This window comes from Sphingobacterium chuzhouense, from assembly GCF_014692525.1.
GTDB classification, from domain to species: Bacteria; Bacteroidota; Bacteroidia; order Sphingobacteriales; family Sphingobacteriaceae; genus Sphingobacterium; species Sphingobacterium chuzhouense.
This window is the reverse complement of sequence record NZ_JACNYL010000004.1, coordinates 1-344,204: the sequence shown is the minus strand read 5'-3', so window position 1 is coordinate 344,204 and position 344,204 is coordinate 1. Positions and strand designations below refer to the sequence as shown.

304 protein-coding genes, 3 tRNA genes and 3 rRNA genes are annotated in these 344,204 nt (G+C 41.0%); 83 read left to right on the top strand and 227 right to left on the bottom strand.

What is annotated here, in order from left to right; translation table 11 throughout:
* From H8B21_RS17755 to H8B21_RS17745, 3 genes are all read right to left on the bottom strand, one after another.
* Positions 1 to 75 (bottom strand): 16S ribosomal RNA (locus tag H8B21_RS17755); the annotation flags it as partial.
* A 507-nt stretch (positions 76 to 582) separates the two neighbouring features.
* Complete coding sequence (locus tag H8B21_RS17750) at positions 583 to 999, bottom strand: energy transducer TonB (RefSeq protein ID WP_190315188.1); 417 nt, start codon at positions 997 to 999, stop codon at positions 583 to 585.
* A 42-nt stretch (positions 1,000 to 1,041) separates the two neighbouring features.
* Positions 1,042 to 2,025, bottom strand: a complete 984-nt coding sequence (locus tag H8B21_RS17745) for a hypothetical protein (RefSeq protein WP_190315187.1) — start codon at positions 2,023 to 2,025, stop codon at positions 1,042 to 1,044.
* A 193-nt stretch (positions 2,026 to 2,218) separates the two neighbouring features.
* On the opposite strand from H8B21_RS17745, the gene dctA reads away from it, so the two are divergent.
* Positions 2,219 to 3,478 (top strand): C4-dicarboxylate transporter DctA, encoded by a 1,260-nt coding sequence (gene dctA / locus H8B21_RS17740; RefSeq protein WP_190315186.1) that lies wholly within the window; start codon positions 2,219 to 2,221, stop codon positions 3,476 to 3,478.
* Between the two features lie 4 nt (positions 3,479 to 3,482).
* On the opposite strand, the gene H8B21_RS17735 is transcribed toward dctA, so the two are convergent.
* Together H8B21_RS17735 and H8B21_RS17730 are read right to left on the bottom strand one after the other, a co-directional pair.
* On the bottom strand, positions 3,483 to 5,600 hold the full coding sequence (locus H8B21_RS17735) for a type IA DNA topoisomerase (RefSeq protein WP_190315185.1): 2,118 nt from the start codon (positions 5,598 to 5,600) through the stop codon (positions 3,483 to 3,485).
* A gap of 18 nt (positions 5,601 to 5,618) precedes the next feature.
* Positions 5,619 to 6,965 (bottom strand): deoxyguanosinetriphosphate triphosphohydrolase, encoded by a 1,347-nt coding sequence (locus H8B21_RS17730; protein WP_190315184.1) that lies wholly within the window; start codon positions 6,963 to 6,965, stop codon positions 5,619 to 5,621.
* Positions 6,966 to 7,079: 114 nt separating this feature from the next.
* Between H8B21_RS17730 and H8B21_RS17725 the strand changes: the two genes are divergently transcribed.
* A complete protein-coding gene (locus H8B21_RS17725) occupies positions 7,080 to 8,147 on the top strand; it encodes an aldose epimerase family protein (RefSeq protein WP_190315183.1) in 1,068 nt (355 codons plus the stop codon).
* Positions 8,148 to 8,160: 13 nt separating this feature from the next.
* Here the strand turns inward: H8B21_RS17725 and argH are convergent, their stop codons facing one another.
* Entirely contained in the window at positions 8,161 to 9,492 is a 1,332-nt protein-coding gene (gene argH / locus H8B21_RS17720; protein WP_190315182.1) for an argininosuccinate lyase, read from the bottom strand.
* 626 nt (positions 9,493 to 10,118) lie between these two features.
* On the opposite strand from argH, the gene rbfA reads away from it, so the two are divergent.
* From rbfA to H8B21_RS17680, 8 genes are all read left to right on the top strand, one after another.
* Positions 10,119 to 10,490 (top strand): 30S ribosome-binding factor RbfA, encoded by a 372-nt coding sequence (rbfA, locus tag H8B21_RS17715; protein WP_190315181.1) that lies wholly within the window; start codon positions 10,119 to 10,121, stop codon positions 10,488 to 10,490.
* 24 nt (positions 10,491 to 10,514) lie between these two features.
* Complete coding sequence (gene aat, locus H8B21_RS17710) at positions 10,515 to 11,174, top strand: leucyl/phenylalanyl-tRNA--protein transferase (RefSeq protein WP_190315180.1); 660 nt, start codon at positions 10,515 to 10,517, stop codon at positions 11,172 to 11,174.
* A 35-nt stretch (positions 11,175 to 11,209) separates the two neighbouring features.
* The gene (locus H8B21_RS17705) at positions 11,210 to 11,860 is read left to right on the top strand and encodes a hypothetical protein (RefSeq protein ID WP_190315179.1); all 651 of its coding nucleotides are present in this window, start codon (positions 11,210 to 11,212) and stop codon (positions 11,858 to 11,860) included.
* Positions 11,861 to 12,108: 248 nt separating this feature from the next.
* A complete protein-coding gene (gene hemA, locus H8B21_RS17700; RefSeq protein ID WP_190315178.1) occupies positions 12,109 to 13,350 on the top strand; it encodes a glutamyl-tRNA reductase in 1,242 nt (413 codons plus the stop codon).
* A 110-nt stretch (positions 13,351 to 13,460) separates the two neighbouring features.
* Positions 13,461 to 15,053 (top strand): hydroxymethylbilane synthase, encoded by a 1,593-nt coding sequence (gene hemC / locus H8B21_RS17695; RefSeq protein ID WP_190315177.1) that lies wholly within the window; start codon positions 13,461 to 13,463, stop codon positions 15,051 to 15,053.
* Between the two features lie 50 nt (positions 15,054 to 15,103).
* Entirely contained in the window at positions 15,104 to 16,078 is a 975-nt protein-coding gene (gene hemB, locus H8B21_RS17690; protein ID WP_190315176.1) for a porphobilinogen synthase, read from the top strand.
* Between the two features lie 185 nt (positions 16,079 to 16,263).
* Complete coding sequence (gene hemL, locus H8B21_RS17685; protein ID WP_190315175.1) at positions 16,264 to 17,574, top strand: glutamate-1-semialdehyde 2,1-aminomutase; 1,311 nt, start codon at positions 16,264 to 16,266, stop codon at positions 17,572 to 17,574.
* A 70-nt stretch (positions 17,575 to 17,644) separates the two neighbouring features.
* The gene (locus tag H8B21_RS17680) at positions 17,645 to 18,463 is read left to right on the top strand and encodes a hypothetical protein (RefSeq protein WP_190315174.1); all 819 of its coding nucleotides are present in this window, start codon (positions 17,645 to 17,647) and stop codon (positions 18,461 to 18,463) included.
* A 31-nt stretch (positions 18,464 to 18,494) separates the two neighbouring features.
* Here the strand turns inward: H8B21_RS17680 and H8B21_RS17675 are convergent, their stop codons facing one another.
* From H8B21_RS17675 to H8B21_RS17620, 12 genes are all read right to left on the bottom strand, one after another.
* Positions 18,495 to 20,177, bottom strand: coding sequence for a sodium:solute symporter family protein (locus H8B21_RS17675; protein ID WP_190315173.1), 1,683 nt, complete (start codon positions 20,175 to 20,177; stop codon positions 18,495 to 18,497).
* 7 nt (positions 20,178 to 20,184) lie between these two features.
* Positions 20,185 to 22,602 carry an FAD-dependent oxidoreductase gene (locus H8B21_RS17670; RefSeq protein ID WP_190315172.1) on the bottom strand — a complete coding sequence of 806 codons (2,418 nt, stop codon included), beginning with the start codon at positions 22,600 to 22,602 and terminating at the stop codon, positions 20,185 to 20,187.
* A gap of 37 nt (positions 22,603 to 22,639) precedes the next feature.
* Positions 22,640 to 23,857 (bottom strand): endonuclease/exonuclease/phosphatase family protein, encoded by a 1,218-nt coding sequence (locus H8B21_RS17665; protein ID WP_190315171.1) that lies wholly within the window; start codon positions 23,855 to 23,857, stop codon positions 22,640 to 22,642.
* A gap of 33 nt (positions 23,858 to 23,890) precedes the next feature.
* Positions 23,891 to 24,838, bottom strand: a complete 948-nt coding sequence (locus H8B21_RS17660) for a glycerophosphodiester phosphodiesterase family protein (RefSeq protein ID WP_223815117.1) — start codon at positions 24,836 to 24,838, stop codon at positions 23,891 to 23,893.
* A 4-nt stretch (positions 24,839 to 24,842) separates the two neighbouring features.
* The gene (locus H8B21_RS17655) at positions 24,843 to 28,013 is read right to left on the bottom strand and encodes a glycosyl hydrolase (RefSeq protein WP_190315170.1); all 3,171 of its coding nucleotides are present in this window, start codon (positions 28,011 to 28,013) and stop codon (positions 24,843 to 24,845) included.
* On the bottom strand, positions 28,000 to 29,907 hold the full coding sequence (locus H8B21_RS17650) for an FAD-dependent oxidoreductase (protein ID WP_190315169.1): 1,908 nt from the start codon (positions 29,905 to 29,907) through the stop codon (positions 28,000 to 28,002). The genes H8B21_RS17655 and H8B21_RS17650 overlap by 14 nt, the downstream gene beginning before the upstream one ends.
* Positions 29,894 to 30,697 (bottom strand): hypothetical protein, encoded by an 804-nt coding sequence (locus H8B21_RS17645; protein WP_190315168.1) that lies wholly within the window; start codon positions 30,695 to 30,697, stop codon positions 29,894 to 29,896. Before H8B21_RS17645 ends, H8B21_RS17650 begins: the two co-directional genes overlap by 14 nt.
* Positions 30,698 to 30,842: 145 nt before the next feature.
* Complete coding sequence (locus tag H8B21_RS17640) at positions 30,843 to 33,500, bottom strand: glycerophosphoryl diester phosphodiesterase (RefSeq protein ID WP_190315167.1); 2,658 nt, start codon at positions 33,498 to 33,500, stop codon at positions 30,843 to 30,845.
* Between the two features lie 12 nt (positions 33,501 to 33,512).
* A complete protein-coding gene (locus tag H8B21_RS17635; RefSeq protein WP_190315166.1) occupies positions 33,513 to 34,640 on the bottom strand; it encodes a fibrobacter succinogenes major paralogous domain-containing protein in 1,128 nt (375 codons plus the stop codon).
* Between the two features lie 21 nt (positions 34,641 to 34,661).
* Positions 34,662 to 35,876, bottom strand: a complete 1,215-nt coding sequence (locus H8B21_RS17630) for an endonuclease/exonuclease/phosphatase family protein (protein ID WP_190315165.1) — start codon at positions 35,874 to 35,876, stop codon at positions 34,662 to 34,664.
* A gap of 19 nt (positions 35,877 to 35,895) precedes the next feature.
* Complete coding sequence (locus H8B21_RS17625) at positions 35,896 to 37,578, bottom strand: RagB/SusD family nutrient uptake outer membrane protein (protein WP_190315164.1); 1,683 nt, start codon at positions 37,576 to 37,578, stop codon at positions 35,896 to 35,898.
* A 25-nt stretch (positions 37,579 to 37,603) separates the two neighbouring features.
* Positions 37,604 to 40,597: a SusC/RagA family TonB-linked outer membrane protein gene (locus H8B21_RS17620; RefSeq protein WP_190315163.1), complete on the bottom strand. Its 2,994-nt coding sequence runs from the start codon at positions 40,595 to 40,597 to the stop codon at positions 37,604 to 37,606.
* Positions 40,598 to 41,778: 1,181 nt separating this feature from the next.
* Here H8B21_RS17620 and H8B21_RS17615 point away from each other — a divergent pair.
* The gene (locus H8B21_RS17615; protein ID WP_190315162.1) at positions 41,779 to 42,798 is read left to right on the top strand and encodes a GntR family transcriptional regulator; all 1,020 of its coding nucleotides are present in this window, start codon (positions 41,779 to 41,781) and stop codon (positions 42,796 to 42,798) included.
* A gap of 3 nt (positions 42,799 to 42,801) precedes the next feature.
* On the opposite strand, the gene argC is transcribed toward H8B21_RS17615, so the two are convergent.
* The 3 genes from argC to H8B21_RS17600 all read right to left on the bottom strand — a co-directional run bounded on the left by argC (position 42,802) and on the right by H8B21_RS17600 (position 45,788).
* A complete protein-coding gene (gene argC, locus H8B21_RS17610; protein WP_190315161.1) occupies positions 42,802 to 43,815 on the bottom strand; it encodes an N-acetyl-gamma-glutamyl-phosphate reductase in 1,014 nt (337 codons plus the stop codon).
* Positions 43,812 to 45,005 (bottom strand): argininosuccinate synthase, encoded by a 1,194-nt coding sequence (gene argG / locus H8B21_RS17605; protein ID WP_190315160.1) that lies wholly within the window; start codon positions 45,003 to 45,005, stop codon positions 43,812 to 43,814. The genes argC and argG overlap by 4 nt, the downstream gene beginning before the upstream one ends.
* 66 nt (positions 45,006 to 45,071) lie before the next feature.
* Complete coding sequence (locus H8B21_RS17600; protein WP_190315159.1) at positions 45,072 to 45,788, bottom strand: GNAT family N-acetyltransferase; 717 nt, start codon at positions 45,786 to 45,788, stop codon at positions 45,072 to 45,074.
* A 472-nt stretch (positions 45,789 to 46,260) separates the two neighbouring features.
* On the opposite strand from H8B21_RS17600, the gene H8B21_RS17595 reads away from it, so the two are divergent.
* On the top strand, positions 46,261 to 46,494 hold the full coding sequence (locus H8B21_RS17595; RefSeq protein WP_190315158.1) for a hypothetical protein: 234 nt from the start codon (positions 46,261 to 46,263) through the stop codon (positions 46,492 to 46,494).
* Here the strand turns inward: H8B21_RS17595 and H8B21_RS17590 are convergent.
* Positions 46,484 to 48,634, bottom strand: coding sequence for a S9 family peptidase (locus H8B21_RS17590; protein ID WP_190315157.1), 2,151 nt, complete (start codon positions 48,632 to 48,634; stop codon positions 46,484 to 46,486). The two genes, H8B21_RS17595 and H8B21_RS17590, sit on opposite strands and share 11 nt — an antisense overlap.
* 113 nt (positions 48,635 to 48,747) lie before the next feature.
* On the opposite strand from H8B21_RS17590, the gene H8B21_RS17585 reads away from it, so the two are divergent.
* From H8B21_RS17585 to recA, 4 genes are all read left to right on the top strand, one after another.
* Positions 48,748 to 50,373, top strand: a complete 1,626-nt coding sequence (locus H8B21_RS17585; RefSeq protein ID WP_190315156.1) for a S8 family peptidase — start codon at positions 48,748 to 48,750, stop codon at positions 50,371 to 50,373.
* Positions 50,374 to 50,444: 71 nt separating this feature from the next.
* The gene (locus H8B21_RS17580) at positions 50,445 to 50,633 is read left to right on the top strand and encodes a hypothetical protein (RefSeq protein ID WP_190315155.1); all 189 of its coding nucleotides are present in this window, start codon (positions 50,445 to 50,447) and stop codon (positions 50,631 to 50,633) included.
* Between the two features lie 98 nt (positions 50,634 to 50,731).
* Positions 50,732 to 51,397 carry an endonuclease III gene (gene nth, locus H8B21_RS17575; protein WP_190315154.1) on the top strand — a complete coding sequence of 222 codons (666 nt, stop codon included), beginning with the start codon at positions 50,732 to 50,734 and terminating at the stop codon, positions 51,395 to 51,397.
* Positions 51,398 to 51,470: 73 nt separating this feature from the next.
* The gene (recA, locus tag H8B21_RS17570) at positions 51,471 to 52,496 is read left to right on the top strand and encodes a recombinase RecA (RefSeq protein WP_190315153.1); all 1,026 of its coding nucleotides are present in this window, start codon (positions 51,471 to 51,473) and stop codon (positions 52,494 to 52,496) included.
* A 45-nt stretch (positions 52,497 to 52,541) separates the two neighbouring features.
* Here the strand turns inward: recA and H8B21_RS17565 are convergent, their stop codons facing one another.
* The 4 genes from H8B21_RS17565 to H8B21_RS17550 form a co-directional block, all read right to left on the bottom strand.
* Complete coding sequence (locus H8B21_RS17565) at positions 52,542 to 53,150, bottom strand: superoxide dismutase (protein ID WP_223815116.1); 609 nt, start codon at positions 53,148 to 53,150, stop codon at positions 52,542 to 52,544.
* A 97-nt stretch (positions 53,151 to 53,247) separates the two neighbouring features.
* A complete protein-coding gene (locus tag H8B21_RS17560; protein ID WP_190315152.1) occupies positions 53,248 to 53,718 on the bottom strand; it encodes a nucleoside deaminase in 471 nt (156 codons plus the stop codon).
* Between the two features lie 10 nt (positions 53,719 to 53,728).
* Positions 53,729 to 54,067, bottom strand: a complete 339-nt coding sequence (locus H8B21_RS17555; RefSeq protein ID WP_190315151.1) for a tRNA-binding protein — start codon at positions 54,065 to 54,067, stop codon at positions 53,729 to 53,731.
* Positions 54,068 to 54,069: 2 nt separating this feature from the next.
* Positions 54,070 to 54,285: a hypothetical protein gene (locus H8B21_RS17550; RefSeq protein ID WP_190315150.1), complete on the bottom strand. Its 216-nt coding sequence runs from the start codon at positions 54,283 to 54,285 to the stop codon at positions 54,070 to 54,072.
* Positions 54,286 to 54,349: 64 nt separating this feature from the next.
* Between H8B21_RS17550 and H8B21_RS17545 the strand changes: the two genes are divergently transcribed.
* The 5 genes from H8B21_RS17545 to H8B21_RS17525 all read left to right on the top strand — a co-directional run bounded on the left by H8B21_RS17545 (position 54,350) and on the right by H8B21_RS17525 (position 62,504).
* Positions 54,350 to 54,928 (top strand): outer membrane beta-barrel protein, encoded by a 579-nt coding sequence (locus H8B21_RS17545; protein ID WP_190315149.1) that lies wholly within the window; start codon positions 54,350 to 54,352, stop codon positions 54,926 to 54,928.
* Between the two features lie 179 nt (positions 54,929 to 55,107).
* Positions 55,108 to 55,881 carry a succinate dehydrogenase cytochrome b subunit gene (locus H8B21_RS17540; protein WP_190315148.1) on the top strand — a complete coding sequence of 258 codons (774 nt, stop codon included), beginning with the start codon at positions 55,108 to 55,110 and terminating at the stop codon, positions 55,879 to 55,881.
* Positions 55,882 to 55,927: 46 nt separating this feature from the next.
* Positions 55,928 to 57,862: a fumarate reductase/succinate dehydrogenase flavoprotein subunit gene (locus H8B21_RS17535; RefSeq protein ID WP_190315147.1), complete on the top strand. Its 1,935-nt coding sequence runs from the start codon at positions 55,928 to 55,930 to the stop codon at positions 57,860 to 57,862.
* A gap of 15 nt (positions 57,863 to 57,877) precedes the next feature.
* Complete coding sequence (locus H8B21_RS17530) at positions 57,878 to 58,657, top strand: succinate dehydrogenase/fumarate reductase iron-sulfur subunit (protein WP_190315146.1); 780 nt, start codon at positions 57,878 to 57,880, stop codon at positions 58,655 to 58,657.
* 145 nt (positions 58,658 to 58,802) lie between these two features.
* Entirely contained in the window at positions 58,803 to 62,504 is a 3,702-nt protein-coding gene (locus H8B21_RS17525; RefSeq protein ID WP_190315145.1) for an ATP-binding protein, read from the top strand.
* A 33-nt stretch (positions 62,505 to 62,537) separates the two neighbouring features.
* On the opposite strand, the gene H8B21_RS17520 is transcribed toward H8B21_RS17525, so the two are convergent.
* The 3 genes from H8B21_RS17520 to H8B21_RS17510 all read right to left on the bottom strand — a co-directional run bounded on the left by H8B21_RS17520 (position 62,538) and on the right by H8B21_RS17510 (position 65,374).
* Entirely contained in the window at positions 62,538 to 63,491 is a 954-nt protein-coding gene (locus H8B21_RS17520; RefSeq protein WP_223815115.1) for a hypothetical protein, read from the bottom strand.
* Positions 63,492 to 63,590: 99 nt separating this feature from the next.
* Entirely contained in the window at positions 63,591 to 64,742 is a 1,152-nt protein-coding gene (gene gmd / locus H8B21_RS17515; RefSeq protein WP_190315144.1) for a GDP-mannose 4,6-dehydratase, read from the bottom strand.
* A 77-nt stretch (positions 64,743 to 64,819) separates the two neighbouring features.
* Positions 64,820 to 65,374, bottom strand: a complete 555-nt coding sequence (locus tag H8B21_RS17510) for a hypothetical protein (protein ID WP_190315143.1) — start codon at positions 65,372 to 65,374, stop codon at positions 64,820 to 64,822.
* 522 nt (positions 65,375 to 65,896) lie between these two features.
* Here H8B21_RS17510 and H8B21_RS17505 point away from each other — a divergent pair.
* On the top strand, positions 65,897 to 66,811 hold the full coding sequence (locus H8B21_RS17505) for a lysylphosphatidylglycerol synthase transmembrane domain-containing protein (protein WP_190315142.1): 915 nt from the start codon (positions 65,897 to 65,899) through the stop codon (positions 66,809 to 66,811).
* 5 nt (positions 66,812 to 66,816) lie between these two features.
* Complete coding sequence (locus H8B21_RS17500; RefSeq protein WP_190315141.1) at positions 66,817 to 67,527, top strand: SDR family NAD(P)-dependent oxidoreductase; 711 nt, start codon at positions 66,817 to 66,819, stop codon at positions 67,525 to 67,527.
* On the opposite strand, the gene H8B21_RS17495 is transcribed toward H8B21_RS17500, so the two are convergent.
* The 3 genes from H8B21_RS17495 to H8B21_RS17485 all read right to left on the bottom strand — a co-directional run bounded on the left by H8B21_RS17495 (position 67,528) and on the right by H8B21_RS17485 (position 69,770).
* Positions 67,528 to 68,880, bottom strand: coding sequence for an alpha/beta hydrolase family protein (locus H8B21_RS17495; RefSeq protein ID WP_190315140.1), 1,353 nt, complete (start codon positions 68,878 to 68,880; stop codon positions 67,528 to 67,530).
* Positions 68,881 to 69,022: 142 nt separating this feature from the next.
* Positions 69,023 to 69,508: a hypothetical protein gene (locus H8B21_RS17490; protein WP_190315139.1), complete on the bottom strand. Its 486-nt coding sequence runs from the start codon at positions 69,506 to 69,508 to the stop codon at positions 69,023 to 69,025.
* On the bottom strand, positions 69,498 to 69,770 hold the full coding sequence (locus tag H8B21_RS17485; RefSeq protein WP_223815122.1) for a DUF2089 family protein: 273 nt from the start codon (positions 69,768 to 69,770) through the stop codon (positions 69,498 to 69,500). Before H8B21_RS17485 ends, H8B21_RS17490 begins: the two co-directional genes overlap by 11 nt.
* Before the next feature lie 211 nt (positions 69,771 to 69,981).
* On the opposite strand from H8B21_RS17485, the gene H8B21_RS17480 reads away from it, so the two are divergent.
* Entirely contained in the window at positions 69,982 to 70,719 is a 738-nt protein-coding gene (locus tag H8B21_RS17480; protein WP_190315137.1) for a lysophospholipid acyltransferase family protein, read from the top strand.
* A gap of 5 nt (positions 70,720 to 70,724) precedes the next feature.
* Here H8B21_RS17480 and H8B21_RS17475 read toward each other — a convergent pair whose 3' ends face one another.
* Positions 70,725 to 71,864 carry a glycosyltransferase family 2 protein gene (locus H8B21_RS17475; RefSeq protein WP_380907555.1) on the bottom strand — a complete coding sequence of 380 codons (1,140 nt, stop codon included), beginning with the start codon at positions 71,862 to 71,864 and terminating at the stop codon, positions 70,725 to 70,727.
* Positions 71,842 to 72,816, bottom strand: coding sequence for a lysylphosphatidylglycerol synthase domain-containing protein (locus tag H8B21_RS17470; RefSeq protein ID WP_190315136.1), 975 nt, complete (start codon positions 72,814 to 72,816; stop codon positions 71,842 to 71,844). Before H8B21_RS17470 ends, H8B21_RS17475 begins: the two co-directional genes overlap by 23 nt.
* A 180-nt stretch (positions 72,817 to 72,996) precedes the next feature.
* Between H8B21_RS17470 and ruvC the strand changes: the two genes are divergently transcribed.
* The gene (gene ruvC / locus H8B21_RS17465) at positions 72,997 to 73,560 is read left to right on the top strand and encodes a crossover junction endodeoxyribonuclease RuvC (RefSeq protein WP_190315135.1); all 564 of its coding nucleotides are present in this window, start codon (positions 72,997 to 72,999) and stop codon (positions 73,558 to 73,560) included.
* Between the two features lies 1 nt (position 73,561).
* Here the strand turns inward: ruvC and H8B21_RS17460 are convergent, their stop codons facing one another.
* Positions 73,562 to 74,605 (bottom strand): hypothetical protein, encoded by a 1,044-nt coding sequence (locus tag H8B21_RS17460; RefSeq protein ID WP_190315134.1) that lies wholly within the window; start codon positions 74,603 to 74,605, stop codon positions 73,562 to 73,564.
* Between the two features lie 430 nt (positions 74,606 to 75,035).
* Here H8B21_RS17460 and H8B21_RS17455 point away from each other — a divergent pair, with 430 nt between their 5' ends.
* A complete protein-coding gene (locus tag H8B21_RS17455; RefSeq protein WP_190315133.1) occupies positions 75,036 to 75,506 on the top strand; it encodes an Lrp/AsnC ligand binding domain-containing protein in 471 nt (156 codons plus the stop codon).
* 42 nt (positions 75,507 to 75,548) lie between these two features.
* Here H8B21_RS17455 and H8B21_RS17450 read toward each other — a convergent pair whose 3' ends face one another.
* The 42 genes from H8B21_RS17450 to H8B21_RS17245 form a co-directional block, all read right to left on the bottom strand.
* The gene (locus H8B21_RS17450; RefSeq protein WP_190315132.1) at positions 75,549 to 76,616 is read right to left on the bottom strand and encodes a M20 family metallo-hydrolase; all 1,068 of its coding nucleotides are present in this window, start codon (positions 76,614 to 76,616) and stop codon (positions 75,549 to 75,551) included.
* Positions 76,609 to 77,409: a pyrroline-5-carboxylate reductase gene (gene proC, locus H8B21_RS17445; RefSeq protein ID WP_190315131.1), complete on the bottom strand. Its 801-nt coding sequence runs from the start codon at positions 77,407 to 77,409 to the stop codon at positions 76,609 to 76,611. Before proC ends, H8B21_RS17450 begins: the two co-directional genes overlap by 8 nt.
* Before the next feature lie 8 nt (positions 77,410 to 77,417).
* Positions 77,418 to 78,212: an acetylglutamate kinase gene (argB, locus tag H8B21_RS17440; RefSeq protein WP_190315130.1), complete on the bottom strand. Its 795-nt coding sequence runs from the start codon at positions 78,210 to 78,212 to the stop codon at positions 77,418 to 77,420.
* A gap of 17 nt (positions 78,213 to 78,229) precedes the next feature.
* A complete protein-coding gene (locus tag H8B21_RS17435; RefSeq protein ID WP_190315129.1) occupies positions 78,230 to 79,195 on the bottom strand; it encodes a Rossmann-fold NAD(P)-binding domain-containing protein in 966 nt (321 codons plus the stop codon).
* A gap of 82 nt (positions 79,196 to 79,277) precedes the next feature.
* Complete coding sequence (locus tag H8B21_RS17430) at positions 79,278 to 80,414, bottom strand: aspartate aminotransferase family protein (protein ID WP_190315128.1); 1,137 nt, start codon at positions 80,412 to 80,414, stop codon at positions 79,278 to 79,280.
* Between the two features lie 135 nt (positions 80,415 to 80,549).
* Positions 80,550 to 81,152 carry a 50S ribosomal protein L17 gene (gene rplQ, locus H8B21_RS17425; protein ID WP_190315127.1) on the bottom strand — a complete coding sequence of 201 codons (603 nt, stop codon included), beginning with the start codon at positions 81,150 to 81,152 and terminating at the stop codon, positions 80,550 to 80,552.
* 76 nt (positions 81,153 to 81,228) lie between these two features.
* Positions 81,229 to 82,221, bottom strand: a complete 993-nt coding sequence (locus tag H8B21_RS17420; protein ID WP_105717630.1) for a DNA-directed RNA polymerase subunit alpha — start codon at positions 82,219 to 82,221, stop codon at positions 81,229 to 81,231.
* An 89-nt stretch (positions 82,222 to 82,310) separates the two neighbouring features.
* Positions 82,311 to 82,919 (bottom strand): 30S ribosomal protein S4, encoded by a 609-nt coding sequence (gene rpsD, locus H8B21_RS17415; RefSeq protein WP_130143059.1) that lies wholly within the window; start codon positions 82,917 to 82,919, stop codon positions 82,311 to 82,313.
* Between the two features lie 68 nt (positions 82,920 to 82,987).
* Positions 82,988 to 83,377, bottom strand: a complete 390-nt coding sequence (rpsK, locus tag H8B21_RS17410) for a 30S ribosomal protein S11 (protein WP_093364145.1) — start codon at positions 83,375 to 83,377, stop codon at positions 82,988 to 82,990.
* A 10-nt stretch (positions 83,378 to 83,387) separates the two neighbouring features.
* Positions 83,388 to 83,765, bottom strand: coding sequence for a 30S ribosomal protein S13 (gene rpsM, locus H8B21_RS17405; RefSeq protein WP_165295066.1), 378 nt, complete (start codon positions 83,763 to 83,765; stop codon positions 83,388 to 83,390).
* 29 nt (positions 83,766 to 83,794) lie between these two features.
* Positions 83,795 to 83,911 (bottom strand): type B 50S ribosomal protein L36, encoded by a 117-nt coding sequence (gene ykgO, locus H8B21_RS17400; protein ID WP_130143056.1) that lies wholly within the window; start codon positions 83,909 to 83,911, stop codon positions 83,795 to 83,797.
* 47 nt (positions 83,912 to 83,958) lie between these two features.
* The gene (infA, locus tag H8B21_RS17395; RefSeq protein WP_021071231.1) at positions 83,959 to 84,177 is read right to left on the bottom strand and encodes a translation initiation factor IF-1; all 219 of its coding nucleotides are present in this window, start codon (positions 84,175 to 84,177) and stop codon (positions 83,959 to 83,961) included.
* Positions 84,178 to 84,253: 76 nt separating this feature from the next.
* Positions 84,254 to 85,036 carry a type I methionyl aminopeptidase gene (gene map / locus H8B21_RS17390; RefSeq protein WP_190315126.1) on the bottom strand — a complete coding sequence of 261 codons (783 nt, stop codon included), beginning with the start codon at positions 85,034 to 85,036 and terminating at the stop codon, positions 84,254 to 84,256.
* A 7-nt stretch (positions 85,037 to 85,043) separates the two neighbouring features.
* A complete protein-coding gene (secY, locus tag H8B21_RS17385; RefSeq protein WP_190315125.1) occupies positions 85,044 to 86,387 on the bottom strand; it encodes a preprotein translocase subunit SecY in 1,344 nt (447 codons plus the stop codon).
* 6 nt (positions 86,388 to 86,393) lie between these two features.
* A complete protein-coding gene (rplO, locus tag H8B21_RS17380) occupies positions 86,394 to 86,840 on the bottom strand; it encodes a 50S ribosomal protein L15 (protein ID WP_190315124.1) in 447 nt (148 codons plus the stop codon).
* Positions 86,841 to 86,956: 116 nt separating this feature from the next.
* Positions 86,957 to 87,136, bottom strand: coding sequence for a 50S ribosomal protein L30 (rpmD, locus tag H8B21_RS17375; protein ID WP_190315123.1), 180 nt, complete (start codon positions 87,134 to 87,136; stop codon positions 86,957 to 86,959).
* Between the two features lie 5 nt (positions 87,137 to 87,141).
* The gene (gene rpsE, locus H8B21_RS17370) at positions 87,142 to 87,660 is read right to left on the bottom strand and encodes a 30S ribosomal protein S5 (protein ID WP_190315122.1); all 519 of its coding nucleotides are present in this window, start codon (positions 87,658 to 87,660) and stop codon (positions 87,142 to 87,144) included.
* A gap of 11 nt (positions 87,661 to 87,671) precedes the next feature.
* A complete protein-coding gene (gene rplR, locus H8B21_RS17365; RefSeq protein ID WP_190315121.1) occupies positions 87,672 to 88,025 on the bottom strand; it encodes a 50S ribosomal protein L18 in 354 nt (117 codons plus the stop codon).
* 5 nt (positions 88,026 to 88,030) lie between these two features.
* A complete protein-coding gene (rplF, locus tag H8B21_RS17360) occupies positions 88,031 to 88,585 on the bottom strand; it encodes a 50S ribosomal protein L6 (protein ID WP_190315120.1) in 555 nt (184 codons plus the stop codon).
* A gap of 23 nt (positions 88,586 to 88,608) precedes the next feature.
* Positions 88,609 to 89,007, bottom strand: coding sequence for a 30S ribosomal protein S8 (gene rpsH, locus H8B21_RS17355; protein WP_190315119.1), 399 nt, complete (start codon positions 89,005 to 89,007; stop codon positions 88,609 to 88,611).
* Between the two features lie 145 nt (positions 89,008 to 89,152).
* Positions 89,153 to 89,422 carry a 30S ribosomal protein S14 gene (gene rpsN / locus H8B21_RS17350; protein WP_105717618.1) on the bottom strand — a complete coding sequence of 90 codons (270 nt, stop codon included), beginning with the start codon at positions 89,420 to 89,422 and terminating at the stop codon, positions 89,153 to 89,155.
* Positions 89,415 to 89,984 (bottom strand): 50S ribosomal protein L5, encoded by a 570-nt coding sequence (gene rplE / locus H8B21_RS17345; protein WP_190315118.1) that lies wholly within the window; start codon positions 89,982 to 89,984, stop codon positions 89,415 to 89,417. Before rplE ends, rpsN begins: the two co-directional genes overlap by 8 nt.
* Positions 89,984 to 90,328, bottom strand: a complete 345-nt coding sequence (rplX, locus tag H8B21_RS17340) for a 50S ribosomal protein L24 (protein ID WP_223815114.1) — start codon at positions 90,326 to 90,328, stop codon at positions 89,984 to 89,986. The genes rplE and rplX overlap by 1 nt, the downstream gene beginning before the upstream one ends.
* 2 nt (positions 90,329 to 90,330) lie before the next feature.
* The gene (rplN, locus tag H8B21_RS17335; RefSeq protein ID WP_130143044.1) at positions 90,331 to 90,699 is read right to left on the bottom strand and encodes a 50S ribosomal protein L14; all 369 of its coding nucleotides are present in this window, start codon (positions 90,697 to 90,699) and stop codon (positions 90,331 to 90,333) included.
* Positions 90,699 to 90,953: a 30S ribosomal protein S17 gene (gene rpsQ, locus H8B21_RS17330; RefSeq protein WP_099370336.1), complete on the bottom strand. Its 255-nt coding sequence runs from the start codon at positions 90,951 to 90,953 to the stop codon at positions 90,699 to 90,701. The genes rplN and rpsQ overlap by 1 nt, the downstream gene beginning before the upstream one ends.
* A 15-nt stretch (positions 90,954 to 90,968) precedes the next feature.
* Positions 90,969 to 91,187 (bottom strand): 50S ribosomal protein L29, encoded by a 219-nt coding sequence (gene rpmC / locus H8B21_RS17325; protein ID WP_190315117.1) that lies wholly within the window; start codon positions 91,185 to 91,187, stop codon positions 90,969 to 90,971.
* A 92-nt stretch (positions 91,188 to 91,279) separates the two neighbouring features.
* Positions 91,280 to 91,702 carry a 50S ribosomal protein L16 gene (rplP, locus tag H8B21_RS17320; RefSeq protein ID WP_093364169.1) on the bottom strand — a complete coding sequence of 141 codons (423 nt, stop codon included), beginning with the start codon at positions 91,700 to 91,702 and terminating at the stop codon, positions 91,280 to 91,282.
* A gap of 57 nt (positions 91,703 to 91,759) precedes the next feature.
* On the bottom strand, positions 91,760 to 92,554 hold the full coding sequence (gene rpsC, locus H8B21_RS17315; protein WP_190315116.1) for a 30S ribosomal protein S3: 795 nt from the start codon (positions 92,552 to 92,554) through the stop codon (positions 91,760 to 91,762).
* Between the two features lie 12 nt (positions 92,555 to 92,566).
* Positions 92,567 to 92,998 carry a 50S ribosomal protein L22 gene (gene rplV / locus H8B21_RS17310; RefSeq protein ID WP_206367345.1) on the bottom strand — a complete coding sequence of 144 codons (432 nt, stop codon included), beginning with the start codon at positions 92,996 to 92,998 and terminating at the stop codon, positions 92,567 to 92,569.
* Between the two features lie 7 nt (positions 92,999 to 93,005).
* Positions 93,006 to 93,272: a 30S ribosomal protein S19 gene (gene rpsS / locus H8B21_RS17305; protein ID WP_037498931.1), complete on the bottom strand. Its 267-nt coding sequence runs from the start codon at positions 93,270 to 93,272 to the stop codon at positions 93,006 to 93,008.
* Positions 93,272 to 94,099 (bottom strand): 50S ribosomal protein L2, encoded by an 828-nt coding sequence (gene rplB, locus H8B21_RS17300; protein WP_165295080.1) that lies wholly within the window; start codon positions 94,097 to 94,099, stop codon positions 93,272 to 93,274. Before rplB ends, rpsS begins: the two co-directional genes overlap by 1 nt.
* A 6-nt stretch (positions 94,100 to 94,105) precedes the next feature.
* On the bottom strand, positions 94,106 to 94,396 hold the full coding sequence (gene rplW / locus H8B21_RS17295) for a 50S ribosomal protein L23 (protein WP_130143038.1): 291 nt from the start codon (positions 94,394 to 94,396) through the stop codon (positions 94,106 to 94,108).
* A 1-nt stretch (position 94,397) separates the two neighbouring features.
* On the bottom strand, positions 94,398 to 95,027 hold the full coding sequence (gene rplD / locus H8B21_RS17290) for a 50S ribosomal protein L4 (RefSeq protein ID WP_165295081.1): 630 nt from the start codon (positions 95,025 to 95,027) through the stop codon (positions 94,398 to 94,400).
* Between the two features lie 7 nt (positions 95,028 to 95,034).
* On the bottom strand, positions 95,035 to 95,652 hold the full coding sequence (gene rplC, locus H8B21_RS17285; protein ID WP_190315115.1) for a 50S ribosomal protein L3: 618 nt from the start codon (positions 95,650 to 95,652) through the stop codon (positions 95,035 to 95,037).
* A 254-nt stretch (positions 95,653 to 95,906) separates the two neighbouring features.
* A complete protein-coding gene (locus tag H8B21_RS17280; protein WP_190315114.1) occupies positions 95,907 to 96,266 on the bottom strand; it encodes a CoA-binding protein in 360 nt (119 codons plus the stop codon).
* A gap of 14 nt (positions 96,267 to 96,280) precedes the next feature.
* Entirely contained in the window at positions 96,281 to 97,471 is a 1,191-nt protein-coding gene (locus tag H8B21_RS17275) for a serine hydrolase domain-containing protein (RefSeq protein WP_394366358.1), read from the bottom strand.
* Positions 97,472 to 97,642: 171 nt separating this feature from the next.
* Entirely contained in the window at positions 97,643 to 99,322 is a 1,680-nt protein-coding gene (locus tag H8B21_RS17270) for a 2-oxo acid dehydrogenase subunit E2 (RefSeq protein WP_190315112.1), read from the bottom strand.
* A gap of 44 nt (positions 99,323 to 99,366) precedes the next feature.
* Complete coding sequence (pdhA, locus tag H8B21_RS17265; RefSeq protein WP_190315111.1) at positions 99,367 to 100,362, bottom strand: pyruvate dehydrogenase (acetyl-transferring) E1 component subunit alpha; 996 nt, start codon at positions 100,360 to 100,362, stop codon at positions 99,367 to 99,369.
* A 72-nt stretch (positions 100,363 to 100,434) separates the two neighbouring features.
* Positions 100,435 to 101,832, bottom strand: coding sequence for a histidine--tRNA ligase (gene hisS, locus H8B21_RS17260; RefSeq protein ID WP_190315110.1), 1,398 nt, complete (start codon positions 101,830 to 101,832; stop codon positions 100,435 to 100,437).
* 63 nt (positions 101,833 to 101,895) lie between these two features.
* Positions 101,896 to 102,636 carry a ribonuclease III gene (gene rnc / locus H8B21_RS17255; protein ID WP_190315109.1) on the bottom strand — a complete coding sequence of 247 codons (741 nt, stop codon included), beginning with the start codon at positions 102,634 to 102,636 and terminating at the stop codon, positions 101,896 to 101,898.
* A gap of 97 nt (positions 102,637 to 102,733) precedes the next feature.
* Entirely contained in the window at positions 102,734 to 103,987 is a 1,254-nt protein-coding gene (gene fabF, locus H8B21_RS17250) for a beta-ketoacyl-ACP synthase II (protein WP_190315108.1), read from the bottom strand.
* A gap of 22 nt (positions 103,988 to 104,009) precedes the next feature.
* Positions 104,010 to 104,249 (bottom strand): acyl carrier protein, encoded by a 240-nt coding sequence (locus tag H8B21_RS17245; protein WP_105717695.1) that lies wholly within the window; start codon positions 104,247 to 104,249, stop codon positions 104,010 to 104,012.
* Positions 104,250 to 104,509: 260 nt separating this feature from the next.
* On the opposite strand from H8B21_RS17245, the gene H8B21_RS17240 reads away from it, so the two are divergent.
* The 4 genes from H8B21_RS17240 to H8B21_RS17225 all read left to right on the top strand — a co-directional run bounded on the left by H8B21_RS17240 (position 104,510) and on the right by H8B21_RS17225 (position 110,277).
* Positions 104,510 to 105,016: an IPExxxVDY family protein gene (locus H8B21_RS17240; protein WP_317170410.1), complete on the top strand. Its 507-nt coding sequence runs from the start codon at positions 104,510 to 104,512 to the stop codon at positions 105,014 to 105,016.
* A 128-nt stretch (positions 105,017 to 105,144) separates the two neighbouring features.
* Complete coding sequence (gene pyk, locus H8B21_RS17235; protein ID WP_190315107.1) at positions 105,145 to 106,575, top strand: pyruvate kinase; 1,431 nt, start codon at positions 105,145 to 105,147, stop codon at positions 106,573 to 106,575.
* 159 nt (positions 106,576 to 106,734) lie between these two features.
* Positions 106,735 to 109,410, top strand: coding sequence for an outer membrane beta-barrel protein (locus tag H8B21_RS17230; RefSeq protein WP_190315106.1), 2,676 nt, complete (start codon positions 106,735 to 106,737; stop codon positions 109,408 to 109,410).
* A 3-nt stretch (positions 109,411 to 109,413) separates the two neighbouring features.
* The gene (locus H8B21_RS17225; RefSeq protein WP_190315105.1) at positions 109,414 to 110,277 is read left to right on the top strand and encodes a GLPGLI family protein; all 864 of its coding nucleotides are present in this window, start codon (positions 109,414 to 109,416) and stop codon (positions 110,275 to 110,277) included.
* A gap of 6 nt (positions 110,278 to 110,283) precedes the next feature.
* Here H8B21_RS17225 and H8B21_RS17220 read toward each other — a convergent pair whose 3' ends face one another.
* Both H8B21_RS17220 and H8B21_RS17215 read right to left on the bottom strand, forming a co-directional pair.
* On the bottom strand, positions 110,284 to 110,640 hold the full coding sequence (locus H8B21_RS17220) for an MmcQ/YjbR family DNA-binding protein (RefSeq protein WP_190315104.1): 357 nt from the start codon (positions 110,638 to 110,640) through the stop codon (positions 110,284 to 110,286).
* A gap of 81 nt (positions 110,641 to 110,721) precedes the next feature.
* Positions 110,722 to 111,273 carry a thioredoxin family protein gene (locus H8B21_RS17215; protein WP_190315103.1) on the bottom strand — a complete coding sequence of 184 codons (552 nt, stop codon included), beginning with the start codon at positions 111,271 to 111,273 and terminating at the stop codon, positions 110,722 to 110,724.
* Positions 111,274 to 111,532: 259 nt separating this feature from the next.
* Between H8B21_RS17215 and dnaK the strand changes: the two genes are divergently transcribed.
* Positions 111,533 to 113,446, top strand: coding sequence for a molecular chaperone DnaK (gene dnaK, locus H8B21_RS17210; protein ID WP_190315102.1), 1,914 nt, complete (start codon positions 111,533 to 111,535; stop codon positions 113,444 to 113,446).
* Between the two features lie 71 nt (positions 113,447 to 113,517).
* Here dnaK and H8B21_RS17205 read toward each other — a convergent pair whose 3' ends face one another.
* The 3 genes from H8B21_RS17205 to H8B21_RS17195 form a co-directional block, all read right to left on the bottom strand.
* Complete coding sequence (locus H8B21_RS17205; protein WP_190315101.1) at positions 113,518 to 114,222, bottom strand: TIGR02117 family protein; 705 nt, start codon at positions 114,220 to 114,222, stop codon at positions 113,518 to 113,520.
* A gap of 56 nt (positions 114,223 to 114,278) precedes the next feature.
* Positions 114,279 to 115,193 carry a sugar phosphate nucleotidyltransferase gene (locus H8B21_RS17200; RefSeq protein ID WP_190315100.1) on the bottom strand — a complete coding sequence of 305 codons (915 nt, stop codon included), beginning with the start codon at positions 115,191 to 115,193 and terminating at the stop codon, positions 114,279 to 114,281.
* Between the two features lie 64 nt (positions 115,194 to 115,257).
* Entirely contained in the window at positions 115,258 to 116,811 is a 1,554-nt protein-coding gene (locus tag H8B21_RS17195; protein WP_190315099.1) for a helicase HerA-like domain-containing protein, read from the bottom strand.
* Positions 116,812 to 116,982: 171 nt separating this feature from the next.
* On the opposite strand from H8B21_RS17195, the gene H8B21_RS17190 reads away from it, so the two are divergent.
* The 4 genes from H8B21_RS17190 (at position 116,983) to H8B21_RS17175 (ending at position 121,205) form a co-directional block, all read left to right on the top strand.
* Positions 116,983 to 117,321 (top strand): hypothetical protein, encoded by a 339-nt coding sequence (locus tag H8B21_RS17190; RefSeq protein ID WP_317170409.1) that lies wholly within the window; start codon positions 116,983 to 116,985, stop codon positions 117,319 to 117,321.
* A gap of 188 nt (positions 117,322 to 117,509) precedes the next feature.
* Entirely contained in the window at positions 117,510 to 119,090 is a 1,581-nt protein-coding gene (locus tag H8B21_RS17185; protein ID WP_190315098.1) for a SulP family inorganic anion transporter, read from the top strand.
* 134 nt (positions 119,091 to 119,224) lie between these two features.
* Positions 119,225 to 119,872 carry a carbonic anhydrase gene (locus tag H8B21_RS17180; RefSeq protein ID WP_190315097.1) on the top strand — a complete coding sequence of 216 codons (648 nt, stop codon included), beginning with the start codon at positions 119,225 to 119,227 and terminating at the stop codon, positions 119,870 to 119,872.
* A gap of 142 nt (positions 119,873 to 120,014) precedes the next feature.
* Positions 120,015 to 121,205 carry a C1 family peptidase gene (locus tag H8B21_RS17175; RefSeq protein ID WP_190315096.1) on the top strand — a complete coding sequence of 397 codons (1,191 nt, stop codon included), beginning with the start codon at positions 120,015 to 120,017 and terminating at the stop codon, positions 121,203 to 121,205.
* Between the two features lie 37 nt (positions 121,206 to 121,242).
* Here H8B21_RS17175 and H8B21_RS17170 read toward each other — a convergent pair whose 3' ends face one another.
* Positions 121,243 to 123,390, bottom strand: a complete 2,148-nt coding sequence (locus H8B21_RS17170; RefSeq protein ID WP_190315095.1) for a prolyl oligopeptidase family serine peptidase — start codon at positions 123,388 to 123,390, stop codon at positions 121,243 to 121,245.
* A gap of 54 nt (positions 123,391 to 123,444) precedes the next feature.
* Here H8B21_RS17170 and H8B21_RS17165 point away from each other — a divergent pair, with 54 nt between their 5' ends.
* Together H8B21_RS17165 and H8B21_RS17160 are read left to right on the top strand one after the other, a co-directional pair.
* The gene (locus tag H8B21_RS17165) at positions 123,445 to 124,188 is read left to right on the top strand and encodes a UDP-2,3-diacylglucosamine diphosphatase (RefSeq protein WP_190315094.1); all 744 of its coding nucleotides are present in this window, start codon (positions 123,445 to 123,447) and stop codon (positions 124,186 to 124,188) included.
* Positions 124,146 to 124,736 carry a Crp/Fnr family transcriptional regulator gene (locus H8B21_RS17160; RefSeq protein WP_190315093.1) on the top strand — a complete coding sequence of 197 codons (591 nt, stop codon included), beginning with the start codon at positions 124,146 to 124,148 and terminating at the stop codon, positions 124,734 to 124,736. Before H8B21_RS17165 ends, H8B21_RS17160 begins: the two co-directional genes overlap by 43 nt.
* A 61-nt stretch (positions 124,737 to 124,797) precedes the next feature.
* Here the strand turns inward: H8B21_RS17160 and H8B21_RS17155 are convergent.
* From H8B21_RS17155 to H8B21_RS17130, 6 genes are all read right to left on the bottom strand, one after another.
* Positions 124,798 to 124,871 (bottom strand) — tRNA-Asp (locus H8B21_RS17155).
* Positions 124,872 to 124,934: 63 nt separating this feature from the next.
* Positions 124,935 to 125,008, bottom strand: a tRNA-Asp gene (locus H8B21_RS17150).
* A 73-nt stretch (positions 125,009 to 125,081) separates the two neighbouring features.
* Entirely contained in the window at positions 125,082 to 126,155 is a 1,074-nt protein-coding gene (gene prfA / locus H8B21_RS17145) for a peptide chain release factor 1 (RefSeq protein WP_190315092.1), read from the bottom strand.
* A 74-nt stretch (positions 126,156 to 126,229) separates the two neighbouring features.
* Positions 126,230 to 126,559 carry a DMT family transporter gene (locus tag H8B21_RS17140; protein WP_190315091.1) on the bottom strand — a complete coding sequence of 110 codons (330 nt, stop codon included), beginning with the start codon at positions 126,557 to 126,559 and terminating at the stop codon, positions 126,230 to 126,232.
* 84 nt (positions 126,560 to 126,643) lie between these two features.
* Positions 126,644 to 128,041 (bottom strand): Gfo/Idh/MocA family oxidoreductase, encoded by a 1,398-nt coding sequence (locus tag H8B21_RS17135; RefSeq protein ID WP_190315090.1) that lies wholly within the window; start codon positions 128,039 to 128,041, stop codon positions 126,644 to 126,646.
* A 173-nt stretch (positions 128,042 to 128,214) separates the two neighbouring features.
* On the bottom strand, positions 128,215 to 129,039 hold the full coding sequence (locus tag H8B21_RS17130; protein ID WP_190315089.1) for a glycogen/starch synthase: 825 nt from the start codon (positions 129,037 to 129,039) through the stop codon (positions 128,215 to 128,217).
* Between the two features lie 145 nt (positions 129,040 to 129,184).
* On the opposite strand from H8B21_RS17130, the gene panC reads away from it, so the two are divergent.
* The 5 genes from panC (at position 129,185) to H8B21_RS17105 (ending at position 133,756) form a co-directional block, all read left to right on the top strand.
* Positions 129,185 to 130,030, top strand: coding sequence for a pantoate--beta-alanine ligase (gene panC / locus H8B21_RS17125; protein WP_190315088.1), 846 nt, complete (start codon positions 129,185 to 129,187; stop codon positions 130,028 to 130,030).
* Positions 130,031 to 130,083: 53 nt separating this feature from the next.
* Complete coding sequence (panD, locus tag H8B21_RS17120) at positions 130,084 to 130,434, top strand: aspartate 1-decarboxylase (protein ID WP_165295119.1); 351 nt, start codon at positions 130,084 to 130,086, stop codon at positions 130,432 to 130,434.
* Positions 130,435 to 130,479: 45 nt separating this feature from the next.
* The gene (locus H8B21_RS20680) at positions 130,480 to 130,851 is read left to right on the top strand and encodes a hypothetical protein (RefSeq protein WP_223815113.1); all 372 of its coding nucleotides are present in this window, start codon (positions 130,480 to 130,482) and stop codon (positions 130,849 to 130,851) included.
* A gap of 155 nt (positions 130,852 to 131,006) precedes the next feature.
* Positions 131,007 to 133,244 (top strand): TonB-dependent receptor, encoded by a 2,238-nt coding sequence (locus H8B21_RS20775; protein ID WP_190315087.1) that lies wholly within the window; start codon positions 131,007 to 131,009, stop codon positions 133,242 to 133,244.
* A 2-nt stretch (positions 133,245 to 133,246) separates the two neighbouring features.
* Positions 133,247 to 133,756, top strand: coding sequence for a thioredoxin family protein (locus tag H8B21_RS17105; RefSeq protein ID WP_190315086.1), 510 nt, complete (start codon positions 133,247 to 133,249; stop codon positions 133,754 to 133,756).
* A gap of 40 nt (positions 133,757 to 133,796) precedes the next feature.
* On the opposite strand, the gene H8B21_RS17100 is transcribed toward H8B21_RS17105, so the two are convergent.
* The 10 genes from H8B21_RS17100 to H8B21_RS17055 form a co-directional block, all read right to left on the bottom strand.
* Positions 133,797 to 134,606, bottom strand: a complete 810-nt coding sequence (locus tag H8B21_RS17100; protein WP_190315085.1) for an endonuclease/exonuclease/phosphatase family protein — start codon at positions 134,604 to 134,606, stop codon at positions 133,797 to 133,799.
* 93 nt (positions 134,607 to 134,699) lie between these two features.
* On the bottom strand, positions 134,700 to 136,892 hold the full coding sequence (locus tag H8B21_RS17095; RefSeq protein ID WP_190315084.1) for a DUF5689 domain-containing protein: 2,193 nt from the start codon (positions 136,890 to 136,892) through the stop codon (positions 134,700 to 134,702).
* A 9-nt stretch (positions 136,893 to 136,901) separates the two neighbouring features.
* On the bottom strand, positions 136,902 to 139,295 hold the full coding sequence (locus tag H8B21_RS17090; RefSeq protein ID WP_190315083.1) for a BACON domain-containing protein: 2,394 nt from the start codon (positions 139,293 to 139,295) through the stop codon (positions 136,902 to 136,904).
* A gap of 23 nt (positions 139,296 to 139,318) precedes the next feature.
* On the bottom strand, positions 139,319 to 140,218 hold the full coding sequence (locus H8B21_RS17085; RefSeq protein WP_190315082.1) for an endonuclease/exonuclease/phosphatase family protein: 900 nt from the start codon (positions 140,216 to 140,218) through the stop codon (positions 139,319 to 139,321).
* 22 nt (positions 140,219 to 140,240) lie between these two features.
* On the bottom strand, positions 140,241 to 141,719 hold the full coding sequence (locus H8B21_RS17080) for a RagB/SusD family nutrient uptake outer membrane protein (protein ID WP_190315081.1): 1,479 nt from the start codon (positions 141,717 to 141,719) through the stop codon (positions 140,241 to 140,243).
* Positions 141,720 to 141,753: 34 nt separating this feature from the next.
* On the bottom strand, positions 141,754 to 145,107 hold the full coding sequence (locus tag H8B21_RS17075; protein WP_190315080.1) for a SusC/RagA family TonB-linked outer membrane protein: 3,354 nt from the start codon (positions 145,105 to 145,107) through the stop codon (positions 141,754 to 141,756).
* A 191-nt stretch (positions 145,108 to 145,298) separates the two neighbouring features.
* The gene (locus H8B21_RS17070; protein ID WP_190315079.1) at positions 145,299 to 146,504 is read right to left on the bottom strand and encodes a FecR family protein; all 1,206 of its coding nucleotides are present in this window, start codon (positions 146,502 to 146,504) and stop codon (positions 145,299 to 145,301) included.
* Positions 146,505 to 146,581: 77 nt separating this feature from the next.
* Complete coding sequence (locus tag H8B21_RS17065) at positions 146,582 to 147,154, bottom strand: RNA polymerase sigma factor (RefSeq protein WP_190315078.1); 573 nt, start codon at positions 147,152 to 147,154, stop codon at positions 146,582 to 146,584.
* 122 nt (positions 147,155 to 147,276) lie between these two features.
* A complete protein-coding gene (locus H8B21_RS17060) occupies positions 147,277 to 148,299 on the bottom strand; it encodes a hypothetical protein (RefSeq protein ID WP_190315077.1) in 1,023 nt (340 codons plus the stop codon).
* Between the two features lie 261 nt (positions 148,300 to 148,560).
* Positions 148,561 to 148,989, bottom strand: a complete 429-nt coding sequence (locus H8B21_RS17055; protein WP_190315076.1) for a CBS domain-containing protein — start codon at positions 148,987 to 148,989, stop codon at positions 148,561 to 148,563.
* Between the two features lie 285 nt (positions 148,990 to 149,274).
* Between H8B21_RS17055 and H8B21_RS17050 the strand changes: the two genes are divergently transcribed.
* From H8B21_RS17050 to H8B21_RS17035, 4 genes are all read left to right on the top strand, one after another.
* Complete coding sequence (locus tag H8B21_RS17050) at positions 149,275 to 149,961, top strand: FKBP-type peptidyl-prolyl cis-trans isomerase (RefSeq protein WP_190315075.1); 687 nt, start codon at positions 149,275 to 149,277, stop codon at positions 149,959 to 149,961.
* A gap of 88 nt (positions 149,962 to 150,049) precedes the next feature.
* Positions 150,050 to 150,715, top strand: coding sequence for an FKBP-type peptidyl-prolyl cis-trans isomerase (locus H8B21_RS17045; RefSeq protein ID WP_190315074.1), 666 nt, complete (start codon positions 150,050 to 150,052; stop codon positions 150,713 to 150,715).
* Between the two features lie 91 nt (positions 150,716 to 150,806).
* On the top strand, positions 150,807 to 152,432 hold the full coding sequence (locus H8B21_RS17040) for an NAD+ synthase (RefSeq protein ID WP_190315073.1): 1,626 nt from the start codon (positions 150,807 to 150,809) through the stop codon (positions 152,430 to 152,432).
* Positions 152,433 to 152,476: 44 nt separating this feature from the next.
* On the top strand, positions 152,477 to 153,040 hold the full coding sequence (locus H8B21_RS17035) for a DUF4136 domain-containing protein (protein WP_190315072.1): 564 nt from the start codon (positions 152,477 to 152,479) through the stop codon (positions 153,038 to 153,040).
* 35 nt (positions 153,041 to 153,075) lie between these two features.
* Here the strand turns inward: H8B21_RS17035 and H8B21_RS17030 are convergent, their stop codons facing one another.
* From H8B21_RS17030 to H8B21_RS17000, 7 genes are all read right to left on the bottom strand, one after another.
* Positions 153,076 to 155,484, bottom strand: a complete 2,409-nt coding sequence (locus H8B21_RS17030; protein WP_223815112.1) for a glycosyl hydrolase 115 family protein — start codon at positions 155,482 to 155,484, stop codon at positions 153,076 to 153,078.
* A gap of 53 nt (positions 155,485 to 155,537) precedes the next feature.
* Positions 155,538 to 157,127, bottom strand: coding sequence for a glycoside hydrolase family 43 protein (locus H8B21_RS17025; RefSeq protein ID WP_190315071.1), 1,590 nt, complete (start codon positions 157,125 to 157,127; stop codon positions 155,538 to 155,540).
* A gap of 17 nt (positions 157,128 to 157,144) precedes the next feature.
* Positions 157,145 to 158,530 (bottom strand): glycoside hydrolase family 28 protein, encoded by a 1,386-nt coding sequence (locus tag H8B21_RS17020; protein ID WP_223815111.1) that lies wholly within the window; start codon positions 158,528 to 158,530, stop codon positions 157,145 to 157,147.
* Positions 158,531 to 158,567: 37 nt separating this feature from the next.
* On the bottom strand, positions 158,568 to 159,977 hold the full coding sequence (locus tag H8B21_RS17015; protein WP_190315070.1) for a family 43 glycosylhydrolase: 1,410 nt from the start codon (positions 159,975 to 159,977) through the stop codon (positions 158,568 to 158,570).
* Positions 159,978 to 160,073: 96 nt separating this feature from the next.
* Positions 160,074 to 161,777, bottom strand: a complete 1,704-nt coding sequence (locus tag H8B21_RS17010; RefSeq protein ID WP_190315068.1) for a RagB/SusD family nutrient uptake outer membrane protein — start codon at positions 161,775 to 161,777, stop codon at positions 160,074 to 160,076.
* A gap of 17 nt (positions 161,778 to 161,794) precedes the next feature.
* Positions 161,795 to 165,010: a TonB-dependent receptor gene (locus tag H8B21_RS17005; protein ID WP_223815110.1), complete on the bottom strand. Its 3,216-nt coding sequence runs from the start codon at positions 165,008 to 165,010 to the stop codon at positions 161,795 to 161,797.
* A gap of 197 nt (positions 165,011 to 165,207) precedes the next feature.
* Complete coding sequence (locus H8B21_RS17000; protein ID WP_190315065.1) at positions 165,208 to 166,353, bottom strand: FecR family protein; 1,146 nt, start codon at positions 166,351 to 166,353, stop codon at positions 165,208 to 165,210.
* Between the two features lie 198 nt (positions 166,354 to 166,551).
* Here H8B21_RS17000 and H8B21_RS16995 point away from each other — a divergent pair, with 198 nt between their 5' ends.
* Positions 166,552 to 167,151, top strand: coding sequence for an RNA polymerase sigma-70 factor (locus tag H8B21_RS16995; protein WP_190315063.1), 600 nt, complete (start codon positions 166,552 to 166,554; stop codon positions 167,149 to 167,151).
* A 103-nt stretch (positions 167,152 to 167,254) separates the two neighbouring features.
* Here H8B21_RS16995 and H8B21_RS16990 read toward each other — a convergent pair whose 3' ends face one another.
* The 5 genes from H8B21_RS16990 to H8B21_RS16970 all read right to left on the bottom strand — a co-directional run bounded on the left by H8B21_RS16990 (position 167,255) and on the right by H8B21_RS16970 (position 174,144).
* Positions 167,255 to 168,403, bottom strand: coding sequence for an aldose epimerase family protein (locus H8B21_RS16990; RefSeq protein ID WP_190315061.1), 1,149 nt, complete (start codon positions 168,401 to 168,403; stop codon positions 167,255 to 167,257).
* Between the two features lie 37 nt (positions 168,404 to 168,440).
* The gene (locus tag H8B21_RS16985) at positions 168,441 to 170,141 is read right to left on the bottom strand and encodes a sodium:solute symporter family transporter (RefSeq protein ID WP_190315059.1); all 1,701 of its coding nucleotides are present in this window, start codon (positions 170,139 to 170,141) and stop codon (positions 168,441 to 168,443) included.
* 69 nt (positions 170,142 to 170,210) lie between these two features.
* Positions 170,211 to 171,713, bottom strand: a complete 1,503-nt coding sequence (araA, locus tag H8B21_RS16980) for an L-arabinose isomerase (protein WP_190315057.1) — start codon at positions 171,711 to 171,713, stop codon at positions 170,211 to 170,213.
* 31 nt (positions 171,714 to 171,744) lie between these two features.
* On the bottom strand, positions 171,745 to 172,440 hold the full coding sequence (locus H8B21_RS16975; protein WP_190315055.1) for an L-ribulose-5-phosphate 4-epimerase: 696 nt from the start codon (positions 172,438 to 172,440) through the stop codon (positions 171,745 to 171,747).
* Between the two features lie 33 nt (positions 172,441 to 172,473).
* Positions 172,474 to 174,144, bottom strand: a complete 1,671-nt coding sequence (locus H8B21_RS16970) for a ribulokinase (protein ID WP_190315054.1) — start codon at positions 174,142 to 174,144, stop codon at positions 172,474 to 172,476.
* A 234-nt stretch (positions 174,145 to 174,378) separates the two neighbouring features.
* Between H8B21_RS16970 and H8B21_RS16965 the strand changes: the two genes are divergently transcribed.
* Entirely contained in the window at positions 174,379 to 175,077 is a 699-nt protein-coding gene (locus tag H8B21_RS16965; RefSeq protein WP_190315053.1) for an NUDIX hydrolase, read from the top strand.
* A gap of 15 nt (positions 175,078 to 175,092) precedes the next feature.
* Here the strand turns inward: H8B21_RS16965 and H8B21_RS16960 are convergent, their stop codons facing one another.
* The 5 genes from H8B21_RS16960 to H8B21_RS16940 all read right to left on the bottom strand — a co-directional run bounded on the left by H8B21_RS16960 (position 175,093) and on the right by H8B21_RS16940 (position 183,398).
* Entirely contained in the window at positions 175,093 to 176,124 is a 1,032-nt protein-coding gene (locus tag H8B21_RS16960) for a GntR family transcriptional regulator (protein WP_190315051.1), read from the bottom strand.
* Between the two features lie 430 nt (positions 176,125 to 176,554).
* The gene (locus H8B21_RS16955) at positions 176,555 to 176,938 is read right to left on the bottom strand and encodes an HU family DNA-binding protein (RefSeq protein ID WP_190315049.1); all 384 of its coding nucleotides are present in this window, start codon (positions 176,936 to 176,938) and stop codon (positions 176,555 to 176,557) included.
* 584 nt (positions 176,939 to 177,522) lie between these two features.
* Complete coding sequence (locus tag H8B21_RS16950) at positions 177,523 to 178,398, bottom strand: hypothetical protein (protein ID WP_190315048.1); 876 nt, start codon at positions 178,396 to 178,398, stop codon at positions 177,523 to 177,525.
* Between the two features lie 477 nt (positions 178,399 to 178,875).
* A complete protein-coding gene (locus H8B21_RS16945; RefSeq protein ID WP_190315046.1) occupies positions 178,876 to 180,294 on the bottom strand; it encodes a RagB/SusD family nutrient uptake outer membrane protein in 1,419 nt (472 codons plus the stop codon).
* 11 nt (positions 180,295 to 180,305) lie between these two features.
* The gene (locus tag H8B21_RS16940; protein ID WP_190315045.1) at positions 180,306 to 183,398 is read right to left on the bottom strand and encodes a SusC/RagA family TonB-linked outer membrane protein; all 3,093 of its coding nucleotides are present in this window, start codon (positions 183,396 to 183,398) and stop codon (positions 180,306 to 180,308) included.
* 614 nt (positions 183,399 to 184,012) lie between these two features.
* Here H8B21_RS16940 and trmD point away from each other — a divergent pair.
* From trmD to trpC, 4 genes are all read left to right on the top strand, one after another.
* The gene (gene trmD / locus H8B21_RS16935) at positions 184,013 to 184,690 is read left to right on the top strand and encodes a tRNA (guanosine(37)-N1)-methyltransferase TrmD (protein WP_190315043.1); all 678 of its coding nucleotides are present in this window, start codon (positions 184,013 to 184,015) and stop codon (positions 184,688 to 184,690) included.
* A 263-nt stretch (positions 184,691 to 184,953) separates the two neighbouring features.
* The gene (locus H8B21_RS16930; RefSeq protein ID WP_190315042.1) at positions 184,954 to 186,357 is read left to right on the top strand and encodes an anthranilate synthase component I family protein; all 1,404 of its coding nucleotides are present in this window, start codon (positions 184,954 to 184,956) and stop codon (positions 186,355 to 186,357) included.
* 6 nt (positions 186,358 to 186,363) lie between these two features.
* Complete coding sequence (locus H8B21_RS16925) at positions 186,364 to 186,936, top strand: anthranilate synthase component II (RefSeq protein WP_190315040.1); 573 nt, start codon at positions 186,364 to 186,366, stop codon at positions 186,934 to 186,936.
* A 19-nt stretch (positions 186,937 to 186,955) separates the two neighbouring features.
* Positions 186,956 to 187,741 (top strand): indole-3-glycerol phosphate synthase TrpC, encoded by a 786-nt coding sequence (gene trpC / locus H8B21_RS16920; protein WP_190315038.1) that lies wholly within the window; start codon positions 186,956 to 186,958, stop codon positions 187,739 to 187,741.
* A 15-nt stretch (positions 187,742 to 187,756) separates the two neighbouring features.
* Here the strand turns inward: trpC and H8B21_RS16915 are convergent, their stop codons facing one another.
* From H8B21_RS16915 to H8B21_RS16905, 3 genes are all read right to left on the bottom strand, one after another.
* A complete protein-coding gene (locus tag H8B21_RS16915; protein WP_190315036.1) occupies positions 187,757 to 188,629 on the bottom strand; it encodes a cupin-like domain-containing protein in 873 nt (290 codons plus the stop codon).
* A 197-nt stretch (positions 188,630 to 188,826) separates the two neighbouring features.
* Positions 188,827 to 189,594 carry a uroporphyrinogen-III synthase gene (locus H8B21_RS16910; RefSeq protein ID WP_190315035.1) on the bottom strand — a complete coding sequence of 256 codons (768 nt, stop codon included), beginning with the start codon at positions 189,592 to 189,594 and terminating at the stop codon, positions 188,827 to 188,829.
* A gap of 10 nt (positions 189,595 to 189,604) precedes the next feature.
* Positions 189,605 to 190,534, bottom strand: coding sequence for a DUF4271 domain-containing protein (locus H8B21_RS16905; RefSeq protein WP_190315033.1), 930 nt, complete (start codon positions 190,532 to 190,534; stop codon positions 189,605 to 189,607).
* A 65-nt stretch (positions 190,535 to 190,599) separates the two neighbouring features.
* Between H8B21_RS16905 and H8B21_RS16900 the strand changes: the two genes are divergently transcribed.
* Both H8B21_RS16900 and dusB read left to right on the top strand, forming a co-directional pair.
* The gene (locus H8B21_RS16900) at positions 190,600 to 191,169 is read left to right on the top strand and encodes a DNA-3-methyladenine glycosylase I (protein ID WP_190315031.1); all 570 of its coding nucleotides are present in this window, start codon (positions 190,600 to 190,602) and stop codon (positions 191,167 to 191,169) included.
* A gap of 399 nt (positions 191,170 to 191,568) precedes the next feature.
* Positions 191,569 to 192,585 (top strand): tRNA dihydrouridine synthase DusB, encoded by a 1,017-nt coding sequence (gene dusB / locus H8B21_RS16895; protein WP_190315029.1) that lies wholly within the window; start codon positions 191,569 to 191,571, stop codon positions 192,583 to 192,585.
* On the opposite strand, the gene H8B21_RS16890 is transcribed toward dusB, so the two are convergent.
* From H8B21_RS16890 to H8B21_RS16875, 4 genes are read right to left on the bottom strand one after another with little or no spacing between them, the layout of a single operon-like run.
* A complete protein-coding gene (locus H8B21_RS16890; protein ID WP_190315028.1) occupies positions 192,545 to 193,084 on the bottom strand; it encodes a hypothetical protein in 540 nt (179 codons plus the stop codon). The genes dusB and H8B21_RS16890 overlap by 41 nt on opposite strands.
* A 59-nt stretch (positions 193,085 to 193,143) precedes the next feature.
* Positions 193,144 to 194,661, bottom strand: a complete 1,518-nt coding sequence (locus H8B21_RS16885; RefSeq protein ID WP_317170407.1) for an MATE family efflux transporter — start codon at positions 194,659 to 194,661, stop codon at positions 193,144 to 193,146.
* Positions 194,662 to 194,666: 5 nt separating this feature from the next.
* Positions 194,667 to 194,945 carry an acylphosphatase gene (locus tag H8B21_RS16880; protein ID WP_190315026.1) on the bottom strand — a complete coding sequence of 93 codons (279 nt, stop codon included), beginning with the start codon at positions 194,943 to 194,945 and terminating at the stop codon, positions 194,667 to 194,669.
* 37 nt (positions 194,946 to 194,982) lie between these two features.
* Positions 194,983 to 196,152, bottom strand: coding sequence for an amidohydrolase family protein (locus tag H8B21_RS16875; protein WP_190315025.1), 1,170 nt, complete (start codon positions 196,150 to 196,152; stop codon positions 194,983 to 194,985).
* A 271-nt stretch (positions 196,153 to 196,423) separates the two neighbouring features.
* Here H8B21_RS16875 and H8B21_RS16870 point away from each other — a divergent pair, with 271 nt between their 5' ends.
* From H8B21_RS16870 to H8B21_RS16860, 3 genes are read left to right on the top strand one after another with little or no spacing between them, the layout of a single operon-like run.
* Positions 196,424 to 198,589 carry a TonB-dependent receptor gene (locus H8B21_RS16870; protein WP_190315023.1) on the top strand — a complete coding sequence of 722 codons (2,166 nt, stop codon included), beginning with the start codon at positions 196,424 to 196,426 and terminating at the stop codon, positions 198,587 to 198,589.
* 54 nt (positions 198,590 to 198,643) lie between these two features.
* Positions 198,644 to 199,090 (top strand): D-aminoacyl-tRNA deacylase, encoded by a 447-nt coding sequence (gene dtd, locus H8B21_RS16865; protein ID WP_190315022.1) that lies wholly within the window; start codon positions 198,644 to 198,646, stop codon positions 199,088 to 199,090.
* 52 nt (positions 199,091 to 199,142) lie between these two features.
* Positions 199,143 to 199,469: a nucleotide pyrophosphohydrolase gene (locus H8B21_RS16860; protein ID WP_190315020.1), complete on the top strand. Its 327-nt coding sequence runs from the start codon at positions 199,143 to 199,145 to the stop codon at positions 199,467 to 199,469.
* Here H8B21_RS16860 and H8B21_RS16855 read toward each other — a convergent pair.
* Positions 199,461 to 200,228, bottom strand: a complete 768-nt coding sequence (locus H8B21_RS16855) for an endonuclease/exonuclease/phosphatase family protein (RefSeq protein ID WP_190315018.1) — start codon at positions 200,226 to 200,228, stop codon at positions 199,461 to 199,463. The genes H8B21_RS16860 and H8B21_RS16855 overlap by 9 nt on opposite strands.
* Before the next feature lie 67 nt (positions 200,229 to 200,295).
* On the opposite strand from H8B21_RS16855, the gene ggt reads away from it, so the two are divergent.
* Complete coding sequence (gene ggt / locus H8B21_RS16850; RefSeq protein WP_190315017.1) at positions 200,296 to 201,993, top strand: gamma-glutamyltransferase; 1,698 nt, start codon at positions 200,296 to 200,298, stop codon at positions 201,991 to 201,993.
* A 10-nt stretch (positions 201,994 to 202,003) separates the two neighbouring features.
* Here ggt and rmuC read toward each other — a convergent pair whose 3' ends face one another.
* Entirely contained in the window at positions 202,004 to 203,320 is a 1,317-nt protein-coding gene (gene rmuC / locus H8B21_RS16845) for a DNA recombination protein RmuC (RefSeq protein ID WP_190315016.1), read from the bottom strand.
* Between the two features lie 11 nt (positions 203,321 to 203,331).
* On the bottom strand, positions 203,332 to 204,519 hold the full coding sequence (locus tag H8B21_RS16840) for a formimidoylglutamase (RefSeq protein WP_190315014.1): 1,188 nt from the start codon (positions 204,517 to 204,519) through the stop codon (positions 203,332 to 203,334).
* A gap of 151 nt (positions 204,520 to 204,670) precedes the next feature.
* Between H8B21_RS16840 and H8B21_RS16835 the strand changes: the two genes are divergently transcribed.
* Positions 204,671 to 205,645 (top strand): SDR family NAD(P)-dependent oxidoreductase, encoded by a 975-nt coding sequence (locus tag H8B21_RS16835; RefSeq protein ID WP_190315013.1) that lies wholly within the window; start codon positions 204,671 to 204,673, stop codon positions 205,643 to 205,645.
* Entirely contained in the window at positions 205,642 to 206,937 is a 1,296-nt protein-coding gene (locus H8B21_RS16830) for an HAD-IB family phosphatase (RefSeq protein ID WP_190315011.1), read from the top strand. Before H8B21_RS16835 ends, H8B21_RS16830 begins: the two co-directional genes overlap by 4 nt.
* On the opposite strand, the gene H8B21_RS16825 is transcribed toward H8B21_RS16830, so the two are convergent.
* From H8B21_RS16825 to H8B21_RS16795, 7 genes are all read right to left on the bottom strand, one after another.
* A complete protein-coding gene (locus H8B21_RS16825) occupies positions 206,918 to 207,490 on the bottom strand; it encodes a 5-formyltetrahydrofolate cyclo-ligase (protein WP_190315009.1) in 573 nt (190 codons plus the stop codon). The genes H8B21_RS16830 and H8B21_RS16825 overlap by 20 nt on opposite strands.
* Before the next feature lie 73 nt (positions 207,491 to 207,563).
* Positions 207,564 to 208,124, bottom strand: coding sequence for an elongation factor P (gene efp / locus H8B21_RS16820; RefSeq protein ID WP_148920148.1), 561 nt, complete (start codon positions 208,122 to 208,124; stop codon positions 207,564 to 207,566).
* A 48-nt stretch (positions 208,125 to 208,172) separates the two neighbouring features.
* Positions 208,173 to 208,817, bottom strand: coding sequence for an ABC transporter ATP-binding protein (locus H8B21_RS16815; RefSeq protein ID WP_190315008.1), 645 nt, complete (start codon positions 208,815 to 208,817; stop codon positions 208,173 to 208,175).
* Positions 208,818 to 208,828: 11 nt separating this feature from the next.
* On the bottom strand, positions 208,829 to 209,626 hold the full coding sequence (lpxA, locus tag H8B21_RS16810) for an acyl-ACP--UDP-N-acetylglucosamine O-acyltransferase (RefSeq protein ID WP_190315007.1): 798 nt from the start codon (positions 209,624 to 209,626) through the stop codon (positions 208,829 to 208,831).
* A 1-nt stretch (position 209,627) separates the two neighbouring features.
* A complete protein-coding gene (locus H8B21_RS16805; RefSeq protein WP_190315006.1) occupies positions 209,628 to 211,025 on the bottom strand; it encodes a bifunctional UDP-3-O-[3-hydroxymyristoyl] N-acetylglucosamine deacetylase/3-hydroxyacyl-ACP dehydratase in 1,398 nt (465 codons plus the stop codon).
* A gap of 23 nt (positions 211,026 to 211,048) precedes the next feature.
* Complete coding sequence (gene lpxD / locus H8B21_RS16800; protein WP_190315005.1) at positions 211,049 to 212,092, bottom strand: UDP-3-O-(3-hydroxymyristoyl)glucosamine N-acyltransferase; 1,044 nt, start codon at positions 212,090 to 212,092, stop codon at positions 211,049 to 211,051.
* A gap of 34 nt (positions 212,093 to 212,126) precedes the next feature.
* Positions 212,127 to 213,380, bottom strand: a complete 1,254-nt coding sequence (locus tag H8B21_RS16795; RefSeq protein WP_190315004.1) for an HD domain-containing protein — start codon at positions 213,378 to 213,380, stop codon at positions 212,127 to 212,129.
* 149 nt (positions 213,381 to 213,529) lie between these two features.
* On the opposite strand from H8B21_RS16795, the gene porX reads away from it, so the two are divergent.
* The 6 genes from porX (at position 213,530) to H8B21_RS16765 (ending at position 218,744) form a co-directional block, all read left to right on the top strand.
* On the top strand, positions 213,530 to 215,083 hold the full coding sequence (porX, locus tag H8B21_RS16790) for a T9SS response regulator signal transducer PorX (RefSeq protein ID WP_190315195.1): 1,554 nt from the start codon (positions 213,530 to 213,532) through the stop codon (positions 215,081 to 215,083).
* 18 nt (positions 215,084 to 215,101) lie between these two features.
* Positions 215,102 to 215,512, top strand: coding sequence for a tRNA (adenosine(37)-N6)-threonylcarbamoyltransferase complex ATPase subunit type 1 TsaE (gene tsaE / locus H8B21_RS16785; protein ID WP_190315003.1), 411 nt, complete (start codon positions 215,102 to 215,104; stop codon positions 215,510 to 215,512).
* 74 nt (positions 215,513 to 215,586) lie between these two features.
* Positions 215,587 to 216,123, top strand: coding sequence for an RNA polymerase sigma factor (locus H8B21_RS16780; RefSeq protein WP_190315002.1), 537 nt, complete (start codon positions 215,587 to 215,589; stop codon positions 216,121 to 216,123).
* Positions 216,120 to 216,869: a hypothetical protein gene (locus tag H8B21_RS16775; protein WP_190315001.1), complete on the top strand. Its 750-nt coding sequence runs from the start codon at positions 216,120 to 216,122 to the stop codon at positions 216,867 to 216,869. The genes H8B21_RS16780 and H8B21_RS16775 overlap by 4 nt, the downstream gene beginning before the upstream one ends.
* A gap of 6 nt (positions 216,870 to 216,875) precedes the next feature.
* Positions 216,876 to 217,664 carry an outer membrane beta-barrel protein gene (locus H8B21_RS16770; protein ID WP_190315000.1) on the top strand — a complete coding sequence of 263 codons (789 nt, stop codon included), beginning with the start codon at positions 216,876 to 216,878 and terminating at the stop codon, positions 217,662 to 217,664.
* A 33-nt stretch (positions 217,665 to 217,697) separates the two neighbouring features.
* Complete coding sequence (locus tag H8B21_RS16765; protein WP_190314999.1) at positions 217,698 to 218,744, top strand: ABC transporter ATP-binding protein; 1,047 nt, start codon at positions 217,698 to 217,700, stop codon at positions 218,742 to 218,744.
* Positions 218,745 to 218,789: 45 nt separating this feature from the next.
* Here the strand turns inward: H8B21_RS16765 and H8B21_RS16760 are convergent, their stop codons facing one another.
* Both H8B21_RS16760 and H8B21_RS16755 read right to left on the bottom strand, forming a co-directional pair.
* Positions 218,790 to 219,632: an alpha/beta hydrolase gene (locus H8B21_RS16760; protein WP_190314997.1), complete on the bottom strand. Its 843-nt coding sequence runs from the start codon at positions 219,630 to 219,632 to the stop codon at positions 218,790 to 218,792.
* Between the two features lie 4 nt (positions 219,633 to 219,636).
* The gene (locus H8B21_RS16755) at positions 219,637 to 220,848 is read right to left on the bottom strand and encodes an alanine dehydrogenase (RefSeq protein WP_190314995.1); all 1,212 of its coding nucleotides are present in this window, start codon (positions 220,846 to 220,848) and stop codon (positions 219,637 to 219,639) included.
* 119 nt (positions 220,849 to 220,967) lie between these two features.
* Between H8B21_RS16755 and H8B21_RS16750 the strand changes: the two genes are divergently transcribed.
* The 5 genes from H8B21_RS16750 to H8B21_RS16730 all read left to right on the top strand — a co-directional run bounded on the left by H8B21_RS16750 (position 220,968) and on the right by H8B21_RS16730 (position 225,263).
* Positions 220,968 to 222,893, top strand: a complete 1,926-nt coding sequence (locus H8B21_RS16750) for a polysaccharide biosynthesis protein (RefSeq protein WP_190314994.1) — start codon at positions 220,968 to 220,970, stop codon at positions 222,891 to 222,893.
* A 158-nt stretch (positions 222,894 to 223,051) separates the two neighbouring features.
* On the top strand, positions 223,052 to 223,723 hold the full coding sequence (locus H8B21_RS16745; protein WP_190314992.1) for a tetratricopeptide repeat protein: 672 nt from the start codon (positions 223,052 to 223,054) through the stop codon (positions 223,721 to 223,723).
* Between the two features lie 70 nt (positions 223,724 to 223,793).
* Positions 223,794 to 224,282: a 6,7-dimethyl-8-ribityllumazine synthase gene (ribH, locus tag H8B21_RS16740; RefSeq protein WP_190314990.1), complete on the top strand. Its 489-nt coding sequence runs from the start codon at positions 223,794 to 223,796 to the stop codon at positions 224,280 to 224,282.
* Between the two features lie 35 nt (positions 224,283 to 224,317).
* On the top strand, positions 224,318 to 225,043 hold the full coding sequence (locus H8B21_RS16735; RefSeq protein ID WP_190314989.1) for a hypothetical protein: 726 nt from the start codon (positions 224,318 to 224,320) through the stop codon (positions 225,041 to 225,043).
* Positions 225,044 to 225,191: 148 nt separating this feature from the next.
* A tRNA-Glu gene (locus tag H8B21_RS16730) sits at positions 225,192 to 225,263 on the top strand.
* A gap of 577 nt (positions 225,264 to 225,840) precedes the next feature.
* Here H8B21_RS16730 and H8B21_RS16725 read toward each other — a convergent pair.
* The 4 genes from H8B21_RS16725 to H8B21_RS16710 form a co-directional block, all read right to left on the bottom strand.
* Entirely contained in the window at positions 225,841 to 226,377 is a 537-nt protein-coding gene (locus H8B21_RS16725; protein WP_190314987.1) for a hypothetical protein, read from the bottom strand.
* Between the two features lie 117 nt (positions 226,378 to 226,494).
* Positions 226,495 to 226,881 (bottom strand): hypothetical protein, encoded by a 387-nt coding sequence (locus H8B21_RS16720; RefSeq protein WP_190314985.1) that lies wholly within the window; start codon positions 226,879 to 226,881, stop codon positions 226,495 to 226,497.
* A 397-nt stretch (positions 226,882 to 227,278) separates the two neighbouring features.
* The gene (locus tag H8B21_RS16715; RefSeq protein WP_190314983.1) at positions 227,279 to 227,713 is read right to left on the bottom strand and encodes a hypothetical protein; all 435 of its coding nucleotides are present in this window, start codon (positions 227,711 to 227,713) and stop codon (positions 227,279 to 227,281) included.
* A gap of 84 nt (positions 227,714 to 227,797) precedes the next feature.
* Positions 227,798 to 228,226, bottom strand: coding sequence for a DUF3592 domain-containing protein (locus H8B21_RS16710; RefSeq protein ID WP_190314982.1), 429 nt, complete (start codon positions 228,224 to 228,226; stop codon positions 227,798 to 227,800).
* 1,123 nt (positions 228,227 to 229,349) lie between these two features.
* Between H8B21_RS16710 and H8B21_RS16705 the strand changes: the two genes are divergently transcribed.
* On the top strand, positions 229,350 to 229,691 hold the full coding sequence (locus H8B21_RS16705; RefSeq protein ID WP_190314981.1) for a four-helix bundle copper-binding protein: 342 nt from the start codon (positions 229,350 to 229,352) through the stop codon (positions 229,689 to 229,691).
* A 240-nt stretch (positions 229,692 to 229,931) separates the two neighbouring features.
* On the opposite strand, the gene H8B21_RS16700 is transcribed toward H8B21_RS16705, so the two are convergent.
* From H8B21_RS16700 to putP, 3 genes are all read right to left on the bottom strand, one after another.
* A complete protein-coding gene (locus H8B21_RS16700; RefSeq protein WP_190314979.1) occupies positions 229,932 to 230,609 on the bottom strand; it encodes a potassium channel family protein in 678 nt (225 codons plus the stop codon).
* A gap of 8 nt (positions 230,610 to 230,617) precedes the next feature.
* Positions 230,618 to 231,997, bottom strand: coding sequence for a TrkH family potassium uptake protein (locus tag H8B21_RS16695; RefSeq protein ID WP_317170412.1), 1,380 nt, complete (start codon positions 231,995 to 231,997; stop codon positions 230,618 to 230,620).
* 100 nt (positions 231,998 to 232,097) lie between these two features.
* Positions 232,098 to 233,606: a sodium/proline symporter PutP gene (putP, locus tag H8B21_RS16690; protein WP_223815107.1), complete on the bottom strand. Its 1,509-nt coding sequence runs from the start codon at positions 233,604 to 233,606 to the stop codon at positions 232,098 to 232,100.
* Positions 233,607 to 233,874: 268 nt separating this feature from the next.
* Between putP and H8B21_RS16685 the strand changes: the two genes are divergently transcribed.
* Both H8B21_RS16685 and H8B21_RS16680 read left to right on the top strand, forming a co-directional pair.
* Positions 233,875 to 235,308, top strand: coding sequence for an alanine/glycine:cation symporter family protein (locus tag H8B21_RS16685; RefSeq protein WP_190314977.1), 1,434 nt, complete (start codon positions 233,875 to 233,877; stop codon positions 235,306 to 235,308).
* Between the two features lie 131 nt (positions 235,309 to 235,439).
* The gene (locus tag H8B21_RS16680) at positions 235,440 to 236,285 is read left to right on the top strand and encodes a universal stress protein (protein WP_190314975.1); all 846 of its coding nucleotides are present in this window, start codon (positions 235,440 to 235,442) and stop codon (positions 236,283 to 236,285) included.
* Between the two features lie 31 nt (positions 236,286 to 236,316).
* On the opposite strand, the gene H8B21_RS16675 is transcribed toward H8B21_RS16680, so the two are convergent.
* Positions 236,317 to 237,591: a dicarboxylate/amino acid:cation symporter gene (locus tag H8B21_RS16675; RefSeq protein WP_190314974.1), complete on the bottom strand. Its 1,275-nt coding sequence runs from the start codon at positions 237,589 to 237,591 to the stop codon at positions 236,317 to 236,319.
* A 1-nt stretch (position 237,592) separates the two neighbouring features.
* Positions 237,593 to 238,771, bottom strand: coding sequence for a Na+/H+ antiporter NhaA (nhaA, locus tag H8B21_RS16670; RefSeq protein ID WP_190314972.1), 1,179 nt, complete (start codon positions 238,769 to 238,771; stop codon positions 237,593 to 237,595).
* Between the two features lie 197 nt (positions 238,772 to 238,968).
* Between nhaA and H8B21_RS16665 the strand changes: the two genes are divergently transcribed.
* Entirely contained in the window at positions 238,969 to 239,130 is a 162-nt protein-coding gene (locus H8B21_RS16665) for a hypothetical protein (RefSeq protein WP_190314970.1), read from the top strand.
* 220 nt (positions 239,131 to 239,350) lie between these two features.
* Here H8B21_RS16665 and H8B21_RS16660 read toward each other — a convergent pair whose 3' ends face one another.
* From H8B21_RS16660 to H8B21_RS16650, 3 genes are all read right to left on the bottom strand, one after another.
* On the bottom strand, positions 239,351 to 239,680 hold the full coding sequence (locus H8B21_RS16660) for a hypothetical protein (RefSeq protein WP_449618950.1): 330 nt from the start codon (positions 239,678 to 239,680) through the stop codon (positions 239,351 to 239,353).
* Between the two features lie 109 nt (positions 239,681 to 239,789).
* Positions 239,790 to 240,137, bottom strand: a complete 348-nt coding sequence (locus H8B21_RS16655; RefSeq protein ID WP_190314968.1) for a sensor histidine kinase — start codon at positions 240,135 to 240,137, stop codon at positions 239,790 to 239,792.
* Positions 240,103 to 241,317, bottom strand: coding sequence for a tetratricopeptide repeat protein (locus tag H8B21_RS16650; protein WP_190314966.1), 1,215 nt, complete (start codon positions 241,315 to 241,317; stop codon positions 240,103 to 240,105). Before H8B21_RS16650 ends, H8B21_RS16655 begins: the two co-directional genes overlap by 35 nt.
* 717 nt (positions 241,318 to 242,034) lie before the next feature.
* Between H8B21_RS16650 and H8B21_RS16645 the strand changes: the two genes are divergently transcribed.
* Positions 242,035 to 242,196, top strand: coding sequence for a hypothetical protein (locus tag H8B21_RS16645; protein WP_190314964.1), 162 nt, complete (start codon positions 242,035 to 242,037; stop codon positions 242,194 to 242,196).
* Between the two features lie 173 nt (positions 242,197 to 242,369).
* Here H8B21_RS16645 and H8B21_RS16640 read toward each other — a convergent pair whose 3' ends face one another.
* From H8B21_RS16640 to H8B21_RS16580, 13 genes are all read right to left on the bottom strand, one after another.
* The gene (locus H8B21_RS16640; protein WP_223815106.1) at positions 242,370 to 243,248 is read right to left on the bottom strand and encodes a carbohydrate kinase family protein; all 879 of its coding nucleotides are present in this window, start codon (positions 243,246 to 243,248) and stop codon (positions 242,370 to 242,372) included.
* A gap of 65 nt (positions 243,249 to 243,313) precedes the next feature.
* Complete coding sequence (locus tag H8B21_RS16635) at positions 243,314 to 244,660, bottom strand: FAD-dependent oxidoreductase (RefSeq protein WP_190314960.1); 1,347 nt, start codon at positions 244,658 to 244,660, stop codon at positions 243,314 to 243,316.
* 76 nt (positions 244,661 to 244,736) lie between these two features.
* Positions 244,737 to 245,072 (bottom strand): DUF6385 domain-containing protein, encoded by a 336-nt coding sequence (locus H8B21_RS16630; RefSeq protein ID WP_223815105.1) that lies wholly within the window; start codon positions 245,070 to 245,072, stop codon positions 244,737 to 244,739.
* 25 nt (positions 245,073 to 245,097) lie between these two features.
* Positions 245,098 to 246,036 (bottom strand): DUF6772 family protein, encoded by a 939-nt coding sequence (locus H8B21_RS16625; protein WP_190314958.1) that lies wholly within the window; start codon positions 246,034 to 246,036, stop codon positions 245,098 to 245,100.
* Entirely contained in the window at positions 246,029 to 247,768 is a 1,740-nt protein-coding gene (locus H8B21_RS16620) for a sodium:solute symporter family transporter (RefSeq protein ID WP_190314956.1), read from the bottom strand. Before H8B21_RS16620 ends, H8B21_RS16625 begins: the two co-directional genes overlap by 8 nt.
* A 2-nt stretch (positions 247,769 to 247,770) precedes the next feature.
* On the bottom strand, positions 247,771 to 248,670 hold the full coding sequence (locus tag H8B21_RS16615) for a glycerophosphodiester phosphodiesterase family protein (protein ID WP_190314955.1): 900 nt from the start codon (positions 248,668 to 248,670) through the stop codon (positions 247,771 to 247,773).
* 87 nt (positions 248,671 to 248,757) lie between these two features.
* On the bottom strand, positions 248,758 to 250,050 hold the full coding sequence (locus H8B21_RS16610; RefSeq protein ID WP_190314954.1) for a ComEC/Rec2 family competence protein: 1,293 nt from the start codon (positions 250,048 to 250,050) through the stop codon (positions 248,758 to 248,760).
* Positions 250,051 to 250,080: 30 nt separating this feature from the next.
* A complete protein-coding gene (locus H8B21_RS16605) occupies positions 250,081 to 251,766 on the bottom strand; it encodes a RagB/SusD family nutrient uptake outer membrane protein (protein WP_190314952.1) in 1,686 nt (561 codons plus the stop codon).
* A 29-nt stretch (positions 251,767 to 251,795) separates the two neighbouring features.
* A complete protein-coding gene (locus H8B21_RS16600) occupies positions 251,796 to 254,876 on the bottom strand; it encodes a SusC/RagA family TonB-linked outer membrane protein (RefSeq protein ID WP_190314950.1) in 3,081 nt (1,026 codons plus the stop codon).
* Positions 254,877 to 254,891: 15 nt separating this feature from the next.
* Complete coding sequence (locus H8B21_RS16595) at positions 254,892 to 255,851, bottom strand: fibronectin type III domain-containing protein (protein ID WP_190314948.1); 960 nt, start codon at positions 255,849 to 255,851, stop codon at positions 254,892 to 254,894.
* 56 nt (positions 255,852 to 255,907) lie between these two features.
* Positions 255,908 to 257,350 (bottom strand): amidohydrolase, encoded by a 1,443-nt coding sequence (locus H8B21_RS16590; RefSeq protein WP_190314946.1) that lies wholly within the window; start codon positions 257,348 to 257,350, stop codon positions 255,908 to 255,910.
* 11 nt (positions 257,351 to 257,361) lie between these two features.
* Complete coding sequence (locus tag H8B21_RS16585) at positions 257,362 to 258,843, bottom strand: mannitol dehydrogenase family protein (protein WP_190314944.1); 1,482 nt, start codon at positions 258,841 to 258,843, stop codon at positions 257,362 to 257,364.
* Between the two features lie 4 nt (positions 258,844 to 258,847).
* Entirely contained in the window at positions 258,848 to 259,867 is a 1,020-nt protein-coding gene (locus H8B21_RS16580) for a LacI family DNA-binding transcriptional regulator (protein WP_190314942.1), read from the bottom strand.
* Between the two features lie 246 nt (positions 259,868 to 260,113).
* Here H8B21_RS16580 and H8B21_RS16575 point away from each other — a divergent pair, with 246 nt between their 5' ends.
* A complete protein-coding gene (locus H8B21_RS16575; RefSeq protein WP_190314940.1) occupies positions 260,114 to 260,839 on the top strand; it encodes an IclR family transcriptional regulator in 726 nt (241 codons plus the stop codon).
* Here H8B21_RS16575 and H8B21_RS16570 read toward each other — a convergent pair.
* The 4 genes from H8B21_RS16570 to H8B21_RS16555 all read right to left on the bottom strand — a co-directional run bounded on the left by H8B21_RS16570 (position 260,836) and on the right by H8B21_RS16555 (position 263,367).
* On the bottom strand, positions 260,836 to 262,110 hold the full coding sequence (locus tag H8B21_RS16570; protein ID WP_190314938.1) for a dicarboxylate/amino acid:cation symporter: 1,275 nt from the start codon (positions 262,108 to 262,110) through the stop codon (positions 260,836 to 260,838). The genes H8B21_RS16575 and H8B21_RS16570 overlap by 4 nt on opposite strands.
* Before the next feature lie 128 nt (positions 262,111 to 262,238).
* Positions 262,239 to 262,478, bottom strand: a complete 240-nt coding sequence (locus H8B21_RS16565; protein WP_190314937.1) for a hypothetical protein — start codon at positions 262,476 to 262,478, stop codon at positions 262,239 to 262,241.
* A gap of 18 nt (positions 262,479 to 262,496) precedes the next feature.
* Complete coding sequence (locus H8B21_RS16560) at positions 262,497 to 263,054, bottom strand: DUF4142 domain-containing protein (RefSeq protein WP_190314935.1); 558 nt, start codon at positions 263,052 to 263,054, stop codon at positions 262,497 to 262,499.
* A 70-nt stretch (positions 263,055 to 263,124) separates the two neighbouring features.
* Entirely contained in the window at positions 263,125 to 263,367 is a 243-nt protein-coding gene (locus tag H8B21_RS16555; protein WP_190314933.1) for a hypothetical protein, read from the bottom strand.
* A gap of 306 nt (positions 263,368 to 263,673) precedes the next feature.
* Between H8B21_RS16555 and H8B21_RS16550 the strand changes: the two genes are divergently transcribed.
* Together H8B21_RS16550 and H8B21_RS16545 are read left to right on the top strand one after the other, a co-directional pair.
* Positions 263,674 to 264,513: a universal stress protein gene (locus H8B21_RS16550; protein WP_190314931.1), complete on the top strand. Its 840-nt coding sequence runs from the start codon at positions 263,674 to 263,676 to the stop codon at positions 264,511 to 264,513.
* A gap of 205 nt (positions 264,514 to 264,718) precedes the next feature.
* A complete protein-coding gene (locus tag H8B21_RS16545) occupies positions 264,719 to 265,117 on the top strand; it encodes a hypothetical protein (protein ID WP_190314930.1) in 399 nt (132 codons plus the stop codon).
* A 34-nt stretch (positions 265,118 to 265,151) separates the two neighbouring features.
* On the opposite strand, the gene H8B21_RS16540 is transcribed toward H8B21_RS16545, so the two are convergent.
* The 24 genes from H8B21_RS16540 to mutY form a co-directional block, all read right to left on the bottom strand.
* Positions 265,152 to 267,380 carry a mechanosensitive ion channel family protein gene (locus H8B21_RS16540; protein ID WP_190314927.1) on the bottom strand — a complete coding sequence of 743 codons (2,229 nt, stop codon included), beginning with the start codon at positions 267,378 to 267,380 and terminating at the stop codon, positions 265,152 to 265,154.
* Positions 267,381 to 267,403: 23 nt separating this feature from the next.
* Positions 267,404 to 267,772, bottom strand: coding sequence for a response regulator (locus H8B21_RS16535; RefSeq protein ID WP_190314925.1), 369 nt, complete (start codon positions 267,770 to 267,772; stop codon positions 267,404 to 267,406).
* Between the two features lie 13 nt (positions 267,773 to 267,785).
* Positions 267,786 to 268,367 carry a chemotaxis protein CheB gene (locus tag H8B21_RS16530; protein ID WP_223815104.1) on the bottom strand — a complete coding sequence of 194 codons (582 nt, stop codon included), beginning with the start codon at positions 268,365 to 268,367 and terminating at the stop codon, positions 267,786 to 267,788.
* A gap of 5 nt (positions 268,368 to 268,372) precedes the next feature.
* On the bottom strand, positions 268,373 to 269,197 hold the full coding sequence (locus tag H8B21_RS16525) for a CheR family methyltransferase (protein ID WP_190314923.1): 825 nt from the start codon (positions 269,195 to 269,197) through the stop codon (positions 268,373 to 268,375).
* Positions 269,198 to 269,575 carry a response regulator gene (locus H8B21_RS16520; protein WP_223815103.1) on the bottom strand — a complete coding sequence of 126 codons (378 nt, stop codon included), beginning with the start codon at positions 269,573 to 269,575 and terminating at the stop codon, positions 269,198 to 269,200.
* Between the two features lie 14 nt (positions 269,576 to 269,589).
* Entirely contained in the window at positions 269,590 to 273,186 is a 3,597-nt protein-coding gene (locus tag H8B21_RS16515; protein ID WP_190314921.1) for a response regulator, read from the bottom strand.
* 6 nt (positions 273,187 to 273,192) lie between these two features.
* Positions 273,193 to 274,662, bottom strand: a complete 1,470-nt coding sequence (locus H8B21_RS16510) for a hybrid sensor histidine kinase/response regulator (protein WP_190314919.1) — start codon at positions 274,660 to 274,662, stop codon at positions 273,193 to 273,195.
* Positions 274,663 to 274,734: 72 nt separating this feature from the next.
* The gene (locus H8B21_RS16505; RefSeq protein ID WP_190314918.1) at positions 274,735 to 275,124 is read right to left on the bottom strand and encodes a DUF2752 domain-containing protein; all 390 of its coding nucleotides are present in this window, start codon (positions 275,122 to 275,124) and stop codon (positions 274,735 to 274,737) included.
* Position 275,125: 1 nt separating this feature from the next.
* Positions 275,126 to 275,638: a CD225/dispanin family protein gene (locus H8B21_RS16500; RefSeq protein WP_190314916.1), complete on the bottom strand. Its 513-nt coding sequence runs from the start codon at positions 275,636 to 275,638 to the stop codon at positions 275,126 to 275,128.
* Between the two features lie 135 nt (positions 275,639 to 275,773).
* On the bottom strand, positions 275,774 to 277,414 hold the full coding sequence (groL, locus tag H8B21_RS16495) for a chaperonin GroEL (RefSeq protein ID WP_190314914.1): 1,641 nt from the start codon (positions 277,412 to 277,414) through the stop codon (positions 275,774 to 275,776).
* Between the two features lie 80 nt (positions 277,415 to 277,494).
* Complete coding sequence (locus tag H8B21_RS16490; RefSeq protein ID WP_093364408.1) at positions 277,495 to 277,770, bottom strand: co-chaperone GroES; 276 nt, start codon at positions 277,768 to 277,770, stop codon at positions 277,495 to 277,497.
* Between the two features lie 206 nt (positions 277,771 to 277,976).
* Positions 277,977 to 278,348, bottom strand: coding sequence for a preprotein translocase subunit SecG (secG, locus tag H8B21_RS16485; RefSeq protein WP_190314912.1), 372 nt, complete (start codon positions 278,346 to 278,348; stop codon positions 277,977 to 277,979).
* Positions 278,349 to 278,360: 12 nt separating this feature from the next.
* Entirely contained in the window at positions 278,361 to 279,398 is a 1,038-nt protein-coding gene (locus H8B21_RS16480) for a hypothetical protein (RefSeq protein ID WP_190314910.1), read from the bottom strand.
* 6 nt (positions 279,399 to 279,404) lie between these two features.
* Positions 279,405 to 279,926, bottom strand: coding sequence for an LptE family protein (locus tag H8B21_RS16475; protein ID WP_190314908.1), 522 nt, complete (start codon positions 279,924 to 279,926; stop codon positions 279,405 to 279,407).
* Between the two features lie 8 nt (positions 279,927 to 279,934).
* Complete coding sequence (locus tag H8B21_RS16470; RefSeq protein ID WP_190314907.1) at positions 279,935 to 281,194, bottom strand: sigma-54 interaction domain-containing protein; 1,260 nt, start codon at positions 281,192 to 281,194, stop codon at positions 279,935 to 279,937.
* An 80-nt stretch (positions 281,195 to 281,274) separates the two neighbouring features.
* Positions 281,275 to 282,708 carry a tRNA (N6-isopentenyl adenosine(37)-C2)-methylthiotransferase MiaB gene (gene miaB / locus H8B21_RS16465; protein WP_190314906.1) on the bottom strand — a complete coding sequence of 478 codons (1,434 nt, stop codon included), beginning with the start codon at positions 282,706 to 282,708 and terminating at the stop codon, positions 281,275 to 281,277.
* Between the two features lie 125 nt (positions 282,709 to 282,833).
* Complete coding sequence (locus H8B21_RS16460; RefSeq protein ID WP_223815102.1) at positions 282,834 to 283,529, bottom strand: OmpA family protein; 696 nt, start codon at positions 283,527 to 283,529, stop codon at positions 282,834 to 282,836.
* A 93-nt stretch (positions 283,530 to 283,622) separates the two neighbouring features.
* Complete coding sequence (locus H8B21_RS16455) at positions 283,623 to 284,345, bottom strand: hypothetical protein (RefSeq protein ID WP_190314902.1); 723 nt, start codon at positions 284,343 to 284,345, stop codon at positions 283,623 to 283,625.
* 135 nt (positions 284,346 to 284,480) lie between these two features.
* Complete coding sequence (locus tag H8B21_RS16450) at positions 284,481 to 284,873, bottom strand: hypothetical protein (RefSeq protein WP_190314900.1); 393 nt, start codon at positions 284,871 to 284,873, stop codon at positions 284,481 to 284,483.
* A gap of 78 nt (positions 284,874 to 284,951) precedes the next feature.
* Positions 284,952 to 286,370: a 23S rRNA (uracil(1939)-C(5))-methyltransferase RlmD gene (rlmD, locus tag H8B21_RS16445; RefSeq protein WP_190314899.1), complete on the bottom strand. Its 1,419-nt coding sequence runs from the start codon at positions 286,368 to 286,370 to the stop codon at positions 284,952 to 284,954.
* Positions 286,371 to 286,428: 58 nt separating this feature from the next.
* Positions 286,429 to 287,010, bottom strand: coding sequence for a TetR/AcrR family transcriptional regulator (locus H8B21_RS16440; RefSeq protein ID WP_165295253.1), 582 nt, complete (start codon positions 287,008 to 287,010; stop codon positions 286,429 to 286,431).
* Positions 287,011 to 287,026: 16 nt separating this feature from the next.
* Positions 287,027 to 288,064 carry a phenylalanine--tRNA ligase subunit alpha gene (gene pheS / locus H8B21_RS16435; RefSeq protein ID WP_190314896.1) on the bottom strand — a complete coding sequence of 346 codons (1,038 nt, stop codon included), beginning with the start codon at positions 288,062 to 288,064 and terminating at the stop codon, positions 287,027 to 287,029.
* A gap of 44 nt (positions 288,065 to 288,108) precedes the next feature.
* A complete protein-coding gene (locus tag H8B21_RS16430) occupies positions 288,109 to 288,555 on the bottom strand; it encodes a single-stranded DNA-binding protein (RefSeq protein WP_190314894.1) in 447 nt (148 codons plus the stop codon).
* Between the two features lie 74 nt (positions 288,556 to 288,629).
* The gene (gene mutY / locus H8B21_RS16425) at positions 288,630 to 289,700 is read right to left on the bottom strand and encodes an A/G-specific adenine glycosylase (protein ID WP_190314892.1); all 1,071 of its coding nucleotides are present in this window, start codon (positions 289,698 to 289,700) and stop codon (positions 288,630 to 288,632) included.
* A gap of 133 nt (positions 289,701 to 289,833) precedes the next feature.
* Here mutY and H8B21_RS16420 point away from each other — a divergent pair, with 133 nt between their 5' ends.
* Positions 289,834 to 290,691 carry a M23 family metallopeptidase gene (locus H8B21_RS16420; protein WP_190314891.1) on the top strand — a complete coding sequence of 286 codons (858 nt, stop codon included), beginning with the start codon at positions 289,834 to 289,836 and terminating at the stop codon, positions 290,689 to 290,691.
* A gap of 78 nt (positions 290,692 to 290,769) precedes the next feature.
* Here H8B21_RS16420 and H8B21_RS16415 read toward each other — a convergent pair whose 3' ends face one another.
* The 5 genes from H8B21_RS16415 to H8B21_RS16395 form a co-directional block, all read right to left on the bottom strand.
* Positions 290,770 to 291,555, bottom strand: coding sequence for an endonuclease/exonuclease/phosphatase family protein (locus H8B21_RS16415; RefSeq protein WP_223815101.1), 786 nt, complete (start codon positions 291,553 to 291,555; stop codon positions 290,770 to 290,772).
* Between the two features lie 66 nt (positions 291,556 to 291,621).
* Positions 291,622 to 292,461: a phosphodiester glycosidase family protein gene (locus tag H8B21_RS16410; protein WP_190314887.1), complete on the bottom strand. Its 840-nt coding sequence runs from the start codon at positions 292,459 to 292,461 to the stop codon at positions 291,622 to 291,624.
* Positions 292,462 to 292,467: 6 nt separating this feature from the next.
* Positions 292,468 to 293,229 carry a glycerophosphodiester phosphodiesterase family protein gene (locus H8B21_RS16405; RefSeq protein ID WP_190314885.1) on the bottom strand — a complete coding sequence of 254 codons (762 nt, stop codon included), beginning with the start codon at positions 293,227 to 293,229 and terminating at the stop codon, positions 292,468 to 292,470.
* An 85-nt stretch (positions 293,230 to 293,314) separates the two neighbouring features.
* A complete protein-coding gene (locus H8B21_RS16400; protein WP_190314883.1) occupies positions 293,315 to 293,971 on the bottom strand; it encodes an HD domain-containing protein in 657 nt (218 codons plus the stop codon).
* Positions 293,968 to 295,215 (bottom strand): THUMP domain-containing class I SAM-dependent RNA methyltransferase, encoded by a 1,248-nt coding sequence (locus tag H8B21_RS16395; protein WP_190315190.1) that lies wholly within the window; start codon positions 295,213 to 295,215, stop codon positions 293,968 to 293,970. The genes H8B21_RS16400 and H8B21_RS16395 overlap by 4 nt, the downstream gene beginning before the upstream one ends.
* Positions 295,216 to 295,286: 71 nt before the next feature.
* On the opposite strand from H8B21_RS16395, the gene H8B21_RS16390 reads away from it, so the two are divergent.
* Positions 295,287 to 295,661: a DUF3127 domain-containing protein gene (locus tag H8B21_RS16390; RefSeq protein WP_190314881.1), complete on the top strand. Its 375-nt coding sequence runs from the start codon at positions 295,287 to 295,289 to the stop codon at positions 295,659 to 295,661.
* A gap of 65 nt (positions 295,662 to 295,726) precedes the next feature.
* Here the strand turns inward: H8B21_RS16390 and H8B21_RS16385 are convergent, their stop codons facing one another.
* The 4 genes from H8B21_RS16385 to H8B21_RS16370 form a co-directional block, all read right to left on the bottom strand.
* Positions 295,727 to 296,152, bottom strand: a complete 426-nt coding sequence (locus H8B21_RS16385; protein ID WP_190314879.1) for a hypothetical protein — start codon at positions 296,150 to 296,152, stop codon at positions 295,727 to 295,729.
* 115 nt (positions 296,153 to 296,267) lie between these two features.
* Complete coding sequence (locus H8B21_RS16380; RefSeq protein WP_190314877.1) at positions 296,268 to 296,909, bottom strand: hypothetical protein; 642 nt, start codon at positions 296,907 to 296,909, stop codon at positions 296,268 to 296,270.
* On the bottom strand, positions 296,899 to 297,447 hold the full coding sequence (locus H8B21_RS16375) for an RNA polymerase sigma factor (protein ID WP_190314875.1): 549 nt from the start codon (positions 297,445 to 297,447) through the stop codon (positions 296,899 to 296,901). Before H8B21_RS16375 ends, H8B21_RS16380 begins: the two co-directional genes overlap by 11 nt.
* Positions 297,416 to 297,805: a hypothetical protein gene (locus H8B21_RS16370; RefSeq protein WP_190314874.1), complete on the bottom strand. Its 390-nt coding sequence runs from the start codon at positions 297,803 to 297,805 to the stop codon at positions 297,416 to 297,418. Before H8B21_RS16370 ends, H8B21_RS16375 begins: the two co-directional genes overlap by 32 nt.
* Positions 297,806 to 297,878: 73 nt before the next feature.
* Between H8B21_RS16370 and H8B21_RS16365 the strand changes: the two genes are divergently transcribed.
* Positions 297,879 to 298,616: a hypothetical protein gene (locus tag H8B21_RS16365; protein WP_190314872.1), complete on the top strand. Its 738-nt coding sequence runs from the start codon at positions 297,879 to 297,881 to the stop codon at positions 298,614 to 298,616.
* A gap of 82 nt (positions 298,617 to 298,698) precedes the next feature.
* Here H8B21_RS16365 and H8B21_RS16360 read toward each other — a convergent pair whose 3' ends face one another.
* From H8B21_RS16360 to H8B21_RS16265, 20 genes are all read right to left on the bottom strand, one after another.
* Positions 298,699 to 299,955, bottom strand: a complete 1,257-nt coding sequence (locus H8B21_RS16360) for a YeiH family protein (protein ID WP_190314870.1) — start codon at positions 299,953 to 299,955, stop codon at positions 298,699 to 298,701.
* 50 nt (positions 299,956 to 300,005) lie between these two features.
* Positions 300,006 to 300,911, bottom strand: coding sequence for an epimerase (locus H8B21_RS16355; protein ID WP_190314868.1), 906 nt, complete (start codon positions 300,909 to 300,911; stop codon positions 300,006 to 300,008).
* Positions 300,908 to 302,341 carry a phytoene desaturase family protein gene (locus H8B21_RS16350; RefSeq protein WP_190314866.1) on the bottom strand — a complete coding sequence of 478 codons (1,434 nt, stop codon included), beginning with the start codon at positions 302,339 to 302,341 and terminating at the stop codon, positions 300,908 to 300,910. Before H8B21_RS16350 ends, H8B21_RS16355 begins: the two co-directional genes overlap by 4 nt.
* 32 nt (positions 302,342 to 302,373) lie before the next feature.
* Positions 302,374 to 304,446, bottom strand: a complete 2,073-nt coding sequence (locus H8B21_RS16345; protein WP_190314864.1) for a TonB-dependent receptor plug domain-containing protein — start codon at positions 304,444 to 304,446, stop codon at positions 302,374 to 302,376.
* 17 nt (positions 304,447 to 304,463) lie between these two features.
* The gene (gene soxC / locus H8B21_RS16340) at positions 304,464 to 305,720 is read right to left on the bottom strand and encodes a sulfite dehydrogenase (protein WP_190314862.1); all 1,257 of its coding nucleotides are present in this window, start codon (positions 305,718 to 305,720) and stop codon (positions 304,464 to 304,466) included.
* Between the two features lie 6 nt (positions 305,721 to 305,726).
* Positions 305,727 to 306,338 (bottom strand): c-type cytochrome, encoded by a 612-nt coding sequence (locus tag H8B21_RS16335; protein ID WP_223815100.1) that lies wholly within the window; start codon positions 306,336 to 306,338, stop codon positions 305,727 to 305,729.
* On the bottom strand, positions 306,331 to 307,938 hold the full coding sequence (locus H8B21_RS16330) for a hypothetical protein (protein WP_190314860.1): 1,608 nt from the start codon (positions 307,936 to 307,938) through the stop codon (positions 306,331 to 306,333). The genes H8B21_RS16335 and H8B21_RS16330 overlap by 8 nt, the downstream gene beginning before the upstream one ends.
* A 20-nt stretch (positions 307,939 to 307,958) precedes the next feature.
* On the bottom strand, positions 307,959 to 309,296 hold the full coding sequence (locus tag H8B21_RS16325) for a DoxX family protein (RefSeq protein ID WP_190314858.1): 1,338 nt from the start codon (positions 309,294 to 309,296) through the stop codon (positions 307,959 to 307,961).
* Positions 309,297 to 309,310: 14 nt separating this feature from the next.
* Complete coding sequence (locus tag H8B21_RS16320) at positions 309,311 to 310,648, bottom strand: RagB/SusD family nutrient uptake outer membrane protein (protein ID WP_190314856.1); 1,338 nt, start codon at positions 310,646 to 310,648, stop codon at positions 309,311 to 309,313.
* 7 nt (positions 310,649 to 310,655) lie between these two features.
* On the bottom strand, positions 310,656 to 313,685 hold the full coding sequence (locus tag H8B21_RS16315) for a SusC/RagA family TonB-linked outer membrane protein (protein WP_190314855.1): 3,030 nt from the start codon (positions 313,683 to 313,685) through the stop codon (positions 310,656 to 310,658).
* A gap of 370 nt (positions 313,686 to 314,055) precedes the next feature.
* Entirely contained in the window at positions 314,056 to 315,813 is a 1,758-nt protein-coding gene (locus tag H8B21_RS16310) for a hypothetical protein (RefSeq protein WP_190314854.1), read from the bottom strand.
* A gap of 24 nt (positions 315,814 to 315,837) precedes the next feature.
* Complete coding sequence (locus H8B21_RS16305) at positions 315,838 to 317,220, bottom strand: DoxX family protein (protein ID WP_190314853.1); 1,383 nt, start codon at positions 317,218 to 317,220, stop codon at positions 315,838 to 315,840.
* A 23-nt stretch (positions 317,221 to 317,243) separates the two neighbouring features.
* A complete protein-coding gene (locus tag H8B21_RS16300; protein WP_190314852.1) occupies positions 317,244 to 318,143 on the bottom strand; it encodes a cyanophycinase in 900 nt (299 codons plus the stop codon).
* A 27-nt stretch (positions 318,144 to 318,170) separates the two neighbouring features.
* Entirely contained in the window at positions 318,171 to 319,520 is a 1,350-nt protein-coding gene (locus H8B21_RS16295; protein WP_190314851.1) for a RagB/SusD family nutrient uptake outer membrane protein, read from the bottom strand.
* A gap of 16 nt (positions 319,521 to 319,536) precedes the next feature.
* Complete coding sequence (locus tag H8B21_RS16290) at positions 319,537 to 322,617, bottom strand: SusC/RagA family TonB-linked outer membrane protein (protein ID WP_190314850.1); 3,081 nt, start codon at positions 322,615 to 322,617, stop codon at positions 319,537 to 319,539.
* A 462-nt stretch (positions 322,618 to 323,079) separates the two neighbouring features.
* Positions 323,080 to 325,671: a TonB-dependent receptor gene (locus H8B21_RS16285; protein WP_190314849.1), complete on the bottom strand. Its 2,592-nt coding sequence runs from the start codon at positions 325,669 to 325,671 to the stop codon at positions 323,080 to 323,082.
* A 392-nt stretch (positions 325,672 to 326,063) separates the two neighbouring features.
* Positions 326,064 to 327,845, bottom strand: a complete 1,782-nt coding sequence (locus H8B21_RS16280) for an acyl-CoA dehydrogenase family protein (protein ID WP_190314848.1) — start codon at positions 327,843 to 327,845, stop codon at positions 326,064 to 326,066.
* 14 nt (positions 327,846 to 327,859) lie between these two features.
* Positions 327,860 to 329,035: an acetyl-CoA C-acyltransferase gene (locus H8B21_RS16275; RefSeq protein ID WP_190314847.1), complete on the bottom strand. Its 1,176-nt coding sequence runs from the start codon at positions 329,033 to 329,035 to the stop codon at positions 327,860 to 327,862.
* 6 nt (positions 329,036 to 329,041) lie between these two features.
* Positions 329,042 to 331,468, bottom strand: coding sequence for a 3-hydroxyacyl-CoA dehydrogenase/enoyl-CoA hydratase family protein (locus H8B21_RS16270; RefSeq protein ID WP_190314846.1), 2,427 nt, complete (start codon positions 331,466 to 331,468; stop codon positions 329,042 to 329,044).
* A gap of 33 nt (positions 331,469 to 331,501) precedes the next feature.
* Positions 331,502 to 331,990, bottom strand: coding sequence for a MarR family winged helix-turn-helix transcriptional regulator (locus H8B21_RS16265; RefSeq protein WP_190314845.1), 489 nt, complete (start codon positions 331,988 to 331,990; stop codon positions 331,502 to 331,504).
* Between the two features lie 230 nt (positions 331,991 to 332,220).
* Between H8B21_RS16265 and H8B21_RS16260 the strand changes: the two genes are divergently transcribed.
* Entirely contained in the window at positions 332,221 to 332,640 is a 420-nt protein-coding gene (locus H8B21_RS16260) for a nucleoside-diphosphate kinase (protein WP_190314844.1), read from the top strand.
* 64 nt (positions 332,641 to 332,704) lie between these two features.
* On the opposite strand, the gene ybeY is transcribed toward H8B21_RS16260, so the two are convergent.
* From ybeY to H8B21_RS16210, 10 genes are all read right to left on the bottom strand, one after another.
* Positions 332,705 to 333,139, bottom strand: a complete 435-nt coding sequence (gene ybeY, locus H8B21_RS16255; RefSeq protein WP_190314843.1) for an rRNA maturation RNase YbeY — start codon at positions 333,137 to 333,139, stop codon at positions 332,705 to 332,707.
* 4 nt (positions 333,140 to 333,143) lie between these two features.
* Positions 333,144 to 333,557 carry a Holliday junction resolvase RuvX gene (gene ruvX, locus H8B21_RS16250; protein WP_190314842.1) on the bottom strand — a complete coding sequence of 138 codons (414 nt, stop codon included), beginning with the start codon at positions 333,555 to 333,557 and terminating at the stop codon, positions 333,144 to 333,146.
* A 42-nt stretch (positions 333,558 to 333,599) separates the two neighbouring features.
* Positions 333,600 to 335,210 (bottom strand): SusD/RagB family nutrient-binding outer membrane lipoprotein, encoded by a 1,611-nt coding sequence (locus H8B21_RS16245; protein WP_190314841.1) that lies wholly within the window; start codon positions 335,208 to 335,210, stop codon positions 333,600 to 333,602.
* 24 nt (positions 335,211 to 335,234) lie between these two features.
* Positions 335,235 to 338,639 carry a SusC/RagA family TonB-linked outer membrane protein gene (locus H8B21_RS16240; protein ID WP_190314840.1) on the bottom strand — a complete coding sequence of 1,135 codons (3,405 nt, stop codon included), beginning with the start codon at positions 338,637 to 338,639 and terminating at the stop codon, positions 335,235 to 335,237.
* Positions 338,640 to 338,831: 192 nt separating this feature from the next.
* A complete protein-coding gene (locus H8B21_RS16235) occupies positions 338,832 to 339,977 on the bottom strand; it encodes a FecR family protein (RefSeq protein WP_190314839.1) in 1,146 nt (381 codons plus the stop codon).
* A gap of 74 nt (positions 339,978 to 340,051) precedes the next feature.
* Positions 340,052 to 340,636: an RNA polymerase sigma-70 factor gene (locus tag H8B21_RS16230; protein WP_190314838.1), complete on the bottom strand. Its 585-nt coding sequence runs from the start codon at positions 340,634 to 340,636 to the stop codon at positions 340,052 to 340,054.
* 65 nt (positions 340,637 to 340,701) lie between these two features.
* Positions 340,702 to 341,763, bottom strand: coding sequence for a glutaminyl-peptide cyclotransferase (locus H8B21_RS16225; protein WP_190314837.1), 1,062 nt, complete (start codon positions 341,761 to 341,763; stop codon positions 340,702 to 340,704).
* Between the two features lie 60 nt (positions 341,764 to 341,823).
* Positions 341,824 to 343,809, bottom strand: coding sequence for a DNA primase (dnaG, locus tag H8B21_RS16220; protein ID WP_190314836.1), 1,986 nt, complete (start codon positions 343,807 to 343,809; stop codon positions 341,824 to 341,826).
* A 116-nt stretch (positions 343,810 to 343,925) separates the two neighbouring features.
* A 5S ribosomal RNA gene (gene rrf, locus H8B21_RS16215) occupies positions 343,926 to 344,037 on the bottom strand.
* A 63-nt stretch (positions 344,038 to 344,100) separates the two neighbouring features.
* Positions 344,101 to 344,204, bottom strand: a 23S ribosomal RNA gene (locus H8B21_RS16210); the annotation flags it as partial.

Genomic DNA, 344,204 nt, shown 5'->3' with positions numbered 1-344,204 from the left:
GGAATCCCGTCCGACTTGCATGTATTAGGCCTGCCGCTAGCGTTCATCCTGAGCCAGGATCAAACTCTCCATTGTAAAAATGAAAAATGACCCCGGTCATCTTCTTCTGTGACCGGATCGTCAGTATGATTGTACTGTACGGCCCGGACCGGAAAAATTGTAATTCTTTACAGCTTCCCCCCTAAGGGGTACCGCTGCGCTACATGATCATCTCTTTAAAGAACTTCTCTCGCCCCCGCTTCGCGCTTCGGCCCTATCATCTTGCCACCGAAGTGGCCGGACTGTACTTCTTTTGTTTCGCCCCCGTTTCCGAAGGGACTGCAAAGGTAGGAAAGTTTTTCTAAAAAACAAAAAAAAATTATTTTTTTTTCTCCCCCTTTTGCCCCCGGCCGGCAGATCCCTGCCCGCCGTATGGCGCAACCTCCCTCGCGGAGTGGTGCAAAGGTAGAAACTTTATCCGTACGCTCCAAGACCCGCAACACTTTTGCCAAAAAAAAACCGCAAGACGCTGGAAACGTGATCGATATTTTTTCTCTAAAGAAGCGGAGCGGAGTAGTGTGAAGCCCAAAAGGAGATTAAAGTTTATAGAATAGCAACGATGGATTGTTTAAATCGCGTACGAACAGGCTTTCCATTTTTGAGTGCAGGCATCCATTTTGGTGATTTTTTCATCACACGTAAAGCTTCTTCGACAAACTCTGGACTTATTTTATTTCTATTTACAATTTCAATATCACAAACAATTCCATCCTCACATACGGTAAATTCCATTATAGCTGTTTGTTTAAGACCGTAGTCCACATATGTTGTACTGTCTATCGAACTTACAATATCACGAATATCAAGGTTCTCCCGCACAAAACGATTCCAGCCCGTGACCCCTCCATTAAATTGCGCATACCTATCCACATCATAGACAATAAGAGAATCTTTGGGCGCTTGCGCAGACAATGTTCCAAATACACCGCTTAACAGGAAAGCAAACAACCAATACCTCATAACTCCTCCTTCTTTCTTTGTTTACTTAAAATTACATAAAATTTATGCCTTCGCCAAATCTACAATTTTTGGAAGATTTCCCTCATTATCAAAGAGAAATGACATAGGTTTCTCCGGATTCTTGATAATTTCAAAAAGCGTATAACCCCATGGTTTCCAAAAATTTTCTAGCACTTGCCCGTATGTTTTGACCTGCCAATTATCAAAAATTGGCTTCAATGTCCAATCATTTAATGGCATGGGCTCTATATAGACCTTTTCAGGGGTCTCCATATAGGTATATTCCGGAAGACGATTAAACAAATAAGCGGAATAAAAATACCGAGCACAAATTTCTTCGAATTGTATAGGATGTAAAATATGCTCTTTTACATGGTTCAAAATGTCTTCGTGATAAATAGCATTCGTGCCGTTATCCTGTAAAGTGGCGATAACAGCAAAATCCTTCATACGTAAAGAAAAAATCAACGTATTGATTTCATCGCGGTATAAAAAGGTCTCCGGTGCGCTATCAACAGGGAACACCTGTATATTAAATGGATTAACGTGTTCGAATTCCATAGGCACAACAAGCGATTGCAACATAAAGTGTAGATTCCGGAATTTATGCACCAACGCTTGAGAAAAATTCATCTCTTCTCCACTAAGTACCGCTTGTCGAATTCCCGCCTGTATCTCGTTGAAAACAACGCCATACAAAATTTTTCCAATCCACTGAAACAATACACGTTCATTGAGCCCCTTCACTTCGTCATAACCTACTTTCATGGCTTTTTCCACTTCGTCTTCTACCTGTTCAAAAGATTGAGCAACCTGTATAGAACAAGGTAGTTTTAGCGACTTATAGGTCACGATATTTTCATCCAACATTTTGAACGGTTTTTCTTCCAGGTCAAACGCTCGCATCATCCAAACAGGAAATACCTGAACTTGCTCCTCCGGTGACCGAAGCATTTCTCCCGTCAAAAAACATGTTTGATTATCGAATTTGAATGAAATGAATGGATTATAAAGTCTTGATGCCATAACGAAAACAAAGGTAGGGTTTTGAAGTTTGTTTTTTGTCTTTTTTATATATATTTCCTCTATAAAATAGCCCTTGATGGCAGAGGAGAGCGAAACAAATCCATTCTATATTATGCGCAATTAAATTGCATATTATAATGAATTTATTTAGGTTTGCGCCGAATGCTAATCAAATGCACAAATTAAACTCTGCATGAAAAAACTTTTCAGCCTGCTTTATTTCCAAGTAATTATAGCTATTCTTATCGGTGTGGCGTTAGGCCATTTTTACCCTGGACTGGGCATTGCATTAAAACCATTTGGTGATGGGTTTCTCAAGTTAATCAAGATGATCATCGCGCCACTGATTTTCTGTAGCATTGTGCTGGGTATTGCCGGCATGGAGGATATCAAAAAAGTAGGGAAATTGGGTGTCAAATCTATGGTTTATTTCCAACTGACAACCTTTGGCGCAATGTTTATTGCGATGGCGGTTGTAAACCTTGCCAATCCAGGAGGGGGTATGAACATAGACGTAGCCAAATTGGACACCTCTGAAGTCAGTACCTATATCGAGGAAGGCGAAAAACAGAAAGGCGTCGTACAATTTCTACTCGATATCATCCCCAACAACGTCATTGGCTCTCTTTCTGAAGGGAATATATTACAAGTCCTTTTCTTTGCCATCTTGTTAGGCTTCGCTTTCGCCAAAATGGGAGAACGTGCCGAGCCCGTTAAGCGCGTAATGCAATCTTTTCTTGACGGAATTTTCCTCGTGATTAAAATGATTATGAAAGTGGCACCAATAGGTGCAATGGGCGCTATCGGATTTACCGTGGGGCAATACGGTGTAGGCATTCTAAAATCGTTAGGTTTAATGATGTTATGGTTTTATGTAGCTTGCCTAATTTACATCTTTATTTTTTTAGGTATTTTATTGTGGCGTTATAAAATTAGTATATGGCGTGTATTAGTATATATTAAAGAAGAGCTGTTGATTGTACTAGGTACATCGTCATCGGAATCTGTTCTGCCTGCCATCATGGAAAAACTAGAGCGAGCTGGTTGTAGCAAACCACTCGTACGACTTGTCATTCCCACTGGCTATTCTTTCAACTTAGATGGAACTGCTATTTATCTAACGATGGCAGCGATTTTTTTATCTCAAGCCATTGGTCAACCCATGAGCTGGAATGAACAATTATTTCTTCTTTTTATACTGACCTTCACCTCTAATGGGGCAGCCGGTGTCACAGGGAGCGGTTTTGTTATCTTAGCCGCCACCTTACCTATCGTGGGACATATCCCTGTAGAATCCATTGCCATCGTATTCGGAATAGATCGTTTTATGAGCGAAGCTCGTGCGCTGACCAACATCATCGGAAATACTTCTGCTGCATTTATTATGGCCAAATGGGAAAAAGAAATCGATACAGATATGTTGAATGAAGCACTAGGGAAACGTAAATTGTGATTCATCACGCATCGTCTAGACTGACTTTAAAATCTTTAAAAACGAGTGCCGCATCAATAGATTGACCATCTTTGTTTTTCACCCCTTTCAATATAGAGGTCTTCCCCTTTTCCAGTAGACTTTTCATTTCTCTTTCCTCTAGAAACACCCCATTTAATGTACGCCAAATCTTAAAATCACAACCTCTGGCGTAATGGTCACATTGTGCTACCTTATCAAACAAAAGCATATTCCCTGAGACGCATTTCGGGCACTTTATTTTTCCCTTTTGCTGCGGCTTTATTTCCTCCTGTTGTATAGCCACGCGCAATTGAAGCAGCTCTTTCGTGATTTTCACGGTATAATCCTTGATATGCTTCATAAAAACAGCATAAGACACTTTATTGGCACGCATTTCTTCGAGTTTCTGCTCCCACTTTCCAGTCAATGTAACTTTCGCTATCGAACGATCTTTGATTAGCTGATAAACTGCAATTCCTTTTTCTGTAGGTATGAGTTTCTTTTTCTCACGCTTGATATACTCCCGTTGAAAAAGTGTTTCTATAGTTGCTGCCCGGGTAGCCGGTGTACCGAGACCGCAATCCTTCATAGCCTGCCGCATTTCGTCATCCTCTATTTCTTTACCAGAAGTTTCCATCGCTTTCAAGAGTGATGCTTCTGTATGTATAGGTTTTGCTTTGGTAAAACGCTCCGCTAATTCCAACGACAAAATCTCAAGCGATTCTTCCGCTGCTAACTTCGGCAACTGCGCATTTTCATTATCTTGATCATCTATATTCTTGTCATCATCGGGTAAATCAACCTGCTCAGCAGATAGACGCCAGCCATATTGTTTAATAACCGTTCCTTTCGCTATCAACTCTATCCCTTTCGCGTCGATCGTGACGGTTGTAATATCTTTCAAGCACACATCCGAGAAACTCTCTACCATACGCTTTGCAATCATATTATAAATATGCTGTTGTTCTTTGCGCAATGGCCCGGGTTTTTCCTCCGTCACCAACAAAGCGTGGTGGTCTGTCACTTTCTTATCATCAACCGATCTTTTATTTAATTTCGCGCCGATTAGGTTACGGCTTATCGCTGCAATTTCTTCGTCCGCGGTATGGGCAAGATGCTGAAAAAGTTCCGCTATATTTTCAAAAACATCTTCCCCGATATAACGAGATCCTGTACGCGGATATGTAATCACTTTATTCTCATACAACGTCTGCGCAATACTCAATGTCTGATCAGCCGAATATCCATATTTTTTATTGGCATCCTGCTGCAGCGATGTCAAATCAAATAGCAAAGGCGGCTGTTCTTTCGTTTCCTTAGCCTCTACTTTAATTACTTTAGCCTCCGTTCCCACAGCGAGGTTTCCTATAGCCGTTTCTGCCTCCTCCTTTTTATCTATTTTAGTAGAGGTTGCCTTAAACCTGATATTATCTTTTTCGAAACCTGCCTGTATTTTGTAGAAAGCTTGCGGCTTAAAATTCTTGTTCTCCATATATCGGGAACAAATCATCGCTAAAGTGGGTGTTTGTACCCGCCCTAAAGATAAGAGCCCCCTGTTTCCCGCTGCCAATGTCAATGCTTGTGTGGCGTTTATCCCAATCAACCAATCCGATTCCGCGCGTGATTTAGCAGACATATAAAGACTATCGTATTCCGTTCCGTCTTTCAGATTAGCAAACCCTTCTTTTATGGCCCTATCTGTCTGGGAAGAAATCCAAAGTCTTTTAAATGGTACTTCTGCTTGGAGATAATAGTATATATTCCGAAAAATCAACTCTCCCTCACGCCCGGCGTCCGTTGCCACGATAATCTCCTCCGCCTGCGCAATTAATTCCTTAATCGTATTCAATTGCTTACTCGCCCCAGCATCATCTATCTGCTTCCCATCCCTTTTTATTTTCTTTACTTCCAAACGAAATTCAGATGGTATAATCGGCAGATTAGACACTGTCCATGTAGGGTAACCGTACGCCTGTGGTGTACACAATTGTATCAGATGGCCAAAAGCATATGTAAAAGCATAACCATTACCTGTAATGTATCCATCTTTCACTTCCTTTGCCCCCATCACACGAGCCAAATCCCTAGCTACAGATGGTTTTTCCGCTATAACAACTTTCATCAAACTATACCGTTAAATTTATTTCAACGAGGGGATCGATATACCTTTTATTTTCCGATATAAGTCCACCGCATAAATATCTGTCATTCCTGATACGTAGTCCAGTACCGTTCGAATCTTGGCATATGTATCAGTTTGCGCAGTATGAAACTGCTCGGGGATCATCGCGACGATCTTTTTATCAAAGTGACCTTGATCTTCTTTTAAATAGGCAGGAATAAATTCTTCCAATAACGCATTCATTACCTTAAAACCTGCTATTTCAATCTGTACTACGGTGGGCGCATTGTAAATGCGAGCGACAGATATTTCCGATATCTTCTTCATTTGCATCACGATGCTATCATCCAATGCATCCATCAGTGGCTTCTCAAATGTACCGGCCAAAAATTTACCTTGATTCTTCGCAAATACCGTCGCACAGCCATGAATTAAAGTATTAATTGCTTTAGCACGTAAGAGTTCTACACGACTGCCTGTATCCGCTAGCCCATCGAGCCGGTTTCGCAAATCTTCTCCTCCGCAAAGGGGCAATAACAGCTCTTCTACTTCCGCATAAGAAAGTATTTTTAGATGATGGGCATCTTCCAAGTCTATAATATTATAGCATATATCATCAGCAGCTTCTACCAAGTATACCAATGGATGGCGTAGATAACCATCTGGGTTTGTTGGATCTGCTTTCAATCCCAACTCTCCAGCAATTTTTCTAAATGCGCCTGTTTCCGTATCAAAATAACCATATTTTTTACGATGATGGTTATTTTTCTTATGCCCGTCAATGGCAGAGCAAGGGTATTTGACGATAGACGCCAACGTTGCATAAGTCAAAGCAAATCCTTTCTCGTCTTTCCCGTTGAAAGCATGTGTTAGTATGCGCAACGCATTGGCATTACCTTCAAAGTGTGTTAAGTCAGCCCATTCTTCAGCACTGACAAGCTGTTTATATTCTTGTCCTTTACCCTCCGTAAAATAGGACGAAATGGCCGCCTCACCCGAGTGTCCAAAGGCAGGATTACCCAAATCGTGTGATAAACAAGCCGCAGAAACGATGTTGCCAACCTCTTGCAGAAACGGATATTCTTGATCGATATTTGGGTTTTCCTTTTTCATAATATTATAAAAAAGACGTCCCAACGATCGTCCCACGCTTGCTACCTCCAAACTATGAGTTAGTCTATTGTGTACAAAAACTGCTCCTGGCAAAGGGAAAACCTGTGTTTTATTTTGCAATCTTCTAAAAGGTGAAGAAAATATCAATCTATCATAATCCCGTTGAAATTCCGAACGCGCATCGATTTGGTCACTCACTTCGCGGTACTCATACCCCCAACGTTTCGCAGATAATAACTGTTTCCAATTCATGTAAAGTATACGTTTACGTTTGGTAACAAAGATAAGGTTTATTGAGTATATAGTTACTTTGTTTGAGCTTATCAAGCTTATTCCGTATATTTATGGCGTAAACCCTTATATATCATGATTATCTACTCACTGCCGGACTATCAAGATTTTGAATACAAAATTGACGGTAAAAAAACACATTTGTTCATCCTAAGAAATCGCATGGGGATGCAGGTAGCCTTTACAGATTATGGCGCACGCATTGTCAGTGTTTTAGTTCCAGATAAGACCGGAGATCTTCGGGACGTCGTATTGGGATTCAATTCGATCCATGAATATCTACAGGCTGACGAACAATATCATGGTGCAACCGTAGGGCGTTTTGCAAATCGCATTGCCAATGGATGCTTTCATTTAGACGGCAAAAAATATACATTACAGCAAAATAATGGCAGCAACTGCTTACACGGCGGACCTACAGGCCTCCATTCCAAAGTATGGGACCGACGCATATCCTTCAAAAAGAAAATAGACTTTTGCTATGTCTCACCAGATGGCGAAGAAGGGTTTCCTGGAAATTTAAAAGTCACCGTCTCTTATGAATTGACAGAAGACAATGAAATTGTTATAAAATACAAAGCGGAGACAGATAAAAAAACAGTCATCAATCTAACTAATCACGCCTATTTCAATTTAGATGGTGAAGGGCAAGGCGATGTGCTCAGCCACATCTTACATCTTCCCTCCGACCATTTTCTGCCGATTGATGAAAATCAGATACCATTGGATAGCGAAGTATCGGTAGATGGAACCGCATTTGATTTTCGCTCGCCAAAGAAAATATCACAAGATATCGATAAAGACGACGTGCAATTAAAACGCGGCAATGGCTATGACCATACATTCGTAAATCAAAAACCGATTTCAGAAGCAGCCGCATCTGCCTATTCGCCGAATTCAGGGATTCGCCTGGAAGTGTTCACCACGGAACCGGGAGTACATCTCTATACCGGTAATTTCCTATCGGAAGATATCGGCAAATCGGATCGTAAATATTCGTCGAGATCAGCGTTCTGCTTCGAAACACAGCATTACCCAGATAGCCCAAACCATCCCCAGTTTCCATCTGTCATATTGGAACCCGGACAAGTATTCGAATCGGAAACGATATATAAATTTTCCGTAAAAAAGCAGATAGTTTAATAATGGTGTTAGCTTACTTTACAAGTGAGTCTAAAGCTTTCTCCACTTTCTGAAAGCCGAACTCAGCTTTCACTTCATTAAACATCCGTGAAATTTCATCGTTGCAAAGGTTACCTATACTCCCCTCGTGGGTATGGTGTACTTCTTTTGAGGGCTGAAATGTTCCGTTATCAATATCTGATCCTATCTGGCGATAAGCCTCTCGAAATGGCACCCCCTGCAACACCGCATTGTTTACTACTTCTACACTAAACAAGTAATCATATTTAGGATCATCCAAAATATGCTCTTTTACCGAAATATGATCCAACATAAAAGCCGTAATTTCCAAACAGTCACTCAAGGATTGGAAGGCAGGGAAAAGATTTTCTTTCAATAATTGTAAATCCCGATGATAGCCCGACGGCAGGTTTGTCGTCATTAACGCGATTTCGTTTGGTAGCGCCTGAATCTTGTTACAGCGCGACCGTATCAATTCAAACACATCCGGATTTTTCTTATGTGGCATAATACTAGATCCCGTGGTCAAATGAGCTGGGAAAGATATAAAGCCAAAATTTTGATTGATGAACAGACATACGTCCATCGCAAACTTGGCTAACGTAGCCGCTATAGCACTCATTCCCTGCGCTAAAATACGTTCTGTTTTTCCTCGCCCCATTTGCGCATAGACTACATTATAGTTCAAATCATCGAAACCTAATAATTCAGTCGTCAATTTGCGGTTAAGCGGGAATGAAGAACCATATCCGGCAGCAGAACCCAATGGATTTTTATTACACACCTTCCATGCCGCTTTTAACACTTCCAAGTCATCCACCAGACTTTCAGCGTATGCTCCAAACCATAGGCCGAAAGATGAGGGCATCGCAATCTGTAAATGTGTATAACCAGGAATCAATACCTGTCTATATTGTTCACTCAATTGGATAAGTTTATGAAAGAGTATATCCGTTTGTTGTACCAAGTGTTGTATCTCAGAACGAAAATATAATTTGAGATCGACCAGAACCTGGTCATTGCGAGACCTTCCCGAGTGGATTTTCTTTCCAGCTTCTCCTACTCGTTGTGTGAGCAACATCTCTATTTGGGAATGTACATCTTCCACCGAATCCTCGATCACAAAATTTCCGGCTAAGATATCACGATAGATTTGCTTCAATTCTTTTTGAACGACATCCAGATCCTCATCACTCATCAAGTTTATACTATTTAACATTTGGGTGTGTGCCAACGATCCTAACACGTCCGCTGCCGCTAAATGTAAGTCCATTTCCCTGTCATTGCCTACGGTAAACGCTTCTACAAATGAATCCACATCAATATTCTTCTGCCAAATCTTCATTTAGTTTTTGTTTTTAATCAGAGCAACAACGGTATTTTTATTCTGTACAATAATCCCTTTTCTATTGAAGCCCCTTGTGGTTTTATTTACTAGTTTCTGTCACAAATTTATCGAATCTTCCCCAATAAACACAAGGACTATTTAGTACTTCCTAAAACAATAACTGTAGCAATTAAAAAGTGATCACTTACTTTTTTTTAAAAAATATCTTTGTGTGAATAATTTATATCCCTATGTTTGTAGGCGTAAAGGGGAAATGGAATAACAAAAATAAAGACAAGTGAGTTAATACTTACACTTTATTTTACCAAAGCTAACAAACTAAAATGTGATAGACGAAGGTCTTAAAGCTTGAAAAGAAATCCGGCTGACCACTTATAAACTAATTTTGTTCTGAAGCGTATCACGGAGAGGGTGATACGCTTTTTTTATAATATATTGGTATCTTTGTCATAGACACGTAGCTGTCTAAAGCTTATTGATTGTTTTTCTTCTTTCATCCTGAACATATTGAAGGATCTAAAACCATGTTTAAAGATGGTTATTCATTGTATCCGCAAGCTCAGTATAACAGAAAGAGTAAGCGTTAATTTTTTTTAGACAGTCTTATAAAAATTGAAGTAGATATGGGAACAGAGAGCAAAAGACAACAACGATTCGCCGGGGTCATTCAAGAAGATCTTGCGGCACTATTCCAACGAGATGGCAATTCTTGGGCGCCCGGAGCTTTTATAACAGTAACGAAAGTAAGGGTTACGCCGGATTTGGCGATTGCTCGTATATACTTAAGTTTCTTAAATACGAAAACAGCAAAGGAAGATTTGAAACAAATCCAAAGCAGAACAAGTGAGATACGTTATAAGTTGGGCATAAAAATCAAAAATCAAGCTCGAATCGTCCCGGAATTAGAATTTTTTCTGGACGACACGAATGAATACGTCGAACACATGGACAAATTATTTGAAAAAATAAGTAAAGAACCGAGACAACCGGATTAATGTACTGTTCATTTCACGTTCTTTATGCCCTATTCTTTAGATGGTCGTCTTATATTTCCTCATCCTTCTCTGGCGGATGATGATGGTTTGCTCGCCATTGGGGGAGATTTGAGTTCCGAACGATTATTATTGGCTTACCAGCATGGAATCTTCCCATGGTTTTCTGATGAAACACCTATCTTGTGGTATGCACCGCACGAACGCTTTGTACTCGATCCGAAGGAACTTAAGATAACAAGGAGTATGCAGCAGTTTATACGAAATTCACTTTTTCGGACTGCACATAACACTGCTTTTATGGAAGTCATTGACCGATGTGCCACCACGAAACGAAAAGATCAGCAAGGAACATGGATTACCGCGGACATGCAAGAAGCCTATATTCGTTTACATGAATTGGGCTACGCACATAGTGTAGAGACATACAACGAAAATGGGGTACTTGTGGGTGGGCTTTACGGCATACAGATTGGTGCGGTATTTTGTGGCGAGAGTATGTTTTCACACGCATCAAACGCATCTAAACTTGCCTTAATTAATCTCTGTCAAACATTTAATTTCGAACTAATTGATTGTCAAATATACAGTGAACACTTAGCTTCTTTGGGCGCAAAGTTTATTTCCGGCACGGCTTACTATCAACTGCTACAAAAACAAATAATTGAACCGTTTGCTATCCAATAATATATTTGGACAGCAAACCATAACGAAAAAATTAAATGAAATTTAAAATTGGAGATTTTGTTCGTTTTGTAGACGAACCAATCGAAGGACACATTACTTCCTTTCAGAACGACGATATTATAGGTGTAACGGATGATTCCGGTTTTGAGATCCCTGTACCCGCCAATAAAATTACATTGGTGCACGGCAATATGCACCGCGCTGACGATCTTGATACAGGAACAAAAGTAGTAGTTGCCAATACTCCTTTTATAGAACGCGGAATCTATATAGGTATTGCAGGAGAAGAAAAAGATGGTCTTGCCAAATTTTACTTTATTAACCATACTTCCTATGATATCTTGGTGGTCGCCAACGAAATTAACGGTACTAAACGCACAGGAGTATTTGCAGAGAAGATATTGGCTAGAGATTTCATCCAGTTTTATTCTGCAAATTTTTCGAACGCTGGCAAGTGGCCGAACTTCGAAATACAAATTCTCAGGTACAGTATGTTGCCACATAATGCAACATCCGCTCTGCGTAAGGAGTTTCGTGTAAAACCACTTGATCTCATCCGCTCTAAAGAAAACGATGATCTTTTAGAGACAAAAGTTTGGCGTTATGAATTGGACAAACCTGAAGAAAACATTGGGCTAGACAAATTAAAAGATCATTTTATTTCCCACCGCCCAAATCGGCGCTAAACAGACAAAAGGATTATCATTGGTCAGGAAAAACTTGTGACTTGCGTCACTTATCCCTGTCCAAATTTATGATTCTAATCACATCAATAAAACGAAAAATACACAAAACATTATATTTCAACCGTTTAACAAAAAATTAACGCTATTTAAAACCATTCTAAATTCACTGTATTGACAGATTTTTGACAGAAAACAATGGCTTTTACTCTACATTTGCAGGGATAAAATTATTGAGCAAGATCTAGGCCTTGAAGAATTTAAAAGTAATAGCATTTACCCACAAGCATGTCGAATTAAAAGACTTGGGGAATTTGGTCATCTGCAACGAAGAGTTAGAAGATCGCTTAGTGAACCTGAAAACCACGTTGGATATTCCTGAGATTTTCTATATCGCAACTTGTAACCGCGTGGAATTTGTGTTTTGTGGCGGACATGAGTTGAGCGATGAGTTTGTTGCTGATTTTATGCATCAAATGAATTTCTGCGTTCCTGCAGAACGTTTGCAATGCTATTTAGGGCAGGTTACACGCTATTCTGGCATGGATGCACTGAACCATCTTTTTCGTATGTCTTGCTCACTTGAAAGTTTGGTTGTTGGCGAAAAGGAAATCCTGGCACAAGTACGTCGTGCATACGAAAGATGCCGTACAGCCGGTTTCACAGGCGATTATTTACGTTTGGTTATGGATCGTTTGGTTAAAACGGCTAAAGAAGTATATACTTATACGAATATTTCCCGCAATCCAATCTCCGTTGTTTCATTAGCTTATCGCAAGCTTAAAGAGACCAAATTGCCGGCTAATCCCCGGATTTTAGTTATCGGTTCAGGAGAAACCAATCAAAACTTAGCTAAATATCTAAAAAAACATCAACACTCGAATTTTGTCATTTTCAATCGTACATTGAAAAATGCACAGAAATTAGCTCGGGAATTAAATGCGGAAGCCTATTCATTATCCGAATTGTCTCATTATAAAAAAGGATTTGATGTGATGATTGTATGCACAGGCTCGCCTGAGGCAATCATTGATATAAACCTTTATAATTCGCTCCTGAACGGAGAAACAGACAAAAAAGTGGTCGTTGATTTAGCCATTCCTAATGATATCGATGCTGAAGTAGTGGCACAGTTTCCTATACATTACATCGAAGTCAGTAGCTTACAGGCGATTGCAGAAAAAAACAAACAAGATCGTTATGCAGAGTTGGAAAATGCCGATGCTATCATCCAACAAAATATACAAGAGTTTTTACCAATCGTTAAGCAACGTCGTGTCGAAGTGGCTATGCGCGAAGTACCTGAAAAAATCAAAGAAATTCGATCCTTTGCCTTGAACGAAGTTTTTGCACAGGACCTTCAAAACCTCGATCCTCAAGCGCGTGAGGTATTAGAAAAAGTTATCAGCTACATGGAAAAAAAGTACATCAAAGTACCTATGGTGATGGCTAAAGAGATCTTGGTTAAAAATTCCCAAACAGAAATCAACTAATCGTCTTCCGTACAGAAAATATACCATAATTCTGACAAAGAGAGTCGGGATTGTATAGCTATTTGGTTATTTTTGTACGCATTAGCACACCATTTAAGCAGCAGTAGACAGTGAATAGAAAACTTATTATCGGAACCAGGGGTAGTCAACTGGCATTATGGCAGGCCGAGTTTATCAAAGCAAGGTTGGCTGAGATTGGCATAGAATCCGAATTGAAAATTATCAAAACCCAAGGAGATATCGTTCAACATTTACGGTTGGATAAACTCGAGGGAAAAGGATTTTTCACTAAAGAGCTAGAAGAAGAGTTATTTATGGGGCAAATAGATTTGGCTGTTCACTCTCATAAAGACCTACCGACCGTCAATCCTCCTGGTCTAATCATCGCGGCAGTATCTGAGCGGGAAGATCCATCGGAACTGATTATTGTCCACAAGGACTGTGTTGATATTAAAAAAAGGCTGTCTTTAAAACATAATGCATCTGTCGGCACCTCGTCCAATCGGCGTAAGGCTCAATTATTATCTTTACGTCCGGATCTAGAGTTTATCGATCTCCGAGGTAATCTGCAAACACGTATTCAGAAACTGCGTGATGAAAAATATGACGCTATCGTATTGGCAAAAGCCGGCATTGCCCGCATTGAAATGGATTTAACAGACTTCCATATTGAAGAAATACCGCCCATCGAGGTTATCCCTGCTCCTGCTCAAGGTGTGTTAGCCGTGCAGATTCGTGAAGTCGACAAAGAGCTGTTTGATCTTCTTCAGAAAATACATGATAAAAAAGTTGCGAACGTTATTGGAGTAGAACGAAAAGTACTGAATTTGTTCGACGCGGGCTGTCACGCTCCTTTAGGCTGTTTTTGTCGAGAAACCGAAGATGGTCAGTACGAAGCCTGGACCTCCATTGCCGAAGACAATGAAGATTTTCCAAATCGCTTATATACACGTGCTGAAAATACAGACGATATGCCTGATCGAATTTTCGCCAAATTCCAAAAAGAAAGAAAGCTGCCTAGCAGCGTTTTCATTACACGTGACTTAGACGAAAACTCCTACTTAGGTCGCTATTTGGCAAAGCACAACATTCAGGTTGATGCACGTTCTCTCATTAGAATATATCCAACTATCAATAAACTGGATTCTTTTATTTTAAAACGTGCGGATTGGATTTTCTTTAATAGCAAAAATGCTATTGAGCATTTCTTCAAATTAGACCCCTGGATTTTAAAAAAGACAAAACTCGCCGTACTCGGTAGAGGTTCTGAAGATGCATTACGCAAATATGGCCGCGTAGCCGACTTTTCGGGAGATAACTTAGGTATCAAGACGGAAGACATTGCGAAAGAATTTGCTAAACTTGTCGATGGCCAAACAGTCTTCATTCCTAGAGCAAAAGATTCTTTAATGTCTATCCAAAACGCGCTTACGTCAAATACGAAAGTTATTGATATGCCTTTCTATGAAACGGTGATACAAGAGCATGTGGATAAAACCAATGCCGAAGTGCTAATTTTCACAAGTCCCAGTAATGTAGAGGCGTATTTTCAAGAAAATCTAATCGACCCTGGTCAAAAAATTATTTGTATCGGGCATTCTACTGCGAAAGCGATAGACGCTATGGGGCTAAACTACACGCTTCCGTTCACACCCGATGAAATAGGACTGTCAGAAGCAATCTTTGGCCTGGACTATGAGTAGTAAATGACTGATGGTTAATAAAGATAATATTAAATACTAAATAACAAAGAATGTTGCATCGTCCAAGAAGAAATAGAAAATCTGCCGTTATCCGGGATATGATCCAAGAGCATCATCTAACACCCGCCAACCTTATTTTTCCACTGTTCGTTATAGAGGGGCAAAATCAGAAAACCGAGGTTTCTTCCATGCCCGGAATCTATCGGCATTCTATTGACAATCTGTTGCGCGAGGTAGAAAGCTGTATGAAGCTTGGGTTATATGCATTCGACCTTTTCCCCAATATTGAAGACTCATTTAAAGATAAATATGCTACTGTAAGCTATAAAAAAGACAATCTCTATTTGAGAGCTATCGAAGAAGTTAAGAAAAACTTTCCTGAAGCCTGTGTAGTAACGGATGTAGCCATGGATCCTTACAGCTCGGACGGACACGATGGAATTGTGGAAAATGGTATTATCCTAAACGATGAAACCTTAGATATATTAGGGAAGATGGCGCTTGCACATGCAGAAGCAGGTGCCGACATCATTGCTCCTTCGGATATGATGGACGGGCGCATTGGCTATATCCGCCGGGTGCTTGATGAAAGTGGATTTTCACATGTTTCACTGATGTCGTATACTGCAAAATATGCTTCGGCTTTTTATGGCCCTTTTCGGGATGCCCTTAATTCGGCACCAAAGGCAGGGGACAAAAAGACTTATCAAATGAATCCTGCAAATTCACGGGAAGCTCTTATTGAGGCGCAATTAGACGCAGAAGAAGGTGCGGACTTCCTGATGGTTAAACCCGGGCTTCCTTATTTGGATATCATCAAATTATTACACGATAATTTTGACTTACCTATCGCGGCCTACAATGTTTCGGGTGAGTATGCCATGCTGAAAGCCGCTACTCGCAATGGATGGTTGGACGAAGAGCGTGCTATCATGGAAACATTGATGAGTTTCCGTCGCGCTGGCGCAACTTCAATACTGACTTATCACGCAAAAGAGGTACTAGAAAAGAAATGGTTAGTTTAGTGTGTTCTTTTTCCCGTAAAAAGAACCAAAACCTCGTCGCTTCGGACATTTGAGAAGAATGTACCGTGCTAAGAATGGATTTCTACAAACCTCAAATCTCCGGATGCGACATTAAAATTTAAGGAGGGGATAGTACAAACCTTAAAACTTACAAAGTATACTATTCACAAATTAAGAATCACGAAATGACAAAACAACAAGATATTTCACGAAAAAAATCTGCGGAGCTTTTTGAGAAGGCAAAAAATTATTTCCCAGGAGGTGTAAACTCTCCGGTTCGGGCGTTTAAATCAGTATATGGTACTCCTCTCTTTATTGAACGAGGGGATAAGGCCCGGATATGGGATGCGGACGGCAACGAATTTATTGATTACTGTTGCTCATGGGGGCCTCTGATATTGGGGCACAACGATGATAAAGTACGAGAAGCCGTAGCACAGCAGTTAGACAAGGGACTAAGTTTTGGTGCACCTACCCGATTGGAAAACGAGCTAGCTGAATTGATTTTAACGAATAACCGTTATATTGAAAAAATTCGCTTTGTCAGTTCGGGAACAGAAGCAGTTATGTCCGCTATCCGTTTGGCTAGGGGAGCTACTAAAAGAGATAAGATTGTAAAATTCGAGGGCTGTTATCATGGTCACTCCGATTCGCTGTTGGTCAAAGCCGGCTCGGGATTAGTTACCTTTGGCGAAACATCATCTGCCGGTGTACCTAAAGCATTTGCCGATGAAACTATCGTCATCGCATTAAATGACAAACAAGCTTTGGAAGAGGTTTTCTCTTCATTTTCCAATCAGATCGCCGCTGTTATTATAGAAGGTATCCCCGCGAATAACGGACTATTGATCCAGGATAAGGATTATATCCATTTCTTGCGCCAAATTACACAGGAACATGGTACTTTACTCATTTTTGATGAAGTGATTACCGGATTTCGATTAGGATTTGAAGGAGCTGCACGTTACTATAATATACAACCCGATATTATTACATATGGAAAAATCATTGGTGGAGGTATGCCCGTAGGTGCGTATGGTGCCTCCAAGGAGCTCATGGCGCATATTTCGCCTGACGGAGGCGTGTACCAAGCGGGCACATTATCTGGGAATCCGGTGGCTATGTCCGCAGGAATTGCGGCCCTTCGAGTATTGGCAGAACCAGATTTTTACACCAGACAGGAACAGAAAACGCAGGGGTTTGTAGATGCAATACGCGCTTATATAGAGCGTAAAAACTATGCGGTTCAGATTTTCACGGTTGGCTCCATCTTTTGGTTTGCTTTTACAAACCAAAAAAGTATCAAACGAGCGGACGAAATTGATCCGCTTTCTATGGAAAAATATAAAGTCATGCACCGTTCACTGCTTAATCAAGGTATATACTTTGGCCCTTCCGGATACGAAGTTGGTTTTATTTCCAGCGCACATACACAGGATGATCTTGAACAAACTATAGAAGCCATTAAGATAGCGTTGGACACGACTTTTGAATGAAAAACTTTTTTACTTTATATTTGTTAGATAACAGAAGTAGTAAATCATAAAAATAATTAAATAAAAAGGTATGAAAATGACCAATTTGAAAACTGCCCTAGCATTTGTTGCTGCATCAGCGACACTTGTGGCATGTAACCCAACTACAAAGAATACAGATGGCGAACTTCGGGATACAACAGCTTTGGCTGACTCCGTTGGCGGCATTGGCGTAAATCCTTTAGCACACTCTAAAGAATTTCCGGGAGCGACTTTAGAAATCGCATCGATTACCGCTGAAAAAGTGGGTACAGATTCCGCAAAAGTCACTGTTAAATATAATGTCAGCAATTTTGAACTGACCGCACAAACGGAACATGACCACCACATGGCAAACTCACATGATGGACAGCATATTCATTTTATTTTGGACAATGCACCGTACGAAGCTTTATATAAGCCAGAATATAGCGTAACTGTGCCGCTTAACTCAGAGCACTATTTGATGTCTTTCCTATCTCGCTCCTATCATGAGGCAATCAAAACAAAAGATGCTTCTAAGTTAGTGAAGTTTAAAGTCACGGCAGATGCTAAAATTGAAGAGTTGCCTGATCCAGGACAAATGGCATTATTCTATAGCCGTCCAAAAGGTGAATATAAAGGAGAAGATACAAAGACACTATTGTTAGATTTCTTTGTTGTCAACGGTTCGTTAAGTGCTAACGGGAATAAAGTTAAAGCAGACATCAATGGACAGGAGTTTTTGCTAGATCAATGGGTTCCTTACGAGATATTAAATCTGCCAATGGGCGAAAATACGGTTAAGCTGACGCTTGTTGACAAAGATGGAAACGCTGTAACTGGTGATAATGTTTCCGTAGAAAGAAAAATTACACTTTCTGCGGAATAAGAATTAAAATCAATAAAAAAGTAAAGGCAGACTACACATCTGCCTTTACTTTTTTATTTGTATACCGAAAAATCGACAGCGCTCCGAGGCCGACGATAATACCAATTGATAAGGTAATCCACAATGCCTTATGATCTGCAATAAGCGCCAACACAATAAAGATTAATGATGTAATAGCCATTGTACGCGCTAAGACTTTTAATCCGTAACGGTTTTGTTCTTCACTACTCTGTTCCTCTTCCTCCTCTTCCTCCAGTTGGCTTGCGATACGTTGTTGTTGCTTATAATGTATGTAATCACGAGCAATTTCCTTCCGGCTCCTTGCCCATAACTCATATCCGGCCAACAATGCAAAAGGAATTATAGCACCGGCTAACATCTCTTCTGCCCTACTTAATGAAATGCCGGTCAACAGCGGATGTAAAAATTTAAAGTATACATTGATTGCCAATCCTAAAATAGTACACCAAAGAATAGAACGCCCCGTATGGTACTTGGAGAATAATGCCCATATCGGTGGACCATACAGCGAACAGCCCGTTACTGCGCCTACACTCAATACAATCTCTACGATACCGCCTGCTGATGGAACCATTAGAGCTACCAAAATTGTTATAATGCCAAATACGATAACGGCGGTCTTCGCAACAAACATCAACTGTTTCGGTTTGGTCTGCGGACGGACAGATTTGTACAAATCGTTCGTAAATACCGCAGCCGCAAGGTTTAGCGTCGTGTTCACCGAACTTGCCGTAGCGAATACCATACCACCCAACATGAGTCCGATAAGCCCCTTCGGGAGCACTTCCTTACACATCATTAAGTATGCCCCTTCATTCTCTAATCCAGATAACTCGGGATTGACAATTCTGTAAATCATCGGAGGCAACATCCAGATAAAGGGGCTAATAAGATAAAGACCGGCAAATAAGTATCCCACTTTACTGACCGATTTCGGGCTATCCACCGTTGTATAACGTTGTACGTAAGCCCAGTTTCCGCCGATGAATATCCCATTATAAATAGCAAATGCTAATAGGAAAAGCCAAGAATATTCCTCGTTCACGATGTGGAAAAAGTCCGGAGGTGCATTTGTAAACAATTCTCCCACACCACCTATGCGGTCAAAGGCCAATGGAACAACAATAATAACCGCAGCCGTCAGTACAATAAATTGAACAACATCCGTTATCATGACGCCCCAAAGTCCGCCCACAACAGTATACAAGATGATAAGAATCCCCAGTACCAGAATACAAGCCTCAATCGAGAAACCAGTGGAAACATTGATGATTTTTGCTACTGGATAAAGGAAAGCACCCGTATACATCAAAGAAATGAGCAAGATCAAGTAGCTGTAGAATTTCTGCACACTAATGCCCAGCCGGCGGGATACAAACTCCGCCGCTGTCAGCGCACGGGATTTCTGCCAGGCAGGTGCAATAAACATACCGACCGCGAGACCTCCCAGACACATAGTCATTTGAATAGCAATCGCTACAAAACCATGTTGATAAGCAATGGATCCCCACACAACGAATGTACCGGCCGAGAAAAAGCTCATAAACAGGGACAAGCCACTGATTCGCCAAGGAACTGCTCCACCCGCCGCAAAATACGACTTCATGGAACTACCCGTTTTTCCGAAAGACAGACCTGCTGCTATGACAACGCCTGTAAACAGCAGCATAATAATATAATCTAAAATATCCATCTTTCTCTTAACTATAACAACGAACAGAAAATAAGGAAGCCGGGACATTGTCCGAAGGACGCTCCAGCACGATGGTCAATGCGCTTGCTATAATAGGCTGATCTAATACAATTCGATTCATACTTTGATAATTACCCTCTTTTTCAAAAACAATATGTCCTTTGTCATCCACTATTTTATAATTCCGTACACAGAATGGCATCACATCTTCGGGATGCCCCATCAGCACACTTTCCATAGGATGGTCGTAATCCGTGTCGAAAAATAAGTCTATATAACGGATTTTCTGTGGTGCTTCCCAGTTTATTTTTAATTGAGGTGTTGTATCTTCCAGCGAAGCCACCCATGCGTTAGGTGCAGTTGTCGGGCGATATACACCCGTCTTGATCTGCTCGACCCCAAATGGCCGTAAGGCCGGTTCTACCAGTAATGCCAAGTTGTGCCCATCCGGTCTACGTTGTGGACACCAGAACTCAAACGCTTCCATACCGATATCTTCCGGCGGCGTTTGTTTTCCAAAATTGGATACCGCTTTATTGATGAGGTTGAACGCCGTAAGTACGCCGGTAATGCGCGTATTTGTACGATACAATGATACCGCAGCATTTTCAAGAAAAGTCACAAATGCATAAGCGCGCTCCGGCATCGCAGCCGAAAAAGATAGCTTGACTGTTCTTCGACCTTTCTCCAGTGGAATAGATTTCGTTTCCAATGTCACATCCGGTGTATAATTTCCTGTTCGGCTGCTTACCCGCAGCTCCACCTGCAATTCCGTGTCCTCGCTTGCATCAACCTCTACTGTAATATCCGGCACTTTCCCTGCTTCCAACGGCAGCATCTGTGCCACTGCCGTCTCTATCGGCAGGGCAAAGTCTGCGGTCAATTTCCCCAGTTCAAAACTGCTCGAAGCACTAAGCTTCGCCTGTTGTATAAGGTCTTCTTCATCTTGTAATGAAAATTTGGGAATATGTTGCCCGGCTTTAAGCAGTTCGTGTTGCAGGTCGGGTAAAAAGCCTTCTGTCAAAATATCGCGAGGATTGAGGTACTGTTGCTCGTGACTCGTAACTCGTAACTCGTGATTATCTTCGATGAGCCCTTCGGGGTTCGTGTTTCGTGATTCGTAATTCGTAATCCGTGACTCATGATGTTCAACTTCCGCCAATTCCCCTACTTCCACTCCTTTTTCTTTAGCGATATAGGCCGCCATACCGATCACCTGCCCGATGTGTGCCGCCGTAGCCATGACACGTGTAGATGCAAAAGCAACGTGCGTGGCACTGATAAGCCGACCTCCCAAGAATAGATTGTTAATGTTCTTACTGTAAAGGCAACGGTAAGGAATCTGGTAAACACCTTTGGCGTGCCATTGATTACAGCCCGGTTTCTCGCTGAAAACACCGTCGGCAGGATGCAGGTCGATCGACCATCCGCCGTAAGCCACCGCATCGTCATGCTCACGCTGCTCGACAATGTCCTGCTGACGCAGCATATAATCCCCCTCAAAACGGCGGCTCTCACGCTTGCCCGGGATCGTACCGACCCATTCCAACGTCATCGTCTCCGCTTCCGGAAAATTGCCCGAGTTCTTGACATAGTCCCACGCTCCATAGATCACTTTCCAAAGGTCCCATTTGATATTCTCCGTATCGTGGACAGTGTCCATCCGCCCTCCATGCTCCAGCCACCACAGCTGGCACCCGTGCTCCTTCGCATTGAACTTCCGAAATTTCGGAATCTCCCTGGCAACATCCAGGGCAAATCCGGGTGCTTTATATTTCACCGGACGTCCGGTATCTTTTGTATAGAAATACATGCTATGTCCCAGCAGTTCCCCGTATTCCTCGGTCGGTGCAAATTTCTCCCCGAATTCCTCTTTCCTCTCCGCACCCATCCGGAAGGCTGCCCCCGAAAGAAAGCCCACGATACCATCGCCGGAGGCATCACAGAACAACGGGGCATGGATAACATATTCCGTCGAGTTCTGGCTGCAGAACCCTGTTACCGAACCGATGGTATTGTCATCCGTCTTGTGAACTTCATACACCGCTGTATTTAACAGCAGCGTAATGTTCGGTTCAGCCTTTACCTTATCCAACAGGATAGCGTCGAATATCAAGGGGTTCCCCTCTTTGTTGATATAGGTGTTCTCCACCAATATTTCATCTATTACACCACCTTCACGGCTCCATCGGTTGTTGTTACCGAGATGGGAAGTCGCCCCTAATATCCATAAACGCACCTCACTGGAAGAGTTCCCTCCCAAAACCGGCCTATCCTGCACCAAGGTTACCTTGACGCCCTTACGTGCGGCTGTGATCGCCGTACATACACCGGAGAGTCCACCGCCAACGATGGCAAGTTCCGTGCGGTGTGTTTCTGTCTTTGGTAATCTCCCTGCTGCTACAAATCCTTCTTGTATCTTCATTTATCTGAATTATAATATGGTGATATAACTGTATGAACTAATAATATAAGTGAATTTTTGATGTTACCGGACGATGGTCGGAGGGTATCGGCCTTTTTAGCAAGGTATGCGAGCCATCTTCAAAGTCAATAATAATCCGGTAATCTGAGACGGTCATTCGATTCTTTGGATATCCGAAAATGTAATCAATACGTTTACTACAATTTGTATCATTTCTTCCAGAAGTCGCTTTACCCGTTGTAATCCGGTCATGTGTCCCGTAATAGGCATTCGTCTTTTGAGAACTCACATCATACGTATCAACAAAACCATTTTTTACCATGATCATAGGAGCTGTTTCGTTCTTACTGTCTGAAGTATGCGCCAACGCATTAAAATCTCCCAATATAAATACGGGTGCGCTATTCGCTTTCTTTGAAAGTTCTTTTGCTTTTTCTGCAATATTCAATGCTAACTTATTTCGTATCATTTCTTTATTTCCACTATAACTCGATGGTGCATGTAAGTTGATAACCAATAACTCCTTTTTAGTTGTTTTTTCTTTCAACCGTACATACGTCACATATCGGGTTGTGGAATATCCTTTGATGTCTTTGTCTAGTACTTCTATGTCGTCATTAAATTCTAACAAATCGTATTTTGTTGGTTTCCAAAATATAGCTCTAGGTGAAATATCTCTATGTGAGATATGACCCGTATAATGATTTTCCAACAATTCCGTTAGTGCCAACACTTGATCTTTCACCATTCCTTCCTGAATCCCCAAGATATCTGGAAAATTATTATCTTGTAAAATAGTAGCCTTCATCGATTCCTTTCGCTCTTCCCATGGATTGTTAGGGAATACATGATCATATTGCGCGCTTAAAATATTATAGGTACCAACAGTTGTCGTGAAAAGCGCTGTTTGACAGTGCGCTATACCAGACCACGCTGACCATTCTCCTTTTAATTGTACCCGTGCCTGCACATAATAGCGTGTATTGGCTTTCAGATCCGTAATCTCTATTTCGGTTGTGACTACCTTTTGATGAACCGCATTTTGCATCAGACTATCCGCACTATATCGAATTTCATATTTATTGGCATACCGCACATTTTCCAACTCTATATGCATCGCATGGGTATAGCCTATTAGGGAGATCTTGATGGGGTCTATTTTATTTGCTATAGCATCAGGGATATATATTAAATTCAGTCCTATCCATAACAGCAATAACAGTTTACTCCTATTTTTTTTCTTTATCCAACACATAATAAATCAATTTTTCATATATGTATCCGACGATTAATCCAACAGCAACTCTGGATAATCGGTTATGATGCCGTCTACCCCCATAGCTTTCAATTCTTCAATCTCTTTTTTCGTATTGGGCGTCCAGACAACAACTTTCATTCCCATCTTTTGACATTTTTCTACATCTTCCCGTGTTATATATTTGAAATTAGGGCTATATATATCGGGCTGGAAACCAAGCACGTCCAAATCTTCTTCCACTGTAAAGTCTTTTCTCCTTGCACCTACCAAATAGGAAGTTCTAATGTTTGGATATTTTTCTCTTAGGACGCGTAGCGTACGTACATCCGCCGACTGCACTATCACGTAGGGCGTAATATCTTTTTTTTCAACAACTTCCATCAGTAACTTCACAAATTCTTCGGGAATAGGATTATATCGATGATCACCCTCCTCAGAAGATTTAGTTTCTATATTATAAAAAACTTGCTTCCTGCCTTCTTTCTTAATAAAATGTTGTACAGAATCAATAACATCTTCCAATAGTGGAATAGAGACTTCTATTTTACGCTGCTCTGGAAAAAGATGATGGGCTTTTGATCCCACATCAAATTTTTTTATCTCCTCATAATTCATCTGCATAAAAACATATTCTTTCTTTTCTTCTTCTGTGAGTACCTCTCCAGTTGGTTTAGTTGTAATCCATGGATTTAGGTAGTCGTCATGGCTTAAGATCAATTTTCTATCAGCAGTTACTTTCACATCCATCTCGAGTGTTGTTATTTCGTCCAGAGATAAGCTATAAAGCATTGAAGGAATAGTATTTTCCGGCATCACTCCCCTGCCTCCGCGATGGCTCTCTGCATCAAAGGCTGGAAATTCTGCAGGTTCCATTGACTTTTGATTATTCAGTATGGAACAAGACATCAAAAGTCCGTCTATTGAAAGGACCAGAAAAAACGCCAATATCAATCTCTTGTTATTTTTTATTTTATTCATGTTTTTAGTTGTTATAAATAAAAAGGTCAAAATCTTCCATTAAACCATAATCAAGTGTAGCATATCCTTCTCCTGAAGGGTAATAACCATTCGTCTTTCTGAATAACGCAGGAGCTGCGTACCCCGATGGGGGATTGTTGTGATGCGGCCCCAATAGATTTCTTAAACTGCCGATAACTTTAACAGCAATCCTATTTTCACCATTGCGGAGGAAAGGGGAAATATCTAACATATATGGAGGATATCCAATGGTTCCGATCTCTTTGCCATTGATTATCACAATAGCTATTGTCCCCTTCCATTCATATAATTTAAGTAGGTATTTTTTATCTGATGAAATCTTATATTTTTTTGTATATGTTACACCTTCTGCATACATGGGCATTCCTTGTGATTTCCAGCTTCCCAGATCAAGGGGAGTGGCTGAAGATAGTATCCATCCTTTTTCAGCAGGTAATACATTAAAATCTCCAAGAATATAAATAGGTTGTATCTCAGCAAGTACTTTCATCGGATTAGCTATGATTTTTAGGCTATTTATTCCTTCCTTTATATGTTGGCCGATATCGATAACAGCAAAATTCTTATCTAGCCACCATTTTCCAGGTTCTGGTTTTAATGCGATCCCATTCACCAAGATGTTTTCATATAAGTGCGCCTGTTCTACTACCGCCTTTAGGTTTTCCAAATCAGTGCCTAGAGCTATGTTGAAATTATATACGGCTTCAAATCCCGATCCCCTTTCGAATGTATCACGGTCTAACGTCTTTCGCTTGAATTGAACAGTATGATCCCAAGGATTACCTTTCTTAAATCCATGAAACTTATATACGCTGTCTGCTGCATTAAAAAAGAATTGATCTTTTAGTATTTCATCGCCTATATATAAGTCACAAAAATCAATAGGAAGGACATTCCTCATTGTTCTTTGTATATTTAATGCAGTTTCACTTTTCAGTTTTTGCTCTAGGCGGGGTTCATTCCATTGTAAATATTCACTCCTCTTTTTATCGGAAATAAACAATAGAAGACTACCCGCAGGCGGTATATCAAAATTAATATACTTACCATCTTCGTCACGATATTCCGGGTAATCCCAAACTTTACCGGTAAACGGATCGAGCAACAGTACATCTTGATTTTGTAGTTTAATTTTCCCATTAGCCGAATCTTGCATATCCGCATTAGTCAAGAAAATCAATTGTCCACTATTTAATATCCTCCGATGGTGATATAGATTTCCGTTTGCTGTATCAGACTGTAATGAAATAGCCGGATAAGGTCCTAAGAAATGTTTATGAATTACATCTTTCCCATATGATGACAATCTCTTCGTTCCCTTTGCCAAATTGAAATGCTTGAGTTCATCATCCTTCTCGCCATCAACGTATTTCAGGTCATCGAATTGTAATAGCTTACCATTGTTTGAAATGTATTTTTCTAGCAGTTTAAGCGTAGCATAATCTATGTTTTCCATGCCTGGAGGAATTACGACAGTAGTATAAGTCCTTTGACCAACGATAAATTTATTATCCGTTACCGAACCGTGATCTTTAATTATATTTTCCGATCCAATATCATATTCTGCCTGATTTTTTTCCAATGTCTTCACGAACGATACGAATTTCTCTCCTATTTTCATCATTTCATCATTAGGTTCGCTAAAAGCAGTCGGAGGAGGTACTGCATACATCCAAGCGGAAGTTGTAGGTTGTAAAACAAGTACGTCATTTATTTGCTTTCCCTGTGAAAGTGCGAAAGACAACCTGGCATAGTAGCTATTCAATTCTCCATAGTATGGATACCAAGGATTCTGATAGGAAAAACTCCCGGGATAATCGGTTTTCCTAGAGCCATGTATACTCATCATAGACATATGCTGGCATAAAAAATTTATACCTAGAGCATACTCCCAATCTCCGAGACGTTTCATATCTTTAAATGTCATATCCCAACCTGCCCCTCCGTAAGACTCTGAAAGCACTCGTTTTTTATTCAATTGGTTAGCTACGCTTACAGCCTCCTTTACCGCCCGGATATTCCCAAATTGGGTTTCCCTTCCGCTCCCTACTCCCTTCTCATTATATTCATTAAACAACATATCTATCCCTGGTATATGGTGCCAGGCATACATTGCCATGTTATCAGGAATATTATAGGGACTGGGCCACGTATGCTCAAAATAATTACAGACCGATGCCAAGCCTTTCTTCTCTACGTGTAGAGAATATGGTTTTGCCCATCTATCTATTAACATATCCAAGAGCGTTTGGAAATAATTATGTCTCACTTTTCTCCAATTGCCCACATTTTCAAAAAGACAGGGTAGATTTACCGATAGGTCATACCCCCATCTATTCTCAAATACCCGAAACAGCTCAGGTGTCCATCTGATGCTCTCTCCTTTCATTGCTCTCAAAGTCATTTCGTCACTGAAAATACCAGGCACCGTTTTCCCAAATTCCTTTCCGAGATTTTCCTCATACCCATCTACCGCTATCTCAAGGAATTTTCCCGTCACCCCTTCAACTAATAGGTCTACATAGGGAAAACCTCCATAGAAAGGATTTGCTGGATTATATTGTTTGTTGAAAAGATAATAAAGACCTATGCTATCCTTTTCATTATCGAGATGATCGGTTATATCCCTAAACACGCCATTCTCTTCTTTCAAACAAATAAAGAAACTACCTACGTTCTCAGGCAACTTTGTCGTTTTAACCATATTAAGCATTTGTCCTTGATTATAGGATTCAGGCATTTGATCCTGCACATGACCTCCTGCAAACCCTGAAGGATAGGAGTTTTCGTCATATAACCAGATATTCAAATCCAACTCTTTTCCTTTCTTAACCGTATATTCACAGAGTTCATACCATTCTTCTGATAGATACTCTGTAATTAAACCGGCTCTCGCATGAATAAAGACTCCCCCGAATGCATTCTTTTTAAATGATACCAACATGGAATCGATATCGTTCCTCGTGACTTTGGTGTTCCAGACAAAAAAAGGAGTAGAACCATATTCCGTATCTGGAGAGGCAAATTGGTCCATGAAATATGTAAAATCATCACGGACATCATCTCCTGAACGTTTAAACCCGAGTATAAAAATACCAACAAAAAAAAATGCTGTTAGGGTCAATACGGTTATTTTTATTTTATTCCTGTCCATAACACCTTACTTCAAAAAGTCTTGCATTTTCATCTCCATGCGATTTCTTAACGACTAATTTGACCTTATCTACTTTTACTACTTGGAAAGAATGAGTCACCTTTCTTAAAAAATTATCATTCACCTCTTCTCGTTTTATTAAAGAGTTTCCGTTGTACATTTCCAATATGTAGTCACTGATGGTCTCGGGCTGAGGGCCTCGTATCTGCCTTTCCAACACTACCTTTTCACCGGACAGCCTCAAATGCCTATCCAGCCCAGTATCAAAGGTCAATTCTACTTTACTAAGTATTTGTGGCTTGGTCCAACTCAGTTCGATGGCTTGATCTCCAGTCAAGAGACTTGCCCTCCATTGATGGCTATCGCCATCTTGTATATCTCGGTTTATACCATCGATAATTTTTTTTGCTTCAAATCCGGATAGCTCAGCAGACGCCGTCACTTTCGCCTGTAGCGCAAGGTCTCTTTTATCTTCATTTTTTACATTTAAAATTGCCTGATCTTGTCGTAGTAGCAACTGTTGATATTCTTTCAATTTTACTTTATTCTGCACAAGTTCTCGTGGTGTTAATCCGTCCTTAACACAAAATGCAACAGCGGTTCCGATAGCTTGACCAAGTGTGGCACAGGTTGCCATTACACGCGTTGTTGATAAAGCTACATGCGTGACCGAAATGTTACGCCCTGCCATCACTAAATTTTCATACGTCTTACTATAAAGGGTTCTTAATGGAATAGAATAAGGTCCCTTTAAAGGAATAGATCGAAATGGGCTTAACGAAGTATCATCCATACCAGCCGGCAAGTGATCATCCAACGGCCAACCTCCATACGCCACCCTATCATCAAAATTTCTCTGTTTCAAAATATCGTTTTGGGTGAGCACATAATCACCTGTAACCCGTCTACTCTCCCGTTTTCCGGGAATCGCTCCAAACCAAGATAAAGCCCAGTTGGCTGATTCAGGATGATTGCCCGAATTTTTGATATAATCCCAAACGCCAAATACAACAGCCATTAAATCATGTCTTATTTTCTGGCCGTCATGCACTATATTTTCCAATCCACCCAGTTCTATCCACCAATAGCCGTATTCCCACGAACGGATCCTACGATGTTTGAAATCGGAAAACTCATATTTTCTGGCCCAAGTGGGAGCCTTAAATCGCATCTCTTTCGGATGCTCTGATGCCATAAATAGCAAGCTGTTTCCCATGGTAATATCGTCCGCTGTTTCTAGTCCAAGTGGTTCATTATATTCTGATTTAGCTTCCCTTCCTCGCATAAACTCGGCTCCTGTCAGGGCCGCCAATGTACCGTCGCCTGTACAATCTGCAAAATACTTTGCTTTTATCTTATAAATCTCCTCTGTCTGAGAACAATATGCATGGATCTCCTTTACTTTATCGCCCTCTGTCTGGACGCCATAAAGCATCGTGTCAAACAACAGTGTGATATCAGGATTTGATAACACTTTATCATATAATACATAATCAAATATCTCCCATGAGTTTTGTTGATTTATATACGATTCAGTGAGCATCATCTCTTCCAAAATCCCCGTTTCACGCCAAACTTGCTTCAGCTGGGAAGCACCACAGATGTGCATTCGGATTTCCGAGCTGGCATTGCCTCCCAGTCGGGATCGATTTTGGATCAATATAACCTTTAGTCCATTTCTAACCGCTGACAAAGCATTACAAACTCCGGCCATTCCACCACCGGCAATCAAATAATCCGTTTCTATTTCCCGAATAGCGAATACCGATCCCACATCTTGAACTTCACCTAAGGAATCTTTTTCCGATATATTTTTAGCTAGAACTGGATCCACCAGTAAAGCTCCAGAACCAATACCAATTGCTTTTAAAAAGTCTCTCCTATTGTTTTTCATTTTCACAAATTTTTAAGATTAATTCTTTCTGGTTATCTGAAACTCTGTCACTCTTCAGGAATGTTGTCAGAATCGCCTTAGTTTGATTATTCGGCATAGAAATGATATTTAAAATCCTGTTTATTATATGTGATTTAAGCGCCGTAATTCGAGTCAAAACAGGATTATATTTATCTGGAGTGGACCAAAATTTGTCACCTAAAGCATCTATTGCATTATGCGGAACGTAATCATCCTCTGCGAATATTAATTTAAATATTTGATCCTCATATCTTTTTATATCCTCAGAAGAACCATATTTCAAAAAATATATTTGATAGTCAGGATTGGATGATGTCATAAAATATATTGCCCACTTTCTTTTTAGATAATTTTCATCTAGATATTTACGTAACTCTTGTTTTATATTTCCATTTACAATATGCCATAGTGTATAAACGGTATACAACGCACCAGGAACTGTTACATTTGAAAATAACGGGGCAGTAGGTTTAGTTACCGCATCTACTTTAACAGAATATTTATTAGGTCTTTTATCCAGTAGTTCTTCTACTTCATAATCCCGTAAAACCGATAGTGTATCAATGAGTATTTCTTGTAGCTTTTTATAATCATTATCTACAAATCGATCATGATCGAATTTTGTGAAATGAATATTTTTTTCTCGACTGAAATGGTGAAAGTTACCTAGCAAATCCCAAAACAAATTCACCTCTAGAGGCAGACATACTTGATCGTTACAAACATCCATTTGAAGCTTAACACCGTAAAACAATTCTTTCTCCTCCATCGTTTCAACCAAAAATACTGGAAGATGCAATGTATCGTTGAACGTATATGTCATGATGGCATCCGGTTCTATTTTCAGCTCAGCCCACGTCTGCCCGAAACAGTGACAGATACTTAGGCAAAGTATTGATATATTAATCAGGAGATTATTCATCAATTAATTTTAAATCACCTTGTGTTCTCTTTTCGTTGTTTTTTGCATCATATGTTATTTTGAGCGTATTTAACCCATAAGCTGGAATTTTCAAGGTTTTCGAGCCTTCTGTTAAAATCTTATCAACTACCTGACCTTCTTTATCGAGAATCTCTATTTTATTGATAATTTCATTTCCACCAAACAATATACTATGATTAATTTTTGCGTTGACCTCTTGTTTATCGACGCTGTTATTCAACAGTATCAAATAAGTTTCCCTCTTTGATTTATTTACAGCACCGATAAAATCAATACGCTCATTATCAATACTTAAAATATCTTCTTTCAAGAATAATTCAGCATCATTGCCATATACTTTTCCCGCAGAAAAACCGTAGGTCTGATGAGGTCCGACCTTAGGTGTAATAAAACCTCGTGGAAAGCTAATACTTCCATTGGAGCGCAGCTCTACTTCAGATAATAGGTAATCCATTATCCAACCTACCTGCCACCAGGCGTGATGCGGGTAACGTCCTACACCTGCGTTCATTTTATCCCAGTAATAAGAGGCTACATTTGTCTTTTGATCTACAAACGCGTCTTGCCCCCAAGCGGCAGCTCGAGCCATATTTAAATATAAAGAATCTTGTGTAAGCTTAAATAATCTGACAAACATGCCTGCATGACTTGCCATTAAAATAGGTCCATTCTTGTTTGCCGATCCCAACAGTCCTCCCTGTTCAAATCTAGATCCTACTTGGCTAATTTCCCAGTCTTCCCGTATAATCCCTTTTACCTCTTTTTTTTCTCGCGTTGGAATAGGATGCGTATAAACAGATGCAGTATACATGCGAGCTGTTTTCATCGCCGCTTCTTTATACTTTTCGTCTTTAGTTACTTCGTATAAATCAAGTAACCCCTGTACACTTTGACCCGTTGCAAAATCTTGTACAAATCGAAAATCGCCACAAACGCCTAAAAAAGCTCCCTCATTGACCGCATGCTCAATGAACCAGTCTGCTCCACGACGAGCTGCTGCCAAATACTTTTCATCACCTAGAATACGATGGGCAACAAGTAAACCATAGAAGGTGGGGCGCAAGTCTTTAAGATCAGTAAAAACCGGGGCCTTTGAAGAGCGATCATAAGCCACTTGCCACTGTCCATCTGCACTTTGCCATTTCAACAACTTATCTGCTCCCAATCTCAATTTTTCTCGCAACTCCTCATCTTTGGGATCAAAGAGAAGCATGTTTCCGATATCCAACATCACATAATATGTTAGCGCGATAGGTTCAACATAATCCCCCCATTCCTCAACAAAACGCTTGGTTTTCCAGAGATAATACTGTCCCAATGCTGCTCCCTGAAAAAAGCCATCCGTCTCTTGCTGTTGTGCTATTTTGAAGTTCCTTGCATATGGAAGACGTCGCTCTTTCAGCACTCGATCGTCCATGATCGTCGCCAACATCCACATTGCACCATAATCTGAGTTTTTCATGGCATCTCCATCAGCTTCGTACACGCTACTCAAATAATCCTGCGCCCCAATTTCTAATTGTTTGTACGGTTGAATATTCCACATCGATATGGAATCGTCTCTAAGGTAATGAGACATAGATAACACTCTATTTATTAACGATTGCTTTGTATCTTTCAATGTCAATACATCTCCAAATCGATAGATATCGTTAATGGCATGTTTATATACTTCGTACCAATCAGCCTTTTGCAACGTATATCGGAATTGAAATGTCTTTGTTTCGCCCTTTTTCATATAGGAGCCTCTTTCGCCCAGCACAGGATGGTATATGGTTGGACTCAACTGATGGTTTCTGGTTATCAAAGAAAGCCCTAACTCCCAGTCATCGTGCGTCATCTTGTTTTCCTTCCATGGATCACGACCATACCCCGGTTCGGGAATTACAGCTAACGTTAATCCACTCTTATTGCTAATTAAAGGTGAAAGCGTGCTTGTCGATCGTTCCCTTAACATCACTGGTTGGTTTGGGACTCCCTGTCCATATCCATATGCTTTTATTAGATTGTTCTCTATTGACCGTCCTTGAAATTGCCCGGGAATCATACCCCAATCTAATTCCCCTGTCGGTATGTTGACCAATGTAGGGCTTGCGATAGAGAAATAGCCGTCTTCCTTAGCGGTTAATACCATCTCTACCATTACATCGTGTTGATAAGTCGGATGAAAAGACCATCTAGCGGAAAGCTTTATTTTTTCAGTTTCTTCTAGAAAAGTAAGCTTATTCTTTCCATTCTTTGCCACCTTTGAAGGATAAAAATGAATTTCTTCCCCTGCTAGGTGAAGGGGAACAGCAGAAAGGCTGGTTTTCCATCGATTAAAGATATGTCCGTACATACTGTCGGGGAACGATGCAGCTTTTTCATCCACTTTTTCCAACAACGGCCGTTTATCTGGCTTTTCTGCTGCATATAAGATGGTGTATTCGCCAAGAGGTTCTTTCAACTCAACCGTTTGGTTTCCATCTCCTACAGCTATACGTCTCAATACATAACCATCTGCAGATTTTTCCCATTCTATGTTTAGTTCTTCATTTTTAAGAACAAGACGATCCTGTGCGGATATAGTCAAAGGAATCAACCATACAGCAAATATACCATACAGAAATATGTCACTCTTTAATTTCATCCGATATTGATATTATTGTTCTTTTATACAACGGATACATTGTCCTTCTGCAGAAGGTCTATTGGATCGATTGATGGCAACATTATTGTATGTTAATAATCGCCTTATACCGTTTGTGCCCTGTGTTCCACTCGGTGTCGAAGTCCAGAAATAAGCAAATGTTCCGAATCTATTATAACTGCCATCGGGATATCGAGCTCCAGCGGGTTGTGCACTAAACCCATAATCATCCGCACCGATAAGTACGTCACTAGTCACCCACCAATCATCCGTACTCATTAACAACGCAGCTTTATCACCTCGCCATGCGGCATCGTTTACTTCATTTCCCATACCAATAGTTCTTTCCAGACCCTTCCAATCATCATCTAAAGGTACTCTCCATCCGTCAGGGCAGACACCTTTCGGATTATCCACCACGTACCAGTTGTACAGCAAGCCGAACGTCGCGACCATCTGTTCCTCAGAATCTATTCCGTCGGCATTTCCGTAAGGATATATACTGTAAGCTCCTGATGTGGTTTCTGCCCAGTTTTTATTGTCAAGACCGGTTGGAATCGGTGTACCGTCGCGATAGCGTGTAACTCTTAAATTTTCTTTCATCCATTCTTGTCCACCAATGATGACAGTCTCGTACACATTACCGTCTATATCGACAACACCACCAGCTGATCCGCCTATTAACACATTCACATCCATGGTTACCACATACTCTCCCGTAATGTTTTCTGCCTTTCCCATTTCTGACTCTACATCACTGAGTGTTATATTAGGATAGAACAAAGCAAAATCCCCCGTTCCCAGTTCTCCATCTCGATCGACATCTATATATGCCGACAAATAAATAGTTTCTTTCTTTGGATATTCTTCAAACGTCGCACGAAAGCCACTTTCGATCTGCTGTTGATCCAGTGTGATAGACTGCGAGGCATCTACAGGTAATTCGCGATACGATTTACCTGTAACTTCGTCATAATGTAAGTTCAAGACCAAAACATCACCTGCACTTGGCTTGGTAGCACCTGAAAACCTTACTTTGACATCCAAAAATCGTGGTGTAGCTTTTTTATCATCTTTTTCGCAAGATAATACCCCTATAATGGTTATAAAAGCTAAACATATACATAAAATTTTTTTCATGATTTTTGCAATTAAATTATGTTAGTATGTAAAATGTAAAACAGACTTCACTGGATGATGGTCTGAGGGTACCGGTTTCTGCAGCCGTGAAGATGATCCCACTTCAAAATTGATTAATATATCATAGGTAGTTACAGCTATCTTTGTAGACGGGTACGTAAATATATAATCGATTCGAGAACTACCATTTTGTCCCGGTTTTACACTCGAAGTTGCTCTATTGACTGTGGTGGCATAATTTATATTTGTACGTTCCAACGCCTTATCGAATGTATCTTCCAGTCCTTCCTCCTTCATGATGATACAAGCCGAGGAATGGCCGTCGATCACCGTTTCCGGATAACCATTGAAATCTCCCATTATAATTACGGGTAAGCCGGTCTCTTGTCTTTTCTGCTTCGCATACACCGCTAAATTTTGTGCTCCCACGGAACGGATTCGTTGCGCCTCTTCTCTCTGCAAATTACTACCTGCCGGAACATGCACATTGTATACCAATAACTCCTTACCAGTCTCAATTTCCTTGAGCCGTACGTGCGTAGGATAACGTGCGGTATTCTGCCCATTAACTTCAGATCCAAAAATATCAATATTATCGTCATAAGATACCAGTTCAAACTTTTCTGGCTTCCATGCGATTACCCGGGCAGACACCTCCCTTTCGGACACATGACATTCATAATGACCTTGTAGCATTTCTGAAAGCTCATCCGCTAGTACTCTTGTTTCCTGAAATCCAACGATATCTGCATTATTATTAGGTTGCAGCACCATCGATTTAAGTGCGTCTTTACGCAAGTGCCAAGCAAACTCAGGTTCAACAGCTCCATCAGCTTCTATACCCAATATATTATATGTGGTAACAGCAATCTCAAAGGTAGCTGTATTCACGGGATTCACGTCTGACCAATCTGTCCACCCTTCAGATGTAAATGCTCTTATTTGAATATAATACGGTTTTGATCTTTGTAAATTCTTAATATCAATAGCGGCACTATTACTTTCAAGCGCTGTCGCTCCATTCATATCCTCTGATTGCGCGTACCGGATCTCATACTTCGAGGCTCCAGAAAGCCCTTCCCATTGCAACACGATATTGGTGCTATAACTCGTAATTGCAGTAAACTCGGGATTATACGTTTCACCTGGTTCTTCCGGTGTTGTATCGGTTGTTTTTGTACATGCTATTGTTACAACAAACAATAGCAACAATATTAATATATTTCTTCTTTTCATATCTATTTTTTCTATTCCCCTACCATCCTGGGTTTTGTTCCAATTCCCTGTTTACATCTATCTCACGCTGAGGTATAGGCCACAAATAGTGTTTAGATGCATCAAATGTATTTGTGCTGATAACCTGAAAAACCGCCGTTTCATTTGGATATACAGATTTTCCATACGCATTGAACGAAGGAATAATTGAATCATACCATCGCGCTTTTACGCGTCGCCCAAGCATATTGCCAGGCATCACATGCTCTGCTATCCGCCAGCGACGAAGGTCGAAGAGACGAAATCCTTCTTGTGCCAGTTCCACTGTACGTTCATAACGAATTAAATCTCGTAGCTGCGTTTGTGTCATGTTAGTCTGCGCAGCAGGCATACCCACACTTGGGCGTCCCCTCACCTCATTAATGGCGGCGATCACGCTATTATCTATTTCATTTAATTCTATCTTTGCCTCGGCATACGTTAACAGCACTTCTGCGTAGCGCATAATGATGAAATTTTGCTGTGACCTGGCAACTTCTCCAGGCAAATCCGCTTCATCAAAATACTTTTTCCAATGATATCCTGTGAAGGTTGCGAATTGATTGGTCACTTCCAAGTTGTTCACGCGGTTAATCGTTCCTCCCACGTTTTGTAAGGTAGTAGTCGAATCCGGGTGCGTTTCAAACTTGAAGTTGTTATACCATTCGCCAGGGCGAAGTATAGATTGTTCCAAGCGAGGATCACGATTTTCATACGGTTTCTGAGGGTCAAAAAGTGGCGATTGGTCTATTCTTAGTCCATCAGTGCAGCGATAAATATCTATCATTGTTTGTGTCGGAACTAATACTGCATACCCCGGAGCAGACCGTGTTCCTAGATAACGAGGTATTTGATGTACTTGAACGCCCAGCAAAAAGGGAATATCCATGATGACCTCGGACGATCTACTCCCCACATGTTTAAAAAGCTGTCCATAATTTGAGTAGAGCGTGTATTGACCAAAATCTATAACTTCCTTTGCTGCTGCAGCGGCTATTTCATATTCACCATGATATAATGCGATTCGTGCTTTATAAGTAAGCGCAGCCCCTCGGGTGGCCCGTCCCTCATCCGTATTAGACCAAGTTAACGGCAAGTGAGCCGCAGCAAAATCCAAATCATCAAAGATAAAACGCAAAATATTTTCTTTTGCTGTTCTAGGCATCTGTGCATCCTCCAACTGTAACATCGTGGTCACTAACGGCACGTCTCCATATAAACTGACAAGAAAGCCATAATTCCAAGCTCTTAGGAATCTGGCTTCTGCTTCAATTCGATTATAGAAATCTTCCGAAACCACCTCTTGTGCTCGATGCATATTTTCCAAGATATTATTGCAACGCATAATACCATTATAATAGAATTCCCAAGTGTCATAAAACAAGTTTGTTTCTGTAGTTACCTGACCGCCTTGGAGATCCAACATATTCACATAATTCCCTCTTGTCCATGTAATATCTGTCGATCCATCCAGCCACATAATATAAGGCACATTATGTGATGATATCCAATACAGACTCCTATAAGCACTGTTTACTGCCAACAATAATTCATCCTCATTCGAAAAAAATGTAGAGCTTGAAGGGCTATCCAATGGAAATCTGTCCAGAAAATCCTTATTACATGAGGTAAATATAACTACCGATATAAGGACAGCTATGATGTTATTTGTTATTCGTTTCATAATATTCTATACAAATGGTATTTCATTAAAATGTTAAATTGACGCCAAACAAAAAAGTGGAGGAAATAGGATATATATTGGCATCACCACTTCGTGTCTCGGGATCCCATCCTTTTGGCATTTTATGTAGGGTAAAGATATTATCACCGGTGGTATATACACGTAGTTTTTTAATGGTACCATTACCTACCCAACGCTCCGGAAACGTATATCCAATTTGTACATTTTTTAACCGTGCATAAGCACCGCTATACACCCACCAACTCGAATTCATAAAGTTGTTGTGCGTAGATTCTGAAATAAGTCTCGGATAGGCAGCATCGAGATTTTCCGGCGTCCAATGGTCTAAGTGCCATTTTTGCATTTTCCCATTATTATACATAGCCCATATTGCATCTCCAGTAAAAATTGAATTTCTTTCTCCAACACCTTGTATCAAGGCGCTAAAATCAAATCCCTTATATTGAGCATTTAGGTTCAAACCAAATATATAACGTGGAATCTCATTGCCTATAGCAACCCGGTCTTCTGTATTTACCACGCCATCACCATTTACATCTTCATAGATAATATCCCCGGGACCGTAATTGGTAAAACTTTGTCTCGGATACTCGTCTACCTGCTGCTGATCCCTAAACAACCCCAAAGCGTTATATCCAAATAGTGTATTAATAGGCATACCCTCTTCAATTACTCTAAAACCACTGATAATCGGGCCAGTACCCCTCAGATCGACTACTTCGTTTTGTACATCAGAAACATTCAGTCCGATATCATATCTGAAATCTTTTGGTGCTGACCGATATCTCAAAGTAAGATCCCAACCTTTATTTCGGACCACTCCTGCATTTTGATATGGCTCTGTTAAACCAATAATAGCTGGTACCGGCAATCGCATCAATATACCCGTTGTATTCTTCACATAATAGTCAAAGGATGCAGAAAGACGATTATTAAATACGGCCATATCTAAACCGAGATTAGTCGTTTCTGTTGTTTCCCAAGAAATACCCAAATTCGCCATCTCCTGTTGGTTTGCTCCTTGCACTGGAGAATTGCCAAAAATGTAACTGGAACCAAGAGCCATAACGGCTGAAAATGGATAATTCCCTATCTGTTGGTTACCAAGTCTTCCCCAAGATGCCCTTAATTTTAAGTCACTCAACCAGCTGCTTGTAGGAGCCATAAAATCCTCGTCAGCAATCCTCCACCCCGCTGAAAAGGACGGAAACGTACCATACTTGTTTCGGTCAGGGAATCTGGAGGAGCCATCAACCCGTATATTAGCTTCCAAAAGATAACGCCCTTTATAGTCGTAATTAATGCGACCAAACCACGATCTTAGCGACCACTCGCTTCTTGTACCCGAATTTTGCCAATTCTCAATAGGTCCCGCATCTAATTCTTGATAGTCCGGTAACTGATATCCCTCTCGTCTTGCTGAAAAGTCTTCTGTGCGATATCCTATTTGCTCATAGCCCACCAAACCTGAAAAGCTATGATCATTGAGTTGTTTGTTATAACGTCCTATCAAACGAGCTGTATTCTCCCATGTTCTCGCATTACTGCGAATAAAGAGACTTTTAACTGGCACCGTATACGCCGGGGTTTCCATTCCCGGCACAAAGGTCTCTATTGCTTTATTGAAGTGCCTCCGATGGTTGCCAGAGTACTCAGGTGTAAAAAACGCTTCTAAATCAGCTCCTTTAAAAGGCTGATAATTGATTTGGAACGTTGCTCTCAACTGATCATAGTCATATTGATTGATCCCTCCCTCAGCAAGATGCGCAATAGGATTATTCCCATTACTTCCCACACCCCATCTACCGTCGGTCAGCCGAGCTGGCTGGACAGGAGAGATACGATTAACCTCTGTGTAAATGTCACGAGCAGATCTTTCCGTTGGAGAGAGACGGCCGGACACCAAAAAAGTTGTTTGTAAATTGTCTTTGACGTTGGCTTTCGCGTTGAGCCTGAACGAATAACGTTGTTGACGATGGTTTGGTATTACACCCTGTTGATCTTGATAAGCTATCGATCCCATAAAGTTGACAAGTTTACCGCCAGATACACCTACGTGATGATGCTGTGTCATTCCTGATCCGGTATATGCCTCTTTTTGCCAATCTGTGTCGGGATACCAATCTGGATCAATATCCTTATAACGAAGATAGTCTTCCAGAAATTCATCTGAATAAATCGGTGTTCTGTTTACGTTGGCAAACGCCTCATTAAGTTTGGTCATATAGGTATATCCGTCGACGAATTCAGGCAACTCCGTAAAAACCTGCCGACCGACATAGCCATTATAGTTCATCTGCAGCTGTTCACCTCCCCCCGTTTTTGTAGTTACCAATATGACGCCATTGGCGGCTCGAGAACCATAGATAGCTGCTGATGCGGCATCTTTCAATACAGAGATATTCTGAATATCATTAGGGTCTACACCATCAATGCTACTCTCCACACCGTCGATTAATACCAAAGGAGATGCTCCCGCATCAGAAAACGTACCGATTCCACGTACTCGAATCGTACCGCCATCCCCGCCGGGTCTACCAGAACTTTGTGTGACAGCTACTCCGGGCGCCATGCCTTGCAAAGCCATAGAAGCTCGGTGTACAGGACGCTTCGCTAATTCCTCGCCATCAATGGAACTAACCGCACCAGTCAAGTTGATTCTCTTCTGCGTCCCATATCCCACTACGACAACCTCATCGATCGCTGACATATCTTCTTCCAGCGTAATATCGATATTTCTCCGTTGTCCCACTACAATTTGCTGACTGACATAACCCACGGAGGAGAATACAAGCACAGCTTGCGACGAAGGCACACTGATACCATAACGTCCATTTTCATCTGTGACAGTAGATACATTAGAGCCCTCAATCTTGATATTCACGCCCGGCAAAGGATCCTGATTGCTGGAAACAACTCCCCTTACTTCTTGTTGCGCCCACGCAGCAATGGAGCACATTATCGCCAGTAAAGAAAGAAAAAATCTGTGTTTTAACATAATTAGTATAATTTATTTGATTAATTCATTTAATACATCTTACAACCAGATTAGTCTAGTCTGGTATGGTTCAAATATACCCTCTCCATTTTAAGATAATATTATGTCTATAATAGGTTTATATTAATTTATTTAATGAGCGTATCAATGATAAAAATGATCTTATACATAGTATCTTATAATTGTAAAACACAAAACCAAATCTAGTCTGGTCTGGTGTGGTCTATAAATATATAGCAAACATAAAAGAAGAAGTTCGGAATACCAAATTTTTTTAAAAAAAATTCTTTTTGATTTTTTAATTTTGGAATGGGTATTTCAGTTTGTACAATATTATCCTAAATAAATAGAACAGGTTAATCAAATTTTTGGATATTCCGTGCCTTTATAATAGGATTTAACGCGCATTAAACAGTGATTAGGTCGAAAACAGGACCAAATACGGAAACCTCTTTTCACGTTTCGATTTCCCTTTTTCCCAAAAGGGGAACACGTCCTTGGTATAAGGAAATGCTTATTAGCAAAAAGGGATCGCGTTTTACTAAAAAGAGATCACATTCTCCTAAAAGGGATCACGTTTCCTAAAAAAGGGAACACTTCCTGGGGATAGAGGAATGCTTATTAACAAAAGGGGAGTGCATTATCGTAAAAAGGGATTACGTTTCTCTAAAACGGTTTATCTTTTTAAGAATCGGGGAATATTATTTATTTAAATGGGATCACGTTTTTTCTATATGGAAACAGTGTTTTAAAATACGGGAACACGTTTTGATAAAAGGAGTTCACGTTTTACTAACAAGGAAATGATAATTTGTAATATGTGAACACTTTTTGGCACAGAGGGATTACTTTATTACAAAAGGAGTTCACATTCCACGCTATCCTGTTTCCTTTTTCCTGACACCGGAACACGTTTTTCTGAGAAAGGAACACTTGTTGGCAAAAGGGGATCACATTTTCCTAAAAAGGGAACACTTATTCGGAACGAGCATTCCCTTTTTTGCAAAAAGGAAAATCGAAATATCAAAAACCATTCGCTTTTAGGAATATTTTTGGGGTATACCAGCATCATTCTAGCGGCAATATCCTACACCCTGGTCTGGTCTGTTCTTTTTTCTTGTTTTAACCGACCAAACCTGTTAGCTTTGCAATTGTTTTTTATAAATGAGCGAATACAAACAATGGCGGATTCTACAATAAACAATTTAGGTGGCACACAACAACGGCTAAAATATATGCAGTTGGTAGATTACATCATGGCGCAGATAGAGCAGAATGAATTGGCTATCAACGACAGATTACCTTCGCTCAACCAATTAACAGCAGAACTACGTATAAGCAAGGAAACAGCACTGAAAGGCTTGCAATATCTTTCCGAAAAGGGGATCATTGAATCGGAGTATCGTAAAGGGTATTATGTAAAGCGCTTAAAACTTCACCAACCGCACCGGGTGTGTTTGATATTAGACAAAATGAACATTCTTCGGGATCGGGTATATCAGGCTTTTTTGGAGACGATACACGATCAGGCGGAGGTAGATGTATTTTTTCATCATCACAACTTTAAAGTATTTGAAAAGCTGGTAGAAGAAAACCTAAATAGTTATACCCATTTTGTGATAGTTACTTTCTTCCGCGAAAATCCCGCCCATATTTTAAATAAAATCCCTCCTCATAAACGTATTGTGATAGACCGCAACGAACTTGGTCTTGATGGGACTTATAGCTGCATTTATCAGGATCACCAATCGGACATCGTAGATTCCTTGACAACCTTGTTACCCCAATTGGAAAAATACAAACGTTTAATACTGGTTGCCCCTTTAGAGGCTTTTCATGCCAAAGATTTGATTGACGGATTTGAAGCATTCGCCAAGGCACATAAAAAGAACCACATCATCTTCCACAGTGTGGATAAATCTTCATTTAAGAAAGGTGATGCATACATTACTTTTAGCCGATACGATCAAGACGATGTTGATATTATCAAGCTCTGCCGGGAAAAGAACTGGAAGCTTGGGAAAGATATCGGCCTGATTTCTTATAACGATACGGCAGTAAAAGAAGTGCTGGAAGAAGGCATTACAGTCATCAGTACGGATTTCCGTAAAATGGGCGAAGAAGCCGCAAATGCAATTTTAAATGAAAAGCCTGTCATGTTACGCGATCCAGCAAAGGTTATTATCAGAAAATCATTGTAAGTATTAAAACCCTATAGGTTTCAAATTAAGTCCTGCCCTTTCATCGAGGTCGAACATCAGATTCATATTCTGTACGGCTTGGCCTGATGCACCTTTCAACAAGTTGTCGGTTGCATTCAGAATCAGCAGTTGGCTACCGTGTTTCTCCAAATGCATAATACTCTTATTGGTATTCACGACCTGTTTCAAATCAATATTCGCTTTGCTTACCCATGTAAAAGGATGGCTTGCATAGTAATTCTCATAAAGGGTATAGGCCTCTTCTTCGGTCAATTCCGAAGTCACGTATATCGCTGAAAAAATCCCTCTGGGAAATGCCCCACGTTGTGGGATCATATTGATCCGCTGCATAGCCCGTTCGAGTAAGGATTGTTCAGATTGCGGTAAAAAATCCGGTTGGAGTTGGTTCAACGATTCGGAGACCTCTTGCAGATGTTGGTGTTCGAACGATTTATAAGCAGAGAGATTCCCGCTACGCCAAGAGAAATGAGAAGTAGGCGAAGGTTTTTGTCCTGCCCCTGTAGAACCTGTTGTAGCATTGATATGGATTTGTTCTGGCAACAACCCTTTAGCAGCCAAAGGAAGCAACGCCAATTGCATATTGGTCGCAAAACATCCCGGGTTAGCAATATATTGTGCCGATCTAATCGCTTCCCTATTAAGCTCGGGAAGACCATATACAAAATGTCCGCCTTGATAAGCTGTATTCGCTTTCAACCGATAATCTTGCGATAAGTCGATAATTTTTACGGAGGAATCTACTGGATTAGCATCTAAAAATTTCCTTGCATCACCGTGTCCAACACATAGAAATAGGACATCGATATCTGAATGGAAATCAGAAGAAAATTCCAGTTCCGTATCGCCAAACAAATCGTTGTGCACCACGTAGACTTTATTCCCTGCATTCGAAGCTGAATTAGCAAAAACAATCTCCACATCAGGGTGATAAATCAACACACGAAGTAATTCACCTCCTGTATATCCCGCAGAGCCTACTATACCTACTCTTATCATTCCGCTCCCCCACTATTAACTTTATGCCAGATGATGGTTTGATTACCGAATATTTTGGCAAAACCTTTTACATCATCGCCGGTATACCCTTCATTCATCTCGCCGTAACTACCAAATTTAGTGGACATCAAATCATACTCGGATTCGATTCCCACAATGATAAACCGATACGGGTGTAATTCGACGATAACCTTGCCTGTCACAGTTTCCTGTGAGGAACGGAGGAACGCCTCGATATCCCGCATAATAGGGTCATGCATTTGCCCCTCGTGCATATAATTACCATAGAACGCAGAAATCTGATCTTTCCAAGACAGCTGCCATTTCGTTAAGGTATGCTTTTCCAGTGTATGATGGGCTTTGATCAGGATAAGTGGTCCAGCCGCTTCAAAACCAACGCGTCCCTTGATTCCGATAATCGTATCACCAACGTGTATATCGCGTCCGATACCATACGGCTGCGCTAAGTCTTGTAACTGTTGAATAACTTTAACAGCGCCAATCTGTTCTCCGTTCAATGCAACAGGCTCACCTTTAACGAAGTCTATCGTGACGGTTTGCGGTTCTGATGACGTCACGGGAGTAGGCCATGCCGTCTCCGGAAGATATTTATTCGAGGTCAGGGTTTCTGCTCCGCCGACGGACGTCCCCCATAATCCTTTATTGATAGAATATTTTGCTTTTTCGGCGTTGATCTCTACACCATGTTTAGCCAGATACGCAATTTCTTCTTCTCTGGATAACTTAAGATCACGGATAGGTGTAATGATTTCCACGCCCGGAATAAGGGTATTGAAAATCATATCGAAACGAACCTGGTCGTTTCCAGCTCCCGTAGAGCCATGCGCTACACATGCCGCACCTATTTTTTTTGCATAATTGGCAATCGCCGTTGCTTGGCACACCCGCTCTGCCGATACGGAAAGTGGATAGGTGGCATTTTTTAATACATTCCCAAAAATGAGATATTTTATAGTATCACGGTAGTAGTTTTCGGTTTCATCAATCGTGCTGTGGGACTTTACGCCCAAGGCGTAAGCACGCTCTTCTATCGCTTTCAATTCGTCGGCCGAAAATCCTCCGGTGTTAACCACTACAGAATGTACTTCCAGGCCTAAATCCTTTGTTAAATAGATACAACAGAAGGACGTATCTAAACCACCACTAAACGCTAATACTACTTTTTTCATTGGATTAAATTATTTTTTAAAGGTAATGAAACTTCCCCCATCACTAGACAAGGCCAAATATAGTCATTATATATTTTTTGCGAGACCAGTACCCACCGGGAACACCGCAGCAACAATCTTTCTTGACGACCTCCACAATTTTGCTTCAATACGTTTCAACAGTGATTGTTTCTTTACGATGCGATCCAGACGTTCCTTGGCTTCCGCTCTACGTTGAATCTTTTCTTTGAGCACACGTTCCTTTTCGACAGGATCCCAAAGCATCGCCGTACACATACAATTCTTACGTTCTTTACTCACCAGAATATCAAAATTCACACAGGACTGACAACCTTTCCAAAATTCTTCATCTTGGGTCAGTTCGCCATAGGTTACCGGCTCATAGCCAAGATCCGAATTTATCTTCATAACAGCCAAACCGGTGGTTAATCCAAAAATTTTCGCTTTGGGATATTTTTCACGGGATAGATCAAAGACACGCTTCTTAATAGCTTTTGCCAATCCTACTTTTCTAAATTCCGGGCTTACAATCAATCCGGAATTGGCTACATAGTCGCCATGACTCCATGTTTCAATATAGCAAAACCCTGCCCATCTCCCGTCCTTGTGCAAGGCAATAACCGCCTTACCCTCTTCCATCTTACGGGCTATATACTCGGGTTTACGACGAGCAATACCTGTTCCGCGCGCTTTTGCGGATTCGAACATTTCGTCACAAATCGCTTCTGCATATGCTATATGTGCAGGGGTGGCTGGGATAATTGAAAAATCTGAAAGTGTCATCGAAGATGTCGACCTAAATAATTACACGTAATGTGCTCCAATAAATTCTATTAATTAACCGCTGAGAAATCACCGAGCCGCGTGATTACCCATAATGGAGTAGCCTGCCTCCAAATCAAGCTCGAGGCAGAATAGGTCGTCGGAATCGCAATGTAGGAGAGTTGAAGCCCTTCAAAACATACAACACATCCCTCACAAACTTCTTCGGAAGCTGTGCTGAAATAAATGTATGTATTTCCAAGCTGTTCATTTGTATATCTATGACTATTAACGAATACAAAAGTAAAAAATTATTTTTTTCTTTTACGCAATAGCTCCGTAGTTTTTTTATTAAAAAAATATTTTTGGTACTATCTTCCCGTCAATCTTTTAATTAGACAGTCTTTTTGATGAAAGGTTTAAAAGAAACTGCCCGACTTTAATATCTCTATTTATTTAGGTACTTTTGTATCGGTTTAAAATTCTCCAAAAGATGGTTGGTCCAAGTATTATATTCTATATCTTTTTCGCGATTCCCTATATCTTCCTGATGTATTGGTTAGTCAAACAGGACAAAAAGAAGTACGCGTGGGGACTGGCTATCGTGACTATTATCGCTATAGTGGGTATTATCGTATCCCAAAAGGCCAGCAAGGTGGCTATTGAAAATTACAAGCAGCATCAGATTGATGCACGAGAGATTGAAAGGGAGAATACTACTCCCTAATCCCCTCCAATTTAAATAGAAAAGCATAGTTCAGCGCAACATCCTTCAGATAATCAAACCGACCAGAAGCTCCACCATGCCCATACTCCATATCTGTTTTAAACAAGACGACCTGCTTGCCTTTCTTTATTTCACGCAACTTTGCTACCCATTTTGCAGGTTCGAAGTACTGCACTTGGCTATCATGAAGCCCAGTGGTAACCAATAGGTTTGGATACTCTTTTGCTTCAATGTTTTCATATGGTGAGTACGATTTCATATAGGCATACGCTGTTTTATCATTCGGATTTCCCCATTCATCATATTCATTTGTAGTCAACGGAATAGTATCGTCCAACATGGTATTGACTACATCCACAAAAGGAACCTGCGCAATGATACCGTTCCATAACTCAGGAGCTATATTAATAACGGCTCCCATGAGCAAACCGCCGGCGCTACCCCCTTGCGCATACAGATTGTCGGAACTGGTCAATTTTTCCGAAATCAGATATTTGGCACAATCGATAAAATCAGTGAACGTATTTTTCTTGTTCATCATTTTACCATCCTCATACCACTGCCGCCCCATCTCTTCTCCACCACGGATATGTGCAATAGCATAAGCAAAACCTCGGTCCAAAAGGCTCAACCTCGACGAATTAAAGGTAGGGTCCATACACATACCATAGGAACCGTATCCGTAGAGCAGCAAGGGTGATTTCCCGTTTTTAGAGAAACCTTTTTTGTAGACCAACGAGATAGGAATCCGTGTACCATCAGCTGCTGTGGCAAATAAACGTTCTGTTACATACTTCTCCGGATCATATCCGCCAACAACCTCTTGCTGCTTCTTCAGGGTTCTCTCTTTGGTATTCATGTTGTAGTCATATGTCGAAGATGGGGTTACGAGCGAAGTATAACCGTAACGTACCATATCGGTATCATATTCGACGTTCGTACTTGGATACACGGTATAAGCTGTCTCTCCAAAATCCAGGTAATGTTGCGTTCCGTCTTTCAATGATCGTATCGCCATTTGTGTCAAGCCGTTCTTGCGCTCTGAAATGACGATATAATCTTTAAATTCATCAACATCCGAAACGAGCACATCATCTCGGTGAGGGATAAATTCTTTCCAATATTCTTTGGTCGTCTTATCCAACGGGCATTCCATCACCTTGAAGTTTTTTGCTCCGTCATTGGTTAAGATCAAGAACTTGTCTGCCAACGCTGTAACGGAATACAACACCTCTTTCATCCGAGGTTGGAACACCTCAAAGGTACTATTTGGTTGATCAGCATTCAATACGCGAACTTCGGACGATAGTGTTCCACCCGAATAGATCATGATATGTTTTCCGTTTTTTGATTTTCCTACACCGATATAATTCGTATTGTCTTTCTCTTCATATACGACGACATCGCCAGCAGATCCCGAACCCAACGTATACCGACGGATTTTCTCACTCAGCAAAGTAACCGGATTTTTGGCGGTGTAGAATAACGTTTTATTATCATTCGCCCACGTAGCGCCCCCCGTTGTACGATCAATCTTGTCCGCTAATAATGCACCTGTTTCGAGGTTCTTCACATAAATCGTATATTCTCTTCTCGATACGGTATCCACTCCAAAGGAAAGCAACTTATTGTCCGGGCTTACCGAAAAGCCACCCGCAGCATAATAGGCATACCCTTCGGCCATGTCATCCACGTCGAGCAATATCTCCTCAGGAGCATCCAGACTTCCTTTCTTTCGACAGAATTTATAATATTGCTTACCTTCTTCTGTACGGCTGTAATAATAGTATCCGTTTTTAAAATAGGGAACGGACTCATCTTTCTCCTTTATCCGTCCTTTCATTTCGTGAAACAGTTTCTCTTGCAGCGGTTCGGTATCTTTCATCATCGCTGCCGTATAGTTATTTTCTGCTTCTAAATAAGCGATAACTTCTGCGGAATCCGGACCTTTCTTAAAATAGTCGTTCATCCAATAGTAATTGTCCGCTACCGTGTCACCATGGATGGTACGCTCATGTACTTTTTTCTCTGCCACAGGGGGAGTAACCTCCGGCCAAGTCGCCGTATTTTTTGTCGTGTTATCAGAACAGGATATTGCCATAGCCCCAATAATAATCATATAGTTCCAGTTTTTATGCATCGTAAGCTAGTTTTGGTGATAAAGTTAATGTAAAAAGAATAGTGATTTATGTTTTTTTAACAACATCAACACCGGAGTTACCTTATATTTGTCTCTTGACGAAACAAAAATATATGACTAGAACATTGAAACTTGTTGCTCTATTAGGTATCAGCATACTTCCGCTATGGGGAAACGCCCAATCAAAAGCCACCAATCCACCTAATTGGTACAATCTTGATTATGAAACAGACGGTGTACGCGGAATAAGTACCGAAAAAGCATACGAGCTTTTAACAGGCAGAGAATCAACTCCTACCGTCGTGGGTGTGTTAGATGGCGGTATAGACTATAAGCACGAAGATTTGAAAGACGTCATATGGACAAACTCCAAAGAAACTACTGGAAATGGTCAAGATGATGATGGAAACGGCTATATTGACGATATACATGGATGGAACTTTATAGGGAATGCAAATGGTGAAAACGTACAATACGATAATCTGGAAATCACTCGTTTGATTCGCATTTACGAGCCGAAATATATATCTGTATTACCCTCCACCCCACTTAGCGAAGCTGAACGCCGGGAGTTCGTGGCATACCAAAAGATGATAAGCGAATATACAAGCAAACTCGATCAGGCAAATTTCGGAAATCTTAACTACGGTAGGTTAAAGGAAGAAATTGATATTGCCATCAAAAAAATAGGCAAAGACATTAAGGAGATAACAAAAGCTGACCTTGATGCCTACAAGCCTAACACTGACCGTCAGAAGATGGCGATCCGTATGACAAAACGAGAACTTAGCGATGAAAAGAGCTTTGAAGACTTTTACAAGGAACTGGAGGAAGGTGTGAAATACTTTCGTGCTCAGGTGGACTATCATCTAAATAAAAACTACGATTCACGGCATGTTGTTGGCGACAACTATGAAGATGCAGATGAGCGTTTCTACGGAAATGCCGATATTAAAGGCCCTGACGCTGATCACGGCACGCACGTGGCGGGTATTATCGGCGCTAAACGCCATAACGGAATTGGAATTGACGGTGTAGCGGATAACGTACAGATTATGGGCGTGCGCATGGTTCCAGATGGGGATGAACGTGATAAAGATGTCGCAAACGGCATACGTTATGCGGTAGACAATGGTGCGAAAGTAATTAACATGAGTTTCGGAAAGGGATATGTATTTAATAAAAAAACGGTTGATGAGGCTATAAAATATGCAGAGGAAAAAGATGTGCTCCTTGTGCATGCGGCGGGCAATGATGGCAAAGATATTGACGTCGTCAAAAACTATCCGATGAAGTATTATACCGATAGCCTCGATGCTGTATTGGGCGAAGCTTCCAACTGGATTACAGTGGGTGCTACGTCGTCGGGGCTCGATGGTGATTTGTTGGCTGAATTCTCCAATTTTGGATACCGTTCGGTGGATGTCTTTGCACCCGGTGTCAAAATTAATTCCACTATGCCGGAATCTACATATAAAGAACAGGATGGAACAAGTATGGCCGCTCCGGTGGTATCCGGATTAGCGGCAGTATTGCGTTCTTACTATCCTAAACTTACGGCCAGGGAGGTGAAAGACATCATCTTGAAATCTGTAACAAAGGTAGATGAAAAGGTAAGGATAAAAGTAGACGGATCTACCAAGAAAGTTTACCTGGATGAAATTAGTGTGTCTGGCGGAATTGTGAATGCAAAAGCAGCTATTGAAGAGGCGGATAGACATATTCGAGAAAAAAAGTGAAAAAATGTTAAATTTTATATACTATAAATTTCTATCTTGCGTTTAATAAGTACTTAATAAACAAAACGCTTATGGTAGAATTCTTTACAAAGGAACATGTTACTGAATTAAGCGAGGAAAGGGAGAGCATGGTCGAGATAGAGGTAGTTAATGAAATATTTGAACAAAATCTAAAATCCAATTTAAAAGAATTGGCAAAAGACCCAAGCCCCAAAATCATCGAGAATATATTGAACTATTCCCGTAGCTTAAGAAAGTAAAATGGCAAAGTCTCTAAATTTATTAGAGACTTTGTTTTTTATTGATAGCACCTTACAATACCTTTCAAAAATTTGCAGCATTTTGAATATCTTTGTTCATGCTAAAGAAAGAACGGTATCAAGAATTTGTGAAGTATTTTTCGACACACAGCCCTGACGCACAAACGGAATTAAATTATAGCAATCCTTATGAACTTCTGGTTGCCGTCATTTTATCCGCGCAGTGCACGGATAAGCGCATCAATCAGGTGACTCCTGCTCTCTTCGAACGTTTTCCGGACGCCCCATCATTAGCTGCTAGCACACCGGATGAAGTATTTACGTATATCCGCTCAGTTAGTTACCCCAACAACAAGGCGAAACACCTCGTTGGGATGGCTAAAAAATTAATGGAAGAGTTTCATGGCGACGTACCAGAAAAAGTGGAAGATCTTATCAAATTGCCTGGCGTAGGAAGAAAAACCGCCAATGTCATATCTTCCGTAGTATATAATAACCCGGCAATGGCAGTAGACACACATGTTTTTCGTGTGAGCAATCGTTTGGGACTGACAAGTCGTGCCACAACACCCCTGGCTGTAGAAAAACAATTGGTTAAATATCTTCCAAAGGATACAATTGCTATCGCACATCATTGGCTTATCCTCCACGGCCGGTATATTTGTGTGGCAAGGCGTCCAAAATGCGAGGAATGCCCTATCACATACTTTTGCAAGTATTTTGAAACACATTATACAAACGTCACAGCAAAGATCAATAATTAAACTAAAAATATTAGCGAAATTATTTTGAATTTTCACATTTTAAACTTACTTTTGACTAGATAATACTAAAAAAATGAGTAACGCAGACAAATTAAAAGCTTTACAGCTAACTTTAGATAAATTAGAAAAATCATACGGTAAAGGTACGATTATGAAATTAGGAGACTCAGCGGTAGAGCCTATCGAGGCTATTTCTACTGGATCTCTCGGTTTGGATATAGCACTAGGCATTGGAGGCGTACCTAAAGGACGTATCATCGAAATTTATGGCCCGGAATCGTCTGGTAAAACGACCCTTGCAACCCATATCGTTGCTGAAGCACAGAAAAAAGGAGGAATAGCGGCTATCATCGATGCGGAGCACGCTTTTGACAAATACTACGCGCAAAAGCTAGGGGTAGACGTCGAAAATCTACTTATTTCCCAACCCGACAATGGCGAGCAAGCGTTGGAAATTGCCGACAATCTTATTCGCTCCGGTGCTATTGACGTCATCGTCATCGACTCTGTCGCGGCGTTGGTACCTAAAGGAGAAATCGAAGGGGAAATGGGCGACTCCAAAATGGGGCTTCAAGCGCGTTTGATGTCACAGGCCTTACGGAAATTAACTGGAACAATCTCTAAAACCAACTGTTGCTGTATCTTTATTAACCAATTGCGGGAGAAAATTGGCGTTATGTTCGGAAACCCGGAAACAACCACCGGTGGAAATGCACTAAAATTCTATGCTTCCGTCCGTTTAGATATTCGCAGGACTTCCCAAATTAAAGACAGTGACGAAGTAGCGGGTAACCGTGTTAAAGTAAAAATTGTAAAAAATAAAGTAGCGCCACCATTCCGTTTGGCAGAATTCGACATTATGTTTGGTGAAGGAATTTCCAAAGTGGGTGAAATCATTGACCTGGGTGTAGAATACGGCATTATCAAAAAGTCTGGCTCTTGGTTTAGCTATGGCGACACGAAATTAGGGCAAGGACGCGATGCTGTAAAAAACTTATTACTGGACAACCCTGATTTAAGTGATGAGCTCGAAGCTAAAATAAGAGCGGAAGTCAGTGGTAGTGATCTTGATGAACACGCAGCCGGAATAGAAGAATAAAAAAAAGCCTGGGACAAATCGCCCAGGCTTTTTTTATTTTGTTCATTACTTCGCTTCTTCATAACGCTTTGCAACGGCATTCCAATCGATAACGTTGAAAATTGCCTCAAGATACGCAGGACGTTTATTCTGAAATTTCAAATAGTATGCATGTTCCCATACATCAATACCTAAAATAGGTGTACCCTGTACCTCTGCTACATCCATTAGTGGATTGTCTTGATTTGGTGTGGATGTCACACCAAGCTGTCCATCTGATTTTACAATTAACCAAGCCCATCCTGAACCAAAACGGGTAGCGCCTGCATTCTGCAGTTGTGTTTTTAATTCCGAAAATGAGCCAAAGGTTTTGTTAATAGCTTCTGCTAATTCACCTGTAGGTTCACCGCCGCCATTTGAACTCAAAACAGTCCAAAAAAGCTTATGGTTAAAATGTCCACCACCATTATTACGGACAGCGGCAGGATATTTAGAGATGTTTTTGTTGATTTCTTCTAAGGATAAATTTTCAGCATCTGTCCCTGCAATCGCTTTGTTCAAATTGTCTACATAAGCTTGGTGGTGACGGTCATGGTGGATTTCCATGGTTTCTTTGTCAATGTGCGGTTCCAACGCATTGCTAGCGTATGGTAAAGCTTCTAATTCAAATGCCATAATATTTCTGTTTTTTTGATTATTATTAATTAAGAACACGAATATAACAATTTCAAATTGGCTTAGGTTTTATTTAACGACCAAAATCTCGTTTTCTTTATCTTTTATTACGAAAAAATGATTTTATCAAGTCAGTACATTCCCCAGCCAGCACACCGGAGGTCACCTCAGTTTTAGGATGATAAAGATTACCATGTCGGGAAGCACCTCGTTTTTCGTCCGTGGCGCCATACACCACTTTGGCTATTTGTGTCCAATAAGATGCTCCTGCACACATTACACAGGGTTCTACGGTAACATATAAGGTGCAATCTTTTAAATATTTCCCTCCCATATAATTTGAAGCTGCTGTAAATGCTTGCATTTCTGCATGGGCTGTCACATCGTTCAATCGTTCGGTAAGGTTATATCCTTTTCCAATAATCTTACCCTGACTGACAATTATTGCTCCAATAGGAATTTCATCTTCTTCAAAAGCCTTCTGTGCTAGCTTCAACGCTTCCCGCATGTAGGCTTCATCCGTTGTTACAGGATCGAATTCCGTTGGCTCAAAATTATATACTTTCATTTATTGCTTTCTATATTAATTTTGTACCATTTGGCACATGTCTTTCTATCGAGCTCAACACGATATCGCCATTCTCGTCTGGGAATCCAGTAACCAAACACTCCGACATAAAGTCTGCAATTTGCTTCTTTGGAAAATTAACGACTGCGATAATTTGCCGACCAACTAAATCCTCTTTTTTATAATGCTTGGTAATCTGCGCACTAGATTTCAATATGCCTAATTCACCAAAATCGATACGCAATTGATAGGCAGGCTTACGCGCCTTCGGAAAATCCACCGCTTCCAATATAGTTCCAGCACGCAAATCTACTTTTTCAAAATCGTCCCAAGTAATTAAGTCTGCCATTCTTATAGACGATTTGATTCCAAGTTTGACAGTTCTTTTGCCAACGTAAATGTAATATACTCCTTATCGCGTCGAAGTCTCTTTGCGAGGCGCGTCACCAACGCGTCCTCGTCCCCTGTCCTATAAGCTAAATCTTCACTTGTTAGACTATTATATTTTCTACTCAATTTTATCTTTAGGATTTCCCAATCTTCCGTTGTTATTTTTAACACACCCATATATTAAATTTTAAAACAAATACCTTATTATTGTAGTTGAATAAAATAAACAAATATTTTTCACATGAAAAAATCTATACTTACTTTAATTTGTTTGATTGCCGCTATCGGCATCTCACAAGCACAATTATTTCCATCGTTCAAAGTGGGATTAAAAGGAGCGCTGGGCTTTTCTAGTCTGCGATCCGAAGGAAGTTTTTTTAATTCAGATACAAAAACAGGATTCCAATTGGGTGCTTGGGGCCGTGTAGGAATTGCAGGATTCCATGTACAACCGGAGCTTTATTATGCCAGTAAAAAAGCGGGTATTACAAAAGATGGTGATGAGGGAGATGCAACATTTAAAAGCATGGACATGCCTATTCTATTGGGCACACGAATTGGAATCGGCCCTATAGGCGCTCGTATCCAAGCAGGCCCGGTATTTTCTTTCGCACAAGACGGCAAAGTCGTTAACTTAAGTGAAGCCACCAATTGGGGTGCCTATAAAAAGAATTCTACCGGTATCATCGGTGGTATTGGCGCCGACATCAGTAGCTTTACAGTAGATTTACGATACGAGCACGGATTGACCAATTTGAACGAAACAGGCAATCAGAAAATAAGAATGTGGACTATAGGGGTAGGGTATTCTTTCTTATAGTTTCTACATGCCATACTAGCTAAAAGCTTTCCAAGAAAACAATAAGGGGTTGCTCAAAGTGGGCAACCCCTTATTGTTGATTAGAAACGTTCTAAATTATTTGTTTTACCTACTTCTTTGTCATATTTGTGTTAACAAATAAATAGATTTGCGAAAATAATATATAAACATCTAGGATAATGAGTAATTCAAAGCCAGTTTTAAATTCTTCACTTGGAAGAAAACTAATCATGAGCTTGACGGGGATTTTTTTATGTCTGTTCCTGATCGTTCATTTGATTGGTAACTTGCAGCTATTTAAAAACGATGCGGGATACGCCTTCAATCAGTATGCGTATTTCATGACCCACTTTACCCCCATTAAAGTAGTATCATATCTACTTTATGCTTCAATCATTTTACATGCTATTTATGCCTTAGTCTTGACGATGAAAAACAAGGCTGCTCGTCCTATTGGCTACGCACAATTCAATGGTGCTGCAAATAGCAAGTGGAATTCCCGTAACATGGGGATCTTAGGAACCATCATCTTGGTTTTCCTAGCCACACACATGTACAACTTCTGGTGGAAATACCATAACGATCAAGTGCCGTATGTCGAATATCGCACAGATCTTGCAACAGGTGAAACCACTGTACAGGAAATACAAGCCGATGAGTTTAACGACTATCAGGTCACCGTTGAGAATAATGTAGAAATCATTAAAGCACGGGATCTTTATAAACAAGTGGACTTTGCTTTCCAGAATATTGGGATAGTCATTTTCTATGTCCTTGCCATGGTGGCTTTGTCGTTTCACTTGATTCATGGATTCAAGTCAGCTTTCCAGACGTTGGGTGTTACCCATAAAAAATATGTACCTATCATTGAGTTTTTAGGTGTTTGGGGGTTCGGTGTCATCATTCCGATTGGTTTTGCATTGATGCCATTATATTTTTATTTCGTTAAATAATATTTGAGGATATATCCATATCTGTTAAATATAAATTATTTAAAATATGTTAGATTCGAAAGTACCTGCAGGCCCATTAGCCGAGAAATGGTCAAAACATAAATTCAATATGAAGCTGGTCAATCCAGCCAACAAACGCAAGTTCACCATCATTGTGGTGGGTACAGGTTTGGCAGGGGCATCAGCAGCAGCTTCGTTGGCAGAACTTGGTTACAACGTCAAAACATTCTGTTACCAAGATTCCCCGCGCCGTGCACACTCTATTGCTGCACAGGGCGGTATAAATGCTGCCAAAAACTATCAAAATGATGGTGACTCTGTTTACCGTTTATTCTACGACACCATTAAAGGAGGAGACTACCGCGCACGTGAAGCGAATGTATATCGTTTAGCGGAGGTTTCCGTTAATATCATAGACCAATGTGTGGCACAAGGCGTTCCTTTTGCTCGCGAATATGGCGGGTTATTGGACAACCGCTCTTTTGGAGGAGCACAAGTATCCCGTACGTTCTATGCACGTGGGCAGACAGGACAGCAATTGTTATTAGGCGCTTATTCTGCATTGAACCGCCAGATAAGAAAAGGAAAAGTCATTTCTTACACCCGCCATGAGATGTTGGATTTGGTGAAAATTGACGGACATGCACGTGGTATCATCACGCGCGACATGGTAACGGGTAAAATAGAGTCACACGAAGGGCACGCTGTATTGCTGTGCACCGGAGGTTACGGAAACGTATTCTTCCTTTCTACCAATGCTATGGGATGTAACGTTACTGCCGCCTGGAGAGCGCATAAACGTGGTGCTTTCTTTGCAAACCCATGTTATACACAGATCCACCCTACTTGTATTCCAGTAACAGGCGATCACCAATCCAAGCTGACATTGATGTCGGAATCGCTTCGTAACGATGGACGGGTCTGGGTTCCGAAGACAAAAGAACTTTCTGAAAAATTACGCCAAGGGCAATTAAAGCCAGCGGATATTAAAGAAGAGGATCGGGATTACTTTTTGGAAAGAAAATATCCTTCTTTCGGTAACTTGGTACCGCGTGATGTGGCATCCCGTAATGCGAAAGAAATGGTAGACGACGGTCGCGGTGTAGGTAAATCCGGTGTGGCCGTTTTCTTGGATTTTGCCGATGCTATAAAACGTTTGGGAAAAGATACGGTAGAGGCTAAATATGGTAACTTATTCGACATGTATTACCAAATTACGGACGAAAACCCGTATGAACAACCAATGCGTATCTATCCTGCAGTACACTATACCATGGGAGGTATCTGGGTAGACTATAATTTGATGACTACCGTACCTGGATTGTATGCGCTCGGCGAATGTAATTTTTCTGATCACGGCGCTAACCGTTTAGGTGCATCTGCGCTTATGCAAGGTCTATCCGATGGATATTTTGTTATTCCATATACTGTGGGTGACTATCTTGCTAATTTGGGAAGCTTTGCACCAGTTGATAAAAATAACCCTGCCTTCGAGCAAACACGTAAAGAGGTTGAAGATAAAATCAATGCGTTACTAAGCCTGAAAGGTTCCAAAACCGTAGATGATATTCACAAGAAATTAGGAAATATCATGTGGGAATACTGCGGTATGGCACGTACTGCGGAAGGCTTAACAAAAGCAAAAGGCTTGATTCAGGAATTAAAAAAAGAATTTTGGTCTGACGTGAAAGTATTGGGTGAAAACGAAGAGCTCAACATGTCTTTGGAAAAAGCTGGACGTGTAGCAGACTTCCTCGAGCTAGGTGAACTGATGGTCGACGATGCACTAAACCGTAGCGAATCATGTGGAGGACACTTCCGTCTGGAATCACAAACGGAAGAAGGAGAAGCAAAACGTGACGATGAAAACTTTACTTATGTTGCAGCCTGGGAATTTAAAGGAGACGACCAGCCAGAAGCTTTACACAAGGAAGAGTTAGTTTTCGAAAACGTTAAATTAACACAAAGAAGTTATAAATAGTAGGGAGATATTATCATGGCACAACATATGAATTTAACGCTGAAAGTTTGGCGTCAGAAAAACGATAAATCCAAAGGAAAATTCGTTACAATTCAAGCGAAAGATATAGCAGATGATATGTCTTTCTTAGAAATGCTTGATGTAGTAAACGAAGACCTCACACGCAAGGGAGAAGACCCTATATATTTTGATCATGACTGCCGCGAAGGTATTTGTGGTATGTGCTCGTTGGTTATCAACGGTCGTCCGCACGGCCCTAAATACGGTATTACTACCTGTCAGTTGCACATGCGCTCTTTCCATGATGGGCAGACCATTGTCATCGAACCGTGGAGAGCAGCGGCATTCCCTGTATTAAAAGATTTGGCTGTTGATCGTACATCCTTCGATCGAATTCAACAAGCAGGTGGATACGTAAATGTAAACACAGGTGGAGTTCCAGATGCTAATACCATTCCTATTCCAAAACGTATTGCAGATGAAGCTTTTGAGTCAGCGACATGTATTGGTTGCGGCGCATGCGTAGCAGCGTGTAAAAATGCTTCTGCCATGCTATTCGTATCGGCAAAGATTTCTCAATTTGCGCTATTGCCACAAGGCCAGACAGAACGTTATGAAAGAGCACAAGCGATGATTGACCAAATGGATGCAGAAGGGTTTGGTAACTGTACGAATACTGGTGCCTGTGAAGCAGAATGTCCTAAAGGTATCAAATTATCTAATATAGCTCGGATGAACCGTGAATACTTCACAGCAAAATTCTTCCGTGAAGAAGATGTTCACACGCATTCCTAGGCATATTCTATAATAGGAGAAACAAGGTGTCCCCGTTATGCGTGCATAACGGGGACTTTTTTTTATATTTACATCCATCGTATGGAGAAGAATGGAGATGCTTACTAAGATTCGATTTTTGCTTTTGGTTTTAACGCTATCCCTTATGGGAACAGCGCTTACCATACATTTCACCATCACGGATGAAGACATGCTCGAACTGGATGAAAAAAAGCTTACCCGGAAGATCCATTGGTATGAAGACAGAATTGATGAAATCTGGAGCGACAGCTTGGTTATCAAAACATTTCAGCATGCCGACAAATATCCCATGCAGCTCTCCAACATCACGACAGAGCTAGCTAAAGAATACATTTATTTTTATATATACAACGACAACCAGATCATCCATTGGTCTACGAATATCTACGTACCTTTCAGTGATGTAGGATTACGCAAAAATACTTCCGTCATCCAAACAGAAAACCGCTCATTTTTAGCAAAGAAAAAAGAGCTGACGAACGGAATCTCCGTACTCGCATTGGTACCTATAAAGCGGAACTTCGAAAATACCAACCAATTTTTGAGCAATAATTTTCTCTCCACCATCGGCGTGAAAAATCTCGAAATCGCACGATATGATGATAATAAAAACATACGTAATATTTACAGTAAAGATGGCGATTATTTATTCTCAGTTAAGTTAATCGAAGGAAAGAAAGATAATTTATACATTAACTTGCAATTCTTTTGTTGGGTAGCAGCACTCATCTGTTTGATTATACTAACCAATAGCGTCGCTGTCTATTTGGCTAAAAAAGGGAAAACATGGTTAGGAATCATCCTATTCGCAAGCATATTGGTGGCGATACGATATCTGGATCTAAAGTCTAACTGGCTGTTCATCCATTCCAGTTTGGAACTATTTGATCCCAAACATTACGCCTATAACCAATTTTTACCAAACATTTGGTCTTTTTTAGTAAACACATGTGCTATGTTTTGGTTTATGTGTTTTATTATGGCCATTCAAAAGTATCTTAAAGTTCCAGCTTTTTTATCAAAAAAAACCTATGCTGTTATCGTCTCTATTATCGGTATTTTTTCGATATATTTTGTCGGTCATATAACCTATTATTTTCTCGGAACGCTTCTTACACATTCCCCGGTCTACGAAAATGACTTTACGAAAATACTAAACCTCGGCTTCTATGGCTGGCTATGTATCTTATTATTCAGTATAAACGTACTCACATTAGTATTGTATATTGACCGCATTGTGCAAATGGTGCGCAAACTACTAAATAGTATTACCGTCATACTGAATATCGAATTAATCTGCCTAGTTTTCGCCCTTATCGCTACAGCCCTTATTGGTTTCAATATTCTCTTCGGTATCCTCTTTGGTTTATTGATTTTTCTCCGAACCTATAAAGCCTATCATTTTTCATCGCCTTATCAGCTCTCTACTTTTATTTTAACGATATTATTATTTTCCATCATTTCAGTCATCTCTTACAATCATTACAACGAGATAAAAAAAATGAACAGAATGGAACAGGGAATCGCCCATCTTTTAGCAGAAGATGATGTAAACGCAGTTTCATTGTTTATTGATCTGGAAAAGAATATTTTAAATGATTATAGGTTAAGTAAGCTCTTCAACCTACATGATAGCATTCCCGACATTCCTTATATCACAGATTATATCAAAACAAGATATATGAGTGGCTATTTGTCAAGATTTGAATTTCAAGCTTTCTATTACAACAACGAGGGGGTACCATTGGAGAACTATGCGGTAAACAAACCTGCAGAATATCGCGAGAACGTCATCAAGAGTGCCATCAAAATTCCTTTTACTACGAACTTTTATCGTTTGCGTAGTGAATTGGGAACACATGAATATTTTACCCATCTCTCTATTCCTTACGAGGACAATCCCGAGAAATTTCACCATATCTATCTTAACCTAAAAAATCTGTCTTACAGTACATCGCTCCCTTATCCGGAAGTATTGGCTGATAACAACACTACAGCTTGGCAATTTGATTCGTTTGAGGACAATTCCTATGCGCTATATAAGGGGAATAACCTAGTCACGCAATACGGTAATTACAATTACACCGAAAATGATTTAAGAATCCCGAATAAATTAAGGGAATATATGCCTTTAGAAGAAAATGACAGCTATTACCATCTAGCTTATAAACCGGATCCGTATACCACCATCGTTTTAAGTATGCAAAAAGCCTCGCTTTGGGAATATCTGGCTTTAGCATCTATCGTCTTTATTCTCTTGCTGATCTTTTTCGGTCTATTTAATCTCACCAATTATCTTATCAGGACCTTTTCTAGCATATCTTTTCGATGGAACAGGATTCAATATCATTTTCGTATCCTGCTTAACAATATTCAATATAGTACACGGATCCAGGCACTGGTTAGTGCATCCGTCTTATTGGGGACGTTGATATCAGGAGCCGTTGCCTTTATCAGTTTAAACAGGCAACTGGAAGAGACGACAACAAATAATCGATTGAAGGAAATCGCTGAAATCACGAAAAAGATTGAAAATTACATGGCTAGCAGCCAAACTCGGGAGGGATTTAATGAAAAAATCGTGGATATGCTCAAAGAAATGGCTCCCTCTACCATGACTAACTTCAACTTATACGATAGATCCGGAAAATTGCTTTACTCCTCACAGCAACGTATTTTTGACCTTAAGCTTATATCAGAATTTATAAACCCTGTAGCTTTGAATAAACTATCCGTACTGCGAAAATCTGAAGCTTATGAACGGGAACGCATCTCCAACTTTTGGTTCTCTTCTGTGTATGCTACTATCAAATACGAAGATTATACGACAGCTGCTTATCTAAACATACCGTATTATACGACCGAAAAAGACGCGGCAAACAATAAAAATTTGCTACTAAACACAATTTTAAATATCTATACATTCATCATTATTTTATTTGGCTTTATTGCTGTGACACTGTCTCGGAAAATAACCAAACCATTGGATATTGTACGAATGAAGTTGGCAGAGACGCAATTATCTAATAAAATTAACGAACCACTCTATTGGGATAGAAACGACGAAATTGGAATGCTCATCAAGGAATATAATCATATGCTGATCAAGCTGGAAGAGAGTGCCAAACAATTGCGTGACGTGGAACGGGAAACTGCTTGGCGCGAAATGGCAAAACAGGTAGCACATGAGATTAAAAATCCGCTCACGCCGATGAAGCTAGGTATCCAGCAATTGATCCGTTCCTATCAAGAAAATGATGACCGCTTCGAAGAGCGTTTCCAACGTATATCTACTTCTATTATCGAACAGATTGATATTCTATCAAAAATCGCAACGGAGTTTTCTGCCTTTGCAAAATTACCGGAAACAAGTCTTGAAAAAATTAATCTTATAGAAAAAATCCGTAAGGCTATTAACCTCTTCAGCAATACCGGTAATACTTCTATCATTTTAATCAACGAGACGCCGGATAAATCCTTATTTGTGCTGGGCGACCGTGATCAATTTTTGCGAACATTCAATAATCTATTGAAGAATGCTATAGAAGCGAGTCTAGGCAGGAAGAAAATCAAAATTAATATCATTTTGCGTTATACCGACGCAGATTCAGTAGAAATCTTAATTCAGGATAATGGCTTTGGTATTCCGCAGGACGTTATTCCTAAAATATTTAAGCCCAATTTCACGACAAAAAGCTCCGGAACCGGATTGGGATTAGCTTTTGTAAAGCAGACGGTAACAGGAATTGGTGGAAAGATTGAATTTATGACCCAGACGAATATTGGAACAACGTTCGTTATAACTTTACCTGTTTATAAGGATTGATGAAGAGTGGAAAGTGAAGTTACTGGTTACTGATCACTTTAAAACAACGCTGGCACGCCCCATGATCGCATTGTCGTTATACAGCAATACGGTATACGCTCCCTTTTTGAATTTTTCTTGCGACCAAAGGAACTGATACTCCTCACCATTGTTAGTAAAGTTAATTGTTTCCTTAAATGTGTATTGTAATTTTTCGCCATGTACATAAAACATATTGCTGGCATCACCGAATAAATTACCCGACGGATCTATAACACGTACAAATACTTCTTTATTTCCTTTTGGTGTTAACGTGTTATCTGCGACAGAAAATAGGACCTGCAACTGATCTACTCTACGGGCACGCGATTCTGTTTCAATTTTCCCTCTTTTTGAGACAGAAATCCCATTTACTTGAATATTGGAAACTTTTAAAGCCGAAGCAACGTTGACCTTATCCTTTAACTCTATATTTTCTTGAGAGAGGGCTGTTACCTTTTTGTCTGTCGTAGATACCTTTCTGGAAAGTGTTTGATTTTCTTTTTGAAGAATCTCATTTCTCGCTTTTAACTCATTAAGTGCAAGACGTAATTCAGAAACGTCACCCTTTAACCGAGCAACCTCTCGAGTTGCTACCAGCATATCTTCTTCCGAAATCGTTTGATTTTCAAGCTTGGTTCGCAACTCACTGATAGCCTCTCTTGCTCTTATTTCGGAAGCTTGCATTACTGAATCCACGCCTGCTACCTTCTGGGAGACAAGATTATCCAGTTCCGCTTCTATACGGTCGATTTCAATCTGTAAATCCTGTTTCTGTATAGCTATCGTATAGAGTTTCTCTCCAGACGATTTGAATTTCACATAAAAATAAACGTTGGTTGCAAGCAATGCTGCAATCGCTATAATGAAAAAATAAATCTTCGAGTTACTTTTTTTAGACGGCTCTTCCGGATATTTTTTGGTCACGTCAAGCGTTCCCGTTTTATCCATATCTTGTTGTTTATACATCTTTTTCACATAAATGCCGTAAAATCATTGTTATTTCTATGTTAACATCACAAAAACTATTCCAATTGGAAACAGGCAGAAAGAGTAAAGGATAAGGACTTATTCAAAATAATTCAGTATGGTAAACCCTCCCTTTTTCAAATACTCCTCCTTTCGCATCAATTGCAAATCATTGTCTACCATTTCCTTAACCAACATAGGCAAAGTATATTTTGGGATCCAACCAAGTTTATTTTTTGCTTTAGACGGATCGCCAATTAGTAAATCTACTTCTGTAGGACGAAAATACTGGGGATCGACTTTTACCACAGTTTGACCCAATTTTATATGCTCTACAGGTATATTTAATCGATTCAGGATTTCTTCGTCCCGGTCGATGATTACGCCTTTTTCGAATGTATCCTTACCGCTAAATTCGATCTCTATTCCCACTTCTGCAAATGCCATACGCACAAAGTCCCTAACGGTAGTCGTCACACCTGTCGCAATAACATAGTCTTCCGGTTGCTGTTGCTGCAAAATCAACCACATAGCCTCCACATAGTCCTTAGCATGCCCCCAGTCCCGCTGCGCCGACAGATTACCTAAAAACAACTTCTCCTGCAAACCAAGAGCTATCTTAGCCACTGCCCTTGTTATTTTTCGCGTAACAAACGTTTCCCCGCGCACCGGACTTTCGTGATTAAATAAAATACCATTACACGCAAACATATCGTATGCCTCACGGTAATTTACGGTAATCCAGTAACCATACAACTTGGCAACAGCATAAGGACTACGTGGGTAGAAGGGAGTCCTTTCACTTTGTGGAACTTCCTGTACCAAGCCGTACAATTCCGACGTAGATGCCTGATATATTCTTGTTTTTTTAACCAATCCTAACAGGCGGACTGCATCTAAAATCCGAAGGGCTCCAATTCCGTCTGCATTTGCTGTGTATTCCGGTGTATCGAAACTCACTTTAACATGGGATTGTGCAGCTAAATTATATATTTCGTCCGGTTGGACTTCTTGAATAATCCGAATCAAATTACTGGAATCCGTTAAATCCCCATAATGCAAAATAAAATTACGTTTGCTTGCGTGTGGATCTTGATAAAGATGGTCAATACGGTCGGTATTAAATAGAGAAGAACGTCTCTTCAAGCCATGGACAATATAGCCTTTTTTTAATAGAAATTCAGCTAAATAGGCTCCGTCCTGACCAGTAATACCGGTAATTAAGGCTATTTTGGTTTTATGTGTATCCATATTTTAGTGAAGCGTAACGAGTAACGAGTGACCAGTAATCTATACTAGTTACTGGTCACTCGTTACTGGTCACTTGCTTAATCTTGTACGCGCGAAAAATTAAACACCAGATTTCCGGTTCCGTTATCTAGAGGAATAGGCATACGCATCACCAAAGATTGTCCGTCGGAATAAGAAAGATCCAAACGATAACCTGTGGTTACATTTCTAGCTTTCTCACCAGAGTATATTTTCTTAAATTGGAATTGCGGGTGTAAGTTATCATTTGGGATATCGTATACCGACCATACCATATTGCGTACAGCGCCATCGGCACAAAGTGTCCCCGAAGCGTTGAAAGCAATACTACCTTGGTAGTTCCCACCTGGAAGGGTCCATACACTGCCGATAAAACAATCAACTGGTGCCTCATCAAAAATATTTTTAATCGTATAAGCAGCAGGAATATCTTCCCGGTCTACTGAGTTTAACACCCATTTACCTTTTAAGCCATTTCGCCATTCACGGGCAGACGGGCCGTCATTGCCTAAAGATGAACCAGCTCCAGCAGAAGATTTTCTTTGGGCTCCACATGATGTCAAAAGCATCACAAGTGTAAAGAGTGTACATACGGATAAGATATGTTTTCGCATAATATAAAAATTAGTTTTCTTAATTGAGTATATTCGCAAACTTAGATAAATTCATTTTCATATGCAATATAGCAATATAATTGCGTGCGCATATAAAATGAATTTGTTCTAAATCTCCGCAGCCATCAAGGTTTTTTTAGCGGAAATATAATAACTTTGCGTTGAATGAGTTCATCCAAAAATCATACCATAAGCAAAATTGTTGCAAAGGCCGTTCTGCGGATTACCATTATCCTTATTGCGTTTCCTATAATTGTCTATCTCACAAACCCCGAGGTAATGTCGCAACGCGTTTTCTTTCCACACCGATGGGCGGTCATATTTCCTATTTTATTGCTTTTGGTATTCATCGCACTTTTGGTACCGGTATTAAGAGATAAATATGCAAAAATAGAATACAATTGGCTCTTCTCATTAACGGGTATCTTTGTATGTTTGTACCTTGTTTTGTTCTATACACGTATTTTATCCATCCCGTGATGATGGCCACATCTTTCATTACCCTTGCCCATAGCTTGTAACATGAAGAAAAGTAAATCTTGGACATACGTTAAAAACATCTTTAAGATACTCATCACAGTAGCGGCTGTCTATTGGGTTTCTCAAAAAATATCCTTTGCCGAACTAAAGGGTGCGCTGGAAAAATGCAATCCACTACACCTCTTCTTAGCTTTATTGTCTTACGGCACATCGCAACTGATCGCGTCATCGCGTTTAAATAGCTTTTTAAAGGTAATCGGATTACATATCAGTGAACGTTATAATTTAAGGCTCTATCAAGTCGGCCTACTCTATAACTTTTTCTTACCGGGAGGTATTGGAGGAGACGGTTACAAGATATATTTTCTGAAAAAGCATTATGCGATCCGGGGAAGAAGAGTATTGACTGCTGTATTTTTTGATCGGCTAAGCGGGCTATGGGCTTTATCTATTATTACCGGATGCCTTATCATGTTTATGCCACGGCTCTCTATACCGAATGTTGTTACGGTTAGCGTACTTATAGTAGGCACCGCAACTTACCTTTATTTTTTGCAACTGTTTTTCAAAGAATTCCTATCAAAGTTTATCATTACCCACCTCAAAGCACTCGCCGTACAAAGTTTTCAGACGTTAAGCGCCATTGCTATTCTATATGCGTTAGGTTTCGATGGCAAGTTCTCTCCCTATTTGTTAATTTTTTTGGTATCATCATTAGTAGCTATCGTACCGTCCATACTTGGGGGAGCGGGTTTACGCGAATCGCTCATGGCATTTGGAGCAGAATATTTTCAGCTTGACCCACACCTGGCAGTTTTGGTGAGTTTACTTTTTTATATTATTTCGCTGCTGGTGGCTTCTTCAGGTCTTTATTATATTTTGAGACCCCAACGTCTTGGCATCAATAAATTACCTTCTGCAGAAGAAGTGGAAGAAGAATTAGAAAAAGAAGAATAAATATTATGGCAAATATCATTATCACCGGCGCGAGCAGTGGAATCGGTTTTGAAGCAGTTTTAGACTTGACCGCAAACAATGAAAACAATGTCATTGCATTGGCTCGCTCTGCGGATAAGTTACGTAAGCTCCATGAAATTTCCACTTCACTCAACCCGGAGGGTGGAAAGCTTTATCCTGCTCAATTTGACATTGTGTACGACAATTACCCAGATTCTTTAGTTCCTTTTATCCAATCGAAGTTCGAAACAGTAGATATTTTGGTCAATAATGCGGGCATATTAATTAACAAGCCCTTTCTCGATACCTCTTTGGAGGAATTTGCTCAAGTACTACAAACCAATTTGTTAGGACACATCAATATGATTAGGCATGTAGCGCCACTCATGAAAAACGGGGGGCACATTGTCAATATAGGCAGTATGGGTGGCTTCCAGGGCTCTTCAAAATTCCCAGGTCTTTCTGCTTATTCCACAAGCAAAGGAGCATTGGCTACTTTGACAGAATGCCTGGCAGAGGAATTTAAAGAACAGAACATCAAGGTGAATTGTTTGGCATTAGGCTCTTCGCAGACGGAGATGTTTGAGGAAGCCTTTCCGGGTATAGAGGCGGGCACGCTCGCTTTTGAAATGGGACGCTATATAGCCGATTTCTCACAAAACGGCCATAAATACTATAACGGAAAAATATTACCGGTTGCTAATACAACACCATAATTAAATCTCTTTTATCCACTGCGCCAGATCCGATAGCACTTGCTCATTAAAAGTTTCTTCAATATCAATGTATTCTGAAACAGCACCCGTTTCAGCTTTTTGAAAGAGATGGTTCAATCCGTCATATGCTTTTAGAAAATTCTTCTCATTTCTGGGCAGATGGTCAGTCAAACTCTCTAAATTAGGTGCGAAAGGTACCTGCACATCTTTTGTTCCAAAGGCGGCAAATACCGGAACATCGATTCTTTTGATGAAAGGGACGGGGTCTATACGCATAAAATATCGATACGCTGGTAACACCATCATTTTTATTTCATTTTTTTGGCTATCAGAGAGATTAGGTAATGGCGACGACATATTTTCCAAAATCTGGTGGTACGCATGCTCATCAGCCAAATCACTTTTTACCGTAGCGAAATTTCGACGGTTCACTTCTTTCGCTTGCTGAAGCTCTTCAGCAGACATCCCCATAACTTTCCCAATTTCATAGGACTGCAACACCATCAGCGAATCAATGGGTATCGCGGGAGCCCCTAAAAGACCTATAAAACCAACGTCGGCAGAAGATTCTCCAGCAATAAGTTCTGCAATAAGCGCTCCTTCACTATGTCCAATAATCCCTACCCGTGCGGGGTCTACTCTTTCTTGCTTTTGCAAAAAACCTACTGCAGCAATAACATCACGACTGAAATCACCTATTGTGCTTTTTGGATAGTTTCCGGTAGATGCACCGATGCCACGTTCGTCATACCGCAATACGACAATACCTTGCTTTGTTAGATAATCGGCGATCACTTTAAAAGGTTTATGCCCCATAATCGTTTCGTCTCGATCCTGCGGCCCGCTCCCACTAACCAAGACAACAGCCGGTAGCTTGTCGCCTTCACGAGGTGTTGTTATGGTTCCCGCCAGCTTAACATTATCGTATTCACTGGAAAACGTAACATCTAATGTATCATAACTATACGGTGCTTCGGGCAGTTGTGGTCTCCGCCGTTTTGCGAGCATATTCTCCGCTTTCGATAGACGCATCGGAAATGTCATACCGTTTTGGGACAAAGTACCTTCAATTCCTCCATCTGACAACAGCTTACCGTTATAGGTTAAACCAATCGAAGCAACGGCTATCGATATGGAATCCTGCTCGATGTGGATTGCACTGACAGGAAGTTTAGCGTCTCCCTGCGCCGGGCTCTCCATCGTTCCTTTCCATGCCGAGGTATTCTCCAAATGGAAAACGAGCGGTAGGGCAACACCCTGTACTTTTAGTTCCCCCTGCCAAGTTCCCACAAATTTTTGACCATACCCCAAACAGGATTGAAGCAATACCATTAAAAAAATATAATATTTCATATAAAAAATCCTCTATATACCAATAATGCCATGCCGTCCAATACGAACACGGCAATTACTATCAAAAAACCATGCCCAAATTTTTCTCCGAGTAATCTTCAAATGGGTTTAAGAACAGCCGTTCCATATTATACTTCATATTTTATCCTTGATTAACTTGACGGTATAGTTTTAATATTTCGTTTACCTCTTCCGGCTTTTGCGTCCCAATGAGCAATTTAGCTCCGTTTCTTCGAACCACAAGTTGAATTCCATATGAACCTTTAGTCGTAAAAGCCGTTCCTCCTCTACCGAACCGATAACCCCAACCACCGTATTCCCATGGACTATATCGCTTCACGTGCGCATCCCCTATCTCATCCCAACGCCATGTTTTTTCTTTCCATATAAATGGAAAAAAACGGATATGTATACCTTCTTCATCTATACGTGATCGAAGTCTCGTAAAAAAGATGATAGCAAATGCTACCAGACCAATCAAGGCTCCTATGGAAAATCCTCCTATTTTCCCCTGATCTGAATTACTCCATGCTGTGTAGACGCCTGCCCCCAAAATAAGCAAGTATAATAGACATAGCCACCAAGTTATAAAGCTTTGACTTTCCCTGTAGATTAGATTATTCTTCATTTTTCAGCATTTTTATCCTGTTTATCAAATCATCCAGCTTGTTCCTCACCGTCGGATAACTCTTCCCCATTTGGCTAGCCATTTCCTTCAAACTTCCGGAATTTATTAAGAACTGTAAGATAAACTCCTGTTCTTCAACACTTAACTGCATGAGCACTGGCAAATGATATTTACCGGAAACTTCCGTTTCACAATTCATACAAACCAGTTTTGATACTACTAGTTGATTCTCGCAACTTGGGCAAATTGTCGGTAATTTCATCATACAACCTTCTTTTTTCAAATATAAAATAAATTATATTAAAATAAATATAAATATATTTAAACATATACTTACTATTATTTACAAATGAGGTGTATCCCTAAACTTTGCGCCCTTTTAAGATAATAAACCTCCAGTATAATGTCGACGTCGCCACGCTCTAATTCCCGATTTCCCGTTAATAATCGTAAATTCGCAAAATTTTAGTCAAATGAGAAAAGCACTTGGTTATATTCTTACGCCTATATTTTATATCTGCTTTGCTGTGTCATTGCTAATTTTTCACCCCATTCAATGGCTTTGTTTTAAACTTGGCGGATATGCTATGCACAAAAAAAGCGTCGATCTTTTAAATGGTTTTTTGGTTGCCTGTAACTACACGCTATTTAATCGAACAAGATTTATCGATAACAAAAGTATTCCAACGGGAAGACCGGTTATTTTTGTCGCCAATCACCAAAGTACATTTGACATTCCTCCCATGATATATTTTTTACGGCGGTTCCACGGAAAATTCATTTCCAAAATTGAACTTGCCAAGGCAGGAATCCCAAGCATATCATACAATTTAGTACATGGTGGCGCAGCGAACATAGATCGTAAAGACCCAAAGCAATCCATTGCCGAAATTTTAAAACTGGCAAACAACATGAAAACCAAAAACTGGTCAGCTTTTATTTTTCCAGAAGGAACGCGCACAAAAACAGGTAAGATGAAAGCTTTTTCTGTAGGAGGAATCGCCACCCTCTTGAAGAAGAATCCCAATGCACTCGTAGTTCCCATTGCTATTAAAGGTTCTTATTTAATGGTAAAATACGGGATGTATCCATTACGCCCCTTCACCTCCATGAGCTGGGAAGTGTTAAACCCATTGGATACGACCGGGCTGAATGCTGAGGAGATTGTCAAGAAAGCGGAAGAGGTTATCAAAGAAAAAGTAGAAGCTTAATGAAGTTAATTGACCCTTCTACCCTTCCAATCGTATTTTCCAACATTGCCTGCCACCCCTATATATACAAGGTAAACAGCATGAATAAATGACAACGGGAACAAATTCACCAACAAAGGATGTCTATTTACCAGACCACAAAGCGGATAAATAAAGGCCAATTCCGCAAGCACTTTCATTACAAACGCCACGAGAAACAACACATTGACATTCGGTAAATCAATAATAAATTGCATTAAGCCCGCAATTAACGACAAATTGAACAACCATATACTGACACCTAACCAGACAACCCGCTTGTCTCTATATTTTGTACTCTTGGAAGCCCAACGTCTCCGTTGACTGATAAATCCAGAAAGTGTAGCTTTCGCATCAGTATATACAATAGCATCTTTAGATTTGCAGAACCCTATTTTTTCTGCGTATTTTTCTGCAACCTTATGTAAGAACAATTCATCATCACCGGAAGCAAGATTATCTATACCATTAAAACCACCCATTTCGTAGAACAAATCTCGTCGATACGCGAGATTTGCCCCGTTACAAGTCGTCGGATTCTTATTGCCAATACCAGCTGCTCCTAAACCGATAAGATATAAAAACTCTAACGTCTGAAGTCGTTCGAAATAGCTTTTCTCTTCGGAGTAAGCTACAGGTGATGAAACCATATAAGCCTCTGTCTCCTCAAAATAGCTAACCACCGTACGTAGCCAATTTGTTCCCATACGGCAATCTGCATCGGTGGTCACAATGATTTCGCCTGAAGCTTGTGCTATAGCGCGGCTAATCGCCAGTTTTTTGTATGAATTTAACTTATCGCCCTCATTCAATTGCAATAAAGTAACACCTCGTGAGGCATAAGATGCGACTATCGCAGCCGTATTATCAGTCGAATGGTCATCCATAACAATAATCTGTAAAAGTTCTTTTGGGAAGTCTTGATTGACGATACAATTTAAAGTACGGGCTATATTATCTTCTTCATTCCGGGCGGCAATTAGCACCGAAATCGGTGTATGGACAGTTGTTTGTTGGGGTTTAAAATAAGGGATTTGCATCCATCCGCGTAGCATGTAAAATACTAAAACGACATACACTACCGTCATGGTGACGAGAAAGATATCAAGACTTGTTGCCACCCACATAATTTACATTTAATACAAATACGGATCCCATAATAGCGGGCAGGATAAGATTGACAAACCAAATACAAGAAACAATTGCCATTACGGCTATTTCCTGCGTTGTAATATAACTATACAAATTGCTTGCAACAAAACTGCGCACACTGAAATCGAAAATATCGAGTGATGGTACGGCAGATTGGACGAAAAACAGGATAAAAATCATTAACACCATCGAAACAAATGGCAGCTCGGGCAAAAAGACCAACATTAGCACGACATATTGTGAAGTAAATATGATAAAGCGCAACAACGAGAGGAGCAACACATGTAAAAGCTCTCGCGTAGTGAAATCTTCCAATATGGAGAAGAACGGTTTGATCTTACGTAAAAACTTAAATTTACCGACGAGATAATCTACCCAATGCACATTGAAATAAAGTACAACAAATGCCACTGCATAAATTATCGCCAATAACCAAACCCCAAATTTGACACTATCCGGTGTCGGCAGATAAGTGGCGACAAACCAGGCGATACTCAAAGAACCAAATACACTCGTGAGAACCAGCTGCGCAAAGAGTCCAACACCCATTGCTATCGCGCCTCTTGCTCTACTGCGTGGCTTTAAAAGAAGAATACGGCCTCCATATTCACCTATCCTATTCGGTGTGAATATCGCCCATGTAAGTCCGCAAAAGACTGATCTTATAGCTTTCCACCAACTAATCAACTCGATCCGTCGACTGAGATATTTCCATTTGACGACCTCAATTGCCCAATTCATCAACATCATCACCACAACAACGGCTAGCGTCGCTCGGACCGTCCATGGATCTATACTTTGCAATAAGGTTTTAAATTCCCGGAGGTTCTGCTGGTTATTGACCTTGGAAACAATGAACCAGGTCGCCAATCCTATAATTGCCAACTTAATTCCCAGATTAAGATATTTCTTTTGCTGTTTCGTCAACTATTTAAAATAAAAGCACAATGTTACTAAATTTTCATTAGAATAAATCGTTTATTCATTACCTTGTTTATTTAAGGTATTCATGCTGCCTTTGGCGGTTTAATAGCAAAATGGCTCATACGGTCTTACGAATTAGTTACATATAAGAGGGAGTTAAACTTAAAATCGTAATATTGCAACATGCAAAGAGAGAAGGCTAAAGAACGTATAATTTTGGGAATTGATCCCGGAACTGTTGTTATGGGGTATGGGTTGGTGAAGCAGACGGGACAAAAAATATCACTTTTAAGCTTGGGCGTCGTTAAAATGGGACATTTGGACGATCAAGGATTAAAACTCCAGCGTATCTTTAAGAAAACCATGTCCCTTATACAAGAATACCAGCCGGATTGCGTCGCGCTGGAAGCACCTTTCTATGGAAAAAATATTCAAGTTATGCTAAAACTCGGAAGGGCGCAGGGTGTTGCAATGGCAGCTGCGCTGAGTGTAGACATTCCTATCTTTGAATACTCCCCACGTAAGATAAAGCAATCTGTCACCGGAAATGGTAGCGCCAGTAAGGAACAGGTAGCTGCCATGCTAAAAACAATCCTACAATTCAATGAGACCCCCGAATTCTTGGATGCGACAGATGGACTGGCCGTCGCCGTATGTCATGCATTCCAGCAAAATAGCAGTATGGAGAAAAAGAGCTATTCGGGTTGGGAAGCCTTTGTAAAAGACAATCAGCGTAGGCTACGCTAAATCAGAGCTTCACCTGCCGAATGACATTCTTCACATTAAGCTCCACAATATCTGTCATGGATTTACAATCCAGATAGGCCTCATTATTATAAAATGCCCCGTATCCTTCTCTTAATCTTTTAATGTTTTCAGGTGTAGATAGTTCCTGCAATTTCGAAGCGTCTCGCAGATCTTTAATCCGATGCCGTTCGCTCCGTACTCGGTGCACAATAGACGAGCACTCTTCCTGTTGATATTGGAGTACAGTTTTTTCATTTAAATGTTCCATCGCTAATTTCACATATGGAAAATTCTCCTTAAAATACTGGGGCATGTATACTTTTGGGTTGCCTTCATAAAACTGCTGATCAAAATCAATCGCCCGGATACGGAACTGGAAATCATCGAAATCCGGCGTAATCTGCATAACAAAGTTATATGCACGCATATCCCCAAGCAGGGAAATAATACAACGTTCATTAAACTTTACAAATTCCTTTGCGATACGGGTTTGGTTATACTCCGGATTATGTATGCCAAATTTACTGAACACATCTCCCGGTATACCAACAATATGCTCCTCCACTAATGTATCACGGTCTACAAGATAGTTTACTTGATTAGGTGAAAGAATCTCCTCTAGTTCCAGCCCATATATTCGGGAGGCATCCGCCTGTTTGATATAAAAATAATCGTATACATCATTTAGCCTATTGATAATGCGCACCCGGAAAGGCTTCGTATTTCCGAACGCACAATACTCTATTCTATCGATAATCTTATGCTCTACAATACGCGTATTACCCGATGCTTTAAGTTTCGCATATACCACCCTTAACGCGTCATATAGCTGATCTTGCAAATGAGGTGGATACAACGGCGTTTCCCAGAACGTGTCGTTTCCATACTTATCCATCACCGGTACTGTTTCCGAAAAATTCAACAGCTCACTGTATGCCAAGGGCAACTTAGCATCCCGCTGATACATACGTAGGTATTTGTTGAGCCCTGTACCTACCGGATAAATCGGCTTTTTGCGCGATATTTTAACATCTTCAATTTCCATCACGGGTATTTTTCGAAAAATACAAAATTTAGGTCAAAGAAGCTTATTTATTTTTCTGTGCTATTCCTTTTAAAAAATACAGAAAAATAGAACATTTACAATAAATGGTCGATTTACTGTAAAAAATAAAATTATATTAAGAAAATACTTAGTATTTTTACAAAAAGATTAAAAAAAGTACAGACACGAGGTTCAAAGAGGTAGCATATAAATGAAGAAACTCCCCGGGGAGAGGAGTTTCTTACGCTAACCAATTATAAACCTATGTTATTTTGAGGGAAGTAACATGCTATTCTGTGACAAAAGTTCTTTTTCAATCCCTTTTTGTTAATACAAATATATAAATACATCAAAATATCTGAAAATTTTATTTTATTTTTATACAAATTTAAAAATAAAGGTAATTTTTTAATAAAAAACACCATTTTTTATGGATAAAAAGTATTCAAATTACGATTTAGACAATTTAGACATACAAATTTTGTCTATTTTAATGGAAAACGCATCAATTCCATACACAGAAATAGCTAAAAAACTAATAGTTTCAGGAGGAACCATCCATGTAAGAATGAAAAAGATGGAAGAGTTGGGAATAATTAAGGGTTCTCAGCTTATTATTAACCCACAAAAAGTAGGTTTTGATATTACGGCTTTCTTAGGGATTTATTTAGAGAAAGGTTCCCAGTATTCTGATGCTGTAAAACAACTACAGGACATAAAAGAGGTCGTCGAACTACATTATTGTACCGGGCAATACAGTATGTTCGCTAAGATTGTATGTCGAGATACCGCACACCTACGTAAAGTATTAAACGAAGACATCCAATCCTTGACAGGTATTCAGCGGACAGAAACTATTATTTCGCTTGAAGAAAGCATAAAAAGGCAAATAACTTTGTAAAAAAGAGAAAAAGGGGCAGAATTCCGCCCCTTTTTCTCTTTTTTACAGGATATTCCTCAATAAATCAATATAAAAAGCAACGCCTTGTTCAATTTCTGTTAAAAATATATACTCATCTGCAGAATGCGATCTGGCCGAATCGCCCGGCCCTACTTTTACAGAGGGAATAGGTAACAATGCCTGATCGCTCATTGTCGGGCTACCGAATGTCTTTGCTCCCAAACTTATACCCGATTGTACAATCGGATGATCCAATTCAATCGTAGAAGGATTGAGCCTTGTGGAACGGGGGGTTACCTTAACCGAAACATGCTGCTTGATGATGTCCAGAACCTCTTGGTTGTTATAAACATCAGTGGTACGTACGTCGACGACAAATGTACAAGATGCCGGCACGACATTATGCTGTGTGCCACCATTTACGACAGTAACAGACATCTTTACAGGACCTAAGTGAGATGAAACTCTCGGAAATTGAAAGGTACGAAACCAATTTATCGCCGCCATCGCCTTATAAATGGCGTTCTCTCCCTCCTCCCGCGCGGCATGTCCAGCAATACCAACAGCCTCACAATCCAACACCATCAGCCCTTTTTCTGCCACAGCCATATGCAGTTGGGTAGGCTCCCCAACAATAGCAAAATCGAACCGCCCGATATGCTTTATTGCTTCCTCAACGCCATTTTTTCCCGAAATCTCCTCTTCTGCAGATGCTAATAAACAAATATTATAGCGTAAATCCTCTTGTTCATAATAATACAAGAATGCGGCTGTTAACGATACTAGACACCCTCCAGCATCGTTGCTTCCCAAACCATATAGCTTACCTTCCATCACCGTCGGAACAAACGGATCTTTTGTATAGCCGCTATTCGGTTTTACCGTATCGTGATGGGAATTCAACAGGATACTAGGTTTCGAATCGTCTCTGTATTTATTATAAGCCCACACATTGTTACCTAGACGTTCATACACCACCCCCCTTTCATGAAAAAAACGACACAACAAATCTGCTGTGTCGTTTTCTTCTTTGCTAAAAGAGGGCAGAGTTATCAATTGCTTCAATAGCGACGTCGCTTCTTCTATCAAACGGGCTACACTCTTACTCATTATATAGCCCCCCTGCCTTTTCTGCGGACAGTTTTATTCCTTTTATGAATGCCGAACTGAATCCATTATGCTCCATTTCGTTCAACCCTGCAATCGTACACCCTTTAGGTGAAGTCACCTTATCAATCTCTCCTTCTGGGTGATTTTGTGTTTGCAATAGTAAGTCTGCCGCACCTTTAGCTGTTTGTACAGCCATTTTTAAGGCATCATGCGCATGGAAACCTATTTCTACCCCTCCTTGCGAAGCTGCTCGGATAGCGCGTAAGAAAAAAGCGATACCGCATGCGCAAAGGGCAGTTGCAGACGTCATGAGGTCTTCTTGAATAACCACCACAGCCCCCACTGATTCGAATAATTGCTCTACCTTTTTTATTTCTCCGTCCGCAGCATTGTCAGTCGCAATACATGTCATGGACTGTCCAATGGCAATCGCTGTATTTGGCATCGCCCGTACGACCAATTTGTCTGCGCCTAACACTTGTTTGATGTCAGCACAACTTACACCCGACACCACAGAAACAATAATCTGCTCGGCACGCGCGCTATCTTTCACCTCTTCCAATACTTTACGAAGTTGTTGCGGTAGAATAGCCAACACGACGATTTCAGCATTTAAAGCTGCCTGTGCATTATTATCGCTTACTTGAAAGCCGAGCGCCGCCTCCTCTTGAAGATTAACGAGGTTTCTGCGCGTTAGCGTGATATCAGCGGCAATATACTGTCCAGATTTCACGAGCCCTTTGGCAAGGGAAAGTCCAATATTTCCACTACCGATTATCGTAATTTTGCTCATTTTTTAGTCTATTTCGATAACAAACAAGTGCCAAATTCCCCTTGTTGATATTTATGTAGGTTTAAGGCATTGCCAATATATACATTTTTCACCCCTTTCCCAAGTGCTTCAAAAGCATTTTCCAGTTTCGGAATCATCCCTTCATAAATCACTTCCTCTGCTTTCAGTTTTTCGAATTCATCGGCTTTTATAGATTTAATGACAGATTCGGGATCATCCACATTACGCAACACACCATCTTTTTCAAAGCAGTAAATTAACTTGGTTTCATAAATCTTTGCCAACGAAACAGCTAACGCCGAAGCAATAGTATCCGCATTGGTGTTTAGTAGTTGTCCCAAGCCATTATGGGTAATAGCTGAAAATACCGGAGTAAAACCTGCTTCCAAAAACTTCTTTATACTAAGGGTATTTACCGAATCTACCAAAATATCCCCAACATATCCATAGTCAATTTCTCGAACAGGACGCTTAATTGCTTTAATTGTATTACCATCTGCTCCGCATAATCCTAATGCATCACACCCAAATTTTTGCAGAGAAGAGACAACATGTTTATTTGTTAGACCTGCATACACCATCGTCGTAACATCCAACATCTGTTTGTCTGTAATACGTCGGCCATCAACCAATTTTGCCTCAATACCTAAATCTGCAGCAATTCGCGTGGCTATCTTTCCTCCGCCGTGGACTAATATTTTTTTGCCTTGTAATGCTGCAAATTTCTCTAGAAAACTTTGCAACTGAACATCGTCATCAATGACATTTCCCCCGATTTTAATAATATGCAACCCACTTCCCATAGATAAATTAAATAATTTTACTTTTTAAGATTTTCCAACATACGTTTTAATACTACTTGGGCTGCCCACACACGGTTACCGGCCTCTTTGATGACTAAAGAATTAGGTCCATCAAGAATCTCTGAGGAGAGCTCTAAATCTCGCCGTACAGGTAAACAATGCATCACTTTAGCATCATTCGTCAAACCTAATTTCGCATTGGTCATCAACCAATCTCCTTCCACTGGAAACACCTTTCCATAATCGTGATAGGACGACCAGTTTTTTACGTATACAAAATCAGCTTCCTCCAAAGCACGATCTAAATCGTTCACAATGCGCGCTCCCGTTGTAAATTCTTCGCTCAATTCATATCCTATAGGATGCGCAATGGTGAAATCAACCAGATCTTGTTCCTGCGCCTTGCACATCCATTCTGAAAAAGAATTCGGAACGGCTTGAGGCAATGCTTTTACATGAGGTGCCCAAGCCAGCACAACTTTAGGTTTAGTCACCTTTTTATGTTCGGTAATGGTAATTAAGTCCGTTAAACTTTGTAAAGGATGGCGTGTAGCACTTTCCAAAGAAACCACCGGAACACGACAAAATTTCACAAACTTATTAAACAGTTCCTCTGTATAATCAGCTTCTTTATCTTTCAAGCTCGGGAAAGAACGTAAGCCTAAGATATCGCAATATTCACCCATTACAGCAGCAGCTTCCCGGATATGTTCCACTGTTGTTCCGTTCATGATTACGCCATCTTGGGTTTCCAATGCCCAGCCTTCTTTATCCATATTGATGACCATCACATCCATACCGAGGCTCATTGCCGCTTTTTGGGTGCTTAACCGCGTACGCAGACTTGGATTCAGAAACACCAAACCTAATGTTTTGTTCTTACCCAGTTCCCGCCAATTATATGGATTGGTTTTCAACGACAATGCTTCTTGCACAACCGAATCTAAATCATCAATATCAGCAACTGAAAAAAATTTGTCCATCTTTCAAGGTTAAAAGTGACCAATGATCAATAATCAATGGCCAGTGTTGAATATCTAAATTAGTATAATAAAGTCTTCAATTTTAAGACGCTTTCAAACGTTCGTCAAGTGCAGTTAAAAATATATCTGCAATATCCTTTGTGATATTCAGAGCAGGCAAAATCCGAATAATATTAGGTTTAGCTTCTCCCGTAAAAATTCTATTCTTTAACAGTAGATCTTTTTTCACATTCGATAATTCGTCCGGCAATACCATTCCGATCATTAACCCTCTACCTCTTACCTCTTCCACTTTATCAAACTTTTTCAATTCCGTGATGAGATAGTTCCCAACATTTTGTGTATTCCCCAATAAATTCTCCTGCTTCATCACGTCTAGTACGGCGATTGCCGCGGCACATGCGAGATGATTACCACCAAAAGTTGTCCCTAACATACCAAAAGAAGCTTTAAATTTAGGTGATATGCTGATAGCACCAATAGGAAATCCATTTCCCATTCCTTTCGCCATGGAATAAATATCTGCGTCTACACCAGCATAATCTTGTGAATAAAAATCACCGGTACGGCCATAGCCACATTGTACGGCATCTGCAATAAACACCGTTCCATACTGATCACAAAGTGAACGGATCAGCCGCAGGAAAGAAACAGAAGCTTCCCGTATTCCACCTACGCCTTGTATACCTTCGATGATCACAGCAGAAATTTCATCACCAAAATCTTGAAAAGCCCGAGTTAATGCCTCTTCATCATTAAAGGGGAGAAACACCACGTTGTCCGTCTGGTTAACAGGTGCAACAATAGCGGGGTTATCTGTCGCCGCCACAGCCAACGAAGTACGTCCGTGAAAAGCCTTGGTAAAAGCGATAATCTTTTTACGCCCGTTGTGGAACGACGCTAATTTTAACGCATTTTCATTAGCTTCCGCTCCTGAATTACACAGAAACAAAGCATAATCATCTTTGCCCGACATCTCGCCCAACTGTCGTGCTAACTGTTTCTGCAAAGGAATTTCCACGGAATTTGAATAGAATCCGATTTGATTCAGTTGCTTGGTGAGGGTTTCTACATAATGTGGATGGCTGTGTCCGATGGAGATCACCGCATGCCCACCATATAGATCAAGGTACTCCGTACCGGCTGCGTCCCAAACGCTAGACCCTTTTGCTCTAACTATATTAATAGGGTTTATGGGATAAACATTAAATAAATCCATGTATGAAAAAAATAAACGGGTATGGATAAAATACTATACGCAAATATAACGTAACGTGCTGAAAATAATAAGTAAATATGAAATAAAAAAGCCCGTCAAGATGTTTGACGGGCTTTTCATTAATGAGATAAAATATTAATCTTTTTTCTCTTCTGTATCCGAAGATTCCTCTGTTGCAGGAGTCTCTTCCGCCGCAGGAGTTTCCTCTGCTGCTGCTTCTGCTTTAGGAGCTTCTTCTTTAACTTCTTCCGTCGCTTCCACTTCTTCAGCTACTTCAACCTCAGCTGCTTCAACTTCAGCAGTTTTTTCAGTAGCTTTCTTTTTACCACCACGTCGGCGAGTTGTTTTCTTCTCGGCTTTCGCTGTTTGACCGTAAACTTCGTTGTAGTCGACCAATTCGATGAATGCCATTTCCGCGTTGTCACCAAGACGGTTTTCCAACTTGATGATACGTGTATAGCCACCTGGACGAGAAGCTACTTTTTCCGAAATTTCGCGGAATAAGATTGTAACTGCTTCCTTGTCTTTTACGTAGGAGAATACCGTACGGCGAGAATGCGTCGTATCATTTTTTGATTTTGTAATCAACGGCTCTACGTACTTACGCAACGCTTTAGCTTTAGCCAAAGTTGTTGTGATACGCTTATGCTTGATCAATGAAGTCGCCATATTGGCTAACATCGCCTTACGGTGACTGTCAGTGCGCCCTAATTTGTCTACTTTTTTTCCGTGTCTCATTTTTTTGTGTTTTTGTGCGTACCGTCTGGCCAACCAGGGAATTACGCAACAGGTCGCTTATTTGTTAATTTAAATATTATTCTTCGTCCAACTTATATTTGGATAAATTCATGCCGAACGACAAACCTTTCGATTTAACTAGCTCTTGAATTTCGCTCAATGATTTCTTACCGAAGTTACGGAATTTCAACATATCCGCTACGTCGTAAGTCACCAGCTCTGCCAATGTACGGATATCTGCCGCTTTCAAACAGTTCAACGCACGAACAGAAAGATCCAGATCAACCAACTCCGTTTTCAAAATTTTACGCATATGCAAAATTTCCTCGTCAACAACTTTGGTTTCCTCTTTTGTTTGCGACTCTAACAACATATTTTCGTCAGAGAATAACATAAAGTGCTGGATCAAAATTTTGGCTGCTTCTTTCAAGGCCTCCTCAGGATGAATAGAACCGTCGGTAGAAATATCCAACAACAATTTCTCATAGTCAGTTTTCTGTTCTACCCGATAGTTCTCGATAGTGTATTTTACGTTCTTAATTGGCGTGTAAATAGAATCTACAGCGATAAAACCTACCGGACCGTCTGTAACTTTATTTTCTTCAGCATTTACATAACCACGTCCTTTAGCTACTGAAAGCTCTACCTCTATAGTAACTGAATTATCCATGTTACAGATAACTAAGTCAGGGTTTAAAACCGTAAAATTATTGGAGAACTTCGTAATATCGCCCGCTTTAAATTGATCTTGACCATTGATAACGACAAAGATCTTTTCACTATCACCTTGTTCACCGGTTTTCTTGAAACGAACTTGTTTCAAGTTCAAAATGATTTCCGTAACATCTTCAACAACCCCTTTGATAGTAGAAAACTCGTGCGAAACGCCTGAAAACCTTACCGACGTAATTGCATATCCTTCTAATGAGGACAATAAAATACGGCGCAAAGCATTACCAATAGTTACACCAAAACCAGGCTCTAATGGACGAAATTCGAAAGTACCATCAAAATCAGTTGATTTTTGCATGATAACTTTATCCGGTCTTTGAAATGCTAAAATTGCCATTTATTTTCTTTTAAAAGTTTTTATTATTAACGTAAAATATAATAAGAGTAAGCCTAACCTTTCTAGACTAGGCTCACTCCTATTAATTACTATTTAGAGTACAACTCTACGATTAAGTTTTCTTTAATGTTCTCTGGAATATCAACTCTTTCCGGGAAAGAAACGAACGTTCCTGTTAATTCATTAGCGTTCCACTCTAACCAGCTAAATTTGTTGATCTTTCTTCCTTCTACAGAAGCTACGATAGCTTCTAAAGATTTAGAGCGCTCGCGAACGGCAATTACATCGCCTGGACGTAAGCTATATGATGGAATGTTAACGACTTCTCCGTTAACGGTAACATGTTTGTGTGAAACCAACTGACGAGCTGCTGCGCGTGTTGGAGCAATACCTAAACGGTAAACAACATTATCTAAGCGAGCTTCCAATAATCTCAAGAAGTTCTCACCTGTGATACCTTGTTTTGCTGATGCTTTTGCAAACAATGTACGGAACTGACGCTCCAAAACACCGTAAGTATATTTTGCTTTTTGTTTTTCCAACAACTGAATAGCATATTCAGATTGTTTACCTCTTCTTTTTGACGGACCGTGTTGTCCTGGAGGATAATTCTTTTTTTCTAACGCCTTATCAGGGCCGAAGATAGGCTCTCTGAATTTACGTGCGATTTTGGACTTAGGTCCTGTATATCTTGCCATTTTTTCTCTCTGTTTGAAGTATCTATCAGCCTATAGCTGACGAATCTTATCTTAAACAATAAAAATTATTAAACTCTTCTGCGTTTTGGAGGACGACAACCGTTGTGTGGAAGTGGGGTGATGTCTTTGATCGTAGTCACATCGATTCCAACAGTCTGTAACGTACGGATAGCTGACTCACGTCCAGCACCTGGTCCTTTCACAAAAACTTCTACTTTACGTAAACCTAGGTCATGTGCAACTTTACCACAATCCTGAGCAGCTTGACCAGCAGCATACGGAGTATTCTTTTTAGAACCTCTGAAGCCCATTTTACCAGCTGATGACCATGAAATAGTTTGACCTTGATTGTTTGTCAAAGTAATGATGATGTTGTTAAAGGTAGCGTTAATGTGAGCTTGACCAACAGGCTCGATAACAACGATACGCTTTTTAGTAACCTTTTTACTTTTAGCCATTTCTTAATTATTATTTAGTAGCTTTTTTCTTGTTTGCAACTGTTTTACGTTTACCTTTACGGGTACGAGAGTTGTTTTTTGTACGTTGACCACGAAGGGGTAAATGTTTACGGTGACGTAAACCACGGTAACAACCGATATCCATCAAACGTTTGATGTTCAACTGAACCTCAGAACGCAAAGCACCTTCAACTTTAATTTCGTCGTTGATGATGTTACGGATGGCTGTCAATTGATCATCATTCCATTCAGATACTTTAACATCCTCACTGATACCTGCTTTTTTCAAAATATAAGCCGCAGTTGAACGACCGATACCGAAAATGTAGGTAAGGCCTATTACGCCTCTTTTGTTTTTAGGTAAATCTATACCTGCTATCCTTGCCATATAATACTTTAAGCGATTATGTTAATAAACTACCCTTGACGTTGCTTGAACTTAGGGTTCTTTTTGTTGATTACAAAAACCTTTCCTTTGCGACGGATAACCTTACAATCCGCGCTACGTTTTTTTATTGATGCTCTAACTTTCATTGTTGTAGTATTTTAAAAGCCAATTATACCGGAAAGAAAAACAACCGCTATTTATAGCGATACGTAATCCTCCCCTTTGTCAAATCATAAGGAGACATTTCCAACTTAACTTTATCTCCAGGTAGAATCTTAATATAGTGCATACGCATCTTACCGGAAATATGCGCGATAATTTCGTGCCCATTTTCTAATTCTACACGGAACATCGCGTTAGAAAGCGCTTCTTTAATTATACCGTCTTGTTCTATTGAGGCTTGCTTAGCCATATATCCTAACTTAATTTACTTTTTTTAGCCTGTACAAACAGGAGTGCAAAGATAAATAAAAAATATTGAAAACCAACTACTTTTTACCCAAAACTTCTTCCACGTGTTCAAAAGTCAACAGTACATCCGGAGTACCTTTTCTGATCGCAACCATTTGTTCAAAATGCGCAGATAGCTTCCCATCGATAGTACTTACCGTCCATCCATCGTCCCAAAACTTTACCCCTGCTTTGCCAGCGTTGATCATCGGCTCAATACAAATGACCAAGCCGGTCTCTAACTTAGGCCCATAACCACGTCTTCCATAATTTGGTACCTCCGGCTTTTCATGTAGATGCAAGCCTACACCATGTCCCACCAATTCTCTAACTATACCATAATTGTAAGGAGCGACGTGTTCCTGCACAGCGAATGAAATATCGCCCACACGTCTGCCAGAGATCGCCTGTTCTATACCTTTATATAAAGCAGCTTTCGTGACATCCAGCAATTGCTGTGCTTCTGCTGAAATTTCGCCTACACCAAAAGTATATGCAGAATCGCTAATGAAACCCTTCAGATTAACACCTCCGTCCACCGAAACAATATCGCCTTCTTTCAGTATATAATCACTCGGAAATCCATGAACAATCTGATCGTTCACAGATATACAAAGCGAATAGGGAAAACCTTGATAGTTCAGAAAAGCAGGTGTACCACCATGGTCATGGATAAAATCATAGGCTAACTTATCCAGCGATAAAGTGGTGATTCCAGGTTCTATTTCCTTTGCAATTTCACCAAGCAATAACGAGAGCACCTTTGCGGACTCTCGTATTTGCTCGATTTGTTCTTCTGTTTTATAATAAGCTTTAGACATTTATTTATTAAAGTGCTGATTGATCGATGCCTTCTACTGTAGCTGTCGAACGCCCCTTTACCCTTCCTGTCTTCATCAATCCATCATAATGACGCATCAACAGATGGCTCTCAATCTGCTGTAATGTATCTAGCACTACACCCACCAAAATCAATAAAGAAGTACCGCCATAGAAATGTGCAAATTGATTATTCACACCTAATTTAGCGGCTAAGGCAGGCAGTATGGCAATAATCGCAATGAATATTGCTCCCGGGAAAGTAATACGTGAAATGACGTTATCGATAAAGATATTCGTATCATAACCCGGCTTAATTCCAGGAATAAAACCACCATTCTTCTTCATGTCTTCAGACATCTGCTGCGGGTTTACCATAATTGCGGTATAGAAAAATGTAAACGCGATAATGAGAACAGCAAATGTTACATTGTAAGCAACAGATGTATAGTTACTCAATGATGCTAAAAAATCAGACTGTAAATCCGGGAAAAACTGGGATAAAGCCATTGGCAAGAACATAATAGCTTGCGCAAAGATAATAGGCATAACGCCCGCAGCATTCACCTTTAAAGGAATATACTGGCGCACGCCGCCCACTTGTTTATTACCAACAATTTTCTTAGCATATTGTACGGGAACTTTACGGATCCCCTGCACCACTAAGATGGCAAAAATCACAACAAAGAAAAGCGCGACAAATTCCAATAAGAACGGAATAGGCCCGCCACCACTAGGACTCATACGAGATCCCCACTCTGCCACGATACCTGCTGGTAACTGCGCAATGATACCCGCCATAATAATTAAGGAAATACCATTACCAATACCTTTATCTGTAATTTTTTCACCAAGCCACATCACAAACAAGGTACCTGCTGTCAATACGATTGCAGAAAGAATAGTGAACATTGGCTCAGCTAATGTCTTCGCTTCTGCAGGAACTTGTGTTTTCACATAAGCCACTGCCTGAACCAACGTAATCGCCAATGTCAGATAACGCGTAATCTGTGTCATTTTTTTACGACCCGATTCGCCTTCTTTTTGCATTTTCTGAAATGCAGGAACCGCTATCCCCAATAACTGAACAACGATTGATGCAGAAATGTAAGGCATTACACCCAAAGCGAAAATTGCCGAGCGAGAGAATGATCCTCCGGCAAACATATTAATTAAGTCCAATATGCTGTTTCCTTCGCTACTTCTAGCCACTAATGCATCAGGGTTGACACCCGGTAGAACCACGTGACAACCAATACGGTAGATAAGAAGAAGAAGCAATGTCGTAATAATACGATTGCGCAAATCTTCTATTTTCCATATATTGGTTAAGGTTGTGATTAGTTTCTTCATGTAATTTTATAGTTTTTCGATAGAACCACCTGCAGCTTCAATAGCTTTCTGCGCCGAAGCAGAAAAAGCGTGAGCCTTAACTTCTATTTTAGCAGTTAACTCACCACGACCTAAGATTTTCACCAAGTCTTTTTTGGCTACCAATCCATGCGTTTTTAACGTATCGAAGTCAATAGCTGTTAAGTTGTGCTTGGTTATCAGCTCTTGCAAGACGTCTAAGTTAATTCCTTTATACTCGACGCGATTCATGTTTTTGAAACCAAACTTAGGTACACGACGTTGCAAAGGCATTTGACCGCCTTCGAAACCGATCTTTGTAGAATGTCCTGAACGTGAACCAGCACCTTTGTGCCCACGGGTCGATGTACCACCGCGTCCGGATCCTTGACCTCTACCGATACGTTTTCTGTTCTTAACAGAACCTTTAGCTGGTTTTAAACTACTTAAATTCATTTTGTCTTAAAATGTTGTGTTACGCCTTCGCTCTCACTAAACAGGTCGTAACGATGAATAATTAATTAATAAACGGAATGGAAAGAATCCGAAATCCTTTCCATTCACTATTCAATTTAAACTGTCTCTATCGCTACCAAGTGGTTGACTTTTCTTACCATACCGATAACAGATGGTGTAGCTTCAACCTCTACCGAGTGATTGATACGTTTCAAACCAAGGGCTTGAATAGTTCTCTTTTGGCGCTCGCTTCTGTCGATAACGCTCTTTATCTGGGTGATTTTGATTTTTGCCATGATAATTAACCGTTAAATACTTTGTTTAAATCGACGCCGCGGTTTTGGGCAACTGTGTATGCATCACGAAGCTTTACTAATGCGTCAACTGTTGCTTTCACGACATTGTGCGGATTGGATGAACCCAATGATTTCGCTAATACGTCCTTAATACCCGCACTCTCCAATACGGCACGCATTGCACCACCTGCCAGTACCCCTGTACCGTCAACAGCTGGTTTAATCAAAACGCGACCTCCGGAGAATTTGCCATGTTGTGCATGAGGAACTGTACCATTGATGATAGGCACTTTAATCAAGTTCTTCTTCGCATCATCGATACCCTTGGTAATAGCTTCAGTAACCTCTTTTGCTTTACCAAGACCGTATCCTACGATACCATTTTCATCACCCACAACAACGATAGCAGAGAAACTGAAGGTACGACCACCTTTAGTCACTTTCGCTACGCGCTGGATGCTCACTAAGCGATCTTTTAATTCAATTTCGCTTGATTTTACTCTTTTTATATTGCTTACTGCCATGTTCTTATTGATTAAAAGTCTAAACCGCCTTCGCGAGCACCTTCAGCCAATGATTTCACACGGCCATGGTATAAGTACCCATTACGGTCAAAAACTACTTTGCTAATACCTGCTGCTACAGCTTTCTCCGCCACTAATTTACCTACAGCTTTCGATTGCTCAATTTTCGTACCGCTTGCGGCAAAATCTTTAGAGCTTGAAGACGCTGAAGCTAAAGTTTTTCCAGCCACGTCATCGATAACCTGAGCATAAATACCTTTGTTACTTCTAAAAACGGATAAACGTGGACGCTCAGCCGTTCCAGTCAGGCTTTTTCTTATTCCTTTTTTGATTCGCTCTCTGCGAGATGTTTTATTTCCTGCCATGGTTATTATTTTTTAGCTGATTTACCTGCTTTTCTTCTTAATACTTCACCTGCAAACTTAACACCTTTTCCTTTGTAAGGTTCAGGCTTACGGAAGCCACGGATTTTCGCGGCGATCTGACCGATCAACTGCTTGTCTGCACTTTCCAAAGTAACGGTAGGGTTTTTACCTTTTTCTGAAGTAGTTGTTACTTTAACTTCCTTTGGCAATATGAAAACAATCGGGTGAGAGAAACCTAAGGCTAACTCTAGTGTGTTACCTGTACTTGTTGCACGGTAACCTACACCGACTAGTTCTTGTGTAGTTTTATAACCTTCCGTAACACCAACAACCATGTTATTGATTAAGGCACGGTACAAACCATGTAATGATTTGTGTCTTTTTTGTTCGGTAGGGCGTGTAACTACGACTTGACCATCTTCTTGTTTAACGGTAATGTCGCTATCTACCTGTTGTGTTAATTCGCCTTTTGGACCTTTTACTGTTACCAGATTCTTATCTGATACCGTGATCGTCACTCCCGAGGGAATGGCGATAGGCGCTTTTCCAATTCTTGACATTTCTTTTGTGTTTTTTACCTAGATTAATAAACGTAACATAAAACTTCACCACCTACGTTTTGTAGACGGGCCTCTTTATCTGTCATTACTCCTTTGGAAGTAGACAGAATCGCGATACCCAAACCATTCAAAACACGAGGCATGCTGTCAACACCTGCATACTTTCTTAAACCAGGTTTACTCACACGTGTCAATGTGCGAATAGCCGGAATTTTGCTAATTGGATGGTACTTCAAAGCTATTTTGATGCTACCCTGAGGATTGTTTTCCTCGAATTTGTAATTAGCAATGTAACCTTTATCAAAAAGAACTTTGGTAATTTCTTTTTTAAGGTTCGATGCAGGAATTTCAACAACCCTGTGGTTGGCCTTGATGGCATTCCTTACTCGTGTAAGGTAATCCGCTATTGGATCTGTATTCATTATATAATTGAAATTATGACAATGGTTTCCGTGACTAACCGAAGCCAAAGACCTGTCGTCCGTTAATAAATATTTTCGAAACGAAAAAAAACCCGACAAATCCTAGTCGGATTTGCCCGGGCAAAAGTAAATGTTTTTTTTCTGATTACCAAGAAGCTTTTTTCACTCCCGGGATTTTACCGTCCAATGCCATCTCGCGGAAAGTTACACGGGAGATACCAAATTGACGCATATATCCTTTAGGGCGACCAGTTAGTTTACAACGGTTGTGCAAACGTACTGGCGAAGCATTCTTTGGTAATTTATCTAAAGCTGCATAATCTCCTGCAGCTTTCAAGGCCGCACGTTTCTCTGCATATTTAGCTACCAATTTCTGACGCTTGATTTCGCGTGCTTTTATTCCTTCTTTAGCCATTGTTGTTTGTATTTTGATTTTTGAACGGTAAACCGAATTGTTTCAACAACTCCAAAGCCTCTACATCATTGTCAGCCGAAGTTACAAAAGTGATATCCATACCTTGGATTTTATTGATCTTGTCAATATTGATCTCTGGGAAAATAATCTGCTCAGTGATACCCAAATTATAGTTACCTCTTCCGTCAAAACCTTTCTCATTGATACCACGGAAATCGCGGATACGAGGCAAAGATACAGATACCAAACGGTCAAGGAATTCGTACATATTGTTGTCGCGCAATGTTACACGTGCACCAATAGGCATTCCTTTACGCAATTTAAAGTTAGAGATATCTTTCTTTGATTTCGTAGAAACTGCTTGCTGACCAGTAATTAAAGTTAACTCCGATATAGCGTTGTCAATTAATTTTTTATCAGCTGTAGCAGCACCGATACCTTGCGATACAACAATTTTCTCAAGCTTCGGAACTTGCATAACGCTCTTATACTGGAATTTTTCCTTTAGCGTTGTACGGATTTCTTCCGCATATTTCGCTTTTAATCTTGGTACGTAAGTCATTATTTAATTTCCTCCCCTGATTTTTTTGCGTAACGAACAATTTTGCCATCTGCATTTACACGACGACCAACACGAGTAGGCTCACCTGTTTTCGGATCGATCAACGCTAGATTAGAAATGTGGATAGCAGCTTCTTTCTCAATGATACCACCGTTAGGGTTAGCTGCACTAGGCTTCGTATGTTTTTTAACAATATTAGCGCCTTCTACAACCGCTCTATTAGTCTCTTTTACAACTTGTAGAACTTTTCCCTGAACACCTTTAGAGTTACCGGCGATAACTTTCACTAAATCTCCTGCTTTGATTTTGATTTTGTGCGTAGTTGTTTTTTTCTTCTGTGCCATAATTATAAAACCTCCGGTGCTAGTGATACAATTTTCATGAACTGCTTCTCACGTAATTCCCGAGCTACTGGGCCGAAGATACGTGTTCCGCGTGGTTCATCATTATTATTTAACAATACAGCAGCATTGTCATCGAAACGGATGTAAGAACCATCTTTACGACGGATTTCTTTTTTCGTACGTACGACTACTGCTTTAGAAACGGTTCCTTTCTTCACGTTTCCTGAAGGTAAAGCGCTCTTCACGGTAACAACAACTTTATCACCGATAGATGCATAACGCTTACGCGTACCGCCTAATACACGGATTACTAAAACTTCTTTAGCTCCCGAGTTGTCGGCCACATTTAATCTTGATTCCTGTTGTACCATTATTTAGCCCTTTCTAATATTTCAACCAATCTCCAGTTCTTTGTTTTACTCAGCGGACGAGTTTCCATGATTAATACCGTATCGCCGATACCGCAGGTATTTGTTTCGTCATGAGCTTTAAATTTGGTAGTTTTTTTCACAAATTTACCATAGATAGGGTGTTTTACTTTACGTTCAACAGCTACTACGATAGATTTGTCCATCTTGTTGCTAACTACCAAGCCGATTCTTGTTTTTCTTAAATTTCTTTCCATTTTTCGACTTTACATTTATGCCTCAGCGGCTGTTTCGGATTTCGCAGCAATTCTACGTTTTGAAATCTCTGTCGAGATACGAGCGATAGTTTTGCGCGCTGCTTTGATCGCATTAGGGTTCTCAATAGCAGAAACAGCATGTGCAAATTTCAACTTGTTAAGAGCAGTCTTCTCTTGTTCGAGACGAGCTGTAAGTTCCTCTTGTGATAATTCGATAATTTCTGAATTCTTCATTTTCTTTCAGTGTTGAGTTGGGTTATCAATTTGTTTATACAACATCCTGCGTGTAACGGACACAAGACCAAACTATTGACATTACCAACGTTTTATGCTTCTACGTAGTCTCTACGTATAACAAACTTCGTTTGAACCGGTAATTTTTGAGCAGCTAAACGCAACGCTTCTTTGGCAACTTCCAAAGGTACGCCTTCTGCTTCAAATAACATACGGCCTGGACGCACTACGGCTACCCAGTATTCAGGAGCACCCTTACCTTTACCCATACGTACCTCTGCAGGCTTCTTGGTAACAGGTTTGTCAGGGAAAATACGGATCCACACTTGACCTTCACGTTTCATATAACGTGTTACGGCAATACGTGCAGCCTCAATCTGGCGGCTGGTGATCCATGCTGGCTCCATTGACTTGATACCGAAAGAACCGAAAGCTAACTCCGCTCCACGAGAAGCGTTACCTTTCATGCGGCCTTTCTGCATCTTTCTGAACTTCGTTCTTTTTGGCTGTAACATGTTCGTATTTTATTTAATCCGCCAACTGGCGGATATCTGTTTTAATCTGTAAATTAATTATCCTCTGTTTGAACCACCACGGTTTCCGCCACGATTGTTTCCACCACGGTTTCCGCCACGTCCGCCACCTTTACGGTTGTCACGACGGTCACGGTCGCCACCACCTTCATTTCCACCACGGGTTTTCGTGTTTGATGTTTGTCCGATGTTAGGAGATAAGTCACGTTTACCGTAAACTTCACCTTTACAGATCCAAACTTTCACACCGATCTTACCGTAAGTCGTTAAAGCTTCTGCTAATGCATAGTCGATGTCGGCACGGAATGTGTGCAAAGGTGTTCTTCCTTCTTTATATTGCTCGGTACGCGCCATTTCAGCACCACCCAAACGACCTGAACACATTACCTTGATACCTTCAGCGCCCATACGCATGGTTGAAGCAATCGCTGTTTTCATTGCACGACGGAATGAAATACGTGCTTCTAACTGTTTAGCAATGCCTTCTGCTACCAATTTGGCATCAAGCTCGGGGCGTTTGATTTCGAAGATGTTGATTTGAACGTCTTTCTTCGTCAATTTTTTCAACTCTTCTTTAATCTTGTCCACTTCCTGACCACCTTTACCGATAACGATTCCCGGACGAGCCGTATGGATAGTAACCGTGATGCGTTTCAAAGTTCTTTCAATAACAACCTTTGCTACGCCTCCTTTTGCGATACGTACAGAAAGATATTTTCTGATTTTTTCGTCCTCAACTAACTTATCAGAATAGTTGTTGCCTCCGAACCAATTAGAGTCCCATCCTTTGATGATACCTAATCTGCTACCTATTGGATTTGCTTTTTGTCCCATTCTTATAATAAATTAGTTGTTTACGTTGTTTAAACTATCTACTACCAAAGTTACATGGTTTGAACGTTTACGAATTCTATAGCCACGACCTTGTGGAGCTGGACGCAATCTCTTCAATTGGCGACCACCACCTACTTGTATTTCTTTCACATACAAAGCGCTGTCTTCCAAAGAAGCACCTTCATTCTTTGCTTCCCAGTTTTTGATGGCTGATAATAATAATTTCTCAACACGAGCAGCAGCTTCTTTTCCTGAATGTTTCAAGATGTAAAGAGCCGATTCCACTTTTTCGCCACGGATAAGATCTACCACTAAACGCATTTTACGCGGTGAAGTAGGGCAGTTCAATAACTTGGCAGTAGAAGCTCCTCCTACTTGAGCTTTTTCCTGCTCTTTGCGCTGTCTGATTAAGACAGATTTTTTGAGTTTTTTTGTTGCTTCCATTACCTAATTATTTTTTCTTTTCTGCGTGGCCTTTGAATGTACGCGTAGGCGCGAATTCACCAAGCTTGTGACCAACCATATTTTCTGTTACATAAACAGGGATAAATTTATTCCCGTTGTGCACTGCGAAGGTATGACCAACAAAATCAGGTGAAATCATAGATCTACGAGACCATGTCTTGATTACTGATTTTTTGTTTGTTTCATTCATAGAAAGAACTTTTCTTTCTAAGTTGTGATCGATATAAGGACCTTTTTTAATTGAACGAGCCATTATTTTTTCCTTCTCTCAATGATGTAACGATTCGATATTTTCTTCTTAGCACGTGTTTTGAAGCCTTTAGCTAACACACCTGTACGTGAGCGAGGGTGACCTCCTGATGAACGGCCTTCACCACCACCCATTGGGTGATCAACCGGGTTCATAGCCACACCACGAACGCGAGGACGACGGCCTAAATGACGTTTACGACCTGCTTTACCTAATACTTGGTTTGCTTTCTCTGCGTTCGATACGGAACCGATAGTAGCAACACATGTTAACAAGATCATACGTGTCTCGCCTGAAGGCAATTTAATGATGGCATACTTACCGTCACGAGCAGACAACTGCGCGTACGTACCAGCCGAACGAGCAATAGATCCTCCTTGACCAGGATTCAACTCAATATTATGGATGATTGAACCTAGTGGAATGTTTGCTAGTGGCAATGTATTGCCTATTTCTGGGGCTACTTTATCACCTGCTACGATCGTTTGGCCAACTGTTAATCCAGCTGGAGCAATGATGTAACGTTTTTCACCATCAGCGTAGTGCAACAAAGCAATACGTGCAGTACGGTTTGGATCGTACTCTATGGTAGCAACTTTTGCAGGGATATCTTTTTTATCGCGTTTGAAATCAATTAATCGGTATACTTTTTTATGTCCCCCACCGAGATAACGCATAGTCATTTTACCGGACTTATTACGACCACCTGATTTTTTAACGATACCAACTACTAATGATTTCTCAGGAACGTTAGTTGTAACGTCCGAGTAGTCAGCACCTACTCTAAAGCGAGTACCAGGGGTAACCGGTTTGAATCTTTTAACTGCCATTTCTTATTATAGTGTACTGTAAAAGTCAATAGTTTCACCATCTTTCACTGTGATGATGGCTTTTTTATATTTAGGAGCTCTTCCGGATACGAAACCTGCTTTTGTATAACGGCTTTTTGCCTTACCGGCAACAACTGCTGTGTTAACCGCCAAAACAGTCACACCGAACATTTCTTCAACAGCTTGTTTGATCTGGATTTTATTAGCTCTGTGGTCAACCTTGAAAGCGTAACGGTTTAATTTCTCCGTCAATAACGAAGCTTTCTCAGTTAAAATAGGTTTTTTGATAATTTCCATATTACTTAGCGAATGCTTCCTCCAAAGTTTTAACAGAATCTGTCGTCAACAAAAGTTTTGTAGCATTCAATACATCATACGTATTTAAATCTGCTGCAACGATAACCTTTGCTTTTTTCAAGTTTCTGCTTGATAAATAAACGTTCTTGTTTTCTGTTGGCAATACGAGAAGAGTTTTCTCGTCAGCACAGTTCAATGCATTGATGAACGATACATAGTTTTTGGTTTTGATTGCATCGAAGTTTACTTCGTCCAATACCAAGATGTTGTTCTCTTTAGCTTTGTAGCTCAATGCGGACTTACGCGCCACCTGCTTTAACTTTTTGTTCAATTTGAACGAATAATCACGAGGCTGTGGACCAAATACACGTCCACCACCATTAAACAATGGAGATTTGATAGAACCTGCACGGGCACCACCAGTACCTTTTTGTTTGTGTAATTTACGAGTAGAACCCGCGATCTCATTACGTTGTTTCGATTTGTGTGTTCCTTGGCGTTGGTTTGCTAGGTATTGTTTCACATCCAAATAGATCGCATGGTCGTTTGGCTCTACGCCGAATACTGACTCAGGAAGCTGCACCTTGGCACCTGTTTCTTTACCTGATAAATTTAATACATTAACTTCCATCTCTCTACTATTTGTCTACGATTACATAAGAACCTTTAGCTCCTGGAACGGAACCATTAACAACAATAAGGTTTTGATCAGGATAAATTTTCAAAACTTGTAAGTTTTGAATTTTCACTCTGTCTCCGCCTGTGCGACCTGCCATGCGTTTTCCCTTGAATACGCGAGAAGGCCAAGAAGCAGCACCTAATGAACCTGGAGCACGTAGTCTGTTGTGCTGACCGTGAGTTGCACCACCTACACCACCAAATCCGTGACGCTTCATTACACCCTGGAAACCCTTACCTTTTGAAGTACCGACTACATCAACGTATTCGCCTTCTTCAAAGATAGTGACATCCACCGTGTCACCTAGTTGTTTCTCATCCTCAAAGGTTTTGAATTCAACTAGTTTACGCTTAGGACTAACCCCTGCTTTTGCAAAGTGTCCTTTTAAAGGAGCCGTCGTGTTCTTTTCTTTGGCATCATCATAGCCAAGTTGAACAGCAGAATAGCCATCCTTTTCTACCGTACGTATCTGCGTTACCACGCACGGCCCAGCCTCAATTACTGTACAAGGGATGTTCTTCCCTTCCGCATCGAACAGGCTGGTCATTCCTACTTTTTTACCAATAATTCCTGACATCTTATAAATAAATTAATTAATCGTCCATCGAAGCAGTAGGGCTTCGCTCAAGACACACTTTCCCCATAAAGGGATTGCAAAGGTAGAAAGAATTTTATAAGTATCAAACAGTTAGCGCATTATTTTTTTTTAAAAAGATAGAGGCGCAGGGGGTGCACCTCTAAAAGATTTATACCTAACTTAACAGCAAAAAGGATTATACCTACCCTTTCGTACAGCGCATTTTAAACGCACCGCATTCCGTCTAAGCTTTATTAATATTGTCCTGTATTCAACATCACCAGCGTACACGCTTCTACCGTTTCGATCCCAGCTTCTTCAAGTTTTTGCTTCAATTCCCTATTCTCCGTACCCGGATTAAAAATTACACGCTTGGGTTTTGTTTGCAAAATATAATCGTAATAGATGGATTGGTTCTGCGGACCGACATACAATGTAATTGTATCGATATCTGTATGGATATCGTCCATATCTTCGATATCTACACCCGCCACTTTACCTTTCTTTCTTCCTACATTCACAATCGGGTATCCTTTGCGAACTAACTTATTTGCTACCAAATAAGCATAGCGGGCGGGGTTAGTGCTTGCACCAACAATAAGTGTCTTCTTCATAAATTGAACATAAGTTAGTTGACAATGAAATCACCATTTGCATTATAAGCATTTTGCCTCAAAATAGGCATTTTCAAAATTTTATACAAGTCGTCTAATTTTACCAAACTACCATTTACCATATTGGACAACAGAACAATTGTGATATCGTTTGTCAGATCTCTTACATATAGATTACGAAATCCATGCCACCATCCTGTATGGTAAACTATTTGAGCTTCTTGAGGCGAAAACGTCCGCCAACCGTAACCATAACTAAAAAGGCTACGCTTTGCATCGCTGCGTGGCACATAAGCAGAGTCTAGCATGGCTTCACCGATAACTCTCCCGTCCTTCAGCGCGATGTCCAGTAAGAATAAATCCTGCACGGTGCTGTAGATGCCTTTGTCCCCAACAGGTCCATCCAAGTAGTTTTGTACCACAGATCTCCTCCACACCCTATCGTGACCAATAACATCCGTCGGAATTTTATCATACACCGCTTTCGACAATACAGCTGTATTTTTCATGCCGGCAGGATCAAAAATCGATTCTTTCATATATACCGCAAAATCCTGTCCTGTCACTTTTTCTATAATGGACGCCAACACCATGTAATTGGAATTATTATAGTGGAAGCGACCATCAGGGGCTCCGTACCGCATAGGCTTGTGTTCTATCAGTAAGTCCATGGCATCCATGTTGCTCATTGCTTTTGTCCGGTCTTTCCAAGCGTCCTCCGAAAAATAGACATAGTTCGGAAGACCACTGCGGTGGCTCAATAGCATTTGTATAGTGATGTTAGGATAGGGAAAATCTGGAAAAAAGTCATTTACCGTCTGGTCTAATCGTAATCTCTCCTCTTCCACTAATTTCAATACACCTAATGCAGTAAGCGGTTTGGAAACCGAAGCCAGCTCAAATTTAGAGGTAATCTTCAAACTATCCTTATGGAGATAGTCCGCCCAACCGAATGTATTTTGATAAATTATTTTACCTTTTTTTGCTATTAATACATTCCCGTTAAAAGCCAATTTCCGATGTAAATTCTGCATAAAGGCATCTAATTCCTGATTTCCATCTGCTGGTTTATAAACGAGCGCAATGCTGTCTTTCTCTTCCTGCTTTTGCTGTTTCTGTTCTATTTTCTTTTGCTTTGCCTCGGGCGAAGAACAAGACACCAAGCCAATAAATAAACTGATAATTACGATCTTCAAAAAATGTATACTCACTGAACTGCCTCTCAAATATATTACGGTTTAAATTAAATAAATGCTACTGTTCCAAATTAATATTTATTAAAGGAAAAATCAAGGATTATTCTCTATCATTTATACAAAAAAGGACATCGTTCTATAGATGTCCTTTCCTTTGTCCTAATATTAAAACACTTATGTTTATGCCAGAAGTCTAATTGGCGCTTCCAATAAGCCTTTCAACGTTTGTAAGAATGCTGCTCCAGTAGCTCCATCAACCACGCGGTGGTCACAGCCCAAAGTCAGCTTCATGATATTGCCTGGAATGACAGCACCATTTTTTACCACCGGAACCTGCTGAATAGCTCCCACAGACAAAATAGCCCCATCTGGCGAATTGATAATAGACGTAAACTCGTCTATTCCGAACATACCTAGATTGGATACGGTGAAAGTAGAACCTTCCCAGTCTGAGGGTTGTAATTTCTTAGCTTTTGCTTTCTGACCATACTCTTTCACTTCCGCAGAAATATGGGACAATGATTTACCGTCAGCAAAACGTACAACTGGCACCAATAAGCCGTCTTCTACAGCCATTGCTACTCCAACATTTACATGTTCATTAAAACGGATCGTATCTCCTTGCCACGAAGAATTCACGGCAGGGTGTTGTTTCAATGCTACAGCAACTGCTTTGATAACGATATCATTAAATGATACTTTCACTGGCGCCACCGTATTAATTTGACCACGCGCTTCGATCGCGTTGTCCATATCTACTGAAATAGTCAAATAGAAATGTGGAGCTGTGAAAAGGGATTCCGATAACCGGCGAGCAATTGTTTTACGCATTTGTGAAACTTTTTGCTCCGTATATTTTTCTTCACCAATATATTGTGGTAAAGATATTGTTTTGGTTTCTGTAGCCGCTGCAGATGCTGGTGTAGATGAAGAAGCTACTTCTTTTGCTTTTGGCACAAAGTTCTCTACGTCTTTCTTTACGATCCGTCCACCATCAGCAGAACCTTTTACATCATTTAAATTGATGCCTTTATCTTTCGCTATTTTGCGCGCCAAAGGCGATGCTTTGACCCGAGAGTCATCTGATGCTTCAGAAGAAGTAGAAGTTGATGCTGGTGCCTCTTCTTTTGATTGCGACTTTTCCTGCTTAGGCTCTTCCGATTTGGAAGCTTTAGTCGAAGAACCTGATTTTTGCTTAAGCAATGGTGTCACATCTGTTCCTTCTGGACCAACAATAGCGATAATATCATTCACTTTTGCAGCTTGCCCAGCTTCTACACCAACATACAACAATGTGCCTTCCGCATAAGCCGTTACTTCCATTGTTGCCTTATCTGTTTCCACATCTGCAATAGCGTCATCAGACTTAATGGTATCTCCTACTTTGAAATTCCATTGGGCAATTACGCCTTCTGTCATCGTATCACTCAACAATGGCATCGTGATAACTGTACAATCTAGGTCTTCCGCAGAAACAGACGATGAATCATCATCGGCATCATCCGAAGCAGATTCCTCTGCCTTAGAAGTTTCCTCTTTGTTCTCGTCTTCTTTTTCCTCTTTATTTTTAGAGTCTTTAGAAGCTGAACCATCTCCTTCTAATAAGGCTTTGTAATCCTCTCCTTCTTCTCCCAAAACGGCAATTACGGCGTCAACCGCTACCGCTTCACCTTCTTTTGGGCCTATGTACAACAATGTGCCTTCTTGATAAGACTCAAAATCCATTGTTGCTTTATCTGTTTCAACTTCGGCAATTAAATCACCGGAGTTTACCTTATCACCGACTTTTTTGTGCCATTTAGCGATTACACCTTCGGTCATGGTGTCGCTCATTTTCGGCATTTTTACTACTTCAGCCATATTGTATAGTAGATTATATCTTTAAGTTAAAGTAATTCGCTAAATCATTCCTTTATAAAAGGATAGTCCTCTTGTACATACACATCTTCATAGATGGCTGAAGGATCTGGGTAAGGAGACTCTTCTGCGAACTTCACAGCTTCGTCTATAACTTTTTTTACTTCAGCTTCTACTTCCTTGAACCAAGCCTCATCTGCATATTTATTCTCCATAATAGCAGCTTTGGTGGTAATTAACGGATCTTTACCTTTATACTCCTCCAACTCTTCTTTTGTACGATATTTAGCAGGGTCTGACATAGAATGTCCTTTATAACGGTAAGTACGAATTTCCAAGAAAGTTGGTCCTTCTCCAGCACGAGCACGTTGAACTGCCTCATCCATAGCATTGTGTACAGCTACTGGATCCATTCCATCTACAGGAGCACTTGGCATATCAAAAGCATGACCCATTTTATAGATATCCATCATGTTTGTGGTACGCTTTACAGAGGTACCCATAGCATATCCGTTGTTCTCACACACAAAAATAACCGGCAGCTTCCACAACATCGCCATGTTGAAAGCTTCATTAAGCGCTCCCTGTCTTACTGCGCCATCACCCATAAAACATACGTTGACGCTATCCTTCCCCAAATATTGCTCAGCAAAAGCAATACCAGCACCCAAAGGAATCTGTCCACCAACGATACCGTGGCCGCCCATCATTTTATGTTCTTTAGAGAAAAAGTGCATCGAGCCACCTTTACCTTTCGAACAACCTGTCACTTTTCCAAAAAGCTCTGCCATACACTCGTTCGCAGACATACCTTTTGCCAAAGCATGTGCATGATCACGATAAGAGGTTATAACGGAATCATCCGGCCTGGTAGCAGAAATAGTACCTGCCATAACCGCTTCTTGACCAATATAAAGGTGACAAAATCCGCGGATCTTTTGTTGACCATATAGTTGCCCTGCTTTTTCCTCGAATTTACGCATAAGTAACATGGACTTATACCACTCTAAGTATGTTTCTTTTGTTATAGGTGTTGAACTCATTTTGAAGTATTGAATTTCTTAACTAATCCGACCACAAATCTAATCATTTATAACGATATATTGGACAATATTTTAGCAGGAAATGGCGTTTTTTGTCAAAAAAGCAAGTAACTGTTCTGCCGAAACTTTCTGCTGTTCTCCCGAAGCCATATCCTTCAAAGAATAAACACTTGATGCCATCTCCTCCTCTCCTATCAATAACACATAAGGAATCTGTTTCGCATCCGCATATCCCATCTGTTTCTTCAACTTCGCAGCGTTAGGATAAAGCTCAGCGGCAATACCAGCTTCTCTAAGATTGTACAACAAAGGAAGTGTATGCTGACAAGCTTCCTCTCCAAAATTCACAATCAGCAATTGAGTCGAAGCAGAAGTGGAGCCAGGGAAAAGATTCAGCTCTTCCAAAACATCATAAATACGATCGGCACCAAACGAAACACCCACCCCTGTAAGATCCTTTAGCCCAAACATACCCGTTAGGTCATCGTATCGACCTCCACCTCCGATACTTCCCATCGAAACCTCGTTGGTCTTTACTTCAAAAATACAACCCGTGTAGTAATTTAATCCACGCGCAAGCGTAATATCTACTTCTATAAAATCATCTAACAACCGCTCTACTCCAAAATTCTTCAGATAACGGAATACCTCTTCTATCTCTGCAATACCTTGTAAACCAACGTTAGAAGCAGACAACACCCTCTTTAAAGACAAGAGCTTTTCGTCGTTGGAACCATCAAGCAGAATAATGGGTTTCAATACATCCAGATCTGTCTCTGTAAAGCCTCGTGCCAACAACTCTTTGTTCACACCATCCAACCCAATCTTATCCAGTTTGTCAATGGCCACGGTCATATCCACAATCAGTTCCGGCTTTCCTATCACTTCGGCAATACCCGACAAAATCTTACGGTTGTTGATTTTGATCGTAAAATCTTTCAGCCCCAGAGTTGCCAAAGCCTCTTGGTAAACCAATATAAATTCGGCTTCGTTAAGCAATGACGAAGAACCCACTACGTCGACATCGCACTGATAAAACTCCCTATATCGTCCACGTTGTGGCCTATCCGCACGCCACACAGGTTGTATCTGGAAGCGTTTAAAAGGCAATGCAATCTCGTGTTGATGCATGACAACATATCGAGCGAAGGGCACAGTTAAGTCATAACGAAGTGCTTTTTCTGAAATATGAGGAATTAATTTATTAGATGATTTTGCATTCAAAAAATCCTCCGGCGCTTTAGCCAGATAATCTCCTGAATTGAGGATTTTAAAAATTAACTTATCTCCCTCTTCTCCATATTTTCCTGTTAAGGTAGATAAGTTTTCGAACGAAGGGGTTTGAATCTCGTTATAACCAAATTTCTTAAAGACAGTTCTTAAGGTATTGAATATATAATTTCGCTTTTCCATTTCTCGAGGAGAGAAATCGCGCGTACCTTTAGCTAATGAAGGTTTGATATTTGCCATAAGGCAAAGGTAACTTTTTCTTCTTTCTTTTTCTCCGCGAAAAAGAAACAAAAGCTCGTCGCTTCAGACAACCTCAAACACTTTCAACTCCTCGCAAGCCTTTTCCGCTGCTAGTTTTTCAGCACTCTTCTTATTAAAGTCTTTTCCTACACCCTGCACCTCACCGTCTACAACGACTTTCACTGTAAATAATTTGGATGATTCGCCGGGTGGATTCTCGACCGGCACAAACTGAATCTCCTTACCAAAATGCTGACACCACTCAATGAGTCGACTCTTAAAATTGGTTTCGGTAATTTCCAACGTATGGATATCAACATGGGGCTTGATAATTCTCGTTAACAGAAATTCCCGTGTAAATGAATACCCTTTATCCATATACACTGCTCCAACGACAGCTTCAAAAGCATCCCCAAGCAAAGAGCCCTGCTTGTTTGGATAACTGATCATACGTGCATCGTATTCTATCAACTCGCTAAAACCTAACTTACGGGATAGTTGATTCAAATTGGCACGACTAACGATTTTAGAGCGAAGTTCTGTCAGAAAACCTTCGTCTTTGTAAGGGTACAACTTAAATAGCAGCTCCGCAATGACGGAACCTAATACCGCATCCCCCAAAAACTCGAGTCGTTCATTACTGTTCTTTACACCATCCTTGATCGTGGTTGCAACAGATTTATGGCGAAAAGCCATCTGGTACAACTTGATATTCCCCGGAACAAATCCAAGAATATTCTTTAGTTTACGAACGTAAGCTTTATGCGGCGAAAAGTATAAATAATATATCCTCAAGAACGGCATTAAGTATTATGATATAAATAAGTAATAGGCAGTTTCTCTTCGAAACCACCTATTATTTGTATCTTAATAATCCCCTATTCCTAATATTTATTCAATATCAAGAGTGGTATTTCTTTACAATAATGGATGCATTATGACCACCGAAACCGAATGTATTACTCAATGCAGCATTTACTTCGCGTTTCTGCGCCTTATTAAATGTAAAGTTTAGATTATTATCAATCTCCGGATCATCTGTGAAATGGTTGATTGTAGGCGGTACAATATCATTTTTTACCGCCAAAATGGAAGCAATAGCCTCTACAGCTCCTGCCGCACCTAGAAGATGTCCTGTCATGGATTTTGTCGAACTGAGATTCATTTTATAGGCGTGCTCACCAAATAAGCCGATAATTGCTTTTGGTTCGCTGATATCGCCAACCGGCGTCGATGTACCATGAAGATTAATATAATCTATATCCGAAAGTTCAAGCCCTGCATCCGTAACAGCCATGTTCATTGCCAATTTAGCGCCCAGCCCCTCGGGATGAGATGCGGTAATGTGGTGTGCATCTGCACTCATACCACCACCCGCGACTTCGGCATAAATCTTAGCTCCACGTGCCAGCGCATGTTCTAGACTTTCCAAGATGATAGCTCCGGAACCTTCACCCGAGACAAAACCATCACGATCTTTGTCAAACGGACGAGATGCCGTTTTAGGGTCATCATTGCGGGTAGACAAGGCATGCATTGCATTAAATCCACCTATCCCGGCTTCATTTACCGTCGCTTCTGATCCGCCGGTGATAACAATATCAGCCTTCCCTAATCGAATATAGTTAAAGGCATCAATCATTGCATTCGTGGCAGAGGCGCAGGCAGAAACTGCCGAAAAATTTGGCCCATGCAATCCATAGCGCATAGAAATGTGGCCAGGAGCTATATCAATAAGCATCTTCGGAATAAAGAAAGGATTGAAACGAGGTATTCCGCCACCTCTGACAAAGTTTGCCACTTCTTCTGTAAAAGTGGTCAGCCCGCCAATACCAGCCCCCCAAATAACGCCTATACGGTTTCTGTCTAGTTTATCGAATTCTAGTCCAGCATCCTTTACAGCCTCATCTGTAGAGGCGATAGCATACTGAACGAAAGGATCGACCTTGCGAGCCTCTTTGCGATCCATATGGTTATGTGGATCAAATCCCTTCACTTCACAAGCGAATTGGGTCTTAAATTTTGATGCATCGAAATGCGTAATAGGAGCAGCGCCGCTCACACCATTAACCAATCCGTCCCAATAACTTGAAACATCATTTCCTAAAGGTGTAAGGGCGCCTAACCCTGTTACAACTACTCTTTTAAGCTCCATTAAATATGTTTGGCCTAATAAATTAGTTATTAACGTTTTTTTCTAAATAAGAGATAGCTTGACCTACTGTACTGATGTTTTCAGCTTGATCATCTGGAATAGCCACGTTAAATTCTTTTTCGAACTCCATGATCAACTCAACTGTGTCAAGTGAGTCTGCACCTAAATCATTCGTGAATGAAGCTTCTGGTGTTACTTCTGCTTCGTCTACACCTAACTTTTCAACGATAATTGCTTTTACTCTTGATGCGATATCTGACATGATTTTATAATTTAATTGTTTAATAAATCTGTGCAAAGAAAAATAAATTTCCCCAAATATCAAACCCTTTTTTGACTTGATGATGGGAAAGAAGAACGTCCCGGCTTCCTAACCAGTCCAAAAACCGCTACCATAAAGAGCGTATCCAATATTAACAATTTTTTTTGTTTATACCAAGAACTTTAAAATCAACGTGCATTTTAGATAGAAAATAGACGAAAATATGCTTTACAGTTGATTTTTTCCTAATTTCGAAAACTGTGAGCATAACAAAAAAACATCTAACACTTGATCTCGATTTCGATATTGAACTCGATTTTGTACTGATTGGCATCAGTTCTCCACTACGCGACTATAGACTTTGCCATTTCCTTTACAAACATGCTGGTCTGGCGTTTGTTCGTGGAAAAGAAGATTATGTCGATCATAAAGGATATGCAAAAGAAAAGGAGCGAGATGAAATGGATTATCATATCGTGTACGAAAGAAACAAACAAAAGAAGCTCCTTAAACATTATTTTACTATTTATCGCTATTGTGATGACAATTTTGAATTTGAGTTCTACATCATCAACAACCGCAGCTTAGAGGGTGTTTTTCTCCTACCGGAGCTCCCAAATTTTGACTACTTTTTAATCATCAAACACTATATCGACCTAGACGATGTCCATACATTACTAGAAGAAATAAAGGGTATCCATGAGGTCATGCTAACCAAAAAGTTAGACCCAGCTTCATTGAAATCCAAAGAAAATCTTATATTTTAGCGCTTTAAATTAATGCAAAGTGTAAAATTTACACTTTCTTAAACCTAACTTATTAAACAGATTGCTATTTTTGCACAATACTGTTTACTTCTTAAGAAGATAAAATATACATAAATAAAACACTGTAAATGAACAAGATTCAAAAAAGGACAAAAATTGTTGCCACACTAGGTCCGGCCTCGTCGGATAAGACAATATTGACCAACATGATTGCAAAAGGTGTGGATGTTTGCCGTCTTAATTTCTCCCACGGCAGCCAAGACGACCACCTCAGAGTGATTAAAACCATCCAAGAAATTAATAACGAATACCCCTTTAACGTTGGAATTCTGGCGGACCTTCAAGGTCCTAAAATCCGTATCGGTAAAATGAAAGAAGGCGGTGCCATCTTAGTAAATGGTGCGGAAGTAGAGATTACTACGGAAGAACTCATAGGTGACGAAAATCGTATATATATCACTTATGAAAATTTCCCTAATGATGTTCAAGAGAATGAAATTATCCTATTGGATGATGGCAAGCTACAATTGAGAGTCATCAGCACGAACCACAAAGATACAGTAAAATGCCAAGTGGTACATGGTGGTGTATTGACTTCCCGCAAAGGTGTCAATCTTCCCAATACAAAAGTTTCTATACCGTCCCTTACAGAAGAGGATTTGGACAATCTCGACTTCGCTTTGGATAATGGGGCAGACTGGATCGCTATGTCCTTCGTACGTTCGGCGGACGATATTCACCAATGTAAGGAAATCATCAAGGCAAAAGGAAGCCATGCGCTAGTTATTGCTAAAATTGAGAAGCCGGAAGCCATTGATAATATTGATGCCATTATTGAAGCTACAGACGCGATTATGGTAGCCCGTGGAGATCTTGGTGTGGAGATGCCGATGGAAGTAGTACCCGGTTTACAGAAGATGATCGTACAAAAATGCCGTGATCTTTCGAAACCAGTTATTATCGCTACCCAAATGCTGGAAAGTATGATCACGACACCTCGTCCTACACGTGCTGAGGTAAACGACGTTGCCAATTCCGTACTTGACGGTGCCGATGCGGTAATGTTAAGCGGAGAGACTTCGGTCGGAGAGTTCCCGGAAATTGTTATCGAAACCATGGCGAAGGTAATTACACAGGTGGAACGCACATCTTATCCTTATTACAGCCATAAAGATAGCATTCATGCCAATACTACGAAGATACCAGATGCTATTTGCAGTTCCTCGATACATCTTGCAAAAAATACCAATGCATCAGCCATCGCCGTTATGACGTCTTCGGGATATACCGCGTTTGAGATTTCGAGCTATCGCCCGAATACTGACATATATGTATTTACAGGCAATAAAAAGCTGATAAACTTATTAAGTTTATTATGGGGCGTAAGAGTTTTCGTATATAGTAAATTTGAGAGTACGGATGGAACTATCCAAGATGTCAATGGCTTACTTAAAGAGCTTAATCTCGTATCTCCGGGACAGATCGTCATCAACACTGCTTCCACTCCATTACATCAAAAAGGAAAAACGAATACCATTCGGGTTTCGCAATTAAGCTAACAGCAATTCGTAACTCGTGATTCGGGGTTCGTGCTTATGATTCGTACTAATAACGACTCACAAGTACGAACCCCGATTTTGTATCAAAGCTATTACAAGTGTCAATTTAACATGATTTTACCCTTTTTCTTCTTTTCTTTGACTTACTAGCTTTAATTAATGAAAAGGAGTATACTTATTTTTCTGTGCATTATTAGCCATTATCTGTTTGCACAATCCATACAAGGGGTGGTTGTCGACCAAGCAGACCAAAAAGCATTGGAGAATGCGTCTATAGTTCTTTTGGACACGGATTCCATCATGCGGTATTTTACACGAGCTAACCCTAGCGGTAAATTTAGCTTGGAAAAAATAGAAAAAGGAGAATACTTATTATTAATTACCTATCCCAAATTCGAGATTTATAGCCAACCGTTAGAAATAAAAAACGACAATACTGATCTGAAAACAATCGGTATCAACTCACAATCCAATCTATTGGAAGAAGTTGTCATCAACCAGAAAATCCCCATTAAGATCAAAGGAGATACGATAGAATACGATGCAGGCAGCTTTGAAACGGAGAAGAACGCCAAATTAGAAGACCTGTTACGTAGGTTACCGGGCTTAACAGTATCTGCTTCCGGCGAAATTACCGCGCAAGGAAAAAGTGTATCCAAAGTTTTGATTGATGGAGAAGAATTTTTCGGATACGACCCTAAGATTGCTATTCGCAATGTCCGAGCTGATGCTGTAGATAAAGTCCAGGTATATGAACGAAAATCGGAAGAGGCTGAATTGACAGGTATAGACGATGGGGTAAGACATCAGACGGTTAACGTTGTGTTGAAAGAAGAGGCAAGACGCGGCATATTCGGAAATGCCAATGCGAGCATCGGTACGCAAGGGCTCTTCGACCTTAACGCATTCGCCGCAAAATTCAACAGATCGGAACGCCTCGCCATTACAGGCAACTGGAATAATATGGGGAACAACGGTGACGCCAGTCGAATCCGTATGAATAACCAAATCATCGGACGCCCAACGCATAAAAGTGCGGGCATGAACTACGAAAACAATTTTTTTGAAAAAAAGCTGCATTTAACTTCGAGCTATAATTTCACAAATAATGGTACGGCAAACGAATCCAACAGCTATAACAAACGTGTATTGAACGACAATCAAACACAGGAAACCACAAGAGAAGGAAGTTCGGAAAACGACAGTAAAAACCATGTCTTGCGTTCACAAATTCGTTATCGGATCGATTCTATAAGCAATTTAAACATACAATTAAACGGTGGCAAAGGACAACAAACCTCTTCTTCTAGCTCGTCCAGTAGCACCTTGCGAAACGAAAACGTAAAAGCTAACGAATTTGAAAGTCGGAATAATAGTGAAAGTGATAGTGAAAATCTTAATTTACGGGTAGACTATCGGAGGCGATTAAATAAAAATGGTCGGAGCTTAAACCTTCATCTAAATACACAAGTAGACAATTCTACATCTGCCAATCAGGTAGATGAACAAACAAATTTATATGATACATTCGGTGTTATCCAAGATACGGTGATTGTTGACCAAACACGTTTATCTGAAAATAAAAGCAATAATCTGGGTGCATCTATTAACATCAGCGAGCCGATAACGAAACAGCTAAATCTTACATTGGGCTACAACTTCAATACCTCTGCCCGAAATGCCCTCGTTAATGCATATGATAATAATCTCGATGCTATTAGCACTTTGGATAGTCTATATTCAAAAAATGAAACAAACAATTCGCATACCAACGGCATGAATGTCAACTTAAACTTCCACAGTAATAAGTTGAACGTAAACCTATCCAATCGGACAATGCACCGACATCAAGAGCTAACGGACAGTTACCGGGATATCGGACTTTCCAGAAACTTCTGGCAGAACAACTTGAATGCAAACGTGTCCTATCGAATCACGAATAATAAGAATCTTACGATAGGTTACCAAAACAATACCAATGTACCAAGTTTCTCTCAGTTACAACCGATACAGCCACCTACAAACGAGTTGTATCGACAGCTCGGAAACCCAGATTTGAAACGGGAAACAAACAATAATATAAACTTCAACTTTAATAAGTTTAGTTTGTTGAAAGCATCTTCCTTTAACATCAACGCGAATAGTGGTTTTACCAAAAATGCTATTGTTAACCGCTCTATTATTGACGATGAGGGAAGAACGACCACAACATTCGTCAACATTCAAGACCATATTAACTGGAACGGACGTGTTTACGCCAACTACACCCGCCCTATCTTAAACGGCAGCGTTCAGTTTGGCCCATTCACCTCTGTGCAGTTCAGCAACAATTATGGGTTTATCAATGGCGATCTCAATCGCAGCAATAACACCAATGCCAATGCAGGAATCAATGCAAATAAGCAGAACTCGAAAAATGTAGACTTTAACCTCAATTTAAGCCTCGGGGTGAACAATGAGGTAAATACTATTCAGAGACAGCTGAACAATACCGCATTCCGTTCTTCAGCAAATGCTGATCTAAAATATTTTCTTCCGTTTAAATTTAGCCTCACCCAAGTATTGTTTTATAGCTATACCGGTAAATCCAAGGTTTTCCCTGAGCCTATCCAACAATTCTACATGAATTTAGAACTTACGCGCAAACTACTGAAAGACGAATCGTTGTTGCTGAGTATTAAAGCTTTTGACGTATTTAATAGCTTTAACAATACCAACCGTTCTTTCAACAGCAACAGTTTTTCTGAAACGCAACAGGAAATGCTTACCCAATACTTTATGGTTGGTGTAAAATGGGACTTTAACAAGAATTTAGGAAAGAAAAGTGGAGATTAAAAGATGAAGAAACTGATTTTAGTGTATGTGATTTTCTGCAGCGTTTACTTCTTTGAAGCAGCAGCACAACACGCCTATTTCCCGCACAAAGGCATTATCAGCTTTGAAAAAGAAGTATACGTAAGGGCAAGGATGCGTGAAATGACTAATCGAGCTGAGGGAAGAAATCGTGGCATGATGATGCGATTCGGCGGCAATATAAATGATATTCCCGAGAAAAACTCGTCGATGTTCACGCTCCGGTTTGACGAAGACGAAACACTCATGGTTCGCGCCGAAGCAGAAGAACCGACTGAAAATACAGCGACGCCAGGTCGAGGCGGTGCAGGTAGAAGCGGTAATAGAAATATGAACCGAACTAGGTCAGCAAATAGTCGACAATCCACAAGACCAGGCGAACATAGAGTGTATTATCAAAATCTCCGTAACGGCACGAGTGAATTGGAACTGGATTTAGATGAAAAATACCTGTTGCAGGATTCATTACAGCAGATTACCTGGCGTTTTACCGATGAGTATCGAAATATAGCAGGATATGATTGTCGACGTGTTAATGGTGCTACGCCCGATTCATTGTATATCGTAGCTTTTTATACCGATCAAATCCCCATATCGGGAGGACCAGCGTTAATACATGGACTTCCAGGTATGATACTGGGGCTTGCCATTCCTGAAATGCATATCAATTACTGGGCACGTAAAGTAGATTTTGTAGTAGACAACGTGCCCAATCAATGGCGAGACAAAAAAAGTAAACCCATGACGATGAACGACTTTTTCGATGCATTAGGCAACAATCGATTTCTTGGTGGGGGAGGCAATGCTCAACAACAACGACGAAACTTATTGGAAAATTTGATTTATTGATTAACGTTACTTTATGCTTTCTTTTACTGTTTTAGATAGAGAGTTGTAAACCAGTGCATAGCTATCATCGATAAACGTCCTCAAACGCTCATCAGGAAGCTGTCTATTACAATAAACGGTATTCCAGTGCTTTTTATTCATATGATAACCAGGGATAACCGTATTGGGATAGTTCAGACGTAACTCAACAGCTACGTCAGGATCACATTTCACATTGAAACACAAAGATTCCACTTGATCCAACCCTACCAATAGGAACACCTTTCCTCCTACTTTAAATACTAAAGTATCTGGGCCAAAAGGCAATTCTTCTGTTACGCCCCGCTGAGCAAGACAATATTCCCGAATGTCTTCAATGTTCATTTCCTAGCATTTGGCAGTTCCCCAACCGCCCTTTTTGCAACGAGGACGGTTGACGCTATTAATCGCTAATACGCTAAACAATTAGCTTAATTGAGCAAGCAGCTCTTTTTGCAATTCTATTCCTTTGTCCTCGTTATACCATTTCTGTGTAAGCTCTTTGATTTCTTCGAAAGAACGTCCCTCTTCTTTCATCTGGATAAACAAGTCCTGCAATTTCTGTGGTCGGGGTCCCCATATCACCTTATCATGTCCTACATCGTTTCGGATAATAAGTTTAGGAATGGATTTACTTCCATTAGTAAGGTAGTCTTCGATAAGGAACGGATCTTTATCACGGAGTTGTATTTCGAAGTCAATATTTGGATTATTTTTTACGATCTGATAGAGTTGGGCTACCGAGTGAGCCGCATCTCCACACCAAGGCTCCGTGATCACAATCCAGTGCTGAGGTTCGGTCATGCTCGCTATTAAGTTTTTCATAGCATCGCTTGGTTCAAACCGTTTCAGCCACCGGTTCATTCTCGACCAATTTAGTTTCGTGTAATTTAAATATTCTTCATCCCCGTAGGGGTCGTATTCTTCCGGAGAAGCTAAAATTTGTTCAAAATAATCTAAGTATTCCTGAAAGGTCATGTTTATGTTATCTTACCAGACGAATTTACTAATTATTTCTGTAATTCGAAATTCATGTTCCTGATTCGTGACTGGTTACGGCTTACGAGTCAGGAATCATAGGCTACATAATGACAGTTTGACAGAACAACCTGAAAGAAAAACGACATAAAAGACATTTTTATGACGATTTTAACCTTGGCACAGCTGTTGATAAAGACATAGCATATCATTAAAAATAAAAGTTAATTACTAATTCGTAAATATTAAAAAACAAGATATGTCAAAAATTATTGGAATCGACTTAGGTACTACAAACTCATGTGTTGCCGTGATGGAGGGTAACGAGCCGGTAGTTATTGCAAACAATGAAGGGAAACGTACCACGCCTTCTATTGTTGCTTTTGTTGAAGGTGGTGAACGTAAAGTAGGCGATCCTGCAAAACGTCAAGCTATCACTAATCCTAACAAAACAGTTTATTCTATCAAGCGTTTCATGGGTTTATCGTATGATGAATCTATAAAAGAAGCGGAACAAGTACCTTATAAAGTAGTAAAAGGTGATAACAACACACCACGTGTTGAAATCGACGACCGCAAATATACACCACAAGAAATTTCGGCCATGATTCTTCAAAAAATGAAGAAAACGGCAGAAGATTTCTTAGGACAGGAAGTAAGCGAAGCAGTTATTACGGTACCTGCTTATTTTAACGATGCACAGCGTCAAGCTACCAAAGAGGCTGGTGAAATTGCTGGTCTTACCGTAAAACGTATTATCAACGAACCAACCGCAGCAGCATTGGCTTATGGTTTAGATAAAGCGCACAAAGACATGAAAATTGTCGTGTTCGACTGTGGTGGGGGTACACATGACGTTTCCGTACTAGAACTTGGCGATGGTGTGTTTGAAGTTAAATCAACAGATGGTGACACCCACTTAGGTGGTGATGACTTTGATAATGTTATTATCAAGTGGTTGGCAGAAGAATTCGCAAATGAAAACAATGGCTTCGATCTTAAAAAAGATGCCATGGCACTACAGCGTTTGAAAGAAGCTGCAGAGAAAGCTAAAATCGAATTGTCCAGCACGACTTCAACAGAAATCAACTTGCCTTACATCACTGCTGATGCAACAGGCCCTAAACACTTAGTACGTACACTTTCTCGTGCTAAATTCGAGTCTTTAGCTGCTGATTTAGTTCAACGCACGATCGAACCTTGTAAATCAGCCTTGAAAAACGCAGGTTACTCTACTTCCGATATTGATGAAATCATTTTGGTTGGAGGTTCCACCCGTATACCAGCTGTCGTAGATGCAGTAAAAAACTTCTTTGGCAAAGAACCGTCAAAAGGAGTAAACCCAGACGAAGTAGTAGCACTTGGAGCTGCCATTCAAGGCGGTGTATTAACGGGAGAAGTAAAAGATGTATTGTTGCTAGATGTTACGCCGCTTTCATTAGGTATCGAAACCATGGGTGGCGTAATGACCAAATTAATTGAAGCAAATACAACTATCCCGACCAAAAAATCAGAGGTATTCTCTACGGCATCGGATAACCAGCCATCTGTAGAAATTCACATTCTACAGGGAGAGCGTCCGATGGCATCACAAAACCGTACGATTGGACGTTTCCAGTTAACGGATATTCCGCCAGCACCTCGTGGCGTACCTCAAATCGAAGTAACATTTGATATTGATGCTAACGGTATTATTAAAGTATCGGCAAAAGACAAGGCTACAGGTAAAGAGCAAAATATCCGCATCGAAGCTTCTTCCGGATTATCTGAGGAAGAAATCCAAAAAATGAAGCAAGAAGCGGAAGCGAATGCTGAAGCAGATAAAAAAGTAAAAGAAGAAGCAGAAAAAATAAATACAGCTGATGCCTTAATCTTCTCAACAGAGAAACAGTTGAAAGAATATGGCGACAAGTTATCCGCAGATAAAAAAGGTGTTATCGAAGCAGGTTTAGAAAAATTGAAATCCGCTTATGCTGCGAAAAATTTCGCAGACATCGATGCAGCTTCTGCAGAGCTTCAAAACGCTTGGAATGCAGCTTCGGAAGAAATGTACGCTGCCTCACAACAAGGAGGGGCGCAACAGCCGCCGCAAGGCGACGCCGGTCAAGCACAGGATAACAATAAACAAGGCGGTGACGACGTACAGGACGTAGAGTTTGAAGAAGTGAAATAGTTTTGTTTGTTAATAATACAATAAAAAGCCCCGATGGATTTTCTATCGGGGCTTTTTTTGTAAAGCAGCTATTATCTTAAATCCCTATAGTGCCTTAGAATCCCTTTATCAAATACTGTCCAAATACCAGCGGGTAGATTCGCTTTTTTGAGCATTTTGTTTGTCCACGTATTACATGAAAAAAACAAGTGATAGGCTCCCTTGGCTTCATAAAAGGCATCATGCTGACCGTATTGTGCTGCTGTTTCTATATACACTGGATTGCCCGACAAGTCTTGATCCAAACTTTCCAAAATATAATTCTTAATAATGTTATACTGATTTTCATCAATCATCACCTTGTAACACCTATCATTTTCTAGCACACGATAATAATAGGTAATGTGCAATGCCGTCTCCCCCATTCCTAGCACAGCGACCAGCGCAGTGGATAATTTTAAATCCTTCCATTCGGGAGTATTCAAATAAAAGCCTTTATCCCCCCAACCTATTCCTATATAATGTTGATTAGGGTTCCGAGCCCGTGTGTTTTCAAAAGGAAAGACAGCGGACCAATCTATAATTTCGTTCTTAACAGGCAAAACGATATCCGTATGCACACCATTGGACATCACATATATGGCAATGTCTTTAGGTTGTTCTTGATCTCGCCTTTTGGTTGTATACCCAGGAATTCTCGACAGAATCGCTTCAACAAGAAAATAAAGCACAACAAAGGCTATGACTCCTAAAATAATCTTAGCTAAAACTTTTGCGGTACTCTTAATGAATGTCATATATCAAAACAAAAAAGGTCGATTTTTCAATCAACCTTTCAAAAAAATTCAAGATTCTAAAACAATTTTTCCGGATATACCCCCTCCTTGACCAGGTTGGAAATAGACTTCTGGACAATGGGCTTATCCTCTTTGTATGTCACTCCGAACCACTTGGAAGAAGTCGGGATGACCCGAAAGCTAGCCATGTTGTTCTTTACCATATAATCTGGGACAGAAGGAATAAAAAATTCCGACTTCGGATTATCACCGTTCTCCTCCACAAATTTAGAAAACATGCTTTGAGCTACTTCAAAAATTCGTGGTGTAAAGCCCCAGAAGTTCATTGATACCCTGGTGTTCGGATCTAAATCATGCTGTTTTCCCTCTTCTTCATAAACAATTTTCTTTTTTCCGGCATCGTCTGTAATATAATAGATATTTGTACGCTCCGTTACCGAAACCATATTCCCCTCTCCGTCTACATCACATACCCCTCGGGAAACATACCCGTAATCTGACATCGTATTACCAACCTTAAACCCCATAAGAGCCATTTTTTCATCTGTAACTTCATCACGCAGGAAAGCCGCCATTTTTTCAAAAGCATCCTTGCCATAGAAATCATCCGCATTAATCACACAAAAAGGCTCATTGATATGGTCTTTCGCACTCATAACAGCATGTGCAGTTCCCCAAGGCTTTGTGCGTTCGATTACCCTATCGACACCAAATTTCGTCAAGTCAAAACTTTGAAAAGCATAATCTACCTCGATCTTACCATTTAATTTTTCGTCGAAGACCTCACGCATCTTTTCCAAAAATTCTTCTCGAATGATAAATACTACTTTCCCAAAGCCGGCACGAATAGCATCGTATATCGAATAGTCAATGATAGTTTCTCCATGTGGGCCGAACCCATCAATCTGCTTTAACGATCCGTATCTACTCGCCATTCCTGCGGCTAGAATTAACAATGTTGGTTTACTCATTATCTATTTTATTATTAATCAATTACAAAAAATCAGGTGTGACAAAGATAGAAATTTATTCTATCTATTTCTTTCTAAACATGGCATTTAAGATGCCATTTGCCAGTTTTCCCAAAAGCTTTGCACCCTCTCGGGCTAATGTACGAGAAGCCTGTGTTTTCGCCGCTTCCATCGGCGTCTGTCTAGAACTTCGTCTACCTATACTACGACTTGTTGATTTCTGCGTCTCTTTCTTTGCTTTTTCCTGCTCCTCCTTAGCCTCAAAGACCGCGATCTTTTCATCCACAATTTCCGCTGCGCTTCTTCTCTCTAGACGCTCTTGATATTTGCTATAAAATTCTGAACCTGCTGTGATTCGGTCATAAGTTTCTGGTTGGCAAGGCCCCATAATTGCCCTTGCCGGCACCAAGTGTGTAGCCACCACTTCCGTGGGAATACCTTTTTCGTTAAGTACCGTAATTAACGCTTGCCCCGTTCCTAATGAAGTCAAGACCTTGTCGATTTCATAGAAGGGAGAATAAGGATATGTCTTTACCGTTTTACGTAGGTTATCCGCATCATTGGGTGTAAAAGCCCGCAGCGCATGCTGCACACGGTTACCCAATTGCCCTAAGACAGACGCCGGAATATCAGTTGCTGCTTGTGTACAGAAAAATACACCTATCCCTTTCGAACGGATTAAACGTATTATCTGCTCAACTTGTGTGAGAAATGCTTTTGAAGCACCATTAAATAATAAGTGTGCCTCGTCAAAGAAAAAAATCAGCTTTGGCTTGTCTAAATCACCTACTTCCGGCAGTTTCTTGAACAATTGCGCTAAAAGACTTAACAGAAAGGTAGAAAACACCAACGGTTGATCTTGAATATCCGAAATATTCAACAACGTAATCACACCACGACCATCTATCCTGTTAAATAAATCCTGGATATCAAATTCCTTTTCTCCAAAAATATGCGCTATACCTTGTTGTTCTACCGCCACAATTTTCCGTAAAATAGTACCAGAAGTTGCTGTACTTATTTTTCCGTAAATATCTTTTATATCTTCTGCTCCCGGACCATCTGCCAAGTAAGTAAGCAGTTTCTTTACATCATTTAAGTCAATCAGTTCCCACTGTTGATCTTCTGCATATTTAAATATGGCAGATAATACACCTGTTTGTGTATCGTTCAAATCCAATATTCTTGCTAACAAAATAGGTCCAAAATCTTGTACCGTAATCCGCATAGGCGCTCCCAGCTTCCCACTAAGAGAGAATATTTCTAAAGGAAAATGCGCGGGTTCGAACGGAATTCCTACAAGCTTTCCTCGCTCTATGAGTGCATCATTTGTTTTTCCTGGTTCCGCCAGTCCGGACAAATCACCTTTAACATCGAGCATAAAAACAGGTACGCCTTTATCTGATAGTTGCTCTGCAATCAATTGTAGTGTGCGGGTTTTCCCTGTACCGGTCGCACCGGCAATGAGTCCATGACGATTCATAATTTTCAGCGCCAGGTTCACCTTAGCGTCTGCAATAACTTCATCACCCAATATACCAGAGCCTAATTGGATATATTCTCCCTTGGGATTATAGGATGCCGTGATTTTTTTGATAAATTCTATACTGGACGCCATACATGATTAATTAAGTTCCCCTAAAGCAACAAAAATGCCACATATTTGTAACAATTTCAATTAAATAGGGAAAGATATGGATAATTAATAAAAAATTAACATTAATTGATTGCTTTCCCTATTTTTTCCAAAGAAAAAATCGTATTTTTGGAAAGTACAAAATAAAAGAGCGTGATAACGAAGACAACACGAGTTTTAGCAGCGAAATTATGTTTTGCCATCTTTATGACAAAGATGTTAATTTCGGCTACACCTATGTTTGTGAATGTCCTAGATCAAGGGACCATTCTACAAGTTGTTCTTCAATTAGAAATTGAGAATACAGCAAAAGGAAGCAACGCTTCTGAAGATTTACATGAAGCTGGTGCGAAACTCTTTACAACTACTTCTGATTATCTATCATTTTGCCCGGTTATCGAAAACTTGGGTAAAGAGAAGCGATATCTAAAAAACGAAAGTCTTTTTAGCGTGTTCCATCCATCCGTTCCTCCCCCGCCTCCTAACAGTTAATCCTTATCTTCATTATTTCTTTGATTGAGGCTTTCTACAACCTCAATAGAGTTTTCATTGAAACAATTTCATAAAAGCAATGAAGCTACATGAGCTGATCTATCCATGCCTTTTGTGTACGGTAAATTCATGCAGGTTTAATTGATTTTGATTTATTAGATAGATAACGGATAAAAATTTAAAATTTTATGTCAGGAACTCGTTTGTCTGCTTTTCTTAAATTATCGAAAAGAGACTTAAAATATGACTTCCCAGCTAGTATTGTGGTGTTCCTTGTAGCGCTACCACTATGTCTGGGTATAGCAATGGCATCCGGCGCACCCTTGTTTGCCGGACTATTAACAGGAATTATAGGTGGATTAGTCGTTGCATCCATTAGCAAATCTCCGCTCAGCGTGAGTGGGCCTGCCGCTGGCTTAACGGTGATCGTATTAGGTGCTATAGAACAATTAGGTGCGTATGAAACTTTTCTGCTCGCCGTTGTCATCGCCGGTGTTGTACAGCTCATCTTGGGCATCATCAAAGCCGGTATGATTGGGAACTATTTTCCTTCCGCTGTAATTTTGGGTATGTTAGCCGCCATCGGTATCACCATTATACTTAAACAAATACCACTGGCTTTTGGGTTATCAGAAGAACATGCTTTCGAACTCGATGCCGGAGGCGGTATCGCTGCAGTTCAAAACACGGTTTTATCCGGTATCAATTGGGGGGCGACTACGATCTGCTTATTGTCTCTTGCCATCCTTATTTACTGGCCAAAAATCAAAGGTATTAACAAAGTGCCTGCACCATTGGTCGTTGTTTTACTAGGAGTTGGATTAGCTTCTGTTTTCCAAGGCTCTACCATGCAGCTCAATGCGGATCACTTTGTCGTCATTCCCATCGTGAGCTCTTTTCAAGAATTCACACAATTGTTCATTTTTCCAGATTTCGCTCAAATCTTGAATAAAGATGTATGGATAGTGGCTTTTACAATTGCTATCATTGCTAGTTTGGAGACATTGCTTAGTATTGAAGCTGTTGATAAAATGGATCCCTTTAAACGCATTACCCCAACCAACCGAGAACTGGTTGCGCAAGGTGTTGGCAATATGGCTAGTGGTTTTCTAGGTGGGCTTCCGATGACATCCGTTATCGTACGTTCTTCTGCAAACACACAAGCTGGCGGGCGGACGCGGCAATCAGCTATGTTACATGGCCTCTGGCTTTTGGTCGCTCTTTTGGCGATTCCCGCTCTTATTAATTTGATTCCATTGTCATGTTTGGCTGCCATCCTACTCCATACAGGTTATAAATTAGCTAACCCGAGCCTGTTTAAAAGAATGTTACGCAAAGGATTGGATCAATTTATTCCCTTCTTTGCAACTATCGTAGCAGTGGTATTTACAGACCTGTTAATGGGGGTCGGAATAGGGATCGTTGTAGCGCTATTCTATATTATCCGCGCAAATATGCAAAATGCTTTCAAAATGGAAATCAATGAGGAGAACGGTGAAAAAAAGGTTACTATGACACTTGCAGAAGAAGTATCTTTTCTAAACAAAGTGCCCATCCAACAGAAACTCTATAGCTTACCGAAAGGGGTGCAAGCTATTCGAATTGATGGCAGATACAGCAAATTCATCGACAAAGATGTTATTGAGGTTTTGAAAGATTTTCAAACGAATGCCGTTAGTAAAGGAATCGATATCGAATTGGATGCTGTCACCTACAAAAAGAACGGCGTAGCACCTATAATCCAGCCGAAAAAACAAATAAAGGTATAGTACCTTTTATGTCGCTAGCAACAGTGACAAAAGGAAAAAATAAAGATTTAATAATAATATTCACAATAATGTACTAAATTGGCTGGGTTTCAATTCAGCCACTAATAACATCACAAGAAATAACAATTGTAATTATGGGAAATAAAGAACTAGAACTAGGTTTTCAAAAAATATTAGAAGGTAACAAGTCTTGGGTAGAGTTTGTTAAAAATGATACATCCGGACGGTTTCAGCAGCTGGCAAAAGGACAAAGCCCGGAGATTCTCTGGATTGGTTGTGCGGATAGCCGTGTTCCAGCAAATGAGATAGTAGGCTCCAGACCTGGTGAAGTGTTCGTACACCGCAACATCGCTAACATGTGCGTGCATTCCGATATGAGTATGTTATCGGTACTCGATTACGCTGTAAACGTCTTAAAGGTAAAACATATTGTCGTGGCGGGACATTATGGTTGTGGAGGTGTTGCCGCGTCATTAAGCCGCCAACAATTCGGTGTAATAGACAACTGGCTATGCCATATCAAAGACGTTTATCGTCTGCATGCTACCGAAATCGACAGCATTACAGATCATGAGGAAAAAGTAAACCGTCTTATTGAACTCAATGTAAAAGAACAAGTATTTAATCTATGCACAACCTCCATCGTACAAAATGCATGGAAAAATAATCAAGATTTAGCGGTACACGGTATGGTCATCGATATTGCTACTGGTAAACTTATCGATTTGGATAACACGTTTACAGGTAACGAGACCTTGGGAAAAGTGTTTGCTTTCAAATAATAAGCACCAATATAACTCAAGTTTAAGATTATTAGAAGAGACGTCTATATAGGCGTCTCTTTTGGTATATTATGATTTTTACAATGAAACTAATCCGGGCTCATTATAAAATTTTAATTTCGTAAAATTTTACTTAACAACAATGAACTGGAATAAATCATTATTATTAGCGGCAGCCTTATTCACATTTTCGGCTTCTGTACACGTTAACGCTCAGGATAATCTTATCAATGCGTTAAAGCACAATGTCAGCGACAACAGCAAAGAGGGTTTCCGATTCACGGAAGTGATCAATTTAGGAAATACGTCTATCAAAGATCAAGGATCTTCCGGCACCTGCTGGTCGTATTCAGGCAACTCTTTCCTAGAATCAGAAATGATCAGAATGGGCAAACAACCTGTAGAGATTTCTTCTATCTATACAGCGCGCAATACCTATATCGAAAAAGCCAAAAATTTCGTCCGTTTACATGGGGAGCAGGCACAAGGAGATGGTGGCCAGTTACATGATGTGTTAACCATCTTCCGTAAATACGGTGCTGTTCCGCAAACAGTGTACACTGGACTACAAGAGGGACAAAAACGCAATAATTTTGGAGAGATGAGCCCTATACTTCAAGGGATAACGGAGACCGTGGCAAAAAGTAAAAAGCCAAGTAAGACTTGGGTAACCGCTTTTACCGCCGCAATGGACGCTTATTTAGGTGAGGTACCTGAATCTTTCCAGTATGAAGGAAAGACGTACACCCCTCGGACATTTGCAGACGAAGTGATCGGCATAAATCCGGATGATTATATCGGTATTTCATCATTCGAAGAACATCCATATTATAAGCCATTTGTTTTGCTTATTCCCGACAACTGGTCTTTTGAAAGTTTCTACAATGTACAAATAGACGATATGACCGATATCATTGACAACGCGCTTCAGAATGGATATACGGTAGCTTGGGCGACAGATGTGTCTGAGAAAAGTTTTAGCTGGAAAAACGGCGTAGCGTATGTTCCCGAGAAACCAATAGAACAGATGAATCCTGAAGAACTAGAAAGCATGTTTAATGGCCCGAAAGCAGAAGCTACAATTACCCCTGCCCAACGCCAAGAGGCTTTCGATAACTATACAACTACCGATGATCACGGGATGCACATCGTGGGAACTGTTAAAGATCAAAATGGTAAAGAATACTATATCGTGAAAAACTCCTGGGGAGAATCGAATGATTACAAAGGATATATGTATGCGACTAAAGAATATGTGCGATACAAAACAATTTCCATCCTGTTACATAAAAAAGCGTTGACCAAAAATATGCAATCTCAATTGGGTATCTAAAAAACGAGGGGCGTTAAGAATAACGCCCCTTCTTTTTTTATTTTATTTCCTTATAACCTACCCCCATATTCTGGAGCATAAATGCCCACTTATCCGTTTGCTCAGCGATAACCATCGCTGTCGATTTTCCCGCTCCGTGCCCCGCTTTTGTATCGATGCGGATTAAAACGGGATTATCTCCATTATGGTATTCTTGCAAACGGGCAGCAAACTTAAACGAATGAGCGGGCACTACCCGATCATCATGGTCTGCCGTTGTCACCATAGTAGCTGGATAAGCCGTCCCAGGCTTCAATGCATGATAAGGTGAATAAGCGTGTAGATATTCAAACATTTCTTTACTATCGTCAGCTGTACCGTAGTCAAACGCCCAACCTGCGCCGGCGGTAAATTTATGATAGCGTAACATATCCAGCACACCAACCGCAGGAAAAGCTACTTTAAAAAGCTCGGGGCGTTGTGTCATGCTCGCTCCAACCAATAGTCCTCCGTTAGAACCGCCCGCAATAGCTAATTTTTCCGGAGAAGTATACTTCTGGTCAACTAGATATTCTGCTGCCGCGATAAAATCGTCAAATACGTTTTGCTTGTTCATTTGCGTACCGGAAAGATGCCAACGTTCACCGTACTCCCCTCCTCCACGAAGGTTCGCTACAGCATATATACCACCTTGTTCGAGCAAGATAATATTACTGGTAGAAAAGGACGGGGTTAAGCTTATATTGAACCCGCCATAGCCATACAGCATCGTCGGGTTTGTACCATCAAGCTGGAGACCCTTTTTATATGTAATGATCATCGGTATCTTCGTCCCATCCTTAGAAGGATAGAACACCTGCTTCGATTCATATTGTGAAGGATCGAAATTGATAGCCGATTCCTGATAAACTTCCGACTTTCCAGATGCAATATCATATTTGTAGATCGTAACCGGATTTACGTAATTTGTGAAAGAATAATATAAATCTTTATCTTCCAGCTTCGCATCAAATCCACCTGCAGAACCTATGCCAGGGAGTTCGATTTCTCTTTCTAGCTTCCCATTTCGGTCGTATTGCTTTACAAGCGAAGCTGCATCTTTCAGGTAATTAGCAAATATTTTACCCCCCCCTACCGTAGGTGCCAGTGCCTCGTCAGTTTCAGCAATCAATGTTTGCCAGTTTTCGGATTGCGGTTTAGCAGCATCAACCGTTACTACCCGTCCATTTGGTGCGTCCAGCTCCGTATAGAGGAATAATTTAGAACCCTCATTATCTATGATCTCATGGTTTTTATCCATGTCACCTACCACTGTTACGAATCCAGCATCAGGGGAAGAAAGATCTTTTATATATAGTTCGTTTCCTGAGGTGGCATTCGCTGCCGACACAATTAAATAACGTTCATCTTCCGTTAATCCCGCTCCAATGTAACGACGTGGCATTGTTGGTCCGCCGAATACCAATTCATCCGCTGTCTGCGGTGTATTTAGCTTATGGAAATATAGCTTATGCTGGTCTGTCATAGCGGATAATGCCGATCCCTCTTTCGGCTTGTCGTAACTGCTATAATAAATACCTTCATTACCTTTCCAAGCCAGTCCAGAGAACTTAACATCCATCAGCGTATCCCCGACAACAGATTTGTCTTCTGCTTTCAACACGACAACCTTTCTCCAGTCAGATCCACCTTCCGAAATCTGATAAGCGACCAAGGAACCATCCTTAGAGAAGGATACGCCCGCCAATGAGCTCGTCCCATCTTCTGAAAACTTATTAGGATCTAAAAAAACCTCCTCTTTTCCATCTTCACCTTTTTTACGCCAGAGTACATATTGGTTCTGGAGCCCGTCATTCTTATAGAAATAGATATAATCCCCCTCTTTAATTGGCGCGCCCACTTTCTCATAATTCCACAAACTTTCCAAACGCTTATGAATAGCTTCACGGAACGGAATCTGTCCCAAATAATCTTGTGTTACTTCATTTTGAGCAGTTACCCATTGTTTGGTTTCAGCGGATAGGTCGTCTTCAAGCCAGCGATAGGGGTCTTCGACAACTGTTCCAAAATAATCATCTTTTTGATCAATTTTTTCTGTTTTTGGATAAGGTTTTAGCACGATGTCATCTTTTGATTCAATAACTTGCTCCTGGTTGCAGGCTGTAAAACCCAATGCCAGCAGCATAATTCCTACATTTTTATTCATAACCAATTTTTTAAACCAAGCGCAAGTTAGGATTTTTTGATTAGTTTTGGCATCATGTCCAGCAGAGATAAAATATATTTTGCTTCCGATTTTCATTTGGGTGTCGCACCCAAAGATACTTCGCTGGAGCGGCAACTGGTTTCTTGGTTAGAGCATATCAAGCACGATGCAAAAGCCCTCTTCTTGGTGGGTGATATTTTTGACTTCTGGTTTGAATATAGTACCGTGGTTCCTAAAGGATTCATCCGCTTTCTAGGAAAATTAGCAGAATTGGCAGACCTTGGCGTGGAAATCACACTCTTTAAAGGCAACCACGACATGTGGATGTTCGGTTATCTCAAAGAACAATTAAATGCCAATATTGTCGACAATGAAATGATATTGAATATGGATGGCAAGAGATTTTATATACATCATGGTGATGGACTTGGCCCAGGAGACGCAAAGTACAAATTTCTGAAAGCCTTTTTTCGAAGTAAGGTCTGTCAGTGGCTCTTTGCGAGATTACATCCGAACTTAGGTATTGGTATCGCACAACGATGGTCTCGACACAGCCGTGCGGCAAATCTGGATGAAGAACGTTTCTTAGGAGAAGACCGGGAGTGGCTCATTCAATATGCTAAAAAGTTGCTGCAGCAAGAGCATTTCGATTATTTTATCTTTGGACATCGTCATCTTGCCTATGATATCAAACTTCGTGAAAACAGCCGTATTGTTAACCTCGGGGAGTGGATGCATGCTTGCACCTATGCTGTATGGAACGGCGAACAACTGGAACTGAAGAAATGGACGCCTTGACGATTATTCAACGTATCGCTCCACTCAAACTGCAGGATCTACAAATGTTATTCGGACTTTTTGAAGAAGTAAGGTTTGATAAACAACAGAACATCATACAGGCTGGTAAGAACTCCCATTATCTGTACTTTCTGAAGACGGGCTCTTGCAGGGTATTTTATCATAAAGAGGAACGCGAAGTCATTTTGGATTTTGCCTTTCCGGGTGACGTCCTGATATCTTTAAACAGCTACGTACATGGCAAACCAGGCTATGAAACGATACAATCCCTCGAACCGGTAACAGCATATCGTATAAATACAGCTCAATTGCAGTCTCTCTTTGCCAATACCCTAGGTATAGCTAATTGGGGTCGAAAACTTGCCGAAGTAGAAACATTAAAAATTGAGTATAGACTGATGTCAAAACTGTTTAAAACGGCGACTGAAAGCTATCAAGAACTGCTGGATCGCGCTCCGGAAATAGTTAATCAAATTAAATTGGGTTTTATCGCTTCCTATTTAGGTATATCACAGGTTACATTAAGTAGAATCCGTGGTAAGCGATGATTTTTTCATTGTAAATAAAAAAGGTATCTCTATTATACAATAAAGATACCTTTTTATTTAGCGGTCTGGACGGGACTCGAACCCGCGACCCCATGCGTGACAGGCATGTATTCTAACCAGCTGAACTACCAGACCTAATTCTTCCTTTTATAGGAGTATATTCTAAGAACTTTTTCGAAGCAATGCTTCCTTTTTTAGCGGTCTGGACGGGACTCGAACCCGCGACCCCATGCGTGACAGGCATGTATTCTAACCAGCTGAACTACCAGACCTCATATCCTTCCCGTTTGAAGGTGTGCAAATATAGGTGTATTTTGCAGAATGCGGAAATTTTTTTGAAAAAATTTAGTCTACCGCTCCGTCTTTCATCTTCTCTGCATTCTCTGCAAATTGGAGGGCATCTATAATACCTTGAATATCACCATCCATAACGGCGGGGAGGTTATAGAGCGTCAAACCAATGCGGTGTTCGGTAACACGTCCTTGCGGATAATTATAGGTTCTTACCTTGGCGGAACGATCTCCCGTAGACACCATCGTTTTACGTTTGGCAGCCACATCACCATGTTTTTTCTGCACCTCAAGTTCGTATAGTTTATTTCGAAGCATCTCCATCGCAAGTTCACGATTTGCTAATTGGGAGCGCTCAACTTGGCACACAACCACAATTCCAGAAGGCTTGTGTGTCAACTGTACCTTCGTTTCTACTTTGTTGACATTTTGCCCTCCGGCGCCGCCCGAACGGGAAGTTTGCATTTCAATGTCACCGGGGTTCAACTCTACATCGACATCTTCGGCTTCCGGCAAAACAGCTACGGAAGCGGCAGATGTATGAACACGTCCTTGCGTCTCCGTATCCGGAACACGCTGCACACGATGCACACCTGATTCATATTTCAATTGGCCGTACACATCTTCGCCGATAACTTTTAAAATAACCTCTTTGTATCCGCCAGACGTTCCCTCCGTTACATCCATTACTTCCGTGCGCCAGCCCTTTGTTTCGAAGAAACGAGTATACATTCTATATAAATCACCCGCGAATAGGGCAGCTTCATCTCCTCCCGTACCCCCACGAATCTCGATGATGGCATTTTTGCCATCCTCCGGATCTTTCGGGATAAGCATCAATCGAACTTCTTCCTCCTTCTCCTCTTTTTCCGTTAATAAGATATCGAGCTCCTCTTTCGCCATCTCCCGTAACTCCTGATCTTTTTCGTTGGCGAGTATATCTTTATTGGTCTCTATATTACTAACGATATTCTTATAGATATGATATTGATCCACAATTTTACCCAAGTCTTTATATTCCTTATTCAACTTGGCAAAACGTTTCATATCATTGATGGTTTCGGGATTGCTTAATTCAGCTTCTACCTCTTCCCACCGCTCTTTTATAGCTTGTAGTTTCTCTAACATAGTGCGTAATGCTCTTGACAACGGAAAAGTATTTTCCGTTTTTACTAGGCACAAAAGTACATTTTTTTTTGGTATTAATGTGTGGAAACTACCTTGAGGCCAATAATGGAAGCGACCAATGTAAAAATGAAAAATACACGCCAAAAGTCAGTTGGCTCTTTAAATATAAAAATACCAACCAAGACAGTTCCCACCGCGCCAATTCCTGTCCAGACGGCATAGGCCGTCCCAAGCGGCAGTGCCTGGGTCGCTTTCATCAACAGAAGCATGCTCACTGTTAAACATACACCAAAACCGCCATACCAAAGGTACATTTCGCTGCCCGTAGTATGTTTTGCTTTTCCTAAGCAAGATGTAAATCCCACTTCAAATAATCCTGCAATAATTAATATAATCCAGTTCATAGTCTTTTATTATCGACTACAAATATCCGAACACTACCAGAGAATTCTTTTTACAAATGATAAAAAAATAAAAGATTTTGTTCTCTATCCTCGTTTAGCTTTGGGTTTTAAATCCGTAAGCGAATCGATTTTGATGGGACTACCCTTCTCAATACTGCGACGGGCAGCTACACCGATCAAAATAGACATCACACCGTCCCGCAGGCCGGCCGAATGCCCGTATGGATCAGGGGCTTCGGATTGTTTGAACAGTTTATCATGCAAGCGTCGGTCACCACCTCCATGTCCCGCACGTTCACTAGCTACTTGAATGATCTGGTAATCCTGCCAGTTCTTGTAAAGTACAACGGGTTCATGAATAACATTTACATCTTCGGCCTGCCGCATCTCAGCTGCATGGAGACTCTCTTGATCCAAACTATCGTTTTTCATCCATGGGATGTCTAACCAAGCCTCGATACGTCCTTTTTGTCCGTTGAAAGCAATCCGCCAACCCTCAAATGGAGAATACGTCGTCAATGAATAATTAGCTATCGCACCGTTAGCATATCTGATTTGAGCTGACATCTTATCATAGATATCAATTTCATTCCGATAAACACATCCGTCGCGGATATATCCGTCATGTGTTTCATTCGATACATACAGTTTCATAGCATGGGAATCCTTAGTGATGTCCCAATAGTAATTACATTCTTTTTTATGCGAACAGCTTCGACAACTTGTCCCCCGGAACGGCCCGTTTTTACCGTAGTGTTCCAGCGCACCATAAGCAAACACCTCATCAGGCTCCGAATCCAGCCACCAATTGAGCAAGTCAAAATGGTGCGTGGCCTTATGTATCCATAAAGATCCGCCTTTATTCATCAACCCGTGCCAACGTCGGAAATAAGATGCTCCATGGTGGGTATTGAGATACCAATTAAAATCAACTGACGTTATTTCACCAATCTCACCATTCATAATCAACTCCTTGATTTTTGTCATATATGGACTCCACCTATAATTAAACCCCACAATTAGTTTCTTACCATATTGGCGTTCAGCATCTAGGATCGCTTGAGCTTTTATTTCATCAGTTGTCAGTGGCTTTTCAGTAAGTACATCGCAGCCGGCGGCCAGTCCTTCGATAATTTGCTCGTGATGAGATGAGTCTGTCGTACATACGATAACCAAATCTGGTTTAGTTGTATGAAGCATTTCCTTAAAGCTCACAAATGTTGGACAATTGACTTTCATGTATTCTTTTCCATATTGCAATCTACCGGGGTTAATATCACTTAGGCCAACAAATTCCAACTGATCTGGATACTGTTCTACTAACCGGCGACCCCAAAAAGAGATACCTCGAATGCCTGTGCCGACCAAGGTGACCCTAAGCTTTCGGCTTAAACCAAACGCATTGACAGGCAACGACACTACCGACCCCGCTGCAAGCAACGCGACGGACTGTAAAAATGATCTTCTTGAAAAACTCTCCATGTTATTCCGTTTATAATAGTTTATATTATTATGTATTTGATGATACAGTTAGCAAATTCAAAATAACAAAAAATTTCGTATTGACCAAATATAATTGAAAACATTCCGCGAGATACCAAACAAAAAAGGCTTGCGATTGCAAGCCTTTCCATTTAAAATATTATAAGAACATTTTAAGCGGTTTCCTCTACGTCAGCCGTGGAAAACTCCTCAAATACTTCTGCGAATCTCTCATAATCGGTGTCTCCTTCAGGAGAGAAACTACGGATCCCGTTTTCTTCTACATATACCTTGAGTTCCGGATGTATATCTCCATCAGCAAATACAGCTATATCCGTGTATGACAGTGCTCCTTTGTACATATCTACATACGAGCCATCGCCATAAGGAGCCGCTTCCTCCGGACTCATGTCGTGTTGTGCCGCCATCTCGGCATATTTTGATCCAACAGCATCAAAGTCTTCGTTTGCATAAAGGGAATACATCACTTTAGCATCCTTGAATGTAGGATCGTCTTTATAAGCCGTTTTTAAATATGCCGGAACCATAGCCGAAAACCAACCATGGCAATGCACCACGTCCGGTGACCATCCCAACTTCTTCACGGTCTCTAATACACCTTTACAGAAAAACAACGATCGTTCGTTATTATCTGCAAAAAACTCACCTTTGTCGTCACGAAAAACCTTTTTCCGCTGAAAATACTCTTCATTATCTAAAAAATACACCTGCATCCGTGCAGCAGGTAATGAAGCAACCTTAATAATGAGCGGATTGTCATTGTTATCCACCACGATGTTCATTCCCGACAACCTTATCACTTCATGAAGACGATTTCTGCGCTCATTGATATTACCGAAACGCGGCATCAGAATACGGATTTCAAATCCTTTCTCCTGCATCGCTTGTGGTAATTGGCGTGTTATTTCAGAAATTTTACTTATTTCAAGGAAAGGCGACATCTCATGGGTTACAAACAATATTTTCGTTTTTGCCATCTCCAATTCTTTTTTTATTTATCGAACAGTAAAATCGGTCCACAAAGATACGACTATTTTATGAATTTTACAATTCATTAATTTTCATTGCTTTATATTTCCGATTTATTTCTGCAAATTTGCGCCCTTATTTTAACGTTTTGCGGTGAAGATATTTAGAACAAAACAGACCCTTCAAAATTATCTCGATGGAATGCGCGAAAGCAAGCAACGCATAGCGCTTGTTCCTACTATGGGAGCACTCCATGAAGGGCATCTTTCGTTAGTAAAAGATGCGCAACAAATTGCTGACGTCGTCGTATGTAGTATTTTTGTCAATCCCACTCAATTTAATGACCCAAGCGACCTTGAAAAATATCCACGTCCAGAAGAAAATGATTTACGACTGTTACAAGAAATCCGGTGCGATGTTGCTTTTATACCCACCGTGGAAGAAATGTATCCCAAAACTGAAGAGTCCTGGCATCTTGATCTTGGAAACCTGGAGCAAGTATGGGAAGGAGAAAAGCGTCCGGGGCATTTTCAAGGCGTGACTCAGATCGTATATAAACTATTCCGCTTGGTCGAACCCGATGTTGCCTGTTTTGGACAAAAAGATTTCCAGCAAGTTATGGTTATCCAACGGCTGATAGATATAAAAAAACTACCTATTACCTTGCATATCTGCTCTACAGTTCGAAACGAGAAAGGACTCGCGTTAAGTTCTCGCAACATGCGCCTTTCCGCAGCTGGGAAGGATAAAGCATTGGCATTGTATCGTTCTTTGAACCATGTCAAGCGTTATTTTAAAGTACGTGAACTAAACACGCTTCGGAAAGAAGCCTTAGACATCCTTCATCAAGAGGGCGAAATAGAGGTTGAATATCTAACTATCTGTGAAACACGTTCGTTACAAGAAATTGATCACATCGATCCCGCTAAAAGACATGTTGCGTTACTTGTTGCCTGGGTAGAGGGGGTAAGATTGATCGATAATATGTTATTGGATTAGGTTAAAGAGGGGGTGGTATCTACGAGTTAAAAAAAAATGAGTAATTTTGTAATATGTTGATTGAAGTAATGAAATCGAAGATTCATCGGGTTCGCGTTACGCAAGCGGAACTGAACTACGTGGGAAGTATCACGATTGATGAGGATTTGATGGATGCAGCAAATATTGTTGCGAACGAAAAGGTGCAGATTGTAAATAATAACAACGGGGCTCGACTAGAGACCTACGTTATTCCGGGTGAACGTGGAACGGGTACTATTTGCCTTAATGGTGCTGCTGCCCGACTGGTACAGGTGGGTGATATTATTATTATCATTTCTTATGCAAGCATGACACCTGAAGAAGCCAGAGTACATAAACCCGCATTGTTATTTCCTGACCATAACAACAAATTGACACTATAGTTCCCTTATCTTTGCTATCTTTGCAAATCAACGCAAGATACATTTATGCATAAACTAAGTACCACATACCGCAATCTTATCGCTTGGTCATTAAGCGTATGGATGGTGGTTATTATCACCAGTGGTGTGGTATTTATGCACAAGGAGGTTACGTCTACAGGAGAGATTGTTACCCACATTCACCCGTATGACTTCACTAAAAAAGGAAAAGATCATCATCACGAGTCCGATGCTGAAATTCAATTTTTAAATGTTGTATTTGCAGGTGTATTCGTAGCTAACGATTTACAGGTTTTCGAGCTCTCCCTCACCCCAATTATGCTTCGCATACATCATGCAGAGCTGGTGGAAACTGCGCCTTCTACATTACTCTTTCACTATGATCTGCGGGGACCCCCTGCTTCTTCTCTATCCTAATCTCAATCTCCGGGTATCTACCGGATGATTTTTACTTTTATTTAAGAACAATTTGTTGTAGAACTTATAAATAAGGGCGGCTGCGGTATTATGCTGCACTGTTTTCCATCTACATCAAATCCAATCGTATCAGTTCATAATATACTGTTATTTACATGTTAAAAAGATACAACAACAGGCTTTTTATATTAGCCTTACTATATATATTTCCGTTGGCACTTTTCGCTCAAACTAAAATAGCTGGGCAAGTTAAAGACGCTGACAATAACCCCATTTCTGCCGCTAGCATATTAGTAGAGGGTACGAACATCGGTACATCGACAAACAACGAAGGAAATTTTTTGCTAGAGGATATCCAAACTGCAAAAGCGACACTGGTAGTTCGAGCAATAGGCTACCTTCCTTATAAACGAAATGTCAACACTTCACAAAATATTCCTTCACTGCAGATTGTACTAGATAAAGACGACCGCAACTTGGACGAGGTAGTTGTTTCTGGCACATTAAGAGAAGTCTCGAAGCTGGAGAGCCCGATTCCAGTAGAGGTATATTCTGCCAAATTCTTTAGGGCTAATCCGGCTCCGACCATCTTTGAGTCGCTCCAAAATATCAATGGCGTGCGTCCGCAGATCAACTGTAGTGTGTGTAATACCGGCGATATCCATATCAATGGTTTGGAAGGGCCTTATACCATGGTTCTGATCGATGGTATGCCCATTGTTTCTGGACTGTCAACCGTATATGGGTTAAATGGTATTCCACAAGCCTTAATCGAACGTGTAGAAATCGTAAAAGGTCCGGCCTCTACACTATATGGAAGTGAAGCGGTGGGCGGCCTCATAAACATTATTACAAAAACACCTGAAAACGCGCCGCTATTTAGTTTAGAAACATTCGGGACAACATGGCAAGAATACAGTCTAGATCTCGGAGGCAAGTTTAAAGTGGGTTCCGCGCAGTCGTTATTAGGCGTGAATTATTTCAATTACTCGAACGCGTTAGATAAAAATGGAGATAACTTTACGGACGTCACCCTACAGGACCGCGTCGCCATCTTTAATAAATGGAATTTCGCGCGTAAAGACAACAAAACCTTTTCGCTGGCTGGAAGATACGTCTATGAAGACCGCTGGGGCGGAGAAATGAATTGGAACAGGAAATATCGCGGAGGTGATGAGGTATACGGTGAAAGCATTTATACCAAACGATGGGAAGTAATGGGCGTGTATGACTTACCAGGTAGTGAAGATTTCTCTCTCTCGTTCAGTGCTAATGGGCACGACCAAAACAGTGCTTATGGAGATGAGATGTATATTGCAGATCAAAAGATCGTCTTTGGACAATTGACCTGGCATAAAGACATTAAAAACCATAATCTATTGACAGGGCTTGCTTATCGTTATACATATTACAACGATAACACGCCTGCTACTGAAGAAACATCACACACACACTTGCCAGGATTATTTGTGCAAGATGAGATAACCTTACACCCCCAACATAAGTTATTACTCGGCGCACGTTACGATTATAACTCTATTCACGGGAGCATCCTGTCTCCCCGATTGAATTACAAGTGGAACTCTAAAGACAAGAGTCAAGTACTGCGAATAGGCGCCGGCAATGGTTATCGCGTGGCAAATGTTTTCACCGAAGACCATGCGGCGTTGACAGGCGCACGTGATGTCGTATTTATAGGAGATTTAAAACCGGAAACTTCATGGAATGCAAACATCAACTACGTGAAGAAGTTTTACTCGGATAACGGTTCTATATTTGGTATCGATGCATCTGCTTTCTACACTTACTTTACCAATAAAATCATTCCAGATTATGATACCGACATCAATAAGATCATATATTCCAACTTAGATGGGCATGCCGTTTCGCAAGGTATTTCTGTTAATTTGGACTGGGCACACTCGAGTGGTTTCAAAGCAATGATTGGCGGTACCGTGATGGATGTTCATAGTGAAGAAGAGGGAGAACGTGAATGGCAGATGCTAACAGAGAAATATATGGGTACCTGGACCATCGGATACAACTTTAGACGTGCCGGTCTTAGTATCGATTATACAGGTAATGTTATAGGGCCTATGCGTTTACCCGTCTTAGGAGAGGAAGATCCAAGACCCGATGAATCTAAAGCATGGAGTATCCAGAATATCCAGCTCACCAAACATTTCCGCAATGGACTTGAGATTTTTGGTGGTGTAAAGAATTTACTAAACTGGACACCCACCAAAGGGGTTCCTTTCATTATTTCCCGCTCACATGATCCATTCGAAAAGATCGATGATCCAAGTCTGCTACCGTTTGATCCAAGTTACGTCTACGGACCAAATCAAGGGATTCGTGGATTCTTAGGTGTTCGGTATAATATGTTTAGATAAATATGATGATAGCAAGATTAAGAAAATGTCGTTCTATTTTGCTGGTAGTTACCAGCTTGTTCATGTCGGTTATTTGTCAAGCACAGATCGAGCCATCGGTTATATCGAAAATAGATAGCCTAATGGCGATGGAATCGAAACCTGTACTTATCTTGCTGTCTACTGATTGGTGTCAATATTGTCGTATGCAAAAAAACCAAATCCGAAAAAATGAGGATTTCCTCGAAAAAGCTGACTTATTCTATTACGTAGAGTTTGATGCCGAAAGTGACGAAACCATTTCGTTTCAGGGTAAGGATTATGCCTTTAAGCCTACTGGAAAAAATACAGGAACACACGAACTTGCCCGGGCATTGAATGGCCCAGGCACATTAGCTTTTCCAACCTGGGTGCTTCTTGACAGAAACTATCAAGTATTGTTTCGCCACGGCGGTGTATTGCCCCCTGATCAGTTAGGTGAACTATTGAACGCAATCGGCGACATAAGCGCAAGCGATTTACAAATGCCTTAACAAAATAGCCTGCAATATCAGTTTGCGGGCTATTTGTTTCTTACCATGTGACAACGATATCCGCCAAAACTGGTAAATGGTCCAAATCATTGAGACCTGTCAACGGAGCGGATACACGCATAATCTTAATATTGTCACTAGTCACAATATTATCAATACTTGTATTCGGTAGATCTCCTTTTCTACCTGCGGCACTGTTCGTTGCCGCCGCTGTCCCAAACCAACCCATTGCTCCACCATTTGCCATATTGAACCCAGCTTTTACAAACTTTTGCTGCCCGTCGTCAAAAGCATTCATATCACCCATACAAATAAAATATTCATATTGTTCCAATTCCTTAATCAAAGCTTCCTGAGAACGCTGATGCCATTCCTTTTGCCAAGGAATATGTGTAGATATAACTGTAATCGTCTTATCCCCAATCACCAAATCACCCAATAACGCGTAGTAATCGCCATCCCAGTTCTTTTGTCTAACGTTTTGCAGTGGAAAATTAGCCGCTATACCATTATAAATCCAACGGTGAGCATCACCAAAGTATACGTGGGTGTAATAAGGATCCAATAACTCTTCTTTCGCGCGATAAATACTGTCCTTATCAAAAAAATGATTCCATTCATTCAACACGAGGATATCGAGGCTTTGTTGCCCGATCCAACTTTTCCAGTTATTTAACTCGGCTTGCACCATCTTACCAGTTCCTTGAAAACCGCCTAATCTACCTTGGTTAAAATGTCCAACATTGTATGTTCCCACACGTAATTTCAGCGGTAGGTTGTCCGCTGTTTGTGCCCTCCCGGAAAATACCACAAACAATAAAAGAGCAAGCTTAAAGAAATGTCTAAACATATTTTTATTTTTAAATAGAGGCTGTCTCAAAAATGTTTTTTTCTGAAAGTGGTCAACATTTAATTTATAGAACAGCCTCTATGTGTAATTAACTTATTTATTATATCTAATGGCCAAATACCCTAATGCCGTATTAGCATTACCCGCTAAGGGCTGGCTTGCATAGGTGTTGCCATTACTAGCTAAGTTTTTATCTACAATTAACCTCAGGTAAATCCTGTTCTTGCCCAACATGTCGGATGGTAAAGGTACATTGATATTTTTAAAACCAGCCAACTGATGAAGCAATGTATTTGACCAATTTGCAATATCCGGTACTGTATATTTAGTAATGGGTGTCCATACGCCATCCATATTACCATGTTCAGACCATTCAACCGCCCAATATCGTGGTGTCCCGGCACCTGCTGCAGCCCAATTTCCGGCTGTAAACTGAAGAGATAAAGAGTTGGTACTTATTCCTGATGTCGAAAATTCGACAATCCAAGCTTCCCCTCGGTTTCTTTCGTAATTCCACCAACTTCTATTCGCCGCAATACCACTATTGGCAGCTCCACCCTTACCATCGGAATTTGTGTTCGCATATGTATTCTGTTTCGAACCATTGACTAATACGCCCGTACCCCATTGGTTGTTATTACCTAGATAATTCGCACCCACAGGGCCTAAATAAGAATAATCGCTAGTCGCCGTCACGTTCACACTATTGGAGGCATACAGCCTTCCATTATCTCCGTTAGTCGGATAAGCAACCCCCGCTGTAATATTTGGGTATTGGTATTCTGTCAATAGTGAAGAAAACCCACTATTCACATTATCTGCCAAGGCAATATCCGCTCTCGTCAAATGACGAATCTGATACCGACCAATATTACCGTAATCGTCAGGGTTTGAAGCATCTTCGTACTCAAACCGCGTAAATTTTTCGTGAACGATAATACCCGATACTTTTCCAGAGCCTTGTGGCAATATCGAGCCGTCCCTGCGGTATGGCGTATTTGTATTCGTCAGCAAAAATAGGCTATTACCCTGTATATCGCGCATCAACAACGGATACTTTGCTGTGCGGTGAGCATTAAACAATGTAGTATATCCTTCATTCAACGGCGTGAATGATCCTTTCCGTATCGGCAGTTCACAGTCCTTTAATGTCACATACGTAAAGATATCATCGTCTGTCAATTCCGCGATATATTTTTCCTTGTGGACGATGTTTGCTGCTGTCCCCTGCTCCTGTTTCATGACCATTGCCGAAGTCACTCCTCGAATCGTATAGAAATCTGGATTATTTCGCATTTCCACTGTCGTACCTTTCAGTAGTAGCTGCACTTTACCGTACCGTCGGAAAACATTATCGGCTACGGATGCCGTTTCTATCCGGAATCCATACCGTCCGTCCAGACTTTGAATATATACCGTTCGGTCATTTAGTTCATAATTTATAGCAGTTGGTGTCGTCTGCGGGGTTTCGCCGACGTTCTTGTTCCCGACATCACTGACCACATGTCCTTCGATAAATATATCAGCCGAAATCTGAGCTCCTGCCCAAACCCTAACCTCCGGGAATGTTGCCTCCGTGCCAAAAAGGTTTTGTGCGTTAGCTTGTAACAGATAGAGCTTGGATACTTGTTGTTGTCCCCACCCATCCATAAAAGATAGCCTTACCTGTACACTTCGAAGCATTTCCATGTCCGGATTCGGTTTTACAGAAAAGCGAAACGTTTCTGTTGCTTCATCGTAGGCAAAATCATCGTTTACCCATTCATCCGTGACATCCAATGGATATATCACCTGGATATCGACATCTTCCAACGCGACATTGGTATGCAGTTCGCTTGTTACCGTTCCGCCGTCTCCCAGTACCGTCGTATTTAGTGTAGGGAATACCAATTCAGCATTCATAGCACCATGTTGTCTCACCGTTACCGTATCATAGCGTTCGGTCGCTTTAGCATAGAGCGTGACAAATCCTTGTCGCGGAAATTCTGTATTTTCTTCGTAATGCACGACAAAACTGGTATCGCCACTCAAGCTTTTTACGTTGGTTGTCATCCAGGGAGCATCATCCGCAACGATAATCTCAAATTCCTCGTTAGATAGCACATCCACTTTCACCTCCCCCGCTGATGCAGGTACGGTGTACAACGAGGTCTCTGTTCCCAATTCTGACAAACGCGAGAATTCTCCATCATCTTTTTTACAGCTATATATCCCCACCATAGATAAGATGAACAACCATATAAATCTATGTAGCTGAGTTAATCTTATTTTTTCTATTCTTTTCATCTTGAAAACTTATTGAATGTAATTAATGGACACAAAGCCTAATCTCATCGAGGTGCCTGGCATGGCGGCTGTGATCCGTCCCGTCTCTGCACCTGTAGGAGATCCCGTGGCACAGATGTCGCTCTTGGCCCGAAGTTTCACATATACATTAGCCTGTCCTAGAAGAGATGCCGGTAATTTGAAACTCAACGGTCTCAACGCCGGCATTTGGGATGGCCGATCTGTAGCCCATTGTGTCAAAGGTCTAACTGCATAAGTAGAATTAGGCAACACGGTATAATTCGCTCCGTCCAGTGAATATTCCACTTCCCAGTAGGTCGGAATATGATTATTCGCGTCATTGCCGGATCCACCTCCAACAGAGAAATTCAATACAAGCGTCTGCGCTGTAATACCTGTCGTAGAGAATTGCATCACAATACCTTCCCCCCTATTTTCTTGTGCATTCCACCATTTTACATTGTTATACTGAAGTGCGTTGTTATACACCTGTTTAGAATTAGGATTGCTGTGACATACCGGGTGAAAGGCAACTCCGGAAGTAGCATCTGCAACGGTCGTATTCATTTTACCGGTACCAATAAATGGCAAAACATTACCCGCTCCATCTTTATTGATCACACCCGTAGCACAGGTATTCGTTCCTCCCGGCAACCAATTCCATTCCACCAGCGTTTGCGCTACAGAAGCGTTATTTAACCGTATATCACCTAAGGTTATCGGACGTAACGTATAACGTCCAACATCTCCTTCACCGCCTCCAAAACGGAGCAGTTTGGAATGCGTCAGAATACCGGCGATCGTTCCGGAATTTTTAGTTACAGCGTTACGTGCCCAAGAAGAATTTGCGTTGACCAACATGTTCATATTATCACCTTTACCATCATAGATATTTGTCGGAATAGCGTCTAAATAGGGTGTAGTTGTACCTTCCGTATTCCAATTTGTCTTATTCGTATAACCCGCGTTTACATTCATGTAGCTGCCATACGGAATAGAGATAGAAACATCACGTAAAGTCACCTGTGTATACATATCGGCATCGCTCAATTCACTAATATACTTTAGCTTGTTGACTACATTGGATGCCGTTCCCGCTTCACTTTTGACAATATTCCCCGAACGTATTCCGGTAATCGTGTACCGCATCGGATTCGCTTCTTTCTCCAAGGTCAATTCATCCACTGCAATATTTACCTTGCTATATCGCTTGAGTGTATTTTCACTTTCCGCTGTAAATTTCAATCGGAAGCCATATTTGCCATCGAGAGATTGGATATACGCTGTCCGATACGTCTCCGTCAAGTCCATACGGTTGTATGCCAGGTTCGGATTGGTTTCCATATTGGCATTGCCCTGATCACTAATAACGATGCCTTGTAGAACCTTCAATGGTGCATTAATCGTAGCAGTTCCCGACGCCGCGACAATCAACCCCCGCAGTTCTTCAAATGTATATTCTTCGAAATCTTCTGCCGACTGAAATACCGGGTGAGTTAATTCGACCAGATTCACGCCATTTATGGCCAATTTGAGGCCTACATTCGCATTGCGTTCCAATCCGGAATTATTTTCTCGAATGGCCAAAATCAACAGACTATCATTTATTAAGGTTACTTCCTCAATCCAGTCGTTTCCTTGTTCATACGTCACGTTCTTTTCTATATTCGGAAAATGCGTGCCGATATTACTGCTTAAAATCACCGTATCCAATTTTGCACTACGCGTTACACGGGTAGCCGTATTATGCTTGTGTACTAAAAAAGCTTCATCTACGGTTTGATCCACATCGGCAAACGACATATATTCGTTATCGAAGGCATCGACAAGCGTCAGGTAGATTCGGACAGAGCGCTTACGCCCTGCTGTATTTTCCAATGCTTCAAACGTAAATCCTTCGTCCGTCAACGCACCATTCGTAACCCATTGTTCCGATGTTTCGTCATCATATAGATACTCGATATCTACTGATTTAAAATCAGCTTCAACATTACTGACAATAGGCAAAATGGTTGGCAGGCCGTGTTTGGGTATCGTAAATTTGTTCTTGGCAAACCGTAGTGCCACTTCCAGTCCTTCCTGAATGATCAGGACTTCTTGCTTTTCACTTCCTTTGGACAATACCAATGTCACCCGACGAGATGCCCCAAAATTCTGTGCGTAGGAGAATACAACATCGGAATTGCCGCTTCCGCGTACTTTATCTACCGATATCCAATCAGCATCTTCTTTAAAATTCACCTCCCACTCACCATCGGCATAAACCATAATATGTGTTGTGCCCTCCTCTGCGGTCAAATGTAATTCGTTGGAATTTACGGCCAATGACAAGTCAAGTTCCATTTTTTTCTGGCATTGCAGAAACAATGGTAATATCAACAGCAGTATGATACATTTCTTCATTTTTTCCATCTTTAGGTTATCATCTATTTTAACGACACTTCCATATACATCGGCGGATGGTCTGAATATTTATCCGTAAACTCATCGTAAATAGGATGGGCTTTAATCGTTTTTTGCAAGACACCCGGCGTCGCAAAAAGAAAGTCGATACGGCTTCCTGGATATTGGAAATCGTAGGTTACACCTTCCGAGCGTTTGCCATGCAGATAGTGGATGGCATCTTCAAACCCATCTTCTTCTATTTGGTCGGTTACACCATAATCATACGTTGTCTCTCCCGGAAGAAAATCGTGTCTGGATCTGGAGTTAAGATCACCGACAAAAATCCAATCGGGTTCGTCCGGAAATTTCCGAAAAGTACTATCGAGCGTTAGGTTCATTTCGTGCAGCCGATAAGCATTTCCCAAGCCATCCCCTACGTGATGCCAATACCCTTGCGGCCAAAAATGGGTATTTACAATATTAAAATCTGTGTCTTTCAGCCGGGCGAAAATAGCTCCGTGGGAAACATGCATCGTTACGCGTCGACGCGATTCCAACGGATATTTAGAAGTGAGTGCTACAGGATAGTTGTCGGTGGCTTTCAAATTTGTGATCACATAGGGGTGTCCCCAACGTGCCGCCAATTTTTCCAATGCTGCCTGCCTAAATCCATTCACTTCCTGTAACGCCACAATATCCGGATCCAACTCCTTCATCCAAGCGACAAAATTATCATAGTTATTAGGTCTATCCGTTTTCATCCCCTCCAATATATTGTAACTCAGAATTTTCAGTTTATCAGGTAGCACGATAGGTTCGGGTTCCTCGTTTGGTTCGGGTGAAATGGATTCCCGATCACTACATCCCCATATCCCGAACAGAACGATGCACAATAGGACGTATAAATAGCCCCCTTTCCTTTGTATTATTTTGAATTTCATTCTTGTCTTTTTAATTGAGCTTTTAATTCTTACCATAGTAATCATACGCCTTGTTATCCAACGTGTAGCCCGATTTCACTACTTCCACATCCGGGATAGGATAATACTCATGACAAGGCAGAATATTAGTTGTTATAGAGGCATAATCCGTATAATCAAACGTTGCCTGATACCAAATCCCCCAACGCACCAAATCGTATTTACGTTGGTATTCACCCAAGAGTTCCCTTGCACGTTCCTTTTGAATTTCCTCTCGTAACAAGTCCCAATTTCGGAAGGTATAATCCGGAAGTTCGGCCCTACGGCGTACCATATTCAAATAGCGTATGGATTCTGTAGGGTCTTGGAGTTCCATATAATTCTCCGCCTGCATCAACAAGGCATCTGCATAACGAAATACTTTCTGGTTATTGCCATCAGCGGTATTGAACATGTCGAGTGACCAAAATTTTGGCCCTAACCAAGGTAGGGTCGTTGCATTTCTAAATGGAACACCCTTATATTCCCAAGCCAGGTTGATAGCTAAACGTGCGTCTTCACTATCACGACGCTGTACTGCTTGGAAGAAATAATTGTTCGGGCGCAGGGCCGTCCAAGTGGTTGCCCGGTCACCTAATTCAGGAATCTCTACCCCATCGTATATCGCTCCGCTTCCGCGAGTAGGCATGCACAGTGCTGCGGCATTCGTAGTCACCTTTAATCCTGTTTCCGAGTAAGTAAACTGTATCTCAAAGATAGATTCCAGTGTATTTTTGTTGCGAAGCATAATATCTTCTATCGGATATTGATTAAGGGCACCGTAGATTTTCTCCAATTCGCTCATCGCATCTCTAGCTACATCCCAGCGTTTATTCCATTGGGCAAGCTTACCTATCAGCATCCAGCCCATAGCAGCTCCCGATCGGTTGCCGGCAACATCGTTAGTACGTATCTGTGGTAGATGGGGAACATATGCCAACAATTCCTCAATAAGGTAGTCACGGGTATCGACTGCCGGCATTCTGGGCAATTTAGCGACTCTATCCAACACCTCCGCATCGGCTACATCTTCTGTATAAAAAGGGACATCACCGAACGTGGATGTCAAAAACCAGTAATAATAAGCCCGCATAATCATGCCTTCTGCCAATAGCCTATTTTTCACGTCTTCTTCTATAGGAGCTCGCTTGGTCGCTTCTATAATGGCATTACAGCGCATCACGCCAAGATAACCTTGTTGCCACATATTCGCTCCAAACCGTGGATTAGAGGGTGAAATGTCCAATTGCGCATCCAATGTTCCGGAAAACACCCTCATCAAATCCGTAACACCTTCTGTCACAATCAAATAGGTATAGGTATAAATGGAACGTAGTGGAACATATGTTCCATTGAGGCCCGAAATAATCTGTGCTTCTGTTTGATAATAGTTTTCCGAGTTCACAAACGAGGTTGGTTCCTCGTCTATCGAACAAGCAGAAAGCGTTGCAAACAAAAGAAATATCATTAATAAACGTTTCATTGTCAAATATTTTTTTACTCGTCTCACCATGTCATTAATACCGAATCTGTATACTGCCTACTACGGTACGTGGTTTCGGATATGCACCAATATCTACCCTACGCAACGTCGATGTACCACTTTCTGAGGATACATCCGGGTCAAAACCATTGTATTTCTTCCATAGAAATAGGTTTTCACCAGCTATGGTGAATTGTACATCACGCAGTTTATTATTGGTCCATTTGCCAACATCCCATCGATAACCTAACGAAACGGTTTGTAGACGCAAATAGGAAGCATCATAGACCATTCTATCCGAAGCAATATTATCGACTGCCCCCGCACGCGGGAAGTCGGATGTTGGATTACGAACCGGATGCCAGCCGTTCAACATATACCGATATTGATTTGTCATAGAACCATTTGCCATCCATTGTTCCGATATATTATATATCTTCCCTCCAAGGGAGTAATTTAGGAAAACACCTAACGTGAGGTTCTTAAGTCGAAAGTTGTTCTGTAATCCGCCATATAGATAAGGGTCTGAATTTCCTAGATAAATCAAGTCATTTTCATTCAGCACACCGTCGTGGTTTTGGTCTAAATATCGTGGTGCTCCCGGCGTATACATGGAGGGAGCTGTAGAAGCATATCCTCTAGTAATTTTATTCCGATCCACTTCTTCCGTTGATTTCCACGTTCCACCATATTGGAAACCCCAAAGGGCATTTAGCGGATAGCCCTCTACATAACCATACATCATATAGCTGTTGTTGCCGTTTGCATTGTATACCGATACGTAGTCTAGCGTACCAATATTTTCCACCCGTTGTTTATTCTGTGATACAGAAAATGTAGATGACCAAGAGAAGTCGGGCTTTTCAATATTTCTCGTTTCGATACTAAATTCGACACCTTTATTCGATGTCTTCCCCACATTGGCAAAACGCGTATTATAGCCGGTATGTCGAGGAGTCTGCACATCTAGAAGTAAGTCACTGGTATAAGACCAGTATCTTTCCATCGTTATATTTACCCGATTATTGAACAAAGCAATATCCGCGGCGATATTGTACATGTCTGTTTTTTCCCAGGAGAGTTGGTCACTCGCCAATCGCGATGGATAGAACGCAACGGGCTGCGAACCATCAAAAAGGTAGCCTCCTGTAGTGGAAGCCAATGCTGCCAACGAGCGGTATGAAGAAATTCCATCATTTCCGGTTCGTCCGCCACTTGCCCGGATAGAAAGTTCATCAATCCAATGGACAGGTTGCATAAATTCCTCGTTGGTCACCGTCCATTTCAACGCTGCCGATGGGAAAAACGCCCATTTTCTATTTGCCGCAAAATTGGAAGCACCATCCCGTCTCCCTGTTACCGTTAAATAGTATTTGCTTCTATAATGGTAGTTAGCACGTGCTAAATAGGATATAGCCGTCTTTGTGTTATTACTGGTGCTCGCTGTATAGTTTTCCTTGTCAGGGATAGCGTTCATATTATTCCAAAGAATAGCATCAGATTGGTAACCCAGTCCTGTTAATGAAAGATCATCTCCGGTCACCTTCTGTCCAATAAAGCCTAACGTAAAATCTATATGATGAATATCTTCCCATTTTTTTAAATAACTTAGGGTTGTCTGGCTCATCAAGTTATTGGACGTATATTCTTGTCTATGCGCTCGTGCCCCTTCTTCTGCAGTTTTAGCGGGCAATGCTCCTGGATCAAACTGGAAGCCATGCAGTGCGTAGGAATAATAATTTAGTTGCGAGTTGATTTTCAGATCTTTGATGGGTTCAATTTCAATATACCCCGTATTGGTCGAGCCATCTCGTTTCTGATTACGGACCACCCCTCCGTCTAATAAAGCACGTGGCGAATTAAAACGCTGTCCGGAGTACCACAGATCATTGAAATTATCATGCACCTTAATAAGTGGATTCAGGAACATCGCTGCACTCCACCAACTCGTACCACCTATACCCACCATATTTTGATCTTGGTCCCGTTTGGTGAGATTATATTTGTAACCGATTTTCATCCAAGGGAATAGTTGGTAGTCCAAATTTAACCTGCCGGTAAACCTTCCCAAGCCACTTTTTTCGATAATCCCTTGCGTGTTATCGTACGCGACAGAAGCATAGTAATTGGTTTTATCCCCTCCGCCCGATAGGGATAAGTTATGTGTATGATAAGGTGCTACACGGGTAATCTCATCTATCCAATCTGTCCCTTTTCCATACGAAAGCGGATCGGGGAAAGGATATTCCGATTGCGGTGTAGTTGGTCCAATATCGCCATAGCCGTCCGAGGTTGCAAATAAAGCAAAGTCATTTCGGTATTGTGCAAATTGCGAAGCATCCATAATATCCAGCTTACGCGGCAACTGGGATACGCCCAATGTACTTCGCAGCGTGATATTATCTTTTCCCTTCCGACCTTGCTTGGTGGTAATAATAATCACCCCATTACTGCCTCGCGTACCATAGATAGCTGTTGCAGACGCATCCTTCAACACGCTGATGGATGCAATATCCGCCGTATTAATATCCGCCAGGTTACTGATACCGTCAATAACACCATCGACTACAATAAGTGGCTCGTTGGTTGCCGTGATAGAACGCGTTCCACGGATACGGATGGATGTCGTTGCACCAGGTTCTCCAGTTGAGGCCATGATGTCGGCGCCAGGCACCCTCCCCTGCATGGCCAAATCTACGGACAATACCGGGGCGTCCTTAATGTCGTCCATCTTCACATTAACGACAGAACCGGTTAAATCCTGCTTCTTTACCTCGCCATATCCGATCACCACGACCTCATCCACTTCCGTTACCTTTTCCTCCATCACAACATCGCCGACTTGCGAACTGCGTACCACAAGTTCCCGATATGCATAACCCACAATGGAAAATTCAAGCGTTGCAGGCAGCTCATCGACTTCAATCGAAAACATACCTACACCGTTGGAAATCGCCTGCCGTGCAGTTCCTTTTACCCGCACAGTCACGTTTTCCATCGGCTGTCCAACTACTGTCTTGATAAGGCCTTGGACAATACGTACCTGTCTTGCTATTTCAGGCTTATTACGTTCATTCGATGATTTTCCTGTTACAGGTTTACGAACTAATACAATGCTCTTCTCAGACTGCTTGTAACCTAAAGAAAACTGGGGCAGCACCGTATTCAGAATTTGCGTTACTTCAGCATTTACAAAATCCGCATCTACGATTGCCGAATTGGGTAAAAGCCCTTGTGCATAGAAAATATTATACCCACCCTTTTTCTCAAGCTCCTTGATCAGACTGGTCAATGCCATTTTCTTTCCTTGGATTGTTACTTTTTGGGCATAAGTGGCTGCACTTACCTGTAGGGCGGCACATAATAGAAGAATCCAGGTTAACTTCATATACAATAGGATTTTCATTTTAGGTTTGCCGTAGGGATCCCATATCCCTAACCGTTTTTTTTCATACATTTGTCAATAAGGTTGAGATTAATTTTAACAGATAGGTTTCAATCTTTTAATGTCTTCTTAGACATAACGACGGCAGGGGCGGCTCCAACGCTCCTGTTGTTTGTTATATCATTCACGTAGCTCTATTTCATTACGGTTATCCTCCTTCCGTCTACTTTAAATGTTACTAAGTCGGTCCACTCAATTATTTGTAACAATTGTCTAAAATTTTCAAATCGGGATATGGTTCCACTATACCGCACATCGGACAGATCACCTTCATAAACCACTTCAATGTTGTACCAACGGGCTATATCGTCCATTACCTCATAAATAGAAGCGTTTTGGAAAGCAAAGCTTCCATCTTTCCAGGCAATGGTATAATAGGGATCTACCTTGACAACGGACAGCTTTTTGTCCTTTTGGGAATAGTTGGATTGCTGGGACGGCTTCAGATACTGCACCTTTCTAGTATGTGGATAGGTTAATGCTACCGCACCCTCTACCAACGTGGTAGTTATGTTTTGGTTATAACTATTGATGTTGAAACTCGTACCTAAAACTTCCAGTTGCTGTTCGTGCGTATGCACAATAAAAGGGATACGCTTACCTGTTTTGGTATTTTTATTGACGACTTCAAAATAGGCTTCACCTTCCAACTCCACCTCTCTTGTGTCTGTCGCAAAAGCAACGGGATATTTCAATTTGGAAGCCGCATTCATCCAGACTCGGCTACCATCTGGCAACATGATACTATATTCTCCACCTCTTGGCGTGACAATCGTATTATAGATGGGCTTTTGCATTTTTTGATTATCGCCCAGTTCATATGCAATAGTTCCATCATCTCGCTTCACAATACGTACGCCTTTATTTTCCAATACCGTACCGTCCTCTACCTCATCCAGTTCAATAAAACTGCCGTCATCAAAAACGATACGTGCTTTATCGCTACCGGGCTGGATTTCCTGTTTATGCACGCGTAACACCTCATTTTCCGGACTTTTGTGTTTCATGAGAAACAAGACGCCACTCGCTGTTGCAGCAAGCAGGATACTAGCTGCAATCGCTACTTTTGTCCATAAGCGTCTTGGATGATGTATTACTTCTTGCTGTACGTCTGAAGTATCTGCCACACGTCCATCGGCCATAATCCGGCGGAATATACTATCTTGACGAGTGGTATCATCATGGAACGGAACAATCTCCAGATCTTTGTCCCATAGTTCTGAAACGAGGTCTTGCCCTGTCGGTGTATTTAGAAAATCTTTTAACACACGAATCTCTTCGTCTGTCAGCTTCCCTGCCCTATATTTTGTTAATAAGTTATGTAATGCTTGTCTATCCAAAATTTACGCTTATTTTATTACTATAAACGCAAATGATTTTAAAGCGTACTAATAGAATTTTATTTTTTTCTTTTCTTCTAAAAAAAGAGCATAAGAAAATACATTTTCTGCAATTTTAGGCGGACGACCTTGGTCGCTAATAAGAGATGATTCTTTACTGTGTTTTTAGAGATTCCCATTTGCTCAGCAATTTCCTGATGCGACACATCTTCCAAACGGCTGAGGCGATATATTTCTTGTTGTTGAGGAGGGAGACTAGCAATAATTTTATGCAATATCTTGGATAATTCGGCGAACGTGATATTATCTTCCGTCTCATAAGAAACCGAAGACCATTCTGAAGTTTCTACATCCACACATTCAGGTTTTCCTAATTGTTTGCGAAAATGAGAGATGCATAACCGCTTGGTTATCACAAAAAGGTAGGGATATAGATCATCTTCTGTATGTACTTTTTGACGATGTAGGTACAGTTGCGTGAATGCTTCCTGCGTTATTTCCTCCGCATCTTCGACATGCTTACATTTCGAATAGACATAGCGAAATATAATAGGGAAATAGTAATCAAAAGCCTTCCGATAAGCCCTTTGATCTCCCTCGACGAATTTTAAAAATTCGTTTTCCACAAAAATATGTCTCACTAGCTTCATGGCAGGCATGTAATTTAATGTTACTTCAAGCGCCAAAATAAAACATTTATTATCATGTGATCATTAGGCGAATATTAAATAATCATTTTATAATCGATCAACACAACTGTACCTAAGATCTACTATCTATTCTCTTGTTCAAATCGTGCTTTGGTGTATAATTTTACGTTATCCAAAAAAACGCGATTCTTCGCAGTACCCGTTCCAGCCCCATTTATAAATTCAACTTGCATTGTCGAAGACGTTGGATTCGATTGAGGTTTACGAATATCCAGCTTAAACCACGTATTCTCCCACATCTTGCTAGTCATTAAAGCAGATTCTTTATCAAAATGCGGAATGTCCAACACATGGCTTACTTCTCCTTCTTCAAACTCACCACCTGTCAATTTAATAGTCAATTTGGTGTTGTCCGGCTCGCCTTCTTCCGATACAAAAGATACCGCATTGAACGTCAGTACCAGTAAACTATCTCTTTCCACACCTGATATAATTGGTGTGAGCAAATTCGCTCCTGTCGTCTCCGAACCGATTTGAACATAATCGTTCTTGCCGTAAACAAAGGCTTGCGTCTGTCCTTCTAAAATAGTAGACGTCCATCCTTGTTGTTGCTGTGTAGGATTCCACTGGGCGATCAATACACCGTTAGCTTGCTGAGGATTTCCATTACCATAGCGTAACCATGAGAAATCATTTGTGTAGCGTGCACCATATCCTTGCGTCATTTTTAAAAATTTACGCGAGTAAGGTTCCTGGTTACTAATGTTCAACGTGCTTACCCTGCGGTCTAGATTATCTTCAAGTGGTTCCACCTCCAGTATAATACGGGTTGCCTGCAAATCGGGCATATATTTTTCTTCCGATACTTTAACCCACTCTTCACTTGCTGGCGGCTGTATGGCCATCAGGATATCCGAAGAGGAGAAAACATAAATGGTATCTTTACCGCCTTCTACCGGCAAATCCAATTCGTTAATCCATTCATCGAAATGTCCGGTTGCCGAAACTTGTATACCTATTTCTGTACCTCGGTTATCTTCTGACTTTTCACAAGCGATACAAGTCAACGCCACCGAAAGCCCCATCATGGATGTCCGGCTTACATATTGGCATTTGCGAATATTATTTAAAATGTTTGTTTTCATGATTCATTAATTTTCCGATTAAGTGGACCGACTTAGTAACGGAATAATAAATCAACAATACAAAACTACTTTATTAAATAAGCTATTATATCAAATCAATCTTAAGCTTATGTGAAAATATCATTAAGTTATGGCTTTCACCAGATTTCATGACTAGCTATATTAAATATTAAGTGCACTAATATAGTCTTTTTAAGAAAAAAAAAGAAAATTAAACCAAAAACTTTAACTCTCTAAAATGGCAAATAGCTCATAACTCTTCTAACTACTGATATAGCTTTGAAGTTGGTCAATGGTCTGCTTTTGATCTTCAATAATATGTTTGACGATATCACCGATGGAAATTATACCAATAACGTTATCGTTTTCTAACACGGGCAAATGCCTAAAATGATTATTGGTCATTAATTCCATGCAATTTTCAATTCTTTCGTCTGTTGTGATGGTTCGTGGATTATGTGTCATGACCAAATGAATAGGCGTATCTTTGGACGATTTGCCATGCAGAATAATCTTTCGGGCATAGTCACGTTCGGTAAAAATACCAACTAGCATGTCGTTCTCCATAATCAATAATGCACTGATGTTTTTTTCCATCATCATTTGCAAAGCTTCCAATACGGATGTGTTTTGGCTTACAGCGTGAATGACGGACGACTTTCTCTCAAGGATGTGTTTCACGGTTTTCATAATTTCTTCTCATTAATTAAGGAAGTACAATCGGCACCGCCAACGGTACCATTATATGAATTAGTCCATTAAAGATAATACTTTTAAATGAAATAAAAAACAACCGTAACAAGCTGAATACGTTTATCTTAAATAAATAAGATCATTTTTCTTACTTTTGCTGTAGCATTAAGGGATGAGCCCGCGTTCTATCCTTTAAGAAGAGAAAGACATTAAAAATTTATGAAACCGATCCCGATTTATCGGGAGAGCTCTCATCAACTAATTAAAAAAAGAAAAAAACAGATGAAAACTCTATTTAGACCATTAATTGTATTATTATGTGCTGCAGTTGCATTTAGTTCTTGTATGAAAGACACGAGTGCGGAAGATGAGGCTGCACAACGTGAAGCCGAACAAGCCTTCAAAGCGTTGCTTTCGGAACAAAAAACTAAAATTGACGCCTATATCGCTGCAAATCCATCTGAAGCACCAGGGGGTTGGCAGGAAGACGAGTGGAAGATTGATCTTTACGCCCTCGGCGAGACGGTGAACAGAGGTATAAGATTCGAAGTACTGGCCGTACCTAGCGAAGAAGATGATGAAGCGTATACCTATGAAGTTGCTCCCGGAGGGCAAACTGTCGTTCGTCCAGAAGTCACCGTAAACTATCGTGTATTTTTACTGAATGGCGATGAAGAAGCTGAACCCGTACAATCCGGAGAAAACCAGAAATTTGATTTTGCGACGTTCTCATCGAATTCATCACCTATCTACACCCCTGTGTGGGAATACGCATTCTTTCCAAAATCTTATCCACCGATAAATGGGAACGAGATACCATATTGGGGATTGACAGCAAAAGGTTTGAAAAAAGGCAGCCATATCCGTGTAATCACTCCATCACCATGGGGCTACGGAGAAAAAGCTGTCGACGATATCCCAGCTAACTCACCATTAGTGTACGAGTTTGAAGTATTAAGCATCGAATAATAAAATAGCAAGGAACGATTTAAAATAATGAACATACGAAGGGCGTGTCCAAAAACTTTTTAGACACGCTCTTTTTTTAATCAAAACAATGAATAACCTATCAAATTTTTTTTTCCTCTTCGTGTTGGCAACCATTACCATCACGTCATGTAGCAAAGCTGATGACAATAATAACGACGATTGGGCGGAAGAGCAGCGCCGTATTAACAGAGCCCGAATCGAAGCTTTATTAAAAGAACAAGCTTCTGAACTCAAGACTTTCGCGGAAACAAATTTTGGCGAAGACGCGCAATTTGACGATTCCACGGGTATCTGGTTTAAGGTTCACGAACCGGGAGAAGAAGGATCTTATACTCGTTGGTTGGTTCCGGGCTCCATGGGTGGCTTGGCTCTTTCCAGACCGACCGTAGATGTGAAATATGTTGGTAAATTAATGAGGAACGGGGAGATTTTTGATCAAACGTCTGAAGACGATCCGAAAGATAACACCCGCTCGTTCCAGCTTGGTGGAGTTATTCCAGCATGGGATCTTGCTTTCTATCCAAAAGAAGTACGTCTAAACGGAAACGATTATCAGATCGGCGGACTTACCGAGAAAGGACTACAAAAAGGCGCTATCATCGAGTTCGTCGCACCATCGCCTTACTGCTACGATAATAAAGAACAAAAGGATAAAGATGGAGAGGTTACGATCCCTTCGGACTCGCCTTTGCATTTCTATGTTGAAGTAGTGGATATAAGGGATAAAAAATAATTTAATCGCTATAATAAACAAATGAGGCCCGTTGATTCACAACGGGCCTCATTTATTTTTATTATTTTTACTCCTAACAAATCCATGCACAATGAAGATAGCGCTTGCTCAACTGAATTACCATATCGGCAACTTTACCGCCAACAACGAAAAAATCATCAATCACATTACGCGTGCCAAAGCAGATGGCGCTGATTTAATTGTTTTTGCTGAACTTGCGATAGGGGGCTACCCTGCCAAAGATCTTTTGCGAAATGCTCAATTTATTCAACGATGCACTGATAGCTTACATGAAATCGCACAAGCTTGTCAAGGTATTAGTTGTGTTATCGGTTCCCCTGTTGTCAACACGGATCCCGAAGGTAAACCACTTTACAATGCAGCCGTCTTATTGGCGGAAGGACAAATCCAGCACATCTATAAGAAAAGTTTATTGCCGGATTACGATGTTTTTAATGAATACCGATATTTTGAGCCCAACCGTTCTGCTGCCTGTGTTGAAATCAACGGAGAGAAAGTAGCGTTGACTGTCTGTGAAGATTTATGGGACGACGACCTTTCCAATTCGTATGTAGGTGATCTAGTAGCAGAATTACGATTGGAAAATCCGACATTGATCATCAATGTCGCCGCTTCTCCATTTTCTTACACCCATTTCGAGAATCGGATCAACGTTTTAAAACGTAGTGTTATCAAGGCAGGATGCCCTTTGGTGTATGTAAATCAAATAGGCGCACATACGGATATTATCTTCGATGGACGCTCGTTAGCACTCGATAGAAACGGTAATATACTATCAGAATTAAAAGGTTTTTCGGAAGATTATACGGTATTGGATATCCATGCTAAGGCTTCAGTTTCAACGGAGCGAAAACCTTCGGAAATCGCTTTGATACACCAGGCTCTCCTTTTGGGGATTCGTGACTATTTTCAGAAGTCAGGCTTTAAAAAAGCAGTACTTGGCCTGTCTGGTGGTTTAGACTCGGCAATTGTTGCTGCATTGGCATGTGAAGCGCTCGGCGCAGAAAATGTCCTTGCCGTCTTGATGCCCTCTAAGTATTCCAGCGAACACTCGGTAAAAGATGCTTTGGATTTAGTAGCAAATACAGGATGTGCACATCAAATCGTTCCGATTGAGGATATCGCCAAAGCTTTTGATCAAACACTTTCAGAAGTATTTACAGGTCGGGCTCCGGACCTTACCGAAGAGAATATACAGGCACGCATCCGGGGAACCGTTCTCATGGCTCTTTCCAATAAATTTGGTCATATCTTGTTGAATACTTCCAACAAAAGTGAAGCTGCCGTAGGCTATGGAACATTATATGGCGATATGGCCGGTTCTTTGAGTGTCATTGGCGATGTTTACAAAACCCAAGCTTATGCATTGGCACGTTACATCAATCGCGAGCGGGAAGTCATCCCATTGAACACCATCGTTAAGCCGCCTTCCGCAGAATTACGCCCCGATCAGAAAGATTCCGATTCTTTACCTCCCTACGATATATTGGACAGTATACTCTATCAACTGATAGAATTGGAAAAATCTGCTACAGAGGTCGTTCAATCCGGATTTGATGAAATATTGGTCAACCGTATCGCCAAGTTACTCCACAATGCTGAATTTAAACGCTTTCAGGCTCCGCCTATACTCCGCGTAAGCCCTAAAGCATTCGGCAGCGGAAGGATAATGCCTTTAGTAGCAAAATATTTTTAAACCTTTGTCTTAGAGCGTTGTCTAAAGTATAAATAGGGGTTATTATGAATAAGATAAAATATATTTTCATGTTGGGCGTTATTGCCGTTCTCGCATCTTGTGCTTCGGTGAAGTATAATACCACACGAGTGCAAAACCAAGATTTTCGGCAGTATAAGACCTATAGTTGGCTTCCACCTGTGGATTCGCTATCTAAAAATTATTTTAACAATGATATTGCCAAAAGCAATATTCTAAATGCGGCCAATAAGGAACTGGAAGGATTGGGTATGCAGTATTCCAAAGACAACCCAGACATTCTTTTCCGTTATATCACGATTGTTAATAATAAAAGTCGTATGGTATATAGCCCGTCTTATGGTTGGGGCGGCTGGGGTCCATGGGGAATGGGCTGGGGCTGGGGAATGGGCTACGGTGGTTTTAGCTACCCTGTAGGACATGAAAGGTACCGCTATGCCCACCTGATTATTGAGGCTGTGGATAGACGTACAAACAGCGTTGTATGGCAAGCCCGCGGTTCATCAGAAGTTAGAGCTCCTGAAAAAACCATTAATAAACTTCCACAGATCGTCAATGGGATATTTAAAGAATATCCACTGCGGAAATAAAATAATAAAGAGATAAAAAAACAAGGAGGGGGTATTTATTTTTCAAACACTAATATTTGATCGATAATTACCCCTTCATCCAATGCGGAGATTTTAATTCTGGCTTTGTCCTTGCCTTCTATAGGAAAGGTTATTTTTCGAATAGCTTGATTCCGAAGCACATTCATTTTCCATTCCTCACTACGTCCTACTGTCTTATACGAAATTTCTTGAATGGGCATATCATCCAGCGAAATGCCAAAGCGTAGTTCACCCCCTTCTATCGGATGCCCCGGCAACAATCGTACTTCCACATGAACAGAATCGCCTTGCATTTTGTCCCATTCGTAGTATACTTCTTCGCCCTTGCCTAAGACCGCAGCTTTACCTTCATAGCCTAGTCCTTCCACAGGGTGAGTCTTTCCCTGTAAATCTGTACCATTCAACGTTAACCTTGGTTTAGCATAATTTACCATAGGTTCTATAGCCCGCTCTTCTTTTACTCGTTGAAATACCGGTAAATTCCGGGGTTTGTAGTCCATTATACGATTCCATTTTCCGTTGTTTAACGTGTTATATTTTTTTGTCAACGACACGATACGATCGAAGGCATCATGGCTCTCTTTCCAATTTACTTTTTCATGCCGCGCCAATTGCGCATTCAACATCTTTTTATTCATCTCCGTTGCCCCTTGAATAGGGTATTCTACCAATTGAAAAAAGGCATCTCTCCTATTTTCGGGAATCAGATTTGCCACCGCAGCAGCTTTGCCCGAAAGCTCCAGATATGCCTGTAGCCTATCGCGTATTTCTTCCTCACTCCAAGGTAGATCGCGGACGGTTCTGTAATATGCTCTATCCGCTTCCTCCTCACGGGTATTTCCCATAAATTCTGGTTTGCGAATATGCGCCAATCGGTAATGTTCTTGCATGATCGGCAGTAACTTTTCTCCTGCTTCGCTACCAAATTCACGTGTCAGCCAATCGTGGAGATGTTGGTTTACGTGTCTATTATTGAATTTTTCCATATCCCAGGCCATATCTAAAAACAATTCTGTCTGATACTCTCCGGGCTTGATATCGCCGACGTTCACAATCCATATCTTACGGACATCGTGTTCATATGCAGTTTTCATTTGCTGATGGATAAGCGCCGGACTCATCGTCGATAGCCATAAATGGTCATGCGGTCGCCCCCAGTAGGAAATGTGATAATATATTCCATTTCCGCCAGGTCGCTGTCTTTCCTCCGCATCCGGAAAATGCGTAATATAACCATAATTATCATCGCACCACATCAGCGTTACATAATCAGGCACTTTTAGCCCAGCGCGGTATACGTCAAGTATTTCTTTATACGGAATAACTACCTGTGGAATTTGAGATGGGTCAGGATTGATATACGTTTTCAGCAATTGGGTTTGGTCTATCAAAACTTTGTCTAACGCTTCTTTATATTCGGCGACGCCTTTCACGCCTTCCATAGCACCATCGTGTTTACCACGCATCCCCATGGTAAAGATATTATTGGAATTGCCCAGCTCCTTTAATCGATCGGTCCAATAAGAGAGTACGTTGTCCTTGTTCGTGATATAATTATATCGCCCCTCGCCTACAATATCCCATTCTGTTGCACTGTTTCTTGCCAATGGTTCACAGTGCGAAGACCCAATATAGATACCATATTTTTCGGAGGCCTCCCGGTTCCCTTGTACGAAATAAAACGGAACCGTTACTTCATGCATTGCCGGCCAGATCGTGTTCGCCCGTAACCGCAACAGGAGCTCAAAAATCTTGCTATAGGTCCTCGGACCGATTGTTTGCATTTTCGTTGTTTTATCGGGATTAACTCCCGCGACTATTTTCGCTTCCGGCTCAAATGTATTGGCGCTCCACGGTGTTAATCCCCAGTCTTCATCATTTAGGAAAATCCCTCTATATTGCACATTTGGACGTTGGGTATCCTCATAACCCGACGGCAGTGCAACTTCCGACTTTTGTTCGGGGGTCACATCGGCCCACCATACGCAAGGTGACACGCCAATCAATCGAGACAACTCCAACACACCATACGCCGCTCCGTGGGGATCACTACCAATAATAAATAACAATTGCGTTTTTCCGTCGCGTATCGCTTGTATATGAAAAGCTTCCCATTGTCCTTTAATATCCGAAATATCAATCTGATGTTTAGACAGAAGCTGATCAAATGTCTTGCTTTCGCCCGGAATACCGATGACTACTGATCCGCTCTTCGGTTTATCCGTTAATCGAAATGGTTGGTCCGCAACACTTTTCGAATCTTCTATAACCAGACCGACTGCTGTTTTCACCAAAGGTGTTGTACCGCTATAGTGTAGCGAAGTGCCCTGTCCGTTGGCTACTAGTTTAAATCCTTTCTGTGCATAACTACAAAAAGCAGTAGCCAAAAGAAAGAAAGTCCATATTAATCTTTTCATCATCATTAAAATTATGTTTATAACAGCGGGATGCAACCTGTGCTGTTATGAGCTTACTTTTATTTATTCTTTAGATTCCGGTAAACAAATCTATCGTATACTACTTTATTTTTTGATATATTGTTATTGCTACTGGCATATAGACCTACTCCTAAACCATTAAACCGGTTAATTGGGCTATCTGCCAATGCCGTCAAATCCTGTATTTTTCCGATAGGTTCCATCTGTGTTTCGGACGCTCCAAAATAGAACCTTATATCCAAGCCGCTTACCCTCACCTGAAAATATACATCGGCTTTATCGTACGGAACCTGTTCAACCAACTGTTTCTCCCCTTCAATTTTTCTATAGAGCGCTATCGTTGATTTTTCCTTAGCTAAGAAATAATAATTGTCAGTCGTCCGATATAGTATAAGTCCAGCATGTTCATTAGCTAATGTTGTTTCCATAGACAATTTAGTCATTGCCTGAAAATAATGATCTGTCGCCCGTTGAAGTAATATCGGAACAGCAGATAAGCTGTCTACAGATTCCTTCATCAATCGCATCTCTAACTTATTCCCAACAACTTTATAAAACGGATATTGAGGAGCACGAACAGAATACCAGCTTTTATCCCAATGATGCAGTACTTTTTTTTCATTCCAAGGCGTCCAAGGTAAATTCGGACGTTGTTGTTCTAAGAGAACTTTACCATACCCGGCATTAAATATTGGCGTTTCCCCTTCAAAATCTACTTTACATAGAAACGTTTCTCTCCCTAAAGGCACTTTATTATTAACAGTGCGCTTTCCAAGCACGACCGACCACCATTCTCCGTGCTGCGTTTGTATCAGATCCGCATGACCGATAGCTTGCAGGGGATAATCTTTACCTAAATGTCGATGGGTCAATACAGGATTAATTTGATCAGCGACATAAGGTCCAAAAATAGAATTGCTATGATGTACCGTAACAGAATGGTTCTCGTCGGTACCACCTTCCCCAATCATCAATAAGTAGCGACCGTTCACCTTATAGATATGTGGTGCCTCCGCATATCGGGCATTATTGGCATGGCCGTGGATCAACATTTTCGGTTCACCCACCAACTTTTGTTCTTCTAAGTTTATCTCTTGTATCCATATGGTGCATTTACCTAGCCAACCATCACTATACTTGATATCCCATCTATTTCCGGTATAGTAACATTTACCGTCATCATCCCAGAATAAACTAGGATCAATCCCGGGGGCATTCTCTAACCAAACTGGATCAGACCAAGGACCAGCTGGATTTCTTGCTGTAATATAGAAATTTCCGCCACATGTATTACATGTTGTAATAATATAGAATACACCATCATGATAACGAATAGTAGGTGCCCATATTCCATTTTTCTCTACAACAGAACTCATATCCAGCTGATCCGATCGTTCAATACCATGCCCTATCAACTTCCAATTCGTCAGATCTTTACTATGATAAATCGGTAACCCAGGATACCACGCAAACGAAGAAGTGACTAAATAGTAATCATTTTCTACTCTACAAATAGATGGATCTGGATTAAAACCAGGCAATATCGGATTATGGAATGTTTCCGGTATATCCTGGGCATTCGCCCAGGTTAGGCAACAAAATAAAATAACTGTAAAAACTTTTTTCATCGTATTCCCACAACCTGCTATTTTAGCACAAACCCCTCTACATTTTTGGTCTGAACCTCTTCGTCAGAAGCGTTGACAAGGGTCACATTTTTCAAGTGGATATGACGTACCGGCAAGTCCACATTCCCGTTTATCTTGCTTACAAACTTGGCCTCCTTTGCCTTTACATTTTCTAAATAAATATCTTGAATTGGCGTCAATTTTCGAACCACCGTTGGTACCAAAGTACGCCACTGATATAAAACATCCGTGTCAATTCCCAAGATACCCTCCCTGATCGCATTGGCTGTTATGTTTTTGAGGTACACATTTTTCACATAGCCACCCATACGCTCATTCGTTTTGATAAACAACAGATGCATCAATTTCTCGTTATCATCCGCCACTTTACAATTTTCAACATAGACATTTTCGATACCTCCGGATAATTCACTGCCTATCGCAACTAACTGATGTCCATCTTTCACGAGACAATCTCGGATAACAATATTCTTAGATGGCGTTTTTAGTCGCCAGCCTTCCGGATTCCTCCCCGATTTAATGGCAATGGCATCATCTCCCTGATCGAATACACAGTTCTCGATCAGTACATTTTGACTCATTTCCGGATCAATACCATCGTTGTTGTGACCATGTGCGTACACATCAATACCACGCACTATGATATTTTTAGATAAATAAAGATGTAAAGTCCAAAATGGGCTGTTGCGGATCTTGATATCTTCTACCAATACGTTCTCACAACGGTTGAACTGGATAAACTGTGGACGCATATTCGACGTATCGTTGACCATGTTTCTATCTTCTACCGGCACCCGATCTTGTGCCCAGTTGTATAAGCGTTTGATACTTTCCATGTGTGCCGATGGACGTGGAAACCATTTACGCCATTGACTAATATCCGCCCTGACCTCGCCTTTTCCCGTAATCGCAACGTTCTTTGCCTCGAAAGCATAGATCAATGGCGAATAGTTATAGCATTCCAATCCTTCCCAGGTGGTAAATACAGCCGGCAAGTAATCTTGTGGATCGGGAGAGAACAACAGTACGGCACCTTCGGAAAGGTGGAGATTCACATTGCTCTTCAAATGGACTTTCTTGGTTTTCCATTCACCTGCCGGGATAATCACATTCCCTCCGGCAACGGTAGCGGCAGCTATCGCTTTTTCAATAGCTACGGCATTTTTTTCTTTATCTTCTGGTTCTGCACCATAATCCGTAATGACAAAATCCGCAACTCGTGCAAAGTTCGGTGTTTTGATCTTCGACATCTTAAAAGGCGCCTCTACGCTGACTTGTTGTAAGGTTACTTGGCTTTTCTGTGCAGAAAGGTGTTCTCCAGTCAGGAAAAGAAACAACAGCACCGTCATCGTATATGTATTCCACATTGTCCTCATCATCATTTAATTTTTTACTTATGTATGGATTTTGTATCCGAGATTATGGCTGTACGGCTATCCTCTTCAAAGCGACACCATAGCCTGTACTACCGTAGTTGCTTCTTCTTTTATCCGACCAGTTGCCTCGTTCACCCATTACGGTAACGACTATAGTATAGGTATCTTTCGGTAATGCCGGACTCACAAATTTGAGCGTTTCGGTAGGATATAAACAATACATATCGACAATAGATTCTACTACCGTGTTACCTTTTTGATCCTGTATGCAAATCTGTGCATACCCACCATCTGGCCTGGCCAGTCCGTATAACTTTAAACCCGTTCCGGTAAACGTATAAGAAAAACGATCGCCTTTATTATCCGACCGATAAGTCTCTATGCTGTCCGCTTGCCAGTTACCTTGGAAACTTACCCCAGCATCCAGATCCTTCAGTTCGATCTCCCGTCCCCGGGTTTGCAAGAGCTTATGTTGCCCCGTAGACAAATCGATTGTCCAGGATTCCTGATAAGCAGGAATAGACAGACGTTCTCCATCTATCTCCAAAGGTTGCCATACATAAGTAGCCGCCGAGTTTTGTTTCGGAAATGACCAACGATCGCCCATATACATAAAAGTGGTATCCTGGGGGCCCATAATCGGCAATACAAAGGAACATTGGGAATTCCATGTCAGACTACCTTCCGGCGCAAACAATCCTTGTTCTGTCCATGGGCCAGCGATGTTCCGTGCGGTATGATACTGATTATCGTTACGCTCCCAGCTCGTCAGGTTTGAACTGAGCAGGAAGTACACACCGTCTTTCTTTAACATGGCGGGGGATTCGCCCATACCCGGAACACGGCTGGCGACTTGCTTTTCAATTCCACGGTAATCCGCTGTCAACTGGTAAATGTCTCCGTGATGTACCAAGAGATACCCCGTTCCGTCTTCATCCTGAAACGCGCCCATATCCCATCTCCGGATCGGCTTTCCTTCGTACAGGATGGGACCTTTAAACGTATAAGGCCCTGTAATATGTTGTGCTGTTGCGTACCCTACGTATTGATCTTTGTAGTCCAAGGAATCGACGTGCATAAACATAACATACTCGCCCGTAGCCTGCGATTTCATCACCTTGGGTCGTTCCCCAACACGGTTCTTGCCTAACTTCCCTTCTTCCTGCACCGGAAGTGCCATGCGCTCAAACGTCCAGTTACAGAGATCCGCCGAGGAATAGCAGGCGAAACCGTTAAACACATTCGCGGAGTCGGTTTTAAACTCACCAAACAAGTAATAGCGGTCTCCCTCTTTAATTATGCCTGCACCGTGCGCACTTACTGTATTTCCGTGCTGGTCAAACCAAGGGACACCGGAATGGATGGCGTTATAGACGGGTTGCTTAAAACGAGCTTGCCCGTAGCTGCAAATGGTTATACAGACAAACAAGAAAATTATTGTTAATCTCTTCATGGTATCTATAAATTTATATAATAATACCACGGGTTGCAACCTGTGGCAACCTGCGGTGTTATTCCCTGAAAGTTAATTACGAAATAAAAAGATCATCTAATAACCATCATTCTGTGGGTATTCTTCCGTGTCACGATCAATAACCGTCTGCGGAATCGGTCTCAGGTAGTATTTTTCGTCTACAGTACCCGAAGGGTTTACCATTTTGGTCAATATATTATGTTCAAAGGCACGCTCTAGTCTACGGGTGCGTTTTAAGTCCAACCATCTTTTATACTCGCCCGCCTGCTCACGCGCACGTTCATCCAAGATAAAGTCGATAGTGACATCTGCTACTGAGATAGACAGACTTTGTCCTACCACTGCAGCTCGGTTACGAACTACATTCAACATTTCAGCCGCCTTTGCAGCTTGTCCAGCCTTAAGACACGCCTCTGCAGCAATAAGATACGTTTCCGACAAGCGAAAAATAAAGATATCACGAGAACTCCGATGATTATTTTCCGAGTTACCAAATGCTGTTGCTTCTGGATCAAAAAACTTCCCTATCATAGGAAACTTCATCTTGCCACCTATCCCATCGAAATCTTGTTTCCAGGCATCGAAGCGAACCACTTCTACGTTTGGATTGGAAGCTTTCAGTTCAGCCTCATCTTCAGCAGAGAATTCTTGGTCGGGATACGGGAAATAGAAACGTAAATCTCCTGCCTGTATCGGAGAATTTCCTTTAACATCATCCTTTGTCGCATAAAACTGACTGATAAAAGTAGCATCATATCGAGTATCTTTATGGGTATCATATAATGTATATAGGAATTGCGTCGGCATAAAATCCGATAAACGCCGATTGTATATTTCTGTCTCCTCATGAAAGCCTGCTTCACGCCATTGTCTCCAGCCAAAAAGTACATTTTGACCATTTCCGGTTCCCAAAGACGGTTTCAAGCTTGAAGGATCGTACTGTACGGAAAAAAGAACCTCTTTATTCTGTTGATTCTCTGGGTCAAAAACAGCCGAAAACGTCGGTTGAAGCGTGTACACCCCTGCTCCAATAATCTCTTCTGCCAGTTCCGCAGCCTTGGTAAAGTCGGTCGCAGTACCAAACGCTTTATATCCCCTTGTTAGGTAGATCAAGGATAACAAATGCTTACTGGCATCTCGCGTTACCCGTCCAAAATCACTTGTTGTTATATCAGCACCAGCAACCGAATGTTCTAAATCCGATACGATAAATTGGTATACCTCTTGTTCCGATTTAGGTTCGAAGTGGGTAATCGCAGTATTGATCTCTTCTTCCACAATAGGCACATTTCCAAAATTCTCCACAAGCAGATAATAATAATACGCACGGATAAAGCGGACTTCTGCTAGCCGTCTATCTCTCAACTCATTAGACAAATCTGGAATATCATTAGCTCTATTAATGGCAGTATTACAACGTTGAATACCGCTATAAGCTGATTTAAAAAAGCGATCTACTGCTGAATTATCTGCGGTTAGTGTTTTATATTCATTAAGCGCTGTCGCCCGAATCACCAAATCACCGACAGTTCCACTGACCGGTTCGATTTCGCCTCTGGTCATAATATCCGTTCCATACTCAAATAACGTTGGATTAATGTCATAGATACTCCGTAATGATGCATAGCAGGATCTAACGAGTGATTCGTAACCTGCCACGTCTGTATAAAAATTTTCAGCCGTGATGCCGGATAGATTATTCTCTTCTAGAAATTTGGAGCATGAGGTTATACTACCTGTAAGAAGGCCAATCGCTATATAACAAAATATTTTTTTCATGTTTGTCGATTTAATAATTAAAAGGATAAGTTAACACCGAATAAGTAAGATGCGGATCCGATTGCCGTCCCATAACTATTTTGACTTGGCCATTCCGGATCAAATCCCTCATATTTGCTAAAGGTAAACGGATTCGTAGCCGTTGCATATACCCGGAGGTTCTGTACCCCCATCCGATTGATGAATGATTTTGGCACTTGATAACCTAGCGTAATATTTCCTACCCGTACAAAGTTTACGGTACGGTAGTTAGCAATCCCGGCATAGGGTCCTGGATTTCCCGGCTGAAAATGTGTCTGAGACGGATTATCGGCTGTCCAATAATCGACTTTCACCTGATTATATGGTGAATTATAATTCATAAGTGTGGCATCAAACGAGCTATTAAATTGCTCTCCTTGCCGCGTATACACCATTACATATAAATCGAAATCTCCATACTTAAAGGTATTTCCTATTGAGCCTGTCCAAGTAGGTAAGTGCTTACCAATAATAGCCCGGTCATTAGCGTTGATAACGCCATTATCATCTAGATCTTTCACCCGAATTTGACCAGGCTTTTGATTATAGACAGCTGCCTCTGTCTCTTCCCCGAATTGCCAAATTCCATCGAAAACGTAATCAAAGTTTACGGATACCGGCTCTCCTATAAATAACTTATTACCAATATCATCACGTTTGCCGCCACTTAATTCTAGAATTTTGTTTTCATTCTTATCGAAGACAAAATCGGTTTTCCATGTAAATTTTCCACTATTAATGTTGGTTGTAGACAACCCGATTTCTACTCCGCTATTCTGTAACTTTCCAATGTTATCCATAATAGATTCCCATCCGGATGGAGCAGGTAATAGACGATTAAGAAGAATATTATCAATCTTCCGGTTATAAACATCGACACTTCCTGTAATACGCCCTTGAAAGAAAGAAAAATCAAGTCCAGTATTCAGTTCTTTTGTACGCTCCCAAGCCAAATTTTTATTGGGCAGTTGATTCGGAGCATATCCAGGTGCATTGATTCCCCCAAAGTCGTAATATGCCTGCCCTAAAGCCGCCTGTGTAGAATAAGGGTCGATGCGGTCGTTACCGCTGACACCATAACTCAGCCGTAATTTCAGATCTTGAACCACTGCTACCTCGGCCATAAAGTCTTCCTGCGAAATACGCCAAGCGAATGACGCCGATGGGAAAAAGCCCCATTTATTTCCTTCAGCAAGTCTTGAGGATCCATCCCATCTTCCGGTAGCCGTCAACAAATAACGATCATCAAAACTATAATTAACCCGTCCCATAAAGGAGACCAGACTAGACTGTGTAAATCCAGAGCCATATTCACGGACAGAAGGCCCGCTCGCCAGATTATACCAAAGGGATTTGTAAGGTAGTCCTTCCGAGGTAATCAGATTGGACTCCATACGGTCTTTCTGCATACTTTGGACAACCGTAGCCGTTAGTTTATGCGCATCGATCTGAGTTTCGTAGGTAGCTTGGTTATCCCAAACCCAAGTAAATTCTTCTCTCGTGTTATTATTCCCTTGCGTAGGCAAGGTTCCTCCAAGGCGCTCTTTAGAAAGCGGACCATAGTAATGACCCTGTCTACGCGCATAATAACTTGGAGAAATCGTGGTTTTCAAAGTCAGCTGCGCTATAGGTTTAACTTGAAGATAAAGGTTTCCAAAAGTTCTAAAACTACGGGCCTGGCGGATTTCATTTTCTTGATCAAACATCGGATTAGTCACAGGATCTACGCCATAGACCCGAAAGATGCGTTCCCCATTTTCATCATAGGGACCTGCAGCTACGGGAGGTAATCGGTAGGCCGAACGAAGCGCTTCTGAACTTCCAATGTCCCGAAGATTTTGTGCCATATACATATTCAGTCCAGCCGTCCATTTATCATTGATATCCCTATCTATATTTCCACGGATACTGTACCGTTTAAAACTCTCTGGCGCAACATTCCCCTCTTCTTCAAGAAGACCTGCCCCAATAGAAAACCGAGTTCTATCATCTCCGCCACTAGCAGAAACGTTGTGGTTCATTTGGAGTCCATTTTTCAAAAGTAAATCTGGATAATCAACAAATTTTCCGGCGTCGATTCGTTCCCATTGTTCTGGGGTAAAGAAATCGGTATTCGCTCGCGAGACATCTCTTCCCTGTGCTTTAAACATTTCTGTCCGAAATTGCACGTATTCCTCTCCATTGAACATGTCAGGAAGATTCGCCGGCCTTCTCGAGCCTATATAGGCATCATATGAAATGGCCGTATTTCCACTCTTCCCACGCTTAGTGGTCACGATAACGACGCCCTTCGCGCCCCTCGAACCATAGATAGCGGTTGCTGATGCATCTTTTAAAACGTCTATTTTTTCAATATCTGCCGGGTTTAAATCGTCCAATCCCGCACTGGAAGGAACGCCGTCAATCACCAATAATGGTGAATTTGATCCGCCGATTGAGCTCACGCCCCTAATATTTATATTAAAACTTCCGCCCGGCTTTCCTGCATTCTTCGTAATGACCACACCAGGAACTTGTCCTTGCAATGCCCCAGCAGCATTCGGCATAGCTGCACGCTCTATGGTTTCAGAATTTACAGATCCTACAGATCCCGTAACATCCGATTTCTTCTGCGTACCATACCCTACAACAACAACCTCATCCAAACTCGCCTCTTCACTTTCCAAAACCACATCTACGGTTACCGAGCTTATAACCACTTCCTGATCAATATAACCTACCGATGAAAAAACCAATACATCGTCAAGCCGGGTCTGAATCGTATATTGTCCTTTTTCATTCGTTGCGGTTGCGATATTGGTTCCCTTGACAACGACACTAATGCCTACCAAGGGACTGCCTTCTCCGTCCCTCACGGTACCTCTAACCTGTTGTTGTGCGATTACGATGGATGGCGTAACCGTTTTAACATGCTTCTCTTCAGCAGCCCGCACCACAATTGTTTTCTTACTTACGGTATATACCAGTGGTTGATCGGCAAATACTCTTTTCAAAGCATCATCCAATGATGCGTTTTTTAGATTTAACGATACACGCTTCGACTTATCAATCGTCAATGGGTTATATAGAACGTGATATCCGCTCTGCTTCCCGATAGTTTTTAAGGCTTGCTCTAGAGAAGAATTTCTTAGGTCGAGCGTAACCCGTTGTGCGTAACCTGACGCATGTAAACACATCGTTCCGAGCACCATAAAGAATGCTATCAGTTTCATTATTTTCCAGATTTTTGCACCTCGCCTACGGACATATAGACTTGGAGGCACCTCATAATTTTTGTACATTTGGGTGTTTGGTTTTTAAATGTGATTAAGAACTCGGTTTATTTTTTTAATTGCATTAGCTGAACCACCGGGGGCGTCGCAACCGCTCTCGGTAATTTTGCTTTTTGTTTTTTATCTTGTGTACATGTCTAGCCCATAACCAAAATCCTCCTTCCTTCTATTTTAAATGTTACGGTTCCAGTCAGTTCAAGCATATCCAAAACCTCATCCACTTGCCCAAACCGGGAGACCGTTCCTGAAAAAAGCTTGCCTTTCATATTTCCCTTATATTCCACTTCCACATCATACCATCTAGCTATCTTCCGCATGACGTGTTCGATGCTTTCCTCGTTGAACATAAAATAACCTTCTTGCCAAGCTAGAATCTCTTCAGGGTCAAAAGTTTCCTTTGTTACCTGCCTCTTCGTCTTATCATATACACTCCGTTCACCCGGTTTAAGCGTATAGCTAGATCCGGCGATATCGACCGCGACCTTCCCTTCGATAAGGGAGGTTTTTACACCCTCTTCATCAGGGTACGCCATGACGTTAAACTGTGTACCCAAAACGGTTATCTCTTGGTTATCTGATTTCACGACAAACGGCTTTCCTGTATCCTTTTGTACGTCAAAAAACACCTCTCCCTCTATTTCAACAAGTCGCCTAGTTCCGATAAAAGCAGTCGGAAAACGTATAGATGACGACGCATTCAGCCATATTTTTGTTCCATCAGCCAACGTCACTTGGTATTGTCCTCCCCGTGGTGTACGGATCGTATGGTATCTGATCTCATCTTCCGCCATTTCTCCATAACGTAATTCGCCTTCCCCGGCCTTATTTGCCAATACTTTTCCATTAATGGTGACATTACCTAAATGAAGTCCGTTCAGCGAGACTTCTGTTCCATCATCCAATACAAGTACCGCCTTATCACCTCCCGGTTCAATGACGATAGCTTGGCTTTCTTCACCAACCGGTTTTGACACATTCTCTACGGACGACCAGTATAATCCGCCTATGACGAGAATAATAGCCGCTGCTGCGTAGCCGAACCATTTTCGCATCGACTGCCAGTATACGGGTTGATCTTCTTTATCCGTTTGCATTTCTTTTTGCAAATGCGCATAAAGACGTGCCTTGACATTCGCTTTATTGCCCATAGCCTCCTCGTCCCATGTTATCTCTTCCAGTTGAAATTTGTCCCGGTAGCCCTGCAATTGATCTAACTCTTCCGAAGAACAGTGACCAGCTAGATATTTCTCATATAATTTAATGTACTCCTCTTTGGTTAACATATTTTTGAGTCCCTTTACCCTAATAGAGTCTTTTTTTTTCAACCACACACATACTTTTTTTTATTTTTTCCATCCTGCTCCGTCCTGTATCAAATAATGAGGTATATTTTATTTTTCACTATTTTTTAATCTATATTTGATATTGCTAACAGGAAGCCACAAGCTCGTAAACGAAAGATAAAGCCGTTTTGCTAATCCATGGAAGATAATAAACGTATAGACCCATCTTGCCTCAAAGACCACTTGTATTGGGAGAAGGTACAACAGACAAGTTGTTCCCAGTCTTTTTCATTTCTTTTTGACAGGTATTGGGAAATCTTATACGGCACGGCATTTTCCTATCTAAAAGACCGAGAAAAAAGCGAAGAGATTACGCATGATATCTTTCTCAATCTTTGGCAAAAACGGGAAACATTGATTATTCAATCGTTCCCTGCCTATCTTCGGGCAGCGGCCCGCTATCATGTATACAAAGAACTCAAAAAAAGGAAAACATCCGCCATTGTGTATATGGACGAGCTCACCGAAACGGGAGGAGCTATGACTAACCAGGGCGAAGAGCGTCTTATTTACCAAGACGCTGAAAGATATGTTGACGGAAGCTTGCAAACGCTACCTGCCCGCTGCCAAGAAATATATTTCATGAGCAGAAAGGAAAATTTGACAAACGATGAAATCGCAAACAAATTGGGGATATCGAAACGTACCGTCGAAAATCAACTGACCGTAGCGTTACGTCATATCAGGATATTACTTAAGGCTGTCACAACTGTCCTATTCTTCATTATACTATTATAAATATAATATAAAAGTACATATTCGTTGATGAATCTTGGGAAGATTAGCATAAAACAAAAGGGCGATGTTTACCATCGCCCTTATTTTATGCCTTGATACGTTATTATCTCACACTAAAACGATATTCTGTTTTTGACGTGTATTGTTCTCCAGGTTTTAGCACCGTGGACGGAAAAGATGGCTGGTTAGGAGCATCTGGAAAATGCTGTGTTTCCAAACAAAATGCCGAACGAAAAGGATAGCCCTTTCCTCCTTTGCCTTTCGGATCAGTCTCCGTCATAAAGTTGCCACTATAGAATTGTAAGCCCGGTTCAGTCGTCAATATCTGCATTTCTATCCCCGTTTTAGGAGCGTAAACCGTTGCTACTTTACGGAATCCTTCGCCTTTTACCAACTCAAAATTGTGGTCGTACCCCTTCCCTACTTTCAGCTGCGCATCATCTGTATCAATTCTTGAACCGATAGCCTGTGGTTTGCGGAAATCAAATGGCGTTCCTGCAACCGCTAGACTTTTGCCCGTAGGTATTAATGTCTCGTTTACCTCTGTTATAGCATCAGCATCTATCTGCAACTCGTGATCCAAGATCGTTGAATCTCCTTCTCCATTGAGATTAAAATAAGCGTGATTGGTTAAGTTCAGTACCGTTTCTTTATCCGTAGAACCGTTATAATCAATAACTAAACCACCATCGTCAGTTAAAGAATACGTTACTTTCATCGTCACAGTTCCCGGATATCCGGCTTCCCCGTCAGGCGAAGTATAAGCTAACGTAATAGCGGAATCCGAAGCTTGTTCTACATCCCATACCTTGTTGTATACCCCATTTTTCCCTCCGTGTAACGAGTTCTCTCCATTGTTCTTTTCCAGTTCATACGCCGTACCATTTAATGTAAAAGAAGCATTGCCAATGCGGTTGCCGTATCGGCCCACAATTGCACCGTAATAATTACTGGCATTTTGCTTAAATTCTTCTGCTGTATCATAGCCTAAGATGACATCTGTTTGTTTACCCTCTTTACCTTTTACATGGAGACTGACTAACCTTGCTCCATAATTTGTGAGGGTTACATGTAATCGTTCATTTTGCAATGAATACAGTTTAACGTCCTTCCCATCGATAGCCGCATCAAAGGATTTTTGCTCGATACTGTCGCCAGCTATTTCTTCGGCGCTTCGCTTGTTCGCTCCTTGCTGACAGGAATATGCCATTGAGGCAGCTGCCAATAGGGTAATGAAAACATTTTTTCTCATTTTCTTTATCGTTTATAGTTGTTGTGTTTATCTTCTTCTACCAGAACCTCACATAAACTGCTGTTACAAGCAGCAAAGTGATCACAATTAAGACCAAAATAGATGGTTCTACCTTAAACATTCCGCGATCTAATTGGAAAGCTTTCGGACTAACCTTCGGTCCAAATAAACTCACGCCAATCATCAATAACATGGTGAAAGCAAAGGCCAGTCCCATACAGATCTGGAATGGGATTTCATATACCCCATTTTTATTTAAATAAGCGGTATATATCCACGTTTCAGGCCCAAATACCTTTGTTGCAAATTCGTTAAAAAATACGGAAAGCACAAATCCGGCAATAAGACCGACTATAGCCGCGGCTCCTGTGGTTCGCTTCCAAAACATACCTAATAGGAACATTGCAAAAACACCGGGACTAATAAAACCTGTATACTTTTGGATAAATGTAAACCCTCCTGCGCCACCAATGCCTAATGTATCATCCCATGTAAATAGCACAGCCACCACAATAGATGCAATAATCGTCAATTTGCCAATCCACACCATTTTGCCTTCGCTAGCATCCTTGTTCAGATATTTTTTATAAATATCCAAGGTAAATATGGTTGCAATACTGTTTGCTTTCCCTGCAAGACCCGCTACAATAGCGGCGGTTAATGCGGCCAATGCTAACCCCTTCATACCATTAGGTAGATAACCCAGAATAGCGGAATATGCATTATCTGCATGGAATACGCCGCCCGGAGCCATCTCTTCTTGCAAGGCACCATTCTTATATAGCACATAAGCTGCGATACCTGGAAGCATCACGATAATCGGCATAAATAGCTTCAGGAAACCAGCAAAAAGAATACCCGTGCGAGCCGTCTTTAAGTCTGCTCCCAACGCTCGCTGAGTAATATATTGATTACAGCCCCAGTAGTTCAAGTTTACAATCCATATCCCTGCAAGATACATTCCGATACCAGGCAACATTAAGTATTTATTAATTTCTTCCTGTGAGGCACCTGGTCCCGGTTTCTCCACAATCATATTGAAATGCTCAGGTGCATCCGTCATCAACTTATTGAATCCCGCTAACACATTTTGGCCTAGGCCAAAGTGTTCGCTGACCAATGTTAAAGCTACGTATGTAGTAGCTACACCACCGATAATCAACACGACCACCTGAATAACATCGGTAAAACCAATGACACGCATTCCGCCCAACGTGATAATAATCGCAAATACCGCAAGTGCTACCACAATTAAATGAAACGTATCCCCACCACCGGCCATACTGGATATCGCAATTGCCCCTAAATAAAGAATAGAGGTTAAGTTTACAAAGACATACAAAAACAGCCAAAATACGGCCATAATGAGACTCGTTGTCTCATTGTAGCGATTGTTCAAGAACTGCGGCATCGTAAAGATTTTATTCTTCAGATACACGGGAATAAACCATACCGCAACGATAATAAGCGCAACCGCAGCAATAATCTCGTAGGCTGCCACGGCTATACCTACTTCAAAACCGTTTCCGCTCATTCCGATAAATTGCTCTGCCGAGATATTGGAAGCAATCAACGACGCTCCGATAGCCCACCAAGTCAACGAACCTTCTGCAAGAAAATAATCCTTACTTGTGTTTTGCGCCGCCGTTTTCTTACGGTAGATCCAGTAGCCGTAACCGGCTACAACAAAAAAGTAGATTACAAAGATAATGTAGTCTACGGTTGCAAATTTTTCCATGTGTTATACAGCTTATAGATAAAAAAGGCTTTCCGTTACATTATCATGTGTTGGAAAGCCTCGGTTAGGTTATTTTTTTAGCAGGTAATATAGTTCATTCCACTTGAGTTGGTTCTCCAAACCTGTCAATGTTGTATTTTCATCAATAGCAACATATTCCAACCCAGCTATGCGTGCAAAATCCTCCAAATATTCTGGCGTCAAGCTTAGACTATATGCCGTGTGGTGCGCCCCTCCGGCATAAATCCAGGCACTACATCCTGTTTTCATATCCGGTAGCGGTCTCCATAACACGCGCGCCACAGGTAATTTCGGAAGCTTCTCCACCACCGGCACCCCTTCCACTTTATTGACGATCAAGCGGAAGCGCGTTCCCATATCTACCAACGAAGCGTTTAACGCGGGGCCGCTTATACCGTTAAATACTAAACGTGCCGGATCAGCTTTTCCTCCAATACCCAACGGATGCACTTCTATCCGCGGTTGATGGGCTGCCAACGCCGCATCTACTTCCAACATGTGCGATCCCAGCACCATTGCATTGTCCGGATCGAAATGGTAGGTATAATCTTCCATAAAAGCGGTTGTGCCCGGTAGTCCCGCACCCATTACTTTACAAGCACGAACCAAAGCTGGCGTTTTCCAATCTCCTTCTCCTGCAAATCCATATCCTTTTGCCATCAAACGTTGGACAGGTAATCCCGGTAGTTGCACCATACCATGCAAATCTTCGAACGTATCTGTAAATCCTTTGAAATTTCCTGCCTCCAAAAATTTGCGAAGTCCGATCTCTATTTTAGCAGCCTCGATCAAGCTTTGGCGATGTTCTCCTCCCTCCACTACGTTTGGTGCAAGTTCATACGTTTCTTCATACTCTTTTAACAAGGCTTGCAGTTCCTCTTTGCTTGTTTCATTAATCACTGCCACCAAATCACCGATAGCATAAGTATTTACCGAAAAACCAAATTTCGTTTCAGCTTCTACTTTGTCACCGTCTGTAACCGCTACATTTCGCATATTATCGCCAAAACGGGCAAACTTTGCCCCTTGCCAATCATGCCACGCAGCAGCAGCCCGCACCCATACATTAATTCTGTCGATTACTTCCTCATCCTGCCAATGGCCGGTCACGACCTTACGTCCGATATTTAATCGCGTTACAATATGTCCAAATTCCCGATCGCCATGTGCACTTTGATTAAGGTTCATGAAATCCATATCCATTGTTTCCCATGGAATATCTCTATTGTATTGCGTATGCAGGTGCAGTAACGGTTTCTGTAAAGCTTTTAGCCCTCTTATCCACATTTTAGCTGGAGAGAACGTATGCATCCATGTTATCAATCCGATACATTCGCGGGTGGCATTAGCCTCCACAATCGTATTATAAATCTCGTCGCTGTTTTTTACAATCGGTTTGTAGATGACCTCAACCGGTATGTTTTCGTGAGCCGAAAGATAGTCCGCAATTTCTGCGGCATGCACAGCTACCTCCCGTAGTGTTTCTTCTCCATATAAATCTTGGCTTCCTGTCAGGAACCAGACTTGTAGTTTGTTTAATGCGATATTCATTGTTTTGTTTTTTTAACCCTATTAACCTTTTTTACTCCTGTCCATAGTACGCGTCCGTACCATGTTTGCGGTCATAATGCTTTTTGATCAATGCATCCTTAAGCCGAGGCGCTTTCGGATTGATCTGTTCTGTTAAATACGCCATTTGTGCTACCGTTTCCAATACCGCACTATTATAGACGGATTTGATACCTGTCTTCCCCCATGCAAAAGGAGCGTGATTTCCGACCAGTACCATTTCCACTTCTTTATAATCTAACTGTTGTGCTTCAAAGTGGTTAATAATCTGGAAACCTGTTTCGTATTCATAGTTCCCAACAATCATTTCGTCACTCATCGGCGGGGCACATGGTATATCAACCGTCAGGTGATCGGCATGGGTTGTTCCGAAAATAGGAATATCCCGTTGACTCTGTGCCCATGCAGTGCCATATGTCGAATGTGTATGGGTAATTCCACCGATACCTTCCCAATGCTTATAAAGTACGGCATGCGTCTTTGTGTCTGAAGAAGGACGCAAATTCCCCTCTACTATATTTCCCTCAAAATCTACAATGACCATTTGATGTGGTGTAAGCTCTTCGTAGGGAATACCGCTCGGTTTAATAGCAAAAACGCCTTTTCCACGATCCGCCACACTTACATTTCCGAAGGTAAACAGTACTAATCCTAATTTAGGCAGCTGCATGTTGCATTCGTATGCCTCTTCTTTTATTGCTGTATACATTTATTATTGTTGATATATTGTTGATAAGGTTAATTAACCTTCCGCTTCTACAAAAGCACCTAGTGATTTATATTGTTGATATCGCTCTGCATAAATGGCCACCATTTCCGGACGAGGTTCGTAAGTGCGTTCAAAACCTTGTCCCATGGCTTCCATTGCGTCTTCTACCTTACTATAAATACCTGCCGCCACCGCCGCAAACATCGCTGCTCCGAGAGCACAAGTTTGTTCCGACTTATGAACCCTTATAGGCATATTGATTACGTCGGCCATCGTCTGCATAATGTATGGAGACTTTTTCGCCACGCCGCCCAATCCGATAATTCCTTTAACGGGGATACCTTCGTTTATAAAACGGTCGACAATATTTTTTGCGCCGAAACAGGTTGCTTCTACAATTGCACGGAAGATACGTGGTGCATCTGTACCGAGGTGTAAACCTTTTATTGCGGCTTTCAATGTTTGGTCGGCATCAGGCGTGCGACGACCGTTAAACCAATCAAGTGCAAGCTCAGACGTAGTCGTCACAGGTAAAGTTTCTGCCCGTCTTCCTAACTCGGGAATGATTTGGTCATCAATAAAATCAATCACTTTTCGTAAGTCGTCCTCTCCCAAGATCCCACTATCTGCCAACAGATTTTTTACTGGCCACGTCAGTACTTGTTTGAACCAAGCATAGGCGTCACCAAAGGCCGACTGACCCGCTTCCATACCAATCATACCGGGGATAACCGAACCATCTACCTGTCCGCAAATACCTTTTACGAGTGTATCTGTTACTTCTTCTCTTGGTGCAACCAGCACATCGCAGGTCGACGTACCAATCACCTTACTCACGTAATAAGGTTCAATCTCTCCGCCCACGGCTCCCATGTGGCAATCAAATGCACCAACACCCACCACAACATCAGTGGTCAGTCCCAATCGATTTGCCCATTCTTCTGATAATGTGCCGGCAGATTGATCAGAGGTATATGTTTCCGTAAATAAACGTTCCGTTATGCCATCTAATAAAGGATCTAATGCACTAAAAAATGCATTGGGTGGTAAACCGCCAAATTCGGCCGCCCAAAGCGATTTATGCCCCGCGGCACAAACACTGCGTTTGATGTCTGCTGCACGCGCTCCTCCAGTAAGTAGAAAAGGGATGTAGTCGCAATGCTCCACCCAGGTGTAGAGCGCTTTTCTCACCGACTCATCTACACGTAAAATATGAAGTAATTTTGCCCAAAACCATTCGGAAGAATAGACCCCTCCCACATATTTCAAATAATTGACATCAAATTCCTTAGCATGATCATTGACTTGCTGCGCTTCCTGTACGGCTGTATGGTCTTTCCACAATACAAACATAGCATTTGGATTATCAGCAAATTCGTCTAACAACGCCAACGGAACACCACGCTCATCTACCGCTACTGGTGTAGACCCGGTGGTATCTACCGAAATAGCTTTCACTTGTTTTGCAGAAAGGATTCCCTCTGCTTTTTTTAAACAATCCTTTACCGTAGCTTCCAGCCCCTCTATATAATCTAATGGATGTTGGCGAAACCGGCTAGCCGATGCATCACAAAATTCTCCTTTTTTCCATCTTGGATAATAAAACACGGAAGAAGCAATTTCGTTTCCATTACTTGCATCTACCAATACAGCTCGAACCGAGTCGCTACCGTAATCCAATCCAATCACATACGATTTTTCCATTATGAACACCTTTACTGGTTTATAACACCTTTTTCCGTCCTTCTTCCATATCTTTTTACCATGGACGCAGGAACTTCCCTTTCAAAATTAATGTCAAATTAACACTTATTTTTAGAAAAGTGAAAATTTTATTTTATTTTTAGTAGGTTTAGAAGTTTGAAGAGGTTGATAAAGTTAAAGGGGTTAATAAAGTTGATATAGGTTAAGGGACTTTAGAAAAGTAACAACAAAAGAATGGATTTTTACAAGGGTGAACCCAAAATATTACTAGCTGTAGATTGTGTTATCCTAGGCTTTAATGGTGAGTCATTAGAAATATTATTAGTCAAAAGAGGGATTGCTCCAGAGCGTAATAAATGGAGCTTGATGGGCGGCTTTGTGCAGGAAGACGAGAGTCCGGAAAGGGCTGCTTCACGTGTACTCAAAAAACTCACCGGTTTAGAAAACGTCTACATGGAAAACTGTGGCATATTTGGTGAACCTGGCCGTGAAAAGCGCCGGGTCGTCAGTATTGCGTACTTTGCGCTGATAGACACAAAACAATACAAACATATTCTCAGTGAGGAGTATGAAGCAAAATGGTTCCCGTTAAATAAACACCCAAAGCTTATTTTTGATCACGAAGATATGATTGCTGCTGCGAAGCACATGCTACGTACGAAAGCAGCGTTGTACCCAATCCTATTCGAGCTATTGCCAGAAAAGTTTACTATCCCTCAGATTGCATCCTTATACGAATGTGTATACAATATCGATCTGGATAAGCGGAACTTTAGCCGTAAACTCCTTTCTTCGGGACTCATCATCAAATTAAACGAAAAAGATAAAGAGAACTCAAAAAAAGGTGCTTTTTATTATCGGTTAAATATGGATATATATAAGGAGAAGATCATGTCGTTCCTCCGTTACCTGCCTAGTTGGTCTATCGAGTGATCACCGATCACTGATTTACAACGACGGCCGGATATTGACATAGAACGGGGTCTCTTTCTGTTCCTTTTTTTGTTGTTTGATAATTTGCGCTGCATATTTCCCCATCAGCTCGAAGTCGGTTGATATGGTAGCGATCCCGTTGAGAATAAACTTTTTCAGCGGTGTTTCATTATAGGAAATCACGCCTATGTCCTTCCCAATTTGATAAGCTTTTGCTATTGATTTTTCCAACATGTTTACCAAATCGTCTTCGGCTAGAATAATATAGCACTCTCCCTTTTTTAATGTCTCGGCGGAAAGATTGCCTACAAGCAGATGATCAAATGCGTATTGCTGGCAAAATCTATAAAAGCCTTTGATAATAGCCTTTGGATAGTCGCTATTGTCGGGGAAAACAAGTTTCAATGTCCGATATCGGGAAAGGGAAGACAACATTTTTTCCAAGGCTTCATAAATATCCTTTTCATAGTTTTCGTAGACTGCATCAAAGTTTCCTTCCAGCCCATCGATGAGTTTGCCTAATAACATCAATTTATCCATCGGGATAAGTTTTAGAACCTCGGGGGCTTGATCGCTTCCCTCTTTGAAATGGGGAAACACCACATAATGGTCATACTGTTTCGTCAAATTCAGCAACAGGCTGCGCAGATGTGAGATATCACTGTTATATACAAATAAATCCAATGACGCTTCCTCTCCCAATTCACGTGCAAATGCATCGTAAATAATTTTCTTATGTGCACTGAGTTTATTTAGAAATAGGGCAATCTTCTGTTTGCTTACAACATCTGATTTCGCGACGAAATACCCTTTTCCAGGTGTGGAAGAAATAATATCTAAGCTTTTAAGATGTCTGTAACCTTTTTCTACTGTATCTCGGGAAATATCAAAATAGACACTCACTTCATTGATCGATGGGAGGATATCTCCCTGCTTTAACTGATTCTTTCGCACACCTTCAATAACCGCATCTGCCAATTGCAAATACTTTGGCGTAGATGAAAACTCACTGATCTGGATACTTTTGATAAAATCAATGTCGCTCATGTTATCTCTGTTAGCTATAGAAAAGCTAAAGAAACGCTTTTTTTAGAAAAAACGCAACTTTTTCCTTGTGTAGCATGATAAGCATCAGCAATCCAGCAAATTATGGCATTAGTTATATTTCTACTCAGTCCAATAGAATCAATATTTTCTCATAAAAATCAAGAAACAAAATTAATCTTCGGTAAATAATTTTTCCCTATAAATAGCTTTTAAAGATCAAAAAAATGTTTACTAAAACTGGCCTCGGTAACTTTTCTAACTCAAGGTTTGTTTTTGGTAAGTGACCTCGGTCGTTCGTCCAAAACAAACTTTCTTTTCACAAAATCAAACGTTCCTTTTTTAAATAGCCGTGGTCATTTTGAGGAGTTTGAACACAAAAAAAGCCGACACCCTAAGATGCCGGCCTACCTATTAAGTTATGAAAAGGTCTCTATTCGCTTTTCTTGAAGGTTAAATCGGTTATCGCCTTTTTGATACGTCCGCCATTTTGGAACAGCACCCTTCTGCGGTGAATATTTGCAGCAGTTACGTCGTCTGCTGTTTCACTGCCTATACTGCTTGTACCTAAACGAAAAGATCCCAGACCGCCCAAACGAACAATATAACCCCGGGAGATATTACGCGGGATTTCCCGCACCAAGCTGTATAATACCGCCATGACATCCGCCTCGTTAACAGAAGATGCATGAGAGATATCAGACGCCAGATCTTCTAAGGTAATCTCACCGCTACTCACCGGCCGTGCATAAAACTTTTTAGGGGCAGCGGCATCCTGCGGGTTGCCGATTTCCTGTACATTGAATTTAATTGCCATAATACTAAAGTTTAAAAGTTAAAAAATGTTTATCGGTATCGGCCTATAGCAACATCGACGAGCTCTTTCCAACGTTGCTTTCCGATACCTTTTCTTTTGTTCTTACTCCTCGCGAGATGATCGAACAGGACAAACGTAAAGACAGCATCGAAAGAAAAAAAATAAAGACACAATATGGGACAACATGGGACAATGTGGCACATTTCTATCTGACAAATTTGTTCTTACGTAGTGATGTCTACTCCTCGCGAGATCAACGAACAGGACAAACATAAAATATCCTTCAAATCTCTTTGTCCAAAATGACCGGAAATGACTAAAATGGCATTAAATGTCCGAAAATGATCGAAATGTCCAAAATTGGTACCTTTTCGGAACTAATAAGCGAAATGACGACAAATGAGTAAGAATAACTCCATTCGTTATATTTCGATTGAACCTCTCGAGAGAAGTAACTAAAAAGAAGTACTTATGGTTAATACGGTGACCATACACCATGATAAAAACACGATACGGGGTCTTTACTTATTAAGAAAATATTTTGGAATGGCGTTTACAACACCATACAGAACGAAACTAGCTTATTAGGTTAGTGTTTGTGAATTCCCAAAAACAGGCGCTTTCTTAAAGAGTCCACCTAGCAAATTTTTAACTAATCCACCAATCGCATCAATAATAGTTTTACCCCAATTATTAGATGAACCAGATGGTAGGTTTCCTGCACCATAAGAAGAATAAACCCTAATAGAAACTTTTCCGTTAAAATTTGGTGTATTAGTAGTGTTAAAATTTGGAATGGCAAATGAATAATTGTCTAATGTGTCCGTCAAAGTTCCACTAATGCTTATTTCTTGTATTTGATTACTTTTAATTGGCCATTGTAAACTTAGAGCTGAATAGCTTTGATTTTGGATATTGGCATCGTAAGCCAATTCATATTCAAAAGAATACCAAGTATTGGGTGCCACCTGAAATCCTTCAATCATGGAAGCAACGTTTGTATTCTGCCCAAAATCTATAAAGCCCTCGTTTGTATAATTTAACAATGGGGAGTTGCTTTTGTTACTGCCCATTAACATTAAAGAATGAACAATGTTGCTAGATTGTATATAACTGGTAGGTTTGGTATAATAGTACATTCTTAACACGCCCCGAAATTTATTGTATAGCATAAAATATAAATGGTCACTTATTGAAGTTGTATTAAAGGTATTATATACTAATTCCCATCCATCAACGCCCTTATAATCATGTACAATTTCATCTGGTATTTGACGACTTGCAGTAGATCCCCACGGAACGATAACCTGGGTACTTCCAAGAGGGGTAGGCATTGTATCAGCATTTTCCCAATCAAATGGAACAGTGGGAATTGCGAATGTAGAAAAATCACTGGTTTCAAATAATTCGGAACTTTCTTGATGATTCGAAAACTCCTGCTTTGCACACGAAACTGCCAAGCTGCTGACGAAATAGAATAATTAGCTTCTTCATAGTAAAATTGTTAATGTTAAAATTATTTTCCAATAAAAATCTCGGAGGGACTTACAATTGCCTATATAAACTTACAAAGTTTAATTAAAATTATGAATGTTTTTTTCGCAACGTGAATATCTAAAATTAGGTTAGGCAGTTTCAACAGAACCTTATATGGTAAATTTCCCACAAAATAGTTTCAATAAATTCACCACAAAGGGCCTGAAAAGGTCGATATCGAATTCTCCCTAATGTCTATAGGGTCCCCTCATAAGAAACGATGTCATCGACCTCAGTTTTACTATGATGAGCATTTGGGGAAGGTAATGCTCTAAATGAACAAAATAAAAATGACCGAGTAAAATCAGATTTTACTCGGTCATTTCTTTAAAGTCCACTAAAAAAGTAATGTTTTTTCAGCGCTGCCCTAAAGCTAGATTTTTAGTTATACAAACTAAAGATTAATTGTAACCTGGATTCGGTTCCATATTAGGATTTGCATCGATTTCCGCAATAGGGATAGAAAACATTACTCTAAAATTATCAGGTGCGATATCTGCACTTGGTAATGCATCTGAATCAGGAATAGTCCGGGTCTCGTTCTTTCTAAAAATATCAGTCGACCTAAGACCTTCGCCGATAAACTCTAATCTCCTTTGTGTCTTAATTTCCTCTTTTAAATCAGCTAAACTCATAGAAGCTATTGGATCCAAACCTCTGTTAGTGCGGAGTTCATTTACATCAGCCAACGCCGACGATATATTCGGAGAAGTTAACTCGGTATAAGCTTCCGCTCTGCTTAGATAGATTTCCGCTATGCGCAGGATTTTAATATCCACTAGACCATCTGCCCCCTCTGCGGTATTACCTCTAAATTTATTTAAGAAATACGCGCCATCTTTCGCATAGATGAACCCATTTCTTACGTCATCATCCTCAAGCAATGAGCGAAACGCATCGGTAGGACGGATATCTCCGTAACCTATATCTGGATCATTATACATCTGTCCAAAATTGTCTGCACCACGGTTTTCCGTAGATTTAAATTTCAAAGAAAAGATTTCTTCTGAAGTATTATTTCCACTGTATGCAGTTTCGATATTACCCACTGTCCAAAGAGGATATTTAGAAATAATTTTATTGGCTTCTGTAATACAGTCATCAAACCGCCCCATATACAAATAAACTCGAGCAAGAAGAGCCGTCGCCGCATCTTTAGAACCTCTGTACACTGCAGCACTTCCGCTAGACATATCGGGAGCCAAATCCTGAGCTTTCTTTAGGTCGTCAATAATAGCGTTATAAGTTTCCGCTAAAGTATTCCGAGTTGGATGAAAATTGGCTGGGTCTTTTACAGTCTCTAAAACAACTGGAATTCCTGTATTTGCACCTGATGGATTTGCTCCTACGTTTGTATAGGGTCTGGCAAACCGTCTAGCTGCATCTAAATGAGCTAAAGCCCGTAAAAAATAAGCCTCTCCTTTATAAGGGGTGATATCGTCAGTATCAGGAAGTTCATTGATAACTACATTCGCTCCATAAATCGTTTTATATAATGCTGTCCACGTAGTTCCCTGACTTGCGAGAGTCGGATTCCATAAATAGCGGAATTCATTTAAAAAACGATTGGAGTTAGCTGAAGTGATTTTAACATTATCACCTGTTACTTCAGAAACAACCTGAAAATCTCTACCGTAGTAGCCGACAACTTGCATTTGCTCGTAAACTCCATTAATCAGCTGCCTTGCATAAGTCTCATTAACCACATCCTCTTCAGGTAACGAATTATGGGGGGTTAAGTCAAGTGCGTCCGAACAACCGTTTAGAAATAAAGCGGAGGCGATCATGGACGACAATATATATTTACTAAATTTTTTCATGAATCAATTATTTAAAATGACGCGGTTACACCAAAAGTTATTATTTTCGCTGTAGGATATCTAAAAAAGTCAACACCAGAGTTCGCAACCGCGACGCTCGAAGTACTAGTCGGTACTAGTGGCGCTGTGTTAACGTCAGGGTCAAATCCTTTGTATCCCGTTAATGTGATAAGGTTTTCTGCTTGGGCGTAAATCTTGATCTGACTAGCACGAATTTTCTCCAATACGGTTTTTGGCAGATTGTAACCCAATCTAACATTCCGCAACCTAGCATAATCCAAGTATTCTAAATATCGTGTTGAAATGGAATTAGATAGGCTTCCATTATTCCATTCAGCCTTAGGCTTATCTGAAATATCTCCCGGATTTTGCCATCTATTAACGGCATCTACACCAAAGTTATAATTAGGCGAGTTACCATCATTTTCCCAATATTGTCTTGTTCTATTCAATGCTTTATTACCTGCGCTAAAAGAAATCAAAAATGAAAGATCAATATCCTTGTAACTTAAACGGTTTGTCAAACCTCCTGTTATTTTAGGTAAAGCCGTACCAACATATCTTCTTGCTGCTTGTGAATAGGTACTCGTTAGGTTTCCATCTGCGTCGTACCATTGAGGGGCTCCATTGTCAGGATTTACTCCCGCCCACTCTTGCATATACCAACTAGCTATCGAATGACCTACTTCTATCCGCTGATTAGTGTTAGAAGCTGGTGTAATAGGGTTATCATTAACAAGAGAAAGTACTTCATTTTTCAAGGTGGAAAAATTACCACTTATATTCCAACTAAAGTTCTCATTCTTAATTGGTGTCGATCCTAACGTAACTTCCCATCCTTGATTCAAAATAGAGCCTATATTTGAGTTGATAGTTGAGAATCCAGTTGTACCTGATAGAGGGGCTTGAAGAATTAGGGCTTCCGATCTTTTATCAAAAAACTCTACTGACCCGTCTAAATAACCGTTGAATAAAGCAAAGTCGATTCCAACATCAAACATTTTGGTTTTTTCCCAAGTAAAGCCCGGATTAGCAACCTGACTGGCTATTGCCGCACTCTCATCATTGTAAACCGCATCAAATCTATACAAAGCGTTAAACGGATAGTTTCTGTTAGTAAATAAGAAATCTGCGTTACCCATGCGTCCGTAGCTAGTTCGCAATTTCAAACTATTTATCCAACTGACATTTTCTAGGAATTGTTCGCTACTAATAAGCCAAGCTGCGCTTCCAGAATAAAATGTACCGTAACGACTATCTTTAGGGAAGCGTGATGAACCATCTCTTCTAATGCTTGCTCCCACAAAATATTTTGCATCAAAGTCGTAATTAGCATTCAAAAAGACACTATGGAAAGCAAATTGTTCTCTATCGCCATCTACATCAAGTGGCTTTGCCGCAACACCCGGTTGCTGTAACTCACTACTAGCAAACCCTTGTGATGCCATGTATGTCCAACGGTAGTCATTCTTTTGGAATTCATTACCTAACAAAAGGTTTAAACTATGCCCTCCTTCAAATGTTTTATTATAGGTCAACAACTGGTTTGTTAAGAGGTTCGTGTTCTTAACATTGCTATTCTGCAATAAACCATCATAGTTTCTACCGTTATATCCGATTGGATCCCACCAAACACGTTCTTCAACGTTAATCATTTCGGCATTTCCTCGTACAACAAGTCGCAAACCATCTATAATATTCCAACCAAATGCTCCATTGAAAGAATTGTATAGGTTATTATTGAAATTATAATCGTGCTCTATGGTATGCATAAAGTTCCCTCCCATAAGCGTTGGTCTGTATGTCGCTGGTATATTTCCAAATGGTGCGTAACCAGAAGTACCGGGTTGACCAGAACTAAAGCCGTCAGACAATGAACCATCCGCATTATATGCTGGAACGTAAGGTGTATTAAAAAACATTTGCAGAAGCGGAGACGCATAACCATTCCCAGCATTTGCACTTCGCTGATCTGTATATGATCCATTAAGTTTAAAACTTAGATCAAACTTATCAGACAATTTATGATCAACATTAAGACGAGCACCGTAACGTTTGAAATGGCTACCTACTAATCCCCCCTTCTGGTCAAAATATTCACCAGAACCGAAATATTGGGTTTTCTCATTTCCTCCTGATGCAGAAAGATTGTACGTTTGATTTTTCGTAGACTGGAAAGCTTCATCATACCAGTTGGTGTTGTTCCCAGCTAACATATCCGGTCTTCTCTCCAAGATATCAGATTCCGACATACCTGCTGTGCGCATTAATTCACGTTGGTAAGAGAGCAACTGGGAAGAGTTCATTAAATCAATTTTCCCTGCCACGTCTCCTCCTCCAAATTTAGCATTTAAAGTGATATTGCTTTGTCCCGCTTGTCCAGATTTAGTAGTGATTACAATAACGCCGTTTGCGCCCCTCGCACCATAAATCGCTGTTGCAGCTGCATCTTTTAGAACCGTGATATTTTCAATATCTGCAGGATTCAAACTAGAAATAACATCTTGTGTTGGAGTATTCTGCGTTAAATCTCCGTTTGTCATAATAACACCATCAAGCACATATAACGGACTTGAAGATGCAGAAATAGAACCAATACCACGTATTCTTACCTCTGTTCTTGATCCAGGCTGGCCGGAGTTCGCAGATGCTGTAACCCCAGATGCATTACCTTGTAACATTTGATTAACGTCGGGTAACGTAGTGTTATTTAATGCTTCCGCATCAACAACAGAAGTGGCAATAGTAGACTTTAATTTTGAAACCGTAGAATATCCTGTAACTACAACTTCATCCAAAGTCTCTTCGTCGCTAACCAACTGTACGTTTACAACAGAACGACTACCGACCGCAATACGTTGGCTGTTGAAACCCACGTAGGAAAAAACGAGTGATGCATCATTCCCTAGTACCTGGATAGAATAATTTCCAGATCCATCAGTCTGCGTGGCATTTGAAGTACCAACTATAGCCACGGAAACTCCCGACAATGGAGATCCATCACCGGCCGATGTCACGCGACCACTCACTTGCCGATTTTGTGCAAACGTCACCCCTACCAGGCACGTTAACACAAAAAATAAACTGAGTAATTTTTGTTTCATGTTTGTGTTTGTTTAGTTATTAATTTGTTGATTGTTTATTGTTTTTGTTGTGTAATAAGTTACTAAAGTATACGACAATTTGTTATTACGTTACACACCCTATACAGAATTATCATATTATAAGCTATCAAATTAATACAACCCGAGGTTGAGTAACTTAAAAGCCTACATCATGCATAGTTTGTGTGTAAAAACGTTACTGTTTTAACAAAGAAAATACAATGGAGTAGTTAATAAATTCCGTTTCATCTGTGTTGTTTGTTTAGTTAATCATTTTTTCTATCTCTCCCGTTAACGGAAAACACGTTAACAGTACGCTATATCTGTTAAAAACTGTTAAACTATGCAAACATAAAAAAATAACTTTGTTCTTGCAACTTTTCAAAAAAACTAAAATAACGCTGATACACTATCAACAAATAATGTGAAAGAATACAAAATAGGAAATAAAACATAACAAAATAATAGAATATAGAAATACCGTAAACACAAAACTTTATTCCAAAAAAAATAATATAATAGAAATATAAGCACAGTATACAATAGACTAAAAACAGATATAATCTCCGAGTCCATTGACATAAAATATTATATTTTCCCCTTATCTTTGCACCATGCGTTTTGATATCATTACTGTTTTACCGGGCTTACTGGAAAGTCCTTTTGCACATTCTATTCTACAACGCGCTCAACATAAGGGCCTGGTGGAAATCCATGTACATAATTTACGGGATTATGCGACGAACAAGCATAAATCTGTCGATGACTACCCTTACGGCGGTGGCTCGGGAATGGTGATGCAGATAGAACCCTTTGCGGCCTGTATCGAAAAATTACAAACAGAACGACAATATGACGAGGTGATCTACATGACGCCGGATGGGGAAACCCTTAACCAAGAAATTGCTAATGCGCTATCATCCATCGAAAATGTCATTATCCTCTGCGGGCACTATAAAGGGATCGACCAACGTATTCGGGATGTATTTGTGACGAGAGAAATTTCAATGGGTGACTACGTACTGTCTGGTGGTGAGCTACCGGCGGCAATATTGGTCGATGCGGTGGTTCGTTTGATACCGGGCGTGCTGTCGGATGAGACTTCTGCATTATCTGATTCTTTCCAAGACGGCCTGTTGGATGCGCCTATATATACGCGACCTGCGGAATGGCGTGGACATCACGTTCCCGACATCCTACTCAGTGGCCATGAAGCGAAAATCGCTGCCTGGCGTTACGAGCAACAACTGAAACGAACGGAAGAACGTCGCCCAGATTTGTTAAATGATTAAGATTAATCCATAATTTTTATTTTTTTATCAAAAAAAGTTTGCTAAATAAAAAATATTCATAAATTTGCGCTATACAAATGATCATGAAACAAGTACATACAAACTGGTGGTGGCCCGAAGCAGACAGCGTCGGGAATGTGTTTGGCATGTATTAAAAGATATTCATAATCAACCAAAACCATTTTGAAAGTAAGCCCGACGATTAAACGTCGGGCTTTTTTTTATTTTTGGTATCATAAAGACTAGAAACAACAAGATTAACAATGAAATATTCACTGAAGACAAATTACAGAAAGATATTGGCGGACACTACAACGCCCGTGAGCATCTATCTCCGTTTGCGGGATACCTTTCCTAACAGTTTGCTCCTGGAAAGCTCAGAGTACCACAGTCGTGACAACAATATCAGCTATATTTGCTGCGATCCAATTGCAGGTATTACCCTCAATAAACAGCAGCTTCGCATCATTGAGCCCGGCGCACAGCCCATTTATAAAGCTGCTGACGAAATCAACCTCCGAGAGGAAGTGTCTGCTTTTCGGAAAAAATTTTCCCAAGTGGAAATTGAAGGTATAAATGTTATTTCTTCCGGCCTATTCGGATACTTTACTTTTGATGCTGTTGAACACTTTGAAGATATCGAGTTAACGGCAGGCACGCATACAGCACGAGAAATTCCTTATATGCAATACCATGTGTACCGTTATGTTATCGCCATCGACCATTTCAGAAATCAACTGTATATCTTCGAAAATCTGCTGGCCGACGAATCTTCCGATCTGGATCGACTGGAATATTTAATACAGAATAAAAATTTCCCCGAATATCATTTCAAACGCCAAGGCGGTGAGTCGTCTAATATGACGGATGAAGACTTCAAAAGTCTGGTCAACAAGATGAAACAACACATACAGCGCGGAGATGTTTTTCAGATTGTACCATCACGTGCGTTCTCCACACCCTTTGCGGGAGACGAGTTTAACGTATACCGTGCTTTGCGATCCGTCAACCCTTCGCCTTATCTTTTCTATTTTGATTACGGTGATTTCAAACTATTTGGTTCATCGCCAGAGGCCCAATTGACCATCAAAAAAGGAGAAGCCACTATCTATCCAATCGCTGGAACGTTTAAGCGTACCGGTGATATGGAAAAGGATGAAAAGATTGCAGAAGAACTGAAAAATGACCCAAAGGAATCCGCCGAGCACGTCATGTTGGTTGACTTAGCGCGCAATGATTTGAGTCGTCATTGTACAAACGTAAAAGTAAAATCATATAAAGAAGCACAATATTATTCCCATATTATCCATTTGGTCTCTAAAGTTTCTGGCAAGCTCAACCTCGCCTCCAATCCGTTTGACGTCGTAGGCGATACCTTTCCCGCAGGGACATTATCGGGCGCTCCTAAACATAAAGCACTTACGCTTATAGACCGCTACGAAGGCTTCCCGCGCTCCTTCTACTCCGGCGCCATAGGTTACATGGGCTTTAACGGGGATTTCAACCACGCCATCATGATCCGTTCCTTCCTGAGCAAACAGAATGTTTTACATTACCAAGCTGGTGCAGGTATCGTGCTGGATTCTGACGCTGAAAAAGAACTACAAGAAGTAAACAATAAAATTGCGGCTTTACGCCGCGCTTTAGAAATTGCAGAAACGCTATAACACAAAATGAGTAACAATAAGATATTAGTAATCGACAATTACGATTCATTCACCTATAACCTTGTACATTTATTGCAGGAACTAGGACAAGCATACACCGTATGGCGAAATGATAAATTCAAGCTGGAAGATGTCGAGCCGTTTGATAGGATTTTGCTGTCGCCTGGCCCCGGAATACCGGAGGAAGCTGGTCTTTTAATGGATGTTATCCGTCAATACGCCCCCTCGAAGAGCATCTTAGGTATCTGTTTGGGGCAGCAGGCTATTGCCGAGGTATTTGGAGGAACGCTATACAACATGCCGAAGCCCCTACATGGTGTTGCTACCGACATTATTATTACCGACGACACGGAGAAGCTGTTTCAAGACTTCCCTAAGGATTCTAAAATTGGGAGATATCATTCGTGGGCAGTCACGAAAGAAAATCTACCGACGTGCCTTCAGGTAACAGCAGTCGATTCGGATGGGGTTATTATGGCACTGCGTCATAACCAATATGATGTACGTAGCGTGCAGTTTCATCCGGAGTCGGTACTGACAACAAATGGAAAAAAGTTGATGGAAAACTGGTTGTTATAAACATCTTTACAAACAAACAATGACTATATTAGACAAAATAATAGAACGGAAAAAAATAGAAGTAGCGGAAGCTAAAAAGCAAGTTTCGTTGGAAGAACTGGAGCAGTATCCGTTTTTCAGCAGGACTTGTTATTCACTGAAAGACTATGTACTGCATCCTGAACGGACGGGCATTATCGCAGAATTTAAACGGGCATCGCCGTCAAAAGGGCTCATCAACGGAACATCTAGCGTTGCAGAAGTCGTTCAAGGCTATCAGAAGGCGGGGGCATCGGCGGTATCAGTACTGACAGACCCGGATTTTTTCAAAGGTTCCCTTGCGGATTTAAGCAGTGCGCGGGAGGTATTGACTATTCCTTTGCTACGTAAAGAGTTTATCGTAGACACGTATCAGATAGCTGAAGCTAAAGCGCATGGTGCTGATATTATCCTCTTGATTGCAGCGTGTTTAAATAGCGATGAAATAAAAGCTTATTCGGATTACGCTAAATCGTTGGGATTGAGCGTACTTCTGGAAGTTCATAACGAAGAAGAACTCCAACGTAATATCTTTGATAGTGTGGATGCTATAGGTGTCAACAACCGCAACCTAAAGGATTTTGTGGTCGATCTAAACCATTCTTATGATTTAGTGAATATTATTCCTGATCGCTTTATCAAGGTTTCAGAAAGCGGCATATCTGATCCAAAGACAATAAGTGAATTGAAAGATGCTGGTTTCCAGGGGTTCTTGGTTGGCGAAAATTTCATGAAAACTGCAGATCCAGCAGAAGCAATAAAAGAGTTTGTAGGAAAATTGTTATAGGGGCGTAGTACCCCCCTATAACTTCGCGCGCTTCCGCATCGCCCTGTCTGCACGCTTCCGGGCAGTTTTGATTTTATAATCGAGCCACTTACCCTTGAATATCTTACGCATGGTATCATCAAAATGACGCGTGACAAATAGGTTTCTTGCTCCTTTTATTTTTTCACTAAGGGAATTTGCCAATGCCCGTACGGAAATGGAGTATCCTTCGGTTTCATACTGTATATAGTGCCACCATCCCGCTGGCATATAGAGTGTATCACCAGGGTGGATAACAGCTTCATAACCATCCAACAATTTCAAAGCCGGATACTCTTCCTGGCTGCTCGTTTTCAAGTTCGCAATGCTATGGAAATTATAAGGCAACTTATACATCAAGTCAGATTGATTGTTTGGAAAGAGCCATATCCGTTTCGTTCCTTGAAACTGCGAAATGAATACATGCGACATATCAATATCGAAATGGTTACGGGTTGCAGAACCTTCTCCACCAAAGAACATATAAGGAAGCCACTGCAGGACTTTACCACCGGTCACATCATTATAAATGACGTCTTTTTTTAACTCGGGTCTGATCTTCATCAAATTGAAAAGGAACAAACGCAATTCCGTTGGTTCCATCCTTATTTTATCAAGATATTCACCAAAACTCATCCTGCCTACCGGAGGACTGGCGGCATGATTCTGCGACTCCTCTTCTCGTCCGTATATATCTACTTGTTCGTTACCTGCTATTTCCTTGAAATAGTCATAACTCCATTTCTGCCAGCAAGGACTCTCTTTGCTGATAAAATCTTTGATGATCACCGGCTGTCCTTTGTTGAGATAATCCCGAACAAAGTCCTTTGGAGCAATCCCTGATATACTATCTACTGGTTTTAGTTTCACAAGTTCTAACGCTTAACAACTATTTACAAACTTAAAAAAATATTCCTCTTTAATATAAGAGCCTGTTTAAATTTACCTAATTATTTTTTATGCTTCTTTTTGCCTGCGACTTCGTTAAATTTTATTTTATCGAATCAATATCACGCACAAATTAAATAGAAATATTCTAAATAAGAAATGATAAGCGTCATTATTCTTTATTTATTCACCTGTTTGATGTATTGCTCCACCGCCATGGTCATGCTTGGTGCTTCTGGGGTCGGGGCTGGTATATCTAAAATCAAATCATGGTTGAGCAGTTCTTGTTGCGTAGTAGCACCAAATGCCGCAATTCGGGTGTTTTTTTGTCTAAAATCGGGGAAATTCTCAAACAGCGACTGTACGCTTGAAGGGCTGAAGAAAACGATAATATCATAAAATACATTTTCTAGATCTTTGATATCACTAATAACTGTACGGAACAAGACGGCGGGAGTAAAGTCGTATCCGTTATCCTGCAGCCATTTTTGAGTTTCTTCATTAGCAACATCTGAGCAGGGAAAAAGAAATTTTTCTTTACTATGCTTCTTTAGAACTTCCTCTAAATCTTTGGCGGTTTGCTTCCCAAAGAAAATTTTACGTTTACGATATTGAATATATTTTTGCAGATAAAGCGCTATAGCCTCTGATATACAGAAATACTTCATGTCTGCCGGCACTTCATACCGCATTTCCTCACATACGCGAAAGAAATGGTCGACCGCATTCTTACTGGTAAAGATAACCGCTGTAAAATCTGCAAAGTTAATTTTTTCCTTGCGCACGTCTTTAGCCGGAACACCTTCTACGTGAATGAATCCTCTAAAGTCCAATTTTAAGTTATATTTTTCTGCTAACGCAAAATACGGAGACTTATCATTTTCAGGTTTGGGCAAGGTAACTAAAATACTTTTTACCTTCTTGGCTCTTGCTTCATCTACTTGCATATTCAATTTTTTAGTTGCTCAATGTTCTAACCAATATCAAAATCGGCGCTACTTCAAGTGCGCAAAGATACAGAATTAAATAAAAAATTGAAAACTTTAGATTTCCGAACAAGCGGAAAGCTGTCCTCAAAAACCTATATATGAACAAGATAGACACCAATACACTGAACAAAATTAACAGAATCTTAAAGTATGCCGTAGGAACAAGCGTTACCGTCAGCAGGAAAGGCATCAAAAAAAGCATGCTGTTAAAATAAACTAAATAAAGTACGGTTACGTATTCTCTCACCAAACGATCTATTTCAAATACGAACGAAATAAATCTGATTAACAGTATTTTAATGATAAATAATACCGCAACAAGAAAGGCTGTTCGTATATAGTTCTCTAAACTGAGGACGTCAAAGCGCTCAAAAGCCGATTCCATTAACACGATGAAAAGTCCCAGTGCGAGGCTAAAGATGAGATACAGAAATATATATGGCCAAGAGGTGAGCATATTGTCCTCCTTGCTCACCTGCTGCAGTGTCCGTTCGTCGTAATAAGCCTGTACAATCATTGCAAAATCAGCAGGAAATGCAAGTCGCACAAGTGCAACAGCCAGAAACAACAGAAAAACAACCAGCAAGACCCACACAGGACGCTCACCTTTTACCTCTCCTTGCCGATGGGGTACACTTTGAGCGGATTCCGACGTAGATTTCATATAATCCAGAGCGGTGATGGGATTTATACTACGTTGTTCAATGTCTGATAAGAATTGTTCAAGGAGCTTATGTGGACGATCCTCCGGTGGAAATATATAATTAAACGCATCGATTTCCGCCACTGCCATGCTGTCGATCGCTATAGGTAAACGGGTAGTGTCCTCTTGCCCCCACACTATGCTGGTCATCAGACACAGTATGCTACCCAAAAAGATACGCTTCAATAGATACATCCAAAAATTTTCTTACTTTGCCGTAAAGTTAGCATAATATCACCAAGCTTAAAAAAGAAAAAGACATGACAGCACCCCCTATTGAACGTTGCCCTTGGTGCGGCAACGATGAATTATATGTAAGATACCACGATGAAGAATGGGGCAAAGAAGTAGATTCAGACACTGTCCTTTTTGAATTTCTCGTCCTAGAATCAGCGCAAGCCGGGTTAAGCTGGATTACGATCTTGCGAAGGAGAGAAGGGTACAGAAAGGCTTTTGCGGGGTTTGATTATAAACAAGTATCACAATTTGATGAGCGCAAAATAGAGGAACTCGTGCAAGACGAGCGTATCATCCGTCATCGTGGTAAAATAACCGCGACTGTGAAAAATGCACAGATATTCATGCAGATACAGCAGGAATTCGGCTCATTTTACAATTATCTCTACAGCTTTATGCCGGAAAGGAAACGCATTGTCAACGCGCTGAAAGACTTAAAATCAGCCCCGACCCACAGCAAGGAATCTGATGCTATCTCCAAAGATCTCAAAAAACGCGGCATGAAATTTTTCGGAACCACGATATGTTATGCTTTTATGCAGGCCGTAGGGATGGTTGATGATCATCTTGACAGCTGCTCTTTTAAAATTTAACTTTTTTTCTGTCCTTTTTTCCCGCAAAAAAGAACCAAAAAGCTCGCCACTTAAAAATTTTGATGGGTTGGATAGTGCATTTATCATATTTCTACATATTTCAAAATTTTTGATGTGGCATTAGAGGTTAAGGAGGGAATTGTGCAATGCGTAAATAAACACGATCAATATTGCTTTGCCGTTATGTGGATAACAACGGCCTTATATTGTTTTGCGGTCATTTTTATGCAGGTTATTCCGTTAAGAACAAAATAATGTTTGAGCAACGCGAGTTTTATTTTGTTTAGGAATAGACAAAGAAAAATAGCAAAACCATATTCAGCCTTGATTTTTTTGCTTCGTTTTTTTATCAAGAAAAAAATGAAGAAAGAAATTCAGTAACTTTGCAAAAAAGTTAAGATGGCTGTTAAGATCGGTGAGCATATTGATTTAGGTGAATTTCCGTTACTACTGGCTCCTATGGAGGATGTCAGCGACCCACCATTCCGTTATGTGTGTAAGCAAAACGGGGTGGATATGATGTATACGGAGTTCATTTCTTCGGAGGGGCTAATTCGGGATGCTGCTAAATCCAAACAGAAGCTTGACATCTTTGAATACGAAAGACCTATCGGTATACAGATATTCGGTTCTGACATTGAAAGCATGCGTCAGTCTGCGGAGATATGCACTTTAGCCCAGCCCGACTTAATTGATATAAACTACGGCTGCCCTGTGAAGAATGTAGCTTGCCGTGGTGCAGGTGCCAGTCTTCTTCAGGATATAGACAAAATGGTTGCCATGACCAAGGCTGTTGTAGACGCTACTCCCCTTCCCGTAACTGTAAAAACCCGTCTTGGCTGGGACGACAACACCAAAAATGTATACGAAGTCGCAGAACGCCTGCAAGATGTAGGTATCAAGGCATTAGCTATCCATGGGCGTACAAGAGCGCAGATGTATAAAGGACAGGCCGACTGGAGTATGATACGGGATGTAAAACGTAACCCCCGCATCCAAATCCCTATTTTTGGGAATGGGGATATCGATTCTGTGGAAAAAGCAGCCGCTTGGCGTATGGAATATGAAGTCGACGGCATCATGATTGGACGTGCATCTATTGGATACCCTTGGATATTTCGAGAAATCAAGCATTTCTTTGAAACGGGAGAACGATTAGAAGGTCCAACCATAGACGAGCGCGTCGAAGTGTGCAAAACCCACTTGACCAAATCCATTGAATGGAAAGGGGATAAAACCGGCGTGTTTGAAATGCGCCGGCATTATGCCAATTACTTTAAGGGTATACCGAATTTCAAGGAATATCGTACCAAGTTGGTTGGATTAGGCGACCATAACGAAATTCTCGAAGTGCTGGAAGAGATCAAGGAAAAGTTTAAAACGCATAACCAAATCCTATCATCCATTTGCCCGTAATAGATTCCGTATTGTCGGTCGTGTTGATAAATTTACGGGCTATACCACCACTGACTTCCAACATCAGGTTTCTTTTAAAAAGCCACTTACCCCCTAAACCCACTCCCAATCCTACCGACGTCCGTCGTTCCATGACCTCTGTATAACTATCGTGGGCATCATTATATTTCTGAAACGTTTCTTCCATATTTGTAATCGGCACAAAAGTTTCCATGAAAAAGCCCGCCCCATGCGAACCACCTACATACAGTCGTCCGAAAGGGGAAAATTGTATCATTTCATCCATCGCCCCTAACCCCAAAAGACTATGCAGCCCGAGTCCTACGTCTTCATTGATAGCACGCTCATAAGAAAAATTAAGCACCGGCCCCGCGATTAACGAGATTGGATCTAACATAATGTGATTTGGACGTGCAACGGCTCGTTCCCTCCTCGATTCCTGGGCATGACTAGCCATTACAAGAGCCATAAGGCTCAATAAAAGTAAAGTTTTCTTCATAAAATGATATTAAATGTCAATAATAATTAGGTAACGGCATTCGATCATCAAACGCTACATTATTTCAAATTATTTTTCCGTTGTAACAGCAATTGTTCTATATTCTTCCTTTCCGAAAAAACAATCGCTATACTGAAAAGCAACAGCAATCCGTTGCCTATCCAGAAGTTGCTATTAAAAATAAAAAAACTAACCAGAGAGACACCTAAACCACTCATAAGATAAAGAATTATTTTTAGGAAATGGTAGGGTATTGGATAATATTTCTGTCCCCAAAAAAGAGATAATCCGATCATCACCAAATAGGCAGTAGTGGTTGTAGCAACGGCCCCTGGATAGGAATAAATGGGAATCAACAGGAAATTCAAGGCGATCGTCACCAGCGCACCGGTCAAGGATATATATAAGGCAAACCGTGTCTGGTCGGTCAGTTTGTACCAAACAGATAGGTTCATATAGATTCCTAATAATACAAAGTTTAAAAGTATGAATGGCACGACTTTGAGTCCTGTCCAGTAGATATCCGGTTGCAGTTCATTTCCTCTGATAAAATCCTTGAGCCAATCCAAGTTGACGGTAATACCCACCATGACCAATACCATCAACATCACAAAGTACTCCATAATCTTGGCATACGTACGGCGGGCATTTTCATTCTTGGCGTACGAAAAAAAGAATGGTTCTGCTCCCAATCGGAAAGCTGTTACAAATAAATTCAGGAAAACAGCAATCTTGGTTACCGCAGCATATATTCCTAATTCCGTTTTCCCATATTCTCCAGGCAACAATTTCGGAAAAAACATTTTGTCCAGGTTCTCATTGAGAATAAACGATATATTGGCAATCAAAATAGGAAAACTATAAACCAACATACTTTTCATAAGGGGTCTGTCGATACGCAATCTTAATGTCAATATCTCTGGCGTTAATAGAAGCAACGTAAGCACACTCGCTAACAAATTGGAAAGAAAAACATATCCGATCCACCCCTCCTGAAACCAGCCCGCAGCAAAATCTGCCCAAAAAGCAGACGATTTTGTCCAATCAGGTAAATAAACGATAAAAAATAAATTAGAAAACAGCGTTACGAAAATATTGATAAATTTCAGAGAACTATACCGGATAGGGCGTCCCTGTGCCCGTAGCTTGGCAAAAGGCACGACTGCCAATGCATCTGCCACGAGGATAAATACAAAATATTGGATGTACTTGGTATATTCCTCCGATCGACCACCATCCGCAAACCAAGCTGTTATCGGATCAATAAAAACAAAAACCGAAATCAGCAATAATAATGATGTCATCAACGTCACTACAAAACTGTTATCGAAAACTCTTTGTTTATCTTTCGGATCGACTTTTTGTAAAAATCGAAAATAGGTAGTTTCCATTCCAAATGCCAGAATAGCATTTAACATCGAAACCCAGGCATATAGATTAGAATATAAACCATATACCGCCGCATCTTTAAATTTGCGAAGATAGATGGGCGTCATCAAAAAACTAAGCATCCGGGAAACAATGGTCGTAAAACCATATATTACCGTATCACTTACAAATTTTTTGACGGAAGACACAACGGCTATCTTTTCTTTTTATTGACATCAAAATTCTTAAAACCTTGAAAGGTTCCCTCAACAGACCTTACTTCAGCAACCTCGGCTCGATCAGGGCCCTCATGGCAAAATTCTAATAAAGCCTCTAGTGCAAAGGTATCACCTTCGGCTTCTATATATACTGTGCCATCAGGCTGATTCATAACGAATCCTTTTATCCCAAGCTGATCTGCAACCGCTTTACACGTTGCACGATAGTATACGCCCTGTACCTTGCCCGTAACAGTAATATTCAGATGTTTCATTCTTACGGTCAAAGGTACAGAAGAAAAAGGAAAGATGCTAAGCTATTCTTTTCAACGTGACCCGCTCCGTTAGTCGTAGATTGTTCATACCTTCCAACAGCACTAAACCAGGTGTTTTACCAACTTCAATAGATCCTAGCTGATCGGAGAGCCCCAGTACTTCCGCACCATTAATCGTTGCCCACGGTAGTATTTGCAAGAAGTCCAATTGGCTGAAATGCGAGGAGATCACCTTCAATTCCTCCAAGATATCAAGCGTGTCGTTGGACGCCAAGCTGTCAGTACCAACTACCATTCGACTTTGGTTCGGAACAAAATTGAGTATTTTAGGCAATTTACCTTCAATATATAAATTTGATTTTGGACAGACACAAAAGTACACATCTCTACCTAACCGTTCGATAAAATCAATATCCTTTAGAGACATGTACGTATTATGGATCAACATCAGTGGGTTGTTCTTTGGCAAATGTGCGAGATAAGATTGGATGGAATTCCTTGCCTGCGCTTTGAATGAATCTGCATTCAATCCCATTTCTTCATAAAAATCAAGGAACTCCCCTTGCCTATAACGATAGAGCTTATTCTCTTCCTCGCTCTCCTGATTGTGGACACTTAGTATATTATCCTCGCTCACGAGTTTACGAAATGCTTTAAACAATTCTTTTGAGCACGAATAAGGGGCATGTGGCGTAATAGAGGCATGATTGGCATCAAAGTAAAATTCGACATCACGTGCCTTATCTACCCGGACTTGTATATCTTCTTTCGTCATCGCCATGACCTCTACAAACGTATGGTATTTTATCTGGCTACTTGACTTTGTTTTCGCTGACAATTCTGTATTAACGTGATCTCCCACAGCTTGGATACCGTTATTATACATCGTTTCGTCTGCAGCTTCGATCTTCGCCAAAATATCTTTTTCTTTTGCGGTACGTTGTTTCATTACATCCGCCAAAAAACGCGGTAGCCCCGTTCCTTTTTTTGTTTTACCCAGCATGTGGGATAATTCAATATGGCAATGGGCATTGACAAAGCCCGGTATCAGGACCCCATCGTAAAACTCTTTCTTCACATTCGATACGGCTGGATCTGTTTCTTCATAGACACCCTTAATCACACCAGTTTTATCAATCGCAACGACACCTTTTCTCATGAAATTCCCTTTGACAGGAATCACAATGCTTGCTGAAATATACCTCATTTAACTAATTGAACTATTTTGTTATTTGAATAATAGAATCAAAAATGACGCCATAATTTGAGAATATCAAATTAATCTTTACTTTTGCGCTATCGAATAGGGGTGCCTTGTTGTTTGAACACAAAGACGGGCTGAGATTATACCCAGTCTCGCGATTAAGTGAGACGCACCTGATCCAGATAATGCTGGCGTAGGGAAAGGTTAGTTAAATAATAGGCTATTGCTAACCCCTGGTAATAGTATGTTTAACTTAGTTTAATTATTTTTTTTTATGTTAAAACATGAAATTATAACCGTGGTTATGCTTTTCGCAGCATTCTTCGCCTTTGGGCAAAAGTCGGACACCGTTCGTGTGCTCGACGAAGTACAAGTCATGGCAACACGAGCGGGGGTTAATGCTGCCACAACGTACAAAAACCTATCAAAAGAAGATATCAAGCGGAGTAATTTGGGACAGGATATTCCATATTTACTTGATCAAACACCTTCCGTCGTTATTGGCTCGGATGCTGGTGCGGGAATCGGCTATACCAATATGACCATCCGGGGATCGGACAATCAGCGCATCAATGTTACCCTAAATGGCATCCCCTTGAATGATGCGGAGAGTATGGGTTCTTTTTTTGTAAACCTCCCGGATTTCGCATCAAGTACAGAAAGCATTCAGATCCAACGTGGTATAGGAACTTCGACCAACGGCGCAGGAGCTTTCGGCGCCTCACTTAATATCCAATCGGATGCTATAGAGCCGAGTCCATACGCTGAACTTAATAACAGCTTTGGTTCCTATAATACGTGGAAAAATACCATTAAAGTCGGTTCTGGATTAATCGATGACAAATTTGCTTTTAATACGCGACTATCAAAAATTAGCTCGGATGGGTATATTGACCGAGCTTCCTCTGATTTGAAATCTTTCTATATCGACGCGGGATACTATGGTGAAAAACATCACCTGAAAGCTACCGTATTCTCCGGTAAGGAGAAAACCTATCAGGCTTGGAATGGTGTGCCGGAAGATTTCCTAACAACAAATAGACGCTATAATGGCTTTGAATACGAAAACCAGACGGACAACTACACCCAAACACACCATCACTTGCATTACAATTACTTTGCAACGGAGCGTACTACGCTAAATATGGCTTTACATTATACACGCGGCGCAGGTTATTATGAAGAATTCAAAGAAGATGAATCATTTGCCGGGTATGGCTTTTCTCCGATCGAAATTGGCGGCACAACTATCGACAGAACGGACCTAGCCCGTCGTCGTTGGCTGGACAACTACTTTTACGGAACGGTATTTTCGGTAACACATAAGCTCAACGAAAACCACGACTTCATTTTTGGCGGAGGAGCCAATCAGTACCGCGGCGACCACTACGGCGAAGTGATCTGGGCGCAATATGCTTCGAACAGCGAGCTGGGCGATAAGTACTACCTTAACGATGCAGAGAAAAATGACGTCAATTTCTATAGTAAATGGAATGCCAAATTTGGTGCGATGCGCCTGTATACCGATTTGCAATATCGCTTTGTCGACTATACATTCGAAGGATATAACCATAACTTGGAACTGGCAGATGTAAATGTAAAGCATCATTTCTTCAATCCGAAAATTGGGGCTACCTATCTCTTGTCGCCAACCTCAAATATCTACGCTTCTTATGCTTTTGGCAATAAGGAACCTGTCCGTGATGACTACGTTGAATCGTCGCCAAATGCACGTCCGAAACCTGAACACATGCACAATATCGAAGCTGGATATCGGTTGAGACGGGAATCATTGAACGTAGGCGCCAACGTATATGGTATGTTTTATAAAGATCAGCTGATTGCAAGCGGACAAATAAACGATGTAGGCGCTGTTATACGGGAAAACGTGCCCCATAGCTACCGCATGGGGGTGGAGCTAGATGCTGCATGGCAAATATCCGAGCAGTTCAGATGGCAAGCAACAGCTGCCCTAAGCGAGAACAAAATCAAAAATTACACGAAATACTTCGATGTAATGGACGAAGACGGAAATTACCTAGATGCACCACAAGTAGAGCAGCATTATCGCTCCACCAATATCTCCTTTTCGCCATCGGTCATTCTGTCCAATGCGTTCTCGTACTCGCCGATACAGGCACTGGAATTCGCCCTTACCAGCAAATACGTATCAAGACAATATCTGGACAACACACAGTCGAAAGACCGTAAAGTAGATCCTTTCTTTGTAAACAACTTGCGCATGCGCTATAGCTTCTCTCTACTGGGAATCAAAAACATCGATGCGAACCTCGCTGTCAATAATATTCTCAACGAAAAATATGTATCACACGGTTATACATACGGCGGCATTACGCCTACCGGAGAACATATTGACTACAACTTCTATTTTCCGCAGGCCGAAACAAACTTCCTGTTCGGTTTCAATATCCGATTTTAAGAAAGTAGTGGCAAAGAACTTTTGCCACTACTATTTTTATTTTTATTTTGCACCATGCGAGCAGTTATACAACGGGTTACACAAGCCTCGTGTACGGTAGATGGTATATGTACAGGAGAAATTAAGCAAGGATTATTGGTATTACTTGGGGTAGAAGAAGATGACACAGAGAAAGAAGCCGAATGGTTGGCTCAAAAATTGGTCAATCTTCGTATTTTTTCTGATGACACCGGCTTGATGAATAAGTCTGTTCAAGATATAAAGGGCAACATTCTCCTGATATCTCAATTTACGTTGATCGCACAGACCAAGAAAGGCAATCGTCCTTCTTTCATCCGAGCAGCAAAACCCGATAAGGCAGAACCGTTATATCAAGGCATGGCCGAACGTCTATCGACACTATTGGACAAACAGGTACAGTTGGGCATTTTCGGAGCAGATATGAAAATCGACTTGCGTAACGATGGACCTGTAACGATCATCTTGGACACAAAGGAATAAAGACGCCTCGTAACTAGTTACGGATTACGAACAACAAATAAGAAAAAAGGATATGACCATAAAAGAAGCACAAGACATCGTAGATAAATGGATTAACAGCACAGGTGTGCGTTATTTTAACGAGCTAACAAATACCGCCATGCTGATGGAAGAAGTAGGTGAAGTAGCCCGAATTATGGCTCGGCAATATGGCGAACAATCGTTTAAGAAATCGGATAAAGAAGTCAACCTAGCAGATGAGATGGCCGATGTGCTATTTGTACTTATCTGTCTTGCTAATCAGACAGGCATAGACCTTACCGATGCACTGCAAAAGAACTTGGAAAAGAAATCCATTCGCGATGCGGATCGACATAAAAATAACGAGAAATTACTGTAGCGTTAACTCTATTTCGGCAAATACGGGCAAATGATCGGAAGCATACGTTTCGGAGACTGTTTTATAAGTCTTCCAGTTGAATTTTGTTTGTTTTCCAACCATAATATAATCGATTTCATTTTTTGCTCTGGTATTTGGATGTGTAGGGCCATTCGTTGTTGTATTTCGGACAAATTGTTCTTCCAAAATTTTAATCGTCTCATCAGTAGGTTTCGCATTGAAATCTCCAACAAGAACTAAAGGATTTTCTATTCTGGCACCTAATTCTTTTATGTAGTTTGCTTGCGCCACTTTATTTTTTGCTTTTAAGTCCAAATGCGTATTGGCAAAAGACAGCACTTTACCATTAGGTAATTCCACATCGACGATAGCTAACGATCTATTTTCACTTTTTTCTACCATGGGTAAATCATAGCGTTTATTACCAACAATTTTATGCTTCGTGAGGATTAACGTGCCATATTCGCCTTCTTCTAAATCGATACCCTTGGAGAAAAAATAGTGCATTCCTGTCAAATCTGCCAACTCCTTCGCTTGATCTACCATTTGCGAACGTGAGACACGGACATCTACTTCCTGTATACCTACAACATCAGCATCAGCGGTTTTAATAACTTCCGCTATGCGAGGCAAATCAATCTTATTCGGATGTGCCGGCGGATTACCATGATGTATGTTATAAGTTAATATGCGAACGGATTGTGCGTGGAGCGTGACGAAAAAAACACAACATATAATGGTTGAGAAAAATGTTTTCATGGCATCTAAGTTAGGCAAAAAAACATTTTTAATCTATATTTACCTGAGATAAACTGTTTTTGTCGCCATGAAGTTACTTTCTACTATCTTTTTTATCACCTTATTTTTAATAGGTTCTTATCCTAAAGCACAAGAAAAAACTGAAGTAGTTGCTACACAAGAATTTAACCATGCAGCCGTAGTTACCGCTCATCCCCTAGCTTCTCAGATTGGCATAGATATACTAAAAGAAGGAGGCAACGCGGTTGATGCTGCTGTTGCCATACAATTTGCCCTCGCTGTGGTTTACCCGAATGCGGGGAATATTGGGGGAGGCGGTTTTATGGTATACCGTGATAAGGATGGCCATGTTACGTCACTCGACTTCCGTGAAAAAGCACCGGAGAAGGCACATCGCGATATGTACCTGGATGAAAAAGGAAACCCCATTACAGATCTCAGCCTTTATGGTCAACTTGCTACAGGTGTACCCGGTTCCGTGGCAGGTATGGACGAAGCGCATAAAAAATATGGCAGCATGCCTTGGAAAGAGCTCATCAATCCCGCCATCAATCTTGCGGAAAAAGGCTTTCCCATCACCGCCCGACAAGCAGGAGAGTTCAATAATTATCAAAAACGATTTAAGAAGTTTAATCCTAATGGTGCCGCCATTATTCGTAACGAAGAATGGAAGCCGGGGGATTTATTTGTACAGACACAGCTTGCAAATACATTAAAGCGAATTGCAGAACAAGGACGAGACGGTTTTTATAAAGGAGAAACAGCTGATTTCATTATTGCCGAAATGAAACGAGGCAATGGCATTATAACGCATGCTGATTTAGCGAACTATAACGCCGTTTGGCGGGAACCCATTATAGGAGCTTATAAAGATTACAAGATTATTTCCATGCCACCTCCTTCCAGTGGTGGCATTGCGCTACTCGCATTACTACAATCGGTAGAACAATACCCCTTACGTGCCTGGGGTTTTCAATCTGATAGCACGGTAAGGGCAATGGTAGAGGCCGAGCGGCGCATATATGCTGATAGAGCATCCTACTTAGGAGATCCTGATTTTTACAATGTACCGGTATCCTATTTAACCGATAAAAAACGTAACCAAAATCGGATGGCAAAAGTAAGCCTAAATAAAGCAACACCCAGTTCCGAAGTAAAAGCTTCATCCATCCCCGGTTATGAATCGGAAGAAACCACCCATTTCAGCATTGTTGACAAGGATGGGAATGCTGTTTCATTGACTACCACCATTAACGGGTCTTATGGCGCTTATGTGTGGGTAGATGGTGCGGGTTTTCTATTAAATAATGAAATGGATGACTTTTCTGTAAAACCGGGAACGCCTAATTTGTACGGTCTACTGGGAGGTAAAGCAAACGCCATAGCACCACATAAAAGGATGTTGAGCGCGATGACGCCCACCATTGTCGAACAGAATGGACAGCTAAAGATGGTTATCGGAACACCGGGTGGATCGACTATCATAACATCCGTGTTTCAAGGTATTCTTAACGTCTTGGAATTTGATATGAGTGCAGAAGAGTCCGTAAATGCGCCTCGTTTTCATCACCAATGGAAACCTGATCGCATTGATGTGGAAGAAAAGGCAATCGCCGAACCTATCCGTAAAAGTATGGAAAACGATGGTTATATTTTTCATCCACGAAGTTCAATAGGTCGTATGGAGAATATTGTCATCCTTCCCAATGGAAAGTTACAAACGGGTGCGGATTCGCGTGGGGATGATGTTGCCGCAGGGTATTGACGTGGCGGCTCTATTCCAGGTATTTTGGGTCGATCTGTTTGTTCGCCTTTGCACCGAGCTGTTTTAGGTTTTCTACTTTCTTAATCACATTTCCGGTACCGGCCGACAGTTTTCGCATAGCTTCTTGATGTTTTTCGGATGCACGTTGCAAATGGGTCTCTAATTGCTGCATATCGTTCAAAAAGCCTACAAACTTATCATATAGTAAACCTGCTTCCTTCGCTATTTCCAAGACATTACGGTTTTGGCGCTCCTGCACCCACACACTTGCAATCGTCCGTAATGTTGCCAACAATGTTGACGGCCCTACAATAACGACCCGCCTGTCCCAAGCGTTGGAAAATAAATCCGATTTTTCCTTAATCGCAACACTTAAAGCAGATTCTATTGGCATAAACAACAAAACAAAATCTGGAGAATGGATGCCATAGAGATCTTGGTAATTCTTTGCCGATAATTGCCGGATATGCGATTCGATAGACTGTACATGTTGACGTAAGTACTGAACTTGTTCTACTTCGTCTTCCTCATTCACCCACCGTTCGTATGCCGTTAAGGATACTTTAGAATCAATAACTAGATGTTTATCATCCGGCAGTAAGACAATAGCATCTGGAATTTTCCGGCTGTTATCTTCATCAAAAACAGCTTGCAATCTATATTCTTGATCTTTTATCAAACCCGAACGCTCCAGTACCCGTTCCAAGATAATTTCGCCCCAATACCCTTGTTTTTTGCTATCCCCTTTCAATGCCCTGGTCAAATTATTCGCTTCATTTTTAATCAGCATACTCTGCTGCATAAGCTGTTCCACGACGCCTTTCAATACATTACGTTCCGCGGCCTCTTGCTGGTAAGTTCGTTCTACTTTTTCTTCAAACGTTTTGATTTTCTCCTTTAACGGTGTAAGTATCTGATCTAAGTGCTGTTGATTGACTGCCGTAAATTTCTGGGTCTTTTCTTCGAGAATCACATTAGCCATGTGCTGAAATTCCAAATGAAACTGCTTTCGCAATTGCTGCATTTCTTCTTGCTGTGTTTGATATTTCTCTTGTTGGGCCTGCAAATACGCATTTGTACTTTCGAGTGTTCGCTCTACGGAAGCCCGTTCTCGTCGCTCAGCTTCCAGTGCTTGCTCAGTTAGTTCTTTTCCTTGTTGTAGTATCCGTTCTCTTTCCTGCACTTTGGTTAGTTCTATTACAGCGGTGTTCTTTTCTTGTTCGACTTGCTGCAACGCGTTTCTCGGTACTTTTTGAGTCTGCAACCAAAGAAGTCCTAAGATGATACAACATAAAACGACAATAATAAGAAGTGATAATATATCCATAGATCCCGTTTCTATTGTAATTTTTGATGGGTTTTCCACCAAAGGTCAGGCATATCACCACCTACAGCTTGCTGATAATCTTCATATCGACATGGTACCCAATAATAGCGCTCGTTGACCGACCTGGAGCCAAAATATGGTACCTGCATCCACCAACGGTCGGATTTCTTACTTTTAACAAAAACCAGCTCGTAATCATCATTTTCTAATGTGGTACGATAAATAATATAAGACGATTTCGGAATAACCGGCGTATCGTTTTTGCGGCTATAAAATCCGTCAATAAAACACCATATCATCTGGGCTACCAGACTACCGGTATGTCCCATAGGATCGAACGTTGGGTTATATTCGTAAAAGCCGATCGACGAACATTTATCTGACATCCCCGCATATCGAGCCAATTGACAAGCCTCATCTCCATATAACCCATTTGGGTTTGCATTAGCGTTGCCCGGCGCTTCCGAAGCTCGTATGGCACTTATATCAAAACTGACCATATCCGCAGCACGAATCAATGGTTCTGCCTGATCAAGTTTCCCTGCCATCATCCCGATACGCATGGTACTGAAAAATAGCTTATCATACATATTAATGGACTCCTTACTTACTAAATAGGTTTGATAGGCTAGGTTACTTAGATTAAAGAGATAGTCCGGTTGATGCAGGATAATATGATTGAGATACGTATTGGAGTTAAGTGGTGTGTTCTCTACGTGATCTTGATCCAAATCAAATCGAGCATCAATAACAGCCACTTCCACGCGTTGTTCTAATCCCTCATAGCCTGTATATTGGGCATAGGTAAGATCCTGCCCCCCGCCTATAATGACAGGCAATATGTCCTGTTTCACCAATTCTTCCACTACGGTTTTCAACGCGATATATGTATCCTGTATCGTGTCGCCGGCTTGAATATTCCCTAAATCAGCAATACGCACATCATAATCGCCTTGATAGAGATTGTAAAAATGTTTTCGTACGGCATTTGGCGACTTCTTCGTCCCCCCGTTGTTAACAGAAGCCCGCTCCTCTTCAACTCCCACTAAGGCTATATGCGGCTTTTTTTCTGAATCTTCTAGATCAGGGAAAGATAACTCATAGGCTTGTATAATTTTTCCAAATTGCGAGTTATAAAAATCAGTGCCAGAACAAAAATCCTGTACCGAGATAGGTGTAAAGAAATCAGCTAAAGACATATTAACAAAGTAAAAGGTTAGAAATTGAAAGTCAAAAGTGAAAGTTTCCACAAATTGTGTAAAGAATAAAAAATACCGGTTTCCTATACTTGCAAACCCAGTATCAATAGGTTATCTTTGGGCGAAGCAATTCAACTACAATTCTACATAGGTGATATTAGTAACAGGAGGAACAGGTTTTTTGGGATCCACATTGATTAAGTTCTTAATCGATGATGGGAACGCTGTTCTAGCGATCAAGCGTGAACAGTCTGAAGTCCCCGAAATACTACGTTCTTCTTCCTTAGTGGAATGGCTGCATGCTGATATAACGGATTATTTTGCTTTAGCGGACGCTTTTAATGGGATAACACAAGTATATCATTGTGCTGCTAAAATATCCTACCAAAAAGAGGACTGGGCGAGTATGCTACATACTAATATTGAGGGTACCAAACACATCGTCAACCTTTGTTTGGAACACGGTGCACGGTTAGTACACGTAAGTTCTATCGCGGCTTTGGGCTCGCCGAAATTGGGTGAATTGATTTCTGAACAGAGTAAATGGGATGATGGTGCAGACCATTCCAAATATGCACGCTCCAAATATGAGAGCGAAATGGAGGTATGGCGCGGTATCATGGAAGGATTGGACGCTATTATCGTCAATCCATCCGTCATTATGGGTGTGGGTCCTGGTAAAAAAGCTTCTGGAGCAATCTTTAACTTAATTCAAAATGGAATAAAAGTATATCCTCCCGGAACAGTGGGCATTGTCGATGTGGAAGATGTTGTCAAAATTATGATACTGTTAATGAATAATCGTGCTATCAGCGGTGAACGTTTTGTACTCAATAGTGAGAACCTCTCCAATAAAAATTTATTGGAACGTATTGCTGCGTTATTAGACAAACCGGCGCCAACGATTAAGGCCATACCTTTTATGCTTAGCATCGCTTGGAGGGTAGCCAAAATTATCGCCTTTTTCAAAGGAGGTCGCCCGGCATTAACACGCGAAACTGCTAAAGCTTCGGCTTCTCATCTGGCCTATTCGAATAAGAAAGTGACCGACACTACAGGATACTGCTTTAAACCCGTTGATTTAACTTTGAAAGAAATGAGTATTGATTTTAAAACTTATAAATGAAGAATTATTACATCATCGATTTCGACAGCACGTTCACACAAGTCGAAGCTTTAGATGAATTAGCAAGAATATCCTTAGAAAACCACCCTGACAGGGATCAAATCTATCAACAAATAGAAGACTATACCAACCTCGCTATGGAAGGAAAGATTTCCTTTCGGGAGAGTCTAACGGGGCGTGTCCAACTCTTGAATGCAAATAAAAGCCATTTGGAAAAACTGGTAACCCATCTGAAAAAAAAGGTTTCCCTATCGTTTGGTCGAAATAAAGAATTTTTTAAAAAACATAAAGATACGGCATTGATTGTGTCGGGTGGATTCAAGGAGTTCATTACGCCCGTCGTAACACCATATCATATCCAGAAAGAAAATATTTATGCCAATACATTCAAGTTTGATAAAGAGGGCAATATTATCGGATATGATGAAAACAATCCGCTTTCGGATGAAGGTGGTAAAGTTAAACTGCTTAACGAACTCAAATTGGACGGCAGGATATTCGGCATTGGTGATGGTTATTCGGATTTCCAGTTAAAGGAATCGGGGCTGATTGAAAAGTTCTTCGCTTTTACGGAGAATATCTCCCGCAAAAGTGTGACGGATAAAGCCGATCACATCACGCCAAGCTTCGATGAGTTCTTATATGTAAATGATCTTCCGCGTGCTATTTCTTATCCTAAAAACCGTATTCTGTGCCTTATAGTGGGTGAAGTTCCAGAAATTGCTGTCCATATTTTAAAAAGGGATGGCTTCTCTGTTCGAGTAAAAGATACCTTCGAAGACAAATACACTAAAGATGTAGGTTTACTTTTGTTAGCTGACGGCATACGTATTGATGACGAACAGCTATCTCAAGCTGACAAATTAAAAACTATTGGCTATCTAGGTGATATAAAAGGATATGTGAGCAAAAAAATATGTACCGAAAAAGGCATTGTCGTCTTCGATGATAAAAAACAGAAAAAACGTAATGCGGAATTTATCCCAAGACGCATGGCAGATTTCATTAACAATGGAGATACCTACATGAGCCGAAACTTCCCAAATTTGATATTGCCTCGCCTTACACAAGCACACCGTCTGTTGCATATTCACAAAAACGTACCGGGTATCATGGCGCAGATAAACAATGTATATGCCGAAAATGACATCAATATCATTTCACAATTTCTAATGACAAAAGGAGAAATTGGCTATGCAGTTACGGATATCCACACCGCATATGATAGAAATGTTTTAAAGCAATTAAAACAGATCGACAACACGATAAAGTTTAGGATATTATATAAGTAAGATTAGGCGTTACCACGATATCCAAAGGTATATCCAAGGGGTCTACATCATCGATTTTTTCGACAGGTGCAAAGAGCGATATCCCTATTTTTTTACAATCAGGTCGACATTTTGCTAAAAAACGGTCGTAAAACCCCTTTCCGTACCCTACCCGGTTGCCTGCTTTGTCTACGATCAATAAGGGCACTAATACGACATCCAATAGTGTTTCGGCTACCGTTTCTCCGTCAACAGGTTCTACAATTCCCCAAACATTTTCTTCTAGCAACACATTATCGGCTAGCAGAAAATGTTTCATAGCGTGGTCTTTCAGTTCAGAACGGCTAATAACAATGTGTATATCGGGATAATATACCCGAATATTTGTTATAAACGACCACATATCTGGCTCGTTTTGTCCCACGATGGGCAAAAACGTGTGGATGTAGTGATTTCCGCTCCAATCAAATTGTAAAAGTTGGTTCAATATGCCGGCATTGAACGAACTGATCTGCGCTTCTGATAGAAGAGAACGTTTTCGTTTATAATTTCTCCGTAGTTCTGCTTTTGTCATACACTCGTTTACAAAAAACGGCCTTGCGCCTGAGAGGCGAACAAGACCGTATAATCAACCTAAACCTAATATTTTATTTTACACGTTCGATATAATCTCCGGTACGCGTATCCACTTTCACTTTATCTCCTTGATTGATGAACAAAGGCACACGAATCTCCACTCCCGTTTCCACCGTTGCATTTTTCAAAGCGTTTGTTGATGTATCACCTTTTACAGCAGGCTCCGTATATGTTATCTCCAATTCGACAGATGCGGGTAGACTTGCCATAATAGGTTCATCGCTTTCAAATGCAACTAACACGTTCATACCCTCTTTCAAAAATCGCGCCGCATCACCGAACAATGCTTTTGGAATGTTAAATTGTTCGTAGGTATTGTTATCCATAACGACGAAGAAATCCGCGTCATCATACAAATACTGATAATCGTTCGTCTCTACACGGGCAATCTCCACCTCTTCGTCTGTTCTAAAGCGGTATTCTACCAATTTACCTGTACGCACATTACGCATTCTCGCTTGATAAAATGCACGCAAATTTCCGGGGGTACGGTGAATATATTCTTCTACGGTAACTAGCTCTCCATTGAAACGAAGTATATTTCCTGATTTTACTTCAGATGCTTTTGACATAACGATATATTTGAGTTTAGTATAACAAAAGTACGAATTATCCACTTCTTATAAAAACGATAATTTCTCCTGTTTATAAGAAATTATATCTATTTGCTCATCACAAAAAGCGTATTCTTTCTCCTGATTGGAAGCTATAATCAATATCCGATCGGCATTGATGGTACGGTCTATCAATGACAGATACCAATCCTCTCCAGCGGCATCCAAATTACTCATAGGTTCATCAAGCAGTACTATACTACTACCTGAACAGCACGCCAATGCCAGCTTAACACGTTGTTTCATCCCCGAAGAGAAAAAACGAATTTCTTTATCCAGGGCTTTTTCTAAATGCAACGTCTTAACAACTTCTTCCAGATTAAATCCGGGAAGGCAGGATTTGAATTTGAAATGAAATGCAATGAGCTCCCTCAGTGTAAACTCTTCAACCAACTCCATGTAAGGAGCTGCAATCGTCAATTGTTGATAAACATTTTCCGGGAGGACAGATTCGGCACTTATATTTTCGTAGGTGATTTTTCCTTCACTCGGTGCAAGACTTCCACAAATCATTTTTAATAATGTAGATTTTCCAGATCCATTTGGTCCCAGTACCGCATATTTTTTGCCGAATGAAAAGGTATAATCTATATGGCGAAAAATCCATTCTCTGTTATACCGTCTACCTAAATTTTGTAAAGTTATACTCAATAAGTGCTTTTTTAAAGTGTGGAGGTTCTTCCCTGATTAAAACCCTTAATTACGCCTCGATTGGAATTACGTACAAAAGAAAGTATTTCATCACGCAATTCTGTCGGTGTGAATTCCGCTTCGACTAAATCCAGTGCTTTTGTCAGATTGCGGTGCTGTACAAATAATACGCGGTAGATATCCTGTATTTCTGTAATTTCTTCCGTGCTAAATCCTCTACGACGTAGTCCAACGGAATTAATACCAGCATAAGCAATGGGCTCCCTTGCCGCTTTTATAAATGGTGGCACATCTTTTCTCACCAACGTACCCCCTGTTACAAAGGCATGCGATCCGATTTTACAAAATTGATGTACCGCGACCATCCCTGCGAGAACAACATAGTCTCCAACAGTAATGTGCCCCGCCAGTGTACTGGAGTTAGAGAAGATACAATTATCTCCTACTAAACAATCATGGGCGATATGGCTATACGCCTGGATAAGGCAATTTTTCCCAATTACCGTTTTGTATCGGTCCTTTGTACCTCGGTTGATAGTCACACATTCCCGAATTGTTGTATTGTCTCCAATCTCGGCAGTCGTAATCTCGCCTTCGAATTTTAAATCCTGTGGCTCACCCGAGATAACAGATCCTGGAAAAATGCGGCAGTTCTTTCCAATGCGGGCTCCATTCATGATGGTAACATTGGACCCAATCCAAGTACCCTCTCCAATTTCTACGTCCCGATGGATGGTGGAGAACGGTTCTACCACCACGTTTTGTGCTATCTTAGCTTCGGGATGTATGTATGATAACGGTTGTATCATGCTAATTACCTTTTACTTTTACAATTTGAGCCATAAGCTCCGCTTCACTCACTACCTTGTCGCCTACCATGCCTACCCCCTTCATTCTGGCAATTCCCCGACGAATAGGTTCCAGCAACTCACAACTGAAAATAATCGTATCACCGGGAGTCACTTGATTCTTAAAACGAGCATTTTCTATTTTTAGGAACAGTGTAAGCCAATTTTCTGGATCAGGAACTGTATTTAGCACCAAAATACCTCCTGTTTGTGCCATGGCTTCAATCTGTAATACTCCTGGGAATACTGGAGCTTCGGGAAAATGTCCCATAAAAATGTCTTCATTCATCGTAACGTTTTTTAACCCTACGACATGTGTTTCTGACAACTCTAAAATTTTATCGACCATCAACATCGGTTGACGATGCGGTAATATCTTCATGATTTGCACCGTATCGTAAACCGGTGTCATATTCGGATCGTAAACTTTTAAGTTTTTACGATTCTTATCTTTCTTGATTTGTGCTTTTATTTTCTTCGCGAAAGCAGCATTCGCAGCATGTCCCGGACGGGCAGCCATAATATGTCCTTTCAAAGGACGTCCAACTAATGCTAGGTCACCGATCATATCCAACAATTTATGTCGTGCGGGCTCATTTTGGTAACGCAATTGGATATTATCCAAAATTCCTTCGCTAGCAACTTCCACCGATTTGTTAAATAATCCCGATAATTTATCCAACTCTTCTTTACTTACCTCTTTATCCACAATAACGATAGCATTAGATAGATCTCCTCCTTTGATTAAATTATGGTTAACCAAACTTTCTAATTCATGTAAGAAGCAGAATGTCCTTGAGCCAGAAATTTCATTCTTGAATTCCGTAATATTGCTGATAGAGGCATGTTGGCTACCTAGTACAGGAGAATTAAAATCAATCATACAAGTCAAGCGATAGCCATCCAAGGGCATCGCGATAATCTCAACTTTTCTATCTTTCTCCACGTAAACGATATTGTCCTGGATTTCGTAGTAGTCTCTATCCGCTTCTTGATCTATAAAGCCAGCTTCTACTAACTTCTCTACAAAAATCCTGGAGCTACCATCTAAAATAGGAACTTCCGGACCATCTATTTCAATTAGAACATTATCGATCTGAAGTCCAACTAAAGCAGCCATTAGGTGTTCTATAGTACTGATCGATGCTCCATTTTGGGTAATGGTCGTACCACGTGATGTATCAGACACATTATCTGCATCCACGGCGACGATCGGTCCACCTTCCAGATCTACTCTTTTAAATTTATACCAATGAAATTCAGGTGCAGGTTTAATCGTTACGTTCACGGCTTTACCTGTATGCAGTCCTATTCCTGAAATGGATATTTCAGATTGTATCGTCCTCTGTTTTACATTCATATCTAACATTCTATTTAGGAAATTTATCGAGTTTCGTTATCGAGTTCTTTCAGACGGGCTTCCAGTTCAGCAACACGTTGCTCCAATACGGGCAGCCTGCTGTAGATAACTTGCGAGCGCAAGTTACTGTTATAGGGCATAGCAGGACTCCCTCCCCATTTTTTATTTTCTTGGTCAATAGATCTATTTATGCCCGATTGAGCTTGAATCTGTGATCCCGTCGCTACTTGAATATGGCCTACTACACCTACCTGTCCGCCTAAGACTACATTCTCCCCAATCTTCGTACTTCCGGAAATACCTGTTTGTGCTGCCGCTACGGTATTGGCACCAATTTCTACATTATGGGCTATCTGTATAAGGTTATCCAATTTCACGCCTTTACGAATGGTCGTGGAACCAAGTGTGGCGCGGTCTATTACGGTATTAGCACCTACCTCTACATTATCTTCAATAACAACATTTCCAATCTGGGGCACTTTACTGTAAGTACCATCTTTTTGTGGTGCAAAACCAAACCCGTCACTACCTACTATCACCCCACTATGAAGCACAACATTATCTCCAATTTTACTATCGTAATAAATTCTAACTCCGGGATAAACCACCGTATTATCCCCAATAGTAACGCCATCTCCAATGTATACTTGAGGGTATATCTTCACCCGATTACCAATTATAACATCTCGTCCAATATAGGAAAAAGCACCTAAATATAGATCTTGCCCTATGTTTGCCGATTCATGGATGTAAGAAGGCTCTTCGATTCCGCTCCGTTCTTTACGTAATTGATCATAGATACGCAAAAGCTCTGAAAAAGCTGAGTATGCATCTTTTACACGGATTAAACTAATTTTAACGGGTTTAATCAACTGCAGGTCCTGATTAACGATAACGACGGACGCTTTCGTTTCATAAAGGAAGTGTTCGTATTTGGGATTTGACAAAAAAGCCAGTGCCCCCTCGTCACCCTCTTCAATCTTAGCCAATTGATTTACAAGGACATCAGGATTGCCTTCAACGTATCCGTTTAATAATGTTGCTATTTGATTTGCAGTAAATTGCATCTTACAAATGTATACTTTTTATTACTATTTTTCTTTAGAAATTATTCCCCTCATCCAGCGGATGTCCTATTTCCTTTGGATAGGAAATGGCAAACTTAACCACACGTTTTGCCAATGCTTCTATATTAGAAACATCAGAGGCTTCCGTAATGTCCTGAACATAACCTCTGTTATTGATGATTTTAATATTATTATGCTGTATGTCATAGGCGCTGTTTTGAATGACTTGTACATACACGAAGTAGTCCACTTCGTTTTCTTCCAAATCAAAATAAGCTTTCACTTTTTCCCGTACTAAATCTACTTCCGTTTCCAAAAAAGGCGTATTTCTAAGTTCTGTGCGCGGAAGGTCTCTGTTCATTAATTTTCGACAAAGCGTACTCAATATTTCGTCTTCCTCATACACCCATTCTTTCAAAGCCGACATGATATCTGTATCGTCTAAACGGGTAAACCAATCTAAATGGCGAGTATCTTCCAAAAAATTACGGTGATTAATTTTATTTGTTAAAAAATGGCTTAAAGCCGTTGTCGCAAATAAAGTACGTCCTTGTGTCGCCAATTCTTTAGCACGATACAGAATCTTAATAAGTATCTGTTCTGCACTTATAACTGTTTTATGTAAATAAACTTGCCAATACATAAGGCGCCGAGCAATCAAGAATTTTTCAATGGAATAGATTCCCTTTGCTTCCACGACTAGCTCACCCTGCTGTACATTAAGCATGGTGATGATACGGTCAAAGGAAATAACGCCTTCCGACACACCAGTAAAAAAACTATCCCGATTGAGATAATCCATACGATCCATGTCCAGTTGACTAGAAACTAATTGATGAAAAAACTTTCTGGGATACTGATCGTTAAAAATAGTAATCGCCAAGGACAGTCTGCCATCGAACTCTTCGTTCAATTTATCCATTAATAACGACGAAAGCATTTCATGGGACACGCCCTCAATAAGCGTATGTTCTAATGAATGCGAAAACGGCCCATGGCCAATATCATGCAACAATATCGCGATCAAAACAGCTTCTTCCTCTTCGGTGCTGATGGATATATTTTTATTACGAAGTGTGTCAATTGCCAACGACATGAGATGCATGGCGCCAATGACGTGTTGGAAACGCGTGTGAAGTGCCCCCGGATACACCAAATGCGTCATGCTCACTTGTTTGATATAACGCAGTCTTTGCAAGTACGGGTGTTGAATAAGATCGAAAATAAAAGCCGACGGAATAGTGACAAATCCGTATACTGGGTCATTAATTATTTTTTTCTTATTCAACTTTAAGCTACGATTTATATTATTATATTTAAATTCCTCTACTAAAAAGTCCTTAATGGCGGAAGAGATACGTGCCTTTAGCGCTTTCGGATGTCTAAATTAAGCGCAAAGATAAGGAGAATGAAGTTAATTAATGTTAAAAATAAATGATACAGAAGATACATATATTGTGGGCTGATGACGAAATTGAATTTTTAAGGCCTCATATTCTATTATTGGAAGAGAGAGGTTATCGGGTTAAAACCGTTAATAACGGTAACGACGCAGTGGATGCTTTTCAAAACGAACCTTTTGATCTGGTTTTTCTTGATGAGAATATGCCGGGTAAAACCGGATTGGAGACACTTGCTATATTGAAAACTATCAACCCAACTATTCCTACTGTATTGGTAACAAAGAATGAAGAGGAACATCTGATGGAAGATGCGATTGGTTCTAAAATTGATGATTATCTGATAAAACCCGTCAATCCCAAGCAGATCGTCTTGACGATAAAAAAGTTCACCGAAAATAAACGTTTGGTCAGCGAAAAAACCTCCATGGCTTATCAGCAAGAGTTCCGAAACCTAGGAATGACCATTAATGACGATTTAGATTATAAACAGTGGATTGAGGCTTATCGCAAACTGATCTATTGGGAACTTTCATTGCAAAAGTTGGAGGATGTTGGCATGCACGAGATTCTTACGATGCAAAAGGCAGATGCCAACACCCTTTTCTCGAAGTTTATAGAAAAGAATTATATAAATTGGATACAAAACAAGGAAGAAGGCCCGATCCAGTCACATCAATTATTTAAGAATAAGGTATTTCCCAAATTAGACAAGGAGCGACCTACTTTTTTCTTCTTGATTGATAACTTACGCTACGACCAATGGAAAGTAATCAACGAAATCATAACAGATTATTACAGACTGGAGGAGGAAGACGCCTATTACAGCATCTTGCCTACGGCTACCCAATATGCAAGAAATGCTATTTTTAGCGGTCTAACTCCCTTAGAAATGGAGAAAAGATTTCCCGACCTTTGGCAAAATGATGATGATGAGGGGGGAAAAAACTTATATGAAGATAAATTTTTAGCTGATCAGATCAACCGCATCTATCGTCGGGATTTAAAACATTCCTATCATAAAATAATCACATTAAACCAAGGTAGGGAGGTCGTTGAATCGCTGAACAACCTCATGCAAAACGATCTAAATGTCTTGGTTTACAACTTTGTCGATATGCTTTCGCATGCGCGAACAGATATGGCGATGATCCGGGAATTGGCAAACGACGAAAGGGCTTACCGTTCGTTAACGTTATCTTGGTTTGAGCATTCTCCATTATTAGATGCTTTAAAATGGCTTGCACAGCGAAATGTACGCGTTATCATTACAACCGACCATGGCACGATACGGGTGAAGAAACCAAGTAAGATTATTGGTGATAGAAATACGAACACGAACTTGCGGTATAAACAGGGAAGAAATTTGAACTATAAAAACAAAGAAGTATTTGTGATTAAAAACCCATATGACGCACAACTTCCGAAGCTTCATGTAAGCTCTGCATTTGTGTTTGCCAAGGATGATTATTTCTTTGTTTATCCGAACAACTACAATCATTTCGTCAACTATTATAACGAAACTTTTCAGCACGGGGGGATCTCCTTGGAAGAGATGATTATTCCGTATGCGGTTTATACACCCAAATAATACTTTTGAATTACTATAATGAACATCACAGTAAACAATCTTCAAGAATTAGATGCTGCTGCAAAGCAAATACTATCTAGTTTTCCAAACGATAGGATTTTTTTGCTTTATGGTGACATGGGTGCGGGGAAGACAACATTTGTCAGCTCGTTGTGTAAGGCTTTGGGTGTATCTGATAGTACCAGCAGTCCTACATTCTCCATCGTTAATGAATATAGTTCTCCCCAGGGTGCGATATATCATTTTGATTTCTATCGTTTAAAACATGAAGAAGAAGCATTAGATATGGGATACGAGGAATATTTTTACACAGATGCCTATTGCTTTGTAGAATGGCCAGAAAAAATCCCCAATCTCCTTCCGGAAGAGTCTCGGCAGATAACGCTTACCGTTACTTCACCAAGCAGCAGAACCATCGTTATAAAATAATTTTTCTTCTTCATGCAACCTTTCTACAACCACCATCGTCTTTTTAACAAAGACTAATCTGAAAATTGGATAACATGAATTTAGATACCTTATGGAATGCCTGTCTAGCGGGAAACCGCAAAGCACAGTTTCAATTGTATCAAACTTTATCCGGTCGAATGTTTAGTGTGTGTTTACGGTATGCACAAAATGAATCAGAAGCAGAGGAAATCCTCCAAGCGGGATTCATCAAGGTGTTTACAAAAGGACAGTTGTTTGACAACAAGGGCTCATTAGAAGGGTGGATTCGCAAAATCATGGTCAACACAGCGATTGAACTACATCGGAATAAGAGCAGACATTATTTTGAGCCGCTTACGCAGGATTACCCAATGGCAGATAGTCGCTCGGAGAGCGATGAAAACTTGCGGTATAAAGATCTGTTGGCAATGATAACAGCGCTCCCTTTGGGTTATCGAACGGTCTTTAACTTATATGTGATTGAGGGCTACTCACACAAGGAGATTTCAGCTATGCTCTCCATTAGTGAGGGTAATTCCAAATCACAGCTGTCCAGGGCAAGACAGTGGCTTAAAGAGAAATTGATGAAAATTGAAAATATCGGGTTATGAACGATAAAGAACTAGACGAATTATTCAAGGAGCAACTGAGCAATCATACCGCGCCGCCAAGGGAGGATATCTGGCATCAGATAGAAGGGCAACTGGAGCAAGAAAAGATCATTCCTGTCAAAAAAGTTAGTTGGATAGGTTATGCTGCAATGGCTATTGGGTGTCTTGGCTTGATCGCATTATTATATATTATTATGCAGTCTACACCTGCAGGTGATATACCAACCATGGCACAAAACGAGGTATCGACAACGCCGACAAATACTGCGCAAGAATCCTCCATACCAGTTCAACCTGTTGATCCTGTAATAAAAGGATATACGGAGCAATCAGAACAAGAGGTAACGAAGATACAAGCGTCTGTGCAGAGTGCTTCCAGGCTCAAACAAAAAAATCCCGTTAGCAAACCGGAAGAACGCCATCTGGAACTCGTGGAGCTCAAACCTGCCGGTGTTTCACCATCCCTTACAGCCGGTCTTAATATAGATGACAAAGCACCGCAGGAGTATGCTGTCAGTGTACCGCCTATCGCTCCACTAATTGATAGTCCGGAAACAGAAGAAAGTATGCTTGCTTCTAGTCGAAAACCGGCCGAAGGTATCGTGCCCGGTATCTTGAACAAAATATCAGATGCGTTAAACCCTACTGATAACACAACCATTCAATTCAGTAAAGATGAAGAAGGGTTTCTTCGTCTCGATATAGTCAATAGTTTAGTGAAAAACCGTAGTAAAAAAAGAAGATAATCTATTATGAAAAAGAATTTATTATTTACAGGATTAATCGGTATAACGTTACTTTTCTCCGTACAACATTCTTTTGCCCAAGAAGACGAAAGCGATGATACGCTCACCAGAAAAATCGATCTCGAGCCAACTTTAGGAAAAAAAGACTATGACGACCATGGCAACGTAATCAAATATCCTCGTGTATTTGGCGGTCTTACCTTTACCCGGATAGATTGGGGGTTTTCACGTCTTATGGACGACGGTAGCTTTACATTAGGAGAAGAAAATCAATTTTTGAAATACAAGAAAGCATCTAATTTTGGATTCGATATTGCCCAATTCGGTGTTCGTTTCAACGATGCTTTCAAAATGTATGTATCTGCAGGCTTCGAATGGAATTACCTTCGGTTAAAAAATGATATTATTCTAGACACGGAAGCAACCCCATTGGCTTATAGTCCGTCTGATATCACCTATAAAAAGAATATATTTACCTCTACCTATCTTCGCACACCATTAAGTTTCGAATGGCGGGGACGCAGAAATCATCATGGACACCGACCCAAAATTGCCTTTGGTGCCATGACGGGTATTCTGCTCAAAGGAACACAGCGACTCAAAAGTGAAGAACATGGCAAACAAAAGTTCAAGGATAACTATAATTTGGCAAGCTTTCAATATGGCGCATTCGCAAGGATAGGTTTTGGATCATTGGGTGTTTTCGCTAAATATTATATGAATGATATGTTCGAAAATAGTCCTAATCAAGAGAACTTAAATAATTTGACTTTTGGATTGACGTTAGGGTTTTAATACTTTTGTGCCACACAAGATTCAAGATTCTCTATGGCGCAACAAACCTCTTCTTGTCAATATATCCCGAATGACCAACAAAAGGTAGGGCTGCCTCTTATTTATGGCGAAAACCTTTCGCACGCTTTTCAGGCGAAGCGGGAAGTTATTGCAGTCAATAAGGTTGATTTTGGTATACGTGAGGGAAAGATTACAGCGATCATCGGAGAATCAGGAAGTGGTAAAAGCACATTATTAAAACTTATCTACGGCCTATTAGAACCTTCATCGGGAGAAGTTCGCTACCGCGGGTGGTTGGTTCCCACACGTAAAGATAAACTTATTCCTGGGCACGATGCTATGAAGTTCGTATCACAGGGGTTTGATGATCTAAATCTGTATGCAAAAGTTTGGGATAATGTCGCTTCTCAATTACCTAACACCAATCTTTCGCTGAAAGAGTCTAAGACACGTGAAACGTTAAATAGGCTAAAGATTCTTCATCTTGACCAGCAACGGGTAGCTGATTTGAGTGGTGGGGAAAAGCAACGAGTGGCTATTGCACGTGCTTTAGTAAACGAGCCGGAGGTACTCCTCATGGATGAACCGTTTAACCAAGTAGATGCAGCGTTTCGAGATGCGTTGCAACAAGACATTCGGCAAATCGTAGAAGATACTGGCCTTACCATACTTTTGGTCTCTCATGATCCCACGGAGGTTCTTGCCCTGTCCGATGAACTTATTGTCATGAAAAACGCAAAGATAATTGAGCAGGGTTCTCCTACAAAGCTTTATTACGAACCGACCCACAGTTACACAGCACAGCTGCTTGCAAAAAGTAATATCTTATCTTCGAACCAAGCTGCCCTCATGGGCATTTCATCAAACCATACGATTGGAATCCATCAAGAAGATGTGTCCTTCGAAGAAAATCCGCAAGGGACATTTCATGTGAAAGACATACGTTTTCGTGGGTTTTATAAGGAATTGATATTGAGCAACGGACAGCTTACTTTGCATGCTATTTTATACCCGTTGTCCAAGATTGCCATTGGCAGTAAAGTAAATATTAGTATTACAAAATATATTACATTCGATTAAGGCTACCTATTCTGCTTCTAATGTGGTTTCGATGAGTTTCTTTAATCATTTCAAATCTTTTAACCAAGTAAACATGACTTCTGACCATTTTCTAGCGTCGGTTTTGTTATGTAGGCCAAAACCGTGCCCACCCGTATTGTAAATAAACATATCATTGATTACTCCCACCCTGTCCAACGCTTCTTTGTAACGTAATGCATTGGCAACAGGTACTGCTTTATCATCTTCGGCATGTACCAAAAAGGTAGGTGGAGTTTTCGTGGATACCTGCTTCTCCAAAGAGAAATATAATAGATCATCCGAATGAGGTTGCTCACCTATCAAGTTTTTCTTCGACCCCTTGTGTGTAATCTCATCATCCATCGAAATGACAGGATAGACCAATACTGAAAAATCAGGTGCTAAATCAATAGCATGCTGATTCTCAATTTTCACGTCATCAAAATGATTTGATAATGATGATGCTAAGTGACCTCCTGCTGAAAACCCTATTACCCCAATCTTATCGAAGTCATAATGCTCTCTAATATATTGCATACCACGTTGCGCATCCTGTAAAGGCCCTATCTTCCGTATTTCCATATACTCATCTTTAGGCAAGCGATAATACAGTACAAAAGCACTATAACCCTCCTCATTAAACGCCTTGGCTATTTCATGCCCTTCGTGATTAATGGCCACATGGGAGTATCCCCCTCCTGGGATCACCAATACAGCCTGTTTGGCGCTAGGCAACTCATATTTATACAAAACGGGGATGTTTTCCTCTTCTAAATCTTCCGCAGATTTCGTCGCATTGGGGATTTCGGCATATAGTGCAACCTTCTCCTGTGCTAGCGTATAATAATTTAATAACACCACAAATAGTATAGAATAAATAAATTTCATTTTTTTATTGATTAGCTACGATAATTAAATCCAGGTCTTTCGATGGCAAGTTAAACTTTTCCGCAATGTCTTTATTCGTTAACATTCCTTGATAAAGATAAATTGCGCTACGAATGCATTTATCAGACCATATCATATTGTTCATGCCTCCACATTCTCCGATTTGTAGAAGCAGGGGTGTCATAATATTCGTAAGGGCGTAGGTCGCAGTACGTGCCACACGCGATGCAATATTAGGAACACAATAGTGTATTACATCATATTTTCTGAATACCGGTTTGTCATGCGTAGTCACCTCAGATGTTTCAAAACATCCGCCCTGATCGATACTCACATCTATAAGCACAGAATTCGGTTTCATTTTAGAAACAGTATCTTCCGAGATGATACAAGGAGAACGACCATTCGTTGCTCTCACGGCACCGATGACGACATCACAAGATCGAACTGCTTTGTTCAACACAATGGGTTGTATCACAGACGTAAAAACACGACTACCTACATTATTTTGCAGTCTGCGTAAGCGATATACGGAGCTATCAAATACTTTAACCTGGGCTCCGAGCGCAATAGCGGCACGAGCGGCGTACTCTCCTACTGTGCCTGCTCCAATGATGACCATTTCCGTAGGCGGGACTCCTGTAATACCTCCTAACATCAGCCCCTTTCCATCAAAAATGTTGCTAAGGTATTCTGCTGCGATAAGTACGGAGGTTGCACCTACAATTTCACTCATGGCACGTACAACGGTTAAATGTCCCCCTTCATCTTGTAAATATTCATAGGAAACAGCTGTGATTTGTTTTCGCATTAAAGCCTGTAATACGGGTAGTTTCATCAGCGAAGGCTGATGGGAGGACAGCAAAACCTGCTTATTTTTCATCATATTCACCTCTTCTAAGGTCGGGCTTGCGATTTTGATAACAATATCACATTGAAACACCTCCTGTTTATCGTGGCTAATTCTCGCGCCTTGTTCGCTATAATGTGTATCTAAAAAGTTTGAAGCCTCACCAGCTCCAGACTCAATGATGACCTCATGACCGTATTCGATAAGCAATGCAACAGATAACGGTGTTAGGGGTATTCGCTTTTCCTGAAATGATATTTCCTTCGGCACACCTATTTTTAGTGTGTGTCGACTTTTGCCCACACTTGCCATTGCTTCTTTCGGTTGAAATATCGCCTTATGGGCAATTTTTGACATATCGTTCATGCTACAATCACATCTGTTTTTTAAACTAGTGAATTTAGAGATTATTCTTGATATTTTGGGAATAAGATTCATAAATCCACTTTTTTTCATATTTTTACAGCCTATGTAAAAAATTGTTAATGCAAAAGTTTCCTGTTTTTAATCAAATTGGTATTGTTCCTAGATGGACCATTTTTATTTTTGACTTAGCCATTGCCGCTATTGCTTTTGTATTCGCTTACGGCTTGTTTCATTCGTTCGATATACAGGCGTATGCGCAATCACGCTTTGCCATCGAGTTGATTTATTGTTTAGGAATCACCTCTTTTTCTTTCCTGATTTTCAAACTCTACTCCGGCATTGTGCGTTATACCAGCGCCGTTGACTCCATTCGCATTCTGTCTACATTACTTTTTAACGTCATTATTCTGTTCGCCGTTAAATTGATTATGATTGCAAGCAACGCTCCGACACTCATCGCAACTAATGTCATCATTGTATATAGCTTGTTTGCTTTTACGGGTCTAACAACCTATCGAACATTGATTAAAATATTTTTCCAGTATAATAAAACAAAAGCTTCCGATAAGAAAAATGTTGTGGTATATGGTGCCGGTGATTTAGGTATAGCGGTGAAGCGTACATTTGACCATGATCTTAAGTCCAATAAATATATCGTTGCTTATCTCGATGATGATGAGACAAAAATCGGCAAATATATTGATGGTATTAAAATTTTCAGCTCAACGGATCTTGGCGGTCTGATTAATAGATTGGCTATTGATGAGTTGATTTTTGCTTCGCATAGAATCAGTACAGAAAAAAAGAACCAGGTCATTGATATATGTCTGGAGCAAAAGATAAACGTACTTACCCTCCCTCCTGTGAGCGAGATCATCAACGGTACGGTATCGCCCACGCAGATTACAAAAGTCAAAATCGAGGATTTATTGGAACGCGCTCCTATAAAACTGAAAAACGATTCCCTTTTAGAACAATTGAGGGGAAAACGTATTTTGGTGACAGGTGCCGCAGGTTCTATCGGCAGTGAAATTGCTAAACAACTAGGGCATTTCGAACCGCAGCTTATCATCTTATGTGATCAGGCAGAGTCTCCTTTACATAATCTACATCTAGACTTGCAGGAAAGATTTAAAGGGCAAGCTTATCAAGCTTTCATCGCTGATGTAAAAAACGAAGAACGAATGCGAACATTGTTTGAGACATTTAAACCTCAATATGTTTATCACGCAGCGGCTTATAAGCATGTGCCTATGATGGAAAACCATCCTATCGAAGGTGTGCGAACGAACGTGCTAGGCACGCGTACGTTAGCGAACCTAGCTGTTGAATTTGATGTATTAAAATTTGTTTTCGTTTCCACAGATAAAGCTGTCAATCCCACTAATGTCATGGGAGCAACCAAACGTATTGCCGAAATGTACGTGCAGGCCATGAACAACAATTTGTCAGAAAACCACCCAGATGCAAAGACCCGATTCATAACTACACGCTTCGGAAATGTTTTAGGTTCAAATGGTTCTGTTATCCCCCGTTTCCGGGAGCAAATAGAAAAAGGAGGCCCTCTTACGGTTACTCATCCCGAAATCACGCGTTATTTTATGACTATTCCCGAGGCCTGCCAACTGGTTATCGAAGCAGGATGCATGGGTAATGGAGGGGAGATATTCGTATTTGACATGGGAAAATCAGTCAAAATTGTGGATCTTGCGGAGAAAATGATTAAACTTTCGGGCTTTATTCCTTACCAAGATATTGACATTAAGTTTACCGGGTTACGTCCGGGTGAAAAACTGTATGAAGAATTACTCAACGATCTTGAAAATACGCTCCCTACCCACCACCAGAAAATTATGATTGCGAAGGTCCGGGAAAATAATTTTTCTTTAGTTAGCGAACAAATCAACCGTCTTTTTGAAAGAGTTAAAACAAACAATAATGTAGAGGTTGTTCGCCAGATGAAATCTATTGTACCTGAGTTTAAGAGCCAAAATTCCATTTACGAACAATTGGACGGTGAAATTACGCCCGCTACCAATGGATAGTAAAGCAAAATGCCTTATTGAAATTCATTTTTAAAATATAAAGGTTAGCATCGATGTGTACTATTGTTGATAAAAGACAGTAAAATACCACATAAAACTTGTAATAAAATTTTAAAAGTGTAATTTTGCGTTCCATATTTATTATACGATAATAACAAATGTCAAATAAAAACGTAAATCAAACTGAGCCTAAAAAAACATCAGGTTCTTTTTTTCAAGATAATCAAAAAAGCATAACCTTCATCGTCGGTGGTATTGTCCTTTTGATTTTGCTGTATTTAGGCTATCAGCGACTATACCTAGCCCCTCGCGCAGAAAAAGCGGCCAATCAACTGTATAAGGCAGAAGAATATGCGGCAATTGATTCTCTACAGGCCAAAGCCATTGAAGGCGATGGATCATTCTTAGGCTTCAAAGAAATTGCTGAAGAATATTCTAACACGAAATCTGCTAATATTGCAAACGCTTATTTGGGAGGATTGTACCTTCGCCAAGGGAATTTTCAAGAAGCTATAAAATACCTTCAAAAATATTCGGATACTGGAAGTGATATTTTAGATCCCTTGGTTACCGGATTAATTGGAGATGCCTACTCAGAATCCAAGGATTATAAAAGTGCTGCCAATCATTATAAAAAAGCGGCACAAAAAAGTAAAAATACATATACAACACCTTTATTTCTTAAAAAATTAGGTTTGGTATATGAAGCTTTGGAAGATTTCAAAAATGCAGAACAGACTTATCAATCTATCAAATCTGACTATCCAAATAGTCCCGAAGCGAACATGATAGATGGCCTTATAGCGCGCGTACAGGCAAAACAACAATAAGAAATAACTCATTAGGGTATACAGGCTGCTTATTTTTTGTAAGCAGCCTTTTTTATTTATCTTTGCCCCCATGTCTAGTAGCATGAAGAATTTGTCAGACTTCTCACATATTGAAGTTGGCAACGCGAAGGGGTTGAAATTCGCAGTCGTTGTTTCCCAGTGGAACGCACAAGTTACAGGAGCATTATTAGATGGCGCTCTGCAAGGTTTACAGCAACATGGTGCTGCAGAAGATGATATCGATATCATCCAGGTTCCGGGCAGTTATGAATTAATCTCTGGAGCTGATATAGCATTTCGCAACCAATCATTTGATGCCATAATATGTCTGGGTTGTGTCATTCAAGGCGAAACACGGCATTTTGATTTTATATGTGACGCCGTAGGCAACGGTATCGCTAATGTTGCTATCAAATATAATAAACCGGTTATATTTGGCGTATTAACAACAGATAACCTGGAACAGGCTTTGGATCGAGCAGGAGGAAAACATGGTAACAAGGGAGAAGAAGCCGCTATAACAGCAATCCAAATGGCACTTATCAGTAAAAGATACTAGTGATTGTTGCTTCACCTTAAAAATAGGAGTCAACTATGAGAACATTCCTAACCGCAATTATTATCGGTATCCTTTCCTTTTCGTGCGTAACTATACGTGCACAGGAGGAACAGGAAGCGGGTAAAATACTATTGAAAGGAATCGGAGGAAAGGACAAGTGGGATAGTACAAACTATATTCTATTCACAGCAAGTGGGAACGAAGCTAAATATTTTCAAAACGGCCGAAAATTCCTTATTAATACAAAGTCGGGACAGGCACGCTTCGAAGGCAAATCCTACGATGGAAACAACATTGTTGCACTGTTCAACTTTAAAACTGGAAAGCTATCTAAGTTTTTTGTCAATGGTAACGAGGTAAAACAGATGGGTTCTGAAACAAACGAGCTTTTTACCAAAATTAACGAGCAGTTTAAAAAAGATATTACTTTTCTTTTTTTACCTGCTTTAATTGAGCAACCCGAAACAAAAACAGGGAAAATATCTTCTAAGATTTTCAATGCGGAAAAATTACAATCACTTCCCTTTCAATTAAAAGGGGGATTGTCAGGCGAGGTATTGTTTAACGGCGAAACCGGATGGATTAAGCAGTTTGTCGATAAAGAGGGTCAAACCTACCTTGTAAATGGCTATAAAGACATTGGTGGAGGGTTATTTCTTCCCACTACCTTTAAGAACCTAGAGAACGGCGAAAGAAGCCTTTTATTCTCTACTGTAGCTGCATTTACGGAAATGGAAGAATCGAGATTTTCTACATTATAGCTACTCTGTTTTCGCTTGTTGACATGCATTGGTTTATCCAGTAAAAAAATAATTTGCACACTACCGGTGCTGTTTCTTAAGCTTTTTTTACTTTTATTTTGTACAATAAATAATCATTTCTATATTTGCACACCGAAACAGAAAAAACGGCCCGTTCGTCTAGGGGTTAGGACGCAAGATTTTCATTCTTGAAACAGGGGTTCGATTCCCCTACGGGCTACAGATCTAAAGATCAAAAACATACAAAAGCTTGCAAATCAAATTTTTGCAGGCTTTTTTGTTTTAGCGGTATCTACAAAACTTACAATTTTTCCCAATAAAAAAAGTGAGTCAATCGGTGAGTCATTTTTTTAAATCACCCTACTCACTGAAACAGGTTTAAATAACTGATTTACAACCTGTTCAGAAACTAGACATCTTGATTTCAATTGGCTGCAAGGCTAAGTGCATCATTGAATTTGTTTTTCAATGGCGATGCAGAGCATTACGCTAAACTGTTGGATACCCGGATATAGGTCGGGATATGGATCAATTGGAAGAAATGCTGGACAGTAAAAAGCCGAAATACGATACGATAGTGCCAAAGGTTGGCTTCGGGAAAATTTCGGTTGTCGCCCTACAACCTTGTTTGAAAACTAATAAAGCGGGGTAGTATTATTGATCAGCAATGGAAGACCAAAGAGGGTGAGCTTGTAGTGACTGTTCATCCTCCTTCTCCTGTTTCACAACTATAATAATTCTCCATCAGATGGGCGTGCCTTTTTTCTTTTTAAATAGATGGAACATACGACTACTGTTTATTTTATAATCGCGATATTATTTTTTTCGGCATAAGGTATTGCGCAGCTGTCCAATCGGTCGAACCGGATCTGCATTTCTCCATCGTGTTTTGCAAACAGGTCATCAATGGCGGACATAATCTCTTCCGATGGCTTTTCCTCATCGATCATCTCCGCAATGTCGAGGTATTCGTTTTCAAAAACGTCACTGCTGTACCTGAATACTTCCAACGATGCGTCTATCAGTTCTTTGTTATCTCCTTTTGCCGATAGATCTTCAACCTTTTTTAAATTTTCGTCAATTGTTGCAATGACATATTGCTGGACATACGCTACCGCAGTACCCTTTATTACCGCACCATCTTGATAAACCGTGATATTGTTCTTTGCTTTCTTCTCCATCAGTTCGTTAAAGAACTTTGGCGAATAGTACGTTGTCACATTGTTGGTATTCAACCAGGTCTGTGCGACCACCTTTTTGGGAGAGGGTCCGCAGGAAACCATACCGGTCAAAGCGATCAATAACAGGCATTTTATGTAGTATATTTTTTTCATTTGAATAGTTATTTATACTCAGGTTGTTTTATAATGGCAATGAAGCTTACATGAGCCATTTATTTATATCCTTTTTTGAGCGGTAGCTTATGCAGGACGGTGGCAAGTTTCCAGGGATTATATTTTCGGACCTTTATATACGGATTTCACCAATGTATTGAATTCTTTTTTTACTTCTTTAAACGGATAGTTTTGAACGTCTGCAATAGTTTCCAGCTGATTTTTTATCATCCTTCTTTGTTTGATGAGCTTATAGCCAATAACAAATAGCCAAATGAGTAAAACAGTGATCACGACCATGACTATGGTTATCAACTGGTTTCTGGGCATACTGTCCTGTAACATGCGAAAAACTCCTATCGTACCCAACATAAAGAATCCCGGTATCCTTACCAAATTGTTCTGTTTCAGGTACTGCTCGTACGCTTTTAAAAGACTTTCCATCTCTTCTTGGTTGAAGTTGGGCAGATATTCAAAATCCACTTTTTCCGTGTTGTTTTTCATTTATCGTGCTATTTTATTAGAATGTTGGTAAAATGCGCCCATTAGGGCCTACCTCATATCTATATTCAGCTTTGGCATCAGTAAGTTAAATAAGCTTGCGGGAGCCGATAAAAGCCAGACTATTGGTACTAAAAACAGCACCCAAATGATGATCGATAAAGCTTTTTTGCCGAAATTCTCTTTTAACCATATCACTAAAAAAAGAATAGCCGAATAGTATAAGAAGAGCTCACCGATGGGATAGGCCAAAAAGGAAATAAAAGTCTGTAATAAAAGTACAATGACCCCCAAAACAAAGAGTATTGTCATGATGATAATGATACTTATTTTTAATGTCTTATACATAATTATTCACTTTTGGACGCTACCGAAATTCCGGCAGGTGTATAATAGCCGGCTACATAAACATCGTTTCCGGATACGAAAACAGCTTTTGCTTCGGTGGTCTGGCTGGATGGGTAGCCAGCTCCTGTGGCACACCATTTTTCCAGAGTATGGCTTTTTTCGGGTGGTAATTGAGTGCATACTCCTCTCCCTCATAGCCCACAATATACACGTCCTGGCCCGACACGAATATATCCTGCGGGATCACTTCCACGTCTTTATTCGCCGGAAGCTGTTGCATGTCCCCATTTTTATAGTAAAAGGGCTGATCGTTTCCATCTATATATTTTGAGACAGCCATGTGGATGTCCACTTCTATAGGTTGCGGATCATCCGTATCGGGGTCATCATCATAATGATCCTTCTTGCAGCTTATAAGCAATAACAGGGCAAAGCCTATTAAAAATATACCTTTTGAATAATTTGATTTCTCTATCAATATCCTCATCTTCAAATTTTTAAAATCTCTATATTTTGATATGCCTTAAAATGTCGCGTATCTGGATTGTTTCATGTGCTGATCCTTCATAATTTATATGATACCGATCTTAAACAAAAAATAACCGCCTCCTATCAGTAGCATCGCTAGCCCTATTGCCAATAAAATGTTGCTGCCCAGATAAACGCCCCAATAGGAAATGATACGCACATTTTGGCTGTTTTTGGCACTATAAACGATCGGAACTTTGTCGCCGATATCGTAGGCTGGTGGATTGGAACGGGCATTGGGTGTATAGGTTTTCTTCTTGCCCTTTACTTCGTATTCAAGAAGTGGCGCATACATGGTATACGTATGGTTGCTACCTTGGGATCTCACAGCGATATTTTCGATCACCGTGGCTTTGGTTTTTACGCCGGTTTCCAGAAATTTCCGTGAAGACATAAAAAGCTGCACGCCCAGAACGAGCAATACCAGTCCCACGATCAGTATAATTCCGTGTATAACAGTTATCATTTTCATTTCCTCCGCATTAATTCAATATGGTTCTTCCCATTTCCCATATCTGCATGGACCATCTGAAATTCCGTGTACTCTTTATGCCAGATGGATTGTCTTTCTACATTTTATGTTCTAAAACGAAATTCGCTATAAAAATCAAAGTACAATAATTCAGCGTATAACATAGTGTATACAGGAATATTTTTGTATATACAAAATATCTACATCATATTATTGACACTCAAGATTCTACATAATACTTGGGTTGGTATGCACGATCTTGGAAAAGTGCTGTACTGGAATTGCTACCTTTGAGTAGAGACGTTTTTATGGGGCAGATTTAAAGATGTAGTTTTAAATTTGACTGATATGAAACACAGAGTATTTGATGAAGAGTTCAAAAAGATGGCTGTTGAGCTGTCCAGATTGCGCATTACGCTAGAATGCTTTACGGTATTTAAAGTATTTTGACGACATAACCCAAATATAAAAAACTATATAGAGGCGGAAGGAAAGCCTGTCGGTCAGAACAAAACCAGTAGTAAGATTGAATATCGAAGGTTTCTGATCAATATTTGACCAATCGTTTGTTTGTATTTCCGTCACCCGGAGATGCATTCTCCCACTTCATTTCCTTGCCCGTAAGCTTGGTAATCCTAGTTTCGAGGATTTGATAGGTAATTATTTTACTACCTCGATATATGGTTTTGCTATAACTCATAGCGCCGTATGCTTAGTAGTATACTAAAAACGGCTTTCCTGAAGCTGTTAGGTTATAAGGGTATCCTCGGAAGATACCCAGAACCCCTTTTGCAGAACATACGGCAAGCAAAGGAGGGCTCTGCCCAACTTCCGCTTGCTCTATTGACTCGTCCTAAAATACGTTTACAGATTTTTACTTTACGTCCTGCAATTGATTGACAGCATCATATTCAGGGAAGGATTCATCTGGAGGTTTGGATCCTTCAATTTCCTAAGAACCCATTCGATTACATCAACACTACCAGCGTCACCAACTCTCTTCGATCATCATACTGGTTATCCCAATTATCCGTAACGATGCGCTTCAGTTCCAAGATAAAATTAAACCGAACAAATAATTGTCTCATCTGTTCTGAACATATACAACAAAAACTTTAACGTTATGATACAGACAAAATTTCAAGATTGTATAGAAGCATGTGGAGAATGTGCCATATCCTGTAGCCAGTGTGCAGCTGCCTGTTTAAATGAAAAAGATCTGGAACACCTTAAAAAATGTATCCAATTGAATCTGGAATGCACTATCATCTGTGATGCTGCTGTAAAAGTTATGAGTATCGATGGACAGTTAAGTACAGAGCTCTGTAAAATATGTGCAGATATCTGTGAACGATGTGCAGACGAATGCGAAAAGCATGCAGATATGGGCATGGAGCATTGCCGTGAGTGTGCTGAAGCTTGCCGCGCCTGCGCCAGAGAATGTAAGAAGATGTCAGCAGCTTAGCTGCGTTAAGGGAATTGTTTCGACACTTAATTCCAATAGTATATATTGCCTTCATATACTCCACAACGGAAGCATTAACGGAAGAGCAGGATAACAAGCTTCAAAAATGGATGAAAAGCCAGTTTCCGCAGGACAGTTTAGAATTTATCAGGAAGACACCTGGCGAAGAAAGGCCGTGAACTTATTGGCTCGATAATAATGATCGCGCGTGAGGAAGTAGATCATGGTTGCGTTTATCTATTAAAGAAAAGCTTTGATATGGTCATTGTAACCATATATAGCCAATATATCTCCCTCTTCCAAGACCGTATCGGGCTGCGGTACGCCGTGCAGCACGGTCGTTACCATATTTTTTCCGAACGAGGTGCGCTGTTCGGTACTCTTTAAGATCGTGAGCACCAACAGTTCATACTTTTCCCGGAATCCGATCTCCTGTATGGACTTGCCCACATATTTTTCAGGAACGACGACCTCGACAATGGAATAGTTGCTGTTCAGTTCAAAAGAATCCACAAGTCCGGTCATACAGAGGCGCTTTGACCAGCGTTCGGCGGATTCCTCCTCGGGATGGGCAATCTCGGAAATACCCAGTGCACCCAATACTTTCTCATGAAGGCGGTTGACGGCCCTGCTGATCAGACGCTTGACCTGCGCCTCCTTGCACAAGGCAGAGACCATGATATTAGCTCCTTCATCTTCTCCGATGGCCACCACTACTACATCCGTGTTCTTCAGCGGCAAGGTAGAAAAAGCGGCTTCATCGGTGGCATCCAGGCAGATGGTATGGGTGATTTTCTCCTTCAACGCGCTGATCTTTTCCATACGCTGATCGACACCGATGACCTCATTGCCCTGCATCGTCAGCTTTTCCGCGAGCGATGCACCAAAATTTCCCAATCCTACAACGATAAACTTCATAACATTTCTTAATAGGTGGTAAGCTCTTCCTGAGCATACCTATAATGTGTGTATTTTATTTTTTTGATAAAAGCGATCAGTACGGACAGCATCGTTACCCGCCCCACGAACATGACAATAATCAATATGACCTTGCTTCCGGTTACAAAACCGCTTGTTACGCCAAGGGACAGCCCTACGGTGCTATACGCAGAAAAAGACTCGAATGCAATTTCAAGCAATGGACGGTTTGGTTCAAAAAATGAAATTGAAAAAATAGCTACGCCAATGGTGAATAGTGACAGAAACATCGTTGCAAAAGCTCTTTTTATAGATATAATTCCTATCTCCCGTCCGAAAACCTCGGTACGGTCCTTTCCCCTGGCAAGGCTCAGCACATTCATGACGGCCAAGGCAATCGTACTTGTTTTGATACCTCCCCCGGTGGAGTTGGGAGAAGCGCCTATCCACATCAATAGCATAACAAAGATGATCGTTGAGAACTGCAGTGCGCCGAAGTCTATACTGTTGAATCCCGCAGTCCTTGGTGTAGTTGCTGTGGAAAAGGCGATTACTAATTTTCCTATACCCTGATGGGAAGAAAGGACGTGGCCATACTCGTTTACGTAGATTACCAAGGTCGCGAAGAAGGTTATAATCCCCGTGGTAACCAGGTTGATCTTGCTGTTGATGTTCAGTACCCAAGGACGGTGGAAGCTTCCCTTCAATGTCCATTTTCCAATCACCCTTCTATAAACATGCCTGATATACTGGAGTACGTTCACCACGATAGGGAACCCCAGCCCTCCGAAGATATAAATGAGGGATACAACAAACTGTAGGCTATAGTTATGTACAACGGTGCCTTCCATCAGTCCGTTGGACAACGTGGAAAAACCTGCGTTGCAGAAAGAGGAGATGGCGTGGAAGAGCGAAAAAAATATCCGGTTGCCCAGGGACATCCCGTTCCCACCGCCCAAGCTCCAGAAAACCCCCAATGCGCCGACCAGTTCAATCCCCAATGTGATCCAGACCATCCGACGGAGCAGCACAAAGACCTCCGACATCCGTTCGGTATTCGAATAAGCGCCTACGGTCAGCTGGCTTTCGTAAGTGCTGCCGCCCTTCAGGAAATAGGTGAACAATGCGGCGAAAGAGAGGATGCCTATCCCGCCGGCCTGGATGAGCAGCATGATGATCAGCTGTCCCCAGAACGTAAAATGGGTTGCCGTATCGACCACGATCAATCCCGTGACACAAACCGCGCTTGTTGAGGTGAAAAGGGCATCAATCCATGACAACGGTTGGTTCAGTGCCAGCGGCAGCTTCAAAAGACAGGTGCCGGCTGCGATCAGCAGCAAAAAGCTGGATATGAACAGCTGGGCCGGATTATAGAAACGTTTTTTCACCACTATTTTAGAAATGCGGGGTAAAGCTAACGGTTTTTCTTTTATTCCCAAAAAGGGAAAAACAGTATTTCTTTCCCCATATTTAAAGGTTTTCTATCATTTATTTTTCGCGCCCGACGATCTCCCGCACCTTTTCAAATTCTCCTTCGACCTCCCCTGGGACACGTCCGGTTATCAAAGAGACCACCACGGTAGTTAGAAAACTCAGTAAAAAGCCGGGAATAATCTCATAGACGTCCTTATAGGCGTGCGGTACATAAACCCATAGGAGTACCGTCGCTCCGCCTACCAGCATGCCGCTCAGTGCACCCATTGCTGTTGTACGCTTCCAAAGCAATGAGAGGATAACGAGCGGGCCAAAGGCCGCTCCAAATCCCGCCCATGCATTGCCAACAAGACCCAGGATACTTTCCTGTGGATCCAGCGCCAACAGGAAGGCTACCACGGCAACAACAAGCACCGATATACGGCTCATGATGAGCATATTTTTAGCCGTAGCATGTTTGTTGAAAAATGTCTTGTAAATATCTTCCGTCATCGAACTGGAGGTCACCAGAAGCTGCGAAGATATCGTGCTCATCACTGCCGCCAAGATAGCCGAAAGCAAAAAGCCACCGATGAGCGGATGGAAAAGCGCTTTGGAAAGGTATATGAATATCGTTTCGGAAAGTTCTCGGGAAGCATCAAATTTTAACATAGTATCTGTATCAAACCGCTGCAAGTAGGCGATCCCAAAAAAACCGAGGAGCAGGGAGCCCAGAACGGTTCCGATCATCCATGTCATGCCCACACGTCTGGCTTTTTTAATGTCCTTTACGCTATCGATCGCCATAAAACGGACGAGGATATGCGGCTGACCGAAATACCCCAGTCCCCAGGCCAATAGAGAAACAATGGATATAGCGGTAGTTCCCCGTAGCATGTCCATATAATTGGTGTCCTTGGTATAGATGGTGTCCATTGTTTCCCCTATACCGCCCAATTGAAAAATAACAACGGTGGGTATCAGCAACAGCGCGATGACCATGATCGTTCCCTGCACGGCATCCGTGAGGCTTACGGCCATAAAGCCACCGATGAATGTATAGAACACCACGACAAGCGATGTAACCCAGAGACCAATGCTGTAATCCATCCCAAAAGCCGATTCGAACAACCTTCCGCCCGAAACCATTCCGGCAGAAGTATACAGTGTAAAAAACACCAGAATAAAGACGGAAGATACCAGCTTCAATAGCTGCGAATTATCACGGAAGCGGTTTTCAAAGAAGACAGGCAGCGTTATGGCATTTTTTGCAACTTCGGTATATACCCGCAGGCGCGGCGCAACGATAAGGTAGTTCAGGAACGCACCGGTGGTAAGCCCGATGGCGAGCCATGAACCCGATAGCCCCATCATGTACATGGCACCCGGAAGCCCCATCAGAAGCCATCCGCTCATATCGGATGCCCCGGCGGACAGGGCGGTCACGAAGGGTCCCATCTTGCGTCCACCGATCAGAAATTCTTCGGAGTTACTTGTCGATTTTCGGTATCCGTAGATACCTATCATAATCATGATCAGTACATATAAACCTATAGATATCAACTCATAAATATTCATGGGCATTGTTTTTTAGTGTGTTTTACGAAATAAAAACCTATTTCCACAAAAACGTGAACAAAAATAAAATTAGGGGATTAAAGGTCACATCTTGTGCAAGCGGTCCGGGTAAAGGTATAAAAAAAATTATACCTGACATGACCGGAAGGCGCGGTATCGTTTAGGTATAAACAAAAGGTATAGTATTCAAAAAAACAGATAGAGACACCCTATAACCTATGTTTTAGTGCCCGTTTTTTCCTACCTTAGTTCGATTGAAACCAAATACCATTAGATGCAGCAATTCATAGACCAGATCTATAACATCGTCTGGAGCGATGCCCTCGTTTATCTCTGCCTTCTCGCAGGAATCTATTTCACCTTACGTTTCCGGTTTCCGCAGTTGCGCTATCTTCGGCATATGGTTCAGCTCCTGTTTACCGGCAGCAGTTCAAAAAGGGGAATATCTTCGTTCCAGGCTTTTGCCCTGGCGATATCCGGACGGGTCGGTACCGGTAATATTGCAGGTGTAGCGACAGCTATCGGCATGGGCGGTCCCGGAGCGGTATTCTGGATGTGGGCAATCGCTTTTCTCGGTAGTTCGTCCGCCATTATTGAGGCCTCCCTTGGACAGATGTACAAAGAAGTGAAAGATGGTCAGTATCGCGGTGGCCCGGCATTTTATATACTGAAAGGTCTCAACTCCAAAGTTTTTGCATGGACCTTTGCCATTGTCACGATTATCAGCACCGGCTTTCTTTTGCCAAGTGTTCAGAGCAACAGTATCTCACTGGCCGTCCATTCTTCTTTCGGTATCTCGCACCATATCATTGCTATTGTCCTGGTGTTACTTTTAGCGTTTATCATCATCGGCGGTGTCAAGCGTATAAGCCGTGTAGCCGAATATGTCGTACCGTTCATGGCGGGAGCCTATATACTGATGGCGGCCGTGATCATGGTGCTTAATTTCCGGCAGATACCCGATGTCATTGCCCTGATATTCAATGCAGCCTTTAATACCGAATCAGCCTTTGGCGGTATTATCGGTATGGCTATTTCCTGGGGCGTAAAGCGTGGCATTTACAGTAACGAGGCCGGGCAGGGAACGGCCCCCCATGCCGCTTCGGCAGCAGCGGTAAGCCATCCCATCAAGCAGGGGCTGGTACAGGGGTTTTCCGTTTATGTGGATACCCTTTTTGTCTGTACGGCAACAGCGTTCATGATCCTGTTTACGGAGCAGTACAACGTCGCAGATCCCGACGGAGGTTTCCTTGTCCAGAATCTAGGAGAGAAAATACAGGCCGGACCTGAATATACACAACTGGCCGTAGCAAGGCATTTTCCAATGATAGGCGATAGTTTTGTGGCGATTGCCCTTTTCTTTTTTGCCTTTACGACGATCATGGCGTATTATTATATTGCCGAGACCAATGTCAGTTTTGTAATGGGCGCTAGCCGGAATAAACTGCTGATATGGGCATTGCGCCTGCTTATCCTTGCATCGGTATATATGGGCTGTATATCCACGGCGGAATCGGCATGGACGTTAGGAGATATAGGTGTGGGTATTATGGCGTGGCTGAACGTCATTGCCATTATCTTCCTGCACAACAGGGTGCTGGTACTGCTGAAAGACTATGAAATGCAGAGACACGAAGGAATAGACCCCGTATTCGACAGTTCAAAATATGATTTCCGTCGTATGGATTTCTGGAACCGGAAAAAATAACCCGTCCCTCGACTGCCCTGGTATCCCCGATATGTGCGGAATAACTTGCCAAAGCCACCGGGGCTTTGTATTTTTGGTAGAATAGCCCGTACAATGGAAGTGTACGGGCACCGGATATAAAACAATCAGATATGAAGCAGACCATTTTGGTACCCACAGACTTTTCGAACAACGCCCTGATAGCAGCCCGCTATGGTATAGAACTGGCGCGGAAGATGCAGGCACACGTACATGTTTTCCATGCCTACCGGCCGTTTACCTCCGCTTTCCAGAGCCCCCTGGCCAATCAGACGGACGAACAGCGGGCCAAGACCGGAGCTGAAAAAGGACTGGATGAGTTTATCAGTAAGCTGGGGAAACATGGGGACGTACAGTTGACCTCAAGCACTGCCAAAAATAGTCTCGTGGAGGCCATCAACCATTATATAAAAGAGGACAATGTCAGCCTGGTCGTTATGGGCGCGCATGGTGCCTCGGGCACGCGGAAGGATCTGCTCGGCAATAATACCTACGACGTCGCTAAGGACGTATCCCGTCCGCTGTTGATCGTTCCGGAGCACACCAACACTTTTAAACTGGAAAATGTGGTCTTTTTTACGGACTACCAGCAGGGCGATATCAAGAGCCTCACCAGCTTTAATTCGCTGTTTAGCAATATACGCCCTTCCTGTACACTGATACATATCCATGAAGGAAAAGACGCGCCAACAGAGGATAATCTACAAAGTCTGCAGCAGTGGAAAGCGACGCTGGAAAAAGAAACTCCGGTGAAGGATCTGTCTGTGGAAATGGCACACGTCCCGGAAAATGTAGAGGCGGTTAACGAAATTTTGGATCGTATGAACGCTGACATGACCCTAATTACCCTTATTGATTCCCGGGGATTTTTCAAAAAACTGGTGCACAAAAGTCTGGCAAGGGCCATTGTTCTCAATCCCCATACGCCTGTCCTGCTGACTTCCGAAGATACGGAGTAGCAACGGTCATGTAGACGGTGCGATCATTTTGCTAGGGTTCAGCACTGTCTCTACTTGACCTGTCCATTAATAGAGCCACCATGGAATCACCGGATATATTGGTTGCTGTACGGAGCATGTCCAATGGCCTGTCTACAGCAAAGATCAGCGCTATTCCGGCAGGACTGATACCGATGGATTCCAATACAATCACGAGCATCAGTATGCCGGCTCCCGGTACGGCTGCCGCGCCGATGGAGGCCAGGGTTGCCGTCACGATGATACTGAGCTGCTGGGCAGTGGTGAGGTCGTGCCCCATCACCTGGGCAATAAAAACCGCCGCAACACCTTGGTACAGACAGGTACCGTCCATATTGATGGTGGCACCTATAGGTAGGACAAAGCTCAGAACATCTTTCCGTATATGCAGGTTTTCTTCCGCACATTCCATCGTTACCGGTAGGGTGGCAGCACTCGAACTGGTCGAAAAGCCAAGGAGCTGTGCCGGAAGGATGGCTTTGAAAAACCGGAAAGGATTCATCTTGCCGAAGAAGTAAACGAAAAGTGAATAAACACCGTATACAAGCAGTAATAGCCCCAATACTACGGTAAAAGCGTACATGCCCAACGCTTTGAATACATCAAAGGAAGGTGCTTCCGCGATGAGTGTGGCAATAAGCGCGAACACACCATAAGGGGCAAACAGCATCATCAGATCAACGATCTTCAGCACAATGGCGTTTCCTGCATCCAGTACCTTTTTAAATGCCTTTATCTCGCCAAAGGGCAGGGATATCATGGCAACACCGACCAGCAGGCTGAAAAAGATGATCTGCAGCATATTGCTGTTTACCGACATTGAATCGAAAATGTTTTCCGGCACGATATCGATAAGGGGCTGTAAAGGGCCTCTGGTTTGCTGTACCTCGGCTGCCTCATCTACCTTCTCCTGAACTTCGCCTCCGAAAGATCGTAACATTTCCTGTCTGGTGTCTTCAGAAATAAAGCTGCCGGGCTGTATGAGGTTGACCAGGCCAAGGCCTATGGTGACTGCGATAATAGTTGTCAGGATATACATACCGAAGGTACGTAGGCCAAGACCGGAAAGTTGGGTAGTATCTTTGAGATCGGATACACCCTTGATAAGCGATACGATGATCAGCGGAATAGCGATCAGTTTCAGCAGGTTGATGAAAATCGTTCCAAAGGGTTTGATCCAGTCGATGACAAATTCTTTTCCGCCGGTAAACTGGATGCATAATAGCCCCACGAGGATACCGCCTACAATACCGATCAATATCTGCCAGTGTAACGCTATCTTCTTCATCCTACGTCTTTTTTTCGTTATCGTTCGATGGCGTTGCCACGCGATTTAACAGGATATATCCCGTCACGCCCGAAAGAAGCGAGGCGACCAATATGGAGAATTTTGCCTCGGCGATAAGCAGGTTGTCCGAAAAGGACAGCAGGGCAATAAATATGGACATTGTAAAACCGATACCCGCCAAAAGACCTACGCCGATAATCTGTACCCAGGATGCCCCTTGTGGCATAGAACCTATACGCAACAGAATTGCCAGTTTGGTCATCAGATAAACACCGACAGGTTTACCCAGCATAAGCCCGACAATAATCCCTACCCCCAAGGGGGAGACCAGTCCTTCCAGCATACCCTCCTCAAAACGGATGGCTGTGTTAGCTAAAGCAAACAGGGGAACGATCAAAAAGTTTACGGGCGTGGTAAGGGCATGTTCCAGTTTCAACAAAGGCGGTTCTTTCTGTCCTTTGGTAGCCAATGGGATGGTCATGGCGGTCAGCACGCCGGCTATGGTCGCGTGGATGCCCGAATGGTGGACAAAATACCAGATAAAAAGGCCGGGAATGAGGTAAAAGATTAACGACTGGACACCCAACCTATTAAAAATGAAGAGCAGGGCCAATATAGCCGCAGCATAGCCAAGATATATAGTATGCAGTTCGGCGGAATAGAAAATAGCAATAACCAGAATGGCGATGAGATCGTCCACAATAGCCAGCGCCGCTAAAAACACTTTTAATGAAGCGGGTACTCGTTTGCCGAGCATGGCAATCACTGCCAAAGCAAAGGCGATATCCGTTGCCATAGGGATTCCCCAGCCACTAACGGTTTCCGTCCCTTGATTGACCGCGAAGTATATACCAGCGGGTACGATGGCTCCGCCGAAGGCACAAAATATCGGGAGAAGGGCCTGTCTGGGAGTTGACAGTTCCCCACTCACCAACTCTCTTTTTATCTCCAGTCCGACCAGAAGAAAGAAAATAGCCATCAGGCCATCGTTTATCCAGAGCGCGGTCGTATATCGTAAATGTACCGAAGCTGTTTCAAACCCCAGCTGTGTGTTCAGTATATTTTCAAATGCGTCACCGAGCGGAGAGTTGGCAATAGTCAAAGAAATAAGCACACATATAAACAGGATTATTCCTCCGCTTGTCGGTGAATCAGTAAAATTTTTAAGGATTTTCAGCATAACTAGTTCCGTAAAAGGTGACAAGTTTCAAAGATAATATAACCAAATAGATTAGAAAAGGAAAATCGGATATGATTGCCAAAACCGTCGTGTTGCCAAGTGTTTACATCAATTTTCGCTCAAATAGCCGTGACCTTTATATTGAAAATATTAAATTAGTAGAATTTTATAAATTGTTGATATTTAAAACTACTGTTATGAAGAAGAGGCCAAATACAGCTTTGATATTTACATTGGTCTTAGGTGGAATTGCCGGAATACTTTATTTATTAGGGCTGCACGAGACATTTGGACTGGCCGCCATGTGCCTTGTGGCATTAGTTCTTACGTTTTTGATTGTTTTCTTTATTTCGCAATAGACAGGTACTTATGTTATGATTAGATCAGAAAGCAGATTACCAATAACTGGACAATATAGTGCTGATATTTAGTTTTTCGGTATGGAGTTTATTCCATCTTTTTGAAACTCTTTAAGTGACAATATATAGACATATAGCCCTATCCTACACCCAATGCCATAGCAAGGAATATCCAAAAGGTAAGATAACGGTCAAGGAATTTTAATTTTGGTCGCATCGGTTATTTGTTAATCATTGAAAAAACATAGAACATTTCGGTAGCTATCTGCAAACTTCTTTCTGCATAAACCTGTGTCTGCTCTGCTGTTCCGTCTGAAATCTTCGGATCTTCAAATGTGATGGGTATTCGTTTTTCTGCACCTGCGATAAAAGGACAGCCACCGTCTGCCTGCGAACAGGTCATAATGGCTGTGAACGCTGATACAGGATTGAAAGGACTATCGTATTTCTTTGAGAAACCGATTACAGGTAAAGCATTTTCGCTGTACTTAATAGCATAAACAGGGTTGTCCGTTTCCGAAATTTTGAAAACAGAAAAGTGAAATGCCACAGAAAACAAGGATGACCGTAGAGCATCGCATTACAGGGCGACAGCGACCGTATATCATTACGGGACCAATCCTTGTGCTGGTATCGGTACTTTCTCTTTTCGCCAGCTTTCAGCTTTGGCGGTCAAACTCGGCTCTGCACCCATCATGTAGATCACGGGCAATACGTGCACGCTCGTTTTCCTGTCCATCTATCATGGCGGAGAGCAAAGAAATTTTGTGTTCTTGACGGATATTGTCCAGTTCCATTTCGTGCAGGAGCTGATGCTGTTTTAAGGTTTTGGAACGTTGTCGATATGCTAAAAATAAGAATACCAATGCGATGAAAATAGTCGCCGAAAGCAGGATATAAATGAGGTTAAGTTTTTTTCGATGTGCCACCTGTTCTTCTAACATCACCAGTTTTTGCTCGTTGAGTTCCGTTTTATATTTTACTTCCAATTCCTTTCCTAATGCCATTTTTTCCATTATCGAAGCGTTGTTGATAATAAGTTAAGTACTGCTTGTAGTATTCGAGTGCCGCCCCATAGTCTCCCTTTTTCTCTGCCACGATGGCTAAAGCCTCCATTAACCGTATTTTCGTTTCCAGTTCCGGTAATGGATTCTTTTCCTGATAAGCGACTGCTTGGTTGAGGTAATGCTCTGCATCATCCCAACGGTTTTCCCGCTGCGTATATTCATTTAAAATACCGTATACGCCGGTTACCACAGTATAGTGTTCGGTTTTTAACCCTTCTTTCAAAGCGATGTCTAGATAACGTTGGGCGGTATCATTATAACTCAGCGGATAAAACTCCGAGTAGAGATTAGCCAGACCCAACGCATTAAACGATAGCTGGTTCCGGCTTGTCATATGATCCTCATGTTCCAAAAAGGTTGATACGGATTGTTTATAGTAATATTCTGCAGAGTCACGGAATTCTTCCTGGGCGTTGTTTCCCCGAAAACGATCCTCGAAGGTATAGCCAAGAGAATATAGTGCAGATGATAACCCATCTGGATTGCCGGATTGTCGGGCATTATCCAATGCCAGTCGTGCGTATTTCTCCATATTGTCCAGATCTTTCCAATGCCCATAGATACTGTACAATTCGATATAAATACTGGATATAACTCTTAGGTCATTTATATTGGAACTCCCGTCATAGTGTCGGAGTGCTTCAATGAAGCTCGCGACGGCTTCTGTTCGGCGTTCATTGCGCGACTCCATCCAGCCTTTGGCATACCATATATAGCCTTTCGTACCGGGATCTGCATTTTCGTCGAGGTTATCCAACGCCGACTGCAGCATAGTGCTCGCCGTCGAGTCTCCTTGTATACATAAATGCATGGCCTGTATGGCCAGTATACGAGCCAAATACTGCTTGTCTTCCATGGCCTCCGCTAATTGAGAGGCTTCGTCTAATAATTTGTTGCTTTCTTCCCTTTTATCGTTAAAATAATGATGAGTCGCTAGGCGTGAAAGTGTAAGTATCCTTTCTCCTGTGGATAGATTCCTTTTGTCCAATACCTGTTCCAGAGAATCCTGTTTAGCCTTTTGCGCATACAGGGTATTGGAAATGAAGTAAGTCACGAATAAAAATAATATTGCCGTTTTTGGCAACTTGGGGAAAGAAGCGAAGGAAAAACAATGTGCCATGTGAAATCTAAAATAGGGTGTACACACAAAAATATCTAAATTGTCGTAAAAAATTACATCTAACTACTAAAGTCAATAAACCGTTTTCGACGTCGTTTTATAACATCTACCCGTTCCGCTATTTCTGTTGCGGTTGGCTGTATTTCTTCGCCTGCATTAATGACCTAAGTACGGTAATGAAACAATAGGAATAAATCCCCTATTTTGGGGATTTTACTATATAAATGCCAATCTTAGTTCTGTAAAAAGAAAATAAACCGCTATGATTTTATCCCGGAAACTCCTAACTCTATGATAAACAATTGTAACATGATGACAAATTGCAGGCACTAAACTCCAAAGTCCTTGTCCTTGATATATAACCACAGATACACATACTTTTACACGAATGCATTTGTTTTCATGCTACGTAACATGCTCTAAACGTAACAAAATTTTACTTTTAATAACATTTTATTTAAAATAATAACAATGTATTAACCTCATCGAACTTAGCACGTCAGAATAGCTTACAGGACATCAGGTGTCTCTTGCCCGACTCTTGTTCCCAAATCGTATGAATTTACCTTTAAGTATCTTGAATTTGTCAAAAATCGACATTTGTCTAGCTTTTTCTTGCGGAACAATGTCAAAAAATGATCTTGATTGCTGTTTTTGTAAAAGCGAGAAAAAAAGAAACACCTGTGCATTGTCACAAAGTACTTTGTCGTTGAACCCATGTTACGTAGAAAAAATGAATGGAAAACACGTATTTCAACGAAACAAATATATCAGGTAAGGCGTTGGCTGAGTGGAAATTCCGACGGTATCGTGATGAATGTGGATCTAGCCCCAACATTTTTGGAATTAGCGGGCGTGGCTGTTAGCCGTCCTGTATGAACCGAGTCCTATGCGCCTTAGTTACGAAACCTTTGCACAGAAGATTAATCTCATCACCGAATATGGCGTCTTATCAGACAAAATTGTCATGGGAAAAGCGACTTCAAAAGAGTCGCTTTTTTATTTCAAGGTTGTTATCCCTGCATTCTTAATCGCCTTTCAGGAACAGTCCCTCATCGTAGTATTTCCGAATATTCTTTATATGAAGGACATGCTCCATATTGGGAAGCCACATAAGCTCCTTTTTGGATACCTTCAAAAAAGGATTCTTCTATAGTCGACGATTTGTCTAACCGCTTACTTAAAAAGCCAGCAAGAAAGGCATCTCCACTACCTATTGTGTCCGCTACTTTTATTTTGATCGCTGCCCTATGCAGCTCAATTTCATTACTGTAATAGCTGGCTCCTTCCGCTCCTTTTGTTACAATCACTTCATCGATATTAAAACGTTCCCTAATGGATGCAACCCGTACTTTTTCCTCCCCTTCTTTGCTGCCGTACCATTGACTAAGCAATGTAAGCTCGGTATCATTTAGCTTTAGAATATGCGTTTTATCGAGCAAATATTCCAATACGAGTTGATCAAAATGAGGTGGTCTTATATTAATGTCAAATACATTTAACGACGAATATTTAAGACACTCTTTAAGCGTATCATAAGATTCGGGATTCCTTGAAGACAGCGAGCCGAAAACAAAAGCACTGCCATTGTCGATAACAGGTATATACTCCTCCCTCCAAGGAATGTAATCCCATGCAACCGGATATACGAGATCGTATTCAGGTTGGCCGTCTTCTCCCTTTTTTACAATTGCCTCACCAGTCTTATGGGAATCGCTAATTGCAATTCCTTTGGTATCCAATCCCCATGTCTTTAATACATTCAACAGATCTTCGCCATACGCGTCATTGCCAACGCTACTGATTAAAAAACTACTTACACTAGCCTGTTTTAAATGATAGGCAACATTGAAAGGAGCGCCCCCTGGTTTAGAAACACCATCTACAATATCAAACAGGATTTCTCCAAAACAAACAACTTGATAATTCATATTCATGACTGCTACAAAGGTAGTAATATGTAAATTACTCTAAATTAACTGAAACTTACAAAAACCTATTTTGAAAGATTAGCTCCATATCTTATTAAAGTACTCCTAAGTGCTGCAATGTCCACGTCCAAAACATCAGTGCCTGTCTGGACACATAATGCCGCAGCTGCTCCAGCTGCTTGTCCTAGTCCCATTGCAGATGCCTGCACACGAACCGAAGCAGAAGATATGCCATCAGCAGAGAATGCCCGACCTCCTACTAAAAGGTTGGGGAAATTCTGAGCGATGAGGCAACGATAGGGTATAAATGCGGCATCTTTTAGAAACTCACATCGCTGATTATTAGAGGAAGAAGAATGTATATCAACGGGATGGCACCCTCTTGAGATGGCATCCGGAAAATCACGTGCTTCAATATATTCTTCTCCTGTCAGCGTGTGTACACCTTGAATTCTTCGGGTTTCACGTGTGCCGGCCTGTGGTGCAGTCATAACAAGATATGCATCTTTAAATGCCGGTACATTCTTTGTCAGTAGGTCTACAAAGGTAAATACATCTTCCCGTAGAAGACATTCCGTATTTGTCGCCTGACGATTATCTGCCATATTCGCATAGGTTCGGGTCATATTTACCAATGCAAGACCACGATCTAACACACCACAGTACCACGGCCCTCCAAATTTCGGTAGTTTAGTCTGTTTATTTATTTCTTCCAGTGCCTTTCTCATGTCTATGTCATGATAGTTTATCCCCTGTTGACTATGACGAATCATAGGAAGAGAATCTGTATCAACTCCTCCTAACATAAAGATCAGCGTCGCCGGTTGGAGCTCAGATTTCATTGGTTGCATAGGAACGCCGGCTTGATACGAAAGATCAGCATCGCCAGTACAATCAATAAAATATTTTGCGGTAATTGCTTCCGCACCATTCTTATTATCAATAATAATATGTGTCAGACGACCGTCTTCCGATTTTCTACATCCCGTGAGATAGGAATGAAAATAAAGGGACACTCCTGCTTCCAGTACCATACGCTGTGCGATAAGTTTATATTTTTCCGGAGAAAAGGTAATATTACCAATAGGTTTTTCCTCCCGTGCACCACCAATGTCAATCAGGCGTTCTATAAATTCCCAGGGAATGCCGTCAATGATTCGGCGGTCGTTATAGTTGAACACACTGATTGGTGCAACAAGGCTCGCAGTAGCCATTCCCCCCAGAAACCCATGTCGTTCGACGAGCGCAACGCTGGCACCTCCCCTCGCTGCGGCAATAGCTGCGATAAATCCGGAAGGACCTCCGCCACAAACTACTACGTCATAATCTGCAATCACAGGAATTTCCCTTACTTGTGTTATTTTTTCTACCTTTTGAGAAACCTTCGTTGTTTCTGTTGTCTGTTCTTTCATATTATACCTAAACTCAAACTCTTTATTTAAATAACAATTTCCTAATACCTTTTTCCAGTACACCTGTCGATGTAAATTAGCCTTTCAATGCGATTTGAATGTTCAATCTGAACACTGGATTATTTCCAGTGATACGACAGTGCAAACGAAGCCAATTTCCAAAATGTTTGACCCGTAAAAAGTGAAGTCCTTTCGTCATTATAGGTTCCGAAATAGTTCCTTCTGCGACCCAATGCACACCGTCATGTGAAATTTCAACTGCAGCCGCCAAAACGGAATTGCTTCCACTTACATTTTCAACGGCAATAAAAAAAATACACTCATCTGCCCAACCTACTTCATAAGGATGAGTCTCAAAATCTTGTATAAGATCTTTCTTTACCTCTAAATGCGAGGCATTAAATAGTTTCATGTAAACTAAAGTTTCAACGATTATATTATTCTTGAGATATGACCACCGAATCGACAAAAAGAAATACGCGACGCTGTGTATCAGTTTCGACCCATACAAGTGGATTCATCAGACCATCAATCCGATCATAAGGAGATACGCAATAGATCGGATGTCGTTGCAGATCAAATATTTTGTCCTGGCATTGCATCTCCACATATTCCCTTTTCTCGGTATCGATCAATAATCGCAAGTATTGCCAATTTATCTTACAATCCGTTTCATTATAGCACAAGGGCTGGTAGCCGTTGACAACATCTTTATAGCCATCATGTCGGCCATCCGCATACCTACGGCCGAACCAAAAAGGATCGACTCCTTTGATACACCAATCACCGTCTGTACCATAAGCCCAATCTTTATCATCTTTTGACGAAGGATAGATAAACTGCCATTTCTTTTGAAGTGTACCGTCTACAGCGTTAAGATACCTAACCCCTGCAAAATATCTGTTTCCTCTTTCTTGAAGATCCCAACCTGCGCCAAACCCTCTTATCGATGCTTCGTGAAGCCCAGGCAATTCTCCTGTACCATCTACTTTATCCTGTTCTGCGGTAAAAGCAAACCACATTTCAAATTGCAGGTATTTCCTTTTTAAATGATGAAAGGAAAGCCGCTTAATAGCATGTCCCAAAGAACCTGGTGCAGGAGGTTGGTCATAAGGATTAGCAACAGGTCTTGTAGACACTTTCAAGCTGTATTGCCCAGAAAGCGATCCATGCGAGCCCGGATAGCGAAAGGTTGCCGTACTCAACATCACGGGAGGCCATTGATGCTTCACCATGATGCTAGGGCTTTCTTCAAAATCAGGTGCTTCACAAAAGTTGGGCATGATTTCCATCCAACCATTTTGCCCCGTATTGAAAACGTCATGCACCAAAACACGATTAAGCGGTTGAAAACGAGATAAAAGAATTCTATCCATTATTGATTATTTTTTTCTCAATCTTTGATTTTCTATAATGATATATGGTCAGCACAACAATAGAAACAACGATAAAGATAGATGCGTATAAAAGCATTCGCTCGCTGTCCGCATCGGTTACAAAAGCGAGTATGGCAATTATTATTCCTATTGTCAAATAGGTCCCCATCATGATGTTGATAGCCAGAGAAGAATACAATGATCCTGCTTTCTTATTTTTTTCTTCTGTAGCTTCGTCGTTGATCCCCTCCTCCTCCTCGGATATCTGAACCAATCTATCCCATCCGGCATCTTTCTCCTTTTTCCATAAAACCAGCTCGATAATAAGTAAGGTCGCGAACGGCACGACAAATCCGATGAATGCATCGACAAACTCTACATGCTGGTTTACGATGTCATCAAAAAAGCCCGCTTTTATCACAAAGGCAATCGTATAGGTGATACCCATTGACCACCATACCGCACCAGACCCGATACGTTTAGAAAACAGTCCCCATATAGACGGAATAAAAAGAGGCGAAACAATTAATGTTAATGTGGGCACAACGACACGCTCTGCTCCTCCAAGGTATGGTATCATGATCGCCACTCCGGTAATGAGTGCACCATATACATACGTAAATATCCTTCCTACACGAATCAAGGTCTTATCAGAAGCCCTAGGACGAGCTGCTCGAAAAATATCATAGGCAAACACATTTGCAAAAACATTCAGATTACTCGAGACTGCGCTCATTGTCGCTGATAACATCGCCGCGAGCATCAAGCCGAGCATTCCAACACTCAATAAGTGTTGGCTCATCAACATATAGGCTTGTTCTGGGTTGGCGTTTGGATTGATAACTCTATAAACTAAAGCCGGTATATACCATATAAGCGGTGTGGTAATATAGAGGATTCCTACGAGATAAGCACTTTTTTTTGCTTCCCGAACTGTAGGCACACTGATATAACGCTGTACAAAAGCCCAGTCGCCACCGAGCATGAAAAAATTAAGGAGCAGCCACAAAACCATCCAGCCCCACGAATATTGTTCGCTAAAAAAGGAGAAAAAACCATCAGGGGAATTGATGATAAACTCTCCTACTCCGCCAATACTCTCGAACGATAACGGAATCATGATTAACACCATGGCGATCAATACGGCAAACTGAACAACATCAGTCATTATTACCGCTAAGAACCCTCCTGCAGCAGTATAGACAAGCGTGACGACACCCAATACCAAAACTGCATACATAACAGATAGATGCCCCGTCCGCGGGTCTGCTAAGATATGACCTTCTGGCAAAGGAATCAACGCGACGGTCATGATCGCAACCGCATACAATGCTACAGCCATATGTATTCCGCGACCAAAAACGCCAATAATCGTATAGAACCGAACAATCGATTTATTAAAGCGCACCCCGAGATACTCCGCTGGGGAATTTATCCGCTGTTTCGACCATTTCCCAACAAGAAACGCACCCACGAAAATAGACGCAATCCCTAACATCGTTGCGATGACTACCGAGACCATACCTGACCTATACGCGACCCCACCCCACACGACGAACGTACTTGCCGAGAAGATTGTCATGTAGGTAGACAACCCGGAAAGCCACCACGAGGAATTTCTCCCCGCGATAAACATATCCTTCGCACTTTTTATTTTTCTACCTAAAAATCCTCCTAATAATAATAGCCCCGCAAAATATACTAGGATAATGATGTAATCTGCAATCCCCATGATTAATTGTTCGATGTAGTAGACAAGGATTCTCTGAGTCCGACAGGATAGTCGGATTCAAGTATGGTTATGCCACTTTCAATTACTTTCCGATAAGCCTTTGCCCTTTCTTCTTCTGTTTCTAATTTGTCATACGTAGGGGCAGCTGATATGAGGCTACGGATGCCATATCCACGCATCATCTCGTTTATCTCATTCGTCTTTTCAGATATTTTGGTACCTATACATGCAAATATTTGACGTTTTGGAATACCTAAATCCAGATAGGACTGGAACGCTTCCGGTTCTCTGAAAGAGATGGCGAACATCCTTTTCGGCTCATCGTTGAAATAAAAAGCCGCATCTCCAGGAGAGCGTACTAGACTAATCACGTAATTGTTGGCGTCATGCTCACGTATAAGGTCAGCAATCATCTTCAGAGGTACATCCTTTTTATCAAGCAGTAATGCTGTTTTTCCATTTGCCCATTCAAAAACTTCAGCTAAAGTCGGAATTTTATGTTCTGTAACTTCTCCTTCATTATTTTTCAGGTTCAACTGTTGTAACTCTTTCCAAGTATAGTCTATCACTTTACCTGTACCATTGGTTGTACGATCCAGTGTCGCATCGTGAAAAACAATGATTACGCTGTCTTTGGTGAGTCGAGGATCTATTTCAAACACGGCTGGCATTTTCGTCAAAACATATTCAAAAGCACCAATGGAATTTTCCGGTAATCCATTCTCCCTAGTTCCCCTGTGTCCCTGAATAATAAGTGGAGCACCATCCCGATAACTGTAGAAGTCATACAATGCTTCGGTATCTGCAAAAGAAAGATAGTGAGGTTCTTCTTTTTCTTTAATCTGAGGAGAACAGGAAAACAAAAAGACCGATGCACAAATTCCAAAGATTATTTTTTTCATCTATAAATATTTTGTTTTTTTAAGGTCGTGAAACTATCAGATTTATCCATCCCACTGTACGGTCTGAAAAATCGAGATGGTTTCATATTACTTACTCTTATAAGGCCCAAAAACTCCAGTTACTTTATAATCTTGATTGGTATCATCAAGCACATATACGTAATATTCTTCGCCTCCGGGATCTACCCGTACTACAATATGCCCCTCTACGGCTTTCAATCTATTCAGGTTTGCTCCTAACCGAGGTTTATTGGCTTCTGTCATATTCGTAGAGAATATCTGAACACCACTGTTCGCCGTAAATATTCGGGATAAGGTTTCCGTATTAGGGTGCACGTCTCGCCAAGGATGAATAATTACCGTCTGTGGTTTCAAGCTGTTCAAGATGGTCGTACCATTACAATTGGATGTAGCGTGGTGGTTTGCTTTCATCACATCTACTTCCGGTACCACCACGGCCACTGGTGCTTCAACATCCTTCCAGGGATGTGCTGTTCTACCATTGTATTGTAGATCTCCCGCTGTGAAAAAGTTAAACTTCCCGTATGATAAAACAAAGCCAATACTGAAGATGTTTTCTGATCCATCTGCCGCCGCGACCTCCGGTCCAGAGGGCAGTGTATTGGTGGAACCAGTTCCCGTTCCAGTCCATACCACACCATTTGAAATAATATTACGAATCTCAAAATTGGAATACGCCGACGGGTTCTCCTGCAACACTATTTGATCATTTTTACCCACATCGAATTGCTCTGCTATCACTCCTTTGTGTGCTTTAGCCCAATCTATAAATTTGATGTAATTCGCTATTCTAGAATTCGAGGCCATATTAGTCGGAAAGTTATAATCTGGATACCCCCTGTCAATAATTTTATCAAAGTCGATTTTTGCACCGACCTCAGTGATTCCTCCCATTCGAAAGGTTCCGGTAGGATCCAAAGGTAAGCTACTGCTATATGTACCCATATGATCAGGATCAAAGTGACTTAACATCAGATAGTTAATCTTATTACTAGCTGTCTTAATAAAATGCCTCGTATAATTTGTTACTGCCAATCCTGGTGATACATTACCATTTGGTTTTTGTGAGGGAGGAGGAATTGCATCGGTTGGCGAAATCAACGAGCCTGCCGCATCGATCAACATCGTCGTCCCATCGGGAAAGATCAGTAGCTGACTTTCCCCACGTCCGGTATTAATGGCGTGGATATCAAGATAGCCCTCTTGCCAATCTGGTAGAGTTTTTCCGATCAACTCGTTCTGAGGATCGTCCTTACCTCCATTATCGCCTTCATTGGGATCTCCACTACTACTTTTGCTGCAAGACATCAAGACAATGATAAGCAGCAGCCCAATCCATTCTTTATTTTTCTTTAGCATATCAATTTAAATTTATGGTTATGTAATCTGTTAATATCCTGGATTTTGTTTTATATTATCATTGATTATTACTTCCCTGGAAGGAATGGGGAAAAGGTATTGCCTGTCGGTAAAGTTTCTGGGAACAACCGCCCTTATTTTGCCTGTCTGATACATAGCGGAGAAATCTACCAATCCATTTTCATCGATTTCGGGCAATGCTCCTTTTGGAAAGAAATAGTCACCAGAAGCGATATTTGCTTCCAAACCTGCCTTTATCGGGAGTGCATATACCGGTCGTTTCATAACTATCTCAGCTAACTTCCACCGGATCAAGTCGAACCATCTCCTATTTTCCCATGATAACTCCGCACGGCGCTCCATGCGGAGAATAGTCCTAAGTGCAGCTTGGTCGGTCTCTGTAACTGCAGGGTATCGTGTGGTTTGGACAGGTGACACTTTATATGCACGCGATCTCACTTGATTAATAGCCTCCAAAGTGGACTCGTCAATTTCGTTCAGTTCTATCTTAGCTTCTGCATACATCAGCAACACATCCGCATACCGCATGATTATGATATTTGGATCTGCACGTCTACTAGCAAATGCTTCGTCAACACCTTTTTTCAACGTTAAGCCGTTGTAAGACGCAAATTGCGAAGTCAATTGCGTTTCTGGATTCGCAACCATCCTACCTGTTTCAAGTTCTAAGACATGCGTAGCGCCTGGATCATAAACAAAACCATGAAATGGAGTTCCAAACTCCGGTACGAGTTCAGTCAGTCTAGGGTCTCGATTCTTAAACGGATTTTGGGGATCAAATAAAGGAGATTCGTCTACAGGAAGACCATCTGTACAAGTGTAAGCACAAAACAACTCCCAACTGGGTTGTGCTGTACTGGTTCCGCCAATGTAACGTGGAAGGAAAGAACCTCCGGCCATATTTTCCCCTGTAAGCTGTTCTGAACGAGGAATAATAAAAATGAACTCAGGAGATGTGTTCGTGGTAGAAAGAAATAAACGACCATATTCCGGGTCGAGCGAATAAACACCCATATCCATACAATCTTTAGCTGCGTCACGTGCTGTAGGATAGTCCAACATCCAAGTTGCTATTCTAGCTTTAAAGGCATATGCCGCACCTTTCGAAATCCGTCCATTGTCATTATCCGGAAGATATTCGATAGCGACATCAAAATCCCGATAAATCTGTTCCAATACGATAGCTTTATCTGTGCGACCGGTCGCAAAAGCTTCCTCTATGGTTATGTAGTTTGTAATCAGCGGAACATCCCCATATAGAAAGATCAAATAAGAATAAAAACATGCTCGAAAGAAACTAGCTTCCCCCCTCAATTGATTTATCCTTTGCTCCGAGACATTGCCCATCGCATTATCCAAACTGCTTAATACGATATTTGCACGATTTATGCCTTTGTAGGTATTTATCCATGTATTTTTGGTGTCAGCCCATTCCCCTGTAATCGAACCGGCTACCCAGTCGTAGAGATACTCCCGCTGATTCCAGTCGTCCGTCCAACGGTCTGTATTAAATAGCCTAGTACCTTCCACATGCCAAAGAGCGGCACGGTAGAGCTCATTAAGCGCTAATGTAATTTCATTTTCATTGGTATACCAGTTTTCACTAGATCCTTCCGAAAGAGGGTTTAGATCCAACTCTTGGCACCCTGTAGTCATCAGGAGTACCGATATCATTGATATTATTAATTTTTTCATCTGTATATTTTTAATGATGAATTGTTTTTCTAAAATCGAACTTGCACCCCGAAATTCCATGTTCTAGCAATATAAGCAGTAATACCAGACTCGGGATCCCAACCTTTAGGATATTTATCCAAAGAAAACAGGTCATTAGCTGAGGCATAAACTCTCACGTTCGACGTCTTCAGGACGTCGCTCCAGTTACTGGGCAGAGTATACCCCAATGTCACGTTTTTAAGGCGGAAATAAGATCCATCGAATAGCCAAAAATCTGACATTCTGTAGTTATTACCATCATAACCCAATTGTGACAAGCGCGGATACCTTACGTTACTGTTTTGCTCGGGCGTGTTATATTCACTGTAATAATTGCCATCCACAAAGTCTGGAAAAGTATGCCATGCTGCGGTCTGATAGACTTGGTCTGCAGTAAGGCGGCTTGTCTGCTTTCCTACGCCCTGAAACATCAAATACGCGTCGAATCCCTTATAACTCAAGTTAACGTTTCCGCCATAATAGAACCTCGGTAGCGAACCTCCTAGCGGTACCCGATCATATTCCGGACTGATCATTCCATCCGGAGTACCATCCGACCCGCTCAAGTCCTGGTATTTGACATCTCCCGGTCGGACGACCTGGCTCAATAAGGCAGAATTATCGATATCTTCCTGTGAATGGAACAGCCCATCCGAACGGTAACCATACCAGGAATTATACTCCACACCTTCTTGGATGACTTGATCGTCGAGGAAAACCATTCCTGAAAGATCGCCCATCATCGATTTATAATCCGATATGTTTGCAGAAATCGAATATTTGAAATCTCCGATTTGATCGCGCCATCCTATCTGGGCTTCCCATCCTTTGGTGTGCATCCTTCCTGCATTTTGATCCGGGTTATCGAAGCCCATAAAAGCCGGTATTTCCAATGCCAGCAACATATCACGCGTAGTCTTTTTATAATAATCGGCTGTCAGGGACAATCTGTTCGAAAGCAATGTTGCATCAAAACCGATGTTCCATTGTTCGGTGGTCTCCCAAGAGATATCTCGGATATTATAACCTACTTGTGCGGCAGTCATATTGGACACAATATTTCCGTCTTTGTCTACAAACAGTGCGTTATTAAAATTCAAGATTGCCTGATAGGGGTAGTTGCCAATACGTTCGTTACCCAAATTACCCCACGAGCCTCTGAGCTTAAAGAAATCCAAGCCGCGAAGATGGAGATCTTTTATAAAAGACTCTTCCGTAACAACCCAGCCAGCCGATACGGATGGGAAACTAGCCCACCGGTAATCCTTGTGGAATCTTGACGAACCGTCGTACCGAATATTCGCTTGTAACAAATATTTATTAGCGTAGTCATACATCACCCTTCCGAAATAGGAATTATAGGCGTTTTCTACAGCATCGCCACCGTTCCGCAGATAATCTAAATTCGCTCTATCTAAATAAGGATAGTCCGCAAGCGCAAGATTATCCGATGATGCATTAAGTCCCTCTGAAAATCTATAATAGTCTTCATAACCGGCCATAATAGACAAGTCGTGGTTTTCACCAAAATTCGTATTATAGTTTGCTGTCAACTGTTTTGTCGTCGTGCGTACTTCGCTCCGCGTCTCGGCCAGGCTTGTCGTAAGGTTCCCATTTATATAACCAGAAGGTGCTGTCGTATTGTCGTATTCGTAAAAAGGAACTTGTCTAATAAACTGTTTACCTTTCACCGATCGGATCGACGGTGCTATCACGCCCGATATATTCAAATTTTTAATAGGCTTAAAACTCAGTGCAAACCTCCCGACCAACTCATCACCCCAGGTATTATTGAAGCCACCATGATTTAACCGTGCCCAGGAGTTTGTCCCATTCCTACCAAATGATATGCGACCGTCAGACCAATACGGACTTTCCAAGGGTCCATATTTATAAGCGTGCGAAAGTGGGTTCATAATAGGTTGCACATTAGCGGAACGTAGATAAGACCCATTTATGTCGGCTGACAGGAAGTCGGTAATCTTAAATTCGTTGTTGATACGTGTGGATATTCTGTCAAACGACCTGTGATTGTATAATGCGTCTGCTTTTTCGTAGTTTAAAGAAGCTCTTGTTTTAACAATATTATTGCCATACATTAAAGAAAGACCATGTTGCATATTAGGCGCATAGTCATTGACAAGTTCGTCCCTCCAGTTCATTATTGGAAATAGAAATGGATCAGTTAGTCTGTGGTTTGCATTGTAATCCTCGATAAAATCTTTGCTATAGACATTGTATTCTGCTCCTGCCTGATTTCCTCCATCGTTCCACGCAACTTCGTTGATCATTTCCATATAACGTATGTGATCCACCGTTCCGGGAAACTGCGTTGGTTTGATAATCCCATACAAGCCTTGATATTCAAGATTGATTTGATTAGTTTTTGCCTGTTTAGTAGTGATTAAGATAACACCGGCAGAAGCCCTTGATCCATAAATAGAGGCTGATGCCGCGTCTTTCAATACTGATATGCTTTCTACATCCTGCGGATTTACCCTATCAATACTTTCAACGGGAATACCATCGACGAGAATTAGTGGATTGCTGTCTCCTATCGTTGTGATACCTCTTACCCGGATTGTACCTGTAGCTCCCGGCAGCCCGCTACTCCTTGTCACCGATACTCCCGGTGCTGCTCCTTGCAAAGCTTGAGATAATATCATTTCGTTTCTCTTGGCAAGATCTTCTCCGTTTACGATGGCAACAGAACCAGTCAAATCTTTCTTTCTGGCTGTTCCATAACCAATGGCGACCACCTCTTCTAAACCCATTGCCTCTGATTCCATTACAATATTCAGGACATTACCTGCTCCAAGTGCCACCTCTTGCAGCTTCATGCCCACATAAGCGAATACCAACACTGGTTGTGATGTTATATCCGGAACATTTATAGCATACTCACCTGCGTCATTGGTCATTGCCGCAACATTCACATTTTTTAAACTGACAGTTACACCTGACAGTGGCTCGCCCCCTTCGTCCGTTACTTTTCCACTGATTTCTCTGTGATCGGTTTGTGCCGATAGTGTCGCAGAGATAAGTAGCATCGAAAGGATACCAAGCCATTTAGCAACTTTCTTTTTCATATTATTTAAGTTTATTTATTGATTTACATAAACTGCTATATCATCGACCATTAGCCTAGCGCGTGAATTGCTTTTACCGATTCTGAAGCGTACAGGTCCTTCTATATTCAGTTCGTATTCCTGAAAATATTGTATTTCCGTGGTAGTCACTATCAAATCATCTCCTAACGGATTCCACGTATCTCCACCATCTTGGGAGTATTCTACTTTTACATGAATCGGAACGTTCACGACATCGACATCGTTCGCATTAGTTTGTGTTGCGGTACCGTAGTAAAATGAGAATTTAGAAGCACCGAGCTCCAGATCGAAATCCATCTCTAGGTATGTAGCAACGTTCGTATTCATCATCAATGCCCATGTTCCATTTTTGTTTACAATTGCAGCTGCGGAATTAGTATACATATTTGGCATGAGCCATTCTCCAGATGGGAATACATCTGATTGCCGTCCCGTCGGTCCTTCACCTCCATGTGATGATTTTCTGCCCCCTTGATGCTCTTCCCACCCTTCCGGGAAGTTAGGATAAAGTTCTTTGCTAGGTTCCGGTTCTGGCTCTTCAAAATCTTCGTCGACAAATCCATATTTGGGCATGATCCTCGCCGGCTGTGAGCCATTCGTAATATATACCCAATCTCCGGTGGCATAATCGACGTTGGCTCGCACACGCACATAATAACCACGAATTTCCTCCAAACCACTGAACCGATAAAAATCTTTCGAGGTTGTCGTATAAGCATCGATTGGAGACTCACTATCTTTTGATCCCAGCAGCTGTACTGTGTAGGACGTTCCACCTTCTACCCGGTTCCAAGCAACGGTAATACTTGAACTTGAATATTCCGACAAATGCACATTTTCAGGCAATTTGTCCGTGACACCTCCAACATCCGATTCGTCCTGCTTGCAGGAATATGACGCTAACAAAAGAATGAAAGCGCACAAATAGTAACGGTACATGGTTAATTTTTTCATAATTATTTGATATTTGTAGTAAACAAAGTTTAATTGATTGAATTTTGTTAGCGAATTTATTTCTTCACCCGGTAATCCAATGCCGGCGCGCGATCGCCTACTAGTGCTTCATATTTGAAACCTGCCCCTCTACGGGATTCAAATTCTTCCTTTATCTCATTAATTAACATGGTGTTGGTATAAAGGTCAATAGCAGTAAGTACAAATACCTTTGCCGCGTTGATGAGTGATTTGGTACCGATTGTTGTACCACCTGTAGCTGCCCATTGCCAACTATGTGCCGAACTTCCCGGGACAAAAGCTGCAGTTCCAAAAGTAATGGTTGGAACATTCCAACTGACATCGCCCACATCAGTAGAACCACCACCTGTTGATGGCCTTTCGGCAGCCAGAGGCTGTATTTCAGACACTCTTTGCAAAACAGTTGGTTTAAGACCGAGGTTCGTAGCGATTCCTTCGGCAAGAACAAGTTCACGTTCATCGTAATGGACCCCCCCTACGATTTCCAGATTTTTTTGTACCAGTTCTGCTAATTTACGGTTAGGTAATTTTTCGTAAAAACCAGCGATAATCTCCCTGTTTACTGTTGTCTGTGTACCCAGTGCAGCTCCTTCGGCTGCTTGGTCTACCCAAGCCACCAGTCCCTTCAACACGTCTCGTTTGGGATGCCGGATATAATAGGAAACGGTCGCCTCTTCGGGCACCACATTGGGTGCCTCACCGCCGTTGGTAATCACATAGTGTATGCGTGTTGCATAATGAACATGTTCGCGTAACATGTTAACCATATAATTCAATGCTTCAACGCCGTCCAAGGCAGATCGACCCTTGTCGGGATTACCTGCAGCATGGGCGGCTTTGCCATGAAAAGTATAGTCCACCATCTGTACGGCGGTAAATCCGTTACCTACATCCACTGCGTTTCTATTACCCGGATGCCAATCTAACACCACATCTACACCATCGAAAAAACCATCTCGTGTGAGATAAACCTTTCCACCTCCACCTTCTTCAGCGGGGGAGCCAAACACTTTAATGGTACCCTGGTGACTGGTAGTCGCCAACCATTCCTTGATGGCCACTGCTCCTGCCACAGCACCGGTTCCAAGTAGATTATGGCCACAGGCATGTCCGTTACCTCCCTGTTCCACGGGCTTTCGGTAAGGTACTGTATCCTGCGATAATCCTGGCAATGCATCAAATTCCGCTAAAATACCAATAACGGGACTGCCACTACCGTATGTTGCAATAAAGGAAGTTGGCATACCAGCCACATCAGTTTCTATTTCGAAATCTTGTTCTTGTAAATGCTTTTGTAAGATGTTTGAACTCTTGGTCTCTAAAAATCCTAATTCTGGAATAGACCATATCTCTTTTTGAAGACGATCATATGTATCGAATGAACGATCAAGGTATTCAAGCGGCGAGTTAGCACCTTCCTGTCCCAATAATGTCAAAGGTATCACCGCGATAGCCATCCATAGTATTTGCTTTTTCATATCACTCAAGTTTAAGGTAAGTAAGCGTTTAAGTTTAATTTCTTCATTCTGATACCGTTCAGTATCTTTAGGTGCGATAGGTAGCTTTCGGTGAAAGCACGATGTTCCTTGATACTTCCAAACACCTCGCTAATATCTAGGAAAACAAGCGGATCTCCCTCTTGATCAGCGCGCATTACACTTTCCAGCAAGACCCTCGCTATCTCATCCTGTACATTATTGGGAGTCGCCAAGTTCAATTTAAGATATTGATACCAGCAGGCTACAATGAAGGCTGCGATACGGACAGACTTATGATCCTTGATTCGATCTATGATGACCGGAAGAATAAACTTGGGAAACTTGGCTGAACTGCCCGAAATAATTCGAGCAACTTCATCTTTAATAAATGGATTTCTAAATCGGTCGATCAGAGTCTCTTTATATTGATCCAGATTAACACCCGGGACATCGTCAAGCGTAGGTGTCACCTCCTCATCCATATACGTTCGCAGTAAACTCGCGATGGCAGGATCTGCAACACTCTCGTGGATATACCGATAACCCAACAGATACCCTACTAGTCCCACTAATGTATGTCCGCCGTTCAATAGACGAATCTTCATCTTTTCGTATGGTGTTACATCCGATACCATCTGGACGCCCACATTTTCCCAATCCGGTCTTCCTGCGGCATATAGATCTTCAACAACCCATTGGTAAAAGGACTCACAGACCACCGGCCAACCATCGTTCAATTCAAAATTCTCGGCAAGCATTTTTCGTAGACTATCGGTAGTGACCGGCGTAATCCGATCCACCATACTATTCGGAAAAGTAATGTGCTCATCCATCCAATCAATCATTTCTGGATCGGCCTTAGAGATAAAGGCATACAACATCTGACGCATGACGTCACCATTTTGCTCGATGTTGTCGCACGACTGGATGGTAAGCCCAGCTATACCACTCGCCTTCCTAAGTTTAAGCGCAGCATATAGGTATCCAAACACCGTTTTTGGTTTTGCAGGATGTTGAAGATCCCATACGACATCCTCATTTTGCCAGTTAAAATTCCCATCAGAGGTATAGTTATACCCACCTTCGGTGATGGTGAGGGTAACTATCCCGATTGATTTATCGGCCATTTTACGAATAACGGCCGAAGGATTTTCCGGAGCATATAGCAGTTCTACAATTGATCCGATCACCTGTGTAGAAAAATTGCCTTCGATATCTGGCACAATCAGCGTATATAATCCGTCCTGCTCTAATAGTACATCGTATATTTTCCGATCAGCCCCTAACAAAGCAACTCCACAAATACCCCAGTGCGTCGCCATACCTTGCTCCAGTAATTGATTGACAAGATATGCTTGATGCGCCCGATGAAATCCACCGATACCGATATGTACGATACCTACTTTCACTTCCTTACGATCGTACGTAGGTATTCGGATGTTGGTATTCAACATGGCTAAATTTTTGGTATTTAGTTTTATCGGTTCAATCATTTTTTTAGCTATTTTTACGTGACGCACTTGAATTACCAGAGACAATCTGTGTCTCCAATACAACATTTTCCGCAAATCGATTTCCATTAATTGACGAAATCAACATCTCAACCGATTTGCTTCCAATATATTGAAGAGGCTGCTTTATAAAAGTGATACTTGTGTTAAAGATCTTATAGGCATCGGCTTGGTCAAAACATACGATCCCCATTTCATTGGGCACCTTGACATCTCGTTTTACCAATATCGCAAGTCCCTCCATCGCGATTTTATTCGTTGAGAAATACACCAGATCGTTCTGTTCTTCTAGCAGATTGAGCAGGCACTCTTCTAACTCTTCCGATAACATATCTTCTTTGACTTCCACTACTTTCGAATCTTGTTCCCCTAGCAGTTGCCTGCATGCATCCTTAAATCCAGATACCCTATCCTGCATGTGAAATAAGTCGGTTCTCAAGGTTACCATTGCCGGCTTTTTATACCCATTCGCTGCAATGTGCTGCACTACAGTGTAAGAAGCTTGATAATTGTTGACACCAACAGTATTAATTTCCATAATCTGTGGAAAATATCGGTCGATTAGCACAAATGGAAGTTGTCGCTCCTTTAAATAGTTCAATGTAGTCTCGGTGCCCTTTGGCGCAGCTAGGATGATTCCGTCCACTTGCCTACCTAACATCACTTGAATTAGTTCATTAAACTTATCAGCATTTTCATCTGCACTTCCAAAAATCACGTTGTAGTTATATTTCTTGGATTCGTTCTCTATATATCGCGCAATACTTGAATAAAATAAGTTCGAAATATCTGCTATAATTAGTCCAATAGTAAAGGTTCGATCTTTCTTTAAACTTTTAGCTATTTGATTAGGAAAATAATTTAGCTTTTTAGCTATATTCTTGATTTCATTAGCCTTCGCTTCACTAATTCGCCCCTCATATTTATTATTCAGGACATAGGAAACTACGGCTGTAGAAACCCCCATCTCATTTGCAATATCCTTTAAAGAAATCTTCTTTCTCATGTTTATTTATTGATAGCCTTTTAGTTAATCGATTAACCGATTTAGGTTTACCTAATCTCGTATGATGCTACTTAATATTTTTTTTAAAACAACTTCCCTTAAAAATTTTACGACTTGGTTTATAAAAACAAGATTTTCTATAGGTCAAACTTAGACCTTTATTTTACATTGTCAAATTTTTATTTTAAAATTTTATATTATAAAATATTAATTGTGTAAATTTGAATTCAACATACTGTATTTCATATGATTCAAGTATTAAATAGAGCATTAGATATTTTGGAACTACTATCTCGAAATTTAGATAAGGAGCATTCATTGAGTGAAATTGCAACTCCGTTAAATCTCAATCACGGCACGTGTGCTAATATTATTAAAACAATGGTCAACCGGGGCTATATTGAGAAAAAGAAGGGTTATCTTTTAGGTAGGCAGTCGTACTACCTAACAAATAATTTCTCTAATGAGGCGGAAATTGTCAGATGTGCCATAGACCCGATGAAGAATCTTAGTAACACATTAATGGAGAGTTGCGTTTTATCGGTTTTAAAAAACAATTCAAGGAGAACTCTTCACAAGGAAACCGTTATGCGAGAATTACAGGCAAATCCCCGAGATGAAATAAATGTTTATAAAACGGCTACTGGGAAACTATTACTTGCTTACTTGGAACCTGCTGACCGAAATGCATTCATCAGTACCTATGGACTGCCAGGTTCTATATGGAAAGGAGTTGACAACGAGGGCGCATTAATACATGAACTTCAAAAGATTAAAAAAACGGGATATGCTATTCACTATGACGAAATCAATATAGTAGGCGTAGCAGTTCCCATATTCAATAAAAAACAAGCTGTAGCAAGTCTAGGCGTTTATCTTCCTGAAAATCGTTTTAATAAGAGCATGGAAGCCAAGATATTAGAAAACCTGGAGGAAACAGCGAAGATAATTAGTAATAAAATAACTTTTTAAACAGCTTCTTCGCTCTTACTGTATCTTTCCATAATCACAGCAACTACGGCGTCACCCGTAATATTTACAGACGTCCGCAACATATCCAATGGCCTGTCAACGGCAAATATCAACGCGATGCCTGCCGGGCTCACACCTATCGATTCTAAAACAATAACAAGCATGAGGAGACCTGCTCCCGGTACTGCCGCGGCTCCAATGGAAGCCAATGTGGCGGTAAGAATTACACTCAATTGTTGACTTGTTGTCAAATCATATCCCATGACCTGGGCGATGAAAACTGCGGCAACCGCTTGATATAGACAGGTACCATCCATGTTCACAGTAGCGCCGATTGGTATGACAAAACTTACTACATCCTTTCGAACATGCAACCGATTTTCCACACAGTCCATCGTAACAGGCAATGTGGCAGCACTGGAACTGGTAGAGAAACCAAGCAACTGTGCTGGAAAAATCGCCTTGAAAAACTCTTGAGGTTTCATTTTCCCGAAGAAATAAACAAACATCGAATACACACCGTAAACAATGATTAACAAACCAAACACAACGGTAAGCGAGTAGGCTCCTAAAGCCTTGAAAACGTCAAAAGACGGGGCTTCAGCAATTAGAGCGACCATCAATGCAAACACACCATAAGGTGCTGCAAGCATAATCAAGTCAACAATCTTCAGTACAATAGCGTTTCCGGCATCCAGCACCTTTTTAAACGCCTCCACTTGATTAAAGGGCAACATAATCATCGCTACGCCAAATATGATACTGAAAAATATAATCTGGAGCATATTGCTGTTAGCGGAAGCCGATTCAAAAATATTCTCCGGAACGATATCAACAAGAGGTTGTAACGGCCCCCTAGTCTCTTCAATAGCTGTAACCTCGTCGACTTTCTCTTGCACCTCACCTGCAAAAGACACCAACATCTCTTGTCGAGTTTCCTCCGAGATAAAACCTCCGGGTTTAATAAGGTTGACTAAACCCAAACCTAATGTAACTGCAATAATGGTGGTGGCTATATAGAAGCCAAGGGTGCGTATTCCCAAGCTGGAGAGTTGTGTCACATCCTTTAAATCGGAGACACCTTTAATCAGAGAAACAATAATAAGAGGAATGGCAATTAATTTCAGTAGATTTATAAAAATGGTTCCAAAGGGCTTTACCCAATCGATGACAAATTCTTTCCCACCTGCAAACTGAATACACAATAGTCCGACCAATATACCTCCTAGGATACCGATTAGTATTTGCCAATGTAAAGCTATTTTCTTCATTATTATTTAGGATTTAGCGTAAAACTTATTACAGTTTACCGGAAAAACCCTAAATATAATATAACCTTATGGATTAGAAAAATAAAGGCGGACAAAGTAGCTTAATTTGTCCCCCATCCACCTTCATTTTATTGATCTGTTTTTTTGCCTTTTGACGTATGTAATCCTGGATCCAAAGGTCGGTCTGTTGGATCGTTAGGCATATCATTCAATTGCTCTGCCTGTGGATCTACGCCGGCTTCTCCATCGCCATCTTTAGTACGCTCTGTCTTTTCAACGACCGACCCAAGTTCCTGATAGGTATCGCCCTCTTTTTTTTTCTTTTTCTCTCCGAGACCAGTTTTTTCGTTTTCTACTTTTGTTGCCATAGCTATCTATTTTTTATTCTATAAGGTTTCTACTGAATCTCGATTCTCGGAAGGAGAAGAGATATCAGATCCGGATTTTATTTGTAGCGCCTTCGCCTGCTCCAAGTGGCTTCTGAGTGACGGCACTTTTTCCGCAGCCCAACTTCTAAATTCTTGATCATTTAAATTACTAGCAGCATTTTCAAACAAAGCAATGGTATTTTCGTGGGTTTTTATCGCGATATCTTTGAATGCATTATCAAAATCTGCTCCCGAGAGCACAGACAATGACTTTAATATCGAAGCTTGATCTTCTTCCATACCATCCGGCATAACCAATTTTTTAGCCATTGCAGCTTCTTGCAATTCCTCTAGCACTTTTGTGTGGTCATTTATCAACATCCGACCATATTGCTTGATCTCTTCATTTTCTGTTTGCTTTAAAGCCTGTGTTCCCAATGCTATTTCGAATTGATTTGAACTAACCGCTTTCGTTAAGAAATCTTGATCCTTATTCGCTTCCTGTGCAAATATATCCGGCAAAAACAGAATAACCGCACCTAACACAGCGAAACAATATTTGAGATATCTTTTCATATTTTAATTATTTTAATATAAAATTACGACTGTTCTTTTGAACAAGAACAGCCTTTAAAATCTCCTAATTTTAATCATGTCCTTGTGTTTTTACAATCTTATTGTAAATACCAAAAAGTAAAAAAGGAGCAACCCACTGTCCAACAAATAAAGCAGTATGCTTATGTCCCATACATTTTAATGTAGCTGATGCCGCCATTGCCGTAAGGGCAACACATAAATATACCTTTGATGGAACTTGTGCTGTTTTGCTTTCAATTTCCTTAGTTACCTCTCCTTCTTTCGCATTGACATTTTTCTCCAAATTTTCCATGTTGTTCTTTTTTAATTAAACCATCTATTCTTCTTTCATTGCAATTTTTTATTGTTTACGCTTTCTGTTATGGTAAACTTCAAGCTTACAATGTATGTCTTTCATAATAAAAGGATTGTATCTCGAAATAGTTGACTAAAAATTAAATTAGGGTATTTCACCCCGCTTCAATGCGTATCTCACACCTGCATTCGTATTTATTCCGTTTTAAAGGTATATTGTAGAAACAATACCTTCCGATAGATTGTTTATTAAATACTGCGAGGTGAGAACGAAAATAAAACACGGAAAGAAAAAATAAATTCGATGAAAACAATTATCATTACAACCGATTTTTCGAAAACGGCTTTAAACGCCGCTCGATACGCCATAAAAATGGCGAAAGCCATAGGTGTGGATCACATTATACTTTATCACGCATACGACAATTTAACTGTCGTTACAGACCTACCGATGACTGACATAGCTCCCCCCCTTGTAAAGGAACAAAGTTTGTCCAATTTGGAAGCTGTACAGGCCGAACTGGAACAAGAATTAGGAGAAAATAGTGGAATAAATATTCAATTGGTAACGAACAACTTCCCACTATTACGCGGAATCGAAGAGCTAGCTGAAGAATGGCATGCCGATCTGGTTGTGGCGGGAACAACAGGAAGGAGTAACTTGGAACAGGTGTTAATTGGCAGCAATACGGTTAACTTAGCTTCGTCCTTGAAACTCCCTTTCCTTATCATTCCAGCGGATGCTGATTATAAACCGATCCACAAGATTGTCTTCGCGTGCGATCTGAGAAAAGTGTCGCATAGCACGCCAGTAGCTGAAATCGGCCAGTGGTTAGAAAGACTGCGGGCAAAATTATTGGTGTTAAATGTTACGTCAGAAGGAAAACGTACAGACTCCGTCACGGTTACCGAGCTACATAACATGCACTCTTTATTGGACGGATTCCATCCGGAGTACCATTATACAACAAGTGATGATATTGCCGAAGAAATAGAAGATTTTGCAGAGGACCATGATGCCGGACTAATTGTTACCAGCCCAAAATCTTATGGCTTCTTTGAACGATTATTTCGAAGAAGTGTAAGTAAGCAGCTGATAAAAAAATCGGATATCCCTCTTCTACTTCTTAAAGAAAAAGAGTAATATAAAATCTATTAATGGATGTAAACTAAAAAGACCCACCAACAGGCGGGTCTTTTCTCTTGTAAAGGCCAAGAGTATTTATTTTGTTTTTCGGGTATTTATCTCTGCAACTATATTGAACAGAATAGGTTCAATTAATACATCAATAAAAGAAAAATAATAAAACAGAGTCGTAAATAATATTAACAATTAAAAAAACAATTAGATGAAAACACAAAATCTTTTTGCTATGAAAGAACAAGGTCCTATCGTAGCTTTTGCATTAGTAGATCCAACCACTCCAAATCGCGGAGGTGACGAAAATTTACCGGAAGAGGAAATTATTCCTGATGATGAGAAGGGCATTGAGAACCTCCCTCCAGAGCAACCGGACGTAGATCCGCTTGAACGTGAAGAACCGGAGTTGGACGAGATAGATGAAAACCAACCCAATGAGCAACCGGACATTGATCCCCTCGAAGCGCCCAATCCCGATATTGACGAGATTAACCCCGATGCAGAGCCTGAAATTAATGAACTCTCAACCCCCGAGCCTAATATAAACCGGGATCCAACGGTAGAGCCAGGCACCAATCCCATGGGAAGAGATTCACAATTAATTTAAATTGGATAAGGAAATTCTTAAATAAATGCATATCCTAGCTCGAGGATACCTTAACTCCTCGAGTATCCATATCTTGCTTAAAAGATTCTAAAAATCGGCTTCGAAAGCGTTCAATATAACGAACATGTTTAATGCCAACCTGAATACCAAGCTGATAGTTATCTGCTGTAATTTCCTTGGTATATATTTTCATAGGAATAGACCGGTCTATCTCTTCAAAACTTGTAAGCTTTGTTTTCAGTTCTTTCTTGATTTCTTCAATAGGAATAGTATTGTCTACTGTCAATTTGAAATTCACACGAATATCCGCCTCTCTAAACGTCCAATTGACTAATCTTCCCGAAAGCAGATCGCCATTTGGAATAATTACGCGAGCCCCTTCATCAGTCAGTAATGTACTGGAACGAATCCCAATTTCCCTCACCTGTCCTTTTTTATCCGCTAATTCCACATAATCCCCAATCTTGAAAGGTTTTTCGAAAACCAGAATAATACCCGATACAAAATTATTGATGACGTTCTGTAATCCCAATCCTATCCCAACGCTCAAGGCACCAATGATAACCGTCAGTTTATCCATGCCAAGTCCTAATATGCTGATACCTATCAAAAAGCCGATGACAATGATAAGCAATCTGAATAAAGGGAATAACGTCATCTTTCGTACCTGCAATTCGTCTCTAGGCGTTGTATCGTCGAGCAAATTTTTCAAGTTTTTCTGAAACCAGTTTGCCAGCCAAATAACCGCAGCTGCGAGCAAAAGATTACCATAGGCGAACGTTATACCTCCAACTTTGTGTTCAGTCATGAGTAAACGGTCCAACAACGCACTCGCTTCGCGAACGAGGTGAAAATTGTTCAACAATACTAACACAATCAACAAGACGGAACAAAAACGGAATAAGCGTTCAAAGCTCAACAGCATCCGCTTCACATCAAAACGACGAAACATCGCTTCAGGCTTAGCTCTTTCATACTGCTTTTCAATATCGTGAAGCAACATTTCGCGTACCGCACGTAACGAGATAACTTGTAACAATCCAATACCCGCCGCCAAACTCCACATACGTGCAAAGCTAACATACCCCATTGCATTTAGCACAATGGCAAGGAAATGTCCTAATATAATCAGCCAACGAGCATATCGGTGGATATATCCTATTGGATTGTCGACATCCGTTCGGCGTCCCATAGACCAAACTACAGCTATATTGAAGACGTTAGCCAATATGGCTAAAGCCTTCGTCCACCATAATGCAGATAAAAAGAGATTTGCAGTTATCAGTATGATGTAGGAAATGAAAATTAGCCCTAGTACCTTACGTTTAAATGTCGAAAGCTCTTTAAATAAGATAATATAAAGAAAAATAAAAACAAGAAAATAGCTGCTTTCGAGAATAAGCACTGGTACAGAAAAGGAGGCAAAGGGCAATAAGACTAAAAAGAAAATAGAGGCTTTTAAAAACGGAATCCATAACGGATCGTTCTGATATAAACGAAATTCCTCGTTCCCCTGTTCTGTTTTACGTCCCAATTTATACATCCAATAAAAATAAAGCAAGCTTATTAGGATTAAAAAGAGCCGACTACTCCAGGCAGGATAGTCGAAAAAACCCGAAGAGGAACCGTCTTTTCCTAAATTGGCCTGCGCCGTCCGCACCATGTGGTGGCGGACAGGATGCATCTGAACGATGCCAGAATCTACATCAGCTACCCCTATTTCTGCTTGTTGACGTCCGAACCATCTTTCCAAATAAACCACATCGCCAATCAACCTTTCATAGCCCCGAATTAGCTGTGGCAATGTGTCTATCAAATCTTTCGTTATTTTTTCGACGGAATCCGTTCCAAGCAGTTCTTCCACATTCAAGCTGTCGCCTTCCGCCAAACTGTCTTCTTCGACCTGCGCCTGGGTTGATGCCGCCAACCATGTGGTTCGAGCTATTTTAATATCATAGATATACTGTGAAATCTGTTTCTTTTTCGTGCCTAGAAAAATCAAAGTGCTATCTAACTCCGTGGAATCGAGCGTACCACGCTCGAAAAAAAGACTTTTTTTAATACTATCTACAGTAGTTGAAATCGTATCCTGTACCTCTTTCCAATGCTGCACTTGAGCTTGTCGCTCTTTCCAAATGACTTGTTGGGAATAAAGAAGCGAATCTTGGGATTGAGCAACAGGATGAATAGTACTATACAGCAATAATACCAAAAGCCGTAGTAGCCATTGTAGCAACTTTTTATTGTTCTCTATTATAGTCATAATTATAGAACACCTTAAGCAGCTCAAACGTTTCGAAGCAAGTCTGCTACTTTATTTTCCAATTCATCCAGATCAAACGGCTTAGCAAGGTATGCCTCCGCACCGGCCTGCTCTGCAAGGGAACTTACATCATTGTTTGCTGAACAATAAATAACTGGTATATGCCTAAAAGCAGGCTCACTTTTCAGTATTTGCGTGGCCTTTACCCCTCCAATATTGGGAATCCAATTATCCATAATAATCATATCCGGGCTTACTTCTTTAACCCGTTCCAAAATATTATGAGAGGTTTCGGAAATTTCTACATGATATCCCGAGGCCTCGAGGACAATCGTAAAAACGTCCAAAATATTGGTATCATCATCAAATACAAGTATTGTTTTGTTCTTCATGGTATTATAAAAGTTAATAGTCCGTACTTAACTGATTGATAAAGGAAGCCATTTCTTCCGGTTTTAAAACAGCATCGGCCTGTATATTAAGAAGAGCCTGCTGAGGCATATAGGCTATTTCAGCCGTATCAGGATCCTGAACAAGCACTGTACCCCGTCGTTGGGTTATACAACGGAGACCTTCCAGACCATCGGTATTAGCACCTGACAGCAACAGCGCAGCAGTATGCTCCATAAATGTTTGAGCCGCAGACTGGAACGTGACATCTATAGAGGGTCTGGAATAATTGACTTTCTCCGAACAATCCAAAGATACCGTCTGTTTGTCCTCAAATAGCAGATGATAATCTGCCGGTACCAAATAAACATAGCTTGCTTTCAGCGTCATTTTATCATAAGCTTCTTCCACCGGTAACCGGCTACGAAATCCTAGCAATCCCTCCAATATACTTTCGGGATGTGCCTTACGATGAACAACTACCATAATTGGAAAAGAAAGGCGATTGTTAAGATGAGGTAATACCTCTAAAAGGACACTAATACTTCCCGCAGAACCACCTATCAATAAAATCTCCGTTGTCTTTCTATTCATCATGTATACTAGGATGTTTTTTTCCAAATTCGATCCTCATTCCACTGTTTATATCGATGTTCTACGTTGGAGAACCGAAGCGTTTCTTTAGCTCCTAACGCCAAAAAACCAAGAGGTTGAAGGCTATCGTCAAAAAGTTTAAACACCTTGTTTTGAAGGTCTTTATCAAAATAAATAAGAACGTTTCGACATAAAATAAGCTGAAATTCGTTAAACGAAGAGTCTGACACTAAATTATGGGTAGAAAATATCATTTTACTACTTAATTCAGAATGGAATTTTGCGACATCATACATCGAAACATAGTAAGAAGAAAAATCCTTTTTTCCACCAGATAAAATATAGTTTCTGGAATACTGTTTCATATGGTTCAACGGAAAAATACCTTTGGAAGCCTTTTCGAGCACGCTTGGATTAATATCCGTAGCGTAAATCAACGTTTTATCAAATAAATTTGTTTCCTTTAACAATATCGCCAACGAATAAGCTTCTTCACCTGTTGAGCAACCAGCAACCCAAATACGAATAAATGGATATGTTCCTAAAATAGGTAAAATATGATGTCGTAATGTGGCATAAAAGTGTGGGTCTCGGAACATTTCGGTCACGTTAACCGTTATTTCTTCAATAAAACGTGATAGGTAATCTCCATCATGGATAAGCCTATACCTCAGTTCTGCAAAGCTCGCGAACTTATCGAGCATACAGATTCTGTTGAGGCGCCTCTTTAAAGATGCCTTACTATATTGGGTAAAGTCATAACCATATAAATGAGAAATATCCTTTAATAACATCTCCATATCATCGTTTTTCACGATATCCAGCTCAATCATCTATAACAGCTCCTCAATAACTTTCATTAACCTATCCACATCAATTGGCTTCGCGATATAATTATCCGCCCCAGCCGCTATACATTTTTCTTTATCGCCACTCATCGCGTTCGCCGTGACAGCGACAATCGGAACGCTTCCGTATACATCCGAACTCCGAATTTGTTTTATAGCTTCGTATCCGTCCATTTCAGGCATCATCATATCCAACAAAACCAGGCCTATTTCTGGATTGGATTGCAAAAGTTGCAAACCTTCCATGGCATTTTGAGTGGACACGAAATTATATTTTCTTGCTTTCAACGTTAACTGTAAAGCGAAAATGTTCCTAATATCATCATCTACGAGCAAGATTACCTTTTGCGTCTTCATTTTCATATTTAGTTCCAACGTTAGTTCTCGTACAACCATACCCTCAATAGGGATAACAATTGGTCTTTATCGACCGGTTTGGAAATATAATCCGATGCTCCCGCTTTAATACATTTTTCGCGATCGCCCGTCATCGCTTTAGCTGTTACGGCGATAATCGGCAACTTCGTATAATCACGCATGTTCCTAATTTGCCTGATTGTTTCGTAACCATCCATTTCAGGCATCATCATATCCATTAAGATAACCGATATCTCCGGATGTTTTTCCAATTGCTGCAACGCTTCTTTTCCATCTATTGCCGAAATCACACGCATTTGATAATGCTCCAATGTCTTCGTTAACGAAAAAATATTTCGCACATCATCATCTGCAATCAATACCGTTTTGCCATTTAACACCTCATTAAGAGATCCTAGCTTGCTGGTCTTTCTTTTCTCGGGCTCCAAATTACTCTCCTCTACCAAATGGAGAAATAATCCCACTTCATCCAAAATACGTTGGAAAGAATGTGCCGTTTTTATAACAATCGAATGGGCATACTGTTTTATTTTCAACTCTTCCGCCTGCGATAAATTTTTCCCAGTGAAAATAATAATCGGCAAGTTCTCCAATCCTTCTTTTTGCTTAATAGCCTCCAAAGTTTCATATCCTGTGTCATCGGGCACCCCCATATCCAAAATTACGCAGTTAACATTATCAGACATTAGTGCACGGATACTGTCTTCCACGTTGTTTTTAATTTCCGATATAATGTTAAAATTACTGAGAAAATAGGACAGTGCAGTTGCATGTTTAGGATTTTCTTCGACAATCAATACCTTTTTCGGATTCTGGGTAAGTGCATCTTCTATTTTGCGGAACATTTGTCCGATCTGCTCTATAGCAATGGGTTTATTTATAAAGTCTATAGCCCCTTTAGATAAACTTTCCCTCTTCACTTCCAACGATGACATAATATGTACCGGAATATGTCTGGTTTTTGGATTACTTTTGATTTCATCCATCACCTGCCACCCATCTTTCACAGGCAGTTGTATATCTAATAAAATGGCCAGCGGTTGGTATTTTTCAGCTGCTTCTGTTGCCCAATCTCCCCGCACAATGATGACACCTTTATATCCATTTTGATGTGCATATTTAAGCAATGCTTTAGCAAAAGCGGTATCATCCTCAACGATAAGTATAACTTTATCTCCCGGTTTAATAACGTGGCGATCGTCATCAACCTCTTCAGGAATATTCGAAATCGTTAACGAGGATGCTGTATCAGAAACTAAAGCGGTCATCTCCTCCACCTCGTGTGTAATGTCCTCTACAAGGGTATCGGTTGTGGCTACCAACGGTTCGGACACTTTTCGAACAGGAACCGTCAGACAGAATGTGCTACCCTCTCCCAGCGTACTGCTAACCGTAATTTCACCTCCTAGTAGTCGCGCAATTTCCCTGCTGATCGATAGTCCCAAACCTGTTCCTCCGAACTTGCGTCGTGTGGAACCATCTGCTTGTTGAAAAGCTTCAAATATAATTTTTTGATTCTCGGAGCTAATTCCGATTCCTGTATCTTTGACAACAAACTGTATATAATTTGGATCGTCCTGTTGGAGAGATATCGTTAACGCGACTTGACCCTTCGGCGTGAATTTAATGGCGTTGGAGAGTAGATTACGGAGTACCTGCTCAATCCGTAGTCGATCTGTTTCCACATAGCTCGGTAATCCTTCGTCTAGCTCAACCATTAATTCAAGTCCTTTCTCATCCACGATCGGCAAAAACAAATTTAACAGGTCGTTCCTTAAATCCGTCAATGCCACATGTTCGTATTCAACTTCCATCTTCCCGGCTTCTATTTTTGATAAATCCAGAATTTCGTCAATAAGACTCAATAAACTGGAACCCGAGCTCTGTATAACTTTAGCCGATTCTATCTGGTCCTCCGTTAGATTGTCATCGGCATTTTCGACCATTAATCGAGATAACAACAAAATAGAATTTAATGGTGTCCGAAGTTCATGCGACATATTCGCAAGAAACTCGGATTTATATTTTGTACTCAGCGCAAGTTCTTCCGCTTTCTTTTGGATATCTAAATTTCGTTCGGCAATAAGTTGGTTTTTTTCCTCCAATAACTTTGAACGCTCTTCCAATTCTTGATTGGACTGCATAAGCTCTTCCTGCTGGACACGCAGTTCCTCTTCAGAAGCCTGTAACTTCTGTGTCTGGGCTTCCAGTTCGGTATTAAGGTTTTCTAGTTCCGCGTGCTGCGTTTGTAGTTCTTCTGCCTGCGCTTGGGTTTCTTCCAATAACGTCTGAATCTGCTTTCTTCCTTTGGCCGCTAATATTTCTAATGTAATATTGCGACAAGCTTCTTGGTAAAATTCTGTATCGAGTTTATCAAAAGGTAGAGCACTGCCCAGCTCAATTACTCCAAAACACTGCCCTTTCACTATCAAAGGCAACCAAAGTAGATGATGTACTTTTATCTTTCCTGAAGAAAAACTAACAACGTAGTCTTTTTCATCCACATTTTCCAGGACTTTCATTCGTTTATCTTTAAATACCTGCCCCACGATTCCTTCTCCAGGGTGATATTCTTTTTTCATGTTGTCTTCTAAACCATAAAAGCCTGATAGCGACAACAATCCCTTGTCCCATATATAAGCCGCCCCGTTTAAGCATTCCGTATAAGAAACCAACAGCTCCAATGCGTCGTTGGCAACTGTTTCTTCCGTCTTATTACCCGTTAAAATATCGTTTATTCTAGCTAATCCGGTTTGTCTCCACTCGTTATCATTGAGCTTTCCAAACGATTCTTCTAACGCAGCTGCCATACCGTTGAGAGAAGAAGCAATATAGCCAAGTGTATCCTTTTGAGCATCATCTAGCCTAACGGAATAATCCCCATTAGCAATCTGTTGTGCCATATTGTGGATAATATTCAAACGGTGTGTCGTATCCTCATCTTTTTCACGGAGCAGTTCTTGCATTTTCTCCCTTCTCCGAAATTCATTTCTAATCTGCAGATAGAATAATATGGTAATGATAAGAGAAGCGAGAGCTGCAAAAATGATAAAAAATGATGTCAACCCTGAGTTTCGTTGCATTCTAGTGGTCTGAGAATCGAGCTTACCAGCTTCTTCCATCACAAAGCGGCCAATAATATTCCTGCAGCTATCCATATACAATTTACCACGCTCCAATTGCTCAACCGTAACACCTCCTCCCTCTCTTTTTAAATCAACCAATTCATTTAAAAGATTCAGTCTCGTCGTTACTAACGTCTCTATGCTGTCTATGCGCCGTGATTGTTCTGGTATATCTTTGGCCAATTCACGGGTTGCAGATAAAGATGTCGGTAGGGAAGACCGACTTTCATAATAAGGTTCTAAAAACTTCACTTCTCCTGTTAAGAGATACCCACGTTGTCCAGTTTCTACATTTTGTAAATTAATCAAAATCTGATTAACCGAATCGATTGTCCGCTGTGTTTTGATAACCTTGCTGCGGTTATTCATCTGCGTTTTTATACTGATGTAGGAAGCAGATGAACTCAACAACAACACAAACAACGAAAATCCAAATCCAACTTGTAATTTTCGGATGAGTTTCTTGGGCATATTGATTTAATTAAATGGTATAGTAAAATAAAAGGTGGTTCCTTGGCTTGACGAACTTTCTATGCCGTACGTGCCATGATGTTGCTTAATAATTTCTGCACAGATATATAAACCAATTCCCAGTCCTTGAAATTTCACAGATGATTCTTCCACACGATAGAATTTCGTAAAGATATTATTTTTTTTATGTTCCGGGATACCAATACCAAAATCTTGGACAGCTATATAGAGTTGATCCCTGTCAGCAGCGGTATGTACAACTACCCTGTCACTATCGGGAGAGTATTTTATGGCATTCGTCAGGAAGTTAATCAGCACTTGTTCAATACGAAAAGCGTCGCCATTCACTTCTTGTGTGATTGTTTCCCCTTTTCGTTCGATTTCAACCTGCACGTGACTATGGGTATAATAAATAGTTTCGATAGCATTTTCTATCAATTTTTCCATATCAAACGGTTTTTTATTCACCTTTAGTTTCCCGTTTTCAATTTTGGAAATATCCAATAGATCAGCGATAAGGCTATCCAATTTGTTAGTTTGATTTTGCGCTCTGCTGATATAGGTTGCGAATTTGCTCTCCTTTTGTACATCCGGCATACGTTCTAACAACTGAATGTAAGCCTTGATACTTGTCAACGGAGTTTTGAGCTCGTGGCTTGCGATACTCAGAAATTCATCTTTTTTTCTTTCTTCTTCCTTTTGTTCGTGTATATCCGTAAATGTTCCCACCCAACTTTTTACACCTGTTTTATCTTTAACAGGAATAATACGTAAAAGATGAAAACAAAAAAGTCTCGATTTCAATTCTTTGATACGCACTTCTAGTTCCAATGGCTGGCTGTGTTCAATACAGTGCTGCCATACTTTTTTGATACAAGTATCGTCTGGGTGTACTTCAGGAAATGTCTCAGGACAGCGAGAAAATTTGTACCACCTTTTGTTGACAAAAGTAATCCGCCCTCGCCCGTCAGCCGTGAAGGCAATTTGCGGCAGACTTTCAAGCGTAGTATGGAGGTGTTCCACCTTATCCTTCAGTTCTTGCTGTGCCTTTTTTCTCGTTTCTATTTCAGATTCCAATATTTTTTGAGCCTCATTCAGTGCTAACGTCTGCTCATATAATCGATAGAACGTCTTCACTTTCAACATTAAAATATCGGGATCCACCGGCTTGGTAATATAATCTATCCCACCGGAAGCATAACCTTTGGCTATAAATTTCTTATCTGTATTGACAGCAGACAAAAATATAATAGGTACTTCTTTGGTCTTACTGTAGCCAGATAAGGTTTCCGCTACTTCGAAACCGTCAATACCAGGCATTTGCACATCCAAAATAACCAGCGCGTAGTCATTTTTTAAGACTTTTTTTAAAGCCTCTTCGCCTGAAAGAGCGGAATCTACCTCAAAACCTTTAGATTTTAAGAGTTTTTCTAATGAATATATATTTTCTATCTGGTCGTCAACAATTAAAATCATGCATTCTCTTTTAAATATCTACGAACTAAGCATTATGCGAATGGGACAAAAATCAATCCAAGAATGAGGTATCTATATCACATTCCGTAAAACAAAATACGCAAAAATAATAGTTGCTAAAATTTTAATGGCGTATTCACCAAATAGGATTTTCCGCCATTTCAATAAATGCTCATTTGGGTCTTTCACAAACCGGTAGCCAAAGCCGAAAGTAAGGTAGGGAATAAAAGGCAAAAGCAAAGCATTGTGATGTAGTGCTTTCCGAAAATCCCCATGTAATATGGCGTGAACCGCACGTTGGGAGCCACACCCTGGGCAGTCCAATCCTGTTAATGCCTTGAACGGGCATTGCGGAAACCAGCTATGTGCAGCAGGATCATAAGTATAATAAACATAGGTTGCTACCCCCATCACTACCACACCGGTTCCTAAAAGCACCCAACGATACTTTCTCCAAATCATGTTAAAAATCTCCGGACATCATTGCCCCAAACATTGCGAAACCAAAGATAATGAAATAAAGCACCCATAGACCAATACAAACGCCGACATTGATCCACATCCATTTTTTTGCATTCGCAGAATCTTCCTCAGCACCCAATACATCTCCAGCGTAGAATTTCTTTTCCACGCGTGAGGCATAAACAATCGATGGAATACCTAACGGCCAACAACAGAAAATCGTGGTTAAAATCGTTTCCAACAAATAGGTTTTTGGCGGCTGTTCCATACGCTGGTTGTAAGGTGAAGCGGGTGTATTCGGAAATTGAGGAGGAGTTTGTGGTGATCCTGTGAAGTAAGGCTGTGAACCTGTTGACAGAATGCTGCTCAACTCCGGAACACTCTTAGCAAGCACCCAGTTAGGCATCCCTTCCGCCCATACATAGGTATCGGCAGTAATACCTTTGGTTTTTAATTCTTCTATTGAGAAGGGACCGAATGTATTCATTCCGTCCGTATAATGATATTTTTGCATAATTTTTTGATTATAGACAATAAACCTAAAGAATTTTATTTTTATATGCAATACAATCGGGTCTCATATACAAAAAGGCTTCAGAAAATTCTCCGAAGCCTTTTATTTCTATTATGGAATAGGAAGTTTCCTATTTTACATCATGCCTGGCATACCGCCGCCCATTGGAGGGGCACCAGCACCTGCTACTGCATTTTCTTCAGGCTCATCAGCCAATACACATTCTGTTGTTAATAGCATAGATGCAACAGAAGCCGCATTTTCCAAAGCTACACGAGAAACTTTAGTCGGATCGATAACACCCGCACCAATTAAGTTTTCATATACATCTGTACGTGCATTATAACCGAAGTCAGCTGTACCTTCTTTTACTTTTTGAACAACTACTGCTCCTTCAATACCTGCGTTGTTACAGATTTGGCGAAGAGGCTCCTCAATAGCACGCTTAATGATATCGATACCGATTGTTTCATCTTCGTTAGCACCTTTAAGGTCTGCCAACGCCTCTGTAGCACGGATGAAGGCCACACCACCACCAGCAACGATACCTTCTTCTACCGCTGCACGAGTAGCGTGCAATGCATCATCTACACGATCTTTCTTCTCTTTCATCTCTACTTCTGTGGTTGCGCCTACATAAAGTACCGCTACACCACCAGATAATTTCGCTAAACGCTCTTGTAATTTCTCACGATCGTAGTCAGAAGTTGTTGTTTCGATTTGTGAACGGATTTGTGCAACACGAGCTTTGATGTCATCTGCATTTCCCGAACCGTTAATCACAGTTGTATTATCCTTGTCAACAACTACTTTTTCAGCTTGTCCCAGGTAAGAAAGTTCTGCATTCTCCAATTTGTAGCCTCTTTCTTCAGAGATAACAGTACCGCCTGTTAAGATAGCGATATCTTCCAACATCGCTTTACGACGGTCACCAAAACCTGGCGCTTTAACTGCTGCCACTTTCAATGAACCACGGATTTTGTTTACTACCAATGTCGCTAATGCTTCACCGTCTAGGTCTTCCGCAATAATTAACAATGGTTTGCCTGTCTGTACTTGTTTTTCCAAGATAGGCAACAATTCTTTCATATTGCTGATTTTCTTGTCGTAAATCAAGATATACGGGTTTTCCAACTCGGCTTCCATTTTGTCAGAGTTAGTGACAAAATATGGAGACAAATAACCACGATCGAATTGCATACCTTCAACTGTTTTTACCTCAGTTTCTGTACCTTTTGCTTCTTCTACTGTGATAACACCGTCGTTTCCAACCTTCTCCATAGCCTCAGCAATCAAAGCACCAATTACTTCGTCATTGTTTGCAGAGATTGTAGCAACTTGTTTAATTTTATTATTATCAGCTCCAACCTCTTTTGATTGCGATTGCAAGTTAGCTACAACAGCAGCAACCGCTTTATCGATACCACGTTTTAAATCCATTGGGTTAGCACCCGCTGCTACGGATTTCAAACCTGGAGCAACAATAGCTTGTGCAAGTACAGTTGCTGTCGTCGTACCATCACCAGCCTGATCTGCAGTTTTAGAGGCAACCTCTTTCACCATTTGTGCACCCATGTTTTCCAAAGCATCTTTCAATTCGATTTCTTTGGCTACGGTTACACCATCTTTAGTTATTGCAGGAGAACCAAATTTTTTCTCGATAATTACATTACGTCCCTTAGGACCCAAAGTTACTTTTACTGCATTTGCCAAGGTGTCCACACCTTTTTTCAGTGCGTCGCGCGCTTCTACGTTATATCTTACTTGTTTTGCCATTTTTTAATTACTCTTTAGTAGTTAGTACAAAGTATTTAGATTTTTCTAACTCCTTTTTAAATATTGATTTTACCTTTGACTTACAAAACCGCGTAAATGTCAGATTCACGCATGATTAAATACTCTTTACCTTCGTAAGTGATCTCCGTACCAGCATATTTGCCATATAAAACTTTATCGCCCACTTTAACAGTTAAAGGCTCTTCTGGTTTACCCGTTCCTACCGCAACGATAGTACCTTGAGAAGGTTTCTCTTTTGCTGTGTCTGGAATGTAGATCCCTGATGCTGTTTTTTCTTCTGCGGGAGCTGCCTCTACGACAACTCTGTCTCCGATAGGTTTAATACTTAATGCCATAGTAATCTAGTTTATTTTTTATTTGATGTTTGATTTTAAATTCTTCTCTTTTTCCTTATCACCAACTATGCCAAACGAAGAAACAAGGAAATTGTTGCCATTTTTTCCCTTACCCGTGTCATCCTGTCATATTAAACGAGACAGTATTTCAAAAAAAGACCTTGCAGGCAATCTGCAAGGTCTTCCAATACCTATGAACTTTCGTCTTAGTTTGCGCTATCAGCAGGTGCTGTCGGTGCAGGTGTTTCCGTCACAGGTGCTGTTTCCTGTTGTGTTGGATTCGGATTAAGGTTTAAAGGAGAAGTCTGTGCCGGAGCATCAATCTGATCACCCAAACCACCTGCTCTTCCTCCTGTTGATGGTCCTAAAATATTCATAGCTAAACACAATACCATTAACGCTATTGCCAAGCCCCATGTTCCTTTTTCCAAGAAATCACCTGTACGTTGTACGCCCATCAGATTAGAGCTACCTGCGAATCCTGATGCCAAGCCACCCCCTTTAGGGTTTTGAATCAATACGATAAATCCCAATAAAGCACTTGCCAATATGATCAGGACAATTAAGAATGTTTGCATTATTTTATTTCGTTAATATAGTTTTTCTTCCAATTCCTTAATTCGGGTCGCAAAATACGATTTTTTTTCTGGAAATCTCAAAATTAATTTTTTATAAACCTCTATCGCCTTCACGTACATCGCTTGATCCGCGTATATACTAGCGAGCGTTTCTGTCACTAAGTCAAATTGTTCCTCCGAGCTCTTTCTTGCTTTATTTTCTACATTTAGATTTTCCGGCTGCGGAGGCTGTATTTGCGGTTCTTCTCGAATAAAACGTTCAATTACTTCTGTTACCTTACTTGGTCCATTGGAGGGTGATTCGCGCTGTTTCACCTCATCGCTAAGCTTATCTTCCGGGTTCTGCAAGTGGATAATATGCTCCCGAATTTGTTGATCTAGGATAACGCGATCCAATTCCGCAGGGTCAAACGATGATTTATTTGCGACCGGGAGTTTCGGACTTGCAAATGGCTGATACGTGTCAGCATGCTCCAGCCGGGTCTTATGTAACCACCAACGGAAGCTATAAGGCATTAACTCATCATTATATAGGCTAATGTTTTCTTCTTTTCTTGTGTCTTCAGCTCGATCTTCTTCTTCAGCAACTTGTTCTTCTAGTTGCTCAAAATGTATATCCTTAGCATGAACAGCAAAATAATCTCCTCCACCTATGCCCTCTTGAACCAACGTTTCTAAGACATCTTTATCTTCCTCTTCTTCCTCTAAGCTCTCTCCTATAGAAGGCCCTTCCATTTCTTCAGACGCCGCCGCTATATCTTCAAAGGGCACATAATCATCATCCTCCACTTCTACTACGGGAATTTCTTCGACCGGCAATTGAACATATTCCGCTAGCCAATTAGCATTATTTGCCAACAGAATTGCCCGTTTTTCTAAATGCCCCGTTTGTTCCCCTTTCAAAAACCTACGTCTTTCAAAGGCAAAATGCAACGGTTGTGAATAGGGATATCGTACAAGCAATTGCTCAAAATCAGTCAAGGGAATATCCTTTGGATTGACCAAAGCTTGGTGATATAAATGTGTAAATGACGATCCTTGATTTCCCATACTATTCTACCAGTTAGCAAATGCTCTATTGTAAATATCTTCCGTCAGTAAATTAATAATTTCTCTTGTCAGGTTTTCTTCCTGATTTTGTATCAAGCCTGAAAACTCTCTAAACTGTGAAAAGGATTGCTCAAAATTACTCTCCCCCGTTTCATCCAAACGGTTTGTATATTTTACCTTAACTGTAATAGTCAAGCGGTTCAAGGCGGCACGGTCTGTATTCGCTTCCACCGCTGCAGGAGCAATATCATACCCGGTGATAACACCTTCAAACATGGCGTCGGCTTCCCCGTTAACTTGGCTTAATCTCGATTGATTTCGAATACGCTCTTTTAGTCCTTCGGTAAAGTTCTGTCCGAGAGTTTGGTAGACCATCGGCGCAATATTTTCGAAATAGGCCACATGCACCGTTTTCATATTCTGTGGAATGGAACCTCCCGTAAAACCGTATTTTACACCACAACCATTAATTAGGAGGCATATCGCAATTGCCAATAAAGGAAATATAAACACATTCCGCTTTCTCATAGTATTCATCAATCTAAATTTAAATCCTTGATTTTTCTATACAATGTACGTTCGGAAATCCCCAATTCACGAGCCGCTGCCTTACGCTTACCTTTATGCTTTTTCAACGCCTTCTTAATCAAATCTGATTCTTTCTCGACCAAAGAAAGAGACTCCTCTACCTCTTCCGCATCTTGATCGTCATACGACATATAATCATTACCTTTCGCGCCTTGATTAGGATTATGAATGGTCAAGGTGGGATGTACGCCTTCCTCCCCTAAATAGCCTCCAGAAGGCTTGACTTCATTATAAAGCTGATTAATATACGGCGAATTTTGCTCATAAGTACCTGGGGTTACGCCTTCTTTGAGAAGCTCTACCACCAATTTTTTCAGATCCACCATATCCTTTTTCATGTCAAAAAGGACTTTATATAATAAATCTCGTTCTGAAAAGTCTTCTTTTCCTGCATCTTTAACAAAGACGGGCAATGACGATACCGGTTGCTCTATCGGCAAGTATTTTGTTAGTATAGTAGAATCGACAACACGTTCCTTTTCCAACACTGCAATCTGTTCGGCAATATTCTTTAATTGTCTCACATTTCCAGGCCAGCTATAGTTCATAAGTGTTTCCTGCGCATCTGGTGTCAATTGCACCCCAGGAGATCTGTATTTATCGGAGAAATCAACAATGAATTTCCTAAAGAGCAGATTGATATCTTCTTTACGTTCTCGCAAAGAAGGGATTCGCAATGGAACGGTATTCAAACGATAATACAAGTCTTCTCTAAATTTACCTTTCTTTACAGCTTCATACACATCAACATTCGTTGCGGCAACTACCCGTACGTTTGTTTTTTGCACTTTTGAAGACCCTACACGGATGTATTCGCCGGTTTCCAATACTCGTAGCAATCTGGCTTGCGTACCCAAAGGAAGCTCGCCTACCTCGTCCAAAAAAATAGTCCCACCATCCACAACTTCAAAATATCCTTTCCGTGCTTCATGCGCACCTGTAAACGAACCCTTTTCGTGACCAAACAATTCAGAGTCTATCGTTCCTTCTGGGATCGCACCACAGTTTACAGCAATAAAAGGCCCATGTTTTCTCGCGCTTAGTTGGTGGATAATATGCGAAAAAACCTCTTTACCTGATCCGCTTTCTCCTTGTATTAATACAGATATATCTGTTGGTGCTACCTGCCAAGCGACATCAATTGCTCGATTCAGCAATGGTGAATTACCAATGATCCCAAATCTATTTTTAATATCTTGAATATCCATTTTTATTCGTGACTCGTGAATCTTGTTTACTTTCAGTGAGCTTAGAAGCCCGGTTTGTAATCCGCAATGTGTCTATATCCTTAATCCACAATTCTGCCGATCAACGTTGCGGATGTACAACGTTCAGCCAATACATGGACGTATTGCCCTGGTTTGAAACGTTCATCAACAGGAAAAACAACCATCGTATTTTGGTCGTTCCGACCACAATAATCCTGATCCGAACGTTTTGAAAATCCTTCGATAAGCACTTTCTGCACGTTACCCACAAAATTTTGTAGACGATAAAGACTATGCTCCTGTTGCTTGTTCACTACCTCCGTTAATCGTCTTTTCTTCACATCTTCCGGTACGTCATCTTCATAACGTTTCGCCGCCAATGTACCTGGTCGCTCGGAATAAGCAAACATATAGGCAAAATCATATTTTACATAATCCATCATCGAGAGGGTTTCCTGATGTTCTTCTTCCGTTTCAGTACAGAATCCTGTGATCACATCAGTAGATATACCACATGTTGGAATAATACGACGGATGGCATTGACCCTATCCATATACCATTCCCGATCGTAGGTACGGTTCATCAATTCCAATACCCGGGAGTTTCCGGACTGTACTGGTAAGTGTATGTATTTACAAATATTTTCGTAACGTGCCATGGTATGCAATACCTCATCGGTAATATCTTTTGGATGCGACGTAGAGAAGCGTACGCGAAGTTCCGGACTTACCTCCGCCACCATAGCTAAGAGCTGGGCAAAGTTCACCGGCGGTGCCGGCGTCTCGCCTTCTGTTGCTGGTTTTGTATATTTATATGAATCGACATTCTGCCCCAACAAGGTAACTTCCCGATAGCCTGCGTTAAACAAATCCTGCGCTTCTTTCACAATAGAATGACAGTCACGACTTCTTTCGCGCCCCCGTGTAAAGGGAACTACACAAAATGAACACATATTGTCGCAGCCGCGCATAATGGAAATAAACGCAGAAATACCGTTGGAATTCAACCGTACCGGACTAATATCTGCATAGGTCTCCTCTCTGGAAAGCAATACATTTACCGCCTTATTTCCGTCGTCAACCTTATCAATCAAATTGGGCAAATCACGATAGGCGTCCGGCCCTACTACGACATCAACCAGCTTCTCTTCTTCAAGGAATTTTGATTTCAACCGCTCGGCCATGCAGCCTAAAACACCGACTACCATACCCGGATTCTTCGCTTTGACAGATTCAAATTCTTTCAACCTATTTCGCACACGCTGTTCTGCGTTTTCCCGGATAGAGCAAGTATTGATAAACACAACATCAGCTTCTTTATAATCTTTGGTTGTTTCAAAACCGTTATCCAATAGAATGGAAGCAACGATCTCGCTATCAGAAAAATTCATCTGGCAGCCGTAGCTTTCGATATATAGTTTTCTTCCTGTCGATTTCCCTGTCGGAAGCATATCCAAAGCCTCACCTTGACGAGATTCGTCGTGTGTTTTTGTCGTGTGTTGTAATTCTATCATAGCATCAACTAAAAGACTACAAAGTTAAGAATAAAAACTTAAACTGATGACAGTTTGGCAGAGCTCGTAAAAAAAAGCGCTATCCAAATAGAATAGCGCTTTTCATTATATATAAAGTACTAAGCTTAATTTTTCGCTTCAGCCTGTGCTTCTTTCACCATCTGATCACCGGCAACAATCACGATCTCCACGCGACGGTTTTCAGCACGTCCGGCATCTGTATCGTTCGAAGCAATCGGTTCTGAATAGTTTTTACCTTCAGTTTTTATGCGCGAACCACTCAATCCCTGCGAAACAGCATAGGCTTTAACAGACGCTGCTCTGGCATCCGAAACTTTCTGGTTCGCGGCCAGTGTACCAATGTTATCCGTATGACCAAGTACTAAAATATCCGTACCTGGTTCTTTATTCAACGTCTCTACCAGTTTAGCGATGTTCGTTTTAGCCGCAGATTTCAGCGTTGAGCTATTGAAATCGAATAAAATACCTTCGTCAAATTTTACAATGATACCTTCGTCGGCTTTAATAACTTCTGCCCCTGCTACGGTATTTTCTATTTCCTTCGCCTGTCTATCCATTTTTTTACCGATCAGACCACCCGCTACACCACCAATGGCGGCACCTGCAATAGCTCCTACGGCTGTATTACCAGCCTTACCTCCAATTAATGCTCCCAAACCAGCTCCTGCAGCCGTTCCGATAGCAGCCCCCTTTGTTGTGTTACTGGTATTTTGTACAGCAGCACAACTAGCAAACAACATCGCTGAAGTGGCTACTGATAAGCCATATACAGCTATTTTTCTATTGAGTTTCATAATCAAATATTTTCTAGTTTCACTTAATTACTTTGAGATAAACAAAGTAAATGCCAAAATAAGGCAATCGTGGTATAAACTAAATGAAAATAAAAAGAATTATCGTTCTTGTGGAGGAATGTCGAGTTTCGGCAGACGTTCGGAACGAGGGCGACCATTTTTATCCCAAGCTTCGAAGGAACGTTTTACATAATGCATGAAATCATATTGTCCCCAATTCCTAACCATACTGTAGGACGGACGGTACATATCCATAAATGATTGAAGCTCATCACCATCCAAATCAATCACTGAACGCACAGTGGTTTTGTTAAAAACTCGATCTACATGGCCTTCTTCAAGCTCTCTGTCCATTAAGTTGGCAAACCGTTTCGCATTCTTTGCATCACGTCCAAACAAATTGTATAATGCCGTTGCAGGGCTTCCTAAATAAGTACCGACCGTATTCTTACCACCGTTATAGACCCCTTTCTTACGATAATCATCTAACATATCCCGCATCTCCGCTTCTTTACTCATCCGACTCACGACAACGGTTTCAATTGTCAAACCCGCTTGCATCTCTATAAGGATATCTTCCGCAGTTTGCAAAACCGTTTTTATAGGTCCATAACCTGTTTTTGTCAAAGAAAGACTATCTCCGACAGACGCCTCAATAATAAATACACCAAATGTATTTGTTTGCGCACGTTTTTTCGTACGTAGGTTGATTACATTGACATCAGATAGGCGTGCACTTCCACCCTTTTCCACCACAATACCTGAAACCCCAATAGATTGCTGTGCGTATGTGCTTGGTGTTACTGTAAGTAGAAGGAGCATCAAACTTATGAGTAAACAAATATATTTGTCATTTATATACATTCATATAAATTTAGTAAATGTTTAGACTAACCAATGTTAAAAAGTTTTAAATCTATTTAGTACCCGTCTATAATTGTGTCCTAATCACCAAAATTATTTGTACGGATAAAAAACAAAGTTCGCCCCCTCAGGTACGATAACAAAGAGACACATATATTCGTTGGTATTTTTGAAATGTTTCGTAAAATAATCTTTCCGGTCGTCCTTGACAAGTCCACGGTCGACAAACTCTTCCAATGAGCTTACATTAATCGTCCACTGTGTGTTTAGTTCATCTTTATTCAACAATAGCTCTCCGATACTTACCTCGTGTTGATGGGCTATAAAAATAGGATATAGCGTGTATCCTTCTGCTATCATCTCGGTAGCTACTTCCTTTATGGAATCACTGTAAAAATCCAAATCAACTTTCAAGCTCTTGAGTGGGCTGTTTGCAGTTGGGTCATCCGCAGACCCTATTCTTCCCATTAAATCTTCTATGTCCATATTGATGCTTTTAAGTTCGTGATTATCTTCAATGAATCCGCCAACTAGCGGGTTCGCTGTTCTTGATTTACCACTATGTTACGGATTACGAGTTTTCAAAACCAACAACACCACATTTTCTACGTGTTGCGTATGTGGAAACATATCCACGGGCTTAATACGTTCTACATCGTATTTTTCTTGCAATAAAACCAAGTCACGTGCTTGAGTTGCAGCATTGCAGCTTACATACACTATCTTTTTAGCTTCCATTTCTAAAATGCGGCTCACAACATCCGAATGCATGCCTGCACGTGGGGGATCTGTGATCACAACATCCGGCCTACCATGTTCCCGTATAAAATCTTCCGTCAGCACATCTTTCATATCTCCTGCATAGAACTTTGTATTGCCAATCCCATTTATCTGGGAATTGATCTTCGCATCTTCAATGGCAGACGGCACATACTCCACACCCACAACTTCCCGCGCCATACGTGCCACAAAATTGGCAATTGTTCCTGCTCCAGTGTACAAATCATATACCAATTCATCTCCTTTTAAACCGGCAAAGTCTCGTGTTATCTTATACAACTCATACGCTTGCGCAGAATTAGTTTGATAAAAAGACTTTGGCCCGACTTTAAACTTCAATCCTTCCATCTCTTCATATATAAAGTCACGGCCATTAAAGGTCTGGATATCTTGATCAAAGATAGTATCGTTACGTTTTTGATTAATAATGTACAGCAGTGACGTAAGCGTTGGAAACTGCTCGTTGACATAGTTCATTAATGCGTCGACCTGCCCTTCTTCCGGATACGCAAAAACGACAATTACCATCACTTCTCCCGTGGAAGATATACGGACAATCAGATTACGCAAAGCGCCTTCATGTGCACGCAGATCATAAAAAGAGATTCCCTGAGCTATGGCAAAATGGCGTACTGCATTTCGAATTACGTTGGATGGATCTTGTTGCAGAAAGCAATGATCGATATCTAAAATCTTATCGAATCTCCCCGGTACGTGAAACCCAAGAGCGTTTAGATCGTCTGGTTTTGTTTCTTCGTCCACCGACGTCAACCACCGTTTATTGGAAAATGTAAACTCCAGTTTATTCCTATAATATGCTGTTTCGGCTGAGGCAAGAATAGGTTCCATGGGAGAAATATCTACTTTACCTAAGCGCTTTAGGGCATTTTCAACGTATTGCTGCTTAAACAACAGCTGTGCGGAGTATTCCATATGTTGCCACTTACACCCTCCACATACACCGAAATGTGGGCAAAAAGGATCTGTGCGGTATTTCGAAGTTTCCTTTAATGCCACCAAACGCCCCTCCGCAAAATTTTTCTTCTTGCGGAACAGCTCTACATCGGCGACATCCCCAGGCACAGCCTGCTCAATAAACAGCACTAATTCGTCGTGTCTGGCAACCCCTTTGCCTTCTTCCGCTATATCAACAATGTGAACATCGGATACAAACCGCTTGTCTTGTGGAATTCGTCTACCCATAATGGGTGCAAAAGTACGGATTTTTTATGTTCTTTTTTTTTGCAAAAAAGAAGAAGAGCTATGATTCCAGCAATGTTGCTTGTACCAGATAAGGGAGGATTTCCTTCTGAAAAGAAATAAAGTTTTTGCGTACATCGGCATCTGTTACCGAGGTAAAAGCAAATGAAAAGACAATATTTTTACTGGATTTGATAAGGAAGGTTAACCTTTCTTCGGGTACGGTTAGTGCAATGGTTTCGTTTTGTATAAAAGAACTAAGCAGTAGAAATTCTAAATCATCAGAAAGTATTTTCAAGTATTCTTGTGCATTGGCCGACTCTCGGATAAACTCCCACCCTACAAACTCGTTACAGACGGTATACGTTACACGACTTACACGAAGAATCGTATTCGCCAGAAAAGTAGAAAGATCTTTTTCCCGGATATTTTTATTCAGGATATCTTCTACGTTTTCCCGAATATAATCCATCAGTACTGCATGCAGAATAAGCTCTTTACTGGCGAAATGCTTATAAAATGTCGCTTTTGCTATACGCGCCTGTTTCGCCAGTTCATTTACACTAGTTTTGTTATATCCGTATCGTCGAAAAAGTTCACGTGCGGATTTCTTAATTGATAATATGACCTGGTCAGGCTCCATATATTAATTTGGGAGGTTACACAAGTTCTGTCTCAAACTGGGATAAGAAACGGACATCGTTCTCAGAGAACAAGCGCAAATCCCGAATTTCGTATTTCAAATTTGTTATCCGTTCGATACCCATGCCAAAAGCAAAACCGGAATATTTCTTACTATCGATCCCGCAGTTCTCCAACACATTTGGATCTACCATACCGCATCCTAATATCTCCACCCACCCCGAATATTTACAGAGCTGGCATCCTTCTCCTTTACATATTGTACAGGAAATATCCATCTCAGCAGACGGTTCGGTGAAGGGAAAATAAGAAGGACGGAAACGTACTTTTGTGCCTTCGCCGTATAGTTCTTGCACGAAATGAAACAATGTTTGCTTCAAATCTGCAAAAGAGACATTTTCGTCTACATACAACCCCTCTACTTGATGGAAAAAGCAATGCGCCCGAGCGGATATCGCTTCATTTCTATAAACACGCCCCGGCATAATAGCGCGGAAGGGCGGTTTTCCCATTTCCATTAAGCGAACCTGAACAGAAGAGGTATGTGTACGTAGCGCGATGTCATTGCCCTCTTTCTTTTCTACGAAAAAGGTATCTTGCATATCACGAGCAGGGTGTTCGGGAGGAAAATTGAGTGCAGAGAAGTTATGCCAATCATCTTCAATCTCAGGCCCTTCAGCTACGATAAAACCTAATTTTTTAAAGATTTCCACAATTTCTTTTCGCACCAACGATAGTGGATGCCGAGACCCCAGCTGGAAGCCTTCTCCAGGGAGTGTTAAGTCCCCCTCCTCACGTCGCGACATCTTTTCTGTATGCGCAAATTGTGCCTGAGCGTCGCTATATGTTTTTTCAGCCAGTTGTTTAAATTCGTTTAAAACTTTACCCAGCGTACGTTTTTCCTCCGCTGATACCGTTTTAAATTCCTCAAATAACGCTTTAACGATACCTTTGGCAACTAAAAACTTTAAACGAAAATTTTCCACATCAACTGCCGACGCGGGAGTAAACTTCTTTATTTCTTCTGTAAACTGCTTAATTTTGTCCTGCAACATATTGCCAAAGATACGGCAAAATATTAAAATATTCTTATGGCATTCTAAAAAGGCAAGCCATCTGCATCGTCATTGTTTTCGGTAAAATCGACCTCTTCTTCTTTTTCACCATCATTTTTTTCCCCTTCCTGCGATGTGAACTTTCCCGTTTGTCCAAAATCAGAAGGCCGTCCCAAGAGTTTGAAACTTTCACCGACAATCTCCGTAACATATCGACGCGTTCCTTCTTTATCTTCATAATTTCGGGTTCGCAGCCGACCCTCTATATAAGCCAATTTCCCCTTTTGAAGATATTTAACCGCCATCTCTGCTAGGTTACGCCACATGACGATATTGTGCCATTCGGTATGTTTAATCCGTACACCATCTTTCGTGTACGTTTCAGAAGTCGCGAAAGGAAAACTGCAAACGGAGACATTGTTATCTAAATAACGTACTTCGGGATCTTTCCCCAAATGCCCCACTAAAATCACTTTGTTAACACTTGCCATAATTTATAATTTAGGAATTGTAAACCTTTTATAAACAATATGCTCTATGGTTAGAAAGAACATCTGTGATTTCACTACGGTTGTTTAGCTGAGATGAGATGAACATTTTTTTCCAGAAAAGAGAATATAAGTTTATGTTTAGCTAATTTATCTATTTTTTCGCAATAATGGTAATTCCAGTCCTTTTTTTTCTTTTTCAAAGATCTGGAATCCTCGACTATATAAAAGCGTGCGTAAATGTTCTGATGGCTTAGTATATGCTTTACCTGCCTGCCAACAGCTTCCAAAACAGTGCTCTCTTCAAAGTATTGGACAAAATCCGTATATGTCATCAAGTCTGGCATCAGCATGTCTTCAGCTGTCTCTATCATCGGAAACTCATAAAGGTTTGTCCACACATCTCTTTCTCCTCGCTTTGACATCAAAATTCTGTCGTTCTCCTTTACAATAAAGTAATGGAAATATCTATTGCGACTTACTTTCCCTTTTAACTTCACCGGTAGCACATCAACTAAACCATTTCGGAACGCGAAACATTCCACACGAAAAATACAATCCTCACATAGTGGGTTCTTAGGCTTGCATTGCAAAGCTCCAAAATCCATAATGGCTTGGTTATATATGCCCGGGCTATCCTTATCAAGCATCTCTTGCGCGACCTCTGCAAACGTTTTTTTTCCTTCCGTAGAATTAATAGGTTCCTTTATCCCAAAGTAGCGTGCCAACACCCGATATACATTTCCGTCGACTACCGCTCTCGGCTCATTTACCGAAAAAGATGCAATAGCTGCCGCTGTATATTCCCCAACGCCCGGTAGGCGAATAGCTTCCTCATAGGCATTAGGGAATACCCCTTGGAACTCTTCTACTACCATTTTGGCTGCTTTATGCATATTCCGGGCACGCGAGTAATATCCCAAACCTTGCCACAGCCGCAGGATATCTTCTTCGTCTGCTTCTGCAAATTTTGTTACAATTGGAAACGCATCTACAAAACGATGGAAATAGGGCGTCCCCTGCTCCACCCTCGTCTGTTGTAAAATAATCTCCGAAAGCCATATAATATAAGCGTCATGCGTGGTTCTCCAAGGCAAATCACGCCCTTTATCTCGGTACCAATTCATCAGTTTTTCAGCGAACGACATGCACAAAGTTGCTTATTTTTCTACAATAAAAAGAGTCCTAAAAAATGTTAAAATTTGTAAAATATTGACTACAAACAGCTTGATACATTACCTTTGTGCTTTCGTATCATAAAAGTTTTTATTGTTGAGGCTCATGCTAAAGAAAAAAACCGCCGTGCTTTTCGTCGAACCGGATGGTACATCTACCAAGAGAATGCAGGTACCCACGTTCGTCGTCACCCACTGGAAAAAGGTTCTATGTTCCTTCATCACCCTCACCGCTATAACGGTATTATCTGTGGTGTATGTGGTTAAACAAAGGACATCTGAAAAATATATAAAGGTTTATGACCAAAAAATAAATAAGTTGAAAGCTGAAAACCGTTTATTGGAATTGGACGAGTTCAACAATCAGCTTACGACCGAGGAAATAAAGAAATCGTTCAACTCTATCGACAGCGCCATTGACCGCATCAATCAGAAGATGAAAAAGCGGGGACTGAAGGAAATTAAGATGAATCCGAATATGGGAGGCCCCGTTGAAAAGGGTGAAGACGATTTGGCGGAGCTTTCCGTTTTCTACAAAAAGCAATTAGAAGACCTAGAATCCAAATTAGATGGTTTACCGCTTGGCCGGCCACATCACGGACGAGTCACATCGCCCTATGGATATCGTCGGAATCCTTTTACAAACCGAGGTCGTGAAATGCATTCCGGTGTGGATTTGAAAGGAAGAACAGGAGATCCTGTGAAAGCAACAGCAACAGGCAAGGTTACTTTTGCAGGCTGGAAAGGAGCTTATGGATACGTGGTCATGGTAAAACATAAAAACGGATACGAAACCCGCTATGCACATCTGACCCGTACACGCGTAAAAAAAGGACAGGCAGTGGAAGCAGGAGATATCGTTGGCTTATTGGGTAGCACGGGTCGGAGCACCGGTCCTCATCTACATTATGAAGTTCTCTTACATAACAGAAAACTCAACCCATCAAAATATTTTTCGTTATAACAACAACTTGTTTTTAATGGCAATCAAGCTTACATGAATTAATATATGAGATTAATTCATGTAAGCTTCGTTATTGGTTTACCAATGTAGCACACTAACCACAGGAAAATGATCCGAAGGGAATTTGCCCATATATGTATCTGTTAAGATACCATATTTACGTACGTTGAATGGTTTTGTAATAAAAATATGATCGATGCGCTGCTTGGGCTTAAGTCCTTTTCCCCAAGCGTTAAATGAGGAGTTAGGTTCATACACCATTTTCGCCAGTTCATGTGCATCTCGTACAATCCCACTTTTTGCAAGCGTAAAGTATGCTTCATTGGTTTCATCTACATTGAAATCACCGGTTAAGATAATAGGTAAATCTCCTGCTAGTTCCTTTGCTTTCTCTAAGATAAGCTTTGCACTTTCACGGCGTGCCTCCACACCTATGTGATCAAAATGTGTATTCATGAAGATAAATTGTTTGCTATTTTGGTTGTCTTCAAATACACCCCATGTACAGATTCTTGGCAAAGCGGCATCCCATCCTTTGTTAGGTTTCTCCTTATCTGTATCGGAAAGCCAAAACGTTCCATCTTTTATCAATTTAAAGCGTTGCTTGTTAAAGAAGACAGCCGAGTGCTCTCCTTTCTGCGCACCATCATCACGACCCACGCCAATGTATTCAAAACCGGGCAACTGGTTCTTCATATCCTGCACCTGTTCGTAAAACCCTTCCTGGATACCAAAGATATCAAATTCATGAAATTGGATAAGATTGGTTACCGCATGCTTCCTATCATCCCATAAGTTCCCAACATCCGATGTTGTTTTCAGACGTATATTAAAAGAAGCTACCGTCAGCTCTTGTGCTGACAAAATGTAAAAAAAACCTAAAAGGAATAATATTGATAAAGAGATCTTTTTCATAGCATATAAATAGTGTTATTTGACATATATAATATTGGCAACGGCGCGTTCGCCTTCATGATCAAACTGTTTATTATCAGACGGGTAGTTCACTACACCATTTTCTGTAGCTCCTTTTATATACAATGTGGAGCTACCTCCGCCATCAAGATTCATTGCGTCTTTCGCCCCCAGCCAGCGTAATATACTCGACAGTTCGTGGAGGTTCATACCATGCGAAGATTTATTCCTTCCGTCGACAACAAATAGGAGCAATTTATCATCTCCTGTCAATGCAATCGCCGTACGCGGGTGCCTGTTGTCGTTAAAGGCATTTTTGGTTAATGGATAAGGACTGCTATCCGCTATAAGTAACGGACCGGAAAGCATGACGTTTGGATAGCGTCCCGCCTCATATAGAGTGTCGGTTGCCGCTTTGATCTTTACCTCTTTTTTCGAAACCAAAAGCAACGCATTACCTCGATCTGATTTTTTTCTAGTATGGTTGACGACTTTATTATCTACTTGAATAAAATCAGTTGCACCACCATTTTTCATGTCAAAGAAACCGCCGTTTACTGCCACCAATGCGTGGTGTTCCAATGCCAATTGTGAAGTGGGTTTCAACTCGGAAGACTCTGCAGCGAAATAAAGTTTCTTTAAATTCTTTTTAAGGTCGATTTCCACATAGTTAATCTCCTGTTCGCTGTCAAAGAGATTATTAAAATGTCCTTGTTTCCATATAACCCCTTTTTTCACTTTCGTTTTTTTCCAATCTTTGGTAACGACTGCTATGGAATCCTGGTTCTCTTGTGCAAACGTGGCTGTAACAAAAAGGACAATACTGGCAAGAATACTTATTCTTAAACGATACATCGAATATTATTTTTTTAGAATGCTATTGAGTAATTCCGGTTCGTCCGTCGTGATGTAGTCAATCTTCTGTTCTATAAAATGATGCATATCATCCTCCCGGTTCACCGTCCATACATTGGTTTTAAGTCCTAATTTCTTTGCCTCTCCGATCCACTCGGGGTGTTTCTTATAAACCGACAAATGATAGTCCAGCCCGCTCAAGCCTGCGGCTTTTATTTCCTGCGGGGATTTATCGCCATTGAGGTAGTGAACTTTTGCTTTCTTATCCAACTCTTTAAGTTTCAAACAGGCATCGTAACTAAACGCGATATATTCCACTTGTTTTCCAGCTTTCAACTTCTTTACTAAAGCCACCGATAGCTCTGCTGCTTTTAACGTTCTTTCTGTACCGAGCTTATTTGTCTTAAGCTCATAAATCAACTTGGTTTTTTTCTGCTTCAGCCCCTCTTTTAGATATTCCTCTGCAGTGGGAATGCTTTCTCCGTTGGGATGTTTTTTAGCAAGCAATTCTTCGTAGGTTGAGGTCGCTATGTCTATTCCATAAAAGTCTTGGTCATGGGTTACAACCAATATATCATCTTTTGTTAGATGTACGTCAAACTCTGTACCCCAAGCTTTTTGTTCGACTGCTTTATTTAAGGACGCGATTGAGTTCTGAGGCACCTCGGTATTTTTCCAAGATCCGCGATGCGCGATCATTTCTGTTTGCGCCGTAGCTCCCATGTGCATAACCGTTAATAAGGTGAAGATTACTAGTGTTGCTTTCATATCATACATGAATAAGGTATACTTTTGATTGATCTATTATTTAATTTCTACGAATATACCCAATTCAGATTAAGATAGTGTTAAATCACCTTTCTCCGTTCCATTCGCCATAAAATTGTTGCAAAAAGGATTCCATAAAATAATGGCGATGCTTGGCAATCTGCTTCGCTGTATCGGTATTCATCTTATCCCGCAACAGCAATAGTTTTTCGTAAAAATGGTTGACGGTGGGTGCCGTCGTATTTTTATAGGCTTCCTTACTCAGTTGTTTTTGAGGTGGAATATTGGGGTTATATATTTCTCTATTTTTAAACCCACCGTAATGGAAAGCCCGCGCAATACCAATTGCTCCAATGGCATCCAAACGATCCGCATCTTGCACAATCTCTAATTCCTTGGAATGAAAATCAATTTGTCCTAAAGACGCTTTGTACGACATGTTGAATATAATCTGCTGTACATGTTCTATCCGACTATCATCTAAGCCCAAGCTATGTAGGAACTCGCCTGCAATACGTGGCCCTACCTGTTCATCGCCATGATGAAACTTACTGTCGGCAATGTCATGCAGCAAAGCAGTCAATTCACAAACCAGCGCATCAGCTTCCTCGGTTTGCAGAATCAGCTTCGTATTATTCCATACACGCTGAATATGCCACCAATCATGACCTGCTTCGGCATTTCTCAGCTTTTCCTGTACGAATACCGCTGTTCGCTGGATAATCGTCTTGTCATCTATCATTTTTTATCCTGTACCCGGATGAGTTTATGTATCTTACTCCCTGTTGGACTTTCGTCTGCATCTTTGCTTGTTTTTGATTCAGACAATTTATCTTTCGAACCTTCATACAATTCGTATTGCAGTAACCTACAATCTAGTTTACCGCTAAAAAACTCAAACCTCCGGGAAGCTTGCAAGCCGATTTTTTTTGCCAAATCAAGATTTCCAGTAAATATATAACCACGATATCCCTTGCACTCCTGCTTCATAAAGTCGCCGATCCGCTTATAGGTTGCTTCCAGCTTAGCGTGCACACCTAGACGCTCGCCATATTCGGGGTTAAACATGATCACGCCGTTTTCTTTGGGGACGGTCGTTTTTGCAAAATCGCCTACTTCAAAGGTAATTAGATGCTCCACGCCTGCCGTCCTTGCATTCGATTTCGCGATCTCTATCGCCACATCGGATATATCCGAAGCGATAATAAGCGGGAGATTTTTTTTGTCCGTCAAGTCTTTCAGTCGACGACGTTCCTCAAAAAAAACCTCCTCATCGTAGCCGATAAAATGCATGAAAGAATAATTCATCCGTTGTAGACCGGGCATACGTTTTTGTGCCATGAGGGCTGCTTCAATGGCTAGCGTTCCCGAACCGCACATCGGGTTTATGAACGGTGATTGACCATCCCACTGGGTAGCCATAATAGTTGCGGTAGCAAGTGCTTCCAGCATGGGCGCTTTGCCGGGATGTTTCCGATAGCCATGCTTGGCGAGTGTCTCGCCGGACGTATCTAAAAAAATCTCTGCCCTATCATCTATCCAGTGCAGATGGATAACCGCCCGGTTTAGTTCCGGCCCGGTATTAGGACGTACGCCTTTTTTATCCTTGATACGATCTACAATCGCATCTTTTACCTTGACATTCGCAAAGAGCGGTGTCGTAATGGTCTCATTGTGCACATTGGATGTCACCGAGAAATACCCATCAAACGGTATCAGCTCATCCCATGCGATAGTCACGAGCGCTTTATAAAGCTCATCAGCATTCCTGGCACGAAAAGATTTTATTTCATAAAGAACCTGACTCGCCACACGCAGGTTCAGATTCAGCCGAATACATTCATTTATAGAGGCATTGACCTCTACGCCTGTATTAAAGGCACGGACAATATCAAAGCCTAGTGCTTCCACTTCTTGCGCTAAATAAGGCGACAAGCGTCTGTTGCACGTGATAATAACTTTATTGGGGGTGTTGAAAACTTCCATCATCTTTTTGCAAAGTTACTTATTCTGCTTAGCAAAAAATGCTTAATTTTACAGTTTAATACGTTTTTGATATGGAAATAAGAGGAAAAGTTCATGAGATAGGCGCTACGCAACAGGTCACTGAATCTTTCAAAAAAAGAGATTTGATCGTTGCTTACGCAGAAAACCCACAATTTGTAGAATACATTCGCTTTGAGGCAACGCAAGACCGCGTTAGTATATTTGATAACTTAGCCGTTGGCGATGATATAGAGGTTTCGTTTAACTTACGTGGACGCCCCTGGACTAATAAAGAAGGGGTAACCACATATTTTAATTCCTTAGTTGCATGGCGAGTAACAAAACTTGCCAATACAGCACAACAGGCGCAAGCACCAGGTCAAATGGACATGCCTCCTGTCGATATATCATCTTCGGGAGCTGATGATGACGACTTACCTTTCTAAGTAAAAATTTTAAAGCAACGAGGCAGCCTTATGTAAGGCTGCCTCGTTGCTTTACGTGAATTTAATCACCTTATATGAATATCCCTCGCGTTTCTTGGTTTTCTTTTAAGCGTATTAATTTCCCCAAGTTTACTAGTTACCCGGATCGTATTTTTATCCATTATTTCAATATGGAAGGGGCTCTCCGTTAGTTTTTTATCTGATACGATATCTTTCGTATAAACATTCAATGAAATATGCTGTGGGTAATCATCCACATTGACGTATTCATATTTCTTGAGGATACTCTGGGCATGTGGATTGTCACGAAAAGTAAAATTAATACAATCTCCTCCAAAAAAATGCATGCTTTGTAAGCGTGAATCGGCTGTTTCCTCAATAACCCAATTTCCGTTCAGAAATTTGTTGATCTGATTGAGGCGGTCGTTTTTTTCAGCGTGAGGAAATATAAACAACAGCGCGATGAAACCAATAATTTTCGAAACCATCATCTTTCTATTATTATTATTCGTTCAACAAAAATGACAACTATTTTATCAACAGAAAGTTACGAACTTTTTTGTAAAATACAAATCGCGAGCGAATCCATGTGTTTTTACAGCCGCTCTACTCCGGAAAAACAATTTCAATACGCCCCTCTTTTCCTTCCCACTTCGGGCCTTTCTGTAAAACCTGTATGATCTCTTCATAGATTGGCTGATTCTTGCCTACCTGTGGCTGTATATCATATGGAAGCCCATCTTGTCCCACTTTGAAGCGAACCTTTAACCGCTTTTCCGTATTTACGCCAGAATAATGCGTCGATACAAATGCAGAAAATGCTTCCCAACCACCTACCGGCTGCGCATCACCGGTAGGCAATGAATGTACAACCGTCTGTGTAAGGGCATCATCCATCAGTTCCACCTCCGTTACGTTGGTGTTCTGTCCATTAGGCAGATGACGGATCAATAAGAGCGTACACACCGCAATAAACATCACAGCTCCTACCATCCCAATTGCTAAACGCTGCCAGCTAAAATAAAATCTATTCTTACGTTGAGCGTGCTCTGCTATGCGCCGCTCGAGCCGTTGCTGCAATAAGCTCAACGATTTTACATCAACTCCCTGCTGCATCTTATAGCCATCAATCGCATCTTGTAAGAATGGATCGTCCAACGCTTCCCGCTCCAACGCATGCATTTCCTCCCGACTCATTAAGCCGTGTATATAGTTATGTATTCTTGACAGTTGATAGTTATTTTCCATTTTTCCCACTCTCCATACAAATTTTCAAGTTTCTTTTCCCATTCTGGATATAGCTCTTCACCTTGTTTAAGTCGTATCCGGTCTCCTCCGCAATATCCTTATAGCATTTTTGCTCCAGATAAAACAGGCGTACACAAACTGCTTGATCGGGAGAAAGGGTTTCCAGACAGTCATGCACTTTATTAAAATCATCTTCCGTCCATTTCCCCTCATCGTCCATTACGAGCTTCTGCTCACTTTCGGACATATTTTCTTCAATATCCACATGCATTTTGCCTTTCTGCTTTCGGAGTTCCATCAAGCAATAATTCCGGGCAAACACATACAACCAGCTTTTGAAATTATCTACCTCATGCACACGAAGCTTATGTACCAGCTGCTCAAAGATCTGCATCACCGCATCTTGACTCGCTGCCTGTTCTTGAAAGTACTTAAAGCACACACCGTATAGCAAAGACATATAGGGCGCGTATAGTTGTCCCAATACCTGCAGATCGCCCGTCTGCTTATAATATACGAGTTGTTCTTTTTCGTCCATACGCAATTATCCAATAAGAGGATGCTGAAAGATAGCAAATTCCATAAGAAAACTGTAAAGAAATAACATCATCCGCGAAAATACGTGAACCCGACGACGAAGCAGAATCAGGACGCGGATAAAGATAAGACAGCCTATCCCCAAATTGCCCGTGAGTCCATATTGAGTCCACATTAACTGCGCCATAATGCCACCTATTTCCGTTTAATTTTGCATTCACCACGCTATCATAATCCGGACAACCTTTTTTCAGGGGCAAGTTGCTCAGGGTTTGGTAATAAATTGTCTTGTTACAGACCGTTGCGAAAATGGCAAGGCCTTCTCGAAAAGCCATTACGAAAATGGCAAGAGCGCTCATACACATTTTTCAAATTTCTTAAAAATTCACATTTATTTGATTTACAAACACTTGATTCATTAATTTCACGGTTATGAAAATAGCAGCAAATGGTGCAATTCGAGGTTTAGTTGGGAATCTCGTGGCACGAAAAATTGGGAATCAACAAATTCTACAGTCTAGACCTCGTAAGGCTAAGCAAACCGTTGCCACCAAAAAAGCCTCTATCGATTTTGGTCAAGCCAGCAATGCTGGAGGCTTTGTCCGGTCGGCTTTATCGGACACACATCTAAACTTATATGATTGCCGTATGGTGGGGCGACTTAATGGACAAATATTGCGTGCCATGCGAGCTAACCCCGACCAAATACCGGGCAAAATGTGTCTTCAGCACGGTAAACTGAATCGCCTAGCGAACTTCCAGTTCAATGAAAAGAGCAATACGCAGGATTATCTCAATTTTGACATCGAATTATCGCTTCACGAGAACAACTTACTCACTATAGATATTCCGAAGTTTAAAAAAGATCGTGATATCACATTTCTTGACGCTGCCGGAAAAATGATTGTTGTTATAAACGCGATGGCTATCGATTTCGTCAAAGCAGAATATCATATAGTATCGTACACAGAAATAGAAATTAATTGTGCGCAGTTAGAAGGCTGGCGCGAAGCGGAGCGAATAGAGGTGGATTGCACGCCAGTCATGGGATGCGTAATTTTTGTTGGGTTATCGGTTTTGTATTTTAATAACTCCCGAGGCAGGGATATATTAATTAATTCCAAAGCACTTCATCCAGCAAGTATTGTAGGTGCATTTAACATTGCATAAGAGATTGTAGCAGAACCACCGCAAAGGCAAGCAAATGAGGCTGTCTCCAATTTACGGAGCCAGCTTCTTTTGCGTTAATAACCTACCCAAATAACAGCAAGGCGATTACCAAGGTCACGATAATATTGAATCCCTGTGCGATCAGAAACGCATAAAGTGGTTTCTTATTGTTGTGCACAAACAGGTCTTTAAAATTCGTTTCCAAACCGATCGATGTAAAAGCCAATGCAAACCATAAGCCTTGTATACTTTTCAGCTCCTCTTTTACGTTTCCGACCTGTTCGGGACTAATAACAAAAGAGAACAAAAGAGAAGCAAAGATAAATCCTATTACAAACTTAGGGAAACGTTCCCAAATAATCTTTAAAGTCGGTTTCTCGGCATGTTCCGCACTTTTGGAATGCGAATATGTCCAGTAGATACTGATAGCAAAGGCCGCAATTCCGAGCAGTACATTTTGCGAGAACTTAACAATTGTACTGATCTCTAAGGCACGTTCACCTACTAACGACCCCGACGCAACGACCGCGCCAGTCGTATCAATACTGCCCCCGAGCCATGCACCCGTGACCTCTTGCGACAAACCCATCCATTCTGCAATATAGGGCATAAAAATCATCATCGGCACCGCTGTAATCAGGACCAACGAAACCACATAGGATAGCTTCTTGGGATCACCTTTAATAGCTCCAGATGTAGCAATAGCAGCCGACACTCCACAAATGGACACCGCTGATGAGAGCATCATAGACATTTCTTCGTCAATCTTCAGTTTTTTGCAAAGCCAAAAGGCGAAATACCAAACTGATAGTACCACGACCAGCGCCTGAACAAGTCCTAAGGCTCCCGCCTTCAATATATCACCAAAAATAACCGTTGTTCCGAGCAATACCAATCCGATTTTTACATACAATTCCGTCGAAAGTGCCTCCTTAAACCATGTTGGTAACGTAAAAAAATTGCTGATCAGCAAACCGATTCCCAAACTAAAGATAACCGCTTCCAAGTTATATTCGCGCACCGTGCTATTGCCTGCCAAGATCAAAGCGAATATGGTTAATACAAAAATAAAAGGAAAAACTATGAACAGCGGCTTTAACGGTTTCCCTAGCAAGAAAGCCCCCAGCAGTGCGATAATGAATACCAACAAAAATTGCTTACCGATGGCTAATAGATTGTTTGCCGAAAGAATTTGACCAAAGAGAACATCTGTTGTATCCCAAGAAAAAGCTGGTTTGGGTACCACAACGCCAAATAGGGTTAAAAAAATGATCGCTAATCCCAGTATCACAACGACCCAGTCTTCGCTGATCGCTATACTTAATTTAGAAGATGACATTTGATATTTTATGTAATAGTTGAATAATGAAGATGACAATATAAGTATTATTATACTAAATCGGCCAACGCTTCCTTGATATTTCCTAACTTAAAGACAAATCCGTCTTCAATGGTATATTTGGTGGTCGCCGGAACACTCTGAAGTAGAATACTTGAATCGACACCTTTTACAAACGAACCGATATGCGCCATGATCCGAGGAAGGGGTAATCCAAAAGAAACACCTACGCTTTCTCGGAGCGCTTTCATAAATGTAGCATTCGTTACCGGATGGGGACTGCATGCATGGTAAACGCGTCGAGGACGCGTCTGTTCTATTATCCATTGTACCAACGCCACAAAATCCTGCTGATGAATCCAACTAACATATTGACTTCCATCTGCAACGTTACCTCCCAGTCCCCATTTTGCTATAGGAAGTAATTCTGCAAACATGCCCTGTTGTTTAGATAACACCGGACTAACGCGAAGTATTACTTTGAACGTGTCCGATAGATCAAACGCTGAAAAAGCAGCCTCCCACCGCCGGGTCAGTTGAGCTAAATAATCTGTTCCCACCGCAAGACTCGTTTCATCCTGCAGTTCCTCTAATCCAGAAAAAATAGATATACCAGAAAAGTTGATCCAAAGCCTAGGTGGTTTATCACATTGGCTTATTGCTCTTCCCAAAGCATCGGTCGGCAAAATGCGGGAACGTTCCAGAATGGCCCTGTTTTCCGATGTAAAGCGACACTGTATACTTTTACCACTCAAGTTAATCACGGTGTCTACTCCCTCCAAAGCATGGACCCAAGCCCCCAGATGTTCTCCGTCCCAAAACACATACGTTACTCCGTCTTCTTTCTTATTCCGTTGCCGGGATAAAATCACGACTTCCCATCCTACATCCAGAAACGCGGCCTTTAATAGCGTTCCCAAATGGCCGGATCCTCCAGCAAGCACAATTTTCCTCATAACGTCACATCAATATTAAAATGGTCCTTTAAAATTAATTTGGCAGCATGAAAACCTGCCATGCCATGCACCCCCCCCCCGGGAGGTGTAGATGAAGAGGCGATATATATGTTTTTATTCGACGTACGGTACGGTGTGAAAGACAATGTCGGTCTGGTATACAACTGATAGATATCCATTAAACCGCCATTAATGTCTCCGCCAACGTAGTTAGGGTTGTATGCCTCTATATCAATGGTATTCATAGTTGATCTAGCTAGGATGGTGTCCTTAAATCCGGGCGCAAAACGTTCTATCTGATTCTCAATATGTGCTGTAAAGTCTACCGTAGATCCATTCGGAACATGGCAATATGCCCATCCGGTGTGCTTCCCCTCCGGCGCACGTAAATGATCAAATTGGCTAGGTTGGGCAAATAATACAAATGGTTTTTGTCCTATCCTACCCATATGCGCATTCTTTTCATAATTTGCAATTTCTTCAAATGTATTGCCGATATGTACCGTAGCGGCTTGCTGACATCGTATGTCTCGAAAAGGTGTAGGATCAGATAGAGCCCAGTCGATCTTGAAAACACCCATCCCCTGTTTAAATCGTCCTAGCGATCTCCTGTATGTCTCGGAAAAACCTGTACCTTGCAACTGCAAAATTTGACGCGGCCCCATATTAACTATCAAAATCTTATGATCGGGTAATTGTGTTATATTCTTGACCCACAAACCTGTTTGTATTTCACCTCCTAGTGAAAGATAGTATGCTGTCAGTGCATCAGCGATGGACTGTGAACCACCTTTGGGAATGGGCCAGCCATAACGATGTCCTACTGCCATCAATACCAGTCCGATGGCAGAGGTAGCCCAGTTGGACAACGGTTGTATGCCATGTGCTGCCACTCCTCCCCATAATGCTTTTGCTTTTTGTGTCTTAAACGACGACGCTGTCCACGTAGCCGGTTTTAACGCTTTTAACCCAAAGCTTGCCAAATCCAGCGGATGACGAGGGAAACGCAAAGGCCCCATGGTATCCAGGGCCAAGCTGTCCCATCGGTTAATTAGGGGTAGAATCAATTTTTTATAGGTACGCGCATCAATACCTAAATCTTTTGCGGTTTCGTCCACACTATTAAACAACAGGGCCGAATCACCATTGTCCAAAGGATGTACTGCAGCATAAGTCGCCTGGATAAATTCCAGTCCATATTCTTCTAAGGGCAATGAACGCATAAAGGGGGAAGCCATCGCCATAGGGTGTATGGCTGAACAAACATCATGCTTAAAGCCCGGCAGGGTCAATTCTTTCGTACGCAGACCTCCTCCTATGGTATCAGCCCCCTCCACAATCAACGTAGAAAATCCTTGTCGCTGCAAAGTAATCGCTGCCGCAAATCCATTTGGACCCGAGCCTATTATAATAGCATCGTATTTTTTCATTGTCTTACTAAGTTACTTACTTTCAGCTAACATCAAAACCTATAGGATAAAGCCGTCAGAAACGACCTTCCTTCTCTCGGATAACCTAAAGCCAAATAATAATCTTTATCTAATAAATTCCGAACACTCAAATCTAGCGAAATACCACTAATGAGAGGAATGGAGAACTTCGCATGCAATAACGTAAAGTCCGGTGCTGCATCTCCTGTACTTGTAATATACCGTTTACCATAATGCTCAACACTGATAAGAAAAGCTGATTTAATTTTTGGAATATCAACTTTAGTATACCCCATAACTTTATGGTTCGGCACATCTGTAAACTTCTCGTCGTTTCCAGTTTTGTCCTTTAATGCGATAAAGCTATAGTTAGCGCCCAAACTTAAAAATGACAACGGCTGATATCCAAAAGCGAGTTCATAACCTTGAGACACCGCTTTTCCGATATTGACATTTTGGTTAACTGGATCGCCATTGTCCAGTTCACCAACCGTCCGTACAAGGATAGCATCATAAATGTCATTTATAAAACCGGACAACTCATACTGAAATACAGTACCTATTTCCCCGGAATATGTCAGGTCAAATATCCATGCATACTCCGATTTCAGACCGGGATTGGGCACTTGGCTTCCGAATCGACTTGAATATCGTTCTTTCTGTGAAGCAAAGCGCGTTCTTTTCGAGGCCGATAGGGTAATTTTATGGTTATCAACAGGCTCAACAACCAATCCTCCCTTGTAGTCAAAGGCTTGATTTGAACCCGTCGGAAAATCAAATAATACGTCGCGCTCGCCTGTATCATAATGTGTGCCGTATTCCTGTGCTTTGGTATTCCTTCTGGTATTGTAAGACAACCCCAAAATACCTTTTACAGATGAATTTAGCACGATAACATCTTCCACCCCTACAAAAAAAGTATGATCATTATACTCTTGAACGGGTTCTCCCGCCTTAAAATTTTGTCCAACCTCCAAACGCTCTGCAATTTCGCGATTATGCTCCCGGTGCACATCAAATTTTTGATTTAAGGAAAACGTAATAACATTATTTTTGATAGCCTCCGAAGTAAGATTTATTATTCCGCCAAGTGCATAATCATCATATACACTCGCGAAAGAAGAGTTCTTATTTTGCAATAGATATTCGTTGTCGTCATATTGCCTCATCTCATTAAAATAGGTATCATAATATCCTGTCACATGTAAAAAAGTCTTTTCCGCAAGCAACGTTTTTGTTTTGAAATAGGCACTTTTTTTATCATAAACAGGATAATCTCTCCAATTGCTATTCCCTGTCAGCAGTACATTTGGAGAAATAGCTTTATTTGCATTTTGATAAATAAAACTCAAGGAATATTCATCTGTTTCGTTTGGTGTATAGCCAACTTTTCCGCTCAATTTTATATCTTGAGAAGAAGCGTGGTTTCTTTTTCCTGCGTCCTGTAAACTGCTGTTCGTTGGTTCAAATTTATTAGATAGCACAAAATCTTTTCTGTCCAAAATAGAAACAGAACCGAGTGCGTAATACGTGTTTTGTCTGGTCCCCACATTAAAAGAAGAAAAATATCCATTTGCGGCATCGCCTTTTGCCGATATTAAGCCAGATTGCCCGTTGATATCTAGTTTTTTTAACGGTTTTTTGGAAATGATATTGACGGCACCGCCCATGGTATTTGGTCCGTATTGCACCGATACCAAACCTTTATCTACGGAAATGCCTTCTATATCAAATGTATTAAATCTACTCAAATCAAAAGTCCCGTCGTAAGGGGTATAAATGGGAATGCCATCATAAAAAACAGGCGTCCGCAGGGAATTAAAACCTCTTACCATAATACTGCCCTCATTCCTAGCTCCAAGCTGCGTAATGCTAACACCAGGCAATAAATTGACGGCTTCAACCACATTGTGCTTGTTAAAGTTCTGTATCTGCGTTGCCGAGACGCGGTTGATCAGTCCTTTGTCAGATCCTTTCCCAAAAATGATAATTTCCTGAATAGCATAATAGCGGCTTGTACTATCATCCGGTTCAACCTGCGCAAAAGTCTCTTGAACAAATAAACAAATAAGCGAAGCCATCATTATCTCAAAAACTCTTTTCATATTACGTTATTATACGTTTAGATATCCTTGATATCTGCTAGGTATACTTCCCCGCTTTTCTCGATATCCCATCCCACGACAGGGTTAAAATGGTAACCTCCTCTTGATTCTCTGGCTTCTACAAGCTGATTGTACGTAGGTTGCTCATACCCCGTCTCATCAATAGCTTTACTCAGGACGCGTGTTGGTTTTCCATCCCAGTTCCACATGTATTTAAATGCCGTATGTGCCTTCTCTAAAACCGGTCCCTGTAAATGTGCCTCCTGCCAAGTTTTGCCGTTATCTACACTGACGAGGACTTTCGTCACCTTTCCCCTACCACTCCATGCTATGCCTCGTAATTCTTGCCAGCCTTTTTCAATTTTTTTCGGATAAGCAGGATAGGTGACAATAGACCGAGCATCCATTACAAAGCTCATCATCCGTATTTTTCCATCTTTGACTTTCTCTGTATATTTCGAGGTTTCCTCCCGGGTCATCACCGGCTCGTCTGTCACTTCAATACGCCTCAACCATTTGATTTGTGTATTGCCTTCGAAACCGGGGATAACCAGTCGCATAGGGTATCCTTGCGCCGGCCGGATGGCCTCTCCATTCTGACCGTAAGCGATAATAGCCTCTGTTAGTGCTTCCTGCAACGGTACACTGCGTGCCATCAGCGCGCCGTCAGCCCCTTCTGCCAACAACCATTTAGCCTCCGGTTTAACTCCGAGATCCCGTAATATGGTAGACAGCAATACACCTGTCCACTCACTCTGGCTGGTTAAACCACATACTTCTCCCGGCGTCATTTCCCTTTTGCCATACCGAAAATTACCGGAACACTCAATAAAACAAATTCGCGATACCGAGGGGTATTTTTTGAGGTCTGAAAGCTTTAACCGTATAGGTTTTTCGACCAAACCGTGAATCAGTAATTCGTGCTGTGCAGGATCTATCTCGGGTATACCTGCGTGGTGTCTTTCAAAGTGCAGATCCGAAGGCGTAATCGTGCCTTGAAGATCTTCCAAAGGCGTCCGTGAGGCCGTTGCATACGTGGCGATACGCTTGGGGCTATCGAATTTAGAACGATGTCCCAATTCGGATGATGGCGCTCCTTGTACCTTACTGGGATCAACAATAATCTTTGAGTCAAAGTTTGGTTCTATAACCTGATCGGATGTATGTTGATACACCACAAAAACTACCGTCACAATTAAAAACACGACAACGGTGACTGTCAACCAACGGACAAGCTTCTGTATTTGCTGAAAATGTTCTTTTTCTACTGACATAGTATTTTATCTTATCTCTGGACCTCCACGCCGATCATCCAATACGTATCTTTTCTTTGCTGGCATCTCTACCTGCGGCAAGGTCTTTTCCGTAATAACAAACTCTTCTTCTATGATACCATTCAAATACAGCAAATAGGCGGTGATATCATAAACCTCTTGATCGGTCAATGAGCCGGGGGCCTCAAACGGCATGGCGCGACGGACGTAATCAAAGATAGTCGTCGCGTAAGGCCAGTAATTGCCGATGGTATTTCTTCCGGTCGAGTCGGTGACCAGTTTATCTTCGGGTCCTTCATATCCATTGACGCCATGACAACTGGCACATTTATTTTGGTACACTGCGGCGCCATTTTTCGCCCTGCCTTCGCCTTTCGGTAATCCTTTTCCGTCTGGTCGAACATCGATATCCCATTTGGCTATAAAACTTTTATCTGCTGATTTTCCTATTTCAAATTTATCCGGCCATGTTGCTTCGTACGCTGCAAGTCCGTCCGACCAATTTGCTTCATGTCGCTGCACTTGCGTTACAGCAGATATATGATCAGCACGATTGCAGTAGGTCAGACAAATAACAACACAAGCAAGCATGATATGTATCGCTCCTGTTTTAATCATATTGTCCTGCGACCAATTTACCTGGCGTGAGTTTATAATCCTTGAAAACCTTATCCAAGACCACGTAAAGTGAATCTCGATTTTCGTCTATCCCTTCCAAGATAACTTTATTGCCATTATCAAATACTGTGTAATTGACCACAAAACGCTGTCTCACTTCTTTTTTTGCTAATTCATCTGCTTTGGCAAACTCGCGGATGCGTCGTGTCGTCCTTGCTTTGGGATGTACATCATTTACCTCATTCGCAAACTTATGTTTAATAGAATCGGGAATCCATTCCCCCAGTGAAATCGCCGGGACATCAGCATATGCCTTTTGGTCTTTCAGATAATTTCGAACCCCTCCATCACCACCTTCACCCGCTGTTACATTACGTGGATCGGGAATAAGTTTAAATTTGTCTTCTAAGTACAATGTTTTATTGTCCGTGTCTGCATAGTAATGGAAAGCACGTTGACCTCCCGCCACACCCGAGAGTTCAAATGTACGGTTCACATCTCGCTTGGGATCACCGCCACCATTTGACAAATCTAATCGCAACGGTCTATTGACACGGAAAGTCAATGTAGACCATTTCTCAAAAGTTACAGACTGCCAACGGACGGTGTCGTATGGATTAAACGGCCTTGTCTCTCCGTTTAATTTAAATTCCGTTACGTTATAATTACCCCGCAACGCCTTAACACCTGCGGAAGAGGGCTGTTTATAAGGATCGTAGCGATAGTCAATGTATTGCAGATAGAAAAAGACACCCACAAAAACGAAAAGGGTCAATGCCTTAAGACCGATCCTAAAATAATTAAATGTAGAGCCAAACTTGGGTAGATATAGTTCCACTTTTGCGGGTATTTCTTTTACAAATAAGTCATAAAACGGCTTGTAATAAGGAACCAGCAAAAATAAACTCAAAAGTACGAAGTAAGAACTGTAAACATGTACACCCCCGTTGTAAGCAAAATTCACCACAACAATGGCGCCCAATGCACCCACAAGCAAAGCTGCTCCAATAGGAACTGTTTTTCTGAAAAACAACAAAGTGCCTGCCCCCACTTCTAGTATGCCGGCAAATACCTGATACCAGGGTACGATACCAAACGAGAGCCAAAAAATCTTTTGCGCAGTTAAATCGCCATAATCGGTATCTAAGATTCCCAAAGAAGGGTAAGGCATCTGCACCGGAAAAAGTTTTGTAAAACCAAAGCCAATAATTCCCAAACCTGCCCTATATCGCACGACAACATTGAGCCAATAAAACAGCTTATTGTACTCCGATCGCTCTCTTTTCAACAGTTTTAGAACAAATGTCCAAATAAACCCTGCTATAATAGAAAAGAATAAGGTGTTGACCCAAATGCTGTACCCCTCCAAACGAAGTCCAAAGGTAGTTCGACCAAACCAATTTACACCTGATCCAAACCGACAGACGTCATACAGATCCCTGTAATCCAGATTAAACCAGTCTATGGCAAACACATGTTTATACCACAGCGGGTTATTCGGTATCGATATGATGATAAAGAAAACAAAGCTGATACGAAAAGCGATGAGTTGAAAGGTAGTCCATTGCTTCTTGCCTTGCGATAGATTATTAACTGACATCTTCAAATGATTTTAAATGTTTACAACTTATACCCTAAGCCTCGACGACCATTTTTTTTGACCTCATACAACAGGTACTTTTTATCTACCTTACTAAGCCCTACCTGTAATCTGTCTCCTTGTGCGTTAAAACCCACCAAGTTCACATGGAGATCATCTGGTCGTTCCACCTTAAATGTGTAGGTATCCTCCTGATAATTTTTATTTGGATTTTTAAGGTAGATACGGTCTTTCGTAATATCATAGCGATAATACAGACGATCTCCGACATGCGTGTATTCATAATCTCTGCTCTCATCTTCCCGTTGAAAAAAAGCCGTTGGCGGTTCATCTTTGAAGGTCGTATTTACTTTTCGCACGCTTAACGTATTCCATTTTTCGAATACGACATCTTTCCACCTTACGCTATCTGTCGGCGAAAAAGCCAATGTATCGCCATTCAGCACAAAAGTATCCACCAAATATTTTCCTTCGATAGCCGGTAAACCAGCCTCGCTTGGGTAATGTAACGATTGATTTGGATGCTGGTAAACAGAATAGGATCTAACACCTGTTAACACAATAAAAACAAAGACGAAAACCGCTTTAAGTGGTAATCGCCATTTTGACCAGCTTACTTTTTGCCAATCCAATTTCCAGCTTGCAGGTAATGTTTCTTTAAAGTTGACAATTAGTGATCCTAAACGCTGAACATCGTACACAAAAATGGGGAAGGTCAACAAGACGATATATGTCGATACAAAATAAGTAGGCCCTTGATACGCTAGATCCGCCAGAAACGCATTTCCATAAAATGGCACGACAAAAATGACGGCCAGAAAAGCTGTTTTCCGAAAGAGCAATAATACCGCAGCAATAACTTCAACAATACCCAAAAACACCAAGTAGGCCGGAGCTGCGGATAAACTTAACAACAAATGTTTCCAATCTGCAAAATAACCATACGCTGTATTTAAGTGGCTCAAAGATAGTTCCGGAGCAAAAATGGGGAATAACTTGAGAAAGCCGGCCACAAACAATATGGCAGCCAGCTTAAATCGTACAAATATTCTCAAATAATAATAGTACAGCTGTTCTCTATCAGCACTTACGGGATTTTCCTTTTTCAGCCAAATAGCTGCTCCTACCAATGCAATAATGAAGATCAACACCCAATCATATATGCCACTCTGTTCGCCAAAATAATGGGGCAAAAAGGTAACTAAATGGAATATATCTGCAATAAAATATTCCCAACTGATCGTAAACAACGTTTTATAAAAATCTGGTTGCAAAGGCAAACTAAGCAACAAGATAAAGAGTATGCTTACACGAAGAAAATACTTCTCCCATGCATGATTTTGAAAATACGGTGCCATTTTGCGTAAATAGTTTATGATGAATAATTGGGGTTTTGTTTAAGTGCTGGATCGGCCAGTATCTGGCTATATGGAATTGGCAACAATAATCGGAATGACTCGGTTACACCTAATACCTGTTGCGCACGGCCTGTTCGCACCAAATCAAACCAACGGTGTGCTTCGAACGCAAATTCCAAACGACGCTCATCCTCAATCCACAGCAAAACATCAGTTTTGCTCGTCGTATATGACCTGCCTACAAGCAAAGCCCGTTCTCTAACGCTATTAAGGTCATCGACCGCCAGATCATACTCTTCCAATTCAGCATAAGCTTCAGCGCGGATAAGATAGAGCTCGGCGATACGAATCACATAAGTGGGGTCGGCGCCCGTACTTCTATAATATAAATCACCATACCAGCGATTTTGATTATCCCTTGCTATTAACTGGCTGCGAGCACCAGCTGTACTAGCATTTGTCAATAAAGCGATCAGTTCCTCACTAGGCGCCCATTGCCTAGTCCCACCATTGGTTTGCGGCTGCCATTGCGCTCTATGAGGATTTGCTTCATTGGCGCTGTAAAATAGTTCGAATACAGATTCTCTAGTTCCTGTAACGTTATTTTTAAAGAATGAATAATAAGGAGCGATTAGTTCATAATTGGATTGATCATCAATCAATAGTTTTGCATAGTCTCTCGCCTCTTCCCAATTCTTCTGATACAAATGGTATCGAGCCTTTAAAGCCCAGACCGTTTTCTTGGTAAAAGCAAAACGATCGGTTGCGGAAGGTAAAAGATCTTCCGCTAGATTCAAATCATCGATCACTTGTTGATACGTCTGTTCAACTGTACTACGTTCTATTCCTATATTATCCCCTACTTTCTCTGTTGGTTCTGTTATTAACGGAACTCCACCCCATACACGAACTAAATCAAAATAGGCTAATCCGCGAATAGCATATGCTTGTCCTAACACATTATCTTTTACAGCAGCCGGTATTCCATCTCCTTCATAATTGTCTAGCGTATTAATTACGTTATTAGCTCGGTTTATCGTCGTGTAAATCCCGTTCCATGTAGATGCTATTGTTGAATTCTCGGGATTGACTATATTGTTGATAAACTCCTGCACCTGCGACTGTGATCCTGTCCATTGGACGTTATCCCCGGACAAGTAGGCGATGGACTGATAATCTACACTATAGTAACTTCTTAGTGCATCATACACCCCGCTAATCGCTGCGTTCGCGGATGTTTCATCTTTGATTATACCTTCTCCTGAGATAGATGACTTGGGGTCTACCTCTAAGAACGAAGAGCAGCTCGTGAATAGGACGATGTAAAATAAATATAGAAATTTTGTTCTCATGACTCTCTTATAAAGTTAAATTAACACCTAGTTGAAAACTTCTGGGCTGTGGTGGTGTTCCCAAATCAATCCCTTGTTGATTTGCTGCACTATTTGCTGCAGATTCGGGGTCAAGCCCCGTGTATTTTGTAATCGTAAATAAGTTGGTTGCCTGAGCATATATCCTCAACTTAGACAAAGGCAATTTCCCTAGGTTCTTCGCCGTAAAATTATACCCCAAACTCAATGTTCTAAATCTTAAATAGGACCCATCTTCCAGCCATCTACCGCCGCCATCTTTATAGTTATTATTATTGACCCCATCTGAACGTGGGACATCTGTGATATCTCCAGGTTGTTGCCAGCGATCCAGATTAGATTTAAAAATGATACGCGCCGCATCCCTAGCTCCTCCGGCTTCCCCGAAAAAACGATTATGATTATATATTTTGTTGCCGACTGAGAACGTAAAGAATGTGCTTAAATCAAAGTTTTTATAGGAAAAATCGTTACTTAAACCTCCAAAATAGTCTGGCCAGATACTGCCCAGAATTTGTCTGTCATCGGTTGTTATGCGACCGTTACCGTCCACATCTTCGTATACAGCATCCCCTGTCTGGGGGTCTACATATAATTGGTTGTACACCCAAAATGAATACATTGGAAATCCCTCTCTAAACTGGATGAGATCTCTACTTCCATAATTTTGAGGCGTTTCTAATTTTTCGATGTTGTTGATATTACGGGCAATATTAAATGAGGTATTCCAAGAGAAAACATCGCTATTGATATTCAACGAACTAATGCTCAACTCAAACCCTTTATTGCTAATCTCCACAGCGTTGTTCGTAAAACTGCTAAAACCTGTTGTTCCGGGCAACACTTCGGTCAATAAACCGTCGGTCGTATATTTATAATAATAGTTTAAGGACGTAGTCAATCTGTTATTTAATAAGGCGGCGTCTAAACCTAGGTTAAACTGTGATGTAGTTTCCCAGCTAAGCTCCTGATTGGCTAGTTGCTCGGGAAAAATACCTGCAACTCCTCGATAAGACGACCCTACTCCGGACCACAATTGCCGTGAAGCAAAGGAATTGATACCATTCTGATTACCGGTCAGACCATAACTGGTTTTTAATTTTAAGTCATCCAAGAAGGCAACATCCTGTAAAAAGCTTTCTTTACTTAAACGCCAAGCAACACCGATTGCCGGAAAGTACCCCCATTGATATCCTTTATTGAATTTTGAAGATCCGTCTGCACGTAGTGAAAAATCCAATAGATATTTATCTTCAAACGCATAATCCACTCTGCCGAAAAAAGAAGCCAACTTATATTGGTCCCAATCTTGGTTACTTGTTGTCGTGGCAGCGGTATTGATGAGTGTAAAGTCATCCGTTGCGAAGCCCCGACCTTCTGCCGATGTTAGGGAAAAATAACTTCCCTGTAACGTGTTACCTAATAATGCACCGATAGTATGTCGAGCATCTAATCTTTTCCTGTATGTTAATGTTTGCTCGTTGATCCATGTTGTCGATTGAGAAATTGCAGAAGTTGCTAATCCGTTAGCACCACTTCCGGCAATCAGCAATTTATTCCAGTACTCGTGCTCATTGTAATTATTATAATCCACACTAAATGTCGAACGAAATTTCAAAGCCGGTGTAATCTGGTATTCACCATAAACATTTCCAATGTAGCGCAAACTTGTCGACCCGACATCATAATTATCTAATAACAAGGTTAAATTATCAAATCCAGCTCTGCCAACCAGGACACCTTCTTCATTGTAGGGCGATAGATACGTCGGTGTATGCAATGCCGCCTGCAGAATACCTCCTTGAGGACCATCCCCTGCCCGACCTTGGTTGCGACCCGTTCTCGAAATACCATTACTCGAACCTATTTTCAGATTATTGTTTACCTTTTGGTCTAAATTAAAACGAAAATTTGCCCGGTCAAAGGAGATTGGCTTCAATATAGACTCTTGCTTATTATACCCTGCGCTTAAATAATAAGCTGTATTCTCACTACCTCCATATACAGATAAATCTACGTTATGAACTCCTGCCGTCCGGAATGCCTCCGCCAATCTGTCGTATGTTTGCTGTTCAGAAGGTAGCCCTCTCCCCCCGTCTGCAACGGGTCTAAATGGTTCAGCCTGACCAATATTTCTAAAATACTCGTTCACTAATTCAGCGTGTTCAGGTCCGGTAGTTAATTCCCACAATTTGGCGGCTTTTCCTCTTCCAGAATAAAGGTTGACATCAATCTTTGCCGATTGCGAATTTTTCCCTCGCTTCGTCGTAATCAAAATAACCCCGTTTGCGCCTCTTGATCCGTATAAGGCTGTTGCCTCAGCATCTTTCAGCACTTCGACATATTCAATATCAGAAGGGCTCAAGTCGGCTATGGGAGAAGTCGCTTTACCTCCTGTATTGATGGTTTGAAGGCTTTCTGAATTCAGAAAAACACCGTCAATAACATATAAGGGATTATTATCTGCATTAATAGAGGTCGCTCCTCGCAGACGGACGTGTAATGCTTCCCCGGGAATCCCTGTACTAGCCGCGACTTGCATACCCGCAACTTTACCTTGCAGCTGTGCGTCAAAACTTCCTGTGGGAATATCTTTAACAGCTTGTTGAGATACCCGGTCTACGGCACCAATGAGATTCTTTTTGGCTATCGTGGTATACCCTACGACGACAACTTCATCCAGATCTTCCGTAGATCGATTTAACTCGATGACAGTCGATGATTTTTCAATGACAAGATTTTGCGTTCGGTAGCCTACTGATGTGACTGTAAGTCTAAAAGGTAATTTTTGACCTGTTACAAAGGAAAATCTTCCATTTCGATCGGTTTTCACGCTGTGCGTGACAGCTTCCAATTGTACGGTGGCACCCTCGATGGGGTCTTTTGTTGTTGCATCAATAACGCTCCCGACAAGGGAAGCATTAATAATAGGTTTTGTTTCTTGTGCCCACACTGTTATAACAGAAGCCCAAATTAAAAAAACAGAAAGCGAGTATCGGAATACTCCACAATATCTCATAGTTTGCGTGTTTGATAGTGAATACTGACAAGTGCCAACGCCAATTGAACTTGTTATTTGCTTATTAAATCAAAAGGGAGGTATTAACTTCCCTTTTTGCTTTTTATTTAGAGAGGAAAATTAACAAGTGCACATTCGCATTCGGAGTGAAAGACAATAAAGATTGACAAAATCACGTATTGCGCGAAGAGAAAAAAGTAGGGTCTGGTAGAAAGTTTTCATATTCTGTTTAATTTTTAAATACTGTCGTGCCAACGCCAATCGAAACGAACAGTGCAAATATAAAAACATTTTTCATAAAGACTACTAAAATAGTAGACTTTATGAAAATATTTTTAATTACCCCCGCTGGTACCTCAATACAAAACCTTTAATCGTACTTCCCTGCATCTAATGTACTTCTACTTAGCAAATAATCACGATGCACACGATTCAGAACAATATAAAGCGAATCTCTGTTCTCATTAATCCCGGAAAGTATGATGGTATTACCATCGGTTGTGCTATAATTTAAAATCATTTTGTTCCGATTGGATGGACGTTCTTGACGAGCAAATTCCTTGGTTCTGCGTCCTGTAGCTCCGCGCGGATCTATAAAAAGATTTTCATCTCCTATACGTTGTTTGACCACTTCACTAATCCAATTCGGACCAAGAGGATCAGATTCGGCACGATTGCGAAAGCCATGATTTTTTCTATTGTTTCCAGCTAATCTCGTCTCTAATGTATCCCGAGTTGCGCTTGAACCGTTCTCTTTCGCCAAATCTTGATTATCTTGTTGTCTTTGCTCTCCCCGCCGTCCGCTTGGAGATTGCTGTTCTCCTTCTCCTCTTTCCAATACTCCCCCAGTTCGTATTTTATCCTGTAAATATAGCCGTTGATCAACTGTGTCCACGTAATAATGGAACACCCGCTGCCCACCGCCTGTGCCTGCAATTTCAAAAGTACGATCAATATCTCTTATTGGACTTCCTCCTCCATTAGACAAATCCAAACGTGTGGGCTTATTAACCTTGAACGTAAGCGTGCTCCATTTTTCGAAAGTGGCCTCCTGCCATCTTACAGTGTCCAATGGATTATATGGAATCTCCTCACCATTAATCTTAAAGGTAGTTACATCATAATATCCTCTCAGTTCCTTAACTCCTGGGGTGGACGGCTGTTTATATGGATCATATAGAAAATTTTTCAATTGTAAATAAAAGAATACACCGAGAAATAGCGCGATTACTCCTGTTTTCAACCCAATTCGGATACCTTTCTCCCATTTCTTTTTAAATACAGGCCAATAATCTACAGGCACCGTATATTTCTGAAGGATAAAAAACTGATATATCCGGGGTATGTAATAACCAAATATGTATAACCCTAGAAGTACAAAATAGAAAGCATAGCCCTGTACTCCTCCATCATAGACATGGTTTACAATCGTGATGCTACCCAATGCGGTAAACAATAGGGCTGCCCCGTACACGGTAGTTTGTCTAAAAAACAACAACGTTCCGGCAGTCAGTTCCACAATACCGGTAAAGACCTGATACCAAGGTACGATACCGATAGACAGCCAGTAGATCTTTTGACCGGTAAAATCGCCAAAATCCGTATTCAGTAGACCTTCGGAAGGGTATGGCATTTGTACAGGCAATACCTTTGTAAAACCGAATCCGATAATACCGATTCCTGCACGGAACCTTGCAAATACCAAGGACCAATAATAAAGTTTATTGTATTCCTTCGTTTTACGATCGATTAGTGTCCAGACCAATCCTAACACGGTAGATATTACCAACAGTACTAACCAAATAGAATGTCCCTCTAGACGAGGTAAATCTAGCCAACGACTCACTGTGGGAAACGAAGGGCTATAACGTGCTATACTGTAAAGGTCTCGGTAATGCAAGTTTGTCCAATCGTAGTTAAACCATTGGCTAAACCAGCTAAAGTTTGGCGGTATCGAAAAGATACCCGTTGGAAATACCAACAAAACAATATAAATAAAGCCTATTCGAAAGGCGATTTTTTGAAATAACGTCCAGGGCTTAGGCTGTTGTGTAACGGAGTTGCTATTTCCAGACTCTTGATCATTAACACGAACATCCTTTTGCTGATTTAATTTTTCGTTAGACATGATGCTAAATTTAATATTGAAAAACTATAATATTAATCCTCCTCTACGACCGGCTTTTTTTGCTTCCTCATACAAATATTTTTTATCTATACGATGGAGTACCACCTGCAACGAGTCTCCTTCGGCATCCACTCCAAAGAATCGTATCGTATTCTCGTTAGGGCGTTCGAACTGAAGTTTAAACCTATCATTTAAGTAATGTGGGTTCTTATTCTCGAGATTAATTGTGTTAGAAGCAGAATCAATACGATAATGATAAAAATGTCTGGTTGTGGATCCTGAAAGTTCAAATATCCGGTCTTTGTCCTGTTTATAAAAAGCTTCGATACCACCGAGCCAAGGTTTGATTTTCTGTGTGGACCTTATGCTCAAGGTACTCCATTTTTCAAAAACGACATCCTGCCAACGCAAACTGTCGGTTTTTGAATAAGGATGGATGTGTCCATTTCGGCTAAATTCGTAGACATCGTAAAGCCCTTCGGCACCCGTTAAGCCGGGTTTAGCAGGGTATTGAACCGCTCCCTGCTTATGCGCTGCATATGTTTTGTAACCAAATACAAAAATGAAGATCAAAATAAATGCTGATTTTAACCCGATTCTCGCTTTATACTGCCAATCGTACTTGTAAACGGGTCTGTACAAATTAAGTTGAGCAGGTCTGTTAAACGAGAACAGATCGATTATACGTTTAGCATCATACAACAATATAAAGGCAGCGATATGGAGTAAATATAAACTATAAATCGTTTCTCCTCCTTCGTATGCCAAATTAGACAAAAAGACATTTCCATGGAAAATAAGGACAATAAATGCCCCTATAGCGGTAGTTCCACGATACAATAGTAATAAGCCCGCCAAAATTTCCAATCCACCTAATACCGATTCAAATTTAGGTGCGACCCCCAAAGTGAGTGAAAAAATTTTCCATGCCGAGAGATCCCCATAATCCGTATTGAAATTACTTAATGTGGGATAGGGAGCCTGAATTGGGAAAAACTTGATCAATCCATAGGCGATGACTCCCAGTGCTAACCGATAGCGTAGCACCGTTCTTAGTATATAATATAAATCAGGATAATTCAGCTGTATCTGCTTTCTATTTTCAAAAAAATGCCACACTAGAGATAATACTCCCGCTATTATAAGAAGCACGAACCAGTCTGCAAGAGTGCTCACTCCCCAAAAATCAGCCGAAGTATGTTGGAAAAAAAATTGAGGTGTGTATCTACTGACGTTAAAAAAATCAGCAAATGTCGGGTTCAGCCAATTGACTGAAAACAGATTCTTGAAATACTTCCAATCCAACGGCACGGCCTGAAGTATAAAATAGATAAAAACGAAGCGGAATATTCCCTTTTCGTAAGCTTTCCAGTACCCTTTTGAGCCTATGTTTAATGAAGTTGCCATGATTTCTTTTTTAAATTGATAATCTAATGCGCCGCTGTGCTAACGAGAGACCCTTCTCTTTCTCTTCGAGAAGACTCTCTTATCACCGTTCGGTTTTTAAGATCATATTTTTGCCCATGACTCAAGAAAAAGAAGGGACCGCCAGTTTTTTTACCTAGAATGGTTTCTTGATCATAAATAGCTACGTACGAGTTTCCTATGACTTCTGCTGTATCTTTGCGAACCCAAATTGCTGTTGCCTCGTCCAAACCAATGCCTATGAGAGAAGGTGTATGTTTTACGATATCGACCAGATCAAACTGCCGGTTTCTTTTCAATAAATGTTGATCAATAACAGAATTTTTTAAAAAGCTTAATCCTTGGGTATGATCGCCGATAAGCATATTCGAGCCACTCGTGTCGCCACGCCATAGAAAGGAACCTTGGATACTCGCCCCGGCAGAGCTACCTGCTAATATCCCTCCGCGGTCGAGTACATCCAAGAATGCTTGGTGTGCTAACGTATTCAAATAGTAATCCGCTATACGCCACTGCCTGCCCCCAATAAAATATACACCCGTAGCCTTTCGAAGTGGTGCTACAAACTGCTCTGTATTTGCTTCCTCAAAAGATGCCGTATGTAACAACTGGATTTGTGCAATACCGGTGATCTTCTGGATTTGATCAACATGTCGTTGATCCCATGCGGAAGAATCTCCAGCTGCTGCTGTTACCACAACAACTTTAGCTTTTTCCTTACCTCCGGCCAATTCAACAAATTTGTTCCAAATAGACGGCGTATCACCTACACTTCCGCCAATGATAAGTAAAGATCCTCGCTCTGGACCATGTCTGGTTTCGCTATCCTTGATTTTGATCGGTGATTGCGCTGTGACGATTCCCGACGCTAAAAGAAAAAGTCCTAATAATTTTAATGTTTTCATATTCTATTCATAATAATTGTACAATAATTAATATCCCTTATTTTGCTCTAGATCTGGATCTTTTTCGACGGAGCTTGCCGGTATAGGAAATACCCATTGATACGGTTCTTTCAATAAAGGATTATAGCTTCCCAACACTTCGGCCGCACGATTGGTACGTATTAGATCCGTAAATCGATGCCCCTCAAAAGCAAGTTCTAAACGGCGCTCCTCTTCAATGGCCACCAATACATCTTCAACTGTCGTAACAGCATTGTGCGTAAATAGCGGAGTAACCTCGGCACGGGACTGGACCTCAAGTAAATCGCTCACAGCACCTTCTATATCAGGATTGGATTTCTTAGTACGTGCCTCGGCACGAATTAAATACTGTTCGGCAATCCGGAGCGCAAATAAAGAGCTCGTTCCATCCTTCTTCCCATATAACTGCACCGCATAAAGTTCTGGTTCTTGTACGGACTGCTTAAGAATATTTTTACGTGCGCCGCCTTTTGCGGGATCAAGCAAGTCCGCTATTAAAGAAGGTTCAGGCACATACGTCTGGTTTCCGCCATCTTCCGTGGACAACCAACTTCTCCAATAGGTAGATGCATCTACTGCCGTATAAACGACCTCAAAAATCGACTCTTTAGAGAGACGGTCGGTAAAAAAAGTCGTAAAAGGCTTTACTAAGGAAAAATTGCTGTTACTGATCGTTTTACTCGCATATTCTTCGGCTTGCTCCCATTGCTCTGTATAGAGAAAAAATCGAGCTTTAAGCGCATAAACGGCAAATTTAGTGGCTCTACTTCGATCTGTTTCGCCCGAAATAAGTTCTTCCGCCTTATCCAGATCCGCAAGTACTTGATTATAGGTCTCTGCCAAAGTACTTCGTTTTGTTCCTTTATGCGTATCTATACGTTCTGTTGGTTCGGTGACTATTTGTACACCGCCGTAAAAACGAGCCAAATCAAAGTATGCAAATGCCCGAAGAAAATACGCTTCCCCAACAATCTGATCACGTTCGGCATCCGTCAGTTGATTGTCGACGACCTCAGGAACTCGTTTAATGATAAAATTTGCTCGGTTAATTGTTACATAGAAGGCAGCAAAGGGTGCCCCGCCATTGTCTTCCGCGTTTCTATCGGGAACGATAATGGTAGGAGTTGCATAACTGATCACATTGTCTCCCGCTAAATTAAATGCGGTAAGCGTGGGCGTATAACTGTTTTGAATGTTGTCATATATACCATAGAGTGCCGCCAAGGAAGTTTTTTTATCCGAGATAACTCCTTCATCAGAAACAGAAGCTTCAGGCTGCAAATCCAGCAAGTCGGAACACGATGTTGTCCATATTAACATTATCAGCAACAAGTAAATTTTAGATTGATATCTCATGGTATCTCCGAATTAATTATAATGTAATATTCAGCCCGAACAAAAAACTGATAGGTTGCGGCACTGAGTTAAAGTCCATCCCCTGAACAAGAGCACGGTCAGATGCCGAATTAGCTTCAGGATCTGGCCCACTGTATTTGGTTATGGTGATGAGATTAGCGGCCGTAAATGTAGCCTTTGCTTGATTTACTCCAATAGTACGTGTAATTCGTGATGGTAAAGAATACCCCACTGTAATGTCTTTCAAGCGGATAAATGAAGCGTCTTCAAGAAAACGGCTACTATAGCTATTAGCACTTGCCGGTTCATAATTCCGGCTTCCATCTGGATTTGTAGTAGACGAGAGCCTCGGTAACACATTGATGTCTCCGGGTTGTTTCCAATAGTTTAATTGGCTCTTTTGTATAGCACGTTCTGTTCCTCTAACTCCTCCTGACTCGAGAAAATATTTCGTATAGTTATAAAGTCGATTGCCCCAACGATAAGTTATATTTGCATTTATGTCAAAGCTTTTATACGTAATGGAGTTTCTCAATCCCCCTTCAAAATCAGGCCAAACACTTCCCAACAATTGACGATCCTCCTGTGTAATCTGGCCATCGCCGTCTACATCTTCGTAGATTACGTTACCCGTCTGCGGATCCACCCCCAATTGTTTGTGTACCCAAATGGAGGAAATGGCATGTCCTTCTTCTAAACGAAATTGCCTATATCCACCTGTTATTGGCTGTAACAGTTTTTCTACTTTGTTTGTATTCCGTGAAATTGTAAATGTGGTACGCCAGCTTATGTGTTTACTTTTTAGATTATCCGAATTAGCGATAAATTCTATCCCTTTATTACTAATCTCTCCAGCATTATAGGTAATGCTCGAAAACCCCGTAATATCCTGAACGGGAAAGCTCGATAATAAAAGATCTTTTGTATACTTATCATAGTAATTGATTTCGAAATCAAGTCGTTGGTTTAATAATACTCCAGTTAGTCCAAAATTCCATTGTCTTGTTTTTTCCCATTTCAGATCAGCATTTGCCATTTGCGATGGTACAATACCGACATTGTCTCCGTAATTACTTCCACCACTCCAAAGACCTAACGACTGAAAATCATCAACAGCTGCGTTTCCCGTAAGCCCCCAACTAGCCTTCAGTCGTAATTCGCTGAAATTATCAGATTTTGGAAAAAACTCCTCGTTGCTTACTCTCCAATTGAATCCCGCGGCGGGAAAATGTCCCCAACGGTGGTCCTTACCGATTCGGGAAGAACCGTCTGATCTAAACGTACCGTCAATTACGTAACGATCCTTGTAGGAATAATTAATCCCACCGAAGAAGGAGAGCAAACTGGCCGAAGATGCGGTTGTAGTACCGTTTCTCACGCCTGCGGAAACAATCTGTCTATGTTGATCACTCGGAAACTGGCTTCCTGTAATCGTATGGCCTCCTTTATCCGTAAATTGGTAGCTATTCCCAAGAAAAACCGCTAAATCTCCACTAATCGTAGAAACATTATAATTCAATAATTGGTCGGCTGATAATGTGAGTCGTTCCGTATTGTTGTACGTAGCGTTCCCTGCTGGCTGTCCAGCAACTAATTTCGTGCTGAAATAACTGTGTTCTTTATAAATATTATAGTCACTGCTCCAACTTGATTTAAAAGTTAGTGATGGTATGATTTTTATTTCTGCAAACACGTTATTGAGACTTCTAATGCTATTGGATTCTGTATCTGTATTTTCCAACATAGCGTATACATTTTCAAAAGTAAAATGCGTATTGTACTGACCGTTTTCATCGAATATCGGATAGAACGTTGGCGTATGCAATGCAGCTTGGAAAAGCCCTGTCCCTCCATCACCCACACGTATTAACTTACGAGGGGTAGTGGAAATATTATTACTAGTACCAATTTTTAATCGGTCGCTTAGCTTATGATCCAAATTGACCCGAAAACTGTAACGTGAAAAATCCTGTTCCTTTACGGTAGAGGGCTGATTAAGATATTCTCCTCCTATATAAAAATTGGAATTTACATTACCTCCGGAAACGGAAAGATTGTAGCGTTGTAGAACAGCTGTTCGCCAAATCGCGCTCAATCTATCATATGTCTCCTGTTCTTCTGGCAGTCCCCATGCAGGGAAGGCAGTCGTCGATTCGTTGACAGGCCGAAACGGACGGTTTTCATAAAGTCCACCATTATTTACAAAGGCTTCATTTACAAGATTTGCATGTTCTTCTCCTGTTACGAGCTCCCAAAGATTCCTGGTTTTGGAAGTACCTGTTTGTAAACCAAAGTTTACTCTTGGCTTTCTGTTGCTTCCTCGGTTAGTTTTTATTAATATAACGCCATTGGCACCACGGGATCCGTATACAGCGGTAGCATTCGCATCTTTCAATACAGTAATTGATTCAATATCATTGGTACTTATATCCGACAACGGGTTAACCAACTGCCCCCCTAAGTTTAACCCTTGCAGGTTATCGCTATTAATAATCACATCGTCTACCACGTATAGCGGTTCGTTTCCTCCGTTGACAGAATTGGTACCTCGAAGACGTACGAGAACGGAAGTTCCGGGTGTTCCAGAATCATTGGTAATCAATAATCCCGGTACTTGTCCCTGAAGTTTTTCAATTACACTCGTGTAAGGGGCCTGAGAGAGATCTTTCCCTTTTACGACAGACATAGAACTTGTCAAGGCACTCCTTTTGACTTTCGTATATCCTACAATTTCCACTTCATCGATGGCACTATCATCTCTTTCCAAAAGAATAGTAATAGGTGAACCATTCGCGACTATGGTTTTTGTTTTGTAACCTACATACGAGATGATAATGGTATAGGGGAACTTTTGCCCTGTGATAAACTGAAACTTTCCATCATCATCTGTTTTGGTACTATGCGTTACACCTTCTAACCTTAAGGTTACTTCTCCAAGTGGTTCCTTAGTTATCGAATCTAAAATCACGCCATCCAATCTGGAATTGATCAAAGGTGTAGTCTCTTGCGCGATTGTTACTATACTCCATAGCATTACCGCTATTAATCCCAACGGTATTTTAAGTTTAATACGTCGATCTTGTCTTATTGCCAACATTATAATAGATAGTTTATTGTGAAAATCAACCTCATAACATCATTATGCGGTCGAATGACTAAAAAAGGTTAATAAAAGAATCGTAGGATAGATTTCTACTTAGTTTTCTTAACTAGGATTCCATTATAGGGAAAGTTCAACAACACATTCGGGTTAAAAGAAAAAAGCAAGAGACGTAAAAAAATCCGTTGTGGTTTTTTAGGAAAAAACTTGTTGCTTGATAGTTTTTTTTCATATTTTCGAAAAATTAATAGTGAAATGTACAAGTGACCAACTCCAATTGCTACTTGTAACATTATTAATTATAAAGCAGAAGCTATAGGGGAAATTTTCCCCTATATGCTTCCATAAAGAGAAATAAGTTCTTCTAGCCGCACATTCGCATGCGATAACAAAGGCAAAACAAGGTTATTCTATTTTTCATTTGAATTATTTATTTTTTGTTTTTCTATCCGAATACTGTTACCTAAGATTATATCGTAGTGTCACGCCATAGGTCTGTGGGTCGCCAATTACCCCGGCATATTGCCCGAAATTACCCGGAGCAGCGAGCAACTGCTCATAATAATCTTTGTTCGTCAGATTTCTACTCCAGACGATAACCGATAATCCCGTTGTTGCGCGAAATCCCACACGCGCATTGAGTAGAGCATAGGCATCTATATTCAGATACTGCGATGGTGATGGACTAGACGAAAATTTCGACCGATAAAAAAGATCTGTTCCCAAAAAGTAATTCCCCGCTAACCCTAATAAGCGCCCCTTTGCCGTTAATTCGGCTGCCAATGACCAGGACCATTTTGAAATCCCGGGAAGTTCTCCTCCAGAAACATCTTTAAAGGCCTCGGGGCCTCCAACTTCTTCCAATGGAACAGGTGCGTTGGTGAACGAAACATATTTACCGTCCGTATAAGCTAATGCTCCGTTCAATCTCAGGAACTCCCAAGGTCTCACACTACCATCAAGTTCGATACCTTGTACGCGCACTTTCTCCGCGTTGGCTAGGTATCCCCTATTCACTCCTGGATCCGGGGTTTGCACTTGTGTCTGATAATCCTTAATATTCGTTTGATAGACGGTTAAGTTCAAAAAAGAGTTCCAACTTGGACTAGTCTTTACTCCAAATTCCACATGGTTTACAGATTCCGGTTTTACCTCTGCTAAGTCGGTGGCTACTTCTCCATCGATAACCGGCAATCCACCAACGTTGATGCCTATCGGTTTGTAGCTTTTAGAATAGGTCGCATAAGTGTTGTAATTGGTATTAAATCTGTATTGTAAGGACAATTGACCTGATAGATTTCCAGCATCGGCATTTATATCAAACGTTTGATCAGAATAGATACTGTTCACCGCTGCAAATTGTTCCGGCGTATAGTCTATTGTATTATCGATATACTTTTTACGATCGTAATCGGCTACTTTTTTATCGTAATTATACCTTAAACCCGGTAATAAATGTAATTTAGAGGTGATAGCCCAATCAAATTGGGAGAAAACGGCCAAACTTGTACTCTTAATACCGTACTTGGTACGAATACCCACTTTATCGACCAGACCCGGTGCCCATTGTGTAGCCGACTCATTGTTTTGCTGAAAACGCCATAAAGCATCACCGGCTTCTTCCGTATGTACTGGATCCGTTTTCAAATCCTGCCACAAACCGAATACCCCAACAACAGCACTTACTTTTTCACTAATATTACCGGAATACCGAAATTCCTGCGACCATTGATCGTGTACGGAATTTCCGGCTGAAATAGTATAGGCAGGAACACCTAAATAATCTCTGTCATTTAGCGGTACCCAATTCCAATAGCGCCATGCAGATGTAGATGTCAATGTGCCGTTGCCAATTTTATAATCTACATTTAGCGAAACACCGCCCAATTCGTTGTCAGCCTTAGAACGGGTGTCCAAATCAACTTTTCTTTCGAAAGCACTTTTGTAGGGAATTTCATACCCCAAGTCTTCAATAATTTTATTGAACTGGCGATAGGCTGATCGTTGGTTTTCAACAACACCGGCGATACCCCAGCCGTAACCATCCGGACGTTGCTTCGTCACATCACCGGCCAATGATATGTTTAAATTCTCATTCGGCGTAAATAACAATTGTCCTCTCACTCCTAAGTTATTAATGTCATTAATCTGGCGATCGGAATGGACATTATACAAAGTTCCATCACGCTGTGTTCCTGAAAAAGAGACACGCGCTGCCAACTTCTCTTTGATCAATGGACCAGTTAAAGATGTTTTAGCCTGTATATAACCGTAGTTACCGTAACTCAATTCGAAATTAGCACTGGGTGTGAATTCAGGTTGACGGGAGGTGATATTAAAAGCTCCCGACGTCGTATTTTTACCAAATAGTGTTCCTTGGGGACCGCGCAATACTTCAATTTGCTCAATATCAATAAAATCTAAGGATGTCGCAGCGGGACGTGCCAAATAGACACCATCTAAATAAAATCCCACACCTGGATCTATTCCATCATTGGTAAGACCATATGTAGATCCCAGCCCCCTGATGTTTAACGTCGTATTACGCGGATTGGAAGAGTAAAGCTGTACCGTGGGAACTATTTCTTTAATTCTACCGACATTAAATGCCCCCGCATCTTCTATGGTGCTCGCCCGTACTGTAGAAACCGGAATCGGCACATCCTGAAGTTGCTCTCTCCTTCTCCTTGACGTTACAATAACTTGGTCTAATGTTTCCTGTTTAGGTGATAATGTTATTCTAGCCGGTGAGGTATTCGCAACAATTCTTTTTTGCTCATATCCTACAACAGTGACAATCAATGTGAGTGGTAATTTCTGACCAGTAACAAATACGAACTTTCCATTTCGGTCGGTACGCACACTGTGGGTCACCGCTTCCAGTTGGACAGTAGCTCCTTCGATGGGTGCTTTGGAAACGGAATCAACAACAATACCTTCTAACGTGGCATTAATAATCGGTTGAGGTTGAACTTGTGCAAATAGGTCCTGTTTGAGTAGAAAAATAAACAATAAAGCCGCTGAGTATCGTAATACTCCGTAATTTTTCATATTTTCGAATGTTTAATAGTAAATATTAACAAGTGCCAACGCCAATTGAACTTGTGGTTTGTTATTGAACACAGGAGGGAAGTAAGCACTTCCCTCTTCTGTGTCCTATTGTAGAGGGAAGAATTAAGATCTGCACATTCGCATACGAAACGAAAGACAATAAAGATTGATAAAATCTCTGTTCATTTGAACCGCTCTGTTTTGAATTTGGTTACTTTTCATGTTTTGTTTAATGTTTTTTATACTATCGTTGCCAACGCCAATTGAAACGAACAGGACAAATATAAAAACATTTTAATAAAGTCTACTAAATAAGTAGATTTTATTTTAAAAAAAATAAAAAAGCCTGTCACATATACCGTAACAGGCTAATCAACCAAAAAAATAATGTATCAAAAACAATATTTATTCTCTTCAATCATTTTCTTCGCAATACGCTGACGAGCTTCTTTTGTGTTAAACGGTTCCGCTTTTGTAAATCGACGCAGACCAACCATCATCATCTTCAATTCGTCCCCTTCCGTAAAGGCGTAAAGTGCTTCTTTACCTACTGTAGCTACTTTATCCAAAGCAGTATATAAATACACCCTCGCCATATCTAAGGGGAAAGTGGCCGCATTTTCTCCTTGAGTGTGATAAATCTTTTCTGCCCGCAACAATATCGACTCGGCCACATAGACATAGCCAATGATATCCGCAATATTCATTAATATCTCCTCCTCTTTCGATAAACTCATCATCAGTTTCTGTACCGCAGCACCCGCCACCATTAAACCGGCCTTTTTTAAATTTGCTATAATCTTCTTCTCCGTGGCAAAAATGGCGGTATCTTCTTCTCCAAAATCAGGAATAGCCATCAGCTCGTTTGCAACAGCCGTCGCAGGCCCCATTAAATCCAGCTCTCCTTTCATGGCACGTTTTAATAGCATATCCACGACCAATAAGCGATTCACCTCATTTGTACCCTCAAAAATCCGATTAATACGCGAATCCCGGTACGCTCTCTCCATCGGCGCTTCAGCCGAATAACCCATACCTCCATAAATCTGTACCCCTTCGTCAACGACATAATCCAGCATCTCAGAGCACCATACCTTTATAATCGCACATTCAATAGCAAACTGTTCTGTAGATTTTAACTTGGCTTTAGCTTCATCCATTCCGCCGGCAACAAGCGCAGCATAAGCATCATCAATATTCTGTCCTGCTCTATAAGCAGCAGATTCATTAGCGTACAAACGAATAGCCATTTCAGCCAATTTGTGACGAATTGCCCCAAATTTGGATATGGGCAAATTAAATTGCACGCGCTCATTAGCGTATTTTACGGCTTGCGTAACGACAGAACGTGCAGAACCAATGGTCGCAGCACCCAATTTGATTCGTCCGATATTTAGAATATTAACGGCAATCTTAAAGCCGTTTTCCCTTTCAGATAATAGATTCTCTACCGGAACTGGACAATCATTAAAAAATATCTGCCTTGTCGACGAGCCCTTGATACCCATCTTATGTTCTTCGGGATTCATCGTAATACCGCCAAAATCTCTTTCTACAATAAAAGCACTGAGATTCTTGTCGTTATCAATTTTTGCAAATACTATGAATACATCCGCAAATCCACCATTTGTAATCCACATTTTCTGCCCATTGAGCAGATAATGCGTGCCTTCTGCATTTAATTTTGCGGAGGAACGTCCCGAATTCGCATCGGACCCTGCGTTAGGCTCCGTCAAACAATAGGCTGCTTTCCATTCTCCTGATGTTAGTTTAGGAATGTATTTTTCTTTTTGGGCATCGTTTCCGTAATATAAGATGGGTAATGTACCAATACCGGTGTGTGCAGAAAGAGCGACAGCAAACGAATAACCGCCACCTACCGCTTCGCCAACTAACATTGACGTATTGAAGTTTTTACCAAATCCTCCATATTGCTCCGGGATGGACACGCCTAATAGGCCCAATTCTCCAGCTTTATCCAAAAGGCTTTGCATCAACCCCTCTTCCTGCGCGTCAATTCTATCCAGCTTGTCCAACACTTCCGTATCAAGAAAATCCAAACAAGTCTGGCGAATCATTTTTGCTTCTTCATCAAACTCTTCCGGAATAAAAACTTCCGTATAAGGGGTTTCGCGAATCACAAACTCCCCGCCTTTAATAGCTTTTGTTTCCATTATTTATAAATTCTTCAATCTAGCATTTCAAATATCCCAGCTGCTCCTTGTCCCGTTCCCACGCACATTGTTACCATACCGTATCTTTTCTCCTGACGTTTCAACTCGTTTAAGAGCTGCACGGTCAATTTAGCTCCTGTACAGCCTAGCGGGTGCCCTAAAGCTATCGCTCCACCATTGACATTTATTTTTTCTTCATCCAACCCTAATTCGCGGATAACCGCCAAGGATTGTGATGCAAAAGCTTCATTCAATTCGATCAGGTCGATGTCTTCTTTTTGCAATCCCGCCATTTCCAGTGCTTTGGGTATGGCGAACACAGGACCTATTCCCATAATCCGCGGAGGCACTCCTGCCACGGCATAACTCACCAATCGTGCTATCGGTTTAACATTCAATTCCTTTAGCATCTTTTCCGACACGACCATAACAAAGGCCGCACCGTCGGATGTTTGTGACGAGTTCCCAGCGGTAATACACCCGCCTGCCGCGAATACTGGCTTTAGCTTTGCTAACGCCTCCGCCGAAGAATCCGCTCTTGGCCCTTCATCTGTATCGACAATATATTCACGTGAGGCAATTTTGTTGTCCTTTAGGTGATTTTCAGTAACCTTAATAGGTACAATACCGTCTTTCAAATGCCCGTTTTCTATAGCTGCGATTGCTTTTTGGTGCGACCGAAGTGCGAAAGCATCCTGATCTTCACGCGAAACGTTATATTCTTTCGCTACGGCTTCCGCTGTCAGCCCCATACCCCAATACCAATCCGGATGGTCTTTCGCCACCACCGGATTTGGCACGATTTTCCATCCGCCAAACGGCATGCCCGACATAACTTCTACACCACCGGCAATAATACAATCGGCCATACCGGATTTAATCTTTGCTACAGCCGTCGCGATGGTTTCCAACCCAGATGCACAATATCGATTCACGGTTACACCCGGTACTTTGTCGGTATCCAATCCCATCAATGAAATTAAACGTCCGACGTTCAATCCTTGTTCCGCTTCTGGCATGGCATTTCCCACAATGACATCATCAATTTTCGTCACATCCAATTGTGGCACGGTCGCCACCATATGTTTAATAACTTCAGCCGCTAAATCATCTGCACGCATGAAACGAAAGCCACCTCTCGGTGCCTTTCCTACTGCTGTACGATATCCTGCTATAATGTATGCTTCCATGTTTCACTAATTTCTAAGAGGTTTCCCTTTCGTCAACATATGTTGTATTCGTTCCAATGTTTTACGCTCCGCGCATAACTCCAAAAACGCCCTTCGTTCCATATCGAGTAGGTATTGCTCAGAGACTTCCGTAGGCTCTGACAGGTTTCCACCACACATCACCCATCCCAATTTTTCCGAGATCTTCTTATCATGGTCGGAGATATAATTCCCTTCCCGCATAGAAGAGGCTCCTACATAAACTATTCCTAATCCTTGATTTCCAAGCACTTTAATATCCGTTCGTGGAGCGGGTTGTATATATCCCGCATGCGCAAGCTCCAACGCTTTTGCCTTAGCATCTGCCAATAACCGCTTACGATTCATCGTGATGGCATATTTGCCTTCTTGCAAATAACCAAGCTCCGCAGCTTCTACCGCAGAAGTCGACACCTTTGCCTGACCTATTGTTAAGAATCGATCTTTTAACGTGTTCTGTACAATTTGATCGGGTTTATATTCATCCGAGGCTCGGAGAGCAAACTCCTTAGAGCCACCTCCACCCGGAATAACACCAACACCAAATTCCACCAAGCCCATGTATGTCTCCGCATGCAATTGTACGAAATCGGCATGCATCGAAAATTCACACCCACCACCTAATGTCAGTTGGAATGGCGCGACGACAACGGGAATAGACGAATAGCGAATCCGCATGGCGGTATTCTGGAACATACGCACCGCCGTATTCAACTCGTCATAATCCTGCTCGACCGCCATCATGAAAATCATGCCGATATTAGCGCCTGCCGAAAAGTTTTTACCGTCATTCGTAATAACAAGGCCTCGGTATTCTTTTTCGGCTAAATCAATCGCTTTATTGATGCCCTGGATAACATCCCCACCAATCGTGTTCATCTTGGTATGAAACTCACAATTGATGATACCATCACCCAAATCCGTAATGGTTACCCCAGAATTTTTCCAAATGGTTTTTGTGTCCCGAATATGATCTAAAATGATTAAATCTTCGGTTCCTGGAATCGGTTTATAGGATTTCGAGCCTATGTCGTAATAATGCCTTACGCCGTCTTGCACTTTATAGAAAGAGTCGTGTCCGGCTTCCAGCATCTCATGTACCCACTGCGCTACTTCACCTTGCTGTCCCGGTAACCTTTTCTCTTCTGTCCGAATCTTATCAATCGTTTCCTGCACGCCCAGTGCATCCCAAACCTCAAACGGCCCCAGTTCCCAACCGAAGCCAGCACGCATGGCATCATCTATCCGATAAAAATCATCGGTAATTTCTGGAACACGGCGGGAGACATATTCAAATAACGGGTAATGCATCGCACGGAACAATGTACCGGCTTTATCTGTACCTTGCTCATAAACTTTCATCCGTTTACGGATATCTTCTACAGGCTTAGTTGCCTCAAGGGTTGCCGATTTAACTTTCTCTTGTTCTTTATATTCCAGTGTCTTTAAGTCGAGTGCAAGAATGACCGAATCACCTTTATCGTCTTTTACTTTTTTATAAAAACCTTGTTTCGATTTTTCGCCCAACCATTTATTCTCCACCATTTTGGTGATATAGGATGGTAACTGGAAAACCTCTTTGGCCTCGTCGTCAGGAACATTTTGTATCAGTCCCTGCGCAACATTGACTAACGTATCCAACCCCACGACATCTGCGGTACGAAACGTAGCTGATTTAGGATGCCCCATCGCTGGCCCTGTATATTTATCAACCTCTTCTACGGACAAGTCCATCTGTTCCACGAGATGTGTCAACGCTAACATGGAGTAAACACCAACACGGTTTCCTATAAAAGCCGGGGTATCCTTACATAATACGACGGTTTTGCCTAACATTTTATCTCCAAAATGCAATAGGAAGTCGACAACTTCCGGTTTGGTATCCGCAGTAGGAATAATCTCTAATAGCTCCAGATAACGCGGAGGGTTGAAAAAGTGTGTTCCGCAAAAATGTGCTTTAAAATCATCCGATCTCCCTTCGGTCATCAAATGGATTGGGATACCAGAAGTATTCGATGTGATCAACGTTCCTGCCTTCCGGTATTGTTCTACCTGCTCAAAAACAGATTTTTTAATCTCCAATCGTTCGACCACCACCTCAATTACCCAATCGCACGTTGCAATAGCGGGCATATCGTTTTCAAAATTCCCGGTATGTATACGCTTTACGTAGTGTTTGCTATAAATGGGGGATGGATTGGTTTTTAATGCAGTATCCAAAGAATTGTTCACTATACGATTTCGAACAACCGGGCTTTCCAGTGTTAACCCCTTAGCCTCTTCTTGTGGTAAAAGTTCCCGCGGCACAATGTCCAACAAGAGCACCTCTATACCCACGTTTGCAAAGTGACAAGCTATCCTCGAACCCATCACCCCCGAACCTAAAACAGCTACTTTCTTAATACGTCTATTCATTTTATTACTTTTTTTAGTAAAAATGTTTCCCGTCTATTTTCCAACATCTACCTTCTTTGATCCTTCAGCCTTCTTCTCTACACCTCCTTCTTGCTCCAGCTGATAACTTGCCGTCAATGCGTTGATCTTCTTTAACGACTGAATCAATTGCGCACGCTCCTCTTCCGGAATCCGGGACTCCAAAAACTCATTAAAGCTCCTAACGACGTCTTTCGCTAGCTTTCGCTTTTCCACACCTAACGGTGTCAAATACACCTTTACCGAGCGTTTATCGGATGCATTTACCTCTCTATAGATAAACCCTAACGTTTCTAAATTGTTTAATACCCGAGACAACGATGTCGTCTTCACGCCCGTAGCATTTGCAATTTGCGAAACCGAGGTACCTTCTTTATGTATATTGATCAAAATATATCCTGCTGCTTGGGTGAACCCGAATTGCGAAGCAATAATGTTGTACTTGTTAGCGACCGTCTGCCAACAGGTTTTCAAAAAATAATCTATGGTATTGTCTTGAGACATAATTTGATTTATATTTTACTATGCAAGCATAACAAATATAATAAGTCTCTTGGATAAAACAAATTTTTTTAGGTTTATATTTTTGCTGCTTTTTATCTTTCCGCTAATTCCCCCTATGTTTCCTCTGATAAGTAAAATTTTTCAAGGCAGAGGAGATTTACACAAACTCATCTTATAGGTATTCGCGAATGCAAAGCATTTTGTGTAAATTTGCACAAAAATTTATCAACATGGCAACAAATAGAACTTTTACGATGATTAAGCCAGATGCTGTAGCAAATGGTCACATTGGTGCTATCTTAAATGATATTATCGCGGACGGCTTCAAAATCGTCGCTATGAAATACATCCAGCTTACAAAAGAAACTGCAGGCAATTTCTATGCCGTACATAAAGAAAGACCTTTTTATAATGATTTAGTTAGCTTTATGACCTCAGGACCAATTGTAGCGGCTATCTTGGAAAAAGACAATGCTGTAGAAGATTTCCGCAAACTAATCGGTGCTACAAATCCTGCTGAAGCAGCGGAAGGGACGATTCGCAACAAATACGCTAAATCTATCGATGCGAATGCTGTTCACGGATCGGATTCGGATGAAAATGCAGATATTGAAGGTAATTTCTTTTTCTCTCAATTCGAAAGATTTTAAGGCTTCAGACCCTAACTTAAAAAAGGGAAATCGTTTGATTTCCCTTTTCTGTTTATATGCTTCCTTAAAAAACTCGTTTGCTTAAGTATTCGTTCTCCTTAGCGGTCATCAACTCTTTGGCTTCTTTTTTCTTATCCAGGTATCCACATAGGTGCAATACGCCGTGAATGATCACCCGATGCAATTCGTCACGTTCGGACACACCAAACTTCAACGCATTCTCTGCTGTTCTTTCTACGGATATAAAAATATCGCCTGCAATGACATTGTCTTCTTCCGAAGAGTCAAATGTCACAATATCTGTATACGTATCGTGATCCAAATATTGTTTATTAATTTCTAACAAATAGGCGTCTGAACAGAGAATAAAATTTAATTCACCAATTCGGTCAAAGCCCTCTGCCGTAACCGTGGCACCAATCCATTGCCGTATTTTCTGTTTGTCTTTGATCTTATAATCAGTGTCCTCGTTGAAAAACGAAATATCTCTTAATGCCATCGTATTAAAATGCTTTGGAATCCATATAAGTTTGTAGAATGATGGTTGCCGATACAGCATCGACCAACCCCTTCTCCTGTCGTTTATGCTTTTTCATACCGCTTTGGGCAATAACACTGGAAGCCATTTTAGAGGTAAAGCGTTCATCAATTTCGACGATCGGGATAGTGGGATAGGTCTTTTTTAGCTTTCGGATAAAACCAACAATATGCTGAGCCGACTGTGATGCTGTTCCATCCATCTGCAAAGGTTTACCCACGACAAATGTCTCTACCTCCTCTTTTTGAAGGTAATCCGCCAAATACTTCCAAATCTCCTCTGGATGGATAGTCGTCAGCGACGTCGCAATAAGCTGCATCGGGTCAGTAACCGCCATGCCTATCCGCTTTGTCCCATAATCAAAAGCCATAATGCGCATATCTGTCTATTTGCACAAAAATACGAATCCTTATCGAGCTTTTTATTGGTTATCCCACCATACGGGTTTCAACCAATCATCTTTTCCACCCATCCGGCTTATGGCTCCCTCGACATTTGTTGCATTCTGAATCAATTCAGACTGTGGATAAAAGAAGCGTTTCGGAATGACTCCTCCTGTTTCAGTTGGGTTCGAGGCTGTTCCTTCAAACGGTATAATGACCGACGGATATCCGGTACGTCTGTAGTTGGCGTATGCTTCTGCGCCATTGAGAAAAAAGTTTACCCACATCTGCCCATGTACAGCATCCATTGCTTCTGCAAAATCTGAGGGAAACGGGCTATAACTTGCTTTCAAAGCTTCGATTTTATCAGTATCGATCGCGGGTGCCCCCGGATAGTGTGCCATCATGGCGCAGCTAGCCTCTATGCCATGATGGAAATGCCCAACGGCATTAGCATGAGATAATCCGGCCCAACCACGTAACGCAGCTTCGGCTTTTAGAAACTCTACTTCCGCATATGTTAAATGGAAGAAAGGTGCGTCCAGCGCTGAGACGTATATACTGGGTTGCACAAATTTAAAGGAATGTCCTACCCAGCGAGAGATTCCATCTCCGTCAACTATGCTACCATAATCTTCCCAATAGTCCCAACCCATTGCTCCCGGCCTTACGCCTATAGGTTCAATATAATCGGTAATATCCTGAATACTTTGGGAAACACCAACAATACCGTCTCCCAGATATGTTCCTCCATATATTTTTAACCTTGGGTCTTGACGATCGTGCATATAGTCCACTAAAGTGGTTGTCAGCTTAAAACCGGAAGAAATAGCCTCGTTCTTAAATACTTGAGAACGCCCGTTCCCCCTGTATTCATTTTCACGATAACTGAGATTCATATGCTTGGTCATGGCTATATCGGCATTACTTTCCAATACACCGCCGTTTAATGCGGCTTCCACTTGTTTGCGGGCTTCCTGTTCATCCACTTTTGTTAACCGGAAACCTAAACGCAAACGAAGGGAGTTACCCAGCTTCTTCCATTGTGCTACGTTACCATTGTAAAATAAGTCGCCATCAAACGGTCCTTTATCAACGTTCAATTGAGCGACAGCCTCGTCCAACTCTTTAAAGAAATCAACATAAATATCCTCTTGCTTATCATATTTTGGCAATAGAATACCAGCTGTATATCCTTTAATAGCTTCTGAATAGGGTATATCTCCATATAAATCCGTCATTTTTGCATAAATCATAACACGCAGAATACGTGCAGCCGCATGGATATTCACCTGCTCAGGATCATCTGCTGTTTTGTAAACAACATCTTCTATATTCTTCAATTCACGAGGATAGGTTTTTTCCCAGTGGCTTGCCCAATACGTGAGATCAAACACTTGGTACATACCGCCGGCCTGAATACCCCAGGCTCCACCGAGGTGTTGAACCATCGGAGAGGCTAACAACAAATCATAGCGCCAAACATCTTCCCGATCTCCGGACATGCCTGCCTGCACCGCCGTAAACTGATATGCCGGATCCAGCTCGCTATATCCTGCCGGGTTTTCATTGAGTGATGTCAAATCTTTCGTACAACCATGCAACAGAACGATTAGCACAAATAATGATATATATTTTATCGTTTTCATATAAATTCCTCCTTAATACAACCGTTAAAACCGTACATTTAAATTGAACCCTATGCTTCTTCTACCCGGTAATGATCCGTACTCAAACCCTTGTCCGTTACCATTATTATAGTTGGATTCGGGGTCGATATTCGGAACGTTTTTCCGTATAATCCAAAGGTTACGCCCGATTACGCCGATGGAAACAGACTGAATAGGCATTCTTTTCACCATGGACTGTGGAAGTGTATAGCTTATTCCTACATCACGAAGTTTAATATATCCACCATCATATATGAAAGATGCTGGAACTTGTTCAGAGACGTGACGCCAGTATTCAGCTGGGTTAATGGCGACATCATTCGGCTCTCCATTTTCGTTCACGCCAACACCGATAAACCCTCTTCCATTTCGATCGACAGCATCCGGATCCAAACCGGCGTCCTCTGCTGCTCGTCTTTCCTGATAGTATTCGTTCCAAGAATCACGTCCGTCCAATGTGGCCAAATGCGATCCGTTGTCATACATCATCATATTCGTCATGGAGAACAAGCTTCCGCCTTTCCGGATATCAATTGTCGCACGGAATTCGATTCCTTTATACGAAAAGCTGTTTGTCAAACCGCCCGTCCAGCTTGGCAAGCTATTGCCTATTGCTACGGGACCATCTGTATAAAGTGGTTTACCATCGCTCCCGTGAATGATATTTCCTGCATCATCTTTTTGAAAATCCCGACCTAAGATAGTACCGAAAGGTTTTCCCTTTTCTGCGATAATAGTCGCTCCTGCCCAACGGGCTTCCGCCACCGTATACGCTTCGAGATTATCGGAAAGGTCGACTACGGTATTATAGTTTTTTGCGAAATTGAAAGACAAATCCCATTTGAAACTGTTTTCTAGAGAAACCGGAGTCGTCTTCAATAGTATCTCTACCCCTTTATTTTTCAGCTTAGCAGCATTCAATGATGCGCGAGCATAGCCTGTCGGCGATGGAACAGGCACATCCAGTAATACATCATTCGTCACCTCATTATAATAGGTAACATCCAAATGGATACGATTTTTCAAAAAACTTAAATCAGCCCCTACCTCAAAAGAGTTTTTGCGTTGTGGTCTCAAGTTCGCGTTTGGAATAACGTCGCCCAAAATTTCTCCCATAGGAAACCCGTTCATCGACTGGCCAGTCAGGTTATATAAGAAATCTGTTTTATACGGATCGGCATCGCTACCTACTTGTCCATAAGACGTCCTTAACTTTGCATAGTTCAACACGCTCGATTGTATATTAAAAGCATCAGACAGAACAAAGCTCAAGTCAGCCGCCGGATAGAAATAGGCGTTATTTCCTTTGGGTAGTGTAGACGACCAGTCGTTGCGCCCTTGCAAGTTTAAAAATAAATAGTTGTTGTATCCGAGTTCTACATTTCCAAAAATAGATTGAATCTCTTTGCGTGGATGTAGAGGTTGAATCAGTAATTCCCGAAAATTGGTAATCAGCATTTTACCAGGCGAAATAATTTCATTACCCATCGTGATGGTCTGCTCCCGATTAAATTTCATAATATTTCCCCCAAGCATCGCCCCAATAGTGAAAGCGGAGTTGATCTCCTTATTGAAATTCACCATGGCTTGGAAGTTATCTTCCCTCACTTTTAGATCATTAAGCTGTAATTGTCCGCCAGTCCTTGTCGGTGTATGCAAATCATAGAAGTTCGTAAACTCAAAGTTATAGAAATCTGTTCCGGCACTCGCTATAGCGGACCAATTATCATCAATTTGATAAATCAAATTTGCCGACCCACCCGTTCTAACCTTTTTGCTATCATTACGTGTTCGGTTTATTGTCCAATAGGGATTAGCACGGTATTGGTTTCCCGTATAGTTTATATATGTTCCATCCTCATTCTCAAAATGCTGTAACCAAGCTTGGTCAAAGTTACCGGCCAAACCGATTAACCCATTCCCGATATTATTGACGTCATCTGTTAGCGCCGGTCTGTTCCGTACTTTCTCATTCATTAAGGAGCCTTTCACTTCCAACGTAAGCCTTTCCGTTATTTTGGATTCTCCTCTAAAAGAGAAATTATTTCTATCGTACCCACTTGTTGGAATAATATCTTTATTAGCTACATTCGAATAAGAGAATCTTAAGTTGTGGTTTTCGTTGCCACCCGTTAACGATACGGTATTCATGGCCGTCACTCCCGTTCTAAAGAAATTTTGTACGTTATTTTCCAGATAGTCGTACGGACGCTCCTGCCCATCCCGTTGGATAATGGTATTGAAATCGCTATAGCGAGGTCCCCAGTTGGCTGTAATATTTCCCGCTTGCGTAGCATCTTTAGGCAGTAAACCGTTCGTCCCTTGCCCATAAACTTTCTGCCGCTCGTCCAAGCGGGTAGAGATATGGTCGGTCGTCAAAGAGCTATTGTATTCAATCCCCAGGCCCTTTTTTCCTTTACCGCTTTTCGTCGTAATCAATATCACGCCATTCAATGCACGAGAGCCATATAGTACCGCGGCTGAAGCACCTTTTAGTACAGATACCGACTCAATATCGTTCGGATTGAGATCTGCCAAGCCATCCCCCAGGTCAAACCCGCCGTTTTGATCAGCACTTCCGATGTTTCCGTTAACAGCCGGAACACCGTCAATTACATATAACGGTTGGTTACTTCCCTGTAGTTCCCGTATCCCCCGGATTACCACACGACTGGAACCTGTAGCACCGGCAGTAGTATTGGAAATATTGACACCAGCTACTTTACCTTGCATAGCAGAAATCGCGTTAGGTTCTCCAAAACCGGTCACTTCATCGCCGGAAATATCCGACACTGCGTAGCCCAAAGAGCGCTTCTGACGTTGAATACCTAATGCCGTTACAACAACATTATCCATTATCTCTTCCCGCTCAACCAATACTACATCTATCGTACTACGATTGCCCACCGAAATTTCTTGAATTCCATAACCTAAGAAAGAAAAGCTTAACACATTGTTTTCTCCCGTTAATTCCAGCGTATATTGTCCACGTTCGTTTGTAACTGCCGATTTAGAAGTGCCTTTAAGTCGTACACTTACGCCAGGCAAAGTCATACCATCAGTATTTCGAACGTAACCACTCACGGTACGCGTCTGTTTAATTACGGCCGCGTTATCTTTATTTTTGACGATTACCGTATTGCTTGTCAACGAATAGGTAAAAGGTTGATTTCTAAAGCATAGCTCTAATGCTTCCTCGAGCGTCACGTTCTTGACATTGATCGTTACTTTTTTTGCATCTTTCAACATCGTCGCACTATAGAGAAAATCATGATTACTTTGTTCGCTGATTTTCTTAAGTGCGGATTCCAACGTACCGTTAGTCGTCGACAACGTGATGTGTTGAGCAAAGCTGGTAGCACTTGCTTTCACAAAGGCACATATCAAGAGGATTGTGGTCAGTTTCATAACAAGTAAAATCCTGTAAAAGGAAAGAATTCTCTCCCTACCCAAATTAAATTTCATATTTTTGAAAGTTAGAGTTTATGTAATTGATAATATTTTGTTAGTACATTTTATTATAACGAAACTCAACACGTTTAAGATGCTGGAGCGGGGCAACGCTTCAGCATTTTTTCGTTGTTGATTATGAACGTAAATTTATGGCATAACAACAACCCTCCTTCCTTCTATTTCAAACTTAACTGTCCCTATTTGTTCTAACATATTTAAGATTTCAGTGATATCACTTCTACGAAGTATTCGCCCGGAGTATAGTATATCTTTCATACTTCCCTGATAGACCACTTGACAATCATACCATCTAGAAAGCTGATTCATGACACTTTTTATATTTTCATTGTTAAACATAAAATAGCCTTTGGTCCATGCCGTCTCTACTGTTAAATCAGCTTTTTTGGTATGCATAACACCACTCGCTTTATTCAATATGGCAGATTGTCCTGGCTTCAGCAACGCTTCCTTTTTCTCCGCCTTAACCTTTACTGATCCCTCTACTAGAGTTGTCGTAATATCCTCTTCATCTTGATAGCCCTTCACATTAAACGTCGTACCTAACACTTCGATTTCCATGGCTGGCATTGATACAATAAAAGGTTTATCCTCATTTTTAGCTACTTCAAAAAAAGCTTCTCCTTGTAGTACAACTTTGCGTTCATCACCCTCAAATAAAGTCGGAAAAGATAATGCGCTCTCGCTATTTAAAGAAACCTTGCTGCCGTCGGGTAAATGTATCACATACTGTCCTCCTTTTGGCGTCATTAGTTCATTATAAGCCAATGTGGTGGTCCCACCTGTTTCTGGGTTAAACAGCAATTCACCCTTATTGTCCGTAAAAGTTCCCTGATTTGCAATACCAAATGTGGCTAACGAGTCGCCCAGCGCAAAGGTTTGCCCGTTGGCAAGCTTTAATACAGCTTTACTACCTCCTGGTTTAATTTCGTCATCTGTTAATGCTATGTTTTCTTTAGCTACATTTTTTCTTGTATCTAGTAAAAATAATGTTGACAAACCAATAACCATCAATGCGACTGCTGCTATAGAAATTAATTTCCAGGGAAAAATACGTTTAATGGTCGATGTATCATTCGTTGCTAAGCCGGTTGATTGCTTTATTTCTGATAGGGCGCGCGTTATACGCTGTTCAAAAACAGCTTCTTCTTCCGGCCAAAATGTCTCATCGTGTTGTACAGATCGATACCAGTCCAATAACGCTTTACGCTCTTTATCTGTAGCTGTACCAGCAATGTATTTGTCAATAAGTTCAGGAATACGTTGTTCGTCCATAGCTTTATTTTTGGCTGTAACTATAAGGACGTCACATAAGGGTAGAGGTTACCCTTACTCTCTACAAAATTTTTCTAAAAATATTTTATGAATACGTTTATCAAGATGGCGGATACGCCTAAACCTTCTAGTCCTTTACGTACATTCTTGATCGCTTTGGTGAGATGTGCTTCAACCGTCTTCTCCGCAATATTCAGTTCTTCCGAAATTTCTTTGTTGGTCATGTGTAGATTACGACTGTAATGGAATACAAGTTTGCATTTTTCCGGCAGCTCTTCGGTAATTCCATTTATGTATTCTTCTAGAAATTTGGCATATATCCGCTCATCATCATGCACCACGTCTTCTTTCGTATAATGTTCCTGAGCAATGGCTTCCTGACGTCGCTTTCGTTGTATAACCCGGAAAACAGAAAACTTAATGGCTGTGGCTAAATAAGCACTTAATGTATTTATTTCTACTTGTTGCCGTTTCTCCCATAGCTGTATAAATACCTCTTGAACAATCTCTTCGGCTAAAGTACTGTCTTTAGCATAATTATAGCCCATTGCCATCAACTTGCGACTATATCGGCTATAGATTTCAGTAAAAGCTATCTCATCTCCCTGTGTCAGCAGGACAGTCAATTCTGTATCCGAAGACAATGCATATCGGTTCATATATTAACTTGGTGCTTTCCAAAGATAACATAAAATTAATAGTTAGAAAAACAGGGATATCTTTCTTAGCGTTCTACGATCTTTACTTCGTAAAGCTTATTCCATTGTTTACCGGTAACGAATAACCGCTTTCCTACGTTATCATAGGCAATCCCGTTCATTTCCTCATCTACGGCACCCCGTTTCGAATTTTTATATAGACCTACAAAATTTATTTGCCCTTCAACAGCGCCTGTTTCAGGGTTGATGATAACAATAATATCTTTCCCATATATATTGGCATATACTTTCCCGTCGATAAACTCCAACTCATTGATGTAATCAACTGCCCCATTATGGTCGTATACAGGAATAAAACCCATTTCTTGATAGGTATTCGGATCTAAAAAATATAATTTATTAGAACTATCTGTCTTTATAAGTCTTTTCCCATCGTAACATAGTCCCCATCCCTGCTTGCTTTGTTGATAGTTAAAAGTACCAACCTGCTCAAACGTATTTTTATTAAACACATATCCCAGATTATTACGCCAGGTTAGCATCACAATCTTATCCCCCACAATAGTCATTCCCTCACCAAAATAAGGTTCACCAGATGCGTCAGTCCCGGTAATTTCTTTCTTTTGCACAACCTTTCCAGTAGCAAGCTCCACTTTCCTTAACGAGGTTATCAAATCATTGCCAGCCCCAGTGGATTCATACAAAAAACCATTTTCAAACTCTAAACCTTGCGTGAATGCCGTTATATCATGCGGATATTCATTGACCACCTCAAATGTATATTGACTGGGTGATTCTGGCAAAATGGTCACGTTACTAAATGCGACATCCTCTTTTCCTTCTCTATAGAGCTTGGCGACCAGATTACGTGCGCCAAGACCAATAGATTCCGTATCCAACAGTAGTTCCGTGGTGTCCTGCTTCCTTTCAATAACCCGCCCATCTACCGAATACACAACCGAATCAATTGCACTATCGGGAAAGTGCATACGTACAGCAACTTTTTGGCCCAGTATAATTGTCTCACCGGATTTTGGTGATAAAAAATCAAACTTTTTCTGCGATTTACATCCTGCCATCAACACGATAGCAAATCCTACAAAAACTAGAATATTATCTATCTTCATTGTTCTCCCGTATTTGCGATGCCAATTTACAGAAATAAAATGACAACCTCGACCTGTCGATTATTTCACCACAATATTTCCCAAAAAATCACCTAGTACCTTTTCCGCCTCTTTCAGCTTCTGATATTTGGCTAATAGGATTTCTATATCTTCTTTGGTAGCTGTCAGTTTAAGCTCCTCTCTGATTTTAACCATTTCCTTTTCCACCTTTCGCTTTTTTATGCGATAAATAGCCTGCATAGTGAGCTCTCGAAGATGCTCCCGTTCTTGTCGAACGTAAATCTTTCTCTTATCATCGTTCCAGTTCGGGCTGAGCTCGTACGGCGTAGTCACACAGGTGATCGCTAAATCTTGGACTTCCTTGTCCTCGTGTGAGAAGAAATATTTTGTATCCGGAATTTCAAAATGTTCCGCTTTCTGTTTAAAGATATCAACGATAAACGAACTTGCTCTATCTTCAAAAGTAATATCATCCAAAGCATTCAAAAGTAAGGGAGCTATGGGAACATCCCCTTCACCTTCCCATACGGCAAGTTCCTCGCCATAATTCAATAGAATACGTACGATTTCCCTTTCCTGTAAAGTATCTGGTGTAATAGTTTGGGGAGCTCCTCCTACTGAAGTATCCTCTTGATCCCTCTCTGCATCAGTCAAAAATAGATCGGCGGGAGGCATACTCTCCGCAGGAAAGTCATTTGAAGTTTTAGAGGCCTGTTGTACCTTCTTATCTTGGGCCTTTGCTTTCTGTATCCGTATTTTATTCAACTCCGTCAGCAAGACACGCTCTTCGATATCTAATAAATGGGAACATTGCTGAATAAAGACGGAAACCTTTATCTCGTCCGGGATCAACGCAATACTTTCTACTACTTCCCGAATAACCTCCGCGCGTTTAATCGGATCACCACCTGTATCTTTTAATAAAATATTTGTTTTATAGAAAATAAAATCTTCCTGATGCTTAGCGATATATTCTTTAAATGCCGTAGAGCCGTACTTCTGTACATAAGAATCAGGGTCGTTACCATCTGGGAACAACAATACTTTCACATTGAGCCCCTCTTCCAGCAACATATCCGTTCCACGTAAAGATGCTTTAATACCAGCAGCATCTCCATCATATAAAATAACAACGTTACTTGTGAAGCGGGAAATAAGACGGATCTGACCGGAGGTTAACGAAGTTCCAGAAGAAGACACTACATTTTCTATTCCAGCTTGATGCATGGACAAGACATCGGCGTAGCCCTCTACCAAATAACATACATCATTATCTTTTATCGCTTTCTTTGCAAAATGAAGCCCGTAGAGAACATCCGATTTGTGATATATATCGCTTTCAGGTGAATTGACATACTTAGGGACAGTTTTCTCGGTTTTTAATGTGCGACCACCGAAACCAATAACACGGCCTGTGAGATTATGGATAGGAAAAATAACACGGCCTCTAAAGCGATCGTAAATACTCCCATCATCTCGCTCTATAGCAAGACCAATTTCTTTTAAATAATCCTTATGAAAACCATTTTCAACAGCGGTATCTGCAAGAGCTGTCCATTGATCAGGCGAATAGCCTAAATCAAATTTCTTTATGATATCCTCCCTATAACCGCGCTCTTTAAAATAAGATAATGCTATGCTTTGCCCCGTCTCAGTATCCCAGAGCTGTTCCTTAAAATATTTACTTGCCCAGGTGCTGAGTACATATAGGCTCTCTCGTTTGTCTTGAGCAGCAAGCTGCGCGGGAGAACGTTCTACCTCCTCTACTGGAATACTATATTTATCTGCCAAATAACGTATCGCTTCCGGATAAGAATACTTCTCCAGTTCCATAACAAACTTAAGTGCGTCACCTCCTGCACCACAACCAAAGCATTTATAAATGCCCTTGGCCACTGATACATGGAAAGATGGAGTTTTTTCATTATGAAAAGGGCAGTTACCAATGAGAGAGGTTCCTCGTTTTTTTAAATCTACAAAGTCCCCCACAACCTCTTCTATCCGAGCTGCATCTAAAACTTTCTCAATGGTTTCTTTTTTTATCATAAATCATCTGTAAAATGAAAAAGTGATTTTACACAAAGGTAATAATTTAGTAGTAGTTAGCTGAGTTGAGATAACAAAAAAAGCCCCTGCAGTTTCCTGTAGGGGCTCTGTATAAAATTTGGCACCGACCTACTCTCCCACCTTTTACGGCAGTACCATCGGCTCTGGCGGGCTTGACTGCTCTGTTCGGAATGGGAAGAGGTAGACACCGCCGATATAGGCACCTGAATATCTTGAATGACATATAATCGGGATAGAAAAAGTAAAAAAAGAGGACAGCGGAACTTTCCGGCGCGGAAAGCTTCGGGCTATTAGTACCGCTCGGCTGTGGTGTCTCCACCTCTACACCTGCGGCCTATCAACGTGGTAGTCTCCCACGGCCCTGTAAGGAAGCC

What these genes read in the sequence shown, in the direction of transcription:
- H8B21_RS17750 (WP_190315188.1), bottom strand. Translation starts at nt 999, where the DNA reads ATGAGGTATTGGTTGTTTGCTTTCCTGTTAAGCGGTGTATTTGGAACA.
- H8B21_RS17745 (WP_190315187.1), bottom strand. Translation starts at nt 2,025, where the DNA reads ATGGCATCAAGACTTTATAATCCATTCATTTCATTCAAATTCGATAAT.
- dctA (WP_190315186.1), top strand. Translation starts at nt 2,219, where the DNA reads ATGAAAAAACTTTTCAGCCTGCTTTATTTCCAAGTAATTATAGCTATT.
- H8B21_RS17735 (WP_190315185.1), bottom strand. Translation starts at nt 5,600, where the DNA reads ATGAAAGTTGTTATAGCGGAAAAACCATCTGTAGCTAGGGATTTGGCT.
- H8B21_RS17730 (WP_190315184.1), bottom strand. Translation starts at nt 6,965, where the DNA reads ATGAATTGGAAACAGTTATTATCTGCGAAACGTTGGGGGTATGAGTAC.
- H8B21_RS17725 (WP_190315183.1), top strand. Translation starts at nt 7,080, where the DNA reads ATGATTATCTACTCACTGCCGGACTATCAAGATTTTGAATACAAAATT.
- argH (WP_190315182.1), bottom strand. Translation starts at nt 9,492, where the DNA reads ATGAAGATTTGGCAGAAGAATATTGATGTGGATTCATTTGTAGAAGCG.
- rbfA (WP_190315181.1), top strand. Translation starts at nt 10,119, where the DNA reads ATGGGAACAGAGAGCAAAAGACAACAACGATTCGCCGGGGTCATTCAA.
- aat (WP_190315180.1), top strand. Translation starts at nt 10,515, where the DNA reads ATGCCCTATTCTTTAGATGGTCGTCTTATATTTCCTCATCCTTCTCTG.
- H8B21_RS17705 (WP_190315179.1), top strand. Translation starts at nt 11,210, where the DNA reads ATGAAATTTAAAATTGGAGATTTTGTTCGTTTTGTAGACGAACCAATC.
- hemB (WP_190315176.1), top strand. Translation starts at nt 15,104, where the DNA reads ATGTTGCATCGTCCAAGAAGAAATAGAAAATCTGCCGTTATCCGGGAT.
- hemL (WP_190315175.1), top strand. Translation starts at nt 16,264, where the DNA reads ATGACAAAACAACAAGATATTTCACGAAAAAAATCTGCGGAGCTTTTT.
- H8B21_RS17680 (WP_190315174.1), top strand. Translation starts at nt 17,645, where the DNA reads ATGAAAATGACCAATTTGAAAACTGCCCTAGCATTTGTTGCTGCATCA.
- H8B21_RS17675 (WP_190315173.1), bottom strand. Translation starts at nt 20,177, where the DNA reads ATGGATATTTTAGATTATATTATTATGCTGCTGTTTACAGGCGTTGTC.
- H8B21_RS17670 (WP_190315172.1), bottom strand. Translation starts at nt 22,602, where the DNA reads ATGAAGATACAAGAAGGATTTGTAGCAGCAGGGAGATTACCAAAGACA.
- H8B21_RS17665 (WP_190315171.1), bottom strand. Translation starts at nt 23,857, where the DNA reads ATGTGTTGGATAAAGAAAAAAAATAGGAGTAAACTGTTATTGCTGTTA.
- H8B21_RS17660 (WP_223815117.1), bottom strand. Translation starts at nt 24,838, where the DNA reads ATGAATAAAATAAAAAATAACAAGAGATTGATATTGGCGTTTTTTCTG.
- H8B21_RS17655 (WP_190315170.1), bottom strand. Translation starts at nt 28,013, where the DNA reads ATGGACAGGAATAAAATAAAAATAACCGTATTGACCCTAACAGCATTT.
- H8B21_RS17650 (WP_190315169.1), bottom strand. Translation starts at nt 29,907, where the DNA reads ATGAAAAACAATAGGAGAGACTTTTTAAAAGCAATTGGTATTGGTTCT.
- H8B21_RS17645 (WP_190315168.1), bottom strand. Translation starts at nt 30,697, where the DNA reads ATGGAGGAGAAAGAATTGTTTTACGGTGTTAAGCTTCAAATGGATGTT.
- H8B21_RS17640 (WP_190315167.1), bottom strand. Translation starts at nt 33,500, where the DNA reads ATGAAATTAAAGAGTGACATATTTCTGTATGGTATATTTGCTGTATGG.
- H8B21_RS17635 (WP_190315166.1), bottom strand. Translation starts at nt 34,640, where the DNA reads ATGAAAAAAATTTTATGTATATGTTTAGCTTTTATAACCATTATAGGG.
- H8B21_RS17630 (WP_190315165.1), bottom strand. Translation starts at nt 35,876, where the DNA reads ATGAAAAGAAGAAATATATTAATATTGTTGCTATTGTTTGTTGTAACA.
- H8B21_RS17625 (WP_190315164.1), bottom strand. Translation starts at nt 37,578, where the DNA reads ATGAAACGAATAACAAATAACATCATAGCTGTCCTTATATCGGTAGTT.
- H8B21_RS17620 (WP_190315163.1), bottom strand. Translation starts at nt 40,597, where the DNA reads ATGTTAAAACACAGATTTTTTCTTTCTTTACTGGCGATAATGTGCTCC.
- H8B21_RS17615 (WP_190315162.1), top strand. Translation starts at nt 41,779, where the DNA reads ATGGCGGATTCTACAATAAACAATTTAGGTGGCACACAACAACGGCTA.
- argC (WP_190315161.1), bottom strand. Translation starts at nt 43,815, where the DNA reads ATGATAAGAGTAGGTATAGTAGGCTCTGCGGGATATACAGGAGGTGAA.
- argG (WP_190315160.1), bottom strand. Translation starts at nt 45,005, where the DNA reads ATGAAAAAAGTAGTATTAGCGTTTAGTGGTGGTTTAGATACGTCCTTC.
- H8B21_RS17600 (WP_190315159.1), bottom strand. Translation starts at nt 45,788, where the DNA reads ATGACACTTTCAGATTTTTCAATTATCCCAGCCACCCCTGCACATATA.
- H8B21_RS17595 (WP_190315158.1), top strand. Translation starts at nt 46,261, where the DNA reads ATGGTTGGTCCAAGTATTATATTCTATATCTTTTTCGCGATTCCCTAT.
- H8B21_RS17590 (WP_190315157.1), bottom strand. Translation starts at nt 48,634, where the DNA reads ATGCATAAAAACTGGAACTATATGATTATTATTGGGGCTATGGCAATA.
- H8B21_RS17585 (WP_190315156.1), top strand. Translation starts at nt 48,748, where the DNA reads ATGACTAGAACATTGAAACTTGTTGCTCTATTAGGTATCAGCATACTT.
- H8B21_RS17580 (WP_190315155.1), top strand. Translation starts at nt 50,445, where the DNA reads ATGGTAGAATTCTTTACAAAGGAACATGTTACTGAATTAAGCGAGGAA.
- nth (WP_190315154.1), top strand. Translation starts at nt 50,732, where the DNA reads ATGCTAAAGAAAGAACGGTATCAAGAATTTGTGAAGTATTTTTCGACA.
- recA (WP_190315153.1), top strand. Translation starts at nt 51,471, where the DNA reads ATGAGTAACGCAGACAAATTAAAAGCTTTACAGCTAACTTTAGATAAA.
- H8B21_RS17565 (WP_223815116.1), bottom strand. Translation starts at nt 53,150, where the DNA reads ATGGCATTTGAATTAGAAGCTTTACCATACGCTAGCAATGCGTTGGAA.
- H8B21_RS17560 (WP_190315152.1), bottom strand. Translation starts at nt 53,718, where the DNA reads ATGAAAGTATATAATTTTGAGCCAACGGAATTCGATCCTGTAACAACG.
- H8B21_RS17555 (WP_190315151.1), bottom strand. Translation starts at nt 54,067, where the DNA reads ATGGCAGACTTAATTACTTGGGACGATTTTGAAAAAGTAGATTTGCGT.
- H8B21_RS17550 (WP_190315150.1), bottom strand. Translation starts at nt 54,285, where the DNA reads ATGGGTGTGTTAAAAATAACAACGGAAGATTGGGAAATCCTAAAGATA.
- H8B21_RS17545 (WP_190315149.1), top strand. Translation starts at nt 54,350, where the DNA reads ATGAAAAAATCTATACTTACTTTAATTTGTTTGATTGCCGCTATCGGC.
- H8B21_RS17540 (WP_190315148.1), top strand. Translation starts at nt 55,108, where the DNA reads ATGAGTAATTCAAAGCCAGTTTTAAATTCTTCACTTGGAAGAAAACTA.
- H8B21_RS17535 (WP_190315147.1), top strand. Translation starts at nt 55,928, where the DNA reads ATGTTAGATTCGAAAGTACCTGCAGGCCCATTAGCCGAGAAATGGTCA.
- H8B21_RS17530 (WP_190315146.1), top strand. Translation starts at nt 57,878, where the DNA reads ATGGCACAACATATGAATTTAACGCTGAAAGTTTGGCGTCAGAAAAAC.
- H8B21_RS17525 (WP_190315145.1), top strand. Translation starts at nt 58,803, where the DNA reads ATGGGAACAGCGCTTACCATACATTTCACCATCACGGATGAAGACATG.
- H8B21_RS17520 (WP_223815115.1), bottom strand. Translation starts at nt 63,491, where the DNA reads ATGTATAAACAACAAGATATGGATAAAACGGGAACGCTTGACGTGACC.
- gmd (WP_190315144.1), bottom strand. Translation starts at nt 64,742, where the DNA reads ATGGATACACATAAAACCAAAATAGCCTTAATTACCGGTATTACTGGT.
- H8B21_RS17510 (WP_190315143.1), bottom strand. Translation starts at nt 65,374, where the DNA reads ATGCGAAAACATATCTTATCCGTATGTACACTCTTTACACTTGTGATG.
- H8B21_RS17505 (WP_190315142.1), top strand. Translation starts at nt 65,897, where the DNA reads ATGAAGAAAAGTAAATCTTGGACATACGTTAAAAACATCTTTAAGATA.
- H8B21_RS17500 (WP_190315141.1), top strand. Translation starts at nt 66,817, where the DNA reads ATGGCAAATATCATTATCACCGGCGCGAGCAGTGGAATCGGTTTTGAA.
- H8B21_RS17495 (WP_190315140.1), bottom strand. Translation starts at nt 68,880, where the DNA reads ATGAAATATTATATTTTTTTAATGGTATTGCTTCAATCCTGTTTGGGG.
- H8B21_RS17490 (WP_190315139.1), bottom strand. Translation starts at nt 69,508, where the DNA reads ATGAAGAATAATCTAATCTACAGGGAAAGTCAAAGCTTTATAACTTGG.
- H8B21_RS17485 (WP_223815122.1), bottom strand. Translation starts at nt 69,770, where the DNA reads ATGAAATTACCGACAATTTGCCCAAGTTGCGAGAATCAACTAGTAGTA.
- H8B21_RS17480 (WP_190315137.1), top strand. Translation starts at nt 69,982, where the DNA reads ATGAGAAAAGCACTTGGTTATATTCTTACGCCTATATTTTATATCTGC.
- H8B21_RS17475 (WP_380907555.1), bottom strand. Translation starts at nt 71,864, where the DNA reads ATGTGGGTGGCAACAAGTCTTGATATCTTTCTCGTCACCATGACGGTA.
- ruvC (WP_190315135.1), top strand. Translation starts at nt 72,997, where the DNA reads ATGCAAAGAGAGAAGGCTAAAGAACGTATAATTTTGGGAATTGATCCC.
- H8B21_RS17460 (WP_190315134.1), bottom strand. Translation starts at nt 74,605, where the DNA reads ATGGAAATTGAAGATGTTAAAATATCGCGCAAAAAGCCGATTTATCCG.
- H8B21_RS17455 (WP_190315133.1), top strand. Translation starts at nt 75,036, where the DNA reads ATGGATAAAAAGTATTCAAATTACGATTTAGACAATTTAGACATACAA.
- H8B21_RS17450 (WP_190315132.1), bottom strand. Translation starts at nt 76,616, where the DNA reads ATGAGTAAGAGTGTAGCCCGTTTGATAGAAGAAGCGACGTCGCTATTG.
- proC (WP_190315131.1), bottom strand. Translation starts at nt 77,409, where the DNA reads ATGAGCAAAATTACGATAATCGGTAGTGGAAATATTGGACTTTCCCTT.
- argB (WP_190315130.1), bottom strand. Translation starts at nt 78,212, where the DNA reads ATGGGAAGTGGGTTGCATATTATTAAAATCGGGGGAAATGTCATTGAT.
- H8B21_RS17435 (WP_190315129.1), bottom strand. Translation starts at nt 79,195, where the DNA reads ATGGACAAATTTTTTTCAGTTGCTGATATTGATGATTTAGATTCGGTT.
- H8B21_RS17430 (WP_190315128.1), bottom strand. Translation starts at nt 80,414, where the DNA reads ATGGATTTATTTAATGTTTATCCCATAAACCCTATTAATATAGTTAGA.
- rplQ (WP_190315127.1), bottom strand. Translation starts at nt 81,152, where the DNA reads ATGAGACACGGAAAAAAAGTAGACAAATTAGGGCGCACTGACAGTCAC.
- H8B21_RS17420 (WP_105717630.1), bottom strand. Translation starts at nt 82,221, where the DNA reads ATGGCAATTTTAGCATTTCAAAGACCGGATAAAGTTATCATGCAAAAA.
- rpsD (WP_130143059.1), bottom strand. Translation starts at nt 82,919, where the DNA reads ATGGCAAGATATACAGGACCTAAGTCCAAAATCGCACGTAAATTCAGA.
- rpsK (WP_093364145.1), bottom strand. Translation starts at nt 83,377, where the DNA reads ATGGCTAAAAGTAAAAAGGTTACTAAAAAGCGTATCGTTGTTATCGAG.
- rpsM (WP_165295066.1), bottom strand. Translation starts at nt 83,765, where the DNA reads ATGGCAAGGATAGCAGGTATAGATTTACCTAAAAACAAAAGAGGCGTA.
- ykgO (WP_130143056.1), bottom strand. Translation starts at nt 83,911, where the DNA reads ATGAAAGTTAGAGCATCAATAAAAAAACGTAGCGCGGATTGTAAGGTT.
- infA (WP_021071231.1), bottom strand. Translation starts at nt 84,177, where the DNA reads ATGGCTAAGCAAGCCTCAATAGAACAAGACGGTATAATTAAAGAAGCG.
- map (WP_190315126.1), bottom strand. Translation starts at nt 85,036, where the DNA reads ATGTCTAAAGCTTATTATAAAACAGAAGAACAAATCGAGCAAATACGA.
- secY (WP_190315125.1), bottom strand. Translation starts at nt 86,387, where the DNA reads ATGAAGAAACTAATCACAACCTTAACCAATATATGGAAAATAGAAGAT.
- rplO (WP_190315124.1), bottom strand. Translation starts at nt 86,840, where the DNA reads ATGAATTTAAGTAGTTTAAAACCAGCTAAAGGTTCTGTTAAGAACAGA.
- rpmD (WP_190315123.1), bottom strand. Translation starts at nt 87,136, where the DNA reads ATGGCAAAAATCAAAATCACCCAGATAAAGAGCGTTATCGACAGAAGC.
- rpsE (WP_190315122.1), bottom strand. Translation starts at nt 87,660, where the DNA reads ATGGCAGTAAGCAATATAAAAAGAGTAAAATCAAGCGAAATTGAATTA.
- rplR (WP_190315121.1), bottom strand. Translation starts at nt 88,025, where the DNA reads ATGGCAGGAAATAAAACATCTCGCAGAGAGCGAATCAAAAAAGGAATA.
- rplF (WP_190315120.1), bottom strand. Translation starts at nt 88,585, where the DNA reads ATGTCAAGAATTGGAAAAGCGCCTATCGCCATTCCCTCGGGAGTGACG.
- rpsH (WP_190315119.1), bottom strand. Translation starts at nt 89,007, where the DNA reads ATGAATACAGATCCAATAGCGGATTACCTTACACGAGTAAGGAATGCC.
- rpsN (WP_105717618.1), bottom strand. Translation starts at nt 89,422, where the DNA reads ATGGCTAAAGAAGGAATAAAAGCACGCGAAATCAAGCGTCAGAAATTG.
- rplE (WP_190315118.1), bottom strand. Translation starts at nt 89,984, where the DNA reads ATGACTTACGTACCAAGATTAAAAGCGAAATATGCGGAAGAAATCCGT.
- rplX (WP_223815114.1), bottom strand. Translation starts at nt 90,328, where the DNA reads ATGGCACAGAAGAAAAAAACAACTACGCACAAAATCAAAATCAAAGCA.
- rplN (WP_130143044.1), bottom strand. Translation starts at nt 90,699, where the DNA reads ATGGTACAACAGGAATCAAGATTAAATGTGGCCGACAACTCGGGAGCT.
- rpsQ (WP_099370336.1), bottom strand. Translation starts at nt 90,953, where the DNA reads ATGGAAAGAAATTTAAGAAAAACAAGAATCGGCTTGGTAGTTAGCAAC.
- rpmC (WP_190315117.1), bottom strand. Translation starts at nt 91,187, where the DNA reads ATGAAGAATTCAGAAATTATCGAATTATCACAAGAGGAACTTACAGCT.
- rplP (WP_093364169.1), bottom strand. Translation starts at nt 91,702, where the DNA reads ATGTTACAGCCAAAAAGAACGAAGTTCAGAAAGATGCAGAAAGGCCGC.
- rpsC (WP_190315116.1), bottom strand. Translation starts at nt 92,554, where the DNA reads ATGGGACAAAAAGCAAATCCAATAGGTAGCAGATTAGGTATCATCAAA.
- rplV (WP_206367345.1), bottom strand. Translation starts at nt 92,998, where the DNA reads ATGGAAGCAACAAAAAAACTCAAAAAATCTGTCTTAATCAGACAGCGC.
- rpsS (WP_037498931.1), bottom strand. Translation starts at nt 93,272, where the DNA reads ATGGCTCGTTCAATTAAAAAAGGTCCTTATATCGATCACAACTTAGAA.
- rplB (WP_165295080.1), bottom strand. Translation starts at nt 94,099, where the DNA reads ATGGCAGTTAAAAGATTCAAACCGGTTACCCCTGGTACTCGCTTTAGA.
- rplW (WP_130143038.1), bottom strand. Translation starts at nt 94,396, where the DNA reads ATGGAAATTATCAAAAAACCTATTTTAACTGAGAAAGCTTCGTTATTG.
- rplD (WP_165295081.1), bottom strand. Translation starts at nt 95,027, where the DNA reads ATGGAAGTTAATGTATTAAATTTATCAGGTAAAGAAACAGGTGCCAAG.
- rplC (WP_190315115.1), bottom strand. Translation starts at nt 95,652, where the DNA reads ATGTCAGGAATTATTGGTAAAAAAGTAGGAATGACCAGCCTGTTCGAT.
- H8B21_RS17280 (WP_190315114.1), bottom strand. Translation starts at nt 96,266, where the DNA reads ATGAAGAAGACACTTATTGTTGGTGCAAGCACTAACCCCGCCCGCTAT.
- H8B21_RS17270 (WP_190315112.1), bottom strand. Translation starts at nt 99,322, where the DNA reads ATGGCTGAAGTAGTAAAAATGCCGAAAATGAGCGACACCATGACCGAA.
- pdhA (WP_190315111.1), bottom strand. Translation starts at nt 100,362, where the DNA reads ATGAGTTCAACACCTATAACAAAAGAAACATACTTAGAGTGGTATAAG.
- hisS (WP_190315110.1), bottom strand. Translation starts at nt 101,832, where the DNA reads ATGGCAAATATCAAACCTTCATTAGCTAAAGGTACGCGCGATTTCTCT.
- rnc (WP_190315109.1), bottom strand. Translation starts at nt 102,636, where the DNA reads ATGCCGTTCTTGAGGATATATTATTTATACTTTTCGCCGCATAAAGCT.
- fabF (WP_190315108.1), bottom strand. Translation starts at nt 103,987, where the DNA reads ATGGAGCTTAAAAGAGTAGTTGTAACAGGGTTAGGCGCCCTTACACCT.
- H8B21_RS17245 (WP_105717695.1), bottom strand. Translation starts at nt 104,249, where the DNA reads ATGTCAGATATCGCATCAAGAGTAAAAGCAATTATCGTTGAAAAGTTA.
- pyk (WP_190315107.1), top strand. Translation starts at nt 105,145, where the DNA reads ATGAACAAGATTCAAAAAAGGACAAAAATTGTTGCCACACTAGGTCCG.
- H8B21_RS17230 (WP_190315106.1), top strand. Translation starts at nt 106,735, where the DNA reads ATGAAAAGGAGTATACTTATTTTTCTGTGCATTATTAGCCATTATCTG.
- H8B21_RS17225 (WP_190315105.1), top strand. Translation starts at nt 109,414, where the DNA reads ATGAAGAAACTGATTTTAGTGTATGTGATTTTCTGCAGCGTTTACTTC.
- H8B21_RS17220 (WP_190315104.1), bottom strand. Translation starts at nt 110,640, where the DNA reads ATGAACATTGAAGACATTCGGGAATATTGTCTTGCTCAGCGGGGCGTA.
- H8B21_RS17215 (WP_190315103.1), bottom strand. Translation starts at nt 111,273, where the DNA reads ATGACCTTTCAGGAATACTTAGATTATTTTGAACAAATTTTAGCTTCT.
- dnaK (WP_190315102.1), top strand. Translation starts at nt 111,533, where the DNA reads ATGTCAAAAATTATTGGAATCGACTTAGGTACTACAAACTCATGTGTT.
- H8B21_RS17205 (WP_190315101.1), bottom strand. Translation starts at nt 114,222, where the DNA reads ATGACATTCATTAAGAGTACCGCAAAAGTTTTAGCTAAGATTATTTTA.
- H8B21_RS17200 (WP_190315100.1), bottom strand. Translation starts at nt 115,193, where the DNA reads ATGAGTAAACCAACATTGTTAATTCTAGCCGCAGGAATGGCGAGTAGA.
- H8B21_RS17195 (WP_190315099.1), bottom strand. Translation starts at nt 116,811, where the DNA reads ATGGCGTCCAGTATAGAATTTATCAAAAAAATCACGGCATCCTATAAT.
- H8B21_RS17185 (WP_190315098.1), top strand. Translation starts at nt 117,510, where the DNA reads ATGTCAGGAACTCGTTTGTCTGCTTTTCTTAAATTATCGAAAAGAGAC.
- H8B21_RS17180 (WP_190315097.1), top strand. Translation starts at nt 119,225, where the DNA reads ATGGGAAATAAAGAACTAGAACTAGGTTTTCAAAAAATATTAGAAGGT.
- H8B21_RS17175 (WP_190315096.1), top strand. Translation starts at nt 120,015, where the DNA reads ATGAACTGGAATAAATCATTATTATTAGCGGCAGCCTTATTCACATTT.
- H8B21_RS17170 (WP_190315095.1), bottom strand. Translation starts at nt 123,390, where the DNA reads ATGAATAAAAATGTAGGAATTATGCTGCTGGCATTGGGTTTTACAGCC.
- H8B21_RS17165 (WP_190315094.1), top strand. Translation starts at nt 123,445, where the DNA reads ATGTCCAGCAGAGATAAAATATATTTTGCTTCCGATTTTCATTTGGGT.
- H8B21_RS17160 (WP_190315093.1), top strand. Translation starts at nt 124,146, where the DNA reads ATGGAACGGCGAACAACTGGAACTGAAGAAATGGACGCCTTGACGATT.
- prfA (WP_190315092.1), bottom strand. Translation starts at nt 126,155, where the DNA reads ATGTTAGAGAAACTACAAGCTATAAAAGAGCGGTGGGAAGAGGTAGAA.
- H8B21_RS17140 (WP_190315091.1), bottom strand. Translation starts at nt 126,559, where the DNA reads ATGAACTGGATTATATTAATTATTGCAGGATTATTTGAAGTGGGATTT.
- H8B21_RS17135 (WP_190315090.1), bottom strand. Translation starts at nt 128,041, where the DNA reads ATGGAGAGTTTTTCAAGAAGATCATTTTTACAGTCCGTCGCGTTGCTT.
- H8B21_RS17130 (WP_190315089.1), bottom strand. Translation starts at nt 129,039, where the DNA reads ATGGCAAAAACGAAAATATTGTTTGTAACCCATGAGATGTCGCCTTTC.
- panD (WP_165295119.1), top strand. Translation starts at nt 130,084, where the DNA reads ATGTTGATTGAAGTAATGAAATCGAAGATTCATCGGGTTCGCGTTACG.
- H8B21_RS20680 (WP_223815113.1), top strand. Translation starts at nt 130,480, where the DNA reads ATGCATAAACTAAGTACCACATACCGCAATCTTATCGCTTGGTCATTA.
- H8B21_RS20775 (WP_190315087.1), top strand. Translation starts at nt 131,007, where the DNA reads ATGTTAAAAAGATACAACAACAGGCTTTTTATATTAGCCTTACTATAT.
- H8B21_RS17105 (WP_190315086.1), top strand. Translation starts at nt 133,247, where the DNA reads ATGATGATAGCAAGATTAAGAAAATGTCGTTCTATTTTGCTGGTAGTT.
- H8B21_RS17100 (WP_190315085.1), bottom strand. Translation starts at nt 134,606, where the DNA reads ATGTTTAGACATTTCTTTAAGCTTGCTCTTTTATTGTTTGTGGTATTT.
- H8B21_RS17095 (WP_190315084.1), bottom strand. Translation starts at nt 136,892, where the DNA reads ATGAAAAGAATAGAAAAAATAAGATTAACTCAGCTACATAGATTTATA.
- H8B21_RS17090 (WP_190315083.1), bottom strand. Translation starts at nt 139,295, where the DNA reads ATGAAGAAATGTATCATACTGCTGTTGATATTACCATTGTTTCTGCAA.
- H8B21_RS17085 (WP_190315082.1), bottom strand. Translation starts at nt 140,218, where the DNA reads ATGAAATTCAAAATAATACAAAGGAAAGGGGGCTATTTATACGTCCTA.
- H8B21_RS17080 (WP_190315081.1), bottom strand. Translation starts at nt 141,719, where the DNA reads ATGAAACGTTTATTAATGATATTTCTTTTGTTTGCAACGCTTTCTGCT.
- H8B21_RS17075 (WP_190315080.1), bottom strand. Translation starts at nt 145,107, where the DNA reads ATGAAGTTAACCTGGATTCTTCTATTATGTGCCGCCCTACAGGTAAGT.
- H8B21_RS17065 (WP_190315078.1), bottom strand. Translation starts at nt 147,154, where the DNA reads ATGAAGCTAGTGAGACATATTTTTGTGGAAAACGAATTTTTAAAATTC.
- H8B21_RS17060 (WP_190315077.1), bottom strand. Translation starts at nt 148,299, where the DNA reads ATGAAAACAAACATTTTAAATAATATTCGCAAATGCCAATATGTAAGC.
- H8B21_RS17055 (WP_190315076.1), bottom strand. Translation starts at nt 148,989, where the DNA reads ATGAAAACCGTGAAACACATCCTTGAGAGAAAGTCGTCCGTCATTCAC.
- H8B21_RS17050 (WP_190315075.1), top strand. Translation starts at nt 149,275, where the DNA reads ATGAAAACTCTATTTAGACCATTAATTGTATTATTATGTGCTGCAGTT.
- H8B21_RS17045 (WP_190315074.1), top strand. Translation starts at nt 150,050, where the DNA reads ATGAATAACCTATCAAATTTTTTTTTCCTCTTCGTGTTGGCAACCATT.
- H8B21_RS17040 (WP_190315073.1), top strand. Translation starts at nt 150,807, where the DNA reads ATGAAGATAGCGCTTGCTCAACTGAATTACCATATCGGCAACTTTACC.
- H8B21_RS17035 (WP_190315072.1), top strand. Translation starts at nt 152,477, where the DNA reads ATGAATAAGATAAAATATATTTTCATGTTGGGCGTTATTGCCGTTCTC.
- H8B21_RS17030 (WP_223815112.1), bottom strand. Translation starts at nt 155,484, where the DNA reads ATGATGATGAAAAGATTAATATGGACTTTCTTTCTTTTGGCTACTGCT.
- H8B21_RS17025 (WP_190315071.1), bottom strand. Translation starts at nt 157,127, where the DNA reads ATGAAAAAAGTTTTTACAGTTATTTTATTTTGTTGCCTAACCTGGGCG.
- H8B21_RS17020 (WP_223815111.1), bottom strand. Translation starts at nt 158,530, where the DNA reads ATGATGATGAGGACAATGTGGAATACATATACGATGACGGTGCTGTTG.
- H8B21_RS17015 (WP_190315070.1), bottom strand. Translation starts at nt 159,977, where the DNA reads ATGAAGAGATTAACAATAATTTTCTTGTTTGTCTGTATAACCATTTGC.
- H8B21_RS17010 (WP_190315068.1), bottom strand. Translation starts at nt 161,777, where the DNA reads ATGAAAAAAATATTTTGTTATATAGCGATTGGCCTTCTTACAGGTAGT.
- H8B21_RS17005 (WP_223815110.1), bottom strand. Translation starts at nt 165,010, where the DNA reads ATGAAACTGATAGCATTCTTTATGGTGCTCGGAACGATGTGTTTACAT.
- H8B21_RS17000 (WP_190315065.1), bottom strand. Translation starts at nt 166,353, where the DNA reads ATGTTAACCAAAGAGGAGTACATTAAATTATATGAGAAATATCTAGCT.
- H8B21_RS16995 (WP_190315063.1), top strand. Translation starts at nt 166,552, where the DNA reads ATGGAAGATAATAAACGTATAGACCCATCTTGCCTCAAAGACCACTTG.
- H8B21_RS16990 (WP_190315061.1), bottom strand. Translation starts at nt 168,403, where the DNA reads ATGAGAAAAAATGTTTTCATTACCCTATTGGCAGCTGCCTCAATGGCA.
- H8B21_RS16985 (WP_190315059.1), bottom strand. Translation starts at nt 170,141, where the DNA reads ATGGAAAAATTTGCAACCGTAGACTACATTATCTTTGTAATCTACTTT.
- araA (WP_190315057.1), bottom strand. Translation starts at nt 171,713, where the DNA reads ATGAATATCGCATTAAACAAACTACAAGTCTGGTTCCTGACAGGAAGC.
- H8B21_RS16975 (WP_190315055.1), bottom strand. Translation starts at nt 172,440, where the DNA reads ATGTATACAGCAATAAAAGAAGAGGCATACGAATGCAACATGCAGCTG.
- H8B21_RS16970 (WP_190315054.1), bottom strand. Translation starts at nt 174,144, where the DNA reads ATGGAAAAATCGTATGTGATTGGATTGGATTACGGTAGCGACTCGGTT.
- H8B21_RS16965 (WP_190315053.1), top strand. Translation starts at nt 174,379, where the DNA reads ATGGATTTTTACAAGGGTGAACCCAAAATATTACTAGCTGTAGATTGT.
- H8B21_RS16960 (WP_190315051.1), bottom strand. Translation starts at nt 176,124, where the DNA reads ATGAGCGACATTGATTTTATCAAAAGTATCCAGATCAGTGAGTTTTCA.
- H8B21_RS16955 (WP_190315049.1), bottom strand. Translation starts at nt 176,938, where the DNA reads ATGGCAATTAAATTCAATGTACAGGAAATCGGCAACCCGCAGGATGCC.
- H8B21_RS16945 (WP_190315046.1), bottom strand. Translation starts at nt 180,294, where the DNA reads ATGAAAAAATTTAGTAAATATATATTGTCGTCCATGATCGCCTCCGCT.
- H8B21_RS16940 (WP_190315045.1), bottom strand. Translation starts at nt 183,398, where the DNA reads ATGAAACAAAAATTACTCAGTTTATTTTTTGTGTTAACGTGCCTGGTA.
- trmD (WP_190315043.1), top strand. Translation starts at nt 184,013, where the DNA reads ATGCGTTTTGATATCATTACTGTTTTACCGGGCTTACTGGAAAGTCCT.
- H8B21_RS16930 (WP_190315042.1), top strand. Translation starts at nt 184,954, where the DNA reads ATGAAATATTCACTGAAGACAAATTACAGAAAGATATTGGCGGACACT.
- H8B21_RS16925 (WP_190315040.1), top strand. Translation starts at nt 186,364, where the DNA reads ATGAGTAACAATAAGATATTAGTAATCGACAATTACGATTCATTCACC.
- trpC (WP_190315038.1), top strand. Translation starts at nt 186,956, where the DNA reads ATGACTATATTAGACAAAATAATAGAACGGAAAAAAATAGAAGTAGCG.
- H8B21_RS16910 (WP_190315035.1), bottom strand. Translation starts at nt 189,594, where the DNA reads ATGCAAGTAGATGAAGCAAGAGCCAAGAAGGTAAAAAGTATTTTAGTT.
- H8B21_RS16905 (WP_190315033.1), bottom strand. Translation starts at nt 190,534, where the DNA reads ATGTATCTATTGAAGCGTATCTTTTTGGGTAGCATACTGTGTCTGATG.
- H8B21_RS16900 (WP_190315031.1), top strand. Translation starts at nt 190,600, where the DNA reads ATGACAGCACCCCCTATTGAACGTTGCCCTTGGTGCGGCAACGATGAA.
- dusB (WP_190315029.1), top strand. Translation starts at nt 191,569, where the DNA reads ATGGCTGTTAAGATCGGTGAGCATATTGATTTAGGTGAATTTCCGTTA.
- H8B21_RS16890 (WP_190315028.1), bottom strand. Translation starts at nt 193,084, where the DNA reads ATGAAGAAAACTTTACTTTTATTGAGCCTTATGGCTCTTGTAATGGCT.
- H8B21_RS16880 (WP_190315026.1), bottom strand. Translation starts at nt 194,945, where the DNA reads ATGAAACATCTGAATATTACTGTTACGGGCAAGGTACAGGGCGTATAC.
- H8B21_RS16875 (WP_190315025.1), bottom strand. Translation starts at nt 196,152, where the DNA reads ATGAGGTATATTTCAGCAAGCATTGTGATTCCTGTCAAAGGGAATTTC.
- H8B21_RS16870 (WP_190315023.1), top strand. Translation starts at nt 196,424, where the DNA reads ATGTTAAAACATGAAATTATAACCGTGGTTATGCTTTTCGCAGCATTC.
- dtd (WP_190315022.1), top strand. Translation starts at nt 198,644, where the DNA reads ATGCGAGCAGTTATACAACGGGTTACACAAGCCTCGTGTACGGTAGAT.
- H8B21_RS16860 (WP_190315020.1), top strand. Translation starts at nt 199,143, where the DNA reads ATGACCATAAAAGAAGCACAAGACATCGTAGATAAATGGATTAACAGC.
- H8B21_RS16855 (WP_190315018.1), bottom strand. Translation starts at nt 200,228, where the DNA reads ATGAAAACATTTTTCTCAACCATTATATGTTGTGTTTTTTTCGTCACG.
- ggt (WP_190315017.1), top strand. Translation starts at nt 200,296, where the DNA reads ATGAAGTTACTTTCTACTATCTTTTTTATCACCTTATTTTTAATAGGT.
- rmuC (WP_190315016.1), bottom strand. Translation starts at nt 203,320, where the DNA reads ATGGATATATTATCACTTCTTATTATTGTCGTTTTATGTTGTATCATC.
- H8B21_RS16840 (WP_190315014.1), bottom strand. Translation starts at nt 204,519, where the DNA reads ATGTCTTTAGCTGATTTCTTTACACCTATCTCGGTACAGGATTTTTGT.
- H8B21_RS16830 (WP_190315011.1), top strand. Translation starts at nt 205,642, where the DNA reads ATGAAGAATTATTACATCATCGATTTCGACAGCACGTTCACACAAGTC.
- H8B21_RS16825 (WP_190315009.1), bottom strand. Translation starts at nt 207,490, where the DNA reads ATGACAAAAGCAGAACTACGGAGAAATTATAAACGAAAACGTTCTCTT.
- efp (WP_148920148.1), bottom strand. Translation starts at nt 208,124, where the DNA reads ATGTCAAAAGCATCTGAAGTAAAATCAGGAAATATACTTCGTTTCAAT.
- lpxA (WP_190315007.1), bottom strand. Translation starts at nt 209,626, where the DNA reads ATGATACAACCGTTATCATACATACATCCCGAAGCTAAGATAGCACAA.
- H8B21_RS16805 (WP_190315006.1), bottom strand. Translation starts at nt 211,025, where the DNA reads ATGAATGTAAAACAGAGGACGATACAATCTGAAATATCCATTTCAGGA.
- lpxD (WP_190315005.1), bottom strand. Translation starts at nt 212,092, where the DNA reads ATGCAATTTACTGCAAATCAAATAGCAACATTATTAAACGGATACGTT.
- tsaE (WP_190315003.1), top strand. Translation starts at nt 215,102, where the DNA reads ATGAACATCACAGTAAACAATCTTCAAGAATTAGATGCTGCTGCAAAG.
- H8B21_RS16780 (WP_190315002.1), top strand. Translation starts at nt 215,587, where the DNA reads ATGAATTTAGATACCTTATGGAATGCCTGTCTAGCGGGAAACCGCAAA.
- H8B21_RS16775 (WP_190315001.1), top strand. Translation starts at nt 216,120, where the DNA reads ATGAACGATAAAGAACTAGACGAATTATTCAAGGAGCAACTGAGCAAT.
- H8B21_RS16770 (WP_190315000.1), top strand. Translation starts at nt 216,876, where the DNA reads ATGAAAAAGAATTTATTATTTACAGGATTAATCGGTATAACGTTACTT.
- H8B21_RS16765 (WP_190314999.1), top strand. Translation starts at nt 217,698, where the DNA reads ATGGCGCAACAAACCTCTTCTTGTCAATATATCCCGAATGACCAACAA.
- H8B21_RS16760 (WP_190314997.1), bottom strand. Translation starts at nt 219,632, where the DNA reads ATGAAATTTATTTATTCTATACTATTTGTGGTGTTATTAAATTATTAT.
- H8B21_RS16755 (WP_190314995.1), bottom strand. Translation starts at nt 220,848, where the DNA reads ATGAACGATATGTCAAAAATTGCCCATAAGGCGATATTTCAACCGAAA.
- H8B21_RS16750 (WP_190314994.1), top strand. Translation starts at nt 220,968, where the DNA reads ATGCAAAAGTTTCCTGTTTTTAATCAAATTGGTATTGTTCCTAGATGG.
- H8B21_RS16745 (WP_190314992.1), top strand. Translation starts at nt 223,052, where the DNA reads ATGTCAAATAAAAACGTAAATCAAACTGAGCCTAAAAAAACATCAGGT.
- ribH (WP_190314990.1), top strand. Translation starts at nt 223,794, where the DNA reads ATGTCTAGTAGCATGAAGAATTTGTCAGACTTCTCACATATTGAAGTT.
- H8B21_RS16735 (WP_190314989.1), top strand. Translation starts at nt 224,318, where the DNA reads ATGAGAACATTCCTAACCGCAATTATTATCGGTATCCTTTCCTTTTCG.
- H8B21_RS16725 (WP_190314987.1), bottom strand. Translation starts at nt 226,377, where the DNA reads ATGAAAAAAATATACTACATAAAATGCCTGTTATTGATCGCTTTGACC.
- H8B21_RS16720 (WP_190314985.1), bottom strand. Translation starts at nt 226,881, where the DNA reads ATGAAAAACAACACGGAAAAAGTGGATTTTGAATATCTGCCCAACTTC.
- H8B21_RS16715 (WP_190314983.1), bottom strand. Translation starts at nt 227,713, where the DNA reads ATGAGGATATTGATAGAGAAATCAAATTATTCAAAAGGTATATTTTTA.
- H8B21_RS16710 (WP_190314982.1), bottom strand. Translation starts at nt 228,226, where the DNA reads ATGAAAATGATAACTGTTATACACGGAATTATACTGATCGTGGGACTG.
- H8B21_RS16705 (WP_190314981.1), top strand. Translation starts at nt 229,350, where the DNA reads ATGATACAGACAAAATTTCAAGATTGTATAGAAGCATGTGGAGAATGT.
- H8B21_RS16700 (WP_190314979.1), bottom strand. Translation starts at nt 230,609, where the DNA reads ATGAAGTTTATCGTTGTAGGATTGGGAAATTTTGGTGCATCGCTCGCG.
- putP (WP_223815107.1), bottom strand. Translation starts at nt 233,606, where the DNA reads ATGCCCATGAATATTTATGAGTTGATATCTATAGGTTTATATGTACTG.
- H8B21_RS16685 (WP_190314977.1), top strand. Translation starts at nt 233,875, where the DNA reads ATGCAGCAATTCATAGACCAGATCTATAACATCGTCTGGAGCGATGCC.
- H8B21_RS16680 (WP_190314975.1), top strand. Translation starts at nt 235,440, where the DNA reads ATGAAGCAGACCATTTTGGTACCCACAGACTTTTCGAACAACGCCCTG.
- H8B21_RS16675 (WP_190314974.1), bottom strand. Translation starts at nt 237,591, where the DNA reads ATGAAGAAGATAGCGTTACACTGGCAGATATTGATCGGTATTGTAGGC.
- nhaA (WP_190314972.1), bottom strand. Translation starts at nt 238,771, where the DNA reads ATGCTGAAAATCCTTAAAAATTTTACTGATTCACCGACAAGCGGAGGA.
- H8B21_RS16665 (WP_190314970.1), top strand. Translation starts at nt 238,969, where the DNA reads ATGAAGAAGAGGCCAAATACAGCTTTGATATTTACATTGGTCTTAGGT.
- H8B21_RS16655 (WP_190314968.1), bottom strand. Translation starts at nt 240,137, where the DNA reads ATGGCATTAGGAAAGGAATTGGAAGTAAAATATAAAACGGAACTCAAC.
- H8B21_RS16650 (WP_190314966.1), bottom strand. Translation starts at nt 241,317, where the DNA reads ATGGCACATTGTTTTTCCTTCGCTTCTTTCCCCAAGTTGCCAAAAACG.
- H8B21_RS16645 (WP_190314964.1), top strand. Translation starts at nt 242,035, where the DNA reads ATGTTACGTAGAAAAAATGAATGGAAAACACGTATTTCAACGAAACAA.
- H8B21_RS16640 (WP_223815106.1), bottom strand. Translation starts at nt 243,248, where the DNA reads ATGAATTATCAAGTTGTTTGTTTTGGAGAAATCCTGTTTGATATTGTA.
- H8B21_RS16635 (WP_190314960.1), bottom strand. Translation starts at nt 244,660, where the DNA reads ATGAAAGAACAGACAACAGAAACAACGAAGGTTTCTCAAAAGGTAGAA.
- H8B21_RS16630 (WP_223815105.1), bottom strand. Translation starts at nt 245,072, where the DNA reads ATGAAACTATTTAATGCCTCGCATTTAGAGGTAAAGAAAGATCTTATA.
- H8B21_RS16625 (WP_190314958.1), bottom strand. Translation starts at nt 246,036, where the DNA reads ATGGATAGAATTCTTTTATCTCGTTTTCAACCGCTTAATCGTGTTTTG.
- H8B21_RS16620 (WP_190314956.1), bottom strand. Translation starts at nt 247,768, where the DNA reads ATGGGGATTGCAGATTACATCATTATCCTAGTATATTTTGCGGGGCTA.
- H8B21_RS16615 (WP_190314955.1), bottom strand. Translation starts at nt 248,670, where the DNA reads ATGAAAAAAATAATCTTTGGAATTTGTGCATCGGTCTTTTTGTTTTCC.
- H8B21_RS16610 (WP_190314954.1), bottom strand. Translation starts at nt 250,050, where the DNA reads ATGCTAAAGAAAAATAAAGAATGGATTGGGCTGCTGCTTATCATTGTC.
- H8B21_RS16605 (WP_190314952.1), bottom strand. Translation starts at nt 251,766, where the DNA reads ATGAAAAAATTAATAATATCAATGATATCGGTACTCCTGATGACTACA.
- H8B21_RS16600 (WP_190314950.1), bottom strand. Translation starts at nt 254,876, where the DNA reads ATGAAAAAGAAAGTTGCTAAATGGCTTGGTATCCTTTCGATGCTACTT.
- H8B21_RS16595 (WP_190314948.1), bottom strand. Translation starts at nt 255,851, where the DNA reads ATGAAAAAATTAACCATGTACCGTTACTATTTGTGCGCTTTCATTCTT.
- H8B21_RS16590 (WP_190314946.1), bottom strand. Translation starts at nt 257,350, where the DNA reads ATGAAAAAGCAAATACTATGGATGGCTATCGCGGTGATACCTTTGACA.
- H8B21_RS16585 (WP_190314944.1), bottom strand. Translation starts at nt 258,843, where the DNA reads ATGATTGAACCGATAAAACTAAATACCAAAAATTTAGCCATGTTGAAT.
- H8B21_RS16580 (WP_190314942.1), bottom strand. Translation starts at nt 259,867, where the DNA reads ATGAGAAAGAAGATTTCTTTAAAGGATATTGCAAATGAGATGGGGGTT.
- H8B21_RS16575 (WP_190314940.1), top strand. Translation starts at nt 260,114, where the DNA reads ATGATTCAAGTATTAAATAGAGCATTAGATATTTTGGAACTACTATCT.
- H8B21_RS16570 (WP_190314938.1), bottom strand. Translation starts at nt 262,110, where the DNA reads ATGAAGAAAATAGCTTTACATTGGCAAATACTAATCGGTATCCTAGGA.
- H8B21_RS16565 (WP_190314937.1), bottom strand. Translation starts at nt 262,478, where the DNA reads ATGGCAACAAAAGTAGAAAACGAAAAAACTGGTCTCGGAGAGAAAAAG.
- H8B21_RS16560 (WP_190314935.1), bottom strand. Translation starts at nt 263,054, where the DNA reads ATGAAAAGATATCTCAAATATTGTTTCGCTGTGTTAGGTGCGGTTATT.
- H8B21_RS16555 (WP_190314933.1), bottom strand. Translation starts at nt 263,367, where the DNA reads ATGGAAAATTTGGAGAAAAATGTCAATGCGAAAGAAGGAGAGGTAACT.
- H8B21_RS16550 (WP_190314931.1), top strand. Translation starts at nt 263,674, where the DNA reads ATGAAAACAATTATCATTACAACCGATTTTTCGAAAACGGCTTTAAAC.
- H8B21_RS16545 (WP_190314930.1), top strand. Translation starts at nt 264,719, where the DNA reads ATGAAAACACAAAATCTTTTTGCTATGAAAGAACAAGGTCCTATCGTA.
- H8B21_RS16540 (WP_190314927.1), bottom strand. Translation starts at nt 267,380, where the DNA reads ATGACTATAATAGAGAACAATAAAAAGTTGCTACAATGGCTACTACGG.
- H8B21_RS16535 (WP_190314925.1), bottom strand. Translation starts at nt 267,772, where the DNA reads ATGAAGAACAAAACAATACTTGTATTTGATGATGATACCAATATTTTG.
- H8B21_RS16530 (WP_223815104.1), bottom strand. Translation starts at nt 268,367, where the DNA reads ATGATGAATAGAAAGACAACGGAGATTTTATTGATAGGTGGTTCTGCG.
- H8B21_RS16525 (WP_190314923.1), bottom strand. Translation starts at nt 269,197, where the DNA reads ATGATTGAGCTGGATATCGTGAAAAACGATGATATGGAGATGTTATTA.
- H8B21_RS16520 (WP_223815103.1), bottom strand. Translation starts at nt 269,575, where the DNA reads ATGAAAATGAAGACGCAAAAGGTAATCTTGCTCGTAGATGATGATATT.
- H8B21_RS16515 (WP_190314921.1), bottom strand. Translation starts at nt 273,186, where the DNA reads ATGCCCAAGAAACTCATCCGAAAATTACAAGTTGGATTTGGATTTTCG.
- H8B21_RS16510 (WP_190314919.1), bottom strand. Translation starts at nt 274,662, where the DNA reads ATGATTTTAATTGTTGACGACCAGATAGAAAATATATATTCATTAGAA.
- H8B21_RS16505 (WP_190314918.1), bottom strand. Translation starts at nt 275,124, where the DNA reads ATGATTTGGAGAAAGTATCGTTGGGTGCTTTTAGGAACCGGTGTGGTA.
- H8B21_RS16500 (WP_190314916.1), bottom strand. Translation starts at nt 275,638, where the DNA reads ATGCAAAAATATCATTATACGGACGGAATGAATACATTCGGTCCCTTC.
- groL (WP_190314914.1), bottom strand. Translation starts at nt 277,414, where the DNA reads ATGGCAAAACAAGTAAGATATAACGTAGAAGCGCGCGACGCACTGAAA.
- H8B21_RS16490 (WP_093364408.1), bottom strand. Translation starts at nt 277,770, where the DNA reads ATGGCATTAAGTATTAAACCTATCGGAGACAGAGTTGTCGTAGAGGCA.
- secG (WP_190314912.1), bottom strand. Translation starts at nt 278,348, where the DNA reads ATGCAAACATTCTTAATTGTCCTGATCATATTGGCAAGTGCTTTATTG.
- H8B21_RS16480 (WP_190314910.1), bottom strand. Translation starts at nt 279,398, where the DNA reads ATGGGAAATCAAGGATCGTCATTTACACATTTATATCACCAAGCTTTG.
- H8B21_RS16475 (WP_190314908.1), bottom strand. Translation starts at nt 279,926, where the DNA reads ATGAGAAAGCGGAATGTGTTTATATTTCCTTTATTGGCAATTGCGATA.
- H8B21_RS16470 (WP_190314907.1), bottom strand. Translation starts at nt 281,194, where the DNA reads ATGGATATTCAAGATATTAAAAATAGATTTGGGATCATTGGTAATTCA.
- miaB (WP_190314906.1), bottom strand. Translation starts at nt 282,708, where the DNA reads ATGATAGAATTACAACACACGACAAAAACACACGACGAATCTCGTCAA.
- H8B21_RS16455 (WP_190314902.1), bottom strand. Translation starts at nt 284,345, where the DNA reads ATGCTCCTTCTACTTACAGTAACACCAAGCACATACGCACAGCAATCT.
- H8B21_RS16450 (WP_190314900.1), bottom strand. Translation starts at nt 284,873, where the DNA reads ATGGACATAGAAGATTTAATGGGAAGAATAGGGTCTGCGGATGACCCA.
- rlmD (WP_190314899.1), bottom strand. Translation starts at nt 286,370, where the DNA reads ATGGGTAGACGAATTCCACAAGACAAGCGGTTTGTATCCGATGTTCAC.
- H8B21_RS16440 (WP_165295253.1), bottom strand. Translation starts at nt 287,010, where the DNA reads ATGGAGCCTGACCAGGTCATATTATCAATTAAGAAATCCGCACGTGAA.
- pheS (WP_190314896.1), bottom strand. Translation starts at nt 288,064, where the DNA reads ATGTTGCAGGACAAAATTAAGCAGTTTACAGAAGAAATAAAGAAGTTT.
- H8B21_RS16430 (WP_190314894.1), bottom strand. Translation starts at nt 288,555, where the DNA reads ATGGCAAGTGTTAACAAAGTGATTTTAGTGGGGCATTTGGGGAAAGAT.
- mutY (WP_190314892.1), bottom strand. Translation starts at nt 289,700, where the DNA reads ATGTCGTTCGCTGAAAAACTGATGAATTGGTACCGAGATAAAGGGCGT.
- H8B21_RS16420 (WP_190314891.1), top strand. Translation starts at nt 289,834, where the DNA reads ATGCTAAAGAAAAAAACCGCCGTGCTTTTCGTCGAACCGGATGGTACA.
- H8B21_RS16410 (WP_190314887.1), bottom strand. Translation starts at nt 292,461, where the DNA reads ATGTATCGTTTAAGAATAAGTATTCTTGCCAGTATTGTCCTTTTTGTT.
- H8B21_RS16405 (WP_190314885.1), bottom strand. Translation starts at nt 293,229, where the DNA reads ATGAAAGCAACACTAGTAATCTTCACCTTATTAACGGTTATGCACATG.
- H8B21_RS16400 (WP_190314883.1), bottom strand. Translation starts at nt 293,971, where the DNA reads ATGATAGATGACAAGACGATTATCCAGCGAACAGCGGTATTCGTACAG.
- H8B21_RS16395 (WP_190315190.1), bottom strand. Translation starts at nt 295,215, where the DNA reads ATGGAAGTTTTCAACACCCCCAATAAAGTTATTATCACGTGCAACAGA.
- H8B21_RS16390 (WP_190314881.1), top strand. Translation starts at nt 295,287, where the DNA reads ATGGAAATAAGAGGAAAAGTTCATGAGATAGGCGCTACGCAACAGGTC.
- H8B21_RS16385 (WP_190314879.1), bottom strand. Translation starts at nt 296,152, where the DNA reads ATGATGGTTTCGAAAATTATTGGTTTCATCGCGCTGTTGTTTATATTT.
- H8B21_RS16380 (WP_190314877.1), bottom strand. Translation starts at nt 296,909, where the DNA reads ATGGAAAATAACTATCAACTGTCAAGAATACATAACTATATACACGGC.
- H8B21_RS16375 (WP_190314875.1), bottom strand. Translation starts at nt 297,447, where the DNA reads ATGGACGAAAAAGAACAACTCGTATATTATAAGCAGACGGGCGATCTG.
- H8B21_RS16370 (WP_190314874.1), bottom strand. Translation starts at nt 297,805, where the DNA reads ATGAGCGCTCTTGCCATTTTCGTAATGGCTTTTCGAGAAGGCCTTGCC.
- H8B21_RS16365 (WP_190314872.1), top strand. Translation starts at nt 297,879, where the DNA reads ATGAAAATAGCAGCAAATGGTGCAATTCGAGGTTTAGTTGGGAATCTC.
- H8B21_RS16360 (WP_190314870.1), bottom strand. Translation starts at nt 299,955, where the DNA reads ATGTCATCTTCTAAATTAAGTATAGCGATCAGCGAAGACTGGGTCGTT.
- H8B21_RS16355 (WP_190314868.1), bottom strand. Translation starts at nt 300,911, where the DNA reads ATGAGGAAAATTGTGCTTGCTGGAGGATCCGGCCATTTGGGAACGCTA.
- H8B21_RS16350 (WP_190314866.1), bottom strand. Translation starts at nt 302,341, where the DNA reads ATGAAAAAATACGATGCTATTATAATAGGCTCGGGTCCAAATGGATTT.
- H8B21_RS16345 (WP_190314864.1), bottom strand. Translation starts at nt 304,446, where the DNA reads ATGAAAAGAGTTTTTGAGATAATGATGGCTTCGCTTATTTGTTTATTT.
- soxC (WP_190314862.1), bottom strand. Translation starts at nt 305,720, where the DNA reads ATGTCAGTAGAAAAAGAACATTTTCAGCAAATACAGAAGCTTGTCCGT.
- H8B21_RS16335 (WP_223815100.1), bottom strand. Translation starts at nt 306,338, where the DNA reads ATGATTAAAACAGGAGCGATACATATCATGCTTGCTTGTGTTGTTATT.
- H8B21_RS16330 (WP_190314860.1), bottom strand. Translation starts at nt 307,938, where the DNA reads ATGTCAGTTAATAATCTATCGCAAGGCAAGAAGCAATGGACTACCTTT.
- H8B21_RS16325 (WP_190314858.1), bottom strand. Translation starts at nt 309,296, where the DNA reads ATGGCACCGTATTTTCAAAATCATGCATGGGAGAAGTATTTTCTTCGT.
- H8B21_RS16320 (WP_190314856.1), bottom strand. Translation starts at nt 310,648, where the DNA reads ATGAGAACAAAATTTCTATATTTATTTTACATCGTCCTATTCACGAGC.
- H8B21_RS16315 (WP_190314855.1), bottom strand. Translation starts at nt 313,685, where the DNA reads ATGAGATATTGTGGAGTATTCCGATACTCGCTTTCTGTTTTTTTAATT.
- H8B21_RS16310 (WP_190314854.1), bottom strand. Translation starts at nt 315,813, where the DNA reads ATGTCTAACGAAAAATTAAATCAGCAAAAGGATGTTCGTGTTAATGAT.
- H8B21_RS16305 (WP_190314853.1), bottom strand. Translation starts at nt 317,220, where the DNA reads ATGGCAACTTCATTAAACATAGGCTCAAAAGGGTACTGGAAAGCTTAC.
- H8B21_RS16300 (WP_190314852.1), bottom strand. Translation starts at nt 318,143, where the DNA reads ATGAAAACATTAAAATTATTAGGACTTTTTCTTTTAGCGTCGGGAATC.
- H8B21_RS16295 (WP_190314851.1), bottom strand. Translation starts at nt 319,520, where the DNA reads ATGAGATATCAATCTAAAATTTACTTGTTGCTGATAATGTTAATATGG.
- H8B21_RS16290 (WP_190314850.1), bottom strand. Translation starts at nt 322,617, where the DNA reads ATGTTGGCAATAAGACAAGATCGACGTATTAAACTTAAAATACCGTTG.
- H8B21_RS16285 (WP_190314849.1), bottom strand. Translation starts at nt 325,671, where the DNA reads ATGAAAAATTACGGAGTATTACGATACTCAGCGGCTTTATTGTTTATT.
- H8B21_RS16280 (WP_190314848.1), bottom strand. Translation starts at nt 327,845, where the DNA reads ATGGAAACAAAAGCTATTAAAGGCGGGGAGTTTGTGATTCGCGAAACC.
- H8B21_RS16275 (WP_190314847.1), bottom strand. Translation starts at nt 329,035, where the DNA reads ATGGAAGCATACATTATAGCAGGATATCGTACAGCAGTAGGAAAGGCA.
- H8B21_RS16270 (WP_190314846.1), bottom strand. Translation starts at nt 331,468, where the DNA reads ATGAATAGACGTATTAAGAAAGTAGCTGTTTTAGGTTCGGGGGTGATG.
- H8B21_RS16265 (WP_190314845.1), bottom strand. Translation starts at nt 331,990, where the DNA reads ATGTCTCAAGACAATACCATAGATTATTTTTTGAAAACCTGTTGGCAG.
- H8B21_RS16260 (WP_190314844.1), top strand. Translation starts at nt 332,221, where the DNA reads ATGGCAACAAATAGAACTTTTACGATGATTAAGCCAGATGCTGTAGCA.
- ybeY (WP_190314843.1), bottom strand. Translation starts at nt 333,139, where the DNA reads ATGGCATTAAGAGATATTTCGTTTTTCAACGAGGACACTGATTATAAG.
- ruvX (WP_190314842.1), bottom strand. Translation starts at nt 333,557, where the DNA reads ATGCGCATTATGGCTTTTGATTATGGGACAAAGCGGATAGGCATGGCG.
- H8B21_RS16245 (WP_190314841.1), bottom strand. Translation starts at nt 335,210, where the DNA reads ATGAAAACGATAAAATATATATCATTATTTGTGCTAATCGTTCTGTTG.
- H8B21_RS16240 (WP_190314840.1), bottom strand. Translation starts at nt 338,639, where the DNA reads ATGAAACTGACCACAATCCTCTTGATATGTGCCTTTGTGAAAGCAAGT.
- H8B21_RS16235 (WP_190314839.1), bottom strand. Translation starts at nt 339,977, where the DNA reads ATGGACGAACAACGTATTCCTGAACTTATTGACAAATACATTGCTGGT.
- H8B21_RS16230 (WP_190314838.1), bottom strand. Translation starts at nt 340,636, where the DNA reads ATGAACCGATATGCATTGTCTTCGGATACAGAATTGACTGTCCTGCTG.
- H8B21_RS16225 (WP_190314837.1), bottom strand. Translation starts at nt 341,763, where the DNA reads ATGAAGATAGATAATATTCTAGTTTTTGTAGGATTTGCTATCGTGTTG.
- dnaG (WP_190314836.1), bottom strand. Translation starts at nt 343,809, where the DNA reads ATGATAAAAAAAGAAACCATTGAGAAAGTTTTAGATGCAGCTCGGATA.